Origin of the sequence: Bradyrhizobium sp. CCGB20 (genome assembly GCF_024199855.1) — a bacterium.
Classification (GTDB): Bacteria; Pseudomonadota; Alphaproteobacteria; order Rhizobiales; family Xanthobacteraceae; genus Bradyrhizobium.
Genome location: NZ_JANADN010000001.1, coordinates 2790891 through 3252263 on the forward strand (window position 1 = coordinate 2790891; position 461373 = coordinate 3252263).

Here is a 461373-nt window from a genome sequence, read left to right on the forward strand (position 1 = left end):
ACGGACGGTCCGGTGATCATTGTCGGGGCCGGCCATGGCGGCTACCAGGTCGCGGCATCCCTGCGCCAGGCGGGCTTTTCCGATCGCATCTGCCTGATCAACGACGAGGCGCATCTGCCCTACCAGCGGCCGCCGCTGTCCAAGGCCTATATCAAGGGCTCGGCCGGGCCCGAAAGCCTGATGTTCCGGCCGGAGAAATTCTACCAGGACCAGACAATCGAGCTGATCGCGGGCCGCGCGGTGTCGATCGATCGCGCCGGCCGCAGGGTGCATCTCGCATCCGGCGAGACGCTGCCCTATGGCCACCTCGTGCTGGCGACCGGCGCGCGGAATCGGTTGCTCGATCTGCCCAACGCCAATCTGCCGGACGTGAAATATCTGCGCATCCTCGACGACAGCGAGGCGTTGCGAAAGATCATCGCCTCGAAGACGCGGGTCGTGGTGATCGGTGCGGGCTTCATCGGTCTCGAATTCGCAGCCACCGCGCGCATCAAAGGGTTGGAGGTCGACGTGCTCGAACTCGCCCCGCGCGTGATGGCGCGCGCGGTGACGGCGGAGGTCTCGGAGTATTTTCAGGCGCGGCATCGCGAGGCCGGCATCCGCATTCATCTCGGTGTGCAGGCAACCAGCATCGAGGCCGAAGGCGGCAAGGTCACCGGCGTTTCCTTGAGCGACGGCAGGCATCTGCCGGCCGACCTCGTCGTCGTCGGCGTCGGCGTGCTGCCGAACATCGAGCTGGCGGCGGAGGCGGGGCTTCCGGTCGCCGCCGGCATCATCGTCGACGAATATCTCTCGACGGCCGATCCTGACATCTCTGCGATCGGCGACTGCGCGCTGTTCGCCAGTCCGCGTTTCGGCGGATCGCAGCGGCTGGAATCGGTGCAGAACGCCACCGATCACGCCCGCTGCCTCGCGGCGCGGCTGACCGGCGACCGTAAGGCCTACGACAGCCATCCCTGGTTCTGGAGCGACCAGGGCGACGACAAGCTCCAGATGGCGGGGCTGACCACCGGCTACGACCGCGTCGTGCTGCGCGGCGATCCCGCGAAGAAAGCGTTCTCGGCGTTCTGCTACAAGGGCGACAGGCTGCTCGGCATCGAGTCGGTCAACCGTGCCGGCGACCACATGTTCGGCCGCCGCCTGTTCGGCATGGAACGCTCGATCACGCCGGAGCAGGCGGCGGATGAAGGCTTCGACCTGAAGAGCGCGCTGGCGTGAGTCTCTTCTCCCTCGCCCCGTTCTTACGGGGAGAGGGTCGGGGTGAGGGGCTCTATCGGCGCATGCGGTGACAGTCGGACTCGCGGAGACTCCCCCTCACCCGGATTGCATCTTCGATGCAATCCGACCTCTCCCCGCAAGCGGGGCGAGGTGAAGAAAGCTCTCCGTCTTACAATACCGCGGCGACTTCCGCGGCCGTCGGCATCGACGGCCCGGCGCCCATGCGCTGCACGCTGATCGATGCGGCGGCATTGGCGAAGGCGAGGGCCGAGCGCAATTGCACACCCTCGGCCAGCTGCGAGGCGAGCGCGCCGACGAAGCAATCGCCGGCGCCTGTGGTGTCGACCGCCTTCACCGCGCGGCCGGGCACTGCGAATTCCTCGCGACCGGCGAGCGCGAGCACGCCCCGCTTGCCGAGCGTGATGCAGATGGTCTGATCCGCGCGCGCCTGAAGTTTTCGCGCGACGGCGATGATTGTTGCGGCCTCGTCGCTGTCCGAGAGCTCCACGCCTGCGAGGAAGCCGAGCTCGGTCTCGTTGAGCACGAGGATGTCGACGAGCGCGAGCAGCTCGCCGGACATCTTTTGTGCCGGCGCCGGGTTGAGCAGCGTGGTCGCGCCGGTGCTACGGGCGCGCTCGAAGAACGCGGCAATCGTCGGCAGCGGGATCTCGAACTGGCTGACGGCGACGTCGCCCTTCGCCAGCGGCACGTCCGCGACGTCGTCGGCGCTGACCAGCGCATTGCTGCCGGGGATGACGACGATGGTGTTGTCGGAGGCCGCGACCGTGATGATGGCTGTGCCGCTGTGCGTGTCGGCGTCGCGAACGGAACCGAGGTCGATGCCCTGGGCGCCGAGGAACGTCCGCAACTCGGCCCCGAACGAATCCTTGCCCAGCCGGCCGATCAGCGTGGTCTTCACGCCGAGCCTGGACGACGCGACCGCCTGGTTCGCGCCCTTGCCGCCCGGAAAATACAGCACCTGCTTACCCGCGACGGTCTCGCCGACCCTTGGATGGCGATCGGCGGTCGCCACCACATCCATGTTGATGCTGCCGGCGATGTACACGCGCCCCATGATATGACCTTACAAAATCCTAGACCCTGACTTCGAACTCGTGCCTGACTTTGGCGATGTCCACAAGGGTCGGCAGGCCGGCCTCGTTGCCGAGCCGCTGGATCTTGAAGGTCGAGGCGGCGCGGGCGAAATCAAAGTGCTCGCGCCAGCTTTTGCCGGGATGGGCGAGGTAGGAATAGACATAGGCGCCGTGGAAGACGTCGCCGGCGCCGTTGGTGTCGATCACGCGCTCGCGCGGGATCGGCATCGCCGGCATGGTCTCGACCGTACCTGTCTCGTTGTACCAGAGCAGACCCTTCTCACCCATGGTGACGCCGCCGATCTTGCAGCCGCGGCTCTTGAGGTAATCGAGCATCTTCTCCGGCGTCAGGTCCATCTGCTCGCACAACCGTTCGGCGACGATGGCGACGTCGATGAATGCGAGCAGCTCATGCGTGTTGGTGCGCAGGCCGCCGCCGTCGAGCGAGGTCAAAATGCCGGCCTCGCGGCAGACCTTGGCATAGTGGATCGCGGCATCGGGCTGGTGGCCGTCGATGTGCAGCGCGCGGCAGCCGCCGAGGTTGAGCATCGGGAACGGATGGATGTGCTCGTCGTCGCGGCAGCGGACGATGGCGCGCTTGCCGTCCTTGGGCATGATGAAGGACAGCGAGGACTGGTTCACCTTCCGCCCGTGCAGCGAGATCGCGTATTTCGCGCACATGTCCTGGAACATCCGCCCCAGCCAGTCATTGGCCGCCGTGGCGATCAGATCGGGCACGATGCCGAGCTTGGCGCAGCAGAACGCGGCCGTCACCGCGTTGCCGCCGAAGGAGACCGCGTAGTTCGTCGCCACGTGTTTCTCGTCGCCGGTCGGCATGTGGTCGGTGATGAAGACGACGTCGATATAGGTCTGTCCGATAAAGAGGGCCTGCATTGGTTGTCCGTGATGCGCTGGGTGGTCCCGGCCGGCGGGATTTACTCTAACACCGGTTCCGCTCTGGGGACGCTGAAATTATTCGCAAAACTGCCGCCAGAGCGCTTGAGGTCGGCAGGGGGCCGGAATACGACCATCACTGGCCCATGCCAAGCCCGGACAAACGCCGTCTCTCGGAATATGGTTCCGGGTCGATCAGAAGGGGAAATGATGATCACCGGCCTCGATCACATCGTCGTTCTGGTGAGGGATATCGATGCGGCCAAGGCGGCCTATCAGACGCTGCTCGCCCGCGCGCCCGCCTGGCAGAATTCCGGCGAGGGCGCCGACCGCGTGCTGTTCACGCTTCAGAACATGACGATCGAGCTGATGGCGCCGAGCGGCTTCAATGTTGCTGCGGACCGGATCCGCGCGCTGCTCGACGACCGCGAGGGCGTGCTCGCCAGCCTGTGCTTTCGTGTCGCAGACATGGGCAAGATGCACCGGCGGCTGGAGCGGGTCGCCTTGAAGCCGGACGCGGTCGCCGAGGTCGAAAGCAGCGACGCCGGGAGCGGCGCGGTCCTGCACTGGCGGCGCACCCGTGCCGCGACCGAACTGACGCGTGGCGTGCGCATGTTCTTCCTCGAGCTCGCCGAGGAGCGGCCGCTGTCGGCTGCAACCGACATCGCGCCGATCGACGGGCTCGACCACGTCGTGGTGACGACCGAGGATTCCGACCGTGCCGCCGCGCTCTATGGCGCGCGGCTCGGGCTTGATCTCGCGCTCGATCGTTCGCACCAGGATTGGGGGCAGCTGATGTTCTTCCGCTGCGGCGACCTCATCGTCGAGGTGGTGCGCCGCCCCGTGGCTGGCGGCGACATCATGCATGACCGGCTCTGGGGCCTGAGCTGGCGGGTGGCCGACATCGACGCCACGCGCGCCCGCCTGATCGCCGGCGGCCTCGACGTCACCGAGGTGCGTAACGGCCGCAAGCCGGGCACGCGGATCATGACGGTGCGGAACGGCACCTGCGGCATCCAGACCGTGCTGCTGGAGCGCTCGCCGAAGCCGGTGGAGTAGGCACGGTCTCTCGACGTCGAAGACTCCCGTAGGGTGGGCAAAGCGAAGCGTGCCCACGTCTTGGCAGCTTAATTGGAAGACGTGGGCACGGCGCAAAAGCGCCTTTGCCCACCCTACGAAACCGGCTTGATTGGCTTTCGCCGTCGCGAAACTATGCGGCGGCCCACTCGCGTGGTACATGGCATACCGTGAGCACCCAGCGAGCAACCGGTTTGGCGAAGGCAAAGCGAACTCTGAAATGGCAGCGCGACCCCGAAGGGATGCGGCTGCGCATTCTCGAAGCCGCCAAGCAGGAGTTCTCGGCCCATGGCCTCGCCGGCGCGCGTGTCGACCGCATCGCGGCCAAGGCCGGCGCCAACAAGCGCATGCTCTACTACCACGTGGGCAACAAGGACGAGCTCTATCTCGCGGTGCTCGAAGGTGCCTATGACAAGATCCGCAGCGAGGAGCGGGGGCTCGACCTCGAACATCTCGATCCGCCCGAGGCGATCCGCCGGCTGATCGAGTTCACCTGGAGCTACTTCCTGCGCAATCCCGAATTCCTGTCGCTGCTCCAGACCGAGAACCTCGCGCGCGCCAAGCATTTGAAGAAATCGACCAAGGTCAAGTCGATGCACTCGCCCTTCGTCGAGATGATCCGCACCGTGGTGCGGCGCGGCGTCGACAGCGGCGACTTCCAGGTCGCCGTCGATCCGGTGCAGCTCTACATCTCGATCGCGGGGCTCTGCTTCTTCTATCTTTCCAATTCGGCCACGTTGAGCGTGATCTTCGGCCGCGATCTTCTCGCCAGGGACGCCAAGGACGAGCGGCTGGCGCACATGGTCGGCCTCGTGCTGGCCGCGCTGACAGGGCAGTCGGTGGCGCTGTTCGAGATTGCGAAGACCCCGAAGTCGCGCACTGCGGTGGCGCAGACGGTTTAGCGCGCGCTATCCCCATCGTCGTCCTGGCGAACGCCAGGACCCATACCGCCTGATCTATCGATTTGGCCGCGGTGCTAATCCCGAACGACCAGCCTTCGCCAAACCCCTCCCTGGGGTAATGGGTCCTGGCGTTCGCCAGGACGACACCGATTGTGTGGGACGGGTGTGCATTCCATCACAATCCTCCATCGAGCCCCGGAACCGGCACAAAACGTCACAGGGAAAGCTCTGGACAGTATTTATCCAACGGGTTAATTTCTCCTCCGAACGAAGAAGAATGCCGGGAGTGAGACGTGGCTGAATTGAAGCCGCAAAGTGCGGTGTCCAAGATACTGAACGCGGCCTGGGTGCGGCCGTTTCTGTTCCTGGTGTTCATCGTCGTCGCCTGGGATCTCGCGATCCGGCTGTTCAAAATCCCCGCCTACCAGATCCCGTCGCCGGGCGATGTTCTCGCCGTGCTGCGCACCGAATGGCCGGAGCTGCTGCGCCAGTCCTGGCCGACCACTTATGCGACCGTCTGCGGCTTCCTGCTGTCGGCGCTGTTCGGCATTCCCGTCGCGATGCTGATCGCGGGGTCGAAGACGGTGGAGAGCTACGTCTATCCGCTGTTGGTGTTCTCGCAGTCCGTGCCGAAGATCGCGATCGCGCCGCTGTTCGTGGTCTGGTTCGGCTTCGGCATCATCCCAAAGGTGATTTCGGCGTTCCTGCTCGGCTTCTTCCCCGTCGTCGTGTCCGCCGTGCAGGGCTTCAAATCGGTCGACCCTGATATGGTCGACCTCGCCCGCGCCATGCAGGGCAGTCGCTTCCAGGTGTTTCGCGCGGTGAATCTGCCGCATGCGCTGCCGGCGATCTTCTCCGGCCTCAAAGTGTCGGTGACGCTCGCCGTGGTCGGCGCCGTCGTCGGCGAGTTTGTCGGCTCCAATTCCGGCATCGGCTACGTGATGCAGCGCTCGATCGGCACGTTCGACCTGCCGACGATGTTCGCAGCGCTCGTCATCCTGGCGCTGCTCGGCGTGATCCTGTTCTGGATCGTCGACCGGATCGAGAAGCTGATCATCCCCTGGCATGTCAGCCAGCGTGAAGACGTGATTTTCGCCTCTTAACTTAAGCAACGGCCATCAACGGCCGAAACATAACGACAAAGGGAGAGTGACGATGAAACGGTGGATTGGGGCTGCATCAGTGGCGCTGATGGTGTTCGCGGCCATGCCGGCGCAGGCAGCCGACAAGGTCGTGCTGATGCTGAACTGGTACGTCTATGGCGAGCATGCGCCGTTCTATTACGGCAAGGCCAAGGGCATCTATGCCGCCGAAGGCATCGACCTCGAAATCCAGGAAGGCCGCGGCTCGGCTGCGACCACGCAGGCTGTCGCCGCCAAGACCGCCGACTTCGGCTATGTCGACGTTCCCACCATGATGCGCGCCGCGATCAAGGGCGCGCCCGTGGTTGCGACCGGCGTGCTGCTCCAGACCAGTCCGATGTCCGCGATGGGTTTTGCCGACAAGAACATCAAGAAGCCCGAAGACATCAAGGGCAAGACGGTGGCGATCACCCCGGCCGATTCCATGACCCAGATCTGGCCGCTGTTCCTGAAGAAGACCGGCCTGAAGGAGAGCGACTTCCAGACTGTTGCCGGCGACGGCCAGACCAAGCTCAACGCGGTCATCAACGGCCAGGCTGATTTGCTGCTCGGCTACGTCATGGACCAGTCGATGAAGATCAAGGACGCCACCGGCAAGGACGTGTTCCCGATCAAGTTCGCCGACTACGGCATCAACATGGTCTCCTCGGGCATCATCGCCAACTCCGACTATGTGAAGGCCAATGCCGACCTCGTCCGCCGCTTCATGTCGGCGACGACCAAGGCGGTCGAGGCCGCCGAGAAGGAGCCGAAGGCGGCGGCGCAGTCGATCCTCGATGCCAACCCCAAGGGCGGCAAGATCGATACGCTGACGCAGGGCTTCGAGCTGACCATTCCGCTCTACCGGACCGCGGAGACCAAGAGCAAGCGGCCGTTCCAGGTCACCGACCAGAACATGACCGACTCGGTCAATCTGATGGTCGAATATGGCGGTCTCGACGCCAAGGCCAAGGAGAACCCGAAAGCCTTCTATACCAACGACTACCTGCCGAAGAGTGGCTCGTGAAACCAGCGGCGATCGTGAGTGACACCGTGCAGCCGGCCGCGCATCTGAGACTGGTGAGCGACTGGGCGGCGGGCGATGCGTCGGGCATAAAACTGTCCGGCGTATCGAAGACCTACCGGACGCGCGACGGCGACGTGCCGTCGCTGCGTCCGCTCGACTTCCACATCAACGACGGCGAGTTCTTCGTCGTCGTCGGCCCGTCCGGCTGCGGCAAGTCCACGCTGCTCAAGCTGATCTCGGGGTTGCTGCCGCCGACCACGGGCGAGGTCCTGGTCGAGGGCGAGAAGGTGACGAAGCCGCATGGCAATGTCGGCATCGTCTTCCAGAACGCGCTGCTGCTGCCATGGCGGAACATCCTTTCCAATGTGATGTTGCCGATCGACATGAAGCGTCTGCCGCGGCAGGAATATCTCGATCGCGCCAAGGCGCTCTTGAGGTTGGTCGGGCTCGAAGGCTTCGAGAAGAAGCTGCCCTGGCAGCTCTCCGGCGGCATGCAGCAGCGCGCCTCGATCTGCCGCGCGCTGGTGCACGATCCCAGGATCATGCTGATGGACGAGCCGTTCGGCGCGCTCGATGCGCTGACGCGCGAGCGCATGAATGTCGAGCTGATGCGGATCCAGCGCGAGACCAAAAAGACGGTGCTACTGATCACGCATTCGATTCCGGAAGCCGTGTTCCTCGCCGACCGCGTGCTGGTCATGACCGAACGGCCCGGCGCGATTGCCGCGATCTACGACGTGCCGCTGCCGCGCCCGCGTTCGCTCGATGTGATGGCCGACCCTGTCTTCACCGAGCTCGTGCAACGCATCCGCAAGCATTTCTTCTCGCAAGGTGCATTGGACTGAAATCATGGCGCCGCGCCTGAAGCTGCGAGACATCGCATTCTTCGAACGACCGACGCAGTTCGCGCGGCCGTTTCGCTTCGGTGCGATCACGATCAACGCGACGCCGCAGCTGTTCGTGCGGGTCGAGATCGAGGTCGAGGGCAGGGGCGTTGCTGTCGGCGCCAGCGCCGAGCTGCTGGTCCCAAAATGGTTCGACAAGCGGCCGGAGCTGTCGCCGGCGCAGACGGTCGATGGGCTGCGACGATCGCTTCAGATCGCGCGGGGACTTTATCTGGCGCGGACCGGGTTCCAGACCGCGTTCGATCTGCATGCCGCGTGCATCGGCGCCCAGGTCGCGACCTGTGCGAAGAAGAACATTCCGGCGCTTGCCGCTGCTTATGGCCCCGCCGAGATCGACAAGGCCATCCTCGATGCGTTGCTGCGCGCTGCCGAGACCAGCTTCTTCGACGGCATGGCCGGCAATATCGCCGGCATCGATGCGCGGCTGTCGCCTGACCTGAAGGACGCGGATCTCACGACGTTTCTCGCCGGCCGCAAGCCGCTGCCGCGCGTCGCCATCAGGCATACCGTCGGCCTCGACGATGTCGTCGAAGGCAAGGGTGGTGTTGCCGACGCGCATGAGAACGCCGGTGCGAATTATTTCAAGCTGAAGCTATCGGGCGATCCCGCAGCCGATGCGGCCCGGCTGGCGCGGATCGGCAGGGAGCTCGACACGCTTGGCCGCGACTCCAAGGTGACGCTCGACGCGAACGAGCAGTACGCTGATCTCACGGCGCTGCAGGCGCTGATGGACCGGCTCGATCACGATCGCGCATTGCGGCCGATCGCCGCGCGCCTGCTCTATGTCGAGCAGCCGATGCCGCGCGACATCACGCGGCAATCGCCACTGGGCTCGCTGGCTTCGCACGGCTTCATCATCGACGAGGCCGACGATTCCTACGATGCCTTCCCGGCGGCGCGGGCGCTCGGCTATAGCGGCATTTCCTCGAAGTCCTGCAAGGGTCTCTACAAGTCCATTATCAACGCGACGCGCGCGGCGAAATGGAGCGCGGGCGGCGCGCGGTTCTTCGTGACCGGCGAGGACCTCACGTGCCAGGCCGGCCTTGCCGTGCAGCAGGATCTCGCGCTCGGTGCCTTCATCGGCGTCACCCACGCCGAGCGCAACGGCCATCACTACGTCGACGGCTTTGGCGAAACGCCGGCCGCTGAAGCCCAGGCCTTCGCGGCCGCGCATCCGGATCTCTATGCCGATGCCGGGCAGGGCGTCCGCCTCAACATTCACGACGGCGATCTCCTGACGGGATCGCTCAACGCAACGGGCTTTGCGACGTCGGTCCATCCGGACTGGTCGGCGCTCTCCCCGCTCGAACAGCCAAAATCACTTCAGGAGCAATTGGCATGACCACGCAACGCCTCGGCCTCATCATGAACGGCGTCACCGGCCGCATGGGGCTCAACCAGCATCTGATCCGGTCGATCGTCGCGATCCGCGAGCAGGGCGGCGTCCGCTTGAAGAACGGCGACCGCATCATGCCCGATCCGATCCTGGTCGGCCGCAGCGCCGACAAGGTCGAGGCGCTCGCCAAGCGCTACAACATCACGCGCTGGACCACCGACCTCGATGCGGCGCTCGCCGACAAGAACGACACCATGTTCTTCGACGCCGCGACCACGCAGGCGCGGCCCGGCCTGCTGACCCAGGCCATCAATGCCGGCAAGCACGTCTATTGCGAGAAGCCGATCGCGACGAACTTTGAAGAAGCGCTCGAGGTCGTCAAGCTCGCCAACGCCAAGGGCGTCAAGCACGGCACGGTGCAGGACAAGCTGTTCCTGCCCGGCCTGAAGAAGATCGCCTTCCTGCGCGATTCCGGCTTCTTCGGCCGCATCCTCTCGGTGCGCGGCGAATTCGGCTATTGGGTGTTCGAGGGCGGCTGGCAGGAGGCACAGCGGCCGTCCTGGAACTACCGCGACGAGGACGGCGGCGGCATCATCCTCGACATGGTCTGCCACTGGCGCTACGTGCTCGACAACCTCTTCGGCAACGTCCAGAGCGTGGTCTGCATCGGCAACACCGACATCCCCGAGCGTTTCGACGAACAGGGCAAAAAGTACAAGGCGACCGCGGATGATTCCGCCTACGCGACCTTCCAGCTCGAGGGCGGCGTCATCGCCCACATCAACATGTCCTGGGTGACGCGCGTCTATCGCGACGACCTCGTCACCTTTCAGGTCGACGGCACGCACGGCTCGGCCGTCGCGGGCCTCACCGACTGCATGATCCAGGCGCGGCAGGCTACCCCGAGGCCGGTGTGGAATCCCGACGAGAAGCGGCTGCACGATTTCTACGGCGACTGGCAGAAGCTGCCTGACAATGTCAGCTACGACAACGGCTTCAAGGAGCAGTGGGAGATGTTCATCCGCCACGTCTACGAGGATGCGCCCTACAAGTTCACGCTGCTCGAAGGCGCCAAGGGCGTGCAGCTCGCCGAATGCGCGCTCAAGAGCTGGAAGGAGCGGCGCTGGATCGACGTCGCCCCGATCAAGGCCTGAGGAGGGACCCATGAACAAGCCCGTCCAGCCGATGTCGTCATTGTCGCTCAAGCTGCCGAAGGCCGACCGGTCGATCGAGACCTACCGGCTCGCGGCCTCACGCACGTTTCCCGCAAAGCTCGAGGGGCCGCTGAACCGCATCGCGTTCTCGGCCGTGCACACGGTGGCGGATCCGTTCGCGGACAACGATCCCTGGCTGTCGGTTGCCGTCGACTGGGACAAGACCATCGCCTTTCGCGAGCATGTCTGGGATCTCGGCCTCGGCGTTGCCGAAGCCATGGACACTGCCCAGCGCGGCATGGGGCTGGACTGGCCGACCTCGCTGGAGTTGATCACGCGCTCCGTCGGCGCCGCCAAGCGGCGCAACGCGCTGGTGTTCTCGGGTGCCGGCACCGACCATCTCGCTGTGGAGGATGCCAGGAGCCTCGACGACGTGATCCGCGCCTATGAGGAGCAGATCTCGGCGGTCGAGAAGGTCGGCGGCCGCATCATCCTGATGGCGTCGCGCGCGCTCGCAAAACTCGGCCGCAATGCCGACGACTACGCGAAGGTTTATGATCGCGTGCTGTCGCAGGTCCGCGAGCCCGTGATCATCCACTGGCTCGGCGACATGTTCGACCCGGCGCTGACGGGATATTGGGGCACGAAAGACCTCGACAAGGCGATGGATACCGCGGTGGCCATCATCAACGGCAACGCTGCCAAGGTCGACGGCGTCAAGGTCTCGCTGCTCGACAAGCAGCGCGAGATCGACATGCGCCGCCGCCTCGACAAGCGCATCAGGATGTATACCGGCGACGATTTCAATTATGCGGAGTTGATTGCAGGCGACAGCGAAGGCTTTTCGCACGCGCTGCTCGGCATCTTCGATGCCATTGCGCCTGCAGCGTCCTACGCGCTGTCGCGGCTGGCGGCCGGCGACGAGGCCGGCTTCCACGACGTGCTGGGGCCGACGGTGCCGCTGTCGCGCCACATCTTCAAGGCGCCGACGCGGTTCTACAAGACCGGCGTTGTGTTCATGGCGTATCTCAACGGCCATCAGGATCATTTCACCATGGTCGGCGGTCAGGAAAGCACGCGCTCCACGCTGCATCTGGCCGAGCTGTTCCGTCTGGCCGACAAGGCCGGCCTGCTTGCCAACCCTGAACTCGCGACGCAGCGGATGAAGACCGTGCTCGCCACCCACGGTATCGAATCCTGATGCGCGATTTTTCGTCCGACCATCGCTGGCTGTCGCTGAACACGGCGACGGTCCGCAAGCAGGGGGACCTGGTAGAGATCATCGATGCCTGCGCGAAGCACGGCATCCGCGCCATCGATCCCTGGCGGGATCAGGTCGCTTCCGTCGGTCTCGATCGGGCGGCGCGTGCGGTGCGCGATGCCGGCCTCGATCTCTCAGGCTATTGCCGTGGCGGCATGTTCACCTCGGACGCCTCGCGCCGCACCGAAGTGCGCGATGACAATCGCCGCTGCGTCGATGAAGCCAAGGCGCTGGGCGCACCCTGCATCGTTCTCGTCGTCGGCGGCCTGCCGCAATATTCGCGGCCGGGCAGCGAGGCGTCGAGGGATCTCGTGGCGGCGCGCGGGCAGGTCGAGGAAGCTCTCGCCGACATGCTTGACTACGCCAGACAGGCGAAGCTGCCGCTGGCGATCGAGCCGCTGCATCCGGCCTATGCGGCCGACCGCGCCTGCGTGAACACCACAAAGCAGGCGCTCGACATTTGCGACCGGCTCGACCCTGGCCGCAGCGGCATGCTCGGCGTCGCGCTCGACGTCTATCACATCTGGTGGGATCCGGAGCTGATGGGCCAGATCACGCGGGCCGGCAAGGATCGCCTGCTCGCGTTCCACGTCTGCGACTGGCTGGTGCCGACCAGGGACATCCTCAACGACCGCGGCATGATGGGCGACGGCGTCATCGACATCAAATCCGCGCGCGCGGCCGTCGAGGCGGAGGGCTTTGCCGGGTATTCGGAGATCGAGATCTTCTCGAATGACTGGTGGGGCAGGCCGATGGACGAGGTGCTGGGCACCTGCATCGAGCGGCACAAGACGGTGGTGTAGCTCCCACGCGCGCTGCTCTCACGGGCTTGCGAGTTGTTGCAGCGTGTCGAAGCGCGCCTTCTGCTCGCTGCTCGGCGTGGCATAGAACTCGTCCAGGTTCGGCCAACTCGGCGGTTGTGACGGGCCTGATGCTCTACCCCCGCTTTCGGCAGCAGAATGGACTTGGTCGGACTTGCTGCCGGCTCGACCTGATCCCGAATGACCCGAGGCGGACGTTGGCATTTCTGTCGGGTGACGCCGGCTTTTGGGGCGCGGAGGGACGTCAAGTCTGGTTTGAGGACCACCTCGTGGTTCGGCGCTCCGTGTCGCAAGATACTGGCCGGACAACGGGACGCAAGCCATCTGCTCAATGATGGTCGCGCGGGTCAACCAAATGTTGTAAGGTTCAACGATCGCGCGTCACTGCTCGGAAGGTGTCCGGGTACTTGGTCCTTTAGCATGACAAGGTGCGCATGAATCAGGCTGAGCAAGCGACAGAGGCGCCGTCCATCGCACCGTCGATGATTACGAGGCGGCTTGCTGCCATCGCCTTTGCGGATGTCGCCGGCTTTTCCCGGCTCATGGGTCTGAAGGACGTCGATACCGTCATGCGCTGGAAGGCGTTGCGGACCGAGATTATGGAGCCTCACATGGCTCGCCACGGTGGACGGATCGCCGAGATTGCGGGCGACGCCGTGCTGGTCGAATTCCCGAGCGTCGTGAATGCGGTGCGTTGGGCGACCGACGTTCAGCGTGTTCAGGAGCGCATTGTCGGCGACAAGGATCCATTCGCGCTGCATCTTCGCATTGGCATCAACGTCGACGACATCATTGACGAAGATGGAATATTGCAGGGTGACGGCGTCAACGTTGCGTCTCGCATCCACCAGGCCGCGCAGCCCGGCCAGATAGTCGTCACGGCGGCAGTCCGCGACTACGTCATCAATCGACTGCCACTGACATTTCATCACCTCGGCGCGCCTGTGATGAAAAATATCATGCGAACCGTTCATGTCTATTCCGTCGAGTGGACCGAGGGAGACGGAGACCGCCAGATCGCGCAGCCATACCTGCAATGGGCGTCGAGGCCGACGCTCGCCGTGCTGCCGTTCCGGACGATCAGCGGTACAGACGACGACAGCTATTATGGTGAGGGGATCACGGACTCGATCATTACCGGACTCTCCAGAAATCGGTCGCTTTACGTCATCGCGCGCAATTCTACCCTTCGTTATAGCGCCGGCGGAAAAGACCTGCGACAGATCGCCAGTGAGCTCGATGTTCGTTACCTGCTCGACGGCAGCGTGCAACGCCAGGGCACGCGATTGAGGATCAACACGGAGCTGACCGACATTTTGGGGAATGTCTCGATCTGGGCCCAACGGTACGAGGGGTCCACCGACGACCTGTTTGAATTTCAGGATCGCATTGCCTCAAGCATACTGTCCTCGATCGAGCCGCGCGTTCGTGCAGTCGAGATGGCTCGCGTCGCTGACCGCCCGACCGAGAGTTTGGATGCATTCCACTGCGTCCTCCGCGCGATGTCGCTTCTGTATCTCCTCACCGAAGAAAGCCACCGGGAAGCGGGTCAACTCCTGGAACGGGCGATCGTGCTCGATCCGTCCTATGCTCAGGCCCATGCCTACCTTGCGTGGTGGCTGAACTTCCAGTTTGGCGAAGGTTGGTCGCTGGATCCAGACCGCGACCGGGCGCGCGCCCTCATCGTGTCGCGGCGCGCCATCGAACTCGACCCCGACGATCCGTTTGCGCTGGCTGTGGCCGGGCACATCCTGTCCTTCATGGGAAAATCACCGGGAGAAGCGATGGAGCTTTTTGGGCGGGCGCTGGCCCTCAACGAGAACTTGGCGTTCGCATGGGGTTTGAGCGCCTTGACGCTCGCCTATTTGGGGCGGCCCGACGAAGCGCTGGAGCGATTGCAGAACGTATGGCGTCTTAATCCCTTTGATCCCTTGAACTTCTATTTTTGGATCGTGGCGGGAATTGCCGAGTTCGTCGCTGGGCGGTACGATGAAGCGATCGTTTACCTGAACAGGTCACGGCGGGCGAATCTACTTTTCCGTCCCTGCATACGAACTCTGGCCGCCGCGCTTGCCCTTTCGGGTGACGAAGCTGGAGCTGAATTGGCGGCTCGACAGCTTCTCGAAATTGAACCTTCATTTAGAGTCTCAACTTTCGTTTCCTGGTATCCGCTGCGGAAGGATGATCTGGATCGTTTGGCGAAGGGATTGCGCGCCGCGGGGTTGCCGGAATAGCCGCATATAATTTTCAAGCGTCAGGGAGGCTTGCCATGGGAGCTGGTGCTGGTGCTGGAGCGGGGGCAGGTGCTGGAGCGGGCGCAGGTGCCGGAGCGGGCGCAGGTGCTGGAGCGGGCGCAGGTGCCGGAGCGGGCGCAGGTGCCGGAGCGGGCGCAGGTGCCGGAGCGGGTGCAGGTGCCGGAGCGGGTGCAGGTGCTGGAGCAGGTGCAGGAGCCGGAGCGGGTGCAGGAGCCGGTGCAGGCGCGGGAGCCGGTGCGGCGTACAGTGCCGAAGCGGGGCCGGGCACGGGACGCAGTTTTTACGCAACCCCGTGGGACCTGGGCTTTCGACCTTGGGCACTCGACTTCACTCCAGATGACGCTGGGAATCCGCCGTATCCGTGGGCGGAAGTCGTAAATCCCTATCAGGTCGACGCCGCAACCGGGCAGGATGCGTTCCTCGAATGGACGACCGATGATTGGGACCCGGCATTGCGGTTCTGGACGCTTCCATACGACCGTTATCTCACGCAATGGCTGACGGCAGTCGATCCCTCTCGACCGTCAATCATGGTGGCGCGGGAATTCGGCGGCCAGAGAGATCAATGGCAATTCGGTCGGGCTGAGCTGCTGGCGATGAGCTGGCTCGAGGACCTCGATTTGGCGTGGCAACCCGATCCCCGGTCGAATCCTCTGGATCCCAACCCGTACGGCACTGCCACAGGTCCCGGGTGGATTGCGGCGAAGGCTGCGGCCTTTAGCTCGATCCTTGGCGAAATCGAACAACTGCAAATGTTGATGCAGGACGATCGCGATCGCTATATGGCCGAAATCATCGAGCAGGCGGATGGCAGCGCCGGCTACATTACTGCCTTCATCGATACGAGTGAGTCACGGCGCCCGTGGACAATGGAGCTCATCAACTGCGGGTACGCCATCGGTAACGTCGCATATTTTTATTACAAGCAGCAGTTCAGGCGCGTTCGCCCATCGACGTTGTGCCCGGGGCTGGCGCCTCCGTTCGGTCCGCCCGCCCATCCGTCGTTTACCAGCGGGCATTCCTTCATCGGTCATTTCATCGCGCTTCTGCTCCTGGAAATACCGGCGCTTCGCCAGCGCTACGGCATGTTCGCCGCTCCGTACGACGGAAGGCTGGGCAAGGTGGTCGATCCTTATCCGGCCGTGACGATCTCCCTCGCCAACCCCGCTGTCGTCACCTTGAGCGCGTTGACGGCGCACGGTCTGAGCCCCGACGATCCGATCAATTTTGAGCCTCTTCCCGGCGGCCAGCCGCTTCCCGCGCCGCTCGTCGTCGGAACAACCTATTACGTATTGGCCCCCGGCTTGACCGCCAATAGCTTCGAAATTGGCGCTGTGCGCGGCGGCGTCCCGATCAACACCGGGCCTGCGGGGCCGGCTGTGGCGGCCTTGCTACCCTTGGCAAACCCTTTGATGGGGCGCGGCGAACTCACATCGCCGCTGCTTTGGCTTGCCGGGCGTATCGCCAAGAACCGCGAACGTCTCGGCGTCCACTATGCTTCCGACTCGGCTGGAAGTCGTCACATCGCAGCCGGTATTTGGCGAGCGCTGCTGCACGACAGCACGCCGAGCCGCATTGATTGTCCAACGCTCCGCTCGGTGCTCGCCCACGCAACCGCCGAGTGGCCGACCAAGTGGCCCTGACCGGGCCTTGTCCCTTTTGCTCGGCCGACCTGAACAACGAAACGCACGCCATAGCATCAGGCTGCCGCTAGGGGCCGCCAACGACGATGAGACCGAGATTGTTATCATTGGGTACGAGGTCAATGAGGTCCGTGGGCAGTTGGCTGCACGGGAACGACGTCGTTGGATCAGTGTTGGCAGCGTCGTCGCCGCAGGTTGCGATAGCCAGCACCAGATAGCGGGTGCCGGATGACGGTGGGTTGAACGTGAAATCAAATTCGACAGGCGGCGCACCGGGGGCAATGGTTTGGCCGGGGCTTGGTGACGGGGTGCACGGTGTCCACGGCGTTGACCCTGGTGAAGTATCATTCCATTTCGGCGGACTGCCACCGGGCCATGCGTGCCACCAAACGCTGACTTCAACATTCGTTGCCTGTTGACCGCCGCGGTTTCCGACCCTCACGGTAATATTGCCGCCCGACACGACGATCGCGCTTTGGTCGGCTTGCCACAAGGGCGGAGCACCTGAACCGGACTGGTTGGGATCCCAATCGAGCGAGACCGGATTGTAGCTGCCCGGCCCATACGCGATATCGCCGTAGGGCGAGGCTTCCGAAAGTGGCCGCCGGTCCAGAATGTAGACGTCTACCGGCGGTGGAAGGCCTGGCGCGTTGGTGATCGTTCCGGCAATGGCATACAGGCCCTGGACTTCGAACGCCCAGCGAATGACCTTGTGCACACAGCCGCCAACCCTGTGGAACGAGAACGATTTGGTGTTGCTGGCGGTGTACGGAGGTGGAGGAAAGGTCACCGTAATGTTGACGTCCCAGGGAATGGGGCTGATGTCGGCGTCGATCAGCGCGGAGACGAGCTGATCCGGCTCGTTGGCCAACACGGTGATCGATGTCGGCAGAATCTGAATCCCCCTCATGATGAGGTAGACGGAATAGAGCGAAGCCGACTCGCGGGCGGATTGGTCAGGCTGGTTTTGCGTTCCCACCGCCTTCGTGTCGCCGCCGATAGCGCGGTACAGCCGGAACAGCGACGACGAGAGGATCTGCTCGGTCCAGTAACCCTTGCGGCGGGGCGGCGTTGAATCGGGCACCTGGGACATCGCATAGTGCAACGAGCCGCCCCAGCTCCATCCATGCGACACGCATCGGTCGTGGCGACGCGGCGCAAACACCCACGGGAATGTCGCGCCGCGCCAATTGCCGTCTCCCGCCAATTGCGATTGCGGGTCCGAGACGATCGCTGCGAGCGCGTCTCCGGCGCTGTGGGCGAAGCGGAATTCCAGCTCACCGACCGAGCACATCAAAAGCACATGCCCGATCTCGTGCCAGATCCAGCGCGCGTCGGCCGCGATGCCAAGCGGCTCCGCTTGCGAGCGGTTGGTTCCGTCCCATGGCTTGCGCGCCCGGGTCGAAAGGTCGGCCAGCGCCAAATGCAGTTGCAGGATCGGACGCTGGTCGAACGGGGTCGGTCCGACGTAGTCGACCGGCCAGCCCTCCGGAAGAACACGCGCATTGACTGTCTGGCCGTCCTTGCCGGGGCCTGGCCTCACCCCGGAGCGATAAAAGACCTTGAGCGGCAGGCTGGCGATCCGAAAGTACGAAACCGCATCAATTCCATACGCATCGAGCCGCTGGAAGAATTGCCTGACATTGTTGTAGGCGCTGATTGCCGCGAAATCGTTCGATCGAACGAGAGGTATCGACGTGCCGGGCAGATCGACCGTCTTCGGATCTCCGGGGATAGGGGGAGGGGGAGGACCGTCGGCAAGAACAAATCCGGGGCAAACCACCACCCTTTCATCTTCGATGAATCCTGGTGGTAGTGGAAGGGTCGTCGGCGGGTAGATCAACGGATCCGCCTGATGCGCGGTGATTTCCTCATAGTCGCGATAGTGCTCGAGTGCTTCTTCGCTGCGTGTCGGACGCCGTTTGCGAAGATCAGTCGGCGGCTCCTGCGACGCAGGATCAAGCGGAAACACCCACGCGTGTCCAGGCGTCACCGCGTCGGCGACGAGCTCAACCTTGCTGACAAGAGCCCCAGCTTCTTTCGGCGTCCCGAAGAACACGAACGAATACGGCGTAGCCTTGGTTCGGCCGCCATCCGTCTCGGGCTTGCTCGCGGCTTGCCACTGGACACTCGGTGTTCCGTCCGGTGTTCCGTCGGATGCGGTGGCGATCCGGACGCCTCGAATGGAGACGGATTGATTTTTCAAGCCAAGCTGCTCGGACATCTCGGCCTTGACCCGAGAAAGCGAGGCCGTTCTGAAGATCGGCGCGAACTCGTTTTTCTTTACCAAATTGAACACTTTGACGGTGCTGTAAGGGCCGAACGGAAGTGACGCGGTCATCCCGGTGATGCGTATTTCGTATCCTCCGTTTGCCGGCCGCGCATGCGCAACCACGCGGATGCCGAACCCGGAGCCCAGGAAATGGCCGCGTGGTGGGCTGTCGGGGTCGGTATCGGGGGCGGGGTCGAGGTCGGGAATCCACTCGGAAGCCACCAGAATCACGGTCTGATCGACAAGAGCGCCTGCGTGCGACTTGGGCTCAACTCGGAACGACACGAACGGGTTGCCGGCATCGTCGCCGTCCGGATCCGCAGGAGGCCAGCCAAGTGGCAGCCACCGGATGAAGCCCGAACCGCGCTTGAAGAACTCCCTCGAGTCGGTTGTGAACACTGCCGGCAGATCGATTGGCGGATCGATATCGTCGTTGCTCGCTACCGCTTCGAGGTATTCATTTCCCACGCGCTGCATATTGGAATCATCAATTGCGGGGACGGTAACGAGAAACGGAGCCGTTGGATGACGCAGCAAGATAGAGGTCGGTGTGTTGTCCGCGTCGCCCCAGCGCTCGCTCCAGAGCGCATATTTGCTGGGATGCCACTCCGGTGAATCGCCCGGTCCGCGAGCAACTTCATCTGCCATCTGCCACCCCTCCTGCTTGAGGCGTCCGTCACCCTGTGACGGCGCTCAAATGGTGTGTGCACTTGCGCCTGGCGTCGTTGTCGATGAATTCTACTCCATGCCGGCATCTCACGATAGCCGTCCCAGCAGGTATGGCCTCGTCAGGTGGCGGACTGGTTCGTTGTTGGCCGCGGCCGGCATTGCGATCCTCCGGCGGAGGCAACCTCAAGAGAAATCCTGCGTCAGGGTCGTGGCGAACTGCTCCAGCGCCCAGTCGACCTCGTCGCTGGTGATCACCAGCGGCGGGGCGATGCGGATCGTGCGCTCATGGGTATCCTTGGCGAGGATGCCCTTGCCCTGGAGCACGCGGCACAGGACGGTGGTGTAGCTCCCACGCGCGCTGCCGTTACGGGCTTGCGATCTGTTGCAGCGTGTTGAAGCGAGCCTTCTGTTCGCTGCTCAGCGTGGCATAGAACTCGTCCAGGGCGGGTTCGACCAGCTTGGCGGCGGCCAGCATCGCCTCGAGCCGGTGCTGCATCGCCTCCAGCCGTCCCACCGGCGTCAGCGGCACATCATTCGGACAGGCGGCCTGCAGGTCTCCAACGCCCTTCGCCGTCGCTTCGCCGAGGCGATCGAGCGCTTCCTTCTGCTTGCCTGCGGGATGCAGCACAGTCTCGATCCTCTGGATCGGCAACTGGGTCAGGCTGGACTTCGGATCGCCGCAGCCCTCGGCGCTGGCTTCCTGCGGCTGCGGCGAGCGGTCGTCGACATTGGGGCCGAGCGCGTTGAAGCGGGCCTGTTGCTCGTCATTGAGCGAGTTGTAGAAACTCTCCAGTGCCGGTCGCACGATCTTGACGGCTTCCAGCGTCGCGCTGACGCGGTTCATCATCGCGCGCAAGCGGCCGGGCGGAGTCAGTGCATAAGTCTCGGCGCAGGAGTCCTTGAACACACCGGCAGCATTGGCCGCCGCGGTCTTCAGCTCGTCGAGCAGGGTACGTTGCTCTGGCGTCGGCCGCACTGCTAGCGTGATATCGGCAAGCGGCCAGGCGGTCACGCCCTTGTCCGGTGTGCTGCACAATTGCTGGAGCGTCTGCGGGCTCACGCTGGCACGTTGGCGCGTGCGGTAGCTGCCGCCGGCTTGCGGATAGTCATAGGAGTTGGTGCTGGCATAGGCCGCATAGGGGCTGTCACCACCCCAGAACACGGTGTCGACGAAATCGTCATAGGCGTACGCCCAATAGCCGGGCTCGTAAGCATAGGACCAGAACGTGTAGTTGAAGATGTCGGAGTAGGCGTAAGGCCAGAACACGGGCCCAAGCCAAGCCACGAAAGCCGCACGATGGCGGTGACGCCAGGCCTGCCGGGGAGACCAGCCGCTCTGGCGGGCGACGAGGGCCGCCTGGGTTTGCGAATTGGCCTGCTCGCGGAAGCGTGTCGCGAACCGCCCGCGCTCGGCAGCCTGCGCGGCGGCCGCGATGGTCGAGGCGCGCTCGGCCGGAGCCTGGAGTCCGAGCCGCTGCTGGCGAGCCAGGTCAAGTTGCTGGGCGCGCTGCTCGCGACCAAGCAAGCGGTTCTGCGTCTGGAGCATCCGTTGCTGCTCGCGTTGCGCCCGCGCGCCTTCCACCTTTTGCGACTGCAGTTGCTGCACGCGCTGCTGCAGGCGATCGATGCGGGTCTGGCGCTCCGTCGTCTGGCGGGACAGCATCTCGCGCTGCCGCTGCTGCACCATCTGCCGGCGCTGGTCGACGTGCTGCTCGCGCTGTTGGACACGCTGCTCCCGCTCAAGCAGGCGGCTCTGCGACTGCAGCAATCGCTGCTGCTGGTGTTGCGCCCTTGCGCCCTCTGGCTTTTGCGACTGCAATTGCTGTACGCGCTGCTGCAAGCGGTCGATGCGGCCTTGGCGTTCCGCGGATTGGCGCGAAAGCGTCTCGCGTGGCCGTTCCGGCCCCACGCTTGCGGTGGGCGGTGCGCTGGGGCGCGCGGGGGCGGCGATATGCGGCGTCGGCCGCGGGGCCATGGCCGGACGTTGCGGCGCTGCCGGCGCCCGATGAATTTCAGGCCGCGGTGCCGCAACGTGCGGGGCAGCCCGCGGTGGCGGCGCAGCGATATGGGGGGCCGGACGCGGCGGCGGTGAGGCCATGCGGGGCGCCGGATGTGGCGCCATGACCGGTCGCTGCGACATGGCAGGTGGATGGAATGCCGGCGCGGCGGGCCGCGCCATGGCTGGCGGCGCCGCCGGGCGGGCCATGGCAGGTGGTGCTGCAGGCCGCGCTGCCGGCGCTGGCCCTGGTGGTCCACCCCTTCCGTGTCCTGGCGGTCCCTGGGCGAACGTGCCGACGCTCGCTCCCAGCATCGAGACACCAACCAAAACAGCCGTCAGGCAAACGCCACGCGGAAGCATGATCCTAGCTCCCAGCTCGTAATCGCCCACGATTTTTCAACGCACGGGTCGCGCAATGGTTCGTTGTGGGCAGCGGGTGGCATTGCGATCTTCCGACGCAGGTAGCCTCAAGACAGGTCCTGCGTCAGGGTCGTGGCGAACTGCTCCAGCGCCCAGTCGACCTGGTCGCTGGTGATCACCAGCGGCGGAGCGATGCGGATCGTGTGCTCATGGGTATCCTTGGCGAGGATGCCCTTGCCCTGGAGCGCCTCGCAATAGCGGCGGGCGCGGCCGGCCTCGGGATGCAGTTCGACCGCCAGCATCAAGCCGCGCCCGCGCACTTCGCGGATGGTGTTGGCGCGGATGTCTTTCAAGCCTTCGAGAAAGCGCGCGCCCTGCCTCGCCGCGTTCTCGATCATGCCTTCCTCGACCAGCACGCGCATCGCCGCACGCGCCACCGCGCAGGCAAGCGGGTTGCCGCCAAAGGTTGAGCCATGCTGCCCGGGTCTCAATGTCCCGAGCACTTCGTTGTTCGAGAGCACGGCCGACACCGGATAGAAGCCGCCGGACAAGGCCTTGCCAAGCAGCGTCACGTCCGCCTCGATTCCCTCGTGCTGTTCGGCAAGCAGCTTGCCGGTGCGGCCAAGCCCGGTCTGGATCTCGTCGAGCACCAGCATCACGTTGTTGGCGGTGCAGAGCTCCCGCACCTTCGGGAAATAACCGGATGGAGGAATGATGACACCGGCTTCGCCCTGGATCGGCTCGACAAGGAAGGCGACGGTGTTCGGCGCGATCGCCTCTTCCAGCGCCGCAACGTCGCCGAACGGGATGATCTTGAAGCCCGGCGCGAACGGTCCGAAGTGCGTGCGTGTCTCAGGGTCGGTTGAAAAGCCGACGATGCCCAGCGTGCGTCCATGGAAATTGTTGGCGCAGACGATGATCTCGGCCTGGCCGTCCGGCACGCCCTTCACCTCATAGCCCCATTTGCGTACCGACTTGATCGCGCTTTCGACCGCCTCGGCGCCGCTGTTCATCGGCAGCACCTTGTGGGAGCCGGTCAGCGCCGCGATCTCTTCGTAGAACGGGGCGAGCTGGTCGTTGTGGAAGGCGCGCGAGGTGAGCGTCAGCCTGTGCGCCTGTTCCACCATCGCCGCCAGGATCTTGGGGTGGCAGTGGCCCTGGCTGACCGCCGAATAGGCGGAGAGGCAATCGAGATAACGGTTGCCATCGGTATCCCAGACCCAGACACCTTCGCCGCGCGACAGGACGACCCCGATCGGCTCGTAATTTTTGGTGCCCAGGCGTGCTTCTGTTGCGAGGAAATCAATGACCGAGGAGCTCATCTTCGCCACTCCCGTGCTGTGCGCGCCGGTGTCAGCCGACTGCATTGGCCGCGCTTGGATTGATCTGGGTATCAGTTTGTCTCCTTGGAAGCCTTCATGCGCCCGATCGCCCGATTTGCTCTGGATGTCAGATGGTTCTGCGGAACCAGAGGGCATCATTCGCCAATCCGCCCTCTACTGTGCATGGGGTTGTTTTCGACATTTTTGTTTTGAGGCCTCAGCCGATTGCGCAGGGCACGCTCAAAAAGCCGCGGAACCGCACCCGTCCGCCGCGCACCGGCTGGCCGCCGACGGCGTAGTTCGGGAAGCGCGCCAGGAAGCGCGAGATCGCGATGGCGCCTTCGAGCCGCGCCAGCGCCATGCCGGCGCATTGATGCGCGCCGGTGGCGAAGGCGAGATGCCGGTTCGGCGTGCGTGCGACGTCGAAGCTTTCAGGGTCCGGAAACTGCGCGGGATCGCGGTTGGCCGCACCGATGCACAGCGTCACCGACGTACCGGCCTCGAGCATGACGCCGCCGAGCTCGACGCGCTCGGTGGTCATGCGGTTGCCGAGCTGGTTGGAGCTCTCGTAGCGCAGCATCTCCTCGACGGCGGTCTTGATCATGTCGGGGTTGTCGATCAGCCGCTGCTTCTGGTCCGGGTTCCGGTGCAGCGCGACGAGGCCGTTGCCGATCAGGTTCGTCGTGGTCTCGTGGCCGGCATTGAGCAGGAAGATGCAGTTGTGCAGCAGCTCCTTCTCGGTCAGCCGTTCGCCATTCTCCTCACCCTGGATCAGGCGCGTCAGCACGTCGCGCTCGGGATTGCCCGGCTTCTCGCGCCGGCGCGCGACGAGCGTCGAGAGATAGGCGAGGAAGTCCGTCACCGCCTTGTTGCCGCGCGCAGCCACGTCGGGCGACACCACCGGCTCGAGCGCACCGAGGATCGCCAGTGACCAGTCGCGCAGCGGCTCACGCTCGTCATGGGGCACGTCGAGCAGATTGCCGATCACCTCGATGGGGATCGATGCGGCGAAGTCGTCGATGAGCTCGCAATGGCCCTTGGCGGCGATGGCGTCGAGCAGGCCGTCGACCAGCTTGACGATATCAGGCTCCATCCCCGCGATCGCGCGTGGCGACAGCGCACCCATGATCAGGCGGCGCACGCGGGTATGGGCCGGCGGGTCGTTGAAGACGAGGCTCGTGGTGTGGTGCTCGTAGAGCGGGGTATCGCCGTATTTCGGCGCGAACTCGCGCTTCTTGTCCGAGCTGAAGGACTTCGTGTTCTTGTAGGTCGTGACGAGATCGTCATAGCGGGTCAGGAACACGGTGCCGTTAGGCAGGCGCTTGACCGGCTCGTTCTCCCGCAGTGCACGATAAGTCGGGTAGGGATCGTCGTAGAATTCGCGTGTCAGCTTCTCCAGATCAAAATCGGCTGCCAGTTTTTTCGCATCTGCGTTCATGCCGCCATACTCGCCGGTTGAAACCGATATGCTGTTTTCGCTCTTTCGAGCGGCTTGGATCACCGTCTACAGTCGTGCCGTGATTTGCAAGCCGACCGGACAGGAAAATGCACGCCCGCGCTGACGCTGCCGACACGGCCCCGAATTGGCCCGACGATATTTTCGCGACATTGCAACGCTTCGACGTTCGGCAGGTGCCTTACGTGCCCGACGCCGGCCATTCGAAGCTGATCCAGCGCGTGCTGGGCTCCTCTACGATGCGCGGCATTCCGCTGACGACGGAGGAGGAGGGCGTGGCGCTTCTGGCCGGGGCCTGGACCGGCGGCCAGCGCGGCGTCTTGCTGATGCAATCGAGCGGTGTCGGCAATTGCATCAACATGCTGTCGCTGATCCCGATCCTGCGCTTTCCGTTCCTCACGCTCGTGACCATGCGCGGCGAGTGGGGCGAGTTCAATCCATGGCAGGTGCCGATGGGGTCGACCACGCAGGGCGTGTTCGAGCTCTCGGGCGTCCAGGTGCTGCGCGCGTCCAACGCGGCCGAGGTGCCGGCCGTGCTGGAGGCGGCCGCAGCCCAGGCCTACAACGCGCTCACGCCCACCGCCGTCCTGCTGTCGCAGCGCCTGATCGGCGCAAAGGTTTTCACCAAATGAGCAAGGCCAATCTCCTCGACCGCCGGCAGGTGGTGTCCACCCTGCTTGCGAACCGCAAGGACGTCGTCGCGATCGGCGGCCTCGGGGCCTCCACCAACGACATGTGCGCTGCCGGCGATCACGCCCGCAATTTCTACCTCTGGGGCGGCATGGGCGGGGCGGCGATGATCGGGCTTGGCCTGGCGCTGGCGCAGCCAAAGCTGCCGGTGCTGGTCATCACCGGCGACGGCGAGATGCTGATGGGCATGGGCAGTCTTGCTACCATCGGCCTGCAGAAGCCGTCCAACCTCTCGATCGTGGTGCTCGACAACGAGGCCTATGGCGAGACCGGTGGCCAGACCAGTCACACCTCGGCGGCGGCCGACCTCGTCGGTATCGCCAGGGCCTGCGGCATCGGGGACAGCCAGTCGATCTCGACCATGGCCGAGGTCGAGGCGTTTGCCAAAGCCGTCCACGACGTCTCGGCCGGCCCGCGCTTTGCCAATGTGAAGATCGATAGCGCCAATCTGGAGCGGATCCTGCCCACCCGGGACGGAACTTACATCGTCAACCGGATTCGCGGCGACCTCGGCTTCCAACCCATCTAGGTCAACGATTCCCTGTCGTCTCGCCCTGCTCGCGGACCGTGTAGCGGAGCCAATTTCCACTGAATTTACAACCCACTTAGGTTGCGATGCAGCATATTGCTTGACTTTTGCGTGGGTGAGTGCTTACTCACTAACATGAGCTCATTGCGTATGACGAGCGACCTGAGGCGTCAGTTGATCCTCGGTGCCGCGAAACGCTGCTTCGCCCGACACGGCTATACCGGCACCACGACCAAGAGCGTGGCGGCCGCCGCTGCCATTTCCGAGGCGCTGCTGTTCAAGCATTTCCCGTCCAAGGCGGCGCTGTACGCGGAGATCCTCAGCGACGAATGCGAAGCCGATCCGGCACTGACGGACCTGCTCGAGCGGGAGCCCTCGACGGCCACGCTGGTCGAGTTGATCCGCGGCATGGTCGAGCATTTCCTCGAGATCGCCGACGGTCCCGACCAGGAAGAGGCCCAGCGCCTGCGACTGATGGCCACGAGCCATTTGGACGATGGCGAATTCGCCCGTTTGCTATATGCCAAGATCGAGAAGCTGATCGGGGCGGTCTTCCTCGCCTCGCTCGAGCGTGCGGTGGCCGCCGGGGACGCGCGGCCATTCAGCGGCGATCCACTCAACCTGTTCTGGTTTGCGCATCACACGGTGATGACGGCTGCGCTGACCAGGCTGCCGGCCACGCCTTGCCTTGCTTACGGCAAGGCGAGCGACCTGGTGCGGCAGCTGTGTGAGTTTCTCCTGAGGGGTATCGGACTTAACGACGCCGCAATTGCTTCGCATTTGGGCCGCGATCAGGCCGCGGATGCGGGCAAGACGGCGATTGCAGAAAGTGCATGACATGAACATCGTAGCCGAACACAAGATTTCGGGCGAACCGATCGACAACAAGGCTCCCAAGCGTCCGGTCAGGCCGGTGCTGTGGTTCATCATCGTCGGCACGCTTCTGGGCGTGCTCGTCGGTGGGCTCGTCTGGTTCAATTACTTCCGTGGCCAGATGATCAAGCAGTTCTTCGCGAACAACAAGCCGCCGCCGACCTTGGTCAGCGCGGCCGAGGCGAAGTCCGAGGTGGTGCCGAACCTGCTCACCGCGGTCGGCGGGCTCTTCGCCGTGCATCAGGTCGACGTCAGCGCCGACGTCAATGGCCGCGTCACCGAGATCAAGTTCGAGCCGGGTACGCATGTCGAGGCGGGTACGCCGCTGGTGCAGCTGTTCGACATGCCGGAGCAGGGCGACCTCGCCAACTACAAGGCACAGTCAACCGTCGCGCAGCTTTCGCTCGATCGCGCCAAGCAACTGGCATCGCGCCAGTTCGGTCCGCAGGCGACCGTCGACACCGCGCAGGCCGCCTACGACCAGGCGCTGGCCGGCATCGCCAAGACCGAGGCGCTGATCTCGCAGAAGCTGGTGCGCGCGCCGTTCTCCGGCGATCTCGGCGTCCGCAAGGTCGAGGTCGGCCAGTATCTGACGGCCGGCACGGCGATCGTGTCGCTGACTGATCTGTCGGAGCTGTGGGCCAACTTCACGGTGACGGAAAAGGACTCGGGCAACCTCAAGGTTGGTCAGGTCGTCCGGCTGAAGGTCGACGCCTATCCGGGCCGCGTCTTCGAGGGCAAGATCACCACGATCGAGCCGCAGATTGCCACCGATACCCGCAACATCCGCGTACAGGCGACGGTCGCTAATCCGGAAAAGATCCTGAAGCCCGGTATGTTCGTGACCACGACGGTGGTGCTGCCGGACAAGCCGGCGGTGATCACCGTGCCCGAGACAGCGGTCGACTACACGCTGTACGGCGACTCCGTGTTCGTAATCACCGAGAAGAAGGAAGAGGACGGCAAGACCAGCCTGAGCGCGGTGCGCACCTTCGTGCAGACCGGCAACCGGATCGATGGTCGTGCCGAAATCGTCAAGGGCCTGAAGGCGGGCGATAAGGTCGTCGCCGTCGGCCAGCTCAAGCTGCAATCGGGCTCGGCGGTGTCGATTTCGACCGACCCGGCGCCGCCGATTCCGGCGCAACCGCCGCGATACTGACGCCGCACACGTCGCAGCATGATCCGGCACGGCCGGGTCATGCGCTTTGCAAGTCAACGAAATCGAGATCGCCGCGATGCGCTTTACTGATATTTTCATCAAACGACCGGTCCTGTCGGTCGTCGTCAGCCTGCTGATCCTTCTGATCGGCCTGCGCGCGGCGACGACGCTGCCGATCCGGCAATATCCAAAACTGTCGAACACGGTCATCAACATCACGACCGTCTATCCCGGCGCGTCCGCCGACCTGATTCAGGGCTTCATCACGACGCCGATCGAGCAGGCGGTCGCCTCCGCCGAGGGCGTCGATTACATGACCTCGTCCTCGGTGCTCGGCACCTCGACGATCCAAGTCTACATCAAACTGAATTTCGATCCGAACCAGGCGCTCACCGAGGTGCTCGCCAAGACGAATTCGGTCAAATATCTCATCCCGAAGGAATCGAACGATCCGATCGTCACGAAAACCACCGGCCAGACCACGGCCGTAATGTATCTCGGTTTTTCGTCTGACGAATTGTCGGGCTCGGCGATCTCGGACTACCTGACGCGTGTGGTGCAGCCGGTGCTGTCGACTGTTGATGGTGTCGCCTCCGCCGACATCCTCGGCGCCCAGAATTTTGCGATGAGGCTGTGGCTCGATCCGGTGAAGATGGCCGGCCGCAATGTGTCGCCGGCCGATGTCGCCGCGGCGATCGCCGCCAACAACTTCCAGTCCGCGGCAGGCCAGACCAAGGGCTATCTGATCGTCTCGAACATCGCGACGAACACGGGCCTGACCGACGTCAACCAGTTCAAGAAGATGATCGTCAAGGCCAAGGACGGCGGCTTCGTCCGGATGGAGGACATCGCGTCGGTCGAGCTGGCCGCGCAGACCACGGATGCGAGTGTGGCCTTCAACGGCGAGCACGCGATCTTCATCGGCGTGCAGGCGACCCCGCAAGGCAACCCGCTGACTCTGGTGAAGGGCGTGCGCGCGCTGTTCCCGGAGCTCGAGCGCAACCTGCCGCCGTCGATGAAGATGAAGGTCGCCTACGATTCGACCAAATTCATCCAATCCTCGATCGATGAGGTCGAGAAGACGCTGGGCGAAGCCATCATCATCGTCATCGTGGTGATCTTCCTGTTCCTGGCCTCGTTCCGCTCCGTCATCATTCCGGTTGTCACGATTCCGTTGTCGATGATCGGCGTCTGCACGCTGATGCTGATGCTGGGATTCAGCTTCAACCTGCTGACGCTGCTGGCCATGGTCCTCGCGATCGGACTTGTGGTCGACGACGCCATCGTGGTGGTGGAGAACATTCACCGCCATCTGGAGGAGGGCAAGACACCGGTGCAGGCGTCGCTGGAAGGCGCGCGCGAAATCGTCGGCCCCGTCATCTCGATGACGATCACGCTCGCCGCCGTGTATGCTCCGATCGGCTTCCTCGGCGGTCTCACCGGCTCGCTGTTCCGCGAATTCGCTTTCACCCTTGCGGGCTCGGTGATCGTGTCCGGCGTCATCGCGCTGACGCTGTCGCCGATGATGTGCTCGGTGCTGCTGAAGAATACGGAGGAGGGCCGGTTCGCAAAGCTGGTGAACGGGGTATTCGGCGCCATGACGCGCTGGTACGGCCGCAGGCTCGACCGCTCGCTCGACTACAAGGCGATCACCGGCCTGTTCGCGGTGACGATCCTCGGGCTGGTCGGCTTCCTGTACATGCATACGTCGAAGGAACTGGCGCCTGAGGAAGATCAGGGCATCGTGTTCGCGGTGACCAAGGCGCCGAAATACGCCAACATCGACTACGTCGATTTCTACGGTGACAAGCTCGACAAGGAATTCCAGAAATTCGCTGAAACTGACCTGCGTTTCGTGCTGAACGGCATTAACGGGCCGCAGGGCGGTATCGCCGGTATGCTGCTGAAGCCGTGGGACGAACGGAAGCGTTCTTCGATCGCGCTGAAGCCGCTGGTCCAGGCCGAGCTTTCCAAGATCGAGGGTGTTCAGGCCTTTGCGTTCAATCTGCCGCCGCTGCCGGGTGGGCCGGGCGGCCTGCCGGTGCAGATGGTGATCAACTCGACCGCGGGCTTCCAGGCTGTCTACGAGCAGATGGAGAAGCTGAAGGACGCTGCGCGCAAGAGCGGCATGTTCATCGTGTCCGACAGTGACCTCGCCTACAACCAGCCCACGGTCACGGTGAAGATCGATCGCACCAAGGCCCAGGACCTCGGCGTGAATATGCAGAACGTCGGCAGCGCGTTGGCAGTGCTGCTCGGCGGCAACTACATCAACCGCTTCAATCTGGAGGGTCGTTCCTACCAGGTGATCCCGCAGGTGCCGCGCGGCCAGAGGCTCTCGCCGGAATCGCTCGGCGGCTACTATGTGACGACCAACACCGGTCAGCAGCTTCCGTTGTCGACAGTGGTGTCGGTCGAAACCAGGACCGATCCGAATTCGCTGACCCACTATAATCAGCTGAACTCGGCGACGTTCTCGGCGGTGCCGATGCCCGGCGTGACTGTCGGTGCGGCGGTGGACTTCCTCGAAGGCGAGGCCAAGAAGCTGCCGCAGGGCTTCACCCACGACTATCTGGCGGATAGCCGGCAGTACGTGCAGGAAGGCAACCAACTTGCGATCACTTTCGGCTTTGCGCTGATCATCATCTTCCTGGTTCTGGCCGCGCAGTTCGAGAGCTTGCGCGACCCGCTGGTGATCATGATCTCGGTGCCGATGGCGATCGTCGGCGCTCTGATCCCGCTGTTCTTCGGCGTGGCGACCATGAACATCTACACCCAGGTCGGCCTGCTGACGCTGGTCGGGCTGATCACCAAGCACGGCATCCTGATGGTGGAGTTCGCCAACGAGCTCCAGATCAACGAACGGCTCGATCGTCGTTCGGCCATCGAAATGTCGGCCCGTATTCGTCTGCGGCCGATCCTGATGACCACGGCCGCGATGGTGACGGGCCTGATCCCGCTGCTGACCGCGACCGGCGCAGGCGCGGCCAGCCGTTTCTCGATCGGCCTCGTGGTCGTCGCCGGCATGTCGATCGGCACGCTGTTCACGCTGTTCGTGCTGCCGGCAGTCTATGTGGTGCTGGCGACCGACCATCGCGCGGCGGCCGATTCCGAGCGGAACAAGGAGGTCAGCGATCTCGACCTCAATTCCAAGGCGCTGCGCCCGACCTGAGGCGGCAACAATCGGACAAGAAGGGCGGCAGCGGCCAATCCGTTGCCGCCCTTTTTATTTGCCCGGGCACCCACGGGCGCCGTTAAGCCCAGGGCGAGGCTTTCCCGCGCTGAGAAGAGACAAGGTCCGGCCTTCTTGCTAGGTTTGGCGGGATGAGCATCTCCCTCCACCCCGACACCCCGCAAGCCAGGACGCTGCCGAGCGCGGCCGCGGACGGCGTCGTGGCCGACGAAGCAGCGGGGCGGGGGATCCGGATGCGGCTTTTCACCAAATATGTCGCGCTGTTCGTGGCTGTCGTCGCCATCGCGCTGCTGGCCAACGGCCTGTTCGAGGTCTTCTTTTATTATCGCGAGCACAAGGCCGCGCTGATCCGGGTCCAGCACGAGCAGGCCGAGGCGGCGGCGGACAAGATCGGCCAGTTCGTCAAGGAGATCGAGAGCCAGCTCGGCTGGACCACGCAGCTGCCCTGGTCGGCGGGCTCGATCGAGCAGCGCCGGTTCGACGCGCTGCGGCTGCTGCGCCAGGTGCCCGCGATTACCGAGCTCGCCCAGGTCGATGCGACCGGCAAGGAGCGCCTGCGGGTCTCACGGCTGGCGATGGACGCGATCGACAGCGGGATCGACCTGTCGGACGATCCGAAGTTCACCGAGGCGGTCGCGCACAAGGTCTATTATGGGCCGGTCTATTTCCGCAGGGAGTCCGAGCCCTACATGACGCTGGCGCTATCAGGCGCGCGCAAGGATGCCGGTGTCAGCATCGCGGAGGTCAATCTCAAGCTGATCTGGGACGTCGTGTCCCAGATCAAGGTCGGGCAGCACGGACACGCTTACGTGGTCGGTCCGGAGGGGCGGCTGATCGCGCATCCCGACATCAGCCTGGTCTTGCGCAATACCGACATGTCCGGCCTCGCGCAGGTGCGTGCCGCGCTGGCTGGTGGCACCATGCCGGACTCCTTGCAGGAGGCGACCAATATCCAGGGTAAGAAGGTTCTGACGGCATCCGCTCCGATCGCGCCGCTCGGCTGGACCATGTTCGTTGAGCTGCCGGTTGAGGAGGCCTATGCGGCGCTCTATGCGTCGTTGGAGCGGCTTGCAGTCGTGCTGCTTGCCGCTTCCATCTTCGCGGTGCTCGCCGGCATGTTTCTCGCGCGCCGCATGGTCGGTCCCATACAGGCGCTGCGCAGCGGCGCCGAGCGGATCGGCGGCGGCGACCTCTCCCAGCGCATTTCGATCAAAACCGGCGACGAGCTCGAAGGGCTCGCCGATCAGTTCAACGACATGGGCGCGCGGCTGCAGGAATCCTATGCCGATTTGGAAAAGAAGGTCGAGCAGCGTACGGCGGAATTGAGCGAGTCCTTGCAACAGCAGACGGCGACCTCGGAGGTCCTGGAGACCATCAGCTCGTCCGCGGGCGAACTACAGCCGGTCTTCAACAAGATGTTGGAGAATGCAACGCGGGTCTGCGGCGCGAGCTTTGGCGTCATGGATCTCTGGGATGGAGTGCGATACGCTCTGGTATCGGACTACAATCTGCCCCCGCAATTTGCGGCTACGCGACAGCAACATGGCGGGATGCTTGCTCCGCATCCCGAAAGCGGCCTTGCCGAGGTCGCCAGAACGCATCAGGTTGCCCACGTTCTCGATGTCCGTGAAGCCGCCGCCTATCGTGCCGGAGCCGAGATGGCGGTCTTGCTTGCCGACGTTGGGGGCGCCCGCACGACGCTCATGGTCCCGCTATTGCGGGACGACGAGCTGGTCGGCGTGATAACCATCTTTCGTCGGGAGGTTCGCGCATTCACCGACAAGCAAATCGCGCTGGTAGAGAATTTTGCCAACCAGGCGGTCATTGCCATTGAGAACGCGCGACTGCTCAAGCAGCTTCGTGAGCGCACCAGCGAGCTTTCTCAATCCCTCGACGATTTGCGCGCCGCCCAGGGCCGCCTGATCCAGACCGAGAAGCTCGCTTCGCTCGGCCAGCTTACCGCGGGCATCGCGCACGAGATCAAGAATCCGCTCAATTTCGTCAACAATTTCTCCTCGGTGTCGACGGAGCTGATCGACGAGCTCAACGAGGCTCTGCAATCGGCATCGCTCGACGGCAAGACGAGGGAGGCGGTCGACGAGCTGACCGGCATGCTCAAGGGCAATCTGGAAAAGGTGGTGCAGCATGGCAAGCGCGCCGATTCCATCGTCAGGAACATGCTGCTGCATTCGCGCGAGGGCTCCGGCGAGCACCGCCCCAGCGACATCAACGCGATCGTCGAGGAAAGCCTCAATCTCGCCTATCACGGCGCGCGCGCCGAGCGGCCCGCCTTCAACGTCACACTCGAGCGCGACTTCGACCCCGCCGCTGGCATGGTCGACATCTATCCGCAAGAGATCACGCGCGTCCTCCTCAACCTGATCTCGAACGGCTTCTATGCATCGGGCAAGCGCAAGGAGAGCGCTGCGGGCGGGTTCGAGCCGACCTTGCGAGCGGCAACGAAAGATCTCGGCGGCCAGATCGAGATCCGGATCCGCGATAATGGCACCGGAATTCCGCCAGACGTGAAGGAGAAGATGTTCAATCCTTTCTTCACCACCAAGCCGGCCGGCGAGGGTACCGGCCTCGGGCTTTCCATGAGCCATGACATCGTCGTGAAGCAGCATGGCGGCACGATCGACGTGAACAGCACACCCGGTGTATTCACCGAGTTCATCATCACCCTGCCGCGCGTGATGGCGGCAGGCAGTACTCCCGGAGGCAAGAGTTGAACGTTTACATCCTGGTCGTCGATGACGAGCCCGACGTCGAAGCGCTGTTCCGGCAGCAGTTCCGGCGCGATTTGCGCGCCGGCCGCTTCCAGATGGAATTTGCGGCGTCCGCGCCCGATGCGCTCAAACTTGCCTCCGAGGTGCGCGATCCCTCGTTGATCCTGATCCTGTCCGACATCAACATGCCCGGCATGAGCGGGCTCGACATGCTGCCCAAGGTGCGCGCCGAGCATCCGGACGTTCCCGTCATCATGATCACGGCCTATGGCGATGCCGAGACGCGCCGGAAGGCGATCGAGCGCGGCGCCATCGGGCTCCTCACCAAGCCGATCGATTTTGCGCTGCTGCGGCAGGAGATCGACACGAGGCTCGAGCAGGCCGCATGACTTCGACCATCCTCTTCGTCGACGACGAGCCGGACCTCGAGGCGCTGATCCTGCAGAAGTTCCGCAGGCAGATCCGCGACGGGCTCATCTACATCATGTTCGCGCGCGACGGCCTCGAGGCGCTGCAGTCGCTCGAGCAGAATCCGCATGTCGACATGGTGGTCTCGGATATCAACATGCCGCGGATGGACGGCCTGTCGCTGCTCGCGAAGCTCCAGGAGGCCGAGGACAAGAAGTCGACCATCATCGTCTCGGCCTATGGCGACATGAGCAACATCCGCACCGCCATGAACCGCGGTGCGTTCGACTTCCTCACCAAGCCGATCGACTTCGCCGATTTGGAGGCCACGATCCAGAAGACCATCCGCCACATCGAGATGCTGCGCGAGGTGCGGCGCCGTCAGATGGAGGCGGAGCGGGCGCATGCCGCGCTGTCGCGTCATTTCTCGCCCGAGCTCGCCAAGCGTCTGGCGGCAAGTGGCGAGGGCGAGGGGATCGAGGTGCAGTGGCGCGATGTCGCCACCATCTTTACCGACATCACCGGCTTCACCTCGCTGGTCGAGAGCGCGCCGCCGGAGACGCTGGGCGAGCTGCTCAACGAATATGTCGGCGGGATGACCGAAGTCGTCTTCGCGCATGAGGGGACGGTCGCCAAGATCATCGGCGATGCGATCCAGGTGCTGTTCAACGCGCCCGGCGATCAGCCTGATTACGCGACGCGTGCCGTCGCCTGCGCCCATGATCTCGATACCTGGGCGCAGGACTTTCGCGCGCGCCAGCTGGCCAAGGGCGTGAATTTCGGCGCCACCCGCATCGGCATTCATGCCGGGCCGGCGCTGGTCGGCAATTTTGGCGGCAATCGCTTCTTCGACTACACCGCCTATGGCGACTCAATCAACATCGCGGCGCGGCTTGAAGCCGCCAACAAGCATCTGGGAACGCGCATCTGCGTCAGTGCCAGCGTCGCCAAGGCGGCCGAGCATTTTCAGGGCCGCCCCGTGGGCGATCTCATGCTGCGCGGACGCAGCGAGCCGCTGCGCGCGTTCGAGCCGCTGCCGCAGGCCAGATTCGAAGCGCCGGAAACGGCGCTGTATTCCGAGGCCTTTGCCAAGATGGAAGCCGGCGACGTCGCGGCCATGCCCGCCTTTGCCGCGCTGGTCGGGATGCACGCCGACGATTCGCTCGCCAGCTTTCACCTGAAGCGCCTGCTCAACGGCGCTAAGGGTATCCGCATGCAACTGGAATAGGGGTTCGACATGGTCAGTGACTTCTCCGCCGGCAATTATCGTTTCATTCCGTCCGTGTTCCAGTATTCGGCCGGCGCTGCCGCGGACGACGGCTATGAGATCGAGCGCGTTCGGTTCGACCGCCTGGTGCCGCTCGCCGAAGGGTTCGCGCTGGCCGCGAAATACATCCAGGAAGCAGGCCGGCCGTTGACAGCCTTCTGCGCCTGCGAGCTGCGCTCACCGGCAGCCTTCAGCGAGGAAGGCTTTCGCGCATTCAACCTGCATTACGTGAAGACGCTGTCCGAATGGGGCATCTTCGACGGCACCACCAATCCGGTGGCGCGCAGCAATGTCTGTCCCGAGATCGACCCGCCGTCCGAGCCGTCGTTTTATGCCTTCTCCTTCACGCGTCCGTTGACGTCGAAGGCGCCAAGCTTCGTGATCGCCGGCGGCGCCGAGGCGCGCGAGGGCAGCGGGACCTATGTCGAGCGCACCGTGCGCTACCGCGACCTCAGTCCGGAGGGCCTTCGCGAGAAGGTGCGCTTCACCACGACGTCGCAGATGGAGAACCGGATGACGGCGTTCGGCTTCGGCTGGAAGGACACGACCGGCGTGCAGGCTTATTCCGTGCACGATTTCCACCACGCGCTGGTCGACGAGCTCGTTCGCCGCGGCGCGTTGCGGTCCGGCCTGACCTGGCATTTCGCCCGCCCGCCCGTGGTCGATCTCGAATACGAGATGGATTGCCGTCGCGTGATGCGCGAGACCGTGATCTAGCGCTGGCGAGGGTCGAGCGCGTCGCGCAGGCCGTCGCCGAGCAGGTTCAGCGACAGCACCACGAGAAAGATCGCAAGCCCCGGCCAGATCGCCATCCACGGCGCCTGGGTCAGGAAGCGTTGCGCCGCGTTGAGCATGCTGCCCCAGGACGGCGCGGGTGGTTGCTGACCGAGGCCGAGAAAGGACAGCGCCGCTTCGGCAATGATGGCGGCGGCGATCGACAGCGTGGCCTGCACCAGCAGCGCCGGCAAAATGTTCGGCAGGATGTGCGAGAACGCGATCCGCCACGGCGGATTGCCGAGCGCACGCGCGGCCTCGACATAGTCTTCGGCCTTGACGCTCAACACCTGCCCGCGCGTCAGACGAATGAAGATCGGCGTTGCCGAGATGCCGATCGCGATCATGGCGTTGCCGAGGCTGGGCCCGAGGAACGCCGCCAGCGCGATCGCCAGGATCAGGAACGGGCAGGCCAGCATCGCATCGGTGATCCGGCTGATCAGGGCATCGGTGAAACCGCCGCGGTAGCCGGCGAGCAGGCCGAGCGGCACGCCGATACCGAGCGCGATCGCAACCGAGATGAGGCCCGCGAGGAGCGACGCTCGCGCGCCGTAGACGACGCGGCTGAGGATGTCGCGACCGAGCTCGTCGGTGCCGAGCCAGTGCGCGGCCGTGGGCGGCTTGCGCACCAGGCTCCAGCTCGTCGCAATGGGGTCGTAGGGCACGATCAGCGGGGCGAGGACTGCGAGCGCGATGAACATCGTGATCACGACCAGGCCGAACACCGCCGCCTTGCGCTTGAACAGCCGCCGGCGCGCGCGCCGTGCCGGACTATCCAACTCGTAGGCTTGCGTGACGGGACCGGGCAGCGCGGCGTCTGTCATTGATCTAGCCCCTCAGCCGCGGATTGACGAGGATATAGGCAATGTCGGCAACGAGGTTGAGCGTGATGTAGACCGTGGCCGTCACCAGCACCACGCCCTGCACCACGGCGTAGTCGCGGTTGAACACGGCGTCCACGATCAGCTTGCCGAATCCGGGAATGGAGAAGATCTGTTCGGTGAGCACCGCGCCCGACAACAGCGTGCCGAGCTCGAGTGCGCCGAGCGTGATGATGGGCGTCAGCGCGTTGCGCATGGCGTGCTTGAGGATCACCGAACGCTCGGAGAGGCCCTTCGCGCGCGCGGTGCGGACATAGTCGCTCTCCAACACCTGGAGCATGGCGCTGCGGGTATGTCGCATCAGGATCGCGGAAATCGCGTTGCCGAGCACGAAGGCGGGCATGATGGTGGCAGCCAGGCTCGCCCGCCAGTTCTCGGTGAGCGGCACATAGCCGGAGGCGGGGAGCCAGCCGAGCTCGATCGAGAACAGGAAGATCAGCATGATCCCGAGCCAGAAATTCGGCGTCGAGATACCCCATAGCGCGAAGAAATTGGCGCCGTAATCCCAGGCCGAGCCTTTCTTCACGGCCGCGACGATGCCGGCGGGGATGCCGATCAGGAACGCGATGATGATCGCCATGGAGCCGAGCTGCAGCGTCACCGGCAGCTTCTGTGCGATCAGCTCGCGCACCGGCATCTTGTTGCGCAGCGACTCACCGAAATCGCCCGACAGCACGCCCTTGATCCAGTAGGCATACTGCACGGGGACGGGCTGATCGAGCCGGTACTGGTGCCGGATCTGCTCGATCACGGCAGGATCGCGCTCTTCGCCCGCCATCACCAGGGCCGGATCGCCCGGCAGCAATTGCTGCAGCGAAAAGATCAGCACCGAGACGAAGAACAGCGTCGGCACGATCTGCAGCAGGCGGCGGGCGAGGAAGTTCAGCATCCCTGGTGTGTCACTTCAGCTTGAGGCCGATCACGCGCACGAGGCCGTCAGGCATCTGCCTGTAGCCTTCGAGCTTCGTCGTGTGCGCGATGATGATGCGGCGGTGGTAGAGGTACAACAGCGGCTCCTCGTCCTGGACCAGCTTGGCCAGGGCCTCATAGCTGGCCTTGCGCTTGGCGGGGTCGGTCACCAATCGCGCGTCTTCCAGCGCCTTGTCGGCCTGCGCATTGTTCCACGCGCCGTAATTCTGCGGAGCGCCGTTGTGCAGGAAGACGAAGGTGTTGCCGTCGGGATCGACGCGGCCGCTCCAGGCGAGCATGAAGGCCTGGTAGTCGCCGGCTTCGGCCTGCTTGAGCCCTGTCGCGAATTCGGTGACGCGGAGCTTCATGTCGAACCCGGCTTCCGCCGCCATCGACTGGATCACCTGCGCCGGCGTCTCGGTCTCCGCGCCCTTCGGCACCAGGAAATCGACGCTGACCGGCGGTGTCACGCCGGCTTCCTTCAGCAGGGCCTTGGCCTTCTCCACGTTGCGGGGACGGACCGGGAGGGATTTTTGATAGTAGGGATGGTCGGGATTGACCCATTGATTGCCGGGCTGGAATTCGCCGTTGAATACGACCTGGTTGATCGCCTCGCGGTCGATCGCAAGGTCGAGTGCCTGCCGCACCTTGGCGGACTGGCTGAGCGGTCCCTTGGCCTTGTCCTTGCCGATGTTGAGCGTGATGCCCTGATAGCCGAGCTCGATCGCGGTCGCGACCTTCAGCCGTGAATCCGTACGCACCTCCTTCAGGTCGGTGGCGAGCACGCGCTCGATCAGATCGAGGCCGCCGGATTTCAGGTTTGCCAGCCGCACGGTGGCGTCGACGATCGGCTGGAACACGATACGGTCGATGAAGACGTTGTCCTTGTTCCAGTAGTCGGCGAATTTCTCGAACACGATGCGATCCTGCTGCACGCGCTCGACGAACTTGTAGGGACCAGCACAGACCGGACGCAGGCCGAACTTGTCGCCGGCTTCCTTTGCCGCCTTCGGCGACATCATCATGCCGGCGCGATCGGTGAGCTGGGCGAGCAGCGGCGAGAACGGCGACTTCAGCACCAGGCGGATGGTGAGGGGATCGACGACCTCGATATGGTCGACCGAGGCGAGCTCCGGCTTGCGGAACGAGCCGGGGAACGTCAGGTGACGCTCCAGCGAGAATTTGGCGGCTTCCGCGTCGAACGGTTCGCCGTCGTGGAATTTCACGCTGGGGCGAAGCTTGATGACGAGCGCCTTGCCGTCGTCTTCCGTCTCGCTGGATAGCGCGAGCTGCGGCACGATGTTGAGCTTCTCGTCGATGTCGAACAGCTTGTCGCAGAACGCGGAGAACACGATGCGGCCGACATAGGTGCGCGCCATGGTCGGATCGAGGATGTCGGGGTCCTCGGCCAGACCGATGCGCAGCGTGGTCTGGGCTTGCGTCGTTGCGACGGACAGCAGGAGGGCGGCGGCCGTTGCGGCCAGGCGATACATCTTCATCGGACAGTCCTCGTTGTTCGGCTAAATCGTGGTCGGCGCCGCGCCTTGTATACCAACCCCGGCGGGGCCGGCGCCTTCCGTCTTTCGGCTGAAGGCGGCGACCAATTTTGCAAGCGCGGGCGAAAATCCGCCGGCGGCCGGCAGGATGGCGTCGGCAGACGGCAGCTCGCTCACGCGGTGACAGGCGGCGGCGTGGCCTGCGCTGTCGGCTACCAGTTCCGGCGCCTCGGTGCGGCAGCGGTCGACGACGAAGGGGCAGCGGGTGTGGAAGCGGCAGCCGGCCGGCGGATTGAGCGCACTCGGGATTTCGCCTTGCAGCAGGACCGTGGTTCGCTTCGCCTTCGGCTGTGGCAGTGGGATCGCGGACAGCAGCGCCCGGCTATAGGGATGCCGCGGCGCGGCGAACAATGCGTCCGCCTCCGCGGTCTCGACGATCTGGCCGAGATTCATCACGGCCACGTGGTCGGCGATGTGCTTGACGACGGCGAGGTCGTGCGAAACGAAAATGTAGGCGAGGCCGAGCCGGTCCTGGAGCTCGCGCAGGAGATTGAGAATCTGCGAGCGGATCGAGACGTCGAGCGCCGAGACCGGCTCATCGCAGATGATCAGCTTCGGCTCGACCGCGAGTGCGCGGGCGATGGCGATGCGCTGGCGTTGGCCGCCGGAGAATTCGTGCGGATAGCGCCGTGCCAGCCGCGGCTCCAGTCCGACCAGTCGCAGCAGTTCCGCGACGCGCTCGCGCCGCTGCGCCGCCGGCACGAGATCGTGCAGCGCCAGTGGCTCCGTCAGGATCTGGCCGACCGTCATGCGCGGATTGAGCGAGGCGTAGGGGTCCTGGAAGATGATCTGCGCCTCGCGGCGGAAAGCGCGGAGCGCCTCGGCGTCCAGCGAGAGCAGGTCGCGGCCGGCGAAACGCACCGAGCCTGCATCCGGCTCGATCAACCGCAGCACCAGGCGGCTGACGGTGGATTTGCCGCAACCGGATTCGCCGACCAGGGCCAGCGTCTTGCCGGCTTCGAGCGTGAAGCTGACGCCGTCGACCGCCTTGACATGCGCTAACGCCCGGCCGAACAGCGAACGCTGGGCGACGAAATGCTTGACCAGGCCTTCGACCTCGAGCAGCGCCATCACGACACCAGACGTTCGAGCGGCGCACGGATGCAGCGCGACAGGTGGCCGGGGCTGATCTCGACCAGCGGCGGCGGCGCCTCGGTGCAGGCGTCCAGCACGAAGGGGCAGCGCGCGGCGAAACGGCAGCCGGCGGGGGGCTGCATCATGTTCGGCACCATGCCTTCGATCGTGGCGAGCTGCTCGGCGCGATGGTCGAGCCGCGGGATCGAGCCGAGCAGGCCGACGGTGTAGGGATGTTGCGGCGTCGAAAAGAGTTCGTCCACCGGCGCGCGCTCGACGATCTCGCCGGCATACATCACCGCAACCTCGTCGCAGACTTCGGCGACGACGCCGAGATCGTGGGTGATCAGGATGATGGCCGCGCCGCTCGCCGCCTTCAATTCGCGCATCAGCTCCAGAATCTGCGCTTGCAAGGTGACGTCGAGCGCCGTGGTCGGCTCGTCCGCGATCAGGAGCCGCGGGTCGCAGGCGAGCGCCATCGCGATCATCACGCGCTGGCGCATGCCGCCGGAAAGCTTGTGCGGATATTCGTTGATCCGCCGCTCGGGCGAGGGAATGTGGACGCGGCGCAAGAGCTCGATCGCCCGTTCGCGCGCACTGCGGCGTGAGCCGCCGCGGTGGCGCAGGATCGCCTCGATGATCTGGTCGCCGATGGTGAAGCTCGGGTTGAGCGACGTCATCGGCTCCTGGAAGATCATCGCCAGCCGGTTGCCACGCAGGTCGCGCAAGGTCTGGTCCGGGGTCTTGAGCAGATCCAGGCCGTCGAAGCGGATCGCGCCAGTGATCTCCGCGCTTTGCTTCGGCAGCAGGCCCATGATTGCCAGCGACGTCACGCTCTTGCCGCAACCGGATTCGCCGACGAGCCCGAGCGTCGCACCGTTGGCGACGCTGAGATCGACGCTGTCGACCGCATGGGTGATACGGCCGTCGTCGCCGTGGAAGCGGATGCGCAGATCCTTGATCTCGATGAGAGGGCTCGCGCTCATGACCGCTTGGCGCGCGCTGCCGCGATGCTGGCGTCGATGACGCTGCGATCGGTGTTGCCGGCCGGGTTCTGCCGGGTCGGCATGGAGCTGCGGAAGTGCACCCAGAGCTCCTGGCTGACGCGCTCGAGCCGTTCGAGCTCGCCGAGCGGGTCGGGATGATCGTCGGCGCGAATGTCCAGCGCCGGCCATTCCTCCTCACCGTGGATCAAAAGCGCAGCGGATTGCCTGCCGCGCTTGTCGCCGCCGGCGGCCTCGCCCGCGCGCATGGCGGCAAGCAGGCGGCGCGGGAAGGGCAGGCTGTCATTGGCGATATAGGTCTTCGCGGTCTCGTCGAGCACGTCGGCGCCCGCCAGCATGTTGCCAGCAATGGAGAAGCCGCTGCCGGCGACGTGTCCGCACCAGTCGACGCAGTCGCGCCCGGTGTGCGCGGCGATCTCGCCGCTCGCGTCCATGATGTGGACCTGGCGGCTTTCGCGGCCGTCGTCACTCGCGAGCAGGGCGGCGAGAACGTCATGCGCATTCAGGCCTTCACCGAGCAGCTTGACACCGTCGATCCCGTAATAGGGATTGACGAAGGCCTGCGTTGCGATGGCTCCGAGCCCTGCGGCAATGTAGGGCACCCGCGCGCCGACGGCGAAGAAGCGGGTCGCAACGGCGATGCCGAACTGGCCGGTGGCAGGATCTCGCGCGATGATCGACCAGGTCATGTGCTGCCTTCAGCGTCCTGCGGCGTAGCCCTGCATGCCGCGCGGGTTGGCGGCGGCGCGGCGGCGCACACCGACGCGCGAGGCCGCGGTGAGGCGGCCTTCGGACCAGTCGGGGCCGACCTCCACGATATGTCCACGCTCGCGAAGGTTCTCGATCGTCGCCTTCGGCACGCGGTTCTCGACCACGAGCACGCCCGGGCGCGCCGTGCGCGGCCAGAACGAGATCGGGAAATGCTCGGAGTGCCAGGCCGGCGCGTCGATAGACTCCTGGAGATTGAGATTGCAGTGGACGTGCCGCAGGAAGAATTGAGTGATCCATTGGTCCTGCTGGTCGCCGCCGGGCGAGCCCCAGGCCAGATACGGCTCGCCGTCGCGCAGCGCCATGGTGGGTGACAGCGTCGTACGCGGTCGCTTGCCCGGCGCGAGCGAGCTCGGTTGGTTCTCCTCCAGATCGAACATCTGTGCGCGGCTGCCGAGGCAGAAACCCAGCTCGGGAATGATAGGCGAGGATTGCAGCCAGCCTCCCGACGGCGTCGAGGACACCATGTTGCCAGCCTTGTCGATGATGTCGAAATGCACGGTGTCGCCGCGCACCTCGCCGAAGCGCCCCACGGTTGGCTCACCGGCGCCGAGCGCGCCAACGGCCTCGCGTTGGCCTTCAGCGCGGCGCAGCTTGACCACGCCGCCGAAGCCCTCGACCGCGCCGGGCCGGAGATCGAGCGAAGCCTTGTCGGTGACGAGCTTGCGGCGTTCGTCATTATAAGCGTCCGATAGCAGCGTTGCGATCGGGATCTCGCTGAATTTTGGATCGCCGTAGAACTTTTCGCGGTCCGCGAAGGCGAGCTTTGCGCATTCGATCTGGAGATGGATGAATTCCGGCCCGGTCGGATCGAGACCGTCGAGCGCAAAGCCCTTCAGCAGCGCGAGCTGCTGCAGCGTCACGGGACCCTGGCTCCAGACGCCGGCCTTGCAGACGGTGTAGCGGCCGTAGTCGTAGGTGAGCGGCGCCTCGACGGTCGGCTGCCAGCGCGCCATGTCGTCGGCCGAGAGCACGCCGCGATGCGGCGAGCCGCTGACGTCCATCACTTCCTGGGTGCGGCAGAACTTGTCGATGGCTTCCGCGACGAAGCCTTGTGACCACGCCTTTCGCGCGCGCTCGATCTCGGCGTCGCGGCCTCCACCACCGCTCTCGGCTTCATTCAAGATCCGGGTGTAGGTGGCGGCGAGCGTCTTGTTGGTGAAGAGCGTGCCGGGCTTCGGCACCTCGCCGTTGGGCAGATAGACCGCGGCCGAGGTCGGCCAATGTTTGCGGAACAACTGCTCGACGGTCTGGATCGTGGCGCAGGCGCGCTCGACGAGCGGATAGCCGTCGCGCGCATAGGAGATCGCGGGCTCCAGCACGTCACGCACGCGCATCGTGCCGTAGTCGCGCAGCAGCATCATCCAGGATTCGAAGGTGCCGGGAACGCAGGCCGCGAGCAGGCCGGTGCCGGGCACCATGTCGAGGCCTTCGCTCTTGTAATGCGCGATGGTGGCGCGCGCCGGCGCCGGGCCCTGGCCGCAGATCACCTCGGTGCGGCCGCGCTTGACGTCATGCACGATGATGGGCACGTCGCCGCCCGGGCCGTTCAGGTGCGGCTCGACGACCTGCAGCGTGAAGGCGGTGGCGACGCCGGCGTCGAAGGCGTTGCCGCCCTTTTCGAGGATGGCCATGCCGACGGCGGTCGCGATCCAATGGGTGGTGGCGACGACGCCGAATGTGCCCTCGATCTCGGGGCGCGTCGTGAACGGATCGGGATTGACATTGCTGGCCATGGATTACCTCAGTTGCGGCGCGCGCAATTGATCACAGGGAATGCCGGGCCGCCAATGCGCTGACAGCATGGCACGCGCGCGTCACGCAGGCACCGGCGCGGTGTTGACGGCGTGGCAGGCGACGCCGTCAATCAGTTCCGGGGTCTCCTTGCGACAGAGATCGAACGCCAGCGGGCAGCGTGGATTGAAGGCGCAGCCGGAGGGCGGGTTGATCGGGTTAGGAATCTCGCCTTTCACCGGAATGCGCTGGCGGCCGGACATCGCGAGATCAGGCACGGCGCCCAGCAGCATCCTGGTGTAGGGCATGCGCGGACGGGCGAATAGCTCGCGCCCCTCGGCAATCTCGACGATGCGGCCGAGATACATCACGCCGACGCGGCTCGCCATGTGGCGGACCACGGCGAGGTTGTGGCTGATGAACATGTAGGTCAGGCCGAACTTGTCCTGGAGGTCGCGCATCAGGTTCAGGATCTGCGCCTGCACGGAGACGTCGAGCGCCGAGGTCGGCTCGTCGCAGACGATGAACTCGGCATCGGAGGCGAGCGCCCGGGCGATCGCGATGCGCTGGCGCTGGCCGCCGGAGAATTCGTGCGGAAACTTCAGCCGGTCGTCGGGATGCAGGCCGACGAGGCTGAGCAGCTCGCCGACGCGCCCCTGGATGTCGCGCTCGCCCTGGATCAGGTCGAAAGCGCGGATCGGCTCGGAGATGATGGCATCGACCCGGAAGCGCGGGTTCAGGCTCGCATAGGGGTCCTGGAAGATCATCTGGATGCGGCGGCGCAGCTTCCGGCGCGCCGGCGCCTGCCGCGGATCGGTCATCGAGACGCCGTCGATCAGCACGTCGCCGGAGCTTGGCGGCAACAGGCCGACGACCATCCGAGCCACCGTGGTCTTGCCCGAACCGGACTCGCCGACCAGCGCAAACGTCTCGCCCTTCCTGATGTCGAAGGTGACGCCGTCCACGGCCTTGAGATATTCGAGATGCCCGCCTTCGAGCACGCGATTGAGCCAGGGCTTGGAGACGTCGAAGACGCGGCGCAGATTTGTGGCCTGGACGAAAGGAGCGCTCATGCCGCGCTCTCCGCCGGCACGTTGTCGTAGAGGTGACAGGCGACCGATTGCGCGCCGCGCGGCAGCGGCTCCGGCCGCTCAACCCGGCAGCGATCGAAGGCAAAGGCGCAGCGCGGATTGAACGAGCAGCCGCGCGGGATCGCCGACAGGCGCGGCATGGAGCCGGGAATCTGCACCAGGCGCTTGTCGTCCCCGGCAAGCGTCGGGATCGCGCCCATCAGGCCCTTGGCGTAAGGATGCAGCGGATTCCTGACGACGTCCTGCACCGGGCCGATCTCGGCGACGCGGCCGGCATACATCACCGCGACCCGGTCGGAGGTTTCCGCGATCACGCCCATGTCGTGGGTCACCAGCATCACGGCGGTGCCGTGGTCGCGCCCGAGCCGCTTGATCAGCGAAATGATCTGCGCCTGCACGGAGACGTCGAGCGCGGTGGTCGGCTCGTCCGCGATGATCAGCTCGGGCTCGGCGCAGATCGCCAGTGCAATCACCACGCGCTGGCGCATGCCGCCGGAGAATTCGTGGGGATAGCCGTCGATGCGCTTTTCCGGAGCGGGAATGCCGACTTCGGCGAGCAGGTCGATGGCGCGGCGGCGGGCGGCCGTCTCGGAGAGATTGAGGTGGGTCCGGATCGTCTCCACGATCTGGTCGCCGACCTTGTACAGCGGATTGAGCGACGTGAGGGGATCCTGGAAGATCATGCCGATCCGCTTGCCACGGACACGGCGCATCTCCTCGGACGGCAGGTTGTCGATCCGCATTCCTGCGAGATGAATCTCGCCACCGGCGATGCGGCCGGGGGGATCGATCAGGCCGATCACCGCGAGGCCGGTGACGGATTTGCCGGCGCCGGATTCGCCGACCACGCCGAGCACCTCGCCCTTGGCGATGTCGAAAGAGACGTCATCGATCGCGCGCAGCGTGCCGCGGCGGGAGGCGAACTCGACCCGAAGATTGCGCACGGAGAGAACGGGTTCGGTCATGGCTGACGCATACTCATCGAAGTCTTGCTCATCGGAGTTTCGGGTTGAGCGCGTCGCGCAGCCAGTCGCCGAGCAGGTTGATCGACAGGATCAGCGCGGCGAGCGCGAGGCCGGGGAAGGCGACGATCCACCATTCGCCCGCGAACAGATAATTGTTGCCGATGCGGATCAGCGTACCGAGCGAGGGCATGGTGTCGGGCAGGCCGACGCCGAGGAAGGACAGCGTCGCCTCGGTGATGATGGCGAGCGCGAGGTTGATGGTGGCGATGACCAGGATCGGTCCCATCGTGTTCGGCAGCACGTGCCGCATCATGATCTTGGGTGCGGGCAGGCCGATCAACTGCGCTGCGGCCACGTAATCCTTGTTCTTCTCGACCATCACGGAGCCGCGCACCGTTCGGGCATATCCCACCCAGAAACTCAGGCCGATCGAGATCACCAGCACCACCAGCATGCTGTTGGCATCCAGCCGGTTGCCGAGGATCGATTTCGCGATGCCGTTGACCAGCAGCGCGATCAGGATGGCGGGGAAGGTGAGCTGCACGTCGGCGATCCGCATGATCACGCCGTCGACCGCGCCCCCGAAATAACCGGCGATCAGGCCGAGCGCGATGCCGAGCGCGCCGGCGAAGATCACGCCGGCCACGCCGACGGCGAGCGAGATGCGCAAGCCATACAGGATGGCGGAGAACACGTCGCGGCCCTGCTCGTCGGTACCGAGCAGGAACGGGCTCTGGCCGTCGGCGGTCCACAGCGGTGAGATCCGCGAGTTCATCAATTGCAGCTGCGCCGGATCGAACGGGTTCTGTACCGCGAGCACGGATGCAAAGATCGCGAGCAGGAAGAACAGCACGGTAATGGCCGCCGCCACCATGGTCAGCTTGGAGCGGCGGAACGAATAGAAGACGTCGCTGTCGAACGCGCGGCTGAGCCAGCTGCGGGCAGCATGCTTCGGCAACGCGCTCTGCTTGTCGGAATTGGAGGCGACTGCGTCGGACATGGAGGCTGCCTTATGCGGCGCGACCGATGGTCGAGCGCAGGCGCGGATCGACCACGGTGTAGAGGATGTCCACCACCAGATTGATGGTGACGAAAATCAGAGAGACCATCAGCAGGTAGGCGGCCATGATTGGGATATCGACGTTTTGCACGGCCTGCACGAACAGAAGTCCCATGCCCGGCCATTGGAACACGGTTTCGGTGATGATCGAAAATGCAATAACCGAGCCAAATTGCAGTCCGGCCACCGTGATCACGGGAATGAGCGTGTTCTTCAGCGCGTGGCCGAAATGGATGGCGCGGGTGGTCAGCCCGCGGGCGCGAGCGAAGCGAATATAGTCGGTCCGCAGCACTTCCAGCATCTCCGCGCGCACCAGCCGCATGATCAGGGTCATCTGGAACAGGCCGAGCGTGATCGAGGGCATGATCAGCGCCTTCAGGCCCGACAGCGTCAGCAGCCCCGTCGTCCACCAGCCGAGCTTGACCACCTCGCCGCGGCCGAACGAGGGCAACCAGCCCAATGTCACCGCGAACAGGTAGATCAGGAGAATGCCGATCAGGAAAGTCGGCAACGAGATGCCGATCAGCGAAACCGCCTGGAATAATTTGGCGAGCACGGTGTCGCGCTTGAGCGCCGAATAGACGCCCATCAGGATGCCGAACACCATTGCAAATACGGTCGCGCAGATCGCAAGTTCCAGTGTCGCGGGCATGCGCTCCATCAAGAGCGTCGAGACCGGCTGGCGGAATTGATATGAGACGCCAAATTTGAACTGCGCGGCATTGCCGAAATAGCGCACGAATTGCAGCGGCACGGGATCATCGAGGCCGAGCGATTTGCGCACGACTTCGCGTTCGGCCGCGGACGTATCGATCGAGACGATCTGGTTGACGGGGTCGCCGGCGAAGCGGAACATCGAGAACGCGATGATGCCGACGGCGAACATGACGCCGATGGCCTGGACGGCGCGGCGAAGAGTGAAAGCGAGCATGCCTTCCACTATCCTTGGGTATGCGTTTGGTTGACGTCTTTGTCAGCCGGAAAAGGAGAGGTCCCGGAAGCCTGCGCTGCCGGGACCTCGTGTTCAATCGACGCTATTCCTTCTTGGTCGCCCAGTGGAACATGACCAGATTGTCGGCGCGCTGCGGCAGGTTGACCTTTTTCGATACGCCCCAGGCCAGCGCCTGCTGGTGCAGCGGGATGTAGGACCAGTCCTTGTTGCCGATTTCGTAGGCCTGCTTGATCAGCTGGTTGCGCTTGCCGGTGTCGGTTTCGACCAGCACCTTGTCGGTGATGGCGTCGAACTCCTTGTTGCAGTAGCCGCCGAGATTGGCCTCGCCCCGCGAGGATTTTGCATCGTCGCGGCAGCCCATGATGTCATAGAGCACGTTATGGGAGTCCATCGTGCTCGGCGTCCAGCCCAGTAGATAGAACGAGGTCTGGTAGCCGCCTTGCTTCAACACCTTGGCGAAGTATTGCGCCTTCGGTTGCGCCAGCAGATTGATCTTGACGCCGATGCGGGCGAGCATTCCGACGACGGCCTGGCAGATCGCGGCGTCGTTGACGTAACGATCGTTCGGGCAATCCATGGTGACCTCGAAGCCATCGGGGTAGCCGGCCTCGGTCAGCAGCTTCTTGGCGCCATCAGGGTCGAATTTCGGCCGCTTAAATTCCTTGGACAGCAGGAAAAGTTCCGGAGCGATCATCAGCGCCGAAGGCGTCGACAGCCCGCGCATGACGCGCGTCTTGATCAGCTCGATGTCAATCGCCTTGTAGAAGGCCTCGCGGACACGAACGTCCTTGAACGGGTTCTTGCCCTTGATGTTGGAGTAGAGCAACTCATCGCGCATCTGATCGAAACCGATGAAGATGGTGCGCAGCTCCGGCCCCTTCAGCACCTGGGCATTCGGGCTGGAATCGACGCGGGAGATGTCCTGGATCGGCACCGGCTCGATGACATCGACTTCGCCCGACAGCAGCGCGGCGACGCGGGTGGCATCGGAGGCGATCGGGGTGAAGATGATCTCCTTCAGGTTACCTTCGACCTTGCCCCAGTAATTGGGATTGGCCTTGAACACCGTCTTCACGCCGGGCTGATGGCTTTCGATGGTGAAGGGACCGGTGCCGTTCTCGTGGAGCGAGGCATAGCTCGGCGTGGTCGCCGCCACCGGCGTCGGATCGACGACGTTGTTCTCCTCGGCCCATTTCTTGTCCATGATGTACCAGACGTCCCACGCATTATGCAGGATGGGATTGGGCGAGGGCAGGACGAAATCGACGGTGTAGTCGTCGACCTTGACGACCTTGACGTCGGGCGCAAGGCGGGTCTGCATATTGGACCCCTTCTTGCGGACGCGATCGGCGGAGAACACCACGTCGTCGGCGGTGAAGGGGTCGCCGTTGTGGAACTTCACGCCCTTGCGCAAGTGGAAGCGCCAGCGGGTCGGCTCCGGAGTTTCCCAGCTCTCCGCCAGCGCCGGGATGATCTTGAGGTCCTTGTCGCGCGCGGTGAGGCCTTGATAGACGTGACCGAGATGGGCGTGAGTGGTGCTCTCGTTGAGGGTATAGGGATCGAGCGACTTCAGGTCACCCTGGTTGGCATAGCGCAGCGTCTGGCTCCATGCCGGTGACACCGTCAACGCAAGGACACTGGCAAACGTTGCCGCAAACAGACGACGACCGACTGACATTCTTGACCCCTCTCCACTCTGCCGCGCCGTGATTTTTGATTGTTCGGCGGGCGATCCAATCCATGTTGCCCAGAGTTCTCGACCCGTGCAAGCGGCATTCCAGCAAGGAACGCGCCAAGTTGCGCCGCTGTGCAGCAATGCTGACCGACAATCCGGGGGCGCGGGGCGGATTTTGATTGACCATATCTGCCGATCGCGGAAGCCGGCACCCGGCCGCCTGGCTCAGGTCGCTTGCGTTGCACACCGTCTCGCGGCGATACTGCGACAGGCCGCTCGAATCTCATCTGGAGGGGACATGAAAGTTAACATCGAAATCGACTGCACCCCCCTTGAAGCCCGCCAGTTCTTCGGCCTGCCCGACGTGATGCCGATGCAGACCGCCGTGATGGACAAGTTGCAGCAGCAGATGATGTCCAACATCGAGAAGGTCTCGCCGGAATCGCTGATCCAGAGCTGGTTCACCTTCGATCCGAAGATCGCGGAGCGGTTTCAGGACATGTTCGTCACCATGGCCGGTCTCGGCAGCCCGCGCAGCGGCGACAAGAAGAAGTAATGTCGCCCGGGCCGGACGGGCCGAAGGCGTCAGGCCGGCTTCGTCCGCCGAGCCTCGGTCTGTTGCTTGCCGAGGCCCGCGGCCTGTTCGAATTCAACGCCAGCGTGATGCTGTCGCCGCTCCTGATGCGTGCGCCCAGGGGCGACGGCCATCCGGTGCTGGCCCTGCCGGGCTTTCTCGCCAGCGATCTCTCCATGATGCCGATGCGGCGCTATCTCAGCGAGCTCGGCTATGAGGCGCATGCCTGGCGGATGGGCCGCAATCTCGGTGGGCTGGGGCGGATGAGGGAAGCCTTGCGCGCGCGCCTTGCCGAAATTCACGCCACGAGCGGACGCAAGGTCAGCCTGGTCGGATGGAGTCTCGGCGGCGTCTATGCCCGAGATCTTGCGCTCCAGGCGCCCGAGATGGTCCGCTACGTCGTCACGCTCGGCAGCCCGTTTGCCAACGATGTGCGGGCGACCAATGCCACGCGGCTCTACGAAGCGTTGTCCGGCGAGCGTGTCGAGGATTTTGCGGAAGTGCGCGAGGCGATCGCCGGCGACCTGCCGGTGCCGGCGACGTCGATCTATTCGCGTGCCGACGGTGTCGTGAACTGGCGAACCTGTCTGCTCCGTCCCTCCGATCGCTCCGAGAATATCGAGGTGCACCTGGCGAGCCATATCGGGCTCGGGGTGAACCCCGCGGCCCTGTGGGCCGTGGCGGACCGTCTGGCGCAGCCGGAGGGCGAATTCTGGCCTTTTGACCGGGCAGGACCGTTTGCCATTGCATATGCCCCGCCGGAACAGGCAGTATCGGCCTGACGAGAAGCGCCGGCAAAGGCGCCCGTCAAAATTAGCGGAGGGAACTATGGCTGACGGTAAGAAACTGTCGTCGCTGGACGCATCATTTCTTTATCTGGAAACGCCGGAAATGCCGATGCATGTCGGCAGCATGGCGATCTTTCGCCTGCCTGAGGACTACAAGGGCGACTTCTTCGAAGACTTCAAGGCGATGATCGTCTCGCGCCTGCACATCGCGCCGATCCTGAAGGCGCGGCTCGAGAAGGCGCCGCTCGATATCGATCATCCCTCCTGGGTCGAGGACGACCAGTTCGACATCGATCGCCACATCTTCCGCGCCAGCCTGCCGCAGCCGCGCGACCGCGCCACGCTCGAGCGCATCGTCGGCTGGATGCACGCCAAGCTCCTGAACCGCGCCCGGCCGCTCTGGGAGTTCTACGTGTTCGAGGGCATGAAGGACAACGAGGTCGGGCTCTATTCCAAGATGCACCATGCCGCCATCGACGGCGGCGCGGGCGCAGCCCTGACCAACATGATCTACGACATCTCGCCGATCCCCCGGAAGGTCGATCCGCCGACGGGGGGAGCCAAGCCCGGACAGGAGCCGCGCGACATCGCCGCGAACCTGCTCGATTCCTATCAGCAGCTCTTCACCCAGCCGCTCGACGCCTCGGCGGCCGCGAAGAACCTGCAACTGCCGCGCACCGGCAAGAGCGACATCGGCTCGATCCTGTTCGACAATGCGATGTACCAGATTGAAAGCGCCGTGCGCTTTGCCGGCAACATTCCGACCATGGTCAAGAGCGTCTCCGACGTGCTCGGCAAGATTTCCGATCCGAAATCCCGGGAAAGCCTCGCCAGCATGGTGTCGCCACCGACCATGCTGAACAAGACGATTTCCTCGGAACGCAGCTTTGCCGGCGTCTCGATCTCGCTGTCGCGTTCGAAGGCGCTCGCCAAGCAGGCCGGCGGCAAGCTCAACGACGTGGTGCTGGCGCTCGCCTCCGGTGTGGTCCGGCGCTATCTCCAGCAATATGGCACGCTCCCGGCGAAATCGCTGACCGCCGCCGTGCCGATCTCGTTGCGCGAGGAAGGCAACACCGAGGCCAACAACCAGGTGTTCGGCATGATCTGCTCGATCGCGACCAATGTCGACGATCCCAAGGCGCGGCTGGAGGCGATCATCGCGCAGTCGACCAAGTCCAAGGAGATGTCGCATCCGTTGCGGGCCCTGATGCCGCAGATTTCCAACATCTCGATGCTGGGCGCGCCGATGATGGTGCAGGTTCTCGCGCTGCTCTACAGCCGCTCGAACCTGTCGGATGTGCTGCCGCCGGCGGCCAACATCACGGTGTCCAACGTGCCGGGGCCGCGGCAGACGCTCTATGCCGCCGGTGCCGAGCTGCTGCACATCTTCCCGGTGTCGATCTCGACGCACGGACAGGCGCTCAACATTACCGTGCAGAGCTATCGCGACCAGCTCGATTTCGGCTTCATCGTCGGCGCCAACATCATTCCGCACGTGCAGGTGATGTGCGACATGCTGCCGGAGGAGTTTGCCGCGCTGGAAGCGGCCTACGCGCCGCCAGCGGCCGACATCAAGGGCGCTGCAGAGTAGGAATATTGCGATGATTGAAATGCCACCGCTCAAGTTCGTGCAGACGAACGGAATCCGCATGGGCTATTACGAGGCGGGCCCGGTCAGCGACAAGCCGCCGATGGTGCTGTGCCACGGCTGGCCCGAGCTCGCCTTCTCCTGGCGTCACCAGATCAAGGCGCTGAGCGAGGCCGGCATCCGGGTGATCGCGCCGGACCAGCGTGGCTACGGCGCAACCGACCGGCCCGAGCCGGTCGAGGCCTACGACATCGAGCACCTGACCGGCGACCTCGTCGGGCTCCTCGATCATCTGAATATCGACAAGGCGATCTTCGTCGGTCACGACTGGGGCGGCTTCATCGTCTGGCAGATGCCGTTGCGGCACCTCGAGCGGGTTGCGGGGGTGGTCGGCATCAACACGCCTCATACCAACCGGGCCTGGGCCGATCCGATCGAGCTCCTGCGCACGCGTTTCGGGGACAAGATGTACATCGTGCAATTCCAGGATCCCGCGCGCGAGCCCGATAGGATATTTGGCGATCGTGTCGAGCAGACCTTCGATGCGTTCATGCGCAAGCCGGCGCCGCGCCCGCCCGACGCGCCGGCAGAGGAAGTGGTTGCCGGCGTCGGCGCGTCGCCGCGGGTCAATCTGGCGTTTCCGCAAATGATCGCGGCCTATGACGCGAAGCACGATCCGCGCACGCCGATCCTGTCTCCGGAAGAGAAGAAGGTGTTTGTCGACAACTTCACCCGGACCGGCTTTACCGGCGGCATCAACTGGTACCGCAACATGTCGCGCAACTGGACGCGCGCCGAAGGACTCGATCATACGGTCCGCGTGCCGTCGCTGATGATCATGGCCGAGAACGACGCGGTGTTGCCGCCTTCTTCCGCCGACGGCATGGACAAGCTGATTCCCGATCTCGAAAAATATCTGGTCCGCGACAGCGGCCATTGGACGCAGCAGGAGAAGCCGGAAGAGGTCAGCGCCAAGCTGATCGAATGGCGTAGAAAGCGGTTTGGGTGACGACGCAGTCGTCGATGTAAATGAGACGTCATTCCGGGGCGCCCGAAGGGCGAACCCGGAATCTCGAGATTCCGGGTTCAATGCTGCGCATTGCCCCGGAATGACGCGGTCAGGGGGAAACGCACGTCAATGTCATCCAAGAACCGACTGGACCCGATCCCGCATCCGCCGACCAAGCCGGTGGTCGGCAACATGCTGTCGCTGGACTCGGCCGCGCCGGTGCAGCACCTGACGCGGCTTGCCAAGGAGCTGGGCCCGATCTTCTGGCTCGACATGATGGGCTCGCCGATCGTCGTCGTCTCCGGCCACGATCTGGTCGACGAGCTCTCCGACGAGAAGCGTTTCGACAAGACGGTGCGCGGCGCACTGCGGCGCGTGCGCGCGGTCGGCGGCGACGGCCTGTTCACGGCGGACACCAGGGAGCCGAACTGGAGCAAGGCGCACAACATCCTGCTCCAGCCCTTCGGCAACCGCGCCATGCAGTCCTATCACCCGAGCATGGTCGATATCGCCGAGCAGCTCGTCAACAAATGGGAGCGGCTCAACGCCGACGACGAGATCGACGTCGTCCACGACATGACGGCCTTGACGCTGGATACGATCGGCCTGTGCGGCTTCGAGTACCGCTTCAATTCCTTCTACCGGCGCGACTACCATCCCTTCGTCGAGTCGCTGGTGCGCTCGCTCGAAACCATCATGATGACGCGCGGCCTGCCGCTCGAGCAGTTTTGGATGCAGAAGCGCCGCAAGACCCTTGCCGAAGACGTCGCCTTCATGAACAAGATGGTCGACGAGATCATCGCCGAGCGCCGCAAGAGCGCGGAAGGGATCGACGACAAGAAGGACATGCTCGCCGCGATGATGACCGGCGTCGACCGCTCGACCGGCGAGCAGCTCGACGATGTCAACATCCGCTACCAGATCAACACCTTCCTGATCGCGGGGCACGAGACCACCAGCGGCCTGCTGTCCTACACGCTCTATGCGTTGCTCAAGCACCCGGACATTCTCAAGAAGGCCTATGACGAGGTCGACCGCGTCTTCGGCCCCGACGTCAACGCGAAGCCGACCTACCAGCAGGTCACGCAGCTCACCTACATCACGCAGATCCTGAAAGAGGCGCTGCGGCTGTGGCCGCCGGCGCCCGCCTACGGCATCTCGCCACTGAACGACGAAACCATCGGCGGCGGCAAGTACAGGCTCCGGAAGGGCACCTTCACCACCATCCTGGTGACCGCGCTGCATCGCGATCCCTCGGTCTGGGGGCCGAATCCGGATGCGTTCGATCCCGAGAATTTCAGCCGTGAAGCTGAGGCAAAACGGCCGATCAATGCCTGGAAGCCGTTCGGCAACGGCCAACGCGCCTGCATCGGCCGCGGTTTCGCCATGCACGAGGCCGCGCTCGCGCTCGGCATGATCCTGCAGCGCTTCAAGCTGATCGACCACCAGCGCTACCAGATGCACCTGAAGGAAACGCTGACGATGAAGCCGGAAGGCTTCAAGATCAAGGTGCGTCCGCGCGCCGATCGCGAGCGCGGGGCCTATGGCGGCCCCATCGCGGCCGCGGTTTCGGCGCCAAGGGCACCGCGCCAGCCGACGGCGCGGCCCGGCCACAACACGCCCATGCTGGTGCTCTACGGCTCCAACCTCGGCACCGCCGAGGAGCTCGCGACGCGCATGGCCGATCTCGCCGAGATCAACGGCTTTGCCGTGCATCTCGGGCCGCTCGACGATTACGTCGGCAAGCTGCCGCAGGAGGGGGGCGTGCTGATCATCTGCGCCTCCTATAACGGCGCGCCGCCCGACAATGCGACGCAGTTCGTCAAATGGCTCGGCGACGACTTGCCGAAGGATGCCTTTGCCAATGTGCGCTACGCCGTGTTCGGCTGCGGCAACAGCGACTGGGCCGCGACCTATCAATCGGTGCCGCGTTTCATCGACGAGCAATTGTCGGCGCATGGTGCACGCGCGGTCTTTCCGCGCGGGGAGGGCGATGCGCGCAGCGATCTCGACGGCCAGTTCCAGAAGTGGTTCCCGGCGGCCGCCCAGGTCGCGACCAAGGAATTCGGCATCGACTGGAATTTCACCCGCACGGCTGAGGACGACCCGCTCTACGCGATCGAGCCGGTGGCGGTGACCGCCGTCAACACCATCGTCGCCCAGGGCGGCGCTGTCGCGATGAAGGTTCTGGTGAACGACGAACTCCAGAACAAGCACGGGTCCAATCCGTCGGAGCGTTCAACGCGTCACATCGAGGTGCAGCTGCCGTCCAACATCACGTACCGCGTCGGCGATCATCTAAGTGTGGTGCCGCGCAACGATCCGACGCTGGTGGATTCTGTTGCCCGCCGTTTCGGCTTCCTGCCGGCCGACCAGATCAAGCTTCAGGTCACCGAGGGCCGCCGCGCGCAATTGCCGGTCGGCGCCGCCGTGTCGGTCGGCCGACTGCTCAGCGAATTCGTCGAGCTGCAGCAAGTGGCGACGCGCAAGCAGATCCAGATCATGGCCGAGCACACCCGCTGCCCCGTCACCAAACCGAAGCTGCTCGCTTTCGTCGGCGAGGAGGCCGAGCCGCTCGAGCGTTACCGCACCGAGATCCTGGCCAGGCGAAAATCGGTGTTCGACATGCTGCTCGAACACCCGGCCTGCGAATTGCCGTTCCACGTCTATCTGGAGATGCTCTCGCTGCTGGCGCCGCGTTATTATTCGATCTCATCCTCGCCGTCGGTCGATCCGGCGCGTTGCAGCGTCACCGTCGGCGTGGTCGAGGGGCCGGCCGCTTCCGGCCGCGGCACCTACAAGGGCATCTGCTCTAACTATCTCGCCAACCGGCGCGCGGGCGATGCGATCTACGCCACCGTGCGCGAGACCAAGGCCGGCTTCCGGCTCCCGGATGAGTCCTCCGTGCCGATCATCATGATCGGCCCGGGCACCGGACTTGCGCCATTCCGCGGCTTCCTCCAGGAGCGCACCGCGCGCAAGGCGAAGGGCGCCGCTCTCGGTCCGGCCATGTTGTTCTTCGGCTGCCGCCATCCCGACCAGGATTTTCTCTACGCGGACGAGCTGAAGGGGCTGGCGGCGAGCGGCATCACCGAGCTTTTCACCGCGTTCTCGCGTGCGGACGGACCGAAGACCTATGTGCAGCACCTGCTTGCCGCGCAGAAGGACAGGGTCTGGCCGCTGATCGAGCAGGGCGCGATCATCTATGTCTGCGGCGACGGCGGCAAGATGGAGCCCGACGTGAAGGCCGCGCTCGTCGCGATCCATCGCGAGAAGAGCGGCAGCGATGCAGCCACAGCTGCGCGCTGGATCGAGGAGATGGGCACGAACAACCGCTATGTGCTGGACGTCTGGGCGGGTGGATAAGGCGAGATGGTAGGGTGGGTTAGCCCTGCAGATGCGCGAAGCGCATCTGCTCGGCGTAACCCACCACTTCTGTCCAAGCGGAAAGTAAAGAGGTGGGTTACGCCTTCGGCTAACCCACCCTACGAATTGCGATCGTGCTAAACGTCACGCATGATTCCCTGGGAAAAGATCGATACCGCCAAGATCCCCGGCTCCGACGAGGAGCTCCGCCTGATGCGGCGGGGCAAGGAGTTCTCCATCAAGCTCGGCACCAACGAGCTGATGAACAACCGCCTGTCGGGTTCGGAGGCCGCACTCGCGACGCTCGCAGCGAAGCAGATCGAGAAGGTCGCAAAGCCCGTCGTTCTCATCGGCGGCCTCGGCATGGGCTTTACGTTGCGTGCGGCGCTCGCGGTGCTCGGGAGCAAGGCGAAGATCGTGGTCTCCGAGCTCGTGCCGGCGGTGGTCAGCTGGGCGCGCGGCCCGATGGCGGAGGTCTTCGGCGACAGCCTCGACGATCCCAGGGTGAGCATCCGGGAGACCGATGTTGGCGAAATCATCCGGGCGCAACGGTCGGCCTTCGACGCCATTCTCCTCGACGTCGACAACGGGCCGGAGGGGCTGACCCGGAAGGGCAATGACGCCCTCTACAATGCGAGCGGATTGAAGTCCGCGAAGGTGGCGCTGCGTCCGGGTGGCGTGCTCGCGGTCTGGTCGTCCGGACCCAACCCCGCCTTCACCAAGCGCCTCGGCAGCGCCGGCTTCGATGTCAACGAAGTCAACGTTCGCGCCACCGGAAGAGGCGGTGGCGCGCGCCATGTGATCTGGATGGCGAGGAAGAACTAGGCCGCTTGCACCGCCGGTTCTATCCGTCAGAACATCGTGTTGTTGTTCGCGGGATTTTCGGGGATGGGCTGAACGGCGTCCCAGTGCTCGACGATCTTGCCGTTCTCCAGCTTGAAGATGTCGACGATCGCGTTGCCTCTCGTGCCGGGCTCGCGAACCGCGTGAACGTGCAGGATGACGTAGTCGCCATCCACGAAGCTGCGCTTGATGTCGCTGTGCGAGTTCGGAAACTTCTCGCGCAGGAAGCCGATGAACTTCCGGAAGCCTTCCGGACCGTCGGCGGCGTTGGGATTGTGCTGGACGTAGCGGTCGCCGACATAGGCGAGGGCGGCATCGGCGTCCTTCTGATTGAGCCCCTTCTCGTAGAAAGCCAGCACCGCTTTGCGATTGGCTTCTTCTTGCGCGCTGGCGGCAATCGCGGCGGCGCTTGCGAGGGACAGCATGAGAGCTGAAGCGACGACCATTGCGGCCGAGCGGACGATGAGATGCATGTGAGCTCCGAGAGGCCGTAGCCCCTGTCTTGCGATTGAGGGAGGCCTGTATAGCTTTCGTGCCGGCTTGCGTTAAGAGAGTAACCGGCAGCTCACATGGTTACCGTCGGGAGACCGGACGCGCCGGCTTACGCCGCCTGCGCCGCCGCGCCATGCGCGTGCTTGTCGATGGCGCCGATGATCTCCGGCCAGAAGCGCATCGGCAGGGCATGGCCCATGCCGTCGATCATCAACAGCTTCGCGCCCGGAATTGAGTCTGCCGTGTCCTTGCCGCCCTCGGGACGGACCAGGGGATCGACGGTGCCGTGGATCACCAGCGTCGGCGTCCTCACGCCGCGCAGCCGCTCCTTGCGGCTGCCGGAGGCGAGCACGGCGCGGAGCTGTCGGCCGACGCCGGCCGGATTGAGCCCGCGCGCAAACACGCGCTCGGCACGATCAGGATCGAGCGCTTCCTCTTCCGGAAAGGAGCCGGCGCGCAGCACCTTCCAGGTCTGGCCGAAGCGGACCATGAACTCCTCCTTGCTCTGCGGCGGCGGCGCCATCAGCATGGCAGAGGCCTCGCGTGTCGGCGGCGGCACGCGCGGATTGCCTGTCGTCGACATGATCGAGGTGAGCGAGCGCACGCGCTCGGGAAACGACAGCGTCACCTCCTGCGCGATCATGCCGCCCATGGAAGCCCCCACCAGATGCGCCGACTTGATGCCAAGCGCATCCATCAGGCCGACCGTGTCCTTTGCCATGTCGATCAGCTTGTAGGTTGCGGCCACGGGAATTTTGAGGAAGCGCAGCTTCAAGAGCTCGAGCGGCGTCAGCCGCTTGCCGCCCGTCAGATGGCTCGACTTGCCGATGTCGCGATTGTCGAAGCGGATCACGCGAAAACCGTGCACGGCGAGCTGCTCGCAGAACGCATCGTCCCAATGGATCATCTGCGCCCCGAGCCCCATGATCAGCAGCAGCGGCTCGGCATTGTCGTTGCCGAAGATCTCGTAGCAGATGTCGATGCCATTGGCGCGGATGGTCTGGGGCGGCTGATGGGCGGTCACGGATGCGTTCCCTCTCTGCTGGTCAATGCTGTATCGCACGGTTTCCCGCCGCAATGAAAGTCGCGTGCGCGACATCGAGCCGCCGCTTGCCGGTTGACCGGCACCTTGCAACGGTGTGGTATGGCAAAAAAGAAGGGCATCGCAGCTCTCGATACCAGGAGGACGCCGATGACCGACAAGATCAACGACCCCGTCGCCATGTGGCAGAAGATGGTTGGCGAGATGGAAAAGGGGTTCAACTCCTTCGCCAATCAGGCCATGTCGTCGCCCGAGTTTTCACAGGCCATGAATCGGGCCGGCGGCGTTGCTGCAGGTGCTCAGAAGCAGCTCGGTGAGCTCATGGAAAAATATCTGGTTTCCATGAACCTGCCGAGCCGCGAGCAGGTCACCGGCCTTGCCGAGCGGTTGCAAGCCATCGAAGGCCAGATCGGTGAGATCAAGTGGATGCTGAACCAGATGGCGGCAGGTTCCGGCATATCTCAGGGCTTCGATACGGCATTGCGACCGCCGCGCACCAAGCGCCCGCCGTCCGAGGGAGAGCAGACATGAATGCTGCCCCCGCACTAGATTTCGCATCGATCCCGGATCGCATCCAGTCCGAGGTGCAGCGCGCAATCCAGCGCAGCATCAAGGGCGTCGAATATTTCTCGACGTCGGGCCCTTCGCTTGGTTCGACTCCGAAGGATGTGCTGCATTCGCGCGGCACCATGAGCCTTTATCACTACCGGCCGATGTCGGACGAGATCTACCGCGTGCCGGTCTTGATCGTGATGGCGACCACCAATCGCGGCTACATCCTCGATCTCGTGCCTGGCCAGAGCTTCATCGAATTCCTGCTCAAGCGCGGCTACGACGTCTACATGCTGGACTGGAGCGCGCCGCGGCCGGAGGAGAAGAGTCTGCGCATGGAGGACTATGTCCTCGACTTCATCCCGGACTGCGTCCGACGCGTACAGCAGGATTCCGGCGAGCAGGACGTCTCCGTGATCGGCTATTGCTTCGGGGGCGTCCTGTCGTTGCTCTACGGCTCGATCTTCAAGGACGGGCCGATGAAGAATTTGATCTGCTTCACCACGCCGATCGACTTCCGCGAGATGAAGCTGTTCTCGAATTTCTCCGACCGCCGCTATTTCGACGTCGACCGTCTCGTCGACAGCGTCGGCAACGTGCCGCCGGAGATGATCTTGTCGTCGTTCGAGATGCTGCGGCCGGCTTCGCGCACCGTGAGCCAGATCCAGCTTTGGGAGAACATCTGGAACGACGAGTTCGTGAAGTCGTACCGCATGTTCGACCGCTGGGCGACCGACACGCTGCCGCTTGCGGGCGAGTATTTCCGCGCCATCACCAAGGACCTGATGTGGGACAACAAGCTGTTCAACGACAACATGTCGGTGGGTGGCCGCGCGGCGAAGCTCGAAAACATCAAGGTGCCTATCCTGCACGCGGTCGCCGAGCACGATCACATCGTGCCGTATGAGGCCGCAAAACATCTGATCGCGAAGATCGGATCCGACGACAAGGAAGAGGTGATGCTGAAGGGCGGTCACGTCTCGCTCGTCGCCGGTGCCAACGCTGTGAAACGGCTGTGGCCGAAACTGGACTCCTGGCTGGGGAAGAGATCGACATGAGCGAGCAGCGTTCCTATCCGCGTCACGTCAAGACCGATGCCGGCGATATTGAGATCCGCCTGATGTCGCCCGCGGACGAAGCCGCGGTGCTTGCCTTCGGCAAGGGCCTGCCGACCCACGATCTGTTGTTCCTGCCGCGCAATATCAGCGAGCCGAAGGTGCTGTCGGCCTGGGTCAAGGAGATCGAGCGTGGTGCGATCACGAGCCTGCTCGCGGTCAGAGGCGGCACGGTCGTCGGCTGCGGCACGCTGGTGCGCGATCCGCATTCCTGGTCGCCCCATGTCGGCGAGATCCGCATGGTGGTCTCGGTCGACGTGCGCGGAAAGGGGGTAGGGCGGGCGCTGTCTCAGGAGACCTTCGCGCTCGCGCTTGGTGCCGGCCTGGAAAAGCTCTCGGTCCAGATGACGGTGGATCAGCAGGCGGCGATTGCCCTGTTCGAGAGCCTCGGCTTCAAGGCCGAGGCGCTGCTGCGGGACCATGTCCGGGATGTCGACGGCAAGACCCACGACATCGTCGTGCTCGGCCACAACGTCGCGCAGGTCCAGGCGCAGATGGAGGCTTACGGCTTGCCAGGCGCCGTCCAGCACTAGAAAGCGCCACCCAGCACTAGAGCCGCCGCCCCGAGCTGCGGCCAGGACCCTTCCTGACCAGGGAGGCACCATGTTGCCTTCGGTTAAGGCTGTTCACGATTTCGTGATATCGCAGTGCAATACGAATATTGCATCGCACAATTAACTATGCCATATAAGCCGTGCCCCGGGCCAATGAGGACGGGGTGAGCCCATAGCTCAAACCAATGAGGATGGAGAGAACCCCATGACCACTGAAACCAACACCGCTTTCGAGGGCTTCAAGGACGCTTTCAAGAACATCCAGAACCTGGAAGTTCCCGAGGCCGCCCGCGAGTTCGTCAAGAAGTCCGCCAACACCGCCAAGGACCGTGCTGCCGAGGTGTTCGCTGGCTCCGAGCGCGTGACCGCCGCCGTCGAGAACGCGGTGACCGAGTCCGTCACCGAGGCCGGCAAGATCAGCCGCAACATCCAGCAGGCGATCTACGAGGACGCCGAGGCGTTCTTCTCGGGCATCGACAAGCTTGCCTCCGCCAAGTCGGTCAGCGAAGCCGTCGAGATCCAGTCGAGCCTGCTCCGCGCCCGCGGCGAAGTGTTCGTCTCGCGCGCCAAGGCGACCGCCGACTATTTCGGCAAGCTCGCCGCCAACGGCGCGAAGTCCGCTCAGGACAACTTCGCCAAGGTCTACAACAAGACCGCCTGATCTGGCGTCCTGCGACGACAAACTGAAATTTGAGGCCCGCTTCGGCGGGCCTTTGTTTTTGCACTGCCGTCATTGCGAGCCACCGGGTCCGCGCGAAGCGCGGCCCGATGACAGGCTCCGCGAAACAATCCAGAGTCTTTCCGCGGAGACAGACTGGATTGCTTCGCTTCGCTCGCAATGACGGGTACTGTGATCGAGTGATGACTCCCCCCGCCACCTTCTCCGTCGACACTCCCGGCGATACCGAACGCGCGGCTGAGCTGCGCCGCGTCAAGGCGCTGGCGACGCTGGTGCTGGTCGCGACGCTTGTCCTGTTCGTCGTGGCGAAATGGCTTGTGCCCGTGCATCCCGTGTTCGGCTTCGTCGCGGCCTTCGCGGAAGCTGCGACCATCGGAGGGCTGGCCGACTGGTACGCGGTGGTCGCGCTGTTCAAGCGGCCGCTCGGCCTGCCGATCCCGCACACCGCGATCATCCAGAGCAATCAGGCCCGCATCGCCGACAAGCTCGGCGAGTTCATCCAGGTGCATTTCCTCGAGGCCGGCCCGGTGGAGGCCAAGCTGAAGGAGATCGATTTCGGCTCTTTCGTCGCCGACTGGCTGCGCGACCGCAAGCGCAGCGATGATCTGGCGCGCTTCGCGCTGCGCCTTCTGCCGGAGGCCGTCTCCGCGACGGAAAGCTCGGGTCTGATGACCTTCATCATTCGCCGCATGTCCTCGCAGCTTCAGGCGATCGACCTTGCTCCGCTCGCCGCCGGCACGCTGCGCGGCTTCGTGGCGGAGGGGCGGCACCAGATCCTGTTCGACGATCTCCTGCGCGTGATGCACGAGACGCTGAACCAGAAGGAGACGATGGCGATGATCCGCGAGAAGGTGCGCGCGGAGTTGCCGACCCTGCTCAGGCTCTATCGCGCCGACAAGTTTCTGGTGAACAAGATCGTGTCGTCCGCCACCGCCTTCTTCAATGAAGTGCGCAGCGATCCCAAACATCCGTTCCGCGGCGAGTTCGACCGCATGGTGCTGAGTTTCGTCGACCGGCTCGGTACCGACCAGGCCTATATCGACCGTATCGACGGATTGAAGCGCGATCTGCTCGCCCGGCCCGAGCTCGCCGATCTCGCCCGCACGGTCTGGGCCAACACGCGCTCCTTCATCGAGCGCAGCGCGAGCGGCGAGACGCAGGTGCTTCAGCATCATCTCGCCGGCATGTTCGTCGCCGCGGGAGAAGCGCTCGCCGGCGATGCCGAATTGCGCGGCGAGATCAACAAGGGCCTGGTGGCGGTGCTGCGCAGCTTCGTCGCGGACCAGAAGAGCGGCGTCTCTACTTTCATCTCCGACCAGGTCAAGGCGTGGGACATGGCGCAGCTGATTTCGCTGATCGAAATCAACATCGGCCGTGACTTGCAATACATCCGCTTCAACGGTTCGCTGATCGGCGGGCTCGCAGGTCTTGCGCTTTACTCCGTAGAATTCCTGCTTCGATGGTTGTGACTTTTGCGTCACGGACGCCGGCATTCACGCGCGGGCCTATTGTCGCCTCGCGTTTCGCCCGCTTGAATGTCGGGAACCGGCCGCCTAGCTGATTCATGTTGCGCTGCGGAACATTCAAGAAGCCGGCGTATTGGAATTCATGCCCATCTGCCGGCATCGTGGCCGGCGCCTTCTCCAGGGGACCCATTGATGACCGCTACTGCCCAGACGCTGCGTCCGCCGTCCCGTACTCTGATGTTCCTGGAAGGGCGCGCGATCCACGAGTTCGGCGCATTCCTCGGCGCGCTGCCGCTGCTGAGCCTCGCGCCGCGTGGCGACGGGCATCCGGTGCTGGTGTTGCCGGGCCTCGTGGCCTCCGACGCGTCCACCCGCGCGCTGCGCACGTTTCTGACCAGCAAGGGCTACGCGGTGAGCGGCTGGCGCCAGGGCCGCAACTACGGCCTGCGCGACGGCGTCCAGCATGCGATGGTCGACCTGGTCCATGAGCTCAGCGACACGCATGGCCGCAAGATCAGCCTGGTCGGCTGGAGCCTCGGCGGCCTTTATGCGCGCCAGCTCGCCAAGATGATGCCCGAGCGCGTGCGCCAGGTGATCACGCTCGGCAGCCCCTTCGCGGGCGATCCCCGTTCGACCAATGCCTGGCGCGTGTATGAGTGGGCGAGCGGGCGGAAGTCCGACGAGGTCGATCCCGAGTTCGGAGGCGAACTTGCGGTCGCGCCGCCGGTGCCGACCACCGCCATCTTCAGCCGCACGGATGGCGTTTGCGCCTGGCAGGGCTGCATGGAGAAGTCGGGCGCCGAGACCGAGAGCATCGAAATCGAGAGCAGCCATTGCGGCATGGGTCATCATCCCGCAGCGGTCTATGCGGTCGCCGACCGCCTCGCGCAGAAGGAAGGCCAGTGGCGGCCGTTCGACCGCAGCGGCTGGCGCAGCATGGTCTATCCCGATCCGCACAGGTAGGCGGGCCTGCATGGTTCGAGACGCGCGGCTTTTGCCGCGCTCCTCACCATGAGGGTTGAGAGCAGGTGACGCCGCGCGAAGGCGGTTAGACCTCATCCTGAGGAGGCGCGAAGCGCCGTCTCGAAGGATCGAGCCCAGCTCTCCATTGTCGTTCCCGTCCATTGTCGCGCCCGCATCAAACGCGCTATGCCTCGGGCATGGCGCATCCGCTCTCCCGCATCATCGATCAGCTCAAGCGCGAGCCGTCCCGCACCGGCTCCATCGTCATCACCGTGTTCGGCGATGCCATCGTGCCGCGTGGCGGCTCGGTGTGGCTCGGCACGCTGCTGGAATTCTTCGACGGCCTGGACATCGACAGCGGCGTGGTGCGTACCGCGATGTCGCGGCTCGCGGCTGATGGCTGGCTGACACGCGAAAAGGTCGGTCGCAACAGTTTCTATCGGCTGGCCGACAAGGGCAGCCAGACATTTGAAGCTGCCACGCGGCATATCTACGATCCGCCGCCATCTGATTGGACCGGGCGCTTCGAACTGCTCCTGATCGGCAATGGTGAGGATCGCGACGCCTCGCGCGAGGCGCTCCGCAATGCTGGCTTCGGCAGTCCGCTGCCGGGCGTCTGGGTCGCGCCATCAGGCGTGCCGGTGCCGGAGGAGGCCGCAGCTGCCATCCGTCTCGAAGTCTCGGCCGAGGATGACAGCGGCCGCCGCCTGCTCAGCGCGAGCTGGCCGCTGAAGCGCACTGCGGATGCCTATCTGAAATTCATGAAGACCTTCGAGCCGCTTCGCGCCGCAATCGACCGCGGTACGGATCTGTCCGACGCCGACGCCTTCACCGCGCGCATTCTCCTGATCCACCATTATCGTCGCGTCGTGCTGCGCGATCCACTGCTGCCCGAAGGCCTGCTGCCCGCGGACTGGCCGGGCAGGGCGGCTCGCGAGCTCTGCGGCGAGATCTATCGCGCGCTGCTAGCTCCGTCCGAACAATGGCTTGATGGCCATGGAACCAATGAGAAAGGCGCGCTGCCGCCGGCCCGGAAGCTCCTGGAAAGGAGATTTGAGGCCTGATCTATATGTTACAGAAATATCTTGCATGACGTAATTTTTGTTATATATTGCCTCCCAATAAAACGGGAGGACGCGCATGTATACCCAGGCGCTGAACACGGCCGAGACCGACGATCGCGGTCTTGAGGACGCGACCAGGGCCGCGCAGTTCCAGGCGCGCATCGATGCCGAGGAGCGCATCGAGCCGAACGACTGGATGCCGGCGGCCTATCGCAAGACGCTCACTCGCCAGATCTCCCAGCACGCCCATTCCGAAATCGTCGGCATGCTGCCCGAAGGCAACTGGATCACGCGCGCGCCGACCTTGCGCCGCAAGGCCGCGCTGCTCGCCAAGGTGCAGGACGAGTGCGGCCACGGGCTCTATCTCTATGCCGCCGCCGAGACGCTCGGCACCTCGCGTGAAGAGCTGGTCGACGCCATGCTCGCAGGGAAAGCAAAGTATTCCTCGATCTTCAACTACCCGACGCTGACCTGGGCCGATATCGGCACCATCGGCTGGCTGGTCGACGGCGCCGCGATCATGAACCAGATCCCGCTGTGCCGTTGTTCCTACGGCCCCTATGCGCGCGCGATGATCCGCGTCTGCAAGGAAGAATCCTTCCACCAGCGCCAGGGCTACGAGATCATGCTGACGCTGTGCCGCGGCTCGGACGAGCAGAAGGCGATGGCGCAGGACGCGCTGGACCGCTGGTGGTGGCCGGTGCTGATGATGTTTGGCCCGCCGGATGCGACGAGCCAGCACAGCGACACCTCGACGAAGTGGAAGATCAAGCGCTTCTCCAACGACGAGCTGCGCCAGAAATTCGTCGATGCCACCGTGCCGCAGGCGCAATATCTCGGCCTCACCATTCCCGATCCCGGCATGATTCAGGATGCGGAAGGCCACTGGCGCTACAGCGAGATCGACTGGACCGAGTTCAAGCAGGTGCTCGCAGGCAACGGCCCGTGTAACCGCGATCGGCTCGCCGCGCGCCGCAAGGCGCATGACGAGGGCGCCTGGGTGCGCGAGGCGGCAGCTAGCTACGCCGCGAAGCGCGCGCAGCGCCAGACGGCGCAAGCCGCGGAATAGGGAGATCATGATGGCCACGCCGAACACGCCGCTGTGGGAAGTCTTCATCCGCAGCCGCAACGGGCTCGCGCACAAGCATGTCGGCTCGCTGCATGCGAGCGACGCCACCATGGCCCTGCAGGCCGCCCGCGACATCTACACCCGCCGCGGTGAGGGCCTGTCGATCTGGGTCGTCCCCTCCACCGCGATCACCGCGAGCGACCCCGCCGAGAAGGGCATGATGTTCGAGCCGGCGGAATCGAAGATCTACCGGCATCCGACCTTCTACGAGGTGCCCGAGGAAGTGGGGCATATGTAACGCTCTCTCCCCTCATGGTGAGGAGCCGCGAAGCGGCGTCTCGAACCATGAAGGCCGGTAAACCTGCGGCCATCCTTCGAGGCGGCGCTTCGCGCCTCCTCAGGATGAGGTCGGAACAAGTGGCAAGATGGATAGGACAGATGCCCGTTGCCAACATTGAGGTCGCCGAAACGCCGCTGGTGCTCTACGCGCTGCGCCGCGCCGACGATGCGCTGATCCTCGGCCATCGTCTGTCGGAATGGTGCGGACATGCGCCGATGATGGAAGAGGACATGGCGCTCTCCAACATCGCGCTCGACCTCATCGGCCAGGCCCGCGAGCTCTACAGCTATGCCGCCAAGGCTGAAGGCAAGGATAACGACGAGGACAAGCTCGCTTACCTGCGGGACGTCAGGCAGTACCGCAATCTGCTGCTGGTCGAGCAGCCCAACGGCGACTTCGCCCGGACCCTGGTGCGGCAGTTCTTCTATTCCGCCTTCGCCGACCTGTATTGGCGGGCGATGACGGCCTCGCATGATCCGACGCTTGCGGCGATTGCCGCCAAGTCGGAGAAGGAGAGCGCCTACCACCTGCGCCATGCCTCGGAATGGATCATCCGGCTCGGCGACGGTACGGACGAGAGCCATCAACGCGCGCAGGCTGCGATCGATCACCTCTGGGCCTTCACCGGCGAGATGTTTGCCGTCGACGACGGCGAGCGCGCCCTGATCCACGCAGGTATCGCCATCGATCCCGGCACCTTGCGTGGCCGCTGGCTGACGACGCTCTCCAATGTGGCCGGTGAAGCAACACTCACGCTGCCACAGAACGACTGGATGCAGCAGGGCGGCCGCGCAGGCCGCCACAGCGAGCATCTCGGCCACCTCCTGTCCGAGCTGCAATCGATGCAGCGCACCTTCCCGGGGCTGACATGGTGACGGTGCTCGAACGCGACAACGAGCTGCGCCGGCGCGCGTGGGATGCCGCGGCGAGCGTGGTCGATCCGGAAATCCCGGTGCTGACCATTGCCGATCTCGGCGTGCTCCGCGATGTCGTTGTCGATGGCGATCATGTCGAGGTCGCGATCACGCCGACCTATTCGGGCTGCCCGGCCATGAACATGATCGCGTTCGAAATCGAGGTTGCGTTGGAACGCGCCGGCTTCCGCCGTCCAAGGGTACGCACGGTGCTGTCGCCGGCCTGGACGACGGAGTGGATGAGCGAGGAGGGCCGCCGCAAGCTGAGCGCCTACGGCATAGCACCGCCGCAAGCCTCGAACTCACGCCGCGCGCTGTTCGGCGACCAGGCCGTCGCGTGCCCGCAATGCGGCTCCGGCAATACCGAGCTCCTGTCTGAATTCGGCTCGACCTCCTGCAAGGCGCTCTGGCGCTGCAAGGCCTGCCGCGAACCCTTCGATTATTTCAAGTGTCATTGATCATGTCAGCAGCCGCACCGCGCTTCCACCGCCTGACCGTCAACGACCTCCGCCGCGAGGCGTCGGACGCCGTCTCGATGACCTTTGCGGTCCCCGGCGAACTCGCTGGCGACTACAGTTTCACGCCCGGCCAGTATCTCACGCTCCGCACCATGCTGGATGGCGAGGAGGTCCGCCGCTCCTACTCGATCTGCTCCGGCCCCGACGATGGCGAGATCCGCATTGCCGTGAAGAAGATCGACGGTGGCGCATTTTCGAACTGGGCCGCGGATGAACTCAAATGCGGCGACGAACTCGACGTCATGACGCCGACCGGACGCTTCGGCGCGGTCCCGCCGGCGGACAGCGGACGCATCCATGTCGGCTTTGCCGCAGGCTCCGGCATCACGCCGATCCTGTCGATCGTGAAGGGCATCCTCGCGCGCGAGCCGGACAGCCGCTTCTTCCTGTTCTACGGCAATCGTGCGACCGACAACATCATGTTCCTGGAGGCGCTCGAGGAGCTCAAGGATCGCTTCATCGACCGCCTTTCGATCTTCCACGTCATCTCCGGTGAGGAACAGGACATCCCGATCCTGCATGGCCGGCTCGACGGCGACAAGGTGAGGGTGCTGCTGCGCTCCCTGGTCCCGGCGGGAAGCGTCGATCATGTCTTCATCTGCGGTCCATCAGGCATGAGCGAGGACATCGAGGCGACCTGCCGCGATCTCGGCATCGTGGAGGAGCGTATCCATGTGGAGCGCTTTGTCTCCGAATTCGGCGGCAAGCCGCGACCGAAGAAGATCGTTGCGCCCGACGCGCCGCCGAAGGCGATGGCCTCGCTGATCATCGACGGCAAGCGCCGCGACGTGCCGGTTGCCGAGGACGAGGCGATCCTCGACGCTGCGCTACGCGCCGGCGTCGATCTGCCCTTCGCCTGCAAGGGCGGCATGTGCTCGACATGCCGCGCCAAGCTGGTCGAGGGCGAGGCGCCGATGGACCTCAACTATTCGCTGGAGCCGTGGGAGTTGAAGGCCGGCTTCGTCCTGACCTGCCAGGCAAAGCCATCGTCGGAGCGGGTCGTGGTCGATTACGATCACGTTTGACAGTCATGGCCAGGCAGCAGACCATGATGGGTAAGCATATGGCCGGGAGAAGCGCGTGAACGTCAAAGCCAGCCTGTCGCCCGAAGATATTGCCCGCGCCTGTGCCGACGCCATGTGGGCGGAGGACGATGCTTCCAAAGGGCTCGGCATGGAGATCGTCGAGATCGGCCCGGGCTTCGCAACGCTGGCGATGAACGTGCGGCCAGACATGGTCAACGGCCAGCGCATTGCCCATGGCGGCTTCATCTTCACGCTCGCCGATTCCGCCTTTGCCTTTGCCTGCAATTCGCACAATGAACGTGTCGTGGCGGCGCAGGGCCAGATCACCTTCATCAAGCCGGGCAAGCTCGGTGACCGCCTCGTTGCAAAAGCGCGCGAGATCAGCCGTGGCGGACGCTCCGGCATCTACGACGTGCGCGTGACAGTGGGCGACACCGTCGTCGCGGAGTTCCGCGGGCATTCACGTGTCATTCCCGGCACGTGGCTGCCGGCGGAAGAACAGCAATAAAACCGACAAGAAGAACAAACCAATGATGTGGGGAAACGAGGATGGCTCTGACGAGGCTCAAGGAAGGTGGCAACACCTATAGCGCCGAGATGGACGCGCATGAGCGCGCGTCGCGCGACGAGATCATGGCACTGCAGACCCAGCGGCTGGCCTGGTCGCTGAAGCACGCCTACGACAACGTCGCGCATTATCGCAAGGCCTTCGACAAGGCCGGCGTGCATCCGTCGGATTTTCGCGAACTCTCCGATCTCGCTAAATTCCCGTTCACGGTGAAGACGGACCTCCGCGACAATTATCCGTTCAACATGTTCGCCGTGCCTCGGGAAAAGCTGGTGCGCGTGCATGCCTCGTCCGGCACGACGGGCAAGCCGATCGTGGTGGGCTATACGCAACGCGACATCGACACCTGGTCGGACGTGATGGCGCGCTCGATCCGCGCCGCCGGCGGCCGCACCGGCATGATCATCCACAATGCCTATGGATATGGTCTGTTCACCGGTGGGCTTGGGGTGCACTACGGCGCCGAAAAGCTCGGCTGCACCGTGGTGCCGATCTCCGGCGGCATGACCGAGCGGCAGGTGCAGCTCATCAACGACTTCAGGCCCGACATCATCACGGTGACGCCGAGCTACATGCTGGCGATCCTCGACGAGTTCAAGCGCCAGAAGCTCGACCCGCGCCAGTGCTCGCTCAAGGTCGGCATCTTCGGGGCCGAGCCCTGGACCAATGCGATGCGGGGCGAGATCGAGGACGCCTTCGACATGGACGCGACCGACATCTATGGCCTCTCCGAAGTGATCGGCCCCGGCGTCGCGCAGGAGTGCATCGAGACCAAGGACGGCCTGCACATCTGGGAGGACCATTTTTATCCGGAGGTGATCGACCCCGAGACCGGCGCGGTGTTGTCCGACGGGGAGAAGGGCGAACTGGTCTTCACCTCGCTCACCAAGGAAGCGTTTCCGGTGATCCGCTATCGCACCCGCGACCTGACGCGGCTGCTGCCGGGTACGGCGCGGCCGGGCATGCGGCGGATGGAGAAGGTGACGGGCCGTTCGGACGACATGATCATCCTGCGCGGGGTCAACCTGTTCCCGACCCAGATCGAGGAGGTGCTGCTCGCGACCGACTGGTGCGGCGGCCACTTCGTCCTGGAGCTGACCCGCGAAGGCCGCATGGACGAGCTCACCATCATCGCCGAGGCTCGGCCCGAGAGCTGGGACGGTCGGGGGCTGGTCGATCACGCCGACCGCATCTCGACCCACATCAAGAACACCATCGGCATCAGCTCCAGGGTGCAAGTGGTCGCGCCGGCCACGCTGGAGCGCTCGCTCGGCAAGGCCAAGCGCCTCTACGACAAGCGGCCGAAGGATTGACTTGGCCGCCCCCAAAGGCGACAAGGCCCGCGAGAAATCGTGGGTCTTTCGATGTCGTCAGCCGATAGCAAAACCGCCGAAGCGCGATGCGTGCGCCTCAATGCCAAGGCCGAGAACGCTGCCGCGGTTGCGCCGGTGATCGAACGCCATGCGCTCGCGCGCGGTCCGAACGATCTGTTGATCGAGGTGAAGGCTGCCGCCGTCAATCCGTCCGACGTGAAGGCCGCGACCGGACTGATGCCCTATGCCGTGTTCCCGCGCACGCCGGGCCGCGACTACGCCGGCGTGGTGATTGACGGGCCGGCCGGCACAATGGGGCGCGAAGTGTTCGGCTCCTCCGGCGATCTCGGAATCCGCCGCGACGGCACCCACGCCAGTCATCTCGTCGTCGGGGCCGACGCCGTGGTGGAGAAGCCGAAGACGGTGTCCTGGGAGGAGGCCGCCGGCATCGGCGTGCCCTTCGTCACCGCGATGGAAGGCTTTCGCCGCGCCGGCATTCCAAAGCCCGGTGAAACCGTGCTGGTGTTCGGCGTCAACGGCAAGGTCGGTCAGGCCGCGGTGCAGATCGCGACCTGGCAGGGCGCGCGCGTCATCGGCGTGGTGCGCAAGGCGGAAGCCTATGAGGGCCATGCCAATGCGGCCATCGAGGTCATCGACGCCTCCGCAAACGATGTCGCCACCCGCGTGCGCGAATTGACCGGCGGCAAGGGCGCCGACATCGTGTTCAACACGGTCGGGGATCCCTATTTCCAGGCCGCGCACAAGTCGCTCGCACTGCGCGGCCGCCAGATCCTGATCGCCGCGATCGATCGCATCGTGCAGTTCAACATCCTCGAATTCTACCGGGGGCAGCACACCTATGTCGGCATCGACACGCTCGGGCTGTCCTCGGCTGCAACCGGCGCGGTGCTGCGTGACCTCGGTCCCGGTTTTGCGAGCGGGCACCTGAAGCCATTCCCGATCAATGCCAATGCCGTCTATCCGCTGGAGCGCGCCAGGGAGGCCTACGTCGCCGTCGCCGGTTCGTCTCGCGATCGGGTGATCCTGAAACCGTGACCATGGAGTCCACCCAGCTCGTCATCCTGGCCGGCCTCGTCATTGGCCTCGTCTACGGCGCCGTCGGCCTGCTGAGCGGGTTCTGCCTGATGAGCAGCATGCGCGGCTGGCTGGCCGAGGGAGACGGGCGGCTGGTGCGGACCTATGCGCTGGCGATCGCCGTCGCGATCGCCGCGAGCCAGTTCCTCACCGGCAACGGCATGATCGATCTCGGCAAGTCGATCTACCTGCAACAGACCTTCTCAGTGCCGGTGCTGTTCCTCGGCGGCCTGCTGTTCGGCTACGGCATGGTGCTGTCGAACGGCTGCGGCTCGCGGGCGCTGGTGCTGCTCGGTCGCGGCAATCTCCGTTCCTTCGTAGTCGTGATCGTGCTCGCCATCGCCGCGCAGATGACGCTCAAGGGCCTGATCGCGCCGGCGCGCATTGCGCTGGTCCAGGCCTCGCAGACGACTGTCAACGCGAATTCGCTGCCGTCACTGTTGGCGACGCTCGGCCCCGGTGAACCGGTCTCTCGCGCGCTGGCTGCTGCCACAATTGTCGTTGCGCTGATCCTGTTTGCTTTCGCGCACCCGACGTTCCGGCGTTCGCCCGGCCAGATTGCAGCAGGTGTCGTTGTCGGCCTGCTGGTGGCCAGCGGCTGGTTCGTCACCGGCTATGTCGGTGCGGATGATTTCAACCCTGTGCCGGTGACGTCGCTTACCTTCATCGCGCCGATCGCGGACGCGCTGCAATACGCCATGCTCTCGACCGGGCTGACGCTCAATTTCGGCATCGCGACGGTCGCCGGCGTCTTTGCGGGCAGTCTGGCGACGGCGCTCGCCACAGGCCGCTTCCACCTCGAAGCTTATTCGTCGCCGCGCCACATGCTGCGCTCGGCCGGTGGCGCCGCGCTGATGGGGATCGGCGGCGTGATGGCATTTGGCTGCTCGATCGGGCAGGGGCTCACCGGCGTGTCGACGCTCGCTCTGGGCTCGTTCGTCGCGGTCGCCGGCATCCTGCTCGGCACGGCGGCGGGCTTGCGCGGCGCACTGCGGGTTCAGCCGCTCGCAGTAGCCTGAGTGCGCAGCAGCCGGTCGCCCAGCGTGGCAAGGCCAATGCCGGTGACGATCAGTGCGGCAGCGATCGCAAGACTCATGTCGATCGGCTCGCCCAGGAGGATCGCCGCGCTGGCGATGCCGACCAGCGGCGTTCCGGTGGTGCCGAGTGCCGTCGTCAAGGCCGAGATACTCTTGTTGACCATCGACATCGCCCAATAGGCCAGCGCTGTTCCGATCAGGCCCGAATACAGGAACAGCAGCACGAGCCGCCACGACCACTCCGCGTGCGGCAGGCCCTCGACGACGAGCGCGCTGACCGACAGCACGATCGTCGCCGCGAGCACCTGCCAGATCAGAAGCTGGAGCGGCGAGGCGATCCAGCGGTGCGCGCGGATATAGATGATGTTCGCCGCCCAGGAGATCGCGGCCAGGATGACCATGCCGGCGCCGAGCATGACGCTGCTGTTGGTCCAGTCGATCGAGGTGGGGTTCAGGATCACGGCTAGGCCGATCAGTCCGAGCAGGGCACCGGCGAGTTTTGGCGCGGTCAGCGTGTCCTTCCCCAGCAATGGCGCGGCGATCGCGACCCAGAGCGGCGTGGTGTAGCCGAGCACGATGGCCTTGCTCGCAGGCAGGAAGCGCACACCGGCAGCAACAAGGACCGAAAACACCGTCATGTGCAGCAGTGCCACGCTGAGGACCACGGGAATGTCGCGCCGCTCCGGGATCACCAGATTGTTGCTAGATCCGAGGATCACGAACAATGCAGCCAGCGCGATCCAGCTCCGGATCGCTGACGTCCACAGCGGGGGGAGGAACTGGACAAGCTGCTTCGTCACCGACCAGTTCACGCCCCAGGCCAGCACGACGATCAGGAACAGGCCGATGGCCGCGCGCGGGGAGAGGGGGTTCATTGCAGAATCCTTGAAGCAGTGCGGTACGCGGGATAGCATCCTGGCTGGCACCTGAAAAAGTGCCAGATGGGAAAGGAATAAGGTGCCAGTTTCGGAAGCCATGATCTCCGCACTGATCGACCTGAGGAGGGTCGATGAGGAGGGGCTGGTGGCCCAGCTGACGGGCCAGCTCCGAGCCTTGATCGCAACCGGCCGCCTCGGCAAAGGCCTCGCGCTGCCATCGAGCCGACGGCTTGCGAGCGATCTCGGCGTCTCGCGCAACACCGTCACCTATGCGTTCGAGCAGCTTGAGGCGGAGGGATATCTCGAGGCCTCGCACGGCCGTCGTCCCGTGGTGACGGTCGACGGTGGTGAGCGCGGCGACGGGACGGGCGCCGTCGCGTCGAGCGCCCGCTCTGCCAGGCCGCAGCTCTCGCCTTGGGCCTCGAAGCTCAAGCAGACCGACTGGCCGATGTCTTATCAGGCGCCACTCAAACCCTTGCGGCCGGGGCACGGCGATTTCAGGGAGTTTCCGAACGAGATCTGGGCACGTTGCCTGCGCCGCAGCGCGATGCGTGCGGCCAGGCGCGAGCTCGGACCGGTGAACCGGATGCGCCTGCGTGAGGCGTTGGCGCATTATCTCGCGACCAGCAGGGGCGTTCGCGCGACAGCCGAGCAGATCCTGATCCTGCCGAGCGCGCAAGCCGCACTGACCCTGATCGCGGCGGTGCTCATCTCGCCCGGTGACGAGGTCTGGGTCGAGGACCCCGGCTATCCAGGCGCCGCGGCGGCCTTCCGCGCGTCTGGCGCGCGCGTGACGGGCATGCGGCTGGACGAGCAGGGCATGCAGCGGACGCCCGGAATGGCTCCGCCGAAGCTTATCTTCATGACGCCATCGCACCAGCATCCGACCGGGCGGCTGATGTCACTGGCGCGCCGCACCGAGTTTCTCAGGTCAAGCAGGCCCGGCAAGACCTGGATCGTCGAGGACGATTACGACGGCGAGTTTCACTACGACAGCCGGCCGGTGCCGGCCCTGCAGGGGTTGGACGCCCACGGCCGCGTGTTCTATGTCGGCACGTTCTCGAAGGCGATGACGTCGGATATCCGGCTTGGTTATCTCGTCGTACCGCCGGCGCTGGTCAGTATCCTGGAGATCGCACAGCGGCATATCGGGCTGATCGCTTCCAGCCACATCCAGGAGGCGCTGGCCGAATTCGTTGCCGACGGGCATTTCCTTGCGCATCTGCGCCGGATGCGCCGGCTCTACCACGCCCGCCGCGATCACCTCGTGGAGGGACTGGAGCGCCATCTCGGCGACGTGCTCTCGGTCGAGATCCCCTCGGGCGGCATCCAGCTCGTGGCGCGGCTCAAGCGCGGCCGGGCCGATCAGGCCGCGGTCAAGCGGCTGGTCGAGGCGGGCGTTGAAACACGGGCCTTGTCCAGCCTGGCGCTCGGCCGTCCGCGCGATCACGGCCTGCTGCTCGGCTTCGCGGCCTGGCGCGAGAACGAGATCAGCGCGGCGTTGCGGACGATGGCGTCGTGCCTCTGATGCAAGCGCGCTAGTCTACCGCCTTCGTCACGATGCGAATCGCCGAGGTCAGCGTCCGGTGCACCGGACACTTGTCGGCGATTTCCATCAGCTTCTTGCGCTGCTCGGCATCGAGTGCGCCGTCGATCGCGATGTCGCGCTCGATCTGGTCGAGCATGCCTTCGCGCGTCTCGCACTCCGCGCAGTCCTTGGCATAGATTTTCGAATGCTTCAGCGTGACCGTGACGCGATCGAGCGGCAGCGACTTGCGATCGGCATAAAGGCGCATGGTCATGGAGGTGCAAGCACCAAGGCCGGCCAGCAGGAAGTCGTAAGGGCCGGGGCCGGCATCCTCGCCACCAGCGGCGACCGGCTCGTCGGCCACCAGATGATGCGGCCCGACGGTGACGATCTGGTTGAACTTGCTCTTGCGAGTTTCCTGCACCACGACCTTGCGCGGCTCCTCGGCGAGATCCATCGTTGTCGCGGGCTTTGCAGCCTCGATGTACCGGCTGGCCCAGGCCGCGATCACGTCGGCCGCGTAGAGGGCGTCGGCCGGCTTGGTGAGGAGATGATCGGCATGGTCGAGCGAGACGAAGCTCTTCGGGTGCCTGGCCGCAACGAAGATCTTCGTCGCATTGTCGATGCCCACGGTGTCGTCGACAGGTGACTGCATCACCAGCAGGGCCTTGTGCAGGCCGGTGACGTCCTTCATCAGCTCGTGCTCGGCGATGTCGTCGAGGAATTCGCGCTTGATCCGGAATGGGCGCCCCGCCAGCGAAACCTCGACTTCGCCCTGTGCGCGGATGTTGTCGAGATGCTCCCTGAACAGGCCGGTGACGTGAGCGGGATCGGATGGCGCCGCGATGGTCACGACAGCCCTGGCTTCCGCAATCTTTCCGGCGGCGGCGAGGATCGCGGCGCCGCCGAGGCTGTGGCCAATCAGGATCGACGGCGCCTTGCGGACATTGCGCAGATGATCGGCGGCGCGCACGAGATCGGCGACGTTGGAGGAAAACGTCGAATTGGCAAAGTCCCCCTCACTGGAGCCGAGCCCGGTGAAGTCGAAGCGTAGCACCGCGATGCCCTTGGCCGCGAGCGCGACCGAGATGCGCTTGGCTGCCAGCGTGTCCTTGCCGCAGGTGAAGCAGTGGGCGAACAGCGCGAAGGCCGCGGGCTCGCCATCCGGCAGTTCCAGCGCGGCCGAAAGTTGATGACCGCCTTCGCCTGTGAATTGAAAGCGTTGCGTCGGCATGGGCTTTCCCCCGTTTCTAAACTCTAATCGCCTGAATAGCGCTGTTCGGCCCAGGGATCGCCGCGATTGTGATAGCCGCGAACTTCCCAGAAGCCCGGCGCATCCTCGGTCAGGAATTCGATGGCCTGGAGCCACTTTGCGCTCTTCCAGAAATACAGATGCGGCACGACCAGCCGAACCGGGCCGCCATGTTCGTCCGACAACGGCTGGCCCGACCAGCTGTGGGCGAGCAGCGCGTCCTCGGCGGCAAAGTCTTCGAGCGCGAGGTTGGTGGTGTAGCCGTCATAGGAGTGCAGGACGACGAAGCGCGCATCGGCTCGCGGCTGGCAGGCTGCGAGCAACTCGCGCGTCGCAAGTCCTTCCCACGCATTGTCGTAGCGCGACCAGGTCGTCACGCAGTGGATGTCGGAAGTGAACTGATCCTGCTTCTGTGCAGTGAACTCCGCAAAGGTCCAGAACACGGGATTCTCGATCGCACCATAGACGTCGAGCCGCCAGCGCTCGCGCGACACCGGGGGCACGACGCCGAGATCGAGCACCGGCCAGTCTTTTGTCAGATGCTGGCCGGGCGGCAGGCGCTGGTCTTCCGGACGCGTGATCTTGCCGGTGAGGAAGCGGCCCTCGCGCGCCCATTTCTCCTTGGTGCGCGTCAGCTTGCTGTCGGGCGGCTCGTTGTCGTCGGCCATGAGCTACTCGTGGCGATGCATCGCGGAGGCGTGCTTGGTGTCGCGCATGGTGGAATAGATGATCAGCGACAGGAAAATGACGCCGGCGAGATAGTAGTAGAACCACTCCTCGTGCCCGATGCTCTTGAAATAGAGCGCGATCGCCGGCGCCGTGCCGCCGAAGATCGAGACGGTGATGGCATAGGGCAGGCCGACGCCGAGGGCGCGGACATTGGTCGGGAACAGCTCGGCCTTCACCACCGCGTTGATCGAGGTGTAGCCGGCCACGAAGAGCCAGGCGGCGCAGATCAGGATGAACGCGATGAAGGGCGACTTGGTCTCCTTCAGCGTCATCAGCAGCGGCACGGTTGCGAGCGTGCCGGCGACGCCGAAGAAGATCAAGAGCGGCTTGCGACCGATCCTGTCGGAGATGGCGCCGTAGATCGGCTGGAGGATGGTTGCGAAGATCAGCGTGCCGAAGATCACGAAGGTGGTCTGGTCCTCGGTCAGCCCGACCGAGAGCTTGACGAAGGTCTGCATGTAGGTGGTGAAGGTGTAGAAAGCCGCGGTACCGCCGGCAGTGAGGCCGACCACAAGGAGCAGCTCGCGGGGATAGCGCAAGAGGTTGGTGATCGAGCCGGTCGGCTTCACCACCTTCTTGGCTTCCTCGAAAGCCTCGGTTTCGTGCAGATTGCGCCGCATGACTGCGGCAAAGATCGCGAGTGCCGCGCCGATCGCGAACGGGATACGCCAGCCCCAGGCTTTCAGCTCCTCCGGCGTGAGGAAGACCTTTTGCAGCAGCAGGAGCACGATGATGGCGGTGAGCTGGCCGCCGATCAGCGTGACGTACTGGAAGCTCGAATAGAAGCCGCGATGCTTGGGATCGGCGACCTCGCTCAGATAGGTGGCGCTGGCGCCGTATTCGCCGCCGAGGCTCAGGCCCTCGATCACGCGGGCCAGCGCGAGGATCACCGGGGCCGCAAAGCCGATGGTTGCATAGGTCGGCGTCAGGGCGATGATCAGCGAGCCGAAGCACATGAACACCACCGACAGCGTCAGCGAGATGCGGCGGCCGAAATGATCAGCGAGATAGCCGAAAAACCAGCCGCCCAGGGGCCGCATCAGAAAGGTCGCCGCGAACACGACCGCGACGTTCAATTGCTGCACGACAGGGTCGTTGCCGGGAAAGAAGGCGGGAGCGAAATAAAGCGCGAACGCCGTATAGGCGTAGAAATCGTACCATTCGACGAGATTGCCGATCGAGCCGATCAAGATCGCCTTGATCCGCCGTTCGGCGTCGGCGATGTCAATGTGGTCGGAGGCCGGTTGGGTTGCTTGCACTGTCACGTCCGGCCTCTCCGCTGTTTGGAAAGGCCTACATCGCCTTTCCGAGCAGAAATGGCAACTGGCGGGGACCTCTCACCGTGCCCTGGGACCAGGTCACCGTGCCTGCTGGATCGAGGGCGAAGTCCGGAATCCGCTTCAGCCATTCCTCCAGCGCAACCTGCATCTCCATGCGCGCAAGGTTGGAACCGACGCAGCGGTGGATGCCAAGGCCGAAGGCAGCGTGGCGGTTCTCGCGACGGTCGATCACGACTTTGTCAGCGTCAGGAAACATTTTTGGATCGCGGTTGGCGGCCGGGAAGGACAAGAGCACCATGTTCCCGGCCTTGACCGGGCAGCCCGAGATCGTGGTCTCCTTGACCACCTCGCGGGCCATCGTCACCGGCGAGTAGGCCCGCAGCAGCTCTTCCACCGCGGTCGGGATCAGCCCGGGCTCGGCGATCAGGCGCTCGCGGTCGGCCGGCGTCCTGGCGAGATGCCAGAGCGAGGAGCCGATCGCACTCCAGGTGGTGTCGATGCCCGCGATCAGGAGCAGCCGCAGCGAACCCAGCACGTGGGACTCTTCCAGCGGCTGGCCTTCCCGGTCCTTGGCATTCATCAGGTAGGAGATGAGATCGTCGGTCGGCTTCGACCTGCGCGCCTCGATATGCGTCCTGAAATAGTCGCTCATCTCGTGGACGGCCTGGAGCAGCATATTCTCGTCCTTGATGCCGAGCTCCAGGATCATGTGGATCCAGTTGATGAACAGGTCGCTGTCGCTCTCGGGGATGCCGAGCATGTGGGCGATCGCGCGCACCGGAATGTGCTTGGTATAACGCGCGGCTGCGTCGACCCGGCCTTCGGCGATGAAGTCGTCGATCAGCTCGTTGCAGATGGCGCGGACCCGCGGCTCGAGCTTCTTCATCGCATCCGGCGTGAACGGCGGGAGCAGCAATTGCTTGGCCGGCTTGTGCACGGGCGGATCCGAGGTGATCGGCGGCGCCGCGTTCCTGGCGACCTCGGGCCGGACGTCGCGGACGATGATGCGGCGCGAGGAGAAATGCTCGGTGTCGTTGGCGATCTCGCGCACCGCCTCGTAGGTGGTCGGCATGTAGCAGCCGAGAAAACGCTCGGTATGCACGACCGGGCTCGCGGCGCGCAGCTCCTCCCAGATCGGGAAGGGATCGTCCGTCCATTGCGGATCGGTGTGGTCGAAATCATGCACCCAGTCGGTCACGGGCGGATGGGCGGCGGGCTGGCTGACGTCGGACATCTCGGATTCCTCGGGCTCGTGTTCGCTGAAAGCACGCGGGGCGGGTTGAGCCGGCGCTACTCCTCGATCACATCGATCGCAATTTCCGGGCAGTTGGATTTGGCGAGCCAGGCCTTGTCTTCGAGGCCGGGCGGCACAGTGCCGTCCCCCGCTTCATGGGCGTTGCCGTATTCGTCGAGCTCGAACAGCTCCGGCGCGAGCGCCTTGCAGCGCGCGTGGCCCTGGCATTTGTCGGGATCGACGTGAACCCTCAGTCGCTCTGTCATGGCGGCTTCCTCGGTCGTATGCGCGAGGGCCCGAAGGGCGGCGCGCGTTCCTCGTGTCAATTTTTCGCGGCATTCGCCGCTCGTTCTAAGTTATATGCTATTACATTCGCGACAGGCTTCCCCTGTCAAGCGCAAACTTATAGGCTTCGCCGCGACATGCGTTCACAACTCGCTCGCAAGCCCGGGAATACCTACCACCACGGCGACCTCCGTGACGCCCTGATCAAGGCCGCGTTGCGCGAGGCCGAGCAGGGCGGCGCCGAGGCGATCAGCATCAAGGCGCTGGCAAAACAGCTCGGCGTCTCGCAGCCGGCGCCGTATCGGCATTTTGCCGACCGTGATGCGCTGCTAACGGCAGTGACGGCGGAGGCGTTCCGGCAGCTCAGTGCACTTCTGCGCGAGGCGATGGCGAAGCCGTCGAAGCAATCGAAACTGTCGCGGCTGGCGCAGGCGACGCTCGATTTCGGTCTGCGCCGCAACGGCATCTATCGTCTGATGTTCGCTTCCCGCACCGTGTCGTGCGCGACCAAGGGCAGCGAGCTGCACGAGGCGACGCGCGACACCTTTGCGCTCGTGATCGAGGCGCTGGAGGCGCCGGCAGTTGGTTATTTGCGCGAACGGCAAGCGCTCAAGATCTGGGCGGCGCTGCATGGCGTCGTGATGCTGGCGGAGCAGGGGCTGTTCACCGGCGAGGCGGCGCATGCCACGCGCGAAGAGCTGGTCGAGGACTTCGTGAACGAAACGAAGGCCGCGCTTGCGGTCGCGATCAAGGACGCACAGCGTCGAAAAAAGGCCGGCACTTAAGCCTTTGCCTTCAGCAGCCTCATCAGCTTGTCGACAGCGCTGTCAGGTGTGGTCACGACGGGACGGCCGGTGGCCTCCGCGACCAACGGCGCGGTCGCCGCGATGCTGAACTGGGCGAGCGCGATGACGTCGCAATCACGCAAATCGCGTGAAGCTTCGACAATCAGCCGGTCGTGCGTGACGCGATCGCCGCGGTCGAGCGCAGCCAGCGCGCCTTCGGCAAGTTTCGGTACGATCCGGACAGAGGCTGGAAACTCCGGCGGCATCGAGACCAGCGTCGGCGGGAAGGTCGAGAGCAGACCGATTTTCTTGCCCATCGTCACCGCGCGCTCGATCATGGCCTCGTTCGGCTTGAGCACCGGCATCGGCGCATGTGCGCGCGCGACGGCCTCGATGCAGGGACCGAAGGCCGAGCAGGTGAACAGGATTCCATCGGCTCCGGTCGCTGCCGCATAGTCCCCGAGCGCGAGAAAGCGCTCGGTCATGGCATCGTTGAGCGCGCCGTCGCGCGCCAGATCCGCCGACAGGCTGTCGTCGAGCAGGTTCATCAGCCGCGCTTCGGGCCACGCGTTTGCGAACGCCGCCTCGATCGGGGCGATGGAATGCTTGAGGGCGTGGATCAGGGCGATGCGCATTGGCTCGGTGCTTCTTCTCCCTCTCCCCGTTCTTACGGGGAGAGGGTTGGGGTGAGGGGCTCTAGCGGCACAAAAAGTGAAGGTTGGACTCATGGAGAGTCCTCCTCACCCGGATTGCGCCGGACGACGCTTCGCATCGCCGGGGCAATCCGACCTCTCCCCGCAGGCGGGGAGAGGTGAACTCCTTACTTGAACGGCACCGCGTACATCAAGCCGCCCTTGCTCCAGAGGCCGTTGAGGCCGCGATCGAGCTTGAGCGGGCTCGCCTTGCCGACATTGCGTTCGTAGATCTCGCCGTAATTGCCGCCGGCCTTGATCACTGTCACCAGCCATTTGTTGTCGAGTCCCAGCCGGGAGCCGAGATCGCCGGAGGCCCCCAACAGCCGCTGGATCGCCGGCGTCTGCGACTTCGCCATCTCATCGACATTGGCTTGCGTGACGCCGAGCTCCTCGGCCTCGATCAGGCCGTAATGCAGCCAGGTGATGATGTCGCTCCAGACCTCGTCGCCGTTGCGGGTGAAGGGGCCGAGCGGTTCCTTGCTGATGGTCTGCGGCAGCACGACGTAATCGGCCGGGTTCGGCGCCGCGGTCGTGACGGCACCGGCGAGCGCGGAAGCGTCCTGGGTCATGGCATCGCAGCGGCCGCCGAAGAAGGTCTGGTACATCGTATCGACGCGGTCGAACACCAGCGGCTTCCAGTCGATGCCGTTGGCACGGCCGTAATCGCCGAGCGTGACCTCATGCGTGGTGCCTTGCGCGACGCAGACGGTGGCGCCCTTGAGGTCCTTCAGCTCCTTCACGCCGAGGTCCTTCTTCACCACAAAACCCTGGCCGTCGTAGAAATTGATCGGCCCTTGCCGCAGGCCCAGCGTGACACCACGCAGATATGTCTGGGTCGAGTTGCGGTAGAGCACGTCGATCTCGCCCGATTGCAGCGCAGTGAAACGGTTCTGCGCGGTCAGCGAGACGTAGCGCACCTTGTTGGCATCGCCGAGCACGCCAGCGGCGAGCGCGCGACAATAGTCGACGTCGAGGCCCTTGTAGTTGCCTTGCGAGTCCGGTGCGGAGAAGCCGGCAAAGCCGGCGCTGACGCCGCACACCAGCGTGCCGCGGCTCTTCACCGTGTCGAGCGTCGCCGCCGATGCGACGACCGTCGATGCCGCGAGCACGCTCGCCGCGATAACCACTTTCCTCATTTTACTCTCCCCTCAGTGATTGACACTACGCAACACGTTGTCGACGGCCGTGCCGAGCTTGTCGACGATCTGGTCGATTTCCTCCGCAGAGGTGATATAGGGCGGTGCCAGCAACACGTGGTCGCCGCGGACGCCGTCCGCGGTGCCGCCGCCGGGATAGCAGCCGAGCCCGTTGGCGAACGCTTCCGCCTTGATCTTCTGGTTCAGCTTGAGCGCGGGATCGAACGAGGTGCGGCTGGCGCGATCGGCGACGAGCTCGATCGCCCAGAACAGGCCGCGGCCCCTAATGTCGCCGACATGCCGATGATTGCCGAAGCGCTCGATCAGCCGTTGCTCGAGCTGCTTGCCGCGCTCCTTCACGCGGCCGAGCAGGCCGTCCTCGCGGATCACGTCCTGCACCGCGAGCGCCGCCGCGCAGGCGAGGGGATGTGCGAGGTAAGTGTGACCGTGCTGGAACGCGCCCGATCCGGCGCGGATGGTGTCGACGATCTTGCCGCTTGCGAGCATCGCGCCGATCGGCTGGTAGCCGCCGCCGAGCCCCTTCGCGATCGCCTGGATGTCCGGGGCCACGCCTTCCTGCTCCCAGGCATGCGTTGTGCCGGTGCGGCCCATGCCGGACATCACCTCATCGAGGATGAGCAGCGCGCCGTGCCGGTCGCAGATTTCGCGCACGGCCTTGAAGTAGCCGTCCGGTGCCGTCACGGCACCGGCGGTCGCGCCGACCACGGGTTCGGCCAGAAACGCCGCAACGGTATCCGGGCCAAGCCGCTGGAACTCGGCTTCGAGCTCGGCGGCGAGCCGTGCCACGAATTGCGCGTCAGACTCGCTGTCGTGCTTCTCGTGATAGGCGAAGGCCGGCGTCACATGGCTGAAAGCGCCGGAGAGCAGCGGCGCATAGGGGGCGCGCCGCCAGGCATTGCCGCCGGCGGCGAGCGCGCCGAGCGTGTTGCCGTGATAGCTTTGCCGCCGCGCGATGAAGTGCTGCCGCTGCGGCTCGCCGCGCTCGATGAAATATTGCCGCGCCAGCTTGATGCTCGCCTCGATCGCCTCCGACCCGCCGCTGACGAAATAGGCATAGGCGAGACCGCCGGGTTCGTGGCCGACCAGCGTCTCGGCCAGCGCCTCGGCCGGCTCGGAGGAGAAGAAGGCGGTGTGCGCATAGGCCAGCGTCAAGGCCTGCTTCGCCATCGCCGCGATCACGCGCGGATGCTGATGGCCGAGGCAGGAGACGGCAGCGCCGCCGGAGGCGTCGATCACACGCCGCCCGTCCTCGGCGAAGAGATAGATGCCTTCGCCGCCGATCGCCTTGGGCGGCGTTTCGCGCAACGAGCGGTGCAGCACGCGGCTGGTGCGAGCGGCCATGGGTCAACCTTTCTCTGAGACGTAGGTGGAGGCGGCGGCGAGCCGCGCCTCGGTAGTTTCCAGGCGCTTCTTCGCGGCCACGCCGCCGAGCGAGAACGTCACCGCGGCGAGCGATTGTGCGATCGCGATGGCGCCGGTCAGGCTGGGGAAGAAGCCGGGGGAAGAGGCCGCCTCGAACAGCAGCACGTGGTCGGCGCCTTCGGCCATCGGCGCCGACAGGCTGTCCGCGATCGCGATCAGCGTTGCGCCGGCGCGATGGCCGGCTTGCGCCACGCGGACGCTCGCATGCGTATAGGGCAGGAACCCGATGACGATGACGGCCTCGCCGGGCCGGAACGCGCCGAGATCGAGATCGTCGGGGCCGGACACGCCGACGAGTTGCACCTGCTCGGGGCGAAACAGCCGCAGTTCGTAGTTCAGGAGCTCCGCGACGCTGCGGCAGCTGCGATAGCCGGCAATCCAGATCCGCTTGGCCTCGTGCAGCGCGCGGGCCGCGTCCGCGATTGGCTGTGCCGGAATACGCGGAAGGCCGGCGGCCTCGGCCTCGAGCTTGTCGGTGACGAACGCGGCATCCGCGTTGGGGCCGTGACGGCGGCTCCGAGCGCGGCCGGAGAAGGGCGAGGTCTGCGACGGCCGCCGCGCCTCGGTCAGAGCTGCGCGGAGTTCGTCCCAGCCGGAATAGCCGATCGCCTTGGCAAGCCGCGTGAATGCGGCGGGGTCGGCGCCGGCCTCGGCGGCGAGATCGCGCATCGAACGGGTGGTGGCGTCGTAATCATTGGCGGCGACGAAGCGGCCGACCTCCTGCAGGCGCAGGGGGAGCGATGGCAACGCAATGCGCAGTTCGCTCAAGGGCGAGGATTTCGCGGGCTCGGCCATGAAACATTTGTTGCACGCTTTTGAGATTGGTGCAACAGTTGACGTGCGCCGCCGGAAATCGTTGCTCGTGAGAAGGATTTTTGTGCTGTGACTTCAGACAGTCCGAGACCGCCGCCCCGCCGTCGCTTCTTCGGCGCATGGGGTCGCAGAGAGCTGCAAGGCCTGTTCTGGCAGGTGCTCGTCGTCGGGATCGTGCTTGGGGTTGTCGTTTTCCTCTGGTCAAACACCGTCACCAATCTCACGGCGCGGCGCATCACGACCGGCTTTGCCTTCCTCGGTCGTGAAGCGGGCATGCCGATCGCCGACAGCCTGCTCGCCTATAATCCGAGAGACACGTACCTGTGGGCCTTCGTCGTCGGCATCGCCAACACTTTGCGTGTCGCCGTAATCGGCATCGTGCTCGCGACCATCCTGGGTACGCTGATCGGAATCTCGCGATTGTCCGCCAACTGGCTGCTGTCGCGGCTCGCGGCCGTCTATGTCGAAACGCTCCGCGACATCCCGCTGCTGCTCCAGCTCCTGTTCTGGTACGTCCTGATGCAGGCGCTGCCGGCCGCGCGCGCGGCATGGCGGCCGGTCGAGGGCGTCTTCCTGTCCAATCGCGGCCTGATCCTGCCGGCGATTCCGGTCGGCTCGCCGCAGCTCTGGGTGCTCGGCACGGCGGTACTCGGGCTTGCCGTGTTCTATCTGATCAGGCGATGGCTGATTGCGCAACAAATGCGCGACGGCAGACCGCGGGCCGCCTGGCCCTTTGCGGTCGGCCTCATCCTCGCGCTGCCCGCGACGGTATCGGTGGTGCTCGGGGTGTCCTGGACCATCGAATGGCCGCAGCTGCGCGGCTTCAATTTCGTCGGCGGTCTGACGCTCGCCCCGGAATATTTCGCGCTGCTGATCGCGCTCGTGACCTATACCTCCGCCTTCATCGCCGAGATCGTGCGCAGCGGCATCCAGTCCGTGCCGCGGGGGCAGTGGGATGCGGCCAACGCGCTCGGCCTTCGCCGCAGCTTCCTGCTGCGGCAGATCATCCTGCCGCAGGCGCTGCGCGTCATCGTGCCGCCGATGACGAGCCAGTATCTCAATCTGACCAAGAACTCCTCGCTCGCGGTCGCGATCGGCTACCAGGACGTGGTCTCGATCGCCAACACCACGCTGAACCAGACCGGGCAGGCGATCGAGGCGATCGCACTGATCATGGCGGTGTTCCTGACCATCAGCCTCGGCATCAGCTTCTTCATGAACTGGTACAATGCGCGCATCGCGCTGGTGGAGCGCTGAGCATGACCGCGATCACCGACATCCCGGACGCACCGCGCGCCGCCCGCCGACCGCAAGTCGGCAATCCGGTGCTGCGCTGGCTGCGCACCAACCTGTTCTCGTCGATCCCGAACGGCATTCTCTCGGTCGTGCTGCTTGCGGTGCTCGCCAAGGGCATCTTCAGCTTCGTACAGTGGGGCATCGCGAACGCGGTCTGGCTCACGCCGGCAAACGATTCCAGCGCTTGCCGTGCGGTGCGCGGCATCGGCGCCTGCTGGGCGATCATCCCGGAAAAATACCGCTTCATCCTGTTCGGCACCTATCCGTTCGACGAGCAGTGGCGGCCGGCGCTGTCGGTGGTGCTGTTCATTGCGCTGTTCTATCTCTCTACCCGCCGCGCCCTGTGGCGGCGCGAACTGGCCTATCTCTGGATCGGTGCGCTGGCGCTGATCAGCGTGCTGATGTGGGGTGGTGTGTTCGGGCTCTCCTTCGTCTCGCAGGACCGCTGGGGCGGCCTGCCGGTGACTTTGATCCTGGCGACGTTCGGCTTGGCCTTCGGCTTCCCGCTCGGCATTCTCGTTGCACTCGGCCGGCGGTCAAAACTGCCGGCGATCCGCTCGCTCAGCGTGCTCTATGTCGAGCTGATCCGCGGCGTGCCGCTGGTCAGCCTGCTGTTCATGGCGAGCGTGATGTTCCCGCTGTTCATGCCCGCTGGATTCAACATCGACAAGCTGCTGCGCGCGCAGATCGCCATCATCCTGTTCGCCGGCGCTTATCTGGCTGAAGTCATCCGCGGCGGCCTCCAGGCCGTGCCGCGCGGGCAATATGAGGCCGCCGATGCGCTGGGACTGTCCTACTGGCGCAAGCATCGCCTGATCGTCCTGCCGCAGGCGATCCGCCACGTGATCCCGCCGCTGGTCAACACGTTCATCGCCTTCTTCAAGGACACCAGCCTCGTCCTGATCATCGGCATCTTCGACCTGCTGACGACCGCGAAGACGGCGATCATCGATCCCGCCTGGCAGCAGTTCTCCGTCGAAGTCTACATCTTCGTCGCCGCGATCTATTTCATGTTCTGCTTCGCGATGTCGCGCTACAGCCGGAGCCTCGAGGCTCACTCCGCCGTGAGGTAATCCGGGCCTACGGAAAGTTTATTCCGCGCCTATAGCAAGAGCCCGGATTCAGACTGGGAATCCTACGTTGCGAAGCCCACCTCTTATGTGCTGGTGGGCTTCAATACGAGGCACGTCAAATCATGATGAAATCTGTTCTCGCCGCGTCGGCCGTTCTGGTTGCGCTTTGCTCTGCCGCCGACGCCCGCGGCGTCGTGCATCATCCAGCCATGGCTTCGGAAGCCACCGTCCGGATGTCACAGCCGCATCCGGGCTTCATGGCCCACGCCGCTATGACGGAGGATTCGGGCTACGACGCGCACCAGTATCACGGTGGCCCGAAGGTGAACGACTAGGGCACGAGGTTGCTGGCACTGGGGGACAATCTCGGTCCCCCGGCGCGGCCCGCATTAAGCCTTTACCTTCGGATCGATCGGCGTCGTTCCGCGCAGGCCCAGAATATCCTCCAGCACCTTCGCGCCCGCGAGCACCTGCGCATCCGCGCGCGGCGCGCCGACCACCTGCACGCCGACCGGCAGGCCCGAGGCCGTGAAGCCGCAGGGCAGCGACAGCGACGGGCAGCAGGCGAGCGTGATCGCGTAGACGATGCCGAGCCATTCGACGTAGTTCTCGAACGTCTTGCCGGCGCATTCGGCGACATAGCGATGCTCGATCGGAAAGGGCGGCACGATCGTCGTCGGCGTCAGCAGCAGATCGTATGTCTCGAAGAACGCGACGGCGCGCGCGGTCATGCCGACGCGCTGGGCTTCGGCGCGCGCGAGCTGCTCGACGGTGAGCTTGAGGCCCTCCTCGATGTTCCAGATCACTTCCGGCTTGAGCAAATCGCGCTTGGTGCGGAGCAGATTGGCCTTGGTGATCGCGAAATCGAACGCGCGCAGGACGTGGAAGCACTCATGCGCCTCGCGCCAGTCCGGATGCGCTTCTTCCACGATGGCGCCGGCTTCCGCGAAGCGTTCCGCCGCCTTGCGCGTGATCGCCTTCACTTCGGGATCAACAGGCGTGATGCCGAGATCGGGCGAATAGGCGATGCGCTTCGGCTTCTTGCCCGACTGTGCCGCCGACAGGAACGAGGTCGCGGGCGCCGGCAGCGACAGCGGGTCGGCGGCATAGTCGCCGCTCATGGCATCCAGCAGCAGCGCGAGATCCTCGACGTTGCGCGCCATCGGGCCGACGACGCCGAGATTGCGATCGATGGCGGATTTGGGGGTATGCGCGACGCGGCCGATGCTCGGCCGCATGCCGACGACGCCGCAGAAGGCCGCGGGGCTGCGCAAGCTGCCGCCCATGTCCGATCCCTGTGCCAGCCAGGCCATGCCGGTGGCGAGCGCGACGGCGGCGCCGCCGGAGGAGCCGGCGGCCGATTTCGAAGTATCCCAGGGGTTGAGGGTCGCGCCGAACACTTCGTTGAAGGTGTTGGCGCCGGCGCCGAATTCCGGCGTGTTCGACTTGGCGTAGACGACGGCGCCATTGCCTTCGAGGTTCTCGACCATGAGGTCGGACGTCGAGGGGATGTTGTCCCTGAAGATCGGCGAGCCCTGGGTGTTCAGCACGCCGGCGACGTCGGTCAGATCCTTGATCGGCACCGGCAGGCCGGCAAGCAGACCGCGCGCGCCGGCGGGCTTCTGCATCAGCGCCTTCGCATTGGTCCGTGCACGATCGAAGCACAGTGTCGGCAGCGCGTTGACCTTGCCGTCGACCTCGCTGATGCGCTTCTCCACCGCATCCAGAAGCTCCAGAGGCGAGACATCGCCGGAGCGCAGCTTGTCGACGACGGCGCATGCGGTTTCGCAGATCAGGTCTTGAGACAATTATTTTACTCCTACCTCTTGATTGTCATTCCGGGGCGCCCGAAGGGCGAACCCGGAATCTCGAGGTTCCGGGTTCGATGCTTTGCATCGCCCCGGAACGACGGTGTCTAAAAACTTTGAAGCAGTTAACCCCATCCCGCGCTGATGCCGCCATCCACCGTGTAGATGACGCCCGTCGTATAGCCGGCGCGATCCGATGCCAGGAACGCCATGAGATCGCCGATCTCGCGCGCATGCGCAGGCCGGCCGAGCGGCAGGCTCTTCTGGAATTCCTTGTAGCGGCTCTCGTCGCCGAACTGGTGCTTGGCCCGCGTCTTGAGCAGGGTGACGTGGCGATCGGTGCCGACAGGGCCGGGGTTGATGCCGACCACGCGGATGTTGTCGGCGAGGCTCTTGCCGCCGAGCGCGCGGGTGAAGGCCATCAGTGCGGCATTGCCGGCGCTGCCGCAGATGTAGTTGGCGTCGAATTTCTCGCCGGCCGCACCGATGTCGTTGACGATGACGCCGCCGCCCTTCGCCTTCATCTGCGCGTAGATCTGCCGCGTCAGGTTGATGTAGCCGAACACTTTCAATTCCCAGGCGTGCCGCCAGGTCGCCTCGTCGATCTTGTCGATCGAGCCGCCGGGGATGTCGCCGGCGTTGTTGACGAGCACGTCGATATCGGCGGCTTCCCTGGCGAGCCGCGCCACGTCCTCTGCCTTCCGCAGATCCACGATGGTCGTCGCGGCATCGATCTGGTGCGCCGAGCGCAAGCGATCGGCCAGCGCCTTGAGCTGGTCGCCGCTGCGGGCGGCGAGCAGGAGGTTTGCGCCTTCTTCGGCGAACGCTTCGGCGGCGGCTGCGCCAATGCCCTTAGACGCGCCCGTGATCAGGACGCGCTTGCCACGCAGATGCAGATCCATGAGGGGTACTCGCAGGAGAGGAACAAGGAAGGATCAAACCAGTAGGCGCTTGGCCGCGCCATGGTCAACATTGCAGTGCAGCGTTGCACTGCCGCCGAGTTTGGTTCATTGCAGTGCGGTCAAAAAGGCGGCGGCTGCCGGACCAACCAAGGACGTTATCGATGAGCAAGAAGCAATACCGGATCGCGGTCATTCCCGGCGATGGCATCGGCAAGGAAGTGATGCCGGAAGGCCTGCGCGTTTTGGAGGCGGCGGCGAAGAAGCACGGCGTGTCCCTGCATTTCGACCATTTCGACTTCTCGTCCTGGGACTATTACGAGAAGCACGGTCAGATGATGCCGGATGACTGGAAGGAAAAGATCGGCAAGCACGACGCGATCTATTTCGGCGCGGTCGGCTGGCCGGCCAAGATTCCGGATCACGTCTCGCTGTGGGGCTCGCTCATCAAATTCCGCCGCGAGTTCGACCAATATGTGAACCTGCGTCCGGTGCGGCTGATGCCCGGCGTGCCGTCTCCGCTGGCGAACCGCAAGCCCGGCGACATCGATTTCTGGGTGGTGCGCGAGAACACGGAAGGCGAGTATTCCTCCGTCGGCGGCCGCATGTTCCCGGACACCGACCGCGAATTCGTCACCCAGCAGACGGTGATGACCCGCACCGGCGTCGACCGCATCCTGAAGTTCGCCTTCGAGCTCGCGCAGTCGCGGCCGAAGAAGCACCTGACCTCGGCGACGAAATCCAACGGCATCTCCATCACCATGCCCTATTGGGACGAGCGGGTGGAGGCGATGGCCAAGAAATTTCCTGGCGTGAAGTGGGACAAGTACCACATCGACATTCTGACGGCGAACTTCGTGCTGCATCCGGACTGGTTCGACGTCGTGGTCGGCTCCAATCTGTTCGGCGACATCTTGTCCGATCTCGGCCCGGCCTGCACCGGCACCATCGGCATCGCGCCGTCAGGCAACATCAATCCCGAGGGCGATTTCCCCTCGGTGTTCGAGCCCGTGCACGGCTCGGCGCCCGACATCGCGGGGCAGGGCATTGCGAATCCGATCGGCGCGATCTGGTCGGGCGCGATGATGCTCGAGCATCTCGGCGAGAAGGTCGCCGGCAAATCGATCGTCGACGCGATCGAGCGCACGCTGGCAGAGCGCACGCTGCGCACCAAGGACCTCGGTGGCAACGCCGACACGACGGCCTGCGGCAAGGCGGTCGCGGATATGGTGGACTGAGGCGGGGCGAAAATTGCGTAGGGTGGGTTAGCCGAAGGCGTAACCCACCCTACGACTAAACATAAGACTTCCGCGCCGGATCGAAGATCGGCGGATAATCGTTCTCATCAAGCAGATCGAGGAACGGATCGAGTCCCCTGGTTTTGATCAGCCCAAGTTCCTGGCGTGAGATCAGGTTCACGGTCAGGATCTCCACTGGATCACCGGCAATCTCGAGCGCCTCGGCGATCTGCTTATCCGGGCCGATGATCGGCGTGAGAAACAGGAATGTCTGGAACTCCGTTCCTGCGACCGGCGGTCTCGGCAACGCCACCCGGTGGCCGAAGCCGAACCAGGCGGAGTCGATGAACGGCAGATTGGCGAGCCAGCGCAGATTGTCGCAGATCTCCGGCGTTGGCTCACGGACGTACCACATCAGTTCGGCGCGCGGCTTCGCGTCACCATGCACTCCCGGCATCCGCTGCTCGCTCATGCCGTTGGTCAGAAGCACATAGCCTTCGTCAGAGCCCTCCCGGCACACCGGCACGAAATCGCGGCCGAAGGCGTGGATATCGATGCGCCGCTCGGCGCTGTCCGTGAAGCTGTATTCGGGCTCGTCCAGCTCGTTTTCATAGATGGCGAGCCGTTGCCGGTAGAAGTCGGCCGCAGGTGACGGGCTGTTTGAGCCGGTCATGAATTTTGTAAGACGGGAGAGCATGTAAACCTCGGGGGCAGATGTGAGCCGGGATCTCCGCGTTGTCGTAAGACAACGCGGGCCGGTTCAAATCCGCTCGACGAGTGCGGCGATGCTTCGCCTTGGTCCAGGCGTCAGTGCGCAATTGTTCATTCGGCCGGGGACTAACCCGAGCGATGGGCTTCGCGCCCGATCAGCCGACGATCTTCTCGATCGCGGCCTGATCCAGCCCGAACTTCTTCCCGGCCTCGAGAATCTCCTGCCAGGTGGTCGGATCGACAGGAATGCCTTCGGCGAGGCGCTTCTTCTTGGTCTCGCGCTCGGGCTCGCCGGCGATCTTCACCTTCTCCACGCCGGGGCCGGGAGTAGAGCCGGTGTGCCAGGCGACGAAGCTCTCGACTTCGCTCGCGAGGTTCTCGCCGGTGCCGAGCTTGTTCGGATCGATGACGATCGAGAGCATGCCGTTGAGCACGTTGTACTTGCCGTCGGACGGCCCCTTGACCACCTGCCCGCCCGAGAGCGCGCCGCCGAGGATTTCGCACACCAGCGCGAGCCCCGAACCCTTGTGCTCGCCGAACGGCAGGATGGCGCCGTGCGGCGGGATCACGGTGTAGCGCGGATTGACGGTGGGCTTGCCTTCGTTGTCGATGATGGTGCCGGGCTCGAGTTCGACGCCCTTGTTGTGGGCGACGCGGGTCTTGCCCTGCGCGATCCTGCTGGTGGCGAAGTCGAGCACGATCGGCTCTTTCCCCCTGCGCGGGATGCCGACGCAGAACGGGTTGGTGCCGTGGCGCGCATCGCTGCCACCCCAGGGCGCCACGATCGGGCGCGAGATCACGTTGACGAAGTGGATCGAGACCAGCCCGTGGTCGATGCACTGCTCGGCCCAGTGGCCGATGCGGCCGATATGGTGCGAGTTGGAAAGGCCGACGAGGCACACGCCGTTTTTCTTGGCGCGCTCTGCCGCCAGCTCCATCGCTTCATGGCCGATCACCTGGCCGTAGCCGGTGAGGCCGTCGAGGGTGAGAAGCGGACCAGTGTCGAGCACGGTCTTGACGTGCGCGTTCACGGCGAGGCCGCCGTTGACGACGCTCTGGACATAGCGCGGGATCATGCCGACGCCGTGGGAGTCGTGTCCCTTGAGATTGGCCTCGACGAGATTGGTCGACACGAGTTCGGCCTCGCGGTCCGAGGAGCCGCCGGCCTTGACGATGGCGCGGATGGCGCTGGTGAGCGGCTCTGCCTTGATGGTGCGATAGTCGGCCATTGGTGTTGCTCTTATCCTTTCACGATCCGGCGGCAGTGGACCCACGCCGCTTCAATCAGGTTCTCGCTGGCCTCCGGCGTGCGGAATGCCGAATGCGCCGACAGCGTCACGTTCGGAATCTTCGTCAGCGGATGATCCGCCGGCAGCGGCTCGATGTTGAAGACGTCGAGGCCGGCATGGCGGATGTGGCCCGACTTCAGCGCGTCGATCATCGCCTGCTCGTCGACAACCGCGGCGCGCGCGGTATTGATCAGGATGACACCAGGCTTCATCGCAAAAATCTTCTCGCGCGTGATCATGCCCCGCGTCTCGTCGTTGAGCAGCAGGTGCAGCGACACGACGTCGCTTCTCGCCAGCAACGTGTCGAGATCGGTGAACTCGACGCCGGGGTGAGTCTTCGGCGAGCGGTTCCAGGCAATCACCTTCATGCCTGAGCCAACCGCGATGCGAGCGACTTCCGCGGCGATGCCGCCGAAGCCGATCAGGCCGAGCGTCTTGCCCGTGAGCTGCATGCCGTCCTCGCGCAGCCAGCTGCCGGCGCGCATCTCGCGGTCCATCATGGCGATGACGCGGGCCGAGGCCCACATCAGCGCGATCGCGGATTCAGCGACGGCGGTGTCGCCATAACCCTTGATCAGATGCACGGAGATGCCGAGCTCGGCCAGCTCTTCCGGATTCATGTAGCTGCGCGCGCCGGTGCCGAGGAACACCACATGCTTGAGGCCGGCGCACTTCTTCGCGACCTCGGTCGGCAGCGCGGTATGATCGACGATCGCGATCTCGGCGCCGTCGAGGATCTCAGGATATTGCTCGGGCTTGATATCGGGATCCCTGTGGATCCGCACCTTGGGATCATCAGGCTTTTCCAGCCGCTCCATGATCACGGCGAGGGCTTCGTTGGCGTCGACGAAAACTCCGCGCATGGTTCTCTCCGGTCAGGACGCGACGCCGGCGATCGCCAGCACGGTATGCATCAGCACGTTGGTGCCCGCCGCGCAGTCGGGCTGCGTGGCATCCTCCAGCTCGTTGTGGCTGATGCCGTCCTTGCATGGCACGAACACCATCGCCGCCGGCATGATTGTGTTGAGGTTGCAGGCGTCGTGTCCGGCGCCGGAGGTGATGCGGCGAGAGGAATAGCCAAGCGTCTTGGCCGCGTTCTCAACGGCTGCAATGAGCTTGGGATCGAAATGCGTCGGCGGCTTGCGCCAGACGAGGTCGATCTTCACGTCGACCTTGCGGCGCGTTGCGATCTCGGCGATGGCGGCGCGCAGGTCGCGATCGAGCGCATCCATGATCGCGCCATCGGCGCTGCGGCAATCCATAGTGAAGGCGATCTCGCCGGGAATGACGTTGCGGGAGGGATTGGCGATCACGGCCTCGCCGATGGTGCCGACCGCCTTCGGCCCGTGCTTCTTCGCAATGGCCTCCATCGCCAGCACGATTTCCGAGAGCGTCGCGAGGGCATCGCGCCGCAGCGGCATCGGCGTCGATCCCGCATGGCTCTCGAAGCCGGAAATCTTGCCGTCGTACCAGAGCACGCCCTGGCCGGAATCGACCACGCCGATGGTCTTACCTTCGGCTTCGAGAATTGGGCCCTGCTCGATGTGCAGCTCGACGAAGCAGCCAAGCTTCTGAAAGCCGACCGGCTTGTCGCCGCGATAGCCGATGCTGTCCAATGCCTGGCCGACGGACGTGCCCTCGACGTCCTTGCGCGAAAGGATGTCGTCGGTGGTGAAATCGCCGACGTAGGCGGCGGAGGCCATCATCGCCGGCGCGAAACGCGAACCTTCCTCGTTGGTCCAGTTGACGACGCAGATCGGCGCGTCCGTCTCGATGCCGGCGTCGTTCAGCGTGCGGATCACTTCGAGCGCGCCGAGCGTGCCCAGAATGCCGTCATACTTGCCGCCGGTCGGCTGGGTGTCGAGATGCGAGCCGATGCCGACGGGGAGCTTCGACATGTCGCGGCCCTTGCGCAGGCCGAACTGTGAGCCGAGCGCATCGGTGTGCACCTCGAGGCCGGCATCCTCGCACGCCTTGCGGAACCAGTCGCGCACCTGCTTGTCTTCGCTGCTGAGCGTCAGCCGCCGCACGCCGCCCTTGGCTGTCCCGCCGAACTGCGCGGTCTCGTGGATGGAGCCCCAGAGGCGGGCGGAATCGATTTGCAGGTTCGTGGCGGCTCGGCTCATGCGGTCGTTCTCTCTTTTGTCCGGCGCCTTTTTCAATGACGCGCCGGCGCGGCCTCGTCAACCGCGAGGCTGCTCTGCGCAATCTGCCTTGCAAGCTCGGCGACGCGCTCGATCGCCACGACATCTGGCGAGGCGAGCCAGCTTGCAGTGAAGGTGAGGGGGGCGATCGCGAGGTCGGTGTCGAGCAATTGCAGTCGCCCGTCGGCAAGTTCGTTCTCGACGATGGCGTCGGGGATCACGGCGATGCCGAGCCCCTCGACCGCCATGTGGATGACGGTCGCAAGCGATGCGGACGCATGCAGCCGGATCGGCGGCAGCTCCGGCCGGTCAAACACCTCGCGCACGACCTCGTAAGGCTTGGTCTTACGCGGGAAGGTGATGATCGGAAACCGCGCGAGCTCCGCCGGCGTCACCGGGCCCTTGCCGAGCCCGAGTGAGGGGCTTGCGAGAAATCCGATCGGATAATCCGCGAGGACGCGATTGTGCACGCCCGAGGCCGACAGCGGTCCCACCACGAAGGCAAGCTCGATCTCCTGCGCGAGCAGGCGCGCGGTGAGGTTCGGCGTGATATCGACCTCGATCTCCAGCGACAGGTTCGGATAGACCTCGTTCATGCTCTTCACCAGCCGTGGCAGCCAGGTGTGCACGATGGTTTCGGCGACGCCGAGACGCATCACGCCGCGCATGGCGGAGCGGTCGCCGATCTCCGCCATCATCGCAGCGCGGAGGCCGATCAGCTTCTCGGCATAGACCATCATCTGCCGGCCGCTCGGCGTCGGCGAAGCCACGCGATGATCCCGGTTCAGGAGCTTCACGCCCATCTCGCGCTCGAGCTGGGCGATGCGCTGGGAGATCGCCGGCTGGGTGGTGTTGAGCCGTGCTGCGGCGCCGCGAAAGCTGCCGAGCTTCACGACCCAAAGGAAAGTTTCGATCGACCTGAAGTCCAGCATTGGAAGGGATTTTCCCGATCGATAAAACAGGTTTATCGATATCGATTAGAAAGGACGATTAGACTTTATAGTATGCTTGATGTTGGCTGTGCTTGTCGAGTTCATAGGCAGGTCGATCAAATGACTGTTTTAGTGGCAGCGCAGCAAACTGAGACATCCGACACCCTCCCGAGCCGCCAGGCACGGCTCGCCTATCGCGCCGGCCAGGTCGGATCCACCGCCGGCGTTGCTCCCGGCTTCGTCCAGGGCAATCTGGCTATCCTGCCGGCCGAATATGCCAGCGCCTTTCACCGCTTCTGCCAGCTCAATCCGAAGCCGTGCCCGATCATCGGCATGTCCGATGTCGGCAGCCCATACATCCCTGCACTCGGCGCCGATCTCGACATCCGCACCGACGTGCCGCGCTACCGCGTCTGGCGCGACGGCGAGGTGGTCGACGAGCCGACCGACGTGACCGGGCATTGGCGCGACGATCTCGTCACCTTCGTGCTCGGCTGCTCGTTCTCGTTCGAGGAGGCGTTGCTCGACGAAGGCATGCCGATCCGTCACATCGAGCAGAACGTACGCGTGCCGATGTACCGCACCAACATCGCCTGCGGCGAGGCCGGTCCGTTCGCCGGTCCCATGGTGGTGTCGATGCGCCCGTTCAAGCCAGCGGATGCAATTCGCGCGGTGCAGATCACCTCGCGTTATCCCGCCGTGCACGGTGCGCCCGTGCATCTCGGTCATCCGCACCTGATCGGCATCAAGGATCTCGCCAAGCCGGACTACGGCGATCCCGTGCCCGTCGCCGATGACGAGATCCCCGTGTTCTGGGCCTGCGGCGTGACGCCGCAATCGGTGATCAACGCCGCCAGGCTGCCGTTCGCGATCACGCATTCGCCCGGCCTGATGCTGGTGACGGATCTGAAGAACAGAACCATGGCCGTGATTTAGTAGGCAGCGTTTGCTGCTTCTTCGGGCTTTACCGCATCCATCAATCGCTTCATTCGATCAGCCGAAATTCAGTAACAGGGGACTTTGCCATGACGATCTCTCGCCGCGATGTGCTGCTTGGAGCCACCGCCGCTGCCGCGCTGGTGCCGCTCGCTGCACGCGCCCAGACCTCGGAAGTCGTGATCGGCGTCATCTATCCGTTCTCCGGCGGCAGCGCGCAGCAGGGCGTCGACGCGCAGAAGGCCTATGAGACCGCGCTCGAGGTCATCAACAAGGACACCGATTTCGACCTGCCGCTGGCGAAGGGCGAGGGCCTGCCGGGCCTCGGCGGCGCCAAGGTGCGTCTCGTGTTCGCCGACCACCAGGCCGATCCGCAGAAGGGCCGCGCCGAAGCCGAGCGCCTGATCACGCAGGAGAAGGTCTCCGCCATCATCGGCACCTACCAGAGCGCGGTCGCCGTCACCGTCAGCCAGATCTGCGAACGCTACCAGATCCCGTTCGTCTCCGCCGACAACTCCTCGCCGAGCCTGCATCGCCGCGGCCTCAAATATTACTTCCGCGCTTCTCCACATGACGAAATGTACTCGGCCGCGATGTTCGACTTCTTCGACGCCATGAAGAAGAAGGGCACCAAGATCGAGACGCTGTCGCTGTTCCACGAGGACACCATCTTCGGCACCGATTCCGGCAACGCCCAGGCCAAGATCGCCGGCGAGCGCGGCTACAAGATCGTCACCGACATCAAATACCGCGCCAACTCGCCTTCGCTCTCGGCCGAAGTGCAGCAGCTCAAGACAGCGAACGCCGACGTGCTGATGCCCTCGAGCTACACCACGGACGGCATCCTCCTGGTCAAGACCATGGCCGAGCTCGGCTATAAGCCGAACGCGATCGTGGCGCAGGACGCCGGCTTCTCGGAAAAGGCGCTCTATGATGCCGTCGGCGACAAGCTCGAAGGCGTGATCTCGCGCGGTACCTTCTCGCTCGATCTCGCGCAGAAGCGCCCCATGGTCGGCAAGATCAACGAAATGTTCAAGGCGCGCTCGGGCAAGGATTTCAACGACCTCACCTCGCGCCAGTTCATGGGCCTGATCATCCTGGCCGATGCCATCAACCGCGCCAAGTCGGCCGACGGCGAGAAGATCCGCGATGCACTGGCCGCGACCGACATTCCGGGCGAGCAGACCATCATGCCCTGGAAGCGCGTCAAGTTCGACGAGGCCGGCCAGAACAACGACGCCGACCCGGTGCTGCTGCAATATATCGGCGGCAAGTTCGTCACCATCTTCCCGCCGCAGGCCGCGATCGCCGAAGCGACCTGGCCGATGAAGTAAGCGCTGCGGGGGCAGCGGAGCAAATCGAGATCGTCGCACGAGCCTCGTCATTGCGAGGAGCGAAGCGACGAAGCAATCCAGACTATTGCCGCAGAGGCATCCTGGATTGCTTCGCTTCGCTCGCAATGACGGAGCAGACGATGACGTTTCGAACGGGGGACCAGAGTTGACAGCCCAAGCCATTATCCAGAGTCTCGCGAGCGGCCTGCTCATGGGCCTGCTCTACGGACTGATCGCCGTCGGCCTCGCGCTGATCTTCGGCCTGATGGACGTCACGAACTTCGCTCATGGCGAGTTCCTGATGATCGCGATGTACCTGTCCTTCTTCCTGTTCGCGTTCTTCGCCATCGACCCCTTGCTGTCCGCGCCGCTGGTCGCTGCGGCGCTCTTCATCTTCGGAGCGGTGGTCTATCTGCTGCTTGTACGCTTCGCCATGCGGGCCAAGGCCAATGCCGGCATGGTGCAGATCTTCACCACCTTTGGCCTGGCCATCGTGATGCGGGGCCTCGCGCAGTTCTTCTTCACGCCGGACTACCGCAGCATTCCGCAGTCATGGCTCGGCGGCAAAACCATTTCGATCGGCGGCATCTTCCTGCCGGAGCCGCAGCTGATCGGCGCACTGGTTTCGATTCTCGCCTTCGCCGGTCTCTATTTCTTCATCCACCGCACCGATTTCGGCCGCGCGCTGGAAGCCACCCGTGAAGATCCCGGCGCGGTCGCGCTCGTCGGAATCGACAAGAACCGCGTGTTCGCGTTCGGCTGGGGCCTCGGCGCCGCGCTGGTCGGTCTCGCCGGCGCGATCATGGCGGTGTTCTTCTACATCTATCCCGACGTCGGCGCGTCCTTCGCCCTGATCGCCTATGTCACGGTGGCGCTCGGCGGCTTCGGCAGCGTGTTCGGCGCCTTCGCCGGTGGCATCATCGTCGGTCTCGTCGAGGCCACGACCGCGCTGGTGCTGCCGCCGTCGCTGAAATCGGTCGGCATCTACGCCGTCTATCTCCTCGTCGTCTTCATTCGGCCGCGCGGCCTGTTCGGATCGATGTGATGGACAAGGAATTTGCCGCGCGGCGCCGCCGCGACCTCATCATCGCCGCGGTGCTCGCCGCGATTGCCGCGCTGACGCCATTGTTCGTGAAGGACGTGGTCGTGCAGAACATCCTGATCCTGACGCTGATGTATGCGGGGTTGTCACAGAGCTGGAACATCCTGTCCGGCTATTGCGGGCAGATCTCGCTCGGGCACGCGCTCTATTTCGGTCTCGGGGCCTACACCACCGAGCTGCTCTTCACGAAGTTCGGCGTGCTGCCCTGGTTCGGCATGCTGGCGGGCGGCGTGGTGTCGGCGCTGATCGCGATGGGGCTCGGTTATCCCTTCTTCCGGCTGCGTGGCCATTACTTCGTGATCGCGACCATCGTCATCGCCGAGATTGGGTTGCTTCTGTTCCACAACTGGGAATGGGCCGGCGCCGCGATGGGCATCACCATTCCAATCCGCGGCGACAGCTGGCTGAAATTCCAGTTCCTGCGCACCAAGCTGCCATACTTCTATTTCGCGCTGGCGCTGTGCTGCATTGCCTGGTTCGTCACCTGGTGGCTGGAAGATTCCAAATGGGGCTTCTGGTGGCGTGCGGTCAAGGACAATCCGGACGCAGCCGAGAGCCTCGGCGTCGACGTGTTCAATTCCAAGATGGGCGCGGCCGCGGTCTCCGCCTTCCTGGTTGCCGTCGGCGGCAGCTTTTACGCCCAGTTCGTCTCCTACATCGATCCCGAAAGCGTCATGGGCTTTCAGTTTTCGTTGCTGATGGCGCTGCCCGCCGTGCTCGGCGGTATAGGCACCCTGTGGGGGCCGGTGCTTGGTGCCGCGATTCTGATCCCGCTGACTGAGCTCACGCGCTTCAAGTTCGGCGGCTCGGGGCGCGGTGTCGACCTCATTGTCTACGGCACGCTGATCGTCCTGATCTCGCTGGCGTTGCCGCGAGGGCTGTTGAGCCTGTTTTCACGCCCGAAGAAGACGGGAGCCACGCGATGACCGCACTCCTTGAGACCCGCGGCGTCTGGCAGCGGTTCGGCGGCCTCGTCGCCAACAGTGACGTCTCGATCTCGGTCGGCCGCGGCGAGATCGTCGGCCTGATCGGCCCCAACGGCGCCGGCAAGTCGACGCTGTTCAATCTCATCGCCGGCGTGCTGCCGCCGACGCAAGGCTCGATCTGGTTCGACCGCGAGGATGTCACCCGCATGCCGGCGGCCGCGCGTTGCCAGCGCGGCGTCGGCCGCACCTTCCAGGTGGTCAAGAGTTTCGAGACCATGACAGTCATCGACAACGTCATCGTCGGTGCGCTGGTGCGCAACACGGTCATGCGCGAGGCCCGCCGCAAGGCGCATGACGTGCTGGAGTTCACCGGCCTAGCCGCCCGCGCCGACGTGCTCGCAAGCGACCTGGTGCCGGCCGAAAAGCGCCGTCTCGAAGTCGCGCGTGCGCTCGCGACCGAGCCGAAACTGCTACTGCTCGACGAAGTCCTCACCGGCCTCACGCCGACCGAGGCGCAGACCGGCGTGGCGCTGGTGCGCAAGGTGCGCGATGCCGGCATCACCGTCTTGATGGTCGAGCACGTCATGGAGATCGTGATGCCGCTGGTCGATCGTGCCATCGTGCTCGACCTCGGCAAGGTTCTGGTCGAGGGCAAGCCCTCTGACGTCGTCCGCGATCCCAAGGTGATCAAGGCATATCTGGGAGATCGTCATGCTGTCGGTGCATGAAGTCACGACCGCCTATCAGGGCCTGGTCGCGATCTCGGCGGTCTCGATCGAAGTTCAGAAGGGCGAGATCGTCTGCGTCGCCGGCGCCAACGGTGCGGGCAAGTCGACGCTGCTGAAATCCATCGCCGGTGCCGAGCGCCCGCGCTCGGGCACCGTGACCTTCGACGGCAAGCGCCTCGACGGCATGGCGCAGCATCACATCACCGCCACCGGCATCGCTTATGTGCCGGAGAACCGCCGCCTGTTCCCGCGCCTGTCGGTGCGCGACAATCTTCGCCTCGGCAGCTACCTCTACCGCGGCGAGGCGAACCGCGAAGAACCGCTCGATCTCGTCTTCAAGCTGTTTCCGCGCCTGTCCGAACGGCTTGAGCAGCGCGCCGAGACGCTGTCCGGCGGTGAGCAGCAGATGCTCGCCATCGGCCGCGCGCTGATGACGCGCCCGCGGCTGTTGATGCTGGACGAGCCCTCGCAGGGCATCATGCCAAAGCTCGTCGACGAGATTTTCCAGGCGGTCAAGCTCATCCGTGACTCCGGCATGACCGTCCTGATCGTCGAGCAGCGCATGGCCGAGTGCCTGGAGATCGCCGACCGCGCCTACATCCTGCAGACCGGCCGCGTGCTGATGCAGGGGCCGTCGGCGGAGATCAAGGGCAATCCGGATGTGCGGAAGGCGTATCTGGGGCTGTAGCGAAGGAGTGCTCGCGCAACATACTCGGTGTCATCGCCCGACTTGATCGGGCGATCCAGTATTCCAGAGACGTCAGAGGCATGCGGAGAAGCCGCGGAGTACTGGATTCCCCGTCTTCGCGGGGAATGACAGCGGTGGGTGAGGCAGCGTCAGTCCGCCCAGATCTGCACGACGCTAATGCCCATGCTCCGGCAGTGCCACCCCGAACACCTTCACCAGATCCGCCACTTGCTCCGGTGACAGATAGCGTGGGTTCATCCCGCGCAGCAGCAGATACAGCTTCGCCGTTTCCTCCAGCTCCTCCGTCGCGAATACCGCGGCTTCCAGCGAGTCGCCCGCAACCACCGGGCCGTGATTGGCGAGCAGCACGGATGAATATTTGCCCGCCAGTCCCTTGATCGCATCCGCGACCGCGGGATCGCCGGGGCGGTAATAGGGCACGAGCGCGGTGGCGCCGCATTTCATCAGATAATAGGCCGTCATCGGCGGCAGCGCCGCGCGCGGGTCGATCTCGGGCAGCATCGAAAGCGCGACCGAGTGGGTGGAGTGCAGATGCACGATCGCCCGTGCGCTCCCGCGTGTGTCGTAGAGCGCGGTGTGCAGCGGAACTTCCTTGGTCGGGGCATCACCCGAAACCAGCCGGCCCTGATCGTCCAGCCGCGACAGTTTCGCGGGATCGAGGAAGCCGAGCGAGGCATTGGTCGGCGTCACCAGCCAGCCGCCGCCATCCAGCCTGACGCTGATATTGCCGGAGGAGCCCGGCGTCAGCCCGCGTTCGAACAAAGAGCGTCCGAAGCGGCAGATATCCTCACGCAGCCGGGTCTCGTTGCTCATGGCCGTCATGCCCGCTTGTCTCACGCTTTGGCAGCGCGGCCAAGCCGTGTTATTCGATTTGCCGAGCCGCCGCAAAGGGCGGCCGTCCGGGAAACGTTCGCAAGGGTCAGTTGCATGTCCGCCTCCACGTCACAAAATCAGCGCATCGCGGTCATCGGGCTCGGCTCGATGGGATATGGCATGGCGACCTCGCTGAAGCGCGCCGGCCATGCCGTGACCGGCTGCGACGTCTCGGCTGACGCGGTGGCGCGCTTCGTGAAGGACGGCGGCGCCGGCGCCGGGACGCCGGCGGAAGCGGCCAAGGGCGCCGACATCGTCGTCAGCGTCGTCGTCAATGCCGCGCAGACCGAGACCATCCTGTTCGGCAAGGACGGCGTCGCCGAGACCCTGCCGAAGGACAGCGTCTTCCTGTCCTCCGCCACCATGGACCCCGACGTGGCCCGTCGCCTCGCAAAACAGTTGGAGGCAACCGGCCGTCACTATCTGGATGCGCCGATCTCCGGCGGCGCGCAGCGCGCAGCCCAGGGCGAGCTGACGATCCTTGCCTCCGGCAGTCCCGCTGCCTTTGCGAAGGCACGGCCGGCGCTCGATGCCATGGCGGCAAAGCTCTACGAGCTCGGCGATGCCGCAGGGCAGGGCGCCGCCTTCAAGATGATCAACCAGTTGCTCGCCGGCGTGCATATCGCCGCCGCCAGCGAAGCGATGGCGTTTGCCGCCAAGCAGGGCCTCGACATCCGCAAGGTCTATGAGGTGATCACGGCCTCCGCCGGCAATTCCTGGATGTTCGAGAACCGCATGCCGCACGTGCTCGACGGCGATTACACGCCGCGCAGCGCGGTCGAGATCTTCGTCAAGGATCTCGGCATCATCCAGGACATGGCGCGTAGCGCCAGATTCCCGGTGCCGGTCTCCGCCGCAGCGCTCCAGATGTTCCTGATGACGGCCGCCGCCGGCATGGGCCGTGACGACGACGCTTCGGTGGCGCGGATGTATGCGCAGGTCACCGGCGTGAAGCTGCCTGGCGACAAGTAGACAAGAGGAATCCGATGCCCCGTTTTGCCGCCAACCTCTCGATGATGTTCACCGAGGTGCCGTTCCTCGACCGCTTCGACGCCGCCGCGCAAGCGGGCTTCACTGCGGTCGAGTTTCTCTTTCCCTATGAGCACCCGGCCGACGTGGTCGGCGAGCGCCTCAAGCGCAACGGGCTGACGCAGGCGCTGTTCAATCTGCCGCCGGGCGACTGGAATGCCGGCGAGAAGGGCTTTGCGGCGCTCCCCTCGCGGTTCTCCGATCTCAAGGCGAGCCTTGAGACGGCGCTGCCTTACGCCAAGGCGACCGGCGTCAAACGCCTTCATTTGATGGCGGGCATCGCCAATCGCGGCGAGCGCGTTGCGATCGAGGCGTTCTACAAGTCGGTGGCATGGGCCGCGGAATTCTTCGCGCCTCATGGCATCGATATCGTGCTCGAGCCGATCAATGCGCGCAACGTGCCCGGCTACTTCCTCAACGATTTCGGCTTCGCGCGCGACCTGATCCAGGAACTGAGGCTGGCGAACCTGAAGCTCCAGTTCGACATCTATCACTGCGGGATCATCCACGGCGACGTCACCATGCGCCTGCGCGAGATGATGCCGATCATCGGCCACATCCAGATCGCCAGCATCCCCTCGCGCAACGAGCCGGACGGCGAAGAGCTGAACTATCCGTTCCTGTTCGCCGAACTCGACCGGCTCGGCTATACCGGCTTCGTCGGCTGCGAATACAATCCGCGCGGCAAGACCACCGATGGCCTCGCCTGGTTCAAACCGTATGCGGGAGTGAAGCCGTGACGCTTGCGCTGGGTTGCATCGCCGACGACTATACCGGCGCCTCTGATCTCGCCAACACGCTGACACGCGCGGGCCTGCGCACCGTGCAGACCATCGGTGTACCCGCGGACGATCTCACGCTGCCCGAGGTGGACGCCGTCGTGGTGTCGCTGAAGAGCCGCTCGATCGAGGCCGGCCTTGCCGTGTCGCGTTCGCGCGCGGCGGAGACATGGCTGCGCGGCCACGGCGCGAGCCACGTGCTGTTCAAGATCTGCTCGACCTTCGATTCCACCGATGCCGGCAATATCGGCCCGGTGATGGACGCCCTGCGCGCCGATGGTAGCGAGGGCACCGTGCTGGTGACGCCGGCCTTCCCGGAGACCGGCCGCACCGTCTACCAGGGCAACCTTTTCGTCGGCGCCGTGCCGCTGAACGAGAGCCCGCTCAAGGACCATCCGCTCAATCCGATGCGCGATTCGAGCCTGGTGCGCGTGCTGGCACGCCAGAGCAGGGCGCAAGTGGGCCTGGTCGATCTTGCGACCGTCGCTCGTGGCGCGGAGGCCGTGCGCGCCAAGCTTGCCGAACTGTCGGGCAAGGGCGTCGGTGCCGCCATCATCGATGCCGTGTTCGATCGCGACCTCGAGACCATCGGTCTCGTTGCCGCCGAACATCGGCTGTCGGTCGGCGCCTCCGGCATCGGTCTCGGGCTGGCGCGCGCGCTGGTCTCGACGGGCAAGGTCAAGTCGGCCGCTGGCAGCACTGGGGCGGACGCAGCCGTCGGCGGACCGGCGGCCTGTCTCGCCGGAAGTTGCTCACAGGCGACGCTTCAGCAGATCGCCAATGCCGAGCGCGCAATGGCGGTGCTCCATCTCGATCAGGACCGTATTCTTACGGGAGGGGACGAAGTGCAGCGTGCGATCGCCTGGGCCAGGCCGCGACTAGCTGACGGTCCGGTCCTGATCGCGTCGAGCGCCACACCGGATCAGGTCGCCGCCTTGCAGGCGCGCCACGGCCGCGATGCGGCCGGTCACGCCATCGAGCAGGCGATGGCCGACATTGCGGAAAACCTAGTGAAATCAGGTGTTCGGCGGCTGGTCGTAGCTGGCGGCGAGACCTCCGGCGCGGTCGTCGATCGGCTCGGGATTCCCGGCTTCCTGGTCGGCGCGGAGATCGCGGCCGGCGTTCCGGTGCTGCGTGCCGTCGGCGCTCAAGCAGGCGACATGTTGCTCGCGCTGAAGTCCGGAAATTTCGGCGGGCCGGAGTTTTTCTCGGACGCGCTTGGGCTCATGCGCTGAGCGCAGGGCGTTTTTAGTCCCTCATTCATTTCTTTAGGGTTCCGTACTCGTACGGAGTCGTAGTTAACAACTGCTCAGTCGCTTTGTTGTTGGATGTCGGCGCCGCCTTTTGGTTGATCCACCATTTCCGGACGCGCCATCGCGCCAACGCAAAGAGACAGCTTATGCTCGCCACCATCTCCATTCGCGCCAAGATCATCAGTGTTGTGGCGTTCCTGCTGGTCGCGATGGCCGGCATGGGCCTGTTCGCCGTCATGAAAATGCGGTCGATGAACGCCAATACGACAGACATCACCACGAGCTGGATGCCCAGCGTCCGCGTGCTCGGCGAGCTCCGCGCCAGTGTGATCACCTATCGCAACGTGGTGCGCCAGCACATGCTGGCCGAGACCCTCGAGGAGAAGCTCACCAACGAAAAGACCGCCGGCACCGTGCTGGAGGCTCTCGCCAAGGCCCGCAAGGCTTACGAGCCGATGATCACCTCGCCCGAGGAGCGGAGGCTTTATGGCGAATGGGCCAAGCTCTGGGACGACTACAAGAAGGGGACCGAAGAGGTCTTTGCGCTGTCTCGCAAGGAGGCCGGCAAGGTCCCGCATGACGCCCAGGAGCTGAACACCAAGACGGTCAACAAGATCGGCCTTGCGTCGGATGAGGTCCTGATGAAGGACATCGAGCTCAACACCAGGGGTGGCGATCAGGCGGCGCAGGACGCTGCGGACAGCTACTACTATGCCTTCATGCTGGTCTCGATCATTCTCGGCGCCGCGGTCATCATCGGGATCGGCGTCGGCTTCTACCTCGTCCACGACGTGTCCAGCGGCATCAACTCGATCATCGAGCCGATGCAGGCGCTCGGCAAGGGCGACCTCTCCGCCGAAGTCCCGCATCGCGGCGAGAAGACCGAGATCGGCGCCATGGCGGACGTGCTCCAGATCTTCAAGGAGGCGCTGATCGCCAAGAAGGCCGCCGACGAGGCCGCCGCGGCCGATGCCGAGGCCAAGATCGAGCGCGGCCGCCGCGTCGACAACATCACCCGCGATTTCGAAACGATGATCGGCGAGATCGTCCAGACCGTGTCATCGGCCTCGACCCAGTTAGAGGCCTCCGCCTCGACGCTGACGTCGACCGCCGACCGTTCGCAGCGGCTGGCGACCACGGTTGCCGGTGCTTCGGAGGAAGCCTCGACCAACGTGCAGTCGGTGGCCTCGGCCACCGAGGAGATGGCTTCGTCGGTCGGCGAGATCAGCCGCCAAGTGCAGGAATCTGCCCGGATGGCAGGCGATGCCGTCGGCCAGGCTCGTGCCACCACCGAGCGCGTCAGCGAGCTGTCCAAGGCGGCTTCCCGCATCGGCGACGTCGTCGAGCTGATCAACACCATTGCCGGCCAGACCAACCTGCTGGCGCTGAACGCCACCATCGAGGCGGCGCGTGCCGGTGAAGCCGGTCGCGGCTTCGCGGTAGTCGCCTCCGAGGTGAAGGCGCTCGCCGAGCAGACCGCCAAGGCGACCGGCGAGATCGGCCAGCAGATCTCCGGCATCCAGGCGGCGACCAACGACTCGGTCGGCGCCATCAAGGAGATCTCCTCGACCATCGAGCGGCTCTCCGAAATCTCCTCGGCGATTGCCGCCGCGGTGGAAGAGCAGGGCGCAGCGACCCAGGAGATCGCCCGCAACGTGCAGCAGGCCGCGCAGGGCACCCAGCAGGTCTCGTCCAACATCACCGATGTGCAGCGCGGTGCGACCGAGACCGGCACGGCCTCCTCGCAGGTGCTCTCGGCAGCGCAGATGCTGTCCAACGACTCGAGCCGGCTCAAGACCGAGGTCAGCAAGTTCCTGACCAACGTCCGCGCGGCGTAAACTGGAAAACGGATCGCAGTTTTGAAAGCGGCGCCTCCGGGCGCCGCTTTTTTACGTGGGTGTAAGCCATTGCTGTAATCTCCGGGCAGAGGCTGCATATCTGGAATGCGATTTTCGCGGTGCGATAGCAGGGAAGTGACCGGGTGTGACGGCGCCGCCGTTGGCCATTTCAGCAGGGTTCGGGTAAATCAGCCTCAGGAACCCGTGGGGCGTGTTCCCTGTCCCCCGATTTTGGAATTGCCTGACGAATGATTGCTCTGGTCCGTATTGCCCTGAGCCGGCCCTACACGTTTGTCGTGCTCGCGCTGCTGCTCCTGATCATCGGACCGCTGGCCGCGCTGCGGACGCCGACCGATATCTTCCCGGACATCCGCATCCCCGTGATCGGCGTGGTCTGGCAGTACACCGGCCTGCCGCCGGACCAGATGTCCGGCCGCATCACCACGCCGTTCCAGCGCGCGCTGACGACGACGGTCAACGACATCGAGCACATCACCGCCAACTCCTATAACGGCTTTGGCATCATCAAGATCTTCTTCCAGCCGAACGTCGACATCCGCACGGCCAACGCCCAGGTCACCGCGATCTCGCAGACGCTGCTCAAGCAGATGCCGCCGGGCGCAACGCCGCCTCTGATCCTGAACTACTCCGCCTCGACCGTGCCGATCATCCAGGTCGCGCTGTCGGGCGACGGCCTGACCGAGCAGAACCTCGCCGACATCGGCATCAACCAGCTCCGCACGCCGCTGGTGACCGTGCCCGGCGCGGCGATCCCCTATCCGTTCGGCGGCAAGCAGCGCCAGGTCCAGATCGACCTCGATCCGACGGCGCTCCAGGCCCGCGGCCTGTCCGGCCAGGACGTCGCCAATGCGCTCGCCGCGCAGAACCTGATCACGCCGGTCGGCACCCAGAAGATCGGCACCTTCGAGTACAACATTCAGCTCAACAACTCGCCGCTTCGGATCGACGAGCTCGGCAATCTGCCGATCAGGACCGTCAACGGCGCGATGGTCTATGTGCGCGACGTCGCGACCGTGCGCGACGGCAATCCGCCGCAGACCAACATCGTGCATGTCGACGGCAACCGCTCGGTGCTGATGATGGTGCTGAAGGCGGGCGCGACCTCGACGCTCGACATCATCGCCGGCATCAAGCAGAAGGTGATCGACGTCAAGGACCAGCTGCCGGACGCGCTGAAGATCGGCTTCATCGGCGACCAGTCGGTATTCGTCCGCGGCGCCATCGAGGGCGTCGCCTTCGAAGGCGTGATCGCGGCGCTGCTCACCAGCGTCATGATCCTGCTGTTCCTCGGCAGCTGGCGCTCGACCATCATCATCGCGGTTTCGATCCCGCTGTCGGTGCTCGGCGCCATCATCATGCTGTCGGCGATCGGCGAGACGCTGAACATCATGACGCTCGGCGGCCTCGCGCTCGCAGTCGGCATCCTCGTCGACGACGCCACCGTCACCATCGAGAACATCAACTACCATCTGGAGCAGGGCAAGCCGGTCGAGCAGTCGATCCTCGACGGCGCCAACCAGATCGTGACGCCGGCCTTCGTCTCGCTGCTCTGCATCTGCATCGTGTTCGTGCCGATGTTCTTCCTCTCCGGCGTCGCGCGTTTCCTGTTCGTGCCGATGGCCGAAGCGGTGATGTTCGCGATGATCTGGTCGTTCATCCTGTCGCGCACGCTGGTGCCGACCATGGCGAACTACCTGCTGAAACCGCATGTCCATCACGAGGGCGCGCCGCCGAAATCGCGCAATCCGCTGGTCTGGTTCCAGCGCGGCTTCGAGAAGCGGTTCGAGCGCATTCGCGGCGGCTACCACAATCTGCTGGGGCTTGCGCTCGCGCACCGTGCGGTGTTCGTGATCGGCTTCCTCTGCGTGGTCGGCGCGTCCTTCGCGCTGGTGCCGTTCCTGGGGCGCAACTTCTTTCCGGCCGTCGATGCCGGCAACATCCTGATGCATGTCCGCACCCAGGTCGGCACGCGGGTCGAGGAGACCGCCAACCAGCTCGCGGATGTGCAGAAGGCGGTCCGCAAGCTGATTCCGGGCGAGATCGAGACCATGACCGACAACATCGGCATGCCGATCTCCGGCATCAACATGACCTACAACAACACCGGCGTGATCGGCCCGCAGGACGGCGACATCCAGATCAAGCTGAAGGAAGGCCACAAGCCTACGGAAGAGCACGTGCGCGTGCTGCGCGAGCAGCTGCCGCGGCTGTTCCCCGGCGTCAGCTTCGCGTTCCTGCCGGCCGACATTGTCAGCCAGATCCTGAACTTCGGCGCGCCGGCGCCGATCGACCTGCAGATCCGCGGCGCCAATCTCAGCGCCAACTTCGCTTACGCCAACAATCTGCTGGCAAAGGTCCGCAAGATTCCGGGCGTTGCCGATGCGCGCATCCAGCAGTCGCCGAACAACCCGACCTTCAACATCGACGTCGACCGCACCCGCGCGCAATATGTCGGCCTGACCGAACGCGACGTCACCAACAGCCTCGTGGTCAATCTCGCCGGCTCCTCGCAGGTGGCGCCGACCTACTACCTCAATCCTGACAACGGCGTGTCCTACTCGATCGTGATGCAGACGCCGCAATACCAGATCGACTCGCTCAGCGCGCTCCAGACGCTGCCGATCACGGCCGCCGGCAATGCGCAGTCGCCGATCCTCGGCGGCATCGCCGACATCAAGCGCTCGACCTCGAGCGCGGTGGTGTCGCAATACGACATCCAGTCGATGGTGCAGATATTTGCCACGACCTCGGGCCGCGACCTCGGCGCGGTCGCCGCCGACATCCGCCAGGTGATCGCCGACACCGCCAAGGAGGTGCCGAAGGGCTCCTCCGTGGTGCTGCTCGGCCAGGTGCAGACCATGAACAGCGCCTTCACCGGCCTGCTGTTCGGCCTGCTCGGGGCGGTCGTGCTGATCTACTTCCTGATCGTCGTGAACTTCCAGTCCTGGTCCGATCCGTTCGTGATCATCACGGCCCTGCCGGCCGCGCTCGCCGGCATCGTCTGGATGCTGTTCATGACCGAGACGACGCTGTCGGTGCCGGCGCTGACCGGCGCCATCATGTGCATGGGCGTTGCCACCGCCAACAGCGTGCTCGTGATCTCCTTCGCCCGCGAGCGCTACGAGGAGCTCGGCGATCCCATCGCAGCCGCGCTCGAAGCCGGCTTCGTCCGGTTCCGCCCGGTCCTGATGACCGCGCTCGCCATGATCATCGGCATGGCGCCGATGGCCCTGGGATTGGGCGAGGGCGGCGAGCAGAATGCGCCACTTGGCCGCGCCGTGATCGGCGGCCTGATCTTTGCAACTTTCGCCACGCTGATGTTTGTTCCCGTGGTGTTCAGTATGGTACACAAGAAACAAGGCGCCAAAGCCGCCGCCCCATTGGAGACCACGCATGTCGCCCACTGAACCCCGCTCCCCGGTGTCGCACCGGAAACTGGGCATCTTCGGCGTGGTGGCGCTGATTGCGGCAGGCCTTGTCGTGGGCACCGGCATTCGCGCCCGTGAGGAGCAGGGCTCCAAGCTGAAGGAATGGACCGACGATCAGGCCGTGCCGAGTGTCGCGGTGACCTTGCCCAACGCCAAGGCTCTCAATTCGACCATCGACCTGCCGGGCCGCCTCGAAGCCTATTATCGCGCGCCGATCTTTGCCCGCGTCCCCGGTTACCTGAAGAGCTGGAGCGCCGACATCGGCGCGCGCGTCAAGGCCGGGCAGGTGATCGCCGAGATCGAGGCCCCCGACCTCGACCAGCAACTTCTGCAGGCCCGCGCCGACCTCGCCAGCCAGCAGGCCAGCGCAAGGCTGTCTGAAGCGACCCTCAACCGCCGCAAGACGCTGGTCGCCTCCAACTTCGTCTCCGCGCAGGAAATCGACGAGCGCACCGCCGATCTCTCCAACAAGAACGCGGCGGTTCGCTCGGGCCAGGCCAATGTCGAGCGGCTGGAAGCGCTGGCCGGCTACAAGAAGATCACCGCGCCGTTCGACGGCGTGGTCACGGCGCGCGATACCGACGTCGGTGCGCTGATCAATTCCGGCGGCGGCTCGGGCCCCGCGATGTTCGTGGTCTCGGATATCACCAAGCTCCGCGTCTACATCAACGTTCCCCAGAACTACGTTCCGGCGATCAAGATGGGCGCCAAGGCCATCATCGCGCTGCCCGAATATCCGAACCGGACGTTCCAGGCGACGGTGGAAGCCTCGTCGCAGGCCGTTGACGTCGCCTCGGGCACGACGCGCATGCAGCTCGGGCTCGACAACACCTCGGGTGAGCTGATGCCCGGCGGCTATGCCAGCGTGAAGCTCAGCCTGCAGCGGGACTCCGCACCGCTCAGCATTCCCGCCAGCGCTCTCATTTTCAATGGCAGCGGCCTGCGTGTCGCAACGGTCGGCGTGGACGACAAGGTGCTATTCAAGCCGGTGACCATCGCCCGCGACCTCGGCCGCGAGATCGAGCTCGCCTCGGGGATTGCCGCGGATGACCGCGTCATCACCGCCCCGCCGGACGGCCTCTCCGACGGCGATGCAGTCCGCGTCGTCGGCGCCAAGGGCAAGCCGGCGACGGCGTCGGAGAAGCAGGCGCCGAAGAGCTGAGACTGTCTCGTAGGGTGGGTTAGCGAAGCGTAACCCACCTCTTTGATTTCCGCGGAGACAGAAGTGGTGGGTTACGCCTTCGGCTAACCCACCCTACGAGATCACGCCACCCGCCACTCCGGCACGCCATCGGCGGCCATCGTGATCTCGCCCAGCGACCCCACCGGCGTACGATCCATATTCAGCAGATGCGCCAGCGTCGCGCTATCGCTGGCCGGAATCCGCGCCAGCGTGCGCCGGTCATCTTCCGTGCGCAGCATCACCACACCGTGCTCGACATCGCCGCCACGGCCATAGAGCACGGTAAAGCTCTCCACCTTGCCCTTGCCGCTCGACTCCGTGACGAACTCCGGCACCGCGCGCTTGTTGCGGTCGGCTTCCGCCTGCACGCTCGTCTCCTGCGCCAGGGCCTCGCGCGGCGTCGTCGTCGACACCACCAGCGCGTGGTGCTTGGTGACGAAGCCGCCCTGGCCGTAAAGCAGGCCGAGCTTCGCGCCCTCGCGCAGGCGCCGCACCATCGCGCAGGCCGCATGCGTCATGTAGGTGTTGAGCGGCGCGCCGAAGAACGTGAGGCCGCCGGTCACGGTCGGCTGCACGTCGGCGGAAAGGCCCAGCGTGCGCCGTGCCATCTTGGGCACGCAGGGGAAGCAGCTGTAGAGCTCGATCGCGTCGAACTTCCCGCCGTCGCCGCCGGCGAGGTCCATCACCGCTTTCAGCACCGCGTTCTGCGGGTGGCTCTCGTAAAACTGGTCGCGCAGGAGATAGTCGCGCGGCTCCTCCGCCGAGGCGCCGCCGAGCGGGAAAACCAGCTTGTCCTCCGCGATGCCGAGCGCGCGCGCCTTGGCGAGGCTGGTCAGCAGCAGCGCACCGCCCATATTGACGCTGGGATTGGCGACCATGAGCTTGTTGTAGGGCCACGCGATCAGCCGATTGTCCGCGGTCGGCGTCGTGATCTCGTCCGGCGCATAGCGCCGGCTCAGCCAGGCGTTGGGATTTTGGGCGGCGGCTTGCGAATAGCGCGACCACAGCGTGCCTGACTCCGCCATCGCTTCGCGTGGCGTCTGGCCCCAATGCGCGGAGGAGGCGGCCTCGTAGAAGGGATAAACGGTCACAGGGCGGAACACGCCGAGCTTCACGGCAAGCGGCTTCTGGAACGCCGCACCGCGCTTGGGCTCCTCGACATCATGCGCGAACGGCGTCCACGGCAGTTTTGCGCCGGCGCGCTCCGCCTTGGTCGCGGTCGACTGTGCCTCCGCCCCGCAGATTGCCGCTACCGTGCATTCACCGCGCGCGATGCGCTTTGCCGCCTCGTGGATGTAGCGGATCGGGCTCTCGCCGCCGACCGGGCCGTAATAGCAATGCGCGGGCGTGATCCCGAACCGCTGCGCCAAAAGCTTTTCCGGATCGCGATAGCGCCAGCTCAGGAAGTTGACGACATCGAGCGACTGCACCTCGCCAAGCAGTTTTGCGCCGGCATCTGCCTCTGCGCGCCGCAGCGCCTGTTCGAGCAGATCGAGCGGCTCGAGGCCTGCGGTGATCTCCTTGGGGCGGTCGACGATCTCGCCGATGCCGACGATGACAGGGATGCGGTCAGGGGAAACGGTTGTCATTGGTCTTGCTTCTTCGCTCTCTCAGAAATCACCGACCTCATCTTGAGGAGCCCGCAAGGCAGGCGTCTCGAAGGATGGGCCGCGGGCTCTCATGGTTCGAGACGGCGCTTGCGCGCCTCCTCACCATGAGGGGCTACACCATGCTACTCCGCCACTAGCGCATTCATATGCTCGACGGCTTCGGCAAAATCTTCCTTGAACTCCTGCACCACGGCGCCAGCCGACTTCACGCTGTCGATCAGGCCGACGCCCTGGCCGACGAAATAGCTGACGAGATCGCGCGCCTTCGCGTTGCCGCTCGCTGCCGCGCGGTCGATCGAGTTGAAGGCGTCGCGGCTGACGATGCTTTGCAGCGGCATCGGCAGTGCACCCGGGCTTTCCGGCGCGCGGTCCCAGGCATCGGTCCAGACCGAGCGGAGTTGTCGCGCCGGCTTTCCCGTGCGGCCCTTCGAGCGGATCGCGTCACGGGAAGAAGCCGCGATCATCTTCTCGCGGAAGATCTCCGTGGTCTCGGCCTCGACGGTGGCAAGCCACACCGAGCCGGTCCAGGCACCGGCTGCGCCCATGGCCATGCAGGCCGCCATCTGCCGTCCCGTCATGATGCCGCCGGCCGCCAGCACGGGCACGTCGCGGATCGGCTTGATGGCCTTGATCACCTCCGGCACCAGCACCATGGTCGAAACTTCGCCGCAATGGCCGCCGGCCTCGGTGCCCTGCACAACGAGGATGTCGACGCCGGCCGCAACCTGACGCAGCGCATGCTCCTTGGCGCCGACGAGGGCGGCAACAGGCACGCCGTGCTTCTTGCCCATCTCGATCATCGCCTTCGGCGGCACGCCGAGCGCGTTGGCGATCAGGCGGATCGGATGATTGAAGGAGACCTCAAGTAGCTGAAGCGCCGTCTTCGCATCGAACGGCTGCGGCTGGTTGTCGGTAACGCTGGTTGTGGTCAACTCGATGTCGTACTTCTTCAGGAGAGCGCGTGTGTAGTCGCGGTGCTCCTGCGGAACGCGCGCCTCCAGGCTCTTCCAGGTGACGTCCTTCTCGCCCGCGGTCGCGATGTTTTCCGGGATCAGCACGTCGATGCCGTAGGGCTTGCCATCGACATGATCGTCGATCCATTTCAGCTCGCGCTCGAGCGTATCGGGCGTGTGCACGGTGGCACCCAGCACGCCGAAGCCGCCGGCACGGCTGACGGCAGCCACGACGTCGCGGCAGTGGCTGAAGGCGAGCAGCGGGAACTCGATGCCCAGCATGTCGCAGATCGGCGATTTCATGGCTCTCTCCCGGCGGCCGCCTTCGTTGCTGTTGTTGCTTTGCTTGAGCGAAGGCGTTTCGACGCTAACCCATCGTTGCCTGCGATGCCAAGCCGGATTTGCTCGCGCATCTTGCGTGCAGGCGCCACGCAGCGATGAGCCATTCCGCTGCACAAAATAAGCAGGCCAGTGTCCGCCGATTTGCCTCTTGCGCTTTCGAGAGGGCGAGAGAATGCTGGCTCAAACAAAGAGAAAACAACGAGGGAGCGCCAACCGATGTCGCCAGCGCAAGCGAGTCCGGCCCAAACCGTGGAAGCCTACGACGTAGTGGTCGTCGGCGCAGGCTTCGCCGGCATGTACATGCTGCATCGTCTGCGCGGGCTCGGATTCTCGGCACGTGTCTACGAGCAGGGCGGCGGCGTCGGCGGCACCTGGTACTGGAATCGCTATCCTGGCGCACGCTGCGACGTCGAAAGCATGCAGTACTCATATTCCTTCTCCGAGGAGCTTCAGCAGGAATGGGACTGGAGCGAGCGCTATGCGCCGCAGCCGGAGATCCTGAAATATGCCAATCACGTTGCCGATCGTTTTGATCTTCGCCGCGACATTCAGTTCGACACCCGCGTCGAGCGCGCCGCGTTCGACGCGCGCGCGAAGTGCTGGTCGGTAACGATCTCCGGCGGCAAGACGGTTCAGGCGAGCTTTATCGTGCTGGCCACGGGTTGCCTGTCGAACGCGCGCAAGCCCGACATCAAGGGCCTCGAAAACTTCAAAGGTCCCGTCTACCACACCGGCAACTGGCCGCACGAAGACGTCGACTTCACGGGCCTGCGCGTCGGTCTCATCGGGACTGGTTCATCGGGCATCCAGTCGGCGCCCGTCATCGCCGAGCAGGCAAGGCATCTCACGGTATTTCAGCGCACCGCAAACTTCTCGATTCCCGCCCGCAATGCCGCCCTGACCGATGCGGAGCGTGACACGTTTCGCAGGAAATATCCGGAGATCCGTCAGTTCGCGCGCGAGGTCGCGCGCAACGGAATCCATGCCGAGCAGCCCGATCGCGGTGCGCTTGACGACAGCGACGAGACCAGGAACGGCAAATACGCGGCGCGCTGGGAGCGCGGCGGGCTCACGTTCATGTATGTCTACAACAATCTCGGCCTCGAGCGGTCCGCGAACGACACCGCGGCGGATTTCGTGCGCGGCAAGATCGCCGAGATCGTCAAGGATCCCGTAACGGCAAAATTGCTCCAGCCGAACAGCCATCCGATCGGCACCAAGCGCATCTGCATCGACACCGATTATTTCGCGACCTTCAACCGGCCGAATGTGTCGCTGGTCGACATCAAGACCAATCCGATCGAAGAGATCACGGCGAATGCCGTGCGCGTTGCGGGCGTAGACCACGCGGTCGACGCGCTGGTGATGGCGACCGGCTTCGACGCCATGACGGGCTCGGTCGCGAAGATCGACATTCGCGGCCCGGGTGGGCGGACACTGAACGATAAATGGGCGGAAGGCCCGAAGACCTATCTCGGCCTGATGAGTGCGGGCTTTCCGAACCTTTTCATCATCACCGGCCCAGGCAGCCCATCGGTGCTGTCGAACATGATCGTGTCGATCGAGCAGCATGTCGACTGGATCGCCGATTGCCTCGTCCACTTGCGCCGGCGGGGCGTTGCCACCATTGAGGCGGGCGGGGAGGCCGAGGAGAAATGGGTGGCGCATGTCAACGAGGTCGCCCACGGCACGCTCTATCCGCAGGCCAATTCCTGGTACATGGGCGCCAACATCCCGGGCAAGCCGCGCATCTTCATGCCCTATATCGGCGGCGTCGGCGTTTACCGCCGGATCTGCGACGAGGTCGCGGCGAAGGGGTACGAGGGCTTCGTGATGGAGGCCGCAGCCCGGCCGTGCAGGCTGGAAGCAGGCGAGGTTGCATGACGCCGGCCTGAGGCCCGCGCCGGACGCAGAGCCGGCAGGGCTTGTCATCGGCCATTCGCGGGCTAATTAATGCAGGCGCATCTTTCCGCCGGAGCCCCCGCATGACCGACGCCCCCGCCTACGTGCCGCCCAAAGTCTGGACCTGGAACAAGGAGAATGGCGGCCAGTTCGCCAGCATCAACCGGCCGATTGCCGGCGCCACCCACGACAAGGAGCTGCCGGTCGGCAAGCATCCTCTCCAGCTCTATTCGCTGGCGACGCCGAACGGGGTCAAGGTCACCGTGATGCTGGAGGAACTGCTGGCGCTCGGCCACAAGGGTGCCGAGTATGACGCCTGGCTGATCAAGATCGGCAATGGCGACCAGTTCGGCAGCGGCTTTGTCGACATCAACCCGAACTCAAAGATCCCGGCGCTGATGGATCGCTCAGGTCCGGAGCCGATCCGGGTGTTCGAATCCGGCTCGATCCTGTTCTACCTCGCCGAGAAATTCGGCGGTGCCTTCCTGCCGAAGGAGATCAAGGCCCGCACCGACGCCATGTCCTGGCTGTTCTGGCAGATGGGCAGCGCGCCCTATCTCGGGGGCGGCTTCGGCCATTTCTACGCCTACGCGCCATTCAAGATCGAGTACGCCATCGATCGCTTCGCGATGGAGGTCAAGCGCCAGCTCGACGTGCTCGACCGGCGCCTCGCCGACAACGAGTACCTCGCGGGCAAGGAGTACACGATCGCCGATATGGCGGTGTGGCCGTGGTACGGCGCGCTCGCCAAGGGGCTGGTCTACGGCGCCGGCGAATTCCTGTCGGTGCAGGACTACAAGAACGTGCAGCGCTGGACCGACCAGATCGCCAAGCGCCCGGCCGTCAAGCGCGGCCGCATGGTCAACCGCGTCTCCGGCGATCCCGCCAGCCAGCTCCACGAGCGGCATGATGCGTCTGACTTCGAGACCAAGACGCAGGACAAGCTCGCACCCGCGACGTAGGTGTGTAGGGCGGATTAGCCGAAGGCGTAATCCGCCATTTCGCGGTCAAAATTCGGCGGATTACGCTTCGCTAATCCGCCCTACGGCTTCTTCGCACCCTCCGCCGCCGGAAACACCACGCGGTCATCCGTGCGGCAGTAGCGGTCGGCGAACATGCGGCCGATCGGATGATAGCGGTCCATGTGCACCCGCATCTTCTCGCCATCCCACAGCTCGTCACGGATATGGAAGTGGATGCCTTCGCCCATGATCAGGCGGCGGTCGTCGTTGACGTCGATCATCTTCCAGAGTTTGCACTCCATCGCCCAGGGCGTGTCGGCCAGTCTCGGCACGGCAATCCTGGTTGAGGGCGCGAGCTTCAGCCCGAGATAGTCGGGTTCGCCGATGTCCGGCGGGAAATCGCCGCTGCTCTCGTGCATGGCCTTCGCCAGCGGCTCGTCGGCGAGGTTGACCACGAACTCGCCGGTGCGCTGGATGTTGAGGAACGTGTCCTTGTCCTGTCCGTTCGGCTTGCGGTTCGCCGCGAACATGCACAGCGGCGGATCCTCGCAGAAGGCGTTGAAGAAGCTGAAGGGTGCGGCGTTGACGATTCCGGTCGGCCCGACCGAGGTCACCCACGCAATCGGCCGCGGCAGGATGAAGGACGTCAGCACCTTGTAGCGCTCGCGTGGCGTCAGGTCGCTGGCGGCGTAGTCCATGGTGGCTCCTGGAGGGGAAAGCTTGCTTTCTTCACCTCGCCCCGCTTGCGGGGAGAGGTCGAATTCGATCGCAGATCGAATTCTGGTGAGGGGGAGTCTCCGCGAGTCCGATTGTCACCGTCTTCGCGGAGGCTCCCCCTCACCCTGACCCTCTCCCCGCAAGCGGGGAGAGGGGAAAGAGAGAGTGTGGATCACGCCATGCTCAGCTCATGCCGGCCGACCACCATCCAGTGCACCTCGTCCGGACCGTCTGCAAAGCGCAGATGGCGGACGTCCTGGTACATCTCGGCGAGCGGGGTCCAGTGCGAGATGCCGGTGGCGCCGTGCATCTGGATCGACTGGTCGATGATCTTGCAGGCGCGCTCCGGCACCATGGCCTTGACCATGGAGACCCAGACGCGGGCCTCCTTGTTGCCGAGCACGTCCATCGCCTTGGCGGCCTTGAGCACCATCAACCGCATCGCTTCGATCTCGCAGCGCGCCTGCGCGATGATCTGCATGTTGCCGCCGAGATGGGCGATCTTCTTGCCGAAGGCTTCGCGGGTAAGGCCACGCTGCACCATCAAATCGAGCGCCTTCTCGGCCTTGCCGATGGTGCGCATGCAGTGATGGATGCGGCCGGGTCCGAGGCGGAGCTGCGAGATCTCGAAGCCGCGGCCTTCGCCGAGCAGCATGTTCTCCTTGGGGACCCGGACGTTGTTGAAGCGCATGTGCATGTGGCCGCGCGGGGCGTGGTCCTGTCCGAACACGTACATGGGACCCAGCACCTCGACACCGGGCGTGTCGCGCGGCACCAGGATCTGCGACTGCTGCTTGCTCGGCGCCGCATCTGGATTGGTCTTCACCATCACGATCAGGATCTTGCAGCGGGGATCGCCGACGCCGGAGATGTAGTACTTCTCGCCGTTGATGACCCATTCGTCGCCGACGAGCTTGGCGGTCGTCGAGATGTTCTTGGCGTCGGAGGAGGCGACGTTCGGCTCGGTCATGACATAGGCCGAGCGGATCTCGCCGTTCATCAGCGGCTTCAGCCACTTCTCCTTCTGCTCCTTGGTACCGACACGCTCCAGCACCTCCATGTTGCCGGTGTCGGGGGCCGAGCAGTTCATGGTCTCGGACGCCAGCGGGCTCTTGCCGAGCTCGGAGGCGATATAGGCGTAGTCGAGGTTCTTCAGGCCCTGGCCGGTCTCGTCGTCGGGCAGGAAGAAGTTCCAGAGGCCTTCCTTCTTGGCCTTATTCTTGGCGACCTCGAGCACCTCGAGCTGCTTCGGCGTAAAGCTCCAGCGGTCTTGTTTGCCTTCGCCCGCCTTGGCGAATTCGATCGACATCGGCTCGACGGTGTCGCGGATGAATTTCCTGACGTGATCGTAGAGCGGTCGGACCTGGTCCGACATGCGGAGATCGTTCAGCTCGTCGCCGGGATTGAGGGTGTAGTTGGTGGTGCGGGGTATGTAGGTGTGCTTTGTCATTGTTCCTCCCGTTTCGCTGAGACCGTGTTGGCCGGGACAATAGTCGCAGCGCCGCCAAAGCGCGAGCGCGTATTTTCTCACGCGAGCCATGCCATGCGATGGAATTTCGCGAGGGCGTTTGAAATGTTGTTTGAATGGAGTCGGAGTTTCGGTGAGCCTGTGCGCCAATCTCCGTTGTCATCGCCCGATTTAATCGGGCGATCCAGTATTCCAGAGACTGCAATGATTGAACCGAAAGGCCGCGGCGTACTGGATGCCCCGGTCAAGCCGGGGCATGACAGCGATGGAGGTGGCCGGCTCAGTTCGGCAGCCGATGCATTGCGCAGATCTTGTTGCCGTCGAGGTCGCGCAAATAGGCGAGATAGAGCTTGCCGCCCGGACCCTGGCGCACGCCGGGCGGATCCTCGATCGGGGCGCCGCCGGCTGCGAGGCCGGCTGCGTGCCACGCATCGACCTGCTCCGGCGAATTGCAGGCAAAGCCGATGGTGCCGCCGTTCGCGCAAGTGGCAGGCTCGCCGTTGATCGGCTTCGACACCGAGAACACGCCGGTCTTGGTGATGTAGAAGATGCGGTGGCCGTCGACCCTGGCCGGCCGCACCTCGAGCGTGTTCAGCAGTTGGTCGTAGAACGTCTTGGCCTTGTCGAGGTCGTTGGTGCCGATCATGATGTGCGAAAACATTTGCCCGTTCCCCTCTGCGCTTACAAACTCAGAAACCGTAGGGTGGGCAAAGCGCAGCGTGCCCACCACAACATTCGAAAATGATATTGGTGGGCACGGCGCAAGAGCGCCTTTGCCCACCCTGCGAGATCTCAAAATGCGGTATAGCCGCCGTCGATCACGAACGTATCCGCGGTGTGATACGACGACGCTTTGCTCATCAGATACACCGCGATGCCGCCGAAATCGCTGGCCTCGCCGAAGCGCCGCACCGGAATGCGCGGCATCACGTTGGCGACGAACTTGTCGTTGGCCATGATGCCCGCGGTCATGTCGCTCTTGATCCAGCCGGGCAGGATCGCGTTCGCGGTGACGCCGTGCCGCGCCAGCTCGACGCCGAGCGCACGCACCAGCGCGTTGATGGCGGCCTTGGTCGCCGCATAATGCTCGTTGCGCGCGGTGCCGAAGATCGAAGCGAGGCTCGAGGTCGCGACCAGCCGGCCGAAGGGGTCTCCGGCATTGGCGCGATCGGTCATATGCCTGGCGGCGGCCTGGAACGCGTGGAACACGCCGTCGAGGTTGGTCGCGAACATCGTGCGCCATTCCTCCTCGGTGCGCTCGATGAAGGAACGCCGGCCGCCGCCGCCGATGCCGGCATTGGCGAAGCAGCCGTCGACCCGGCCGAAAATGTCGAGCGTCGCCTTCATCGCGGCATCGACCGAGGCCGGATCGGTGACGTTGCAGACGCGGCTGTCGACCTTGCCTGATAGCCCCGCCATGCTCGCGGCAGCGGCCTTGTTCTTGTCAGGATTACGCCCCCAGATCGAGACGTTGCAGCCCTGGCCGGCAAGCGCCTGCGCGATGCCGAGCCCGATACCGCCATTGCCGCCGGTGATCACGGCGACGCGGCCGGTGAGGTCGAAAATGTTCATGGCGCGTTTCCTGTTTTTGGCATGAGGCGCATCAGCCGCTGCGCGCAAGATTGCTTGCTATGCTCTGACCACCATGGACAAGGCCGCGACAAAAATCAAATATGCGCCCCGGCAAAAGTAATTCCGGTCTGCGAAACTGACACAGGCCGCAACGCACGAGGAAACCATGCAGTTCAAACACGTCACGCTCGATTTCGATGGTTCGGTCGCGATCCTCAGGCTCGACCATCAGGAGGTGATGAACGCGGTCTCCATGGACATGCTGGGCGGCCTCGCCGACGCGCTCGACGCGATCGAGGAGAAGAAGGAGGAGGTGCGCTGCGTCGTGCTGACCGGCGCGGGGCGGGCGTTCTGCACGGGCGCCAATCTTCAGGGCCGCAACAACCAGTCGAAGAAGACCAAGGCCGGCCTGACGCTCGAGACCGGTTTTCATCCCTTCCTGCGCCGCATCCGCAATCTGCATTGCCCAATCGTGACCGCGGTCAACGGCCCGGCCGCCGGCGCCGGCATGAGCTTCGCACTGCTCGGCGACATGATCCTGTGCGCGCGCTCATCCTACTTCCTGCAGGCGTTCCGCCGCATCGGCCTGGTGCCGGATTGCGGCTCGACCTGGCTGCTGCCGCGCCTCGTCGGCCGGGCGCGCTCGATCGAATTGTCGCTGATGGGCGAGCGCCTGCCGGCCGAGAAGGCGCTGGAATGGGGCCTCGTCAACCGCGTCTACGACGACGGCGTGCTGATGGAGGAGGCGATGAAGCTTGCGCGCGACCTCGCGAGCGGGCCGACGGTCGCGCTGTCGTTGATCCGCAAGCTCTATTGGGACAGCCCGGAAAATTCCTTCGAGGACCAGCTCAACCTCGAATTCCAGTGCCAGCTCCGCGCCGGCGATACCGATGATTTCCGCGAAGGCGTCGGCGCCTTCCTGGAGAAGCGCCCGGCGCAGTTCAAAGGCAAATGATCGAGGCGGAGCTTTTTCGCAGCGTCCAGCGCTGGTGCAAGGGCGCAACCGGCGTCACCGGCGCAGCAAAGCTGTCGGGCGGCGCCAGTCAGGAAACCTGGCGCTTCGACATCGTGCATCCCGACGGGGCGATCGGCGCAATCCTGCGCCGCTCGCCGAAGGGCTATGGCGCAGCCCCAACGCGCGCGGCGGGCCTCGCCGCCGAAGCGCAGCTGATGCAGCTCGCCTTCGAGGCGGGCGTGCCGTCGCCGCGTGTGATGCATGTACTGACGCCGGATGAAGATCTCGGCACCGGCTTCATCATGCAGCGGGTCGAGGGCGAGACCATCGCCCGCAAGATTCTGCGCGATGAGGAATTTGCTGCGGCACGGCCGCGGCTCGCGCGGCAGATCGGCGGCGTGCTTGCGGGCCTGCACAGGCTGCCGCAGGACAAGCTGCCCGAGCTTCGCAGCCGCAACGCGACCCAGGAGATCTCCGAGTTCGAGCGCGACCATCGCAGCCTGAACTGGCCAAAGCCCGTGTTCGAGCTGGCACTGCGCTGGCTGCGCGACCACGATCCCGGCCCGTCGGTCGAGACCACGCTGGTGCATGGCGATTTCCGCAACGGCAATCTCATCATCGGTGCCGACGGCGTCCGGGCCGTGCTCGACTGGGAGCTTGCCCATCTCGGCGATCCCATGGAGGATCTCGGCTGGGTTTGCGTCAACTCCTGGCGCTTCGGCGAGATCGACAAGCCGGTCGGCGGCTTCGGCTCGCGCGAGGAGCTGTTCGCCGGCTATGAGGCAGCCGGCCGCAAATGCGATCCCGAGCGCGTCAAATTCTGGGAAGTGATGGGCACGCTGCGCTGGGGCATCATGTGCGGCGGCATGATGCAGCGGTTCCGCGAGGGACCGGACCATTCGATGGAGCGCGCCATGATCGGCCGCCGCGCCAGCGAGACCGAGATCGATCTGTTGCGGCTGCTCGCGCCGCGCGGGAGCTAAGCATGCAAGACGAACCGACACCGATCGAGCTGACCAAGGCGGTTGCCGATTTCCTCCGTAACGACATCACGCCGCTGATCTCCGGCCACCAGGCCTTCAAGCTGCGCGTCGCCGTCAACATCCTCGACCTCGTCACGCGGCAATTGACGCGGGAGGAGGGGAGCGACGCCGCGGAGGTGGAGCGCCTGCGCGCGCTGCTCGGCATGGACGGCTCGGTCACCGACCTCAACCGCGCGCTCGCCGAGCGCATCGCCAAGGGCGAAGCAGGCCTCGCGACGCCGGGGCTTGTCGAGCATCTGTGGGCGACCACGCTGGACAAGCTGGCGGTCGATCAACCGAACTATGCGTCCTACAAGCGGGAGCTGGGGCGGGGCGAGTAGGAAGGTCGCGCGCCATACTCGCTGTCATCGCCCGCCTTGTGCGCACTTGCGCACCGGGGCGGGCGATCCAGTACTCCGAGACAGTTGTGATTTGATCGATGGGCTGCGGCGTACTGGATGCCCCGGTCAAGCCGGGGCATGACACCGGTGATGTTGGGCATGCCCGTCATCGTGACGGCAGAGAGACGCCCTACTTCCCCACCCATTTCGGCGGACGCTTCTCCGAGAACGCCTTGGGGCCTTCGACGTAATCCTGCGAGGCCACCATTGCCTTCACCGCCGGATATTCGCGCTGCTCCTCGATCGCCTGCTCCAGCGAGACCGCGAGACCCTTCTGGATCGCTTGCTTCGAGGCGCGGATCGACATCGGCGAGTTCTTGGTGATCATCTCCGCCCAGCGCAGCGCGCCCGACAGCGCCTCGCCCTGTGGCACCACCTCGTTGACGAAGCCGAGCTCTTGCCCTTCCTTGGCGCTGACATGGCGCGCGGTGAGGATCATGCCCATGGCGCGCTTCAGCCCGATCTGCCGCGGCAACCGGTGCAGCCCGCCGGCAAGCGCGGCAAGACCAACGCGCGGCTCGGGCAGGGCGAAGGTCGCATTCTCCGAGGCGATGATCAGGTCGCAGGCGAGCGCGATCTCGAAGCCGCCGCCCATGGCAACGCCGTTGACAGCGGCGATGATTGGCTTGTCGCAGTCGAACCGCGCAGTGAGGCCGGCAAAGCCGCCCTTGTCCCAGCCGCGCTTGCCGCCGGCGGCCTGCCACTTCAGATCGTTGCCGGCGCAGAACGCCTTGTCGCCGGCGCCGGTGACGATCGCGACCCATTGCTCGGGGTCGGCAGCGAAATCGTCGAACACCTTCTGAAGCTCGAAATGTGCATCGGTGTGGAGCGCGTTGTAAACTTCGGGCCGCGACAGCGTGACGATCGTGACCGGCCCCTTGCGTTCCACCTTTGAGAATTTCAGCTCCATCGCGCGCTCCCGCATTTTCTCGTGAAGGAATATTGGCGTCATACTACCGCGCGGCGGCGCGAGAGCACCATCGAAATGCGCGGGCGCGCCTTGCGCCTGTCACACGCCTCGGCTTGCTTGACTTGCGCGCGCTCTTCTCACCTTAATCGTGCGAAGCAAAACGCGCCTAGCGCCTTAACGCAAAACGATAAAATCAATCCGGGAGAGAACCTGTGGATTTCTCATTGCCTGCCGATCTCGTCGCCTATCTCGGAGAGCTCGACCGTTTCATCGAACGCGAGATCAAGCCGCTCGAGCAAGCCGACGACAACATCCGCTTCTTCGATCATCGCCGCGAATGGGCGCGCACCGATTTCGAGAATGGCGGCCTGCCGCGCCACGAATGGGAGGCGCTGCTGCGCAAGGCAAAGGATCTCGCCGACGCCGCCGGCCATCTGCGCTTTCCGGTGTCGAAGCAATATGGCGGCAAGGACGGCTCCAACCTCTGGATGGCCGTGATCCGCGAGCATTTTGCGGCGAAGGGCCTTGGCCTGCACAACGACCTCCAGAACGAGCACTCGATCGTCGGCAATTTTCCCGTCGTCACCATGCTCGACCGCTACGGCCGCGACGACCAGAAGGCGATGATCGACGGCTCGATCAAGGGCAAGTACCGCATCACCTTTGGATTGACCGAGCCGCATCACGGCTCGGATGCGACCCACATGGAGACGCGCGCGGTGCCGGCGACCCGCGACAACGTCAAGGGCTGGATCATCAACGGCGAGAAGATGTGGACGACCGGCATGCACGTCGCCACGCATTGCGCGCTGTTCGCGCGCACGTCGGGCAATGACGGCGATGCGCGCGGCATCACCTGCTTCCTGGTGCCGGCCAAGAGCCACGGAGTCAAGGTCGAGGAGTACATGTGGACCTTCAACATGCCGACCGACCATCCCCGCGTCAGTTTTACGGACGTGTTCGTTCCGGAGGATGCGTTGTTCGGCGAGGTCGGCCGCGGCCTGTCGCTGGCGCAGTGTTTTGTCCATCAGAACCGGATCCGCCAGGCGGCGAGCTCGCTGGGCGCGGCGGTCTACTGCATCAACGAGAGCGTCAAATACGCGCGTGAGCGAAAGCCGTTCGGCCGGGCGCTCGCGGAGAACCAGGCGATCCAGTTCCCGCTGGTCGAGCTTGCCACGCAAGCCGAGATGCTGCGTCTGTTGATCCGCAAGACCGCCTGGGAGATGGACCAACTCACCGAGGAGCAGATCGAGCGCACGCTCTCCGACCGCGTCTCGATGTGCAACTACTGGGCAAACCGCCTCTGCTGCGAATCCGCTGACCGCGCCATGCAGGTCCACGGCGGCATGGGCTACTCACGCCACAAGCCGTTCGAGCACATCTACCGCCACCATCGCCGCTACCGCATCACCGAGGGCAGCGAGGAGATCCAGATGCGCAAGGTGGCGGGATTCCTGTTCGGGTATATGGGGCCGGGGAAGCATTAGCTGCCGCTGCGAGCGAAGCAATCGTAGGGTGGGCAAAGCGAAGCGTGCCCACCACTTCTACCGCACATGTGGAAAAATGGTGGGCACGGCGCTTTGCGCCTTTGCCCACCCTACGGCACCGCGGGATCAATTCACCCGCCGGTCCTTCCCCGTCCAATACGGCTCGCGCAATTGCCGCCGCAGGATCTTGCCCGACGGATTGCGCGGCAGGGCCGGCAGAAACTCCACGCTCTTCGGCGTCTTGAAGCCGGCGATGCGCTCGCGGGTGAAGTTGATGATGTCGGTGGCGGTCGCCTGCTTGCCCGGCTTCATCACCACGACCGCCTTCACGGCTTCGCCCCATTTGTCATCGGGCACGCCGATCACGGCGGCTTCGGCGACGTCGGGATGATCGCACAGCGCGCTCTCGACCTCGGCCGGATAGATGTTCTCGCCGCCCGAGATGATCATGTCCTTGATGCGGTCGTGGATGTAGAGATAGCCGTCCTCGTCCATGTAGCCGGCATCGCCGGTGCGCAGCCAGCCGTCGGCGCGCAGCGTCGCGGCGGTCGCCTCAGGCAAATTCCAGTAGCCGGCCATGTTGTGGTCCGAGCGCGTTGCGATTTCACCGACCTGCCGCGGCGGCAGCGGGTTGCCGTCGGGATCTAGGATCGCGAGCTCCACGCCCGCCAGCGCCTTTCCAGCCGAGCGCATCCGCTCGAGGCCCTCGACGTGATCCTCCGGCGGCAATGCGACGATGGTCCCGGTCGTCTCCGTCATGCCGTAGAGTTGCACGAACCCGCATTTGAAGATTTCGATGCATTCCTTCAGCAGTGCCGCCGGAATAGGCGAGGCGCCATAGAGCATGTATTTCAGCCGCGAGAAATCCATGGTCTTCGCGCGCGGTTGCCGCACCACGAATTGCATCGCCGCCGGCACCATGAACAGCTTCGTGATGCCGAATTGCTCGAAGAAGTCGAGCACCTTGGTCGGATCGAACTCGCGTGCGATCACGCTGCGCGCACCGTGGCCGAGTCCCACAACGCCCCAGCCGGAGCCGCCGATATGAAAGATCGGCATCGCGACCAGCGAGACGTCGTCGGTCGACCACCTGTTCCATTCCGGCGTGTCCGCGCCGCTCCCGGCCTGCAGCAGGCTGTTGAAGTTCGAATGCGTCAGCATCGCGCCCTTCGGCTTGCCCGTGGTGCCGGAGGTGTAGAGCTGCATCGCGATATCCTGTGGGGTGATCGGGATCCTCGGATCATCGCTGCTCTGTGCATCCCGCCAGCCCGCAAAATCCTGCCATTCCGGCGCGCCGCCCTCGGTCGTGATGATGGTACGGACGCCGGGCAGCTTGTCCCTGATCTGATGGACTTGCGCGATGAATTCCGGCCCGACGAACAGCACCGGGGCCTTGCAGTCGGCGACGATGAAGGCAACCTCGGGCCCGGCGAGCCGCCAGTTCACCGGCGCCATCACCACACCGGCCTTCATCGCGCCCATCAGTAGTTCGAAATAGAGGTCGCTGTTCTTGCCGAGATAGGCGATGCGATCGCCCTTCTTCACGCCCATCGCGATCAGCGCGTTGGCGACCTTGTTGGTCCTGACGTCGAATTCGGCAAAGCTGGTGAGGCGGCCCTCGAACTCATAGGCGATCGCATCGCCGCGGCTCTTCGCGCGCTCGCGCACCATGTCGGCGAGGTTCGCCAATGGCTGTGTGGTGGACATGTCTCTCCCGTGGCGTTTTGTTTTTATGCCGGGGAGTGTGGCGTCATCCGGGGGTGAAGACAAGATGGGAAGCCCACGCTGTCGTCCCGGACAAGCGCAGCGAAGCGGAGCGCAGATCCGGGACCCCGGCGCGAGCGCCTGCGCTCGTCGCCACAACCACTAAACGCAATGTGGCGAAGGCTGGTCATGACGAGCTTTCGCCAAACTGCTCCCTGTGGTTATGGGTCCCTGCTTTCGCAGGGACGACAGCGGAGAGGATGCTACCCTCTCTTCGCCCGGTCCTTCTCGTTCTGCGCCATGATGCTCTCGCGCGCGGTCTTCCAGTCGTCGTCGCTCCAGTCGCGGAGCTGGTAGAAATTGCCGCCCATGGCGAGCGCCTGTGCGCCGTCCATGGCGATGGTCTCGCCGGTGATCCAGTCGCAGCCTCCGGAGATCAGGAACACCGCGAGGTTCTGCAACTCCTCCATGGTGCCGACGCGGCCCATCGGATTCATCGCCCTGGTGCGCGCGCCGGCTTCATCGCCCGGCTTGATGCGCTTGCTCATGCCCTCGGTCGGGATCTCGCCGGGCGCGATCGTGTTGAGGCGGATGCCGTAACGGCCCCATTCGGTGGCGAGCGACATCGTCATGGCGTGGATCGCCGACTTGCTCATCGCCGACGGCACGACGTAAGGCGAGCCGTTGCGCACCCAGGTCACGGTGATCGAGACGACATTGCCGGGCTGCTTCAAGGCGATCCAGCGCTTGCCGACCGCATGCGTGACGTAGAACGTGCCATGCATGACGATGTTGGCGACCGCGTCGAATCCGCGCGGCGATAGCTCCTCGCTGCGCGAGATGAAATTGCCGGCGGCGTTGTTGATGAGGTCGGTGAGGGGCGCGTCGCGAAAGATATTCTCGACCATCTCCTCGACCGCGAGCGCGTTGCGGATGTCGACGCCGTGGCTGGTGACGCGGCCGCCATACTGATCCATCAGCTCGGTCGCGGTCTCGTCGCACACGATCTTGCGCCGGCCGCAGATGTGCACCTCGGCGCCAAGCTGGAGAAAGCGGGCCGCCATCGACTTGCCGAGCCCGGTGCCGCCGCCGGTCACGAGGATGCGCCGGCCGGCCAGAAGATTTTCCTTGAACATGGCTGTTTCCCCCGTAGGGATTGTCAGTTAATTGGTCGATTGACTAAATCCGGCCGCCGTCTTCCTGTAAAGCGGCACCGAACAAGAACAGGGGAGAATTCATCCATGGAAGAGCGCGTCTCGATCTCGATCTCGGAGGGCGTCGCCGACGTGCGCCTGGTGCGCGCGGACAAGATGAATGCGCTCGATCAGGCCATGTTCGAGGCCCTTGTTGCGGCAACCGAGCGGCTTTCGAAAGAAAAGGGCGTGCGTGTCGTCGTGCTCTCGGGCGAAGGCCGCGCCTTCTGCGCCGGTCTCGACATGGGGCGTTTTGCCGCCATGAAGGAGAAGGGCGGCAACGGAATTCCGGGTGGCGAAAATCGCGATCTCACCAAGCGGACGCATGGGCAAGCAAACTTTCCGCAGCAGGCGGTATGGGGATGGCGCCAGCTTCCGGTTCCCGTCATCGCGGCCGTGCACGGCGTCGCCTTCGGCGGCGGCTTCCAGCTCTCGCTCGGCGCCGACATGCGCTTCCTCTCGCCCGATGCGCGGATGTCGGTGATGGAGATCAAATGGGGCCTCGTGCCGGACATGGCGGGAACGCCGATCCTCGCAAGTCTCGTGCGCGACGACATCCTTCGTGACCTCACCTATACCGGCCGCATCTTCTCCGCGCAGGAGGCGATGACCTATGGTCTCGCGACGCGCATCTGCGACGACCCGCGCGCCACGGCTCTCGAAGTCGCGCGCGAGATCGCCGGCAAGAGCCCGGATGCGATCCGTGCGGCCAAGCGTCTGCTGAACAATCTCTCGGTCGATCCGGGTCCCGCGCTGCTCGCGGAGTCCGTCGAGCAGCAGAAGCTGATCGGCAGCGCCAACCAGACCGAGGCGGTGCGGTCGAATCTGGAGAAGCGCGCGGCGAAGTATGCGGACTAGCTTTCGGTCGTTCCGGGATGGTCCGAAGGACCAGACCCGGCACCTCGAGATTCCGGGTTCGATGTTGCGCATCGCCCCGGAATGACGAACACAACAACAAAGAAAAGCAGAAATGAGCGAAACGTCTAAGTTCCTCGGCATCGTCTCCGGCGATCGCCGCCGCAATCATGCGGAGGTAGCCGGTCGCGCTGATCGCATCGCAAGCGGCCTCGCCAAAATCGGCGTCAGGCAGGGCGATTGCGTCTGCATGCTGATGCGAAACGACATTGCCTTCCTCGAAGCCGCCTACGCCGCAATGCGGCTCGGTGCCTATGGCGTGCCGATCAACTGGCACTTCAAGCCGGAGGAGATCAACTACATCCTCGGGGATACCGGAACGTCAGTCCTGATCGGACATGCCGACATGCTGCACGCCTTGCGCGATGCGATTCCGAAGGGCGTCACCGTGCTCAGCGTGCCGACGCCGCCGGAGATTTTGTCCAGCTACAAGATCGATCCCGATCACCTGAAGACGCCGGCCTTCGCGATCGATTTCGAATCCTGGCTCGCGCAACACCCGCCCTACGACGGGCCGGTCGTGCCGCAGCCGATGAACATGATCTACACCTCGGGGACAACAGGCCATCCCAAGGGCGTCCGGCGCAATGCGCCCACGCCGGAACAGGCGGCGGCCGCCGAGCGCATGCGTGCGATGATCTATGGGCTGAAGCCCGGCGCCCGCACGATCCTGCCGGGGCCGCTCTATCATTCCGCACCGAACTCGTTCGGCATTCGCGCGGGAAAACTCGGCGGCGCGCTGGTGCTGATGCCGCGCTTCGAGGCGGAGGAATTCCTCCAGTTGATCGAGCGGTACAAGATCGACACCATCTTCATGGTGCCGACCATGTTCATCCGCCTGATGAAATTGCCGGAGAAAGTTCGCAAGAAATACGACGTCTCCTCGCTGCGCCACATCATTCATGCCGCAGCTCCCTGTCCGGCCGAAGTCAAGCGCGCGATGATCGAATGGTGGGGGCCGGTGATCTACGAATTCTACGGCTCGACCGAATCCGGCGCCGTCACCTTCGCGACCTCCGAGGATGCGCTGAAGAAGCCCGGCACGGTCGGCAGGATCTCGCCAGGCGCCGAACTGCGCTTCATCGGCGATGACGGAAGGGAGCTGCCGGTGGGCGAGATCGGTGAGATCTATTCCCGCATGGCGGAGATGGCCGATTTCACCTACCACAACAAGGCGGAAAAGCGCGCCGAGATCGACCGCGACGGTTTCATCACCTCCGGCGACGTCGGTTACCTCGATGAGGACGGCTATGTCTTCATCTGCGACCGCAAGCGCGACATGGTGATCTCGGGCGGCGTCAACATCTACCCTGCGGAGATCGAATCCGTGCTGCACGCGGTGCCCGGCGTGCATGATTGCGCGGTGTTCGGCATCCCCGATGCCGAGTTCGGCGAGGCGCTGATGGCCGTGGTCGAGCCGCAGTCCGGCATCACGCTCGATGCCGCCGATGTCCGTGCGCGCCTGAAGACCTCCCTCGCGGACTACAAGGTGCCCAAGCACATCGAGATCCGCAGCGGTTTGCCGCGCGAAGACTCCGGAAAGATCTTCAAGCGCCGCCTCCGCGACCCCTATTGGGAGCGCGCGGGACGGAAGATTTGACAGTTCGTAGCCCGGGTGAGCGAAGCGATACCCGGGACGGTGAGAGTTAAGGTCCCGGATGTCGCTACGCTCATCCGGGCTACATGAACCGACAACGAGGGCCCCCATGAGCGACGCCGCAAAAGAAGTCCTCTACGAGGTCGCCGACCACATCGCGACCATCACGCTGAACGCGCCGGAGCGCATGAACACGATCTCCGGCCCGATGCTGAACGATCTGGCGCGGCTACTGACCGAGGCAAACGAGGACAAGAACGTGCGTGTCGTGATCCTCACCGGCAAGGGGCGGGCGTTCTGCGCCGGTCTCGACCTCCGCAAGGAGCGCGACGGCAACGGCCTCAGCGCCGCCTCGTCGCCGACCACGATCAACCTCCGCAACACGCCGCCGACCGTGCTGCAGGCGATGGACAAGCCGACCATCTGCGCCGTCAATGGCGGCGCCGCCGGCTACGGCATGGACACCGCGCTCGGCTGCGACATCCGCATCATGGCGGAGTCCTCAAAGCTCGCCGCCGCCTTCGTCAAGCGCGGCGTCGTGCCGGAATCCGGCGGCACCTGGCTGCTGCCGCGGATGCTCGGCTGGGCCAAGGCCTCCGAGCTGATTTTTACCGGCCGCACGCTCAGCGCGCGCGAGTGCCTGGAGTGGGGCCTCGCCAACGAGGTCGTGCCGGACGCCGAGCTGATGACCCGCGCCACTGCGATTGCCCGCGAGATCGCCGCCAACGCGCCGCTCGCGGTGCAGGCCTCCAAGCGCATGATGCGGATGGGGATGAACGAGAACTTCTCCGATCATGTCCACCACGTCTATCTCCAGCTCCTGCCCCTGTTCAAGACGCAGGACATGGCCGAGGGCATGAAGGCCTTCATGGAGAAGCGCGAGCCGAAGTTCGAAGGGCGGTAGGCGTCGTCGGTCGGTCCGGGCTACGCCGTCCTAGCAGGGACAGATTTCGTCCCTATATGGACGGCGTCACTGTCTCGCGGATCATCCCATGGCCCCCGTTTCCATCCTGCTCAACCTGCTCTGGATCCTCATCGGCGGCGCCTGGATGGCGTTCGGCTGGCTGGTCGCCGCGGTCATCATGGCCGTCACCATCATCGGCCTGCCGTGGGCGCGGGCGGCGTTCAACATCGCGGTCTACACGCTGCTGCCGTTCGGCTCGCGGGCAGTCAGCCGCTACGACGTCACCGGCGAGAGCGATATCGGCACCGGTCCGCTCGGGGTGATCGGCAACATCATCTGGTTCGTGCTCGCCGGCTGGTGGCTGGCACTCGGCCATCTCCTGACCGCTCTGGTCCTCGCGGTCACCATCATCGGCATCCCGTTCGCCTGGGCCCATCTGAAGCTCGCCGGGATCGCGCTCTGGCCGATCGGCAAAGTGATCGTGCCGGTCTAGAGCTCTCGGCTCGCAGGCTTCAGCTTTTGGAGATGAAGCGGACGTTTGCCGTGCCTGATCCTCATTGGCGGCTTGTGACCCAAAGACGACGTAGGGCGGGAACGCGCTGAAACCGGCTTCTGACCCGAAGCGCCCATCACCCTTCCGGCACGCCAGCGAGGCGCAGGCCTTCACAGACGCGCTCGAGCCCAGCAAGGAAAATCGGGTTGTCGCTTCGTTGAGCAACGAACAAGCGACGGATGGTGAAACCTGAGTTGAGCGCAAGTCCCGTTCTTGCAGCAGCTCGCGCCTCATCGAGCGTGCCGGTCAAGCCCAACGCAGCAGCGAGCAACACATGAGCGAGAGGAAAGTTGCGGTTCGCCTCAGTGCTTCGTCGTAGCCAACTGACGGCTTCGACGTCCGAACCAAGCTGCAACTTGGCCACGCCCACATAACACGTCCACTGGTAGGCTTCAACGTCGCGAGGGGAAAGACGTAGAGCCTCGAGTACATGGCCTTCGGTCTCGGCACCGCGCCCCATATAGAATTTGGCAAAACCAAGGGCAGCATGAGCGTTGGCCCTATTCGAATCCAGCGCCAACGCATGCTCGAATTCACGGATGCCTTGGGCGGCCCGGTTCGTAAAGATCTGAACCCAACCCCGAGCCGAGTGGGCTGAAGTATAGTTCGGCCTGATCGACAATGCCTGATTCACCATCGCCTCGGCCGCTGCAAGCCGCGCAGGCCCATCATCCGTCGTAAAGCTGGCTGCAATTGTCGTATCAACACTTGCCAGGCCGATCATTGCTTCGACGTTGCCGGGGTCGAACTCCAGAGAGCGTTCGAAGAAGCTCCGCGCTTGCGTCACGCATTCAAGGCTAAACCCCTTCATCAACCAGGCCCGGCCCTGGAAGTACAAATCCATCGCATCGGGATGCAGCGTACGCTCGGCGCGTCGCGCCTCAGCCTCGATGAGCTGGGCACCTAACGTATTGGCGAGCCTGGATACGATCTCGTCCTGCATGTCGAACAAATCGACGACAGGCTTCTCGAAGCGATCGGCCCAAAGATGCTGGCCGCTCTTGGCATCGATCAACTGCACGTTCATCCGAAGCCGCTTGCCGCTGCGCTGCACTGAGCCTTCGAGCACGTAGCGAACGTTTAATTCGCGGCCGACTTGCCGTACATCGACTGCTTTGCCCTTGTATGAGGCGGCGCTGTTCCGTGCGATTACAAATGAACCATTGATGCGCGACAAGTCCGTGGTCAAACTCTCGGTTATACCATCCACGAAATAGTCCCGTTCGCGATCATCGCTCAGGTTCGCGAAGGGAAGCACGACGATGGACAGCCGCGGCGCCGTGTCGCCGGTTCGCTCGACGGGGCCCACCGTCTCATTTGCGGGCCCCCGGGCTTCCTGCACTGCACCCACGAAGCGGAAACCCTTGCGCGGCAATGTTTTGATTAGATGCTGTTTCTCACCCGTGTCGCCGATTGCGCTCCGGGCGGCATTCAGGCGAGTCGTCAGCGCAGCATCCGAGACGATGCGTCCCTTCCAAACGGCGTTGATGAGGTCGTCCTTGCTGACGACGCGCTCTCTGTTTCGGATCAGGTATTCAAGCAGATCGAACACTTGGGGGGTGACAACAACCACGTCCGTTGCGCGCTGCAGTTCGCGCCTGTCGGTATCCAATGCGTAATCCTCAAAAAGAAAACGCAAGCTGCATTCCTCGCGCGGGCCACCCTCTGAAACCCCGAGAATAAGCTGCCAGTGAGGAAATTGTAAGCGAGCTCTGTTACCTTTGATCTGCCGAAGGAAGTCGCTGAAGTCGGCTTTGGGTCCGTTCCTGACTTTCGCCTGGGACTCCGAGAGCTCACGGGTGACTCCACACCTCCCGGCATCGCAAAAGCGGTTGGGAAAAATCAGCAAAAGAAAGGGAACGGTGAAACGTGGATCGGGTTGATCGAGCGCGTGGAGCGCTTCGATGGACAGAACCTCGATCTATGACGAGTTGGGCCGCGTTGAGCGTGAAGTGGTCGCAGGAGAGCGCCAGCTTGCAGAACAGGAGCGGCTGGTTCTCGACTTGAAACGGGAAGGTCAAAATACTGCAAGCGCTGAAAAGGAGCTGGAATGGCTGCGTGAATGCCAGCGCCTACGCGATCAAGACCGTCAGAGGCTCCTATCACTCCTGCAGCCCTGAGACAGCGAAAATACGACCTTGCATGTTGGTGCTCGTTGACGAGGTGATTGATTGGCTCGCGGTAGCGGTTTGAGAGTCCGGCTGTGGCCCGTCGCGTCGCTTGTCTCCGGCCGCGGTCGTGAACCCTTAAAGTGGGAAGGGCCCGCATTGTAGGATGGCGAGTATGCGCCAACCCTTGAGCGCACGATGCGCCATCGATAATCCATTGCGCGACTGGATCACCTCTGCGAATTTGTACGTCTGGCCCAATCCAGGAACGCTTAACTATGCTCACCGTCTATGGCGAAGGTCGTGGCTTTCGCGTTGTTTGGCTGCTCGAAGAATTAGGATTGGCTTATCGGCTGCGTCCGGTCGATCTGCTTGCAGCCGAGAAGGATCACGATTTCCTCGCTATCAACCCTGCCGGCTTCATTCCCGCACTGCAGGACGGCGAGATGATCATGGTCGAATCGATCGCGATTCTTGAGTACCTGCTCGCCCGCCACGGCTCAGCTTCGCTCGCCGTCGCCCCCGACGATCCCGCCTTCGCGTCCTATCTGCAATTTCTGCACTTGGGCGAGGCCGGGCTCGCCGGGCCGATGAACGCCGTCTTGGTCGGTCGCGGACTGGCGCCCGAAGCCGAGCGAAATGCTCGGGTTACACGCTGGGCACTCGAGACCTTCGAGAGCCGGCTTGGTTTGGTTATCCGCCGCCTCGCGGAATGCCCCTATCTCGCCGGCGACCGATTCACTGCAGCCGATATCTCGGTGAGCTACGCCCTCCTGCTCGGCCTGCGAACTGGCAACTACGTCCCCGGTTCGACCGAGCGGGACTATCTCGCCCGCACGACCGCACGCCCTGCCTATGCCCGAGCGATGGAAAGCTGCCAGGCCACCAAGGCTTGGGCGGCGAGATCACCCGGATTGTAGTGCTCGCTTCAGCAGAGCGGCCAAGCGGCTGGTTGGGTAACCGAAGAGTTCCTCGCGGGCCTCGACCAGTTGGGAGCTTCCAGCTTGCACTGAACTCTGAGTCTCGCGCGATGGTGAAGCGGCCCGCCACCGCGAGACCGAAGGCATGTGTGCGCGCTGCAAGGCGCAATCCCAACCTTGTCCAACCTTGATCGGCGGTGTTGCCGCGCCGCCCCCAAGTTCATCTTGCACTGCGGCAGAAAAATATCGCACACTCCCCCGGACCGGGGAGCCGCAGGGAGCTCTACAAGGGGAGCGAGCCATGTCCCTCCAGACCGTACCATCCGACGCCACCGATCAGCGCCCCAACCGCCCTGAGGACGTTCAGGCGCTGGAGGCAGATGCACGGCTGCGTGACGACATCCGCCTGCTCGGACGCATTCTGGGCGACACCGTGCGCGACCAGGAGGGTGCCGAATTGTTCGACCTGGTCGAGCGCATCCGGCAGACCTCGATCCGGTTCCATCGCGACGAGGACCGGCTCGCCCGCCGCGAGCTCGAACAGATCCTCGACAGCATGTCGACCTCCGAGACCGTGCGGATCGTCCGCGCCTTCAGCTATTTCTCCCACCTCGCCAACATCGCCGAGGACCACAACAATATCCGCCAGATGCGGGCGCGTAGCGCTGCCAAGGGCGGCGAGGCCGGGGTGCTGGCGGAGACGCTGGCCCATGCCAGGGACGCCGGGATCGGCCCCGACGTGCTCCGCAACTTCTTCAAGACCGCGCTGGTCAGCCCGGTCCTCACCGCGCACCCGACCGAGGTCCGCCGCAAGAGCACCATGGACCGCGAGATGGAGGTCGCAAGCCTGCTCGACCGCCGCGAGCGCGTTGCGCTGACCGCGGACGAGGCCGCCGCCAGCGATGAGCAGCTCCGCCGCGAGGTGCTGACGCTGTGGCAGACCAATCTGCTCCGCCGCACCAAGCTGACCGTGCTCGACGAGGTCGCCAACGGCCTGTCCTTCTACGACTATACCTTCCTGCGCGAGGTGCCGCGGCTGGTCAACGTGCTGGAAGACCGGCTGGAGGCAGGCGGCGAGGCGGCGGCGAGCGAGCTCGCCTCGTTCCTGCGCATGGGTAGCTGGATCGGCGGCGACCGCGACGGCAATCCCTTCGTCACCGCCGACGTGATGCGCGGCACGCTGCGGCTGCAGTCGAGCCGGGTGATGCAGTTCTATCTGAACGAGCTGCATGTGCTCGGCTCGGAGCTGTCGATCGCGGCGCATCTCGCCGACGTTTCCGAAGAGCTGCGGACACTGGCGGAACGCTCGCCCGACACCTCGCCGCACCGGAGCGGCGAGCCCTATCGTCTCGCGGTCTCCGGCATCTATGCGCGCCTGACGGCGACGGCCGAAAAGCTCGAGGTCGAGATCACGCGCCGTCCGGTCGGCAAGGGCAGGCCTTACGAGACCGTCAGGGAGCTGCAGGCCGATCTCGACGTGCTGCACCGCTCGCTGATCTCCAACAATGCTCGCGTCATCGCCCGCGGCCGGCTGCGGCTGCTGCGGCGCGCGGTGGATTGCTTCGGCTTCCATCTGGCGCGGCTCGACATCCGCCAGAATTCGGCCGTGCACGAACGTACCATCGCCGAGCTGATGGATGCCGCGAACCCCGGCATGTCCTATCTCGCGCTCGGCGAGGAAGCGCGCATTTCGCTGCTCACCAACGAATTGCGCAGCACGCGCTCGCTGGTGTCGCCGTTCGTCAAATACAGCGACGAGACGATGGGCGAGCTGAACGTCTTCCATGCCGCCGCGGAGGCGCATGCGAAGTTCGGCTCGGACGCCATTCCCCAATGCATCATCTCGATGTGCAAGGGCATGTCCGACATGCTCGAGGTCGCGGTGCTGCTCAAGGAGGTCGGCCTCGTCCATCCCTCCGGGCGCAGCGCCATCAACGTCGTGCCGCTGTTCGAGACCATCGAGGACTTGCAGGCCTCCAGCGGCATCATGGATCGCATGCTCTCGCTGCACGACTACCGCCGTCTCGTCGACAGCCGCGGCAGCGTGCAGGAGGTCATGCTCGGCTATTCCGACAGCAACAAGGATGGCGGCTTCGTCACCTCGGGCTGGGAGCTCTACAAGGCCGAGATCGGCCTCGTCGACGTGTTCGAGCGCCACGGCGTCCGGTTGCGCCTGTTCCACGGCCGTGGCGGCTCGGTCGGCCGTGGCGGCGGGCCGAGCTATGACGCCATCATCGCGCAGCCCGGCGGCGCGGTGAACGGCCAGATCCGCATCACCGAGCAGGGCGAGATCATCTCGTCGAAATATTCCAACGCCGAAGTCGGCCGCAACAATCTGGAGATCCTGGCCGCCGCCACGCTGGAGGCGAGCCTGCTGCATCCGCGCCAGAGCGCGCCGCGCCGCGAATATCTGACCGCGATGGACGAGCTGTCGAACCTCGCCTTCAAGGCCTATCGCGGTCTCGTCTACGAGACCGAGGGTTTTGTCGATTATTTCTGGGCGTCCACCGTCATCAACGAGATCGCGACGCTGAACATCGGCAGCCGTCCGGCCTCGCGCAAGAAGACCCGTGCGATCGAGGATCTTCGCGCGATCCCCTGGGTGTTCTCATGGGCGCAGTGCCGCCTGATGCTGCCCGGCTGGTACGGTTTTGGCAGCGCGGTGGAGCAGTGGATCGCCGAGCACCCCGACAAGGGCATGCCGTTCCTCAAGGAACTCTACAAGGAATGGCCGTTCTTCCGCATGCTGTTGTCGAACATGGACATGGTGCTCGCGAAAAGCTCGATCGCGATCGCCTCGCGCTATGCCGAACTCGTGCCGGACGAAGACTTGCGCGAAAAAATCTTCGGCCGCATCCGCCGCGAATGGCACTCCTGCATCGAGACGCTCTTGGACATCATGGGCCAGGACCGGCTGCTGCAAGGCAACCCGCTGCTGGAGCGCTCGGTGCGCCACCGCTTTCCCTATCTCGATCCGCTCAACCACGTGCAGGTCGAGCTGCTCAAGGAGCATCGCGCGCAAAATCCGGACGAGCAGGTGCTGCGCGGGATTCAGCTGACGATCAACGGGATCTCGGCGGGGTTGCGGAATACGGGTTGAGAGGCGAATAGCGAACAGATGGGCGGGGCGCCGCCAACTATTCGCTACTCCCCACTCGCTATTCGTTGATGTTCACGGCTTTAGTGCGCCCTGCACACTGGTGTAGACGGCATAAAGCGATGTCGAGCCACAGATATACAGCCTGTTTCTCTGCTGACCGCCGAAGCTCAGATTCGCCACTGTTTCCGGAATATGAATCTTGCCGAGCAGATTGCCCGATGGCGTATAACAGCGCACGCCGTCTTCGTTGGGATCGCCCCAGCCCACCGAACACCAGACTCGTCCTTCGGTGTCACAGCGGACGCCGTCGGTGATGCTTGGCTTTGGCATCTCGGCGAAGACCTTGCTGTTCGACACCTTCCCCGCAGCCACGTCGAGGTCGAACACGCGGATATGCGATGGATTGTCCGGTCCGTCCGTGAATCCGGTCTCGCAGATGTAGAGCTTCTTCTCGTCGGGCGAGATGGTGATCCCGTTGGGCTCCACGAAATCGTCGATGACGACCTTGACATCTCCGGACTTCGGATCGACCCGGTAGACGTTCTTCTTCTCCTGCTCGGGCTCGGCCTTGATCCCTTCATAGAAGCCGCCGATGCCGTAGGCGGGGTCGGTGAACCAGATCGCGCCATCGGCAGTAACGACCGCATCGTTCGGCGAGTTCAGTCGCTTGCCATTGAATTTGTCGGCAATGATGGTGATCGAGCCGTCGAGTTCAGTCCGCGTCACGCGCCGGCCGCTATGCTCGCATGTGATCAGGCGTCCTTCGCGATCGATGGTGTTGCCGTTCGAGTTCATCGAGGGTTGACGGTAGACGCTGACGTGACCGTCATCCTCCGAGAAACGCATGATGCGGTTGTTGGGAATGTCGCTGAACAACAGGTATCGCCCGGCCGCGAAATACACGGGACCCTCGGCCCATCTGAAGCCGGTTGCAACCCGCTCGACCGCCATGGTGCCGGCGAAGGCCGGGAAGTCCGCAGGCCCGAACGTTGGCGGCCCCTTCTTGGCGGATTCCAGACGGGAGTCGGGGTAGCGGCTGCCGGGGAGAGGTCCCAAGGGCAATGGCGCCGTCGACCTCGTCGGAGTGGCGGTCTGGCCGAACGGCGTGACGGAAGCCGCCATGGCTGCGTTCATGGTGACGCCCGTCGCGGCTACTGCAGCCGCCGCGCCTTTCAGGAGAGCGCGGCGCCCGAGGCAATGGTCATTGGTACCGACAGAAATAGTCAGTGGTTTTGTCATAGTCGCCTCCCATTTTTTGTTGGAAGGAAACCATTCGCCCGCAATCGGGCGTAATGCGGGCGATCTCCGGCCGGACAACCGGAGATCGCAACGCAGCAATCGCTCGGAAACCGCTAGACGGGATCCCAGGGGAAGATGTCGGCGGAACGGTCGAGCTTGTAGAACGAGCCCTTCAGCGCCGGCATGCCATGTTCCGCGATCGATTGCGGCGTCCAGCCTTCGCTCCGGTGCACCGAGCGCAGCGGACGGTTCTGGCTGAACAGGAACAGCTCGTTCATGCGCGCGCCAAAGATCTGCCCGGAGACCTCCTTGGCGGCATCGGAGAGCAAATAGGCGCAGATCGGCGCGATCTTCTCCGGGCCCATCTGCTTGATCTTCTCGACGCGCGCCTTTTCGGCCTCGGTCTCGGTCGGGATGGTGCCGATCATGCGGGTCCAGGCGAACGGCGAGACGCAGTTCGAGCGGACGTTGAAGCGGCCCATGTCGAGCGCAATGGACTTGGAGAGCCCGATGATGCCGAGCTTGGCCGCGGCGTAGTTGGCCTGGCCGAAATTGCCGATCAGGCCCGAGGTCGAGGTGAAGTGCACGAAGGAGCCGCTCTCCTGCTCGCGGAAGATCCGCGCGGCGGCATGCGAGACGTAGAACGAGCCCATCAGATGCACCTTGATGACGGCCTCGAACGCTTCCACGCTCATCTTGTGGAAGATCATGTCGCGCAAGATGCCGGCATTGTTGACGACGCCGTCGAGCCGGCCGAAATGATCGGTCGCGGTCTTCACGATCTTGCTGGCGGGGATTGCTTCCGCGACGCTTTCGAAATTGGCAACGGCGGTGCCGCCGCGCTTCTTGATTTCCTCGACCACTTCTTCCGCGGGCGTGGCACTCGTGCCGGCGCCGTCGGAAGCGCCACCGGGATCGTTGACCACGACCTTGGCGCCTTCGGCCGCGCAGAGCAGCGCGATTTCGCGCCCGATGCCGCGGCCCGCGCCGGTGACGATGATGACCTTGTCTTGCAGTGATTTGCTCATGTGGATTACCTCTCGTTCGTAAACACGATCGTGCCTGATGCCGCGAACATGCCGCCGACGCCGTGGCACACCGAAATCTTCGCGCCCGGGACCTGCGCCGGTGCGATGCCGCGCATCTGGCGCACGCTCTCCTGGAGCGCGTACATGCCGTACATGCCCGAATGCATGTAGCTCAATCCGCCGCCATTGGTGTTGAGCGGAAGTTTGCCGCCCGGCCTTGTGTTGCCGTCCGCGATGAATTTGCCGGTCTCCTCATGCGGCATGAAGCCGAGGTCGCCGAGGCCGAACAGCGGCAGATGCGCAAAGGCGTCGTAAATCATGAGATGATCGACGTCCTTGTGTGCGATGCCGGCCTCCTTGAAGGCGAGGGGGCCCGCGGTCTTGAACGCGCGCGAGGAATTAAAGGTCTCCATCTGGCTGACCATCGGCGTTTCCACGCTCTCGCCGGTGCCCATGATGTAGACGGGCTTGCGCGGAAAATCCCTGGCGCGGTCGGCCGAGGTCAGGATCAGCGCGCCGCCGCCGTCGGTGACGAGGCAGCACTGCAGCAGACGGAATGGATAGGCGATCATGCGCGAGTTGAGGACGTCGGCAACCGTGATCGGGTCCTTCATCATCGCCCGCGGATTCTTCGCCGCCCATTCCCGCTGCACGACTGCCACCGAGGCGAGTTGCTCATGGGTGATGCCGTAGGTCTTCATGAAGCGCAGCACGGGGATCGGGAACATGCTGGGCGGACCGTACACGCCGTAGGGCGCCTCGAACTGGCCGTTGAGACTGTCGGCCGGCGTCGAGCGCGGTAGCTTGCCGATCATCGACTTGCCGCTCTCGGCATGGGTGATCAGCACGGTCTTGCACAGGCCGGCCTCGATCGCCGCCGCCGCATGGCGGACGTGCAGCATGAACGAGCAGCCGCCGACCGAGGTGCCGTCCACCCAGGTCGGCTTGATGCCGAGATAGTGGCAGACCTGCTGCGGCGTTTCGACCGCGGTCGCAAACCCGTCGATGTCGGACAGCTTCAGCCCGGCGTCCGCGATTGCATTGAGCGCCGCATCAGCGTGGAGCTGGAGCTGCGACATGGTGGGGACGACGCCGAGCTCGGTGGTCTCGGCCGCGCCGACGACGGCAACCTGGTTCCTGCGCATGGTCTACCCCTTCGCCGGACGGAAGACGGGAAGGGTGATCTTGTCGTCGAGCTCCTGGAAGGCGACCTCGAGCTTCATGTCGAGCTCCAGCGCTTCCGGCGTCTGCGGACAGTCGATGATGTTGCTCATCATCCGCGGCCCTTCGGCAAGCTCGACCACGGCGATCGCGTAAGGCGGGGTGAACCCGGGCGCGGCGGGACGGTGGTTGATCACGTAGCTGTAGAGGAAACCCTTGCCGCTCGCCTTGAAGATGCTGACCTTGCGCGAGGCGCAGGACGGGCAGAACGGGCGCGGCGGGAAATAGACATGCGCGCAGGCGTCGCAGCGCTGCAGGCGCAGTTCGCCCGCTTTCGTGCCGTCCCAGAAATGCTGGGTTTCCGGCGTCGGTTTCGGTCGCGCGCGCTGCGGCTCGGCCATTTAGATGGTCCTCCCAAGGCACAGGCTTCACGCCCGCCTGTTTCGATCTTGATGCGACAATCGACCATGGCGCGTCAACGGTCCAGCAATGCGCATGCATGCCATCATGCGCACAATGCTTGTGTCGAGCTGAGCCGGCGCTATAGATTGCGCGCGCAATATTCCGTGAGACAGACATGCCCGATTTTCCGACTCTGGCGAAGCTCGCCGAAGACCTCGAAAGCGGCCGCACGACCTCCCGCAAGCTGGTCGAGGCGTGCATCGCCAGGATCGCCGACCCGGCCGGCGAGGGCCAGCGCACCTTCATCCATGTCGACAGGGACGCCGCGCTCGCAACGGCTGACGCGATGGATACCCTGCGCAAGGTCAAGGCCGCGCCGTCGCGCTATGCCGGTATCCCGATCTCGATCAAGGATCTCTTCGATATCAAGGGACAGACGACGCGCGCCGGCTCCCGTGCGCTCGACGATTCCGATCCGGCGGAGCACGATGCGGCAACGGTGGCCCGCCTGCGCAAGGCCGGCTTCGTGCTGATCGGCCGCACCAACATGACCGAGTTCGCCTATTCCGGCATCGGCATCAATCCGCATTACGGCACGCCGAAGGGGGGCTGGAACCGCGCCGTGGGCCATGTGCCCGGCGGTTCGTCCTCGGGCGCCGCGGTCTCCGTGCTCGACGGCATGGCGCATGGCGCGCTCGGCACCGACACCGGCGGCTCCTGCCGGATTCCGGCGGCCTTCAACGGCATCGTCGGCTACAAGCCGACGCAGCGGCGCGTGCCGCTCGACGGCGCGGTGCCGCTGTCGTTCTCGCTCGACAGCATCGGGCCGTTGGCGCGATCGGTCAGCTGCTGTGCCATTCTCGATGCCGTGCTGGCGAACGAGCCGGTTGTCCCGCTGAAGCCGCGCCCCGTGAAGGGCATGCGGCTCGCCGTGCCGACCACCGTCGCGCTGGACGACCTCGACGCTGAGGTCTCCGAGACCTTCGAGCGGACGCTGAAGACCCTTGCCGATCACGGCGCCATCATCGAGCGCATCGAGATGGCGGAATTCCACGACATCGGCCCGATGAACGCCAAGGGCGGCTTTGCCGCCGCCGAGAGCTTCGCCTGGCACCGCTATCTCATCACCGCAAAGGGCGACGTCTACGACCCCAGGGTCTTCGTGCGCATCATGCGCGGCGAGGCGCAGAGCGCGGCCGATTACATCGATCTCCTCAACGAGCGCCGCTCGCTGATCGCCCGCGTCAATGCGCGCCTCGCGCCCTATGACGCGCTGGTGCTGCCCACCACCGCCAACACGCCGCCGAAGATTTCCGATCTCGCCGACGACAAGGCGTTCACCAGGGAAAACCTGCGGGCGCTGCGCAATTGCACCCTCATCAACATGATCGACGGCTGCGCCATCTCGCTGCCCGCACATCGCGAGGGCGACGTTCCCGTCGGCCTGATGCTGGCGGGCGCGGGCGGATCGGACCGCCGTATTTTCGAGCTTGCTGCCGGCATGGAGGCCGTAATTCGTGTTTGACCTGACTTTCACCGTCGACGCCCAGGACACCACAACGCCGCTGACGCTGGCGATCGACCAGATGGTCATCGCCGGCTGGACCGGCCGCGACCCGGTCGCACGCGACAAGCATATCGCCGAGCTGCAAGAGATGGGCATCGCCCCGCCGGCCTCGACGCCGATCTACTATCGCGGCGCGGCACGGCGGCTGACCCAGGAAGACAGCATCGAATGCACCGGCGGCGATTCCTCGGGCGAGGTCGAGTTCGTGCTGATCGGCTGGCAAGGCCGCATCTTCGTCGGCTGTGGCTCCGACCACACCGACCGCAAGGTCGAGGCCTACAACGTCACGGTGTCGAAGCAGATGTGCGACAAGCCGATCGCGTCCACGCTGTGGGAGCTGGAGGATGTCATCGGTCATTGGGACAAGATGATCCTGCGCTCCTGGGCCACGATCAAGGGCGAGCGCGTGCTCTACCAGGAGGGCACGCTGGACGCGATGCTGCCGGTCGCCGATCTCATCGCGCGCGGCTTTCCAGGCGGGAAGCTGCCCGACAGCTGTGCCATGTTCGGCGGCACTTTTGCGGCCAAGGGCGGCATCCGGCCGGCGGATCGGTTCGAGTTCGAGCTCGAGGACCCCGTGCTGAAGCGGACGATCAAGCACGGCTACGACGTCGTGACGCTGCCGGTGCTGGGCTAGCTCCACAAGCAACAGTCCTGTAGGGTGGGCAAAGCGAAGCGTGCCCACCATTTCGTGATGGTGGGCACGTCGCTTCGCGCCTTTGCCCACCCTACGAGATCTCTCCTCTGTCATTGCGAGGAGCGCTTGCGACGAAGCAATCCAGGCTGGTTCCGCGGAGGGATTCTGGATTGCTTCGCTTCGCTCGCAATGACGGGGAAGTCGTCGGAAATCGGGTGGCGCCAGAGGGGGGCGCATTGCGAAAGTCATGGCCATGACAGCAACAGCACGCAAATCCCCGCCCTCATCTGCCGACCTCACCACCCACGTCGATGCCCTCGACTGGCCGCAAATCACCGCCGAGCTCGACACCCAGGGCTGCGCCGTCCTGAAGGGCCTGCTGACGCCGGACCAGTGCCGCGCCGTCGCCGCGCTTTATCCGGATGATGCAAGCTTCCGCAGCCGTATCGTCATGGGCCGCCACGGCTTTGGCCGCGGCGAGTACAAATATTTCTCCTATCCGCTGCCGGACCTCATCGCGCAGCTCCGCCCGGCGCTCTATGCGCATCTGCAAGGCGTCGCCAATCGCTGGAACGAGGCGATGGGGATCGACATCCGCTATCCGGCCGCACATGCGGCGTTCCTCAAGCGCTGCCACGAGGCGGGCCAGAGCCGGCCGACGCCGCTGCTGCTGCAATATGAGGCCGGCGACTACAATTGCCTGCACCAGGACCTCTATGGCGAGCACGTGTTCCCGCTGCAGGTCGCGATCCTCTTGTCCGAGCCGGGACGCGACTTCACCGGCGGCGAGTTCGTGCTAACCGAGCAGCGCCCGCGCATGCAGTCGCGCGCCGAGGTCGTGCCGTTAACGCAGGGTGACGCCGTCGCCTTTGCCGTGCATCATCGCCCGGTGCAGGGGACACGGGGCACCTACCGCGTTAACCTGCGCCACGGCGTCAGCCGGCTTCGCACCGGCCAGCGCCACACGGTGGGTGTGATCTTCCATGATGCCAAATGAGCGCTGCGATTGACGGGTGACCTGTTCGATACTGTCGCTGAAGCACAGCCATTGCGCGAAGACATCGCCGATGGCGCCGTGCTGCTGCGCGGATTCGTCAGGCCGATCGAGAGCGAGCTGATCGATGCCGTGCGCGCCATCGTGGCGCAGTCGCCGTTCCGGCGCATGACCACGCCCGGCGGCCATCTGATGTCGGTGGCGATGACCAATTGCGGCGAGCGCGGCTGGATCACCGATCACACCGGCTATCGCTATGATCCCATCGATCCGCGAACCGGCGCGCACTGGCCCGCCATGCCGCCCGTGCTCCGCGACCTCGCCCGCCGCGCGGCAGAGCAGGGAGGTTTCACCGGCTTTGCGCCCGATGCCTGCCTCGTCAATCGCTACGAGCCCGGCACGCGGCTATCGTTGCACCAGGACAAGGACGAGCTGGACTATTCGGCGCCGATCGTCTCGGTCTCGCTCGGGCTACCCGCGACCTTCCTGTTCGGCGGCCTGGCGCGCAGCGACAAGCCACGCCGCTTCCGGCTTGTCCATGGCGACGTGGTCGTCTGGGGCGGACCGTCACGGCTCGCCTATCACGGCGTCGCGCCGCTCGCCGACGGCGAGCATGCGCTGCTCGGCCGGAAGCGGATCAATCTGACGTTTCGACGGACGCGGTGATCTATCCCCTCATCCTGAGGAGCGCGCCACTCGGCGCGCGTCTCGAAGGATGAAGGCCGAGATGTCGCAGCCGGGCCTCGATGGTTCGAGACGGCGCTTCGCGCCTCCTCACCATGAGGATCACTACGGCTTCGGCGGGTGAATGAACGCCCAGGGGCTGACTTCCGAGTCCCGCGTCACTTCCACCGAGATCAGATACGGCCCGCCGTGGGCGAGCGCCTTCTCCATCGCCGCTTTGAACTGATCCGGCGCGGTGACGCGCGCTGCCGCGACGCCAAAGGACTCCGCGAGCTTGACGAAATCCGGATTGACGAGATCCGACGCCACCACACGGCCGTCGAAGCGTTCGCGCTGGTCGCGGCGGACATTGCCATAGGCGTTGTTGTTGAACACCAGCGTCACCACGCCGATGTTGAACTGCACGGCGGTGGCGAGCTCCTGCACGCCGAACATGAAACCGCCGTCGCCGGTGATCGCCACCACCGGCTTGTCGGGATTGGCGACCTTGGCCCCGAGCGCGGTCGGGAAGCCCGAGCCGAGCGTGCCCTGATAGCCCGACGTGATGAAGGTGCGCGGCTCGTAGACCGGAAAGCCGTACCAGGAAGCGAAGCCGAACTGCGAGAGTTCATCAGTGACGATCGCGTTCGCCGGCAGCACCTCGCGCAAAATGTTGAGATACGCCATCTGCGGCTGGATGCGCTGGATTTCCTGTTGTGCGGTTGCAGTCGCCTCGCGGATCGCAGCGCGGCGGCCGGCGGTCTTGCTGTAACCGGCCTTGCTGACGGCGGCCGCGAGATCCGCGGTCGCAGCCTTGGCATCGGCGACGATCGCTGCGTCCGAGATGAAGCGCCGCATCTCGACGGGATCGATGTCGATGCGGATGCTCTTCAGGCCATCGGGCCGATAAGGCCAGCGCGACATGGTCGGCAGCTCCAACCGCGTGCCGATGCCGATCATCAGATCGGTCTTGCCCCACAGTCTGTAGGCGGCGGCCATGGTCAGGCCGAGCTCGTGCGCATTGGAAATGATGCCGCGCCCGCTGCGGAAGGCGACCACGGGGGCATCGATCATCTCGGCGAGCTCGAGGATTTCCTCGCTGGCCTCGATCGCGCCACTGCCGACGAAGATCATCGGCGCCTTGCTGTTCCTGATCAGCGCGGCGGCCTGCTTGATCATATCGGGGTCAGGCAGCGGTGCGGGCAGCGGCTCCAGCACCTGTGCTGCCGCCGTGTCGGCGCGCTGGGTGAAAATATCCCAGGGCATTTCGACCGAGGCAGGGCCACGGCGCCCGGACGTCATCTCCTGGAAGGCACGCGCGACGACCGTCGGCGCGTTGCCGGGATGTTCGATGCGGTCGGCCCATTTCACATAGGTGCGCAGGGTCGCGAGCTGGTCCGGCATTTCGTGCAGATGGCCACGGCCCTTGCCCAGAAACTGTGTCGGTACCTGGCCGGTGACGCAGAGCACGGGCTCGTTGCAGCCGAAGGCGGTCAGCAATGCCGCGCTGGCGTTGAGCACGCCGGGGCCGGGCACCACGCTGAACACGCCGGGCTTGCCGCTGGAGCGCGCATAGCCGAACGCCATGTAGCCGCAGGCCTGCTCGTGCCGCGCCCCGATCACCTTGAGCTGGGCCTGGTGAAAGGCATCGAACAGGCCGTAAACCTGCGCGCCGGGCAGGCCGAACACGGTGTCGACGCCGTGGGCAACAAGGCCGCTTACGATCGCTTCGCCGCCGGTGAGGGTGGTCATTGCACTATTCCACTTCGATTGTTGTTCAGGCTTCGTCGACGACACCGTTGCGCAATTGGCCGATGCCTTCCGCCTCGATTTCGATGACATCGCCCGGCTTCAGGTAACGCGGCGGATCGAACCGCGCGCCGGCGCCGGTCGGCGTGCCCGTGACGATGATGTCGCCGGGGACCAGCGTTGCGAAGGTCGAGATATAGCTGATGAGATAGCGGAACGGGAACATCAGCCTGCTGGTGCGATCGTCCTGCCGCAGCTCGCCGTTGACATGCGTGGTGAGCCTGACGTCGGCGATCTGCGCTTCCCTCGTGTAGGGCACGAGCCACGGGCCGAGGCTGCCGCTGGAATCGAAGTTCTTTCCTTGCGTGACGTTGAACTTGGCGTGGCGCAGCCAGTCGCGCACCGAGCCTTCGTTGCAGAGGGTGAGTGCGGCGATGTGATCGAGCGCGGCACTTTCCGGAATGTGCCGGCCTTGCTTGCCGATCACCAGCACGATCTCGCCCTCATAGTCGAGCTGCGCTGACGCGCGAGGGCGCACCAGCGGCGTGTCGTGACCGACGAAGGAGCGGGGCGAGCGCATGAACATGCTCGGATATTTCGGCGCGTCCTGGCCGTCCTTGTACTCGGCGTTGCGGTCCGGATAGTTGACGCCGATGCAGATGATCTTTTCCGGTGCGGGCACCGGCGGCAGCCAGGTGATGTCGGCGAGTGCGTGATCCGGCGTGCGGCCGGCGGCTTCTTCTGCGAAGCTCACGAGCTTTCCGGCCGCGATCACCTCGCGCAGCGTCGGATAGTCCTTTGCGTGGCGCGAAGCGAGATCGACGATGCCGCCCTCCAGGACGGCGCCGTAGCTGATATCACCCTTGACGGAGTAGGTGGCGAGGCGAGGGAGCTTCATAGGTGATCAATCTCTCTTGTCGTCCCTGCGAAAGCAGGGACCCATACCGCGTGATCTATCGATGGAGTGCGACGACAATCCCGAACGACCAACCTTCGCCAGACTCCTCCCTGTGGTTATGGGTCCCTGCTTTCGCAGGGACGACAGGAAGAGAAGCTCGGCTAATCATGGGCATCAATCCGCCACCAGCACGTCGGCCACGAACTTCGGCTCGCGCACGGCTTGCCCTGAGAAAGGCGAGCCCTGCTCGAACCAGGAGCGTGGCGCCGGCGCGCCCCACAGCGTCTGGCGGCGCGGATCGCGCAGCGACCAGCGCAGCGGCTCGTGGTCGTGATCGCCGGTAAAGTAATCGCTGGTGTAGAGTTCGAGGCGGTGTCCATCGGGGTCGCGCACATAGAGGAAGAACGCATTCGAGATGCCGTGGCGTCCCGGACCGCGCTCGATGTTCTTCACAAAACCCTGCGAGGCCATGACGTCGCAGAGATGGATGATGTTCATCGCCGTCGGCGTCCAGTACGCGAAATGGTGCAGGCGAGGGCCCTTGCCATTGGTGATGGCGAAGTCATGGACATTGCCCTTGCGATGCATCCAGGCCGCGGCGATGCGGCCGTTCGGTCCGTCCTCCTCGGCATATTCGGTGAGACGGAAGCCGAGCCGTGCGTAGAACTCGACGGTGTCCTGCACCTCGGCGGCGAACACGTTGAAATGGTCGAGCCGCTGCGGGTGGCATCCCCTGTAGAGATCGTAGCGGCGAAGCAGGTGCGGCCGGCGGTCCATCGATGCGTAGAGCTCGATCTGGAAGCCGAAGGGATCGGTGAATTGCAGCGTGCGGCCCTGGAACGGCTGGTCGACGAAGGCGTAAGAAAGGCCGTTCTCGGAGAGAAAGGCGGCTGCCTTGTCGAGATCTCCGTCGTTGCCGACCTTGAAGCCCAATCGATTGCAGGCAGGCACCGCCGCCTTGCGCAGCACCAGCGAATGATGCTGATGCTCCTCGGCGGCGCGCAGGTAAACGAATTTGTCGTCGGCATCCTCGACATGCATGCCGACGGTGGTCTCGTAGAATTCGCGGCTCAGCTTCAGGTCGGTCACGTCGAGCACGACGTGGCTGGAGCGGATGATGTTGAACGGCGGCTCGAAGATATGTTGCGGTACGGGCATTGGCGTTTCCCCTCGGAACGACGAGCGTCAGAGTCCCAATTTCTGAATCTTGTGCGTGCCCCGCGCCAGCGAGACGTGCTTGGTTTCCATGTAGAAGTCGAACGAGTAATCGCCGCCGTCGCGGCCGATGCCGCTCGCCTTCATGCCGCCGAACGGCGTCGGCAGGTGGCGGACGTTCTCCGAGTTCAGCCAGATCATGCCGGCCTCCAGCGCGTCGGCGACACGCAGCGCGCGCCCCATCTCGTTGGTCCAGACATAGCCTGTCAGGCCATAGCGGATGTCGTTGGCGATTTCGATCGCGTCCGCCTCGTCCCTGAACGGCAGCACGGTCAGGAACGGGCCGAACACCTCTTCCTGCGCCACGCGCATCTTGCCGTGCGCGCCGGTTACCAGCGTCGGTTCGACGTAATGTCCGCCGCCGGGGCCGTCATAAGTCTTGCCGCCGACCGCGATGGTCGCGCCGTCCTGGCGTGCGACGTCGAAATAGGAGCACACTTTTGCCAGGTGCCGTTCATGGATCAACGGCCCGATCTCGGTGGCGGGATCGAGGGGATGGCCGACCTTCAGCGCCTTCACGCGCGCGGTCAGCTTCTCCACGAATTTCTCCGCGATGCTCTGCTGGATCAGCAGGCGGCTCGACGACGTGCAGCGCTCGCCGTTGAGCGAGTAGATCATGAACACGACGGCATCGAGGGCGCGGTCGAGATCGGCATCGTCGAACACGATGACCGGGTTCTTGCCGCCGAGCTCGAAATGCACGCGCTTCAGGGTCGGGGCGCCCTGAACCATGATCGCCGAGCCCGTCGCGCTCTCGCCGACGAAGCCGATCGCCTTGATCGCGGGATGCTCGGTCAGGGCCTTGCCGGCTTCCTCACCAAAACCGTGGACGGTGTTGAGCACGCCGTCGGGTACGCCGGCTTCCTTGACCAGCCGTGCCAGAATGCTCGCCGTCACCGGCGACCACTCGGCCGGCTTGTGCACGACGGTGCAGCCGGCGGCCAGCGCAGGGGCAATCTTCCAGGTCGAGAGCATGAACGGCGTGTTCCAGGGCGTGATCACGCCGACGGGGCCGATCGGTACGCGGGTGGAGACGTTCCAGTGCTCGTCGCTCGGCGTGTTCTGGCCATCGCGCGCCTCGGCGCATTTGTCGGCGAAGAAGCGGAAATTCTCGGCGGCGCGGATCGCGGCCTTGGCCATGAAGCGATAGGCCTGCCCGGTGTCGATGCATTCGAGCACCGCGATGTCGTCGGCGTTGTCCTCGATCGCATCGGCGACGCGATGCAGCAGCTTGCGCCGCATCGCAGGCCCCATGTCGCGCCAGGACTTGAAGGCGAGGGCGGCGGCAGTGGCCGCAGCGTCGATGTCCTCGGCGTTGCCGCGCGCGACGCTCGCGAGCGTTGCGCCATCGACCGGCGATTTCGTCTCAAACGTCTCGCCGGAGATCGCGGGCACGATCTTGCCGTCGATCATGTGGCCGATGCCGTCGGCGCGCAGCGTCTTCAGCAGCGGCGCGGCGCGGTCGCGGTTGGCCTGGAATACATCAGCTTTCGGCGTGGACTTATCCATGGGCAGCCTCCACTTTCAGGGCGTCGTGGATGTTGTTGCGCTTCCAGCTGGTGTCCTTGTCGTTGATCTGCATGTCGAACGACAAGGCGAATTTGCTGGCGGCGAAGACGGGATCGAGATGTTTTGAAAGCGTCTGGAAGACATGCTCGCCGGCCTTCTGGCGGGTGGGAAGGTCGCGGCCCTCGCCGATACGCAGCACCATGTCGAGGAAGCCGTAGTCGTTCCGCGCATCGGCGATCGCATAATGCTCGCACCTGATGGCGCGGACGCGGATGCCGCCGAGCGGGAAGATGCCGGTCTCGACCGCCGCCTTTCGCACGACCTCGCACACCAGCGCCATGTCGAGGCGGCCGTCGAGATTGGCAGAATATTCGATCGTGAAATGCGGCATCGCGGTTTCACTCCCTGCTGTCGTCTTGTTGCTTTACGCGAAGTAGCAGCTCACCGAGCCGTAGGTGCCATAATCGGCCTGAATTGTGTCGCCCTTGCGTGTCTCGATCGGACGGATGAAGGAGCCTGCGAGCACGACCTGACCGGGCTCCAGCGCAAGACCGAGCGGCGCGATCTTGTTGGCGAGCCAGGCCACCGCAGTGGCGGGATGATTGAGCACGCCGGCGGCGAGACCCGTTTCCTCGAGCTGTCCGTTCTTGAAGCACAGCGCGCCGATCCAGCGCAGATCGGCGTCCAGCGGACGGATCGGGCGACCGCCGAGCACGATGCCGGCATTCGCCGCATTGTCGGCGATGGTGTCGTAGATCTTGCGCGTCGCTTTCGTCGTGGGATCGACGCGCTCGATGCGGGTGTCCAGAATCTCCAGCGCCGGCACGACGAAATCGGTGGCGTTGAGCACGTCGAACAGCGTGCAGTCGGGGCCTGCGAGCCGCTTGCTCATGACGAAGGCGAGCTCGGCCTCCACGCGGGTGGCGATGAAGCGCTCGGTCGGGACAAGGCCGCCATCGGCAAAGAACATGTCGTCGAGCAGCACGCCGGAATCCGGCTCGTCGATGTTGAGCGAACTCTGCATCGCCTTCGAGGTCAGGCCGATCTTGTGGCCCTTGACGATGCGCCCCTCGGCGATCTTGACGTCGACCCAGGCCTTCTGAATCGCGTAGGCATCAGCGATGCTGATGTCTGGGAAATCCTGTGAAAGCTGCCGGATCTGCGTGCGGGTCTTCTCCGCCTGGTGCAGACGCCTCGCGCAAGCTTGGATATCGTCGTTGGAAAGCGCCATCTGTGATCTTCGAAATCCTGGTGCCCGGAGATACTTAACATGTTAAGTGAATGCGTCAAACACAATTCGGGCTTGCTGCACTGCAAACATTTTGCGGCTTGAAAGGGCATCATGGCGAAGAGACCGGCTGATCCCGCGAACGGAAGTGAGCCTGCCGCACGGCAGGTGCCAATGCGCGACTTCTCGCGCTCGCTTCCGATGTCGCTGCTCAGGGCGCGCGAGGCCGTGATGCGGCAATTTCGTCCCAAGCTGCGCGAACACGGCTTGACCGAGCAGCAATGGCGCATCCTCCGCGCACTCGCGGCGATCGAGGCCGCGGAGGTCACGGAACTCGCGCGCACCGCGTTTCTCCTCGGGCCGAGCCTGTCGCGCATCCTGCGCGATCTCGAGGCGCGCAATCTGATCGAGCGCAAGACCGCGAAGGCGGACCAGCGCCGCAGCATGGTCTCGATCTCGAAAGAGGGCGTGAAGCTGATGGCCTCCGTCGCGCCGTCCTCGGAAGCGATCTATGCGGAGATCACCCAGCGCTTCGGCGCGCGCAAGCTCGCCGAGTTGCAGGAGATGCTCGGCGAGCTCGAACAGAGTCTTGCAGGGCTCGGCACCGGCGAGGAGGCAAGTGCCGAGGAGTGAAAGCAGATATGCGCGAGCGCGCGGCAACGGCCATGGACATGGCCGCATTTTTTCGCTCAAAATGATTCTCAAGCCGATCGCTTCAAAATCGGCGCGGGTGGAGGCAAGCAGGCCGTCATGGTCACCATACAGGTCCAGAGGCTGATCGACTTCGTCACTGAAGTCTTTGCGCACGCGCAATCGTCCCCCGAAGAAGCCAGGCGCATCGCCACCTATCTGACCACGGCGAACCTGACCGGCCACGACAGCCACGGCGTGATCCGCGTGCCGGTCTATATCCGCTGGCAGAAGACGGGCTTCGTCGTCCCGAACCAGAACGCCGAGATCGTGCTCGATACGCCGTCGCTCGCGGTGGTCGACGGCAAGTTCGGCTATGGCCAGACCGTGACGCCGCAGGCGGTCCGGATGGGCATCGAGAAATGCAGGAAGGCGGGGCTCGCCGCCATCGCATTGCGCAACGCCGGGCATATCGGCCGGGTCGGCGACTGGGCCGAGATGGCCGCCGCGGAAGGGCTGGTCTCGGTGCATTTCGTCAATGCCGCGGGCTCGCTGCTGGTGGCGCCGTTCGGCGGCGTCGAGAAGCGGCTCTCCACTGCGCCCTATTGCGTCGGCATCCCGCGCGAGGGCCAGGATCCGATCGTGCTGGATTTTGCAACCTCGGTCGTGGCCGAGGGCAAGGTGCTGGTCGCAAGCCGCGGCGGCAAGAAGCTGCCGAAGGGCGCGCTGGTCGATGCCGACGGCACCTTGAGCGAAGATCCGGTTGTCCTTTACGGGCCCTTCACGCCGGACGGGCCGCGCGATCACACCAAGGGGACGGGCGCCATCCGCGCCTTCGGCGAGCACAAGGGATCGGGCCTCGCCTTCATGTGCGAGCTGCTCGGCGGCGCGCTGACCGGAACCGGGGCCACCTCGGGCGGACGGCGCTTTGCCAACGGCATGCTAGCGTTCTATATCGATCCGAAGGTGGTCGATACCTCCCATGTGTTCGACGCAGAGGTGTCGCGCTATGCGGACTTCATCCATGCGACCAAGCCGGTGGCAGGGGTCGATCAGGTGCTGATTCCCGGCGATCCCGAGCGGAAAACGAGGGCTGAGCGCAACCAAAACGGCATCCCCTTGCCGGATGACACCTGGGCGGCAATAGTGAACACCGCCCGCGAGGTCGGCGTCAGCGAAGTCAGCATCCAGAGGGCAACCGCATAGGTCTTGCGTCATTGCGAGCGTAGCGCGGCGCCCCGGTTCGCGGTAACAGCGGGGTCGTGCTGTCGCGGCGCTCGGCGTGGTGACGATGGTCCAGACAACACGGTCCAAACAACAAAGAAGGAAGGCAACGTGGCGAACAAGGTCAAGGAAATCTGGAAGTCGGGCAAGGCCGTGGTCAACGCGTGGCTCGCGATCCCCTCGGGCTTCTCGGCCGAGATGATCGCGCAATGCGGCTTCGACAGCGTCACCGTCGACATGCAGCATGGCGTGCAGGACTATCTGTCGATGGTGCAGTGCTTCCAGGCCATGGACAAGCATCCCGTGACCCCGATGGTTCGCGTGCCCTGGAACGAGCCCGGCATCATCGGCAAGGTGCTCGACGGCGGCGCCTATGGCGTGATCTGCCCGATGGTCAACACGGCGCAGGAAGCCAAAAACCTCGTCTCCTATTCCAAGTACCCGCCGCAGGGCGTCCGCTCAAACGGCCCGATCCGCGCCGGCATGTACGGCACCGCGGGCTCCTATCAGAAGACCGCGAATGCCGACACCATCCTCCTGCCGATGATGGAGACCAAGACCGCGGTCGAGAACATGGAAGCGATCCTCGACGTCGAGGGCATCGACGGCGTCTATATCGGCCCGTCCGATCTCGGCTTCTCCTACGGCCTCGAGCCGAAGCTCGACCGCAGCGAGCCCGAGATCCTCGCGATCTACGAGAAGATCATCAAGGAATGCGGCAAGCGCGGCCTCAATCCGGGCATCCATTGCAGCGGCGCCGAGGGCGCGGCGCGCGCCATCAACATGGGCTTCAAGCTGGTGACGCTCTCGAACGAGGTCGGCCTGATGACGACCTATGCCAAGATGCAGGTCAATGCGACCCGCAAGGATTCGGCCGGCAAGGCCTGAGAAACCCGGGAATGGCGAATGGGGAGTAGCGAATGGTGCTGCTCCCCTTTTTCCATTCGCTACTCACTACCCGCTATTCGCGCCCGAAGGAGATTCGCCATGACCATCAGCCCCGTCATCCGCCTGCATCCCGATGATGGCGTGCTGATCGCGCGCGCGAGCCTGCCGCCGGGAACGGCGGTCGCCGACGGCGTGACCACGGTCGAGCGCATTCCCTCCGGCCACAAGGTCGCGATCAAGCCGATCGCCGTTGGCGAACCTGTCATTCGCTACGGCCAGATCATCGGCTTTGCGACGGTGCCGATCGCGCCGGGCCAGCACGTGCATGTGCAGAACTGCGGCATGGGCGACTTCTCGAAAGACTACGCCTATTGCGCCGACGTCAAGCCGACGCCGAATTTCGATCTGCCGGCGACGTTCGAAGGCATCCGCCGACCGGACGGTCGCGTCGCCACCCGCAACTACATCGGCATCCTCACCTCTGTGAATTGCAGCGCGCACGTCGCGAGCCTCGTCGCCGACGTCTTCAAGAAGAATCCGTTCACCGGCGACAATCCGCTCGCCGACTTTCCGAATGTCGACGGCGTGGTCGCGCTGACCCACAAGACCGGCTGCGGCATGACGCAGAACGAGCCGCTGGCGCTGCTCCGCCGCACGCTCGGCGGCTACGCGCGGCACGTCAATTTCTCCCACGTCATCGTGCTCGGCCTCGGCTGCGAGGTGAACCAGATCGGCGGCCTGATGGAAGAGCAGAAGCTCGCCGGCCGCCTGCGCGCGATGGACATCCAGGAAGTAGGCGGCACCCGCAAGACGGTGGAAGCCGGCATCGCCTTCGTGCGCGAAGCCCTCGCCGACGCCAACAAGGTCAAGCGCGAGAGCGTCCCCGCGAGCGAGCTCACCGTGGCCCTGCAATGCGGCGGCTCGGACGGCTATTCCGGCGTATCCGCCAATCCCGCACTGGGCGCTGCGAGCGATCTGATCGTGCGTCACGGCGGCACCGTGATCCTCTCGGAAACGCCGGAGACCTACGGCGCCGAGCATCTCTTGACGCGCCGCGCGGTCAGCCGCGAGGTCGGCGAGAAGCTCGTCGATCTCATGCGCTGGTGGGACGAGTACACCGAGCGCGAAGGCGCCGAGATGAACGCCAATCCGAGCCCCGGCAACAAGGCCGGCGGTCTCACCACCATCCTCGAAAAGTCGCTCGGCGCGATGGCCAAGGCCGGCACCACCAATCTCGTCGACGTGCTCCGCTACGCCGAGCCGGTGACCAAGCGCGGCTTCGTGTTCATGGACACGCCCGGCTACGATCCGGTCGCGGCCACCGGCCAGGTCGCCGGCGGTGCCAATCTGGTCTGCTTCACCACCGGCCGCGGCAGCGTGTTCGGCTGCAAGCCCGCGCCCTCGATCAAGCTCGCCACCAACACGCCCATGTACAAGCGCATGGAAGAGGACATGGACGTCAATTGCGGCACCATCCTGGAAGGCGAGGAGAGCGTCCAGGAGTGCGGCCAGCGCATCTTCGAGCTCATCCTGAAGACTGCCTCGGGCCAGCCGACCAAGAGCGAGAGTTTTGACTTCGGCGGCGCCGAGTTCGCGCCCTGGGTGCTGGGCGCGACGATGTGAGAGGGGGCGAATGGTGAATAGGGCGTGGCGAATTGCCTGCTCGAACACCCATTCGCCATTCGCCACTCACTATTCGCCCGTGCCGTAGGCACGGATTGCCCGTTGTTAATGCTTGATCGAGGTCACCAGCGGTGTTCTGCTCAAAAATGCTGCTGGAGCACCGCATCCCGTGTCGATCTACGTCGCATTACACCACGTCACGCACTACAAATACGACCGTCCGATCGATCTCGGCCCGCAGACCATCCGGCTGCGGCCGGCGCCGCATACGCGTACGCCGATCCTGAGCTATTCGCTCAAGGTCACGCCATCAAATCACTTCGTGAACTGGCAGCAGGATCCGCAGGGCAACTGGCTCGCGCGCTATGTCTTTCCTGAAAAGACCACCGAGCTGAAATTCGAGGTCGATTTCACGGCGCAGATGACCGTGGTCAACCCGTTCGATTTCTTCGTCGAGCCCTATGCCGACAGCTTCCCGTTCGACTATCCGAAGGACCTGAAGACGGAGCTCGCGCCTTATCTCGAGACCATCAAGCCCGATCGGCTGTTCGCGAAATATCTCGACACGATCCCGCACGAGGCCCCGAACACCGTCAACTTCCTGGTCGATCTCAACAGGGAGCTCCAGAAGAAGATCCGCTACATCATCCGGATGGAGCCGGGCGTACAGACGCCGGAGGAGACGCTGTCGTCCTGCGCCGGATCATGCCGCGACTCCGCCTGGCTTCTGATCCAGACCTTCCGCCATCTCGGTCTCGCCGCCCGCTTCGTCTCCGGCTATCTCGTCCAGATCCGTCCCGACATCGATCCGATCGAGGGCCCGCCGGAAGTCGAGAACGATTTTACGGACCTGCACGCCTGGGCCGAGGTCTATCTGCCGGGCGCCGGCTGGATCGGGTTCGACGCGACCTCCGGCATGCTAGCGGGCGAGGGGCACATCCCGGTTGCCGCCACGCCGCACTATCGCTCCGCTGCGCCGATCTCCGGCGGCGCCGGCTTCGCCGAGGTCGAATTCGAATTCGACATGAGCGTGAAGCGCATCCGCGAGGCGCCGCGCATCACAAAACCGTTCTCCGACGAATCCTGGGCGCGGCTCAACGATCTCGGCGAGCAGGTCGATGGCGATCTCGCCGCACAGGACGTGCGCCTCACCATGGGCGGCGAGCCGACCTTCGTCTCGGTCGACGATCTCGAGGCGGCGGAATGGAACACGGAGGCCGTGGGCCCGACCAAGCGCGCACTCGCCGACGATCTGATCCGCCGCCTGCGGACGCGCTTCGGGGCGGGCGGGCTGCTGCATTACGGCCAGGGCAAATGGTATCCCGGCGAGAGCCTGCCGCGCTGGGCCTTCGGCCTGTACTGGCGCAAGGACGGCGTGCCGATCTGGAAGAACGCCGACCTCATCGCCAGCATCGAAAATCCGCGGCCAGCGCAGGTGAAGGATGCCGAGACCTTCATGGAGGGCACGGCGGCGCGGCTCGGGCTCGATCCCGGCTACATCATACCGGCCTATGAGGACACTGCGTACTGGCTCCAGAAGGAGGCCGAGCTTCCGGTCAACGTCGATCCGTCCGACGCCAAATTGTCCGATCCGGAAGCCCGCGCCCGCATGGCGCGCGTGTTCGACGAGGGCCTCAACACGCCGCGCGGTTTCGTGCTGCCGGTGCAGCGCTGGAACGCGCCGCCGCGCTGGCGCAGCGAGCGCTGGCAACTCCGGCGCAATCATCTGTTCCTGACACCGGGCGATTCACCGCTCGGCTTGCGCTTGCCGATCGGTTCGCTCGGCTACGTCCCGTCCAACCAATATCCCTACATCGTCGAGCAGGATCCGTTGGAGCCACGGGACAAGCTGCCGGTGTTCACGCTCGCCGCGCGTCCGGAAGCGCCGCCGCGGGTCGCGCCCGAGCAGCTCAACACGTCGGTCCCGGTCCGCACCGCGATGTCGGTCGAAGTCCGCGACGGCGTGCTCTGCGCCTTCATGCCGCCGGTCGAGCGCATCGAGGATTATCTCGAGCTGGTCGCGGCCCTCGAAGCCACTGCCGAGGAGATGCAGCTGCAGGTCCATGTCGAGGGCTATCCGCCGCCGTTCGATCCGCGCGTCGAGGTGATCAAGGTGACGCCCGATCCCGGGGTCATCGAGATCAACATCCAGCCGGCGAAGAGCTGGCGCGATGCGGTCGACATCACCTCCGGCCTCTATGAGGATGCGGGCAAGGTGCGCCTCGGCGCCAACCGCTTCCTGGTCGACGGCCGCCACACCGGCACCGGCGGCGGCAATCACGTCGTCGTCGGCGGCTCCTCGCCTCAGGATTCGCCGTTCCTGCGCCGGCCCGATCTGCTCAAGAGCCTGGTGCTGCACTGGCAGCGGCATCCCTCGCTGTCCTATTTCTTCTCAGGGCTCTTCATCGGCCCGACCAGCCAGGCGCCGCGCATCGATGAAGCGCGCCACGACAGCATCTACGAGCTCGAGATCGCGCTCTCCCACGTGCCGCCGCCGGGCTACCAGACGCCGCTCTGGCTGGTCGATCGGCTGTTCCGGCATCTGCTCGTCGACATCACCGGCAACACCCACCGCGCCGAGATCTGCATCGACAAGCTCTATTCGCCTGACGGCCCCACGGGGCGGCTCGGCCTCGTCGAATTCCGCGCGCTCGAAATGCCGCCCGATCCGCGCATGTCGCTGGCGCAGCAGCTCCTGATCCGCGCGCTGATCGCAAAGTTCTGGCGCGAGCCACAACAAGGAAAGTTCGTGCGTTGGGGCACGTCGCTGCATGATCGCTTCATGCTGCCTCACTTCATCTGGCAGGATTTTCTTGAAGTGCTTTCTGAGTTGAAGCAGTCCGGCTATCCCTTTGAGCCGGAATGGTATCTGGCCCAGCTCGAATTCCGCTTCCCCGCCTTTGGCCGCGTCCATCATGGCGGCGTGACGCTGGAATTGCGGCAGGCGCTGGAGCCCTGGCACGTGCTGGGCGAGGAGGGCTCGGCTGGCGGCACGGTGCGCTATGTCGACAGTTCGGTCGAACGACTTCAAGTAAAAGCCGAGGGTTTTGTCGAAGGCCGTCACATCGTGACCTGCAACGGCCGCCGCCTGCCGATGACCTCGACTGGCCGTTCGGGGGAAGCCGTGGCCGGCGTCCGCTTCAAGGCCTGGCAGCCGGCCTCCGGCCTGCACCCGACCATCCCCGTCCACGCGCCCCTGACCTTCGACCTGATCGACAGCTGGAACGGCCGCTCGCTCGGCGGCTGTGTCTACCACGTCGCCCATCCCGGGGGGCGCAGCTACGACACCAAGCCGGTCAACACCTACGAGGCCGAGGCGCGGCGGCTGGCGCGCTTCCAAGACCACGGCCACACGCCGGGTCCGATGCAGCCGCCGCCCGAGGAACGCACAAATGAGTTTCCCCTGACCCTCGACTTGCGGACCCCGCTCCTGCAATGAGTATGATGGTGGGGCAGGGAGAGGCGCATGGGCGAGGGCGCAGCCGAAGAAAACGACCAGACGGGCAGGGCACAAGCCCAGCGCCGCCTTGCGCAATGGGTCCGCGACTATCGCCGTCTGCCCGGCATTCCCGACGAGTTTCTGGGGCCGGGCGGCGCCCCCCGCGCGGTCTGGGGCCGCTTCTTCGATGCCTTCGGCGCGCTCGCGCCGGATGAGATCGAGCGGCGGTTCGGCATGGCCGACCGCCATTTGCGCGAGGCCGGCGTCACCTACCGCGCGCCCGGAGACAGCGCCGACCGGCCGTGGTCGATCAGTCATCTGCCGCTGCTGATCGACGAGGCCGACTGGAAGCAGCTGTCCGCCGGCATCACCCAGCGCGCCGAGTTGCTCGAGCTCGTGCTGCGCGACGTCTATGGCGAAGGGAAGCTTGTCGCCGAGGGCGCACTTCCGGCCGCGGCGATCGCCGGCAGCCCCGAATATCTCCGCGCCGTCTGCGGCGTGCCGCCGCCGGGCGGGCGCTACCTCTCGCTCTATGCGGCCGATGTCGGCCGCGGGCCCGACGGGCGCTGGTGGGTGCTTGGCGACCGCACGCAGGCGCCGTCGGGAGCTGGCTATGCGCTGGAAAACCGCCTGGTGCTCTCGCGCGCCTTCTCCGATCTCTACAAGTCGATGAACGTCCCGCGCGTCGCGCCGTTCTTCGAGGCGTTCCGCGACAGTCTTCGCGCGCGGGCGGACCGCGACGAGCCGCGCATCGGCGTGCTCTCCCCCGGGAGCTTCAGCGAAACCTATTTCGAGCACGCGACGCTGGCGCGCTATCTCGGCTTCCTGCTGGTCGAGGGCGACGATCTCGCCGTCGCCGACAATCGTATCCACATTCGCACCGTCGCCGGGCTGAAGCGGCTCGACGTGCTGCTGCGCCGGGTCGATTCCAACTCGCTCGATCCGCTCGAGCTCGATGCCTCCTCGCGGCTCGGTGTACCCGGCCTGATCGACGTGCTGCGCAAGGATGGCGTGGTCGTCGCCAACATGCCGGGCTCGGGCGTGCTGGAGGCGCGCGCGATGCTCGGCTTCCTGCCGGCGCTCAGCCGCCGCCTGCTCGGCGAAGAGCTGAAGATGCCGCACATCGCGACCTGGTGGTGCGGCCAGCGCATCGCGCGCGACGAGGTGCTGTCGCGGCTCGACGAGGTCGCGATCGAGGGCGCCTACCGGCGCGGCGTTCCCGGCTTCGAGAGCAACGGTCCGGTGCTGGCGAGTGAGCTCGATGCCGCCGGGCGCCAGCGCCTGATCGACGCCATCACCGCGCGCGGCATGGACTATGTCGGCCAGGAGGTGGTGCGGCTCTCGACCATGCCGGTGTGGGAGCAGGGACAGCTCACGCCGCGTCCCTTCGTGCTGCGCGTGTTCGCGGCCGCGACACCCGACGGCTGGGCCATCATGCCCGGCGGCTTCTGCCGGATCGCCGAACAGGCCGATGCGCGCGCGGTGTCGATGGGCGACGGCGCCCGCGCCGCCGACGTCTGGGTGGTCTCTGAGAAGAAGGTCTCGACCGCGACGCTGCTGCCGGCGACCGACAAGGTCCGCATCCGCCGCATCGCCGGCGTGCTGCCGAGCCGTGCCGCCGACAATCTGTTCTGGCTCGGCCGCTATCTCGAACGCGCCGAAGCAACGCTGCGTCTGGTGCGCGCGCTGGGCTCGCCGAGCGGGCCCAATAAGGGCACCGCGGCCTCGCTGCAATCGGCCGAACGCATCCAGCGCCTGCTGGTGGCCTGGGGCGCGATCTCGCAGGCCTCGCGCACGGCACCGGGGCGCATCGTCGCCGAAGCGCTGCAGAGCGAGGCGCGGTTCGGCTCGGCGCTGTCGCTGGTGCGCGCGGCGCAGCGCACGGCAACTTCCCTGCGCGAGCGGCTGTCGCCCGATGCCTGGCAGGTCATCACCGAGATGACCGACCGGCTGGCCTGGGAGGTCGAGGACGACGACAGCGTGGTGAGCGCGGCCGAGCTGACCTTGCAGGAGCTTGCGAGCTTTGCAGGGCTGGCGCAGGAGAACATGAACCGCGCCGCCGGCTGGCGCTTCCTGGATATCGGCCGCCGCACCGAGCGCGCCATCAACACCACGCGCTTTGCGCGCCAGTTCGCCTATGACGAGGCCGGCGACGAGGATCTCGATATCCTGCTGACGCTGGTGGATTCCCAGATCACCTACCGCTCGCGCTATCTGCTGGCGCCGATCCTGGCGCCGGTGCGCGATCTCGCGGTACTCGACAGTTACAATCCGCGTTCGGTCGCGTTCCAGGTGACGATGCTGAACGAGCACATCGCTTCGCTCCCGAGCCTGAAGGAGCATGGCCTGATCGAGCAGCCGCAGCGGCTCGCGGTCGCGGTGCAGGCGATGCTCGCGACCGCCGAGGCCGAGAAGCTCGAGGTCAAGGCCCTGTTCGCGCTGGAGCAGGACCTGCTCAGCCTCGCCGAGGCGATCGGGCTGCACTACTTCCCGCACGGCCCCAATGCCAGCCGACCCGAAAAGCTGACGGGGCTTGCGTGATCTACGACATCAGGCACGTCACGACTTATGAATACGAAAGTCCGGTCAGCTTCGCCCGCTGCACGCTGCGGCTTGAGCCGAGGAGCGGCAATGGCCAGGAGTTGATCTCGCACCATGTCGAGATCCGTCCGCGCCCCTCCGAGCGCAACGTGCGGCGCGACTTTTTCGGCACCCTGACCGAGAGCGTCGTGATCGAAGCCGCGCATCGCAATCTGCGGATCGACTCGCGCTCGCGCGTCTCCGTCTCGCGACGGCCGCCCGCGCGCGATGCCGCCAGCCCGTCCTGGGAGAGCATCCGCGACATCGCGTTTGAAGCGACCAGCCTCGGGCCGTCCTCGCCGGTGGGCTATGTCTTCGCAAGCCCGCTGGTGCCGGTGCTGCGCCCCGTCAGCGCCTATGCGGCGACGAGCTTTGCGCCCGGCGCGGGCATCCTTGCCGCCGCGGCCGATCTCATGCATCGCATCCGCACCGAATTCCGCTACGATCCGAAGGCGACCGTGATCTCGACGCCGCTCGGCGAGGTCTTCGACAAGCGGCACGGCGTTTGCCAGGACTTTGCCCATGTGATGATCGCAGGGCTGCGCGGGCTCGGCCTGCCGGCGGCCTATGTCAGCGGCTATCTCCGCACCGTGCCGCCGCCGGGCCAGCCGCGCTTGCAGGGCGCCGATGCCACCCATGCCTGGGTGTCGCTGTGGTGCGGGGCCGAGCTTGGCTGGGTCGATTTCGATCCGACCAATGATTTGTTGGTGGCGAACGACCACATCGTGCTCGCGGTGGGTCGCGACTTCTCCGACGTCTCGCCGGTCGACGGCATCATCGTCGGCTCGCCGAAGCAGAAGCTCGGCGTCGCTGTGGACGTGCTGCTGGTGGAATGACGGCGGGTTTCGCCGGCCTGGCGTCTTCTGCTCCAGGGTGTGTCGTATGCCAGCCACAACCGTGATGGCGCAGAGCACAACAGCAACATATTTCCGTAATTTCGTCCCGGGGTTTGGTCACTTGGCCCAAGATGGGCTATGCTGGCTGTCGCGTCGAGGACACGAATGAGACGTCGGGAGTTGACGTGGGACACCACCGACAAGCGGGGCTGCATCCATGATGACGTTACCGAGACTGGCGGCCGAATCCCTGGAGAAGCTGCTGGGCTCGTTCATGCGTCGCAGGTACGACGATTCCTATGCCAGGGTGGTGGAGGCCTCGACGCGCACCGCGATGGAATGCATCGGCAATAGCGACGCGCTCTATCACAACATCGAGCATACGATGCTGGTGACGTTGGCAGCCCAGGCGATCATGCTTGGCCGCAATCTGCACACGCACCTCGATGCCGAGGACTACATCCATATCCTGATCGCCTGCCTTGCGCACGACATCGGCTATGTTCGCGGCCTATTTCCGGAGGACGACGAAGACGGTTTCGTGGTCGACGAGGCCGGCACCAAGGTGTCGCTGCCGCGCGGCGCGTCGGATGCCAGTCTGATGATGTATCACGTTGATCGTTCGAAGCTTTTCGTGCGACGGCGGCTGCCACCGATCCGCGGTATCGACAGTGAGCGCGTCGCCCGCGCCATCGAGGGCACCCGCTTCCCGGCCCGCGAAGGCCAGGAGTATGACGACGAAGCCTCGATCCTGCGCGCCGCCGACTTCATCGGCCAGCTCGGCGATCCCAATTATCTGCGCAAGGCCAACGCGCTCTATTACGAGTTCGAAGAGGTCGGCATGAACCGCCAGCTCGGCTACGACTCGCCCGCCGACATCGTGAACCGCTATCCACAGTTCTATTGGAATAGCGTCGCACCGCACATCCAGACCGAGATCGGCTATCTCAACAAGACCGAGATCGGCCGGCAGTGGATCGCCAACCTCTACAGCAACGTGTTCCGCGCCGAGCGCGACATCTCGCTGTCCGGTCCGCAGAAATAGGTGGCCGTCGCGGTGCCGGTGGCGCTGCATCCCGGATGTCGCTGCACTCATCCGGGTTACGGCCTCTCCCAATCCGTGAGCAAATCATGCAACAAAAAACCATCTCCACGGACGTCCTCGACATCGCCTATCTCGAATACGGCGCGCCGAATGGCTGGCCCTGCATCATGGGCCACGGCTTTCCCTATGATGTGAACGCCTATGCCGAGACCGCGCCTCTGATCGCGGAAGCGGGCGCGCGGGTGCTTGTGCCCTGGTTGCGCGGCTACGGGCCGACCCGTTTCCGCTCCGCCGAGACGCTGCGCTCCGGCGAGCAGGCCGCGCTCGGCGCCGATCTCCTGGCCTTCATGGATGCGCTGCGCATCGAACGCGCCATCGTCGGAGGCTACGATTGGGGCGGGCGCGCGGCCTGCGTGGTCTCGGTGCTGCATCCCGAGCGCGTGATCGCGCTGGTCTCCGGCAATTCCTACAACATCCAGAACATCGCGAAGTCCATGGAGCCGGCGTCACCGCCGGAGGAAGCGGCGCTCTGGTATCAATATCTCTTCCACAACGAACGCGGCCGCCGTGCGCTGGAGCGCAACCGGGCCGGCTTCGCGCGCCAGCTCTGGGCGATGTGGTCGCCGCAATGGGCCTTCGACGACGCGACGTTCGAGACGAGCGCGGCGTCGTTCGACAATCCTGATTTCGTCGATGTCGTGATCCACTCCTACCGCCATCGCTACGCGCTGGTCGAAGGCGATCCCGCCTATGCCGCGATCGAGGCAAAGCTCGCCGCGCAGCCCCAGGTCCGCGTCCCCACCATCGCGATCGACGGCGACAGCGACGGCGTCAATCCCGGCACCGCCCATCATGCGCGCAAGTTCGAGGGTTATTTCGAGCGGCGCGTGTTCGCCGGAGCCGGCCACAACCTGCCGCAGGAGCGGCCCGCCGAATGGGCGCAGGCCGTGCTCGACGTGCGGAAAGCGGCTGAACCCTCATCCTGAGGAGCCCGCGAAGCGGGCGCCTCGAAGGATGAAGGCCCCGGTCGGGCCGGCATGGTTCGAGACGCCGCTTCGCGGCTCCTCACCATGAGGGTCTGAAGGAGCGCGCGCGGCACTGGCAGGCCACCCGCCAACCTTCCGATTTTTCCTGATCTAGGGAACCTTTTCCAATCGCAGCCGTCCAAGCTGTGGGGCCGCGTCGGGTTGCGGCTCGTTGCAGGGGAGGTTTTGGATGACGTCGCAAGTGCGCAAGCTGGAACGTGTCGCGGTCGCGCAGGCGCCGAGCGATCGGCCTGACAGGGCGGAGGTCGAGCAGGCGGTCCGGACCATGATCCGCTGGGCCGGCGACGATCCCGCGCGCGACGGTCTGCGCGACACGCCGGATCGGGTCGCACGCGCCTTCGAGGAGTATTTTTCCGGCTATGCGCAGGATCCCACGGAAATCCTGCAAAAGACCTTCGAGGAGATCGAAGGCTATGACGAGATGATCGTGCTGCGCGGGGTTCGGTTCGAGAGCCATTGCGAGCACCACATGGCGCCGATCGTGGGCCGCGCCTGGGTCGCCTATATTCCGCAGGGGCGCGTGGTCGGCATCAGCAAGCTTGCGCGCGTGGTCGACGTCTATGCAAAACGCCTCCAGATCCAGGAGAAGATGACGGCGCAGATCGCCAACACGATCAACGACGTGCTGAGGCCTGAAGGCGTCGGCGTCATCATCAAGGCGACGCATCACTGTATGACAACGCGCGGCGCGCACAAACCCGGGACCGATCTCGTCACCAGCCGCATGCTGGGCGTGTTCCGCGACAATGCGCTGACGCGACAGGAGCTGTTGGGGCTGGCCAATTCGGACGACTGATCCGCAAGGAGACGACGCCATGACCGAGGACAACAAGCCGAGTGGACCCGACCTGACCAAGGGCGTGTCGCTGACGGAGTTCAAGCACGGCAAGCTGCTCGGCCATGTCGGCGAGGAGGATGTTCTTCTGGTGCAGGCCGACAGCGAGATCTTTGCGATCGAGCCGGCTTGCAGCCACTACCATGGCCCGCTCGCCGAGGGATTGGTGGTCGGCGACACCGTTCGCTGCCCCTGGCATCACGCCTGCTTTTCCCTGCGCACCGGCGAGGCCACCCGTCCGCCGGCGCTGAACGCGCTGGCGGTGTGGGAGGTCTCGCGCGATCGCGACAGGATCATCGTTCGGCGCAAGCGCGAGGCAGCGAAGCCGTCGGCAGCTCATCGCAGCGCACCGACGCCGGAAAAATTCGTCATTGTCGGCGGCGGCGCGGCCGGCTTTGCGGCAGCCGAGACGCTCCGGCGCGAGGGCTTTGCCGGCGCCATCACGATGCTCAGCGACGACGGCGCGATGCCGGTCGACCGTCCCAACCTCTCCAAGGACTATCTCGCCGGCAACGCACCGGAGGACTGGCTGCCGCTGCGGGGCGAGGACTATTATCAGGACGCGGGCATCGATCTCAGGCTCAAGACGAGCGTTGCAGCGATCGAGCCGAAGGCGCGCAGCGTGACGCTGGGCAATGGCGACAAGCTGCCGTTCGACCGGCTGCTGCTCGCGACCGGGGCCGAGCCGGTCAGATTGCAGGTCCCGGGCGCGGACCAGCCGCATGTCCACACCTTGCGCTCCGTTGCCGACAGTCGCGCCATCATCAAGGCCGCGGGCAGTGCCAGGCGCGCGCTGGTGATCGGCGCCAGCTTCATCGGCCTCGAAGTCGCGGCCTCCTTGCGGGCGCGCAAGCTCGAGGTGCATGTGGTCGCGCCCGAGGAGCGGCCGATGCAGAAGGTGCTCGGCGCCGAGATGGGCGATTTCGTTCGTGCGCTGCATGAAGAGAACGGCGTCAACTTCCACCTCGGGGACACCGTGGAAAAGCTCGACGGCAGGCGCGCGACGCTGAAGAGCGGCGGCGTGATCGAGGCCGATCTCGTCGTGGTCGGGATCGGCGTCAGGCCGCGCCTCGCGCTCGCCGAGCAGGCGGGCCTTGCGGCCGACCGCGGCGTCAGCGTGAGCGAATATCTGGAGACCAGCATCGCCGGCATCTTCGCGGCTGGCGACATCGCGCGCTGGCCCGATCCGCATTCGCGGCAAACCATCCGCGTCGAGCACTGGGTCGTAGCGGAGCGGCAGGGCCAGGCCGCGGCGCGCAACATGCTCGGCAGGCGCGAACGCTTCGAGGCCGTGCCGTTCTTCTGGTCGCAGCACTACGACGTTCCGATCAACTATGTCGGACATGCCGAGAGCTTTGACGACATTGCGATCGACGGCAGCATCGACGGCAAGGACTGCCTGCTGAAGTACCGCAAGGGCGGGCGCGTGCTGGCGGTCGCTTCAATCTATCGCGATCTCGACAACCTCAAGGCCGAGCTCGAGATGGAGCGCTCCCGCGGCTGAAAACGCCGCATTCGATCTTGATTTAGGTCAATGTTGCTGCCGCCGGCGGCTGCTCTGCTGGCTGTCGACCCGGAGCGGCTCGTGCTATCCTGGCGTGTGCCTCCGGGCTTCGCTTGCAGGAGTGGCGTCATGACAACTGCTTCGGATACTTCCCAACATCTTGGTCTTGGCTCGGGCATCGCGGCGTTACATGCCAAATGGGGCTGGATCGTCGCGCTCGGTGTCGTCTACCTCATCGCCGGCTTCGTCGCGCTCGGCAGCGTGGTGATGGCGACGGTGGCGAGCGTGATCGTGGTCGGTGCCATGATGATCGTCGCCGGCGCGGCGGAGATCATCGGCGCGTTCCAGATGAAAAGCTGGGGCAAGTTCCTGATCTGGGCCTTGCTCGGCGTGCTCTATGTCGTCGCGGGCTTCCTGACCTTCGAGAACCCGCTGTTCGCGGCAGTGCTGCTGACTCTGTTCCTGGGCGCGTCGCTGATCGCCTCGGGCGCGGTCCGGCTGTTTCTCGCCTTCAGCATGAAGCGCGAAAGCCCGTGGGTGTGGGTGGCCCTGTCGGGCGCCATCACCCTGCTGCTCGGACTGCTCATCGTGGCGCGCTGGCCGGTGAACAGCGTCTACATCCTCGGCCTGTTCCTCGGCATCGACCTGATCATGGCGGGCGCAGGCTGGGTCAGCCTGGGCTTCAGCCTGCGACGGCGCCGCTAGCTACCAGCAACTCGACGCAAGACCGTCTTGCGGAACTCCGCTGAGCTGATGCGCTGACAAAAAAGCAGCACGCTGCGCGCTCGGGTCGCGCGGACGATCATCACTGGGGAGAAACCATGAAAGCTGCTTTGGCCCTGGCCGCAGCGCTGGCTGCCGCCTGCCTGTCCACACCAGTCTCCGCGCAAAAGTCCTACGGTCCCGGCGTCAGCGACACCGAGATCAAGATCGGCAACACCATGCCCTATAGCGGCCCCGCATCGCCGCTCGGCATCACCGGCAGGGTCATTTCGGCCTATTTCGACGAGGTCAACGAGAAGGGCGGCGTCAACGGTCGCAAGCTCAACCTGTTGTCGCTCGACGACGCCTTCTCGCCGCCGAAGACCATGGAAGCCGCGCGGCGCCTCGTCGAGGGCGATGGTGTCGCCTTCATCTTCGCGACCATGGGCACGGCACCGAGCTCGGCGATCGCGAAATATCTCAACAGCAACAAGGTGCCGCAGCTGTTCCTGATCAGTTCGGCCTCGAAGTGGAACGATCCCGCCAACATGCCGTGGTCGATGGCGCTGCCCTGGGCGCCGAACTACACCAGCGAGGCCGCGATCGACGTCGCCTATGCCCGCGCCAAGAACCCGAATGCGCGCTTTGCGGTGCTCTATCAGAACGACGACGCCGGCAAGGAATATCTGCGCGGCGTCAAGGAAGCGCTCGGCGCCGACGCAGACAAGGCGATCGCGATGGCCTCGAGCTTCGAGGTCGCCGATCCCACCGTCGATTCCCAGGTGCTGACGCTCGCGAGCACCAAGGCCGACGTCTTCATGATTTATTCGGTGACGCCGCGCGCCTGCGCGCAGGCGATCCGCAAGGCGCATGAGGTCGGCTGGCAGCCGACGCGCTTCCTCGCCTCCGGCTGCGCCAACAAGGCAACCGTGATGGTGCCGGCCGGTCTCGATGCCGGCAAGGGCGTGCTCTCGCTCGGCTCGCTCAAGCCGTTCGTCGAGGCGCCGAAGGACGATCCGGCGATGACGGCCTATATCGAGTTCATGAAGAAGCGCCTGCCCAATGCCGACATCAACAACGTCGCCGGCCTCTATGGTTACACCGTCGCCGAGGCGCTCGTCGTCCTGCTCAAGCAATGCAAGGACAATCTGACGCGCGAGAACATCATGGCGCAGGCGTCGAACCTGAAGAACGTGCCGCTGTCGCTGCTGATGCCCGGCATCACGCTCAACACCACCCCGCAGGATTTCCGCCCGATCAAGGACGGCTATATGCTGCAGTTCGACGGCAACGACTGGATCGTGGCGAGCGAGCTGCTGCGCGGGACGTGAGGCGCGACCGACAGGCTCTCTCCGCGAGTTCGCAATCGTAGGGTGGGCAAAGGCGCCCGTGCGCCGTGCCCACCACCTCTCTCGGTCGCAAAAAATGCGTGGGCACGCTTCGCTTTGCCCACCCTACGATACTGACGTGCGGCGAAGCGAACAGGAGACCACGATGGACTTTCAACACTCCGCCCGTTCGCTGGAGCTCCAGGAGCGCGTCCGCCAGTTCATGCGGGTGCATGTCGAGCCGGTCGAGGAGCTCTATTACGAGCAGGTCAAGCCTGAGGCCACGCGCTACAAGACGCCGCCTGTGCTCCAGGACCTGAAGCGGCTGGCGCGGGAGCAGGGGCTCTGGAACCTGTTTCTCTCCGGCGAGCATGGACCGGGCCTGACCAATCTCGAATACGCGCCCGTGAAGGAGATCATGGGCCGCATCCTCTGGGCGCCCGAGATCTTCAACTGCTCGGCCCCCGACGTCGGCAACATGGAGGTGCTGGCGAACTACGGCACGAAGGCGCAGCAGGAGCGCTGGCTGAAGCCGCTGCTCGACGGACGCATCCGCTCCGGCTTCTCGATGACGGAGCCGCAGGTCGCCTCCAGCGACGCCACCAACATCCAGTGCGAGATCAGGCGCGACGGCGCCGACTACGTCATCAACGGCCGGAAGTGGTTCACCTCAGGCGCGATGAACGAGGATTGCGAAATCTTGATCGTGATGGGCAAGACCGCGCCGGACGATCCCGACCGCCATCGCCAGCAGTCCATGATCCTGGTGCCGAAGGCGACGCCGGGCGTGCGTATCGTCCGCGACATGCTGACCTACGGCTACGACGATGCGCCGGTCGGCCATCCCGAAATCGTCTACGAGAATGTCCGCGTGCCCGCGGAGAACATTTTGCTCGGCGAGGGCCGCGGCTTCGAGATCGCGCAGGGCAGGCTCGGCCCCGGCCGCATCCATCATTGCATGCGGCTGATCGGCTGCGCCCAGCGCGCGCTGGAGCTGATGTGCCAGCGCGCGGTCTCCCGCGTCGCCTTCGGCAAGCCGCTCGCCGAGCAGGGCTCGGTGAAGGAGGACATCGCGCACTCCTTCTGCGAGATCGCGCAGGCGCGGCTGCTGACGCTGCAGGCTGCCGACAGGATGGACCGCGAGGGCAACAAGGCCGCACGCGACCTGATCGCCGCGGCCAAGATCGTGGTGCCCAGCATGGCCGCCCGCGTCATCGACCGCGCCATCCAGATCCACGGCGCCGCCGGCGTCTCGCAGGACACGTTCCTCGCCCGCGCCTATGTCTACGCCCGCTTCATCCGCATCGGCGACGGGCCGGACCAGGTGCATCTCGCCGCCGTCGGCAAGGAGCTGATCAAGCGCGGCGGGGTGATGGCGGGGTAGGAGTTCCGCGCCCGCGACAGCAATTCTTGCCCGATTGGCCCTGGACAGCATCGTTTCAGGCCGTTGCGGGATTGTTTCGGATCATTGTAGCACAATAGTAACTACTCCTGATTGAGAGTGGCGCTGATCACGCTTTGTCAGGTTCACGCAGGTGAATGAGATTAGATCGCCTGCGCCCAAGCAAGGCGCCCTTGCCCTGCCGGGAGGCGGCTTCAGCACGCGTCAACGCTGGCTGGTCGTGACCGCGATCCTCCTGACGGCCTTGCTCGTCCAGATACCCGTCATTCTCAATGCGGATCTGGGTTGGCTTCTCACCGTCAACGAGAAGATCCTGGACGGCCGCAAGCTCGGGATCGACCTCTTCGAGTCCAATCCGCCGCTGTCGGTCTACATGTACATGCCCGGGGCGGTGCTCGCACGACTGACCGGCATTGCACCCGAATTCATCGTGATCGTCCTGGTGATCGTCGAGATTGCCGGCGCGCTTTTCGTGATCGATCGCACCGCCGTGGCGGCAAGGCTGGGCGCTCGGGAGAGGAGTTTTTCGACCTGGTCTTTTGCGTTCCTGCTCGCAATCCTTCCGGGCGCCGTCTTCGGACAACGTGAGCACATCGCCGTCATCGCGCTGACCCCCTTTGTCGCCGTCACCGCGCTGCGCTGGCGCGGGCTCGATCCCGGCCGGCTCGCGATCCTCGCCGGGGTGGGCGCCGGGGTGGCCATGAGCATCAAGCCCTTCTTTGCCCTGGTGGCAGCTCTCCCGATCATTCTAGGGGCCGTCCGCCAGCGCTCTTTCAGGCCTCTGTTCCCCCCTGAGGCATGGACGGCCGCGGCTGTTGTCATCGGTTACGGGGCAGCGGTTGCGGCCTTCTTCCCCGCTTATTTCTCCACCTATGCTCCGATGGTCGCCGAGGCCTATCTGCCGATCAGGAGGGAGCTCGGCAGCCTGCTTCCCGTCCCGATCGCCGTGATCGGCGCTTCGCTTGGATTCCTGCGCCTGCTCGGTCCGCAAAATCTCAGAATGGGGAGCAACGCCATTCCCTGGCTGGCCGCATCGGTGGGCGGCGCGGCGAGCTTCCTGCTTCAAGGCAAGGGGTGGCCATATACGGCTCTCGCGCTGTGTCTGTTTGCGATTGCAGCACCGTTGCTGCAGTGTTGCACGAAGACGTTGCGGGTGCCCATCGTCGTCGGCGGCCTTGCAACAGTCGTCGCCATCGGGCTCTATCTGTCATCACCCGCCCCGGGATTTCTGCCGCTACAGGCGCGCGTCCAGGCCCACGTGAAGCACCCGCGGCTGCTCACGATCACCGACCACATCGGCCTCGGGCATCCGCTCGTCCGTCAAATCGACGGCATCTGGGTGGGCAGCTCCTGTGCGCAACTCCTCTCGGCAGGCGCAATCCTGCGCCTGAACAACTCGCAACCGACTGAAGCCGAGCGGGCAAGACTGGACGGCATCATCAATTTCGAGCGGCGGCAATTGCTGGCGGACCTGCAAGGCGGCCGCCCGAATGTCATTCTCGTCGATACCAGTCTGCTGAGCTCGTTCCCGTTCGACTGGCTGGCCTGGGCCAATTCCGATCCCGAGCTTCAGAAGGAACTAAGCCGTTATCGAGAAGTCGAAGACGTCGGGCGTGTTCGCATCTTCGTCGATCAATCGGGATCCTAGCTGCGTCTTCTTCGCGTTTCGTGATGGCGGAGCGCATCGACGATCACCTTGAACGCCGCGGAGTTCTGCCGCGAGGTCGGATAATAGATGTAGTAGCCGTCGAACTCCGGCGACCAGTCGTCGAGCACGATGACGAGCTCGCCGGACCGGACCTGCCGTGCCACCATGTCTTCAGGGAGATAGGCAATGCCGAAGCCTTTCACGGCGGCGTCGATCATCGCACGGGAGTCGTTGAAGGTCAGCTGCCCCTCGACGCGCACCCTGAGGTCGGGACCGTTCCTGGCGAACTCCCAGACATAATGTCCGCCGGCCGCCGCGCGCCGCTTGATGCAGACGTGCTTCAGGAGATCCTGGGGGTGCTTCGGTCTCGTATGCTCTTTCAGATAGGCAGGCGAGGCGACCGCGACCAGCCGCCAGTCCGGGCCGATGCGCACCGCGATCATATCCTTCTCGACGCTCTCGCCGAGGCGGATGCCGGCATCGAAGCCGTCTTCGACGATGTTGCGGAACGCCGTGTCGAGGCTGAACTCGACCTTGATGTCGGGATATTTCTTCAGGACCGGCGCCAGCTTCGGCCAGACCGCTTTTTCGAGCGCATGATCCGAGAGCGTCATCCGGATGGTGCCCGACGGCTTGTCGCGCAGGGACATCAATGCCGCGATATCGCGCTCGATCTCCTCGATGCGGGGCGCAACCGATTGCTGAAGCCGTTCGCCCGCCTCGGTCAGGCCGACGCTTCGCGTCGTGCGCGTGAGGAGCCGCAGGCCCATCTGCGCTTCCAGACGCTTGATCGTATGGCTGAGCGTCGACTGCACGACGCCCAGTTTCGCGGCGGCCTTGGTGAAGCTGCGCTCGCGGGCGACGGCCACGAAGGCCAGCAGATCGTTGAAATCCTGAGCTGCCATGGCTGTCACTATTCATGGCCAGCATCGATTAATGCAAGCAAATTATAGCGGCTAATCGAACGCCGCCCAAGGCTCTATGTGTCGCCGTGAACAGCGCCAGCCTGGGCGCTTCGCGACATATGGATTGCCGATGGACGTCACAGCCGATCAAGAAACGAGGCCGCCAGTGGCCGCATGGAGTGCGGTTTTCGCGGTGGCTCTTTGCGCCTCGATGCTCGTTGCATCCGAGTGGATGCCCGTGAGCCTGCTCACGCCGATCGCGGACAGCCTCCGCCTGACGGAAGGGCAGGCCGGGCAAGCGATCTCCGTGTCAGGCCTCTTCGCCATCCTCACCAGTCTCTTCATCTCGGCCGCAACGCGCGGCATCGACCGGCGATCCGTCTTGTTGTGGCTGACCGGCGTCACGCTGGTCTCCGGTGTCGTCGTGGCCTTCGCGCCCAATTACCCGGTCTTCATGATCGGGCGCGCCCTCGTCGGCATGGCCGTCGGCGGTTTCTGGTCGATGTCGGCGGCGACGATGATCCGCATCGTGCCGGGCAAGGACGTGCCGCGCGCACTTGCGCTTCTCAATGGCGGCAACGCTCTCGCAACGACGATTGCCGCGCCGCTCGGCAGCTTCCTTGGCCAGTACATCGGCTGGCGCGGCGCGTTCTTCTGCGTCGTGCCGATTGCAGCGCTGACCCTGCTTTGGCAGTCTTTTACGCTGCCGAGGATGCCGAGCCGGGAGCGCGCGAGCGCGGCAGCGGCCTTCAAGGTCCTGCGCCGTCCCAACGTGCCCTACGGTATGCTCGCAGCGGCGCTGTTCTTCCTCGGACAGTTCTCGCTCTTCACCTATTTGCGGCCCTTCTTCGAGACCGTGACGCGGGTCGACGTCACGACCATTTCGGCGCTCCTGCTCGTCATGGGCGTTGCCGGCCTCATCGGCACGTCGCTGATCGGATTTGTGATCCGCCAGAGCCTTTATGCGTCTCTCGTCTTCATGCCGTTCGCCATGGCGCTGATGGCGGTCGCGCTGACGGTATATGGCGCCTCGCTTGGCGCCACGGCGACCCTGATGCTGTTGTGGGGTTTCATCGGCACGGCGGCGCCCGTAGGGTGGTGGACGTGGCTCAGCGAGGCGTTGCCCGACGATGCGGAAGCAGGCGGCGGCCTGATGGTGGCGGTCGTTCAACTCGCCATCACCGCGGGTGCCGCGGGCGGCGGCGTGCTGTTCGACAGCAGCGGCTATCGCGCCACCTTCCTGTTCAGCGCCGTCATCCTCGCTCTGTCATCGACTGTCATCCTGGTTGGTGCGTTTCGCCGCAAGGCGAAAGCCGACCCGCAATGCGCGGCGTGTGTCTCGGCGAGCCCGGCTCGGTGACGCAGCGTGGTCGAGGAATGTCTGTCGGAAGCGAGTGTGCCCCCACATTGGAACAACCGTATCAAGGAGGCATGAGGTGCAGATAAGGCAAGCCGGCTCCTAACCTTCAGTTCGCGGTAAGGAGCCGATCAGGCGCGACGGGGTGATGGGGTCGGCAGCGCCGGCTGAGCGCCGGCGCTGATCGCGATCCTACTGGGGGGACAGACCGACGGTTGTCGATGCCTTTGCGACGGGCGGCGGATTCCATTTTCCGGTCAGCGCCTCCGACTTCGGGCCGTAGAGCCGCATGGTCAAATTGAACGGTCCCTTCGGCGCGGGCAGCCAGTTGGCCTCCTTGTCCTTGCCCGGGCTCTCATTCTGGAAATAGAGGTCCAGCGAGCCGTCGGCATTGTATTTGAACGGCATCCAGCTGCTGACCGCAAACCGGTTCAGCGCGTTGCCGACCTGGAACCCGTCCGGATCGTAGAGCGTGATCGACCAGAAGGCGTTGACCGGCGGAGCTGCGCCCTTCTCGAACGTGATCGTGTATTTGTTCGCACCATCGAGCGGCCTGCCGGATTCGTCGCCGACGTTGAGCGGATAGATCGCGTCTTCCGGCAGGTTGGCGCCGAGCCCGACTTGCGCGACGATGGCGCGCTTCAAATAGTAATTGCCGTACACGCCCATGGTGTCGGTATTCATCGACCAGCCGTTGGCGACACGCGCCAGCGTCGGGATCTTCCATGCCATGAGTTTCTGCGCAACTTCAGGTGCGGTTTGCAAGCCCCGTTGCACGGCCGGATCGAGCTTGGCGATGTCGAAGCTCTTGCCGGGCTCGATGCCGATCCGCTTCATTTGCGCGATGATCGGCTCGTCGGTGACGTGCGGCGGGTGCAGCTTGAGCAATTCGGCCGCATAGGCGAAATACGCACCGGCCGCCATGGTGTCGACCTGCACCTTGGGCGGCGTCTTCATGTCGATGCTCGGATCCGGCTTGAATTCCACCGGCTTCGGCGTCTTGCCATACTCGGACAGCGCAACGACCTTGTAGCCGGACTGGATCTTGTGGACCGCGGCGTAGTCGTCCGGACCGTCCGTCTTGGTGCGGCCGACGACCCAGACGTAAGGCGTCGGTGCGTCGATGCGCTGGGTGTCCTTGGGCAGCTTGAATTCCTCGACGAACCTGTCGCGCAGATCAGGCCGCCAGCCCTGAGGTGAGACCAGGAACGTTCCGGCCCGTGTGCCGGTCGTGCGCCAGCCCGGAGACGCGAACACGTCGGTCCACATGTCGAGCATCGGCATCAGGTAGTAGCGTCCATCGGTGTCCGGCACCGAAACGACCACCGGCTCCTTGGTCAGGTCCAGCCAGGAGACGGAATAGAGGGTGTCGAAGTTGGGGCGGACAACGCCCTTGAAATTCGCCGGAGGATACTCGGGAATATTGACGAAAGTATTCGCCGGGCCCTTGAATTCGTTCGCGGCGTTGGTCGATTGCTTGCGCGTGACGTCCATTGACAGGATCGGGTAGAAATAGACATAGGCATCCACCGCGATCGCGTGAGCTTCCTGCTCGGTGAGTGCAGGCGCGGCACTTTGCGCGAGCGCCCCCGATGCAATCAGGGTGGCGATGCAAAAAGGCAAAGTCTGTTTCAGCAAGACACGATGCATTTCCAGTCCTCCTTACCGATGCGCACTGAGGGAAGCTGCACTGTCGGGCGCGGCCACCCGTTTGTTTTTGGTAACGACCGCGGCAGATATCGGGGCCCGCGCTACCCTTGGTTCGCACGGTTTCCATCCTCGCTTGAACAAGGCGGCAGGCCCCTTGACATAAATCAACGTCGTTGGGCGGCTGTTGCTGTGAGCCCCGAAGCGGAACGGCTTGATCTAGATCAATCCTTGGCAAGTCGTCCTGTCTCACATGCAGGCCCGCACAAGTGCTCGCGGCCCAAAACCTGCGTTCAATGCCTTGTCTGCCGCAAGCCATACAGGTGCTGCACCGGAGGAGAGGGATCGTGAAAACTTCCGCGCTGTTGCTCTCTGCCGCGACACTGACGATATTCACCATGGCGCCGACGTCGGCACAGCAGACCACCGGCGCGCCGGGCTCGCCCGGCGCCACGACGACGATCGACGGAAAATATCTTCCGCCGCAATGACATTTGGCTTTGCTTGACCTCGAAGTTCACCGTTCGACTGCAAAGATGCGCCAATCTCCGGGGACACCTTTAAGCGCATGGTTGCCGCGGTCACCAAAACGCAAGCCGGAACCCGCCACCAGGTCCTTGACCGTGCTCGACACTAACACCTCGTTCGCGCCGGCGAGCGCGGCAACACGCGCTCCGATGTGAACGGCAATGCCACCGATATCATCGCCGATCAATTCGCACTCGCCGGTATGAAGCCCGGCGCGGACTTCAATGCCCAGCGACCTGATCTCGTCTGCAATGGCACAGGCGCAGCGCACGCCACGCGCAGGACCGTCGAAAGTAGCAAGAACGCCGTCGCCGGTGCTCTTGATTTCATGGCCGCGGAAGCGTGAGAGGGTGCGCCGTATCGCCGTATGATGAATGTCAAGGAGGTCGCGCCAGCGATGGTCACCGAGCGCGGCGGCCTTCTCGGTCGAGCTGACGATGTCGGTGAAGAGCACCGTGGCAAGTACGCGGTCGACCGCGACGGGCGCACGCGAGCCGGTCAGAAATTCCTCGATAGCGTCGGCGATATCATCGGCATTGTCGCCGACGAAGGGGAGGTGGTCGATCCCCGGGAGCTCGAGATAACGAGAGCCTGGAATATGCTTTGCGAGAAACCGGCCGCCCTCGATGCTGACGTTCCTGTCGCCCGTCCGGTGGATGACGAGGGTCGGGACCCGAATCGTTGAGACAATGCCGCTGATATCATTCAAACGGTTCATGCGCGCGTACGCTGCGGCTCCAGCTGGGCTATTGGACACGCGCTCGTTCTTGCCCCACCAGCGTTTGAACGCCGAGTCGTTCACGCGGGAGGGTGCAAACCTTGCCACGCTGTCGCCGCTGCCCCAGTCACGTTCGATATAATCGAGAACTTGCTCCAGTGTCCTCAGAGTAAATTTCGAGGCTGGATAGGCGTTGCAGAGCACCAGCGCGCAGCAACGACTGGGATACGTCGCCGCGAACAGCGCCGACATCGTGCCACCTTCGGAAATGCCGAGAAGCGCTGCCTGTTCCATGCCCGCAGCATCCATGACCGCACGCAGGTCATCCATGCGCTGGTCAAGGCCCGGCAAGTCAGAGACCCGATCCGACAGGCCCGTGCCGCGCTTGTCGAACATCACCACCCGGGCGTAGCGCGCCAGGTGCATTAGCCAACGACTCACCTCCGGTTGGTCCCACCAGTGCTCGACATTCGTAAAGGCCGGCGGAGCGAAGACAACATTGATTGGACCCTCGCCGAACACTTGATAAGCGATGTGAACGTCGCCGCTCTTGGCGTACCGGGTGTCTGGCTGCATTGACGACCCCACGCTTGCCGGGGACTTCCTGGCCGGCGGGAATTATAGCAGCAGCTAAGATTGTAGGAAACGGCTCAATGTCCCTGTGGCCCATCGCTGACCTCGGCGCTCAGCCTGCCGACCTTCAGCTTGTGACCCGAGGCGGACACCAGCTTCGTCGGCGACGCAAGGTGAGGGTCGAATTGGGAGTGTGATCAGAACGAGAGCGGAAAGCTGACGCGCCCACGCGCGGACCATGTGAGGAAGTTGTTGCCGATCCCGCCAAGCTCGCCCCCAACGCTGCCCCGAACGCCGTTTGCCCCGTCGAAGTTGAGACCTCCGGTCATGCGCGCCGACCAGCCCTGCACGAATTGCGTCGGCAGCAGCGGCACTGTGCCGCCGTTATCGAAATAATAGTCTGCATACGCTCCGACATAGGGTGCGACCGCGACGGCCGTGCCGATACTCAACGGAGAAGTGAACTTGGCACCCGCGCTCGCCCGACCACTCGAGAAGTCGTAAGCGGTCTGCAATGTGCCGAGGCTGTCGAGATACTGATCGTCATGCTCCCACAGGGCATAGACCTTGACCGAGGGCTCGATCTCCAGGGACGCCATCCTGTATATCCCGGTCAGTCCCGCCGAGCCGATCCATCGGCTGCCGGGGAAGGTTGCCGAAGCGGTCCCGGAGACGCCGTCATAGCTCACGCCCGAGCGTGCCAGTGCTGCGTCGAATCGGATACCGGGCCAGATCCTCCAGCCGAGGTACCCACCCACGGTCCAGCCGTCACCCTTCAGCCGGCCATTCAGCAACGTCGATGAGTAGCTGAACGCCTCGTAGCCGCCGGTAACGCCGATCAGGAAGTCCGGCGTCAATCGTCGGGTCAGGCCGAGCAGCGCGTTCACTTGGCCGCCCACGATGTCTCCCGCAGCGATGTCCGTATTCCAGCCGGTGCCGCGGACGTCGGCCCAGAGCTGCCATTCCCGGGGCGCACGCACTGGCAGGGTTGATGCCTTGGTGACCATCGGGTTGTCGGCATAGGCAAGCGCCCCGAAAGCGTCGTTGACGCGATAATTGCCAGTCACGGTGTTGGCAGAGGGCTGCCCGGGATAGCTCGGACCGGTCAAAAGCCCGCTCGCGCGCGCGACCGCGGTCGCATCCATGTTGTTCGCAGGGCCGCGCAGCTCGGCTTGCGGCTCCGCCCCGAAGTTGATGCGCATGCCACTGCCGATCGAAGAGAGCAGGGAACCGCCGCTGTCGGAAAAGCCATCCGAGATCGCACCATCGACGGCGCTCTGGAACGCCGCTGACGAGGCATGCGCCTCGAGCCTGGTGACGGCGAGTTGCAGCGCGCGCAGCCGCGTGCTGTCCGTGGGGATGCCGACCACCTGGGTGAGCGCCGCCGAAACGCTGCCCGTGAAGCCGCCGCCTCCGGGGAAGCTCGCCGTGATCGAATGCGATCCGACTGAGAGCGTGGTGGTCGTGAAGATCGCGACCCCACCTGTCAGGGCTCCGGTGCCGATGGCGCTACCGGCATCGAGGAACGTGACGGTGCCGGTCGGTGTGCCGCCGCCGGTGACCGTTGCGGTGAAGGTCACCGCTTGACCGAAACTGCTCGGATTGAGGGAAGAGGTCAGCGTCGTGCTGGTTCCGGGCGTGTTGACCGAAAGGCTGGCGCTGGCGGCTGTGCCGGGCGGAGCCTCATTCGAAGTCACGTTCGCGATGGTGTTGGTCTTGGTGCCGGCGGTTGTCGCGGTGACGTTGATGGTGATCGAGCAGCTCCCGTTCGCAGCCAGCGTCCCGCCGGACAGCAACAGGCTGCTGCCGCCGGCCGCAGCGCTCGCGGCTCCGTTGCAGGTGTTGGTCAATGCGTTCGGCGTTGCTACCACGAGACCGGCCGGGAGACCGTCGGTGAAGGCGAGACCGCTCAGCGCAATCGAGTTGGGATTGGTGATGGTGACGGTGAGGGACGTCGTCCCGCCAATCGCCAGAGTGGACGCACCGAACGCCTGCGTCACCGTCGGAGCCGTGAGCGTACCGACGAAGATGTTTGCGGTCGCCATGTTGCCGGCGCCGCCAAAGGAACTCACGACAACCGAGTTGGTCTTCAAGCCGTTGGTCGTTCCGGTCACGTTGACCGTAAGGGTGCAGGATCCGCCTACGCTCAGGAGCGGATTCAAGAAAATAATGTTACCGCTGCCGGCCGTCGCGGTCACCGTTGTGGGCCCTGCGTTGGTGCAGGACTGCGACAGGCCGTTCGGTGTCGCAATGACGAGGCCGGCCGGCATGGTGTCGGTGAATGTTACGTTCTGGGCGAAATCCGCTGGATCAGTGTTTGTGATGGTAAAAGTCATGGTCGTCGTCCCATTCAAGGGAATCGACGAGGTCCCGAACGCTTTCGTGATGACGGGAATTGCGGCCTGAGAAAATGCCGGACCTGCAAACGCGAACACTCCCAGCGCCACTGTGACGGCTGCCACGACGCCGCGGACCCAGCGGCCTGACGCGTCAGTGCGGGCGCCCCGGAGTCGCGTGGCAACACGAGCTTGGCATTGATGTAGCAAACCCGCGTCTCCGCATCACCGGCCCCCAGCCGAACTCTGCGAAATCCTATTTGTGACGATACGTTCGCAAAGGGGTTCCAACAATTGGTGCTTTGCCCGGTAGCGGCTCGCGCATTCTGTTTGTCGTCGAGTGTTGCAGCGAAAGCACGATACCACCAAAGGATGCGGCGCAAACAATTGGCAGGTGATGAGCGCCGGCGATGGCATCAAATTCGCGATTGATTTAAGCAAAATGCCTGCACATTACGCAGCTGCTTACATCATCGATGGAGACGCGTTGGTCGAGCTTCACTTTGATTGCACTGCCAACGTCTTCGAGGTGATAACCAGCATGGACCTGAAGCGCGTTCAGATCGTCGAAGCGAAGCTGTATCAACTGGTCTGCGATGATGCTCTTTCCAATTTTGGGGGCGTTCGTTGAGGGTAGCAGTTTTGATCTTGGCTCTGACATGGTCGCCTCAGGTGTCTGCTCAGATGCATCCTGGAGAACAGCCATCGGTTTCTCGCTTCCGAGCATGTATTCGGTCGCACATTCCCGACGCGAAAGCCGCAGGGGTTCGGACACTCGACGCTGCCGCGAACTACGCGATGAAGGCGTGTGTGCCCTTGTTCGGAGTTTTCTTAGACCCAAACGCGTTTTCGAATGCGGAAGTCCTGGAGGAAGCGCTACCTCCCGGCATATATCGCTCGGTCATTAGGGAGGAGTGGGGCCACTTTATGGAGCAGGGAAACGGGCGATAGGGACTGGGTCCGGCTGCGCACTGCTGGGGCGCTCGTGATTTCCGTCACAGATTGAGAAGCCGCCCGCACGCTGCGAATGGTGAGACGCATCACAGATTGAATAGCAAGGCCGCGCCTATTGTTCGCCACAGGGAATGGTCCCTCTTGATAGCAGCAGGAGCATTCAATATGGGCGAGGTTATTCGATTTGTCTCAAAGTCCGAGCGAGAGCATGCCCGCTTGGTTCGGGAAGCCCTCGCGATATATGACAGCATCTTCCCGGCGGCTGATCCGGTCAGGGAGCAGCATGACAAGGCATCGCTAAGCCATACGGTCAGCGGCACCAAAGCCCATCGCAGCGACGGGGGGCCTCTGTCGTGATCAAGGTCATCGCCGTGCTCTGCAGTCTCTCGTCTCCGACAGATTGCCGCGAACAGATCGTCACCACCTCGGACTTCGCCGACATCTCGATGCAGTCCTGCCTGATGGGCGCGCCACAGCTCGCCGAGTGGATGAACCAGCATCCGGCAGAGCGCCTGGCGGCATGGCGCTGCGTGATTGGTAGCCAGGATCGCAGAGGAGTTTAGGGTGGGAAGCAGCCTCCCCAGACGCTTTGAACCGCTTAACCACGACCGCTGCGGACGGCGAGACGCACCCGCAGCTCAGCTGGATAGAGCATTACTGGCGAGCTCGACGACGGCACCTCGCATTGTTGCTGGCTTTCCGGCAGCGAGGATGGCGGCCATTGCCGGGTTACCCTCTGCTTCCAGCGCCACGACAGCTTGTCGGGCCCAAAGATAAGACGCCTGAAAAATCTCCGTATGGCGGTCGAAGTCCGTCACATCGATCCCTGGCGGAAAGGGCGGGCGTATCACCAGATCGAGTGGTCCCGCCGGCAACGTATCGTAGCGCTGATGCGCCACGAGGCTTCGCCACAGCACGTTGACGGCACTCGGTGCGGCGGGAAGCAGCTTCTTGCGAAACGGCATCAGCATTGCCGCGACCAGCTCGAGCCGTCCGGGCAACGCATCATACGCGACATCAAACAGCTCAACCGCCGGCTCGCCGAAATGCACGACCAGATTGGGGCCACTCTTTAGTTGATGCATCGGTGCCAGCGGCACATTATCGATCAGGCATCCATCGACAAGCATCGCACCTTCTGGCGTGTAGAACGGCGGCAATAATCCAGGAATTGCGCTTGAGGCACGCACCGCCTGCCACAGCGATCCCGAGCGGATCAATTCCAGGTTATGGGTCGAAAGATTGGTTGCGACTGCCGCGAAAGGTCGCCAGCAATCCTCGATCCGGCAATCGTGGCCGAATTGACGGGCGAGCGCCCGATCGAACGCCTTATGATCCAGCAAGGCGTAACGCGGCCAGGTTGGCCGCCGGAAGCTGCGATTCTTGACGAAAATATCGTGCGTGCCGCGCTCAAGATCCTCTGCTTCGAGGTTCTTTGCGAATCCGGCCGCCATGGCAGAGCCGACACTGGTGCCGATAAAGATATCGAATGTCACGCCAAGCTCGCAGAAGGCCTTGTAGACCCCCACATGCGCCGATCCAAAGCTTCCGCCGCCGCCGGCGACGTATCCAATCGCGCGACCCGACAGGAATCGGGCTAGACTGTCGAAATCAACTTGATCCCCCAGCGCGACATGGTGATGCATGAAGGAGGGCAGCCGAGCAAGCCAGGCCGCGGTTCCACTGACGTGACTGCTCCGTCGATCATGTACGCGAACGAGGCGTCGCGCCGACCTTGGGTGAACCTCACAGGCAAAAGCCTCGACATCCGTCAAGGGTCCCACCGGCGCATCGCCGCGGCACCCGAACACAACCATGTCGGCCTGGCGGATAGCCTTGCGTGTCCAGGCATTGGCATCGTGATCTCCGAGGTAAACGACCAGCGGCGCGGCGTGTTCTAGTCTGTTGAGCCATTCAGCGACATCGGGCGCATCCGGGGCTTGCCCGGGAAACTTGGAAGTGACGCGGGCGACATCGACGATCTCCGCATCGGTGGCGGCGAGCGCATCGCGCATTCGACGATCAAAGGCGCCAGGCAACAGCTCGCGTCCACCTTCGATGAGGGCCACCGTTCTGGCCCTTGGTGACGAGCGAAGCGGCGCGAGGCGCGCCGTCTCCTTGCCAAACCGGAGCGCGAGCGCCGCAAGTACTGCCTCAACAATCGCGGGGGCGTCCCTGGCAAGCTTCTGGTAGGCTGCACGTGTCAACACGAGCACGCTGGTGTCGCGGATGGCAATGACATTGGCCGTGCGCGGGACATTTGCAAAGAAGCCGATTTCGCCAACCAATTCGCCGGCACGGAGCTCGGCGACAGGTTCGAGCTCGCTATTCCGGCACACAGCTAGCGCGCCGTGCAGCACCAAAAACAATGAGTCCGAGGGGCCCCCTTGGGCAACGAGCCTTTCTCCCCGCACCAGATCGAGGCGAACCATTGCGTTCAGAGCCGTCATCCGCTGTTCCGAACTGAGCGTTCTGAACAGAGCGAAGTCCTCAGACACGTTGCCCCACGCAAATGTCGCGCTCGCTTCATTCATTGGCGACATCCAGTTCGACTGCACGGCCCTGATGTTAATGCCGGGTCGCCTCGTCTGCCAGAATGAATAAGGGTTAGAAGCACCGCAACATGGATTGTGAAGCTATCCTGCCTCTACGACGCTGCAACCTCGGGGCCGCTTTCGACTTTCATAGACCGCCTCCGTTCGCTGCGGCGCTTGAGTCTGCTTGTGGCCCTGAGCAGAACATCACGAGAGCCATTGCCATGTCCGCTGTCTGAGGGAGGCGGACGTCGCCCGACTGATGGGCTGACCGCTGCTTTTGACCCGAAGCGGACCTGGCTGTCCCAGCGCGTTTTTCGCAAGCTCAAGAACCCGGTGGTCAATTCAAATTCGTAACCTCGGCAGTCCCGGGTGGGTTCATCAGAATGGTATCGATGGTCGCTTCGTATTTCGACCATTCCCTTCCCGAGTTTTCGATGCTGATCTTCGGGATATCCAGCTCTGCGTAAAGTCGGTCAGTGAGCTTGCGATAACTACGGTACAGCTCGATGAGCCCATCAAGGCCAACCAGGTCGTGCCTGACGGCATAGGGCGATGCCAATTTCCAGTCGACCTGATATGTCACCCACGCATCACCACGCTCTGCAGCAACCGTTCTAATCGCCCGGTCAACGTCATCTTGATTAAAGTAGATCAGCAAGGGACGTAATGGCTTGATGGCAGTCACCACCTCATGAATGTAGCCACGAATCAGGGCTGTGTCGGCATCAAGCAGGAATAGTGACGTCAGATTGCCATGGAAAAGTTGTCCATCGACAACCGTGATGCGCTCTGACATCAAGCCCGAATTGACGTAGGCCCGCCAGCGTGCGGCGGCTGATTTCGCCAGTTGCCTTGCCGGCATGTCCGCCCACGGCACGTCCCAATCGAAGCGGATCGGATGTGGACTGACGCCCTCGGTAATGCCGAGGGCGGCGATGCCGGATCCATTCAATCGATCGGCGATTCGCCGTACGCTCGTCGACTTGCCGGACCCCATGATCCCTTCGACGATCACAAGTCCAGAGCGGATGCTGCAAACGGGCCGGGTCATATCGAGGCGATGATAGCCTGTCCAATGCGCCCCTACCAGCGAAGCTTCTTCTGCTCCTGGCCCATAGCTGACCCTGCAGCGCTGCCCGCCGACGGTCAGCTTTTGACCCGAAGCGGTCATCTGGCAGTCCCAATTCGAACTCCGACCTTGAAGGTGACAAATTTCGGACCTTGAGAAGATTGGACGAGAATTGTTGCATTAAATCGGAGCGCATGAATGAGCCCTTCCGGATCTTTGATCGCGATCCTGCCGTGCAATGACCTTGATGCGTCGGAGCGCTTCTACAATCGATTGGGCTTCGCGCGTCCGGACAGCCAAAGGCCTGCGCCGGGAGAACCCGACACCTATCGCATGCTGTCGAACTCAAAAGGCGGATATCTGCATTTGACGGACGCCGTCGAGGGATGGCTGACACCGGGCAGAAACCCTTTCGGGCTTTATCTTTACCTCGAGAGTGTTGACGCTGCGGCGCGCGAATTTCAGCAATCACCCGAAGACAAGCCGTGGGGGATGTACGAATTTGCCATATCTGATCCGGATGAAACGTTGGTCCGGGTCGGGTGGCCAACCCGTCTCCGCGCCGGAGCCCAATAATTCGTCCGCAGTTGGGCCCGAAGCGGACCTGTGCGGAGCGTGATGTGAACGCCCACACGGAGCCTAGTCCTCGTCGTTTCGCCGATCGAAAGGCCGTTCCGTAGACCGCCGAGCATACGTCGAACCGCGCCACGCCGAAATGGGTCGCATCGCCCGTTTCATTTAACGCGTCGGCAGAACCAAAACGCGAGATTGAGCTGTATTCATAAAGATCCCCTCGACTTCGAGACGCATGGTGTCGCGGCATTCGCACGCCACCGCTGCGAGCCGCGATGGGTCGATCTCGATTTCGCCTCGCCGTTCAGATCTGATCGCTCCGGAAGCGCGCAGATTGCGCATCAGGAGCGTCACCGTCGGTCGTCGCACACCCAGTATTTGCGAAAGCGTCTCCTGGGTGAGCGGGAGGACGTCGTGGTCGACGCAGTCGCGAAGATGGAGCAGCCAGCGTGCCATGCGGGCTTGGACCGGATGCAGAGCATTGCAGGCTCCGCCGATTTGTAGCTGTATCAGCATCGCCTTGAAGTGAAGCTGGATAGCGTGGCGGATCGCGGGGCTCCGGCTAAAAGCGGCGTGGAATCGCGATGCAGGGATCCGCGAGGCGGTGCCGGCGGCACGAACGATGGCGGTAACGGCCGCAGGGGACGGCCCCAGCACGGAAAGAGTGCCTACTGCTCCCTCACGCCCTATCACGGCGCTGGCGACCGTCTCCCCGTTCGCCATGTCGATCATCACCGAAATGGCGCCACTATGAGGGAAGAGGACGTGCTCGGTCTGGTCACCCGCCCGCGAGACGACCGCGTCCCGATCGAGCGCGACCATCTCCAACTCGGGTGCCAGCAGACCGAGATCCGCCACCGGCAGTGCTGCGAGAAGTCGGTTACCAATTCCGCTGGGAAGCGTCACCGTAGCCCACCGCGAACCATCCGCCGCATCGCATTTCGAGCGGCATAGGACGGCAAACTCGAACTTTGTTTGAATCCGCCTACGCTTCGCGCTCTGAAATCCAATTCAGCTGCGGAAGCTCTCAATCTCAAAAATAAAACTCCAAACACACGCGACCGCGAGGCGAAGTTTTGTCTCGCGCCATCATTGAGGACTTAGGTTCAAGCGCTACGCGGCACAATTGCAAAATGCGTATGGGTAACACCATAGGGGGTTCCAATTTCCGGAGCACGGCAAACGATGCGGTGAGAGAGTGGTGCGCGAACCATGCCTCGAACCGCGATCGGCGCGTTCTACGCGATGATGCGCACAAGCTAGTGGAAGCGGGCGTTTAGGAACTCCGCCAGGCGGGCCTGACAGGAGGTGGTTTCGCCGGCTGATCGGCTTCGTGGCCGGTCGGTCGAGCGAAGGCGTTTTCGTCGACAGGCCTCAAGACGGCGACCGCGGCCATGATGACATCATGCCAGTGTTTTGCCCGACGAGTCAAAACGATTTCGTAAAATCAGCAGCGTTCGTGCCGCGCACTTAAGCCATTGATATCGCTGGCCCCGGCTACTGTGCATGGGGTTGTTTTTTCAGTTTTTGTTTTGGCAGGCCTCGCCGCCGGCTTTGCGGTGGCGATGCGGCAATCATCCAGCCTTGATCATCCGGTCTTGATCATCCGGTCTTGGCGATGCGGCTCTCCGCCGCCCCGGACCGCAGGTTCTGGAAGAACTTTTCCACCTCGCGCGACAGCGTGTCCGCCGTCTCCGTCAGGCTGCTCGCCGCCGTCAGCACCGAGGATGCCGCCGTATCGGTCTCGCCGATGGCGTCGCGCAGCGAGGTGATATTGGCGACCAGGGTCTCGTTGCCCTGCGCGGCGCTTTGCGCGTTGGACGAGATCTCGCGCGTGGCGGCGTCCTGCTGGCCGATGGCGCCGGCGATCGCCGAGGTGACATCGTTGATCTCGCGCACCGCGCCGCCGATCTCGCGCACGGCATCGACCGCGTTGCGGGTGGACGCCTGGATCATCGAAACGTTCTCGCCGATCTCGGCGGTCGCTTTCGCGGTCTGGCCCGCCAGCGCCTTCACTTCGTGCGCGACGACGGCAAAGCCGCGGCCGGCATCGCCGGCGCGCGCGGCCTCGATGGTGGCGTTGAGCGCGAGCAGATTGGTCTGCTCGGCGATCGCCTGGATCAGATTCAGCACGCCGTCGATGCGCTGCGTGGCGGCCGCGAGGCTTTCGATCTCGGCGATCGATTTCTCGGTACGCTGGCCGGTCTGCTCGACCGCGCCCGCGGATTGCCGCACCTGGCGGCCGATCTCCACCACCGACGCGGACAGCTCCTCGGCTGCGCCTGCCACGGCCGTGACGTTGTGCGAGGCCTGCTCGGTGGCGTTCGCGGCCGTGCCGGCGCGGCTGCTCGCGTCCGCGGTGACGCGGGTGATGGTCTGCGCGGTCTCGCGCATGACGGAGGCGTTGTCGCTGAGGCCGCGCATGATCGCGCCGATCGCCTCGCGAAACGCCTCGACGGATTGTTCGATATGGCGGGCGCGCTGTTCGCGCGCGGCGGAGTCCTGCGAGACCTGCGAGGCGAGGTTGCGGTTGCGGCCCATCGCGTCCTGGAAGATCTGGATGGCGCGTGCCAGCGCGCCGATCTCGTCGGCGCGGCCAGAGTGCGGCACCACGACATTCTCGGCGCCGTCCGCGACCTGCTTGATCGTCGCGGTGATGGCGGAGAGGGGGCGGGCGATCGAGCGGGCGATGATGACGATGCCGATCACGACGAGGGCCAGCGCCACGCCGCCGAGGCAGGTCAGCACGAAGGAGAGGGTGCGGTTGGTCTCGGTCTCGCGCGCGATCTGCCTGGCGCGCTCGGCATAGACCTTGGACAGCGCCTCGAGATCCTTGTTCAGCGCCGAGCGCACGGCGCGGTTGGCGTCGTTGTCGCCCCATTCGCGGCCCGCGGCCGCATTGATCTCGACGCCGCGGCGCACCAGCTCCTTGCGGAATTCGACGAATTGCTCGATGCGCTTCTTGAAGGTGGCGAACTGTTCGGCATCGTCAGCTCTGACGATGGTCTCCCAACGCTTCACGACGTCGAGGATCTGCGCGTTGAACTTGAGCAGGCCTTCGCCGTATTTCTTCACGACGGCGGGTTCGGTCGACATGTAGACGCCGCGCGATTCCATCACGACCGCGTAGACCAGCGAGTTGACCCGCTCGACGTTGAGCGCGGCGGCGTTCGCCGTCTCGATCGCGCTGGTCAGTTCGGCGCTGCGGCGGCTGTTGTAGTCGGACAGCAGCGCGATCGCCGCCGTGAGCAGCGCGAACAGCGCGAAGATCGCGTAGAGCCTGGTCGCAAGCGTGAAACGGCCTGCCGTGACGGCGGCATTCCCGGATCGGTCGGTTGTCATGGATTCAGGGGCCCGGATGGCCTGAAGCGGCCGGTGAGAACGGTCGTGCAAAATTGATGCAAAACTATGCAGAACGAAGATGGATGCGGCGTTAACGCCGCAGCCTCGCCCCTTCGTCCTTAGTCGAAGGAAAGGTAAGATATTTCAGCGTCTTGATCTGAAGGTATAGTCTTGAGATCGCGCTGGAGTCGGTCATTGGCCGACGAACCCCGGAGAGGCCCTTGGTCTACCGCCACACCATCGACGCCACGACCTACACATTCCCTGATTTGCGCGACCTGCTTGCCAAGGCGACGCCGCCGCGCTCCGGCGACCGGCTGGCCGGCATTGCCGCCGCCAGCGCCGAGCAGATGATTGCGGCGCGGATGGCGCTGGCCGACGTCCCGCTCGGGCAGTTCCTGCAGGAAGCGGTCATCCCCTATGAAGCCGACGAGGTCACCCGCCTCGTCATCGACAGCCACGATGCCAGGGCGTTCGCGCCGGTGGCTTCGCTGACCGTCGGCGGCTTCCGCGACTGGCTGTTGTCGGAGGCCGCGACGCCCGAGGTCCTGCGCAAGCTGGCGCCCGGCATCACCCCCGAGATGGCGGCCGCGGTCTCGAAGCTGATGCGCAACCAGGATCTGATCCTGGCGGCCAAAAAATGCGAGGTCACCACCGCCTTCCGCAACACCATCGGCCTGAAGGGGCGGATGAGCACGCGGCTCCAGCCCAACCACCCCTTCGACGATGCCAGGGGCATCACCGCCTCGATCCTCGACGGCATCCTGCTCGGCGCCGGCGATGCCTGCATCGGCATCAACCCGGCGAGCGACGATCCGGCGGTCATCGCGCAATTATTGCGGCTGCTCGACGAGATCATCGCGCGGCTGAAGATCCCGACGCAAGCTTGCGTGCTGACCCATGTCACGACGACGCTGTCGCTGATCGGGCAGGGCGTGCCGGTCGATCTCGTCTTCCAGTCGGTCGCCGGCACCGAGGCCGCCAACCACAGCTTTGGCATCGACCTTTCGCTGCTGAGGGAAGGGCAGGAGGCGGGGCTGTCGCAGCAGCGCGGCACGGTCGGGCAGAACGTGATGTATTTCGAGACCGGGCAAGGTTCGGCGCTGTCGGCGGGCGCCCATCACGGCGTCGACCAGCAGACCTGCGAGGCGCGCGCCTATGCGGTCGCCCGCGCCTTTGCGCCCTTGCTGGTCAACAGCGTGGTCGGCTTCATCGGCCCCGAATATCTCTACGACGGCAAGGAAATCATCCGCGCCGGGCTGGAGGATCATTTTTGCGGCAAGCTGCTCGGCCTGCCGCTCGGGATCGACATCTGCTACACCAACCACGCCGAGGCGGACCAGGACGACATGGACAATCTCCTGACCCTGCTCGCCGCTGCCGGCGTCACCTTCATCATGGGGGTCCCCGGCGCCGACGACGTCATGCTGAACTACCAGTCGACGTCTTTTCACGACGCGCTCTATGTCCGCGACGTCTTCGGTCTGCGCCGCGCGCCGGAATTCGACGACTGGCTGGTGCGGGCGGGCATCGCGGGCGCCGATTTCCGTATTGCCGGCGACGCAAGCCTGCTGCCCGATTTTGCCTCGCGGCTGATCGCGTGACTGGAGGGGGCTCCTGACGAAACCAATGGTGCCCTGCGGAATTATGCTCATGCCACAATATTGAGAAATTCCGGCGACAGCGTTACGTTATGTGTCTGGCTGGCAATTTCCGCACCTGTCGACGTGGCTGGGGGAGTTTTGATGCGAGCTGAAAGTAACGGTACGGCCCGGCGGATTCTCTGCGTGTTTCCGCGATACACCTCGTCGTTCGGGACGTTCGAGCATTCCTACCCGCTGACCGACGGCGTCTGCGCCTTCATGCCGCCGCAGGGACTTTTGCTGCTCGCGGCCTATCTGCCCGAGCAGTGGCAGGTCAAGTTCGTCGACGAGAACCTCCGCCGCACCACGAAAGAGGAGTTCGCGTGGGCGGAGGCGGTCTTCGTCAGCGGCATGCACATCCAGCGCCAGCAGATGAACGACATCTGCCGCCGCGCCCATGAATTCGATCTGCCGGTCGCGCTCGGCGGCCCCTCGGTCAGCGCCTGCCCGGACTATTATCCGTCCTTCGACTATCTCCATGTCGGCGAACTCGGCGACGCCACCAATCAGCTGATCGAGATTCTGGCGCGCGACACGGCGCGCCCCGAGGCACAGGTGGTGCTGACCACCAAGGACCGCGTGCCGATGACGGAGTTTCCGATCCCGGCCTATGAACTCGCCGACGTGAAGAAATACTTCCTCGGCAGCATCCAGTATTCCAGCGGCTGTCCCTATCAGTGCGAGTTCTGCGACATCCCCGGCCTCTACGGGCGCAACCCGCGCATCAAAACGCCGGAGCAGATCATCGCCGAGCTCGACCGGCTGCGCGAATGCGGCATGACCGACACGGTGTATTTCGTCGACGACAATTTCATCGGCAACCGCAAGGCGGCGATGGATCTGCTGCCGCATCTGATCGAATGGCAGAAGAAGACCGGCTACGTGGTGCGGCTCGCCTGCGAGGCGACGCTCAATATCGCCAAGCGGCCCGAGATCCTCGAGAAGATGCGCGAGGCCTATTTCATCACCATCTTCTGCGGCATCGAGACGCCCGATCCCGACGCGCTGAAGGCAATGCACAAGGACCATAACATGATGGTCCCGATCCTCGAGGGGGTGCGCACCATCAACTCCTACGGCATGGAGGTCGTGTCCGGCATCATCATGGGGCTCGACACCGACAAGCCGAACACCTCCGAAGCGCTGCTTTCCTTTGTCGAGGAATCCCGGATTCCGCTGCTCACCATCAACCTGCTTCAGGCGCTGCCGAAGACGCCGCTGTGGGACCGTCTGGAGCGCGAGGGGCGCCTGATCGAGGACGACGGCCGCGATTCCAACGTCGACTTCCTGCTGCCCTATGACGACGTCGTCGCATCCTGGAAGCACGCCATGGGCGTCGCCTATGAGCCCGAGAAGGTCTACGCGCGCTTCCAGTATCAATGCGACCATGTCTACGTGCACCGCCTCAAGATGCCGACGCCGGACGAGATGAAGACCTGGCCCAACATCAGGCGCGGCCTCGTCATGCTGCGCAACATCTTCTGGAAGGTCGGCGTGCTCGGCGACTACAGGCGCGTGTTCTGGAAGTTCGCGTTCGGGCGCATCAAGCGCGGCGATCTCGAAGGGCTGATCGGCTGCACCCTGATCGCGCACCATCTCATCACCTTTGCGCGCGCGGCCTCCAGCGGCAAGCAGAACGCCTCGAACTATTCGCTGCGGCTGCGCGAGGCCTCCGTTCCCGCCGAATGACGCCGCATGTCTGATCCGGCCGTTCCGCGCCGCCCGACCCTCGATCTGCGCTCGCTCACGCCCGCGCGGGTTGCGCTCGGCCGCAGCGGCGCGAGCGTGCCGACGAGGGCCCTGCTCGATTTCACGCTGGACCATGCCCGCGCACGCGATGCCGTGCATGCCGTCTTCGACGCGCCGCAACTGGCCGCCGATCTCGGCGCGCTCGGTCTCGTCGTTACCGAGGCGCGGAGCCGGGCGGTCGACCGCAGCGATTATTTGCGGCGGCCGGATCTGGGACGACAGCTCGATGCCGAATCGGCGGAGCTTCTCGCACGCGGGGCCTCGGAGCCGTGTCAGCTCGCGGTCGTGATCGGCGACGGCCTGTCGGCAGCGGCGGTCCACGCCCATGCGGTGGCGCTGGTGTCTCATCTGCTGCCGCTGCTCGCGCAGGGGGACGATGTCGCGATCGGACGCGTCGTTGTCGCCTCAGGCGCGCGCGTCGCGCTCGGCGACGAGATCGGCGCGATTCTCGGCGCCCGCATGGTGGTGACGCTGATCGGCGAGCGGCCCGGCCTGTCGGCGCCCGACAGCCTCGGCGCTTATCTGACCTTCGCGCCGAAGCCCGGCCGCACCGACGCCGAGCGCAATTGCGTCTCGAACATCCACAAGGCCGGGTTGAGCTATGACGAGGCCGCCTTCAAGATCGCCTGGCTGATCCGCGAGGGGCTGGCCCGGGAGGTCACCGGCGTGGCGCTGAAGGATGAGAGCGCGGACCGCGCACCGCGTCGAATCGGCACGACCCTGCCCGAATGACGGGCATTCCGGCAAAATCCCCACATCTTGATCGATTTGGCCACACTTCGCCTGCTTGCGAGATGGCCTCTTGACCTGCTAAACCCCCCGCGGCGATTTTCCGCGCATTTTCAACGGGCAAGCCTCCCATTGGTATGGCATTTTCAAGCCGTTCGCGGGGCGCAACAAGCTCATAGACCGAGCCGATTTAGGAACTGGACAAGGCATGCTCGAAAAGCACCGCGAGAATGAGGTTCATGTCGACAAGGTCGAGCAGGGACCGACGTCCTCGATCGCCTTCGGGCTGGAGCGTATCGGGCTGATCGCCGTCCGGGCGCCGATCCTCTCCTGCATCGTCCTGCTGGCGCTGATCGTCGGTGCGGTATTCGGCATCCACCGGATCAAGATCGACGATTCGCTGTCGCAGCTGTTCCGCTCCGACACCCGCGAATTCAAGCAGTACGAAGAGGTGACCAAGAAGTTCCCGGCCGAGGAATTCGACGTTCTCGTCGTGGTCGAAGGCAAGAACCTGCTGGCGCGCAACAACCTCGAGAAGCTGCGCGACTTCGTCACCGACATGCAGCTGGTCGAAGGCACGCGCGGCCTGGTCTCGCTGTTCTCCGCGCGGCAGGCGCCCGCACCGGGCAAGCTGCCGGCGGCGCTGTTCCCGCCCGAGCTGCCCGAGGGCGCGGCCTATGACAAGTTCATCGAGACCGTCAAGAACAACGAGATCATCCGCGGCAAGCTGTTGTCGGAGGACGGCACGCTGGCACTGATCGTGCTGTCGCTCGATCCCCAGGTGGTCGCCTCCAGCAAGCTGACCAAGACCGTCGCCGACATCCGTGCGCTGATGAAGGAAGACCTCGGCGACACCGGGCTCAACGTGCAGCTCTCCGGCGTGCCGGTGATGCAGCTCGAGATCCGCAACGCGGTCGAGCGCGACGGGCTCACCTACAACATCCTCGGCATTCTCGCCGGCTGCATCATCGCCATCATCTTCTTCCGCAAGATCTCGTTCATGGTGGCGGCGGCGTTCCCGCCGATGATCGCGATCCTGCTGGCGCTCGGTGCGCTCGGCTGGGCCAATTTCAACCTCAACATGTTCCTGAACGTGATGACGCCGCTCATCATGGTCATCAGCTTCTCCGACTCGATGCAGCTGACCTTTGCTGCGCGCGACCGGCTGATCGCGGGCCAGGACAAGTTCACCGCGTTCAAGAACGCCGTGCTGGTGGTGGGACCAGCCTGCGTGCTGACGCACGGCACTGCCGGCATTTCCTTCATTGCGTTGCAATTCTCGGACTCCGACCTGATCCGCAAGTTCGGCGAGGCGGGCCTCGCCGCCACCATCATCGCGCTGGTCGCGGTGCTGTCGCTGGTGCCGGTGTTCGGCGTGCTGCTGGTGCGCAACGAGAAGACGTTCGCGGTCAAGTTCCAGAGCGCGGATGCCGGCGTCCAGGCGCTGCGCAATTTCTGCTACTGGATCGCGGTGCGCATGGTCGGTCGTCCCGGCCTGTTCAGCCTGATCGCCGTGCTGTTCGTCGGCGGTCTCGGTGTCATCTACGCCAACCTGGAGCCGCGCTACCGCCTCGCCGACCAGGTGCCGGACAAGCGCCAGGCCGTCGCCGCCAGCGACCGGCTCGACGCCAAGCTCACCGGCGCCAATCCGGTCAACGTGCTGGTCCAGTTTCCGAAGGGTGAGACGCTCTATTCGCCGGAGACGCTCCAGACCATCGCGGACGTGCATGCGACCGTCGAGAAGGCGGCCGGTGTCGGCAATGTCTGGTCGCTTGAGACCCTGCGCCGCTGGCTTGCGGAAAAGGCCGGCAACGCAGACGTCGCGACGCTGAAGGAATATGTGAGCGTCATTCCCGAGCATCTGGTGCGGCGGTTCATCGACGCCGAGCAGGATGCCGTCGTGGTCGCGGGCCGCGTGCCGGACAAGGATTCCAGCCAGCTGCTGCCGATCGTCGACAAGCTAGATTCCGAGCTCGACGCCGTTCGCAAGAAGCATCCCGGCTACGAGATCGCGGTAACGGGACTTGCCGCGATCGCGGCGCGCAATTCGGCGAGCATGATCGAGAAGCTGAACCGCGGCCTCACCGTCGAGTTTGCGCTGGTCGCGATCTTCATTGGCCTTGCGTTCCGCTCCTGGGTCGTGATGTTCGCCTGCATCCTGCCGGGCATCTTCCCGGTGGTGATGTCGGGGACGGTGCTGTGGGCGATGGGCGAGGGGCTGCAGTTCGCCAGCGTCGTCGCGCTCACCGTCTCGTTCGGCTTGGGGCTCAGCGCCACCATCCACTTCCTCAACCGCCTCAGGCTCGAAAGCAAGCCGGGCGTCGGCTCGGCGCTTGCGGTGGAGCGGGCGACCGTGCTGGTCGGACCGGCGCTGATCCTGACCACGGTGGTGCTGGCCTGCGGCCTCGTCGTCACCGTGTTCTCCGACCTGCCGTCGCTGCGGCTGTTCGGCTGGCTCAGCGCCTTCTCGATGGTCATGGCCCTCGTCGCCGACCTCTTCATCCTGCGGCCGACGGCGATGTGGCTGATCAATTTGCACGCCAGGCTGCAGGGCCCCGACAAGCCGGCGATCTGAGCGGCTTCATCCCTCGGACATGGAATCGGCGCAGTCTGAACGACTGCGCCGGAGTTCCGGCCGAGGATGCGTCATGCGGCACGACAGCTCCATCGTGGAGTTTCAGCAGAAGCGAGGCGGCGATTGCGCCGCCTTTTTTGTCCCGTTCCTGACATCGGACATGGTTCTGCTCGACGCCGGCTGTGGGCCCGGAACCATCACGGCTGCACTCGCGGACCGCGTCGGAAAGGCGGTCGGCGTCGATATCGCGCCGAGGGCGATCGCCGCCGCTAGCGCGCTCGCGGCGGCGGCAGGCTTGACCAACCTCGGCTTTCTTGAAGCCGACATGACCGCGCTTCCGTTCGAGGATGGATCGTTCGATGCCGTGTTCTTTCACGCGGTGCTCTATCATCAGAGCCGGGCGACACTCGCCCGAACGCTGGCAGAGGCCCGCCGGGTACTGAAGCCGGGCGGCTTCGTCGCTACGCGCGATGCCGATGTCGGCGGCAATGTTCTTCATCCCGAACTCGCCGGCGTGCGTCTCGCGCTCGATCTCTGGCAACGCTGGTACGAGCACGACGATCCGGAGGCGCTTTTCTTCGGCCGCCGGCAGAGTTCGATCCTTCGCGCCCACGGTTTCACGCCGGTCTGGGCGGGCGCCAGCTACGTCAACCACAGTGCCGACGCCGCGAGCCGCAGCGAGGCCGTCGCAGACGCGCGGCGAAGCTTGCGCGGCCTCGGGCCGCAACTCGTCGGCAAGGGGATCGCGACGGATGATGAAATTCGGGCTGCGCTTGCCGGATGGGAGATCTGGGGAGACGATCCGGATGCGGTGTATTTCAGGTGCCGGTGCGAATGCGTCGCGCGGAAGGACTGATGTGGTGTATCGCGCTCACGCCTCGATGCGGATGACGCCGTACGGATTGAACTTGAAATCGGTCTCGGCGTAGTCCTGCTCCCGCAACAGCGTGAGCTTGCGGTCCTGCAGCGTCGCCTCGATGCCGCGCTCGGCCATCGCGTCGGCAATTTCGTCCATCAGCTTCACCGCGTCCCGGTCGCTGCCGCGCGATTTCGCGACATAGACTTCCGGCAAGCCGACGAGGTGATGACCGACGGTTTCGAAATAGCGATCGCCGGCGAGCGGACGCTTGGCGAACGCAAGACGACACGCGTTGGTGACGGCGGCGGTCATGGCGAGGCCCTGGCTGGTCATCGAACCTTTGCGTGCCTGGTCGGCGAGACTGCGCCATCGCGCGACGCCGTGGGCGACGCCGGCACTTTCGCCTTTCGCAGCAACGGCACCCGCGTCGAACATCTCGTCCACGATCACCAAGGCCGCCGCCGAACAGGCAGGCGCCTTCTCCTGCTGATCTATCGGCGGGCTCCGCACGTAGAGCACCGATTTGTGGTTGACCACAGCGGCCTCGTCGGACGCGGACCATGCTTTCGGGAAGGCCCGGTCCCAGCACACGCCGAATGACCGCTCCATGCGCGGATCGGGTTTGGCTTGTGAATAGGTGCGGTCGATCTCGAAGCCGAAATCGGCGATCGTCTTGGCCACCGCCTTTGGCGGTTGCAGCAGGCTTTCGTTCTTGCCGAGAAAGCAGAGCACGTGACGGGGCTTCACGGATGAAGGCTGCATGTTGGTAGCCTGCTGATCATTGGCGAAGGCCCGCGTGGCCACGAAGAGCCCGGCCTTGAGCAGATGTCTGCGAATTGGGTCCATCTCAGTGAATCCGTCCGTGCACGCTCATGTCAGCAAAAAGCCCCCGGTTCGCGAGAACCGGGGGCCGTGTTTCTCTCAGCCGAGGGAGGTCTCAGCCCTTTGTCATCGTGATGTTGACGCCGCGGATCTCGCCCTTGGAGGAGATCTGCACCGTCTGCTTGGTGCCGTTGGTGCGCAGCGACAAATTGGCGGCGAAGCCGTTGGCCTCGACGAACACCTCGATCTGGCCGCCGCCGGCAGTGCCCTGGAGATTGCCGAAGATGTTGCGGTTGGTCTCGCTCCAATTGCCGGAGATTCGTTCGCCCTGGCTCGTCACGTCGCTGGTGAGGTCGAACTTGTAGCTGTCGGACGCGCAGTGCAGGGCCTGCTTGAGGCTGAGACCGGTGCCGGCGACCTTGTAGTCGGCCTTGCAGCGGATACGCTCGGTGGTGCCGTCGGACAGCGACACCGTGCCGGTGCCGGCCCACGCACCGTCGAAACCGGCGAACGGTCCGGACGACTGAGCATGGCTTGCCGAAACTGAGAAGAGCAGCGCAGCCCCGATGCCGGCCGCCTTGATTGCCTGTCCAGATCGTCCAAAGAATTGCATTTTGAGTATCCCGTTTTCGAATGACGTTCGCTTACAATCTAGAACGTCTCGCCACATCGAAGGTTTAGTGTTCCGAGGCTGTGTCAGGTTCAAAGCCTGGCAGCCAGGGATGGCGGTTCACGACGCCTCGCGCCGGGCTCGGACCTCGCGATTCCCTCTGTTTCGCTGTGTTTCTGGCGGGAAAGGCAGGGCGGAGAGATGCAGCTCTGCAACAGGTGTGCATCAAAACGCGGTGTGCCAGAATTATGACGTAGTATCAAACCCTTACATCTGCCAATGAAGAGCGTGGGAAGACCTGATTTGGTGGGTGTGGCGCCAATTTGGCCGCATTTGCCAGTGCTTGTGGCTTCTCCGAGGCCGCACTTTCCGCGGCGACTTGCCATCAGAACAATCCGTTCCGGTCGTCCGCCCTGTGCTGTCCGGGATCGGTGCGGTTCTGCCGTCAGAATGAAGGAATACAATGCGTAAGCTTCTCGTCGCTCTCACCCTGCTGTCGGCATCCCTTTCGACGGCGGCATTCGCCCAGGCAGGACGCGGTACGGACGCCGAGCAGAAGGCCTGCACGCGCGATGTGCAGAAGTTCTGCCGTCCGGTCATCGACCAGGGCGATTTCACCATCCTGGCCTGCCTCAAGGAGAACCGGGCCAAGATCTCGCAGGCCTGCGACCAGGTCCTGAAGAATCACAACCAGTAAGCTCGGCCACTGGCCCACAAGGGCGGCCCCGGGGCCGCCTTTTCGGGCCGGATCCGGAAGGGCAGCCATCGAGAGACAGGATTGGTTTTGCGGCCGTATTCCCCTATATGGGGGCCGCGGCGGCATCGCCGGCACGAGCCCGCGCGAGCGAAAAGCCCTTCCTGTCCAAACGATTGTAAACCAGCCCTCGATGACCTCTGCGAGCGAATTGCGATCCGGCAAAGGTGACCGCGACGAGAATTTTCCCGTCGCGTCCTGGATCATTCATCCCCGTCATCGCGCGCTGATCCTCGCGTACTACAATTTCGTCCGCACAGCCGACGACATCGCCGATCACGCGACGCTGCCGCCCGACGAGAAGCTTGGCTATCTCGACCTGCTCGAGGCGGAACTGCTCGGCAAGGGTGACACCCAGGCCGAAGCCGTGATCTTGCGCCGCGCGCTGGCCGAGCGCGGCATGGCGCCGCGCCACGCGCTCGACGTGCTCATCGCGTTCCGCATGGACGTGACCAAGCTGCGCTACGAGAACTGGGACGAGGTGATCCACTATTGCCGCTACTCGGCGATGCCGGTCGGGCGCTTCATGCTCGATGTCCACGGCGAGAGCACCTCGACCTGGGCGGCCTCGGACGCGCTTTGCGCGGCGCTCCAGATCAACAACCATCTCCAGGATTGCGGCAAGGATTTTCGCGAGCTCAATCGCGTCTATCTGCCGCGCGACGCGCTGGCTGCAAGCGGCGCCTCGGTCGAGCAGCTCGGGCTGACGCAGTCGCCGCCGGCGATGCTGGCCTGCCTTCAGGCGCTCGCCGTTCGCAACGAAGCCCTGCTCGACGAGGGCAGGTCGCTGAGTGCGGAGATCCGGGACTTCCGCCTCGGCGTCGACGTCGCGGTGATCCAGGCCTATGCCGACCGCATCGTGCGCCTGTTGAAGGTGCGCGATCCCCTGCGCGAGCGCGTGCATCTGAACAAGTTCGAGCTTCTCACCTTCAGCCTCGCCGGAATGATCGGCGAAGTCGGCCGCCGCGCGATCGGACGCAAGGCCATTTCCAGACCGGGGACTGCACATGACGCTTGAGGCGGCCTCGCCCGGCGCCAATTATGGCTCGACCGCATCGAACAGCTCCTTCTACGCTGCGATGCGGATCCTGCCGCATGACCAGCGCGAAGCGATGTTCCAGATCTACAGCTTCTGCCGCCAGGTCGACGACATCGCCGATTCCGACGGCCCGCGCGACGAGCGGCTCGCCGCGCTTCAAGAGTGGCGCAACGACATCGACGCGCTCTATCAGGGCAATCCGCCGCCGCGGCTGAAGGACTACGTCGCCTCGGTGAAGACCTTCGGCCTCAAGCGGGAAGACTTCCTTGCGATCGTCGACGGCATGGAAATGGACGTGCCGCAGGACATCCGCGCGCCGGACATGGCGACTCTGGATCTCTACTGCGATCGTGTCGCCAGCGCCGTGGGACGGCTGTCGGTGCGGGTGTTCGGCTTGCCGGAGGAAGACGGCATCCAGCTCGCCTACCATCTCGGCCGCGCGCTTCAGCTCACCAACATCCTGCGCGACATCGACGAGGACGCCGGCCTCGGCCGGCTCTATCTGCCGCGCGAGGCGCTGCTGCATGCCGGCATCACCTCCAACGATCCGAACCGGGTGATCGCCGAGCGGGCGCTGCCGAAGGTCTGTCTGCCGTTGACGCAGCGTGCCAAGGCGCATTTCGAGAAGTCGGACGAGATCATGAACCGCAACAAGCGCCGCGCCGTACGCGCGCCGCGGATCATGTCGAAATACTATCATTCCATTCTGGACCTCCTGATCGCGCGCGGCTTCAACGCGCCGCGTGAACCGGTGCGCGTGTCGAAGGTCACGCGCATCCTGATCCTGCTCCGTTACGCTTTCATCTGATGCAAAAGACAGCTCATATCATCGGCGCCGGAATTTCCGGCCTCTCCGCCGCCGTGCGGCTCGCCAATGCCGGCTACAAGGTCGCCGTGCACGAGGCGACGCACCAGGCCGGCGGCCGCTGCCGTTCCTATTTCGACGGCGCCACCAACCTCACCATCGACAACGGCAATCATCTGCTGCTGTCGGGCAACAGCCATGCGCGTGCCTATGCGCGCTCGATCGGCACCGAGGCGGGCCTCGTCGGCCCCGAACGCGCGCAGTTTCCGTTCGTCGATATCAAGACCGGGCAGCGCTGGCAGATCGATCTCGGCGATGGCCGGCTGCCGACCTGGGTGCTCGACGAGGGCCGCCGCGTTCCCGACACCGGCCTCACCGATTATCTCAAGCTGGCGCCGCTGATCTGGGCGTCGGAGGAGACGCTGGTCGGCAAGTCCATTCCTACTGAAGGCGTTCTTTATCAGCGCCTAGTGCAGCCGCTGCTGCTTGCGGCGCTCAACGTCGATCCGCCCGAGGGCTCGGCCGGACTTGCCGGCGCCATCGTGCGCGAGACGCTGCTGGCCGGCGGACAGGCCTGCCGTCCGCTGATCGCACGCGACGGTCTCAGCGCCGTGCTGATCGAGCCCGCTGTGAAATTCTTGACTGAGCGCGGTCACACCGTTCAGCTCGGCCATGAGCTGCGTTCGTTTGCGAGCAGCGACAGCAAGGTCGGCGCGCTGAATTTCGGCGGCGAGGATGTGATCCAGCTCGGTGAGGGCGATGTCGTCGTGATGGCGGTGCCGCCGCGCGCCGCAGCTAGCCTGCTGCCCGGCTTGAAGACACCGACCGAGTTCCGCGCCATCGTGAACGCGCATTTCCGTTTTGAGCCGCCGCCGGGCTCGGCGCCGATCCTCGGCGTGATCGGCGGCGTCGTGGAGTGGCTGTTCGCATTCCCGAACCGGCTCTCCGTCACCATCAGCAATGGCGACCGCCTGGTCGACATGCCGCGCGAGGAACTCGCGCAGGCGATCTGGAACGACGTCTGCGAGGCGGGCGGCGTGTCCGGCGAGTTGCCGCCCTGGCAGATCGTGCGCGAGCGCCGTGCCACATTTGCGGCGACGCCAGCGCAGAATGCCCTGCGTCCGGGGCCGGTCACCGCGCTGAAAAACCTGTTCCTTGCCGGCGATTGGACTGCTACGGGATTGCCTGCAACCATCGAGGGATCGGTCCGGTCGGGTGATCGTGCCGCTGATCTGGTTTTGGCCGCAAAGCGGCCCTGACGGGCATCGTCCCGGTCAAATTTCAATCGACTATCGGAGCAATCGAGCGACATGGATTCCGTGAACGCGACCAGCCGCGAGGCCCTGGAATCGAGCATTGCGTCGGCCACACAAGGCGTCCTCGGCTTCCAGCAATCCGACGGCCATTGGGTGTTCGAGCTCGAAGCCGACTGCACGATTCCGGCCGAATACATCCTGCTGCGCCATTATCTCGCCGAGCCGGTCGACACCGTGCTCGAGGCCAAGATCGGCAACTATCTGCGCCGCGTCCAGGGTGCTCACGGCGGCTGGCCGCTGGTGCATGACGGCGAGTTCGACATGAGCGCCAGCGTGAAGGCTTACTTCGCGCTGAAGATGATCGGTGACTCCGTCGACGCGCCTCACATGGTGCGTGCGCGCGAGGCGATCCATGCCCGTGGCGGCGCGATCAACAGCAACGTCTTCACGCGCTTCCTTCTGGCGATGTTCGGCGTGGTGACCTGGCGCGCGGTGCCGGTGCTGCCGATCGAGATCGTGCTGCTGCCGTTCTGGTCGCCGTTCCACCTCAACAAGATCTCCTACTGGGCGCGCACCACCATGGTGCCGCTGATGGTGCTCGCCGCGCTGAAGCCGCGCGCGAAGAATCCGAAGGGCGTCGGGATCGACGAGCTGTTTCTCCAGGATCCGCGCTCGATCGGCATGACCGCGAAAGCGCCGCACCAGAGCATGGCCTGGTTCGTGCTGTTCCGCGCGCTCGACGGCATTTTGCGCGTGATCGAGCCGATGTTTCCGAAGAGCCTGCGCAAGCGCGCGATCGATGCGGCGCTCGCCTTCACCGAGGAGCGGCTCAACGGCGAGGACGGCATGGGCGCGATCTATCCGCCCATGGCCAACATCGTCATGATGTACGACGCGCTCGGCAAGGACGAGAACTTCCCGCCGCGCGCGATCACGCGCCGGGGCATCGACAAGCTGCTCGTGATTGGCGACGACGAAGCCTACTGCCAGCCCTGCGTCTCTCCGGTGTGGGATACGACGCTGACGGCCCACGCGCTGCTGGAGGCCGGCGGCGATACGGCGGTGCCTGCGGCCAAGCAGGGCCTCGACTGGCTGATCCCGAAGCAGGAGCTCGAGGTGAAGGGCGACTGGGCGGTGAAGCGCCCCGACGTGCGCCCGGGCGGCTGGGCCTTCCAGTACAACAATGCCCATTATCCCGATCTCGACGACACCGCGGTGGTGGTGATGTCGATGGACCGCATGCGACGGGAGCACGGAACGACCGGCTATGATGCCGCGATCGACCGCGGCCGGGAGTGGATCGAGGGCATGCAGAGCGACGACGGCGGCTGGGCTGCCTTCGACGTGAACAACCTCGAATATTACCTGAACAACATTCCGTTCTCGGACCATGGCGCGCTGCTCGATCCGCCGACCGAGGACGTCACCGCGCGCTGCATCTCCATGCTGGCCCAGCTCGGCGAGACCGAGAAGACCAGCAAGCATGTCGCCGACGGGGTCGCCTACCTCAGGAAGACCCAGCACCCTGAGGGGTCCTGGTACGGCCGCTGGGGCATGAACTTCATCTATGGAACCTGGTCGGTGCTGTGTTCCCTGAACATGGCCGGGGTCAGCCACAGCGACCCCATGATTCGCAAAGCCGCCGACTGGCTGTCGTCCATCCAGAACGACGATGGCGGCTGGGGCGAGGACGCCGTCAGCTACCGGCTGGATTACAAGGGCTGGGAGGCCGCCCCCTCGACCGCCTCGCAAACGGCATGGGCCTTGCTTGCCCTGATGGCAGCTGGCGAGGTTGATCACCCGGCCGTCGCCCGCGGGGTGGAGTACCTGATTGCAACACAGAACAAAAAAGGACTCTGGGACGAGCAGCGGTACACCGCCACGGGCTTTCCCCGTGTATTCTATCTACGATATCATGGTTACCCGAAGTTCTTTCCGCTGTGGGCACTGGCTCGGTATCGGAACTTGCGGAGCACCAACAGCAGGGTGGTAGGGGTCGGAATGTGACTTTGGGGACGGGGGACTATATTACCGTGGGTAATGCCATCGACCCGCGGCCGATACTGATCGTGACCGGACTGGTCCAGGAGGCCCGCATCGCGGCCGGGCCGGGGATGGCGGTCATTTGTTCGTCGAGCAGCCCGACCCAGTTACGGGCGCTGCTGACGGTGGTGGATCCCAATACGATTCGCGGCGTGATCTCGTTCGGCGTGGCCGGCGGGCTCGACCCGACGCTGCGCTCCGGCGACGTCGTGCTGGCGACCGAGGTGCTCTCCGGCGACACCCGCTGGGCGGCGGGCCTTTCGCTCGGCGACGACCTGATCGACCGCCTGACCTCGGGCCGCCGCCGCGTGGTGCGCGGCAGCCTGGCCGGTGCCGAGGAAGTGGTCACGGGGCGCTCCTGCAAGGCGGCGCTGCATTCGGAGACGGGAGCGGCGGCCGTCGACATGGAAAGCCACATCGCGGCTGCCTACGCCGCCGAGGCGGGGCTGCCCTTTGCCGCGGTCCGCGTCATCAGCGATCCGGCCCATCGCGCGCTGCCGGCGCTCGCCCGCGCCGCCATCAAGCCGAACGGCCAGATCGATCTGGCCGCCGTGCTGCGCGGCATCGTGCGCAATCCAACGACGCTGCATGCGCTGGTCTCGACCGGCATCGACTTCAACCGCGCGCTGCGCTCCTTGCGCGGCTGCCGCGATTATCTGATCGGCACCGAGCTCGTCGAGAGCGAGACGCTGGTGTCGAAGGCGGCCTGAGCGGGTTCGTCGAGCTGACAAAGAAAAGGCCCGGTCGCCGATAGCGACCGGGCCTTTTGTTTTGGGGTCCGTAGCCCGGATGGAGCGGAGCGCAATCCGGGGCCTTGCTACGCGGAAAGACTGTCCCGGATTTCGCTGCGCTCCATCCGGGCTACAAGTTCGCGCTTTACGCGGCGGTCGAAGCCTTGCGAGCAGCGTTCTCCTGCGCAGCCGCAGCCTCGTCCTTGCGGATCTCGGAAAGCTTCTTCTGAACCTGCTCCGAGAAGATGTACTGCGCCGGACGCTGCTTCGACATGTCGATCTCCGGCGCCATCGGACCCGTGGTCCGGATGCCGCGCAGCGACACCCACATCGAATTACGAATTACGGTGACAGTGCTGTCACCGTAATTCGAGCGAGGACATGGGACTGGCTCTGCGCATTCTGTTTGGCGCGACGTTCAAGCTGGCCATGATTGCGTTTGGATGCCATTTCGCGACCAGGGACATGCAAGACGGCAGCTAGGCAGAAGGCGCAGCGCACTGGATGTCGTTATGATGTTCTCCGCTTGATCGGCGTCGGCCCAAGCAGCGCGTCGTCGCTGCAAGCAATGCTCGTCCGCCCATTCGTCCAAGCAAGGCGTGAAGGCAACGCATGCTTCGCGCATGCGCGAGTGTCTCACACACGAATACGAGCGCCTTCACTCAGAAACGCTGCAGCTGAGGCCGTGTCGATTCGTTCGTTGTCGTCAGCCTGTTCACTGCACGGTTGCCGTCAGTGCAGTCGCGTGCGCGCGTTGAGAAGCGTTGCGCGCGAATTTCTGTTCGCCTGTTTCGAAACGACAGCAGTGTTGCGCGAGTGCACTAGGCGCGGGGGTTCCATGACCCGTACTACCACTGGGTGAATGGCCATTGGCCGGAATTTTGGAAGTCCGAGGAAGTCATGAAAACGAAACTTGCAGCCGCCGCTCTTCTTCTTGCATCAACGAGCCTGAGCTTTGCGGCCGACCTGGCCGTCAAGGCCCCGTACGCCCCCGCCGCCGTGTGGTCGTGGACCGGGTTCTATCTCGGCGGCAATGTCGGCGCTGGCTGGGGCACCACGGAATCCACCCTGGCTTCGGTCAATGGCGCCCTCGGCGCGGTCCCCGTCGGCACTGCTCTCGCACAGAACAGCCGCAGCGGTTTCCTGGGCGGCGGTCAGCTCGGTTACAACTGGCAGAGCGGCTGGGTCGTGTTCGGCGTCCAGGGTGACATCTCCGGACTGGACGTGAAGGGCTCGACGACGTGCGTCGGCTTTGTGACCTGCACCACGAAGAGCGATTGGCTGGCGACCGTCACGGGCCGCATCGGTGGTGTGGTGGCTGATCGCACGCTGGTTTACGCGAAGGGCGGTGCAGCCTGGATGCACACCAACGATTCGATCGGCGTCCCGGGCGTGTTCGAGTCGCGCTCGAGTTCGACGCCGCTCGGCTGGGTGCTCGGCCTCGGCGCCGAATATGCCTTCGACCACAATTGGAGCGCCTTCATCGAATACAACTACATCGAGTTCGACAAGAAGACCGCCGTCTGGGATTTGTCACCGCTGGCGGGTGCCACGACGATTGCGAACGTCGACATCAAGAACAAGCTGTCGATCGCCAAGATCGGCGTGAACTACAAGTTCGGCGGCCCGGTCGTCGCGCGCTACTGATCTTCTGAAGTACCTGTTCCAGTCGAAACTGGGCCCGGCCGCGACAAGCGGTCGGGCTTTTTTCGTTCGCATCCGCCGAAGGTCAGTTTGCTTCCCTGAATCGCTGGAGAAGCCGGGGATGTCCGCCTGATGAACCGGGATGCGGCTCAAGTCGACGAATGCCTGAAAATGAGGGTGGACTGCACCCTGAAGTGAGACGCGATAATTGCAGTGATGGGCGTGCCGACTGTGTTACCGAAGCCTGCCTGCTTCGTAGTCGCGAAGTATCTGGCTCAGCATGGCATTAGCATCGCTCGTCCATTGGATTTCGGGACAACAGGGACTTCGCGTTTCGAATTAAGGCGATGAGCCGGCGCCCTTTCGATTGGGGCCAGCATTGCTCTGCTCATTCCGCTGCGGCTTGAGCTGAATAAACAAAAAGGCCCGGTCGCGGGGCGACCTGGCCTTTTCTCTTTTGGTGTCCGTAGCCCGGATGGAGCGGAGCGCAATCCGGGGCTTGGCAACGCGGAGAGACTGTCCCGGATTTCGCTTGCGCTCCATCCGGGCTACAGGCCGTCCCGCTTTACGCGGCGGTCGAAGCCTTGCGAGCAGCCTTCTCCTGCGCGGCCGCGGCCTCGTCCTTGCGGATCTCGGAGAGCTTCTTCTGGACCTGCTCCGAGAAGATGTATTGCGCCGGGCGCTGCTTGGACATGTCGATCTCCGGCGCCATCGGGCCCGAGGTCCTGATGCCGCGCAGCGACACCCACATCGCCTTCAGCGGGTTGTTGAGCGCTGCGGTCGCCGCCGTCGGCTCGTAGCCGCAATGGGCCATACAGTCGGCGCACTTCTCGTACTTGCCGGTGCCGTAGGTCTCCCAGTCGGTGGTGTCCATCAGCTCCTTGAAGGTTTTTGCGTAGCCTTCACCGAGCAGATAGCAGGGCTTCTGCCAGCCGAAGATGTTGCGCGCGGGCATGCCCCACGGCGTGCACTCGTATTCCTGGTTGCCGGCGAGGAAGTCGAGGAACAGGCCGGAGTGCATGAAATTCCACTTCTTGCCCTTGCCCATCGCGAAGACGTCGCGGAACAGCTTCTTGGTCTTGGTGCGATTGAGGAAGTGCTCCTGGTCCGGCGCGCGCTCATAGGCGTAGCCCGGCGACATCGAGACGCCGACACCGAGCTCGACGGTGAGGTCGAGGAACTTCGCGATCTCCTCGGCCGGGTGGCCGTCGAAGATGGTGGCGTTGACGTTGACGGTGAAGCCGCGCGCCTTGGCCGCCTTGATCGCGGAGACGGCGCGGTCGAACACGCCCTTCTGCGACACGGCCTTGTCGTGATGGTCCTTCAGGCCGTCGAGATGCACCGAGAAGAACAGGTACGGGGAGGGCGTGAACAGGTCGAGCTTCTTCTCCAGCAGCAGCGCGTTGGTGCAGAGCGAGACGAACTTCTTGCGCTCGACGAGGCCGCGCACGATCTCGCCGATCTCCTTGTGGATCAGCGGTTCGCCGCCGGGAATCGCGACCATCGGCGCGCCGCACTCGTCGGCCGCGTCCCAGCACTCCTGTGCGGTCATGCGGCGGTTGAGGATCGCATCCGGATAGTCGATCTTGCCGCAGCCGACGCAGGCGAGGTTGCAGCGAAACAGCGGCTCCAGCATCAGGACGAGCGGATAGCGTTTGCGGCCAAGCATCTTCTGCTTGAGCAAATAGCCGCCGATACGCATTTCCTTGAAGAAGGGGATAGCCATTACGAGTTTCTTTCTGGGCTTGAAATTTCGGGTGGGTCAGCTCGCAGCCAGTTCGGCCGGAAGCCGGAATTCGATGTTTTCCTCGCGGCCCGGCAGCACCGAGACCTTGACCGGTCCGATCCGCCGCATCGCTTCGATCACGTCATCCACGAGTACCTCGGGCGCCGAGGCGCCAGCCGTGACGCCAACGGTCCTGGCATCTTTCAACCACTCCGGATTGAGTGCGCTGCCGTCGGCAATCAAATAACTCGCGACGCCGGCCTCAGTGCCGATTTCGCGGAGCCGGTTCGAGTTCGAGCTATTGGCGGCGCCCACCACCAAGATCACGTCGACCAGCTTGCTCAAGTCCCTTACCGCAGATTGGCGGTTCTGTGTCGCATAGCAGATATCCCGGATATCCGGACCTTGAATATCTGTAAAGCGGGCCTGGAGGGCCGCAATGATGTCCTTGGTGTCGTCGACCGACAGGGTGGTCTGGGTGATGTAGGCCACTGGCGTATCTGCGGGCAGCGTCAGGGCCTTAACCTCTTGAACGCTCTGGACAAGATGCACCGGGGCGGGAACCTGGCCCATCGTGCCCTCGACCTCGGGGTGGCCGGCATGGCCGATCAGGATCAAAGTGCGCCCCTTGGTGATGTAGCGCTTCCCCTGATTGTGAACTTTCGTGACCAGCGGACAGGTGGCATTGAGCACCGGAAGGTCGCGCGCGGCGGCCTCTTCCTCGACGCTGCGGGCGACGCCATGGGCGCTGAAAACGGTCACCGCCTTCGGCGGCACCTCGGACAGTTCCTCGACGAAGATCGCGCCTTTGTTCTTCAGGCTCTCGACCACGTATTTGTTGTGCACGATCTCATGGCGCACGTAGACGGGCGGGCCGTACTTCTCCAGCGCCCGTTCCACGATTTCGATCGCACGCACCACGCCCGCGCAAAAGCCGCGCGGCTGCGCTAGATAAACTTCCATAGGACGCCCATCACGCAAGTTGCATCAATCCGCTTCTCAAGTCCCCGGCGGCACCTCGATACTGCCCAATGAGTTGCAATAACCGCACCATTGGTTTCGCACACGCGGTAACTGACCACCCAAACTGGGCCACGGCGCATGGAGGCACAGCACTTTGTGTCAAAAAATCGGCAAAAAGGAAAGGCCGGGTGAAACCCGGGTTCCGCGCCGGTCCGATTTCATGGTATTATAATACAGTAATTGCCGTGAGCAAAATGGCGACATTTGTGCTCACCTCTTCGTCACTTTCCCGCCTCAACTCCCCGGCTATACCGACCGCCCCGCATGATTTTGCCACGGTCTTTCGCCGTTTACCTCGAACCTTCGTGCGGCGAGAGCCACTCAAAACAGCAATAGGTTTCGCCCGGGAACTCCGATAAAGAGCGGGCGTTTCCGGCAAGCTGTTAACACTAGAAAGAAAAGATGTGCTGCAAAGCGTAGTCGTTGCCATCGTCAAGGCCTGCACCCGGTTTGCCCCCCTTGTCGTCGTTCTCGGGCTCCTGCTGTCCGTGGGGGCGAGCTATTACGCTGCGCGCCATTTCGCCATCAACACCGACATCAATTCGCTGATTTCTCAAAATCTCGACTGGCGCAAGCGTGACCAGCAATTCGACAAGGCGTTCGATCAAAACGAAACGATTCTTGCTGTGGTCGAGGCCCGTACGCCGGAGATGGCGAGCGCGGCGGCAGATGCGCTCTATGCCAGGCTGAAGGACGACAAGACCAACTTCCAGTCGCTGCAGCAACTCGGAAGCGGCGAGTTCTTCGAGAGGAACGGACTGTTGTTCCTGCCGACAGAAGAAGTCGGCAAGATCACCGGCCAGTTCGAATCCGCAGCGCCCCTGATCGAGATCATGGCGGGCGATCCCTCGATCCGTGGCCTGACCGGCGCGCTGGAGACGGGACTTGCCGGCGTCAAGCGCGGCCAGGTCAAGCTCGACAGCACCGAGCGGCCCTTCAACCTGATCGCGCAGACGGTCGAGACCGTGCTCAACAAGGGCAATGCCAGCTTCTCGTGGCGCGAGCTCGTCAGCGACGAGCCGCTGAAGGATTCGGACAAGCGCGCTTTCATCGAGTTCAAGCCAATCCTCGACTACAACGCGTTGGAGCCTGGCAAGGATGCCACCGACGCGATCCGCAAGGCCGCGGCCGATCTCGATTTTCCCAACAAGTACCAGGCTCGGGTGCGGCTGACCGGTCCGGTGCCGATCGCCAACGAGGAATACGCCACCGTTCAGGAAGGCGCCGTCGTCAACGGCGTCGGCACGGTTCTCGTCGTGCTGCTCATCCTGTGGCTGGCGCTGCATTCGGCCAAGATCATCTTCGCGGTGTTCGTCAATCTCTTCGTGGGCCTTGCGCTGACGACCGCGGCCGGTCTGATGATGGTCGGCTCGTTCAATCTGCTTTCGATCGCGTTCGCGGTGCTGTTCGTCGGCCTCGGCGTCGATTTCGGCATCCAGTACAGCGTCCGCTACCGCTCCGAGCGCTTCAAGCACAATGATCTCTCGGCCGCGCTGGTGCGGGCTGCGAAACGCTCGGCGGTGCCGCTGTCGCTCGCGGCGATGGCGACTGCGGCCGGCTTCCTCTGCTTCATGCCGACCGACTACAAGGGCATCGCCGAACTCGGCCAGATCGCCGGTGTCGGCATGCTGGTTGCGTTCCTCTCCTCGATCACCGTGCTGCCGGCGCTGCTCAAGCTTCTGAACCCGCCCGGCGAGATGGAGCCGGTCGGCTACGCCTTCCTGGCCCCGCTCGATCACTTCCTGGAGAAGCATCGTGTGCTGGTCGTCGGCGGCACGCTGCTGCTGGCGGTCGCCGGCCTGCCGCTGCTCTACTTCATGAAGTTCGACTTCAACCCGATGAACCTGCGCAACCCGCATGCCGAGTCGATCGCAACCTTCCTCGACCTGCGCAAGGATCCCAACACGGGCGCCAACGCCATCAACGTGATGACCACGTCGGAGGAGCAGGCGAGGCAGGTCGAGGCGAAGCTGGAGAAGGTGCCGGAGGTGCTGCGGGTGATGTCGCTCGACAGCTTCGTACCGCAGGACCAGCCGCCGAAGCTGAAGCTGCTCGCGCAGGGCGCCAAGGTGCTGAATCCCGCGCTCAATCCGGACCAGGTCGACGCGGCGCCGACCGACAAGGAGAACGTCGATTCGCTGAAATCCTCGGTCGACAATCTGCGCCGGACGGCGGGTGACGCGAAGGGCCCGGGTGCGGTCGCCTCGCGCCGGCTTGCGGATGCGCTCGACAAGCTCGCCAATGGCGACGAGGCTACGCGGAACAAGGCGCAGGACGTGTTCATCACGCCGATGAAGATCGTGTTCGACCAGCTCCGGAACGCGATGCAGGCCGAGACTGTCACCCTGAAGTCATTGCCGCCCGATCTCGTCAGTGCCTGGAAGAGCAAGGACGGCATCATCCGCGTCGAGGCGCTGCCCAAGGGCGATCCCAACGACAACGACACGCTGCGCAAATTCGCAGCAGCCGTGCTTGCTGCGGAGCCGACGGCGATCGGCGGGCCGGTCTCGATCCTGAAATCCGGCGACACCGTGGTGAAGGCGTTCATCCACGCCGGCATCTATGCGCTGCTGGTGATCGGCCTGCTGCTGTGGATCACGCTGCGGCGGTTCGTCGACGTGCTGATGACGCTGGTGCCGCTGCTGGTGGCCGGCGCGGTCACGCTCGAGATCTGCGTGTTGATCGGCTTGCCGCTCAACTTCGCGAACATCGTCGCGTTCCCGCTGCTGCTCGGCGTCGGCGTCGCGTTCAAGATCTATTATGTCGTGGCCTGGCGCTCGGGCAGGACAAACCTGCTCCAGACCAGCCTGACGCGCGCAATCTTTTTCAGCGCGCTGACGACGGCGACCGCGTTCGGCAGCCTGTGGCTGTCGAGCCATCCCGGAACGTCCAGCATGGGCAAGCTGCTCGCACTCTCGCTGGTGACGACGCTTGCCGCAGTGCTGCTGTTCCAGCCGGCCCTAATGGGCAAACCCCGCAATCTCAGGGAGTAGGCAGATGTCGCCGACGGGGTCGGCGGCACTCTTCTGACCGGGCTTGGCTGCGCCGGCCGCCTTCGGGGCTGCGGGCGCAGGCGCAGTAGCACCGGTCGTGCCTTGAGGCGCTGTGCCTTGAGGCGCCGTACCTTGGGCTTTCGGCGCCGCGCCGGACTTCGGCGTGCCCTTGGCCATGGCGTTGGCGGTGCTCAACGGGATCGTCGGGCCGACCCGGGTCCAGGTCTCGCCGCCGCAGAGGAAGCCCATCACGCAGCCCTTGATTTCGAGCTGGTCGGTCCCTGCCGGAGTGATGGTCGCGCTGTAGAGCTGGCCGTCCTTGGCGTTGTAGACCTGTCCTTCCCACTGCTCGACGCCGGGCTTTTTCTTCATGTCGATCAGGGTTGCCATGCCGAGTGTGGGCCTGGTCTTCTTCGAGGCATCCGGATTGTATTCATCGCGGCCGCCGGGCTGTTTTTCCCAGGAAACCGCGCCCCACATGCTGCCATTGCATTGGGCGACACGAATGTTGGCGACGCCGTCGGCGACTCGCCAGTCGCCGGTGGGATCGGCGGCAAGCGCGGGTGTCAGGCAGCTGTAACCGCCAGCCAGTATTAGTCCGGTGTAAAGGGCTAAACGCATGATAGTTCCTTGGCAGTGCAACATGGTCTAAAGCTGTGCTTGCGAAGATGGTCCGAAAAAGGGCAAAAGGCCGCACAGACCGTTTTCAGTAACGGTCCGTTTTCAGTTGACGAGACGGCCCTCAACCGAAGTATGTAGCGGATGCACAGCCCAAATCCAGACATGTCTCAGCTATTCGCGGACCGTCAGGCCCAGCGCAGCACCCTGCATAATCGGCATCTGAACGAGCAGTTCGTTCGGGTTCTCAAGACCATCGGCTACGATGTCGGCTTCCAGAAGGGGCAGGGGCAGTACCTCTACGATCGCGAGGGCGCGCGCTACCTCGACCTGTTGTCCGGCTTTGGCGTGTTTGCGATCGGGCGCAATCACCCGGTGATGCGCGAGGCGCTCAAGAGCGTGCTCGATGCCGACCTGCCCAATCTCGTCCAGTTCGACGTCTCGGTGCTCGCCGGCGTGCTCGCTGAGCGGCTGCTGAAATATGTCCCCTATCTGGACAAGGCGTTCTTCGCCAATTCCGGCGCCGAATGCGTCGAGGCCGCGATCAAGTTCGCGCGCGGCGCCACCGGGCGCCCCGGTATCGTCTATTGCGCCCACGGCTATCACGGCCTGACTTATGGCGCGCTGTCGCTGACCGGTGATTCGAACTTCCGCACCGGCTTCGAGCCGCTGCTGCCGGGCTGCACCTCGATCCCGTTCAACGACCTTGCCGCGCTCGAAAAGGCGCTGGCCTCGCGCGAAGTGGCAGCGTTCGTCGTTGAGCCGATCCAGGGCAAGGGCGTCAACATGCCCACCGACGAGTTCCTGCCGGGTGCGGCCGCGCTCTGCAAGAAATACGGCACGCTGTTCGTTGCCGACGAGATCCAGACCGGCATGGGCCGCACCGGCCGCTTCCTCGCGGTCGAGCACTGGAACGTCGAGCCCGACATGGTGCTGCTGTCGAAGTCGCTGTCCGGCGGCCACGTGCCGGTCGGCGCGGTGCTGACGCGCAAGGCCATCTTCGACAAGATCTTCAACCAGATGGATCGTGCGGTGGTGCACGGCTCGACCTTCTCCAAGAACGACCTCGCCATGGCAGCGGGCATCGCGACGCTCGACGTCATGGAATCGGAGAAGCTGATCGAGTCCGCCGCCAAACGCGGCGCCGAGCTGCGCCTCGCGCTGACGCGCATGGTGCCCGGCTACGAGCTGATGAAGGAAGTGCGCGGCAAGGGCCTGATGATCGGCGTCGAGTTCGGCCCGCCGAAATCGCTGCGGCTGCGCGCGTCCTGGAACGTGCTGGAGACCGCCAACAAGGGCCTGTTCTGCCAGCTCATCACCGTGCCGCTGTTCAAGGATCACAAGATCCTGACCCAGGTCGCCGGCCACGGCAGCCACACCATCAAGCTGCTGCCGCCGCTGACCATCACGGAAGAAGACTGCACCTGGATCGAGCGCGCCTTCGACGACGTCATCGCCGGCAGCCACAAGGTCCCCGGCGCGATCTGGTCGCTCGGCAAGACGCTGGTGGACAACGCGGTGCGGCGGTCGGCGTAACGTTGATCTGATCAGGCCGCCTTCGGCTTGTTCACGGTTTCGATGCGATCGAGCGCCTTGCCGAGATCCCGTTTGGCGATCTGGATGTCGTAATCATTCTGAAGATTGAGCCAAAGCTCGGCGGTCGTGCCGAGCGCCTTGGCGAGTCGAAGTGCGGTGTCGGCGGTGATCCCGGTCTGCTCACTCGCAATCCGCTCGATACGCGTGCGCGGCAGGCCGCATGTCCTGGCGAGTGCGCCAGCGGACATGTTCAGCGGGATCAGAAATTCCTCTCGCAGAACCTCACCAGGGTGCATGGGCTTGAGTTTCTTGGCCATAAAGGAATTATAGTGGCCTAGCCCTGATGGAGCAAAGCGAAATCCAGGAGCGTCTTCCAGATTGCCGCCGCAGGACAATTCATCGATGGGACCCACAATCAAGCTTGTCGGTTTTCTCCTTTTTGTGGCGGGCGCGGGATCGATCTTCTACTTGCAGCATTGCGTCAGCGCGTACAGGTCTTCAGTTCCAAAGCCGCTTACAGTTGGACCATTCACCGCGATACGCGCTTCCTTTCGGTGGATGCACGATCCGAGTGACATGCTCGTTTCGGAAGAGTGCCTCGCAAATCTCAGCCGGGTGAAGACGGCGGCCCTGATCACAGGGATGTTCTGGCTTATCCTTGCGACTTTCTTGATAGTGGCACGAGCGTTGGACGTTTAGCATTTCTTGCTAACGCCCCGCGAATTAGCTCTGTTGCAGCGGTCAAAGTCTGGATTGCTTCGCTTCACTCGCGATGAGCTGGCCGAACCTACCCCTCCACATTCGCCTTCATTGCCGCCTCGAACTTGTCGACGAACTCGGCGAGCTCGTCGGCGCCGAGATCGCTGACCGCCCAGAAGTTCAGGCCGCGATTGCCCCAGCGGCGGCAGTTGAAGCCCTGCATGGTCTCGGTCTTTGGCGCGCGATATTCCGCGTTCGACGTTTGCGACACGAACAGATTGACCACGTGCTGCCGGCGCTTGTAGACGACCGCGCCGATGGCACGTGCGTCGATATAGTCGAGCCGGCCGCCGACCAGCGTAAAACCTTGCGCGGTGAGATCGATCACGGGCGGAGCGACGTCGAGCTTGCCGTTGAACCACGGCTTCACCGTGTGCTGGTCGCTCGAGACCACGTCGATGAGGTGCCCGGCCTGTAGTGAGCGCAGATGCGCGGAGACGACCTCCGACAGGATGCGCTGCTGGTCGTCCTGGCGCAGCACCAATGCGACGACGCCGGAGGCCGCGAGCGCGGAGACCGCCGAGCCCATGGCAAAGCCACGCAGCACGGAGCGGCGGCTCGGTTGTTGGCGTTGCGCTTGCGGCTGCGGCAGCGAGGCTTCGATCCGGGCGCGCAGGTTTGCGGGCGCGGTGTAGCGCAGATTGGTATCAGTGAGCACACGCTGCATCTCGCGCTGGGCGGCAAATTCGGCGGCGCAGGCCGGGCAGCTGGCGATATGGGCCTCGACCTCGCGCGCGTGGCCGGCATCGAGCTCGTTGTCGAGCAGCGCGTGAAGCAGGACCCTTGCTTCGTCGCAGGTCATCTTGAGTGCTCCTCTTCCGCCGTCCAGGCCGCGCGCAGCATGGCGCGGGCGCGGGCGAGGCGGGACATCACGGTGCCGACGGGGGCGCCGACGGTCTCGGCGATCTCACGGTAGGACAGGTTGTTGATCTCTCGCAGCACGAATGTTTCCTTGAATGGTTCGGCGAGTGCGTCGATCAGCTTGCGGATGGCGCCGGCATCGCGGCTGCGCAGCACTTCGGTCTCCGGGTTCGCCTCGCTCTCCTGCCAGATCGGCGTCTGCTCGGCGGCGCCGGGTGTATCCTCGATCGCGCCGGGCCTGTGCGCGCGCCGCGCATATTCGGCATTGCAGACGTTGCGCAGGATCGCGAACAGCCAAGGCTTCATCGCCGGCCCGCGATAGCTGTCGAAATGTTTCAGCGCGCGCAGATAGCACTCCTGCACCGCATCCTCGGCGTCGGAAGCGTCGCGCAGCAGATAGCGCGCGAGCGTGTAGACGTCGTCGAGATAGGGCAGCGTCGCCTCGCGGAAGCGCTGCGCCTTCTGCATATCGTCGTTGGCGGGCATCGCTCCTCGCTTTGCCTCTTGTTCTGCGCGGCGCGTTGTTTCGTCCCTGTTCGTTTCGTCGGCGTGTGTGACCGAAGGCACACGAGCCCGGCCGGCGTGGGACCACCGGCCGGGCAAGACGTTGATGCCTTGGTTCGAGCTGTTACTCAACCTTGATCATCCCCGTCATGTGCGGGTGCAGCGAACAAAAATACTTGTAGTCGCCCGCATTGGTGAAGGTGAACGAGAACTTGTCGTCGGTGTCCAGGGTCTTTGACCTGAATTTGCCTGCCGAAACGATCGTGTGCGGGATGTCGTCCCGGTTGGTCCAGGTCACGGTGGTGCCGACCTTGATCTTGAGCTCGGCCGGCTGGAAAACGAAATTGTCGATGTGAACGTCCATGTCGTCGGCGCGGGCGGTTGTTGCGGGCAACAGGATGGCCGCGGCCAAAGCGAGACCAAGGTCGACGCCGAAGTCGCGGCGATTGAGTGTTTTCATTGTCAGATTCCGTTCAACCCTGAAGCGGCGTGTCGATGATCGCGAGCCGCTGCTCGTTCTGCTTGAAGTTGATGCTGGCGACGCCGAGCATGGAGCGGAGCCTTGCATCCTCGACCTTCATCGGTCCGGGCGAGGGGGCGGCGCCCGGCGCGGGCTGCGGGAAGGCGGTGGAGCGCGCGGTGTGGAACGTGACGTTGCCCTCGACCTTCTGCATCACCTGGTGGATGTGGCCGTTCAGCACCGTGACCGAGCCGAAGCCTTTCACATGTTCCAGCGCGCGGCCGCCGTCCTCGGTGCCCCAGCCCCATTCGGGATAGACGGTCCAGAGCGGGATGTGGGCGAACAGCACGATCGGTGTCGATTTCGACTTGCCGCGCAGATCGTCCTCGAGCCAGGCGAGCTGCTCGGCGCCGAGATTGCCGAGGCCGCCGGCCTTAAGGTCGACGACGTTGACGAGGCCGACGAAGTGCACGCCGCCGGCATCGAACGAATACCAGCCCGCGCCCTTCGTGCCGCGGCCGTAGCGCTCGCGATAGAACTTCACCTCCTCGTCGAGGAAGTCATGCTCGCCGGGCACATAGTGCACGTCGAGCTTGCTTTGCGAGATGATGCGGTCGGCATTGTCGAACTCGGAGGCTTTCGACAGGTGGGTGATGTCGCCGGTGTGGATCATGAACGACGGCTTGGCCGGCATCGCGTTGATCTTGCCCACCGCTTCCTCCAGCGTGCCGAGCGCATTGGGATTGGCCGGCTTGTCGAAGCCGACATGGCTGTCGCTGATCTGGAGAAAGGTCATTCCCGGCGTGGCCGCGGTTGCGGCCTGCGCGGAATCGATGATGCCGAGCGAGCGCGGCACGCCGCCCGTGATGGTCCAGAGCACCCCGGTGCCGGCCCAGGTCATGCATTCCAGCACCTTGCGGCGGCTGACGCCGTCGTCCCCGTGATCGTGTCCGCTCATCGCACATCTCCTCTCGCCCGGAATTGGGCTTCGGGGAGGTGATCGGGGGAGGGGCGGGTTTATTCGCGGGAGGTGATGACGATTTCGTGAGGTGGCTGTAGCCCGCATGGAGCATAGCGGAATGCGGGGCCAGTGCGCGGGGCTATCCCCGGTTTCCGCTTCGCTCCATCCGGGCTACGGAGCGGAGTTCGCGAATTCCCGCACGGCCTCAACCACGGCCGCGGGCGCTTCCTGCGCCACGCAGTGCCCGGCGCCATTAAAGACCATCGTACTGACGCGCGGGATCAGCGACACGGCACGTCGCGCCATCTCCTTGTAGATCGGCCCCGACTTTGCGGCGGTCGTGACGCGCACCGGACAATTGATCTCGGTGAGCCCGGTAAACGGATTGCCGCGGGCATCGCCAACGTAAACCTGTTCCATCACCTCGTAGATCGGACGCAGGATCGCCGACTCGATCTCGGGCGTGCAGCAGAGCCGGACGCGGCCATCGTCGAGCGGCACAAAGCCGTGACGGACATACGCCCGGAGCGACGTCTCGGTCCAATCCGTAAACGCGGGCGCTGCGCGGTAGCGTTCGAAGACGGCGTCGGCACTATCGAACTCGGCGCGCCGGCGCAGCGTACTCTGCACGCGGGCGATGGATTCGTCGTTTAGTCCTCCGGCGCGCGCCGCGCGAGGGTCCATTACAGTGGGCTCCATCACGAACAGACGCGTGAAACGACCGGGCAAGAGTTTTGCCGCGAGCAGCAGGTCGGTCGCGCCTGCGCTGTGGCCGATCGCATAGACGTCGCGCAGCCTGAGCGCATCGATCACCCGGCAGATGTCGTCGGCATAATCGAGGAAATGATAGGCGCCGGGTTTGTGGCTCGCGCCATGGCCGCGGCGGTCGAGCGCATAGACTGTGTAGGTCGATGCAAGTTCGCGTGCGACCTCATCCCAGACGTCGGCGACGAAACCGGTGCCGTGCACGAGCAGGGCAGGCGGCTTGCCGCTCTCACCCCATCGCAGCATGGCGATCTGTATGTCGGCGGGACCGATTGAAAAGCGGTGCGGGTTGATCATGGAGACCGGATGCTACTTCGCATCCTCCAGAATCATCGTCGCACCTTTCTCGGCGATCATCGCTGTCGGCGTGTTGGTGTTGCCCGAGGTGATGGTTGGCATGATCGAGGCATCGACGATGCGCAGGCCTGTGAGGCCGTAGAAGCGCAGGCGCTCGTCGACCACGGCCATCGGGTCGTTCGCCGCGCCCATCTTCGCGGTGCCGACGGGGTGGAAGATCGTGGTGCCGATGTCGCCGGCGGCTTTGGCGAGCGAGGCATCGTCGTCGCCGACGGAGGGGCCGGGCAGATATTCGCTCGGGCGGTACTTTGCCAGCGCCTTCTGCTGCATCAGGCGGCGGGTGGTGCGGATGGCGTCGGCGCCGACCTGGCGGTCGTCGTCGGTCGACAGATAGTTCGGCGCAATGATCGGCTTCTCGTCAGGTGTGGCCGAGCGTAGCCGCACCGTGCCGCGCGAGGTCGGCTGGAGATTGCAGGCACTCACCGTGATCGCAGGGAAGCGGTGCAGGGGATCGCCGAACTTGTCGAGCGACAGCGGTTGCACGTGGAACTGGATGTTGGCGCGCGCGCGCGTCGCATCGGAGCGCGTGAAGATGCCGAGCTGCGATGGCGCCATGGTCAGGGGACCGCGGCGGCGGAAGGCGTAGTCGAGCCCCATCAGGCCGCGGCGGAACAGATTGTAGTAGGTCTCGTTCAGCGTGCGCACGCCCTCGACCTTGTAGATCGCGCGTTGCTGGAGATGGTCCTGCAGGTTGCGGCCGACGCCGGGCTTGTCCATCACGATGTCGATGCCGAGCGGCGACAGCCAGTCGGCGGGGCCGATACCGGAGCGATGCAGCACCTGCACCGAGCCGATCGAGCCGGCCGAGAGGACCACCTCGCGTTTGGCACGCGCCTCGATGATCTCGCCATTCTGCATGAAGCGCACGCCGACGGCGCGGCCGTGCTCGATGATCAGACGATCGACCAGCACGTGCTTCTCGAGCCGCAAATTGGGACGGTTCAGCGCCGGCTTGAGGAAGCCGCGTGCCGACGACCAGCGCCGGCCGCGCTTCTGGTTGACGTGGAAATAGCTGGTGCCTTCGTTGTCGCCGGTGTTGAAATCCGGGATGCGCTTGATGCCCATCTCCTCGGCGGCGTCGCCGACGGCATCGAGAACGTCCCAGGACAGCCGCGGCGCCTCGATGCGCCAGCCGCCGCCGGTGCCGTGATGCTCGCTCGCGCCGAGGAAGTGATCTTCCAGCCGCTTGAACAGCGGCAGCACGTCGTCATAACCCCAGCCGGTCATGCCGAGCTGGCGCCAATGATCGTAATCGGCCGCCTGTCCGCGCATCGAGATCATGGCGTTGATCGCCGAAGAGCCGCCGATCACCTTGCCGCGGGGATAGGCCAGCGCGCGGCCGTTCAGTCCGGGCTCGGCCTCGGTCTTGAACATCCAGTCCGAGCGCGGATTGCCGATCGCGAAGAGGTAGCCGACCGGAATGTGGAACCAGATCCAGTTGTCGTCGCCGCCAGCTTCGAGAATGAGGACACGATTCCCGGGATCAGCCGACAGCCGATTGGCCAAGATGCACCCCGCGGTGCCGGCCCCGACGACAATGTAGTCAAATTCACCTTCGAGCCGTCTTGGCATTCTGCTTCCACCCGGATGGTCTCAACCTTCCGTCCTAATAGGCAGAGGCGGCCGACCGGGACAAGCCCGGCCATGCCTGCTCGTCAGGGCTAGGCCCGATCCGCGGCAGTTGGGTGGACTGGCGCTTGCATGGTAGACAGTCCTGTATTTTCAACAAAGCTCGAGTCCCTCCATGCCCATCGTCAACCGCGTCGCCGACCTTCAACCCGATATTCAGGCCTGGCGCCGGGACATCCACCAGCATCCAGAGCTGCTGTACGACGTTCACCGCACCGCAGCATTCGTTGCGGACCGGCTGCGCGAGTTCGGCTGCGATGAGGTCGTGACCGGCCTCGGCCAGACCGGCGTGGTCGGCGTGATCAAGGGCAGCAAGCCGGCCGGCGAGGGGCTCAAGACCATCGGTCTGCGCGCGGACATGGACGCGCTGCCCGTCGAGGAGCAGACCAATCTGCCTTACGCCTCCAAGAACCCCGGCAAGATGCACGCCTGCGGCCATGACGGCCATACCGCGATGTTGCTCGGCGCGGCCCGCTATCTCGCCGAGACCCGCAACTTCGCCGGAGATGCGGTGGTGATCTTCCAGCCCGCCGAGGAGGGCGGCGCCGGCGGCGCGGCCATGGTCAAGGACGGCCTGATGGAGCGCTTCGGCATCGAGCAGGTCTACGGCATGCACAACGGCCCGGGCATTCCGATCGGCTCGTTCGCGATCCGGCCGGGTCCGATCATGGCGGCGACCGACGAGGTCGACATCAACATCGAGGGCCTCGGCGGCCACGCCGCGCGTCCGCACAAATGCGTCGATTCCGTGCTGGTCGGCGCCCAGGTCATCACCGCGCTGCAGTCCATCGTCGCGCGCAGCGTCGATCCCCTGGAATCGGCCGTGATCTCGATCTGCGAATTCCACGCCGGCAATGCCCGCAACGTCATTCCGCAGACCGCGACGTTGAGGGGCACCATCCGCACGTTGTCGCCTGAGGTGCGCAAGCTGGTCGAGAAGCGCGTGCACGAGGTGGTGGCGGGCGTGGCGCAGATCACCGGCGCCAGGATTGATCTGCGCTACAAGCGCAACTACCCGGTCGTGAACAACCACGCCGCGGAGACCGAGGTGGCGCGGCGCATCGCCAAAAACGTTGCCGGCGAAGCCAATGTGCACGAGATGCCGCCGCTGATGGGCGGCGAGGATTTCGCCTACATGCTCGAAGCCCGCCCCGGCGCCTTCATCTTCTGCGGCAACGGCGACAGCGCCGGCCTGCATCACCCCGCCTACAATTTCAACGACGAGGCGATCGTTTACGGTACGTCCTACTGGGTCAAGCTGGTCGAGGAATCGCTCGCGGCGTCGTGAGGCCGAACGCGAAGCAGAAATGAAAAGGGCCCGTGCATCGCACGGGCCCTTTGTGTTTGAGTGATGCGATCGCTCAGAAAATCCGCGAGAAGATCACGTAGAGCGTGGCCGACAGCGCGATCGCGCAGGGCAGCGTGAGAACCCAGGCCATCAGCAGGTTGCGGATGGTCGCCATTTGCAAGCCCGAACCGTTCGCGGCCATGGTGCCGGCGACGCCGGACGACAGCACGTGGGTGGTCGAGACCGGCAGACCGAACACGTCGGCAGCCCCGATCGTGGCGGCGGCGACGAGCTCGGCGGACGCTCCTTGCGCATAGGTGAGATGGGTCTTGCCGATCTTCTCACCGACCGTGATGACGATGCGCTTCCAGCCGATCATGGTGCCGAGCCCGAGCGCGATGGCGACCGCGATCTTCACCCAGTTCGGGATGAACTTGGTGGCGGCGTCGAGCGAGCCCTTGTAGGTGTTGAGCACCGCGACCTCGTCCTTGCTGAGATCGTTTTCCTTGTCCTTCATCAGGAAGCGGATCGCTTCCGAGGTCAGGTACATGTCGTTGCGGGTGTTGCCGACGGCTTCCGCCGGCACCTTGTTCAGCGAACCGTATTTGGCGACCTGGTCGCCGACGTCCTTCACCAGCACGGCCAGCGAGGGATAGGTGCCCTCGTTGAGCTTATGCAGAGCGATGTACTGCGTCACCGCCGGGCGAGGATCGCCGATGATGTCGTGGCCGGCGCCCTTCGCCGCAATCACCTTGGAGGCGGCCTCCGAGGTCTTCTGGAACTGGGCGACCTGCGATTCCGGCAGCGCGCGGTTGAGCGCGTAAGCGGTCGGCACGGTGCCGATCAGGATCAGCATGATCAGGCCCATGCCCTTCTGGCCATCGTTCGAGCCGTGGGCGAAGCTGACGCCGGTGCAGGTCGCGATCAGCAGACCGCGGATCCAGAGCGGCGGGGCCTTGTTGCCTTCGGGCGCCGCGTACAGGGCCGGGTTGCGCACGATGAACTTGAGCAGCAGCAACAGCACGGCGGCGCAGATGAAGCCGAAGAGCGGCGAGAGCAGGAGCGCGTAGCCGATCTCGGTGGCCTTGCTCCAGTCCACGCCCGAGGTGCCGTCGCGGCCGCGCATGACGGCGTTGGCGATGCCGACGCCGATGATCGAACCGATCAGGGTGTGCGAGGAGGAGGCGGGCAGGCCGAAATACCAGGTGCCGAGATTCCACAGGATTGCGGCGATCAGCAGCGCGAACACCATCGCGAAGCCGGCGCTCGAGCCGACCTGGAGGATCAGCTCGACCGGCAGCAGCGAGACGATGCCGAAGGCTACGGCGCCGGAAGACAGCAGCACGCCGAGGAAGTTGAAGAAGCCCGACCACATCACCGCGAATTCGGCGGGCAGCGAGTGGGTGTAGATCACGGTCGCCACCGCATTGGCGGTGTCGTGGAAGCCGTTGACGAATTCGAAGCCGAGCGCGATCAGCAGCGCGACGAACAGGAGGATGTAGGGCAGGAAGGTCGTGACCTTGGTGCCGGTTGCGTCGATGTCGGCATAGATGCTGTAAGCAACGAACAGCAGGCCCGCGGCGAGGATGCCGAAGAACAGGATCATCGTCAGAGGATTGAAGCCTTTGTCGAGATTTGGCCTGGAAGCCGGCTGGACAGGCGTCGGATCGCCTACCGCACGGTCGAATGCAACATCTGTCATTTTTGGACGCCCCTTAACTAATTTGAAGGGCTATTGTCCGCGATGGATTTGAAGGCTGGATGACAACTGCGTCCAAAAGTCGCTTTCCCACCTGTATTTAGGCCGCGCGCGGAGCCTTCTTCTGCAAGCCGGCGGCGATCTTCAGGTCTTCGACAAAGCGCTGATATTCCAGCACCTTGGCTTCCGGATCAGGCAGCCGCAGCAGATAGGACGGGTGCACCGTCACGAGCGCCTTGCGCCCGTCGGGCAGGTCGATGAGCCGGCCGCGGGTCTTTCCGATCGGGGTGATCTTGCCGAACACGCTTTGCGCGGCGGTGGCGCCCATTGCCACGATGAGCTCGGGCCCGATTGCCGAAACTTCCCGCTCATACCATTGTCGACACGCTTTGATCTCCGGCGTTGCCGGCTTCTGGTGCAGGCGGATCTTTCCGCGCGGCACGAATTTGAAATGTTTGACCGCGTTGGTGACATAGACCTTCTTGCGGTCGACGCCGGCTTCTGCAAGCGCGCGGTCGAGCATCTGGCCGGCCGGGCCGACGAAGGGATGGCCGGCGAGGTCTTCCTTGTCGCCGGGCTGCTCGCCGACCAGCATGATGGTCGCGTCTTTCGGGCCTTCGCCGAACACGGTCTGCGTCGCGTCCTTGTAGAGCGGGCAGGCGCGACAATGCGCGGCCTCCTCGCGGAGCGCTTCGAGATCGTCGGCAGCAAGCTTGCGTGTCATCGGAGCCTCCGGCCGCTTCTGAGGCTTGTGCGGATCGGTTGCGGCATTGGCGATCATGGCGCCGGTCATGCGTTCGGCGTCCTCGATCAAGGGTTTAATGATCGAAGCCTCGGGCAGGTTCCTCCAGTATTTCTTCGGCATCTCCGTCTGCATCGCTTTCACCTTGAGCCGGGCCGGATTGAAGATGCTGGCGTAGTAGCGCCGCCAGGTTTCCTCCAGCCGGTCTTCGCCCGGCGCTTCGTTCTTGCTCACGCCCGGCGTGAACGAGAGCGCATGGCCGTCCCAATGCGCGCAGAGATCAGGCGTCAGGATCGACCAGGGCATGTCGGCAAACCGTTTTGCGAAGAACGGCGCAGCGAGCTCGACGATGTGATGCTCCGGCTCGAACCATGCGACGTAATGCGCTGCGCGCTCCCGGCCGATCTCGCGGAAGCGCACGAAGGCATGCATCTTGTGCTCGTCGCGATGAACCGCTCTTGCCATCGCAATGACCTGCGCGACGTCGGCATCGGTCGCGACCTCGATGAGATCGTGATTGTCTTTCAATCGCCAGAGCAGGCGATAGAGGATCGCAAATCGCTCGGGATCACGATGCAGGATCGCAGCCTTGGCGAGATCGACGAATTTTGCTGAGACATTGAAGGTGCCGTCATTCAGCTCAAGTATCGGAGACGGCGAGGGCGGCGCGAACAAATCCGCTTCACCGCCTTGCACGGTCCAGGTGACATCGGTGGGCTGCACATGATGAAGCACGAGGCTACGTGCGGCTTTGCGCCAGCCATCGAAATCGGTTTGATTGTCGAGGGTGATGTACTGCATCAGAAGCCAAACCCCAGTTGTGTTGCCTTCGGTTTGAACCGTTCGATCAGCCGCGCCTCGTCGAGGCGATGCGGGGCGGGCCGGTGATCGCTGAGCACGATGAACGGCAGCGCCTTGTTGCGGGGCACGTGCAGCCGCGCCAGATCGGCCACGCGAATGGTGGTGGTGCGCCGCGTTGCGATGATGCGTTCGACGGCTTTTGTGCCGAAGCCAGGCACGCGCAGCAGCTCCTCGCGGCTGGCGCGGTTGACGTCGAGCGGAAAGCGGTCGCGATGGCGTAGCGCCCAGGCGAGCTTCGGATCGATGTCGAGCGGCAGCATCGCGCTGTCGTCGACGATCTCCGCAACGTCGAAGCCATAGAACCGCATCAGCCAGTCGGCCTGGTAGAGCCGATGCTCGCGCAGCAGTGGCGGTGCGCGCAGGGGCAGCGCGCGGCTGGCATCGGGGATCGGGCTGAAGGCGGAGTAGTAGACGCGCCTCAGCCGGTAGGAACCGTAGAGATTGGCGCTGGTGTGGAGAATGGTGTGATCATTTGCACTGTCGGCGCCGACGATCATCTGCGTGCTTTGTCCGGCCGGCGCGAAGCGCTGCGGCCTGGCCTTCGTCTTCGCGCTGCGGCCTTCCTCGGCCTCGTCGAGCTTCAGCCGCAGCCGGCCCATGGTGCGGCGGATCGCACGCACGTCCTTCTCGGGCGCGAATTGCTGCAGGCTCGTCTCCTCGGGCATCTCGATGTTGATGGAGAGACGATCGGCATATTTGCCGGCTTCCGCGATCAGCGCGTCGTCGGCCTCCGGAATGGTCTTGAGATGGATGTAGCCGCGGAAGTGATGCTCCTCGCGCAGTTTGCGCGCGACGCTGACCACCTGCTCCATGGTGTAGTCGGGGCTGCGGATGATGCCGGAGGAGAGGAATAGCCCTTCGATGTAGTTGCGCCGGTAGAAGTCGAGCGTGAGCTTGACCACTTCGTCGATGGTGAAGCGGGCGCGCGGCACGTTGGAGGAGGCGCGGTTGACGCAATAGAGGCAGTCGTAATTGCAGGCGTTGGTCAGCAGCACCTTGAGCAGCGAGATGCAGCGTCCGTCAGGCGCGTAGGAATGGCAGATGCCCATGCCCGGCGCGGTCGAGCCCATGCCCTTGCCGTCGCTGGAATCCCGCTTCTCGGTGCCGCTGGAGGCGCAGGACGCGTCGTACTTGGCGGCATCTGCCAAAATCTCGAGCTTGCGTTGCACGTCCATTCTTGAATCCCTTTGATTCCGCTCATGAATCCGACAGGGCACCAATTCGATTGACTCAAGGCGTCCCGTTAGCTTTATATTAGAACATATCATGAACAAATGAGCCAGCCGCTGGTTCTCTTTTCGAGAGCCATCGGCAATCACCTCTGAAGGAGCGGCGTATATGAGCGGCGCACGTATGAGCGCGCTTGCGACCTTGCGCGGCCAGATCGAGCGCATCGAGACGGCGGAGGTCGTGCATCAGCAGGATCGCGTCGCACTCGGCCACAGCGAGGTCGACAGCGCGTTGAAGGGCGGGCTCGCGCGCGCGGTGATCCACGAGGTGTTTTGCGAGGGCCGGCAGGGGACGGCCGCGACGGGCTTCGTGATGGGGCTCGCGGGGCGCGTGTCGGCACGCAAACCGCTGCTGTGGATACGGCAGGATTTTTCCGAGCTCGAGACCGGCGCGCTGTCGATGAGCGGGCTCGCCGAGATCGGCCTCGATCCGCGCCGCGTGGTGATGGTGCGCGCGGCCGATGTGGAGAGCGCGCTGCGCACCTCGGCCGATGCGCTCGCCTGCGATGCGCTGGGTGCGGTCGTGCTCGAGCTCTGGGGCGAGATCAGGCAGTTCGATCTGGTGGCGAGCCGCAAGCTGACGCTGGCCGCGCAAGGCTCCGGCGTCACCGGGCTGATGCTGCGGATGGCCGCGCAGCCGCTGCCGTCGACTGCGGAGACACGATGGATGCTGCGCGCGGCGCATTCGCCGCCGGGGGCGATGTGGAGTGCCTGGGGCGCGCCGCGCTTCGATGCCGAGCTCTTGCGCAATCGTCATGGCCCGTGTGGCCGGTGGATCATGGAATGGAAATGTGATGAGTGCCAGTTCTCTGAACCGTCGACGTATCCTCAGCCTGTGGCTGCCGCGCCTGCCTATCGACCGGATCCAGCGGTTCTTCAGCAGCGCCGGGTTGGGTAAAAGTAATAATGAGCCGAGCATCGTCGTCATCAAGGACAACAATGCACTGGTGATCCATGCGCTCGACGAGGCCGCCGAGCGCCTCGGCCTGCACATCGGTCAGCCGCTGGCGAATGCGCGGGCGATGTGCCCGGACCTGAAGGTGTTCGACGCCGATGTCGTGGCCGATGCGAAGACGCTCAGCGACATCGCGGACTGGTGCGACCGCTTTACGCCGCTGGTGGCGCTGGATGCGCCGCACGGGCTGTTTCTTGATATCACCGGCTGCGCGCATCTGTTCGGCGGAGAGGCCGCGCTGTTGCAGACGCTGGTCCGTGCCCTCGCTCGCCAGGGCTTTGCCGTCAGCGCGGCGATCGCCGGCACCTCGGTCTGCGCGCGTACGCTGACGCGGCAGGCCTCCGGCACCATCGTCGCCAATGGCGGGGAGGCGGCGGCGATCGACCGGTTTCCGGTATCAGCGCTCGGCGCGGGCGAGGCCATCACCACCGGCCTGCGCCGCGCCGGGCTGAAGACCATCGGCGATGTCGCATCGCGCAGCGCCTCCGAGATCACGGCGCGGTTCGGCGCACGGTTCTCCACACTGCTCGCGCATGCGCTGGGGCAGGGCGATGCGCCGATCAACCCGCGAAAGCCGCTGCCCGATTACATCGTCGAGAAACGTTTCGCCGAGCCGATCGCGACCGACACCATGATCGCGATGACGCTGTCCCGGCTCGCGGACACGCTGATCGCCTCCATGGAGAAGCAGGGCAAGGGCGCGCGGCGCCTGGAAGCCGCGTTCTTCCGCACCGACGGCGTGGTGCGCGCGATCATGGTCGAGACCGGGCGCCCGGTGACGCGAAGCGCCGTGATCGACCGGCTGTTTCGCGAACGCCTCGATGCGCTCGCCGATCCCCTCGATCCCGGTTTCGGCTTCGACATGGTGCGGCTGTCGGCAAGCCGCACCGAGATCGTGGTGCAGGAGCAGCGCGATCTCGACGCCCATGTTCACGACAATGACGAGCTCGCCGCGTTGATCGACCGCATCGCCGCGCGCATCGGCGGAAGGCGCGTCGTCGTCCACCTGCCGCAGGACACCCATATCCCCGAATGTGCGGTGCTGGCGGCGCCTGCCCAGCACCATCTCGCCGCCGCCATGCAGGCCGAGTGGCCGGCGCGGGCCGAGAGCGAGCCGCCGCTGCGCCCGCTCAGGCTGTTCGACAAGCCGGAGCCGATCAAGGTGCCGTTCGCGACCGTGCCCGACGGTCCGCCGCATCAATTCACCTGGCGCCGCGCGCTGCATGCGGTGGTGCGGGTGGAAGGGCCCGAGCGCATCGCGATGGAATGGTGGCGGCAGGACGGCAAGCAGCTGACGCGGGATTATTTCCGCATCGAGGATGCCGAAGGCCTGCGTTTCTGGATCTTTCGCGACGGTCTTTACGAGGGGGAGGTGTTCGACGGCGACGGCGAGCCCGCTTCTCCCGGCTGGTATGTGCACGGTCTCTTCGCATGAACGCTCCCGCTTATGCCGAGATCGGCATCACCACCAATTTCTCCTTCCTGCGCGGCGGCTCGGATCCGCGCGCTTACGTACATCAGGCCAGCAAGCTCGGCATTCCCGTGATCGGCATCGCCGATCACAATACGCTGGCCGGCGTGGTGCGCGCCTGGAGTGAGCTCGACAATGACAAGGTGCTGCACAAGCCCAAGCTCTTGATCGGTGCGCGCATCGTCTTCATCGACGGCACGCCCGACATTTTCGTCTACCCGCGCGACCGCGCCGCCTATGGCCGGCTGTGCCAGCTCCTCACCCGAGGCAAGCGCGGCGACGACATCACGCGGATCGAGAAGGGGGAATGCCGTCTCACCTTCGCCGATCTCCTGGAATTTTCGGAAGGCCAGCTCCTGGTCCTGACGCTGCCGCATCGCTTCGAGGCCGAGCGGGCGCTGGATGTTCTCGCCAAACTCAGGGCGAGCCGCGCCGAAGGCGTGTGGTTGGCGGCGAGCCTGATCTATCGCGGCGACGACCGCCGCCGCCTGGCGCGGCTCGACGATCTCGCCGCCAAGGCAAACGTGCCGCTGCTCGCGACCAACGAGGTGCTCTATCACGATCCCGGCCGCCGTCCGCTTCAGGACGTGCTGACCTGCATCCGGGAAAAGACCACCATTGAAGCTGTCGGACGAAAGCTCGAAGCCAATGCCGAGCGCTTCCTGAAGACGCCCCGCGAAATGGCGCGGCTGTTCCGCGATTTTCCCGAGGCGATCGCGGAGACCATGCGCTTTGCGGACAGGATCGACTTCACGCTCGACCAGCTCAAATACCAATATCCGGACGAGCCGGTGCCGCCGGGCAAGACCGCGCAGGGGCATCTGGAGGATCTGACCTGGGCGGGTGTCGACAAATACTTCGGCGGTATCGACAACATTGACGCAAAGCTGCGCGCCACCCTCAAGAAAGAGCTCGCGCTGATCGCCGAGCTGAAATACGCGCATTACTTCCTCACCGTGCATGACATCGTGCACTACGCGCGCAGCCAGAACATCCTGTGCCAGGGACGGGGATCGGCGGCGAACTCGGCCGTCTGCTACGTGCTCGGCATCACCTCGGTCGACCCCACCAAGGTCGATCTGCTGTTCGAGCGCTTCATCTCCAAGGAGCGCCTCGAGCCGCCCGACATCGATGTCGATTTCGAGCATTCGCGGCGCGAGGAGGTGATGCAATATGTCTATCGCCGCTACGGCCGCCACCGCGCTGCGATCATCGCCACCATCATCCATTACCGTCCGCGCAGCGCCATCCGCGACGTCGGCAAGGCGCTGGGCCTGACCGAGGACGTCACCGCCGCGCTCGCCGACACCGTCTGGGGCAGCTGGGGCAAGGGCCTCAACGACATGCAGGTCAGGCAGGCCGGGCTCGATCCCAACAATCCCATGATCAACCTCGCGGTCGAGCTTGCGACCGAGCTGATCGAATTCCCGCGACATCTCTCCCAGCATGTCGGCGGCTATGTGCTCACGCAGGACCGGCTCGACACCTATGTTCCCATCGGCAATGCCGCGATGGACGACCGCACCTTCATCGAATGGGACAAGGACGACGTCGACGCGCTCAACATGATGAAGGTCGACGTGCTCGCTCTGGGCATGCTGACCTGTATCAGAAAGTGTTTTGATCTGATCGCGGAGCACAAGGGGACGCGCTGGGTTCTGGCGAGCGTTCCGCAGGACGATCCCAAAGTTTACGACATGCTGTGTGACGGAGAGTCGCTCGGCGTGTTCCAGGTCGAGAGCCGCGCGCAGATGAACATGCTGCCGCGCCTGAAGCCGCGGACGTTCTACGATCTCGTCATCGAGGTCGCGATCGTGCGGCCCGGGCCGATCCAGGGCGACATGGTGCATCCTTACTTGAGGCGACGAAACGGCCTGGAAAAAGTCACTTATCCCTCGCCATCGCCTGAGCATGGTCCTGCAGACGAGCTCTACAAGGTGCTTCACAAGACGAAGGGCGTGCCTTTGTTTCAGGAACAGGCGATGCGCATTGCGATCGAGGCGGCAAGATTCACCTCCGAGGAGGCCAACGGCCTGCGCCGCTCGATGGCGACATTCCGCAATGTCGGCACCATCGGCCAATACGAGGAGAAGCTGATCGGCAACATGGTCGCGCGCGGCTACGATCCCAACTTCGCCAGAAGCTGTTTCGACCAGATCAAGGGCTTTGGCTCCTACGGTTTTCCCGAGAGCCACGCGGCAAGCTTTGCGCAGCTCGTCTACATCTCGTCATGGCTGAAGTACCATCACCCCGATGCGTTCTGCTGCGGCCTGCTGAACTCGCAGCCGATGGGCTTTTACGCGCCGGCGCAGATCGTCGGCGACGCCCGCAAGAACGGCGTCGAGGTGCGCGACATCGATGTCTCCTACAGCTTTGCGCAGAGCACGCTGGAGAATACCGATAAAAAATATTGCGCCGTGCGCCTCGGCTTCCGCCAGGTCGACGGTTTTCATTGGCTCGATCCGGATGAGGAGGAACTCAAGAGGCAGCAGGCGGAGCGGCAAGGCAAAGTCTATGTCACCCAGGAAGACTGGGCCGACCGCATCATCAAGGCGCGCACCCGCCACCCCTTTACTTCGCTCGAAGACTTTGCCCGCGACACCGGCCTGCCAAAGCGCGCGCTGATCCTGCTCGCGGATGCCGATGCGTTCCGCTCGCTCGGGCTCGATCGCCGCGAGGCGCTGTGGCAGGTGCGGCGGTTGCCTGACGACGTGCCGCTGCCGCTATTCGAAGCGGCGACCGCACGCGAGCAACCGGACGAGCACGCAAAGCCGCTGCCGGTGATGCCGCGCGCCGAGCAGGTGGTCGCGGACTACCAGACTATCCGCCTATCGCTGAAGGGCCATCCGATGGAATTTTTGCGCGAGATGTTTTCGCGTGAGCGTGTCGTCGCCTGCAAGGAGATCAGTCACGAAAACGAGCGGCGCCGCGTCCGCTGTGCCGGCGTGGTGCTGGTGCGGCAGCGGCCGGGCAGCGCCAGCGGCGTCGTGTTCATGACGCTGGAGGACGAAACCGGCATCGCCAATGTCGTGGTGTGGCCCAAAATCATGGAGCAGTACCGGAAAGAGGTGATGGGCGCGCGCCTGATCGAGGTGCAGGGCTACATTCAGAGCAGCCCGGAGAAGGTGACGCATCTGATCGCCCAGCGCATGATCGACCGTTCGCACGATCTGGTCGGTCTTGCCAACGATGCCCTGAGCCGCAAGCATCCGGTGCCGGCAGGCGCCTCGGTGGTCGAGCCCCTCAACGATGACCCCCGCGCCCATGCGGATATGCCGGCACAAAAAATCCGCCACCCCCGCAACGTCCGCATCCTGCCGCCGTCGCGGGATTTTCATTGAGGGTTATGCGCCTCCGGCAAAACTGCCGTAGGGTGGGCAAAGGCGCGTAAGCGCCGTGCCCACCTTCCTGAGGTTTGTCGGGAAAGTGGTGGGCACGCTTCGCTTTGCCCACCCTACGAAGTCTGCGATGAGGCCGCGTTTCCCTAAAAATTCACCCGGTTCGAGATCGCGCCGTCCACGACGAGATTGGAGCCCGTGGTGAACCCCGACACCGGGCTTGCCAGAAACACCGCCGCGCTTGCGATCTCCTGCGGCGTTGCCATGCGGCCGGTCGGATTGCGCTTCATCGCGTCGTTGTAACGCTCGGGCATGTTCTGCTCGATCATGTTCCAGACGCCGCCCTTGAAATAGACGGTGCCGGGCGAGACCACGTTGACGCGGATTTTCTTCTTGGCGTATTGCCGCGCCAATCCTTTGGCCATGTGGATCAGCGCGGCCTTGATCGGGCCGTAGGAGCTGGCGAGATCGGCCTGCGCCGCCGAGATCGAGGAGATGATGACGAAGGCGGCATCGCCACTTTTTTCGCCGCTGGCTTCGAGGAACGGCCGCGCGCCGTCGAACGCATGCACGGCGCCGAGCACGTCGAGCCGGAAGTTCTGCTCCCACGACGCCGCGTCGTGGCCCTGCGCCATCGCGCCGGCATTGGCGAACAGCAGGTCGACGCCGCCAAGCTCCTTTGCAGCGCTCTCGATCCAGGATTTCAGCGCCGCGCCGTCGGTGACATCGACCGGACCGCCGGTGGCGCGGATGCCGCTCGCTTTCAACTCGGCGACGGTCGCGGCCACCTGATCCGCGTTGCGCGCGCACACCGCGACATTGGCGCCTTCACCGGCCAGCGTCGCCGCAATCGCCCGCCCGATGCCGCGCGTTCCGCCGAGCACGATGGCGTTTTTTCCTTTGAGACCGAGATCCATTGTTTGGTTTTCCTTGTTGTTGGTCGCGCGGAGTGTAGTTGTTTAGGCGAGGATGTCGAATTCGTTCGCGGTGTCATACCCCGCGAAAGCGGGGTATCCAGTACGCTGTGACGTCTCGGCTCTATTACCAGCGCCTCTGGAATACTGGATCATCCGCTTTCGCGGATGATGACACCGCGCGTGATGGAGAACTCGCGCCGTCATTCCGGCGAGGCCCCCACCGGCGGGCCGCCGGGCGGGCGGTGCAGGAAGGTCAGCGAGGCGTAGGCGCCGGCCCAGGAGCCGATCGCCGCGAAAGCGACATAGAAGGCATTCTCCGTGTAGCTGATCACGGCGTAGGAGGAGAGCATGTACCAGACCGCGCTCCAGTTCGCGGCCGACATGCGCTTGCGCGCGATTACGGCCGAGGTGAACATGACATAGACTGCGTCGGTGGCCGCCGTTGCGATGAACACGGCGCCCGCGGTGAGGGGATCGATGGCGGCCATTGCATTCCTTTATGTGCTAATGGATGGTCGCAGAAAAACTAAGGGAGAGAAGCGGTCATGCAAAGCCCCGCCGGCATTCTCAGCGACATTTGGACCTCTGTCGGTGGCGACGGCGCCGCGCTCGAACATGTGCGGCTGACCGGTGAAGAACCGCAAATTCCGTCCTCGTTTCGCGTCGCCGTCGCCGGACAGACGACGATCGCTGCTGCGGGGCTCGCTGCAGCCGAAATCTGGCGGCTGCGCAGCGGAGAGGCGCAAGATGTCTCCGTCGACATGCGCCACGCCGTCGCCGAATGCCGCTCCGAGCGTTATCTGCGCCTCGACGACAAGCCGCCGCCGCCGGCCTGGGACGCGATCGCCGGCGTCTACAGGACCGGCGACAACCGCTTCGTCCGCTGCCACACCAATTTCCCACATCATCGCGATGCCGTCTGCAAGGTGCTGGGCTGCGAGCCCGAGCGGGAAAAAGTGCAGGCTGCGCTGATGCAGTGGAAGGGCGAGGATTTTGAAACCGCGGCCTATGCTGCGGGCGGCGTCGTTGCGTTGATGCGATCTCACGACGAATGGTCTGCGCTGCCACAGGCGCGCGCCCTCGCCGAACTGCCGCTGATCTCGATCGAGAAAATCGGCGATGCTCCGCCGAAGCCGTGGCCAAAGGGCGATCGTCCGCTCGCGGGCCTGCGTGTGCTCGATCTCTCCCGCGTCATCGCAGGCCCCGTTGCCGGCCGCACGCTCGCCGCGCACGGCGCCGACGTGCTGCTGGTCTCGGGGCCCGAGCTGCCCGCCATTCCCTGGCTCACCATCGACACCGGCCGCGGCAAGCTCACGACTTTCATCGAATTGAAGAGCGAATCGGGCAGGGCGCAGATGCGCGAGCTGCTGAAGGGCGCCGACATCTTCTCGCAAGGCTATCGTCCGCGCGCGCTTGCAGCCCTCGGCCTTTCACCGGAGGATGCGGCGGAGATCAATCCCGGCATCGTCTATGTCACGCTGTCGGCCTATGGTCACTCCGGTCCATGGGCCGAGCGGCGCGGCTTCGATTCACTGGTGCAGACCGCGACCGGCTTCAATCACGCCGAGGGGCAGGCCGCCGGCATCGACGGTCCGAAGGAGTTGCCGGCGCAGATGCTCGACCATGCTACCGGCTATCTGATGGCGTTCGGCGCGATGATGGCTAGGGCGCGCCAGGCGAGCGAAGGCGGCAGCTGGCACGTGCGCGTGTCGCTGGCGCAGACCGGGCGCTGGCTGTGGAATCTGGGCCGGCTCGACGGCGGTCTGAACACCCCGGATCTTACGGGCGAGGCCGTACATGCTGCGTTCATCGAGACCATGCCATCTGGCTTCGGCACGTTGAAGGCGGTGCGCCATGCGGCGCTGCTGTCGACAACGCCGGCAGGGTGGAGCCGTCCGGCGATGCCGCTCGGCAGTCATCCGGCACGATGGCCGGAGCAAAGCTGACGTGAAGCTGACGCATCGCAATATTTTAACGCAAACGGAAAGGCGTTCCTCGTTTTTTAGGTTGTTTGAAATCCCAATTCGGCACTATTAGCGCGACCGATAAGGCAGTCGTCTGCCGAGATCGTCGCAGACACGACCGGGCCCCATGGTAGTTGAAAATACCAAGCGATTGCAGGTGTTTACAAAACGACGGGTGATTTCATCCGTAGTTTTACTGGCACTCGCCGGCGCCGGTGCCTATGGCTTCGTCTATGCGGGGGCCAAGGAAAAGAAGCACTCCGAGCTTTCCAGTCAGTCGCGCAGGAATGCGCAGAACTTCACGCCGACGCCGTCCGAGTGGGCGACGCTGACGATCGAGCCGGTCAAGGCCAAGACCTTCCGGGCCGAATATGTCACCGAGGGCAAGGTCGCGGTCGACGAGGACCGCTCGACGCCGGTGTTCTCGCCCTATGCGGGCCGGGTGACCAAGCTGCTCGCCAAGCCGGGCGAGATGCTGAAGCAAGGTCAACCGCTGTTCACAATCGAGGCCGCCGACACCGTGCAGGCCCAGAACGATTTCATCGCGGCGATGACCGCGCAGAACAAGGCGAAGTCGGCGCTCGAGCTTTCCGACCTCCAGTTCAAGCGCGCCAAGGATCTCTACGAGGGCCGCGCCATTCCGCTGAAGGACTATCAGCAGGCGGAAGCGACCCAGGTCCAGGCGCAGAACGACATGCGCTCCTCGGGGACGGCGCTGGAGGCCGCGCGCAACAAGCTGCGCATCCTCGGCTTCACCGACGAGACCATCAAGGCATTCCTGGAGAAGGGCACGATCAATCCGGAGCTCACGATCTATTCGCCGATCTCCGGCACCGTCGTGCAGCGCAAGATCGGCCCGGGCCAGTACGTCAATTCCGGCGCCAGCGATCCGGTCTTCGTGGTCGGCGATCTCTCCACGGTCTGGCTCACCGCCTTCGTGCGCGAGAGTGATGCGGCCGCGGTGTGCATCGGGCAGGACATCACCGTCAACGTCATGGCGCTCCCGGGCCGTCCGCTCACCGCGAAGATCAACTATGTCGCCGCCGCGATTGATCCGACCACGCGCCGCCTGCTAGTCCGCGCCACCATCGACAACAAGGACGGGCTGCTCAAGCCCGAGATGTTCGCCAACGTCACGATCTATTCGGCCGGCGACCGTGCCGCGCCCGCGGTGCCGAAGCAATCGCTGATCTACGAAGGCGACCAGGTCCGCATCTGGGTTGCGCGCGAGGACAAGTCGGTCGAGCTGCGCCAGATCAAGATCGGCCTCATCAACGGCAACCTCGTCGAGGTCACCAGCAATTTGAAGCCCGGCGAGCAGATCGTCGTGAAGGGCAGCCTCTTCATCGACCGCGCGGCGTCCGGTAGCTGATCGACGACCCAAGAAAATTGAAGACCTGAATGGATCGTCTCGTCGCCCTTGCCGTCAACCGGCGCTTCCTGATGGTGGGCATGTTCGTCGCCGTGATCATCGGCGGCCTGATCGCGTTCAACCAGCTCAACATCGAGGCCTATCCCGACCCGACCCCGCCGATGGTCGACATCGTGACGCAGAGCCCCGGCCTGTCGGCGGAAGAGATCGAGCGCTACATCACGATTCCGATCGAGACCCAGGTCGCAGGTTTGAAGAACCTCACGACCATCCGCACCATCTCGCTGTACGGACTGTCCGACGTCAAACTCCAGTTCTCCTTCGCCTATACCTATGACGAAGCCTTGCAGCAGGTGCTGAACCGCCTGGCACAGCTTGCGCCGCTGCCGGGCAATGTGCAGCCGCAGATCTCGCCGCTGAGCCCGATCGGCGAAATCTTCCGTTATCGCCTCGTCGGTCCGCCGAACTACAGCGTGCTCGACCTCAAGACCATCCAGGACTGGATCCTCCAGCGCCGTTTCCGCGCCGTGCCCGGCGTGATCGACGTCACCGGCTGGGGCGGCAAGAGCAAGACCTACGAGCTCCAGGTCGATTTCAACAAGCTCGTCGCCAACGGCCTGACGCTGCCGCAACTGCTCCAGGCGGTCGGCAATGCGAACGTCAATGTCGGCGGCAACACCGTCAATATCGGCCAGCAATCGGCCGTGGTGCGCGGCGTCGGCCTGATCCGCTCGATCGACGACCTCGCCAACACCATGGTCTCGCAGACCAACGGCAATCCGGTGCTGGTCAAGGACGTCGCCACCGTCACCGTCGGCCAGAAGCCGCGTCTCGGCATCGCCGGCCTCGACGATTCCGACGACATCGTGCAGGGCATCGTTCTGATGCGCCGCGGCGAGCAGAGCTCGCCGACCATCAAGCGCGTCCACCAGCTCGTTCAGACCATCAACAACTCGAGCATCCTGCCGCCCGGCGTGCGCATCGAGCGCATCTACGACCGCGGCGACCTGATCGAGCTCACCACCCACACCGTGCTGCACAACATGGTGGTCGGCATTCTGCTGATCGTGCTGTTGCAGTGGATGTTCCTCGGCGATCTGCGCAGTGCGCTGATCGTCGGCGCCACCATTCCGTTCGCGCTGTTCTTCGCCGTGATCATCCTGGTGCTGCGCGGGGAATCGGCGAATTTGCTGTCGGTCGGCGCGATCGACTTCGGCCTGATCGTCGACGCCACCGTCATCATGGTGGAGGCGATCTTCCGGCGCCTGACGCAGACGACGCCGACGTCGGAATCCGAGCAGATGTCGCCGGAGACGCTGTTCGGCATGAAGAGCCATGCCATCCTCAGCGCCGCGGCCGACGTCTCGCGCTCGATCTTCTTTGCCGCCGCGATCATCATTGCGGCCTTCCTGCCGCTGTTCACGCTCTCTGGCGTCGAGGGCAACATCTTCGGGCCGATGGCGCGCACCTATGCCTACGCGCTTGCCGGCGGTTTGCTCGCCACCTTCACGGTGACGCCCGCGCTATCGGCGATCATCCTGCCCGCGCATGTCGAGGAGACCGAGACCAAGGTCATGCTGATCCTGCACCGGATCTACATGCCGGTGCTGAATTGGGCCGTCGCCAACCGCGGCATCATGCTCGGCGGCGCCGTCGGTCTCGTGCTGATGACGGTGGCGCTCAGCCGGCTGCTCGGCCTGGAATTCCTGCCCAAACTCGAAGAGGGCAATCTCTGGATCCGCGCCACGCTGCCGCCGACCATCTCGCTCCAGGAAGGCAATTCCTACGTCAACGAGATGCGCAAGGTGATCCGTGCCCGGCCCGAGGTCGAATCCGTGGTGTCGCAGCACGGCCGCCCCGACGACGGCACCGACGCCGCCGGTTTCTTCAACGCCGAATTCTTCGCGCCGCTGAAGCCCGCCAGCCAATGGCCCGGCACGCGTGACAAGGAAGAGCTGACCGCGCAACTGCTCAAGCAGCTCGACGACCGTTTCCCCGGGGTCGAGTTCAACTTCTCGCAATATCTCCAGGACAACGTCTCCGAGGCCGTCTCCGGCGTGAAGGGCGAGAACTCGATCAAGCTGTTCGGCAGCGATCTCCAGGCGCTCACCGACACCGCCAACAAGATCAAGTCGGTGCTGGCGACCGTGCAGGGCGTGACCGATCTTGCGGTCTTCACCTCGCTGGGACAGCCGACCGTCCAGATCGACATCGACCGCGCCAAGGCCGCGCGCTACGGGCTCGCGCCCGGCGACATCAACGCCACCATCAAGGTCGCGATCGGCGGCGATACCGCGGGCGATCTCTACGAGCCGGGCTCCGACCGTCACTTCCCGATCATCGTCCGCCTCGCGCCGGAATATCGCCGAAGCGCGGAAGCGATCCAGAATTTGCGCATCGGTGCGCCCGGGCCGAATGGTACCGTCACGCAGATTCCCTTGAGCGAGGTCGCCACGATCAGCCTCGTCTCCGGCGCCGCCTATATCTACCGCGAGCAGCAGGAGCGCTATCTGCCGATCAAGTTCTCGGTGCGCGAGCGCGACCTCGGCAGCGCGATCCGCGAAGCGCAGCAGAAGATCGCCGATCAGGTGCAGCTGCCGCCCGGCTCGCACATGGAATGGGTCGGCGAGTTCGGCAACCTCCAGGACGCGATCCGGCGGCTGTCGATCGTGGTGCCGATCTCGCTCGCGCTGATCGGCGTGCTGCTCTGGTTCAATTTCGGCTCGATGACCGACACCCTGCTCGCCATGAGCGTGATTCCGATGGCGATCTTCGGCGGCGTGCTCGGTCTCCTGATTACCGGCACCGCCTTCAGCGTCTCCGCCGCGATCGGCTTCATCGCGCTGTTCGGCATCGCCGTGATGGACGGCATCATCATCCTGTCGCAGTTCAACCAGCTCATCGAAGAAGGCATGGACCGCGTGAGCGCGGTGATACGCACCGGCGAATTGCAGCTCCGGCCGGTGCTGATGACGTGCGTCGTCGCCGGCGTCGGCCTGCTGCCGGCGGCGCTGTCGGAAGGCATCGGCTCGCAGGTGCAGAAGCCGCTCGCCGTCGTCGTCGTCACCGGCATGATGCTCGCGCCGGTCGTGATCCTGGTGACCCTGCCGGTCCTGATCTCGTTCTTCTCGCGGCGCGCGCGCTGAGCGCGGGCGCCGCTGCGATTCAAAAACCGTAGAGCCGTGCCGGATTGTCGACCAGGATCTTCTTGCGCACATCCGCATCCGGCGCCCACACCGGAAGCTGGTTGAGCAGGCGACCGTCGTCGATCTGGTAGAACGGCGCGATGTCGGTGGCTTTGCGTCCCTCAACATGGCTTGAATCCGGATGCGGCCAGTCGGTGCCCCAGACGATGCGGTCGGCATTGGCCGCGATCAGCGCGCGGGCATAGGGAACCATGTCCTGATAGTCGGGCGCGAGCCTTGACGAGCGATAGGCTCCCGAAATCTTCACATAGGCCTTGCCGGATTTGACGAGCGCGACCAGGTCGGAAAATCCCGGCTGCTCCAGTCCGAGCGAAGCCTCGAGCCCGCCAAAGTGGTCGAACACGGCGGGCACCGGTGCGGCCAGCACGAGGTCCTTGATCGCCGAGATCATCGGCAGCGTCGTATAGAGCTGCACATGCCAGCCGCGCGCCTTCATGCGTTCGACCGCCGCGGTGAAGCGGGTCCGGCCGACATCGGGATCGTTGACGCCGTCGGTGGCGAGATTGATGCGGATGCCGCGGAAGCCGTCAGCCTGCATCGCATCAAGCGCGGCTTCCGTGGTCTTGTCGTCGATCACGGCCACCCCGCGCGCGGTGGCGCCGCGCGCCCTGATGCCGAACAGGCTGGAGGAATTGTCGGCGCCATAGACGCTCGGCGTCACGATCACCACGCGTTCGATATGCAGCGCCTTGTGCAGCGCCGCCATCTCTTCAGGGCTCGCCGGTCCCGGCGTATAGACGCGCCCCGCGAAGAACGGAAACTTTTCGACGTCGCCATGGATGTGGGTGTGGCAGTCGCAGGCGTGCAGCGGAACGTCGAAATTAACGGGCGTCGCGGGCTGCGACGCCCGCGCGAGGGCTTTGCTGGTCATGGGGACTCCGGCGGTAAGGGAGGCAAGCAGGACGCTGCGTCGGTTGAGATGGTTTCTCCCCCTGTTTGGTTCATTTGAGATCGGAGACAACAACATATCGATCGCGAAGTCACCCCATGTCAGTCGCCCGAAACTGCGCTACCTCGCGATCGAGATAGGGACTGCTCGGACAAGTTGCAATTTAGTGGCCGCGTCAAATATACTCCAGTCCTGGGGGCGAAGATGGGCGATTGGTATCTTTGGGATGGGAGCGAAAACAATGGCCCAATGGACTGGAGCGAGGTCGGCGATCGCATTCAGCGCCATTCCAATCCAGACCTGATCAGGGTTTGGCGGGATGGCTTGGTTGGTTGGAAGACGATTGCAGAGGCTTTGGCCGTAGTCGGCACCGGCTCGCTCGGGGCGGCCAAATTGGAACGCGCCGACGAAGCCCCGCAGTCACCAGTAAGTCGAAATATCGTGGCGAAACACTGGAAAGGCGAATTTCCGCTTGGCATTTCGTACTGGGTCGTCGGCTTAGGCAGCAACATTCTTGCCGGGGTCGTCATCGGTCTGTTGGGTGCCTTCACGCGAGGGTCACACAATCCAACCCGCATCTTCGTGTTCTATGTCTTGCTTTGGTCGTCCATCGCCTGTCTCTGCATCTGGCAATTCGTTGGTACTTGGCGATCCGCTCAACGTCGCAAGGGTGAACGTGCAGCGATGGGAAAGCGCGCGGTGTGGGCCTGGACCGCGCAATTCATGATCTGCCTCGGAGTCTTGAATGCCGTCGTTGTGTTTGTCAGAACGGCGATTCCGCAGATCGCAGAAGCGACGAGTATCGCGTTTATGGATGACCCGCGGATACCGTCCTACTCGATCAGGCTCCTGAACAACGGATCAGAAATTGAAATTTCCGGCGGTATCAAGTTTGGCCTCTCGACCGATTTTGAGAAGATTCTGAACGCGTCACCCGGCGTGGGGACAGTTCACCTGGACAGCATCGGCGGCCGAATTGGCGAGGGCGAGAGGCTGAGCGCCATCATCAAGAGCAGGGGCTTGGACACTTATGTCGAGGCCAATTGTATGTCCGCCTGCACCCTGGCATTCGTTGCCGGCCGTCAAAGAGTCCTGAAGAAGGGCGCCCAACTGGGTTTTCATCGGGCAGCCTTTGCCGGAGATGACGGGTTGGACGATAGCGCCGAGCGTTCGATCTACAAGGCAGCCGGAATAAGCAGTTCCTTCATAGAGCACGCTTTGGTGACGCGGAACGCGGACATGTGGAGCCCGTCAGAAGCGGAGTTGCTGTCGGCCCGCGTCGTGACCAGAATATCAAGTGGTGACGAATATGCGTTTGGCGGAACGGGCGGAAGGTTCACGCGAGACGATTGGGACAAGGTGCTTCAGAACTCTGCGTCAATGTACAGGGCGTTGAAGCAGGCTTACCCGCAGACGTACGACGAGATACTGGATATCGTCACGCAGGGCACGTCGAAAGGAATTGCACGAGCCGAGCTGACCGGGCAAGCTCGTGCCAAGGTGACCGAGATCATAGGGAAGCTGCTACCCTTGGCGGACGATTCCGTTTTGATCGATTTTGGAAAGCTTGTCATCGACCAGTACAGCGCAGTTCAGGCGCAGGACGGCGCAGCCTGCTATAGATATGCGTCGGGCCAACCGGATCAAAATCTCATCAAACTGATTCCGGCGCGCTTGGCCGAGCGCGAAGTGGAGTTGAACGCACGAATTATCATGTCGGCGCAAAAGCGCCCTGATCCTGTCAGCAACGATCGATCTTGGGAGAAGATCCGGGCAGGCCTTAATCTAAGGGGATATACGGACAATGACCTCGAATTGCTGAATGGTAAATCGGTCGGTGCCGCGGACTACGTGCGCTACTGCGACGTCGCAATAGCGTTGTATCGCGAGATCACGAGCCTCCCGCCGACGGAGGCTGCTGGCGTGCTTCGCGAATTCCTCTCCTGACGGGGCGGTTGTCGGCGCGCCGATGGCGCCGGGCTCGATCGCACCAAGGTAGGCGGTCGCGAAAGCCCGGATGCGGATATGGGGCGCGGACCTCTACTGCCCCGACGGGGTGCGCAGGCCGTGCCAGGCGTCGCGGACCTGCTGGTAGTGCACCTCGGGCAGATAGTCCGGCGTGTTGAGGCTCAGCGTCTTGACGTCGAGATGGCCGACCGCGCTGAGCAGCGTGTAGGAGGCGATCACGCGGTCGCGCAACGCGCCGATCAGGCGGGCCTTGGCCTGGATCAGATCGGCCTGCGAGTTGAGCACATCCACCGTCGTGCGCTGCCCGCCGGCGGCCTCGCGCTGCACGCCCTGGAGCGCGACGGTCGCCGCCTTCACCTCCGACTCGGAAGCGGAGACCGTGATCTTGGCGCCTTCATTGGCAACCCAGGCACTGGTCGCCGCCGTGCGCGCCTGGTTGCGCACCTGGTCGAGCACGAGCCGGCTCTGCGCCGTGATCTCCTTGGCCTGCCGGGTCTGCGCGGCGGCCTGTCCGCCGTCGTAGATCGGCGCGGTGACGTTGGCGACGATCGAGGCTTGGTCTTCGGCGAGGGTGCTCAGCGTCGGGTCGTTGCTGCGGCTCTTGCTGGCGCTGCCCTGGAGGCTGGCGCTCGGCAGCAGCGCGCCTTCGGCGATCCGGATATTGGTGGAGGCGACATCGACGTCGTAGCCCGCCGCCATCACCGCCGGATGCTGGCGGATCGCCATCGTCAGCGCATCCTCGCGGCTCTTCGGCAGATAGCGGTCGACGACTTCGGCGGCCCGCAGCTGCGACGGCGCATTGCCGATCACCTGCGCGTAGACTGCCTGACTCACCGCCAGCGCGACCTCTGCGGCGTTGAGATCGGCAAGGCCGCGATTGAGTCGCGCCTCGGCCTGGGCACTGTCGGTCGGCGTGACGTCGCCTGCGTTGAGGCGGCGCTGGGTGACGGCGAGCGTCTCGCGCAGGAAGGCGACGTTGGAACGTTGCGCCTCGACCAGCGACTGGTTGGCCAGCACATTGGTGTAGGCGGTGACCGCGTCGAGCAGCACGCCCTGGCCGACATTGCGCAGCGCCTCGCGGCCGGACTGCACCTGAAGTTCCGCGGCGCGTACGCTGTTGGCGGTGCGGAACCCGTTGAACAGGGTCTGCGTCACGGTGACGCCGATGACCCACGGTTTCAGATTGGCGGTCTGGATGGTGTTGTCGGGCAGCAGATTGCGCACCGATTGCAGGCCGGCGCTGAGGCTCGCCACGATCTGGGGGCGGTAGCCTGCGAGCGCCTGCGGCACGTTCTCGTCCGTGGCACGTTGCCGCGCACGTTCGGCATTGAGCTGCGGATTGGTCTGGTAGGCTTTTGCAAGCGCCTCCGGCAGGGCTTCCGCCCGTGCAGCGGAGGGCAGGGCGCAACAGAGCGCCAGCGTGGTCCATGTCGCAAGCACAGAACCTACGCCCGATCGATGCCGCGTCGTCACGCGACCAGCTCTGGCGCCACGCCCAATCATGTAATCCCGCTAAATCCCGGCTGTCCGCCCCCGCCGACGGTGGCCCTCTTAACTGTTTAACCAGCCGAGGTCCCGCAGGCAAACTGCCGCGGGGAAAACCCCCATCTATTCCGTGCTTGTTGCAGGTCCGTCACAGCGTTTCCGCAGGAGGGCGGCGGAGCCTTACACCAGCCTGACCATCCGCTGGCGTTAGCGGTTTTTGTTCACCGGCTTGCGCTTCTCGATGAACGCCGCCATGCCCTCGGAGCGGTCTTCCAGCGCGAAGGTCGCGTGGAACAGGTTGCGCTCGACGCTCATGCCTTCGGCGAGCGTGGTCTCGAAGGCGCGGTTGACCGCTTCCTTGGCCATGGCGACGGCGGGGCGCGACATCGAAGCGATCTTCTCGGCTGCGGCCATCACCTCGTCCATGAGCTTGTCAGCCGGCACGATGCGGCTGACGAGGCCGCTGCGCTCTGCTTCCGCTGCATCCATCATGCGGCCGGTGAGGCAGAGGTCCATCGCCTTCGACTTGCCGATCGCGCGGGTCAGGCGCTGGGTGCCGCCGATGCCGGGAATGGTGCCGAGCGTGATTTCGGGCTGGCCGAATTTCGCGGTATCGGCAGCGATGATGAAGTCGCACATCATGGCGAGCTCGCAGCCGCCGCCGAGCGCATAGCCCGCGACCGCGGCGATGGTCGGCTTGCGGCAGCGCGCGATGCGGTCGCCGCCGATCGCGGCAAAGTCCTCGGAGAACATGTCGATGAAGCCCTTCGGCTGCATCTCCTTGATGTCGGCGCCGGCGGCAAAGGCCTTCTCGCTGCCGGTCACGACGATGCAGCCGATGGCGTCATCGGCCTCGAGGTCGTCGACGGCCGCGGCGATCTCGCGGAAGACGCCGAAGGAGAGCGCGTTGAGCATCTTCGGCCGGTTCAGCTTGACGATGCCGACCGCGCCTTTGCTCTCGACGATGATGTGTTCGAACGTGCTCATGCTCCACCCACGCGTTTGATTGGGCGGGCAATGTGCCCGCTGGCGCGGTGGGCTTCAAGGGGGCCTAGAAGCCGTCGGAACGAGGCCATCCGGAACGCGCGGCGAAACGCGCGTTCCGGAGGAGGTCGCTCAGGCCAAGAATCGGGCCGGGAATCAGACCAGGAATCAGGCCATGAACATGCGTGCGGCAGAGGCCAGCGTCAGCAGGGCGCCGAAACCGATGAAGATCTTGCCGATCAGGGAGCTCTGGTCCCAGGCCGAGCTCTGGCTGCTCGCCATCACCGGTGCCGGCCGCGGCTGCGCGTCGGTTGCGGCGATCACCGCCTTCTGTGCCGGCGGATTGTCCGGCTGCAGGGCGCGGTCGAGGTCGTTGAGCTGATCGGGCGCCACCACCTGAGTTTCCTCATTCGGGGCGGCGGTATTATCGGCTGCTGCCTGAACGTTGCTGTTGGCGCGGCCGGTCATCGCGGAGGCGGCGGCAGCCGTCGGCGTATCGGCTGCGGCGATCTGCGCATTGGCGTTGGCGACTTGCGGCGGCATCTGGCTCGAGGCCGGCACGTCGTTGTCGGCTTTCGCCACGTCGGCCTTTGCCGCGCCGTCCTTCTTGTCGGCCTTGTCCTGGGATTGTTCTTGGGATTTCTGCGCCGCCTTGCCGCTGTCGCGGTGGCGCGACGCATGGCGCCGCTGCTTGCCCGGCTTGACCGTGTCGGCTTGCTTGGTCGCGCTGTCCGCATCGCTGGCTGAACTCGGCGCCGCCTGTGCAGCGCCTCCGGACAGCAAGAAAAGTCCGGCAAGAAGGATCAATGCCGCGTGTCCGCTGGCTTTCATCATGTTGACGATCTCCCCAATTCGGCCCGTCCCGGACCGAACAGAGACCCCGGGCCGTGACGGCAGCGGGGCAAAAAGTGGGAATCTTCGGGTTACACCGGGCAAAAGCGGGGCAAACCGCGCCCCCACGATCGGCCGCCGGGTGCGGACGGGACCGATCGGTGTTATGAGCCGTCGCGGGTTTTGCGGCCGCATCGCGTGGCGTGGCGAGGGGTTGATCACGAATTCGTGATCTTTCTGGCGCCGGCGTAACAAATTGAAAGAGCGGCCGAATTGCATGGTGAGGGCGCGCGTGCGCGGACGTGAGGACGAGTGGACCGGCCTGATGCGGTCGGCCATGGCGGGCGATGATGCGGCGTATCATCGCCTGTTGAAGGCGGTTACGCCTGTGCTGCGCGCCGCCGCGAGGCGGGGCCTGGCGCGGGCCGGGCAGCCTCCCGACCAGGCCGAGGATATCGTGCAGGAGATTCTGTTGGCGGTGCATCTGAAGCGGCACACCTGGGACAGCGAAGCCCCCTTCGCCCCGTGGCTGTTTGCGATCGCCCGCAACAAGCTGATCGACACGCTGCGTCGGCGGGGCAGGCGGATCTTCGTCAACATCGACGATTTCGCCGAGACGCTGCCGGGCGAGGCGCCGGAGGAGACGGCCTCGGCGGCCGAGGTCGCAACGCAGCTCGGCACGCTGCCGCAGCGCCAGCGCGACGTGTTGCAGTCGATCGCCGTCGACAGCGCTTCGATCAAGGACACGGCGTCAAAATATGCGATGAGCGAAGGCGCGGTGCGGGTCGCGCTGCATCGCGGACTTGCGGCGCTGACTGCCAAACTGCGGGACCGCTAGCCATGGATACCGATCAACTCATTCGCTCGCTCGCGGCCGACAACGCCCATCGCGCGCCGCGCGTCGGCGCCGTGCTGACGATGGCGCTGCTGGTGGCCGCGCCCCTTTCGATTTTGATCTTCGCGACGTTCCTCGGCGTGCGCGCCGACGTGATGAGCGCGATGCACAATCCGTTCTTCGACATGAAGTTCGCTGTCACGCTCTCGCTCGCGATCCCGGCGATCATCGTCAGCCTGCATCTGTCGCGGCCCGAAGCCCTGATGCGCGGCTGGGGCTGGCTGCTGCTGCTTCCCGTCGGCCTGCTCGCTGTTGCGATCGGCGGCGAGGCGATGATGGCCCCGGCGATGCCAATGACGATGCGGATGGTCGGCAAGAACTCCAGGGTGTGCCTGCTCGCGATCCCCGCGATGTCGCTGCCGCTGCTTGCAGGCGCGCTGTTCGGCCTGCGCCACGGCGCGCCGTCGCATCCCGCGCTCGCCGGTGCGCTCGCCGGCCTGCTGTCGGCCGGCATCGCCGCGACGCTCTACGCCTCGCACTGCACCGACGATTCGCCGCTGTTCGTCGCGACCTGGTACACGCTTGCGACGGCGCTCGTGACCGCGATCGGCGCTGCCGTGGGGTCAAGAGTCCTCCGGTATTGAAGACGCTCCGCGTAAATTGACGTCAAATATCCGCGACGAGCCGGGCTCGCCCATCGCGTCCGCATTCATGAACGACGCTAATAGGTTCATGCGCTCGTGAACGGCTAATCCCGGTCGCGTTGAGAAACTAACTTTGGTTGGACGACTTCTATCCAGAGCGTCGATGGACGCTGCTGTAGCGAGGGATATGCCCAACCATGCGAAAACCCAGCGCATTCGAAATGTCGCGGCGGAACCTTCTGATTGGAACCGCTACGACGGTCGCGATCGGAGCAAGCGCGCGAGCGGCCGGCGCTCAGAATTCCGCTGCCGGACTTCCGTTGCCGACCAACGAAGCCCCCGCGATGGCGACGGTATCCTTCAGTGTCAACGGCGAAGCCCGGGCGTTGAAGCTGGATACCAGGACCACGCTGCTCGATGCCCTGCGCGAACATCTCCATCTCACCGGCACGAAGAAGGGCTGCGATCACGGCCAGTGCGGCGCCTGTACCGTGATCGTCGGCGGGCAGCGCATCAATTCATGCCTGACATTGGCCGTGATGCATGAGGGCGACACTGTCACGACGATCGAGGGGCTTGGCACGCCGGAGCAGATGCATCCGATGCAGGCGGCCTTTGTCAAGCACGACGGCTTTCAGTGCGGCTATTGCACGCCGGGGCAGATCTGCTCGGCGGTATCCGTGATCCAGGAGATCAAGGCCGGAATTCCCAGCCACGTCACCGGCGATCTCAATGCGGCTCCGGAATTGACCAACGCCGAGCTGCGCGAGCGCATGAGCGGCAACATCTGCCGCTGTGGCGCCTATTCCAACATTGCCGAGGCGATCACCGAGGTTGCCGGGAGGCCCGCATGAAGTCGTTTACCTATGAGAAGGCGAATACGCCCGCGGCTGCCGCATCTGCGGCGGCGGGCAACGGCAATGCCAAATTCATTGCCGGCGGCACCAATCTGCTCGATCTGATGAAGCTCGAAATCGAGACGCCGTCCCATCTGATCGACGTCAATGGTCTGGGATTCGACAAGATCGAGCCGACGCCCGACGGCGGCCTTCGCATCGGCGCGCTCGTGCGCAACACGGCGCTGGCCGCCGATGCGCGTGTCCGGCGCGACTACGGCGTGCTGTCGCGCGCGCTGCTTGCCGGCGCCTCCGGGCAATTGCGCAACAAGGCGACCACCGCCGGCAATCTGCTGCAACGGACGCGTTGTCCCTATTTCTATGACACCAACCAGCCCTGCAACAAACGCAGCCCCGGTAGCGGCTGTGCCGCCATCGGCGGCGTGACCCGCCAGCATGCGGTCATCGGCGCGAGCGAGGCCTGCATCGCGACGCACCCGAGCGACATGGCGATCGCCATGCGCGCGCTCGATGCGACCGTGCAGACAGTTCGTCCGGATGGTTCGGTCAGGGATATCCCGATCGCCGATCTCCACCGGCTGCCGGGCGATACCCCGCACATCGAGACGACGCTCATCTCGGGCGAATTGATCACATCCGTGACGCTGCCGAAGCCGGTCGGCGGAACGCACATCTACCGCAAGGTCCGCGATCGCGCCTCTTACGCGTTCGCGCTGGTTTCGGTGGGAGCCATCGTCCAGCGCGACGGGACCGGCCGCGTTGCCGTCGGCGGTGTCGCGCACAAGCCGTGGCGGGTCGAGGCGGCCGAAGCCGAAATGCCGCATGGCGCCAAGGCCGTCGCCGCGCGCCTGCTCGAAGGTGCGAGGCCCACGAAGGAGAATGCATTCAAGCTCGCTCTGGTGGAGCGAACGCTCGGCGCGGTCCTGACCGAAGTGAAAGGCTGAGCCATGAAGTTCGACACGCCTGCGACCACCAACCCGATCGATCAGCTCAAGATCATCGGCCATGCCACCAGCCGGATCGACGGCCCGCTGAAGACCACGGGACGGGCGACCTATGCCTATGAGTGGCACGATAGTGCCGCGAAGCCTGCCTACGGCTACATCGTCGGCGCGGCCATCGCGAAGGGCCGGATCGCGTCGATGGATCTGTCGCGTGCCAAGGCCGCGCCCGGCGTCCTCGCGATCGTCACGGCCGAAAATGCCGGCAAGCTCGGCAAGGGTAATTACAACACGGCCAAGCTGCTCGGCGGGCCCGAGATCGACCATTATCACCAGGCCGTCGCGGTCGTCGTTGCTGAAACCTTCGAACAGGCCCGCGCCGCGGCCCAATTGGTCCAGGTCAATTACAGCGCGGCGAAGGGCGCCTTCGATCTGTCAGCAGGACGGGATGGCGCTGCCAAGCCGTCCAGTCGGGGTGAAGCGCCGCCCGACACCGCGGTTGGCGATTTTGCCGGCGCCTTCGCCGCGGCACCAGTGCAACTCGATGCGAGCTACACCACGCCGGACCAGGCCCATGCGATGATGGAGCCGCATGCCTCGATGGCGGCCTGGGAGGGCGATAAGCTCACGCTCTGGACCTCCAACCAGATGATTGCCTGGACCACCGGGGACGTTGCAAAGACGCTCGGTCTGCCCAAGGAAAACGTCCGGCTGATCTCGCCGTTCATCGGCGGCGGTTTTGGCGGAAAGCTGTTTCTCCGTTCCGACGCGGTGCTGGCGGCGCTCGGCGCGCGTGCCGCCAATCGTCCGGTCAAGGTGGCCATGCAGCGCCCCTTGATGTTCAACAACACGACGCATCGTCCGGCGACGATCCAGCGCATTCGCATCGGTGCTGGCAGGGACGGCAAGATCACAGCGATCGGACATGAGAGCTGGTCGGGCAATTTGCCGGAGGGCAGGCCGGAGACGGCGGTTCAGCAAACCCGTCTGCTCTATGCCGGCGAGAACCGGATGACGGCGATGCGTCTCGCCATGCTGGATCTGCCCGAGGGCAACGCCATGCGCGCGCCCGGCGAGGCACCGGGCATGATGGCGCTGGAGATCGCCATGGACGAGATGGCGGAACGGCTGGGGCTCGATCCCATTGAATTCCGCGCGCGCAACGACACCCAGGTCGATCCCGAGCATCCGAAGCGTCCCTTCTCGCAGCGGCAGCTCGTCGAATGCATGCGGATCGGTGCGGAGCGCTTCGGCTGGAACAAGCGACATGCCGAGCCCCGCAAGCAGCGCGACGGTCGCTGGCTGGTGGGGATGGGCATGGCCGCCGCGTTCCGCAACAACCTTCTGATGAAATCAGGCGCACGCGTTCGCCTCGACGGTCAGGGATTGGTGACCGTCGAGACCGACATGACCGATATCGGAACGGGCAGCTATACCATCATCGCCCAGACCGCTGCGGAGATGATGGGGGTGCCGCTGGAGAAGGTCGTCGTGCGTCTGGGCGACTCCAGCTTCCCGGTATCTGCCGGCTCCGGCGGACAGTTCGGCGCGAACAATTCGACCTCGGGCGTCTATGCCGCCTGCGTCAAGCTGCGCGAGGCCGTGGCGCAGAAGCTCGGCTTCAATTCCGCGGACGTTGCCTTCACGGATGGGCAGGTCACGTCGGGCAACCGCAGCGTTCCGTTGGGGCAGGCGGCATCCGACGGTGAGCTGAAAGCCGAGGATTCAATCGAGTATGGCGATCTCGCCAAGACGCATCAGCAATCGACGTTCGGCGCGCATTTCGTCGAGCTCGGCGTCGACGTCGCAACGGCGGAAATCCGCGTGCGTCGCATGCTTGCCGTCTGTGCCGCAGGTCGCATTCTCAATCCCAAGACGGCGCGCAGCCAGGTCATCGGCGCCATGACCATGGGGGTCGGTGCCGCGCTCATGGAAGAGCTCGTCGTGGACAAGCGCGCCGGCTTTTTCGTCAATCACGATCTGGCCGGCTACGAAGTCCCGGTTCATGCCGACATTCCGCATCAGGACACGATCTTCCTGGATGAGACGGATCCGATGTCCTCGCCAATGAAGGCCAAGGGCATCGCCGAGCTCGGGATATGCGGCGTCGCTGCGGCGTTGGCCAACGCCATCTACAATGCGACCGGCATACGGGTGCGCGACTATCCGATCACGCTCGACAAGCTGCTGGATCACATGCCCGACGCTTGACGTCGTCTGCGCCGGCTTCACGCCGCCGGCGTCGCGCTCTGCATGCGGTGGAAGCGCAGAACCTGCTGGGCGGTCGAGCTGCGCAGGGCCTCGTAGGTATCGCGCAGCGTCAGCATGTCGGTCTGCGAGCCGCCTGCGAGCTTCTCGCGCATGGCGATGATCGCGCGCACGGTCGGCCATTGCATGCCCGCGACTTTGGCGAGGATCATCACGCCCTCTGTGCGGCTCTCGATCATCATGTTCTCGGCGGTCTCGACCGCGACGCCCGCGAGCGCCGCAAGTCCCGCATTGGTCTCGTCGAACTTGCCCTGCTCGGCGAAAGCGGTGACCTGGGACTCGTTGAGCCGGCCGTCCTCGTGCAGCGACCGCACCAGCGCGCGCGCCATTTCGGTCTGCCTGGTCATGGCGGCGGCGCGGACCCGCTGGGCCGCTTCCTGGACCACGCTGGACACTTCGTCCGCGAGCCCGGGATGGGCGGCCTCGAGCTTCCTGCGGACGCTCAGGGACGCCTTTGCGACCAGCTTTAGGTAGTGATGGCGCGGCAGGTTGGGCCGCAGGCCGATGCAGGTGGCGAGGTCATCGTCGCGTTCGGCGCGCGTGACGAGATCGGCGAGACTTCCCTCGGAGAGCTGCGCGCCCGGATTGCTGACGGTCGATTGCACCACGTCCTCGTTGCCGCGCGTCACCAGCACGTCGGTCAGTGCTTCCGACAGCACCCGCCGCAGCGAGATCGCCTTGAGATGCGCCTGGCTCCTGGTGCGCGCGATCTCGATCAGGGTCGCCTCGTCCAGCCGCTCCGATTTCGAGAGCACGGGGCCGGAGACCTCGATCACCTCGTCGAGCGCGAGCGTGCGGATGATTTTGGGCGGCGCAGCGGCGATCGGGGCGAGCCGGTCGGCAAGCAGCGCCCGGGCCGAGGTCTCGATCTGCTCGATCAGGCACTGGAACACGTCGTCGAACACCCTGGTGTGCTCGTCGGAATAATCCACCGCGTTGTTGATGAAGAGATCGGTGACGCGGCGCAGGGTCTCGACCCGGCGCGCGACGGTGCCGTGCGAGAGCGCGGCCTGCAATTCCTCCAGCAGATTCTCGGATGGTTTTTCGGATCTGGATCTCATTGCCCTGTCCTGGAGCGTTTGGCCCGGCGGTGGATTCTCACGCGCCGGAGGAAATGGATTGGTCAGTTCGATGCAATTCGGTTGCGCCCTTGCGCCTTGGCGGAATAAAGCGCGCTGTCGGCGCGTGCGAGAAATGTGTCGGCAGTATCAGCGTCATGGAGCGTCACGACGCCCGCGGAAATCGTTACCCGCATGCCGGGGGAAAATGCGCTCCAGTCGAGATCGGCGACGATGCCGCGCAGCCGATCGAGCATGCGTGCCGCCGCGCCGCCGTCGGTGCCCGGCAGCAGCAGTAAAAATTCCTCGCCGCCATAGCGGCCGAAACAGTCGGCCGGGCGGATATTCGCAAAAACGGTGATGGCGAAGGTGCGCAGCACCTCGTCGCCGACGGGGTGGCCGTGGGCGTCGTTGATGCGCTTGAACCAGTCGAGGTCGATCAGCGCGATGGCGCAAGGTGCGGACGCCTGCCGCGACTTTTCGATTTCTGCGTCGAGCAGCCGCATGATGCAGCGACGGTTGTAGGAGCCGGTGAGCTCGTCGAGCTCGGCGAGCTCCTCGATGCGCCGATAGGCATCCTGCAATTCGATGCTCCGGCGATACAGCACCTTGCGCAGTGTTGCACCGAACAGGCCCAGGAAGGCGCACTGGCCGATCACCAGCACGAAGCAAAGCATCGAGGCGGTCCGCTGCAGCTTCGTGGCGACCGGCATGCCGATCGGCAGGTCGGAGGCGAGGAAGACGGCAGCAAGGCAGGTCGTCGCGATCGCCCAGGTGAACATCGCCTGCGCCGAGGTCATGCGCAGCGAGCCGAAGGCGAAGATCAGGAACAGCACGCTGATGAAGGCGACGCCGATGGTCGGCACCGACACCAGGAAGATGAACTGCAGCGCCATGTGCGCCGAGATCTGGAAGACGGTGAGATAGTGGTCGCTGTGGCCGTCGCCGACGCCGGCTTCCGACATCACGACGAAGATGCCGATGATCGTCAGGCCGCCGATCCAGAACAGCGATGGAACGTTCATCCCGACGGCGCCGTCATGGGCATAGAGCAGCAGCACGAAGGCGCCGAGCGAGTAGCTTGCGACCTGGCCGATATACATCTGCCGGCGTTGCCGGGCCCGGCGCGCCCGCACTTCGGGCGCAGCCGCGTCGGGCATGAGAACGAGATCCGCGACCTCAGCGGCATTCCTTTCGGGTAAGGTCGTCGCGGCCGTGCTCATTGTCCCGCCAATGGTGGATGTCAGCCCAAAAATCTACGTGGCAAGCCTTTAGGTTTGGTATCCTTCGAAACCGAATCCAAACGGTGCAGCGCGAAACAGGGTGATAGCGGCCGGGGGGAGAATTTGCCGGCGATTAGGCATTGTTGGCGACGCCGTCGAGCCAAAGCGCGGCTTGGTGAGACATACGTCGTGCAGGGCTGCTAAGGTTCCACCATGTCGGGCCGTCGACGCCGAACGGCGTTGCGCAGGAAAGTGCACCATTACTATGTTACCGTTCTTGAGCGAGGCGGCCAACCGCCGCGGGTGGCAAAAGGAAAATTCACGTATGTGGGGTAGATCACAGAGGCCCCCGTGGGACTGCGGTAAGTTGAAGAATTTCGCCCCTCCCGTCGAACCCTCTGCCGCGTCGACCCGACCAACTTTGCGAGACGGGCATTGAGCGTGACACAGGCGGCTTCGGACGAGGTCCTGATCGCCAGGATCGCCCAAGGTGACCGACTCGCCATGCAGGTGCTGTACGGGCGGCACCACGTCAGGGTTTACAGGTTCGGTCTGAGGCTCGTGCGAGACGAGCAGGCGGCGGAAGACCTCATCAGCGAGGTGTTTCTCGACGTCTGGCGTCAAGCCGGCAAGTTTGAGGGCCGATCCGCCGTTTCCACCTGGCTGCTGGCAATCACCCGATTCAAGGCCCTGTCTGCGCTCCGGCGCAGGAAGGATTTTGAGTTGGACGAAGACGCCGCGAACGCGATTGAGGATACGTCCGACAATCCGGAAACGGTGGTGCAGAAGAAGGATACCAGTGAAGCGTTGCGGGAGTGTCTGACGGGCCTCACGCCGGAACACCGGGAAATCGTCGATCTCGTCTACTACCACGAGAAGTCCGTGGAAGAAGTGGCTGAGATCGTCGGCATTCCGGAGAACACTGTGAAGACGCGCCTGTTCTATGCGCGCAAGAAACTGGCCGAACTGCTGAAGGCAGCCGGCGTTGAGCGAGGCTGGCCATGATGGCATTGAGCAAGAAGATGCTGGAGCAAGAGCCCAGTGAAATTGAACTCCTGCTGCCCTGGCACGCCGCCGGCACGCTGAGCGCGCGCGATGCCCGCCGCGTCGAGGAGGCGCTGGCGCGTGATCCGGAGCTCGCAAAGCAGTATTCCGCAATCCGCGGCGAGTACGAAGAGACCATCCATCTGAACGAGACCCTGGGTGCTCCGTCGGCGCGCGCGATGCAGAGGCTGTTCGCCGCGATCGACGCCGAGCCGGCGCGGGCCGCCACGTCGCTGCCGCTCTCGGCGCGCATCGCGACGTTCTTCTCGAGCCTGTCACCGCGCACGCTGGCCTGGTCGGCAAGCCTGGGTGCCATCGCGCTGCTGCTGCAGGCCGGCATCATCGGCGCCGTGCTGATGAAGACCCAGACCGCGACCTACGAGACCGCTTCGCTGTCCGTCGGCGCGCCGATCACGCGCGAGCTTGGAGCCACCGCTGCGCCTGCGCGCGCGCTGGTGCGCTTCACGCCCGAAGCACGCGTCGCCGACATCACCGCGCTGCTCGACAGCTACCAGGCGTCGATCATCGGCGATGCCAAGGGCGGCATGTTCCGTCTCCAGTTCGACAAGGCGATGAGCCAGGACGAGCTCGCCTCCCTGCTCGGCAGGATGCAGCGCGAGAAGTTCGTGAACCTCGCCGTCGCGGCGCCTTAAACGCGCCGCTGCACCGATGACGCGCAAGTCCGAGAGTGCGGTAAGCGGGAGGATCTACGCTTCGTCGGTCGGCGCTGCGCTCCTGCTCGCCGCCGGCCTCGGCGTCGAGGTTGCGCAGGCCCAGGCGATCATGCGCACGCCGACCATCAGCGTCCCCACGCGCACGCCCACCATCTCCCCCAGCATCGCCGCGCGCGTCAGCCCGGGCGTCGGAGCGCGGGCGGCCGCAGTCGCCCCTGGCCCGCGAGCCATTCCTGCGATCCCGCACACGATCACGGCGCGGAGGGCACCGACGCCGGTCCTGCCCTACGCACGCTATTCGCCGAACCTCTACCCGGCCTGCACCGCCGCGTATCGCGACGCCGACGGCGAATGCCTGGCGCAGCCGAGCGCCGGCGGCGACGGCGCGGGCAAGTCTGGCAGGAAGAGCGCAGGGAAGGGGAAGGGCAACAGCACGCCTGCCGCCGTCGCCTTGCGCAGCTTCGCCAATGAATTCGTGGCCGAGATCGACGGCGCGCTGTCGGTGGCTGAAGCCGACGAACTTGCGCGTCGCCACGGCCTCACGCGCGTGGCCTCCGAGAATTTCCCCTTGATCGGGGCGACGTTCGGCCTGTTCCGCATCACCGATGGCCGGCCCTCCGAGACGGTGCGGCGCGAGTTCGCCGCCGATGGCAGCGTGCGCTCGCTCCAGCCGAACTACCGCTACGTGCTTCAGGACCAGAAATCGTCCGTGCCAACCGAGGGCGATCCTGCGCAATACGCACTGACGAAACTTCGCCTGCCGCAGGCGCATACGCTGGCGCACGGCGCCAACGTGACGGTTGCCGTGATCGACTCCGGCATCGACGCCCATCATCCCGAGCTCGCGCATTCGATCGCCGACAATTTTGATGCGCTCGGCAGCACCGAGGGCCCGCACGTCCACGGCACCGGCATTGCCGGCGTCATCGTGGCGCATGCCAAGCTGATGGGCAGCGCGCCCGAAGCGCGCATCATCGCCATCCGCGCCTTTGGCGGCACGACGGGCGGAGCCCAGAGCTCGTCCTACATCATCCTGCGTTCGCTGAATTACGCCGCCGAGCACGGCGCGCAGATCGTCAATATGAGCTTTGCCGGTCCAAAGGACGCCGTGATCGAACGCGCCATCGCGGCGACCGCCGCGCGCGGGCTGGTGCTGATCGCGGCCGCCGGCAATGCCGGCGCGAAATCGCCGCCGCTCTATCCGGCCGCCAATCCCAACGTGATCGCGGTCAGCGCGACCGACCAGCAGGACAGGCTGTTCGCCGCGTCCAACCGCGGCAATTATGTCGCGCTGGCAGCGCCGGGGGTCGACATCTTCCTGCCGGCGCCTGACGGCAAATACCAGATGACCTCGGGAACCTCGTTCTCGGCCGCCTATGTCTCCGGCGTCGCCGCGCTGCTGCTCGAGCGCAACTACGCGCTGAAGCCGGAAGCGCTGCGCATGACGCTGGCGAAGACCGCGCGCGACCTCGGTTCACCCGGTCGTGATGATCTCTTCGGTGACGGCCAGGCCGATGCGTTTGCCGCAGTCACGGCCGTTCCCGCCGACGGCGCGACGCCGGTTGCCGCGGCGTCCGGTACAACAAAACGTGAAGATGCCGAGAAGCGTCGCGAAGAGCCCGCCATCCGCGCGATCGAGCAACCTTCGCTGTCGAGCGCCGACGATAAATCCACGGTTTCTCAGACGGATAGGCCGGCGACCCGATAGCGGCTGCGACAAAGATGCACGCAGGCCGAAGCTCAAAAAATCAAACGCCGCAATTGAACGTTCAGCGCGCTGCCACGACCAAAATATGTGGGAGCGGTCATCCCTCCCCATAAGTCATATCAGGCGCGAGCGCCCATCCACCCCAAGCGCCCATATGGCTCGACCCGTCCGGTTGTCCCCCCGGACGGGTCTTTTCTTTTGGGGCTCTGATTTCTCGAACCGCTGCGCACGATCAGCTTCCGGTTGAGCGATCGTGGCTGCGCCCATGGGCAGCGCCGGCGGGACGCCCCGCAAGCCGGTTATGCTTGTGCGAAGCTTGACTCGAAAACACAGCAAATATCCGCACGACTACGGACTTTGATGACGACCGCCGTGTCGTTGCTGGACAAGTCAAAACTTTTCCACAAAATATTCATGTCGCGTCTAAATTGATTCGTGTGCGTTGCGTCGCGTCCGTATTTTCTCCTGACGGGCTGATTTATGACACATCGCCAAGAGGTCGTTCGCGCCGCGGCCGGGGGCCGCGCGATTGCTGCACGATGGTGCGCTCTCGCCGAGCAGAGGCTGGAACATCTCTCCGAAATGTTCGAGACCGGACGCTGGCGCCGCTATCACTCCGAGATCGCATTTCTCGAGAACATCCAGGAAGCCAAGCGCGCCGTCCAGACCTGGCGCGCGCTCGCAACCGGCGGGGACGTTGCCGCGGCGGCCGCGAGCGTCTCGCCCGCCTTCGGCTGGTCGCCCGCGACCATGCCCCGCGTCTTTCCGCGGGAGGCGCAGACCGTGCAGCCGAAGGCTGTCCATATCTCCCCCGAGACCGCCGTGCCGGTCAGGCTTGAGCCCAAGCCGGGCATCCTTGCCGAAATCACCGAAGCCCCGCTCGTGCCGCTGGCCCCGGTCGCACCGATCCCGACGCCTGCTGCGGTGGCATTGTTCACGGCACCCGCCGACGTCGTACCGCTCAAGGCTCCCGCCGCGAGACCGCCGGTCGCCGCGCCCGTCGTCAGGCCTCCGCTCGCCGTCCCTGCGGCAATGGCACCGCGCACCGCGCCTGCTGTGAGGCCTCCGCTCAGCGCGCCTGCAATCGCTACGCTCCTGCCGCAGTTCGTCCCGCCGGCCGCCGAAATCGTCGCGGCCCCCGAACGCGTCGTCGAATTCACCTTCAGCCTCGACGGCCTGGAAGCGAAGTACCCGCTGCTGCGGAACGCGTTCTAGCTCTCCAGGGCAGGGCTCGCGCCCAACATTCGCTGTCGTCCTGGCGAACGCCAGGGCCATACCGGAATCTCTCGATCAGGCGACGCGGCTGGTCCCGCACGCATGGCCACCTACCGCCGCACCGCGTTCCCGCCGATCACCACTTGCGCAAAGCGCTGGGCCCCCTCCGCCGACAGATCCGACGTCACCGCCCGGGCGTGATCGAGCCCGACCACGGCGCCGCGCGGGGTTTCCGAGATCATGTTGTTGTTGACGAGCGCGGTGCCCGCGCCGGGAACCACGGAGACGCCGACGCCGGCGAGCGCCTTGCGGATCACGTTGCCGGTGATCGCGACGTCGCGCAGATATTTGCCCCAGCCCGCGACGATGCCGTAGGACGGCGCGTTCTCGATCACGTTACCGGTCACCGATGTGTCAGCCTCGATATAGATGCCGACGCCGGCATCGTCGTCGGGGGCGGTGCCGATGGGGCGCTTCGGGATCAGATTGCGGATGATGTTGCCCTGGACCACCGCGATGCGGCCGCCCTCGTTGAAATTGCAGACGGAGACGCCGACGGCGGCGCCGTCCACCGTGTTGTTGGCGATCACCGCAGCCTCGAACGCAAACTCGGAATAGAGCGCGACCTCGCGCACATCGCTGACGCTGTTGCCTGATATGTGGATGTTCGAGGCCGAATTGCCGCGCACCGCAGAGTAGTCGCAGTTCCTGATGCGGTTGCCGCGCACGATCACGTTGCCGGCGCGGAAGGCGTTGATGGCGTTGCCGTACTGGCCGGAGCCGCCGGGGCCGGCCTTGATGTCCTCGATGCGGTTATCGTTGACCAGCGTGCCGTCGTCACCGATCGCGGTGCGCAGGATCTCGATGCCGTTGTCGTTGGTGCCGATGATGGTATTGCGGGAAACGCTGAGGCCTCTGGCGTCGAACGAGACGACCGCCGTCACCGCGATATTCGTGAAGATGTTGCCGGAGATGTCGCCGGACACCTGCTCGAGCCAGATGCCGCTGCCGCCGGAGCCGGTGATCTCGCAATCGGTGATGCGGACGTCACGCCCGCCGAGGACATGGATCAGTCCGCGCCGCGTCGGCAACGGAATGCCGCCGCCGTCGAAGGTGAGGCCAGTGAGGCCGATCGTATCAGAGCCGTCGCTCTGGATCGCCGCGGCGCCGCCGGTGAAGACGAATTTTGTCGCGCCGCGCACGCCGATCAGCTGCGCGCCATTCGGCAACCGCAGCAATCCGCTGCGATACACGCCCGGCGGCAGTGCCAGCGGCACCTGTGCCCGCGCAGCCTCGTCGATGGCGCGCTGGAGCACGCGCGTCTGATCCTCACTGGCGCCGGGCCGCACGCCATATTGGGTGGCATCGCGGCCGAGCAGGGACGTCAGCGGCGCCGCGCGCGCGGCGTCGGCGGGCATGGCGAGCGCACCCGCGATACTGGCGGTCGAAGCTCCGATGAGGTGTCGGCGATTGAGGTCCATGACGCGTCCTCCGGCGGACGCGGGGGTCCGCGACCGACTAGGTAGCGCAGGGCGGCAGGCCTCGCGGGGATTGTTCGCGGTAGGGTTAAATGTTTACCGCAAAGACGGTGTCGTAGGGTGGGCAAAGCGAAGCGTGCCCACCATTCTCGCCATGAATGCCGACAGACGGTGGGCACGGCGCAAGGGCGCCTTTGCCCACCCTACGAAGCCGGCGTATTCCGCCGCTTCCTTGCCAAACCCACGATCTCCATGAGCATTGCTTCCCCCGCATCCACCAGTTCCTCCAGCGTGATCCGCGGCGCACCCTTCCGCCGTACCGCGCCGCTGCGTGCAAGCAGGGGAATGTGGATGAACGCCGCAAGCTGCGGTCCGCCGGCCCTCACGTTCTCGATCGCACGCCAGCTCAGATAGTTACAGAGATAGGCGCCGGCATCGCGCGAGGCGCGCGCGTCGACGCCGGTGAGGCGTGCGGCGCGCAACAGCCTTGCCGTGTGCGGACCGAACATCATCGCGTCCGCATGGCCCGCGATGCCGCGCTTGCTCGAACGCGTGTTGGCGGCATCGGGCCAGAGCATGGTGACGGCATTGCGCGCGCGCGTCTCGATGCGCAGGTAAGGCGTGCGGGAGGCGAGACCGAACATCAGCAGCGCATCCGGCTTCTCTTTCGCAAGCACCTCAGGCAATTGCCGGTCGACCGCGGCATAGGTGACCGGAAAGATGTGGCTGGAGATCGCGACATCGTCGAGCGCCGGTCGGCGCAGCTGCGCCAGCCGCGCGACCAGGGGCTGGGTCGGGTTATAGGGCGCGCCGGGGAACGACCCGAAGCCGGTGAGGAGAATGCGGAGTTTTTCGCTCATTGCAGCAACTCCAGAATTTTCTCCGCGGCGAGTGCCGGCGTGAGATGGCCGTCGGCGACTTCAGCCTCGATCTTCCTGACCTTCGCGCGCACCGACGCCTCGCTGCGCAGCCGCGCCAGCATGCGCTGCTCCAGCATCGACCACATCCATTTCACCTGCTGCTCGCGCCGGCGCGCAGCAAAATCGCCGGATGCATTCATCGCCTTGCGGTGATCGACAATCTTCTGCCAGATCTTTGCAATGCCGTCGCCCGTCAGCGCCGAATAGGTCTCGACCGGCGGATGCCAATGCTCGGACCGCGGCGCCAAAATATGCAGCGCGCCGCGATAGTCGGCTGCGGTGATGTTGGCGCGCTTGAGATTGTCGCCGTCGGCCTTGTTGATCGCGATCATGTCGGCGAGCTCGACCAGGCCCTTCTTGATGCCCTGCAATTCGTCGCCGCCGCCCGGCAGCATCAGCGCGAGGAAGAAGTCGGTCATGTCGCAGACCGCGGTTTCGGACTGGCCGATGCCGACGGTCTCGACCAGCACGACGTCGAAGCCGGCAGCCTCGCACAGCAGCATCGCCTCGCGCGTCTTGGCCGCGACGCCGCCGAGCGTGCCCGAGGACGGCGAGGGACGGATGAAGGCATCGTCCGAGGCCGACAGCCGCGCCATCCGCGTCTTGTCGCCGAGGATCGAGCCGCCGCTGCGCGCCGAGGACGGATCGACCGCGAGCACCGCGACCTTGTTGCCTTGCTCGATCAGATAGCTGCCGAGCACATCGATGGTGGTGGATTTCCCGACGCCTGGCGATCCCGTGATGCCGACCCGAAACGCCTTGCCGGTGTCGGGCAGCAGCGTCTGCACCAGCTCGCGCGCCAGCGCCTGATGGTCGCCGCGCCGGCTTTCCACCAGCGTAATGGCCCGCGCCAGCGCCGCGCGGCTGCCGGCGCGCAAGTCACGGGCAAGGGTCTTGATGTCGAGCGAGGCTTTCTTCTCAGTCATGCCCTGCTTTACAACGCCGAGGGGAGGCAGGCGAGGGCCGCTCGCCCGATATCACCTGCCCGTTGCCGCCGCCGTCTGCGCCGGCTTCACCTTGCGCCAGACCCAGACCATCACCGGCCAGAGCAGCGCGCCGATCGCCATCGCGGCGAGGATGGCGGCGACCGGCCGCTCGAAGAACGGCAGGATGCTGCCGTCGGACTTGATCAGCGACGTCACGAACGCCTGCTCGACCATGGTGCCCATGACGATGCCGAGCACCATCGCGGCCACCGGATAGCCGTTGGCCTCCATCACATAGCCGATCACGCCGAAGGCGGCGACGGTGACGACGCCGAACATGTTGTTGCCGATCGCGAACGAGCCGACCGCGCAGCACAGCATGATGATCGGCATCACGGTGGAGCGCGGCGCCAGCAGGATGTAGGCGGCGACGCGGATCATGGCGATGCCGAGCGGGATCATCAGGATGTTCGCGATGATGAACATCAAATAGATCGCATACATGCTCGACGCCTTCTCGGTGAACAGCGTCGGGCCGGGATTGAGCCCCTTCATGTAGAGCACGCCGATCGCGATCGCGGCGATGGTGTCGCCGGGGATGCCGAACAGCAGCGAGGGCACCCAGCCCGAGGCGATGCTGGCGTTGTTGCTGGCGCCGGCCTCGACCAGGCCCTCGACATGGCCGGTGCCGAATTTCTCCGGCTCCTTGGAGAAGCGCTTCGACATCGCGTAGGAGACCCAGGCGGCCATGTCGGCGCCGGCCCCGGGCAGCACGCCGATGATGATGCCGATGATGTTCCCGCGCGTCATCTGCCAGTGATACTTCTTGGTGAGCCTCCACTGGCCGGCCATGATGCTTCCGAATTTTCGCCGCGGCAGCGGCGGCGGCTCGGGCGTCAGCATCGCGCGCATCACCTGTGCCACCGCGAACACCCCGACCAGCGCCGGGATCGGCTCGATGCCGCCGAACAGGTCGGTGATGCCGAAGGTGAAGCGCGGCACGCCGCCGGGATTCTCGATGCCGATGCAGGACACCAGCAGGCCGAGGAACATGCCGGCGATCGCCTTCACCGGCGAGGAGCGCGCGACCAAGGTGGCGCACATCAGGCCGAGCAGCGCCAGCCAGAAATATTCGAAGGTCGAGAACGACAGCGCGATCTCGGCAAGCGGCGGCGCCAGGATCATCAGCGACAGCACGCCGGCGATGCCGCCGACGGCCGAGAACCAGACGCCGGCGCCCAGCGCAAGCTCCGCCTGGCCCTTGCGCGTCATGGCATAGGCTTCGTCGGCATAGGCGGCGGAAGCGGGCGTGCCGGGAATGCGCAGCAGCGCGCCGGGGATGTCGCCGGAGAAGATCGCCATCGAGGAGGCCGCGACGATGGTCGCGATCGCCGCGATCGGCGAGAGGTAGAAGGTGACGGGGACGAGCAGGGCGGTCGCCATCGTCGCCGACAAACCCGGGAGCGAGCCGATGACGAGCCCGTACACGGAGGCCGCGAACATCGCGATGATGACCTCCCAGGTGGAGATCAGGGCGAACGCTTCAATCAGGGTCTTGAGCATGGGATCACCAGGGCGTCGGCAACAGGCCGACGGGAAGCGGCACGCGCAGCAGCTTGCCGAAAATGAGGTGGATGGCGAAAGGCGACAGCGCCGCGAGCGGCAGCGCCAGCTTCCACTTCGCCCCTAACGCGGTCGAGGTGACGTAGACCATGATCGCCGCGGTGATGATGAAGCCGAGCCGGTCGGCAGCGGCCACGTAGAACAGCAGCAGCGCCGGCGGCAGCAAGGCGCGCAGGCCGTAGAACTTGCTCTGCGGCGGCGGCGCCGCCGCCACCTGGCCGTCCTCGAGCGGGACCAGCTCTTCCTCCTCCTCGAAGGAATGACCGATGCCGAACACGATCGCGAGCCCGCACAGCGCGAGCCCGGTGCCGATCACGAGCGGAAATACGTTGGGGCCGACCGGTTGCCCCGGCACCGGCGGCAGGATCCAGCCGCCATAGGCCGCGGCAACACCGAGAACGACGAGAAACGATCCCGTGACGGAGTCGGGAAGACGCATGGGAGGAGTCCTATGAGAGTCTTTCTCCCTCGCCCCGCTTGCGGGGAGAGGGTCGGGGTGAGGGGGGCTCTCCGCGGGCGAGGTGAGAGTTGGGTTTGCGGAAACTCCCCCTCACCCGGATCGCATCTGCGATGCGATCCGACCTCTCCCCGCAAGCGGGGAGAGGCGAGGAGGTCCGCGATCCAATCACTCCAACCACGTTCATCTCACGCGAGAGCAGCGGCAGATCACGCCTTCGACAAACCAGCCGCCTTCATTGCGGTGCCCATCTGGGCGTCGCCCTTGTCCATGAAGCTGGCGAACTGGCCGGCATCGCCCCACACGGTGCCGAAGCCGCGGTTGCTCATGAAGTCCTTGAACTCGGCGGAGTCGTAGACCTTCTTCAGGGCCGCGGTGAGCTTTGCGGCGAGCTCCGGCGGCAGGTTCTTCGGCGCGCCGATGCCGCGCCAGGCGCCGGTCGCGTAGTCGATGCCCATCGCCTCCTTCAGCGTCGGCACGTCGGGGAAGATCGGGTTGCGCGCCGGCGCCATGATGGCGAGGCTCTTCGCCTTGCCCGCCTCGATGATGGCGCGTGCTTCCGGCACCGAGCAGGTGGTGAGGTCGAGGCCGCCGGCGGCGAGGTCCTGCATCGCGGGCGCAGCTCCGTTCGACGGCACCCAGGCGACCTGGTTGGCGGGCAGGCCCATCGCCTGCATCCAGCCGACCAGAGCGAGATGCCAAATGCCGCCCTGGCCGGTGCCCGACGCCTTGAACTTGCCGGGAGGCGCCGCCTTGATGGCTTCGGCGAGGTCCTTCACCGTCTTGTACGGCGAGGAGGACGAGACCTGGATGCCCGGCGGGTCCTCGTTCATCAGCGCCAGCGGGGTGTAGCTCTTCGGCGTCAGCTCGGTGAGGCCCTGCCAGTGCATCATCGAGATTTCGACGGTGAGCATGCCGATGGTGTAGCCGTCCGGCTGTGCGGTCGCGATCGCGGTATGGCCGACGACGCCCGAGCCGCCGGTGCGGTTGACCACGTTGAAGGGCTGGCCGAGATCCTTTTCCAGCAGCGCCGCGACAATGCGCGCAGTCGCATCGGTGCCGCCGCCCGCGCCCCAGGGCACGATCACGGTGACGGGCCGCGCCGGATAGGCCTGTGCGAGAGCGGGCGTGAAGCCGAATGCGGCGGATGCTGCCACAGCAGCGGAAGAGGCCGCAAAGGTGCGGCGCGTAATCTTGGACATCAATGCCTCCCAGCGGCGCCCGTGACACCGGGCGCTCTTGTCAATGAAGGCATTCTAGTCGGCTTTGCGGCGCCGCCGCAAGGTAGCGCTACCACGGCGCTGTGAGCAACGTGTCGCTGCTCAAAACATGATCACTGCGGCTCGTCCGCGTCGCCCTTCGGCCGCGCGCCACCGAAGATGCCGGTACCTTCCGCCGTGAGATACGGCTTCAGCGTTTCCCACGGCACGAATGCGACATATTCGCCCTCGGCGTAAGGGCCGACCGCATAAGGCGGGTAATGGAAAGTGAGCCCGGAGCTCTTGCCCGCTTCGGTTGAAGGCGCGAGCGTCACCGCGCCGATCTTGAGCAGGCTCGGCTCCACGCTCTTGAACCACTCGTCGGTCGCGGTCTCATTGGTATCGCGCTTTTTCTTCTCGGCTCTGAGCGAGGCGATCACGGCTTTCACCATCGCCTTCATGGTCGGGCCCTTGTCGGCGGTCTCGGTGAAGAACGGACGGATCGAGATGCGCTTGTTCTGGCTCCTGTCCCACAGGATCGTGTTCACGTCCGAATTGGGATGCGCGCCATGGGTGTCCATGTAGTCGTTACGGAGGACACTGACATAGCGGTCGGCAACGACCGAGCGGATCGAATATTTGCGCTCGAAATCCCAGCCACCGTCCTTGAAGAACTGCGGGTCCTCCTTGCGCGAGGCGGCAGCCTCGGCCGCATTCTTGTCGAGCCACTTTTTGCCTTCGGCGAGGCAGTCCGCCGCCAGCGGTGCATCGGCCTTGATCTTGTCGTCGAGGAAGACGCGCGCGTCGATGCTCTTGGTCTTGATGACGGCGTCGGGCTTTGGGTCGGCGGCATGCGCGGGGCCGAACAGCGCGCCGCAAACGGCGGCCGCAGCCAGCGCGCGCAAGATCGTAGGCGCGAGAAACATCACGCGAAAATCCTTCTTGTTGGAAGATCGGCGGTGACCGCTACTCCGCCGCCTCGCTATGCCCGAGCCGGGCGTTCAGCTTGCGGATCAGCTCCTCGGCGGCCTCCGCGATCACGGTGCCGGGCGGGAAGATCGCTTCGGCGCCGGCCGCATAGAGCGCGTCGTAATCCTGCGGCGGCACGACGCCGCCGATGATGATCATGATGTCGTCGCGGCCTTGTTTCTTCAGCGCGGCCTTGAGCTCGGGCACGGCGGTGAGATGGGCGGCGGCGAGCGAGGAGACGCCGAGGATGTGGACGTCGTTCTCCACCGCCTGGCGCGCGGCTTCGTCCGCCGTGGCGAACAGCGGCCCGATGTCGACGTCGAAGCCGATATCGGCGAAGGCCGAGGCAATCACCTTCTGGCCGCGGTCGTGGCCGTCCTGTCCGATCTTGGCGACCAGGATGCGCGGGCGGCGGCCTTCGGCCTCCTCGAAGGCGTCGATCAGCGCCTGAACCTTCTCGACCTGGTTGCCCATCGTGGACGCCTCCCGCTTGTAGACGCCGGTGATGGATTTGATTTCGGCGCGGTGGCGGCCGAACACTTTCTCCATTGCGTCAGAGATTTCGCCGACGGTCGCCTTGGCGCGCGCCGCGTCGATCGCGAGCGCGAGCAGATTACCGTTGCCTTCGCCGGCCGAGCGCGTCAGCGCGGCAAGCGCCGCGTCGACGTCCTTCTGATTGCGCTCGGATTTGAGCCGCGTCAGCTTGTCGATCTGGAGCCGGCGGACATTGGTGTTGTCGACCTTGAGGATGTCGATCGGAGCCTCGTCGCTCGGCTTGTACTTGTTGACACCGATCACCGCCTGCTTGCCGGCATCGATGCGCGCCTGGGTCTTGGCCGAGGCCTCCTCGATGCGCAGCTTGGGCACGCCGGCCTCGATGGCCTTCGCCATGCCGCCAAGCTCCTCGACCTCCTGGATGTGGCCCCAGGCCTTCGCGGCGAGATCGCGCGTGAGCCGCTCGACATAATACGAGCCTCCCCAGGGATCGATGATGCGGGTGGTGCCGCTCTCCTGCTGCAGGAAGAGCTGGGTGTTGCGGGCGATGCGCGCCGAGAAATCGGTCGGTAGCGCCAAGGCCTCGTCGAGCGCATTGGTGTGCAGCGATTGGGTGTGGCCTTGCGTCGCCGCCATCGCCTCGACCGTCGTGCGCATCACATTGTTGAAGACGTCCTGCGCGGTGAGCGACCAGCCCGATGTCTGGGAATGCGTGCGCAGCGACAGCGAGCGCGGGTCCTTCGGGTTGAAGGGCTTCAGGAGCTTGGCCCAGAGCAGGCGCGCGGCACGCAGCTTGGCGACTTCCATGAAGAAGTTCATGCCGATCGCCCAGAAGAACGACAGGCGCGGCGCGAAGCGGTCGACATCCAGGCCTGCAGCAAGGCCGGCGCGCAGATATTCGACGCCGTCGGCGAGCGTATAGGCGAGCTCGAGGTCCTGCGTCGCCCCCGCTTCCTGCATGTGATAGCCGGAGATCGAGATCGAATTGTATTTCGGCATCTTCGTGGAGGTGTAGGCGAAGATGTCCGAGATGATCCGCATCGAGGGCGCGGGCGGATAGATGTAGGTGTTGCGCACCATGAACTCTTTCAGAATGTCGTTCTGAATCGTCCCTGAGAGCTTCTCCGGCGCTACGCCCTGTTCGCCTGCGGCCGCGACGTAGAGCGCGAGGATCGGCAGCACCGCGCCGTTCATGGTCATGGACACGCTCATCTGGTCGAGCGGAATCCCTGCGAACAGCGTGCGCATGTCGTAGATGGAATCGATCGCGACACCGGCCATGCCGACGTCGCCGCCGACGCGCGGATGGTCGCTGTCATAGCCGCGGTGGGTGGCGAGGTCGAAGGCGACCGAGAGGCCCTTTTGGCCCGCCGCGAGGTTGCGGCGGTAGAACGCATTGGAATCCTCCGCCGTGGAGAAGCCGGCATATTGCCGGACGGTCCAGGGCTGGTTGACATACATGGTCGGGTAGGGGCCGCGCAGGAAGGGCGCGATGCCCGGATAGGTCTCGAGGAAATCGAGCCCGGCCAGATCAGCCTCGCCATAGGTGGGCTTCACCAGAATGCCCTCGGGCGTCAGCCACGGCTCGGCGCTGCCGGCAGGCACTGCGGTGGCTGCCCTCTGGAAGGCGACGTCTGCGAAGTTCGGAATGCGGCTCATGGTTTCAACCATATCATAGGGTCGCGCATTGGGCGCTCAATCATGGTCCGGATGCTGATGGCTGACGATGGTCGCCATCTTCTCCGGCCCGTAATTCTGCTGCGTGGTCTGGCTCGGCAGGTTGGCGATGCCGACCACCCAGCCGAGGCGGGATTCCGTTCCGTACTGCCGCGTTGGCACCACGTGGTCCGGGCGGTCGAAGGCGCCGGTCATGATCTCGATCCGGTCGCCGTCGATGCGGCCAAAACTCAGCGGCGTGCCGCACGCCGCGCAATAGCCGCGATCGGCGATCGTGGAGGAGCGGAAGAACGACGGCTGCCCCTTGGTCCAGGCGAAGTCGGTACGGTTGATGTCGGCGAAGGAAGCGAACGGCGCGCCGCTAGCCTTCTGGCACATCCGGCAGTGGCAGATCGAGATCCGGTTCGGCGCCGTCGTCACGGCAAAGCGCACCGCGCCGCATTGGCAGCCGCCGGTGAGGACGGGTTTGCTGGCGTCGGTCATGGCTGCTCCATCCGTCGATAGGCGTCTTGCAGTGTCGCAAGCGCATCGCCGCCGGCGAAGACAAAACCCGTGACGCCGGCCGCACGGAGTGCCGCCTCGGCCTCAGCCGGGCGGCCTGCCAGATAGATATGCTTGCTGCCGGCGGTTTGCAGGGCCTTCGCCGCGGCTGCGGCGTGTTCCGCATAGACCTTGTCGCTGGAACAAAGACACGCAAGCTCGGCGCCGGAGGCCTTAAAGGCGGCGGCCAATTTGGCCGGGTCGGCAAAGCCCTCGCTGTCGACGGCCTGGATGCCGCCGGCCTCGAAGAAGCTCTTGGCAAAGGTCGCCCGCGCCGTGAAATCGGCGGGCGTGCCGAGATTGGCCAGAAACACCTTTGGCCGCGCGCCGCGCGCCTTCAGCGCCGTATCGGATTTGTCGCGCAGCGCCTCGAACGGTTCCGCGAGCCGGATCGGCGTCAGTGCGTCGAATTTGTATTTCTGCTCGCCGTAAGGCGCGAGCGCGACCGGCGTCGCTGTCAGCACTGCCGTTTCGCTCTCATGCAGGTTTGGAAACTCGCTGGCGCCCGTCAGCACGTCGCGGCGTTTCGCGATGTTGGCGTCGCGCGCCTTTCGCGCGGCCGCGACCTTGCTCTGGAACACGCCCTGCTGAAGCGCGGCGAACGCGCCGCCGGCTTTCTCGCTCTCCTGGAACAGCGCCCAGGCTGCCTCGCAAAGCTGCGCGGTCAACGTCTCGATGCCGCCTGCGCCGGCCGCGGGATCGCTGACCTTGGCGAGGTTGCTTTCCTCCAGCAGGAGAAGCTGCGTGTTGCGCGCCACGCGCCGCGCGAACGGATCGGGCAGCCCGAGCGCCAGCGTGTGCGGCAGCACGGTGATCGCATTGGCGCCGGCAAGCCCCGCCGCGAATGTCGCGATGGTCGCGCGCAGCATGTTCACGTAGGGGTCGCGTTGCGTCAGCATGCGCCAGGCCGTATCGGCGGCAATGAACAGCGGCTTCGGCGTCAACCCGCACGCCGTTTCTATGCGTGCCCACAGCAGCCGCAGCGCGCGGAATTTTGCCATGGTCAGAAACTGGTCGGCGTCGGCCGCGAGCCGCGCATAGACCATGCCCTGCGCCTGCTCCAACGGAACGCCGGCTCCTTCGATCGCGCGTAGATAAGCGACGCCGCAGGCGAGCACGAAGGCGAGCTCCTGCACCTCGGAGCCACCGGCATCGTGGATCACGCGTCCGTCGGCGGAGGCAAACGGTCCCCTGAAACCGAGCGCGGCGAGGCCCTTGATCGCGCCGGTGACGGCCGGAACGATCTCGTCCCAGGTATAGGGGCTATGGCCCCACACCGCGCCGGCCGCGAGCGGATCGAGACCGAAGCGGATATTGCAGGCGGCGGGATCGAGGCCGTTGTTCTTCACATATTCCGCGGCATGGATCGCGGCCATCCGCGATTGCGGTCCGATCTCGAGCTCGATGCCGATGCCGGCATCGAGATGAATGTCCTTCAACACTTTTGCGACTGCATCGGCCGAGGGTTCCAGCCCGAACCCGTGAGCGCCATTGGCGCCGGCGAACACCAGCGCCAGCCCCGTCGCGCCATTTTCGAGATCGGTCAGTGCCTGCGCGTTCGCGAGCGCCGCATCGGGATGGTCGATCCGCTGCATGATCTGCCAGGGCGCGGCCGCCGGCCGTCCCGCCACGGGCGCAACGCCCCTGGCGCGCGGGTAGAGCGGATCGATCTTGATGCCGTCATAGGTCTTGCCGACCAGCTTCTCGAACGGCGCGCCCTTGAGCACGCCGTCGACCAGCTTGCGCCAGTCGTCGACGGTCGCCTTGGGGAAATCCGCCGCCAGCGGCAGGTCGTCAGTCACGGAGGTCATGCGGCGAGAGGCTCCCAAACGGCTTGTTATTCGCAGGCGAAATTGCCACGGCGGACCGTCCCTGCAAACGGTTGTTTTTGGTTAACCGGTATCCGGAAGCCGCTCAATGCCTTGCGTCGAGACGCTGGCAAGCCCGTCACGCACACGAATGCCTGCGATGACGCGGTCGGGAGCGATCTCGGCCAGCGGCACCAGCACGAAGGCGCGCTCGAACAGGCGCGGATGCGGCAGGGTCAGGTCGGGCTTCTGCAAGGAGACATCGCCGTACGCGATCATGTCGAGATCGAGCGTGCGGGGGCCCCAGCGCCTCGCCTTCTCCCGCGTGCGGCCGAATTTCTGCTCGACCTTTTGCATCACGAACAGCAGCGCGTGCGGATCGAGGTCGGTCTCGATCTCGACGCAGGCATTGATGAAGGGATCCTGGTTCTCGTCGCCCCAGGGCGGCGTCGCATAGTCCGACGAGCGCGCGATCATTGCGGCCTGCGCCATGCCGCAAATATGGGCGATCGCCTTGCGGAATGTCGTGCGGACATCGCCCACATTGCCGCCGAGTGCGATCAGCACGCTTGCCATCTCAGGGGTGCCGCGAGCGCGTCAGCATGATGCCGACGTCGTCGAAGATCGCGGCGATCGGCGCATGCGGCTTGTGCACGGTGATCTTCACGGCGCGGATGCGCGGGAAGTGCGACAGGATGGCATCCGCGACCGCGCCGGCCGCGCGCTCCAGCAGCTTGTAGTTGGTGTTCTTGAACGCCGCGGTCGTGGTCGCCACGACCTCGGCGTAGGAAACGGTGTCGGAGAGCCGGTCGCTGCGCGAGGGCTCCGACAGGTCGGTATAGAGTTCGAGATCGATGACGAAACGCTGGCCGACTTCGGTCTCGTGATCCATCACACCGTGGCGGGCGTGGATCGACAGGCCGGTGACGAAGATCGTATCGGTCATTGCTTGCTCTCGATTGCGTTGGCGACCCGCAGGGCCTGCAAGGTCTCGGCGACGTCATGGGTCCGGATGATCTTCGCGCCCTTCTGCGCGGCGATCAGATGCGCGGCGATCGAGCCGGCGAGCCGCTCCTTCGGCTCCGACGGCGACACCGAGGCAATGAAGCGCTTGCGCGAGGCGCCGACCAGGACCGGCAGGCCGAACATGTCGAGTTCGCGCAGTCGGGCCAGCGCGATCATGCTTTGCTCGGCTGTCTTGCCGAAGCCGATCCCGGGATCGAGCACGATCCTGTCGCGCGCGATGCCGGCCTTGGCTGCGATATCGAGCGAGCGCAGGAAGAACGCCTTCATGTCGGCGACGATGTCGATGGCGGAATCGACGCTGTCGCGGTTGTGCATGACGATGACGGGGACGCCTCTCGCTGCCACCAGCGGCGCCATGGCGGCGTCGCGCTGCAGGCCCCAGACGTCGTTGGCGATGACCGCGCCCTGGTCGAGCGCATAGGCGACCACTTCCGCCTTCATGCTGTCGATCGATACGGGGACGCCCAGCGCCGCCACGCCTGACAGCACCGGCTTCAGCCGGGCCAGCTCGTCCGCCGCCGTGACCGCCTTGGCGCCGGTGTAGGGCCGGGTCGACTCGGCGCCAATATCGATGATGTCGACACCATCAGCGATCATCGCCCGCGCCCGCGCCAACGCCTGGTCGGGCGTGATGAACTCGCCGCCGTCGGAGAAGGAATCCGGGGTGATGTTGAGCACGCCCATCACTGCCGGGAGAGGCCGTTCCAGCAGCGTCCGCAGCACGTCAGGCCCGGCCGAGCCGGCCGGCGGGACGGAAGGGGAGGGCGAGGCATTCATGCGGGTCGCTTTAGCGGTCGGGGAGGGGGAGTTCAAGACCAACTCCCTCGCTGTCATTGCCCGCGAAAGCGGGCAATCCAGTACTCCCAGGCCGCGCGGTGATACAGAGAAGCCGCGGCGTACTGGATACCCCGCCTCCGCGGGGTATGACACCGAGGGCTGATGCCGCAGGTCGTACGCCGCAGAGACGCCCGCCTAATACGTGATCTTCGGCGGCAGCTTCTTGGCCTTGGCGATGATGTCGCCGACGGACTTCTCGGAAGGCAGGATGCGGACCAGCTTCTTCTTCTCGTTGGCTTCCCGCATGCTCTGGGCGAGCCTTGCCGGATTCCGATAGGCGAGCTCGCGCACGGTGGTGACGCCGGCGGCACGGACGAGGCCGACCTTGGCACGGCCCATGCCCGGGATGCGCATGTAGTCGGAGACGTTGGCCCACTCCAGCAATTGCTGCTCGCTGATGCCGGTCCTGGCGGCGAGCGCCTTGCGCCCCTTCACGGTCGAGGCCGCCTCGAGCAGCGCATCGGTCGTGCGGATACCTTGCGCCTTCAACTTGTTGGCGGCAAAGGCTGGCAGGCCCTCAATCTCTGAGATCGGATATGTCATGATGCTCGATATGAAAAGCGTCGCTCAGGCGAACTGGCTGAGGCCCGGCGTCCCCGCGATGATCTTGCCCATCTGATCAGCTCCGATTTTGTCTCGGCCGTAGCGGAAAAGTTCACGGGCGATGTTCTGAATCTCGGACATGCCAAGGCCCAGGCCCATCAGGCGCGTGCCGACGGCCATCAGGCCGCCGCCCATCAGCCGCGACAGTCCGCCGCCGCTCCTGGACGCCTCGATCGCCGCTTCCGCACCGGGAATCTGATTGATCAAGGCTTCGACGTTTTCGGAAGGACCTTCGCTGCGGAGGAAGCCCAGGATAATGCCGACGGTCTTTTCAGCCACAGCGCTATCTATGCTGGCGTTTGTCGCCAGCCGCCCGATCAGCTCGTCCATAATGCCCGCCCCTCAGCCGGTTTGCACGCCGGAGTATTTCTTTCGAAATGATCTTGAGCCGGTGTGATCTGAAATACAAGCGATGAACGCACGCAACGTTCCGATTCAGTCCCGAAGGCGCGAAAAGTGTTGCAGCGATGCAAGAGCGGAGACGGATTTGGCGAGAAATTGCCGCGGTGCGAACGCGTCGTTCCTACTTTCGGCTGATGCCGCCGGTATGTTTCCGACATTGTCGCATGCTTGGGGCGCGTTGAACGGTTTTAATCGGCACGCGACATGCGTTAAACTGCGGAACAGGTGCTTTTGAGTTTCAATACGCGAAACACGGCAGAGAGATCAGAGAGAATAATGACGGCACAGGACAGCAAGCTCGGCGACACCGACGACAAGATCTTCGTCGGCAAGGGAGACGAGCAGGCATGGCTGACGCTGGCGCTCGCCAATCGCCACGGCCTCGTCACGGGCGCGACCGGAACCGGCAAGACGGTGACGCTGCAGGTCATGGCGGAAGGATTTGCGCGCGCCGGTGTTCCGGTCTTCGCGGCAGACATCAAGGGCGACCTCTCCGGCATCTCCGAGGTCGGCGAGGCCAAGGATTTCATCGTCAAGCGCGCCACCGAGATGGGGCTGAAATTCCAGCCCGACCAGTTCTCGACGGTGTTCTGGGACGTGTTCGGCGAACAGGGCCATCCGGTGCGGGCGACCGTCACGGAGATGGGGCCGCTTCTGCTCGCGCGCATGCTTGATCTGAACGATGTGCAGGAAGGCGTCCTCAACGTCGCCTTTCGCGTCGCCGACGACAACGGGCTGACCCTCATCGACATGAAGGATCTGCGCGCGCTGCTCGATGCCATCGTGCCGGATGCCGGCAAGAAGGGCGCGGATGCAGGGGAAAGTCCGCTCGCCGACATCAAGAAGGAGGCGCAAGGCTTCGGCAACGTCACCAAGGCGACGGTCGGCACCATCCAGCGCCAGCTCCTGGTGCTGGAGAACCAGGGCGCCACCAAATTCTTCGGCGAGCCGGCGTTGACGCTGAAGGACTTCATGAAGACCGACCGCGATGGCCGAGGCATGGTCAACATCCTTGTTGCCGACAAGCTGCTGCAGAGTCCACGGCTTTACGCGACATTCCTGCTGTGGATGCTGTCAGAATTGTTCGAGGAGCTGCCCGAGGCCGGCGATCTGCCGAAGCCGAAACTGGTGTTCTTCTTCGACGAGGCGCATCTGTTGTTCAACGACGCGCCGAAGGCGTTGATGGACAAGATCGAGCAGGTGGTGCGTTTGATCCGATCCAAGGGCGTCGGCGTCTATTTCGTGACGCAAAACCCGATCGACGTGCCTGACCGCGTGCTCGGGCAATTGGGCAACCGTGTCCAGCATGCGCTGCGTGCCTTCACCCCGCGCGACCAGAAGGCGGTCGCGGCCGCAGCCCAGACCTTCCGGCCCAACCCGAAGCTCGACACCGCCAAGGTGATCATGGAGCTCGGCAAGGGCGAAGCGCTGGTGTCCTTCCTCGAAGGCAACGGCACGCCTGCGATGGTCGAGCGTGTCATGATCCGGCCGCCGTCGGCCCGCATCGGACCGATCACGCCGGAAGAACGCAAGGCCATCATGGATGCGAGCCCTGTGAAGGGCAAATACGACACCGCCGTCGATGCAGAGTCCGCCTACGAGATGATCCAGAAGCGCATTGCCGGCACGGCTGCGACGGCTGATGCCGGCGCGGCAGGAGGTGGCGGCGGCATCCTCGGCCAGATCGGCTCGATCGTCGGCACCATCTTCGGCACCAACGTCAAGCGCGGCCGCCTGTCGACAGGGCAGGTCATCGCGCGCGACGTGACGCGATCGGTCACCAACCAGGTGATCGGGGGGATGGCGGCCAATATCGGCAAGTCGGTCGCCGGTCAGGTCGGTGGCTCGATCGGCCGCACGCTGGTCCGCGGCGCGCTCGGCGGGCTGCTGCGGAGATAGGCAGGACAGCCCGGTTCGGGGCAATTCGCGACCTCGGTCTGCGTGGTTCGAGACGCCCGCTTTGCGGGCTCCTCACCATGAGGGTCAAAGACCTCGCCGCGAAACGCGGCCTCATCCTGAGAGCCCGCCAAAGGCGGGCGTCTCGAAGGATGGCCGCGGGAAACTGCCCATCACACCCACCACAAATTCAGGTGAAGGGGGCTCTCCAAGCCCGCGCCGGTCTGCTACGTGCTGTTTGTTGCCGACTGGACATAATGTGACATCAACCGACCCGTTACCCAAACCTGATGCGCCGAGGTGGCCGTCGCTACGCGCGCCGCTCGACCTGCTCTTCCTGCTGTGCTGCTTCATTCTGACGGCCGACGTCCTCGGTCCCGAGATCTTCGGCAACGGCAAGACCAAGGACTACGCGCTTTGGTACTGGGCCGGGCAGCAGGTGCTGCACGGTGGAGCACTCTATCCGAGCGACATTCACGCATATTTCGAATTCATCTACCCGCCGCTGCCGGCGATCCTGCTTGCGATCCCGAGCTGGTTCGGCAAGCTCGCGCTTTACACCATGCTGTCGGTCCTGAACGTGGTGGCGTGGTGGTACACGGGAACATTCTCCAATGTCATGACGGGATCGGGCCGCACGCCCGGCCCCTGGCTGGAAGCGCTGCCGGCCTTCGTCACCGTGACTTTCGTATTCGACATGTTCGATCTCGGCCAGCCGAACCTCGTGCTGCTTGCGATGATGCTCTACGGCTTCTGGTCCTTGCAGCATCAGCGGTCCTGGCTCGCGGGCTTCATGTTCGCGCTCGCCACCGCCATCAAGGTGTTTCCGATCGCGGTGCTGCCCTATCTGGTGTGGCGGCGGAAATGGGCGGCCGTCGTCGCTACGGTCGCCTTCACCGGCATCCTGCTCTACGTCGTGCCGGCGCCGATCCGCGGTTTCGAACGCAACGCGGCCGAACTCAAGACCTGGTATCAGGGCATGGTCGGCTCGAGCTCGGAAAAGGGCTTTGGCCAGCGCGACGAGCAGAACTGGTCGTGGGTCAACCAGTCCCTCATTGCCGTGACGCATCGTCTGGTCCGGCCGATCAACTACAATCAGGAGGATGCCAACAAGCCGCCGCGCACGATGAATATCATCGACGTCGACTACAAGACGGCGAACTGGATCGTGCTGGCGCTGTCGGCGCTGCTCGGGCTCGGCTTCCTCGCGGTGATGCCACGGCAAGCGCGGCGAACGGCGCGCTCGGATGCCGAGGAGCTCGCCATCCTGTTCTGCCTGATGACGGTGGCATCGCCCTTGGCGCGGCAATACTACTTCATGTGGTTGTTCTTCCCGATGACGGTGCTGATGCATCGTGCCGCCTTCGACGCGCGGGCGAATGTGCGGCTGGGAACCTGGCTCGCGTTGGGCGCCGCCGGCATCCTCATGCTGCTGTCGTTGCCTTGGTTTCCCAATGTCATCCAGGCCTGGGGCAACAACCTTCTCGCCACGGCCATTCTCGCTGGCAGCCTCGCATGGCACATCCGGCATCCACCGGTTGTGGCTGGCCCCGAGGCCGCGACAGGGCTAAAAGCCAAGACGTCTTGAGAGGACATCTTGAGCCCCCGATTTCTCGAGACCCAAAGCAGGGAATACGACAATGGCCAATGCGCAGCTTCAATCCGTGCTCGACCACATCGACAAGGAGTTTGACAACAGCCTCGAGCGTCTGTTCTCGCTGTTGCGGATCAAGTCGATCTCCGCCGATCCGGCCTTTGCCGCGGATTGCAAGGCGGCGGCCGAGCATCTTGCGAAGGACATCGCAAGCCTCGGCGTCGCCACTGAAGTGAGACCGACCGCCGGCCATCCCGCCATCGTCGGCAAGACCAGTGCAGGCGGACGGCCGCATGTGATCTTCTACGGCCATTACGACGTGCAGCCGGTCGATCCGCTCGATCTCTGGCATCGTCCGCCGTTCGAGCCCGTGGTCACCGACCATGCCGACGGCCGCAAGATCATCGTCGCGCGCGGCGCCGAGGACGACAAGGGCCAGGTGATGACCTTCGTGGAGGCCTGCCGCGCCTGGAAGAAGGTGACGGGATCGCTGCCGATCGACATCACCTTCCTGATCGAAGGCGAGGAGGAGGTCGGCTCGAAGAACTTCGTGCCCTTCATCGAGGCCAACAAGGACGAGTTCAAGGCGGACTACGTGCTGGTCTGCGACACCGGCATGTGGGACCGCAACACGCCGGCGATCACGACGTCGCTGCGCGGCTTGCTCTATGAAGAGCTGAAGATCACCGCGGCCAACCGCGATCTGCATTCCGGCGTGTTCGGCGGCAGCGCGATGAACCCGATCCGGGTGCTGACGAAAATTCTCGGCAGCCTGTTCGACGACGACAACCGCATCACCATCCCCGGCTTCTATGACGGCGTGAAGGATCTGCCGCCCGACATCCTGGAGCAGTGGAAGAAGCTCAACCTCACGCCCGAGATGTTCCTGAAGCCAATCGGCCTGTCGATCCCCGCGGGCGAGAAGGGCCGGCTGCTGATCGAGCAGGCCTCCTCGCGTCCGACCTGCGATGTCAACGGCATCTGGGGCGGCTATATCGGCGAAGGCTCCAAGACGGTGATCCCGTCGCACGCTTCAGCCAAGGTCTCGTTCCGTCTGGTCGAGGGGCAGGACCCGCAAAAGATCCGCAAGGCGTTCCGCGACTACGTGACGGCGCGCATTCCCGGCGACTGCAAGGTCGAATTCGGCGACCACTCGGCAGCGCCCGCGGTCGCGCTCGACTGGAACATGAAACCGCTCGCCGCCGCCAGCAAGGCGCTGACGGAGGAGTGGGGCAAGGAGACCGTGCTGATGGGCTCCGGCGCCTCGATCCCGATCGTCGCCGATTTCAAGCGGACACTTGGGCTCGACTCGCTGCTGGTCGGGTTTGGATTGGATGACGACAACATCCACTCGCCGAACGAGAAGTACGACCTCCGCAGCTTCCAGAAGGGTATCCGCTCCTGGGCGCGGATTCTCGCGGCACTCGCAGAGGTGAAATAGGCAAGGTGCCGTAGGGTGGGCAAAGGCGCGAAGCGCCGTGCCCATCATCTCCCCGCGAGTACGAAAGAAGGCGTGGGCACGCTTCGCTTTGCCCACCCTACGAGAGCTTCATCCTCGATGCCGTAGGGTGGATTAGCCGAAGGCGTAATCCACCAACTTCGTCCCGCATTCGCTGAAGCATGGTGGATTACGCTTCGCTAATCCACCCTACGTCCCCAAATAAAAACGCCGCCCGGGATTGGACGGCGTTTTATTCCAGAACGTGCAGAGGTAGTTCGACAGAGACACTACCTCAGATTTGCGAAAATCTCAAGACCGGTAACCCGGCAACTCGCGGTCGAGCTTGCGCAGCAGCGGCGGCCATACCAGGTTGGTGGCGCGCAGCTCGGCGCGGTCGCGGTTGGCGAGCAGCTCGGTGTTCTTGTCGATCGCGACGTCGTCCACCGGATAGACCGGCGTGCCCAGCGCGCGCGTGCGCACCTGCATCGAGCAGGCGCGCTCGAGATGGTACATGCGCTCGAACGCGGAGGCCACAGAGCGGCCGACCGTCAGCGTGCCGTGATTGCGCAGCAGCATGTGATTGTGGTCGCCGAGGTCCTTCTGAAGCCGCGGCCGCTCGTCGTGATCGAGCGCGATGCCTTCATAGTCGTGATAGGCGAGGTCGTGGGTGACGAGCTGGGCGGTCTGGTTGAGCGGCAACAGTCCTTCCGCGCTGCTCGACACCGCGGTGCCGTCGAGCGTGTGAAGATGCAGCACGCAGATCGCGTCCTCGCGCACCTCGTGGATCGCCGAATGGATGGTGAAGCCGGCCGGGTTGATGCTGTACTCGCTCTCGGAGAGCTGGTTGCCGTGCAAATCGACCTTGACGAGGCTCGAGGCCGTGATCTCGTCGAACATCAGCCCGTACGGGTTGATGAGGAAGTGATGGTCGGGGCCGGGCACGCGCGCGGAGATGTGGGTGTCGACCAGATCGTCCCAGCCGTAGAGCGAGACGAGGCGGTAGCAGGCGGCGAGATTGACCCGTTGCTGCCACTCCGCCTCCGTCATGTTCGACGGCACTTCCTTCAGGCGCGCTTCCGCTGGCGACATGGCTATCTCTCCGAACATCGTTGTTGCGGGGAGGGAGCCTAGTCTCGGTCGGCTCTGGCAGCAAGGCGCGTCAAGAGCGCGGCAGTCAAGCGTCGCCCGCATGCTTGTCCGCCGTAGCTCGGAGAGCGAGCGCGGAAGCGAAGGTAGCCCCGGATGTCGCTTTCGCTCATCCGGGCTAGGCGGAGAAAATCCTTACGGCGCCGGGATCGACAGCAGGCTGGAAATGCTGCGGCCGCGGATGTCGTAGACGCGGGCGAACACCACGTCGTCGCGCTTGATCTCGACCATTACGGGCGCGGTGAGGCCCTTGCAGTAGAACTCGCCGAGCGTCATCGCGAAATCGGCCGCGTTGGAATCCCAGCCGATGGTGAAGTCGGGCCCGAGTGCCACCTGGGCCGGGCGCTGCGGACCGCACACCGCGACCTTCCATTTGCGATTGCCCGGCGGCACTTCCTGCCGCTCGACGATCTGCTCGCGCAGCTCGTCCGAGGCCTGCTTCAGCGCGAGGCCCCAATAATCCAGCATGAAGCGGTCGTCGGCGGCGCGCACGGTGCCGGCGATGTGGTTGAAATGCGTGTACTGGTAGGGATGCAGCCGGATCATCTCGGCCAGCGAGAGCGCGAGGCCGAAGCAGAAGGTCGCGAGCACGACCGGCTGCCAGGTGCGGTGGTTGGTGCGCAGGCGCTCCATGGCCCAGGCAAAGGCGACGCCGCCGAGCACCGCCATCGGCGGGATCACGAAGACGAAGTGGCGGATGCCGTTGTACAGCGCCGGTCGCTTCACCATCGCGATCGCGAGCGGCAGGGTCGCCGCCAGCGTCAGCATCAGCAGGATGGTCTTGCGGCGCGCCGGAACCTCGCGCCGCGGCAGCATGGCGAAGGTGCTGACCACCGCGCCGCCCATCAGCACCAGCATCACTTCGGGCAGCTGCAGTGCGAACAGCGTCGGCAGATAGGACCAGGGCATGTCGGGCACGGACACGATCGCGCCGTCGAACATCTCCTTCCAGGGTTTTTCGAAGAAGTGCGAGAAGTAGGTCAGCGCCTCGAACGGATTGCCGGGCTCCATGATCGACCACGGCCAGATCAGGCCCATCACGAGGTAGCCGAACACGAGGCCGGGCAGCAGCACGTAGACGACATGGGCGAAACGCCTGATAGCCTCGCGCAGGCCCTCGTTGCGCAGTTCCTCCAGCAACAGCGGCAGGAATCCGACCAACGCATACACCAGCGCGAGGCCGCCGAGGATGCGGCAGCCCAGCGAGAGGCCCGCACCCAGGCCGACGATCAGGATCGTGCGCGGCGAGGGCTGCGGATATTCCTCGGCGAGCCGGACGAGGCCGAGCATCAGGATGATCATGGCCACCGCGAAGGGCGCGTCCTTCGGGTTCATGAACATGTGGCCGTAGAAGATCGGGCAGAGCGCGAGCAGCAGGAGCGAGGCAAGGCCGGCAAGCGGCCCGCCGATGCGGCGGCCGAGCCGCCACGTCACCGCAAGCCCGATCACGCCGACGATGGCGCCGAGCAGACGCCGCGTCTCGAACAGCTCGAGCGGAATGACCTTGTGCAGGAGGGCCGCGACCATGTCGAAGCCGCCGCCATACATGTAGAGATTCGCGAAGGAGAGCGCCGCGGTGTCCCTGAAGCCGGAACCGAACATGCGCAGCAGCAGGTCGGCATATTCAGCGTGGGTGTAATCGTCCCAGCCGAGCCCGTAATCGCGGAAGGTCAAGCCTGCAGTGACGGCGACCGCAGCCAGCACCAGCATGGCGAGATCGTCGCAAGTCCGTTCAACCGAGCGCCGCAGGGGCGTGTCGATCGCCGAAGTCGTGATGGATGTCATGGCTATTGGTGACCCGGAATCCCCTCTTGGCCCTGCTGGTGCCCGCGGGCCACTTCCCCGGAATCCCTATAGCGCAGTTCCATTACCAAGTAATTGGGCATTATGGCTAAATTCCTGATGCGACGCAGCAAATCCAGAAACTTGAGAGCAGGGTAGAAGTAGCGGGCCGTAGCTGAAGGGAATGTGAATAAGTCTCTGATTTCCTTCCCTTTAGGAACGCAGGCTTTAATTCGCCGTTGGCGTGGAACACCGTATGACGGTATCGTGGCGTGACGGGTGCCGCGTGTCGGTACGCGGCCGGGGGTGAGTGCGATGACGTTGGCATTGTTGATTGCGGGGATTTTCGCCGTCCTGGCGGGCCTCCTTGCGATCGTGTTCGGCTTCACCGTCAGGGAGTTCAGCCTCGGCAGCACCCTGATAATCGCCGGAACCATTGGCGTCTGCTCCGGAATGTTACTGGCCGGCCTCCACGTCGTGGTCCTGGAACTGAAGGGCATCGCCCGCCGGCTGGCCGCATCGGCCGCGCCGGAGGTTCGGGTCAGGCCCGTGCTGCCGGGCCTCGCGATGCCCAGTGCGCCTGTGTCCGAGCCGTTCCCGGCACCGGCGATGAAAATCGAGCCACCGCCGCCACCGGCCGCAGGTCCGCCGCCATGGCAGGGTGAGGCCGCCGCGCGCGAGCGTCCGCGCGTCGAGCCGCCGCCGGAACCGGAAGCCCCAACGCCGCCTGCGGTTCAGGAAACGCCGCGCCGTCGCAACCTGTTGTTCGCCTCGACCTCCCGCAAGGAGCGCGAGCGTGCGGAGGCGAAGGCGACCGAGGGTTTGCCGCCGCAGCCTCGTGACGAGCCCGCGGAGCCCGCCGCGCCGGATGGTCCGCCTGCGAGCTTCGACGATGCCTGGCCGAGGCCGGACCGTATGCGGCCGCCGGAACCGCCGGCCGCGCGCCGCCCGCCGCCGCGCTCGCCGTCCGCCTTTGATGAGCCCCCGCCGCCGCCTGCACCCGAACCCGCGCCGGCGGCTGACCAGGCGCCCGTGACCGTGCTCAAATCGGGGATCGTCGACGGCATGGCCTATTCGCTCTATTCCGACGGCTCGATCGAAGCGCAGATGCCCGAAGGCATGATGCGCTTCGCCTCGATCGACGAACTGCGCGCCCATCTCGATCAGCGCGGCTGAGACCGGCTGCGTCCAAGTAGAGCGGCATCGTTGCTGTCACTTCGTCAGTAACCGGCTCAATATTCGTCAGTCGTCTTATTTCAGCCGAACGTATTGTTGACACGGAATACTCTGACGTCGTCAATCCCGCGAGACGCAAGGCGAGAGAAAGGTCGAGCCCATGTCGGATGCCGGGGCTAAGAATTTCATTGAGCTGACGGCGAGCATCGTGTCCGCCTATGTCGGTAATAATCCGACGCCGGCGGCCGAGATCCCGAACCTGATCAGCCAGGTGCATGGCGCCTTGGTGCGGGTCTCGTCGGGCCGCGCCGAGAGCGCGCCGCTCGAGCCGGCAAAGCCCGCAGTGTCGCTGAAGAAATCGATCGCGCCGGACTATCTGGTCTGTCTGGAAGACGGCAAGCGCTTCAAGTCGCTGAAGCGCCATCTGCGCACCCAGTACAACATGACCCCGGAGCAATATCGCGAGAAATGGGGTCTGCCGGCCGACTATCCCATGGTCGCCCCGAATTACGCCGTCGCGCGCTCGCAACTGGCAAAGCAGATGGGCCTCGGACAGCAGCAGCGGAAGCGGAAGTAGAGCCCCGCTGTAGCGTGCAACACACTCCACCCTCATCCTGAGGAGCCCGCAAAGCGGGCGTCTCGAAGGATGGCCGCGGGCGAGATGTCTTAGGGTAGGCAAAGGCACCCTTGCGCCGTGTCCACCAGCATTCTTCAATCGCGGTAAGAATGGTGGGCACGCTCCGCTTTGCCCACCCTACGGCATCACGACGCGTCCGCGAGCGCCTCTTTCGCGTCGGTCTTGATCCGCTCGACCATCGAGCGCAGGCCGTTGGAACGCTGCGGCGTCAGGTGATCGCGAAAGCCGAATTCGTTGAACACCGCGATCGCATCGGTGGCGAGGATCTCCTGCGGCGTGCGGCCGGAGTAAAGCGAGAGCACGATCGCGACCAGCCCGCGCACGATGTGGGCGTCGCTGTCGCCGCGATACTTCAGGATCGGCGCACCATTGCTGCGGTCGACCAGCTTCTGGAGCCAGACCTGGCTGACACAGCCGTTCACCTTGTTCGCGGCCGAATGCTCGGCCTCGGGCATCGGTTCCAGGGTGCGGCCGAGCTCGATGACGTACCGGTAGCGGTCGTCCCACTCGTCCAGAAGCTCGAAATTGTCCCTGATTTCGTCGATCGTCGTCATGCTGGCCCGTGTTCCCGTTCAGGCCAATATAGGGACGCGAGGACGTGAAATCGATAGGGTTTGGGGGCTAATTCGCCGCCTGGGGGCCGCGCCATTCCAGCGCGAGGTCGTCCTGGCTCAGGGTGTCGCGCGGCGCCTCGCTCGCAACAGCGTCGCCTTCGCCGGCCAGCGCGATCGAGCCGGTGTGATCGGGCGCCTTCTTGTCGTTCTTGTCGGTCTTCTCGAGCTGCTCTTTCTTGTCGTTGATGATCTGGTAGATCTTGCGCGCGCCGTCCTGAGCGCGCTGGCCGATGATGGTCGCGGCCTGTCCGCCGACCTCGCAGGCCGCCGGCTGGCGCTTGCAGAACTGGGTCACGTCGGAGACGGCCGCGGTCGCAGCCTGAACCGCATCGGCAGCGCCGATCTGCGGCAGCTTCTCCGATTCGGGAGTCTTGTCCCGCGGCAGGAGCACCAGCACCAGCCCGAGCCAGAATGTGATGCGGAGCAGAAAGCGCATCTTATCGACCTGTATGTTAGATCCCGCCGCGGCGATCTCCGCGAGGCGTCGGATCTAGCAACTCTCGATAAATCGCAAGTGATTGCCTTCCGCTTAATTCGCGGAAAATTTACACCGGAATCTTTGCAAGGCCCGGTGTCGTAAATTTTCGATTGACGGCGGAGCCGCAATTCGGCCGCCTTTGCATATCCACCAATTCGAAACCATGCGGGGCACGGTGAAACCCTGTGTTCACCATCCGCGATGATGACATCGTCAAATCGCCTAAAAATCTCTGCGATGACACGGTGTCCGGCGGCAGACCGCATTGCCTTAGCACTCGTTTAAGGTCGCTCTGACACGGTGGCTCAACGATAAGGAGGCGTTCCGGCGCGTCTTCTAAGACGAGTGAGCCGAAGCGCGAGACCCGTGACAGTTTTGAGTATCATCCGCGATTGTCTCGATGCGCTGCTGCATCCCTCCGCGCGTTACGACGCGCTGACGCGAGCGCGCCATCGTGCCTTCATGGCGCCGCGGCTGCTCGGCAGCCTGGCGGCGTTCGCCGCATTCCCGATCTATCTCGCCATGCGCGGCGCGCCGAGCGCGATCGAGGTCGCCGCCTTCGCCTGGCTGATCGCGCCCATTCTGCTGTCATGGTTCCTGTCGCGCACCGGCCGCTATGAAGGCGCCCATGTGCTGTCGTCGCTGGCGCTCGCCGGCCTGGTCATGGCGATCGCCGGCACCACCGGCGGCATCGAATCATTCGCCGCGATCTGGCTGGTCGTGGTTCCCCTGGAAGCCGCACTGTCGGCCTCGCGCCGCGTCGCGGCCTTCGCCTCCCTGCTTGCGCTGTCCTGCGCCGGCGTCCTGATCCTTGTCAGCCAGCTCGGCTGGCTGCCGGCTGGAGACACCAGCGCCGCGGAACGCGGCGTGCTGATGGCGTTCGGCGTCGTCTCGGCGACACTCTATGCCGCGGGCCTCGCCTTCGGTGCGGAATCGCTCGCGCGCGCCAGCGTGACGCTGTTGTCGCGCGAGGAAGAGCGCTATCGCCTGCTCGCGCGCAACATGAGTGACGTCATCTCGCGGCATCAGCGCAACGGCGCGGTACAGTTCATCTCGCCGGCGGCGGAAGTCATGCTCGGCATGCCCGTGGCGCAGCTGCTCGGCCACGGCCTGTTCGACCGCGTCCATGTCGCCGATCGTCCGGCCTATCTCACCGCTTTGTCGGATGCCGCCCGCGGCGACGTGCGCAGCGTCGAGTTCCGGCTGCGGCGGGAGCCGACCGGATCGGACCGCGGTCAGGATTTCATCTGGGTCGAGATGCGCTGCCGGCCGCTCGACCAGGATACGGGCCGCCAGAATCTCGACCTCGATGCCATGCGCGACGCGGAAGTCGTCGGCGTGATGCGCGACGTCACCGATCGCAAGCTTTCCGAGCAGGCGCTCGATCAGGCCTGCAGCGCCGCTGAGGCGGCCGATGCCGCCAAGACGCGCTTCCTCGCCACCATGAGCCACGAGCTGCGCACGCCGCTCAACGCCATCATCGGCTTCTCCGAGATGATCGCGCAGGAGCAGACCCTGATGCTGGGCGCGGCCCAGCGCAAGGAATACGCCCAGCTCATCAACGATTCCGGCCAGCATCTGCTGTCGGTCGTCAACGGCATCCTCGACATGTCGAAGATGGAATCGGGCAATTTCGAGATCGCGTCGGAGCCGTTCGCGCCGCGCGCCTCGCTGCTGCATTGCTGCAATCTGCTGGCGCTGAAGGCGCGGGAGAACGGCATCGACCTCATCACCGATGCGCCGCAGGACCTGCCGGTCATGACCGGCGATCCCAGGGCCTTCAAGCAGATCGTGCTCAATCTCGTCGCCAACGCCATCAAGTTCACCGAGCGCGGCGGCCAGGTCTCCGTATCAGCCGCGGTGACGGGCTCGCAGCTCACGCTGCGCATCAGCGACACCGGTGTCGGCATTGCGGCGGACGATCTCAAGCGCATCGGCGCGCCATTCTTCCAGGCCGGCAAGACCTATCAGCGCCGCCATGAAGGCACGGGCCTGGGGCTTTCGATCGTGAAGAGTCTCGTGGCGTTGCATCTCGGCGAATTGACGGTACAAAGCAGGCTGGGCGAGGGCACCGCCGTCACCGTCAAGCTGCCGCTCGTCTACACACCGCCGCAGGCCAGGCCTTCCGATAGAATGCCGACCGAGAGCAAGATCGCGACGCTGACGCCGGTGCTGCGCCAGGAAATTCACGACCAAATTCACGACCAACTTCACGACCAACCCGCTCTGGTGAAGAAAAGTGCCTAAGAAGTCTGCCAAGGACGAAGCCGCACCGCGCCGCCGCGGCGCCAAGGCCGCGGTCATCGATGTCGAGACCGAGCGCAACCTCGTGATGCGCGTGCTGCTGCACAGCCCCAAGGATACGCTGGCAGGTTTCGTCGCCGTCGCCGCCGTCGGCGCGATCGTTGCCAACGCGCTGTTCCTTCAGACCGGACGGCATCCGGCGCCGATGTTCGGCACCGTGATCAATCTTCCCGCGCCGTCGTCCGTGCCGTTGTCGAACCCCTTGCCGCGTCCGCGCCCCGTCGGCGCCGACACCTCGCCGCTCGAGCCGAGAGCGACGGAGTTCCGCGCCGAGCCCAGACCTGCCGAGCGCGCCGCCGAGAAGGCCCCGGAGAAGCCGGTCGAGGCGACCGCATCGACGCCGCGCTCGGGCGATCCAATGACCAATCTGGTCAAGCAAACCACGTCGGCACCGCCTTCCGTCGCCGTCGCGCGTCCGCCGGCGCCGATTCCCGTACAGCAGAGCCCGGCCGCGCGGCGTATCGCCGGTGTGCAGCGCGCGCTGTCCGAATATGGCTACGGCAATTTGAAGATCACGGGCACGATGGGTGCGGAGACGCAGTCCGCGATCCAGAAATTCGAGCGCGAGCACAAGATGCAGGTCACCGGCCAGGTGTCCGACCGCCTGCTCCGCGAACTCGGCGCCGCGATCGGCCATCCCGTCGAATAGTCGTCATCGGCATGCGGAGGCTGGTGCTGATTGCATCACTGGCCTATCGTGCGCGTCATGCGTTTGAAATCAAATATCTGGGTCTCAGCCTATTTGCGCCGGTGCCAGACCGAGGGCGTGTTCGGGGCCGTGCGTCGTCGCGGCGCGGAGGAAGCAGGGGCGGTGTTCGTGAAGGTGTCGCTGCTCGACGGCAACGCGATGCTGTATGCGCCCGCGCCGCAGACCGTCTATGATGATGGCCGCCCCGTCGATCGCTTCTTCGTGCCGGTCGCGGCACAGCCCTTGCCGGAACACACCATCGAGGAACGGCTGAGCAAGGAAATCCGATTCGATCCGGATGCCTGGATCGTCGAGACCGAGGACCGCACCGGGCGGCATTTTCTGGAGCTCGCGAAGACGTAACTGCTGCCTTACCGTCATTGCGAGCGCAGCGAAGCAATCCAGAATCTTTCCGGGGAGGGATTCTGGATTACTTCGCCGCAAGGGCTCCTCGCAATGACGAGCCTGGGGCGCGTCGCGCGTCTCAGCGGCAGCACCCGAGCAAATCAGCGATCCGACGATCCGCCAATACCCGTCCGCACCGCCGGGCTCGAGCCGGGCTGCACGCCCGGCCGCGACTGGCTGGCGCCCGCACGCGCGCGCTGGCGTTCGCTGTCATGCAGCGAGGACTGGTACTTTGCACGCGTGACCGCGAGCGTCGAGCCGCGCCAGGCCGCCAGCATCACCAGCGCGGAGCGGTCGCCGAGCCGGTCGTAGAGCCGCGACAGGCGGTACACAGCATCGACCGAATTGCCGATCTCCGGCTTGAAGAACAACAGGATGCGCTGGAAGTTCGGGCTCGGCATGTCGAGCGCGCGCGCGGCGACCGCGAGCGCTTCGCCGCCGGCATCGTCGACGATCTGCGCTGCGACGCGCGAGGGCAGGATCAGGCTGTCGCCGAGTTCATAGGTGAAATTCTCGACGTCATTGGCGATCGCCGCCATCTCCAGGATCTGGATCGCGCGCCTGGCGCGCACCGTCGGAATCCGCGGCGCGGCCTTTAGCGGCGTCTGCGCCAGATTGTGCAAGATCAGCGCGCGCTGGGGCGCACCGGCGTTGAAGAACATGTCGTGGATCTCGGCCGCTTCCTTCGGCTGCATCGCCATGTTCGCGGCCATGCGCTGCTCGGCGTCGGTCGGCGTGCGGGCAGGCGACGGGGCGTGCGCGGGAGCGTGAATTTCGCGCGCGAGCGGAACCCTGCGGCCTTCCTGCGCGGCGACCAGCCCGAGCTTCTGCAGGACCGGGACGGGTGTCTGCGGATAGATCGCAAGCTTCGCCTTGACGGAGGCGCGCGTCGCATCATCGACCTGGTCGATCAGCCGCGTTGCAAGCTCGATGAACTGGCGCTGCTCGTCGTCGCTGTGGGTGGGCGCCTGGACATAGAGGTCCGTCAGCACGCGCAGCAGCGTCGGTCGAACATCGACGCCTTCGCGACGGGAGAGGCTCATCAGGCCGTCGAATCCGGGAAACAGCGACTTGGTCATGGAGGGATACGCGACCTGGAAAAGATACTCAGCCCGAGCCTATCTCAGGTTCCTTTAAAGGCTCGTTAAGGAAAACGAGCCGTGAAGCCGATCCCTCGATTTGAGGGTGATCGTGCCGCAACGGGACGCCGCGCCGGGACATGGCCAGGGCCCGTGCGGCTACGGTCCGGAAAGTGCGTTTACATCCCGTTAACCATGAACTGATCTTAATGAATGCATGTTGCACGAGCGCGCCGGGTCGCGCGGCAATTGATAGAGAGCTGATATGGGGACCATCATCGAATTTCCGGCCGGTCGCCGGGCAGGCTCGCCGGGGGATGCCACGCCGCGCACGGAAACGGGAACGATTTTGATCCTCCCCGTGATTCGCATTGAGCGCGAGACGGACGAAACCAGCGGCGATCGCGGGCCGGAGCAGGGCACAGCGCCGGGGCGCCGTCGTCGCCGCCGCTAGCATCCGGCTTTTGCAATGCCGGAAGCCATCCGCCAGATCCGCACCGTCGTGACGGCCGTCGTGCTTGCACTCACTGGCGCGATGCTCGCCGCCTGCAGCGGCGGCGATTTCGGCCGCACCCGCGAGAGCATGCGCAGCGACGACATGCATCGCTGGCTCGGGGCCGAGGCCACCGGCAGTGTCGGCCTGAGGGCATCCCAATTCCAGCTCACGGACGCGGAGCGCCAGCTTCGCGACCTCGCCTATCCCATGATCGAGCCGCCGCTGTCGCGGCCGGCGTGGAAGAGCGTGTTCGGCGACTACAAGGCGCTGCCGTCACCCTGGCAGCAGAAGGTCGTGTTCGACCGCACCATGTATGGGCGCACGCTGATCGACGAGCCGCATCGCTCGCATTCCTCGCGCTATGCGCAGCTGATCGAGGACGTGCGCAACGACACCACGCGCTTCGAGCCGTTCTTCGCCTCCGCAATCCGCGTCATCGATCTCGACAGGAAGCGCAATGCCACCATGGCGCGCGTCTCCGAGCTCTCGCCGAGGGAGAGGGAGGATGCGGTCGCGCGCATGCAGGAGAACTCGCTGATCATCCAGTGGGTGCAGCAATGCCTCGAGCAGCGCATCTCGTCCTATCGCTGGGCGCTCGAACGTCTGGTGATCCAGGCGCCCGACGGCATGGCCGCCGATGCCGATCGCCTGATCGGAGAGCTCGCCGCCCAGACCGCCAATCCGCCGGTCGCGGCGCAGCCGCCATACGGCCGCGCGGTGATCTCGAAGGGCTAGGATTTCGCGCGGGGCGATCGCTTGGTCGGCCCGGGCCTGCGCCGCTGCTTCTGAAGCTTCCCGACAAAATCCTTCAGCGCATCCGCCAGCGGCACTGATGCGCGATAGGCGAGGCCGACCTCGCGCTTCACCTTGACCTCGATCTCGCGCACCGCGACGTCAGGATTGCCGCGCGCCACGCCTTCCGGGACGATGGCGATGCCGACGCCGGCGGCGACCAGCGCCATGGCCCAGTCCTCCGATTGCGCGATCGCCGCGGTCTGGCGTCGCTGCGCGGCGCGGCCGAAGAATTCGCTTTGCTCGCAATGGCAGCGGTCGATCAGGGGCACGCCGGCGAGATCGGCGATGCGGAGCTTCTCCTTCAGCGTCAGCGGATGCGACGGCGGCAGCGCGGCGACATAGCGCTCGCTCCACAGCGCGACGAAATGCTCATCATTGCGCACCATCGTCTTCGAGATGATCCGCGCATCGGCGCGCTCGTCGCTGCCGACGAGGCGGAGCGCGATGTCGGCGCGCGCCGTCAGCGGCTTCAAGAGCGCGATCGTTCGGGGCACATCGAGCGTGCGCATGAGGCCGAGCGTCACATTGGTCTTGGTATTCGGCTTCCTGAACAGGCTGCGCGCGGCATCGGCTTCGTCGATGATGCGGCGGGCGAGGGTATGAAACTGTTCGGCCGAGGCGGTGGGCGCGACGCCCTTCTTGTGCCGGATGAACAGCGTGGTGCCGAGCTCGGCCTCCAGATTGGTGATCGCGGTCGAGATCGACGGCTGCGACACGAAGCAGGCGCGCGCCGCGGCGGTCAGGTTGCGCGCGCGGTAAACAGCGGTGAAGTAGCGAAGCTCGCGGATGTCCATAGGATGTACCTAGAGATACTATTGCTATCTAATATTTTACCTATGGATCGCGGGATGACAAGAACGCCCTGCTCACAACAGGCGAGGACGCGCGATGAAGATCCACCATCTCAACACCGGCACGATGTGCCCCATGGGGCGCCGGCTGGTGAACGGCACTGGCAGCCTGTTCCAGCGCGCCCGCCTGGTCTGCCATTGCCTGCTGGTGGAGACGAATGACGGGCTCGCTCTTGTCGACACCGGCATCGGCCTCGGCGATATCGCCACGCCTGGCCGGCTCGGCCGGCGATGGCTGCGGCAGACCGCGCCAAGGCTCGATCCGGCGGAGACGGCGGTCGAGCAGGTGAAGGCGCTCGGCTATTCACCCACCGACGTCCGTCACGTGATGCTGACCCATCTCGACCGCGATCACGCCGGCGGCGTGCCTGATTTCCCGCATGCCGCGATCCACGTCCATCGCGCCGAATACGACATGGCGGTGCTGCGCAAGCCGGCGCCGCCCGCGGGACGCTATGTCGGCGGGCAGTGGAGCCATGGCCCGAGCTGGACGTTTTATGGCGAAGCCGGTGAGGACTGGTTCGGCTTCAAGGGCGTGCGCGCCCTCGGCGACAGGGAAGGGGACATCCTGATGATTCCGCTCGCCGGTCACACGCTCGGCCATTGCGGCATAGCAGTGCGGTCAGGCGGCAAATGGCTGCTGCATGCCGGCGACAGCTACTTCCACCATGCGCAGCTCGAAGCATCGCCGCGCATGCCGCTGATGCTCGGCTATTTCCAGCGCAAGGGCGACATGGACCGAAGCCAGCGCATCGCCAACCAGGCGCGGCTGCGCGCGCTGAAGCTGAACCACGGCGACCGCGTGACGATCGTCAACAGCCATGACCCCGTTGATTACGAGAACTGCCGGTGTGGCGCGCATTGACGCGCCACACCTGGCAGTCCGTCAACGCTGCCCGTCATGCACGGAGATCTCGGACGCCTTGAGGCCCCCGATGCGCGCGTGAGGCCGGCCGCCGGTGGCCATCACGAGGCCGAAGGCGATCTCGTCGCGCCGTGGCGAATCCCACAGCGTCATCTCCGCGGTGCCGAAATGGCTGCGGACATAGGCGGCGTGGATATGGCCGAGCGGCACCATCAGGCGCGTGCCGGGCCCGCCGATGGTCTTCGCCGCCGGGACGATCGCCTTTGGTTGACCGAGGACTTCGCGCATGCCCTGACCGCCGGCTTCGTGCCAGACGGCGCCGTGCTCGAGCTCGCCGTCTTCGCCGACGATGATGCCCTTGCCGTAGGCTTCGACGTGCGATGCGCCCCCAAGCTGCGCGATCAGTCGCGTTGCGAGCTCGCGCCCGAGCTCACGCAGGGACGCCTGAAACGGCATCAGATCAGGTTCAAAGCGGCCCGCGAAGGGATTGCGGACCACCGCAACAGCCGTTCCAACGAGAAGCGGCTTCTCCAGGCGGGGGCCGCGCTCGTGCCAGATGGTCTCGACACCGAGCGCGGTCTTCCGGATCTCGTATGACATCCGCGGCTCTATGCTTCGTCGATGACGGGATTGCGCAGCACGCCGATGTTCTCGATCTCGACCTCGACCACGTCGCCGGGTTTGAGAAAGACCGGTGGCTTGCGGGTGAAGCCGACGCCGGCCGGGGTGCCGGTAGCGATGACGTCGCCGGGGACGAGGTCGAAAATGGTCGAGCAATATTCGATCAGCCGCGGGATCGAGAAGATCAGCATCGATGTGTCCGAGGACTGCTCCACCACCCCGTTGACGCGCGTCTCGAGCTTCAGCCTGGTGGGATCGCCGATCTCGTCCGGCGTCACCAGCCAGGGCCCGAACGGGCCGGTGCCGACAAAGTTCTTGCCGGACGCGATCTGCTGGGCGTGGCGCTGCCAGTCGCGCACGCTGACGTCATTGTAGATCGAGTAACCCGCCACGTGATCCCAGGCGTCGGCCTGGCTGATGTGACGGCCGCCCTTGCCGATGACGACGGCGAGCTCGCCCTCCCAGTCGAAATTGTCCGAGACCTTCGGCCGGATCACCGGCGCGTTGTGCGCGACCTGGGAGCGCCAGACCCGGAGGAAGATCGGCGGAAACTCCGTGATCTCGCGCTTCATGCCGAACGCCACCGCCTCGTTGTGGTGGTCGAGATAATTGCGCACGGCGCAGACGATCTTTTCCGGGCGCGGGATCACCGGCAGATATTTGACGTCGCTGAGCGCCAGAGCGGGCTTCTGCCCGGCGATGATGGCGTCACGGCGGGCGTAGTCATCGCTGCCGAGGAAATCCGCGAGCGTCGGGTACCGGGGCAGGGCGCGGCCCAGGTCGACGACCCCGTTTTCGACAACGGCGCCCCAGCTTTCCCGATTTCCGTCCAAGAACGACAGCAGCTTCATGGTTCCGCCCCAAGGTTCGCATTTTCGATCCTGTCTATTATTTTCGAAAATACTGGCGAACGCAAGCCCGCCGCGCGAAAAAGCCGGATCGGCCTATTCGGCGTCGAGCAAATGCCCGGCGTAGTTCGCCACGTTGTCGGCGGTCGAGCGGATATGCGTCTCGATCAGTTGCACCGCGAGATCCGCATTGCGCGAGATGGCGGCCTGCATGATCGCCTGATGCTCGCCGGCCTTGTCGCGCGGGCGCGGCCGGAAATTGGCCGACAGGTGCCGATAGCGCTCGGCGCGATCGAACAGCTCGGCGCGAATGGCGAGAAGCGTCGCCGAGCCACAGGCGGACACCAGCGCCTGGTGGAATTGGCGGTGGGCGATCTTCCACTCGGGATCGCGCAGCGGATGTTCGGGATCGCGCTGCTCGATCCGCTTCAATCTGTGCAGCGTCGAGATGACCGCGATTTCCCAGTCGTCGTCGCCCCGCTCGATCGCGCGGCGGATCAACTCCACTTCGATGAGGACGCGGGCATCGGTGACTTCCGCCAGATCCTGGCGGCTGACCGGCGCCACACGAAATCCGCGCTGCTCCTGGGCATCGACCAGCCCTTCGGCGGCGAGTGCCGTCAGTGCCTCGCGGAGCGTCGTGAAGCTTGCGCCGAACCGTTCGCGCAACACGTCGAACCGCAGGGGCTCGCCGGGCACCAGACTGCAGGCAATGATCTCCTCGCGCAGCCGATGCGTGATGTCGGCGGCAATGGTCTTGCCGAATTCCTTGCGGGGGCGAATGGCGCCGTCGGTCATGGTTTCTGCCATTGAATCGATGCCTCAAGATGCCGCGCCAACGACCATCTTGCAATAATTTTCGTAATGGATATGATTTTCGAAAATATGGGTTGGGAGGCAAGTGAAATCATGAGGGCGGTGCTGGTGCGTCAGCCGGGTGGGCCGGAGGCGCTCGAACTGGTCGAGCTTCCGGTGCCTGTGCCCGGACCCGGCGAGGTGCAAATCCGGGCCGAGGCATTCGGGGTGGGGCAGCCCGACGTGCTGATCCGGCGCGGCGTCTACAAATGGATGCCGCCGCTGCCGGCCAATCCCGGCAATGACGTCGCCGGGCGCATTGCCGCGCTCGGGCCCGGCGTCGAGGGCTTTGCGATCGGTCAGAAGGTGCTGCTGAGCGCGCGCGACCTGTCCCAGCGCGGCGGCTGTTACGCCGACTATGTGGTCGCGCCCGCGGATGCCGTGCACGCGCTGCCCGACAATGTCGATCTGCAGGCCGCCGTGTGCCTCTCGAACTATCAGGTCGCTTACGCGCTGCTGCACGAGTGCCGCCATCCGCACGCGCCTGCGAGCGTGCTGGTGATTGGAGCTGCCGGCGGCGTCGGCACCGCGCTGGTGCAGCTGGCAAAGCTCGCGCAGATGAGGGTGATTGGCACGGTCTCCACCGACGAGAAGGCGGAGTTCGCGAAGGCGAACGGCGCCGATCACGTCATCTTCTACCGCCGTGAGGACGTCGTGGCGCGGACCCGCGAGCTGACGGATGGCGAGGGCGTCGGCCTCGTGCTTGATCACGTCTGCGGGCCGGAGTTCACTGGCTATCTCGGCGCGCTCGGCAAATGGGGAACGCTGCTGTCGTACAACGCTTTCGCCGGATTGCCGGAAGAGAATCTGATGGCGGCGATGCGCGACCATCTCGACATCTGTCCGGCCGTGCGCTGCTTCTCTTTCCACATTTACGACCATGACCGCGACGGCCGCCGTGCCCTGATGCGGAGCGTGATCGATGCGTTGAGCCGTAATGCGATCAAGCCGGCCATTTCGGCGGTTCTGAAGCTCGACGAGGTCCGGCAGGCCCACACGCTGCTCGAGCAGGGCTCGGCGCTCGGCAAGATCATCATGACGCCATGAGGGGATGGACTGCACGATGACGACACAGGCACCCATTGCAAGGTTCACCCGGTTGCGGCACGCGACCTTCGCCTCGCCGGATCCCGAGCGGCTGCTCGACTATTACCGCGGCGTGATCGGTCTCGGTCTCGTCGGCCGCGACGGAGACCGCATCTTTCTCGCCAGCGATTGCGAGCAGCTTTCGCTCGTGATCGAGCCCGGTGCGGCGGCGCTGACGAGCATCGGCTTCGAAATATCCCCCGACGTCCAGCTCGAGGCGCTGGGCGCTGCGCTGAAGCAGGCGGATCTGCGGCCGGAGCTTCGGAGCGATGCCCTGCCTGGCGTGCCCCGCCTGCTGTCGTTCAGCGATCCCGAAGGCACACGCTTCGAGCTGGTCCAGGGCTGGACGCCGACGCCCGCGCAGGAGCGGATCGGCGCGCTCGCCGTCGTCAAGCTCGGCCATGTCGCCCTTCGCACGCCCGATCCGCGTGCGGCCTCGGAGTTCTACGCCAATGTCATGGGCCTGCGCGTCTCCGACTGGATCGAGGATCGCTTCGTCTTCATGCGCAGCGGCTTCGAGCATCACACGCTGAACTTCGCCCGCGCCCCCGATCGCGGCCTGCATCACTTTGCTTTCGAGCTGCGTGGCCCCGCCCACATGCACCAGGCCTGCGACCATCTCGCGCGGCACAAGCTCCCCGTTCTCTGGGGACCGGTGCGTCACGGCCCCGGGCACAACACCGCGATCTATCATCGCAATCCCGACGGGCATCTGGTCGAGCTGTTCCACGATCTCGACCGCATGACGGATGAAGAGCTCGGCTATTTCGAGCCGCGTCCCTGGCATCGCGATCGACCGCAGCGGCCAAAAGTCTGGGTCGGCCTGCCGCGCGACGTCTGGGGCATGGCGCCGTCACCGGAATGCACGGAGTTCGCCCGCTAGCCAGCGCGTCACGACTTGAAGACCGCCGCACCCGTTGCGGCCAACGACATGACAATCAAAGGGAGGATCATCCATGCTCTGGATGAAGCGGATTGCTGCGGCCATTTTTCTGCTTGGCGGTTTTCTTGGCGTTTTTCTCGGAAACGGCTCGGCGTCGGCGGACACCTATCCGTCGCGCCCGATCCGGCTGCTGCACGGATTTGCCGCCGGCGGCGCCGCCGATACGCTGTCCCGCATCATCGCCGACGGGCTCTCGAAGAAGCTCGGGCAGCCGATCATCGTCGAGGCCAAGCCGGGCGCCGGCGGCAACATCGCGGCGGATGCGGTCGCGAAAGCGGCGCCTGACGGCTACACGATCGGGCTCGTCACCGGTGCTCACGCGATTTCCGCGGCCACCTACAAGAGCCTCGCCTACCAGCCGGCCGAGAGCTTCGAGATGATCTCGACACTGGTCTATTACGCGCTCGTCATTGCAGTGCGCAGCGATTATCCGGCGAAGTCGCTGGCCGAGCTCATTGCCATGGCCAAAGAGAAGCCCGGTGCGCTCAGCTTCGGATCGGTCGGTTTCGGCAGCACGCATCACCTTGCCGGCGAGCTGCTCAACGCAACCGCCGGCGTCGAGATCGTGCACGTGCCGTATCGCGGCGATTCCCAGTCCGTCACTGCACTGCTCGGCGGCGAGGTTCCGGTCATCGTCGGCACTCCGGTGCTGCTCGCCCCGCAGATCCAGAGTGGCGCGATCCGCGGCCTGGCAGTGACCTCGCCGACGCGCACCGCATTGCTGCCCGACGTCCCGACGGTTCAGGAAGCCGGCATCAAGGGATATGACGTGCGCACCTGGGCCGGCCTGTTGGCCCCGAAGGGAACGCCGCCCGCCATCATGGCCGCACTCAATGCCGCGACGCTCGACGTGCTCAGGGACCCCGACCTCAAGCAACGCCTGGAGACCGCCGTCGGCGGCGAGGTCCGCGGCAGCTCGCCAGAGGAGATGAAGAAGCTGATCGAGACGGAGATCACCAAATGGACGGGCGTCGTTGAGCGCGCCAAAATCCCGAAGATCTGATCCCCAATGAGCCCTATCGCGCTTCAACCACCTCGCCGTCCTCCTTCACGAACCGGCCGACGGGATCATCCAGCAGATCGATGACGGCTTCGGAGGGCCGGCACAATCGCGTGCCCTTCGGCGTCACGACGATCGGACGGTTGATCAGGATGGGGTGGGCGAGCATCTGATCGATCAGCTCCTCGTCGGACCATTTCGGGTCATCGAGGCCGAGGTCGCGGTAGGGCGTGCCTTTCTCACGCAGCAGCGCGCGAACGGAGATGCCCATCGCCTTGACGAGCTCGACCAGTCTTTCTCGCGACGGCGGCGTCTTCAGGTACTCGATGACGACAGGCTCGGTGCCGCTCTGCCGGATCATCGCGAGCGTGTTGCGCGAGGTGCCGCAAGCGGGGTTGTGATAGATCGTGACGGTCATCGTATTGTCTCCGCGATTGGGATGGGACCCCGCATTTCGGGGCGACCGAGCAGCCAGTTCATCAACAGCATGCCGGCAAACGCGCCGCAGAGCTCCGCAAGGATGAATCCGGGCAGGTCAACGGGGCGAATGCCCGCGAACGTGTTCGTCAGGGATCTTGCGATCGCCACCGCCGGATTGGCAAACGAGGTCGAGGCCGTGGACCAGTAGGCCGCCGTGATGTAAAGGCCGACCAGCCAGGGCACGGCGGTCCGCTGAAACCGGATGCCGGCCAGGATCGTGGCGACCAGCCCGAACGCGGCGACGGCTTCGGCGAACCATTGCGGCCCTCCGGTTCGAACCTTCGTCGAGGGCTCGAGCAGGGGCAGTCCGAACATCAGATGCGCCGCCATCGTTCCCGCGATGCCGCCGGCGATCTGCGCGACCACGTAGAGCGCGGCCTCGTTCGCCGGCAGCTCGCGCTTGCCGGTGAAGACGAGGGTGACCGCCGGATTGAAATGTGCGCCGGAGATCGGACCGAGCACCGTGATCAGGACGACCAGAATGGCCCCTGTCGGCAAGGTGTTGCAGAGCAGAGCAAGAGCGACATCCCTGGTCAGCGTTTCCGCCATGATGCCGGAGCCGACCACCGTGGCGACGAGAATGCCCGTGCCGAGCGCTTCGGCCGCGAGGCGGCGCGGAAGATCGAAATTGTCCATCAGCCGGCCTTCGGCGTCGGAGGTGCCGCGCGCTCGGAACACGGGAACGGCAGGTCGTGCATCTGGTCAGGCACGGCTTCGCTCCTTTCGTTTTGGCGCGCAGCAGGATTGGAGCGTCGCGACGACGGGTTCGCAAACTTCCGGCCGTCCGCCGCAGCAATCGCGCAGCAGGAAAACGGCAACGTCCCGGAATGCGCCGAGATTGGCGCGGTAGATGATCGAGCGGCTCTGCCGCTCGGAGGACACGAGGCGCGCCCGGCTCAGAATCGACAAATGCGCCGAGAGCGTGTTCTGGGGGACTTCCAGCAGGCGCGCGAGATCGCCCGCTGCAAGTCCATCAGGCTCGTGTCTCACCAGCGTCCGGAATGCCTCCAGACGGGTCGGCTGCGACAGCGCGGCGAGCGCAAGGACGGCCTCTTCGGTTTCCATATATCCAGACTTATGGAATTATGGAGGGGGCGTCAATCCGGAATCCGAAGAAGTGCGGCCGGCTGCATCCATATTTCGAATATACTAGAAATACGGTTTGACATTCGGGTTGAAGAGGCTGCACCATGCCCCCATGAAGATCGCCGACGCAGCAGCACGTCTGGAAGCCCTGGGCAATCAGACCCGGCTCCAGATTTATCGCGCCTTGGTCCGGGCAGGGCGCTCGGGCATGCCCGTCGGCCGCCTGCAGGACAAGCTGAAGATCCCGCCGTCAACGCTGTCGCATCACATCAAGACACTGGTCTCAGTTGGGCTCGTCAGTCAGGTCCGGGAATCCACGACGCTGGTTTGCCATGCGAACTTCGATGCCATGCGGGGCCTGGTCGACTTCCTGGCGGCAGAGTGTTGTGCGGACGAAGTCGGATGCAAGGATGCTCAGACCGCGGCTTGATCTTTTCGACCTCAATTATTCGATGATTCTAGAAAGATGGGAGAAGCCGAATGAGCGACAACAGGACGGTAGCCATCATCGGGGCGGGGCCTGTCGGTCTCGCAGCGGCCGCCCATGTGCTCGAGCGCGGCATGTCGCCCATCGTGATCGAGGCCGGACCCGAAGCCGGGCACGCGATGCGTCAATGGCAGCACGTCCAGCTCTTCTCGCCGTGGCAGTACAACGTCGACAAGGCTGCCACGCGTCTGCTCGCACCGACCGGTTGGAATTCGCCTGACCCACAGTCCTATCCGACCGGCGGTGAGCTGCTCGAGCGCTACCTCGATCCGCTGGCCACGCGCACGCCGCTGCGCGAGACGATCCGGACGTCCAGCCGCGTCACCGCCATCAGCCGCGCTGGCTTCGACAAGGCAAAGACGAAGGGCAGGGAGCGGGCGCCGTTCGAAATCCGCTATCAGAACGGCAGGGGTCCCGAGGTGCTGCGCGCCGATGCCGTCATCGACGCATCAGGCACGTGGTTCTCTCCCAACCCCGCCGGCGGCAACGGCTTGCCCGCAATCGGCGAGCGCGAGCACACGGACCGCATCGCCTATGGCATGCCGGATGTGCGAGGTGCCGAGCGTGCCAGATATTCCGGCAAGACCGTGGCCGTGCTCGGGGCCGGTCACTCGGCGGTGGGTACGCTGATCGATCTCGTGCAGCTCGCCGCCGAGGTGCCCGGCACGCAAGCCATCTGGCTACTGCGTGGCACCGATCCCGCAAAAGCCTTCGGCGGCGGTCGCAATGACAAGCTTGCCGCCCGCGGCGAGTTGGGCTCCGCCTTCGCCGCGCTCGTGGCCGCCGGCAAGATCAAGGTGGAGACCGGTTTCGGCGTCACTCACGTCTCGGACACCGAAGGCCGCCTCAAGGTTTCGGCGGGCGCCTGTTGCGGTGCGCGGAGCGTGGTTGCCGACGAGCTTGTCGTCTCGACCGGCTTTCGTCCCGATCTTTCGTTCCTGTCCGAGCTGCGGCTTCGGCTCGATCCGGCGATCGAGGCGCCGGTCGCGCTTGCGCCGCTCATCGATCCCAACGAGCACAGCTGCGGGACGGTCCGCCCTCACGGCGCGCGCGAGCTCGCGCACGACGAGCCGGGCTTCTATCTCGCCGGCATGAAATCCTACGGCCGCGCGCCGACCTTCCTGATGATGACCGGATACGAGCAGGTCCGCTCCATCGTCGCCGATATCGCGGGCGACAAGGAGGCTGCGGCACGGGTCGAGCTCGATCTGCCGGAGACTGGCGTGTGCACACGCGGCGGCGTCGAGTCAGGGGCCGCAACGGGATGCTGCGGCGGTCCAGCAAAGGAGGAGGCCTCGGCTTGCTGCGCCGCCGATGAATCGGCGAAGAAGGCCGGTGCTGCGGGATGCGGTTGTTCATGACGCAAGTGCAGCCAACATCGACGCCCCTCCAGGTGGGAGAACAAAATTCATAAGCTGAGCGGCAGGTCTCTGATTGCGGTGATGTGCATCGGCCAGGTCGGCAATCTGCTGCCGCATGTGACGTTGTCCGCAAATCTGGCGCAGCATCTCATGCCGGCGTGGGGCCTCTCCGCCGCCGAAGGCGGCTTGATGGCGAGCGGTTACGCGTTCGGCTACATGCTCGCGGTGCCGGTGTTGACGACATTGACCGACCGGATCGATGCCCGGCTCGTCCTGCTCTGGGGCTCGATCGTCAGTGGCCTCGCCACTGCAGCGTTCGGCATCTTCGCGCAAGGGTTCTGGTCGGGGACTGCGATCTGGTCGCTGGCAGGCCTCGGATTTGCCGGCGCCTACATGCCCGGCCTGAAGGCGCTGACCGACCGGCTTCCCTCAGGCGACACCTCGCGGGCCGTCACGCTGTACACGTCGAGCTTCTCGGTCGGCGTCGGCCTCTCGTTCCTGGTGGCACAGATCATCGCCGACAAATGGGGATGGCGAAGCGCATTCCTCGTCACGGGGTTCGGGCCGATCGCAATGGTCATCGCGTGCCTTCTGATGCACGAGCGGCGGCCCGCGCCGAAGGCTGGGCGCCTGCTCAACTTCGCGCCCGTTTTCGCCAACCGCGAGGCGCTCGGTTACATCTTCGGTTACGGCGCCCATTGCTTCGAACTCTATGGCATCCGCACCTGGCTGGTCGGGTTCTGGACCTTCGTTGTTGCGCATCAAGGTGCGCCGTCCTGGATGACGCCGGTTCTGATGAGCTTCTGCTTCGCAGTCATCTCGATGCCCGCCAGTATCCTCGGCAACGAAGCCGCGCTGAAATTCGGGCGACATCGGGCGATCACGGTTGTGATGATTGCATCGGCTTGCGTTGCACTGGTCATCGGGCTCAACGCGACGGCTCCGGCATGGGTACTCGCACTGCTTCTGCTCCTTTATGGCCTGACGGTGCCGGCCGATTCCGGCGCGTTGACTGCCGGCATGTCCGCAGCGGCCGTGCCCGAGCACCGTGGCGCAACTCTGGCCTTGCACTCCACCGTTGGCTTTGGCCTGTCGGCCGTTGGTGCCTGGGGCACGGGCGCCGCGCTCGACATGGCAGGCGGCCCGCAGCACGCGAACGGCTGGCTGCTGGCGTTCATCGTCCTTGCGGCCGGGATAGCGCTGGGGCCCTTGGCGCTGCTCTGGGCACGCGGGAGCGGGCGACGGAGCTGAGGAACTCAAGAGATGGCTTGTCGGGTGGCCAGGCGAGGCAGCCTCGGTCATGAATGCCTTGGCATGCGTGCCGCTCGAGCGACGACGGCAACGCGAAAAGCTGGCGCGAAGCCGTGCCGCGTCACCTCTCCCCGCTACGGCTGCGGAGGATAGCGGTCAAACGCCGGCAGCTCGTGCGCATGTTCCATCCAGCGAAGACGTTCGGCGACCTGGATGTGCATCGTCGCCGGTACGGCATCGGGATCGTCGTAGGTCGCGCTCTGGACGTCGATGACCCCGGGGAGCATGTTGGCATTGACGTAGAACAGGCCGGTTCCGCAATTGCCGCAAAAGTGCCGCCGGCCGTGTTCGGAGGAGGTGTAGACCCTGGGCTCGCCCGTCGTCACCTTGACGGCATCATCCGCGTACATCGTCCAGCCGACGACCGGAGCGCCGGCGTGCAGTCTGCAGTCGCGGCAGTGACACAGCGCATGCACGATCGCCTCACCCTCGACCTGATAACGGATTGCGCCACAGTGACAGCCGCCGGTGATGGTGCTCATGCGTTGCTCCCGATTGAAGGCCGGTTTCGGCGATCGATAACTCTCGAGACTTGCTGCTTCAACGGCGTAATCGATGTGCGATTGCGTCCTACTGTCGCGTGACAACTGCTGCCATCACAGTCGTGGTGATTGCATTCGGTCCATCACCACCTGAATGAAGCCGCGACCTCGTAGCTGCGCGGCGCGCCCAGGATGATCTGATCGGTATAGCCGGGATCGCCCCATGCCGCGTAGAGCTTGTTCGTCAGGTTCTTCACGCGAAAGCTGATCCGGGTCCGGTCGACGCCCGGGAAGTAGGCTTTTGGGATATCGACGAACGCGAACGCGTCGAAGATCGTGTAGGCGTTCATCGTGACCAGATTGTCCTGGAAGTTGAAGCGGTCGCCGACGTGACGGACGAGGCCGCCGATCTCCACCGGCAGTTTCGTGTCGAAGCGGTAGGACGCCCCCGCATTGGCGACGAAGTTCGGAACGTTGGGCGGCGTCTTGCCCGAATAGGATTGGAAGTCGCCATTGCCGTCGACATAGTTGAAGTCGATGAAGCGCGACTGCACGAAGGCGACGTTGCCCCAGAGCTTCAGGCCGCCGACCGGGTTGACCGCCGCGGCGATCTCGACCCCCTTGGAGGCGATCTTGCCCGCGACGTTGAAGACGATGCCGCTTTCGGGGACGTAGACGTTCTTGCGCTCGATGTCGAAGGCCGAGAACGTGGCCTCCGCGCGCTTGTCGGCCGATTGCAGCTTCACGCCGGTCTCGTAGGTGCGCGACGTCGTCAGCAGCAGTGGCACCTGCGGTGCGAGGATGAAGATGTTGGCGACCGTCGGGTCCGCCGCCGTCGCGTACTGGCTGTACAGCATGACGCCCGGGGTGACCTCCCAGGTATAGCCGACCCGGCCGGTGACCGGGTTGAACGTCTTCGAGAACGGATAGCCGCGGTCGGTGCGCAACACGCCGTCCGGCGAGAAGCGCGTGCGCGACAGCTCGATGTCCTCGAAGCGGATGCCGCCGATCAGTGCGAAGCTCGAGGTCAGCTTCAGCCGGTCCTCGAACGCGAGCGAGGCGGAGTTGAGGTGCGTGTAGATCTTCTCGTCGCTGCGTGGCCCGTAAAGCCCGCGGTCCGGATTGATCAGGTCGACCGTGTCCGAGAAGAACAGGGTGTCCTGCGAGACGTTGAACTGCGAGCTGCTGGCCATGACGGTGGCGACGAAACGGTTGTCCATCCCACTGAAGTTGGAATTGACGGTGAGGTCGGTGATGTTGCCGTAGAGCCGCTGCGCGTGATCCAGCGCCAGCCGCTCGCGATAGACGTTGTTCGGCCCGGAATCGTCAAACGAGTTGATCTCGTTGTTGAACCAGTGCCGGTGCGCATCATAGCCGTAGACCTGGCTCCGCAGCGAGACGTTGTTGGTGATGTCCCACTGGAAGCCGCTGCGCAGCCAGAGCTCGCTGGCGCCGCTGTGATTGTCGAGCACGTTGTAGGTGGTGGTGAGCGTGCGCGCGTCCACGGTGACGGGGTTGAGCGTCCCGGTGTGGCCGTTGAGATAGTAGTTGGTCCACTGGCCCGAGACGATGCCCGATGTCGGCACGATGCCCGGCGCGTTGGCGGGCACCAGCGGCGTGCCCCAGTAGAAGCGGTCCTTGTCCTGCCTGTATTCGGCCGCGCCCCAGATCTTCAAGCTCTCGTTGACGCGGTAGTTCAGCTGTCCCGAGACGTTGCTGAGCTTCGCATAGGTGTCGTCGATGAAGCTCTTGTCGTTGGAATGGCTGATGTCGAAGCGGTAGTCGAGGCCGTTGACGAGCGTGCTGCCGCCCGATCCGTATCCGGCGCGATAGCCGTTGAAGGAGTCGTAGGACGCGAACGCGTCGTTGACGACAGGCCCGGTGTGCGGCGCCTTGGTCACGTAGTTGACGGCGCCGCCGGTCGCGCCAAGGCCGGCGATCAGCGAGTCAGGCCCCTTGATGATCTCCACCTGCTGCAGATTGGCGGTGTCCATGGGGCGGCCGGTCATGGTCGACGGCCCGATCGAAATGCCGTTGTAGAGGGTGGAAATCTGGTCGCCGGAAAAGCCGCGCATCGAGAAGATGGCGGGTGCGCCGGGCGCATCGCCGCCGGTCACGCCGACCGCCGCCTTGGCCGCGTCAGTGGTGGTCCTGATGCCGAGGAGCCGCATGGTCTGCTGGTCGATGACCTCGACGGTCGCCGGCGTTTCCCGTGCCGTGATCCCGAGCCGGGAGCCGACCTCGGTGACGGCGGCCGTGTTGAGCGGCGTCTGCACCTGATCGCTCGGAGACTGGGTTGCCGGAACGGCGACGGCTGAGGCGGCGCGATTGCGCCCCGTGGCCCGGCGCGCGGTCCGCGACCTCTGATTGCCGGGGCTGACAGCAGGAGCCGGCCTGGGTGTGGCCGGAGAGACGGTCACCGGGTCGATCTCGCGGGAGGCGTTATCGCGGGCCGCGGCCTGCGCCACCGCGACGGAGGACAGCGATGTCGAGAGCAGCAAGGCGAGCACGGCAGGCATGGCCTGCGAGACGCTGATCCGGACACGCCAATACCCCGGCGCAATGCCGGCATCGAAATGAAGATTTTGCACAACAACGCTCTGCGGCGACGCAAACAGACCGTCACCGCGGTTGCCTTAGTCATCTGCCTTCGCCCCAGGCGGCAGATGCACCGGCTACTTCAAGACATCGGGGCACCCCGCCCAATGCGTTCGCGCGTGACTCATGGCTGGCAGCAGGTTTCCTGGCTCGCGGGTCATCGCCTTCGACCGCCTTCCCAGAGGCCCAAGCGGGGCTCCAGTGGTTCGTTTGGTCGTCGGCTATCCGCCTACAGTTGCGGGGGCAGCCGCGGAATTGCCCACCGATGTGGACGCACCGCATTCCCTTAAGTAGCCCTTGCGGACACTACCGATCACGAAACTGGCATCCGGCGATGAGCCCGTCAACATCCGCCGGGCCTCTTCGGCTGGCTGGTGCTGCGATGGCGGCATTGTGTTGCTGTTTTGCCCGAGCTGTCGCCTGGTCGCAGCTCCAGCGCCCGGCCACTTCCGGTCTACGCGGGTGAGCCGCGGCTGTCAGGAAGGCGCCTGTGCGCCGCAACCGGTCTACCTCCGCTTGTCCGCGGCCCCGAACTCGCCTTCGACAGCCTTCATTTGAATGATGACGAGACAGTTGAACGCGACCACTCTTCGTCAAAAGGTCTGAATGAGGTCGGGAGAGATGAGCACTTGTCCGGCATGTGGCAATGCATCAACTGCCAAATTATTCGAAGTGACCGCAGATCAGGCCTCTCGATCCTTCGTCAATCCGCGCCAGTATCCGGATCGCTTTCGAAAATTAACACACCACCTGTCGGTTCTCTGGGGGCGCGACACCTGCGATATCCGCAAATGCGCAGATTGCGGATTCGGTTTTGCAGATCCCTTCGTCGCGGGGGGCGCGGAGTTTTATAACCTGGCCGCGCCGCACCCTTCCTATCCAGCCATGAAATGGGAGTATGCAAGGACAATCGAAGAGCTGAACGGCCTCGGCACCGCCGGAAAAACTGCGATCGATGTGGGGGCGGGGTTCGGGTATTTTCTCGATCACATCAAGGACAGATTCTTTCACGCGTCCGATATTTACGCGGTCGACTACAACGAAACGGCGCAACAGGCATTGCGATCGAAAGGCTACAAGACCTTTTCGGTCGACTTTCGAGAGGAGGGCTTCGCCCCCATGAAGGAGGCCTTCGACGTCATCTTCATGTTTCAGGTGTTCGAGCACATGGACCGGGTAGATGACGTCTTCGCTCGATTGAAATACCTCCTCAAGGCGAAAGGCTCTGTCTTCATCGCCGTGCCGAACGAAATCCGAACGAACTACATGGAGTGCCATGGGTCGCTCATAGACATGCCGCCGAACCACATTGGTCGCTGGACGAAGGAAGCGTTTGATGCCGTATGTCGGCGACATGGCCTGCAATTGACCATCTGCGAGCGGGAACCATTCAACCTCCTGAAGTTCCTCAAGGAGGACATCGTAGACAGCTTTTTGCGAAGGGCCGAGAAGCCGGGCAGCGTCTGCGAGTTCGTGCGCGGCCTGCCGCGGGGCAGGGCGCAGCGGATCGGGCAAGCTGTGCTCGCGCTTGCGCTTTCACCAACACGTTGGCCGGCATGGGCCTACGCGCTCAGGCACTCATCGACGCTGGGGAGCGCGCTCTGGGTGATGATCGACAAAGGCCTGTGACGCTAGCGCGCTGGCGTGCGAACGAGACTGTCGACGATGCCGGAGCCCTCGGCGACGAGGTCCTGACCGCTCATCCAGATATCGCGGCCCGAGATTTTCCTGCGCATGCTGGCAAGCCAGACGGCGTTGACGCCGCGAATGCCGATATCGTTACGGAATAACTCGTCGGTGGCTTGGGTCTCGATGATCTTGACGGTCTGCGAGAGGAGGGTTTTCTCGGCATCGCCGAGCTCCTTTCGCTTCATGTTTTCCTCTGCGCTGCTGGTCAGGCTGGCCTGGTGAAACATGAAGTAGGAGTCGGGATCGGCCATGCGCGTCGTGCCGGCGAGAAAAATCGGAACGCACATCGAAGCGCAGACACCGGCTTTCTGGACGAGCGTATCGATCGCGCGATCACGCGCACGGATCGCGGCGACGACCTTGCGCCCATGCTGGATCGAGCCGCCCGGCGAGTTCAGGATGAGGACGAGCCGGCGCCGATCGTCCTTGTAACGATCGAGGGCAGCGGCGATACGTTCGCTCATCGGCTCCTGCACGGGCCCGCTCCAGCCGAGCACGATGCGGTCCTGCTCTTCGCTGATGGACAAGGTCTGTCGCGAGGCCACGTCTCCGGAGCCGGAGGACGGCTGGAAAAAGATCCAATAGAGCAAGGCGCAGCAGGCGCCACCGAGAATGATGAACCGCGACACGGCCTACCTGCTCAATCCTGACATGGCGTGACCTGCGGAGTGCCGCGAATAAATCCCGGGATGCTCTTGGCGGACATCACGGACTGAACGAATTGGCCGCTCTCCAGAACAGGAACATCCCGAGCATGGTGAACAGGGCCAGTATTCCCGCCGAGAAGATGAACGACAGCGTACGGTTCCGGAGCTTCGTTTCCGCCGCGTAGAAGATCGAGACCGCGTTGCGGTCGATCGTCGAGCGCACCGGAGCGAGAGCCTCTCCGCCGCCGCTCGCAAAAAACATCAGGAAACGATGGGTGCTGGGCGGATCATCGGGCCTTGCGACCGATTTGATCTTGGCGCTGCAGAACGTGACCACGAAGTTCGTTCGCTCGCACTTCCCCTCCGTGGCGCGCAAATCATACGCCGGTTGCCACGTTCCGGCCAGGCGATGGTCGCGCAGGATGTCCGGACCATAGCTCGCGACAAGTCCGTAGAGCATGGCGCCGCAGGCAACGAGCATGATGAGCCAGCGAAACGGGTGGCCGGTCGCCTCGGCCGTCTCGGTGGCGACCTGGCCATGTGCGACGGCGATGTCGGTGTTGAAAGCCGGTGCAGCGGCAGCAAATCCGGATTGACGCTTGCCGAACGACATTGGGATCACTCCTGACAAGTCGCCGGCAACCTAAGGGCGATCCCCGTAAGATTTGGCTAAGACGCATCGGCGAATTCTCGTGATTCAGACATCGTTAAGCACGAGGCGGCGCGAGCCCGGTCGCGACGCGCGGATATGCCGGCGACATGAAAAAACCCGCGGCGGATTGCTCCGCGCGGGTGTGACTAGGGCGTCGCCTGGCGGAGCAGACCTACTGTCGGGCCGCTCTGCTGGCTCCCGGGATTTGTCCGCCGAACTTTGACGAGCCGGTTCCGCTGACGCTGGTCGGACCGCCCGCCGTCCCGTTCGGGTCGGAGCGGGCCGCCGTTCGGCCGGGGCCATGCATCATGTTCATCGAGTTGGACCAGCCGTGATGGTGATGGCGTTTGACGCTGTGCGCCGAGGCAGAACCGGTCGAGCAGGCCAGCAGAAGCGCTAAAGCAAGGGTTGATGTTTTCATCTGCGTTTCCTCCAGTTGAAGAAACTGCGGAGACGAGCGACTGTTCCAACCGCTTGGCAGCGTCGCTTCCCGACAGAATCTGCAACGTCGGTTGTCCACACCCACGACACGCAGTATCGAATTGCAGATCCGACCTACTAGCGATCGATAATTTGCCAACGCGGTCGCGCGTCGCTTTCATGTCGTGCATGGGGACGAAATCACGAGAGGTCATCTGGGGCGGCCGGATCATGGGCGCGGAGATTTCCGCCAGGCATGCCCGCGAGGAGGCGAAGAAGGCCGTCCGTGAGGCCGATCGGGCCGAAGCCGAAGCTTGGTCGGTCCGCATGGAAGGGTACGGCGGTCCCTCGCAGCCGTCTCCGACCATCGCGCAATGTCTCAACGGCGGCATGGGCTGGCTCGAGGTCGAGTGCAACAGGTGCAAGTCGCGTGCGAGCCTGCCGCTCGATGCGATCCGCCGTCCGCGCGATACGCCAATCTGGAAGCTCGAAGCGTCGCTCAAGTGCCGGTCATGCCGCAAGGGACGTTCCGCACCGCCTGTTCACATGATCAAGCTGACCGCGACGCGAAGCATCACGCCGTACAAATGGGTGCATCCGACCGAGGAGAGATAGCCTCACTACACCCTCTCGCTCGCCTCCACCGGCGTCGAAGGCAAAGACCTTCGAGCCGACGGCTTTGACCGTGATGATCGTGCTGGGTTCGGCTGGTCCCCTGGCCGGGGCAGATTGCCTCAGCCGGGGATGCCGCAGGGTGTTCCCTGAGTTCCTAGCTGCTGAAAGCGGTGTCCTTCGCTTGCACAAGGCGATGTTTCACGGTCCGTGCAATCGCCGCCGGGGCTTCGTCAGGGATCGCGAAGCAGGAGCTGGCGTTGATCTCGCACAAGACGTACGTGTCGGCACCGGCCGCGTCTTTCGGGCCGTAGAGAAAGTCCGCGTCCCAGATGACAGGGAGCGACGGTTCGCCGATGCTCAGCAGCTCCGTCATGCCCGGCGTCCATTCGTCCTCCATCGACCTTCGGAGCGTCTGAAATTGCGGCGCATCGGGTCCGTGCATGATCCGCGGGCCCGGCTGCGCTTCGGCGGAGTCCGGGCCTTCGGGCGGCGGTGGGATCAGGGCCTTGATCCGTTGGTGCCCGAAGCCTGCGACCTTGGCGCCGCTCATGTAACAGCGGATCATTCCGTCGGGCAGGCGGGGTTGAAAAATCTGGTCGATGAGACAGCCGCCCCAGCCGAAATACGGCTCGCATCGCGCGATGAACGTTTCGAGCGGCACGTCCTCGGGCATGCTGCCGCGTTGCGCATGGAGCACCCGGACAACGGCCTCCCTGTTTGGCAGCGCCTCGACCTTCCAGACGCCCTGGCCGCCGTTGCCGCGATTTTGCTTCAGCACGCGCGGACCGTTCGTCCGAAGGCGCGCCGGAAATTCGGCGCGGAACGCGGCGGCGCTGTCATAGCGATGGGTATCTGCGCCCCAGCCGAGATGCCGCGTTCGGTACAGCACCTCCTTGACGCCCATCTTCAGGATGACGTCGGGATGCGCGCTCACCCATGGTCCCTGTGCCGCAACATCGCGAAGCAGGGGATCGAGTTCGGCGCGCGTCTTGCCCTGATGGATCGGATCGACCCAGACGAGCACGCCATCGACCGCGAGCAATTGATCGCGGACGACGTCGGCGAAGGTTTCGTCGTAGATGACCGGCCGGGCGTCGATGCCGATAGCGGCGAGGGCCTCGAAGACGCGGACGAAACGGCTGTTCTGCGCCGTTGCGTCCGCCCGTGCAGCGGCATCCCCGCGCGAGAGGATGGCGATTGTTTTCGGAGGAGAGGAGATGTCCATGCGCAAGCTCCATAAATGGCGTGCTGCGCAGATCTTGGACCGAAGTCTCACGGGGAGTCTGCTTCGTCCCCATGCGGACAATCTACGTGAGATGGCGTTCAGATTTCAAGCCGTCGTTGTCGCAGTTCCATCCGGAGTGTGAACTGTTCGTGACGTGACCTCGCGCGGGCACCGGTTGACAGCCGGGCCCTCCCGGTTTCTATTGAGCGCGACGGGGACTTGCGATCTCCCCGCGAGGCGACATGCCGAAGAATCGCGTCCTGCCTTTCACCAGGGACGCAGCATGTCATCCGCCATCTCGATCTCATTCCACTCTTGGTATCGGTCAAGCACGGCGCGCCGCTGCGTGGCGGCGCGCGCGTCGTTGCGGGCACGGACCTGCGATCGATTCGCGGAACACTTCACCTGGGGCAGGGATACCACCAGGAGAATGATCATGCGAACACGGACAATCCTTCACACCCTTCTGCTTCTGGCGGTCACGGGGGGCGTGCCGACGGCACGCGCGCTGACTCAAGACGAGCTGATCACCAGGATTCAAGCCGCCGGTTACTCGCAAGTCGGCGAGATCAAGTCGACGGCCGAAGGCACGACCGCCAGGGCGATGAAGAACGGCAAGGAAGTGCGGCTCGTGATCGATAGCAGCGGACAGATCAAGGAACGAAACTGAGGCACGACATGAAGATGATGGCTTTCGCCTGCGCGATGGTCTTGTCGCCCGGTATCGCGACGTACGCCGCGGGCTCGAATGATTGTCTCAAGACTCAGGAGTGAAATCATGAGAAGCACGCTCTTCGCGCTCGCCGGTCTCGGCGCCTGCCTCCTCGGCCTCGTCCCGACGGTTCAAGCGCAGAACGTCGACTGGCAGAAGGTCGATGAGACACTGGGCCGCAAGCCCGCCGTTTCAGACGATGTGCACAGGTACGGCTTTCCCCGTAGCGACCTCTCCGTGACTCTCGACGGAGTGACGATCAAGCCGGCGCTGGCGCTCGGCGGCTGGGTCGCGTTCAAGCCGGGGCATGGCGGTGCCATGGTCATGGGCGATCTTGTGCTGCTCGAAACCGAGATCAATCCGGTGATGGCGAAAATGATCGCGAGCGGCCTCGAGATCACCGCCATCCACAATCACCTTCTACGCGCGAGCCCGGCGACGTTCTACATGCACGTCGCCGGACACGGGGACCCTGTCAAGCTGGCCTCGGCAATCCACGACGCACTTGCCGAAAGCAAGACCCCGTTGACCGCCGCGGCGCCGTCGAGCCCGCCGCCTGTCGTGGATCTCGACACTGCAAAACTCGACCAGATCATCGGCGTGAGGGGACAAGCCAATGGCGGCGTCTACCAATTCAACGTGAAGCGACGCGACCCGATCACGCAAGACGACGTGCTGCTGACCCCCGTCGGTCCGATGGGCGTTGCGATCGGCATCAACTTCCAGCCGACGGGCGGAGGAAAGGCGGCCATCACAGGCGACTTCGTGCTGACCGGCGAGGAGGTGAATCCGGTGATTCTCGCGCTCCGGACGCACGGTATCGAAGTGACCGCGCTGCATAGCCACATGCTGAATGAGCAGCCGCGCCTGTTCTTCATGCACTTCTGGGCCAACGACGACGCCGTCAAGCTCGCCGAAGGCTTGCGGGCGGCCCTGGACAAGACCGCCAGCACAAAGAGTTGAACCAGGGAATGAAGGAGGGAGACGTCCGATGCCTTACGAAATCAAGCCGATGCCGTTCGATCCGAAGTCGATCAGCGGCATCTCTGAAAAGGTGCTGGTCAGCCACTACGAGAACAACTACGGCGGCGCGGTAAAGCGCGTCAATGCGATCACCGCTCAACTCGCGGAGCTCGACTTCGCCAAGGCGCCGAACTTCGTCATCAACGGCCTGAAGCGCGAGGAGCTGATCGCAGCGAATTCGATGATCCTGCACGAGATCTACTTCGATGGTCTTGGCGGCGCCGACAGGCCAAGCGGCGCTTTCGCCGATGCGATCGCGCGCGACTTCGGCAGCATCGAGCGCTGGAGGACGGAATTTTCGGCGATGGGCAAGGCGGAAGGCGGCGGCTCGGGTTGGGTGATCCTGTCCTATTCCCCTCGCGACAGGAAGCTCGTCAACCAATGGGCTGCCGATCATACGACGACGCTCGCCGGCGGCCGTCCGGTCCTGGTGCTCGACATGTACGAGCACGCCTATCACATGGACTTCGGCGCTGCGGCCGCGCGCTACGTGGACGTCTACATGGAGGCCATTCGCTGGGACAACGCTGCCGAACTGTACAATCGATACGCCGGTGAAATCTGAGGAGTGGCCATGGAAAGGCGTCCGACATGACAGCTGACCGGTTCGGGGATCAGGACAGCCGATGATCTGCACCGCCTTGGCGTTTCCGCTTCGACCGTCTGCATGGGCGAGGCTTGCTCTGGCGTCCGTCCTTGCTTTGTTAGTGGGAGGGAACACCATGACCCAGATTTCGAATTTCGACGACGCGCCTGCCGGAATGCCACCCGTAGGATGGATTCTCACCATGACGGGTCGGGGAGAGCCGAAATGGACCGTCGAGGCCGAGCCCTCGGCGCCAAGCAAGCCGAACGTCCTCAAGCAATCCGGACAGGCGACTTTTCCGCTGGCCATCAAGAGCGATACCGCCATCCGCGATGGCTTCGTCGAGGTGAAATTCAAGGCCGTTGCCGGGTCCGCGGACCGCGCCGCAGGAATCATCTGGCGCGCGAGCGATGCCGATAATTACTACGTCGTCCGCGCCAACGCGCTCGAGGACAACGTCGTGCTCTACAAGACGATCGGCGGCGTTCGAACGTCGCTGGACATCGTCGGCCGCAAGGGTGGTTATGGTATCAGCACGCCGGTGTCGTCCGGGCAATGGCACGCGCTGCGTTGCGATTTCGCGGGAAGCCGGTTCAAGGTGACCTATGACGGACAGCCGTTGTTCGAGGTGGAGGATGCCACCCTCACGAACGCCGGCATGATCGGTCTATGGACCAAGGCGGATAGCGTGACGATGTTCGACGATTTGGCATATGGTGGCATCAAATAGGCGTCTGTCCGCAGCTCTTCGTGACGCAACCCGGCGACGTCGCGGAATACTCAGGAGTGCGCGCAGGTTGACAGCTTGGCCCTCCGGGTTTCTAGTTCGGGCAGTGGGGATCCGCGACCTCCCCCTTAGATGGATGTCCATCCAAGCGCGCGCCACCTCGTTCGGGGGAGCGACGTCATGGATGGATTTGTTTTTGTTCTCTTTGCGCTTGCCGCGCTGGCCGGCGGCTTCGTCAGCGGCTTTTCCGGCTTCGCCATGGGCCTCGTGGTGTCGGGCGTATGGCTGCACATCATCACGCCGATGCAGACGGCGACCTTGATCGCCGGCTACGGACTGCTCACCCAAGGTTACGGCATTTTCAAGCTGCGGCATGTCCTCGATCTGCGAAGGGCATGGCCGCTCGCGCTTGGGACCATCATCGGCATACCGATCGGGGTCAGCATTCTCGCTTACCTCAACCCCGGTTATCTCCGGTTTGGTGTGGGTGTGCTGCTGGTGCTCTATGCAATCTATGGCCTGACGAAGCCCGTATTCGCTCCAATGAAGATTGGAATCGGAGCCGATATCGCCATTGGTGTCTCCAACGGTTTGCTTGGCGGCCTGACGGGGCTCGGCGGCGTCATCTCGACGATTTCCTGCCAATGGCGTGGTTGGCCTAAGGACGTGCAGCGCGCCGTGTTTCAGCCAGTGCTGTTCGTGGCGTTCGTCGTCATTTCGAGCTCTCAGGCCGTCGCCGGTACCATTACGAAGGAGACACTGACGCTCTATGCATTAGGCGTTCCCTTCATGGTCGCCGGCCTTTGGTCCGGCTTCAAACTTTTCGGCAAGATCAACGACGAGACCTTCCGCAAGACCGTGTTGGCGCTCTTGCTGGTCGCGGGCTTGTCGTTGGTGGCGTCGGTGCTGCAGCTCGCCCTCCGATAATCGCCTCAACATGAAAAAACCCGCAGCGGATTGCTCCGCGCGGGTTTGACGAAACGTTCGATGCTGCCATCCTCATACTGTAGATTTTACTTCGGATTTGACTTGGGATTTTGTTGAAGAAGGCCGCCGCTTTGACCCGACCGGTCAATTAGCGGAGCACCGCGCATCACCGGCGCCGCAACTTGCCTTCTGGCGCGGGCCTCGCAGCCTTGGCGCGGGACTTGGCGTAATCGGCCGACATCGCCAGCGCGGGGTCACGATCGCGAAGTTCCTCGGCCACGATCGATTGCAGCCAGCGGACCGCGGGTTCGTTGTCCATCCGGCGGTGCCAGTGCTGCCTCAATTCGATCAGAGGTATGGAGACCGGCGGCGGCAGGAGCTTCAAGCCCGCGTCCGCGTACCAGGCCCCGAGCGAGAACGGCACCGTGGAGATCATGTCGCTGGTCGCGACCAGTTGCGGCACGCTCATGAAATGCGGCAGGTGCAGGACGACGCGGCGCTGCAACTTGAGCTCCCGGACCCGCCTTTCGAAGATCTCCTGACTTCGCCCCTGCTGGTTGACGGCGATATGGTCCGCCGCGAGAAACTGCTCGAGCGAGAGGGTGTCACCGATCGTCGGATGGTCCTTGCGGACGATGCAGGTGAAGGGGTGATCGAACAGATCTTCGGTCACGATGTTCGGACCAACGAGGTCGGGAAAATACCCGATCGCGAGATCGATCTCGCCGCGTTCGAGCGCGTCCTCGAGCTGCTCATGGGATGTCGGTACGCATCGCAGGCTCGCGCGGGGAGCCATCGTGCGGATGCGTTGCAGGATAGGCGGGATGAAGATCAGAACGCCGATGTCCGACGTCGTAACGGTGAACACGCGGTCGCTTTCCTCCGGCACGAAGCGCGGTTTGCGCAGGATCTGCTGATCGACCGTCGCAAGCACGACCCGCACCGCCTCGGCGATGGATTCCGCGAACGGCGTAGGCCTCATGCCGCGTCCCGTCGACAGAAACAGCGGATCGCCAAAGAAATCCCGCAGCTTTCGCAAGCCGGCACTGGCCATCGGCTGGCTCATGCCGAGCTGGCGCGACACCGCCGACAGGTTCTGCGCGCGGAACAGCCCGTCAAGCAGGAGCAGCAGGTTCAGGTCGAGCCGTCTGATATCCATAATCCTGATAGCTTGTATTGAATAATACCGGATTTTCAATGACGGCGTTCTGCGTGATGGTGCCCCCGCAACGTCCCGCAGAGGCGGCTTTGGGAGTGAAATCAGAGGCGTAGTCCCATGGACACGCGGCCTCTCAGCCACCAGTCCGCCTCTCACCCGCTCAACATCCGCTCATCGCATCGGTGCGGCCGGAAGCCGGTCGTCCGTGGCCGCGAGGAACTGTCGATTTATGCTCGCTGAAACTGCATCGAGGTCGAACTACATCCTCACGCTTTCGTGCCGTGATGTGCCCGGGATCGTGGCCGACGTCTCGCGCTGCCTGTTCGAGAACGGCGGCAACATCGTCGAGGCCGCGCAAGTCGACGAGATCATGAGCGAGCGCTTCTTCATGAGGGTCGGCGTGGCCCTCTCGGAAGACGGCGCCCGGGGAGTGCGGGCCGGGATCGAGGCCATCGCCCGGAAGTTCGGGATGGAATGGAAGCTCCGCGCGCAGGCCGAGCGCAAGCGCGTCCTGCTGTTCGTCTCCAAATTCGACCACTGCCTCGGCGATCTTCTCTACCGCCATCGGCTCGGCGAACTCCACATGGACGTCGTCGGGATCGTCTCGAACCATCCGCGCTCGGCGCTCACGGTCAGCCTGGTGGGCGACATTCCCTTCCATCACCTCCCTGTCACCAGGGATACGAAGATCGAGCAGGAGGCGCAGATCAAGGCGATTGTCGCGCAGACGCGGGCCGATCTCGTCGTCCTCGCGCGCTACATGCAGATCCTCTCGGACGATCTCTCCCGCCACCTGGCGGGGCGCTGCATCAACATCCACCACAGCTTCCTGCCGGGATTCAAGGGCGCCAAACCTTATCACCAGGCGCATGCGCGCGGCGTGAAGCTGATCGGCGCGACCGCGCATTTCGCGACGGGAGATCTCGACGAAGGCCCGATCATCGAACAGGACGTCGAACGCGTCAGCCATCGCGACACGCCGGAAGATCTGGTCCGCAAGGGCCGCGACATCGAGCGCCGGGTTCTTTCCCGCGCGGTCCACCTCTTCCTGGAGGACCGCGTCATCATCAATGGCGAACGCACCATCGTGTTCGCCGACTGAGCAGAATGGAGACGACATCATGCTGACACCCAAGGGCATGCGCAGGACGCCCGAAGGCTACTTCACCTCGCGCTGGGGCCTCCCGGAATATACCGACTGGATCGACGAGAGCATGTCGTGGAAGGAGACCTGCGCAATCGGCGACTGGTCGTTCCTCTGGGAGCGTCGCTTCAAGGGGCCCGATACCTTGAAGCTGTTCTCGGACACTTCAGTCAACAGCTTCCAGAAGTTCGACGTCCGGCAATCGAAGCACGTCGTCCATACCAACAGGCAGGGCAAGGTCATCGCGGAAGGCATCCTCACGCGCCTGTCCGACGACGAATTCATGCTGTTCGGACGCGGCACGTTCTGGGTCGACTATGTCAGGCGTCACGGCGACTACGACGTGACGTCCGAAGCCGACGATTGGTTCAATTTCCAGGTCCAGGGACCTACGTCCCTGGCGTTGCTCGAGAAGATCTCGAAGCAGTCGTTGCGCGACGTGAAGTTCATGCATTCGGGTGAGATCGAGATCGCCGGCTGCAAGATGCTCGCGTTGCGGCAGGGCATGTCGGGCGAGATCGGCTTCGAGCTGCAAGGCTCGATGACGCAGGCGGCGGCCGTCTATGACGCCATCGTCGCCGCCGGCCAGGAGTTCGGCCTCCGCCGCATCGGCGGCCGCGCGATCTTCATCAACCATCTCGAAGCCTGCTTCCCGACGATCGTCACCGACTACATGCCCGCGATCTTCGACGATGAGATGAAGGAGTATCAGGACGAATTTCGTGCCGCGATGCCGGGCTTCGCGTCGACGTTCAACATCGCCGGCAGCTTCCAGTCCGACGACATAACCGACTGGTATCGAAGCCCGGTCGAGCTCGGCTGGGGCAAGAGCATCAAGTTCGACCACGAGTTCATCGGGCGCGCCGCGCTCGAGCAGGAGCTCGCCAGCCCGCGGCGCGTGATCCGCACGCTGGTCTGGAACGGAAGCGACGTGGCCGACGTCCACGCCTCGCTGTTCCAGAAGGAGCAGGAGCCTTACCAGTACATGGAAATGCCCCGCGACCAGCGCGGCTTCATGTACGCCGATCGCGTGTTGAGTGGCGGAAAGGACGTCGGCGTGACGACGTCTCGGGGCTACAGCTATTTCTTCCGCGAGATGCTGTCGCTGTGCACCATCGACGTCGATCATGCCGAGATCGGCGCCGAGGTTGTCGTGGTCTGGGGCGAACCGGGACGTCGACAGAAGCATATCCGTGCGAAGGTCGCTCCGGCGCCGTACAAGAAAGACAATCGCCGCGCTGACCTGTCCAAGGTCTGAGGCGCAGCCATGACCGCGCGCATCATCGATGGCAAGTCGCTTGCTGCCGGCGTTCGAAAGGACGTGGCCGAGGGCGTCGCCGCCCTCGTCGCCGGCGGCGTGGCGGCGCCGGAATTGGCGGTCGTGCTGATCGGCGACGATCCCGCGAGTCACGTCTACGTCGCGAACAAGGTGAAGCAGACCGAGGCCGTCGGCATGCGCTCACGTCGCTTTCAGCTCGATGCGGGTACGACGGAAGCAGCGCTTCTGGATCTGATCGAGGGGTTGAACCGGGACGCGGCGGTGAGCGGCATTCTCGTCCAGTTTCCGCTGCCGCCGCACATCGACACCGCGCGCGTCGTGACCACCATCCATCCGGACAAGGACGTCGACGGATTCAATCCGTTGAACGTCGGACGGATCGCGGCCGGTATGCAGGGCGCGCTGGTCCCGTGCACGCCGCTTGGCGTGATGCGTCTGATCAAGTCGGTGCATGACGACATTGCCGGGCTCGGAGCCCTTGTCGTCGGGGCGTCGAACGTCGTCGGTCGTCCGATGGCGCGGCTGCTGCTGCAGGAGTTGTGCACGGTTTCCATCGCGCATGTCCGTACCACCGATCTCGAACGGAGATGCCGGGAAGCGGACATCCTCGTCGTCGCGACCGGTGTCCCTGGTTTGATCCGGGGCCATTTCATCAAGCGGGGCGCGACGGTCATCGACGTGGGGATCACCCGCATCAAGTCCGGGGCAGGTGCCGACAAGCTCGTCGGCGACGTGGCCTTCGACGAGGCGATCGAAGTCGCCGGCGCGATCACGCCGGTGCCCGGCGGTGTCGGGCCGATGACCATCGCCTGCCTGCTCGCCAACACCTTGAGTGCGGCCCAAATGGAAGCCGCCCGGTCGAAGGCGGCGGAGGTCGACGTGACGGCGGCCTGACGTGCGGCTCGGGCGAGAGCATCCGAAGCCGCGTGGCTTCCACGACCAGGAATTCGAAGGACCAGCACAAAGGGGGAGAAGAACGTGACGACACAGACATTGGAGACGACGCAAAATCCTGTCATCGACATCGGATCGCTGGCTGAAGACGGGGCGTGGACGACCCCGCGCAAGCAGGTTCTGCTGCTATGTGCGCTGGCCATCATTCTCGACGGCCTGGACAATCAGATTCTCGGATTCGCCATACCGTCGATGATCAAGGAGTGGAGCGTCACGCGTGGTGATTTCGCGCCGGCCCTGGCGCTCGGCTTCGTCGGCATGACGGTCGGCACGCCGATCGGCGGCATCGTCGGAGACTGGCTCGGACGCAAGGTGGCTCTCATCGCGTCGGTCTTTCTGTTCGGCGCGGCAACTCTGGCAATCGCAGCCGCGCATGGTGTGGGCGAGGTCGGCCTGTATCGATTCCTCGCGGGCCTCGGGCTCGGCGGCGCGCTTCCGGCGGCGACGGCGCTGATCGCCGAATTCACGCCCAGGCGAAATCGAAGCCTCTCCGTGATGTTGGGGATCGTCTGCATCCCGATCGGAGGCATGATTGGCGGCGTGCTCGCGGCCCAGCTGCAGCCGGAATACGGCTGGCGCATGCTGTTCGTGATCAGCGGCGCATTGCCGATGATCGTTGCGTTGATCCTGGCGATCGCATTGCCGGAATCCCCGCAATATTTGCTGGCGCGCGGAGCCGATCCGAAGAGGGTGGCGAAGTCGGTGCAGATCCTCGACAGGACCGCCATTTCGTCCAGCGTGTTTGTGGACGGGCGCGAGGCCGGGGTGGAGCGCGCGTCGATTACGGCGCTGTTCATTGCCAGCCTTCGCCGCACGACGACGGCGCTCTGGATTGCGTTCTTCTTCTGTCTGTTGCCAGTCTACGTCCTGTACGCGTGGGCCCCGACGCTCCTGACCAGCAAGGGCTTTGACGTTCAGTCGACGAGTTTTGCTCTGGCGCTGTTCAACTTCGGCGGCGTCGCCGGCTGTATCGTCACCGGCTGGGCGATCGGCCGATACGGCTCGCGGGTCGCGATCCTGACCGTGGCCGGCGCAGCGATCGTCGGTGCAGCGATCCTGGCGTCGATGCCGCTCTCGATTGAAACCAGGCCGCTGCTGATGACGCTTCTCTGTGTCGAGGGCTTCTGCCTGCTCGGCGCGCAGGGGTCGTTGTATGCGCTGGCCGCCTACGTGTACCCGACGAACGTCCGGTCGACCGGCGTCGGTGCGGCGGCCGGCTTCGGTCGGGCAGGGGCCATCGTCAGTGCCTATGTCGGCACGTTCGCCCTCAACTACGGTGCGACGATGTTCTTCGCCGTCATCGCCGCCTGCGTCGCCATCACATTCGTCGCGGTGGCGATCGTCGACATGCACCAGCCTGCGCAGCCGGCCGAGCCGTCGCGGGCTTCCATGTGAGGGCGATGCGGCTGAGCTGCCGTTTCGACCGGCGTGTCAATGACTTCGCAGGAGCTGCCGGTCAAGATCCCGGCAGCCACCGGCTACTGTGCATGGGGTTGTTTTCGCACTTTTTGTTTTGAGAGCGCCGAAACGCTCAACGCCGGCCGCGCGGGGCCTCGGCCTTGGCCGGCTGCTCGGTCTGCGGTCCGCAGCTCGCAGCCTGAAGCGTTGCCTGCGCCTGCTGCATCAGGCCGGGCTCGGCGGCGAGCGCCTTCATCACGATCAGGCCGGTCGTGCTCGGGGAATCGATGATCAGGCGGTCGGCCGCGGTGACCTCTTCGTCCTCGGGCAGCTCGTTGTGCTGCGGCTCGGTCATCAGGTCGAGCTCGATCACCTTCTTGCCGGCGGAGCGGTCGTTGATGGCGTAATAGGCGATCTCGTTGCGGGTGTAGAACGACACCGAGGTGTAGGCCTGGCTCACCGGCACCGTCAGCTTGATCGGCCCGTTTGTGAGGTCGTAGCGGCAGATCGCGATCGCGAAGGCCGGGTCCATGAACGGCATCGGCGAATTGTTGGGATCGGCGAGGGGGAGCTGCGTGACGCCGTTGAGCTTGGTCATCGGCGTCAGCCGCGAATAGGCGTCCTGCGTCGCGATCCGCGGCAGCGCCAGCACGCTGACGAGGTGGACGACGAGGCCCAGCACCACACCCGCGACGATCGTGAACAACAGGCGGATCATGAGCATCCCACCGTCTTGATCGTGGGCATCGGCGCATCGCGCTGGGTGCGCGTCGCAACGCCGACCGGCGTGTCGTAGAAGCGCAGCATCAGCGCGTAGCGCTCGATGCCGCCGGTCGGCAGCCAGTTGCCGGCGCGCGAGCGCGAGGCGATGCGGATCTCGAACGAGCCGTCGGATTGCCGCACGATCTCCTGGCTGGTGAAGCCGTAGCGCTGCAGCGAATTGGCGACGAGGTGGCCCTTGCGGTCGTACAGCGTCAGCGTCCAGAACCGCGCCGGCGGCGTCACGCCGGAGACGACGACGTCGCAGCGGCCGTCGAGCGCCTTCTTCTTGTCGTCGGCGGTCGCGGTGAAGGCGACGCCGTCGCCGGTGCCGATCGGCAGCTCGCCGTTGCGCACGATGGTGGCGCGCGAATACGGATCGACGTCGGCGGTGCCGGTGCGGGGGCGGGCGGTCCAGGAACCGATGGTCAGCGCGCCGATCTCGGTGCCGCGCGTCGTCGTCATCCAGGTCGCGCCGACGCCGACCACGCTCGCGAGCAGAAGGGCCGTCAATGTGATCAGGATCAGCCGCACGGGTTTATGTCAGTTCTTGCGCGGGACGGATGCGTTCGCATTCTCTTCCGCATAGTTCTGTGGGAAGGCGAGTGCGCTCGTCGACGAGGCCGGCTTGGCCAGCTTGCCGTCGTCGGTGGCCGACTTGGTCGCGGTCCTGGCGGCGTCATCGAGCAGCTTCTCGACGCGCACCAGGATGTCCGCGCCGCGCTTGGTCAGCACGGGCGGCGGACCGGGCTTGGTCTCCAGCACCTTCGGCGCCGCGTTGGCCTGGGCGGCCATCGGCTGCGGCGGCAGCTTCTGGCCCATGCCGATGCCGGGGATTTCCCGGACCTCGACGCCCTGATGCGCGACGACCATGATGTCGTGCCAGGTCTGCGCCGGCAGCGAGCCGCCGGTCATGCGGTTGGTCGGCGAGTAGTCGTCGTTGCCGTACCAGACCGCGCAGGTGAAATTGCCGGTGTAGCCGACGAACCAGGCGTCGCGATACGCGTTCGTCGTGCCGGTCTTGCCGGCGGTCGGAATGCCGTCGAGCGCGGCGCGGCGCGCGGTGCCTTCGCTGACGACGTGGCTCATCATGCCGGCCATGTCGGAGGCAACGGAGGCCGGGATCGCCTGCCGCGGCTTCGGACCGTCGCGGTCCCAGCGCCAGACCGGATCGCCGGCGCCGGTGCGCACCTCCAGCACCGAATGCGGCGTCACCGCCTTGCCGCGGTTGGGGAAGGTCGCGTAGGCGACGGCGTGCTCGAGCACGGTGACTTCGTCCGAGCCGATCGGCAGCGACGGCGTATCGGGCAGCGGCGCCTTGAGGCCGAAGCGGCGGGCGACCTCGACGATCTTGGCGCGGCCGATCTTGGCCGGGTTCGGCGCTTTCGGCTGTTCCTTCTGTCCGATCGCGATCGAGAGCTTCACCGGTACGACGTTGATCGAGCGCGTGATCGCCTGCGTCAGCGTCACCGACCCCGAATAGGAATGGCCATAGTTCTGCGGGCACCAATTGCCGATGCAGACCGGGCCGTCGACCACGATCGAGTTCGGCGTGAAGCCGTTGAGGAGCGCCGTGGTGTAGACATAAGGCTTGAACGACGAGCCGGGCTGACGATAGGCGTCGGTCGCGCGGTTGAACTGGCTGGCGCCATAGTCACGGCCGCCGACCATGGCGCGGATGCCGCCGTCAAGATCGGAAACAACGGTCGCGGCCTGCGTCGCGTGATAGTCGCGGCCGAACTGGCGCAGCTGGTTCTCGATCGCGTCTTCCGCGGCCTTCTGCACGTTGGTGTCGATCGCAAGGCGCACCACGAACACCCGCTCGGTATACGATTTCGGGAAGGTGTCGACCAGCTTGCGCATCTCGTCGAAGGCGTAGTCTAGATAGTAGTTCGGCGAAGCCTCGTCGCGGCGGTCGACCGCGAAGGCCGGGTTGCGGCGGGCGCCGAACACCTGGCCCTCGGTCATGAAACCGGCATCGACGAGGTTGTCGAGCACGACGTTGGCGCGGGCACGCGCCGCGGGCAGGTTGATGTGCGGGGCGTATTTGGTCGGCGCCTTGAACAGGCCGGCGAGCATCGCGGCTTCAGACAGCGTGACATCGCGGGCGGATTTGTTGAAGTAGAAATGCGCCGCGCCGTCGACGCCGAAGGTGCCGCCGCCCATATAGGCGCGGTCGAGATAGAGCTTGAGGATCTCATTCTTGGTCAGGCGCCATTCCAGCCAGACCGCGAGGAAGGCCTCGTTGACCTTGCGCTCGATGGTGCGCTCGTTGCTCAGGAACAGGTTCTTGGCGAGCTGCTGGGTGATCGAGGAGCCGCCCTGGCGGACGCCGCCGGCCTGGGCGTTGGTGACGAGCGCGCGCGCGGTGCCGGCGATGTCGATGCCGAAATGCTCGTAGAAGCGGCGGTCTTCGGTCGCCAGCGTCGCCTTGATCAGCACGTCCGGAAAGTCTTCCAGCGGGATCGAGTCGTTATGCTTGATGCCGCGGCTGCCGATCGGGTTGCCGTAGCGGTCGAGGAAGCTCACCGCGAGGTCGGACTTCTTCAGCCAGTCCTCGTCCGCGGTCTCGCGGAAGGCGGGGATGGCGAGCGTGAGCATCACGACGAGGCCGCCGAGGCCCAGGGTCGCGGCTTCCGACAGCGGCTCGATGAACACCCAGCGCTTCCAGCGGCCGACATAGAACCGGTCCATGAAGGTCGAATAGCGCTCGTAGAGCTCGCGGATGCCCTTGGCCGAGGAGAACAGCGAGGAATCGATGCGCGCGTCGAGGTCCAGAAAGAAATTCCGGACGCGGCTCTTCCAGTTGGATGGTGTGTTCTGGACCACCTAGAACCCTTGAGGCTCGGTTCGACAGCGTTCAAGCACCCGGCCGGGGCGGCACTGGGACGTCTTGAGGGAATGTTACGGCAAACCCAAGGCGCCCGTTTCGCGTCCGAGGGGACTTGCTGTTCCTTCTAGCCGAGCAGGGTCTATAAACCAATGGCCAGGCTCACGATTTTGAACAACAGGCCTAATTGACCCCGGTTCATTACGGGCCTCGCGGAGGCGTTGCTTGCAGCCTCATGGCCGCACGCCCTAGATGGCGGTGCCGTAGCTCTTTCGAACCCTTGTTGAGGCGCATGACCGCAGCTCCCAAACGACCTTCCGGCCAGGAAGGATTCTTCTGGAAAACCAAGACGTTGGAAGAGATGTCGGGGCCCGAATGGGAAAGCCTGTGCGACGGCTGCGGCCGCTGCTGCCTGAACAAGCTCGAGGACGAGGATACCGGCGACATCTATTTCACTCATGTCGGCTGCAAGTTGCTCGATGGGGCGACCTGCGCCTGCAAGGACTACCCGAATCGTTCCGCCAAGGTTCCGGACTGCGTCCGCCTGACCCCGGCCAATGTCCGCACCCTGAACTGGCTGCCGCCGAGCTGCGGCTACAAGCTCGTCGCCGAAGGGCGCGATCTCTATTGGTGGCATCCGCTGGTGTCGGGCGATCCCAACACCGTTCATGAAGCCGGCGTCTCCGTGCGCGGCCGGGTCGAGGGCAGCGAGGAGGAGATCCCGGACGATGAGCTCGAGGATCACATCGTGCAATGGCCGGCACAGCTGCCGAAACGGGCACGCCTGAAGCGACGCCCGAAGGACTGATCCGCCTTTCGGTTTCGATCACGTCTGCGGGATGACCCCATGGTGGGATGCACCCATGCGCGGCAGAGCCTGCCTGAGAAGAACTTTCCTCTCTACATTGGCTGCATAGAACGAATCCTTCGCGGCGTTGCGCCGCCTCACGGCTTCCGATCGAGATGAACAAGTTCGACCGGCAGAGCAGTTCTGCCGACATTCAGGCGTTGCCTGACGATATCGCCGAAGAGCTGTCCCGCCTTCCCAGCGAGGTCTTGAGCGTCGATGACGCGCCCTCGCTCGCGCCGCCGGCGCCGCTCTCTCAAGATGAAGTCCGCACCATCGTCATCAGCCTGATGCTGACGATGTTCCTCGCCGCGCTCGACCAGACCATCGTCGCGACCGCGCTGCCGACCATCGGGCGCCAGTTTCAAGACGTCTCCAATCTCTCTTGGGTCATCACCGCCTACCTGCTCGCCTCGACCGCGGTGGCGCCGGTGTTCGGCACGCTCAGCGACATCTACGGCCGCAAGGCCATGATCATCACCTCGCTCAGCCTGTTCGTCGCGGGTTCGATCCTGTGCGCGGTCGCGCCGAGCATGCCGATGCTGATTCTGGCGCGCGGCCTTCAGGGCCTTGGCGGCGGCGGCATCATGCCTGTCGTGCAGACCGTGATCTCCGACGTCGTTTCACCGCGCGAGCGCGGCCAGTACCAGGCCTATTTCTCCAGCGTCTGGATGGTCGGCGGCATCCTCGGCCCCGTGATCGGCGGCGTGTTCGCCGAGCATCTGCACTGGTCGATGATCTTCTGGATCAACCTGCCGCTCGCGGCTGCGGCCATCGTGATGCTGCTGCCGAAGATGAAGAAGATCCCGGTGTTCCACCGCAAGCGCAAGGTCGACTGGCTCGGCGGCGTCCTGCTGATGGCCTCCGCCGTCGTCTTCATGCTGGTGCTGACCTGGGGCGGCACGCGCTTCCCGTGGCTCTCGCCGACCGTGCTGTCGATGGTTGGTGCGGCGGTCGCACTCGCAGTTACCTTCGTCTGGCACGCGCGCCGAGCCGACGAGCCGTTCCTGCCGCTGAAGCTGCTGACGGGATCGGTTGCGCCGTTCGCGCTGACGGCCGGCGGCTGCGGCCTCGGCGCCATCACCGGCCTCACCGTGCAGCTGCCGCTCTATTACGAGCAGGTCTATCATCTCAGCGCCAGCGAGGCGGGCCTCGCACTCATTCCGCTCGCGGCCGTCTCGACCTGCGGCGCGGCGATCGCTGGGCGCACCATGGCGCGTGCCAAACACTACAAGCGCGTCGCCATCATCGGCACGTCCTGGGCCGCGCTGTGCGGCCTCGCCCTCACGGTCACCACCTTGCCGCTGTGGGGCCTCCTGACGCTGATGGCCGCGTTCGCGCTCGGGCTCGGCACGACGTTCCCGGTCTGCGTGGTCTCGCTGCAGAACTCGGTCGCGCGCCCGCAAGTCGGCACCATCACCGGCGCGATGAACTTCTTCCGCTCGCTGATGTCCTCGTTCACGGTCGCGGCCTTTGCGGCGATCCTGCTGATCGCGCTCGGCACCGACGTTCCGCTCGCCGGTGAGCATCACGTCGCGGGGGCCATCGTCATTCCCGCCGACGACATGCGCCACGCGTTCCGCTTCGTCTTCGGCGCCGCCACCGCGCTGATGACCACCGCTGCGCTCTGCCTGATCATGATGGAGGAGCGGCCGCTGGCCGGCCCCTCCGTCACGCAGCCGGTCGAGATGGCGGAGTAGCTAGCCGCCGCGATCGTCGTAGGGGTCGTCTCCGGTATTCGTCTTCCGGGCTTTCGCCGCAAGCTGCTCTTTGAGCCGCGCCAGCGCCTCGGCGGGCCAGTCATGGACATCGGTGACCGCGACCCAGGCATCGACGTAATGCTCGGGCGCATAGACATGGCCAAAGCCCATCGGCGTGCCGTTCGCGACCGCCATGTCGAGGGCGAGCTGCAGCATCGTCACGACAGGATACCATCGCAGCTCCGGTGACACGTCCGGCCCGCGCGGCGCCGTCATCCAGTCCGGAACCTGATAGGCGTCGCGGTAGGCAAAGAACGTGATCGCGTCGCTGGCGTACTGCAGATAGACGACGCGCATCGGGCCCCAGGGCGAATCCGGCGGCACCGTCGGCCCGTTCTGGTTCATGAAGCGCACGAAGCGGCCGTCGCGGAATTCCGGCAGCCAGGCCGGCGATCCCGGATTGCGGTTCGCGGTGATCCAGCGCCAGATGCGGCTCTCGAACGGGGCCCCGCTCCACAGCGCGCCGGCAATGGGATCGCCGATCGTCTCGAACAGCTCTGCGGATTTTTCCGAGTTCATCGCGCCGAGGCTCAGTCCGTGCAAATACAGCCTTGGCCGCCGGTCCTTCGGCAGGCTCGTCCAGTAGCCGTAGATTTCAGCGAACAGCGCGCGCGACGCCTCGGCACCGTATTCGGGCTGAAACAGCAGCGACAGCGGGCTGTTGAGATAGGAGTACTGCATCGCGACGCTCGCGACATCGCCATGGTGGAGGTACTCGACCGTGTCCATCGCGGCCGGATCGATCCAGCCGGTGCCGGTCGGTGTGATGACGATCAGGATTTTGCGGTCGAAGCCGTGCTGGCGTTTGAGCTCGTCGAGCGCAAGCCTGGCGCGCGCTTGCGCGGTGTCGCGGCTGCCGAGGCCGACATAGACGCGCACGGGATTCTGCGCAGGCCCTCCCGTAAGGGTGCCGATCTCGGCTGCGGTCGGGCCAGACGCAACGAATCGGCGCCCCATGCGGCCAAGCTGCTTCCACTTCACCAGTGACGCAGAACTGCCTGTTCGATCGGGGGCGGCCGGTTGCGGCCGCTCAGGCTCTTGCAAGGCGTCGAGCTCGCGGAAGGAGGAGTCGAGTGCGTTGAACGCCGCGCGGATCAGGACGTTGCTGGCGATCGACCAGAACAACAGGACGGCAGCGAGCACGCCGATGACGTTCGCGATCCTCGGCGGAATGACACGTCTCGTGTGCGCGGCGACGAAGCGGGCGACAAGTGTGAACAGCCGTGCCAGCACCAGCAGCACGACGAATGTGATCAGGGCAATGGCGCAGACCTTGAACGGATGCGCGGTCTCGACCGGTGCCATCTTCATGACGGCACGGATCGAGTTCTGCCATTCGGCAGTGCGCCACAGAAAGACGATGACGACGAGCAGGCAGCCGACTGCCGCCAGCGCGTTCGCAATCGACCTTGCGCGCGACGAGGGCTCGGGCAGCTCGAGATAGTGCCACAGCCGGCGCCACAGGACGCCGGCGGAATAGCCGATCGCAAAGCAGCCGCCGGCGAGGGCGCCTTGCGTGAGATAGCTGCGCGGGATCAGCGTCGGCGTCAGCGCGGCCGCGAAGAACAGCGCGCCAAGCATGAGGCCGATGCCGGACAGCGACAGCAATTGCCGCCGAATGAGCCGCGCTGGATTCATGAAAGCACCTCCCGAGCGACGTTATCCTCTGCCGTCTGAAAAACTGCTCCTGCGCGGCAGCAGGATCGTGAACTCGGTAAACTCACCTGGACGTGTGTCGACGTCGATCGTGCCGCCGTGCTGCTTCACGATGATGTCGTGGCTCATCGACAGCCCGAGACCGGTGCCTTCGCCGGCCGGCTTGGTCGTGAAGAACGGATTGAACATCTTCGCCTTCACGTCTTCCGGAATGCCGGTGCCGTTGTCGCGGATGCGGATCTCGATGCTGTCGCCGCGATCGCGGGTCGCGGCGATCACCACCGGCTCGTAATCGCCGGCGCGATTGTCCGCCTTGCGCTTGCTCACCGCGTAAAACCCGTTCGAGATCAGGTTCAGCAGCACCCGCGTGATTTCCTGCGGAAACAATTCGGCCGAACCTGCCGCCGGGTCGAGCTCGCGCTTCAGCGTCACGTCGAACTGCGGCTTCTCGGCACGCGCGCCGTGATACGCGAGGTTGAGGCTCTCCTCGACCAGCGCGTTGACGTCGCTCTCCCGATGCTCGCCGCCGCCCTCGCGCGAATGCAGCAGCATGTTCTTGACGATGGAATCGGCGCGCCTGCCGTGCTGCACGACCTTTTCAAGATTGTCTTTCAGAAGTCCCGTCAGCTCGTCGACCTCCGCGCGCAGATCGTCGGCGAGCGGGGCGGGCGCGAGCACCTCGTTCAGCTCGTCGGTCAGCTCGGCCGAGAGCGAGGCAAAATTGTTGACGAAGTTGAGCGGGTTCTTGATCTCGTGCGCGATGCCGGCGGTGAGCTGGCCGAGCGAGGCCAGCTTCTCGGTCTGGATCAGCCGGTCTTGCGCCGCGCGCAAATCGTCGAGCGATTTGGCGAGCTCCCGCGTGCGGTCCTGCACCTCGTTGAACAGGCGCGTGTTCTCGACCGCGATCACGGCCTGGTCGGCAAAGGTCTTGAGCAGGCTGATCGCCTTGTCCGGGAAAGGGCCGGCCTCCGGCCGCGTCACGCCGATCGTGCCGATCGCAACGCCGTCGCGCAGCATCGGGATCACGAGGATGCTGCGATAGCCTCGGATTCGCGCCAGCTCCCGCATGGCCTCGGTCAGATCGGGCTCGTTCTGCATGTCGCTGCGAAATGCATAGTCTCCGCTGCTCGCGACCCGGCTGTGGATGCCTGATGCCGCAAGCGGCGCCGGAAAGGAGTTGAGCAGATCGGCATTGCCGGCCTCAACGTCGGTGGTGAAGGCGGCGAGATGCAGCATGCCGTCGATGACGCGGGTGACCGTGGAGGAATGTCCGCCGACCAGCGCCTTGGCGCTGTCGGAGATGGCCTGGAACACCGGCGTCACATCTGCCGGCGAGGCTGCGATCACTTTGAGGATGTCAGCGGTCGCGGTCTGCCGTTCCAGCGCCTCCCTGGTGGCGTTGAACAGGCTGACATTCTTGACCGCGATCACCGCCTGGTCGGCGAAGGTCTGTAGCAGCCGCACATGATGTTCGGCGAACGCACCCGTCGCGCGCCGCGTGGCGATGATGACGCCCACGGCTTCGCCCTCGCTCATCAAGGGCGTGAACAGCATGCTGCGGTACCCGCGGGCACGCGCGATGTCGCGCGCCGCCGGTTCGCGCTCGGTGTCGGGCAGTTGCGCCGCCGCGCCATTGGCCACGAGCTGGTAGGGCGGGAACTGCGCGAACGGCACCGGGAACGACGACTGCAGCACGCGATCGCCGGCCGGGTCGGTCGGCGTGAAGGCCGCAAGATGCGCCGCGCCGTCGACATAGCGCAGCACCGCGGTGGAGAAGCCGCCGATCAGCCGGTTGGCGTTGGCGGCGATGGCGTCGAACACCGGCTGCACGTCCGACGGCGAGGCGGCCATCACTTTCAGAATGTCGGCGGTGACGGTCTGCCGCTCCAGCGTCTCGCGTGTCTCGTTGAACAGCCGCGCATTCTCGATCGCGATCACGGCCTGGTCGGCAAAGGTCTGAAGCAACTGCACGAGATCGGGCGCAAACGCACCGGGCTCCGCGCGCGTGACGCTGATCATGCCGACCGGCGTGCCCCGGTTCATCAGCGGCATGAACAACACGCTGCGAAAGCCGCGCAGCCGGGCCAGATTGCGGTTCAGCTCGGGGACGTCGTCCGCTTCGCTATCGGGAAACTGGATCGTTTCGCCGCCGCGAACGAGAGCAAAAGTCGGAAAGTCCTCGATCCGCCGCGGGAAGGCCGCCTTCAGGCCTTCGTCCGCGTCCGGGCTGGTCGGCGTGAATGCCACGAGGTGCAGCTCGTCGCCGATGAACTGGAGCACGGTCGCCGAGAAGCCTCCGAGCAGACGCTTGGAGCTGGACGCGATCGCGGCGAAGACCGGCCTTGCGTCGGACGGGGAGGCCGCGATGGTGCGCAAGATCTCGGCGCTGGCGCTCTGGCGATCCCTTGCAATCGCAAGCTCGCCGCGCAGCTGTGCGTTCTCGGCCGCGGCCGACCGCAATTGCCGCTTGAGCTCGTCGATCCCGGCTACGTCGTTGGAAGGGGTGGTCATTGGCAATCCGGCTTGATGCCGCGACGTGCGCGGCACCAGGGCGGATTATCACAACTCCCGCGGCCGGAGCCAGCGCCCAGCTCGCCTCACGTGCCCGGCCGCGACACCTCGGTCTCCTTGCTGGTGATGAATTCCAGTAGCACCGGCACGCCTTCTTTCGTCTTCTGGATGCCGCGCCTGATCGCGGGGATGATATCCTCCGGCTTCGTCACCCGCTCACCATAGCCGCCGAACGCGCGCGCCATCGCGGCATAGTCGCCGGAAATGTCGGTCGAACGATATTTCTCGGTCGAGACCGGCATCACCTTCAACTCGATCGCCATCGAGAAATTGTTGAGCAGGATCGACATGATCGGGATACGCTCGCGCACCGCGGTCTCGAAATCCATGCCGGTGAAGCCGATCGCGGCGTCGCCCCAGACATTGATGCAGAGCTTGTCGGGCTTTGCGAGCTTCGCGCCCATCGCGAGCCCAAGGCCGTAGCCGAGCTGCGTCGTCTTGCCCCAGCCGAGATAGGTGAGGGGCTCGACCGATTTCCAGAACGGCGAGAGCTGGTCGCGCGGGCTGCCGGCGTCATGCGTGATGATGGTGTTCTTGATATCGACGGTGTGCTGCAAGTCCCACAGCACGCGATAGGGGCTGAGCGGCGCATCATTGCTGGTGAGCTTTGGCATCCATTTCGCCAGCCACTCCTTGTGGGACGCGGCGATCTCGGCCGCGACCGCCGATGCGTCGCGATCCGCCGTGACGGTCTTGCCGATCTCCTCGAGCAGAGCATCGAGCACGAGCCCGGCATCGCCGACGAGGCCGATCGTGGCCTCCACGTCCTTGTTGAGATGGTTCGGATCGAGCGTCGAATGGATGATGGTCTTGCCTTTCGGCATCGCGATGCCGAAATTGGTTTCCGTGAACGAGCAGCCGATGCCGAAGATGACGTCGGCTTCGGCGAGAAATTTCGGGACTGCGCGCGGCACCGCGAGGCCGCCCGAGCCGAGCGAGAGCGGGTGCGTTTCCGGAAATGACGACTTCCCCCCTAAGCTGGTGGTGACGGGAATGGCGAGCCGCTCGGCCAGCCGTTTCAGCTGCGGCCAGGCCTGCGCGTAATGCACGCCCTGGCCGGCATAGAGCACCGGCCGTTTTGCATTCACGAGCAGGGCGGCTGCCTCCTTCACATGGACAGGGTCGGCGCCGTAGCGCGTGCGCAGCACCGGCGTGTAGTTCAGCGGCTCCGGCACCTCTTCGTTCCACATGTCCGCGGGAATCTCGACGATGACGGGCCCGCCGCGCCCGTTCTTCAATTTGGTAAAGGCGCGTCGAAAAATGTTGGCGACCTCGGCGGCGAGGATGATGGGTTCGGAGGACTTCGCGAACGGCTTCATCGCCTCGCTGGAATTGAAGTTCGGCTCGATATGCGCGAGCCGGCGCTGATAACCCATCGGCAGCACCAGCACGGGAACAGATTCGCCGTAGCACTGCGCGACGCCACCCATCGCGTTCTCCGCGCCGGGCCCATGCTGCATGCAGAACGCGCCGATGCTGCGCCCCGACGTCACCCGCGAGATCGCATCCGCCATGTGCACGCCGACGCGCTCCTGCCGCACCATCACGGGCCGGATCTCGGCCTTTGCCGCGTGCTCGATCAGATGATTGACCGGATAGCCGCAGAGGATCTCGATCCCCTCGCGCTTCATGATTTCCGCGATCGCGGTGCCGAGCTTCATGGCGTCTCTCTCCTCGGGGCTTGGCCGGTTGGTCCCGGCTGGTTGGGCGAGAGAGGATCAGGAATCGCAGAGACGGTAAAGCACGGCGCGATGCTCATGCAGGTAGGTCAGCCATGCAGGATGGCCCCACCAATCGCTATCACTGCTTTCCCGGCGAATGGAGGCCCGCGAGGCCCTCTGTCGGCTGGCGGCTTGACCCAAGTCAAGCCGCCAGCCGGGTGCCGCATGGCATCATGATGGTGGTGGTGAGATGACGCACCCCCAATCTTGCAATTGCGCCCAGGGAACCCCGCATGAGCTACAAGGACCTGTTGCTGAGCCTCGCGAGTTATCCTGACAGCACGCCGCCACAGGCTGTCCAGGTCGCCGTCGATCTTGCCGCCAGCATCGGCGCCAGGGTGTCGGCAATCGCCTGCGAGATCAGGATCGCCGTGCCGGGCAGCTTCATGTCGCCGGCATTCCTGAATGTGCCTGCGCTCGCCGACGCCGAAGCCAAGAAGGGACGTGCACAGGCGGAGGCCGCGCTCGCCGCATTCCAGAAGCTGGCGGATGACAGGGCGGTGTTTGGCGAGCGGATACTCGAGCGCTGCCATGCGCCGGAGCTTCCGCGGCTGCTGGTCGAATATGGCAGGCTCCGCGATCTCACCATCGTTCCCGCCGAGGCGAATGAACTTGCCGACCAGCCGACGGCGGAGGCGTTGATCTTCGAATCGGGCCGTCCTGTGCTGATGTTGCCGCGTGAGCCGGGAAAGTCGTTCGCACTCGATACCGTGACCGTGGCGTGGGATTTCAGCCGTCCGGCTGCACGCGCGATCGGCGATGCCATGCCGCTGCTGACAAAGGCAAAGCGTGTTCACATCGTCACCGTGGCCAACGAGAAGCGCATTGATACGACGCGCTCCGGTCCTGAGCTGGCGAAACATCTCGCCCGGCATGGGGTGGACGTGATCCTGGAGACCGTGGATGCTCAGGGCCGCCCCATCGGCGAGGCGTTGGAAGCCGCCACGCGCGTCCATGACAGCGACCTTCTGGTCATGGGCGCCTACGGGCACTCGCGTCTGCGCGAGTTCGTGCTGGGCGGCGCGACGCGCAGTATGATCACGCGTCCGCCGCTTCCGGTGCTGCTCTCGCACTGATGGCCGGCCATGCAGGGGTTGACCGCGTCCGAAGCGCTGGCCCGGCTGAAAGCCGAGGGCTTCAATGAACTGCCTCGCACGGAGCGGCGGACGATCGTCAGCCTCGTCATCGAAGTGCTGCGCGAGCCCATGCTGCTGTTGCTGCTGGCGGGCGGGCTGATCTACTTCGTCCTGGGCGACCTCGGCGAGGCGCTGCTGCTTCTCGTGTTTGCATCGATCTCGATCGTCATCACCATCGTGCAGGAGGCGCGCACCGAGCGCGTGCTCGACTCGTTGCGCGACCTGACCAGCCCGCGCGCGCTCGTGATCCGCTCGGGCGAACGTATCCGTATTCCCGGTCGCGAGGTCGTTCGCGGCGACCTGATCATGCTCTCCGAGGGAGACCGCGTGGCCGCCGACGCCACGGTCCTTCGCTGCGATGATCTCCTGCTGGATGAATCATTGCTGACGGGAGAGTCCGTTCCGGTCCGAAAGCAGGCGCGGCCGGCGCTCGAAGAGCCGGTGCCGCATGCCGGCGGTGACGACCAGCCATTCGTGTTTTCCGGCACGCTGGTGGTGCGCGGCAGCGGCCTGGCCGAAGTCACCTCGACCGGAGTCCGGAGCGAGATCGGCAAGATCGGACAATCGCTGCATTCGCAAGTGACGGAAGCACCCCGTCTGCAACAGCAGACGGCGCGGCTGGTAGCCGTGTTTGCCATCGCCAGCGCCTTCGTCATCGCCTTGACCGTGCTCCTGTATGGGCTCTACCGCGGCGGCTGGCTGGAGGGCGTGCTTGCCGGCATTGCACTCGGCATGTCGATGCTTCCAGAGGAGTTTCCGGTCGTGCTGACGGTGTTCCTCGCGATGGGGGCTTGGCGCATCTCGCAGGCCCGCGTGCTGACGCGGCGTGCCTCGGCTATCGAATCGCTGGGCGCGGCGACCGTGCTCTGCACCGACAAGACCGGCACGCTGACGGAAAACCGCATGACGGTCGCACGCCTGGTGCTGCCCGATGGCGCGCAGTGCACGCCTGATGTCGCGGTGCGCGCCGAACCTGCGTTCGATCGATTGATCGAAACCGGCGTTCTAGCCTGCGCCCCGGAGCCGTTCGATCCCATGGAGAAAGCGTTGCATTCGCTCGGCCCGGGGACCGGCGCCGACTGGCGGCTCGTGCAGAGCTACGGTTTGCGTCCCGACCTCCTCGCCATGTCGAACGTGTGGCGCGGAAGCGGCGCTGAATGCGTCGTCGCGGCAAAGGGCGCGCCCGAGACAATCGGCCTGCTTTGCGGAATGAGTGCCGAAGAGCTGGTGGGATTGCGGGCACGTGTCGATGCGCTCGCCCGGGAAGGGCTTCGCGTGCTCGGCGTGGCGCGGGCGACTTGTGCGGAGACGGATCTTCCCGAGACGCAGCCTGGCTTCTCCTTCCGGTTCTGCGGCCTGACCGGCTTCGCCGATCCGCTGCGGCCTGAAGTGAAGGGCGCCGTCGCCGAATGCCGCTCCGCCGGCATCCGCGTGGTCATGATCACCGGCGACTATCCCGCGACCGCGTTCGCGATCGCGACGCAAGCAGGCCTCGATCCCGAACGGGTCCTGACTGGGGCAGACGTCGAGGGCATGGCCGATGCCGAACTCGCCCAGGCAGCCCGGGGACGAACCGTCTTCGCGCGAATTGCGCCGGCCCAGAAGCTGCGCATCGTCACCGCGCTCAAGAGCGCCGGCGAGATCGTTGCCATGACGGGCGACGGCGTCAACGATGCGCCCTCGCTGAAGGCTGCCCATATCGGCATCGCCATGGGCGGGCGCGGCACCGACGTGGCCCGCGAAGCATCCTCGATCGTTCTGCTCGACGACGATTTCGGCTCGATCGTGAAGGCGATCCGGCTCGGCCGCCGGATCTATGACAATCTTCGCAAGGCGATGAGCTTCATCCTCGCGGTCCACGTTCCGATCGCCGGACTTGCGCTGTTGCCGCTGGTGACCGGGTTGCCGCTGCTGTTCGGGCCAGTCCACATCGCGTTTCTCGAGATGATCATCGATCCCGTCTGCTCACTGGTGTTCGAGGCCGAGACCGAAGAGCGCGACGTGATGCAGCGGCCGCCGCGCGCGCCGGACGATCCTCTGTTGCCACGGTCCCTGCTGGTCTGGTCGGCGCTGCAGGGCGGGCTTGCGCTGATCCTGGGCGGCGGCGTGATGGTGGCGGCGAATGCCTACGGCATGCCGGCGAACGAGGTGCGGGCGCTGACCTTCTTCTCGCTGGTGCTGGTGATCGTGAGCCTGATCTTCGTCAACCGCTCGTTCTCGACGTCGCTTGTCGAAGCCTTCACCCGGCCGAACCGGACACTGACCATCATTGTCGTGTTCGTGATCACCGTTCTCGCCGTGAGCCTTGCGTGGCCGGCCGCTGCCGACCTGTTTCGCTTTGGGCCGCTTCATGCCGACGATCTCGCCGTCACGGTGGCGGCGGCGCTGATATCCCTGGTGCTGCTGGAATTGTCGAAGTACCCGCTACGTCGTAGTCGGCGTGCGTCAAGCCCGTAGCCCGGATCGCTATTTGCAGTTCTTGCAGATCGTCAGCTTTCGTTTCAACGCCTCATCTTCCTGATCGACCGATGACTGCTCCGCGGGGCCATTTGTATCCGGCCTGGATTTGGAGCCCTTTGCCGCGCGTGACCTCACGGGCGGCGTCACCTGACTTGGGGTGTCATTGTCGTCGACAGCGCCGAAGCCATCGTAGTCGGCGCCCGGATTCGGTGCTTGTGGAGGCCCGCCGATCACGGGTGGCGAAACCTCTCTGCCAGAGGTCGCCGGCGGGGGAGTTCTGGAGTCTTTGGCGCTCGTGCGCGGCGGCGATGCCTTGGGCGGAGCAAGCGAAACCGGCGGCGCGACCGAGGTCTGGCCTCTCGCACTGTCGTGCGACGAGGCGCCGACAAACATGAGGCCGAGAGCCAAGAGCGTCACGCTTCTCATCCGCATCCTTCAAACGCTTTGGTTCATCGATTGTCAGCATGCGTCGAGCCACGCCATGCTGAAGACTATCAGGACTCACATCGCCGTCAAAGCGCCGTAGCGGGGTAGCCCGGATGGAGCGAAGCGTAATTCGGGGGTGACAGCATCCGCTGGCGCCGGCCCCGGATTACGCTGCGCTCCATCCGGGCTACGATCCGTTGCGTTGGGTCAGTTACCGTCGGTTCAAAAAATTCGTATTTATGGAAATCCGTTTTTGTCGCACAACCCGATACATCCCGGCCCGCCACAAGAGACGTTCTCGGGCCGTCACGCGACGCGGGTTGGGATGCCGTGGCTGCGACGGCCCCGGCTCGCTGCACTCGAGGGGCGAGAGAAGAGGGGCAGGCTCGGGCGAAAGTCATCGCGAACGCAAACGAAGCAATCCAGAATCCCTCCGCCGAAGGACTCTGGATTGCTTCGTCCGCATCAGCGCAAAATTGCTTCGCAATTTTGTCGCGAGCTCCACGCAATGACGAATTGCGTGGCTGTCGCGGCCGCTACTTCAGCGAGGAGCTGATCGAGTTGAACTTGTTGTTGAGGAGCTGGCTGCCGGTGTTGTTCACGACGGTCACGATGGCCAGCGCGATGCCGGCAGCGATCAGGCCGTATTCGATGGCGGTAGCGCCAGACTCATCGGCAAGGAAATACCTAAGCAAACGCATTGCCAACTCCTGTTCATCCGACCCAATGTATGGCCGCGTCGTTTTCGGACTCGTAAATAGATCGAATAGATTTTTCCGCGCGACAGAAGAATGAAGCCCGGGCGTCGCGCCTCCGTCACATACGATGGCATCCATTAAATTAAGGTTCCATCGATCCATCCAAATGGATTCAAAATCGAACCTGCGCGGGAGCCGTCTTTTCAGGGCGCGATCCTGGGGCCCTGCACGCCGGGACGACGGCGTTTCAGCACGGCCGCGAGGCGATTGACCAGATCCTTCACCGTGCCCGGCCGAGTCGCCGTGCCCGCGGCCTGTTCGGTCACAGGGCCGTCGTTCACGATGCTGATGTAGTTCTTTCTGACGTCCTGCTGCACGGGGCACGCGAACCCTTGGGCTCAATCGGGACCGGCACCATGCTGCGTGCAGGGGGAACCAACGGTTAATTTTGTCTCCCGTAGGAATACCCTGCCGTGCCGGAACGAGAGCGCCGCTTAACGATTTGTTGAGCCTGTTCGTCGGGGTCGGCAGGGAAGTTAGCCGGGATGCCGGCCATGGCGCTCATTCGCGCCGGCCATCCGCATTCAGCGCCCGCAACATCGCGATGCGGGCGAACATCACCCAGCCGCCGCCGGTCTCGGCTGCGTTGATCAAGGTCTCGATCGCGGTCTGCCAGTGCGCTTCGTGCTGCGCGTCCTCGGGCAGCCGCATGATGTAATCGGCCGCCTCTTGAAGCGTGAGCAGCTTGCGCCTGCTCCCTACGCGAACGGGATCGTCGAACGCCGTCGACCAGGGCATGTCAGGCTGCCCGATCGGCGAGGGGAGACATCACGGTGCGATTGCAGCTGCGATGCGTTTACCCGGCCTTCTTCGCCCGCGCCGGCGCACGCACCGGCTTGTCCGCGGCCTTCTTCGAAGTTTCCTTCGAAGTTTCCCTGGGCGCGGCCTTCGCCGCGGCGTCCTTGCCACCCTTGCCTGATATCGGCAACAGCATTTCGCGCTGGCCCTCGGCGCGCTTCTTCGGCTTCTTGCCCTTGACGGTCTCTTTGGCGACCTTCGCCGCGGGCGCGGCATCCTTCTCGTTGGCGATGCTCTTCTTCAGCGCGTCCATCAGGTTGATGACGTTGCCGCCGGTCTTCGGCGCGGCCTTCGCGGTGATCGGCGCGCCGCTGCGCTTCTTGTTGATGAGGTCGATCAGCGCGGTCTCGTAATGGTCCTCGAACAGCTCGGGCTCGAACGCGCCGGACTTCTTCTCGACGATATGCTTGGCGAGGTCGAGCATGTCCTTGGTCAGCTTCACGTCCTGGATGTCGTCAAAATATTCCTGCTCGCCGCGGACCTCGTAGGGGTAGCGCAGCAGCGTGCCCATCAGGCCGCTCTCGAGCGGCTCCAGCGCGATGATGTGCTCGCGGTTGGTCAGCACGACGCGGCCGATCGCGACCTTGTCCATGCTGCGGATTGTCTCGCGGATCACCGCATAGGCGTCGTGGCCGACCTTGCCGTCAGGCACGAGATAATAGGGGCGGATCAGATAGCGGTTGTCGATGTCGGCCTTCGGCACGAACTCGTCGATGTCGATCGTGTGCGTGGAGTCCAGCGCTATGTCGTCGAGCTCGTCCTTGGTGACTTCGATGTAAGTGTCGGTGTCGACCTTGTAGCCCTTGACGATGTCCTCGGACGTCACCTCGTCACCGGTCTCGGCGTCGACCTTGAGGTACTTGATCCGGTGGCCGGTCTTGCGGTTGATCTGGTTGAACGAGACCTTCTCGGTATCCGAAGTCGCCGGATAGAGCGCGACCGGGCAGGTCACGAGCGACAGACGCAGAAAACCCTTCCAATTGGCGCGGGGGGCCATGGGCTACTCCAAACGCAACGGGGACAGAGGACGAGGATACCATCGGGGAACAACGAATCATAGCAAGGCAGGCTGCGGAATCTTGCAACTGCGTTAACCGGCCGCTCGACGCGCGGTTGCAGCCCGATCCGACCGCAAAAGCCGGAACATCATATCCAATCAGGCGTTGGCTCGGGACATCAGGCCGCGAGGGGGCGCGGACCAGCGGAGACAGCACCCGGAGATTGAGGCACTATGGCAGCTACGCGAGAGCATGATCAGATCGTCGAAACCGCAACCGAGGCACGTCAGGGTGAGCCCGGGCCGTCGGTGGCCGCCCTGCTCGCCATTTCGACCGGGCTCGCGATCCTGATCCTCGCCGTCATCTGGTTCGTGTTCTTCCGGACCTGACGGCCAGCCGACGGGACGGTTCGGACCTTCCGACTCGCCGCATAACGCGGCACATTGCGCCCGCCACGCCGCCGGTTCATCCGGTGGCCCGGCGGGCGCAGTCGCGTCGGCCGCGAAGAGATCGTATATGACCAAAAAGTAACGCGGCCGGTTCCCCGCGTTCATATTCAGTTCACGCCGGAATTGCTCATCTGTAGCAGTGTTCATGCGGCCTATTTCTGGAGAGAAGCGTGCGCCTGCTCGTTGTTGAGGACGACCCCGATCTCAATCGCCAGCTCACCAAGGCGCTGACCGACGCCGGTTACGTCGTCGACCGCGCCTTCGACGGGGAGGAGGGGCATTATCTCGGCGATACCGAGCCCTACGATGCCGTCGTGCTCGACATCGGCCTGCCGAAGAAGGACGGCATCTCGGTGCTGGAAGCCTGGCGCCGCAACGGCCGCACCATGCCGGTCCTGATCCTCACCGCGCGCGATCGCTGGAGCGACAAGGTCCAGGGGTTCGATGCCGGCGCCGACGATTACGTCCCCAAGCCGTTCCATCTGGAGGAGGTGCTGGCGCGCATCCGCGCGCTGCTGCGCCGCTCGACCGGCCATGCCCAGAGCGAGCTCAGCTGCGGCCCCGTCACGCTCGACACCAGAACCGGGCGGGTCAGCGTCTCCGGCAACCCCGTGAAGATGACCTCGCACGAATATCGGCTTCTGGCCTATTTGATGCACCATTCGGGGCGCGTCGTGTCCCGCACCGAGCTGGTCGAGCACCTCTACGACCAGGACTTCGACCGCGACTCCAACACCATCGAGGTCTTCGTCGGCCGCATCCGCAAGAAGCTCGACGTCGACATCATCCAGACCGTCCGCGGCCTCGGCTATCTCCTGACCCCGCCGCCCGCGCCGGGCGCCTGAGGCATCTGGACTTGACGGGAGGCCGAACAGGGGCCTTGGTCCGGTCATGACGTCCGACGCCCCGCCACCCTGCGCCTGCCGGGACCCTTCCGATGCCCGCTAGCTCGCTTGCCAACCGCCTGTTCCTGTCGGCGACGGCGTGGCTGGTGGTGATCCTGGCTATCACCGGGGTGGTGCTGTCGTCGGTCTACAAGAGCGCCACAGAGCGCGCCTTCGACCGCCGGCTCAATCTCTATCTGCGCACCCTCATCGCCGAGGTCGCGACCCCCGACGAGCCGCCGGACCGTCAGTTCCAGTCGCTCGGTGAGCCCCTGTTCGAGCTGCCGCTGTCGGGCTGGTACTGGCAGATCACGCGGACCGATACCGAAAAGCCGGAGGTGCGCTCGTCGCGCTCGCTCTGGGACAAGAAGCTGCCGAAGCTGGAGGAGCAGGGCACCGAGCTCACGGCTGCCGGCATCCGTCTCGCCTATGTCGACGGGCCCGAGGGGCAGAATCTGCGCATGGTCGAGCGCCCCGTCGATCTCGGCGCAGACGGCAAATATCTGGTCAGCGTCGCCGGCGACGACACCGAGATCTTCGATGAGACGCGGAGCTTCGACTACTATCTCGGCGGCACCTTCACCGCGCTCGGCATCGTGCTGCTGCTGACCACGGTGTTCCAGGTCCGCTTCGGTCTGGCGCCGCTCAAGCGCATCTCGGAATCCATCGCCGACATCCGCTCCGGACGGGCGGAGCGGCTCGAGGGTGAATTCCCGGTCGAGATCGCGCCGCTGGCGCGCGAGACCAACGCGCTGATCGACGCCAATCGCGAGATCGTCGAGCGCGCGCGCACCCATGTCGGCAATCTCGCCCATGCGATCAAGACGCCTCTCTCGGTGATCGTGAACGAGGCCGGTTCGCACGCCACCGAGCCGTTCGCCGCCAAGGTGATGGAGCAGGCGGACGTGATGCGTGACCAGCTCGCCCATCATCTGGAGCGCGCACGCATCGCGGCGCGGGTCTCGATCGTTGCGACCGTGACCGAGGTTGCGCCCGTCATCGAGGCGCTGCGGCGGACCATGGAGAAGATCCATCGCGATCGCGACATCATGGTCGAGGCCAAGGCCGATGCGTCGGCAAAATTCCGCGGCGAGCGGCAGGATCTGGAGGAGATGGTCGGCAATCTCGTCGACAATGCCTGCAAATGGGCGGCCTCGCGGGTCTTCATCGAGGTTCTGGTGGAAGCGCCGCACCAGGCGGGCGCCGGCCCCCGCCTGCGGATCGTCGTCGATGACGACGGCCGCGGCCTGTCGGAGGCCGAACGCGCCCAGGTCTCCCGGCGCGGCCAGCGCCTCGACGAGTCCAAGCCCGGCTCGGGGCTCGGCCTGTCGATCGTCACCGATCTCGCCGCGCTCTATGGCGGCAGCCTTTCACTGGGTGGCGCCCCGACCGGTGGCTTGCGGGCCGTGCTGGTCCTTCCCGGAATATAATCCTTTGTTCCGGCAAGATTATTTGGCCGGCCGGGCACCGATCCGGACGAAACCGGAGCTATTTCGGAGCAACTTCCTAAACGGCTTCTTAAGTGGGGCCCACCTATGATCGCGCAGGACGAATCCCACGTCCGTCATCTTACCGTGCATTACCCGGGCGCATGAGCCAGACATCGATCGAGCGGCTGAGGGAATATCTCGCGCAGCTCCCGCCGCAGTCGCAGGCACTGCTGATGCGGGAGTTCGAGCGCGCGCTCGAGCGCGGCCAGGACACGGCGGTGGCGACCCTCGTGCTCGAGCAGCTGCGCAAGATCGTCCGCAAGACCGAAGTCGACGAGGCTCCGCCGCCGCGCACGGACGATCTGTCGCGGCTGCTGTTCCAGGTGCTGGAACCGTTCCTGGTCGAGGCGGGCGCCCCGGTCCGGGTCGGCCAGATCCGCCGCTCCTCGCTGCATCCGATCTGGCAATGGCTCGGCCGCGACGGCGCCCCGGACAAGGTGAACGAGTTCGAGGCGGCACTGGCGCGCATGCCGACTTCGGACAGCGCAGGGCAGGTCGAAGCCCTCGCCTCGAAGCTTCAGGCGGTGGCCGCGGACGCCATCTTCGAGCTGACCGGTCCCGGCGGCGGCGACAAGTCGCGCGCGCTCGCCCGCGTCGGCCCGCCTAACGTGATCGAGGACCTCTATTCGATCGGAGCGGTGCTCCAGGTCCGGGAAGCCATCGCTACGGTGAACGAGAAGCTGCCGCGCTTCCTGCGCACCTTCGGCGATGCCCAGATCGCATCGGTGACGGCCACGCTCAACATTCCCGTGCTCCAGACGCCGCAGATGCTGCCCTTCGCGCTGTCGATCGTCGTGCAGCGGATGACCGCGCGGTGGCAGATCATCCGCCTCGCCATCAAGATTGCCGCCTCCGACGACGAGATCCGCGTTGCGGCGACGCCCTACGGCGTGGCCGTCACGATTGCCCTGCACGATTTGTCCTGCGTCGCCGCGGCGCTGCGCATGGACATCAAGCGCGGCCATTTCGAGAACGTCGCCGACAATCTCAAGGCGCTGCATGACGGCGTGCGCGGACTTCGCACGGAGCTCGATCTGCGCAACGATTCCGCCTGGGGCAAGCAGCTGACCTCGATCCGGGCCGACATCTCCAACGCGCTGCAATCGGAGATCGACAGCGTTCCCGGCCGCGTTCGCCGCATCCTGCGCCAGCGTCCCGAGAAGGACATTCCGCCGGGGGCGCGGATCGACAGCACCGAGGTCGAGGAAACCGTGGCGCTGATCGATTTCGTCGCGACCTGCCGCAACTATGCGAGCGAGCTTGCGATCAACGAAGTGACGCTGCGCACCTATTCCGATCTCCAGCAATATGTCGAACGGTCGACCGAGCAGTTGGTGCAGTCGCTGCGCGCCGCCGATCACAAGGTCCGCACGTACCGGCAGCAGCAGGTGCAGGCCGCGATCCGCTTCTGCCAGGTGCTGTTCGGCGACGACTACGCGTCGCTGATGAGCCGCGCCGCGGAGAACGCGGCCACGGGCGAGCGCAAATCGTCGCGCGCGAGCTGATCAAGCGCATTTTTTTGTGATCACAATTTGAGGTTGACGGTGCCGGTGGCCGGCCCTACGGTCGCCGTGCAAGTTTTTGGAATTTCTATCTGTGGGCGCATGAAACCCCTTATCAGCTCCATCGAAATTGAAAACCGCGTCATTGTTGCCAAGTATCAAAGGCTGATGGTTGGCGCGAAGGTGGTGCTGATCGAGAAGGCAAGCGGCCGGCAGCTGCCCGAGACCGTCACCAGGGTTGCATCGCCCGTTCCCGTCGGGGCGTTGCGCATCAGATTGCCTGACGCAATCGAGCCGGGAACATACTTCCTGAGGGCCTTCAACGGGCACGGCGAGGACGCCGCGCAAAGCGCCGACTTCGAGATCCGCTAAGTCGTTGGATTTTCACCGTTTCGGGACTGTGTGCGGTCGCGCCGAATTGACAATTGTCAATTGCCGCATCGTCCGGCCGTGGTGTAAAGCCACCTATGGGCGCGGTTCGCGCGCTGCCGGAAGCTTGCCTGATGACGCTATGGTTCGTGTTCGCGCTGATGACGGTCGCGGCGATTTTCGCCGTGCTTCTGCCGCTCGGCCGCAGCGGACGCGCGCAAGATCAGGGCCGCCAAAATCAGGGCAGCGAGGTCGCGGTCTACAAGGACCAGTTGGCCGAGATCGAGCGTGATCTCGCCGCAGGACTGATCGCCGCACCCGAGGCCGAGGCCGCACGTGTGGAGATCAGCCGCAGGCTGCTTGCAGCAGCCGGGAGCGAGGCGGCATCGGAACCGCAATCGAGCCTCAAATGGCGCCGCGCGGCGGCCGTGCTGGCGCTCGTCGGCCTGCCGCTGGTTGCGGTCGGCGTCTACATGCCGCTCGGCTCGCCGATGCTGCGCGACTCTCCGCTGGCGCAGCGGGAGCGGGGCTCCGGGTCCGGCATGGCGCGGTCGCTCGAGAACCTCGTCGTGCAGGTCGAGCAACATCTGGAAAAGAATCCCACCGATGGACGCGGCTGGAACGTTCTCGCGCCGGTGCTGGAGCGGCTCGGCCGCTTCGACGATGCGGTGCGCGCCTATCGGAACTCTCTCACCTACAATGGCGAGAGCGCGGAACGCCGGTCCGATCTCGGCGAGGCGATCGCGGCCGCCGCCAGCGGCGTGGTGACCGCCGAGGCCAAGACCGAATTCGAGCGCGCGCATGCACTGAACGCCGACGATCCCAAGGCGAACTATTTCCTCGGTCTCGCCGCCGAGCAGGACGGCCGCAAGGACGATGCCGCCAATATCTGGCGCACGCTGCTGGCGAAAGCGCCGGCGGATGCGCCGTGGCGTGCGCTCGTGCAGACCTCGCTCGCGCGGGTCGGCGGCGGTGGCGCGACGATGCCGGCGCTGTCGGACGAGACGATCGCAGCCTCCAAGGACATGAACGAGGGCGATCGCAACGCGATGGTTCGCGGCATGGTCGAGCGTCTGGCCACGCGCCTCAAGCAGAACGGCGACGACGTCGAGGGTTGGTTGCGTCTGGTGCGCGCCTATCTCGTGATGGGCGATCGCGACAAGGCGGTCGGCGCATCGAGCGATGCCCGCCAGGCGGTCGCCAACGATGCCGCGCGGCTGCGACAGCTCAACGAAGGCCTCAAGACGCTCGGGGTCGACGGATGACGATCCTGGGGCGAGACGGCGGAGAACGGATACGCCATGACGCGTAAGCAGCGACGTATGACCATCATCGGCGGCTCCCTCGCAGTGCTCGCGCTTGCGGCCGCGCTCGTGCTCAACGCGCTGCGCGACTCCATCGTGTTCTTCTCGACGCCAACGATGGTCGCCGAAAAGCACGTCGAGCCCGGCAAGCGGTTTCGCCTCGGCGGCCTGGTGCAGCCCGGCTCGCTCCAGCGCGGAGATAATCTCGCTGTGACCTTCGAAGTCGCCGACGGCGGTGCAAAGCTCCCGGTCGCCTACAAGGGGATCCTGCCCGACCTGTTCCGTGAAGGGCAGGGCGTCGTCGCCGAAGGCGCGCTCGACGCCAATGGCGTGTTCAAGGCCGACACGGTGCTTGCCAAGCACGACGAGACCTACATGCCCAAGGACGTCGCCGATGCCCTGAAGAAACAGGGCCACTGGAAGGATGATTACGGCGCCCAGGCTTCCGGCGGCGTCAAGCCTGCGGCCACGACCGCGCAAGGCAACCCGCAGGGAGCTGTGCGGTGATCGCGGAGTCAGGACATTACGCGCTGGTGCTGGCGCTCGCGCTGGCGCTGATCCAGTCCATCGTGCCGCTGATCGGCGCGCGCTTGCGCGATGACGCACTGATGAACGTGTCGCGCTCCACCGCGCTGGCGCAGCTGCTGTTCGTCGGTGCGTCGTTCCTCGCGCTCGTGATGCTTCACGTCGACTCGGATTTCTCGGTCGCCAACGTCTACGAGAACTCCCATTCGATGAAGCCGCTCCTCTACAAGATCACCGGCGTCTGGGGAAACCATGAAGGCTCGATGCTGCTGTGGGTGTCGATCCTGGCGCTGTTCGGCGGATTGGTCGCCGCCTTCGGCAACAATCTGCCGCTGTCGCTGCGCGCGCACGTGCTGGCCGTGCAGGCCTGGATCGCCAGTGCGTTCTATCTCTTCATCCTGGTGACCTCGAATCCGTTCCTGCGCATTGCCAATCCGCCGATCGAGGGACGCGATCTCAATCCGGTGCTCCAGGACATCGGCCTCGCCGTGCATCCGCCGATGCTCTATCTCGGCTATGTCGGCTTCTCGATCTCGTTCTCCTTCGCGATCGCGGCGCTGCTGGAGGGGCGGATCGATGCGGCATGGGCGCGCTGGGTGCGGCCGTGGACGCTGGTGGCCTGGATCTTCCTGACGCTCGGCATCGCCATGGGCTCCTACTGGGCCTATTACGAGCTTGGCTGGGGCGGCTGGTGGTTCTGGGATCCGGTCGAGAACGCTTCGCTGATGCCGTGGCTTGCCGGCACGGCGCTGTTGCACTCGGCGCTGGTGATGGAGAAGCGCAACGCGCTGAAGGTCTGGACCATCCTGTTGTCGATCCTGACCTTCTCGCTCTCGCTGCTCGGCACCTTCCTGGTGCGCTCGGGCGTCATCACCTCGGTGCACGCCTTCGCCACCGATCCGACGCGCGGCGTGTTCATCCTGCTGATCCTCTGCCTGTTCATCGGCGGCAGCCTGTCGCTGTTCGCAGGGCGTGCGACCTCGCTGAAGCAGGGCGGCTTGTTCGCGCCGATCTCGCGCGAGGGGGCGCTGGTCTTGAACAACCTGCTGCTCAGCGTGGCCTGCGCGGTCGTGCTGTTCGGCACGCTCTATCCGCTGGCGATGGAAGCGCTCGACCTCAAGATTTCGGTCGGTGCGCCCTTCTACAATCTCACCTTCGCCCCGCTATTCGCGCTGCTGCTGCTCGCGGTGCCGTTCGGGCCGATGCTGGCGTGGAAGCGCGGCGATCTGCTCGGCGTGACCCAGCGCTTGCTCGCGGCCGGCGTTGCCGGGCTCGTCGCGGTCGCCATTGTCTGGGGCTGGGCGAGCGGGGGCAGCACGCTGGCGCCATTGGCAATTGGGCTTGGAGTCTTCGTCATCGCCGGTGCGGTGACGGACCTGGCTGAACGGACCGGGTTGTTCCGCCTGCCGTTCGCAACGACGCTGCACCGGGCCCGCGGCCTGCCGCGCTCGGCCTGGGGCGCGGCGTTCGCGCATGCCGGGCTCGGCGTCGCCCTGATCGGGATCGTCTGCGAGACCACCTGGAACAGCGAATACATCGCGACGATGAAGCAGAACGACGTCGCCCATGTCGCCGGCTACGACCTCAAGCTCGACGGGCTGTTTTCGCGGCAGGGCCCGAACTTCCGCGAGATGATCGCCGAGTTCAACGTCAGCCGCGACGGTGAGAAGGTCAGCGTCATGACGCCGTCCAAGCGCAGTTTCACCACGCGAGGGTCCTCGACCACCGAGGCCGCGCTGCTGACGCGCGGCGCAAGCCAGCTTTACGTTTCGCTCGGCGACGCCACCGCCGAGGGCGGCATTGCGGTGCGCATCTATCACAAGCCGCTGGTGCTGCTGATCTGGTGGGGACCGGTGCTCATGGCGTTCGGCGGCATGCTGTCGCTGTCCGACCGGCGTCTGCGCGTCGGTGCGCCGAAGCCCGCGCGGGCCAAGCAGCGCCTCCAGCCGGCGGAATGATCCGATGCGGCGGATGATGATCACCATTGTCGCGCTGATGCTGCTGGCTTTGCCCGCGGTGCGCGCCGTGCAGCCCGACGAGATCATGTCGGATCCCGTGAAGGAGTCGCGCGCGCGCGAGCTGTCGCGCGAGCTGCGCTGCATGGTCTGCCAGAACCAGTCGATCGACGATTCCGATGCGCCGCTGGCGCGCGATTTGCGGCTGCTGGTGCGCGAACGGATCGCGGCCGGCGACAGCAATTCGCAGGTGCTCGACTTCCTGGTCGCGCGCTATGGCGAGTTCGTGCTGCTCAAGCCGCGCTTCGAGCGGCAGACCATGCTGTTGTGGCTGCTCGCGCCGCTGCTGTTGATCGGCGGCGGCCTGGCGCTGTGGCTGCAAATCCGCCGGCGCGCGCGAAGTGGTGCAGACGTACCCGCTCCGCCGCTCACGCCCGAGGAAGAGGCGCGTCTTGCAGCGCTGATGTCGGACGAAGCCAAATCGTCCTAGCCTACGTATTGATACGTAGGCTGCCGGGCGCCGCGTATTTCATGCTCTGTTGACCTTTGTCTGGAAGCTTGTCGCGCAATTCGATTCCAGACTTTTGAGTCCTCAACGATGTTCACGAACAGCAACCTCACGATCCGCTTTCTGGTCGGCGCCGTCGTCGCTGCATTATTGTTCCTGCTGGGCATCGGCGGCGGCACCGGATTCGTCGCGGTGCTCTATCTCAACAACGAGATCACCAGCCTGTCGTCGGACTTCGCCGCGCTGAGCGGCCCGGCGCGTGACCACGCGATGCTGATCTACCAGCAGGCGCAGACGGCATTCTCCTGGTTCCTGATCGCCTGCGGCGTGATCGCGGTGGTCGCCGTCGCGATCTGCCTCACCACCTGGTTCGCCGTGCGTAACGGCATCCTCAGTCCGCTGGCCGCGATCGTGCATGCCATGCGCGAGGTCGCCGATCAGAAGTTCGAGACATCAGTTCCGGGCCTCGGAGGCACCAACGAGATCGGCCTGCTCGCCGGCGCGCTGGAGGTGTTCAAGACCAACGGATTGGAGCGGCGGCGCCTGACCGAGCAGCAGCTCCACGAGGCGCAGTATCAGGCCGAGCGGTCGAAATTCCTGGACGCACGCATCAAGCGTTTCAACGATCTCGTCGCCAGCGTCGTCGACAGCGTGGCGTCCTCGGCCGTGCATCTGAAGAGCAACGCGGAAACCTTGTCGCGGACGGCCAACGACACCAGCACCAAGGCCAACGCGGTCGCGAGCGCGGCGAGCCAGGCCAGCGTCAGCGTCCAGACGGTCGCGGGCTCGGCAGAGGCGATGACGAATTCGATCGGCACGATCAGCCGCCGCGTCACGGATGCCACCCAGCGCGCCGAGGGCGCGGCGACGCAAGCCGAGAAAAGCCGCGACACCATCCACACGCTGTCGGATGCCGCCGACAAGATCGGCGAGGTCGTGCAACTCGTGCAGGCGATCGCATCGCAGACCAACCTCTTGGCGCTCAACGCGACCATCGAGGCGGCGCGGGCTGGCGACGCCGGCAAGGGATTTGCCGTGGTCGCCTCCGAAGTGAAGAGCCTCGCCCATCAGACCAGCAAGGCCACGGAAGAGATCACCTCGCACGTCGCGAGCATCCAGGGCATCACCGCGGAGACCCGCGGCGCGATCGACGGCATCTCGAGGACGCTGTCGGAGATCTCGTCGATCATGTCCGGCATCGAGGTCGACACCGCCCAGCAACGCAACGCGACGCAGGACATCACCCGCAGCGCGCAGGACGCCGCACACGGAACACTCGACGTTTCCAATCACATCGTACAGATCACCTCGGCCTCGGCCGAGACCGGACGCATGGCGGCCGAGGCGCGCGATTCCGCCGTCGATCTGTCGCAGCAGGCCGCAACCCTGAAGCGGGAAGTCGACGAATTCATCGTCAGTGTCCGCGCGGGCTGAGGGAACCAAAAAAACGGGGTTGGGCGCCGGTCCGAGGAACTCGACTAAGTTCCTGCCAGATCACGATTTTCCGCCTGCGCTAAACTGCCGCATTCGCGCCGGCCTTCATTACAAAAGTTTAACCCCGCCGCCAGCGCACGGTAAGGCGGGAGCCCCCATCTTCAGGTTCGTAAGGTGCCGCCCCGGCACCAAAAGAATTCAGCGGCCCTGGAGATTCATGCATGACTGACCGTCCCGACCTCACGAACCTTCCGTCCTACCGGCAGCCCCGCCGGTCGGTTTTCTCCGCGCGCAGGATCGCGCTGATGGCCTCGGTCGTCGCCGGCCTCGGCATTGCCGTCCACGGCTTCAGCCCGTCGACTTCGCCGAGCGACCTGTTCTCGAGCCCGGCGCACGCGCAGGTCAACAACGAGGTCCGGAAGGTTGAGCGTCCGGTCGGCTTTGCCGACATCGTCGAGCGCGTGAAGCCGTCGGTGATCTCGGTGAAGGTCAACATCAAGGAAAAGACCGCGAGCAACGATGATGGCGACGACGCGCAGTCGCCGTTCCAGCCGGGCTCGCCGATGGAGCGCTTCTTCCGCCGCTTCGGCGGTCCGGACGGAGTTCCGGGCCTGAAAGGCGGTGGCCGCGGCCGCGTCGTGCAGGGCCAGGGCTCCGGCTTCTTCATCTCGGCCGACGGTTTTGCCGTGACCAACAATCACGTGGTCGACGGCGCCGACAAGGTCGAGGTCACCACCGACGACGGCAAGACCTATACCGCCAAGGTGATCGGCACCGACCAGCGCACCGACCTCGCCCTCATCAAGGTCGAGGGCGGCTCGAACTTCCCGTTCGCCAAGCTTGCCGACAGCAAGCCGCGGATCGGCGACTGGGTGCTCGCGGTCGGTAATCCCTTCGGCCTCGGCGGCACCGTCACCGCGGGCATCGTCTCGGCCAGCGGCCGCGACATCGGCAACGGTCCGTACGACGATTTCATCCAGATCGATGCGCCCGTGAACAAGGGCAATTCGGGCGGTCCGGCCTTCGATACCAACGGGGAGGTGATGGGCGTCAACACGGCGATCTACTCGCCCTCCGGCGGCAGCGTCGGCATCGCGTTCTCGATCCCTGCCAGCACCGTGAAGAGCGTGGTGGCCCAGCTCAAGGACAAGGGCTCGGTCAGCCGCGGCTGGATCGGCGTGCAGATCCAGCCCGTCACGTCCGACATCGCCGACAGCCTCGGCATGAAGAAGGCCGAAGGCGCGCTGGTGGCGGAGCCGCAGGCGAACGGTCCGGCGGCCAAGGCCGGCATCGAGTCCGGTGACGTCATCACGTCGGTCAACGGCGAATCCGTCAAGGATGCCCGCGAGCTCGCCCGCACCATCGGCGGCATGGCGCCCGGCGCGACCGTGAAGCTCAATGTGCTGCACAAGGGCCAGGACAAGGTCGTGAACCTCACCCTCGGCCAGCTCCCGAACACGGTCGAGGCCAAGGCCGACACTGACAAGGACAGCGGCAAGGGTGCGAGCCGCGGCACCGATGTGCCCAAGCTCGGCATGACCGTCGCGCCCGCCGACTCCGTGGCCGGCGCCGGCAAGGAAGGTGTCGTCGTCACCCAGGTCGATCCGAAGAGCGCCGCGGCCGAACGCGGCTTCAAGGAGGGCGACGTGATCCTCGAAGTCGGCGGCAAGAGCGTGAGCACCGCCGGCGAAGTCCGCGACGCCATCAGCACGGCGCGGACCGACAACAAGAACAGCGTCCTGATGCGCGTGAAGAGCGGCGGCCAGTCGCGCTTCGTCGCCGTGCCCATCGCCAAGGGCTGACGCCTTCAGGAGGCCTACGAGATGAGGGATGTCGCCGGCATCAGTCGCCCCCGCCGCCGACGTCCCTCGGGGAAGCAGCGCAAGGCTCGCTTCCCCAGTCTACCTTCCGGTGGAAATACGCCCCCCTCCGTCGGAAGGCCTAGGGCGGTGAGGTCCCCCCAGCTTCACCGCCCGCCTTTTTGCCTACCCAAGTCCCGTTCGCTTGGCTTGCATGCGATTGCCGCTCGCGCCATGTTCAGAGAAGGTTGACCCCCTTGACCGCCGCCGAACGCACGATGCGCCTCCTCATCATCGAAGACGACCGCGAATCCGCCGACTACCTCGTGAAGGCGTTTCGCGAAGTCGGACACATCGCCGACCACGCCGCCGACGGCGAGGAAGGCCTCGCCATGGCCGAGAACGGTGATTACGACGTGCTGGTGGTCGACCGCATGCTGCCCAAGCGCGACGGCCTGTCGCTGATCGGCGCGCTGCGCGACAAGGGCGAATCGACGCCGGTGCTGATTCTCTCCGCGCTCGGACAGGTCGACGACCGCATCAAGGGCCTGCGCGCCGGCGGCGACGACTACCTGCCGAAACCCTATTCCTTCGCCGAGCTGCTGGCCCGGGTCGAGGTGCTGTCGCGCCGCCGCGGGGGACCTGCCGAGGACACGCTCTACCGCGTCGGCGATCTCGAGCTCGACCGGCTGTCCCATCGCGTCGCCCGCGGCAAGGACGAACTGACGCTGCAGCCGCGCGAATTCCGCCTGCTCGAATACCTCATGAAGCATGCCGGCCAGGTGGTGACGCGCACCATGCTGCTGGAGAACGTGTGGGACTATCATTTCGATCCGCAGACCAACGTGATCGACGTGCACATTTCGCGGCTGCGCTCCAAGATCGACAAGGGTTTTGAGCGGCCGCTGCTGCACACGATCCGCGGCGCCGGGTACATGATCCGTGACGGCATTCGGTAAACTCGTCCGCACCACGGCGTTCCGGCTGACGCTGGTCTACCTGTTTTTGTTTGCGATTTTCGCGGCCTCGCTGCTCGGCTATTTCGCCTGGAATACGCGGCGGCTGATCACCGAGGAAATCACGCAGACGGTGAATGCCGAGACCTCGGAGATCAGCGAGATCTACGACCGTCGCGGCCTGGTCGGCCTCGTGCGGACGATCGAGTATCGCGCGCTGCGTCCGGGCGCCAACCTCTATCTCGTGACCACGCCGACCGGACAGGCGATCGCCGGCAATGTCGGCTCGCTGGCGCCCGGCGTGATGGCGACGCGCGGCTGGTCGGAGACGGCCTACAGGCGGATCGAGGACACGGACGAACGCAACCATCGCGCGCTGGTGCGCGTCACCGAACTCGAAAACGGTTTCCGTCTCCTGATCGGCCGCGACCTCGACGAGCGGCGGCGGCTGTTCGGCATCGTCGCCAAGGCCGCGCAATGGTCGATCCTGATCGTCTTCGTGCTGGGTCTCGGCGGCGGCATCTTCGTGGCGCGCCGCGTGCTCACGCGCATCGATGCGATGAGCGGCACGGCGCATCGCATCATGACCGGCGATCTCAGCGAGCGCCTGCCGGTCGGGCGCAGTGGCGACGAGCTCGACCGCCTCGCCGAAAACCTCAACGCCATGCTGGAGCGGATCGAGGCGCTGATGGCGGGGCTGAAGGAGGTCTCCGACAACATCGCCCACGACCTCAAGACGCCGCTGACGCGCTTGCGCAACCGCGCCGAGGAGGCGCTGGCGAGATCGGGCTGCGAGGCCGATTATCGCGCTGCCCTGGAGCGGACCATCGAGGAATCCGACGGGCTGATCCGCACCTTCAACGCGCTGCTGATGATCGCGCGCGCCGAGTCCGGGCAGGCGCGCGGCAACATGGACGATTTCGATGCCGCCGACGTCGCGGGCGGCATCCACGAGCTTTACGAGCCGCTGGCCGAGGATGACGGAATGACGCTCAAGGTCAAAGCCGAGCCGACCCCGGTTCACGCCAATCGCGAGCTGATCAGCCAGGCGCTCGCCAATCTCGTCGAGAACGCGATCAAATACGGCAAGCCTGTCACGCAGACGGGCGGAACCGTGGTCAGCATGGACACGAAGCAGATCACGATCGAGGCGAAGCGCGACGGCGATCACGTACTGCTCAGCGTCACCGATCGCGGACCCGGCATCCCCGAAGCCGATCGCAAGCATGCCATCGAGCGATTCGTGCGTCTGGAAGCCAGTCGCACGCTGCCGGGCTCGGGCCTTGGCCTCAGCCTCGCGTCCGCGGTTGCCACGCTTCATGGCGGCGAATTGCGGCTGGGTGATGCCCATCCGGGGCTCGTTGCCACGCTGGTGCTGCCGGCCCGCGCGGGCGACAGGGTTGCTCCGCCAATACCGGATGTGCCACAGAAGGTGGCATGAACCACTCCGCGCCGGGAAACGCGGACAAGACTGGTGAGAGCCTCGCCGCACGCTTCGCGGAGGCTCCCCATATTGCCGCTTCCGCAACTGAAGAACGACGTTTTGAAGATTGGCTGGCCGAACTCGAGCCGGCGCAATTGGCCCGTCTTGAAACCCTGCTGGTTCATCCCTTCGCGCGGGATATTCTGGCCGGCATCGCGGAGTTCTCGCCCTATCTGTTCGATCTGGTGCGCGCCGATGCGCCGCGCCTGATCCGGCTGCTCGAATGCGATCCGGACGCGCATCTGGCCACGCTCATCGCTGAGGCGAGGGACGCGGTCCTCGTGGCGACCGACGAAGCCGAGGTGATGCGGCGGCTTCGCAGGATGAAGGCGGAAGCGGCACTTCTTACCGCGCTGTGCGATATCGGCGGCGTCTGGCCGGTGATGCGGGTGACGGCGGCGCTGACCGATGTCGCGGTGTCCTCGGTGCAGGCGGCGCTCCAGTACCAGCTGCGGCAGGAAGCCGCACGCGGAAAGATCCTGCCGCCCGATCCCGAAGCTCCGGAACAGGGCTGTGGCCTGATCGTGCTCGCGATGGGCAAGATGGGGGCGGGCGAGCTGAACTATTCCAGCGACATCGACCTCATCGTGTTCTTCGATCCCGAGGCTACGACGCTCGCGCCCGATATCGAGCCGCAGCCGTTCTTCGTGCGGGTGACGCAGGGCATGGCGCGCATGCTCCAGCAGCGCACCTATGACGGCTACGTCTTCCGCGTCGACCTGCGCCTGCGTCCCGATCCGTCCTCGACGCAGGTGGCGATCTCGCGCGACGCTGCGCTGAACTATTACGAGCGGGAAGGGCGCACCTGGGAGCGCGCCGCGATGATCAAGGCACGCGCCTGCGCCGGCGATGCCAAAGCGGGCGAGGCGCTGCTCGCGGAGATCGCGCCCTTCGTCTGGCGCAAGCATCTCGACTTCGCCGCGCTTGCCGACGTCCACGACATGAAGCGGCAGATGCAGACCTATCGCGGCCAGAGCGAGATCGCGGTCGAGGGGCACAACGTCAAGGTCGGGCGTGGCGGCATTCGCGAGATCGAATTTTTCGCGCAGACGCAGCAGCTCATCGCCGGCGGCCGCCATCCCGAGTTGCGGGTGCGGCCGACGCTCGCCGCGCTCGATATTCTCGCCTCCAGCAACTGGATCACCTCTGCGGCGCGCGACGAGCTGACCACGGCGTATGAATTCCTGCGCCGCGTCGAGCACCGTCTCCAGATGATCGCCGACGAGCAGACCCATGCGTTGCCCGAGGACAAGGAGGCGGTCGAGCGCTTTGCGCGCTTCTTCGGCTATCCGGATCGCGAGGCCTTTGCGCGTGACCTGTTGCGGCAGCTCCAGATCGTGCAGGGACACTACGAAAAACTGTTCGAGGGCGATGACCCGACCGGCACGGCAGAACTGCCGGCGCTCGACTACGGTGCAGGCCCCGACGATCCGCGCCTGCTGCAATATCTGACGACGCTCGGCTTCAAGAAGCCGGCCGCACTCGCGCAGACCATCCGCGACTGGATCACCGGCGACTACCGCGTGTTCCGCAACGACCAGACCCGAAGCGCTTTCGTCGAGTTCGTGCCGGCGCTGATCGACGGCCTCGCGCGTGCCGAGGAGCCGGATCGCGCCGTCGTGGCGTTCGATCAATTCCTTGGGGCGCTCCAGCTCGGCGGCCGGCTGATCACGCTGCTCGGCCAGAACCGCGATCTCGTCGCGCTCGTGGCGCTGGTGCTGGGCGCGGCACCCCGGCTCGGCGAGATGCTGGCGCGCAAGCCGCAGCTCATGGACGGGCTGATCGATCCGAGATTCTTCGGCGCGATGCCGGACAAGCAGGAATTGTCGGCGCGATTGGCCGCGACGGTGCGCGACGCCGATTCCTATGAGGAATTTCTCGATCGTCTTCGCCTGTTCGGGCAGGAGAGCCTGTTCCTGATCGGCACGCGCATTCTCTCCGGAACTGTCTCGGCGCAGCAGGCGAGCACGGCTTTCGCCGATGTCGCCGAAGGCACCGTCCACACCGTGCACGATCTCGTCGCCGAACGCTTCGCCGCCCAGCACGGGCGTATCAAGGACCAGCAGACCGCGATCATCGCGATGGGCCGGCTCGGCAGCCGCGAGATGACGGCGTCGTCCGATCTCGACCTGATCCTGCTCTACGATTTCGACAGCGACAATCCGGACTCCGACGGGCCGAAATCGCTGCAGGGCGCCCACTACTTCGCGCGCTTCACCCAGCGCCTGATCAGCGCCTTCACGACGCGCACCAATTACGGCGTGCTCTACGAGATCGACATGCGGCTGCGCCCGTCGGGACGCGCCGGTCCGGTGGCCTCGAGCCTCGTCTCATTCGCGGACTACCAGGCCAACGAGGCCTGGACCTGGGAGCACATGGCTCTGACCCGGGCCCGCGTGGTGTCGGCCTCGGATGAGTTCCGCGAGCGGATCGAGCGCATCATCCGCGATGTCCTGACCCGCCGCCGCGACCGCGCGATCATTGCCAACGACGTCGCCGACATGCGGCGCGCGATCGCGCAGGAGAAGGGCGACAGCGACCATTGGGATCTCAAATATGCCGCCGGCGGCATGGTCGATATCGACTTCATCGCGCAATATCTCCAGCTCGTGCACGCCCACGACAAGCCGGAGATCCTGGACGTCAGCACCCTTCAAGTGCTGGACAACGCCGCCAGGCTCGGCGCGCTGCCGCATTCGGAGGCGGAGATTCTTCGCGCTGCGGCGCGGCTCTATCACGACTTGACGCAGATCCTGCGGCTCTGCGTCAGCGACGGCTTCAAGCCTGACACCGCGGGCACCGACCTTCAGCGCGTGATGGCGCGCGCCGGCGATGCGCCCGACTTCTCGTCGCTGGAAGCGCGCGTGAAGGAAACCCAGGGCGAGGTGAGGCGCGTATTTACGGCGCTGCTGGAAGGGACGTCGTCTGCTTCAGCGAGGTGAGGGCCTCGCGCACGTTCGGCTCCAGCCCCGCGCCGCCCGCGTCGAGATGGGCGAAGATCGCGCGCTTCATCCGGGGGTCCCAGAACTTCTTGATGTGGTCGGCAATCCCCGGCACGGCCTTGTCGTGGCCCTGGCTGCGGAAGAACATGCCGATCTGGTTGGCCATGTAGACGAGGCGGTCAGGCGACGACATTGATGATCTCCTGGGCACGATGAGCCGACACGCGGCTCTGGTGCGTGAACACTTCAAACCCGTCGCTGCGGGCAATCGCAATCAGCGTGATTCCGGCGGCCTCCGCGGTGCGGACCGCGAGCGCGGTGGGGGCGGAGACCGCGACCAGCACGGGCGCACCGATGGCGGCGGTCTTCTGCACCATCTCGACCGAGACCCGGCTCGTCAGCAGCACCATGCCCGCGCTCGCGTCGGTGCGGCTGCGTGCCAGGGAGCCTGCGAGCTTGTCGAGCGCGTTGTGGCGGCCGACGTCCTCGCGCAGGGCGACGATCCCGTTCGCCGGCGACCAGAAGGCGGCGGCATGGACCGCGCGGGTCTGCATGTTGATCGCTTGCAGGGGCGCGATCGCCTGCATCGCGGCCATGATCTGCTGCGGCGTGAAGCTGGTTCCCTGCGGCACGACGGCGGCGGGGCGCACGGCCTCCGCGATGGAGTCGATGCCGCAAATGCCGCAACCGGTCGGGCCGGCGATGTGCCGACGCCGCTCGCTGATGCGCGCGGCATCTTCCGAGGCCAGCCACATGCGCAGCTCGATGCCGTCGTCGAGACGGACGATTTCGAGCGACTTGATGTCGTCGACCGACTTGATGATGCCCTCGTCCAGGCTGAAGCCGACCGCGAAATCTTCCAGGTTCTGCGGCGTTCCCATCATGACGGCATAGGTGCCGCCATTATAGGTCAGCGCCAGCGGCGTCTCCTCCGGGATCAGCCGCGCCCCTTCGGACGCGACGCCGTCGCGCCAGATCTCGCGGTCGATGGCCTGGACCGGCACGTGCATGCCGTTACTCCGCGGCCTCGGCCGGCGCGATGCGGCGGGAATGCCGCGCCTGCTCGTCATAGGACTTCTGCCAGTCGGACGGGCCGTTCGACGGCGAGATCTGCACCGCCGTGACCTTGTATTCGGGGCAGTTGGTCGCCCAGTCCGAATAGTCGGTCGTGATGACGTTAGCCTGCGTGTCCGGATGGTGGAAGGTGGTGTAGACGACACCCGGCGACACGCGGTCGGTGATCTCCGCGCGCAGCGTGGTCTCGCCCGCGCGGCTCGTCAGCCGCACCCAGTCGCCGTCGCGCACGCCGCGCTGCTCGGCATCATGCGGATGGATCTCCAGGCGATCTTCGGCATGCCAGACCACGTTCTCGGTGCGCCTCGTCTGCGCGCCGACATTGTACTGGCTGAGGATGCGGCCCGTGGTGAGCAGCAGCGGGAAGCGCGGGCCGGTGCGCTCGTCGGTCGCGACATATTCGGTGACGATGAACTTGCCCTTGCCGCGGACGAAGCCGCCGATATGCATCACCGGCGTGCCCTCGGGCGCCTTCTCGTTGCAGGGCCACTGCACCGAGCCGAGCTCGTCGAGCTTGGCGTAGGAGACACCAGTGAAGGTCGGCGTCAGCGCCGCGATCTCGTCCATGATCTCGGACGGGTGGCTGTAGTTCATCTCGAAGCCCATCGCCTTGGCGAGGGCGATGGTGACCTCCCAGTCGGCCATGCCGTTCTTGGGCGACATCACCTTGCGGACGCGCTGGATACGGCGCTCGGCGTTGGTGAAGGTGCCGTCCTTCTCGAGGAAGCTCGAGCCGGGCAGGAAGACGTGGGCGTAGTTCGCGGTCTCGTTCAGGAAGAGGTCGTGGACGATGACGCACTCCATCGCCGACAGCGCGGCGACCACATGCTTGGTATTCGGATCGGATTGCAGGATGTCCTCACCCTGCACGTAGATGCCCATGAACGAACCTTCGATCGCGGCATCGAACATGTTGGGAATGCGCAGGCCCGGCTCCGGGTTGAGCTTGACGTTCCACAGCGCTTCGAACTGGTCGCGCACGGCATCGCCCGAGATGTGGCGATAGCCGGGCAGTTCGTGCGGGAACGAGCCCATGTCGCAGGAGCCCTGCACGTTGTTCTGGCCGCGCAGCGGGTTCACGCCAACGCCGGGGCGGCCGATATTGCCGGTCGCCATCGCGAGATTGGCGATCGCGATCACGGTGGTCGAACCCTGGCTGTGCTCGGTGACGCCGAGGCCGTAATAGATCGCGCCGTTGCCGCCGGTGGCGTAGATGCGGGCCGCTTCGCGCAGGTCCTTCGGATCGACGCCGGTCAGGATGGCGGTGGCTTCCGGGCTGTGCTTCGGTTGCGCGACGAAGGTCGCCCATTCCTCGAACTCGGTCCAGTCGCAGCGCTCACGCACGAAGGCCTCGTTGACGAGGCCCTCGGTGACGATGACATGCGCCAGCGCGGTGACGACGGCGACGTTGGTGCCGGGCATCAGCGGCAGATGCAGCGCCTTCACGTGCGGCGATTCCACCATCTCGGTCCGGCGCGGATCGATCACGATCAGCTTGGCGCCCTGGCGCAGCCGCTTCTTCAGGCGCGAGGCGAACACGGGGTGAGCCGAGGCCGGATTGGCGCCGATGATCACGGCGACGTCGGTGTCCTCCACGGAGTCGAAGTCCTGCGTGCCGGCCGAGGTGCCGAAGGTCTGCGACAGGCCATAGCCGGTCGGGGAGTGGCAGACGCGGGCGCAGGTGTCGACGTTGTTGTTGCCGAAGCCGGCGCGGATCAGCTTCTGCACCAGATAGGTCTCTTCGTTGGTGCAGCGGGACGAGGTGATGCCGCCGATGGCGTCACGGCCGTACTTCTTCTGGATGCCGCGCATTTTCGCGGCGGCAAAGGAGAACGCCTCATCCCAGGACACTTCGCGCCAGGGATCCTCGATCCGCTCACGGATCATCGGATTGAGGATGCGTTCCTTGTGATTTGTGTAGCCCCAGGCGAAGCGGCCCTTGACGCAGGAATGGCCGCGATTGGCCTTGCCGTCCTTGTACGGCACCATGCGCACGACTTCCTCGCCGCGCATCTCGGCCTTGAAGGCGCAGCCGACGCCGCAATAGGCGCAGGTGGTGACGACGGAGTGCTCGGGCTGGCCGATCTCGATCACCGACTTTTCCGTCAGCGTCGCGGTCGGGCACGCCTGCACGCAGGCGCCGCAGGAGACGCATTCGGAGCCGAGGAAGCTCTCGCTCATGCCGGGCGAAACACGGCTGTCGAAGCCGCGGCCGGAGATCGTCAGCGCGAAGGTGCCTTGCACCTCCTCGCAGGCGCGGACGCAGCGCGAGCAGACGATGCACTTGGAGGGATCGTAGGTGAAATAAGGGTTGGATTCGTCCTTCGGCATCCAGGCGGCGTTGACCTCGCCATTGGACTTGGCGAACACGTGGTTCTCGCCTTCATAGCCGTAGCGGACGTCGCGCAGGCCCACCGCGCCCGCCATGTCCTGCAACTCGCAATCGCCGTTGGCGCCGCAGGTGAGGCAGTCGAGCGGATGGTCGGAGATGTAGAGCTCCATCACGCCCTTGCGCAGCTTCTTCAGCCGTTCGCTCTGGGTGTGCACCACGAGGCCGTTCATGACCGGCGTCGTGCAGGAGGCCGGCGTTCCGGCGCGGCCCTCGATCTCGACGACACAGAGCCGGCACGAGCCGAACGCATCGACCATGTCGGTCGCGCAGAGTTTGGGGATCTGATGGCCGGCGTCCATCGCGGCGCGCATGATCGAGGTGCCCTCGGGCACCGTGACCTGATTACCGTCGATGGTCAGCGTCACCATCGTTTCCGATTTCGAGCGCGGTGTGCCGTAGTCGATTTCTTCGATCAGAGACATCGTTGTTCTCCTATTCCGCGGCTTGAAGCGTGGTCGGCGCCGGGACGAAATCCTCCCGGAAATGCTTCAATGCGCTGAGCACAGGGTAGGGCGTGAAGCCGCCGAGCGCACAGAGCGAGCCGAATTTCATGGTGTTGCAGAGGTCCTCGACCAGCGCGAGATTTTCGCTCACGCGCTCGCCGCGAATGATCTTCTCGATGGTCTCGACGCCGCGGGTCGAGCCGATCCGGCACGGCGTGCACTTGCCGCAGGATTCGATGGCGCAGAATTCCATCGCGAAGCGCGCCTGTCTGCGCATGTCGACGCTGTCGTCGAACACGACGATGCCGCCATGGCCGATCAGGCCGTCGCGGGCCGCGAAGGCTTCGTAATCGAACGGAGTATCAAAAAGGGCGCGCGGGAAGTAAGCGCCGAGCGGGCCGCCCACCTGCACCGCGCGAACCGGACGGCCCGTGGCCGTCCCGCCACCGATGTCGTCGACGAGCTCGCCGAGCGTGACGCCGAACGCGGTCTCGAACAGCCCGCCATGGCGGATGTTGCCGGCGAGCTGGATCGGCATCGTGCCGCGCGAGCGGCCCATGCCGAAATCGGCATAGGCCTTGGCGCCTTCGGCGAGGATGAAGGGGATGGCGGCGAACGACAACACGTTGTTGATGACGGTCGGCTTGCCGAACAGGCCGTGATGCGCGGGCAGCGGCGGCTTCGCGCGCACCAGGCCGCGGCGGCCTTCGAGGCTTTCCAGCAGCGAGGTCTCCTCGCCGCAAACATAGGCGCCGGCGCCGACGCGGACTTCCATATCGAAGCTGTAGGTCGAGCCGCCGATCTTGTCGCCGAGATAGCCGCCGCGCCTTGCCGCCTTGATGGCTGCATTCATCGCTTCGACCGCATGCGGATATTCGCTGCGGATGTAGATGTAGCCCTTGGTCGCGCCGACCGTGATGCCCGCGGTCGTCATGCCCTCGATCACCAGGAAGGGATCGCCTTCCATGATCATGCGGTCGGCGAAGGTGCCGCTGTCGCCTTCGTCGGCGTTGCAGACGATGAACTTGCGGTCGGCCTTGGCCTGCGCGACGGTCTTCCACTTGATGCCGGTCGGGAAGCCCGCGCCGCCGCGGCCGCGCAGGCCCGAGGCGGTGACTTCGTTCAGGATTGCATCCGAGCCGAGCGACAGCGCGCGCTCGAGTCCCTTGTAGCCGCCATGGGCGCGGTAATCGTCGAGCGAGCGCGGGTCGATCACGCCGCAGCGGGCGAAGGTGAGGCGGGTCTGGCGCTTCAGCCAGGGAATCTCGTCGGTCGCGCCCAGCCGCAGCAGATGCGGCGTATTGCTGGCGAGCGCGTCGAGCAGGGAGGGGACACCGGCCTCGGTGACCGGGCCGAAGGCGATCCGGCCCTGCGGCGTCGCAACCTCGACCAGCGGCTCCAGCCAGTACATGCCGCGCGAGCCGGTCCTGACGATCTCGACCGCAACGCCGCGCTTGCTTGCTGCCTGCTCCAGCGCCAGCGCAACCTCGTCGGCGCCAACGGCGACGGCACCCGCATCGCGTGAGACGAATAGACGCATGCTCATCGCTGTGCCTCCGCGACCAGCGCATCGAGGCGCTTCTCGTCGAGCCGGCCAATGAGGCGGCCGTCGAGCATTGCGGACGGTGCGGTCGCGCACAGCCCGAGGCAGTAGATCGGCTCCAGCGTGACGCGATCATCGGCCGTCGTTTTGCCGAGCGGCACGCCGAGTTTTGCTTCCGCGCGCGCAGCCAGCGCGTCGCCGCCCGCAGCCTGACAGGCCTCCGCGCGGCACAGCTTCAGCACATGGCGGCCGGCCGGCTTGTGCCTGAAATCATGATAGAATGTGAAGACGCCATGGACTTCGGCGCGCGACAGGTTGAGCGCTTGCGCCACCATCGGAATCGCTGCCTCCGGCACGTAGCCGAACGCCTCCTGAAGGGCGTGGAGGATGACGAGCGTCGCGCCTTCCTGCTTGGCATGTTCGGCGATGATCTCGGCGCCGCGCGTCTCGTCCCAAGGCTCGTAAACCGCTGTCATTCTTCGTTCTCAGATTGAGCGTCCCTACAGCGCAAACTATTTGGAATCGTTCGAAGATCAATAAAGCTGTCTCATGCTGCGATTGCGAATTCTGATCGATCGGGAAATGCAATCGATCGATAAGGAAATGCCATTAACCGCGTTCCACTTGCCGGTTTTTCCGTGTTGGTAGGGACTCGTCGTGCTAGCTTGCATGCCACGAAGGAATTCGAGGGGACGGCCGGTTGATCGACAAGCTTGAACTGCTGCTGGCGCTGGCGAAGGAACGGCATTTTGGACGCGCGGCAGAGGTCTGCGGCGTGACGCAACCGACGATGTCGACCGGGCTCAAGCAGCTCGAGGAGATCCTCGGCGTGATGCTGGTCCAGCGCGGCTCCCGCTTCCAGGGTTTTACCCCCGAGGGCGAGCGGGCGCTGGATTGGGCGCGGCGGATCGTGGGCGATGCCCGCGCCATGCGCGACGAGATCAACGGGCTGAAGCACCAGCTCTCCGGCGAAATCCGCATCGCGGCGATCCCGACCGTGCTCGGCATGGTCGCCCAGCTGACGACGCCGTTCCGCGCCAAGCATCCCGAGGTACGCTTCCGCATCCAGTCGACCACCTCATCCGAGGTGCTGGGGCTGCTCGAAAATCTCGAGGTCGATGCGGGGCTGACCTATATCGAGAACGAGCCGATCGGCAAGGTGCGCACCATTCCGCTCTACAACGAGAGCTATCGCCTGCTGACCGCGCCGGATGGAATGTTCGGCGATCGCGAGACGGTGACGTGGAAGGAGGTCGGCCAGGTGCCGCTCTGCCTGCTGACGCCCGACATGCAGAACCGCCGCATCATCGACCGCGCGCTCCGCTCGGTCGGCGCGGAGGCAACGCCGACCCTGACCTCGAACTCGCTGCTCGTGCTGTTTACGCACGTGAAGACGGGGCGCTGGGCGAGCGTGATGCCGGCCAAGCTTGCCGAGACGCTCGGCCTGTCCGACACGGTGCGCTCGATCCCGATCACCGATCCCGACGTCAATTACAGCATCGGCATGGTGATCCCGCAGCGCGATCCGATGACGCCGCTGATCGCGGCGCTGGTCCATGTCGCCCGCGAAGTGGCGCCGTCGCTGCAGCTGTAGGGGCCAAGGCGGGAGAGCCCGAGCAAGCGCCTCGTCCTTCGAGACGATCGCGGAGCCTGTCATCGGGCCGCGCTTTGCGCGGACCCGGTGGCGCTCTCCTCAGGATAGGCTCCGTTGTATCGGTGTTCGTTGAAACTGCTGCTGCGTTCTCTGGCCCTCATCCTGAGGGCCCGCCGGAGGCGGGCGTCTCGAAGGATGGCCGCAGGCGAGCTTCTTGCCATGCTCTAGGCTGCGGCCGACATCGCGGCCGCCGCCTTGATCGCATCGCGCGGCAGGGTCACGCGGACGACGGTGCCCACGTCGATCTTCGAGCGCAGCCGCATCGAGCCGCCGTGGAGCTGGGCCAGCGAGCGCGCGATCGCAAGTCCGAGTCCGGAGCCGTGATAGGTCTTGGTGAGCTGGCTCTCGACCTGCTCGAAGGGGCGGCCGAGCCGCGCCAGCGAATGCGACGCTATCCCGATGCCGGTGTCGGCGATCATCAGCACGATCCGGTCGTCGAGCTGACGGCTGCGCACCACGATGCGTCCGCCGTCGGGCGTGAACTTCACGGCATTGGAGAGCAGGTTGACGATGATCTGCTTGGCCGCGCGGCGGTCGGCAACGACCGAGATGGATTTCTCGATCTCGGCATCGAGCGTCAGGTGCTTGTCGTGCGCGCGGCCGGAGACGACACGCAGCGACTCCGCGAGCGTCTGACCGAGGTCGAGCTCTTCCATGTCGAGCTTCATGCGGCCGGCCTCGATCTTGGACATGTCGAGGATGTCGTTGATGACTTCGAGCAGGTAATGGCCGCTGGTCAGGATATCCTGGCAGTATTCCTGGTACTTCTCCGAGCCGAGCTCGCCGAACATGCCCGAGCCCATGATCTCGGAGAAGCCGATGATGGCGTTGAGCGGCGTGCGCAGCTCGTGGCTCATATTGGCGAGGAATTTCGACTTGGTCTGGTTGGCTTCCTCGGCGCGGGTCTTCTCGCGCTGGTACTTCTCGGCGAGATCGGCCAGCTCGTTGGTCTGGCGCTCGAGGGCGGCTTGGGAGCGCTTCAGGTCGATGACGGTGGCGCGCAGGCGTAGGTCGTTGTCGACCAGCTTCTGCTCGTGCTCCTTGATGCGGGTGATGTCAGTGCCGACCGAGACGTAGCCGCCGTCCTTGGTGCGGCGCTCGCTGATGTGCAGCCAGCTGCCGTCGTCGAGCTGCGCCTCGAAGGTGCGCGCGCCCGGACCCTGGCTCGCGGTCTCGTTGTGGCGGGTGCGGACCTCCGGCATGCGGCCGACCTCGAGCACGGTCTCGTAGGAGGTGCCGGGGATGACGGCGCTGTCGGGCAGCTTGTGCAGGCGCTGGAAGTGCGAGTTGCAGAGCACGAGGCGGTCGCTCGCGTCCCACAGCACGAAGGCCTCCGGAATGGTCTCGATGGCGTCGCGCAGGCGAAGGTCGGCTTCGACGGTACGTTCGGCGAGGCTCTTCTGCTCGGTGATGTCGACGGCGATCCCGATCAGGTGCACGCTGGAATCGGTTGCCCCGCGCGTCTTTTCGCAGCGGACGCGGAGCCAGATCCAGTGCCCGTCGACATGCTGCATGCGGAAGGTCTGGTCGATGTGGTCGATCTTCTCGGAGATGAGCTGGTCGGCGATCTCGAACAGGTCGATGTCGTCGGTTTTCACCAGCGCGTTGACCTCGCCGAAGGTGAGGAGCTCGTTGCGGCCGTCGAGGCCGAGCATCGAGAACATCGACTGCGACCAGAAGATCCGGCCGCGCGACAGATCCCAGTCCCACAGGCCGCAGCGGCCGCGGTTGAGCGCGGTGTCGATGCGACCGCGCACGGCGTCGTTGATCAGGTCGCCCTCGCGGGCGCGGGTCGACTGCCAGTGGAAGGCGAAGCCGAGGATCAGGACGACGAAGCCGGTGGTCGCCGACAGCGTCACCGAGAGCGCGGCGTCCGAGCCCCAGATCGGCTCGTTGCGCTCCTGGATCACGGTGACGAGGCCCGGCAGCGACTTGATCTGCCGCGAGGTCGCCATCGCGACGTTGCCGCTCGGCAGCGCCATGTCGGAGACGTTGTTGTCGCGCGGCGGCGCCGCGAGCAATTGCGCCGTGGTGATCGCATCGAGCAGGCGGTCGTTGCCGGCCGGGTCGCGGTCGATGGGAATGCGGGCGAGGATGCGGCGGTCGATGCCGGCCGAGGTGACGACGACGTGGCGGCCGGCGGCCGTGCCCCAGGACGGAATCAGATCGGGCAGCAGGGACGGCAGGTTCTCGATGTTCTTCAGCCGCTCCTGCCGCGTGGAGGTGAGGCGATCGATACGCTCGGCGAGCAGGTCGGCCAGCGCCGAGATGTCGTGGCGGACGACCTGCCGCTTCTGGCGCGTCTGATCGACGACCTGCACGAACGCGCCGAGGCAGATCGTGATCAGGAATGCGATGATGAGCGTCGGCACCGCGCGGCGCAGCGCCGGCTCCGCGATCAGGAGCCGATGATAGGCAGGTTTCGCGATCGATTGCGCCAATCCCTTGATCGAATCGGATTGGACACACGCGTTCGCGGCGTCTGCGCGCGCCATGCCTTCGGCCCCCTGAAACCTGCTTGCAACTGAAGCTCGGAAGCAGCCCCACATCGCTTCCGAATCATGTCCGATTTGAATCCAGTTTTCGCAGGCTGTCGAGAGTCAACGAATCGTTAACGCGAATTTATTCTTATCCAACGGGCAGTTCGCGCATCGCGCGGCCGCAAACTTGCGTGCGCGGCGAGTCCGAAACGAGAACGTGTGACTCCGCGCACATTCCGGATCACGCGCGCGGCGGTTCGGCGTGACTGATCACGCGCTTCACGCTCGGGAACGCGCGGCGCAGCGCGCGCTCGATCGCGTCGACATGCTCGTGCACCTTGATGACGCTCATCGACGGCTCGGCGCGGCAGTGGAAGTTGACGATCTCGCCGGCGTCGGTGTTGCGGACGCGGACATTGTGGATGTCGTGGATCTCGCTGCCGGCGGCATATTCCGTCAAAGCGGAGGCGATCGCCTGCACCCGTTCCGGCACCGCGTCGACCCCGAACGGCAGTTCCGGTTCCAGCGGCTCGATGTGGACGTCGACCTCGACGTCCGCGCCGAACTCCTCCTGGATGCTGCGCTCCAGCGTGTTGGCGATGTCGTGGGCGGCGTCGAGCCGCATCCCGGCGTCGACCTCGAGGTCGATGCCGACGATCAGCTTGGCGCCCAAATCCCGCACTGTGCCCAGATCGTGCACCGTGACGTGGTGGATGGCGAGACCCGAATTGTGAGCGATCACCATGATCCGGTCGCGTACGGTCTCGTTGTCGCGTGCGACGGGCACGGCGGTGAAGGTGAGGTCGGCGTCGCCGAATGCCCTGTCGACGGCCGCCTGCGCCTTGCGCTTGATCTCCTCGACGCGGTCGATCGGATAGGTCCGCGGCACCTTCGCGATGGCGTCGATGAAGGTGGTCGCTCCCACCATGCGCACCCGCAGCCGTTCGACGCCGATCACGCCGGGGACGCTGCGGATCGCGGCCGTGGCCTTCTGCTGCGCGCCCTCGGGGGCGCGGTCGACCAGCGTCTCCACGGTCGACCCGGCCATGCGCAGGCCGAGCAGGGCGATCATCACGGCAACGGCGGCGGCAGCCGCCGCGTCGCCCCACCAGTAGCCGAGGGCGGCGAGGATCAGGCCCGCGATCACGGCGAACGAGCCCATCACGTCGGAGGCGAAATGCAGCGCATCGGCGGCGAGCGCCTGGCTGCGCGTCTCCCGCGCGGCGCGGTGCAGGGCGCGGGCGCGCCACAGGTTCACGACGATGTCGATCACCAGCACCACGAAGGGCACGGCCGAGATCGTCGGCGGCGCGGTTCCCTCGCGCAGGCGGCTATAGGATTCGACCAGGATGCCGCCGGCGAGCACGTAGAGCAGGGCGGTGACACCGAGCGCGGAGATGCTCTCCAGCTTGCCGTGGCCGTAATGGTGCTCCTCGTCCGCCGGCTTGTCGGAGACCCGCACCACCGCCCAGGTGATGATGGTCGCGACCAGGTCGATCGAGGAATGCAGGGCCTCGGAGATCAGCGCGAGCGAGCCGATCGCGATCCCGACCGCGAACTTGGCCGCCGCCATGCCGCCGCTGGCGAAGATCGAGATGGCCGCGACCGAGGTTTTGTTGTGCTGGGAAGTCATCGCGGGGATTTAGCAGCCTAAGAGCGAACATCAAGCGACGATCCACAGCTATAGTCGCGAGTGAGTTGCAGGAGCGAAGCTATTGCGAATGCTTCCGAATTGAAGGGTAGCTCCCTGCCACGCGCTAGGTCTCGTAGGGTGGGCAAAGGCGCAAAGCGCCGTGCCCACGTTCTTCCGTGATGGTTACAGATCGTGGGCACGCTTCCGCTTTGCCCACCCTACGACACCGTCGCCTTGGTGGCCCCTACGGCACCGTCACGACGATCTTCCCCAGATGCTTGTTCGCCTCCATGTGCTCGAACGCCTTGTCGATGTCGTCGAACGCATAGACCTTGTCGATCGGCAGTTGCAGCTTTCGCGCTTCCACCGCACTCCAGATATCCTTGCGAACCTCTTCAAAAATCTCGCGGACCTCCTCGATGGTGCGGGTGCGGAAGGTGACGCCGACATAGTCGATGCGGCGCGCGGCATGCAGGTCGAAGTTGAAGTCGGCATGGGTGCCGCCGAGCCGGCCGACATTGACGATGCGGCCCTTGACCCTGGTGGCGGCGAGGTTCTGGCTCGCGACCTTGCCGGAGACCTGGTCGACGATGAGATCGACGCCTTCGCCGCCGGTCGCCTTCAGCACCTCGTCCACCCATTTGGGATCGGAGGAGTCGACCGCGAGGTCGGCGCCGTACTCCTTCAGCCGGCCGCGGCGATAGGCATCGGTCGAGGAACCGATCACGAGCCTGGCGCCCTTCAGCTTGGCGATCTGCATCGCCATCAGGCCGACGCCGGAGCTGGCACCCTGGATCAGCACGGCTTGGCCAGGCTGCACGCCGCCGACCATGACGACGGCGTTGTACATGGTCGCGAGCGCGACGGGGAGGGTGGCGGCTTCCTCGAAGTTCATGTTCGAGGGCGCGCGGAACAGCCGGCCGTGATCGGCCAGTGTGTACTCGGCGAAGGCCGCACCGCCCGAGCCCATGATACGGTCGCCGACCTTCACCCCCTTCGCATCCGGACCGAGCTCGGCGACTTCACCGGCCCATTCCATGCCGAGCACGGTGCCGACGCCGCCGGCGGCGCCGTGGGCGTGGCCCTTGCGCATGCCGGTGTCGGCGCGATTGAGGCCGCAGGCGCGGACGCGGACCAGCACCTGCGTGCCTTTGGGCTTTGGTTGAGCGACGTCGGAAATCCTAGCGCCGTCAGGGCCGTAGACATAAGCCTTCATGAATTACTCTCGCTTCTTGCAGTGATTATTCCGCGGCTTGCGCGCTCGGTTGAGCGATCATGCCTTCGAGCCGGCTGCGAATGATGGCTTCGGCTTCGCGCACGATGCGCGAGATGAGCTCGGCACAGCTCGGGATGTCCTGGATCAGCCCCTGCACCTGGCCGGCCGACCAGATGCCTTCGTCCGAATTGCCGGTCGCATAGACCATCTTGCCGCGGGCGCCGGCGACGAGCTCGCGGATGTCCTCGAACTTGGCGCCTTCCTTCTCCATCGCGACGACCTTGGTCGAGATCTCGTTCCTGGCGACGCGAGAGGTGTTGCGCATGGTGCGGAAGATCAGCTCGGTCTCGCGCTCGTCGTTGGCGACGATCTTCTCCTTGATGAGCTGGTGGATCGGGCTCTCCTTGGTCGCCATGAAGCGGGTGCCCATGTTGATGCCCTCGGCGCCGAGCGCCAGCGCCGCCACGAGGCCGCGGGCGTCGGCAAAGCCGCCCGAGGCGATCATCGGGATCTTGATCTTGTTGGCGGCGGCCGGGATCAGGATCAGGCCGGGGGTGTCGTCCTCGCCGGGGTGGCCGGCGCATTCGAAGCCGTCGATCGAGATGGCGTCGACGCCCATCCGCTCGGCCGAGAGGGCGTGGCGGACGCTGGTGCATTTGTGCACGACCTTGACGCCGTGCTTCCTGAACTCGTCGACATGCTCCTGCGGCTTGTTGCCGGCGGTCTCGACCACCGTGATGCCGCTCTCGATGATGGCGGCGCGGTACTCGGCATAGGGCGGCGGCTTGATCGCGGGCAGGATGGTGAGGTTGACGCCGAACGGCTTGTCGGTGAGGTCGCGGCAGCGCGCGATCTCCTTCCTGAGGTCCTCCGGCGTCGGCTGGGTCAGGGCCGTGATGAAGCCGAGCGCGCCGGCATTGGCGACCGCCGCGACCAGCTCGGCCCGGCCGACCCATTGCATGCCGCCCTGGACGATCGGGTGCTCGACGCCGACGAGTTTGGTGAACCGTGTCTGCAACATGATCTGTTTCCCCCTGGGCGGCCCGCAGGCTCTGTTGTCGGTTGATGGCGGGAGGATGCCGCCCGGGTCGGGAAATGTCTATTGCGCCGCCGTGCGGTAGAGGCGGAGCCTCATGCGGGACGCGAGGATGATGATTCCGCGAGGCGGATAATTTGGGGCGCGCCAGTGCTTCCACATCGTCATTGCGAGCGCAGCGAAGCAATCCAGACTCCCCCCGCGGAGGGACTCTGGATTGCTTCGCTACGCTCGCAATGACGGTAGAGCTACTCCGCCGACAGCCGCACCATCTGGCGGCCGCCGTTCATTTCCTTGAGGCTGTTGACGAAGTTTTCCGGACGCTGCCAGCGGTAGGGGACCTTCAATCCCATGAACTCGGCGATGTCGCCGATGAAGCCGGTGCAGTTGGTGGTTTCGGCGTTCCAGACCGGCGAGCTTGCCTGCAATTTCTTGATGTAGGCGAACACGCGCTTGGCGTCGGCTTCGTTGAGATACACGCGGTAGTTCGCGGTCAGATAGTCCGGATCGAGATCGCCGTAGCTCGCGCCGGTCTCGGATGGCACCCAGGTGAGGTGACCGAGCACGTAGGCCCAGGTGTCGCCGGCCGGCGTCAGGCCCGCGACCTCGACGGCGCGCTCGCTGGTCTTGCCGTACCAGACGAACGCATGGCCCCAGCTTGCCGCCGTCCGCGCGCGGAAGTCGACGTAATAGGGACCTTTCTCCGCGCGCGCGACGGAGCGCCGCGTCGATTGCGGCGCCGGTCGTGAGGCGGTGTCGGTCGTGGCAAGCGCATTGGCATCGGCAACGCGCTTGTTCGCTTCGTGGGCCGAGGCCGAGGGTGACATGCACGCGATCATGGCCGCGAGCGCAAATCCCGCAAGGATGCAGGATCCCGATCGATCAGGTTTGTTTGTCACGCTGTGCCCCCTCGACTGTCGGCCGCTTACGCAATTGTCTTGCGCGTATTTCCGTGCGCTCAGTAGCGCGCAGCGACCGGGCCGGGCGCCTTGCCGATCGGGGCCTTTCCAATCGGGCTCTTGCCAATCGGCATCTTGCCGATCGGGGCCTGCGCCGCCGGATAGGCGGGCACTGGCTGGCGGCGCGGCAGATCCGCGGCGTTCGCAGCCGTCACCAGAGCAAGCGTGGCACCCAGAGCAATTGCAATCTTCTTCACAGTGATACCCCTAGAAGGTTTGGTCCAAACACGGCACAGCCGTGCCCCCCAGACACGCCTCACAGAAGGGCGGCGGAATGCGTCCAAGTTGCGGCGCGCGCGGGACATGTTGGCGGCATATCTCGGGCGTACGCAGATATGATGTGTCTGGATGTTTCGGGGCGGGGTGGACGTCGGTGCCGTAGCCCGGATGAGCGAAGCGATATCCGGGAGTGCTCGCGGAGACATCCGTCCCGGATGTCGCTTCGGGCTACGAGATCATTTGTTCTCACCCGATCCGGTTCAGGCCGTTCCTGATCGTCGAGAAGATGCCGCCGATGTCCTTGCGCAAGGCATCGAGCGCGTTGAAATTGTCGAAGATGCGGGCGAGGCGGTCCTCGACCTCGCGCTTGCTCTTGGCGAGTGCATCGACACGCGAGGCGAGGGTGACGTCGCCGCTTCCCTCGATCTCGCCGACGGTTTTGGCCAGGAGATCGCGCGTGGCGCCGACCTCTGCGATCAGGGCCTCGATGCCGAACACCGGCGCCCTCAGCGGGACGAGGTCGGCCTGCGATTTCGACAGCTCCGTCTTGAAGGCGTTCAGCGTTGCCAGCGTCTCCTGCAGCGCGCCGAGGCGCTGGCGCGACTGGAGGACGAAATCGTTCAGCGCGTTCTGGCGGTCCGCAAGCGTCTTGCCGTCGGGATCTGTCTCGACCTCGGCGAGCGAGCGTTCGAGCTGGGCCTGGCGCTGGCCGAGCTCCTCGAAGTCGAGACGGATCGCTTTCAGGATGTTGAAGCTGTCGTCGATGCGGGCAAGGCGCTGCTCGATCTCGATCTTGTTCTTCGAGAGCGTCTCGACGCGGGTGCCGAGCGGCACCTTGCCGCCGGTCTCGAGCTCGTCGATGCTCTTGGCCAGGCGGTCATGGCTGAGGCCGAGCTCGCTCATCAGGGCATTGATGCCGGCGTCCTGCGAGCGTAGCGGCGCCAACTCGGCGTGGGATTTCGCCAGGTCTTCCTTGTACTGGTTGAGGGTCACGAAAGTGTCCTGGACCGCGTTGACCCGCGACAGCAGCGCCGATACGTCGCGCGCGACGTCTTTCAGGCGGTCGGCGAGGTTGTTCTTGCGGTCGTCGGTCTCGAGGTCGAGCAGCGAGCGTTCGAGCTGGTTCTGGCGGTCGCGGATCTCCGTGAAAACAGGTTCGACTGCGCGGCGCTGGTCGGCGACCTTGCCGACCATCTCTCGCACCCCCTGCTGGCGCCGGCGGATCTCGGCGAGCTGGTCGTGCATGTCGGTGGATTCGTTGCGGCCCTGCTGGAGCAAAGCGCGCTGCTCGGTCTCGCCCAGCTTGTCATGGAGCGCGGAGACGGCCTGCCGGGGATCGCTCTCGATCAGGTGCTGGACGGTGGCGTCGAGGTGATTTTGCAGGGCATGAGCGACGACGACGTCCTCGCGGGTCTTCTTGAGGCGGTCGCGCAGCGTATTGAGGCGCCGGTCCTGGCGCGAGAGCCGCCAGGCGGGGGCGCCGATCAGCGCGAGCCCGAGCGTCACGATCGCGCCGGTCGCGATGCGCTGCGGCATGGGCAGGCCCGCAAACAGGGCGGGCAGGTGGGTGACGTCGTAACCAAACGCCTGCTCGGCGAGAAGCGCGATGGCGGCTAGCAGGACAAACCAGGCAACCAGGAAAAACAGCCACATCGTGACGTCCTCAGCCGGCACACATTTTCGCCATGATTGCTATTGGAGGGCGGAACCGAGATCAAGGGGCGCGCGGGTGTGTGTGATGCGTTCCGTAGCGCGATCCACCGCTGGTTGCGTCAGCCGATCAGCGGAGCGGGCGTAGCTTGCCGGGTTTTCCCGAGGTGGACGTGTTCTGTAGCCCGGATGGAGCGAAGCGCAATCCGGGGTACGGCACCAGCAACCGGCGTCGAGGCGAGGCGAACTTCAGTCTATCATTTCCCGCGGAAGTTCGAGCGCATCTTGTCGGCGAACCAGACCACGAAGATCGCAGCGAACGCGAGAGCAAAGTACAGAGCCGTCCACAAAAGCGCATACTCGGCATTCGTCATGGCGTCCTCCCCGGCATCAGAAATCGATTGCCGGGGAGAATAGCGCGGCCGTGACGGTGCAATTTGCGCAGGATCAATTTTGCCGCGCTGCGGCGAAAATGACCGGCGAGCCTTCATTCCGGGGCACGACGGAGTTGCGCCGGGGAAATGACGGCGAGGCTACAGCCGAAACTCGTTGGTCAGCTCGCCGATGCCGTCGATCGCGACGGTCACAATGTTCACCTCCTCCTTCATCACGCCGACGCCGACGGAGGTGCCGACAGCGATGAGATCGCCCGGGAGCAGGGTCATGTCGTGAGAGATCCTGCTGACCAGCTCCTGCGCGGTGAAGATCATGTCCGAGATCGGATAGTTCTGTCGCTCCGCCCCGTTGAGGATGGTGCGGACCACGAGCCTGGCCGGATCGAGGCCGGTGGCGATCACAGGGCCGAACGGGCCGTAATCGTCGATGCCCTTGGCGCGGGCCCATTGCGGGAAAGTGGGATCGCTGGTCAGGATGTCGTTGGCGGTGATGTCGTTGACGCAGGTGTAGCCGAAGATGAAGCTGTCCGCTTCAGCAGGCGAGACGCGGGCGCAGGTCTTGCCGACGACGATGCCGAGCTCGCCTTCATAAGTGGTCTTGCCGTCGTAGTAAGACGGGCGGCGGATCACGGCGCCCGGCGTCGTGATGCTGGTGGTGGCCTTGAGCAGATAGAGCGGCTCCGGCGGCTCGGGCTGATTCAGTTTGGCGGCGAGGGCGTGGAAATTATTCCAGAGCGCGACGATCTTGCTGGGCGCACAGGGCGCGAGCAGCTCGACGTCCGACAGCGCCAGAATCTTGCCGGTGCTTACGTTGCGGCCGAACATCTCGCCCTCATGCACGCTGATGCCCGAGGGCGTCAGCGTGCCGAAGCCGGTCGTACCGGCGTGGCGGAAGCGCAGCCACTGCTTCATCTCGCTTGCCATCACGCCACCGCCAGTGCGCGGGGATCTGCCGGCGTCGAAACGCCGTCATAGAGTCCTGCGATGCGGGCGCGCTGGGTCACCATCGCCAGCACCGAATCCAGCGCGGGCGTGGCGATGCCGGTGAGGCGGCCCATCTCCTGCACCACGGTGACGAGCGGGTCGATCTCCATCGGACGGCCGCGCTCGAGATCCTGGAGCATCGATGTCTTGTGCGCGCCGACCTTGCGGGCGCCCTCGATGCGGCGCTCGACGTCGACGCGGAATTTGACGCCGAACGTCTCGGCGATGCCTTGCGTCTCCACCATGATCGCGCGCGACAGCGCGCGGGTGGACGGATCGGTGCAGATCACGTCGAGCGTTGCATGGGTCAGCGCGCTGATCGGATTGAAGCAGACATTGCCCCAGAGCTTGAGCCAGATCTCGTCGCGGATACGGTCGAGCACCGGGGCTTTCAATCCAGCGGCGACGAAGAGATCGGCGAGGCGCTGGACGTCGGGGGTGATCTCGCCGGAGGGCTCGCCGAGCGGAAAATTGTTGCCGTAGACGTGGCGGATCACGCCGGGCGCCTCGATCTCGGTGGCGGGATAGACGATGCAGCCGATGGCGCGTTCGGCGCCGATCTCGCGCCACTGCCGTCCGCCGGGATCGATGCTCTCCAGCGTCGAATTCTCGTATTGGCCGCCGTGCTTGTAGAAGTACCAGTAGGGAATGCCGTTGACGGCGGTGACGATGCGGGTGTGGGGCCCGAGCAGCGGCTGCATCTTCTCGATCACGCCGGTGATCGAATGCGCCTTCAGCGTGATGATGATGTAGTCCTGCACGCCGAGCTCGGCGGGGTCGTCGGTGCAGCGCGGATGCACGGTGTGCTTCTCCTCGCCCGCGAGCAGCGTCAGGCCGTGCTCGCGCATCGCGGCAAGGTGGGCGCCGCGTGCGATCAGGCTGACATCGGCGCCAGCGCGCGCGAGTTGAACCCCGAGATATCCGCCGATCGCGCCGGCGCCGTAGATGCAGATCTTCATGAAATCCTCGCGGGAAACCGGAATTTTGGGACGCAAGATCCGGTCCGGCGCGGATGGGATCCGAGCCGGGGCCGGTAGTCGCAGGGGAAGTGTGTGTCGCTTTAGGCTGCCGCTTGCGGCGCGCCGTTGATCGCTTCGTCCATGGCAGCAGCGATGTCACGCATGCTGATGACGGAGACGAGGCTGTAATCGTCGATCACGGGCAGGTGCCGGATGTGATTGCGGTTCATCAGGTGCCGGACGTGCTCGATCGTGTCGGTCGAGGTGCAGGAGACGAGCTGCTGCACCGAGACGAGTTGCGAGACCTTCACGTTGATGGCGTTCGCACCGTGCTCGGCGACCGCGCGCACCACGTCGCGCTCGGTGAACATGCCGACCGCGGTGTTGCCCTCGGAGCGGACCACGTCCTTGACCACCAGTGCGCTGATGTTGTTGGCGCGCATCAGCTTGGCGGCAATACCCACCGTTTCGTTCATTCGCACCGTAACGACGCGCGGCGTCTTCTTGCGCAGAATATCTCCGACCAGCATTGCAACCTCCCTCGGGTGAAATGTTGGCCAAGTGTGGTATACATAATGCCAATCGTCAAGCGCTCGATTTGGCTGATCCGAAAATTCTTGCGGCAGGAATGCTGACGTTTGCCATCGAGCCAAAAAGAAAGGGGCGCATCGCTGCGCCCCAGTCTCAACCGTCCAAGGTGTGTGGCTGTTACGCCGTCTCGGTCTTGGCATTGCCGGTGGCGGTGCCCGCGCTCTCGGCTTCCTTGCCGAGGATGAAGGAGCGGCGCAGCGGCTTGATCACGAACAGCGCCGTTAGCGCCGCCGTCGCATTCAACGCCACCGCGACCACGAACACGGCCTTCCAGCCGTAGGTTGCCGAGATCACGCTCGCGAGCGGGACGAGCAGGGATGCCGTGCCCTTCGCGGTGTAGAGCATGCCGTTGTTGGTGGTTGCGAATTTCGAGCCGAAGGTGTCGCCGCAGGTCGCGGGGAACAGCGAATAGATCTCGCCGAACACGCCAAAATACACCGCGGTCGCGAGCACGAAGACGACGGGGACATGGCCGTAGGCCGACAGCGTCAGGAGCATCAGCGCAGCGGTGCCGAACGCGATGAACATGGTGTGCTCGCGGCCGATCGTGTCGGAGACCCAGCCGAAGAACGGGCGTCCAAAGCCGTCGAAGATGCGGTCGAGCGAGATCGCGAAGGTCAGCGCCGCCATCTGGAAGCCTGCGAGCGTCACCGGCGTGTCGGCGATCTTGTAGTCGTGCGCGATCGGGCCGATCTGCGCCGCGGTCATCAGGCCGCCGGAGGCGACCATGACGAAAACGAGATACATGACCCAGAAAATGGGGGTGCGCAGCACCTGCGGCGGAGTGAAGTCGATCTTGGTCTGCGGCAGATTGAGCTGCTTCTTCTTCGGCGGGATCGAGATCCGCGGCGGCTGGATGAAAAAGGCGAGCACGAACACGATCACGCCCTGGCCGATGCCGAAGGTGAGGAAGGCGTGCTGGTAGCCGCTCGTTGCGATCATGGTCGCGATCGGCACGATGGTGAGCGCGGCGCCCGCGCCGAAGCCGGCAGCGGTCGCACCGGCGGCGAGGCCGCGGCGGTCGGGGAACCATTTCAGCGCGTTGCCGACGCAGGTGCCGTACACCGCGCCGGCGCCCATGCCGCCGACGACGGCGGCAGCGTAGAGCAGGGTGAGCGAGTCAGCGTAGGAGTTGAGCACCCAGGACAGCGCGATCATGACGCCGCCGAACATGATGACGATGCGCGGACCGTACTTGTCGACGAACCAGGCCTCGATCGGAACCAGCCAGGTCTCGGTGACGACGAAGATGGTGAAGGCGAGCTGGATCGCGGCGCGACCCCAATGGTGCTCGTGATCGATCGGATCGACGAACAGCGTCCAGCCGTATTGCAGATTGGCAATCATCGCCATGCAGACGATGCCCATGACCAGCTGAAGCCAACGGAAACCTGTGCGAAGAGGCGCGGCTGTGACGGCGCCATCCGGGCTGGAAATCATCAAGAACCTCCCAACGCGCCTGATTGATTGCGACCTGGGATTGCAAGGTGACCCGATGTCGCAAATGTTGTGGCTTATCGTCGCAAGCGCAGAGAGGACATTGGTATACCATATCCCAGAAGGCAAGCCCTATCTCGCGCCGCGGCGCAGCAAAATGCATGGTTCCGTTCGGATTACCGGAATCTGAAGAAATTCGTGCAAAACGAAAACGCCCGGCCGTGAGGCCGGGCGTCGTTGCTTGAACGTTGTGTGGTGAAGCGCGTCAGAGCGTCGATTTTGCGACCACGACCTTGCGCCAGGGCTTGAGCACCATGATCGCCAGCAGGGAGGCCAGGATGTTGGCGCCGGCCGCGATGATGAACACGCTGTCCCAGGTGCCCGACGACTGCTGCATGTAGTTGGCGATCGGCACCAGCAGCGCGGCGGTGCCCTTCGCGGTGTAGAGCAGGCCGGCATTGGTGGTCGCGAACTTGGCGCCGAACGTGTCGGTGCAGGTCGAGGGGAACAGCGAGTAGATCTCACCCCAGGCGAAGAACACGAAGCCCGAGAGCAGCACGAACCAGAGAGGATCGTGGCCCCAGAGGTAGAGCATCCAGATGCCGAACCCTTCCATGCCGAAGGCGATGAACATCGTGTTCTCGCGGCCGATCATGTCGGAGATCCAGCCGAAGAACGGACGGGTCAGGCCGTTGAGCACGCGGTCGATCGTCGCTGCGAACGTCACCGCGGTCATCGTCACCGCCATCAGCGTGACCGGCACGTTGTCGACCTTCCAGTCGGCCGCGATCGGCTTCAGGTTGGCCGTCACCATCAGGCCGCCGGCGCCGACGATCACGAACATGAAGTACATCAGCCAGAAGATCGGCTGACGCAGAACTTCGGTCGGCTGATAGTTTCGGCGGCTCTGCACCAGGTTGGCGTTCGCCACGACGTTCGGCACCTGGCCTGCTTTCGGCGCCAGCAGGAAGAAGGCGAGGATGCAGATGATGATGCCTTGTCCGAGGCCGAAATAGAGGAAGGTGGTCTGGAAACCACTGTCCTTGATCATGGCCTGGATCGGCGCGACGGTCAGCGCCGAGCCTGCACCGAAGCCCGCAGCGGTGATGCCCGCGGCGAGACCGCGCTTGTCCGGAAACCACTTCAGCGCATTGCCGACGCAGGTGCCGTAGACGCCGCCGGCGCCGATGCCTGCGATGATCATGCCGAGATAGAAGCCGTTGAGCGAGGTCGCCTGCGCGTTGATCGCCCAGCCGACAGCGCAGAGCACGCCGCCGACGAGCACGACGATGCGCGGACCGTATTTGTCGACGAACCATCCTTCGACCGGCACGAGCCAGGTCTCGAACAGCACGAAGAGCGTAAAGGCCCACTGGATCGACGCGCGATCCCAGCCGAACTTTTTCTGGATGTCGGGGACGAAGAACGTCCAGCCGTATTGATAATTGGCAATCATCACCATCGCGGCGACGCCCACCGCCAACTGCGTCCAGCGATAGGCATCACTTACGCGCGCGACACCTGGGGCCGCTGTCGACTGCACCATGTCCGTCATTAAATCCCTCCCGAAGGCGCCGATCATTTTTATGCGTGCGCTGTCCCGCATCTTGGTATTCATTATGCCAAGATTCAACAGAGGGACTGGAGGGTGCGGCGAAATATCGCGGACCTGTTCACATGCGTCACGGCCGCGGAATTGTAAAGCCCCAATCGCCGCCGGCACACTCATGGGAACAGCGGTCGTTGGCACTCAACGCATTGATCTCACGTCAATCTTCGGCGCCGCGCGAGACCGCAAGCAAGCTCTGGAAAACCGGCGGCTCAGGGATTTTCAGCGTCCGACCAGTCGGTGTGCGCAGCACGCGCAGATCGGCGCGCGGTCGTGTGGCGACCGCGCATTTCCTGGAATTCTTTATTCCAGAAGTCCGGGGTGCGGCGGATTTGACGCGACTCTCGCGGCAGCCTGACGCAGGCCGCGCGTCACGCCATCGACGTGCGCAGGCGGCTGTAGCCTTCCTGGATCGCGGACCAGAACAGGGCGACGAGACCGAGTGCCATGATCGTGCTGACGAGGCCGTTGGAGAAGAACACGCCGAGCGATCCCTGCGATCCCAGCAGCGATTGACGGAAGGCTTCCTCCGCCTTGTCGCCGAGCACGATGGCGAGCACCAGCGGCGCGAGCGGGTAGTTGCACTTCTTCAGGAGATAGCCGAGCACGCCGAACACCAGCATCAGCATCACGTCGAAGGTGCTGTTGTGCACCGAATAGGCGCCGATCGCGCAGAGCACCAGGATGAGCGGCGCGATGATGCCGAACGGCACGCGGAGGATCGCGGCGAAGACCGGCACGCAGGTCAGCACGACGATGAGGCCCGCGAGATTGCCGAGATACATCGAGGCGATCAGGCCCCAGACGAATTCCTTCTGCTCGACGAACAGCATGGGGCCGGGCTGCAGGCCCCAGATCAGCAATCCGCCGAGCAGCACGGCCGCCGTCGGCGAACCGGGCACGCCGAGCGACAGCATCGGCAGCAGCGCGGAGGTGCCCGCGGCGTGCGCGGCCGTCTCCGGCGCGATCACGCCTTCGATCTCGCCCTTGCCGAAATTGTTGCCGCGGCGCGCCAGCCGCTTGGCGATGCCATAGCTCATGAAGGATGCGGGCGTGGCACCAGCGGGCGTGACGCCCATCCAGCATCCGATCAGGCAGGAGCGCAACGAGGTCATCCAGTAGGCGGGCAGCTCCCGCCAGGTTTGAAGCACGACGCGAAGGTTGATGCTCGCGTTGCCGCCGCGGAAAGCCAGTCCTTCCTCCATGGTCAGCAGGATCTCGCCGATCCCGAACAGGCCGATCACGGCGATCAGGAAGTCGAAGCCGTTGAGCAGCTCCGTGGCGCCGAAGGTCAGCCGCAATTGTCCCGTGATCGAATCGAGGCCAACCGCCGCGAGCGCAAAGCCCATCATCATCGCCGCGATGGTCTTGAACGGCGGCTCCTTGCTGAGGCCGACGAAGCTGCAGAAGGCGAGGAAGTACACCGCGAACTTCTCCGCCGGGCCAAATCGTAGCGCGAAGCCCGCGACCAGGGGAGCGACCAGCGTGATCATGATGACGGCGAACAGCGCGCCCACGAAGGAGGAGGTGAAGGCGGCCGTCAGGGCTTCACCGGGTTTGCCCTGTTGCGCCATCGGATAACCGTCGAAGGTGGTCGCCACCGACCAGGGCTCGCCGGGTATGTTGAACAGGATCGAGGTGATGGCGCCGCCGAACAAGGCGCCCCAATAGATGCAGGACAGCATGATGATGGCCGACGTCGGCGGCATGCTGAAGGTCAGGGGAAGCAGGATCGCCACGCCGTTGGCGCCACCTAACCCCGGAAGCACGCCGATGATGACGCCGAGCGTGATGCCGATGATCATCAGCAGGATGTTGTAGGGCTGCAGCGCGACCGCGAAGCCGTGAAACAGATTGGCCAACTCTTCCATATCGATACGTCCTGCAGCAATAATTGAATGAAGGCGAGCGCTTGAAGGCCAAGCCCTTTACAGGCAAGGCCCTTTACAGCCCGAGCCATTCCTCGAGCGGACCCTTGGGAAGCGGGACCAGGAACCAGCGCTCGAAAACCAGATAGGTCACCACCGGCATGCCGACCGCCACCGCGATGACCGTCAGCCAGCGATAGCCGCCGAGCCAGCGCATGAACCAGGCGATGAACAGCATCGAAGCGACGTAGAGGCCGATGAACGGCATCGAGCCGACATAGATCGCGGTGGGCACGACGACGCTCATGACCTGGCGAAGCTGTCCCCATGCCGCGAACAGCCGGTCGTCGTCGTCGCGACGCGCGCTCCAGAGATTGATGGCGCTTGCGCCGACGATGGCGACGCCGACATAGAACGGGAAGAAGCCCGCACGCGGACCCTCCGCGCCCCAGTTGATGCCGGCCTTCAGGCTGCCGAAGATCACGACCAGGCCGAAGACGCCGATCAGCAGCGCCATGCCGATCTCCAGCGTCTTGTGTGCCGGGCCAGATTCGGATCCGGATTGTTCAGTCATGGGACCTCCAGGCAGAATCGCAGTCTTTCGCGGTCACGGCAGACCGGAGGACGACCAGCGTCCTCGGGCCGTCATCGATGTCGCGGATCAGTTTCCCGACGCGAGGAAGCCGGCGTCCTTCATCAAGCCTTCGTGGCGCTTTTCTTCGGCCTCGATCCACTTGGCGTAGTCGGCTCCGGCCAGGAAGGTCGTGTTGAAGGCGCCGCTCTTCATGAAGTCCTGCCATTCCGGCGTCGCGCGAACCTTCTTGAACAGCTCGACGTAGTATTCGATCTGATCCTTCGTCGCCTTGGGCGACATGAAGATACCGCGCAGCATGAGATATTCCATCGCGAGGCCCTGCGACTTGCAGGTCGGAATATCCTTCCAGGCCTTGCCGTCGGCGATCGGCTCGTCATAGGCCATCGGCTGGGCGTCGAAGACGCAGAGCGGACGCAGCTTGCCGCCGCGCCATTGCGCAACCGCCTCGATCGGATTGTTGACGGTGGAATCGACATGGTTGCCGACGAGCTGGACCGCGACTTCGCCGCCGCCCTTGTAGGGGATGTAGGTGAACTTCGCCTCGATCGCCTTCTCGATGCCGACCGTGATGATCTGGTCTTCCTGCTTCGAGCCGGTGCCGCCCATCTTGAAGGTGCCGCTCGGCGCCTTCTTGGTGGCGTCGACGTAGTCCTTGACGCTGTTGTACGGCTTTTCCGCGTTGACCCACAGCACGAACTCGTCGAGCGCCAGCATCGCGACCGGGGTCAGGTCCTTCCAGTTGAAGGGAATGCCCGTAGCGAGCGGCGTCGTGAACAGGTTCGACAGCGTGATGATGATCTTGTGCGGGTTGTTCGTCGACGTCTTCACGTCGAGGAAGCCTTCGCCGCCTGCGCCGCCGGCCTTGTTGATGACGACCAGCGGCTGCTTCATCAAATTGTGCTTGGTGACGATGCCCTGGATGGTCCGTGCCATCTGATCGGCGCCGCCGCCGGTGCCCGCGGGCACGATGAACTCGACCGGACGAACCGGCTCCCAGGCCGCAAGGCTTGCGGTGCTGCCGGCGCACGACATCGCGATTGCCGCCAAAGCGGCATGAACGAACGGCTTCATCTTTTCTCTCCCTGTCGAACCTCGAACGCAGCCGCTCTTTGCCGGCTTGCGTCAGCCCATCTCGATTCACATGCTTGGGGTCACCTTTTGTGGTCGATCTCCCATTGCAGCCCAAACGAAACTCTATGAGCAGGGAAAGGCCGCGGCATCCGCTTCTTTCGGCTAAGGCTCCGTCAAGGTTGGCGGCAAGCGTGCCTCGCCCCTGGCCGGTTCCGTCCTGCGTTACGCATCCCCGCCTTGCACCTTCGGTTGTGCAAGTGTTCTTGGTTGCCGAATGGTATGCGAGATACCAGCAGACAAACAATTGGATCAGCGGGGTACGTCTGCGGACCAATCGTCGCAGTTGTGTTCGCGCGCGATGCGAGGCCTGGAAACGAAAATGGCCCCGACATGCGGGGCCATTTGATCAAACGTAGCGTTCTACGGAATTTCCCAACCGGCGCCGTTGCGGCTGCGCGGGGAAAACCTCCTTAGAGGCCGAAGCGGGGCAGGTCGCCGTTGTGATTGGAGATCTCGGCGCTCGCCATCAGGAAGCGGTCGACCGCGGCCATGAAGCGGGCGAACAGCGAGGAGGAGGGGGCGAGAGCGACCGCGGCGATCTTAGACATCGGAATTCCCTTTCTTGAGACGGTCAGTATTGCTGTCTCATTTCGAAGGGCAATCTATGTATACCAGATGCCACTGTCCATGCGCTTGTTTGCATAGCAGCATGCAGCCTCTCGCATTGCAGCATAATGCTGCGTTAACGGGTCCGTTTCGGACTGAAAATTGCAAAAACGGCTGCGGAAGCGGCCCATTGAGGCGAATTTGAAGGGATTCGCACGGCACCCGGGCCTTGGCAGGGCAGGTCAAAGCCGGTAGTGGTCTGCCCCCTTTTCCAATCAACTGTCAGAGTGGTTCATGTCGAGCGCCTCGGCCGCCGTCTCGATCGGCATCGATTTTGGGACCAGCAATACGGTCGTCGCCCTCGCGGCGGACGACCGCCGGGTCGAGGCCATCCGCTTCGACCACGGCGGCCAGCGTCACAGCACCTATGTGTCGGCGCTGTGCTTCTGGGAGGACCGGCCGGGCGCCGGCGCCCAGGCCGAGGGCGGTCCGTGGGCGATCGAGCAGTTCCTCGAAGGCCGCCATGTCTACCGCTTCCTCCAGTCGTTCAAGACGTTCGCGGCGAGCAGCAGCTTCAACACCACGCAGGTGTTCCGGCAGCGCTTCAAGTTCGAGGACATCCTGGCGGCGTTCCTGCGTACGCTGGCGCGTCATGGCGGCGAGAGGTTCGGCTTCGAGGCGTCCAACATCACGGTCGGCCGGCCCGTGCGCTTCGCCGGTGGCAATCCCGACGAGGCGCTGGCGATGCAGCGCTATCGGGCCGCGTTCGAGCGGTTAGGGGCCGGCCACGCGCGCTATGTCTACGAGCCCGTCGGCGCCGCGTTCTCCTTCGCCCGAAAGCTCGAGCGCGATGCCACCGTGCTGGTGGCCGATTTCGGCGGCGGCACCAGCGACTTCTCGGTGATGCGCTTCTCACGCGCGGGCGGCGTCCTGCGCGCCGAGCCGCTCGGACACGCCGGCATCGGCATTGCCGGCGACACGTTCGATTACCGCATCGTCGATCACGTCGTCTCGCCGCGGCTGGGCAAGGGTTCCAGCTTCCGCTCCTTCGACAAGGTGCTGCCGGTCCCGAGCGGCCATTACACCAACCTCGCGCGCTGGCATCAGCTCGCGATGATGAAGAGCAACGGCGACCTGCGCGAGCTCCGCGAGCTCGCGCGCACCGCGCTGAAGCCCAAGCTGCTCGAGGATTTCATCACCATCGTCGATTTCGACCTCGGCTTCTCGCTGTACCGTGCCGTATCCGAAGCCAAGGTCGCGCTGTCGGCGCAGGATCAGGTGGACTTCCGTTTCAAGGGCGGGGGCGTCGATATCGGCTCGACCATCACCCGGAAGAATTTCGAATCCTGGATTGCCGACGATATCGCGCGGCTGGGTGCCACCGTCGACAAGGTGCTGGGCGAAGCCGGCATCACAGCGCGCGAGGTGGAGAAGGTGTTCTTGACCGGCGGCACCTCGTTCGTGCCCGCCGTGAGAAAGCTGTTCGCCGACAGGTTCGGCAACGAGCGGCTGATGTCCGGTGACCAGTTCGAGTCGATCGCCTACGGCCTCGCCTTGATCGGGCACAGTCCCGACCCCGACCGCTGGACCGCCAGCGGCGGCATTACGCCGAAGGGCACGTAGGCCCTTTGCGCGATTTGAGCGCGCGCCTCGTCCTTCGAGACGACCGCTTCGCGGTCTCCTCAGGATGAGGCTGAGCAGCATCGGCGCCCGCTGAAATTGCTGCCGCGCCCTCGCTCCTCATCCTGAGGAGCCCGCCTAAGCGGGCGTCTCGAAGGATGGCCACAAAGACGCCGCCCACCGGGTCATTCCCAATCTAGGGCCTACTGGTTGATCTCCGGCTCGACGAGCTTCGCCAGATTGCGCAGCGATTCCTGCCAGCCGAGATAGCAGGCTTCCGTCGGGATGACGTCGGGGATGCCGGCCTGCGTGATGTCGACCTCGGTGCCGACCGAGACCTTCTTCAGGATCACGGTCACCTGGATCTCGCCGGGCAGATTGGGGTCGTCGAACCTGTCGGTGTAGCGGAGGCGTTCGCCCGGCGCGAGCTCGAGAAATTCGCCGCCGAACGAATGGCTGTGGCCCGTCGTGAAATTCCGGAACGACATCTTGAACGTGCCGCCGACCTTGGGCTCGAAATGATGCACGGTGCAGGTGAAGCCGTTCGGCGGAAGCCATTTCGCCATCGCATCCGCCTCCAGGAAGGCGCGATAGACCTTCTCCGGGCTGGTGGCGAGAACGCGGTGCAGGCGGACAGTGCCGGGCATGATTGTTATCCTCTTTGATGTGATGGGCCCGAGTTTGGCGTCTATGGCCCATTCATGTCACGAGGACGACCGGGAAGCTGCCGATCCGACAGGGCACTCGAATTTTTTTCCTGGCTCTGGCCAAGAGACTAGACGGCTGCGACATCCTGCGGCGTCATCGTGAACGCCAACCTGTAGCGGCCGATCGTCGAAGCGTAGCTTGCGCCTGCCGCGTGAAGCGATGACGTCGAGAGCTGGCCGGCAATCACACCCTCGACCACATCGGCATCGTAACCTGACAGCAGCACGATCCAGTCGGCGGCGCCGTCCTTGCCGCGGATCTGCTGTTCGGTCGTGGGCGCGTTCGTCTTGGGTGTGTCGGTGAGGAGGAGGTGGGCGCCCGTCAATCCGGGCTTCTGTGTCAGGGTGCCGAGCGTGCCCGCGAGGTGGGTCTGCAACTCCGCCTCGCGTCCGGCCTCCGGCGAAAGCCGGATGGTGGCGAGAGCGGTCGCGACGCCACCGCCAAAGCTCGCCGCGACGCGGCACTGGCTGCGGACCATGCCGAGGTGGTGCGGCATCATCTTGGTCGACCACGGCGTCGGCGCATTGAGCCGGTCGAGATATCCCTTCGACGTGAGCACCTCATATTGCTCCAGCTCGTACAGCACGAAGAAACCTTCACTGTCCGTCGTGCTGGTCCAGCGCGATCCGCGCCGGAAGCCGGGAATGCTCATCCGCTCCGGAAAATGCTCATGCGAATGCCAGTCGCCGAACTCCGCGCGCTGCTCGGCGCGAACACTCCACCACATCGCGACGGCGGCCTTGCCTAGCAGTGACATACTGACCTCGATCTCTCTTTTCCCGAAGCGGCGTTGGACATGCTACCACCGCGCCCCGGGGCGGCGCGTGACCTATTGTGCACAGAAGCTCTTCCTTGCCGAGAAAAAACAGCCTCGCGCGGCGCTCAGGTGACTCGCATCTGGGCGGCGTCGTGATGAATCGGCATGCAGCAGATCCGTCGTGTTCGTTAAAAATCACAAGCAACAGAACCCGGTTCACACATCGAAACACAAGAGCCGGATTTTGGCCGCCATGCTCCCGGATTAGTCGGCAACTGGCTGCGTCTGACGACACGTCGCACGCGCCGGACATCGATGACACGAGGCGGATTGACGACATGAAGCAGAAGACCGTGCGCTACCGGCTCGCGCGCCGTGTTCGCAGCCTGCCCGCAGAGACCGCTTCGAGACTGCTTGGAATGCCGAGCATCAGCCGACGACTGAACGAAGCTTACGAAACGGCGCGGGCGTCCTACGGGCCGCGCCTGCCCAAGCTCCCCGCGCTCGACATGGAAATTGTCGCCGGCCTGGAGAAGCACGGCGTCCATATCACCTCGCTCGACAAGCTGGGCTTGCCCGGCACGGAAGCGCTTTGGACATCGGCGACCGAAATCGCAAACACCTACTCGCTCCGCGCCGGGAAGGGCGAATTTGCCGGTGAATATACCGTGCGGGTCGGTGCCGACGCCATGATGCGGCATCCGCATATCGTCGGATGGCCTCTCCAGGATCGCATCCTCGACATCGTCGAGACGTATCTCGGCCTGCCATCCGCCTATGGCACGCTGAACTTCCTTTACACCCTGGCCGACGGCCGGCAGGTGGCGGCGCGCCGATGGCATCGCGACCTCGAGGACCGGCGCATGGTCAAGGTCGTCGTCTATTTGCACGATGTCGACATGGACGCCGGCCCGCTCGAAATCCTGCATCGCTCGTTTGCGGGCAGCGATGCGCTCGACGGCTCCAACTTCCCCATCCTGACGCAGGAGATGCTGGAGCAGAGGCTCGGCACGACGCTGAAGAGCGGTGACGTGACCACCTGCACCGGCAGGGCGGGTACAGTGATCTTCGCGGATGTCGCGAGCCGTTACCATCGCGGGCGGCCGGCGATCGCGCGGGACCGCTGCGCGCTGTTCTACAATTTCTTCTCGCGCGCGCCTCTCCGGCCATTTTTCTGCGAGCGGCACGTGTTCTCACGTCAGCAAATTCTCGAGCTTGCGGCCGACCAATCGGCGCGGGCACGCGATTGCATGCTATGGCGCTCCAACGTCCCCCTGCTTGCCCGGGTCGTGCCATCGGCGCGGCTTTGAGCCCGATCGGTCAGGGCGCCAGTCATCCCGCCGCTCGATAAATTGAAGCCATAATTCCGCTATCGTTCCTTGGCTCAACTCCTGCGCGAAATCAGGGGGCTTCCGTTGCGCAGCACGCTTTGGGCTTTTGCCGTCATTCTTTGCTGTCTTGGCTCGTCCGCCGAAGCCGCGGGCATTCAGCTTATCGAGTCCGATCCGGCGCTGTCAGGCGCGATCTGGTATCCGTGCGCGGCGAAGCCGACGCATGTGGCGCTCGGCAGGCTTTCGGTCGGCGCCGATTTCGACCTGGAGGGTGTGAAGGATTGTCCGGTCACGGGCGCAAAGCTGCCGCTGATCATCCTCTCGCACGGCCGGGGTGGATTCTTCGGTCAACATCACGACACGGCAGAAGCGCTGGCCGACGCCGGCTTCGTCGTCGCGGCCATCAATCATCCCGGCGACACCGCCAACGACTCCTCGCGGCGCGACACGCTGTCAGTCTTGGGATCGCGCCCCGCGGACATGGTGCGCCTGCTCGACTTCATGCTGAAGGACTGGAAGGACAGGGCGGTGATCGATCCCGTCAAGGTCGGCTTCTTCGGCTTCTCGCTCGGAGGCTTTACCGGCTTCGTGCTGATGGGGACCAAGCCGGATTACGCGAGGATCGCCGGCCTCTGCAAGGAGACGACCGGCACGTGCGCGCAGCTTCACAATGGCGAAACGCCGCCTGACCCGATCCAGGATGCGCGCATCCGCGCTGCGGTGATCGTTGATCCCGCGCCGGGTCTCCTGACGAAGGACAACCTCGCCGTGGTCAAGCTGCCGTTCCAGTTCTGGCGCTCGCAGTTCGGCGGGCCGGGCGTCGGCGACGGTTCGGGTACGGAGCGCGTCGCGCAGGGATTGCCGGGCAAGCCCGAGACTCACGTCGTGCCGGCCGGCCACTTTGCCTTCCTCGCACCTTGCTCGGCCGAGCTCGCGGCGGCGATCCCCCGCATCTGTACCGATACGCCGGCGGGATTCGACAGGGTCGGCTTTCATCGCGAGTTCAACGCGGCGGTGGTGCAGTATTTTCGTGAGCAGCTTGGAGGCCATTGAGTGTCTGCTGACACTGTCGGTCTCTTCTCCACGCCAAAATCAAATCGCCACACTCTGGTCCGATTCCGCTGACAGTTCGACTGCGCTTTGAAATCGGCCCTGCGGCTGGCGCAACGCTTGCGATGGAGCGATGGTCCCGCCGCATTGTCAGGAGATTTGTGATGCTCGGCGCGAAAGAAGGGGAGACCAAGCAAGTTCCCCCGCAAGAAAAATCCCGGACGACTCAAGACGGGGCTCAAAGATGGAGCAGCCAGGATGCCTGGACCGTCTACCAGCTTCCCTTCAACGATCTGCTGTTTCGATCACAATCCGTACATCGCAAGCATTTTGACCCAAATCGCGTGCAGTTGAGCCGGCTGCTGAACATCAAGACCGGCGGTTGTCCAGAAGACTGCGGTTATTGCAGCCAGTCGTCGCATCACGCGACAGCTGTTGCGGCCTCCAAGCTGATGGACGTCGAGAAGATCGTTGCCGAGGCGCGCAAGGCAAAGGAGAGCGGCGCGACGCGCTATTGCATGGGGGCTGCCTGGCGTAACCCGAAGCCGCGCGATATGGACGCCGTCGTCGCGGTCGTCGGTGCCGTGAAGCAGCTCGGGCTCGAGACCTGCATGACGCTCGGCATGCTCGACCGGGGGCAGGCCGACCGGTTGAGCGCAGCCGGGCTCGATTACTACAATCACAATATCGATACCTCGGAGCGCTACTATCCGAGCGTCATCTCCACCCGCACGTTCGCCGATCGTCTCGACACGCTGGAGCATGTCCGCGAGGCCGGCATGAAAGTATGCTGCGGCGGCATCCTCGGCATGGGTGAGAGCGAACAGGATCGCGTCGACATGCTAGTCACGCTCGCTAACCTTCCGGAAGCGCCGGAGAGCGTGCCGATCAACATGCTGATCCCGATCGAGGGAACGCCTTTGGCGAAAGCGCCGCCGATCGGTCCGATCGAGTTCGTGCGCATCGTCGCGCTCGCGCGCATCATGATGCCGGCCTCTTTCGTGCGACTCTCGGCTGGACGGTCGGCCATGACCGACGAGATGCAGGCGCTGTGCTTCTTTGCCGGCGCAAACTCGATCTTTGTCGGCGACACACTGTTGACGGCGGGCAATCCGCAGGACGAAGCCGATCGAAAGTTGTTCCGCCGGCTCGGTCTGGAGGCCCTCTGAAGCATGATCGATTCGGAAGGCCGCTGAGCGGCTTTCCGGATCATGCTCTGGGCCGTGCGTCGATTGCTATTCGGTGCGTTCTCTCGCCTTGGCCTCGCGGGCCAATCGTTCCGCCTTCAGGCGCTCGCGGTTTTCGTGGAAGGAGTGCTGGTCCTTCGCGTAGTCATTCATCGGCTTCTGCGTCTTGACAGGCTTGAACGCCTTGTTGGCTTCACGCTTGGCTCGATCAGAGGAATGATCTCTCAACATTTCGATCTCCATTTGATCAACGAGCGTGGTCCCGACGGAGTGCCGGGCGCGACGTCTCCCGCGCACAGGCTGATACGGATCGACGCCCTCTGGACGGGAAGGCGGCCAATTCTTCGGCGTTGGGCGGGTCTCTTGCGAGGCGCTCAGTCACTCGCTGGGGAGGCGGCATGCTCGCTTCTGAAAGCACACCGGTCAAGGACATAACGAACAGCCGCCACATCTGTTCCGCGGGACCAGTCATTTATTTCTCGACGATGGCATAATACCCCTGTTTTGCCCGACGCGTCAAAGGCAGTTCGAAAAAATCGAAATGTCTTTGCGGCCAATGAGTTGGCTACTGTGCATGGGGTTGTTTTTCAATTTTTGGTTTGAGCCTGCCCGTCCAACCGCATTCACATGCAAAAAAGGGCCGCCTCGAAGGGCGGCCCTTTCGTCATTCTCTGATAGGTCCGCTTACTCGGCGGCCTGCTTCTGCGGCGGGTCGAGCGCGCCGGACTTGTGGATGTCGGCGACCTGGTGATCGCTGAAGCCAAGCACAGAGCGCAGGATCTCGTCGGTGTGCTCGCCGAGCAGCGGGGAGCGCTCCACCTCGCTCGGGGAGTCCGACAGCTTGATCGGGTTGCCGACCGAGATGTACTTGCCGCGGGTGGGGTGGTCGACCTCGACCACGGTGCCGGTCGCGCGCAGCGACTGGTCTTCGGCGATCTCCTTCATCGACAGGATCGGGCCGCAGGGGATGTCGTCCTTGTTGAGGATTTCCATCGCCTCGAACTTCGTCTTGGTCATCGTCCACTGCTCGATGCGGGCGAAGATCTCGTTGAGGCGCGGCAGGCGGACGGCCGGCTTGGAATAGTTCGGATCGGTCTTCCAGGTGGGCTCACCGATCACGTCGCAGATCTTCTCCCAGACCGGGGCTTGGGTGATGAAGTAGATGTAGGCGTTGGGATCGGTCTCCCAGCCCTTGCACTTCAGGATGCGGCCGGGCTGGCCGCCGCCGGAATCGTTGCCGGCGCGCGGCACGGCGTCGCCGAACGGAATGCCTTCGCCGAACTGGCTGTATTCCTTGAGCGGGCCGTGGGCGAGGCGCTGCTGGTCGCGCAGCTTGACGCGGGCGAGGTTGAGCACGCCGTCCTGCATCGCGGCGGTGACCTTCTGGCCCTTGCCCGAATGCGTGCGCTGGTAGAGCGCGGTGACGATGCCGAGCGCCAGGTGCAGGCCGGTGCCGCTGTCGCCGATCTGCGCGCCGGTGACGAGCGGCAGGCCATCGCGGAAGCCGGTGGTCGAGGCGGCGCCGCCGGTGCACTGTGCGACGTTCTCATAGACCTTGCAGTCTTCGTACGGTCCGGGGCCGAAGCCCTTGATCGAGGCGACGATCATCTTCGGGTTGATCGCCTGGATCTTCTCCCAGGGAAAGCCCATGCGGTCGAGCACGCCGGGGCCGAAATTTTCGACCAGCACGTCGCACTTCTTGATCAGCTCGGTGAGGACTTCCTTGCCCTTGGGGTTCTTGGTGTCGAGCGTGATCGAGCGCTTGTTGTGGTTGAGCATGGTGAAATACAGGCTGTCCACGTTCGGGATGTCCTGCAGCTGGCCGCGGGTGATGTCACCCACGCCCGGGCGTTCCACCTTGATCACGTCGGCGCCGAACCACGCCAGCAGCTGCGTGCAGGTCGGGCCGGACTGGACGTGGGTGAAGTCGAGAATGCGAACGCCCTCGAGCGCTTTGGTCATTGTGTTGCTCCGTACTCTGTGTCTGCCCCCGCCAACCGCAGGGATTAAAGGGTTGAGGGGTGGACTTACTTCTTCTTCTGCAGAACGCTCTGCGGATTGAGGTTGCCGATGCGGCCGCTCTCCGAGCCCGCGGCCGGATCGATCACCGCGTTGATGAGCGTCGGCTTGCCCGAAGCCATCGCCTCGTTGACGGCGCGCTTGAGCTCGTCGGGCGAGGTGGCATTCACGCCGACGCCGCCGAAGGCTTCCATCATCTTGTCGTAGCGCGCGCCCTTGACGAACACCGTCGTCGCCGGATCGGCGTTGACGCTGTTGACGTCGGTGCCGCGATAGATGCCGTCATTGTTGAAGATGACGACGCAGATCGGCAGGTTGTAGCGGCAGATGGTCTCGACCTCCATGCCGGAGAAGCCGAAGGCCGAGTCGCCTTCCACCGCGAGCACGGGGTGACCGGTCTCGAGCGCCGCCGCGATCGCCTGGCCCATGCCGATGCCCATCACGCCCCACGTGCCGACGTCGAGACGCTTGCGCGGCCGGTACATGTCGATGACGCCGCGGGCGAGGTCGAGCGTGTTGGCGCCCTCGTTGACGAGGATCGCCTCGGGATGATCCTTGATCACGTTCTTCAGCACGCCGAGCGCGCCGTGATAGTCCATCGGCGACTTGTTGTTCATGAGCTTCGGCGCCATCTTGGCGACGTTCTCTTCGCGCTTGGACGAAATCGCCTTGGTCCATTCGGCGGGCGGGGCGGTCCAGCCCGAAGCCATCGCCTGATTGAAGGCCGAGACGACCGAGCCGATGTCGCCGACGACGGGCGCGACGATCTCGACGTTGGAGTCCATTTCCCTCGGCTCGATGTCGACCTGGATGAACTTCTTCGGCGTCTCGCCCCAGCTCTTGCCCTTGCCGTGCGAGAGCAGCCAGTTCAGCCGCGCGCCGATCAGCAGCACGACGTCGGAGTCCTTGAGTACGGTCGAGCGCGCGGCACCGGCGCACTGCGGATGGGTGTCGGGGAGGAGGCCCTTGGCCATGCTCATCGGCAGGAAGGGAACGCCGCTCTTCTCGACGAAGCTCTTGATCTCCTCGTCAGCCTGCGCGTAGGCCGCGCCCTTGCCGAGGATGATGAGCGGGCGTTTTGCGCTCTTGAGCACGTCGAGCGCGCGCTTGATCGAAGCGGGCGAGGGGATCTGCGCAGGAGCTGCGTCGATCACCTTGACCAGCGACTTCTGGCCGGCATCGGCGTTCATCACCTGGCCGAACAGTTTTGCCGGCAGGTCGAGATAGACGCCGCCGGGACGGCCCGAGACCGCGGCGCGAATGGCGCGGGCAAGGCCGATGCCGATGTCCTGGGCGTGCAGCACGCGATAGGCCGCCTTGCACAGCGGCTTGGCGATCGCGAGCTGGTCCATCTCCTCATAGTCGCCCTGCTGGAGGTCGACGATCTCGCGCTCGGAGGAGCCCGAAATCAGGATCATCGGATAGCAATTGGTGGTGGCGTGCGCGAGCGCGGTGAGACCGTTGAGGAAACCCGGCGCGGAGACCGTGAGGCAGACGCCGGGCTTCTTGGTGAGGTAGCCGGCGATGCCTGCGGCGTAGCCGGCGTTCTGCTCGTGGCGGAAGGAGATCACGCGGATGCCTTCGGCCTGCGCCATGCGGCCCAAATCCGTGATCGGGATGCCCGGCACATTATAGATGGTGTTGATGCCGTTCAGCTTGAGCGCGTCGATGACGAGATGAAAACCATCCGTCAATTCCTGCTCGGTGCCCGGTGCTTCGGACTTGGTCGCGGTATTCAGCATGGGCCTTGTCTCCCTGGTCTCAAGTTAGTGGGGCGAGTGCTTCGCCCTTCTGGTGAACGTTGCTACGTGAAGAGTTCCTGGCCATGCGCCTCGACGTAGGCGGCAAGGCCAAGGGTGTGGTCGCGGGTGCGCTTCTCGGCGAGCTCGGTGTCGCGCGATTCCAGTGCTTCGATCATGCCGAGATGCTCGGGCAGGGAGGTCGCGGTGCGATCCTTCCGTCCGATGGTCAGTTGCCGGTAGCCGCGCACGTGCAGCAGCAGGTCGTTGGTGAGATCGACCAGCACGGGCGATTCCGACAGCGAGATCAGCGCCTGGTGGAAGGCGATGTTGGCACGCGAATATTCCTCGACATGGTCCTCGGGCAGGCGGTCCTTGCCGAAGTCCTTGAAGAAGTCGCGCAGCGCCGAGATGTCCTTCTTGCGCGCGGTGGTGGTGATGAGGCGGGCCGCCATGCTCTCCAGCGCCGCCCAGGCGCGGATCATGTCGACGATCTCGCTCTTGGTCCGGCGCACCACCATGATGCCGCGGCGCGGAACCGTCTTCACGAAGCCGTCCTGCTCGAGCATCGCGATGGCTTCGCGGATCGGCGTGCGGCTCACGCCCAGCCGTTCGGACAACGCGCGCTCGTCGAGCATGACGGGCTCGGGCGTCGAATAGATGTCCATCTTGAGGATGGCTTCCTTCAAGGCGTCATACGCCTTGTTCTTGAAGCTGCTCTCCGGGGCAATACGAACGATTGCGATATCTGCCTCGGCCATGTTCGGCAACGCCTTGGTTGGTTTCCGCAGTGACACGACGAATCTCCTCCAGTGGGAGTCGTCTTTTACAGGATTATTAACGGGAAAGTTTTTGGCATACCACATGCCAGAATGTCAAGCTGGCTATTTTTTGCGGCGTTCTAAGGTACGCGGCGGCTTGACAAGTTGGCTTCTGGCATACCAAATGCCATCGCCAGCCATTTTTGATCCAAGGCGGCGGAGTAATGTCGGCTTTATGCCACTCCGTTCCGCGACATGGAACAGAGCGCGGCGAATGGCAAGCATCACCGGCAGCCGCAACACGCGCGCGCTTTGAAAAGAACGAACTGAGGTCAAGGGAGAAGCCACATGTCCAATTCCAAAGATGCCGTCCGCAAGGTGCTCGACCAGGTCAAGGCGGACAACCGCACCAGCCTGACGGCGCCGGAAGGCAAGCTGGTCTGCGACGCCTACGGCATTCCGGTGCCGAAGGAAGGCGTGGCGAAGTCGGCGGGCGAGGCCGGCAAGATGGCGTCCTCGATGGGCTTCCCGGTGGTGATGAAGATCGTCTCGCCGGACATTCTCCACAAGACCGAAGCAGGCGGCGTCATCGTCGGCCTCAAGACGGCAGAGGATGCCGAGAAGGCCTACGAGACCATTCTCTCCAACGCCAAGAAATACAAGGCCGATGCCAAGATCGAGGGCGTCCAGGTGCAGCAGATGCTGGCCGGCGGCACCGAAGTCATCGTCGGTTCCATCACCGACGGCTCGTTCGGCAAGCTGGTCGCCTTCGGCCTCGGCGGCGTGCTGGTCGAAGTCTTGAAGGACATCACCTTCCGCCTCGCGCCCGCGACCAAGGAAGACGCGCTCTCGATGCTCGACGGCATTCAGGCGCATGAGATTCTGAAGGGCGTGCGCGGCGGCGAGCCGGTGAACCGTACGGCGCTCGCCGATGTCATCGTCAAGGTCTCGCAGCTCGTGACCGATTTCCCTGAAATCGTTGAGCTCGACCTCAACCCCGTGTTCGCGACGGCGAAGAGCGCGATCGCCGCCGACGTCCGCATCGTCGTCGACTTCGCCTACGTTCCGAAGCCGAAGCCGCGCCCGACCGAAGAGATCGTCGCGGCAATGAACCGCATCATGCAGCCCAAGGCGGTCGCCGTGGTCGGTGCCTCGGCCGAAGACGGCAAGATCGGCAACTCCGTGATGAAGAACCTCATCAACGGCGGCTACAAGGGCGACATCTATCCGATCCATCCCAAGGCCGCCGAGATCCTCGGCTACAAGGCGTACAAGAGCGTCAAGGACGTGCCGGGCGTGATCGACACCGCCGTGTTCGCGATCCCCGCGAAGTTCGTGGCCGCGGCGCTCACCGAGTGCGGCGAGAAGAAAATCCCCGGCGCGGTGCTGATCCCGTCGGGCTTCGCTGAAGCCGGCGCGCCGGAATTGCAGGCCGAGATCGTCGAGGTCGGCAAGAAGTACGACATCCGCCTGATGGGGCCGAACATCTACGGCTTCTATTACACGCCGGCCAATCTCTGCGCGACCTTCTGCACGGCTTACGACGTCAAGGGCCACGCGGCGCTGTCGTCGCAGTCGGGCGGCATCGGTATGGCGATCATCGGCTTCTCGCGCTCGGCCAAGATGGGCGTCTCCGCGATCGTCGGCCTCGGCAACAAGTCCGACATCGACGAGGACGATCTGCTCGCCTTCTTCGAGCAGGACCCGAACACCAATTTGATCGCGCAGCACTGCGAAGACCTCAAGGACGGCCGCGCCTTCGCGGAAGCCGCCAAGCGCGTCTCCAAGAAGAAGCCGGTCGTCGTGCTCAAGGCCGGCCGCACCTCGGCCGGCGCCAAGGCGGCGTCCTCGCACACCGGCGCGCTCGCCGGTAACGACAAGATCTACGAGGACGTGCTGGCGCAGTCGGGCGTGATCCGCGCCCGCAGCTTGCGGCAACTGCTCGAATTCGCCCGCGGCGTGCCGGTGCTGCCGACCCCGAAGGGCGAGAACGTGCTGATCATCACCGGTGCCGGCGGCTCGGGCGTGCTGCTGTCGGATTCCTGCGTCGACAACGGCCTGTCGCTGATGTCGATGCCGCCGGATCTCGACGCGGCCTTCCGCAAGTTCATCCCGCCGTTCGGTGCGGCCGGAAATCCTGTGGATATCACCGGCGGCGAGCCGCCGATCACCTACGTCAACACGGTGAAGCTCGGCCTGTCGGATGAGCGCATCCACTCGCTGATCCTCGGTTACTGGCACACCATCGTCACGCCGCCGATGGTGTTCGCCCGCAACATGGTCGAGGTGAAGAAGGAGATGGAGGCCAAGGGCTTCGTGAAGCCGATCGTGGCCTCGCTCGCCGGCGACGTCGAGGTCGAGGAAGCCGCCGAATATCTCTACCAGAACGGCATCCCGGCCTATGCGTATTCGACCGAGCTGCCGGTCGAGGTCTTGGGCGCCAAGTACAAGTGGGCGCGCGGGGCAGGGCTGCTCTGAGCTGGCGTTCGCCTCTCCCCGCTTGCGGGGAGAGGCCGAATTCGAGCAAAGCTCGAATTCGGGTGAGGGGGAGCTTCCGCGAGTCTAACTGCTGCCGTCCTTGCGGAGGCTCCCCCTCACCCTGACCCTCTCCCCGCAAGCGGGGGGAGGGGAAGAAGAACCAATGCAGGTCGCGATGAGCAAGAACGTGATCCGGCGCAAATCGCTCGAGCCCCGATCGCCATCGGAGGCCGACCACGATGCGCGCGACGGCGGCGTGCAATCCGTCGACCGCGCGCTGTCGATCCTCGAAACGCTGGCAGAGGACGACGAGGGGTACCGCCTCAGCGACCTCGCCGTCCGCACCGGCTTGTCGGCCTCAACCGTACACCGCCTGCTGGCGACGCTGGAAAGCCGCCGCTTCGTGCAGTTCGACCGCGCCGAATCCAAATGGCATGTCGGCGTGCGCAGCTTCACGGTGGGCGCGAGCTTCGCGCGGCGGCGCAATTTCAGCGCCCAGGCCATTCCTTACCTGCGCAAGCTGCGCGACCTCACTCGCGAGACGGCCAATCTCGCCGTGGTCGACGACGAATTCATCATCGTGCTGACCCGCATGGAGAGCCGCGAGATCATGCGCTCGCTGACCCAGGTCGGCGGCCGCGTCGCGATGGTGACGTCGGGCGTCGGCAAGGCGGTGCTCGCGACCTATTCCGACGAGGACGTCGGTGCCGTCATCCGCCATCACGGCATGCCCCGCCTGACCGAGAAATCGATCGTGCGGCCGAGCGACCTGTTCAAGGAGCTCGAAAAAATCCGCAAGCAGGGCTACGCGCTCGACGATGAAGAGGCCTGCATGGGCCTGCGCTGTATTGCCGCAGTGGTCTACAACGACTGCGCCGAGCCGCTCGCGGCGATTTCCGTCTCGGGCATGACCAGCCGCCTGACCGACGACAGATTGCCGGAAATCGGCCAGATCGTGCGCGAAGTCGCCGGCGAGCTGACGGCTGCACTCGGCGGGGTGATGCCGAAGCCCCGCTAGCAGGGAACCTGGGCGCTGTCGCTGGACAGCATCGGCCGTTTTGGCTGATATGCGACCAAACGACACAATGCGGCAAACGATCAACACGTCCGCATGAGACCTGGAGAATGCCCTCATGTTTCGATTTCCCGCGCGCCTTGTCGGCGCAGCCGTCGCGCTGACCCTTGCGGCGGCCACGCCGTCCCTGGCCCAGCAACTCGAGCTCAAGCTGATGGCGCCGGCGGCCCCGGGCGGTGGCTGGGACCAGACCGCGCGATCGATGCAGCAGGCGCTGGTTGCCGCGGGCGTCGCGCGCAGCGTGCAGGTCACCAACGTTCCCGGCGCCGGCGGAAGCGTCGGCATCGCCCAGTTCGTCAACGGCGCCAAGGGCGACGGCAACCAGTTGATGGTCAACGGTTTCGTCATGGTGGGCGCGCTCGCCATGAACAAGTCGCCCGTGACGCTCGATCAGGTGACGCCGATCGCGCGCCTCACCGAGGAAATCCAGGTGATCGTGGTGCCCGCCAATTCGCCGATCAAGAATGCGCAGGATCTGGCCGCCGCGGTGAAGGCCGATATCGCCAAGGTGACCTTCGCCGGTGGCTCGGCCGGCGGCGTCGACCATGTGATGGCGGCGTTGTTCGCCGGCGCCGTCGGAGCCGACGCGAAGAAGATCAACTACATCCCGTTCTCCGGCGGCGGCGAGTCGCTGGCGGCGATCCTCGGCGGCAAGGTCACCGCGGGCATTTCGGGCCTCAGCGAGTATGAAGGCCAGATCAAGTCCGGCAAGCTGCGCGCGATCGGCGTGACCTCGGAGAAGCGCATCGCAGGCAGCGACATCCCAACCTTCAAGGAGCAAGGCATCGACCTCGTGATCGCCAACTGGCGCTCGGTAGTCGCGCCTCCCGGCATCACGCCGGAGCAGCGCAAGACGCTCAGCGACGCGGTGGAAAAGATGGTCAAATCAGATGCCTGGAAGGAAATCCTCAAGCAGAAGGGCTGGGAGGATGCGTATCTCGGCGGCGACGCCTTCGCCGACTTCCTGAAGAAGGAAACGGTGCGCGTCACCGACGTGCTGAAATCGGTTGGCCTGGTCAAGTCATGACCTCAGGCGATCCCGCCCAGCCGCCGCGGCGCGTCGATCGCGCCGGTATCATCATCGCTGCGCTGCTTGCAGGTCTCGCCGCGGTGCTGGTCTGGGACGCGCGCGGCCTGCAATCCACCGCGATGTACGGGATGGGGCCCGAGGCGATGCCGGTCGTGGTCGCCAGCGGCCTTGCGCTGCTCGCGATCGGCAATTTCATCGACGCGCTGCGCGGCAATCTGCCGGCGCGCGAGAGCGCCGATCCCGTGCCGGTGTTTCTGATCCTGGTCGGCCTGGCACTGTTGATCGCCATCATCGGCTTCGGCGGCGGCTTCATCCTGGCGACGTCGGCGCTGTTCGTGACGACCTCGGCGGCCTTTGGGCGCCGCGCCATCCTCGTCGACAGCGTCATCGCCCTCGTGATGTCCACCGTCATTTATCTCGCGTTTGACCGGCTGCTCACGCTCAGCCTTCCGACCGGACCGCTGGAGCGACTGCTGTGATGGACACTTTTGCGGCTTTGGCCCACGGCATGGCCGTCGCCGTCCAGCCGATGAACCTGCTCTATGCGCTGATCGGCGTGTTCCTCGGCACTGCCGTGGGCGTGCTGCCCGGCATCGGTCCGGCGCTGACGGTCGCGCTGCTGCTTCCGGTGACCTACAAGCTCGACCCCGGCGGTTCGCTGATCATGTTTGCCGGCATCTATTACGGCGGCATGTATGGCGGCTCCACCACCGCGATCCTGATCAACACGCCCGGCGAGAGCGCCTCGATGGCGACCGCGCTCGAAGGCAACAAGATGGCCAAGGCCGGCCGCGGCGGGCCGGCGCTCGCGACCTCCGCGATCGGCTCCTTCGTCGCCGGCACCATCGCCACCATCGGGCTGGCCTTTCTCGCGCCATGGCTGGTCGATTTCGCCGTGCGCTTTGGCCCCGAGGATTATTTTGCGCTGATGTGCGTCGCCTTCGTCACGGTGTCGGCGACCTTCGGCGATTCCCCGATCCGCGGCCTGACCAGCCTGTTCGTTGGCCTCACGCTTGGCCTCGTCGGCATCGACAAGCTGACCGGTCAGGCGCGGCTTGCGTTCGGCGTGCCCGAGCTGCTCGACGGCGTCGAGGTGACGACGCTGGCGGTCGGCCTGTTCGCGGTGGGCGAGGCGCTCTACGTCGCGTCGCGCCGTCACCACACCGAGGAAAAGCTGGAGCCGGTACGCGGCTCGCTGTGGATGACCAAGGAAGACTGGAAGCGGTCGTGGAAGCCGTGGCTGCGCGGCACCATGTTCGGCTTCCCGATCGGCGCGCTTCCGGCGGGCGGCGCGGAGATCCCGACCTTCCTGTCCTATTCGACCGAGAAGCGGCTCACGAAACATCCGGAAGAATTCGGCAAGGGCGCGATCGAAGGCGTCGCGGGACCGGAAGCCGCCAACAACGCCTCCGCCGCCGGCACGCTGGTGCCGCTGCTGACGCTGGGACTACCGACGTCGGCAACGGCCGCGATGATGCTGGCGGGTTTTCAGCAATACGGCCTCAACCCGGGGCCGCTGCTGTTCGCCGAGCGGCCTGATCTGGTCTGGGGCCTCATCGCCAGTCTCTTCATCGCCAATTGCATGCTGCTCGTGCTCAATCTGCCGCTGGTCGGCCTGTGGGTGCGGCTGCTTGCGATTCCGCAGCCATGGCTCTATGCCGGCATCCTCGTGTTCGCGACCATGGGCACCATCGCCGCGAAGCCGTCGGTGGTCGAATTGTCGATGCTGGCCGGTTTCGGCGTACTCGGCTTCCTGATGCGCCGGTTCGATTTTCCGATCGCGCCCGTCGTCGTCGGCCTGATCCTCGGTCCGATCGCGGAGAGCCAGCTGCGCCGCGCGCTCGCGATCAGCCTTGGCGATCCCCTGACGCTGGTCCAGAGCCCGATCTCGGCGACGTTGCTGGCGCTGGCACTGATCGCGCTGCTGGCACCCTTCGTGCTGAAGGGGATGGGGCGGTTCAAGGCGAACGAGGATTAGCCGTCCCGACACACTTGTCTTCTGGTGCAGCGCCCATTTCGTGGGGAACCTCCATGCCCTCTGAGCTCCGTTCGCCCCGTCTCGCGGTTCTGATTGACGCCGATAACGCTTCCGCGAAGATCGCGGACGGGCTGTTCGAGGAGATTGCCAAGATCGGCGAGGCCAGCGTCAGGCGCATCTATGGCGACTTCTCCAACGCCAGGTCCAGGGGCTGGGCCGACATCCTGTCCAAACACGCCATCATCCCGCAGCAGCAGTTCGCCTATACGACGGGAAAAAATGCCTCCGACATAACGCTGGTCATCGACGCGATGGACCTGCTTCACAGCGGCCGGTTCGACGGCTTTTGCCTCGTCTCGTCCGACAGCGACTTTACCCGTCTTGCGGCCCGCATCCGGGAGCAGGGCATCGACGTTTTCGGGTTCGGCGAGCAGAAGACACCGGAAAGCTTCAGGCAGGCCTGCCGCAGATTCGTTTACACGGAGAACTTGCTTGCCGTAACGGCGAATACGCAGGACGCCACGTCGAGGTCGACATCGCTTCAGCCGCCTGATGCCGCCACACCCATCATCAAGAAGGTTATCACCCAGATGGAGAGCGAGGACGGCTGGGTCGCGCTCGGTGAAGTCGGCCGGCAGCTCGCCAACCTGGCCTCGGATTTCGATCCGAGAACGTTCGGTTTCCGCAAGCTGAGTGACCTCGTGCGAAAGACCAATTCGTTCGAGATCGATGAGCCAAAGGGCCGCTCGATGCGGATTCGGGTCAAGCCCAATGCCGCACCACCGCCGAGAAGGCGGAACTCGCGCAGACCTGCAAGGTCGGCGACGGCAGGCGGTTCGGCGCCTAAAGCGTAAGCAGGGCCTGCCGCTATATTTGCGCTTGCCCGGTTTGGCGCAGGGCGTAACCATCGCGCGGCCGTAACGCCACGCGAGGGCCCCGATGACCAGACTTACCCGCTTCGCCGTCGCACCGCTTCATTCGATGACCCGGCGTCTGGCCGATGTCGCCTCCGCGCGCGTCGCGCCGGACCTCGTCATTACGGGGGCCCGGGTGCTCTCGACCTATTCGGAGCGAATCCACCCCGGTCGGGAGGTCTGGATCACCGGCGGCCGCATCGCCGCTGTGAAGCCGGCCGGGACGGCGAAGAAAGTCTGGAGCGATGTCGCGAGTTACGACGCGGCCGGCGGCATCATCGCGCCGGGGCTGGTCGATCCGCACATCCACATCGAATCCTCGATGGTGACGGCCTGTGCCTATGCGGAGGCCGCGCTGCTCAACGGCACCACCACGATCTTCTGCGACAGCCACGAGATCGGCAACGTCATGGACGTCGCCGGCGTCGAGGCGATGCTGGAGGACGCGCGCGAGGCGCCGCTCTCGATCTTCCTGACGGTGCCGAGCACGGTGCCGGCAACGTCAGCGGAACTGGAGACCGCGGGTGGCGATCTCACGCCGGACAAGATCGCCGGCCTGTTCGACCGCTGGCCCGAAGCGGTCGCGCTCGGCGAGAAGATGGATTTTGTGCCTGTCACGATGGGCGATGAGCGCAGCCATGCCATTCTCGCCGCGGCCCTGAAGCGCGGGCGGCCGGTGTCCGGACACGTCTATGGCCGCGAATTCGTTGCGGCCTATGCGGCCAGCGGCGTCACCGACACGCATGAGGCGATCGACCGCGACATCGCCGACGATCTGCTCGACGCCGGCGTCTGGGTGTTCCTGCGCGGCGGCCCGCCGACCACGCCCTGGCATTCGCTGCCGCAGGCGATCCGCACGATCACCGAGCTGGGGGCCTCGCACAAGCGCACGGCCGTCTGCACCGATGATCGCGATGCCGACGATCTGCTTCTGTTCGGCCTCGACTGGGTGGTGCGCGAAGCCGTGAAGGCGGGAATGTCGCCCGAACAGGCCTGGTCGATGGGTTCGCTGCATGGCGCAACGCGCTTCGCCATGGACGGCGACATCGGCGGGCTCGGCGGCGGCCGCCGCGCCGATCTCGTGCTGATGGATGATCAGCTCAAGCCGCAATCTACCTGGTATGGCGGCGAACTGGTGGTTGAACACGGCAGGATTACGCCGCGCCTCGATCAGGCGCTGTCGCAGCGCTATCAATATCCGAAGGCGGCCTATGCGACCGTCAAGCTTCCGGAGAAGGTCAAGCTCACGCCGGAACTGCCGGTGAAGGCCTGCACCGTCAATGCGATCAAGACCGCGCTGCCCGGCATCACGCTGATCCACGACAAGGTCGCGATCGAACCCGCCAAGGATTGGCCGTCTTTGTTCGCACGCTACGGCCTCTGCTTCGTCACGGTGGTCGAGCGTCACGGCAAGTCTGCCGGCAATGTCGCCTACGGCCTGCTGAAGGACTTCGGCCTGAAGCACGGCGCGGTCGCCTCCAGCGTCGGGCACGACAGCCACAACATCATCGTCGCGGGCACAAACGAGGGCGACATGCAGGTGGCGATCGCTGCGATCAGGGAGAAACAGGGCGGCGTCTGCGTCGTCGCCGAGGGCGAGGTGAGGGCACTGGTCCCGTTGCCGATCGCGGGGCTCTTGTCCGACAAGCGCGTCACGGAGGTGGCCGAAGAGGTCAAGGCGTTGAAGAAGGAATGGGCGGAAGCCGGCTGCACCATCCCCTACATGGGCTTCAATCTGATTCCGCTATCGGTCATTCCGGAAATTCGTATCACCGACAAGGGCCTCGTACTGGTGCCGCAGATGGAACTGGCGCCGCTGTTCGAGTGACCGCTTTCACGCGTTTCTGGATCTAACCATTTGAGTCAACCGCGATTTTTCCGCGGCTGCCGCATCGTGGAAAATAAAATCGATCTCGTTGAGATCGCATCTTGCGCGCCCGATGATCTCGCTCGCTGACGCAACTCGAGCGAGGTCCGATATGGCGAAGATGCGAGCTATCGATGCTGCTGTGCGAATTCTGGAGAAGGAGGGCATCTCCACCGCCTTCGGCGTTCCCGGGGCCGCGATCAATCCGCTGTACTCGGCTCTGAAGAAGCGTGGCTCGATCCGCCACATCCTCGCGCGCCATGTCGAGGGCGCCTCGCACATGGCCGAGGGCTATACGCGGGCGAAGGCCGGCAATATTGGCGTCTGCATCGGCACCTCGGGGCCGGCCGGCACCGACATGATCACCGGGCTCTATTCGGCGATCGCCGATTCCATTCCGATCCTCTGCATTACCGGGCAGGCGCCGCGCGCGCGGCTCTACAAGGAGGATTTCCAGGCGGTCGACATCGAGTCGATCGCAAAGCCGGTGACGAAGTGGGCGGTGACCGTGCGGGAGCCGGCGCTGGTGCCGCGTGTGTTCAGCCAGGCCTTTCATGTGATGCGTTCGGGCCGGCCCGGGCCGGTGCTGATCGACATGCCGCTCGACGTGCAACTCGCCGAGATCGAGTTCGACGACGAGACCTACGAGCCGCTGCCGGTCTACAAGCCCACCGCGACGCGCAAGCAGGTCGAGAAGGCGCTGGAGATGCTCAATGCCGCCGAGCGGCCGCTGATCGTCGCGGGCGGCGGGATCATCAACGCCGATGCATCCGATCTCCTGGTCGAGTTCGCCGAGATCGCCAACGTGCCTGTTGTGCCGACGCTGATGGGGTGGGGCGCAATCCCCGACGATCACGTGCTGATGGCCGGCATGGTCGGCCTTCAGACCAGCCACCGCTACGGCAATGCGACGATGCTGGAGTCGGACTTCGTGCTCGGCATCGGCAATCGCTGGGCCAATCGCCACACCGGCTCGGTCGAGACCTACACCAAGGGCCGCACCTTCGTGCATGTCGATATCGAGCCGACCCAGATCGGGCGCGTGTTCAATCCCGATCTCGGCATCGTCTCGGACGCGAAGGCCGCGCTCGAACTCTTCGTCACCGTCGCCAGGGAGTGGCGCCGGTCAGGCAGGCTTCGCGAGCGCCAGGCGTGGCCCGCGTCCTGCCGCGATCGCAAGAAGACGATGCTGCGCAAGAGCCATTTCGACAACGTCCCGATCAAGCCGCAGCGCGTCTATGAGGAGATGAACAAGGCCTTCGGCCGCGACACCACCTATGTCACCGTGATCGGCCTGTCGCAGATCGCCGGCGCGCAATTCCTCGGCGTCTATAAGCCGCGCAACTGGATCAATGCCGGGCAGGCGGGTCCGCTCGGCTGGACGCTGCCCGCCGCGCTCGGCGTGCGTGCGGCGTGTCCCGAGCGGGAGATCGTCGCGCTGTCCGGTGATTACGACTTCCAGTTCCTGATCGAGGAGCTCGCGGTCGGCGCGCAGTTCAATCTGCCCTACATCCACGTCGTCGTGAACAATTCCTATCTCGGCCTGATCCGCCAGGCCCAGCGCGGCTTCGACATGGACTATCACGTCCAGCTCTCCTTCGAGAACGTCAACGCGCCGGAGCTCAACGGCTACGGCGTCGACCATGTCGCGGTCGCCGAAGGCCTCGGCTGCAAGGCGATCCGCGTCACCGACCCGAAGGACACGCAGGCTGCGTTCGCCACGGCACGCGAGTTGATGGCGAAGCATCGCGTGCCCGTGGTGGTCGAGTTCATTCTCGAACGCGTCACCAACATCGCGATGGGCACCGAGATCGACAACATCGTCGAGTTCGAGGAGGTGCTGGATCTGCCGCTCGACGAGGTCGGGACCAAGCGGTCCGGCGTGCTTCAGCCGGCGGAATAGGGGAGAGCATCATGCCGAAATTCGCCGCCAACCTCACCATGCTCTTCAACGAGATGCCGTTCCTCGACCGCTTCACTGCTGCGAAAGCGGCGGGCTTTGCCGGGGTCGAATATCTCTTTCCCTATGATTTCGAGAAGGCGCAGCTGCGCGAACAGCTCGAAGCCCATGGCCTGACGCAAGTGCTGCACAATCTGCCCGCCGGAAACTGGGCGGCGGGCGAGCGCGGCATCGCGATCCTGCCCGATCGCACCGCCGAATTCCGCGACGGCGTGTTCCGCGCCATCGACTACGCCAAGGCGCTCGATTGCGAGCAGCTCAACTGCCTCGCCGGCATCGCGCCTGCGGACGCCGATCCGCGCGAGCTTCAGGAGACGCTGGTCGGCAATTTGCGTTTCGCCGCTTCGACGCTGGCGCGCGAAAATATCAAGCTGCTGGTCGAGCCGATCAACACGCTCGACATTCCCGGCTTCTACCTCAACGGCACCGAGCAGGCAGTGCAGCTGATCTCCGAGGTGCGGTCGAACAATCTGTTCGTGCAGTACGACATCTATCACATGCAGATCATGGAAGGCGATCTCGCCCGCACCATGCAGGAATATCTGCCCCAGATCGCCCACATCCAGCTCGCCGACAATCCCGGTCGCAATGAGCCCGGCACCGGCGAGATCAACTATCCCTTCCTGTTCCGCCACCTCGACGCGATCGGCTATCGCGGCTGGGTCGGCTGCGAATACAAGCCGCGCACCACGACGCTGGAAGGCCTGTCCTGGCACGCGGCGCAAACCTTCGAGACCTGAGGAACGAGTGACATGATCGACATCGGCTTCATTGGACTTGGCACCATGGGACGGCCGATGGCCGGCCATCTTCTGGCCGCGGGCCATCGTGTTCACCTGCATGACGTCGCTCCGATCGCGCCCGACCTGATCGCGGCCGGCGGCGTCGCCTGCAAGTCAGCCAAGGACGTGGCGGAGGAGGCGGACGCCGTCATCATCATGGTGCCGGATACGCCGCATGTGGAGGCTGTGCTGTTCGGCAAGGACGCTGTCGCGAGCGGCATCTCCAAGGGCAAGATCGTCGTCGACATGAGCTCGATCTCGCCGCTGGCGACCAAGGAGTTCGCGCGGAGGATCGAGGCGCTCGGCGCGGACTATCTCGATGCGCCGGTGTCGGGCGGCGAGGTCGGTGCCAAGGCCGCGAGCCTCACCATCATGGTCGGCGGTCCCGAGCGCGCCTTCAACACCATGAAGCCGGTCTTCGACAAGATGGGCAAGAACGTCACCCGCGTCGGCGCCAATGGCGACGGGCAGACGACGAAAGTTGCGAACCAGATCATCGTCGCGCTGACGATCGGCGCGGTGAGCGAAGCGCTGCTGTTCGCCTCGAAGGCCGGTGCCGACCCGGCGCTGGTGCGGCAGGCGCTGATGGGCGGCTTTGCATCCTCGCGCATCCTCGAAGTGCACGGCGAGCGGATGGTGAAGCGCAATTTCGATCCGGGCTTCCGCATCGAGCTGCACCAGAAGGACCTCAACCTCGCGCTTGAAGGGGCTCGTGCGCTCGGCCTGTCGCTGCCGAACACCGCGGTGGCACAGCAATTGTTCTCGTCCTGCACCGCGCATGGCGGCAAGGCCTGGGATCATTCCGCAATGGTGCGGGCGCTGGAACTGATGGCAGGACACGAGATCGCAGCGGCGTAAACTGTTACGGCGTAACAGTCTTCAGAATTGACGCCTCTTTGGCCATGCGGGAACCGGAACAATGCTCCGGCCCCGCGGTTGATGGCGCATGACAATCACTGGAGACATGAGGACATGAAAACCCGTCTTGCGATTTCGTTGGCTGCAGCGTCGCTGCTGGCGTCGAGCGCAGCCTTTGCCCAGTCGACGACCGAACAGGGCGCTAGGGACGGCGCGCGCGCGGGCGGCGACATTGGCGGTCCGATCGGCGCGATGGTTGGCGGCACCGTCGGTGCAGCCGTCGGCGCGGGTCTCGAAATTCCGAATGCGGTGCTCGGAGGAATTCCGCGTGATGATTCCGTCGTGATCCGCGAGCGCGTCGTGGTCGGCGAGCCGCTGCCTCCGACCGTGGTGCTGCGCCCGGTGCCGAACTACACCGAGTATCGTTATGCTGTGGTGAACGATCGCCGTGTGATCGTCGAGCCGCGCACGCGCCGCGTCGTCAAGATCATCGACTGATCGATCGGGACATAGGCTAGGAAGAGGGCCCTGCGGAGCGTCGCTCCGCGGGGCCTTAACTTGTGAGGGCCGAATTGGCGCGAAACCGGGTCATGACCCAATCTGCGGCGGCGGCGAGCGCAAAGCCGATGCAGGCGGTGCCGGCATCGACCAGAAAGTCTTCCAGCCGCGCATGCCGTCCCGGCGCCCAGAACTGCATCAGCTCGAGCGCGCCGATCAGGACCACCGCGGCGGCGGCGACGGCCCAGCGGCGATTGCGGTAGGCGAGGCCGAAGGCCAGTCCCACCAGGATGAAGGCGAGGGCATGCTCGCCGTCCTGGCCGAGGTCGGAATGGGGCCGCAGGCGGGGCGGGCCGAGGGTTGCGAAAGTGACGGCGGCTGCCAGCAGCCAGGCAAAAAAGCGGGCAAAAATGGACATCCGGTGCCGATAGCACGGATTTGCAACGGCCTGTTATGGGGGCCGGATCAGATCGCCGTGTAGTTAATGACGAAACGTTAAAGCGGCTCGCGCACGCCGAGGCCGTGCATGAAGCGTTCCCGGATCTGGACGGGATCTCGGCGGGTGGTGCCGACGCCCGGCTTGTCGTCGATGCGGACCGCGATCAGGCTCGGCTCGGAGGCGGACATGGCCTCGTCGACCAGGCGCTCGAAATCCTCCTCGTCCGCGGCCCAGGCGCTGTTGGCGAGTCCAGAAGCGGTGGCGATCCCGACGATGTCGGCCACACTCGCGGCCGGCGTCGGCTGCGCCCCGGTGATCTGGTAGATGCCGTTGTCCATCACGATCATGACGAGGTTTTTCGGCTTCAACGCCGCGATCGTCGAGAGCGCGCCGAGCTGCATCAACAGCGAGCCGTCGCCTTCGAGCGCGAAGACGCGGCGATCGGGCTGCGCCAGCGCGACGCCGAGCGCGATCGGGAAGGCGAGGCCCATGCTGCCGAGCATGTAGAAGTTCTGCGGACGATGGCCGGCGGCCCAGAGATCGAAATTGGTGTTGCCGATGCCGCCGATCACCGCTTCCTCGTGCTTGAGCCTGGCGATCAGGCGCGAGGTGACATCGAAGCGGTTCATGACCTTGGTGTTGCGGTTGTCCATCGCCGGCCTCACTTGTCGAAGGTCTTGCCGCCGGTGAGCAGCGGGTTGAGGATCAGCGCCACCGGCGCCTGCGTGGTGACGGCCTGCTTGATCGAGCGGTCCGCGATGAATTCGAGTTCGTCGAGCCGGGTGATGGTGTGGTGCTCCAGCGCGAGTGAATCCAGCACCGGGCGCATGGTGCGGCAGACCAGCGATTGCCCGTAATTGAACTCGCCGAGCGTGCCGCGTTCGGAGACGAACATGATCAGCGGGATCTGGTAGGGCACCGCAAGCGAGGCCAGCACGTTGGCGAGCGTGGCAAAGCCCGAGGTCTGCATCAGCACCGCGCCGCGCCGTCCGCCCATCCAGGCGCCGGAGATGATGCCGACAGCCTCCTCCTCGCGGGCGGTGGCAAAGGTCGTGAAGAAGGGATCCGCATGCAGGTTCTTGATCAGCGGCGTCAGCACGCGATCGGGCACGTAAGGGACCAGGCTGATCTCGTTCCGCTTCAAGGTTTGCAGGACGATGCCATGCCAGCTCTTGTCGCTGGATGTCGGTCCTGCCGAGGCCTGCTGTTCCGCAATCGCCATTGCGTTCTCCCTTGAGCCGCGCATGCTTCTTGGTTCTGGCCGTCGCGGCGATCTGCCGAACTTGACGTGGCAGGCGGGATTGTCAACATGTCCCGGCCGGCACGGTGATCTGCGCCAGACGGCCTGCCGTGGCCGGCACCGCCATGTCATAAGCGGCGACAACGAGAAAACGGGAGGGACGCATGGACGGGGCGCGGGTGCGCTGGCCTTGCGGGTCTCCATGAGAGAGCCGGAAGGGTCCTGATGTCCGTCAACAGCAAGCGCGTCTTCTACGTCAAATACCTGGCCAATCCGATCTATATCGACATCCTGAAGGCGCGGCCCGACGTCCGGCTCGACCGCATCGAGAACGAGAGCCCCGAAGACTTCTACGCGCCGATCCTGAGCGCGGCCCACGTCTATCAGATCGGCGCGGCCCGCGACGAGCTGGCCCCGCATTTTCATGTCGATGCCGCCTTCCTGAAGCGCACGCCGAACCTGCTGCTCGTCTCCAGCAATGGTGCGGGCTTCGATCCCGTCGACGTCGAGGCCTGCACGGACGCGGGCGTCGTGGTCGTCAACCAGTCCGGCGGCAACGCTCATTCCGTCGCCGAGCACGCGCTGGCGATGATGCTGACGCTGTCCAAGCGCATCATCCAGTCCGACCGCCGCCTGCGCCGCGAGCGCGACGTCAACCGCAACGACCTCGTCGGCAACGAGGTCGAGCACAAGACGGTCGGCATCATCGGCCTCGGCAATGTCGGCCGCCGCATCGCCGCGCTCTGCAAGGGCCTGCTCGGCATGACGGTACTTGCCTATGACCCGTATCTGTCGGCCGAGGTGATGGCCGAACGGGGCGGGGAGAAGGTCGAACTCGACGAGCTGCTGCGCCGCGCTGATTTCGTCTCGATCTCCTGTCCGCTCAACAAGGGCAGCCGCAACATGATCAGCGTGCGCGAATTCGGGCTGATGCAGCCGCGTGCGTACTTCATCACCACGGCACGAGGCTTCATCCACGACGAGGACGCGCTGCTTCAGGCCTTGCGCGACAAGCGCATTGCGGGCGCCGGCCTCGACGTCTGGTCCAAGGAGCCGCCGCCGCCGGAGCATCCGCTGCTCCAGTTCGACAACGTGCTGGCGAGCCCGCATACCGCAGGCGTCACGATCGAGGCGCGCCAGAACATGGGCCGCATCGCTGCCGAGCAGGTGCTCGAGACGCTCGACGGCAAACGTCCGCCGCGCATCATCAATCCCGAGGTGTGGCCGCGCTATGCCGAGCGCTTCAAGCAGGCTTTTGGCGTGATGCCCGGGTAGGGAGCGCGCGAAGTCCGATCGAGCTCCCATCGTTGGTTATCGGGATGAAAGCAGAAAGCGGCGCATTTTACCGATGGCGTGAGTGATCCCGTATGACTTGTCCTGTAGATCAGGGGACATGAGCATATTATCGATTGCGACATCCGGACTTTCCGCGGCGAGTTTGCGTGTGAACGTGGCCGCGAGCAACATCGCCAATGTCAGCACGACCGGCCCGCTACCTGCGTCAGGCGGATCAAGCGCGTCGGCCGGTGCCAGCAGTCCCGGCATTGGTCCGACGTTTCCCGCGGCCTACGTGCCGTTGCGAGTCGACCAGGTCTCCCAATCGAGCGGCTCGACACCCGGCGGCACGATCGCGACCGTATCGGCGGTGTCGCCGAGCTTTACCGCACAATCCGCCCCCGGCGCTCCCTTCGCAAACCAGGACGGCCTGGTCGCAGCGCCGAACGTCGATCTCGCCGGCGAATTCGTTGAGCTGGCGACCGCAAAGTACAGCTTCATTGCGAATGCGAAGGTCATTCAAGCTTACGCCGAGACGGAAGACACACTACTTGACATCAAGGCGTGATCGCTGACGTCGGGCCCTGTCTCGCCAGCCCTCGCTCGTCCGCCGCCACCGGCGCGACGCCGGGGTAGGGCCGCTACCCCAATTTTGTGCCGAGCTGCTTGAACACGGCCTCGCAGGTCATGAGATCGAGATGGCCGCCGCCGGCGTTCTTGAAGAACGTGATGTCGGACGGTGACGTGCGTCCCTGTACGCGACCGCCGGCGAGATCGTAGAGGTCGCCAAGAACATCAGCTTCACTGATCGCGCCGCTGGCGATCGGCTGCAGGATGTCGCCGACGCCGTGGAAAGCGGATTCACGCCTGTCCACGAAGACACGCGACAGCTTTGCTGCCTCGTCGTCTGCCTCGCGCGTTTGCGGCGTGTAGCCGCCGACCAGGTCCAGATGCGTGCCCGGTCGCAGATTGCGGCCATTGATCAGCGGCTGATGCGCGCGGGTGCAGGTGGTGATGATTTCAGCCTCGCGCGTCGCGGCGTCGAGATCAGTGATGGTATCCGCCTTGACACCGTCCGCCGCCAGTCGCTGCGCGAGTTCCGACGCGCGGTCCGGACTCCGGTTCCAGATCAGCACGCGTTGTAGCGACGGCCGCACGGTGCGATGCCCGCGGATCAGCCATTCGGACATCTCGCCGGCGCCGACGCAAAGCAGCGTCTCGGGATTGGGCGGGGCGAGCAGTTTCGTGCCCAGCGCGGAGTCGGCCGCGGTGCGCCAGTGCGTGATTTCGGTCCCGTCCATCGCCGCCAGCGGCCGTCCATTGGTGCCGTCGAACAGCACGCACACGGCCTGCACCGCCGGCATCTTTCCTTCCGCAAGATTGGCCGGAAAGCTGGTGAACATCTTGCTCGCCATGTAGCGCCCGGGATCGACGGCGCTGCGGATGACGTATTGCGCCTTCTCGCCGCCGAGAAAGGCATCCAGCACCTCCATCTTCGGCCGGCGGTGCGCGTCTTCCAGGGCGGCAATGAGGATCGGAAAGGTCAGAACTCTCGTCACTTCGGTATCGGAGACAAATTGCAAGGTGAAATCCTCATGGACGAGCGGCAGTTGCCCTTAGACCCGCGCGGCGAGTTCCGCAATGAATCTTCCGCCCGGGCTCCTTGGTTTTGATCCGCGTCAAAATCTCCTTCCCCCATCCGGCCCAAATGGGACTAGAGTGCCGGCGGGCAGGCCGGCGCAGGCAGGAGGTCCCATGTCAACTTATGTCGTCAGGTTCATGAAGGACGTGCTCGGCCAGTACGGCAGGCAGATCGAGGTTTGCCAGGGTACGCTCGAGATCGACGCCACCGACGAGAACGAAGCCACGGAGCGGGCGAAGGCAAAATTCTGCAAGGACCAGGCGTTGCACCACTGGTCGCTGCATGCCGACCGCATCCAGGTGAGACCGGCCGACTTTCCGTCGTGAGGCCTACCGGCCCGGCGCGATGAGCGGCGGGGGCGCCGTCGTTCCCGCGCCGAGGGATCGTTGCACCATCACAGTGTCGGACCAGCGGCCGTGGCGATAAGCGACGCCACAGAGCAGGCCGGCGCGCGCGAAGCCGAACTTCTCGTGCAGCGCCAGTGATGGCGCATTGTCGGCATCGATATAGCCGATCATCTGGCGGAAGCCGGCCGCCGCACAAGCGTCGATCAGTTCCTGGAGCAGAAGCCGTCCGACCCCGCGGCCAAGGTGCTCGTGATGGACATAGATTGAGTGCTTGGCCGTGTAGCGATAGGCCGGGCGTTTGCGGAATAGTACCGCATAGGAATAGCCGACCACCTCGCCGCGAAAGGTCGCGACCAGGTGCGGCAGGCGGGTCTGCTTCAAATTCTTGCGCCGGTCTCGCAAGTCGTCCGGTTCGGGCGCGCCGGTTCCCTCGACATCGCGCGGCACGCCATTGCGGACGTGATGGCGGTAGATCGCCAGCATCGCCTCGACATCGCTCTCGCGCGAGGGCCTGACCTGGACCGGTTCGTTGCTTGCGCGCGCAGCTGTTTCGTTCATCGGCACCTACTCGGCAACGACGTAAGTATAGAGCCCGATGCGGCCGTTCGCATCGATCTCCTTGTAGACGCCCTGGATTTCCACATCGAACCCCGGGAACGTGTTGAAGCAGGTCTCGAACATCTTGAGATAGTCCACCATGGGCTTGGCCCGTTCGGTCAGCCGCTCGCCTGGCACGATGGTGGCGATGCCCGGTGGATAGACCACGAAGGGCGTGGTGGCGATGCGGCCCGCGATCGCCTCGATCGGCAGATAGTCGACGTCGTTCTTGAACAGATAGCGCGCAGCATCGCGGGGCGACATCGCGATCTCAGGCATGTGCTCGGGCATGAACTGCCGGGCCTGGAGCGCGCTGACGTCGGCGGCGCGGAAGAAGCGGTGCATCTCGCCGCAGAGATCGCGCAGCCGCACGCCGGCGTAGCACGCTTGGCGCCGCTGATAAAATTCGGGGATGACGTCGGCCAGCAAGGCATTGTCGTCATGCAACCTTTTGAATGCGACAAGGCCCGAGATCAGCGTGCCGGCCTTGCTCGCCTCGACGCCAGGGGTGAGCAGGAAGAGCAGGGAGTTGAGGTCGTTCTTTTCAGGGACGATGCGGTTCTCGCGCAGATATTGCGCGACGACCGGCGCGGGGATGCCGTGCTCGGCATAGGCGCCGGTCGCGCGATCGAAGCCGGGCGTGAGCAGCGTCAGCTTGTTCGGGTCGGTCATGGCGAAGCCCTCGCTGAGGCCGGGGAAGCCATGCCAGGTGCTGTCGGGGGAGAGCTGCCACAAAACCGGATTGGTGGCGAGCTCGTCGGTGGAGAGGGTCTCCCAGGCGACGTTGTGCGCGGCGCCGGGGCGGCTGACGTCGGGAATGGCGATACGATCGGGGACGAAGGGTTCGAAGAACCAGCGCCGGTCCGGATTCTGCTCCTTCTCCTCGAACTCCCGGCGCATCGCGCGGATTTTTTTACGCAGCTCGATACCCAGCCGAATTGTATCGTCCCACAGCACTTCGCCCGATCGCCCCTTCATCATCTGCGCACCGACATCCAGCGATGCGAACAGCGGGTAGAAGGGGGAGGTCGAGGCGTGCTGCATGAAGCTCTCGTTGAAGCGGCGATGCTCGACGCGCCGCTTCTGGCCGCGGATGTGGCGGTCCTTGATGTGGATCTGCGAGGCCTGCGAGAAGCTCGCGAGCTGCTTGTGGGTGGACTGCGTTGCGATGATGCCGGGCGCTTCCGGCGGAAGGTTCGCCAGCCCCATGGCGAAGCGGCCGGCATAAAGCGGGTGGAATTTCATGAAGCCGGCCCAGGCCTCGTCGAACAGGATGTATTCGCAGAGGTGGCCGATGCGCTTCAGGATCATCTCGGCGCTGTGGATCGAGCCGTCATAGGTGCACTGCTCGACCACGGCGACGCGGAACGGCCGTTCCTTGCGCCAGGCCTCCTTGTCCGTAACCAGCGGATGGTTGCGAATCGCCTCGCGCAGGGCCTTTTCGTCGAGCATGTCCCAGCGCATCGGGCCGATCAGGCCCCAGGCATTGCGAATGGTCGGCACGTAGATCGGGATGCCGCCATTGATCATCAGCGCGCCGTGATGGGCAGCCTTGTGGTTGTTGCGGTCGAACAGCACGAGGTCGCCGTCGGTGACGAGGGCGCCGAGCGCGACCTTGTTCGAGGTCGAGGTGCCGTTGAGCACGAAATAAGTCTTTTCCGCACCAAAAATCTGGGCGGCTTCCTTCTGCGCCTTCAGCGCGGGTCCCTCATGGGTGAGGAGATCGCCGAGATCGAGCACGGAATTGTCGAGGTCGTCACGGAACACGGATTCTCCGAGATGCTCGACGAAGACCCGGCCGATCGGGCTGCGGTTGTAGAACACGCCGCCATTGTGACCCGGACAGGTCCAGAGCTGGTTGCCTTCCTCGGCATAGTCGACCAGGGCGCCGAAAAACGGCGTCTTCAGCGTCTCGGCATATTGCTTGAGCCGGCTGATCAAATTCTTGGCGATGAAGGTCGGCGTCTCCTCGGACAGGAAGACGTAGCCGTCGATGAAGTCGAGCACCTCGACCGGCAGGTCCTCGAAGCGCTTGCGCCGGATCAGGAGGATGATCGGAAAGTCGAGGCCGCGGCGGCGCATCAGGTTGATCAGCGCCGAGGTCTTCCCTTCGAGGCCCTTCTTGCCCCAGTCCACCACCATGCAGCCGATCGCGGCGTCGGTCTGCACCGCGATCTCGGCGTCCTCCAGTCTGCGGGCCCGCACGACCTCGAAGCCGGAGCGCTGGATCTCCTCGATGATCTGGTTGAACCGGATGCCTTCCAGGTCGTCGGCGTCGAACACAGGCGCGGCAAACAGGAAGTTGAAGCGCTTGAAATAGTCCATGGCGTGTCCCGAATATGCGGAGACTGGCAGGTCTCGGCACTTTCGATGACAGTTCTATGACAGTGGCGCAGATCGACCTCCGCCGAGTTGGTGAGGGAGCGGGAACAGCTACCGTTTCGCCTCGCCGAACACCACCGTCGGCACCGCGCGGTTGACGATCTCGCGCAGTGCAAAGCTCGATTGCACCCTGGCGACGCGCGGCAGGCGCGACAGCTCGGTGCGATGGATGCGCTCGAAATCCTGGATGTCGCGGGCGAGCACGATCAGGATGTAGTCGTCGGTGCCGGACATCAGGAAGCATCGCACGACGGAGGGGCATTTCACCACCTCGGTCTCGAACGCCTTCAGCGCCTCGTCGCTCTGGCTCTCCAACGCGATGCGGACCAGCACGGTCGTGGTGAGGCCGAATTGCGCGAGATCGAGCGCAGCCTGGTAGGCCTGGATGTAGCCGTCGTCCTCCAGCGCCTTCTGCCGCCGCGCCAGCGCCGTGCTCGATAGCCCGACCTTGTTGGCGAGGTCGGTGTGGCTGGCCCGCGCATTGGTGGTGAGTTCCGCGAGGATGGCGAGGTCTTTCCGGTCGAGGGCCAAGGTTTTGTTTCCAGCGTGAAAGGGCACTTCCGCGACCGAAACCGGCGCGCACATGACGAAACTAGCGGATATTTGCACGAAACCAAACCGGCCACGCCGTTACGATCATGGGGGAATCAAAAGGAGCTGAAGATGCGCGTCGGTGTGCCCAGGGAGATCAAGGTGCAGGAATATCGCGTCGGGCTGACGCCGGGCGCCGTCCGCGAATATGTGGCGGCCGGGCATCAGGTGACGGTCGAGACCGGTGCCGGTAGCGGCATTGGTGCTTCCGACGACGTCTATCGGCGGGCAGGGGCCGCCATTGCCGAGAGCGCACGCGATATCTTCGCGACCTCCGAGATGATCGTGAAGGTGAAGGAGCCGCAGAAAAGCGAATGGGCCCAGCTCCGCGAAGGCCAGATCCTGTTTACTTACCTTCATCTTGCGCCGGATCCGGAACAGGCCAAGGGCCTGCTCGCTTCCGGTTGCACTGCGATCGCCTATGAAACCGTCACCGACGCGGCCGGTCACCTCCCCCTGCTTGCGCCGATGAGCGAAGTCGCCGGCCGCCTCGCCATCGAGGCCGCCGGCGCCGCGCTCAAGCGATCGGCCGGCGGCCGCGGGCTGCTGCTCGGCGGCGTGCCCGGTGTGCAGCCGGCGCGGGTCGTCGTGCTCGGCGGCGGCGTGGTCGGGACGCAGGCCGCGCGCATGGCCGCTGGCCTTGGCGCGGAAGTCACGGTGATCGACCGCTCGATTCCGCGCCTGCGCCAACTGGATGATCTCTTTATCGGTCGCGTGCGCACCCGCTTCTCGACGATCGAGTCGGTCGAGCAGGAAGTGTTTGCCGCCGACGTCGTGATCGGCGCGGTACTGGTGCCGGGCGCCAGCGCGCCGAAGCTCGTCACGCGCGCCATGCTGACATCGATGCTGCCGGGCGCCGTGCTGGTCGACGTCGCCATCGACCAGGGCGGCTGTTTCGAAACCTCGCATCCGACCACGCACACCGATCCAACCTATGAGGTCGACGGCGTCGTGCATTATTGCGTCGCCAACATGCCGGGCGCGGTGCCGGTGACGTCCAGCCAGGCCCTGAATAATGCGACGCTGCCGTTCGGCCTGTCGCTCGCGAACAAGGGTTTTGCTGCGGTGCTGGAGAACCCGCATTTGCGCAACGGGCTGAACGTGCATCGCGGCCGCGTCACCAACAAGGCGGTGGCGGAAAGCCTCGGGATGGATTTTGCGCCGGTGGAGAGCGGGCTGGCGGCGTAAAGCATGATCCGGAAAAGTGCGCAGCGGTTTTCCGATCAGATCATGTTTAAACAACTAATCTAAAGCACGATGAAGATCGCGCTTTAGCGGGTTATGCCGGCTTGCGGTGGCGGCTGCCGAGCGCGGCCGCGATGGTCTCGGGCTTCTCAATCCGTTCGATCAGCATGTCGATGCGGTCGCCGCCCCAGAACAGCTCGCCGTTGAACACCATGGTCGGCACGCCGAACACCCCGAGCGCCTCGGCATCAAGGATGATGCGGTCATGCTGATCGCGGGCAGGACCGTTGACGTAGGCTTCGAACGCGCTCGCCGAGCCGCCGCACGACGTGATGACATCGGTGATCGCGGCGAGATCGTCGATCTCCAGCTCATGGCTCCAGAACTTGCGGAACACCGTGTCATGGTAGGCGCGGAAGAAGCCGTGCCGCTGTGCGAACAGCATTCCGACGCTGGAGTAAAAGGCGTCGTAGATCCGCCGCGGCCCTTTCATGACGAGCCCCTGCGCATTGGCATGGCGCCGCGCGTCCATATAGGCGTAGCGCACCTTGCGCCAGAAATGCGGCGTGCGCTCCTCCACCGTTCCCATGAATTCGGCGACGCGCAGCGTATAGGGAAGCCACTCGAGCGCGACGCCATGCGTCTCCTCGAGCTCGAACAGGCGCTTGTTGGCGACGAAGGCGTAAGGGCTCTTGTAGTCGGTGTAGATGCGGACCACTGGCTTTGGCATGGTGAGCTTCCTTTGGGCGTGCGGCGCAGCCAGCCGCAAGCTCCGTCATTGCGAGCGAAGCGAAGCAATCCAGAATGTCACCGCGGAAAGACTCTGGATTGCTTCGCTTCGCTCGCAATGACGATGTGGTGAGAGTGTAGGCTAACGCTACATCAAGTCCGCGTCGATAAAGGAGTCACGCCTTCGTCAGCCTGTACTGCCCCAGATCGGGATCGTGCGTCATGCGCCAGTAGTCCACGAACCGCCACGGCATCGCCGAAAACACGCGGCCGCTTGAATTGCGGTAGTAGGTGCTCATGCCCGGATGGGTCCAGATCATGGTCTCGTGCTCGGCATCGACCTTGCGGACGTAGTCATCGAGCACGTCCTGGCGGACGTCGATGGCAGCGACATCGTGCTCGATCATGTCGGCGAGACAAGCGGAGATGTAGCGGCTCTGGCACTCCGACTGGAAGATGACGCTGCCGCCATGGGCGGGCCCGGAGTTCGGGCCGAGCATGCAGAAGAAATTGGGGAATCCAGGCACGGTGAGCCCGAGAAACGCGGTCGGATTGTCGTTGGTCCATGCCTCGCGCAGATCCTTGCCCTCGCGCCCGCTGATATTGAGGCGCGCGGCCATCTCCGTCACCTTGAAGCCGGTGGCGACCACGATGATGTCGGCGGGGCGGTGCTTGCCATCCGCGGTGACGATGCCGCTCTGATCGAAATGATCGATCGTGTCGGTGACGAGTTCGACATTGTCCCGCGTCAACGTCTTGAACCAGTTGTTGTCGAGCAGGATGCGCTTGCCGTAGGGCGGATAGGTCGGCACGCATTTCTCGATCAGGTCGGGCCGGTCCTTCAACTCGGACAGGATGAAATCGGTGAGCTCCTGACGGTGCCGGTCATTGCCCTTGTTGACGGCGCGCTCCGGGTGCGGCCAGGCCGGATCCTTGCGCAGGAAGGGCAGCAGGCCGTCGCCGTAACGCCAGAACATATTGAAACGGTACCATTGCACATAGAACGGCAGATGAGCGAGCAGCCAGCGCGCGCCCTCCGTGATCGGATCGGAATAACCCTGCACCGGCCGCGCCCATTGCGCGCTGCGCTGATAGACCGTGACCGAGGCAACGCGGCCGGCAATGGACGGCACGAGCTGCATCGACGTCGCGCCGGTGCCGATCACGGCGACATGCTTGCCGTCGATGTCGATGTCGCCGGACCACAGTGCCGAGTGCAGGATCGTTCCCTGGAAGCTCTCTTCGCCCTTGAAGCGCGCGCGGGAGGGATCGTTGAGCTGGCCGATGGCCGAGACCAGCGCGGTGGATTCGAAGGTCTCTTCGCCGTTCCTGGTCTTGAGCGTCGAGATCCAGCGCCGCTTGCCTTCATCCCAGCGCGATGATTTCAGTTCGGTATTCACACGCAGATGCTTGCGGATGCCGTATTCGTCCGCGACCTTCAGCAGGTAGCCGAGCAGTTCCTCGCGCTGGCAGAAATAGCGCGTCCATGCATTTCCCGAGCCGAACGAATACGAATACGAGTGGTTCGGCGTATCGACGCCGCAGCCGGGATAGCGGTTGATCCACCAGGTGCCGCCAAGCTCGTCATTCTTCTCGACGATGGTGTAGGGGATGCCGAGATGGCCGAGTGCCACGCCGAGCGCGATGGCGCAAACGCCGGCGCCGACGATCAGGATGTGCTGGCCGGCGAGTTTCTCGTCCGAGGGACGCTTGGTCCAGCGCGGCTCGCGCGGCACAAAGCCCATCTCTTCGCGCATCAAGGGCGCATATTCGGGTGCGACGTTCTCGCCGAGGCAGGCGCGCATCATCCTCAGCAGCAGGTCCTCGCCGGGATCGCTGATGACGGGTTTTGGCGTGCCGTCGGCGAACAGCTTGACCACCGCGGCGCGGATCTCGTCCTGGACTTCCCGGGGCACTCCGGCCTCGGGGTCGGGGATGAGGCGGATGTCGCGCTTGGGCAGGTACGGCGGCTCGAGCCAGCGCTCGTCGCCCGTCATGTGCACCAGCACCATCAGCAGGCAGCGGATGTCGGCTTCCGCGATTGCCGAGGCTAGGTCGAGCGGCTTTTGAGGAGATACGATGTTCATGGCGTGTCCTGATCTCCGGATGCACTGAAGAGGCCGCGCGTCATCAGCTTGCGATAGGCGGAGATGACGTGATCGGGCACGGCGGTGACGCCGCCTTCCGAATAGGAGTAGCGGCGGCTGAGATAGCCGCGCGAGCCCATCAGCATGTGGACGATCGCCTCGAATTCCTCGTCGCTGTAATCCGCGATGGCGCCCGAGCGTCGCGCGCGACGCAGAATGCGGACATAGGCGACCGAGATGTTGTCGAGATGCTTCTGGTAGCCGATGGGCGCGAAGAATTCGGCTTCGTTGAGAATACGCAAAAACTCCGGCACCTCGCGGATGAAGTCGAAGAAGGCGGAGAAGCGCGCGATCTCCTGTCGCGCCGCATCCGCCGTGCCGGTGCGGGCGCGGATGAACTCGACCATGTCGAGGCCGATCTTCGGCAGCAGCTGGTCGAGCAGTTCCTGCCGGTTCTCGAAATGATTGTAGAAGGTGCCCTGCGCGACGCCCGCCTCTTCGGTGATGCGGGCGACGGAGGCCTCGGCATAGCCATGCTTGCCGACGACCTTGGTTGCGGCGTCAAAGATCTTCTGCTTGGTCCAGGCGTTGCGCTCGACGCGGTTGAGCTTTGTGACCTTGGCGTTGGCTTGCGTCATTCAGACGTCTCCAGCTCGGCGCGCAGCACGCGCTTGAGAATCTTTCCGGAGGGGTTGCGGGGCAGGCTGTCGCGGATGACGAGCTCCTTCGGCACCTTGAAGCTCGCAAGGCGCGCGCGGCAGTGCTCGGTGAGGGCAGGGAGCTCGAGCCTCGCGCCTTCGGCGAGCACGACGATGGCGACCGGCCGCTCGCCCCAGCGCGCATCACGCAGGCCGATGACGGCGACCTCACGCACCTCAGGCAGGTCGTAGATGACGCGCTCGACCTCGGAGGAGGCGATGTTCTCGCCGCCGGAGATGATCATGTCCTTCTTGCGGTCGGTCAGATACAGAAAGCCGTCGTCGTCGAGATAGCCGACATCGCCGCTGCGGAACCAGTCGCCGAAGAACGCGGCGGCGGTCTTCTCCCGATCCTTCCAATAGCCGCGCGTGATCTTCGGCCCGCGCAGGCAGATCTCGCCGTTGACGTTCGGCGGCAGCTTTTTGCCGTCCTCGTCGCGGATCTCGATCTCGACATGGGCGATGGCGCGCCCGGTCGAGCCGATCTTCTCGATCTCGCGGCCCGCTTCCATAAAGGTGTCGCCGCCAACGGTCTCGGTGAGGCCATAGGCATCGATGTAGCGCGCATTGCGGAAGAATTCGGAGAAGGCGCGGATACGCAGCTCCGGCGTCTTCTCGCCGCCGCCGATCGCCCATTGCAGGCTTGAGACGTCGTAGCGGTCGCGCGTGGGGCAGGTGAGCATCGCGGTGGTCATCACAGGCGCAAACCAGGCGGCGTTGAGCTCGTCTTCCGCGATGGCCGCAAGCGCCGTCGCCGGCTCGAAATTGCGTTCGATGCGGATGAAGCCGCCATGCCAGAGCACGGCGATGCCGGGCAGGTCGAGCGCGCCGACGTGATAGAGCGGGCCGACGACGAGAAGCCGCGTGTCGGCGCCGAGGCCAAGGGCGATCGTCTGGTCGGCCGACTTCCAGTAGAAATTATCGTAGGTGAGCATCACGCCCTTGGGGCGGTCGGTCGTGCCCGAGGTGTACATCAGTCGCATCAGGTCGGAAGGCTGGCGGACATGCATCGGCGCGGGCGCTGCATCGCTCGCGAGCGGCGCGAGGCTCTGCTGCGCGGCTTCGTTCAGCACGACAGTCCTGGCGCCCGCTGCATTCGCAGAGAGTTCTTCATCGACAATGAGAAGCCGCGCGCCGGCATTGCCGGCGATGTAGCCGACCTCGTCGCGCGAGAGGCGGAAGTTGATCGGCAAAAACACCGCGCCGAGATGGCTGGTCGCGAAGACCAGCTCCAGGAATGCTGCGCTGTTCTTCATCAGCACCGCCACGACATCGCCGGCGCCGATGCCCTGCGATGCGAGCCAGCCGGCCGCGTGCCGGATGCGCGCGTCGAAGACGGCATAGGAGATCTCCTCGCCGCGGTATTTCAGCGCGGGCCGGTCCGGCGTGCGCCGGGCATGGAAGGCGATGAAGCTCGAAAGGTTGATCATTCTGCGGTTTCGGGGCCGATTGCCGGCCTCGTTTCCCTCTATCATGAATACTGACTCATAATTCATGTTTGTCTTGACGTCACCCCCTGCCTCTGAAATTGTTGGGAGCACGGAGACGAGACGATCTCCGGCAAGAAACTAGGAAACGGGACCAGGAAACGCCGACCCGAAAGAGGGAGGGGAAAATGACGAGAACCCGCACGCCGGGCATCAGCCGCCGTTCAACACTGGCGCTGATGGGCTCCGGTGCGATGAGTGTTGCCGCGCCGTGGGTGGCACGTGCCCAAGCCAAGACGATCAAGATCGGCATGCCGACGATTCTGTCGGGCCGCGTCGCACAGCTCGGCACGTCGTCGCGCAATGCCGTGATGCTCGAGGTCGACAAGGTCAACGCCGCCGGCGGTCTTGCCGGCCGGCAGATCGAGATGGTGATCCGGGATTCCAAGGGCCAGCCGCAGGAAGCCGCCCGCGTCGCGCGCGAACTCGTCAACACCGACGGCTGCGAATGGCTGATCGACGGCGAGGCGTCGTCCGGATCGTTCGCCGTGCACGAAGTGGCGCGTGATCTTGGCGTACTCTGCGTCCACACCTGCTCGGAAGCGTCCTCGCTGACGGCCGATCCGAAGCAGCACATCCCGAACGCGTTCCGCTGCGTCCGCCAGGGCATCCACGATTCCATCGTCGGCGGCAGCTACGCCGCTTCGATCTCGAAGGCCAAGGGCCTGAAGAAATGGGCGACCTGCTCGCCGGACTATGCCTACGGACGCGACACCACCGGCGAATTCACGCTGTACCTGAAGCGCTTTGCGCCTGACGTCGAGGTCATCAGCGAGTCCTGGCCAAAGCTGTTCCAGCCCGACTACACCGAAGTGGTGACGAAGATTCTGCAGGCCAAGCCGCAGGCGCTGTACTCCTGCCTGTGGGGCGGCGATCTCACCTCCTACATCGACCAGGCCAACATCTACGCGATGTTCAGCCAGATGGAGGTGTTCGCGGTCAACATGGCCGACTACACCGCGCTCACGGTCGTCAAGAACCTGCCGAAGGGCATCCACTCCGGCAACCGCTACATCAAGACGTTCCCGACCACGCCGGAGAATGCCGCCTGGGGCGATGCCTACAAGGCCAAGTACAACGAATATCCGACCAACTGGTCATGGCAGAACGCGACCGCGGTGATGTTCCTGAGCGAGGCCGCGAAGAAGGCGAACTCCACCGACGGCAAGAAGATCGCGGAAGTCCTGAAGGGCCTCACCATCAAGTGCCCGTTCGGCGCCGACGGCACTGTGACGATGCGCGGCGACGATCACACGCTGGTCGGCTACGCCATCGGCTGGGGCACCACGATCCCGCAGGAGCCGTATGTGCCCGAAGTCAAGGCCGGCGACTGGAAGACCATCTTCGAACTCGAAGCCGAGTGGAAGAAGAGCAAGGGCTACACCTGATCATGTCCGGGGCGGAGGCGGGCAACCGTCTCCGCCTTCGTTTCGTTTTCCGCGCCGCGTCCGGCGCACGACAATGAAAGTGCTTCCGTGGATCTCGACGCGCTTGCCGGCTGTCTCTCCAGTTCCTCTTGCCTGGTGACGCAAACCACCAGCGGCCTCATCATCGGCATGCTGCTGTTTCTGGTGGCGGTCGGGCTGACGCTGATCTTCGGCGTGCTCAAGGTCGTCAACTTCAGCCACGGCGCCTTCTACATGTTCGGCGCCTATTTTGCGATGACGGCCTATCAGCTCACCGGAAGCTTCGCGCTCGCGATGCTCGCTGGTGCGGCGGGCACCGCGCTCCTCGGCCTGATCTTCGAGCGCGTCTTCATGAGCCGCGTCTATGGCGCCGACGTGCTGATGCAGCTCCTTGTCTGCTACGCCTTCGTGCTGATCTTCGATGATGTCGTGCGCATCATCTGGGGGCCGGAATTCAAGTCGATGGGCATGCCGGCGGCTTTCCAGGTGATGCCGCTGTTCATCGCCGGCGGCGTCGTGCCGCCTTATTACCTGCTGCTGATCGGCGTCGCGCTCGTCGCTGCGATCGTGCTCGGCATCGGGCTCTCGCGCAGCCGTATCGGCAAGGTGATCCGGGCGGCGGCACACAATCCCGGCATGGTCTCGGCGCTTGGCATCAACACCGGCCTGATCTACGGCGGGGTGTTCGCGCTCGGCGGTATGCTGGCGGGACTTGCCGGCGCGCTCGCGGCGCCGGTGCGCTCGCTCACGCCCGGCATGGGTTTTTCGGTGCTGATCGAATCTTTCATCGTCACCGTGATCGGCGGCATGGGCTCGATCCTGGGCGCGCTGATCGGTGCGCTGCTGCTCGGCCTGATCCGCTCGTTCGGCTCGCTCGGCTTTCCCCTTTTCACGGAGGGCCTGATGTACCTGTTCATGGTGATCGTGCTGGTCTCCAAGCCCACCGGCCTGTTCGGCAAGGAGGCGGCATGACCGAGCTGGAGGCCGGACGCGCCGAGACGCTGGCGCCGGTGCGCAGCGGTGCGGCGCTTCAACGCTATCGCGACATCCTGATCGCCGTGATCGCGTTCGCCGTGCTGGCGAGCCTGCCGCTGTTCACGGGCAGCAAGGCGCTGCTCGATTTCGTCATCCGCTGCTCGGCCTACGGTCTGTTCGCGACCTCGCTCAATTTGCTGGTCGGATACACCGGGCTCACGTCGTTCGGCCACGGCATGTTCTTCGGCCTCGGCGCGTACAGCTTCGGCCTGATCATGCAGAAGCTCGGCGTGCCCATTCCGGTCGCCTTCGTCGCGACGCTGGCGATCACGGCCGGGATCGCTGCCGTCATCGGCGCGATCTGCGTGCGGCTGAAAGAGATCTACTTCGCCTTCGTGACGCTCGCGTTCCAGATGCTGATCCACTCGACCATCCTGTCCTGGGCCTCCTTCACCGGCGGCGACCAGGGCTTGCGCGGCGGCATTCCGCGCCCCGTCTTCCTCGGCATCGATCTTGCCAACCACGTCCATCTCTATGTCGCGAGCTGCGCGTTGTTGATCCTCGGTCTGCTCGCGATGCGGCAGATCGCGCAATCGCCGTTCGGCTACACGCTGCGCATGATCCGCGACAATGCGGCGCGCGCGAGCTTTCTCGGTATCGACGTCTGGCGCGCCAAGCTCACCGTGTTCGTGCTGGCGGCGCTGTTCGCATCGATGGGCGGCATGGTGATGGCGCTGTTCGTCTCCGGCGCCTATCCGGAATTCGCCTACTGGACGATCTCGGGCGAGGGCATCTTCATCAACATGCTTGGCGGCGTCTCGACCTTCCTGGGGCCGATGGTCGGCACCGTGCTGCTGCTTCTGCTCAACGACACCGTCACGCGGTTCACCGAGTACCACGGCATCGTGCTCGGCATCGTCATCCTGTTCTTTGCGCTTGGCTTGCGCAAAGGGCTGCTGGATTTCGTCGCCGACTGGTTCGCGCACCGGCGCGACGCAGGCGAGGGGCGCTAGCCATGCTCGAGATCCGCAACCTCGCAAAATCCTTCGGCGGCGTGAAGGCAACCAACGATGTCTCGCTGGATTTCCCCGACGGCTCGCTCACCGCGGTGATCGGCCCCAACGGTGCCGGCAAGAGCACGTTCTTCAACCTGATCACCGGTGCCTTGAGTCCGGATTCAGGCCAGGTGCTGCTCGACGGTATCGATCTCGCCGGCCGCTCGCCGCCGGAAATCGTGCGTCACGGCATCGGCCGCGCCTTCCAGGTGGCGAGCATCTTCAAATCGTTGACGGTGCAGGAGACCATGCTTGCCGCCGTCAGCGCCGACCAGCGCTCCTCGGCGGTGCTGCACAAGCGCTTTCCGCTGGCTGAGACGCGAGACCGCGCCGAGCATGTGATGGAGCTTCTGGGCCTTGCCGGCAAGCGCAACCGCACGGCGGCGACGCTCTCGCACGGCGACCAGAAACTCCTCGATATCGCGCTCGCTCTGGTGCTCGAACCAAAGGTGCTGCTGCTGGACGAACCGACCGCCGGCATGGGCCCGGAAGAGCGCTGGCGCATGATCGACAAGGTGCGCGAGCTCTGGGACACCCAGAAGATCACGGTCGTCTTCATCGAGCACGACATGGATATCGTGTTCAAGATCGCCCCAAAGATCGTCGTGCTCTGCTACGGCCGCATCCTGGCAACCGGCACGCCCGACGAGATCCGGAGCAACAGCGCGGTGATCGATGCCTATCTCGGCACCGAACATGCGGGAGCCGCCGCATGAGCGCGACCGTGATCGAAGTCGCCGACCTCGACGTCTATTACGGCACGAGCCAGATCCTGTTCGGCGTCGGCCTCTCGGTGCGGCAGGGCGAGACCATGGCGCTGCTCGGGCGCAACGGCGCCGGCAAGTCGACGACCATGAAGGCGATCATGGGGCTGGCGCCGCCGCGGCGGGGCAGGATCAGCCTGCGCGGCGCGGTGATCTCGGGCCTGAAGCCGCACACGATCGCGCGCGCCGGTCTCGGTTTCGTGCCGGAAGATCGCCAGATCTTTCCGGAGCACACGGTCGAGGACAATCTCGTCATCGGGAAGAAGAAGGGGCCGGATGGACAGGACGAATGGTCCATCAAGCGAATCTATGAGGTCTTCCCGCTGCTGGAGCCTTTGCGCAATCGCATTGCAGGACGACTGTCCGGCGGCGAGCAGCAGATGCTCGCCATCGCGCGCACGCTGATGGGCAATCCCGCGCTGCTGCTGCTGGACGAGCCGAGCGAAGGGCTTGCGCCGATCATCGTGCAGCGGATCGGCGAACTGCTGCGGCAGCTCCGCCAACTCGGATCGACCGTGCTGATCGCCGAGCAGAACATGCATTTCTGCCTGGGGCTGGCGAGCCACGCCACGGTCATCGACAAGGGCCAGATCGTCTATGCCGCCGGAATCGACGAGCTGAAGGCCAACGACGCCATCCGCCGCCGCTACCTGGCGCTCTAGCCGGGGCTCCGGTGCCCAAATAGGGCGGAAGAAGAAAACTATTGCCCCGGGATCGTCCTGCGGAAGGAGTTTCCCCTTCGCGGGGCAAAAAAGCCAATCGCTTCCATTGCCGTTTTGGGCCGAAACGACGACATTTCCGTCAGAAATTGATGGATTGACGGCCATGGAACGTACTGGATTTGAGCCCTTCGGCGAGCAACTGGTGTCCGCAACGGACACCCAGCCGCGGTCGCGCGCCTCAAAAATGCTGCTGCGGGCCGGCACGGGCATCTTCTGGACGCTGGTTGCGGGTATTGTGCTTGCGCGCGCAGCCTTCTTCGAGCCGGGCATCTATGACGGCTTCAGCCGCGTCGCCTCGCTGGCCAAAAGCTTGATCTTCTGAGGCCGATTATTCCGGGTCGGGGACAGAACTTCCCTCGACCCTGATATGCCGAAAACTTATTCCCCAATCAGACGTGGCTGCGTATAAATCCTTCTCCTTGGGAGAGATTTGTGTCGCAGAATCAAGCATCCAGCCAGGCCGACGCCAAGCCGACCACTGCCATTAGCCGCGTCGTCGCGCTGATTCCCGGCATTCTCCTCTGTATTGCCGTCGCCGGTGTCTCGGCCCTGCTCGAGCACGCGGAATTGGGCGTCTTCGAGCATCCCTATGTCGAGGCGCTGGTGATGGCGATCCTGCTCGGGATGGCGCTCCGCAGCTTCTGGAAGCCCGCGCCGCGCTGGCAGGCCGGCATCGCCTTCAGCGCCAAGCAGCTCCTCGAGGTCGCGGTGATGTTGCTCGGAGCGTCGATCAGCTTCGCCGCCATCGCGGCCTCCGGCATCGCGCTGCTGGCATCGATCGCCGCGGTCGTGGTGATCGCGCTCTGCGTCTCCTTTGGTCTCAGCCGGATGCTGGGTCTGTCGACGCGGCTGTCGATCCTGATCGCCTGCGGCAACTCGATCTGCGGCAATTCCGCGATTGCCGCGGTGGCGCCGATCATCGGCGCGAACAACGACGAGATCGCTTCCTCGATCTCCTTCACCGCGATCCTCGGTGTGATGATGGTGCTGGGCCTGCCGCTCCTGATTCCACTGCTGCAATTGTCGGCGACGCAATACGGCATCCTCGCGGGCCTCACCGTCTATGCGGTGCCGCAAGTGCTGGCCGCGACGGTCCCGGCCGGGTTGGTCTCGACGCAGATCGGCACGCTCGTGAAGCTGATGCGCGTGTTGATGCTCGGGCCGGTGGTCGTCGGCCTCTCACTGGTCGCCTCACGCTGGCAGAGCGGGGCTAAGAAGACCAATGTCGGCTTCTTCCGCCTCGTACCCTGGTTCATCCTCGGCTTCCTTGCCCTGGCGACCCTGCGCTCGCTCGAGATCGTGCCGGGTACGGTGGTCGGGCCGGTGACGAAAATCACCGGCTTCCTCACCGTCGTCTCGATGGCGGCGCTTGGGTTGGGCGTCGACGTGCGGGTGCTGGCGAATGTCGGGGGCAGGGTGACAGCGGCTGTGACGCTGTCGCTGATGCTGCTGCTCGGAATCAGCATCGCGCTGGTGCACTGGTTTAAGTGATTTTGCCGCGATGGTGGTGCTTACCCTCTCCCCTTGTGGGAGAGGGTGGCTCGCCGCGTGAGCGGCGAGACGGGTGAGGGGTTCTCTCCGCGAGTCCCACTCTTTATCAGCACGCGGAGAGAACCCCTCATCCGGCGCTTCGCGCCACCTTCTCCCACAAGGGGAGAAGGAAAGGCAGCGCGCAAGCGTCGAGAAGAGAGCTAAATCACATCGGCCAGCGAGGCGCCGTGCAGCTCGATGTTGAGCCCCTGCATGCCCATGTCGCTGATCTCGCCGCCCATCGCCTTGATGCTTTCCTCGCGGATCAGCGACATCAGCCCGCGGCGGAGGGCCAGGAACTCCGACGACATCATCATCGATTGCTGCCGCGGCCGCTCCAGCGGGATCGGGATCTCCGCCTTGATCGAGCCGGGACGCGCGGTCATGCAGTAGACGCGGTCGGACAGGAAGATTGCCTCGTCGATGTCGTGGGTGACGAACAGCACCGAGATCTTCAGCCGCTGCCACATGTTGGTGAGGATCTGCTGCATGATGACCCGGGTCTGCGCGTCGAGCGCGCCGAAGGGCTCGTCGAGCAGCAGCACTTTCGGTCCCGTCGCGAGCGCGCGGACGATGCCGACGCGCTGCTTCATGCCGCCGGAGAGCTTTTCCGGATAATGCTTCTCGAACGCTTCGAGCCCTGCGAGCCCGAGCAGCGTGCGTGCGGCGCGCTCGCGCTGCGAGCGCGGCATGCCGCGCATCTTCAGGCCGAACTCGACATTCTCCCGCACCGTCTTCCAGGGAAACAGCGAATATTGCTGGAACACCATGCCGCGCTCGGCGCTGGGTCCGTTCACGCGCTCGCCGTCGACGGTGACGATACCCGTGGTCGGCTTGAGGAAGCCGGCGACCGCGTTGAGCAGCGTCGATTTTCCGCAGCCGGACGGGCCGACGATCGAGACAAATTCGCCCGGCCTGACATGGATCTGCGTGTCCGTGACCGCCCGAACCGGTCCCTCGATGCTGTCGTAGCTCAGGGAAAAGTTCCTGACCTCGATATGACCCTGCGGCGCTTTGGTCGGAATCTCGGTCAATTCAGCCTCCACGGCATCACCAATTGTCCGGCCCCCCGGATCAGCAGGCTCGATCCGAGGCCGAGCACACCGATCGCGATCATGCCAAGCGCGATGTCGGCATATTGGACCAGCGAGTAGGCTTCCCAGGTGAAATAGCCGATGCCGTACTGGCCCGAGATCATCTCGGCGGCGATCAGCGAGACCCAGGCGACGCCCATGCCCACCGTGAGGCCGGTGAAGATGTGCGGCAGCGAGGCCGGGAAATACACCTCCCGGAAGATCGAGCGCTCGCGGGCGCCGAGACATTGGGCCGCGCGCACCAGCACGGGGTCGACCAGCGACATACCGTGCAGCGTGTTGACCAGGATCGGGAAGAACGAGCCGAGGAACGTGATGTAGACGATGCTCTGCTCGTTGGTCGGCCACAGCATGATCGCCATCGGCACCCAGGCGATCGCCGGAATCGGCCGCAGCACTTCGGCCACGGGGAAGATGATCTCATGGACCAGCTTGAAGCGACCCATGATCAGGCCGAGGGGGACGCCGACAATGGCCGCGAGCGAGAAGCCGATGAAGATGCGCCGGCAGCTCAAGACGACATGCATCAGGAACTTGGGATCGTGGATCGCCTTGGTGAAACTCGCATAGACCGCGAGCGGCGAGGGCACGTTGGTGAAGCGCACGAAGAACACGACGCGATAGGTCGTGAGCAGATGCCAGACCAGCAGGAAGGCGAGCAGCGAGATGATTCCGATCGCTGTCGCGCGCAGGCCGTCGCGGTTGAGGCGGTACCAGCGCAGCGCGAGCGTGCCGAAGGATGGCGGTGTCGCGGATGGCGTGACGGCGGGCACGGGGCCAGCCTCTGATGTTGCCGGCATGCTGTTCTCGGCAGGTCTGGCGAGGGCGGGACTGCTCACGTCTTGCCTCCGCCGACCGCTGCCTTCACCGCGTCATCGAAGCCAAGCACCTTGCCGCTGATCTTGGCGGCATAGGCTTCCGCGTCCTTCTTGAGCAGGAACGGCGCGACCTCGCCATTGCCGACTGCGAAGAAGGCCTGGTCCGCGAACAGCTTGATGCCGCGCGTGGTGTCGAAGACATAGGCAACGTTGATCTTCTTGCCCTTGGCCTTGAAGTCGGCATAGGCGCCGAGTGTGCAACTGGCCGACGAGAAGGGCATGATGCCTGAAGCGTCGACCCAGACCTCGCCGGCCTTGCGCGGATCGGCGATCGGCTTCTTGCAGAAGGTGTCCTCGCCGGAAATCTCGTAGTTCTTCGTGCTGGCGAGCTGCGCGTCATAGTCGAGCTTCATCTCGGCATAGGCCTTGCGGATGTAGCTGTCGTCGACCCACTTCTTCGGATCGAACTCCTTCATGCGGCCGAGGTTCTGAAGCACCTTGACGTCGGCGGTGGCAGCGTCGATCAGCGCGGGCTTGATCGTGGGATCGGTGGTCATGTTGCCGCTGGGTCCCAAGAAGATGTAGACGACCTCCTTGTTGATGCCGGTCCATTCCTGGATCTTCTCGGCGGCCAGCTTGGGATCGTCGCGCAGCCACTGATTGGCGGCGATCAGCGCCTTGAAGTAGGCGACGACAACCTCCGGATATTTCTCGGCGAAGTCGGTGCGGACGACGATGCCGTGGAAGGTCGGCAGATTGGTCTCTACGCCGTCGAAGATCTTTCGCGCAAAGCCGCGGAACGGCAGCAGCTCGGCGAAGGGGACGAAGTCGGCATGCGCATCGATCTTCTTCTCCTGGAGATTGGTCGAGCCGACCTCGGGGCTCTGGCTCACCAGCTGGAAGAAATCCGACGCGTAGCCGCGGTCCTGCATCGCCTTCAGCACCATGCCATGTGCGGCGGACCCGAACGGCACGCTGACGAGCTTGCCCTTGAGATCGGCGAGATCGTAGTACGGCGAATCCTTGTGGACGACGATGCCGTTGCCGGACCCGGAGAGGCTGTAAGCGGCGATCCCGATCAGGCGGCTCTTGCTTTCAGGATTGCTGTCGAAGGTGAAGCCGTTCACGATCAGCGGATAGTCGCCCATCATGCCGATCTGCAGCTTGTTCGCCATCATCGCGTTGGTGACGGGCGGGCCGGAGGTAAAGTTCTGCCATTCCATCTCGAACTTGATGTTTGCGTACTTGCCTGATGTCGGCAGGTATTTTTCGAGGAGATGCAGCTGCCTGATGACGACGCCGGCGGTCACCGTGTTGGTCGTGGTGTCCTGCGTTCCGATGCCGAGGGTGACGGATTCCGCCGAGGCCGGCTGCGCGATGAGAAGCGCAAGCGACGTCACCGACACCGCGATCGAGAGCGTGGGAAGAAGACGGACCATTCTCATCCTCATTCGGTTGGATGTGCTGTGCTTGCCATGATTGGGTGAGGGGGCGGGCAGGGCAAATCCGGAATGAGTGCCGCAGTCGATTAGTTGCCGGGAAAAGCCGATTGCATACTCCTTGGGCAGTCCTGCATGATAAAGCCGCTTGCCTGTGCACCGACCCTGGTCGCAAACTCCTTCAATCAGATGCGTGGCCGCGCATCTCCTCCAGCACGTCGGTTCGGCACACCACGATCTGCGACCGTTTGGTCAGCACGATTCCCTTCTCCTGCATGCGCTTCAGGCTGATCGTGACCCATTGCCTTGTGGCGCCGACCATGTGGGCGATGTCGGCATGGGTGAAGGCCGCCGCGATCACGCGGCCGTCGGCGTCCTCGACGCCGTAGAGCTCGACGAGATGCAGCAGCAGATGCGCAAGGCGCTGCGTGATCGATCGCGTTCCCAGCATCTGGGCCAGCGCCGAATAGCATTTGCCCTTGAAGGTGAGACCCTCGATCAGGCCGATCGCGAGGTTCGGGATCTCCGCGGCAAGGGCCCGTAGCTCCTTCCCGGGCAGATGCACGACGCTGCAATTGCTGGATGCGACACCGGACCATTGATGCACGGTGCCCTCGAACACCTCGGGCCCGCCGACGAAATTGCCGACATGCCAATACGCCAGCGTGATCTCGCGCCCGAGCGGCGAGGTGTAGAACACGCGGATGCGGCCGCTTTCGATCAGCCAGATGCCGTCATGCTTGCCACCCTGGCTGAACAGCGTCTGGCCGCGATTGAGCACTTTTCGCCGGCCCTGCTTCAGCACCAGTTCCCGCTCGCGTGGCGAAAGCTTGTCCATCAGCGGCGGCGGTCCGCCGATCCATTGCTGGTTCTCGGTGAGCAGCAGCGAAGAGCTGCCGGCAGGCCGCACTGCCGGGGGAATAGCCCCGCGAACCGCATTTGCCGCCTGCAACATGAGCCGCCTCCAGAACGTTCAAATCGTTCTAAAGAGGAGCAATGTCCGTGCCAGATGGGGGACTGGCGGCTCGCTTGTGGCGCGCCGCCACCATTCACTCCGGCGTCATCGCCCGCGAAGGCGGGCGATCCAGTATTCCAGAGACTTCAGTGGGATACGTCGGGGCCGCGGCGTACTGGATGCCCCGGTCAAGCCGGGGCATGACACCGAGAACTGGGTCAGCGCCCCGCCAAACTCAACAGATACGACTTCGGGTAAATCCCCCGGTTGTGCCCATCCGAAAATGCGATGTTCAGCCCGTAACCGAGATCGCCGATCTCGGTGATGGCGATCGCCGGAAATGCTTGAGGGAAGCGGCCGTCGAAGCGGGCGCGGGTGCAGTGGGCGCATTTGCAGGAGAGGCGAAGTTTTTCCGCGGGCACGCTCAGCGCATCGTCCTGCGTGGTGCGGACGAGGAGCGACGCAAGATCGGCGCTCACTTCGTAGTCGGCCACGGTCGGTGCCATCAAGGTCATGGTCATGACGTATCTCCGAATCCCTTCTTATGTCGGCGCGGGCGAGCGCGGATAGCAACTAATTGCCGGCGCGAGCGCGCGGCGGGGCTGCTCGTTGCCTCGTCTTCGATCATCGCCCGCGAAATGTGAAACTAATCGACCGGGAATTTCACTTCCGCGTTGCCCGATTCCTCGCTCTCCGAGACCTTGCGTCACCGCAGGCAAGGAGAGACGACGGATGAGCGCATTTCAGAAGGAGACGGTTTTGTCGGTCAGACACTGGACCGAGTCGCTGTTCAGCTTCACCGCAACGCGCGATCCCGGCTTTCGCTTCCAGAACGGCCAGTTCGCCATGATCGGGCTCGAGGTCGAAGGCAAGCCCTTGATGCGAGCCTACAGCATGGCCAGTGCAAACCACGAGGAGGCGCTCGAATTCTTCTCGATCAAGGTGCAGGACGGCCCGCTGACCTCGCGTCTCCAGAAGATCAGGGAAGGCGACATCATCCTGGTCGGCCGCAAGGCCACGGGCACGCTGATCACCGGCAATCTCATTCCGGGAAAACGCTTGCTGCTGCTCTCGACCGGGACGGGCCTCGCGCCGTTCGCGAGCCTGATCAAGGACCCTGACGTCTACGAAAATTACGAGACGATCGTGCTCGCCCATGGCTGCCGCCAGGTTTCCGAGCTCGCCTATGGCGAGCACGTCGTCGACGGCTTGCGCAATCACGAGTTCTTCGGGCCGCTGATCCGCGACAAGCTCGTCTACTACCCGACCGTCACCCGCGAGCCGTTCCGGAATCGCGGCCGCATCACCGACCTGATCGCGTCGAACCAGCTGTTCGACGATATCGGGCTAACAGGCCTCGATATCGAGACCGACCGCATCATGCTGTGCGGCAGCCCGGCGATGCTGGATGAACTGCCTGCGATGTTCTCCGCGCGCGGCTTTGTCGAGGGCAACCACAGCCAGCCTGGCCATTTCGTGATCGAAAAGGCCTTCGTCGAGCGGTGAGGGGCAAATCGCATCCCGGCGACAACTAATTGCTATCGCCGGACGAGCCACTGAACAAATCTGATGCAAAGGCGCCGGCTATCGGCGAACCAGGAGCAAGCGATGGCACTAGATCAGATCGTCGACGGACTTTCGGAGGTTTCCTGCGACGTGCTGGTCATCGGCGGCGGTACGGCCGGCCCGATGGCAGCGCTCAAGGCGAAGCTGAAGAACCCGAAGGCCAATGTCGTCCTGCTCGAAAAGGCCAACGTCAAGCGCTCCGGTGCGATCTCGATGGGCATGGACGGCTTGAACAACGCCGTCATCCCCGGCTACGCGACGCCCGAGCAGTACACCAAGGAGATCACCATCGCCAATGACGGCATCGTCGACCAGAAGGCGGTCTATAAATACGCGCAGAACTGCTACAAGATCGTCGAGGAGCTCGACAGCTTCGGCATCCGCTTCCTGAAGAACGAGAACGGCGACTATGCCGTCAAGAAGGTGCACCACATCGGCACCTATGTTCTGCCGATGCCGAACGGCGAGACCGTGAAGAAGGCGCTGTATCGCCAGCTCCGCCGCGCCCGCATCCTGATCTCGAATCGCTACATGGCAACGCGGCTGCTGAAATCGTCCGACGGCCGCATCGCCGGCGCGATCTCGGTCAACACCCGCACCGCCGAGATCCTGGTCATCAAGGCCAAGGCCGTGATCCTCTGCATGGGCGCCGCCGGCCGGCTCGGCTTGCCGACCTCCGGCTACATGTTCGGCACCTATGAGAACGCCGCCAATTCCGGCGACGGCTACGCGATGGCCTATCACGCCGGCGCCGCGCTCGCGAACCTGGAATGCTACCAGATCAATCCGCTGATCAAGGACTATAACGGCCCGGCCTGCGCCTATGTCGCCGGCCCGTTCGGTGCCTTCACGGCGAATAACGAGGGCTCGCGCTTCATCGAATGCGACTATTGGTCGGGCCAGATGATGCTGGAGTTCTATAACGAGCTGCTATCCGGCAAGGGCCCGGTGTTTCTCCAGCTCAAGCATCTCCATCCCGACACCATCTCCGAGATCGAGTCCACGCTGCACAAGGTCGAGCGTCCGACGCGCGGCCTGTTCCAGCAGGGGCGTGGCGTCGACTACCGCAACGACTCGATCGAGATGCACATTTCCGAGATCGGCTTCTGCTCCGGCCACAGCGCCTCCGGCGTGTTCGTCGACGACAACGCGCGCACCACCGTGCCGGGCCTTTACGCCGCCGGCGACATGGCGAACGTGCCGCACAATTACATGCTCGGCGCCTTCACCAATGGGGCGGTTGCCGGCGTCGACGCCATGGAGTTCGCCGATAGTCAGGATTTCGCGGAGTTCGACGCCGCCGATGTCGCTATCGAGCGCGACCGCGTGCTGGCGCCGACCAAGCGCGAGGACGGCATCCCGCCGAACCAGGTCGAGTACAAGACCCGCCGCCTGGTCAACGACTATCTCCAGCCGCCAAAAGTCACGCGCAAATACGAGCTCGGCGCGCGCCGCCTCGCCGAGACGCGGCAGGACATGCAAGAGCACATGATCGCGCGCAACGCGCATGAGCTGCTCCGCGCCCTTGAGGTGCAGTCGATCATGGACTGCGCCGACATGGCTGTGCACGCCTCGCTTTACCGCGAGGAAAGCCGCTGGGGCCTCTATCACTGGCGCACGGATTTTCCGGAGAAGGACAACGAGAACTGGTTCTGCCACACGCTGCTGTCCAAGCAGAACGGCAAGATGACTAGCGAGAAGCGTGCCGTGGAGCCCTATGTCGTCCCGATCGCGGACGACGAGAAGGACCTCTACGACAAGCAGCGCATCCGCGCGACCGCCTGACCCACCGCAACAGCAAGCAACAGGAGACATCAAATGCCTCTCGCCTCCTACCAGACATCGGTTCCGGTGGTCGTCGACGACGCCAAATGCATCGCCGACAAGGGCTGCACCGTCTGCGTCGATGTCTGCCCGCTCGACGTCTTGCGTATCAGCGACATGACCAACAAGGCCTACATGGCCTATGACGAGTGCTGGTACTGCATGCCCTGCGAGGCCGATTGCCCGACCGGCGCCGTCACCGTCAACATTCCCTATCTGTTGAGGTGATCATGTCGAGCCCGTTCGAATCCTACGACGACTTGGAGTACGCCGACGAGCGGCTTCAGGCCGCCGATCCCGCCGAACGCCGCGTTGCCATCATCGCGCTCGGCCATTCCGGCGATCCTGCCGCAGTCGCACATCTCGCCAACATGGTGTCTGATCCCGACGCCGGCGTGCGCCAGCAGGTCGCGATGGCACTCGGCGAATTCGACGGGCCGGAGGCTGCGAGCGCGCTGGTCGAGCTGCTGGTCGATCCCGAAAGGATCGTCGCGGCGGCTGCCGCCGACAGCATGGCCGAGTTCAAGGATCCCGCCTGCGCCGACATCATCCTGCCGCTGGTCAAGCACCCTCATGCCTTCGTCCGCATGGGCGCCTTGCGCGCGCTGAAGGAATTGCGCTGCAAGGATACGCTGAAGCCGGCGCTGGAAGCGCTTCAGGACTCCGATGCCGCCGTGCGCGTGCAGGCGATCGGCGTGATCGGGTTCCTCAAGCTGGAAGAATCCATCCCCGCGCTGACCGCCCTGATCATCGACCCCGATGCCCATGTGCGTCGCGCCGCCGTGAGTGCGCTGGCGTTCTCGCAGATGAAGCCGGCGGCCGAGACGATCACGCGCGCGCTGAAGGATTCCGACTGGATGGTCCGCGAGATGGCGGCGGAAACGCTGGGTCTCAACGTCAACGGTTCGCTTGCCGCCGACCAGCTCGTCGGCTCGCTCGCCGACGAATTCTGGCAGGTGCGGCTGAAGGCGATCCGCAGCCTCGGCAAGATGAAGATCGAGCGCGCGGTGCGTCCGATCGGCAATTGCATCAACCACGACCAGGCGAATTTGCGGAAGGAGGCCGCTGCCGCACTTGGCGAGATCGCCCATCCCGACGGCGAGGCATTCCTGGCCGTCATCGCCGACGACGCCGACCCTGATGTCCGCAAGAACGCGCGCTGGGCGCTGCAGCAGATCGCGGCCCGCAAGGCACGGGCAGGGGCATAACAGAGGGACCGGCTCGCGCTCTGGACTTCCCCCGCCAGACGTTTATTGGTCTTCGCCAATGGGATCGGCTGCTGCGAATGCGGCCGATCCGAGAAACAGCGAGGATCGCCGGCCATGACGACACTGTCCGTTAAAGACCTTCTCCCCGAGGATGGAACGAAGGGGACGCTGGTCGGCCGCGTCTGGCTGCCGCAGGTGAACGGTCCGGCCGTGGTCGCCGTGCGCGCCGACGGTGTCTTCGATCTCACCGCCAAATTCCCGACCGTCAGTGCGCTCTGCGAGGAAGACAATCCGGCCAAGGCACTTGCCGCGACCAAGGGCGAGCGCATCGGCGATCTCGAAGCCATCGTCGCCAACACGGCGCCGGACCGGCGCGATCCGAACAAGCCGTGGCTGCTCGCGCCCGTCGATCTCCAGACCCTGAAGGCCGCCGGCGTCACCTTCGCCATTTCGATGCTGGAACGCGTCATCGAGGAGCGGGCCAAGGGCAACCCGGCCTCGGCCGAAGCGATCCGCAAGGAAGTGACGCGGCTGATCGGCGACGATCTGTCAAAACTCAAGCCGGGCTCGGACCAGGCGATGCACCTGAAGCAGGTGCTGATCGATCAGAACGCCTGGAGCCAGTATCTCGAGGTCGGCATCGGCCCCGATGCCGAGGTCTTCACCAAGGCGCCGACCTTGTCCTCGGTCGGCACCGGGATGGATGCCGGGCTGCATCCGAAATCGACCTGGAACAACCCCGAGCCCGAGCTGGTGCTGTTCGTGTCGAGCCGCGGCAAGATCGTCGGCGGTGCGCTCGGTAACGACGTGAATCTTCGCGACTTCGAGGGGCGCTCGGCGCTGCTGCTGTCGAAGGCCAAGGACAACAACGCGTCCTGCTCGATCGGCCCCTTGCTGCGCCTGTTCGACGACACATTCACGCTCGACGATGCGCGAAAACTCGACATCAGCCTGAACGTGAAGGGTGCGGACGGTTTCGTCCTCGACGGCCATTCCTCGATCAGCATGATCAGCCGCGATCCCACCGATCTCGTCGCGCAGACGATCGGCAAGGTGCATCAATATCCTGATGGCTTCGTGCTGTTCCTCGGTACGATGTTCGCGCCGGTCAAGGATCGCGATGCGCCGGGACAGGGGTTCACGCACAAGCGCGACGACATCGTCACGATCTCCGCGCCCCAGCTCGGCAAGCTGGTCAACCGCATGCGCTCCAGCGACGAATGCGAGCCCTGGACCTTCGGCATCGGCGCGCTGATGAAGAACCTGGCGCAGCGCAAGCTGATCTAGCGTCGGTTCGTTTTCGACTCGCGTAAGCGAATTTGCAGGAGGTCGTCATGCCCGGGCTTGTTGTTTAGTCCGGAGACATAGCTGACACCTGTTCGGACACATCACTGACAGGTTGGGCGTTGGTCAAGTCGATGGATGCGACCTGCCAGCTGGCGAAGAAGATTCCGTAGTGGCCGTCACGATCCAGCGGTCGGATGGCGAGACGTTCGCGTGCGAAAGCCTGGGGAACTTTCCAGAAGCGCCCCTTGAAGGAGATGTAGGGTCTTGTCGATGAGACCCTGCGCACGATCTCGCCGCTGTCATACGCGACGTTCGGAACGCGGGCCGGCATGGCACGGGCACTTGGCCGGAAGCGATCGGCAGGGACGTGCATATCCAGGCCCTCGTGGGGCCGCTCCAGATTGTAGACCGGCCGCCAGGCATCGAAGGCACGCTGGACTTCCGGGAGGGTGCGGAAGCGGCGCATGGCAAAGACCTCGGCCTTCAGGGTGCGATGGAAGCGTTCGTTCTTGCCGCGGGCCTGTGGATGGCACGGCCTGGCATGGACCACCCTGACGCCAAGCTTGAGCAGCCACACCTTCAGTCCGGTCCAACGAATGCCGGACGTGTCGCCCCAGGGTGAGCCGTTGTCGGTGTAGAAGGCCTCCGGCAGGCCATAGCAGCGGAACGTCGCCGTCAGGTGATCCTGCACGGTCAGACGCTGCTCGTCGGCACAGGCCTTCAGGCACAGAACATAGCGCGAGTGATCGTCGACGATTGTGAGCGGATGGCAGCGCGTTCCGTTGGCGAGCGGCAGGTGCCCCTTGAAGTCCATCTGCCACAGCAGGTTGGGAGCTTCCTTCTCGAAGCGGTGCCCCGGATTTGGCGGTGCATTCTCGCTGGGGCTGACCCGGCCGTTCCGGCACAGGATCTGGTGCACCGTTGACGGCACAGGCACCGTCTGCCCGCCCCGCTTCAGGCAATGGGCGATCTTCCGCGCTCCCCAGGCCGGATGCTTGTCGCGCACAGCCAGAACCTGCGTCTCGACCGCGGGCTCACTCCGCCTGGGCATCGCGTGCGGGCGCCGCGAGCGGTCGGCCAGCTCCCGATCACCGGCCTGCCAGCGCGCCAGCCACTTGTAGCCAACATCAGGACTGATGTTGAACCGGCGGCAGAGCTCGCGCCGATTGGCTCCCTCTTGCAAAGCAAGCCGCACAAACTCGTGGCGCTGATCCATTACTGACACCTCATTCCAAGGCATGGACGGCCTCCCGAATCGGACCAATCCAGCCAATGTTGATGTGTCAGCTATGTCTCCGAACACCCGTCAGTGATCTGTCCGGGCTAAACACTTGTCCCGGGCATCCACGTTCTTGCGGCCGCGGGGTGAGGCGTGGATGGCCGGGCCGGCCATGACGGCGCAGCTCTCGCCGGGCCGTAATTCCTTCATCTCCGCGTTGTATCCCCGGAACAAAATCCCGCTAGGCGTGTCGTCTGTGCAGCCCGCCCGCACATCCGCGTCAATTCTCCAAATAGTCAAATAATATGACTAGTAGGAACTCATCTTCCGTGAAATAGTCCGTCTCGCCGCCTCAAAAGTCGGCCTGCGGGTGCCATATTACCAATTGGCGCCCGAGATAACACAAGATGACTTCTTGGGAGACACGCCTGATGACCCTCAAAGCCCTCTTTGCGGCCAGTGCTACGGCCGCGTTGTTGCTCGCGCTGCCGGCCAGCGCCGCCGAGCTCACCATCGGCTTCTCGCAGATCGGATCGGAATCCGGCTGGCGCGCGGCCGAGACGTCGGTCTCCAAGCAGGAGGCCACCAAGCGCAAGGTCAATCTCAAGATCGCCGACGCCCAGCAGAAGCAGGAGAACCAGATCAAGGCGATCCGCTCCTTCATCGCGCAGAACGTCGATGCGATCTTCCTTGCGCCGGTGGTCTCGACCGGTTGGGACTCGGTGTTGAAGGAAGCCAAGGAGGCCAAGATCCCGGTCGTGCTGCTCGACCGCGACATCGATCCCTCCGGCAAGGAGCTCTATCTCACCGCCGTGACCTCCGACAGCGTGCATGAAGGCGAGGTCGCCGGCGACTGGCTGGCCAAGACCGTCGGGGCTAAGGCCTGCAACATCGTCGAGCTGCAGGGCACGGTCGGCGCCAGCGTCGCCGCCAACCGCAAGAAGGGCTTTGACACCGCGATTGCCAAGCATGCGAACCTGAAGGTGGTGCGCAGCCAGACCGGTGACTTCACCCGTGCCAAGGGCAAGGAAGTGATGGAGAGCTTCATCAAGGCCGAAGGCGGCGGCAAATCGATCTGCGCCGTCTACGCCCACAATGACGACATGATGGTCGGCGCCATCCAGGCGATGAAGGAAGCCGGCCTCAAGCCGGGCAAAGACATCCTCACCGTCTCGATCGACGCGGTCCCCGACATCTTCAAGGCCATGGCCGCCGGCGAAGCCAATGCCACGGTGGAGCTGACGCCGAACATGGCGGGCCCCGCGCTCGATGCCATCGCGGCGTTCAAGGAAAAGGGCACGGTTCCGCCGAAATGGATCCAGACCGAGTCCAAGCTCTATACGGCCGCCGACGATCCGCAGAAGATCTACGACAGCAAGAAGGGCCTCGGCTACTGAGGCAGGCACCGCGCCGGATCGCTTCCAGTGATCCGGCGCCCCCTTCGAAATTGCTGCGCAAACGAATAGGCTGGGTGTCCGCATCGTCAGCGGGTGCCGGTGGGAGTGACGTCGCCATGGAGAACGGCCCCGATCCTGCTCCTTCCCTGCTGGAGGTGCGCGGGATCAGCAAAAGCTTCGGTGCTGTGCGTGCGTTGCAGGAGGTCGACTTCACGCTGCGTGCCGGCGAGATCCATGCGCTGCTCGGCGAGAACGGCGCCGGCAAGTCAACGATGATCAAGGTGATCACCGGCGTATTCCCGCGCGATGCCGGTATCGTCAGGCTGGGCGGTGAAGAGGTCGCGCCGCGCTCGGCCAAGGCCGCGCTGCAGGCCGGCATCGCTACCGTCTACCAGGAGGTCAATCTGCTGCCGAACCTCTCGGTGGCGCAGAACCTGTTCCTCGACCGGCAGCCGATGCGCTTCGGCATCGTACGTGAGGGCGAGATGCGACGCCGCGCGAAAGCGCTGCTCACCGATTTCGGCCTCGATATCGACGTCGCCGCGCCGCTCGGCAGCTATTCCGTCGCCGTGCAGCACGTCACGGCGATCGCGCGCGCCGTCGATCTCTCCGCGCGCGTGCTGATCCTGGACGAGCCCACAGCGAGCCTCGACCGTCACGAGGTCGAGATCCTCTTTGGCATCATGCGTCAGCTCGCCAAGCGCGGCATCGGCATCGTCTTCGTCAGCCACTTCCTCGATCAGGTCTACGAGATCTCCGACCGCATCACGGTGTTGCGCAACGGCCGCCTGGTCGGCGAGCGCGAGACCGCTTCGCTGCCACGGCTCGAACTGATCCGGATGATGCTCGGCCGCGAGCTGGCGGAGACCACCAGCACCCGGGCGTCGGCGGGAGAGCATCAGTCGCGCCAGGTCTGCGCGAGTTTCGAGAACTACGGCAAGGCCGGCTATGTCGCGCCGTTCAATCTCGAGCTGCGCCATGGCGAGGTCGTGGGTCTCGCCGGCCTGCTCGGCTCGGGCCGGACCGAGACGGCGCGGCTGGTGTTCGGCGCCGAGCGTGCCGATGGCGGGCAGGCGAAGGTGGAGGGGGCGCCGGTGCGGCTCAATTCGCCGCGCGAGGGCGTGCGCCACGGTTTTGGCTATTGCCCGGAGGAACGCAAGACCGACGGCATCGTCGCCGAGCTCACGGTGCGCGAGAACATCGTGCTCGCGCTCCAGGCCAAGCGCGGCCTGCACCGGCCGCTGTCGCGCCGTGAGCAGGACGAGATCGCAGGCCGCTACGTCAAGATGCTCGACATCCGCCCGCCCGATCCGGAGCGCCCGGTGGGCCTGCTGTCAGGCGGCAATCAGCAAAAAGTGCTGCTGGCGCGCTGGCTCGCGACCTCGCCGCGCCTTTTGGTGCTGGACGAGCCGACCCGCGGCATCGACGTCGGCGCGCATGCCGAGATCATCCGCCTGATCCGCGAGCTCTGTGACGACGGGCTGGCGCTGCTGGTGATCTCCTCCGAGCTGGACGAGATCGTGACCTATTCCGACCGCGTGGTGGTGCTGCGCGACCGCGCCCATGTCGAGGAGCTCGCGGGCGAGGCGATCGACGTCGGCAACATTCTCGCGGCCATCGCCGCCGATGGGGCCGGTGTCGCGCATGAGGGCCGGGCATGACAGCGCTGTTGCCGCGCCGCGGCCTTGCCCAGATCCTCGCGTTGATCGTCATCCTGGCGGTCGATCGCATCGTGTCGCCGCAATTCTTCGATCTGCGCCTCCAGGATGGCCGGCTGTTCGGCAGCCTGATCGACGTGCTCAACCGCGGCACGCCGGTGGCGCTGCTCTCGCTCGGCATGGTGCTGGTGATCGCGACGCGCGGCATCGATCTGTCGGTCGGTGCGGTGATGGCAATCTCGGGCGCGATCGCGGCGAGCCTCGCCGACACTCACAGTCTCGCCGTGGTTCTTGCGGCCGCGCTTGGCGCCGGACTTGTCTGCGGATTGTGGAACGGATTTCTCGTCGCGGTGCTCGGCATGCAGCCGATCGTGGCGACGCTGATCCTGATGGTGGCCGGGCGCGGCATCGCGCAGCTCATTACCGAGGGGCGCATCGTGACCTTCTCCTCGCCGGATCTGGTCTGGCTTGGCAATGGCGCGGTGCTCGGCCTGCCGATGCCGGTCGCGATTGCCTTGGGCATGCTGATCCTCACCGGTGCAGTGGTGCGCGGGTCGGCGCTCGGACTGCTGATCGAGGCAACCGGCGGTAATGCGCGGGCGAGCGAGCTTGCCGGCGTCGGCACGCGCGCCATGATCCTGGCGGTCTATGTCTGGTGCGGGATCTGTGCCGCGCTCGCGGGCGTGATCGCGGCGGCCGACATCATGGGCGCCGATGCCAACAATGCCGGCCTCTGGCTCGAGCTCGACGCCATCCTCGCGGTCGTGATCGGCGGCACCTCGCTGTTCGGCGGCCGCTTCAGCCTCGTGCTGGCCGTGCTCGGTGCGCTGATCATCCAGACCATGAACACCGGCATTCTGCTGTCGGGCTATCCACCGGAGTTCAATTTGCTGGTCAAAGCGGTGGTGGTGATGGCGGTGCTGCTGCTGCAATCGCCGAAATTTTCGGGGATTGCCGGGATCGCCGCGCGGCTGCGGAGGGCCAAGGCATGAAAGGCCTGCCGCCCGTCCTCATCACCGCGATCGTGCTCGTTGTCGGCTTTGCGCTCTGCGCGGTGCAATTCCCCAACATCGCCTCGACCCGCGTGGTCGGCAATCTCCTCACCGACAACGCCTTTCTCGGCATCGTCGCCACCGGCATGACCTTCGTCATCATCTCCGGCGGCATCGACCTCTCGGTCGGCTCGGTGATCGGCTTCACCACCGTGTTCGTCGCGCTCGCGATCGAACGCTGGGGCGTGCCGCCGTTGGTCGCCTTCGTCGCCATCCTCGCGCTCTCGGCGGCCTTTGGCGCGGCGATGGGCGCCGTCATCCATGTCTTCGACTTGCCGCCGTTCATCGTGACGCTCGCCGGCATGTTCCTGGCCCGTGGCGCGAGCTTCCTGCTCTCGACGGAATCGGTGCCGATCACCGCGCCCGTTTATTCCACCGTGTCGGACTTCGCCCTGCGGATGCCCGGCGGCGGGCGGTTGACGGCAATCGCGATCATCATGCTCGTGATCGTGATCGGCGGCGCGCTGCTTCTGCATCTCACCCGGTTCGGCGCCAATGTCTACGCGCTTGGCGGCAGCCGGGCGACCGCGAGCCTGATGGGTGTTGCCGTCGGCAAGATGACGGTGAAGATCTACATGCTGTCGAGCCTGCTCGCGGGCATCGCCGGCATCGTCTTCTCATTCTATACCAGCGCCGGCTATTCGCTCTCCGCGGTCGGCGTCGAGCTCGACAGCATCGCGGCCGTCGTGATCGGCGGCACGCTGCTCACGGGCGGGCAGGGCTCGGTGATCGGCACCTTCCTCGGCGTGCTGATCCAGGGCCTGATCCAGACCTACATCAATTTCGACGGGACGCTCTCGAGCTGGTGGACCAAGATCGCGACCGGCGTCCTGCTGTTCGCATTCATCGCCTTGCAGCAGGGGCTGGTCGCGCTCGCGCGGCGGCCGGTGGCGAAGCGCGCGGGAGCAACCACATGACCTCGCGCATTGTCGTCATCCCGACCCGGCGGGCGCATTCCAACCACGCGGAGGTGGCGCGCTCGATCGGCGTCGACATCATCGCGGGCCGCTATGCCGAGGGAACGCGGCTTCCGGGCGATGCCGAGATGATCGCCATGTTCGGCGTGTCGCGGCCGGTGCTGCGCGAGAGCGTGAAGACCCTGGTGGCGAAGGGCCTGCTCACCACCAAGGCGCGGGTCGGCACGGTCGTGCGCGAGCGTGCCGCCTGGAACATGTTCGATGCCGACGTGCTCGCCTGGCATCTGGACGCCGGCATCGACAAGCGCTTCCTCAACGATCTCGCCGAGATTCGCCTCGCGGTCGAGCCGCGCGCCGCCATGCTGGCGGCGACGCACCGTTCCGAGGACGACATTGCCGAACTCCGTCGCTGCATGGACCGCATGCGGCTCGAGGCTTCCGATTCCGTCGGCTTTGCCGACGCCGACCTCGCGCTCCATGTTGCAGTGGCGCGCGCCTCCGGCAATCTGTTCATGCGCTCGATCGGCCACGTGATCGAGGCCGCCCTGCGCGCCTCCTTCCTGCTCAGCGCACCGGTCGAGCCGGAGGACCGTGACACCGTGCTGCTCTGGCACCAGAAGATCGTCGATACCATCGCCGCCGGCGACGTCGAGGGCGCGTCGGAGGCGATGGTTTATGTCATTCACAACGGCATGCGCCGCCACGAGGGCACGGTGATCGTAACCGCGCCGGCCGAGGCATTGCCGTCCGCGGATACTGGAGAAGAAGCGTGACCGAACTTCGCATTGCCATCGTTGGCTTCGGCAAGATCGCGCGCGACCAGCATGTCGGCGCGATTGCGGCGGTTCCGGGCGCGACGCTCGCGGCCGTCGCGAGCCGCAATGCATCGCTGCCGGGACTGCCGCATTTTGCGACCATCGAAGAATTGCTGGAGAAGGGGCCGCACGTCGATGCGGTTTCCCTCTGCACGCCGCCGCAGGTACGGCGTGCCCAGGCCGCCGCGGCGCTCGCTGCCGGCAAGCATGTGATGCTGGAGAAGCCGCCCGGCACCGGCGTTGCCGAGCTCGATCCGCTGATCGCGATGGCAACGGAGGCCAAGCGGACGCTGTTTGCGACCTGGCATTCGCGCTACGCGCCCGCGGTCGAGCCGGCGCGCGAATGGCTTCTCACGCGGCGGATCACCTCCGTGCACATCAACTGGAAGGAAGACGTTCGTGTCTGGCATCCCGGGCAGGGCTGGATCTGGGAGCCGGGCGGGCTCGGCGTGTTCGATCCCGGCATCAACGCGCTCTCGATCCTGACCCGTATTCTTCCCAGGCCGGTGTTCGTCACCGCGGCCGAGCTGGCCTTTCCAGCCAATTGTCAGGCGCCGATCGCCGCGAACCTGACGCTGACCGACATTGGCGGCCTGCCTGTGACCGCCGAGTTCGATTTCCGCCAGACCGGACCGCAGAGTTGGGATATCCTCGTCGCAACCGACCAGGGCCAGTTGACGCTGTCCGGCGGCGGCCGGCGCATGGAGATCGACGGCAAGGCCGTTGCCGAGGCGCCCGATCAGGAATATCGCGAGCTGTACAGGCGCTTCGTCGAGCTCACCGCGACCGGCGCGAGCGATGTCGACCTGGCGCCGCTGCGTCTCGTTGCCGATGCTTTCCTGCTCGGCAAGCGCATGATCGTCGAACCGTTTGTGGATTAGACATGGCTGGCTCAAAAACGATAGAAAAAGACGTCTTCGGAACGCTGCCGGACGGCCGCAACGTCGAGCGTGTCGTGTTGCGCGGGGAGGGCGGATTCGAAGCTCGCATCATCACCCATGGCGCGGTGATCCAGGCGCTGATCGCGCCGGACGCCAAGGGCGGTTACGACGACGTCGTGCTCGGCCATGACGCCTTCGCCGGCTATCTCGCCGAACGAAAGTTCTTTGGGGCCACCGTCGGCCGCTATGCCAATCGCATCGCGAACGGACAGTTCTCGCTCGACGGCGAGGCGGTGCAGCTTCCCGTCAACAACGGGCCGAATGCGCTGCATGGCGGCCTCGACGGCTTCGATCGCAAGCTCTGGGAGATCGCCGACATTGACGACGGTGCGGAGCCGGGCGTCACGCTCACCTATTCGAGTCCGCATGGCGAAGAAAATTATCCCGGCCGGCTCGACGTGCGGCTGACCTATCGCGTCACCGGCCCGGCCGAGCTGTCGCTGATCATGGAGGCCCGGACTGACCGGCCGACCATCGTCAACCTGACCAACCACAGCTTCTTCAATCTGGAAGGTGCGACGTCAGGCACACCGATTCTGGATCATAAACTGACGGTCGCGGCCGACCATTTTCTTGCCATCGACCCGACCGCAATCCCGCTGCCGGAGCCGCCGCGCGGGGTGGCCGGCACGCCGTTCGATTTCCGCGATGCCCAGGCGGTCGGTGCGCGTATCCGGCAGAGCGATCAGCAATTGCGCAACGGCAAGGGCTACGACCACACCTACTGCCTCGGCCTGGACGGCAAGCTTGCGCTCGCGGCGCGGCTGGAGGCGCCGCGCTCTGGGCGTGTCATGGAGCTGTTCACCGATCAGCCCGGCCTTCAGGTCTATTCCGGCAATTATCTCGACGGCACGATCTCGGGCAAGGGCGGCAAACTGATCCGGCAGTCGGATGCCATGTGTCTCGAGCCGCACATGTGGCCGAATTCGCCGAACCGGCCTGATTTTCCGAGCCCGCGCCTCGATCCCGGCGAAGTCTATCGCCATCACACCGTCTATCGCTTCGCGGTGAGGTCGTCATGATCGAAGAGGTGCCGACCTCCGTTCTCTCGGATGATCCCTGCCATCTCGGCGAGGGGCCGACCTATGACGTGACCACCGACACGGCCTGGTGGTTCGACATCCGCGAGGGGCGGCTGTTCGAGGCGCATCTCGGCAGCGGCAGCATTCGCGTCCACGCGCTCGGCCGGATGGCCAGCGGTCTCGGGCGCATCGATGCCGAACGCCAGTTGATCGTCGCCGAAGACGGCCTCTACATCCGCAAGCTCGCCGACGGCGCGATGGCGCTGCTCTGTCCGCTCGAAGCCGACAATCCCGGCACCCGCTCCAACGACGCCCGCGTGCATCAGTCCGGCACGTTCTGGATCGGCACCATGGGCCGCAAGGCCGAGCGGGGGGCGGGCGCGATCTATGCGTTCCATCGCGGCAAGATCTCCACGTTGTTTCCGGGCATCAGCATTCCGAACTCGATCTGCTTCTCGCCTGATGGAGCCACCGGCTATTTCACCGACACCGCGGGCGCGGTGCTCTATTCGGTACCGCTCAATCCCGCGACCGGCCTGCCGCGAGGCGAGCCTGAGGTGCTGTTGCGCCACACCGGCCTCGGCGGCCTCGACGGCTCGGTGTGCGACGCCGACGGGCAGATCTGGAACGCCTGCTGGGGTGCAGGCCGCATCGATGTCTATTCGCCGCAAGGCGAGCGTCTGCGCTCGCTGCGCGTCCCGGCGAAACAGTCCAGCTGCCCGGCCTTCGTCGGCCCTGACCTGTCGCGCCTCCTCGTCACTTCGGCCTGGCAGGACATGGACGCGGCGGCGCGCGGCGCCGATCCGCAAGCCGGCTGCACTTTCCTGTTGCAGGCATCTGCGCGTGGCCGCGCGGAGCCTGACGTCAAGCTCGCATAGGAGGCTCGAAGCCGCACACGACCAACGTTCTCGACGAAACGAAGAAACAGTCTGACACCCAAGGGAGTGAAACATGCTGAAACTGAAGACGACATTCCTCGCGCTGGCGCTGGCCGGCGCTGCGACGATGGCCTCTGGGCTCACCGCCTCCGCGCAGGACAAGGCGACGGTTGGCATTGCCATGCCGACCAAATCGTCGGCACGCTGGATCGACGACGGCAACAACATGGTCAAGGTGCTGAAGGAGCGCGGCTACAACACCGATTTGCAATATGCCGAGGACGACATCCCGAACCAGCTCTCGCAGGTCGAGAACATGGTGACCAAGGGTGCGAAAGCGCTGGTGATCGCCGCGATCGACGGCACCACGCTGTCCGACGTGCTCAAGCAGGCCAAGGCCAAGGGCATCACCATCATCGCCTATGATCGCCTGATCCGCGGCACGCCGAACGTCGACTATTACGCGACCTTCGACAACTTCCAGGTCGGTGTGCTCCAGGCGCAGTCGATCGAACAGGGGCTTGGCCTCAAGGAAGGCAAGGGTCCGTTCAACATCGAGCTGTTCGGCGGCTCGCCCGACGACAACAACGCCTACTTCTTCTACAACGGCGCGATGAGCGTGCTGAAGCCGTATATCGACAGCGGCAAGCTCGTCGTCGTCTCCGGCCAGATGGGCATGGACAAGGTCGCGACCCTGCGTTGGGACGGCGCCACCGCCCAGGCCCGCATGGACAATCTGCTCAGCGCCTACTACGGCAACAAGAAGGTCAACGCGGTGTTGTCGCCGTATGACGGCCTGTCGATCGGCATCATCTCCTCGCTGAAGGGCGTCGGCTATGGCAGCGCCGGCCAGCCGATGCCTGTGATCTCGGGCCAGGATGCCGAGGTACCCTCGATCAAGGCGATGCTGCGCGGCGATCAGTACTCGACCATCTTCAAGGACACCCGCGATCTCGCCAAGGTGACCGCCGACATGGTCGACGCGGCACTCGCCGGCAAGCAGGTCACCGTCAACGACACCAAGACCTACGAGAACGGCGCCAAGACCGTGCCGTCCTATCTGCTGAAGCCGGTCGTGGTCTACAAGGACAATTGGGAGAAGGTCCTGGTCGAGAGCGGCTACTACAAGAAGTCGCAGTTCCAGTAAAACTCTCTCTTCTCCCTCTTCCCGCTTGCGGGGAGAGGGTTGGGGTGAGGGGGACTCTCCACGGGGACGGTGAGAGCTGCCCTTGCGGAGACTCCCCCTCACCCGAAATCCGCGCTATGCGCGCATTTCGGCCTCTCCCCGCAGGCGGGGAGAGGCGAAGCAAAGGACACGACGTAATGACCGCAATGCTGGAGATGCGCGACGTCAGCAAGAGCTTTGCCGGTGTGCAGGCGCTGCGCGACGTCAACTTCTCGGTCCACGCCGGGCAGATCCACGCGCTCGTGGGCGAGAACGGCGCCGGCAAGTCGACGCTGATGAAGGTGCTGAGCGGGGTCTATCCGCATGGCAGCTACGAGGGCACCATTGTCTTTGATGGCGAGGAGCGCCGCTTCCGCGACATCAACGATTCCGAGGCGCTCGGCATCATCATCATCCACCAGGAGCTGGCGCTGATTCCGCTGATGTCGATCGCGGAAAACATCTTCCTGTCGCATCCGCCGTCAAAACTCGGCGTCATCGACCGCGACGAGGTGTACCGGCGCACGCGGGAACTGCTCGCGCAGGTCGGCCTGAAGGAATCTCCTGATACGCTGATCACCGATCTCGGAGTCGGCAAGCAGCAGCTGGTCGAGATCGCGAAGGCGCTGTCCAAGCGGGTGCGGATGCTGATCCTGGACGAGCCGACCGCGAGCCTCAACGAGGCCGACAGTGCCGCGCTGCTCGAGCGGCTGATGGCGTTCCGCGAGCAGGGCATCGGCTCGATCCTGATTTCGCACAAGCTCAACGAGGTCGCCCGCGTCGCCGACCACATCACCGTGCTGCGCGACGGCCGCACCGTCGACGGCATCGACTGCCGCGCCGAGCCGATCCAGGAAGACCGCATCATCCGCAGCATGGTCAACCGCGATCTCGCCCACCGTTTCCCGGAGCGCAGCGCGAAGATCGGCGATCCCGTCCTCACCGTCGAGAACTGGTCGGTCTATCATCCAATTCATCCCGAGCGACAGGTGATCAAGAACGTCGATTTCGGCGTGAAACGCGGCGAGGTCGTCGGCATTGCCGGCCTGATGGGGGCCGGCCGCACCGAGTTCGCCATGAGCCTGTTCGGCCGTTCCTGGGGCACCAATATCAGCGGCCGCATCCGGCTGGAGGGCAGGGAGATCGTGCTGCCGAGCGTCGCGGCGGCGATCGACGCCGGTCTTGCCTATGTCACCGAGGACCGCAAGCAGCTCGGACTGATCCTCGCCGACGACGTCCGCAAGAACATTACGCTCGCAAGCCTCGACCAGGTTGCGCCCGGCCGGGTGATCGACGACATCGCCGAGCTGAAAGTCGCCAGCGATTACCGCAACCGGATGCGTATCCGCTGCTCCGACGTCTACCAGGAGACCGGCCAGCTCTCCGGCGGCAACCAGCAGAAGGTGGTGCTGTCGAAATGGCTGATGACCGACCCCAAGGTGCTGATCCTGGACGAGCCGACCCGGGGCATCGACGTCGGTGCCAAATACGAGATTTACTGTATCATCAACGAGCTTGCGGAGGCCGGTCGCGGCGTCGTGGTCATTTCCTCGGAGATGCCCGAGCTGCTCGGTATCTGCGATCGCATCTGCGTCATGAACGACGGCGCCTTCGTCGGCGAGTTTTCCGGCACTGATGCGACGCAGGAGAAGATCATGCGCGCCATCATGCGCAACGAACGAAGCAATGGAAACGGCGTGCCTGAGGCCGCGGAGATGGGAGGATTGCAGCCATGACCGACAAGACGGTTTCGCTGCCCGAGGAGCGCCGGCACGGCAGCTTCATCAAGAACAATTTGCGCAACTACGGCATGCTGATGTCGCTGATCGCGATCATGCTGTTCTTCCAGGTCATGACCGGCGGCACGCTGCTGCAGCCGCTCAACCTGACCAACCTGGTGCTACAGAACAGCTACATCGTCATCATGGCGCTCGGCATGCTGCTGGTGATCGTGACCGGACACATCGACCTTTCGGTGGGGTCGGTCGCGGGCTTCGTCGGCGCGGTCGCCGCCGTGCTGATGGTGACGTACAAGATCGACTACACGCTCGCCTTCATCGCCTGCCTGCTGCTGGGCGCGGCGATCGGTGCGGCTCAGGGCTATTGGGTCGCCTATTTCGGCATTCCGTCCTTCATCGTCACGCTGGCGGGCATGTTGGTGTTCAAGGGGCTTGCGCTCGCGGTGTTGCAGGGCCAGTCGCTCGGCCCGTTTCCGCCGACCTTCCAGAAATTGTCATCGGGCTTCATTCCGGAGCTCCTCCCTGAAGCCGGTACGCTGCATCCGACCTCGATGCTGATCGGTGCCGTGCTGGCTCTGGGGCTGGTCTATGCCAGCGCCAAGAGCCGCACGCGCGAGCTGTCGCACGGTATCGAGGTCGAACCCTACGCGTTCTTCCTCGGCAAGAGCGTCGTGCTGGCCTGCGCGGTGCTCTATTTCACCTATCTGATCGCGACCTATCGCGGCCTGCCGAACGTGCTGGTGATCATGAGCGTCTTGATCGCGCTTTACGGCTTCGTGACGCGCCGCACCGTGATCGGCCGGCATATCTATGCGGTCGGCGGCAATGCGAAAGCAGCAAAACTGTCGGGCATCAAGACCGAGCGGCTGACCTTCCTCACCTTCGTCAACATGGGCGTGCTGGCCGCGCTCGCGGGCCTCGTCTTCGCTGCGCGCCTCAACACCGCGACGCCGAAAGCAGGGCTCGGCTTCGAGCTCGACGTCATCGCCGCCTGCTTCATCGGCGGCGCCTCGGCCTATGGCGGAGTGGGGCGCGTCGGCGGCGCCGTGGTCGGCGCCATGATCATGGGCGTGATGAACAACGGCATGTCCATCCTCGGTATCGGCATCGACTACCAGCAGGTCATCAAGGGCCTGGTGCTGCTCGGGGCGGTCTGCATCGACGTGTATAATCAGCGGCGGTAGGCGCAAAATCACGTCGCGGGGGTGAGGCTCGGGCGCCGCCCGCGCCATGCGATTACAATTTTCGTCGATTTCGATCACGGCTTCGGCATCGCCAGCGGGTCCGATGCCTCGGGATGACCATGATTTGGGGTCTAGATCCGGGGGGCCGAGCAGGGCACGGGCAGGGCAGCACCAGTGGCGGCTCATATCCACGAGATGACGGACGACGAATTTGAGGGGCGGCTTCGCATCCTCGTGCGCATCGTTTCCGCCTGCACTCTGGGGCTCTGCTCCTTTGCTGCAGGTTTGTTGATCGGGGCCTTTGTTCTGTTTTGAGCAAGGCGATCCAGGCCAAAGCCGGGGAATGAGAGGCGCCGTCGAGCCTTCTTGATCTAGATCAACCGGTGTTCAATTCCGTGCTAGTCTTCTGCGGTGGGCCCAGGGGGATCACGGGGAACTCGCGTGACGCGTACAGTGAGGTCATCGCCGGCTTCGGAGGTGATGCTGGTCTCGACGTTGCCGGCGTTGCAGCTGATCTACGACACTGCCCCGATCGGGCTCGCCTGTCTGTCACCGGACTGCCGCTACCTGCTGATCAACCAGCGCCTGACCGAAATCTGCGGCATATCCGTCGAGGGCCATCTCGGGCATACGGTCAGGGATTGCGTGCCAGCTCTGGCGGAGTCCGTCGAGCAGATCGTCCGCTCGATTATGAAGACCGGCGAGCCCGTGATCGGCATCGAGGTGGCGGGGCAACGGGCCGACCAGGTCGAGGAGCGCTCCTGGGTCACCTATTGGCATCCGCTGCGGATGCCGGACGGCGAAATCGTCGCGGTCAACGTGGCGGCGGAGGAGATCACCGAGCGCAAGCGCGCCGAGCGGGAGATCCGCAGTGCCCGCGATGACGCGGAGACCGCGCTTCGTCATTTGCGCGATATCCAGAGCACTCTGATCGAGGCGGAAAAGCTGGCGGCGCTCGGGCGCATGGTCGCCGGTGTTGCGCACGAGATCAACACCCCGCTCGGCAGCAGCCTGACGGTCGCCTCGACGCTCCAGCGCAAGGCCGAGCAGTTTGCCGCGGAGGTCGCGCGAGGAAATCTCAAGCGTTCGACATTGACGGGCTTTCTGGAGCTGGTGGGCGATGCCTCGGCGCAGCTGGTCACCAATCTCGGCCGCGCCGCCGAACGGGTGCAGTCCTTCAAGCAGGTGGCGGCTGATCAGACCCAGTCACACCGGCGCAGCTTCGATGCTGGCGAGCTGACCGGCCAGGTTCTCTCCCAGTTCGAGCGGCAGCTGCGCACGCGCGACATCGCGCTTGGCCTGAGCTGCGAGCCACAGTTGGCCATGGACAGCTATCCCGGTCCGTTCGGTCAGGTGCTCACCAATCTCGCCGTCAACGCGATGACGCATGCTTTCTCCAGCGACGCAGGAGGGAAGATCGACGTCTCGCTGCGCGCGGCGGGCCACGGGCATATCGAGCTGCTGTTTGCGGACGACGGTTGCGGCATGGCGCCCGACGTGGAGCGGCGGGCCTTCGATCCCTTCTTCACCACACGGCGGCATGACGGCGCGAGCGGCCTTGGCCTGCACATCGTGCACAGCATCGTCGTCGATCGATTGGGCGGAGAGCTCCGGCTCGAAAGCAAGCTGGGCGAGGGCACGCGGTTTCAGCTGGTCCTGCCGAGAACGGCGCCCGGTCCGCGATCAATGGAGAGCTGATCGCGCCCCCGATCCGCGGCGTCCGGATTACTGTGTCGTGAACAGCACCGTCGCGATCGCGACGGAGAGGCTCACTGCCGATACGGTCGCCACGGTCGACAGCACGCCCATGCGCCTCAGCGCGATGGCGAACGCGATGATGATGGGTGTCGCGGTCATCAGGCCGATCTGTGCATCGCTCATGTCATCGCTCGCTGCTCCCCGGGAACCCTGAGCCGGTTCGTACCGCCACCCGGCCGGCCGGACGTTGCGTCGGCGCAAACAAGGCGCACCGGCGATCTCCCAGTTTGCTCTGCGACAATTTCCGAACTGGAAGGGTGAGCTAAAGGTGGCCGGTGTCCTGATCCGGAAAGACGATGTCGGCGGCCGATTGCGAACAACGGGAAACCGGCTGGGGAATTCTGGAAGATCTCCCCGGCGATCCCATGATCTGGGTGCTGATCTTCAGCGAGCTCGTCGCCTTCGGTCTGTTTCTCGGTGCCTTTACGGTCGCGCGCGCGATCCACCCCGCAGTGTTCGCGGCCGGGCAGGCGGCGCTTGATCCGGGTCTCGCCGGGCTGAATACCGTCGTACTCGTGACCAGCGGCTGGGCGGCGGCGCGAGCGACGCGGGCCGCACGGGCCAGCGAGACGCAGGCCTCGCGCCGCTGGCTCCTCGCCGCCATGGCGCTCGGCGGCCTCTTCATCGCGATCAAGCTCGCCGAATATGCCGAAGAGATCGGTCGCGGGATCGGCCTGGAGACCAGCCCGTTCTTCACGCTCTACTTCCTGCTGACCGGCTTCCATCTCCTGCACGTCTGCCTTGGCATCGTGATTCTCGCCGTGGTCTGCCGCCGCGCCGAGGCGTCCGGCGTCGAGACGGGAAGTGCGTTCTGGCACATGGTCGATCTGGTCTGGATCGTGATGTTCCCGATCCTCTATCTGGTAAGGTGACGATGCCCGATCGCCTGGACATCACCTGGATCGCGCTGATCGGCCTCGCGCTGGCGACCATCCTGCTGCCGCCGTTGATGCCAATACCACTGCTCGGCAACGCTTTATTGCTGATCTTCGCCGCCATCAAGGGCCGCCGGATTGCGCTCGACTTCATGGATCTTCGGGCGGCGCCGGCGCTTTGGCGCGGACTCGTGAGCGCATGGATCCTGATCGTGGCGGTGTTCGCCTGGCTCGCATCCGCCGTCGTTGCCCTGATCTGACGACGCCAACGCAGTGCTCATTGCGCCCCGACAAAGACCGGTCCGCCCCAATCGGCAAGATACAGCATCACTGCTTCTTCACGACTGGATTCACAACGGAAAGGACTGGCAATGGCTGAACGCCTGACCAAGTCGGCGGCCCGAAACGTCTTCTACGGCGGCTCGGCCTTTTTCTTCGCCATCTTCATCGGGCTGACGGCGCACAGCCACTATTACATGGCCACGACCTCGACGGACGCGACGACGCTGACATCGTCGGTCGCGCGCGGCAAGCATGTCTGGGAGAAGAACTCCTGCATCAACTGCCACACCCTGCTCGGCGAGGGCGCCTATTTCGCCCCTGAAGTCGGCAATGTCTGGGATCGTTGGGGTGGCAACGAGGACCCGGCCGCTGCGCGCGAGACGCTCAAGGCCTGGATGCAATCGCAGCCTTCGGGGGCGGAGGGCCGGCGGCAGATGCCGCAGTTCAACCTCACCGACCAGGAACTCAACGACCTCGCCGACTTCCTGCAATGGACCAGCAAGATCAAGCGTCAGGAGTGGCCGCCGAACAAGGCCGGCTGAACTCGCTGCATTCGTCTTTCAAGACAGAGAGAATCCGAGATGAAATATCAGACCCAGAAAGTCGCGATGCTGTATTTCTACGGCGCGCTGACCCTGTTCCTGGCCCAGGTCCTGTTTGGCCTCCTCGCCGGAACCATCTACGTCCTGCCCAACACGCTGTCGGTGCTGCTGCCGTTCAACATCGTCAGGATGATCCACACCAACGCGCTGATCGTGTGGTCGCTGATCGGTTTCATGGGCGCGACCTACTTCCTGCTTCCCGAGGAAACCGAGACCGAGCTTTACAGCCCGCTGCTGGCAAAGATCCAGTTCTGGATGTTCTTCGGCGCGGCGGGTGTGGCCGTGGTTGGCTATCTCTTCCACTACCACGAGGGCCGTGAGTTCCTCGAGCAGCCCTTCATCATCAAGGTCGGCATCGTCGTCGTCTGCCTGATGTTCCTGTTCAACGTCACCATGACGGCGCTGAAGGGCCGCAAGACCACGGTCACCAACATCCTGTTGTTCGGCCTGTGGGGCGTTGCGATCTTCTTCCTGTTCGCCTTCTACAATCCGGCCAACCTCGCCGTCGACAAGATGTACTGGTGGTACGTCGTCCATCTCTGGGTCGAAGGCGTCTGGGAGCTGATCATGGCCTCCGTGCTCGCCTATCTCATGATCAAGCTCAACGGCATCGATCGCGAGGTGGTCGAGAAGTGGCTCTATGTGATCATTGGCCTTGCGCTGTTCTCGGGGATTCTCGGCACCGGCCACCACTTCTACTGGATCGGCGCGCCCGGCTACTGGCAGTGGATCGGCTCGCTGTTCTCAACGCTCGAGGTCGCGCCGTTCTTCACCATGGTGATCTTCACGGTGCAGATGACCTGGAAGGCCGGCCGCAAGCATCCGAACCGCGCGGCGCTGCTGTGGTCGGTCGGCTGCTCGGTGATGGCGTTCCTCGGCGCCGGCGTCTGGGGCTTCCTGCACACGCTGTCCTCGGTGAACTACTACACCCACGGCACCCAGGTCACCGCTGCGCACGGCCATCTGGCCTTCTTCGGCGCCTATGTGATGCTCAATCTTTCCGTGATGGCCTACGCGATCCCGCAGATCAAGGGACGTGCGCCCTATAACCAGTGGCTCAGCATGACCAGCTTCTGGATCATGTGCACGGCGATGATGACCATGACTTTCGCGCTGACCTTTGCCGGCGTGATCCAGGTCCATCTCCAGCGCGTGCTCGGCCAGAGCTACATGGACGTGCAGGACCAGCTTGCCTTCTTCTATTGGGTGCGGCTCGGCTCCGGCGTGTTCGTCGCGATCTCTGCGCTGATGTTCGTCTGGGCGGTGCTGGTGCCGGGTCGCGAGAAGCCGGCAACCATTCCCGCCGCGCTGCAGCCGGCCGAGTAAACGCGACGGCGGCCGCGCATGTCGCGGCCGCCGTTCCCAATGATTTCCGGAGAATGACCATGACAGCAGCACTTCACGCCCTGGCGGCGCCCGCGCCTGAGTTACCGGCTTACGTTCCGAGCGGCAACGAATGCGCGCTGTTCGAGCACGCGTGGCGGCATCAGTTGCCGGTTCTCCTCAAAGGGCCGACCGGTTGCGGCAAGACGCGCTTCGTCGCCCACATGGCGGCGCGGCTGGGGTTGCCGCTTCACACTGTCGCCTGCCACGACGATCTCACCGCGGCGGATCTCACCGGCCGCTACCTGCTGAGAGGCGGCGACACCGTGTGGACCGACGGTCCTTTGACGCGCGCGGTGCGCGAAGGCGGCATCTGCTATCTCGACGAGGTGGTGGAGGCGCGCAAGGACGTCACGGTGGTGCTGCATCCGCTCACCGACGACCGCCGCATCCTGCCGCTGGAGCGCACCGGGGAGGAGCTGGCTGCGCCGAAGAGCTTCATGCTCGTGGTCTCCTACAATCCCGGTTACCAGACCCTGCTGAAGGCGCTGAAGCCGTCGACGCGGCAGCGCTTCGTCGCCATCGAATTCGGGTTCCTGCCGCTCGAGCAGGAGATCGCGGTGGTGGCGGCCGAGAGCGGGCTCGCGCCCGACTATGTCAGGCCGCTGGTACTGCTGGCCGGTCGGCTGCGAGCGCTGAAGGGACACGATCTGGAGGAGGGCGTCTC

General features: G+C 64.7%; 405 protein-coding genes, 3 pseudogenes and 1 riboswitch (2 of these 409 running past the window's edge). Of the genes and pseudogenes, 227 read left to right on the top strand and 181 right to left on the bottom strand.

Going from position 1 to position 461373, the window contains the following annotated elements; translation table 11 throughout:
• Window positions 1-1218: the 3' portion of an NAD(P)/FAD-dependent oxidoreductase gene (locus NLM15_RS12955; protein ID WP_254117332.1), read on the top strand. The gene continues 3 nt to the left of window position 1, outside the view; 1218 of the gene's 1221 nt are visible here — the last part of the coding sequence; the start codon falls outside the window, past its left edge; the stop codon is at window positions 1216-1218.
• Between the two features lie 169 nt (window positions 1219-1387).
• Here the strand turns inward: NLM15_RS12955 and rbsK are convergent, their stop codons facing one another.
• Window positions 1388-2293 (bottom strand): ribokinase, encoded by a 906-nt coding sequence (gene rbsK, locus NLM15_RS12960; protein WP_254117333.1) that lies wholly within the window; start codon window positions 2291-2293, stop codon window positions 1388-1390.
• A gap of 19 nt (window positions 2294-2312) precedes the next feature.
• Window positions 2313-3206 carry a sugar kinase gene (locus NLM15_RS12965; RefSeq protein WP_254117335.1) on the bottom strand — a complete coding sequence of 298 codons (894 nt, stop codon included), beginning with the start codon at window positions 3204-3206 and terminating at the stop codon, window positions 2313-2315.
• Window positions 3207-3416: 210 nt separating this feature from the next.
• On the opposite strand from NLM15_RS12965, the gene NLM15_RS12970 reads away from it, so the two are divergent.
• The 12 genes from NLM15_RS12970 to NLM15_RS13025 all read left to right on the top strand — a co-directional run bounded on the left by NLM15_RS12970 (window position 3417) and on the right by NLM15_RS13025 (window position 16708).
• A complete protein-coding gene (locus NLM15_RS12970) occupies window positions 3417-4265 on the top strand; it encodes a VOC family protein (RefSeq protein ID WP_254124226.1) in 849 nt (282 codons plus the stop codon).
• A 212-nt stretch (window positions 4266-4477) separates the two neighbouring features.
• On the top strand, window positions 4478-5185 hold the full coding sequence (locus tag NLM15_RS12975; RefSeq protein WP_254117337.1) for a TetR/AcrR family transcriptional regulator: 708 nt from the start codon (window positions 4478-4480) through the stop codon (window positions 5183-5185).
• 293 nt (window positions 5186-5478) lie between these two features.
• Window positions 5479-6288 carry an ABC transporter permease gene (locus NLM15_RS12980; protein ID WP_254117339.1) on the top strand — a complete coding sequence of 270 codons (810 nt, stop codon included), beginning with the start codon at window positions 5479-5481 and terminating at the stop codon, window positions 6286-6288.
• Window positions 6289-6340: 52 nt separating this feature from the next.
• Complete coding sequence (locus NLM15_RS12985) at window positions 6341-7333, top strand: ABC transporter substrate-binding protein (RefSeq protein ID WP_254117341.1); 993 nt, start codon at window positions 6341-6343, stop codon at window positions 7331-7333.
• Entirely contained in the window at window positions 7330-8178 is an 849-nt protein-coding gene (locus NLM15_RS12990; protein WP_254117343.1) for an ABC transporter ATP-binding protein, read from the top strand. Before NLM15_RS12985 ends, NLM15_RS12990 begins: the two co-directional genes overlap by 4 nt.
• Window positions 8179-8182: 4 nt before the next feature.
• Window positions 8183-9580 (top strand): hypothetical protein, encoded by a 1398-nt coding sequence (locus NLM15_RS12995; protein ID WP_254117345.1) that lies wholly within the window; start codon window positions 8183-8185, stop codon window positions 9578-9580.
• Window positions 9577-10728, top strand: a complete 1152-nt coding sequence (locus NLM15_RS13000; protein ID WP_254117347.1) for a Gfo/Idh/MocA family protein — start codon at window positions 9577-9579, stop codon at window positions 10726-10728. The genes NLM15_RS12995 and NLM15_RS13000 overlap by 4 nt, the downstream gene beginning before the upstream one ends.
• A gap of 10 nt (window positions 10729-10738) precedes the next feature.
• Window positions 10739-11929: a dihydrodipicolinate synthase family protein gene (locus NLM15_RS13005; protein WP_254117349.1), complete on the top strand. Its 1191-nt coding sequence runs from the start codon at window positions 10739-10741 to the stop codon at window positions 11927-11929.
• The gene (locus NLM15_RS13010; RefSeq protein ID WP_254117351.1) at window positions 11929-12792 is read left to right on the top strand and encodes a sugar phosphate isomerase/epimerase; all 864 of its coding nucleotides are present in this window, start codon (window positions 11929-11931) and stop codon (window positions 12790-12792) included. Before NLM15_RS13005 ends, NLM15_RS13010 begins: the two co-directional genes overlap by 1 nt.
• A gap of 452 nt (window positions 12793-13244) precedes the next feature.
• Complete coding sequence (locus NLM15_RS13015; RefSeq protein WP_254117353.1) at window positions 13245-15044, top strand: adenylate/guanylate cyclase domain-containing protein; 1800 nt, start codon at window positions 13245-13247, stop codon at window positions 15042-15044.
• A gap of 45 nt (window positions 15045-15089) precedes the next feature.
• Window positions 15090-15443: a hypothetical protein gene (locus NLM15_RS13020; RefSeq protein ID WP_254117355.1), complete on the top strand. Its 354-nt coding sequence runs from the start codon at window positions 15090-15092 to the stop codon at window positions 15441-15443.
• Window positions 15444-15517: 74 nt separating this feature from the next.
• On the top strand, window positions 15518-16708 hold the full coding sequence (locus NLM15_RS13025) for a hypothetical protein (RefSeq protein ID WP_254117357.1): 1191 nt from the start codon (window positions 15518-15520) through the stop codon (window positions 16706-16708).
• Window positions 16709-16775: 67 nt separating this feature from the next.
• On the opposite strand, the gene NLM15_RS13030 is transcribed toward NLM15_RS13025, so the two are convergent.
• The 3 genes and pseudogenes from NLM15_RS13030 to NLM15_RS13040 form a co-directional block, all read right to left on the bottom strand.
• The gene (locus NLM15_RS13030; protein ID WP_254117359.1) at window positions 16776-19628 is read right to left on the bottom strand and encodes a hypothetical protein; all 2853 of its coding nucleotides are present in this window, start codon (window positions 19626-19628) and stop codon (window positions 16776-16778) included.
• A gap of 204 nt (window positions 19629-19832) precedes the next feature.
• Window positions 19833-19979 (bottom strand): annotated as a pseudogene (rocD, locus tag NLM15_RS13035) (ornithine--oxo-acid transaminase); the annotation flags it as partial.
• 34 nt (window positions 19980-20013) lie between these two features.
• Entirely contained in the window at window positions 20014-21195 is a 1182-nt protein-coding gene (locus tag NLM15_RS13040) for a Spy/CpxP family protein refolding chaperone (protein WP_254117361.1), read from the bottom strand.
• Between the two features lie 3 nt (window positions 21196-21198).
• Between NLM15_RS13040 and NLM15_RS13045 the strand changes: the two genes are divergently transcribed.
• Complete coding sequence (locus tag NLM15_RS13045) at window positions 21199-21741, top strand: hypothetical protein (RefSeq protein ID WP_254117363.1); 543 nt, start codon at window positions 21199-21201, stop codon at window positions 21739-21741.
• 374 nt (window positions 21742-22115) lie between these two features.
• On the opposite strand, the gene rocD (NLM15_RS13050) is transcribed toward NLM15_RS13045, so the two are convergent.
• Together rocD (NLM15_RS13050) and NLM15_RS13055 are read right to left on the bottom strand one after the other, a co-directional pair.
• The gene (gene rocD / locus NLM15_RS13050) at window positions 22116-23330 is read right to left on the bottom strand and encodes an ornithine--oxo-acid transaminase (protein ID WP_254117365.1); all 1215 of its coding nucleotides are present in this window, start codon (window positions 23328-23330) and stop codon (window positions 22116-22118) included.
• A 217-nt stretch (window positions 23331-23547) separates the two neighbouring features.
• Window positions 23548-24768 carry a cytochrome P450 gene (locus tag NLM15_RS13055; RefSeq protein ID WP_254117367.1) on the bottom strand — a complete coding sequence of 407 codons (1221 nt, stop codon included), beginning with the start codon at window positions 24766-24768 and terminating at the stop codon, window positions 23548-23550.
• A 107-nt stretch (window positions 24769-24875) separates the two neighbouring features.
• On the opposite strand from NLM15_RS13055, the gene NLM15_RS13060 reads away from it, so the two are divergent.
• From NLM15_RS13060 to NLM15_RS13100, 9 genes are all read left to right on the top strand, one after another.
• Window positions 24876-25418 (top strand): phosphonopyruvate decarboxylase, encoded by a 543-nt coding sequence (locus tag NLM15_RS13060; RefSeq protein WP_254117369.1) that lies wholly within the window; start codon window positions 24876-24878, stop codon window positions 25416-25418.
• On the top strand, window positions 25415-26005 hold the full coding sequence (locus NLM15_RS13065) for a thiamine pyrophosphate-dependent enzyme (protein WP_254117370.1): 591 nt from the start codon (window positions 25415-25417) through the stop codon (window positions 26003-26005). The genes NLM15_RS13060 and NLM15_RS13065 overlap by 4 nt, the downstream gene beginning before the upstream one ends.
• Before the next feature lie 135 nt (window positions 26006-26140).
• The gene (locus tag NLM15_RS13070) at window positions 26141-26842 is read left to right on the top strand and encodes a TetR/AcrR family transcriptional regulator (RefSeq protein WP_254124227.1); all 702 of its coding nucleotides are present in this window, start codon (window positions 26141-26143) and stop codon (window positions 26840-26842) included.
• 1 nt (window position 26843) lies between these two features.
• Entirely contained in the window at window positions 26844-28037 is a 1194-nt protein-coding gene (locus NLM15_RS13075) for an efflux RND transporter periplasmic adaptor subunit (RefSeq protein ID WP_254117371.1), read from the top strand.
• Window positions 28038-28113: 76 nt separating this feature from the next.
• Window positions 28114-31209 (top strand): MexW/MexI family multidrug efflux RND transporter permease subunit, encoded by a 3096-nt coding sequence (locus NLM15_RS13080; RefSeq protein ID WP_254124228.1) that lies wholly within the window; start codon window positions 28114-28116, stop codon window positions 31207-31209.
• Between the two features lie 152 nt (window positions 31210-31361).
• Window positions 31362-33962 (top strand): ATP-binding protein, encoded by a 2601-nt coding sequence (locus NLM15_RS13085; protein WP_254117372.1) that lies wholly within the window; start codon window positions 31362-31364, stop codon window positions 33960-33962.
• On the top strand, window positions 33959-34348 hold the full coding sequence (locus tag NLM15_RS13090) for a response regulator (protein ID WP_254117373.1): 390 nt from the start codon (window positions 33959-33961) through the stop codon (window positions 34346-34348). Before NLM15_RS13085 ends, NLM15_RS13090 begins: the two co-directional genes overlap by 4 nt.
• Window positions 34345-35595 (top strand): adenylate/guanylate cyclase domain-containing protein, encoded by a 1251-nt coding sequence (locus tag NLM15_RS13095; RefSeq protein WP_254117374.1) that lies wholly within the window; start codon window positions 34345-34347, stop codon window positions 35593-35595. The genes NLM15_RS13090 and NLM15_RS13095 overlap by 4 nt, the downstream gene beginning before the upstream one ends.
• Window positions 35596-35604: 9 nt before the next feature.
• A complete protein-coding gene (locus NLM15_RS13100; protein WP_254117375.1) occupies window positions 35605-36351 on the top strand; it encodes a hypothetical protein in 747 nt (248 codons plus the stop codon).
• Here NLM15_RS13100 and NLM15_RS13105 read toward each other — a convergent pair.
• The 12 genes from NLM15_RS13105 to NLM15_RS13160 all read right to left on the bottom strand — a co-directional run bounded on the left by NLM15_RS13105 (window position 36348) and on the right by NLM15_RS13160 (window position 50080).
• Window positions 36348-37232 (bottom strand): ABC transporter permease, encoded by an 885-nt coding sequence (locus tag NLM15_RS13105; RefSeq protein ID WP_254117377.1) that lies wholly within the window; start codon window positions 37230-37232, stop codon window positions 36348-36350. The genes NLM15_RS13100 and NLM15_RS13105 overlap by 4 nt on opposite strands.
• A 4-nt stretch (window positions 37233-37236) precedes the next feature.
• Window positions 37237-38178, bottom strand: coding sequence for an ABC transporter permease (locus NLM15_RS13110; protein WP_254117379.1), 942 nt, complete (start codon window positions 38176-38178; stop codon window positions 37237-37239).
• A gap of 10 nt (window positions 38179-38188) precedes the next feature.
• Window positions 38189-39697, bottom strand: a complete 1509-nt coding sequence (locus NLM15_RS13115; RefSeq protein WP_254117381.1) for an ABC transporter substrate-binding protein — start codon at window positions 39695-39697, stop codon at window positions 38189-38191.
• A gap of 21 nt (window positions 39698-39718) precedes the next feature.
• Window positions 39719-40825, bottom strand: a complete 1107-nt coding sequence (locus NLM15_RS13120) for an ABC transporter ATP-binding protein (RefSeq protein ID WP_254117383.1) — start codon at window positions 40823-40825, stop codon at window positions 39719-39721.
• Window positions 40825-41814: an ABC transporter ATP-binding protein gene (locus tag NLM15_RS13125; protein WP_254117384.1), complete on the bottom strand. Its 990-nt coding sequence runs from the start codon at window positions 41812-41814 to the stop codon at window positions 40825-40827. The genes NLM15_RS13120 and NLM15_RS13125 overlap by 1 nt, the downstream gene beginning before the upstream one ends.
• On the bottom strand, window positions 41811-42521 hold the full coding sequence (locus NLM15_RS13130) for a DUF1028 domain-containing protein (protein ID WP_254117385.1): 711 nt from the start codon (window positions 42519-42521) through the stop codon (window positions 41811-41813). Before NLM15_RS13130 ends, NLM15_RS13125 begins: the two co-directional genes overlap by 4 nt.
• Window positions 42522-42530: 9 nt before the next feature.
• Window positions 42531-44336 carry a gamma-glutamyltransferase family protein gene (locus NLM15_RS13135; protein WP_254117386.1) on the bottom strand — a complete coding sequence of 602 codons (1806 nt, stop codon included), beginning with the start codon at window positions 44334-44336 and terminating at the stop codon, window positions 42531-42533.
• A gap of 81 nt (window positions 44337-44417) precedes the next feature.
• Window positions 44418-45407 carry an ABC transporter ATP-binding protein gene (locus tag NLM15_RS13140; RefSeq protein ID WP_254117387.1) on the bottom strand — a complete coding sequence of 330 codons (990 nt, stop codon included), beginning with the start codon at window positions 45405-45407 and terminating at the stop codon, window positions 44418-44420.
• Entirely contained in the window at window positions 45404-46390 is a 987-nt protein-coding gene (locus NLM15_RS13145; RefSeq protein WP_254117388.1) for an ABC transporter ATP-binding protein, read from the bottom strand. The genes NLM15_RS13140 and NLM15_RS13145 overlap by 4 nt, the downstream gene beginning before the upstream one ends.
• Before the next feature lie 28 nt (window positions 46391-46418).
• Window positions 46419-47390 (bottom strand): ABC transporter permease, encoded by a 972-nt coding sequence (locus tag NLM15_RS13150; RefSeq protein WP_254117389.1) that lies wholly within the window; start codon window positions 47388-47390, stop codon window positions 46419-46421.
• 10 nt (window positions 47391-47400) lie between these two features.
• Window positions 47401-48381 carry an ABC transporter permease gene (locus NLM15_RS13155; protein WP_254117390.1) on the bottom strand — a complete coding sequence of 327 codons (981 nt, stop codon included), beginning with the start codon at window positions 48379-48381 and terminating at the stop codon, window positions 47401-47403.
• A gap of 103 nt (window positions 48382-48484) precedes the next feature.
• Complete coding sequence (locus NLM15_RS13160) at window positions 48485-50080, bottom strand: ABC transporter substrate-binding protein (protein WP_254117392.1); 1596 nt, start codon at window positions 50078-50080, stop codon at window positions 48485-48487.
• A gap of 295 nt (window positions 50081-50375) precedes the next feature.
• Here NLM15_RS13160 and NLM15_RS13165 point away from each other — a divergent pair, with 295 nt between their 5' ends.
• The 6 genes from NLM15_RS13165 (at window position 50376) to NLM15_RS13190 (ending at window position 58227) form a co-directional block, all read left to right on the top strand.
• Window positions 50376-50633 (top strand): DUF6489 family protein, encoded by a 258-nt coding sequence (locus NLM15_RS13165; protein ID WP_008139320.1) that lies wholly within the window; start codon window positions 50376-50378, stop codon window positions 50631-50633.
• Window positions 50633-51433: a triacylglycerol lipase gene (locus tag NLM15_RS13170; RefSeq protein ID WP_254117394.1), complete on the top strand. Its 801-nt coding sequence runs from the start codon at window positions 50633-50635 to the stop codon at window positions 51431-51433. The genes NLM15_RS13165 and NLM15_RS13170 overlap by 1 nt, the downstream gene beginning before the upstream one ends.
• 46 nt (window positions 51434-51479) lie before the next feature.
• Window positions 51480-53030, top strand: a complete 1551-nt coding sequence (locus tag NLM15_RS13175) for a wax ester/triacylglycerol synthase family O-acyltransferase (protein WP_254117395.1) — start codon at window positions 51480-51482, stop codon at window positions 53028-53030.
• A gap of 10 nt (window positions 53031-53040) precedes the next feature.
• Window positions 53041-54036, top strand: coding sequence for an alpha/beta fold hydrolase (locus NLM15_RS13180; RefSeq protein ID WP_254117397.1), 996 nt, complete (start codon window positions 53041-53043; stop codon window positions 54034-54036).
• 129 nt (window positions 54037-54165) lie between these two features.
• Window positions 54166-57402, top strand: coding sequence for a bifunctional cytochrome P450/NADPH--P450 reductase (locus NLM15_RS13185; RefSeq protein WP_254117399.1), 3237 nt, complete (start codon window positions 54166-54168; stop codon window positions 57400-57402).
• 150 nt (window positions 57403-57552) lie between these two features.
• Window positions 57553-58227, top strand: coding sequence for a spermidine synthase (locus tag NLM15_RS13190; RefSeq protein WP_254117401.1), 675 nt, complete (start codon window positions 57553-57555; stop codon window positions 58225-58227).
• 26 nt (window positions 58228-58253) lie between these two features.
• Here the strand turns inward: NLM15_RS13190 and NLM15_RS13195 are convergent, their stop codons facing one another.
• Window positions 58254-58718, bottom strand: a complete 465-nt coding sequence (locus NLM15_RS13195; RefSeq protein WP_254117403.1) for a nuclear transport factor 2 family protein — start codon at window positions 58716-58718, stop codon at window positions 58254-58256.
• A gap of 128 nt (window positions 58719-58846) precedes the next feature.
• Window positions 58847-59761: an alpha/beta fold hydrolase gene (locus NLM15_RS13200; RefSeq protein WP_254117405.1), complete on the bottom strand. Its 915-nt coding sequence runs from the start codon at window positions 59759-59761 to the stop codon at window positions 58847-58849.
• A gap of 168 nt (window positions 59762-59929) precedes the next feature.
• On the opposite strand from NLM15_RS13200, the gene NLM15_RS13205 reads away from it, so the two are divergent.
• The 16 genes from NLM15_RS13205 (at window position 59930) to NLM15_RS13280 (ending at window position 74033) form a co-directional block, all read left to right on the top strand.
• A complete protein-coding gene (locus NLM15_RS13205) occupies window positions 59930-60310 on the top strand; it encodes a hypothetical protein (RefSeq protein WP_254117407.1) in 381 nt (126 codons plus the stop codon).
• Entirely contained in the window at window positions 60307-61389 is a 1083-nt protein-coding gene (locus NLM15_RS13210; protein ID WP_254117410.1) for an alpha/beta hydrolase, read from the top strand. Before NLM15_RS13205 ends, NLM15_RS13210 begins: the two co-directional genes overlap by 4 nt.
• Window positions 61386-61979, top strand: a complete 594-nt coding sequence (locus NLM15_RS13215; protein ID WP_254117411.1) for a GNAT family N-acetyltransferase — start codon at window positions 61386-61388, stop codon at window positions 61977-61979. The genes NLM15_RS13210 and NLM15_RS13215 overlap by 4 nt, the downstream gene beginning before the upstream one ends.
• Window positions 61980-62205: 226 nt before the next feature.
• Window positions 62206-62661, top strand: a complete 456-nt coding sequence (locus NLM15_RS13220; RefSeq protein ID WP_254117412.1) for a phasin — start codon at window positions 62206-62208, stop codon at window positions 62659-62661.
• 200 nt (window positions 62662-62861) lie between these two features.
• Entirely contained in the window at window positions 62862-64148 is a 1287-nt protein-coding gene (locus NLM15_RS13225) for a DUF445 domain-containing protein (RefSeq protein ID WP_254117413.1), read from the top strand.
• Window positions 64149-64337: 189 nt separating this feature from the next.
• The gene (locus NLM15_RS13230) at window positions 64338-65108 is read left to right on the top strand and encodes an alpha/beta fold hydrolase (RefSeq protein WP_254117414.1); all 771 of its coding nucleotides are present in this window, start codon (window positions 64338-64340) and stop codon (window positions 65106-65108) included.
• A gap of 197 nt (window positions 65109-65305) precedes the next feature.
• Window positions 65306-66172, top strand: coding sequence for a phenylacetic acid degradation operon negative regulatory protein PaaX (gene paaX / locus NLM15_RS13235; RefSeq protein ID WP_254117415.1), 867 nt, complete (start codon window positions 65306-65308; stop codon window positions 66170-66172).
• 76 nt (window positions 66173-66248) lie between these two features.
• The gene (paaA, locus tag NLM15_RS13240) at window positions 66249-67241 is read left to right on the top strand and encodes a 1,2-phenylacetyl-CoA epoxidase subunit PaaA (RefSeq protein WP_254117416.1); all 993 of its coding nucleotides are present in this window, start codon (window positions 66249-66251) and stop codon (window positions 67239-67241) included.
• A 10-nt stretch (window positions 67242-67251) separates the two neighbouring features.
• Entirely contained in the window at window positions 67252-67539 is a 288-nt protein-coding gene (paaB, locus tag NLM15_RS13245; RefSeq protein WP_008136594.1) for a 1,2-phenylacetyl-CoA epoxidase subunit PaaB, read from the top strand.
• A 140-nt stretch (window positions 67540-67679) separates the two neighbouring features.
• A complete protein-coding gene (paaC, locus tag NLM15_RS13250) occupies window positions 67680-68456 on the top strand; it encodes a 1,2-phenylacetyl-CoA epoxidase subunit PaaC (protein ID WP_254117417.1) in 777 nt (258 codons plus the stop codon).
• Window positions 68450-68953, top strand: coding sequence for a 1,2-phenylacetyl-CoA epoxidase subunit PaaD (paaD, locus tag NLM15_RS13255; RefSeq protein WP_254117419.1), 504 nt, complete (start codon window positions 68450-68452; stop codon window positions 68951-68953). Before paaC ends, paaD begins: the two co-directional genes overlap by 7 nt.
• Before the next feature lie 2 nt (window positions 68954-68955).
• Window positions 68956-70038 carry a 1,2-phenylacetyl-CoA epoxidase subunit PaaE gene (gene paaE, locus NLM15_RS13260; protein ID WP_254117421.1) on the top strand — a complete coding sequence of 361 codons (1083 nt, stop codon included), beginning with the start codon at window positions 68956-68958 and terminating at the stop codon, window positions 70036-70038.
• A 55-nt stretch (window positions 70039-70093) separates the two neighbouring features.
• Entirely contained in the window at window positions 70094-70546 is a 453-nt protein-coding gene (gene paaI, locus NLM15_RS13265) for a hydroxyphenylacetyl-CoA thioesterase PaaI (protein WP_254117423.1), read from the top strand.
• Window positions 70547-70587: 41 nt separating this feature from the next.
• Window positions 70588-71919 carry a phenylacetate--CoA ligase PaaK gene (paaK, locus tag NLM15_RS13270; protein WP_254117424.1) on the top strand — a complete coding sequence of 444 codons (1332 nt, stop codon included), beginning with the start codon at window positions 70588-70590 and terminating at the stop codon, window positions 71917-71919.
• A 51-nt stretch (window positions 71920-71970) separates the two neighbouring features.
• The gene (locus NLM15_RS13275) at window positions 71971-72975 is read left to right on the top strand and encodes a zinc-binding alcohol dehydrogenase family protein (protein ID WP_254117425.1); all 1005 of its coding nucleotides are present in this window, start codon (window positions 71971-71973) and stop codon (window positions 72973-72975) included.
• Between the two features lie 2 nt (window positions 72976-72977).
• On the top strand, window positions 72978-74033 hold the full coding sequence (locus NLM15_RS13280; protein WP_254117426.1) for a YeeE/YedE family protein: 1056 nt from the start codon (window positions 72978-72980) through the stop codon (window positions 74031-74033).
• Here the strand turns inward: NLM15_RS13280 and NLM15_RS13285 are convergent.
• Complete coding sequence (locus NLM15_RS13285; protein ID WP_254117427.1) at window positions 74012-74926, bottom strand: DMT family transporter; 915 nt, start codon at window positions 74924-74926, stop codon at window positions 74012-74014. The two genes, NLM15_RS13280 and NLM15_RS13285, sit on opposite strands and share 22 nt — an antisense overlap.
• Before the next feature lie 100 nt (window positions 74927-75026).
• Here NLM15_RS13285 and NLM15_RS13290 point away from each other — a divergent pair, with 100 nt between their 5' ends.
• Window positions 75027-76457, top strand: coding sequence for a PLP-dependent aminotransferase family protein (locus NLM15_RS13290; protein WP_254124229.1), 1431 nt, complete (start codon window positions 75027-75029; stop codon window positions 76455-76457).
• A gap of 10 nt (window positions 76458-76467) precedes the next feature.
• Here the strand turns inward: NLM15_RS13290 and NLM15_RS13295 are convergent, their stop codons facing one another.
• The 5 genes from NLM15_RS13295 to NLM15_RS13315 are packed head-to-tail and all read right to left on the bottom strand — an operon-like array spanning window position 76468 to window position 81218.
• On the bottom strand, window positions 76468-77691 hold the full coding sequence (locus tag NLM15_RS13295; protein WP_254117428.1) for a bifunctional alpha/beta hydrolase/OsmC family protein: 1224 nt from the start codon (window positions 77689-77691) through the stop codon (window positions 76468-76470).
• A gap of 23 nt (window positions 77692-77714) precedes the next feature.
• Window positions 77715-78377 carry a sulfite oxidase-like oxidoreductase gene (locus NLM15_RS13300; RefSeq protein ID WP_254117429.1) on the bottom strand — a complete coding sequence of 221 codons (663 nt, stop codon included), beginning with the start codon at window positions 78375-78377 and terminating at the stop codon, window positions 77715-77717.
• A gap of 3 nt (window positions 78378-78380) precedes the next feature.
• Window positions 78381-79703, bottom strand: coding sequence for an MFS transporter (locus tag NLM15_RS13305; RefSeq protein WP_254117430.1), 1323 nt, complete (start codon window positions 79701-79703; stop codon window positions 78381-78383).
• 28 nt (window positions 79704-79731) lie between these two features.
• Complete coding sequence (locus NLM15_RS13310) at window positions 79732-80952, bottom strand: cytochrome P450 (protein ID WP_254117431.1); 1221 nt, start codon at window positions 80950-80952, stop codon at window positions 79732-79734.
• Window positions 80953-81008: 56 nt separating this feature from the next.
• The gene (locus NLM15_RS13315) at window positions 81009-81218 is read right to left on the bottom strand and encodes a ferredoxin (protein ID WP_007607931.1); all 210 of its coding nucleotides are present in this window, start codon (window positions 81216-81218) and stop codon (window positions 81009-81011) included.
• Window positions 81219-81374: 156 nt separating this feature from the next.
• Between NLM15_RS13315 and NLM15_RS13320 the strand changes: the two genes are divergently transcribed.
• Window positions 81375-82022: a TetR/AcrR family transcriptional regulator gene (locus NLM15_RS13320; RefSeq protein WP_254117433.1), complete on the top strand. Its 648-nt coding sequence runs from the start codon at window positions 81375-81377 to the stop codon at window positions 82020-82022.
• Here NLM15_RS13320 and NLM15_RS13325 read toward each other — a convergent pair.
• From NLM15_RS13325 to NLM15_RS13340, 4 genes are all read right to left on the bottom strand, one after another.
• Complete coding sequence (locus tag NLM15_RS13325) at window positions 82019-82657, bottom strand: aspartate/glutamate racemase family protein (RefSeq protein WP_254117435.1); 639 nt, start codon at window positions 82655-82657, stop codon at window positions 82019-82021. The two genes, NLM15_RS13320 and NLM15_RS13325, sit on opposite strands and share 4 nt — an antisense overlap.
• A 185-nt stretch (window positions 82658-82842) precedes the next feature.
• A complete protein-coding gene (locus NLM15_RS13330; RefSeq protein WP_254117437.1) occupies window positions 82843-83853 on the bottom strand; it encodes an amino acid ABC transporter substrate-binding protein in 1011 nt (336 codons plus the stop codon).
• A gap of 12 nt (window positions 83854-83865) precedes the next feature.
• A complete protein-coding gene (locus NLM15_RS13335) occupies window positions 83866-85215 on the bottom strand; it encodes an aspartate aminotransferase family protein (RefSeq protein ID WP_254117439.1) in 1350 nt (449 codons plus the stop codon).
• Window positions 85216-85218: 3 nt separating this feature from the next.
• The gene (locus NLM15_RS13340) at window positions 85219-86091 is read right to left on the bottom strand and encodes a MurR/RpiR family transcriptional regulator (RefSeq protein ID WP_254117440.1); all 873 of its coding nucleotides are present in this window, start codon (window positions 86089-86091) and stop codon (window positions 85219-85221) included.
• Window positions 86092-86178: 87 nt separating this feature from the next.
• On the opposite strand from NLM15_RS13340, the gene NLM15_RS13345 reads away from it, so the two are divergent.
• The 3 genes from NLM15_RS13345 (at window position 86179) to NLM15_RS13355 (ending at window position 88813) form a co-directional block, all read left to right on the top strand.
• Complete coding sequence (locus NLM15_RS13345) at window positions 86179-87366, top strand: amino acid ABC transporter permease (RefSeq protein ID WP_254117441.1); 1188 nt, start codon at window positions 86179-86181, stop codon at window positions 87364-87366.
• Between the two features lie 2 nt (window positions 87367-87368).
• Window positions 87369-88478: an amino acid ABC transporter permease gene (locus NLM15_RS13350; protein WP_254117443.1), complete on the top strand. Its 1110-nt coding sequence runs from the start codon at window positions 87369-87371 to the stop codon at window positions 88476-88478.
• Between the two features lie 122 nt (window positions 88479-88600).
• Window positions 88601-88813 (top strand): hypothetical protein, encoded by a 213-nt coding sequence (locus NLM15_RS13355; protein WP_254117445.1) that lies wholly within the window; start codon window positions 88601-88603, stop codon window positions 88811-88813.
• A 54-nt stretch (window positions 88814-88867) separates the two neighbouring features.
• On the opposite strand, the gene NLM15_RS13360 is transcribed toward NLM15_RS13355, so the two are convergent.
• Entirely contained in the window at window positions 88868-90286 is a 1419-nt protein-coding gene (locus tag NLM15_RS13360; RefSeq protein WP_254117447.1) for an amidase, read from the bottom strand.
• A 125-nt stretch (window positions 90287-90411) separates the two neighbouring features.
• A complete protein-coding gene (locus NLM15_RS13365; RefSeq protein WP_254117449.1) occupies window positions 90412-91188 on the bottom strand; it encodes an SDR family oxidoreductase in 777 nt (258 codons plus the stop codon).
• Window positions 91189-91349: 161 nt separating this feature from the next.
• Between NLM15_RS13365 and NLM15_RS13370 the strand changes: the two genes are divergently transcribed.
• The gene (locus NLM15_RS13370; RefSeq protein ID WP_014496906.1) at window positions 91350-92423 is read left to right on the top strand and encodes a tartrate dehydrogenase; all 1074 of its coding nucleotides are present in this window, start codon (window positions 91350-91352) and stop codon (window positions 92421-92423) included.
• Window positions 92424-92478: 55 nt separating this feature from the next.
• On the opposite strand, the gene NLM15_RS13375 is transcribed toward NLM15_RS13370, so the two are convergent.
• The 5 genes from NLM15_RS13375 to NLM15_RS13395 form a co-directional block, all read right to left on the bottom strand.
• Complete coding sequence (locus tag NLM15_RS13375) at window positions 92479-93096, bottom strand: suppressor of fused domain protein (RefSeq protein ID WP_254117451.1); 618 nt, start codon at window positions 93094-93096, stop codon at window positions 92479-92481.
• A gap of 193 nt (window positions 93097-93289) precedes the next feature.
• Window positions 93290-94363, bottom strand: coding sequence for a malate/lactate/ureidoglycolate dehydrogenase (locus NLM15_RS13380; RefSeq protein WP_254117453.1), 1074 nt, complete (start codon window positions 94361-94363; stop codon window positions 93290-93292).
• Window positions 94364-94374: 11 nt separating this feature from the next.
• Window positions 94375-95286, bottom strand: coding sequence for an NAD(P)-dependent oxidoreductase (locus NLM15_RS13385; RefSeq protein WP_254117455.1), 912 nt, complete (start codon window positions 95284-95286; stop codon window positions 94375-94377).
• 12 nt (window positions 95287-95298) lie between these two features.
• The gene (locus NLM15_RS13390) at window positions 95299-96549 is read right to left on the bottom strand and encodes a Zn-dependent hydrolase (protein ID WP_254117457.1); all 1251 of its coding nucleotides are present in this window, start codon (window positions 96547-96549) and stop codon (window positions 95299-95301) included.
• A gap of 32 nt (window positions 96550-96581) precedes the next feature.
• Window positions 96582-97499, bottom strand: a complete 918-nt coding sequence (locus NLM15_RS13395) for a LysR family transcriptional regulator (protein WP_254117459.1) — start codon at window positions 97497-97499, stop codon at window positions 96582-96584.
• Between the two features lie 120 nt (window positions 97500-97619).
• Between NLM15_RS13395 and NLM15_RS13400 the strand changes: the two genes are divergently transcribed.
• The 6 genes from NLM15_RS13400 (at window position 97620) to NLM15_RS13425 (ending at window position 103213) form a co-directional block, all read left to right on the top strand.
• The gene (locus NLM15_RS13400) at window positions 97620-98435 is read left to right on the top strand and encodes a putative hydro-lyase (protein WP_254117461.1); all 816 of its coding nucleotides are present in this window, start codon (window positions 97620-97622) and stop codon (window positions 98433-98435) included.
• Window positions 98436-98524: 89 nt separating this feature from the next.
• The gene (locus NLM15_RS13405; protein ID WP_254117462.1) at window positions 98525-99769 is read left to right on the top strand and encodes an ABC transporter substrate-binding protein; all 1245 of its coding nucleotides are present in this window, start codon (window positions 98525-98527) and stop codon (window positions 99767-99769) included.
• A gap of 166 nt (window positions 99770-99935) precedes the next feature.
• Window positions 99936-100814, top strand: coding sequence for a branched-chain amino acid ABC transporter permease (locus NLM15_RS13410; RefSeq protein WP_256565433.1), 879 nt, complete (start codon window positions 99936-99938; stop codon window positions 100812-100814).
• Window positions 100814-101797, top strand: a complete 984-nt coding sequence (locus NLM15_RS13415) for a branched-chain amino acid ABC transporter permease (RefSeq protein WP_254117463.1) — start codon at window positions 100814-100816, stop codon at window positions 101795-101797. Before NLM15_RS13410 ends, NLM15_RS13415 begins: the two co-directional genes overlap by 1 nt.
• Entirely contained in the window at window positions 101794-102525 is a 732-nt protein-coding gene (locus NLM15_RS13420) for an ABC transporter ATP-binding protein (protein ID WP_254117465.1), read from the top strand. The genes NLM15_RS13415 and NLM15_RS13420 overlap by 4 nt, the downstream gene beginning before the upstream one ends.
• A complete protein-coding gene (locus tag NLM15_RS13425) occupies window positions 102509-103213 on the top strand; it encodes an ABC transporter ATP-binding protein (RefSeq protein WP_254117467.1) in 705 nt (234 codons plus the stop codon). Before NLM15_RS13420 ends, NLM15_RS13425 begins: the two co-directional genes overlap by 17 nt.
• Window positions 103214-103387: 174 nt before the next feature.
• Here NLM15_RS13425 and NLM15_RS13430 read toward each other — a convergent pair whose 3' ends face one another.
• Complete coding sequence (locus NLM15_RS13430) at window positions 103388-104056, bottom strand: aldolase (protein ID WP_254117469.1); 669 nt, start codon at window positions 104054-104056, stop codon at window positions 103388-103390.
• Window positions 104057-104161: 105 nt separating this feature from the next.
• On the opposite strand from NLM15_RS13430, the gene ltnD reads away from it, so the two are divergent.
• The 6 genes from ltnD to NLM15_RS13460 all read left to right on the top strand — a co-directional run bounded on the left by ltnD (window position 104162) and on the right by NLM15_RS13460 (window position 113617).
• On the top strand, window positions 104162-105079 hold the full coding sequence (gene ltnD, locus NLM15_RS13435; protein WP_254117470.1) for an L-threonate dehydrogenase: 918 nt from the start codon (window positions 104162-104164) through the stop codon (window positions 105077-105079).
• Between the two features lie 14 nt (window positions 105080-105093).
• Window positions 105094-105876: a 2-oxo-tetronate isomerase gene (gene otnI / locus NLM15_RS13440; protein ID WP_254117472.1), complete on the top strand. Its 783-nt coding sequence runs from the start codon at window positions 105094-105096 to the stop codon at window positions 105874-105876.
• The gene (gene otnK / locus NLM15_RS13445) at window positions 105873-107150 is read left to right on the top strand and encodes a 3-oxo-tetronate kinase (protein ID WP_254117475.1); all 1278 of its coding nucleotides are present in this window, start codon (window positions 105873-105875) and stop codon (window positions 107148-107150) included. Before otnI ends, otnK begins: the two co-directional genes overlap by 4 nt.
• Before the next feature lie 164 nt (window positions 107151-107314).
• A complete protein-coding gene (locus NLM15_RS13450; RefSeq protein ID WP_254117477.1) occupies window positions 107315-109006 on the top strand; it encodes a methyl-accepting chemotaxis protein in 1692 nt (563 codons plus the stop codon).
• A gap of 248 nt (window positions 109007-109254) precedes the next feature.
• Window positions 109255-112434: an efflux RND transporter permease subunit gene (locus NLM15_RS13455; RefSeq protein WP_254117479.1), complete on the top strand. Its 3180-nt coding sequence runs from the start codon at window positions 109255-109257 to the stop codon at window positions 112432-112434.
• Window positions 112421-113617, top strand: coding sequence for an efflux RND transporter periplasmic adaptor subunit (locus NLM15_RS13460; protein ID WP_254117481.1), 1197 nt, complete (start codon window positions 112421-112423; stop codon window positions 113615-113617). The genes NLM15_RS13455 and NLM15_RS13460 overlap by 14 nt, the downstream gene beginning before the upstream one ends.
• A gap of 101 nt (window positions 113618-113718) precedes the next feature.
• Here NLM15_RS13460 and NLM15_RS13465 read toward each other — a convergent pair whose 3' ends face one another.
• Together NLM15_RS13465 and NLM15_RS13470 are read right to left on the bottom strand one after the other, a co-directional pair.
• Window positions 113719-115227, bottom strand: a complete 1509-nt coding sequence (locus NLM15_RS13465; protein ID WP_254117483.1) for an acetyl-CoA acetyltransferase — start codon at window positions 115225-115227, stop codon at window positions 113719-113721.
• 143 nt (window positions 115228-115370) lie between these two features.
• On the bottom strand, window positions 115371-116504 hold the full coding sequence (locus NLM15_RS13470) for a nitronate monooxygenase (protein ID WP_254117484.1): 1134 nt from the start codon (window positions 116502-116504) through the stop codon (window positions 115371-115373).
• Window positions 116505-116759: 255 nt separating this feature from the next.
• Here NLM15_RS13470 and NLM15_RS13475 point away from each other — a divergent pair, with 255 nt between their 5' ends.
• A complete protein-coding gene (locus NLM15_RS13475) occupies window positions 116760-118427 on the top strand; it encodes an NAD(P)/FAD-dependent oxidoreductase (protein ID WP_254117485.1) in 1668 nt (555 codons plus the stop codon).
• 101 nt (window positions 118428-118528) lie between these two features.
• Window positions 118529-119407, top strand: coding sequence for a glutathione-dependent disulfide-bond oxidoreductase (yghU, locus tag NLM15_RS13480; protein ID WP_254117486.1), 879 nt, complete (start codon window positions 118529-118531; stop codon window positions 119405-119407).
• Between the two features lie 80 nt (window positions 119408-119487).
• Here yghU and NLM15_RS13485 read toward each other — a convergent pair whose 3' ends face one another.
• The 4 genes from NLM15_RS13485 to NLM15_RS13500 form a co-directional block, all read right to left on the bottom strand.
• On the bottom strand, window positions 119488-120105 hold the full coding sequence (locus NLM15_RS13485) for a flavin reductase family protein (protein ID WP_254117488.1): 618 nt from the start codon (window positions 120103-120105) through the stop codon (window positions 119488-119490).
• A 191-nt stretch (window positions 120106-120296) separates the two neighbouring features.
• Entirely contained in the window at window positions 120297-121574 is a 1278-nt protein-coding gene (locus NLM15_RS13490) for an acyl-CoA dehydrogenase family protein (RefSeq protein ID WP_212482965.1), read from the bottom strand.
• A gap of 298 nt (window positions 121575-121872) precedes the next feature.
• Window positions 121873-122253: a VOC family protein gene (locus NLM15_RS13495; protein WP_254117490.1), complete on the bottom strand. Its 381-nt coding sequence runs from the start codon at window positions 122251-122253 to the stop codon at window positions 121873-121875.
• Window positions 122254-122384: 131 nt separating this feature from the next.
• On the bottom strand, window positions 122385-123164 hold the full coding sequence (locus NLM15_RS13500) for an SDR family NAD(P)-dependent oxidoreductase (protein ID WP_254117492.1): 780 nt from the start codon (window positions 123162-123164) through the stop codon (window positions 122385-122387).
• A gap of 166 nt (window positions 123165-123330) precedes the next feature.
• Here NLM15_RS13500 and NLM15_RS13505 point away from each other — a divergent pair, with 166 nt between their 5' ends.
• Genes NLM15_RS13505 through NLM15_RS13515 form a run of 3 tightly spaced genes read left to right on the top strand, consistent with a single transcriptional unit; the run spans window position 123331 to window position 125482 of the window.
• Window positions 123331-124119 carry an enoyl-CoA hydratase/isomerase gene (locus NLM15_RS13505; RefSeq protein ID WP_254117493.1) on the top strand — a complete coding sequence of 263 codons (789 nt, stop codon included), beginning with the start codon at window positions 123331-123333 and terminating at the stop codon, window positions 124117-124119.
• Complete coding sequence (locus tag NLM15_RS13510) at window positions 124116-125102, top strand: phosphotransferase family protein (protein ID WP_254117495.1); 987 nt, start codon at window positions 124116-124118, stop codon at window positions 125100-125102. Before NLM15_RS13505 ends, NLM15_RS13510 begins: the two co-directional genes overlap by 4 nt.
• Window positions 125103-125104: 2 nt before the next feature.
• Window positions 125105-125482 carry a DUF6285 domain-containing protein gene (locus tag NLM15_RS13515; protein ID WP_254117497.1) on the top strand — a complete coding sequence of 126 codons (378 nt, stop codon included), beginning with the start codon at window positions 125105-125107 and terminating at the stop codon, window positions 125480-125482.
• A gap of 190 nt (window positions 125483-125672) precedes the next feature.
• On the opposite strand, the gene NLM15_RS13520 is transcribed toward NLM15_RS13515, so the two are convergent.
• A complete protein-coding gene (locus NLM15_RS13520) occupies window positions 125673-126452 on the bottom strand; it encodes an enoyl-CoA hydratase-related protein (RefSeq protein WP_254117499.1) in 780 nt (259 codons plus the stop codon).
• A gap of 212 nt (window positions 126453-126664) precedes the next feature.
• On the opposite strand from NLM15_RS13520, the gene NLM15_RS13525 reads away from it, so the two are divergent.
• Window positions 126665-127939: an acyl-CoA dehydrogenase family protein gene (locus tag NLM15_RS13525; RefSeq protein WP_254117500.1), complete on the top strand. Its 1275-nt coding sequence runs from the start codon at window positions 126665-126667 to the stop codon at window positions 127937-127939.
• Window positions 127940-128065: 126 nt separating this feature from the next.
• On the opposite strand, the gene NLM15_RS13530 is transcribed toward NLM15_RS13525, so the two are convergent.
• The gene (locus NLM15_RS13530; protein ID WP_254117501.1) at window positions 128066-129646 is read right to left on the bottom strand and encodes a fatty acid--CoA ligase; all 1581 of its coding nucleotides are present in this window, start codon (window positions 129644-129646) and stop codon (window positions 128066-128068) included.
• A gap of 260 nt (window positions 129647-129906) precedes the next feature.
• Window positions 129907-130779: an SDR family oxidoreductase gene (locus NLM15_RS13535; RefSeq protein ID WP_254117503.1), complete on the bottom strand. Its 873-nt coding sequence runs from the start codon at window positions 130777-130779 to the stop codon at window positions 129907-129909.
• A gap of 105 nt (window positions 130780-130884) precedes the next feature.
• On the opposite strand from NLM15_RS13535, the gene NLM15_RS13540 reads away from it, so the two are divergent.
• The 4 genes from NLM15_RS13540 (at window position 130885) to NLM15_RS13555 (ending at window position 134745) form a co-directional block, all read left to right on the top strand.
• Window positions 130885-131694 (top strand): crotonase/enoyl-CoA hydratase family protein, encoded by an 810-nt coding sequence (locus NLM15_RS13540; RefSeq protein WP_254117504.1) that lies wholly within the window; start codon window positions 130885-130887, stop codon window positions 131692-131694.
• 112 nt (window positions 131695-131806) lie between these two features.
• Window positions 131807-133351, top strand: coding sequence for an acyl-CoA synthetase (locus NLM15_RS13545; RefSeq protein ID WP_254117506.1), 1545 nt, complete (start codon window positions 131807-131809; stop codon window positions 133349-133351).
• 106 nt (window positions 133352-133457) lie between these two features.
• Window positions 133458-134252: an enoyl-CoA hydratase/isomerase family protein gene (locus NLM15_RS13550; protein ID WP_254117508.1), complete on the top strand. Its 795-nt coding sequence runs from the start codon at window positions 133458-133460 to the stop codon at window positions 134250-134252.
• Between the two features lie 88 nt (window positions 134253-134340).
• Entirely contained in the window at window positions 134341-134745 is a 405-nt protein-coding gene (locus NLM15_RS13555) for a YccF domain-containing protein (RefSeq protein ID WP_254117511.1), read from the top strand.
• A 136-nt stretch (window positions 134746-134881) separates the two neighbouring features.
• Here the strand turns inward: NLM15_RS13555 and NLM15_RS13560 are convergent, their stop codons facing one another.
• Window positions 134882-136444 (bottom strand): winged helix-turn-helix domain-containing protein, encoded by a 1563-nt coding sequence (locus tag NLM15_RS13560; RefSeq protein ID WP_254117513.1) that lies wholly within the window; start codon window positions 136442-136444, stop codon window positions 134882-134884.
• A gap of 265 nt (window positions 136445-136709) precedes the next feature.
• Between NLM15_RS13560 and NLM15_RS13565 the strand changes: the two genes are divergently transcribed.
• The 3 genes from NLM15_RS13565 (at window position 136710) to ppc (ending at window position 140933) form a co-directional block, all read left to right on the top strand.
• A complete protein-coding gene (locus NLM15_RS13565) occupies window positions 136710-136925 on the top strand; it encodes a hypothetical protein (RefSeq protein WP_254117515.1) in 216 nt (71 codons plus the stop codon).
• A gap of 266 nt (window positions 136926-137191) precedes the next feature.
• A complete protein-coding gene (locus NLM15_RS13570) occupies window positions 137192-137833 on the top strand; it encodes a glutathione S-transferase family protein (protein WP_254117517.1) in 642 nt (213 codons plus the stop codon).
• A 301-nt stretch (window positions 137834-138134) separates the two neighbouring features.
• A complete protein-coding gene (ppc, locus tag NLM15_RS13575) occupies window positions 138135-140933 on the top strand; it encodes a phosphoenolpyruvate carboxylase (RefSeq protein ID WP_254117519.1) in 2799 nt (932 codons plus the stop codon).
• A 72-nt stretch (window positions 140934-141005) separates the two neighbouring features.
• Here ppc and NLM15_RS13580 read toward each other — a convergent pair whose 3' ends face one another.
• From NLM15_RS13580 to NLM15_RS13595, 4 genes are all read right to left on the bottom strand, one after another.
• Window positions 141006-142172, bottom strand: coding sequence for an SMP-30/gluconolactonase/LRE family protein (locus NLM15_RS13580; protein WP_254124231.1), 1167 nt, complete (start codon window positions 142170-142172; stop codon window positions 141006-141008).
• A gap of 113 nt (window positions 142173-142285) precedes the next feature.
• Entirely contained in the window at window positions 142286-143200 is a 915-nt protein-coding gene (locus tag NLM15_RS13585) for an SDR family oxidoreductase (protein WP_254117521.1), read from the bottom strand.
• Between the two features lie 5 nt (window positions 143201-143205).
• Window positions 143206-144345: a thiolase gene (locus NLM15_RS13590; protein ID WP_254117522.1), complete on the bottom strand. Its 1140-nt coding sequence runs from the start codon at window positions 144343-144345 to the stop codon at window positions 143206-143208.
• 3 nt (window positions 144346-144348) lie between these two features.
• Window positions 144349-144762 (bottom strand): Zn-ribbon domain-containing OB-fold protein, encoded by a 414-nt coding sequence (locus tag NLM15_RS13595; protein ID WP_028172362.1) that lies wholly within the window; start codon window positions 144760-144762, stop codon window positions 144349-144351.
• Window positions 144763-144938: 176 nt separating this feature from the next.
• On the opposite strand from NLM15_RS13595, the gene NLM15_RS13600 reads away from it, so the two are divergent.
• The 4 genes from NLM15_RS13600 to alkB all read left to right on the top strand — a co-directional run bounded on the left by NLM15_RS13600 (window position 144939) and on the right by alkB (window position 148627).
• Window positions 144939-146288, top strand: coding sequence for an amidase (locus NLM15_RS13600; RefSeq protein WP_254117523.1), 1350 nt, complete (start codon window positions 144939-144941; stop codon window positions 146286-146288).
• Window positions 146281-146967 (top strand): DUF2848 domain-containing protein, encoded by a 687-nt coding sequence (locus NLM15_RS13605; RefSeq protein ID WP_254117524.1) that lies wholly within the window; start codon window positions 146281-146283, stop codon window positions 146965-146967. The genes NLM15_RS13600 and NLM15_RS13605 overlap by 8 nt, the downstream gene beginning before the upstream one ends.
• Window positions 146968-147220: 253 nt before the next feature.
• Entirely contained in the window at window positions 147221-147964 is a 744-nt protein-coding gene (locus NLM15_RS13610; RefSeq protein ID WP_254117526.1) for a 2OG-Fe(II) oxygenase, read from the top strand.
• 9 nt (window positions 147965-147973) lie between these two features.
• Window positions 147974-148627: a DNA oxidative demethylase AlkB gene (alkB, locus tag NLM15_RS13615; RefSeq protein ID WP_254117528.1), complete on the top strand. Its 654-nt coding sequence runs from the start codon at window positions 147974-147976 to the stop codon at window positions 148625-148627.
• A gap of 123 nt (window positions 148628-148750) precedes the next feature.
• Here alkB and NLM15_RS13620 read toward each other — a convergent pair whose 3' ends face one another.
• The 6 genes from NLM15_RS13620 to hpaH form a co-directional block, all read right to left on the bottom strand.
• Entirely contained in the window at window positions 148751-150376 is a 1626-nt protein-coding gene (locus NLM15_RS13620) for a thiamine pyrophosphate-dependent enzyme (RefSeq protein ID WP_254117530.1), read from the bottom strand.
• Between the two features lie 25 nt (window positions 150377-150401).
• Entirely contained in the window at window positions 150402-151271 is an 870-nt protein-coding gene (locus NLM15_RS13625; RefSeq protein ID WP_254117532.1) for a fumarylacetoacetate hydrolase family protein, read from the bottom strand.
• A 174-nt stretch (window positions 151272-151445) separates the two neighbouring features.
• Window positions 151446-152429, bottom strand: a complete 984-nt coding sequence (gene hpaD / locus NLM15_RS13630) for a 3,4-dihydroxyphenylacetate 2,3-dioxygenase (protein ID WP_254117534.1) — start codon at window positions 152427-152429, stop codon at window positions 151446-151448.
• Window positions 152430-152456: 27 nt separating this feature from the next.
• Window positions 152457-153995, bottom strand: a complete 1539-nt coding sequence (gene hpaE / locus NLM15_RS13635) for a 5-carboxymethyl-2-hydroxymuconate semialdehyde dehydrogenase (protein WP_254117536.1) — start codon at window positions 153993-153995, stop codon at window positions 152457-152459.
• Window positions 153988-154386: a 5-carboxymethyl-2-hydroxymuconate Delta-isomerase gene (locus NLM15_RS13640; RefSeq protein WP_254117537.1), complete on the bottom strand. Its 399-nt coding sequence runs from the start codon at window positions 154384-154386 to the stop codon at window positions 153988-153990. The genes hpaE and NLM15_RS13640 overlap by 8 nt, the downstream gene beginning before the upstream one ends.
• 33 nt (window positions 154387-154419) lie before the next feature.
• Window positions 154420-155226: a 2-oxo-hept-4-ene-1,7-dioate hydratase gene (gene hpaH, locus NLM15_RS13645; protein ID WP_254117538.1), complete on the bottom strand. Its 807-nt coding sequence runs from the start codon at window positions 155224-155226 to the stop codon at window positions 154420-154422.
• A 111-nt stretch (window positions 155227-155337) separates the two neighbouring features.
• Here hpaH and hpaR point away from each other — a divergent pair, with 111 nt between their 5' ends.
• The 15 genes from hpaR to NLM15_RS13720 all read left to right on the top strand — a co-directional run bounded on the left by hpaR (window position 155338) and on the right by NLM15_RS13720 (window position 175953).
• Window positions 155338-155856, top strand: a complete 519-nt coding sequence (gene hpaR, locus NLM15_RS13650) for a homoprotocatechuate degradation operon regulator HpaR (protein WP_254117540.1) — start codon at window positions 155338-155340, stop codon at window positions 155854-155856.
• 117 nt (window positions 155857-155973) lie between these two features.
• Entirely contained in the window at window positions 155974-157059 is a 1086-nt protein-coding gene (locus NLM15_RS13655; protein WP_254117542.1) for a malate/lactate/ureidoglycolate dehydrogenase, read from the top strand.
• 129 nt (window positions 157060-157188) lie between these two features.
• Window positions 157189-157965 carry an HpcH/HpaI aldolase/citrate lyase family protein gene (locus NLM15_RS13660; protein WP_063691099.1) on the top strand — a complete coding sequence of 259 codons (777 nt, stop codon included), beginning with the start codon at window positions 157189-157191 and terminating at the stop codon, window positions 157963-157965.
• Between the two features lie 99 nt (window positions 157966-158064).
• Window positions 158065-159588 (top strand): UxaA family hydrolase, encoded by a 1524-nt coding sequence (locus NLM15_RS13665; protein WP_254117544.1) that lies wholly within the window; start codon window positions 158065-158067, stop codon window positions 159586-159588.
• Between the two features lie 169 nt (window positions 159589-159757).
• Window positions 159758-163027 (top strand): DUF2126 domain-containing protein, encoded by a 3270-nt coding sequence (locus NLM15_RS13670; protein WP_254117545.1) that lies wholly within the window; start codon window positions 159758-159760, stop codon window positions 163025-163027.
• 27 nt (window positions 163028-163054) lie between these two features.
• On the top strand, window positions 163055-165568 hold the full coding sequence (locus NLM15_RS13675) for a circularly permuted type 2 ATP-grasp protein (protein ID WP_254117546.1): 2514 nt from the start codon (window positions 163055-163057) through the stop codon (window positions 165566-165568).
• The gene (locus NLM15_RS13680; protein ID WP_254117547.1) at window positions 165565-166443 is read left to right on the top strand and encodes a transglutaminase family protein; all 879 of its coding nucleotides are present in this window, start codon (window positions 165565-165567) and stop codon (window positions 166441-166443) included. The genes NLM15_RS13675 and NLM15_RS13680 overlap by 4 nt, the downstream gene beginning before the upstream one ends.
• A 217-nt stretch (window positions 166444-166660) precedes the next feature.
• A complete protein-coding gene (locus NLM15_RS13685) occupies window positions 166661-167488 on the top strand; it encodes an HD domain-containing protein (protein ID WP_254117548.1) in 828 nt (275 codons plus the stop codon).
• Window positions 167489-167574: 86 nt separating this feature from the next.
• Complete coding sequence (locus tag NLM15_RS13690; protein ID WP_254117549.1) at window positions 167575-168474, top strand: alpha/beta fold hydrolase; 900 nt, start codon at window positions 167575-167577, stop codon at window positions 168472-168474.
• A gap of 229 nt (window positions 168475-168703) precedes the next feature.
• Window positions 168704-169330: a GTP cyclohydrolase I FolE gene (gene folE / locus NLM15_RS13695; RefSeq protein ID WP_254117550.1), complete on the top strand. Its 627-nt coding sequence runs from the start codon at window positions 168704-168706 to the stop codon at window positions 169328-169330.
• Window positions 169331-169349: 19 nt separating this feature from the next.
• Entirely contained in the window at window positions 169350-170873 is a 1524-nt protein-coding gene (locus NLM15_RS13700) for an FAD-dependent oxidoreductase (protein WP_254117551.1), read from the top strand.
• Window positions 170874-171002: 129 nt separating this feature from the next.
• A complete protein-coding gene (locus NLM15_RS13705; RefSeq protein WP_254117553.1) occupies window positions 171003-171578 on the top strand; it encodes an HdeD family acid-resistance protein in 576 nt (191 codons plus the stop codon).
• Window positions 171579-171694: 116 nt separating this feature from the next.
• Complete coding sequence (locus NLM15_RS13710) at window positions 171695-172906, top strand: ABC transporter substrate-binding protein (protein WP_254117555.1); 1212 nt, start codon at window positions 171695-171697, stop codon at window positions 172904-172906.
• Between the two features lie 163 nt (window positions 172907-173069).
• The gene (locus NLM15_RS13715; protein WP_254117557.1) at window positions 173070-174287 is read left to right on the top strand and encodes an acyl-CoA dehydrogenase family protein; all 1218 of its coding nucleotides are present in this window, start codon (window positions 173070-173072) and stop codon (window positions 174285-174287) included.
• 238 nt (window positions 174288-174525) lie between these two features.
• Window positions 174526-175953: a hypothetical protein gene (locus tag NLM15_RS13720; RefSeq protein WP_254117559.1), complete on the top strand. Its 1428-nt coding sequence runs from the start codon at window positions 174526-174528 to the stop codon at window positions 175951-175953.
• Here the strand turns inward: NLM15_RS13720 and NLM15_RS13725 are convergent.
• Window positions 175950-176858, bottom strand: a complete 909-nt coding sequence (locus tag NLM15_RS13725) for a LysR family transcriptional regulator (protein ID WP_254117561.1) — start codon at window positions 176856-176858, stop codon at window positions 175950-175952. The genes NLM15_RS13720 and NLM15_RS13725 overlap by 4 nt on opposite strands.
• 130 nt (window positions 176859-176988) lie before the next feature.
• On the opposite strand from NLM15_RS13725, the gene NLM15_RS13730 reads away from it, so the two are divergent.
• Entirely contained in the window at window positions 176989-178218 is a 1230-nt protein-coding gene (locus tag NLM15_RS13730; protein WP_254117563.1) for an MFS transporter, read from the top strand.
• A gap of 189 nt (window positions 178219-178407) precedes the next feature.
• On the opposite strand, the gene NLM15_RS13735 is transcribed toward NLM15_RS13730, so the two are convergent.
• Window positions 178408-179865, bottom strand: coding sequence for a DUF1254 domain-containing protein (locus NLM15_RS13735; RefSeq protein WP_254117564.1), 1458 nt, complete (start codon window positions 179863-179865; stop codon window positions 178408-178410).
• A 344-nt stretch (window positions 179866-180209) separates the two neighbouring features.
• Between NLM15_RS13735 and NLM15_RS13740 the strand changes: the two genes are divergently transcribed.
• Complete coding sequence (locus NLM15_RS13740) at window positions 180210-180353, top strand: hypothetical protein (RefSeq protein WP_254117565.1); 144 nt, start codon at window positions 180210-180212, stop codon at window positions 180351-180353.
• A gap of 26 nt (window positions 180354-180379) precedes the next feature.
• Here NLM15_RS13740 and NLM15_RS13745 read toward each other — a convergent pair whose 3' ends face one another.
• Together NLM15_RS13745 and NLM15_RS13750 are read right to left on the bottom strand one after the other, a co-directional pair.
• Complete coding sequence (locus NLM15_RS13745; protein ID WP_254117567.1) at window positions 180380-181684, bottom strand: adenylate/guanylate cyclase domain-containing protein; 1305 nt, start codon at window positions 181682-181684, stop codon at window positions 180380-180382.
• A gap of 194 nt (window positions 181685-181878) precedes the next feature.
• Complete coding sequence (locus NLM15_RS13750; RefSeq protein WP_309144928.1) at window positions 181879-184143, bottom strand: Ig-like domain repeat protein; 2265 nt, start codon at window positions 184141-184143, stop codon at window positions 181879-181881.
• A gap of 271 nt (window positions 184144-184414) precedes the next feature.
• Here NLM15_RS13750 and NLM15_RS13755 point away from each other — a divergent pair, with 271 nt between their 5' ends.
• The 3 genes from NLM15_RS13755 (at window position 184415) to NLM15_RS13765 (ending at window position 185534) form a co-directional block, all read left to right on the top strand.
• Window positions 184415-184648, top strand: a complete 234-nt coding sequence (locus NLM15_RS13755) for a hypothetical protein (RefSeq protein ID WP_254117570.1) — start codon at window positions 184415-184417, stop codon at window positions 184646-184648.
• A 488-nt stretch (window positions 184649-185136) separates the two neighbouring features.
• Entirely contained in the window at window positions 185137-185328 is a 192-nt protein-coding gene (locus NLM15_RS13760; RefSeq protein ID WP_254117571.1) for a hypothetical protein, read from the top strand.
• Window positions 185325-185534 carry a hypothetical protein gene (locus NLM15_RS13765; RefSeq protein WP_254117573.1) on the top strand — a complete coding sequence of 70 codons (210 nt, stop codon included), beginning with the start codon at window positions 185325-185327 and terminating at the stop codon, window positions 185532-185534. Before NLM15_RS13760 ends, NLM15_RS13765 begins: the two co-directional genes overlap by 4 nt.
• Before the next feature lie 75 nt (window positions 185535-185609).
• Here NLM15_RS13765 and NLM15_RS13770 read toward each other — a convergent pair whose 3' ends face one another.
• Complete coding sequence (locus tag NLM15_RS13770) at window positions 185610-187505, bottom strand: patatin-like phospholipase family protein (RefSeq protein ID WP_254117575.1); 1896 nt, start codon at window positions 187503-187505, stop codon at window positions 185610-185612.
• A 340-nt stretch (window positions 187506-187845) separates the two neighbouring features.
• Window positions 187846-188679 carry a hypothetical protein gene (locus NLM15_RS13775; RefSeq protein ID WP_254117577.1) on the bottom strand — a complete coding sequence of 278 codons (834 nt, stop codon included), beginning with the start codon at window positions 188677-188679 and terminating at the stop codon, window positions 187846-187848.
• A gap of 96 nt (window positions 188680-188775) precedes the next feature.
• Between NLM15_RS13775 and NLM15_RS13780 the strand changes: the two genes are divergently transcribed.
• Complete coding sequence (locus tag NLM15_RS13780; protein ID WP_254117579.1) at window positions 188776-189153, top strand: VOC family protein; 378 nt, start codon at window positions 188776-188778, stop codon at window positions 189151-189153.
• A 162-nt stretch (window positions 189154-189315) separates the two neighbouring features.
• Here the strand turns inward: NLM15_RS13780 and NLM15_RS13785 are convergent, their stop codons facing one another.
• Both NLM15_RS13785 and NLM15_RS13790 read right to left on the bottom strand, forming a co-directional pair.
• Entirely contained in the window at window positions 189316-190056 is a 741-nt protein-coding gene (locus tag NLM15_RS13785) for a Crp/Fnr family transcriptional regulator (protein ID WP_254117581.1), read from the bottom strand.
• 696 nt (window positions 190057-190752) lie between these two features.
• Window positions 190753-192492 (bottom strand): methyl-accepting chemotaxis protein, encoded by a 1740-nt coding sequence (locus NLM15_RS13790; RefSeq protein WP_254117582.1) that lies wholly within the window; start codon window positions 192490-192492, stop codon window positions 190753-190755.
• A gap of 221 nt (window positions 192493-192713) precedes the next feature.
• On the opposite strand from NLM15_RS13790, the gene NLM15_RS13795 reads away from it, so the two are divergent.
• From NLM15_RS13795 to NLM15_RS13815, 5 genes are all read left to right on the top strand, one after another.
• Window positions 192714-194096, top strand: a complete 1383-nt coding sequence (locus NLM15_RS13795; protein ID WP_254117583.1) for an ethanolamine ammonia-lyase subunit EutB — start codon at window positions 192714-192716, stop codon at window positions 194094-194096.
• Between the two features lie 141 nt (window positions 194097-194237).
• Window positions 194238-195824 (top strand): B12-binding domain-containing radical SAM protein, encoded by a 1587-nt coding sequence (locus tag NLM15_RS13800; protein ID WP_254117584.1) that lies wholly within the window; start codon window positions 194238-194240, stop codon window positions 195822-195824.
• A gap of 6 nt (window positions 195825-195830) precedes the next feature.
• Complete coding sequence (gene eutC, locus NLM15_RS13805; protein WP_254117585.1) at window positions 195831-196616, top strand: ethanolamine ammonia-lyase subunit EutC; 786 nt, start codon at window positions 195831-195833, stop codon at window positions 196614-196616.
• A gap of 205 nt (window positions 196617-196821) precedes the next feature.
• Window positions 196822-199188 carry an RND family transporter gene (locus NLM15_RS13810; protein ID WP_254117586.1) on the top strand — a complete coding sequence of 789 codons (2367 nt, stop codon included), beginning with the start codon at window positions 196822-196824 and terminating at the stop codon, window positions 199186-199188.
• A 73-nt stretch (window positions 199189-199261) separates the two neighbouring features.
• A complete protein-coding gene (locus tag NLM15_RS13815; RefSeq protein WP_256565438.1) occupies window positions 199262-200044 on the top strand; it encodes a class I SAM-dependent methyltransferase in 783 nt (260 codons plus the stop codon).
• Window positions 200045-200059: 15 nt separating this feature from the next.
• On the opposite strand, the gene NLM15_RS13820 is transcribed toward NLM15_RS13815, so the two are convergent.
• Both NLM15_RS13820 and NLM15_RS13825 read right to left on the bottom strand, forming a co-directional pair.
• Window positions 200060-200893: a hypothetical protein gene (locus NLM15_RS13820; protein ID WP_254117588.1), complete on the bottom strand. Its 834-nt coding sequence runs from the start codon at window positions 200891-200893 to the stop codon at window positions 200060-200062.
• 91 nt (window positions 200894-200984) lie between these two features.
• Complete coding sequence (locus NLM15_RS13825; protein ID WP_254117590.1) at window positions 200985-201482, bottom strand: hypothetical protein; 498 nt, start codon at window positions 201480-201482, stop codon at window positions 200985-200987.
• Window positions 201483-201942: 460 nt separating this feature from the next.
• Between NLM15_RS13825 and NLM15_RS13830 the strand changes: the two genes are divergently transcribed.
• From NLM15_RS13830 to NLM15_RS13855, 6 genes are all read left to right on the top strand, one after another.
• Window positions 201943-202176, top strand: a complete 234-nt coding sequence (locus NLM15_RS13830) for a hypothetical protein (RefSeq protein WP_014496823.1) — start codon at window positions 201943-201945, stop codon at window positions 202174-202176.
• A 190-nt stretch (window positions 202177-202366) separates the two neighbouring features.
• Window positions 202367-203251, top strand: coding sequence for a squalene synthase HpnC (gene hpnC / locus NLM15_RS13835; RefSeq protein WP_254117592.1), 885 nt, complete (start codon window positions 202367-202369; stop codon window positions 203249-203251).
• Complete coding sequence (hpnD, locus tag NLM15_RS13840) at window positions 203241-204080, top strand: presqualene diphosphate synthase HpnD (protein ID WP_254117594.1); 840 nt, start codon at window positions 203241-203243, stop codon at window positions 204078-204080. The genes hpnC and hpnD overlap by 11 nt, the downstream gene beginning before the upstream one ends.
• Entirely contained in the window at window positions 204080-205336 is a 1257-nt protein-coding gene (hpnE, locus tag NLM15_RS13845) for a hydroxysqualene dehydroxylase HpnE (protein WP_254117596.1), read from the top strand. The genes hpnD and hpnE overlap by 1 nt, the downstream gene beginning before the upstream one ends.
• Before the next feature lie 51 nt (window positions 205337-205387).
• Entirely contained in the window at window positions 205388-207340 is a 1953-nt protein-coding gene (gene shc / locus NLM15_RS13850) for a squalene--hopene cyclase (RefSeq protein ID WP_254117597.1), read from the top strand.
• Window positions 207337-208086: a phosphorylase gene (locus NLM15_RS13855; protein WP_254117599.1), complete on the top strand. Its 750-nt coding sequence runs from the start codon at window positions 207337-207339 to the stop codon at window positions 208084-208086. The genes shc and NLM15_RS13855 overlap by 4 nt, the downstream gene beginning before the upstream one ends.
• Window positions 208087-208252: 166 nt before the next feature.
• Here the strand turns inward: NLM15_RS13855 and NLM15_RS13860 are convergent.
• A pseudogene (locus NLM15_RS13860) lies at window positions 208253-208435 on the bottom strand (hopanoid biosynthesis associated radical SAM protein HpnH); the annotation flags it as partial.
• Between the two features lie 572 nt (window positions 208436-209007).
• Here NLM15_RS13860 and NLM15_RS13865 point away from each other — a divergent pair.
• The gene (locus NLM15_RS13865) at window positions 209008-209754 is read left to right on the top strand and encodes an outer membrane protein (protein ID WP_254117601.1); all 747 of its coding nucleotides are present in this window, start codon (window positions 209008-209010) and stop codon (window positions 209752-209754) included.
• 562 nt (window positions 209755-210316) lie between these two features.
• Here the strand turns inward: NLM15_RS13865 and hpnH are convergent.
• Both hpnH and ispH read right to left on the bottom strand, forming a co-directional pair.
• Window positions 210317-211477 (bottom strand): adenosyl-hopene transferase HpnH, encoded by a 1161-nt coding sequence (gene hpnH / locus NLM15_RS13870; protein WP_254117603.1) that lies wholly within the window; start codon window positions 211475-211477, stop codon window positions 210317-210319.
• A gap of 36 nt (window positions 211478-211513) precedes the next feature.
• On the bottom strand, window positions 211514-212440 hold the full coding sequence (ispH, locus tag NLM15_RS13875) for a 4-hydroxy-3-methylbut-2-enyl diphosphate reductase (RefSeq protein ID WP_254117605.1): 927 nt from the start codon (window positions 212438-212440) through the stop codon (window positions 211514-211516).
• Window positions 212441-212904: 464 nt separating this feature from the next.
• On the opposite strand from ispH, the gene NLM15_RS13880 reads away from it, so the two are divergent.
• The gene (locus NLM15_RS13880) at window positions 212905-215493 is read left to right on the top strand and encodes an MMPL family transporter (protein ID WP_254117607.1); all 2589 of its coding nucleotides are present in this window, start codon (window positions 212905-212907) and stop codon (window positions 215491-215493) included.
• Here the strand turns inward: NLM15_RS13880 and NLM15_RS13885 are convergent.
• Window positions 215461-216114 carry a DUF2147 domain-containing protein gene (locus NLM15_RS13885; protein ID WP_254117609.1) on the bottom strand — a complete coding sequence of 218 codons (654 nt, stop codon included), beginning with the start codon at window positions 216112-216114 and terminating at the stop codon, window positions 215461-215463. The genes NLM15_RS13880 and NLM15_RS13885 overlap by 33 nt on opposite strands.
• 141 nt (window positions 216115-216255) lie before the next feature.
• Between NLM15_RS13885 and hpnO the strand changes: the two genes are divergently transcribed.
• Window positions 216256-217647: an aminobacteriohopanetriol synthase HpnO gene (gene hpnO / locus NLM15_RS13890; RefSeq protein WP_254117610.1), complete on the top strand. Its 1392-nt coding sequence runs from the start codon at window positions 216256-216258 to the stop codon at window positions 217645-217647.
• Window positions 217648-217658: 11 nt separating this feature from the next.
• Here the strand turns inward: hpnO and NLM15_RS13895 are convergent, their stop codons facing one another.
• From NLM15_RS13895 to NLM15_RS13925, 7 genes are all read right to left on the bottom strand, one after another.
• A complete protein-coding gene (locus NLM15_RS13895) occupies window positions 217659-217964 on the bottom strand; it encodes a HigA family addiction module antitoxin (protein WP_254124233.1) in 306 nt (101 codons plus the stop codon).
• 470 nt (window positions 217965-218434) lie between these two features.
• Window positions 218435-219208 (bottom strand): anti-sigma factor, encoded by a 774-nt coding sequence (locus NLM15_RS13900; protein ID WP_254117611.1) that lies wholly within the window; start codon window positions 219206-219208, stop codon window positions 218435-218437.
• Entirely contained in the window at window positions 219205-219753 is a 549-nt protein-coding gene (locus NLM15_RS13905) for a sigma-70 family RNA polymerase sigma factor (protein ID WP_254117612.1), read from the bottom strand. The genes NLM15_RS13900 and NLM15_RS13905 overlap by 4 nt, the downstream gene beginning before the upstream one ends.
• A 142-nt stretch (window positions 219754-219895) precedes the next feature.
• Window positions 219896-220231 carry a cupredoxin family copper-binding protein gene (locus tag NLM15_RS13910; protein ID WP_254117613.1) on the bottom strand — a complete coding sequence of 112 codons (336 nt, stop codon included), beginning with the start codon at window positions 220229-220231 and terminating at the stop codon, window positions 219896-219898.
• Window positions 220232-220244: 13 nt separating this feature from the next.
• On the bottom strand, window positions 220245-221189 hold the full coding sequence (locus NLM15_RS13915; protein ID WP_254117614.1) for a metallophosphoesterase: 945 nt from the start codon (window positions 221187-221189) through the stop codon (window positions 220245-220247).
• A gap of 174 nt (window positions 221190-221363) precedes the next feature.
• Complete coding sequence (locus NLM15_RS13920; protein WP_254117615.1) at window positions 221364-222254, bottom strand: alpha/beta fold hydrolase; 891 nt, start codon at window positions 222252-222254, stop codon at window positions 221364-221366.
• A gap of 12 nt (window positions 222255-222266) precedes the next feature.
• Window positions 222267-223886, bottom strand: coding sequence for a GMC family oxidoreductase (locus tag NLM15_RS13925; protein ID WP_254117616.1), 1620 nt, complete (start codon window positions 223884-223886; stop codon window positions 222267-222269).
• A 172-nt stretch (window positions 223887-224058) separates the two neighbouring features.
• Here NLM15_RS13925 and NLM15_RS13930 point away from each other — a divergent pair, with 172 nt between their 5' ends.
• On the top strand, window positions 224059-225231 hold the full coding sequence (locus NLM15_RS13930; protein ID WP_254117618.1) for a M20 aminoacylase family protein: 1173 nt from the start codon (window positions 224059-224061) through the stop codon (window positions 225229-225231).
• A 73-nt stretch (window positions 225232-225304) separates the two neighbouring features.
• On the opposite strand, the gene NLM15_RS13935 is transcribed toward NLM15_RS13930, so the two are convergent.
• The 3 genes from NLM15_RS13935 to NLM15_RS13945 all read right to left on the bottom strand — a co-directional run bounded on the left by NLM15_RS13935 (window position 225305) and on the right by NLM15_RS13945 (window position 229708).
• A complete protein-coding gene (locus NLM15_RS13935) occupies window positions 225305-226933 on the bottom strand; it encodes an inorganic phosphate transporter (RefSeq protein ID WP_254117620.1) in 1629 nt (542 codons plus the stop codon).
• 97 nt (window positions 226934-227030) lie between these two features.
• Window positions 227031-228473, bottom strand: a complete 1443-nt coding sequence (locus NLM15_RS13940) for a UdgX family uracil-DNA binding protein (RefSeq protein ID WP_254117621.1) — start codon at window positions 228471-228473, stop codon at window positions 227031-227033.
• The gene (locus NLM15_RS13945; RefSeq protein ID WP_254117623.1) at window positions 228473-229708 is read right to left on the bottom strand and encodes a putative DNA modification/repair radical SAM protein; all 1236 of its coding nucleotides are present in this window, start codon (window positions 229706-229708) and stop codon (window positions 228473-228475) included. The genes NLM15_RS13940 and NLM15_RS13945 overlap by 1 nt, the downstream gene beginning before the upstream one ends.
• A gap of 163 nt (window positions 229709-229871) precedes the next feature.
• Here NLM15_RS13945 and NLM15_RS13950 point away from each other — a divergent pair, with 163 nt between their 5' ends.
• Genes NLM15_RS13950 through NLM15_RS13960 form a run of 3 tightly spaced genes read left to right on the top strand, consistent with a single transcriptional unit; the run spans window position 229872 to window position 235529 of the window.
• Window positions 229872-230660, top strand: a complete 789-nt coding sequence (locus NLM15_RS13950; RefSeq protein ID WP_254117625.1) for an ImuA family protein — start codon at window positions 229872-229874, stop codon at window positions 230658-230660.
• Window positions 230557-232152, top strand: a complete 1596-nt coding sequence (locus NLM15_RS13955; protein WP_254117626.1) for a DNA polymerase Y family protein — start codon at window positions 230557-230559, stop codon at window positions 232150-232152. Before NLM15_RS13950 ends, NLM15_RS13955 begins: the two co-directional genes overlap by 104 nt.
• On the top strand, window positions 232149-235529 hold the full coding sequence (locus NLM15_RS13960) for an error-prone DNA polymerase (RefSeq protein ID WP_254117627.1): 3381 nt from the start codon (window positions 232149-232151) through the stop codon (window positions 235527-235529). Before NLM15_RS13955 ends, NLM15_RS13960 begins: the two co-directional genes overlap by 4 nt.
• A 143-nt stretch (window positions 235530-235672) precedes the next feature.
• Here NLM15_RS13960 and NLM15_RS13965 read toward each other — a convergent pair whose 3' ends face one another.
• Entirely contained in the window at window positions 235673-236443 is a 771-nt protein-coding gene (locus NLM15_RS13965) for an SDR family NAD(P)-dependent oxidoreductase (protein WP_254117628.1), read from the bottom strand.
• A gap of 200 nt (window positions 236444-236643) precedes the next feature.
• Window positions 236644-236931 (bottom strand): hypothetical protein, encoded by a 288-nt coding sequence (locus NLM15_RS13970; RefSeq protein WP_092256720.1) that lies wholly within the window; start codon window positions 236929-236931, stop codon window positions 236644-236646.
• A gap of 57 nt (window positions 236932-236988) precedes the next feature.
• Here NLM15_RS13970 and NLM15_RS13975 point away from each other — a divergent pair, with 57 nt between their 5' ends.
• From NLM15_RS13975 to NLM15_RS13985, 3 genes are all read left to right on the top strand, one after another.
• Complete coding sequence (locus NLM15_RS13975) at window positions 236989-238389, top strand: CoA transferase (RefSeq protein WP_254117629.1); 1401 nt, start codon at window positions 236989-236991, stop codon at window positions 238387-238389.
• A 145-nt stretch (window positions 238390-238534) separates the two neighbouring features.
• Complete coding sequence (locus NLM15_RS13980; RefSeq protein WP_254117630.1) at window positions 238535-239779, top strand: efflux RND transporter periplasmic adaptor subunit; 1245 nt, start codon at window positions 238535-238537, stop codon at window positions 239777-239779.
• A 29-nt stretch (window positions 239780-239808) separates the two neighbouring features.
• Window positions 239809-242925 (top strand): efflux RND transporter permease subunit, encoded by a 3117-nt coding sequence (locus NLM15_RS13985; protein WP_254117631.1) that lies wholly within the window; start codon window positions 239809-239811, stop codon window positions 242923-242925.
• Window positions 242926-242944: 19 nt separating this feature from the next.
• Here NLM15_RS13985 and NLM15_RS13990 read toward each other — a convergent pair whose 3' ends face one another.
• Entirely contained in the window at window positions 242945-243856 is a 912-nt protein-coding gene (locus tag NLM15_RS13990; RefSeq protein WP_254117633.1) for an amidohydrolase family protein, read from the bottom strand.
• A gap of 222 nt (window positions 243857-244078) precedes the next feature.
• On the opposite strand from NLM15_RS13990, the gene NLM15_RS13995 reads away from it, so the two are divergent.
• Window positions 244079-245821: a hypothetical protein gene (locus tag NLM15_RS13995; protein WP_254117635.1), complete on the top strand. Its 1743-nt coding sequence runs from the start codon at window positions 244079-244081 to the stop codon at window positions 245819-245821.
• A 93-nt stretch (window positions 245822-245914) separates the two neighbouring features.
• Here the strand turns inward: NLM15_RS13995 and NLM15_RS14000 are convergent, their stop codons facing one another.
• From NLM15_RS14000 to NLM15_RS14010, 3 genes are all read right to left on the bottom strand, one after another.
• Entirely contained in the window at window positions 245915-247345 is a 1431-nt protein-coding gene (locus NLM15_RS14000) for a TolC family outer membrane protein (RefSeq protein ID WP_254117636.1), read from the bottom strand.
• 189 nt (window positions 247346-247534) lie between these two features.
• Entirely contained in the window at window positions 247535-248314 is a 780-nt protein-coding gene (locus NLM15_RS14005) for an enoyl-CoA hydratase (protein ID WP_254117638.1), read from the bottom strand.
• A gap of 165 nt (window positions 248315-248479) precedes the next feature.
• Complete coding sequence (locus NLM15_RS14010) at window positions 248480-249145, bottom strand: hypothetical protein (protein WP_254124234.1); 666 nt, start codon at window positions 249143-249145, stop codon at window positions 248480-248482.
• A 289-nt stretch (window positions 249146-249434) separates the two neighbouring features.
• Here NLM15_RS14010 and NLM15_RS14015 point away from each other — a divergent pair, with 289 nt between their 5' ends.
• The 5 genes from NLM15_RS14015 to paoC all read left to right on the top strand — a co-directional run bounded on the left by NLM15_RS14015 (window position 249435) and on the right by paoC (window position 254630).
• On the top strand, window positions 249435-249980 hold the full coding sequence (locus NLM15_RS14015; protein ID WP_254117640.1) for a sigma-70 family RNA polymerase sigma factor: 546 nt from the start codon (window positions 249435-249437) through the stop codon (window positions 249978-249980).
• Between the two features lie 2 nt (window positions 249981-249982).
• Window positions 249983-250621 (top strand): NrsF family protein, encoded by a 639-nt coding sequence (locus tag NLM15_RS14020; RefSeq protein ID WP_254117641.1) that lies wholly within the window; start codon window positions 249983-249985, stop codon window positions 250619-250621.
• Between the two features lie 197 nt (window positions 250622-250818).
• Window positions 250819-251475: an aldehyde dehydrogenase iron-sulfur subunit PaoA gene (gene paoA, locus NLM15_RS14025; protein WP_254117642.1), complete on the top strand. Its 657-nt coding sequence runs from the start codon at window positions 250819-250821 to the stop codon at window positions 251473-251475.
• Entirely contained in the window at window positions 251472-252422 is a 951-nt protein-coding gene (locus tag NLM15_RS14030; RefSeq protein WP_254117644.1) for a xanthine dehydrogenase family protein subunit M, read from the top strand. The genes paoA and NLM15_RS14030 overlap by 4 nt, the downstream gene beginning before the upstream one ends.
• Before the next feature lie 3 nt (window positions 252423-252425).
• Window positions 252426-254630, top strand: coding sequence for an aldehyde oxidoreductase molybdenum-binding subunit PaoC (gene paoC, locus NLM15_RS14035; RefSeq protein WP_254117646.1), 2205 nt, complete (start codon window positions 252426-252428; stop codon window positions 254628-254630).
• 17 nt (window positions 254631-254647) lie between these two features.
• Here paoC and NLM15_RS14040 read toward each other — a convergent pair whose 3' ends face one another.
• Both NLM15_RS14040 and NLM15_RS14045 read right to left on the bottom strand, forming a co-directional pair.
• Window positions 254648-255748 carry a DUF2336 domain-containing protein gene (locus NLM15_RS14040; protein ID WP_254117648.1) on the bottom strand — a complete coding sequence of 367 codons (1101 nt, stop codon included), beginning with the start codon at window positions 255746-255748 and terminating at the stop codon, window positions 254648-254650.
• A 62-nt stretch (window positions 255749-255810) separates the two neighbouring features.
• A complete protein-coding gene (locus tag NLM15_RS14045; RefSeq protein WP_254117650.1) occupies window positions 255811-256968 on the bottom strand; it encodes a GGDEF domain-containing protein in 1158 nt (385 codons plus the stop codon).
• Between the two features lie 435 nt (window positions 256969-257403).
• Between NLM15_RS14045 and NLM15_RS14050 the strand changes: the two genes are divergently transcribed.
• From NLM15_RS14050 to NLM15_RS14065, 4 genes are all read left to right on the top strand, one after another.
• Window positions 257404-257973, top strand: a complete 570-nt coding sequence (locus tag NLM15_RS14050; RefSeq protein WP_254117651.1) for a sigma-70 family RNA polymerase sigma factor — start codon at window positions 257404-257406, stop codon at window positions 257971-257973.
• On the top strand, window positions 257970-258665 hold the full coding sequence (locus NLM15_RS14055) for a hypothetical protein (RefSeq protein WP_254117653.1): 696 nt from the start codon (window positions 257970-257972) through the stop codon (window positions 258663-258665). The genes NLM15_RS14050 and NLM15_RS14055 overlap by 4 nt, the downstream gene beginning before the upstream one ends.
• 16 nt (window positions 258666-258681) lie before the next feature.
• Window positions 258682-260394, top strand: a complete 1713-nt coding sequence (locus NLM15_RS14060) for a S8 family serine peptidase (RefSeq protein ID WP_254117655.1) — start codon at window positions 258682-258684, stop codon at window positions 260392-260394.
• A gap of 480 nt (window positions 260395-260874) precedes the next feature.
• A complete protein-coding gene (locus NLM15_RS14065; RefSeq protein ID WP_254117657.1) occupies window positions 260875-261609 on the top strand; it encodes a TIGR03809 family protein in 735 nt (244 codons plus the stop codon).
• A gap of 110 nt (window positions 261610-261719) precedes the next feature.
• Here the strand turns inward: NLM15_RS14065 and NLM15_RS14070 are convergent, their stop codons facing one another.
• The 15 genes from NLM15_RS14070 to NLM15_RS14140 all read right to left on the bottom strand — a co-directional run bounded on the left by NLM15_RS14070 (window position 261720) and on the right by NLM15_RS14140 (window position 276497).
• A complete protein-coding gene (locus NLM15_RS14070; protein WP_254117659.1) occupies window positions 261720-263090 on the bottom strand; it encodes a TIGR03808 family TAT-translocated repetitive protein in 1371 nt (456 codons plus the stop codon).
• A gap of 200 nt (window positions 263091-263290) precedes the next feature.
• Entirely contained in the window at window positions 263291-263947 is a 657-nt protein-coding gene (locus tag NLM15_RS14075; protein WP_254117661.1) for a pyroglutamyl-peptidase I, read from the bottom strand.
• Entirely contained in the window at window positions 263944-264933 is a 990-nt protein-coding gene (gene meaB, locus NLM15_RS14080) for a methylmalonyl Co-A mutase-associated GTPase MeaB (protein ID WP_254117662.1), read from the bottom strand. Before meaB ends, NLM15_RS14075 begins: the two co-directional genes overlap by 4 nt.
• 51 nt (window positions 264934-264984) lie before the next feature.
• Window positions 264985-266496, bottom strand: coding sequence for a tripartite tricarboxylate transporter permease (locus tag NLM15_RS14085; protein ID WP_254117663.1), 1512 nt, complete (start codon window positions 266494-266496; stop codon window positions 264985-264987).
• Window positions 266497-266500: 4 nt separating this feature from the next.
• Window positions 266501-266995, bottom strand: coding sequence for a tripartite tricarboxylate transporter TctB family protein (locus NLM15_RS14090; RefSeq protein ID WP_254117665.1), 495 nt, complete (start codon window positions 266993-266995; stop codon window positions 266501-266503).
• Between the two features lie 227 nt (window positions 266996-267222).
• Complete coding sequence (locus NLM15_RS14095; protein WP_254117666.1) at window positions 267223-268215, bottom strand: tripartite tricarboxylate transporter substrate binding protein; 993 nt, start codon at window positions 268213-268215, stop codon at window positions 267223-267225.
• Window positions 268216-268346: 131 nt separating this feature from the next.
• Window positions 268347-269138: an RsiV family protein gene (locus NLM15_RS14100; RefSeq protein WP_254117668.1), complete on the bottom strand. Its 792-nt coding sequence runs from the start codon at window positions 269136-269138 to the stop codon at window positions 268347-268349.
• Between the two features lie 40 nt (window positions 269139-269178).
• Window positions 269179-271335, bottom strand: a complete 2157-nt coding sequence (gene scpA / locus NLM15_RS14105) for a methylmalonyl-CoA mutase (protein ID WP_254117670.1) — start codon at window positions 271333-271335, stop codon at window positions 269179-269181.
• A 36-nt stretch (window positions 271336-271371) separates the two neighbouring features.
• Complete coding sequence (locus NLM15_RS14110) at window positions 271372-271836, bottom strand: GFA family protein (RefSeq protein ID WP_254117672.1); 465 nt, start codon at window positions 271834-271836, stop codon at window positions 271372-271374.
• Window positions 271833-273704, bottom strand: coding sequence for a methylmalonyl-CoA mutase subunit beta (locus tag NLM15_RS14115; RefSeq protein ID WP_254117674.1), 1872 nt, complete (start codon window positions 273702-273704; stop codon window positions 271833-271835). The genes NLM15_RS14110 and NLM15_RS14115 overlap by 4 nt, the downstream gene beginning before the upstream one ends.
• Window positions 273705-273785: 81 nt before the next feature.
• Window positions 273786-274277, bottom strand: coding sequence for a 2-amino-4-hydroxy-6-hydroxymethyldihydropteridine diphosphokinase (gene folK / locus NLM15_RS14120; protein ID WP_254117676.1), 492 nt, complete (start codon window positions 274275-274277; stop codon window positions 273786-273788).
• A 1-nt stretch (window position 274278) separates the two neighbouring features.
• Window positions 274279-274647, bottom strand: coding sequence for a dihydroneopterin aldolase (gene folB / locus NLM15_RS14125; RefSeq protein WP_212482863.1), 369 nt, complete (start codon window positions 274645-274647; stop codon window positions 274279-274281).
• Entirely contained in the window at window positions 274644-275504 is an 861-nt protein-coding gene (gene folP / locus NLM15_RS14130) for a dihydropteroate synthase (RefSeq protein ID WP_254124235.1), read from the bottom strand. Before folP ends, folB begins: the two co-directional genes overlap by 4 nt.
• Before the next feature lie 195 nt (window positions 275505-275699).
• Window positions 275700-276107, bottom strand: coding sequence for a DUF4332 domain-containing protein (locus NLM15_RS14135; protein WP_254117678.1), 408 nt, complete (start codon window positions 276105-276107; stop codon window positions 275700-275702).
• Between the two features lie 24 nt (window positions 276108-276131).
• Entirely contained in the window at window positions 276132-276497 is a 366-nt protein-coding gene (locus NLM15_RS14140) for a DUF2267 domain-containing protein (RefSeq protein WP_254117680.1), read from the bottom strand.
• A gap of 348 nt (window positions 276498-276845) precedes the next feature.
• On the opposite strand from NLM15_RS14140, the gene NLM15_RS14145 reads away from it, so the two are divergent.
• The 3 genes from NLM15_RS14145 (at window position 276846) to NLM15_RS14155 (ending at window position 281500) form a co-directional block, all read left to right on the top strand.
• A complete protein-coding gene (locus NLM15_RS14145; RefSeq protein WP_254117681.1) occupies window positions 276846-278468 on the top strand; it encodes a helicase HerA-like domain-containing protein in 1623 nt (540 codons plus the stop codon).
• 256 nt (window positions 278469-278724) lie between these two features.
• On the top strand, window positions 278725-280053 hold the full coding sequence (locus NLM15_RS14150; RefSeq protein WP_254117682.1) for a glycosyltransferase 87 family protein: 1329 nt from the start codon (window positions 278725-278727) through the stop codon (window positions 280051-280053).
• A gap of 52 nt (window positions 280054-280105) precedes the next feature.
• A complete protein-coding gene (locus NLM15_RS14155; RefSeq protein WP_254117683.1) occupies window positions 280106-281500 on the top strand; it encodes a M20/M25/M40 family metallo-hydrolase in 1395 nt (464 codons plus the stop codon).
• A 309-nt stretch (window positions 281501-281809) separates the two neighbouring features.
• Here NLM15_RS14155 and NLM15_RS14160 read toward each other — a convergent pair whose 3' ends face one another.
• The gene (locus NLM15_RS14160; RefSeq protein WP_247496511.1) at window positions 281810-282589 is read right to left on the bottom strand and encodes a class II aldolase/adducin family protein; all 780 of its coding nucleotides are present in this window, start codon (window positions 282587-282589) and stop codon (window positions 281810-281812) included.
• A gap of 192 nt (window positions 282590-282781) precedes the next feature.
• Window positions 282782-284431, bottom strand: a complete 1650-nt coding sequence (locus NLM15_RS14165; RefSeq protein WP_254117684.1) for a glycosyltransferase family 39 protein — start codon at window positions 284429-284431, stop codon at window positions 282782-282784.
• Window positions 284432-284743: 312 nt separating this feature from the next.
• Here NLM15_RS14165 and NLM15_RS14170 point away from each other — a divergent pair, with 312 nt between their 5' ends.
• The gene (locus NLM15_RS14170) at window positions 284744-285604 is read left to right on the top strand and encodes a DUF308 domain-containing protein (RefSeq protein ID WP_254117685.1); all 861 of its coding nucleotides are present in this window, start codon (window positions 284744-284746) and stop codon (window positions 285602-285604) included.
• 160 nt (window positions 285605-285764) lie between these two features.
• Complete coding sequence (locus tag NLM15_RS14175; protein ID WP_254117686.1) at window positions 285765-286181, top strand: MucR family transcriptional regulator; 417 nt, start codon at window positions 285765-285767, stop codon at window positions 286179-286181.
• 185 nt (window positions 286182-286366) lie between these two features.
• On the opposite strand, the gene NLM15_RS14180 is transcribed toward NLM15_RS14175, so the two are convergent.
• Both NLM15_RS14180 and NLM15_RS14185 read right to left on the bottom strand, forming a co-directional pair.
• A complete protein-coding gene (locus NLM15_RS14180) occupies window positions 286367-286795 on the bottom strand; it encodes a SufE family protein (protein ID WP_254117687.1) in 429 nt (142 codons plus the stop codon).
• Window positions 286796-286862: 67 nt separating this feature from the next.
• Window positions 286863-287291 carry a DUF5330 domain-containing protein gene (locus NLM15_RS14185; protein WP_254117688.1) on the bottom strand — a complete coding sequence of 143 codons (429 nt, stop codon included), beginning with the start codon at window positions 287289-287291 and terminating at the stop codon, window positions 286863-286865.
• A 408-nt stretch (window positions 287292-287699) separates the two neighbouring features.
• Here NLM15_RS14185 and NLM15_RS14190 point away from each other — a divergent pair, with 408 nt between their 5' ends.
• The 3 genes from NLM15_RS14190 to NLM15_RS14200 are packed head-to-tail and all read left to right on the top strand — an operon-like array spanning window position 287700 to window position 290688.
• On the top strand, window positions 287700-289580 hold the full coding sequence (locus NLM15_RS14190) for a PAS domain-containing sensor histidine kinase (protein ID WP_254117689.1): 1881 nt from the start codon (window positions 287700-287702) through the stop codon (window positions 289578-289580).
• Window positions 289573-290286 (top strand): peptidoglycan-binding protein, encoded by a 714-nt coding sequence (locus NLM15_RS14195; RefSeq protein ID WP_254117690.1) that lies wholly within the window; start codon window positions 289573-289575, stop codon window positions 290284-290286. The genes NLM15_RS14190 and NLM15_RS14195 overlap by 8 nt, the downstream gene beginning before the upstream one ends.
• A gap of 57 nt (window positions 290287-290343) precedes the next feature.
• Complete coding sequence (locus NLM15_RS14200) at window positions 290344-290688, top strand: DUF1491 family protein (protein WP_254117691.1); 345 nt, start codon at window positions 290344-290346, stop codon at window positions 290686-290688.
• A gap of 143 nt (window positions 290689-290831) precedes the next feature.
• Here the strand turns inward: NLM15_RS14200 and NLM15_RS14205 are convergent, their stop codons facing one another.
• The gene (locus NLM15_RS14205; RefSeq protein WP_254117692.1) at window positions 290832-291809 is read right to left on the bottom strand and encodes a DUF2336 domain-containing protein; all 978 of its coding nucleotides are present in this window, start codon (window positions 291807-291809) and stop codon (window positions 290832-290834) included.
• Window positions 291810-292074: 265 nt separating this feature from the next.
• On the opposite strand from NLM15_RS14205, the gene NLM15_RS14210 reads away from it, so the two are divergent.
• Together NLM15_RS14210 and NLM15_RS14215 are read left to right on the top strand one after the other, a co-directional pair.
• Window positions 292075-292263: a hypothetical protein gene (locus NLM15_RS14210; RefSeq protein ID WP_254117693.1), complete on the top strand. Its 189-nt coding sequence runs from the start codon at window positions 292075-292077 to the stop codon at window positions 292261-292263.
• A 15-nt stretch (window positions 292264-292278) separates the two neighbouring features.
• The gene (locus NLM15_RS14215) at window positions 292279-293040 is read left to right on the top strand and encodes a hypothetical protein (protein WP_254117694.1); all 762 of its coding nucleotides are present in this window, start codon (window positions 292279-292281) and stop codon (window positions 293038-293040) included.
• On the opposite strand, the gene NLM15_RS14220 is transcribed toward NLM15_RS14215, so the two are convergent.
• On the bottom strand, window positions 293037-293894 hold the full coding sequence (locus tag NLM15_RS14220; RefSeq protein ID WP_254117695.1) for a LysR family transcriptional regulator: 858 nt from the start codon (window positions 293892-293894) through the stop codon (window positions 293037-293039). The two genes, NLM15_RS14215 and NLM15_RS14220, sit on opposite strands and share 4 nt — an antisense overlap.
• 94 nt (window positions 293895-293988) lie before the next feature.
• On the opposite strand from NLM15_RS14220, the gene NLM15_RS14225 reads away from it, so the two are divergent.
• A complete protein-coding gene (locus tag NLM15_RS14225) occupies window positions 293989-294816 on the top strand; it encodes an MBL fold metallo-hydrolase (RefSeq protein ID WP_254117696.1) in 828 nt (275 codons plus the stop codon).
• 21 nt (window positions 294817-294837) lie between these two features.
• Here NLM15_RS14225 and NLM15_RS14230 read toward each other — a convergent pair whose 3' ends face one another.
• The 3 genes from NLM15_RS14230 to NLM15_RS14240 form a co-directional block, all read right to left on the bottom strand.
• Window positions 294838-295416, bottom strand: coding sequence for an amino acid synthesis family protein (locus tag NLM15_RS14230; protein ID WP_254117697.1), 579 nt, complete (start codon window positions 295414-295416; stop codon window positions 294838-294840).
• Between the two features lie 8 nt (window positions 295417-295424).
• Window positions 295425-296288, bottom strand: a complete 864-nt coding sequence (locus NLM15_RS14235; protein ID WP_254117698.1) for a fumarylacetoacetate hydrolase family protein — start codon at window positions 296286-296288, stop codon at window positions 295425-295427.
• 93 nt (window positions 296289-296381) lie between these two features.
• The gene (locus NLM15_RS14240; protein ID WP_254117699.1) at window positions 296382-297083 is read right to left on the bottom strand and encodes an FCD domain-containing protein; all 702 of its coding nucleotides are present in this window, start codon (window positions 297081-297083) and stop codon (window positions 296382-296384) included.
• Window positions 297084-297194: 111 nt separating this feature from the next.
• On the opposite strand from NLM15_RS14240, the gene NLM15_RS14245 reads away from it, so the two are divergent.
• From NLM15_RS14245 to NLM15_RS14255, 3 genes are all read left to right on the top strand, one after another.
• The gene (locus NLM15_RS14245) at window positions 297195-298187 is read left to right on the top strand and encodes a zinc-dependent alcohol dehydrogenase family protein (protein ID WP_254117700.1); all 993 of its coding nucleotides are present in this window, start codon (window positions 297195-297197) and stop codon (window positions 298185-298187) included.
• 16 nt (window positions 298188-298203) lie between these two features.
• Window positions 298204-299109 (top strand): VOC family protein, encoded by a 906-nt coding sequence (locus tag NLM15_RS14250; RefSeq protein ID WP_254117701.1) that lies wholly within the window; start codon window positions 298204-298206, stop codon window positions 299107-299109.
• A 73-nt stretch (window positions 299110-299182) separates the two neighbouring features.
• The gene (locus tag NLM15_RS14255) at window positions 299183-300172 is read left to right on the top strand and encodes a tripartite tricarboxylate transporter substrate binding protein (RefSeq protein ID WP_254117702.1); all 990 of its coding nucleotides are present in this window, start codon (window positions 299183-299185) and stop codon (window positions 300170-300172) included.
• A gap of 13 nt (window positions 300173-300185) precedes the next feature.
• On the opposite strand, the gene arsC is transcribed toward NLM15_RS14255, so the two are convergent.
• The 3 genes from arsC to NLM15_RS14270 all read right to left on the bottom strand — a co-directional run bounded on the left by arsC (window position 300186) and on the right by NLM15_RS14270 (window position 301714).
• Complete coding sequence (gene arsC, locus NLM15_RS14260) at window positions 300186-300587, bottom strand: arsenate reductase (glutaredoxin) (protein ID WP_254117703.1); 402 nt, start codon at window positions 300585-300587, stop codon at window positions 300186-300188.
• Window positions 300584-301285 carry an MIP/aquaporin family protein gene (locus tag NLM15_RS14265; RefSeq protein WP_254124236.1) on the bottom strand — a complete coding sequence of 234 codons (702 nt, stop codon included), beginning with the start codon at window positions 301283-301285 and terminating at the stop codon, window positions 300584-300586. The genes arsC and NLM15_RS14265 overlap by 4 nt, the downstream gene beginning before the upstream one ends.
• A 66-nt stretch (window positions 301286-301351) precedes the next feature.
• Window positions 301352-301714 (bottom strand): helix-turn-helix transcriptional regulator, encoded by a 363-nt coding sequence (locus NLM15_RS14270; RefSeq protein WP_254117704.1) that lies wholly within the window; start codon window positions 301712-301714, stop codon window positions 301352-301354.
• Window positions 301715-301847: 133 nt separating this feature from the next.
• Here NLM15_RS14270 and NLM15_RS14275 point away from each other — a divergent pair, with 133 nt between their 5' ends.
• The 3 genes from NLM15_RS14275 to NLM15_RS14285 all read left to right on the top strand — a co-directional run bounded on the left by NLM15_RS14275 (window position 301848) and on the right by NLM15_RS14285 (window position 304834).
• Window positions 301848-302165 (top strand): helix-turn-helix transcriptional regulator, encoded by a 318-nt coding sequence (locus tag NLM15_RS14275; RefSeq protein ID WP_254117705.1) that lies wholly within the window; start codon window positions 301848-301850, stop codon window positions 302163-302165.
• A 50-nt stretch (window positions 302166-302215) separates the two neighbouring features.
• The gene (locus tag NLM15_RS14280; protein ID WP_254117706.1) at window positions 302216-303583 is read left to right on the top strand and encodes an NAD(P)-binding domain-containing protein; all 1368 of its coding nucleotides are present in this window, start codon (window positions 302216-302218) and stop codon (window positions 303581-303583) included.
• Between the two features lie 81 nt (window positions 303584-303664).
• Complete coding sequence (locus tag NLM15_RS14285; protein ID WP_254117707.1) at window positions 303665-304834, top strand: MFS transporter; 1170 nt, start codon at window positions 303665-303667, stop codon at window positions 304832-304834.
• A 134-nt stretch (window positions 304835-304968) separates the two neighbouring features.
• On the opposite strand, the gene NLM15_RS14290 is transcribed toward NLM15_RS14285, so the two are convergent.
• Together NLM15_RS14290 and NLM15_RS14295 are read right to left on the bottom strand one after the other, a co-directional pair.
• The gene (locus NLM15_RS14290) at window positions 304969-305376 is read right to left on the bottom strand and encodes a GFA family protein (RefSeq protein WP_254117708.1); all 408 of its coding nucleotides are present in this window, start codon (window positions 305374-305376) and stop codon (window positions 304969-304971) included.
• A 143-nt stretch (window positions 305377-305519) separates the two neighbouring features.
• Complete coding sequence (locus NLM15_RS14295) at window positions 305520-307895, bottom strand: TonB-dependent receptor domain-containing protein (RefSeq protein ID WP_256565695.1); 2376 nt, start codon at window positions 307893-307895, stop codon at window positions 305520-305522.
• Window positions 307896-308091: 196 nt separating this feature from the next.
• Window positions 308092-308300, bottom strand: a riboswitch (cobalamin riboswitch).
• A gap of 295 nt (window positions 308301-308595) precedes the next feature.
• Here NLM15_RS14295 and NLM15_RS14300 point away from each other — a divergent pair.
• The gene (locus tag NLM15_RS14300; RefSeq protein ID WP_254117710.1) at window positions 308596-309603 is read left to right on the top strand and encodes a bifunctional 2-polyprenyl-6-hydroxyphenol methylase/3-demethylubiquinol 3-O-methyltransferase UbiG; all 1008 of its coding nucleotides are present in this window, start codon (window positions 308596-308598) and stop codon (window positions 309601-309603) included.
• 2 nt (window positions 309604-309605) lie between these two features.
• Here the strand turns inward: NLM15_RS14300 and NLM15_RS14305 are convergent, their stop codons facing one another.
• A complete protein-coding gene (locus tag NLM15_RS14305) occupies window positions 309606-310292 on the bottom strand; it encodes an ATP-dependent Clp protease proteolytic subunit (RefSeq protein WP_254117711.1) in 687 nt (228 codons plus the stop codon).
• Window positions 310293-310368: 76 nt separating this feature from the next.
• Window positions 310369-310923, bottom strand: a complete 555-nt coding sequence (locus NLM15_RS14310; protein WP_254117712.1) for a hypothetical protein — start codon at window positions 310921-310923, stop codon at window positions 310369-310371.
• Between the two features lie 648 nt (window positions 310924-311571).
• Here NLM15_RS14310 and NLM15_RS14315 point away from each other — a divergent pair.
• A complete protein-coding gene (locus NLM15_RS14315) occupies window positions 311572-311997 on the top strand; it encodes a hypothetical protein (RefSeq protein ID WP_254117713.1) in 426 nt (141 codons plus the stop codon).
• A gap of 154 nt (window positions 311998-312151) precedes the next feature.
• Here NLM15_RS14315 and NLM15_RS14320 read toward each other — a convergent pair whose 3' ends face one another.
• A complete protein-coding gene (locus NLM15_RS14320; protein ID WP_254117714.1) occupies window positions 312152-313222 on the bottom strand; it encodes a Cj0069 family protein in 1071 nt (356 codons plus the stop codon).
• A gap of 267 nt (window positions 313223-313489) precedes the next feature.
• Window positions 313490-313660: a hypothetical protein gene (locus tag NLM15_RS14325; RefSeq protein WP_254117715.1), complete on the bottom strand. Its 171-nt coding sequence runs from the start codon at window positions 313658-313660 to the stop codon at window positions 313490-313492.
• Between NLM15_RS14325 and NLM15_RS14330 the strand changes: the two genes are divergently transcribed.
• The 5 genes from NLM15_RS14330 to NLM15_RS14350 all read left to right on the top strand — a co-directional run bounded on the left by NLM15_RS14330 (window position 313659) and on the right by NLM15_RS14350 (window position 317197).
• Window positions 313659-313892, top strand: coding sequence for a hypothetical protein (locus NLM15_RS14330; RefSeq protein ID WP_254117716.1), 234 nt, complete (start codon window positions 313659-313661; stop codon window positions 313890-313892). The two genes, NLM15_RS14325 and NLM15_RS14330, sit on opposite strands and share 2 nt — an antisense overlap.
• Window positions 313893-314000: 108 nt before the next feature.
• Window positions 314001-314897 (top strand): DUF1259 domain-containing protein, encoded by an 897-nt coding sequence (locus NLM15_RS14335; protein WP_254117717.1) that lies wholly within the window; start codon window positions 314001-314003, stop codon window positions 314895-314897.
• Window positions 314898-314925: 28 nt separating this feature from the next.
• Window positions 314926-315522, top strand: a complete 597-nt coding sequence (locus NLM15_RS14340) for a superoxide dismutase (RefSeq protein ID WP_254117718.1) — start codon at window positions 314926-314928, stop codon at window positions 315520-315522.
• Window positions 315523-315583: 61 nt separating this feature from the next.
• Window positions 315584-316273 carry a hypothetical protein gene (locus NLM15_RS14345; RefSeq protein ID WP_254117719.1) on the top strand — a complete coding sequence of 230 codons (690 nt, stop codon included), beginning with the start codon at window positions 315584-315586 and terminating at the stop codon, window positions 316271-316273.
• 177 nt (window positions 316274-316450) lie between these two features.
• A complete protein-coding gene (locus NLM15_RS14350; RefSeq protein ID WP_254117720.1) occupies window positions 316451-317197 on the top strand; it encodes a sulfite exporter TauE/SafE family protein in 747 nt (248 codons plus the stop codon).
• A 166-nt stretch (window positions 317198-317363) separates the two neighbouring features.
• Here NLM15_RS14350 and NLM15_RS14355 read toward each other — a convergent pair whose 3' ends face one another.
• Complete coding sequence (locus NLM15_RS14355) at window positions 317364-318356, bottom strand: LysR family transcriptional regulator (protein WP_254117721.1); 993 nt, start codon at window positions 318354-318356, stop codon at window positions 317364-317366.
• Window positions 318357-318585: 229 nt separating this feature from the next.
• Here NLM15_RS14355 and purU point away from each other — a divergent pair, with 229 nt between their 5' ends.
• The 4 genes from purU (at window position 318586) to NLM15_RS14375 (ending at window position 323128) form a co-directional block, all read left to right on the top strand.
• Window positions 318586-319458, top strand: a complete 873-nt coding sequence (gene purU / locus NLM15_RS14360) for a formyltetrahydrofolate deformylase (protein ID WP_254117722.1) — start codon at window positions 318586-318588, stop codon at window positions 319456-319458.
• 19 nt (window positions 319459-319477) lie between these two features.
• Complete coding sequence (locus NLM15_RS14365) at window positions 319478-320758, top strand: glycine cleavage T C-terminal barrel domain-containing protein (RefSeq protein ID WP_254117723.1); 1281 nt, start codon at window positions 319478-319480, stop codon at window positions 320756-320758.
• A 9-nt stretch (window positions 320759-320767) separates the two neighbouring features.
• Window positions 320768-321673: a bifunctional methylenetetrahydrofolate dehydrogenase/methenyltetrahydrofolate cyclohydrolase FolD gene (gene folD / locus NLM15_RS14370; protein ID WP_254117724.1), complete on the top strand. Its 906-nt coding sequence runs from the start codon at window positions 320768-320770 to the stop codon at window positions 321671-321673.
• 84 nt (window positions 321674-321757) lie between these two features.
• Window positions 321758-323128 carry an MFS transporter gene (locus NLM15_RS14375; RefSeq protein ID WP_254117725.1) on the top strand — a complete coding sequence of 457 codons (1371 nt, stop codon included), beginning with the start codon at window positions 321758-321760 and terminating at the stop codon, window positions 323126-323128.
• Window positions 323129-323264: 136 nt separating this feature from the next.
• Here NLM15_RS14375 and NLM15_RS14380 read toward each other — a convergent pair whose 3' ends face one another.
• Genes NLM15_RS14380 through NLM15_RS14390 form a run of 3 tightly spaced genes read right to left on the bottom strand, consistent with a single transcriptional unit; the run spans window position 323265 to window position 326719 of the window.
• A complete protein-coding gene (locus NLM15_RS14380) occupies window positions 323265-323849 on the bottom strand; it encodes a DUF1254 domain-containing protein (protein ID WP_254124237.1) in 585 nt (194 codons plus the stop codon).
• A complete protein-coding gene (locus NLM15_RS14385) occupies window positions 323846-324424 on the bottom strand; it encodes a DUF1214 domain-containing protein (protein ID WP_254117726.1) in 579 nt (192 codons plus the stop codon). The genes NLM15_RS14380 and NLM15_RS14385 overlap by 4 nt, the downstream gene beginning before the upstream one ends.
• 9 nt (window positions 324425-324433) lie before the next feature.
• Entirely contained in the window at window positions 324434-326719 is a 2286-nt protein-coding gene (locus NLM15_RS14390; protein WP_254117727.1) for a transglycosylase domain-containing protein, read from the bottom strand.
• 293 nt (window positions 326720-327012) lie between these two features.
• On the opposite strand from NLM15_RS14390, the gene NLM15_RS14395 reads away from it, so the two are divergent.
• Together NLM15_RS14395 and NLM15_RS14400 are read left to right on the top strand one after the other, a co-directional pair.
• Window positions 327013-327528 carry a YcgN family cysteine cluster protein gene (locus NLM15_RS14395; RefSeq protein ID WP_254117728.1) on the top strand — a complete coding sequence of 172 codons (516 nt, stop codon included), beginning with the start codon at window positions 327013-327015 and terminating at the stop codon, window positions 327526-327528.
• Between the two features lie 155 nt (window positions 327529-327683).
• The gene (locus NLM15_RS14400; protein WP_254117729.1) at window positions 327684-329267 is read left to right on the top strand and encodes an MDR family MFS transporter; all 1584 of its coding nucleotides are present in this window, start codon (window positions 327684-327686) and stop codon (window positions 329265-329267) included.
• On the opposite strand, the gene NLM15_RS14405 is transcribed toward NLM15_RS14400, so the two are convergent.
• From NLM15_RS14405 to NLM15_RS14415, 3 genes and pseudogenes are all read right to left on the bottom strand, one after another.
• Window positions 329268-330965 carry an alpha/beta-hydrolase family protein gene (locus NLM15_RS14405; RefSeq protein ID WP_254117730.1) on the bottom strand — a complete coding sequence of 566 codons (1698 nt, stop codon included), beginning with the start codon at window positions 330963-330965 and terminating at the stop codon, window positions 329268-329270.
• A 21-nt stretch (window positions 330966-330986) separates the two neighbouring features.
• A complete protein-coding gene (locus NLM15_RS14410; RefSeq protein WP_254117731.1) occupies window positions 330987-333494 on the bottom strand; it encodes a GAF domain-containing protein in 2508 nt (835 codons plus the stop codon).
• Window positions 333495-333580: 86 nt separating this feature from the next.
• Window positions 333581-335224: pseudogene (locus NLM15_RS14415) on the bottom strand (thiamine pyrophosphate-requiring protein); the annotation flags it as partial.
• Between the two features lie 437 nt (window positions 335225-335661).
• On the opposite strand from NLM15_RS14415, the gene NLM15_RS14420 reads away from it, so the two are divergent.
• Window positions 335662-336351, top strand: a complete 690-nt coding sequence (locus NLM15_RS14420) for a universal stress protein (RefSeq protein ID WP_254117733.1) — start codon at window positions 335662-335664, stop codon at window positions 336349-336351.
• 9 nt (window positions 336352-336360) lie between these two features.
• On the top strand, window positions 336361-338868 hold the full coding sequence (locus NLM15_RS14425; protein ID WP_254117734.1) for a cation-translocating P-type ATPase: 2508 nt from the start codon (window positions 336361-336363) through the stop codon (window positions 338866-338868).
• A 9-nt stretch (window positions 338869-338877) separates the two neighbouring features.
• On the opposite strand, the gene NLM15_RS14430 is transcribed toward NLM15_RS14425, so the two are convergent.
• The 5 genes from NLM15_RS14430 to NLM15_RS14450 all read right to left on the bottom strand — a co-directional run bounded on the left by NLM15_RS14430 (window position 338878) and on the right by NLM15_RS14450 (window position 341850).
• Window positions 338878-339297, bottom strand: a complete 420-nt coding sequence (locus tag NLM15_RS14430) for a hypothetical protein (protein WP_254117735.1) — start codon at window positions 339295-339297, stop codon at window positions 338878-338880.
• 536 nt (window positions 339298-339833) lie between these two features.
• Entirely contained in the window at window positions 339834-339998 is a 165-nt protein-coding gene (locus NLM15_RS14435) for a Flp family type IVb pilin (protein ID WP_254117736.1), read from the bottom strand.
• A 200-nt stretch (window positions 339999-340198) separates the two neighbouring features.
• Window positions 340199-340372: a hypothetical protein gene (locus NLM15_RS14440; protein WP_254117737.1), complete on the bottom strand. Its 174-nt coding sequence runs from the start codon at window positions 340370-340372 to the stop codon at window positions 340199-340201.
• Window positions 340373-340556: 184 nt separating this feature from the next.
• Window positions 340557-340793: a hypothetical protein gene (locus NLM15_RS14445; RefSeq protein ID WP_254117738.1), complete on the bottom strand. Its 237-nt coding sequence runs from the start codon at window positions 340791-340793 to the stop codon at window positions 340557-340559.
• 58 nt (window positions 340794-340851) lie between these two features.
• Entirely contained in the window at window positions 340852-341850 is a 999-nt protein-coding gene (locus NLM15_RS14450; RefSeq protein WP_254117739.1) for a Ku protein, read from the bottom strand.
• A 234-nt stretch (window positions 341851-342084) separates the two neighbouring features.
• Between NLM15_RS14450 and NLM15_RS14455 the strand changes: the two genes are divergently transcribed.
• The 14 genes from NLM15_RS14455 to NLM15_RS14520 all read left to right on the top strand — a co-directional run bounded on the left by NLM15_RS14455 (window position 342085) and on the right by NLM15_RS14520 (window position 359451).
• On the top strand, window positions 342085-342240 hold the full coding sequence (locus NLM15_RS14455) for a hypothetical protein (protein ID WP_254117740.1): 156 nt from the start codon (window positions 342085-342087) through the stop codon (window positions 342238-342240).
• A gap of 230 nt (window positions 342241-342470) precedes the next feature.
• Complete coding sequence (locus NLM15_RS14460; protein ID WP_254117741.1) at window positions 342471-343145, top strand: response regulator transcription factor; 675 nt, start codon at window positions 342471-342473, stop codon at window positions 343143-343145.
• Window positions 343146-343237: 92 nt separating this feature from the next.
• Window positions 343238-344614 carry a sensor histidine kinase gene (locus tag NLM15_RS14465; RefSeq protein WP_254117742.1) on the top strand — a complete coding sequence of 459 codons (1377 nt, stop codon included), beginning with the start codon at window positions 343238-343240 and terminating at the stop codon, window positions 344612-344614.
• 161 nt (window positions 344615-344775) lie between these two features.
• Window positions 344776-346179 (top strand): hypothetical protein, encoded by a 1404-nt coding sequence (locus tag NLM15_RS14470; RefSeq protein ID WP_254117743.1) that lies wholly within the window; start codon window positions 344776-344778, stop codon window positions 346177-346179.
• 99 nt (window positions 346180-346278) lie between these two features.
• Entirely contained in the window at window positions 346279-346548 is a 270-nt protein-coding gene (locus tag NLM15_RS14475) for a hypothetical protein (RefSeq protein WP_254124238.1), read from the top strand.
• 131 nt (window positions 346549-346679) lie between these two features.
• Window positions 346680-347810 carry a c-type cytochrome biogenesis protein CcmI gene (gene ccmI, locus NLM15_RS14480; protein WP_254117744.1) on the top strand — a complete coding sequence of 377 codons (1131 nt, stop codon included), beginning with the start codon at window positions 346680-346682 and terminating at the stop codon, window positions 347808-347810.
• A 36-nt stretch (window positions 347811-347846) separates the two neighbouring features.
• Complete coding sequence (gene ccmE, locus NLM15_RS14485; protein WP_254117745.1) at window positions 347847-348356, top strand: cytochrome c maturation protein CcmE; 510 nt, start codon at window positions 347847-347849, stop codon at window positions 348354-348356.
• A complete protein-coding gene (locus NLM15_RS14490) occupies window positions 348353-350332 on the top strand; it encodes a heme lyase CcmF/NrfE family subunit (RefSeq protein ID WP_254117746.1) in 1980 nt (659 codons plus the stop codon). Before ccmE ends, NLM15_RS14490 begins: the two co-directional genes overlap by 4 nt.
• Before the next feature lie 4 nt (window positions 350333-350336).
• Window positions 350337-350819: a cytochrome c-type biogenesis protein gene (locus NLM15_RS14495; protein ID WP_254117747.1), complete on the top strand. Its 483-nt coding sequence runs from the start codon at window positions 350337-350339 to the stop codon at window positions 350817-350819.
• Window positions 350820-350927: 108 nt separating this feature from the next.
• Window positions 350928-352271 carry a methyl-accepting chemotaxis protein gene (locus NLM15_RS14500; RefSeq protein ID WP_254117748.1) on the top strand — a complete coding sequence of 448 codons (1344 nt, stop codon included), beginning with the start codon at window positions 350928-350930 and terminating at the stop codon, window positions 352269-352271.
• A 221-nt stretch (window positions 352272-352492) separates the two neighbouring features.
• Window positions 352493-354073 (top strand): Do family serine endopeptidase, encoded by a 1581-nt coding sequence (locus NLM15_RS14505; RefSeq protein ID WP_254117749.1) that lies wholly within the window; start codon window positions 352493-352495, stop codon window positions 354071-354073.
• 275 nt (window positions 354074-354348) lie between these two features.
• Complete coding sequence (locus tag NLM15_RS14510; protein ID WP_045006564.1) at window positions 354349-355029, top strand: response regulator transcription factor; 681 nt, start codon at window positions 354349-354351, stop codon at window positions 355027-355029.
• Window positions 355013-356467: an ATP-binding protein gene (locus tag NLM15_RS14515; RefSeq protein WP_254117750.1), complete on the top strand. Its 1455-nt coding sequence runs from the start codon at window positions 355013-355015 to the stop codon at window positions 356465-356467. The genes NLM15_RS14510 and NLM15_RS14515 overlap by 17 nt, the downstream gene beginning before the upstream one ends.
• Window positions 356464-359451, top strand: a complete 2988-nt coding sequence (locus NLM15_RS14520) for a bifunctional [glutamine synthetase] adenylyltransferase/[glutamine synthetase]-adenylyl-L-tyrosine phosphorylase (RefSeq protein WP_254117751.1) — start codon at window positions 356464-356466, stop codon at window positions 359449-359451. Before NLM15_RS14515 ends, NLM15_RS14520 begins: the two co-directional genes overlap by 4 nt.
• Here NLM15_RS14520 and NLM15_RS14525 read toward each other — a convergent pair.
• From NLM15_RS14525 to NLM15_RS14545, 5 genes are read right to left on the bottom strand one after another with little or no spacing between them, the layout of a single operon-like run.
• On the bottom strand, window positions 359408-359644 hold the full coding sequence (locus NLM15_RS14525; RefSeq protein ID WP_254117752.1) for a formate dehydrogenase subunit delta: 237 nt from the start codon (window positions 359642-359644) through the stop codon (window positions 359408-359410). The two genes, NLM15_RS14520 and NLM15_RS14525, sit on opposite strands and share 44 nt — an antisense overlap.
• Window positions 359631-360461, bottom strand: a complete 831-nt coding sequence (gene fdhD / locus NLM15_RS14530) for a formate dehydrogenase accessory sulfurtransferase FdhD (protein WP_254117753.1) — start codon at window positions 360459-360461, stop codon at window positions 359631-359633. Before fdhD ends, NLM15_RS14525 begins: the two co-directional genes overlap by 14 nt.
• A 4-nt stretch (window positions 360462-360465) precedes the next feature.
• Window positions 360466-363339, bottom strand: a complete 2874-nt coding sequence (gene fdhF / locus NLM15_RS14535; RefSeq protein ID WP_254117754.1) for a formate dehydrogenase subunit alpha — start codon at window positions 363337-363339, stop codon at window positions 360466-360468.
• Between the two features lie 10 nt (window positions 363340-363349).
• Complete coding sequence (locus tag NLM15_RS14540) at window positions 363350-364906, bottom strand: NADH-quinone oxidoreductase subunit NuoF (protein ID WP_254117755.1); 1557 nt, start codon at window positions 364904-364906, stop codon at window positions 363350-363352.
• A complete protein-coding gene (locus tag NLM15_RS14545) occupies window positions 364903-365379 on the bottom strand; it encodes a formate dehydrogenase subunit gamma (protein WP_014496685.1) in 477 nt (158 codons plus the stop codon). The genes NLM15_RS14540 and NLM15_RS14545 overlap by 4 nt, the downstream gene beginning before the upstream one ends.
• A gap of 224 nt (window positions 365380-365603) precedes the next feature.
• On the opposite strand from NLM15_RS14545, the gene NLM15_RS14550 reads away from it, so the two are divergent.
• Window positions 365604-366497 (top strand): LysR family transcriptional regulator, encoded by an 894-nt coding sequence (locus tag NLM15_RS14550; RefSeq protein ID WP_254117756.1) that lies wholly within the window; start codon window positions 365604-365606, stop codon window positions 366495-366497.
• A gap of 224 nt (window positions 366498-366721) precedes the next feature.
• On the opposite strand, the gene NLM15_RS14555 is transcribed toward NLM15_RS14550, so the two are convergent.
• The 16 genes from NLM15_RS14555 to NLM15_RS14630 form a co-directional block, all read right to left on the bottom strand.
• On the bottom strand, window positions 366722-369052 hold the full coding sequence (locus tag NLM15_RS14555) for a PAS domain-containing sensor histidine kinase (RefSeq protein ID WP_254117757.1): 2331 nt from the start codon (window positions 369050-369052) through the stop codon (window positions 366722-366724).
• 226 nt (window positions 369053-369278) lie between these two features.
• Complete coding sequence (locus NLM15_RS14560) at window positions 369279-370670, bottom strand: cation-efflux pump (protein ID WP_254117758.1); 1392 nt, start codon at window positions 370668-370670, stop codon at window positions 369279-369281.
• Between the two features lie 244 nt (window positions 370671-370914).
• Window positions 370915-371886 (bottom strand): zinc-binding dehydrogenase, encoded by a 972-nt coding sequence (locus tag NLM15_RS14565; RefSeq protein ID WP_254117759.1) that lies wholly within the window; start codon window positions 371884-371886, stop codon window positions 370915-370917.
• 25 nt (window positions 371887-371911) lie between these two features.
• Window positions 371912-372907, bottom strand: coding sequence for a nitronate monooxygenase family protein (locus tag NLM15_RS14570; RefSeq protein WP_254117760.1), 996 nt, complete (start codon window positions 372905-372907; stop codon window positions 371912-371914).
• Window positions 372908-373170: 263 nt separating this feature from the next.
• A complete protein-coding gene (locus tag NLM15_RS14575; protein ID WP_254117761.1) occupies window positions 373171-373821 on the bottom strand; it encodes a hypothetical protein in 651 nt (216 codons plus the stop codon).
• Between the two features lie 59 nt (window positions 373822-373880).
• Window positions 373881-374078 (bottom strand): hypothetical protein, encoded by a 198-nt coding sequence (locus tag NLM15_RS14580; protein WP_254117762.1) that lies wholly within the window; start codon window positions 374076-374078, stop codon window positions 373881-373883.
• Window positions 374079-374346: 268 nt separating this feature from the next.
• On the bottom strand, window positions 374347-375753 hold the full coding sequence (locus NLM15_RS14585; protein WP_254117763.1) for a hypothetical protein: 1407 nt from the start codon (window positions 375751-375753) through the stop codon (window positions 374347-374349).
• Between the two features lie 530 nt (window positions 375754-376283).
• Complete coding sequence (locus NLM15_RS14590; RefSeq protein ID WP_254117764.1) at window positions 376284-377069, bottom strand: fumarylacetoacetate hydrolase family protein; 786 nt, start codon at window positions 377067-377069, stop codon at window positions 376284-376286.
• Window positions 377069-378088, bottom strand: coding sequence for a 2-dehydropantoate 2-reductase (locus NLM15_RS14595; RefSeq protein ID WP_254117765.1), 1020 nt, complete (start codon window positions 378086-378088; stop codon window positions 377069-377071). Before NLM15_RS14595 ends, NLM15_RS14590 begins: the two co-directional genes overlap by 1 nt.
• Window positions 378089-378189: 101 nt before the next feature.
• Complete coding sequence (locus NLM15_RS14600; protein ID WP_254117766.1) at window positions 378190-378618, bottom strand: CBS domain-containing protein; 429 nt, start codon at window positions 378616-378618, stop codon at window positions 378190-378192.
• Between the two features lie 178 nt (window positions 378619-378796).
• Window positions 378797-380119: an oxalate/formate MFS antiporter gene (gene oxlT / locus NLM15_RS14605; RefSeq protein ID WP_254117767.1), complete on the bottom strand. Its 1323-nt coding sequence runs from the start codon at window positions 380117-380119 to the stop codon at window positions 378797-378799.
• A gap of 262 nt (window positions 380120-380381) precedes the next feature.
• Complete coding sequence (gene oxlT / locus NLM15_RS14610) at window positions 380382-381671, bottom strand: oxalate/formate MFS antiporter (protein ID WP_254117768.1); 1290 nt, start codon at window positions 381669-381671, stop codon at window positions 380382-380384.
• Window positions 381672-382096: 425 nt separating this feature from the next.
• The gene (locus tag NLM15_RS14615; protein ID WP_254117769.1) at window positions 382097-383596 is read right to left on the bottom strand and encodes a tripartite tricarboxylate transporter permease; all 1500 of its coding nucleotides are present in this window, start codon (window positions 383594-383596) and stop codon (window positions 382097-382099) included.
• Between the two features lie 73 nt (window positions 383597-383669).
• Window positions 383670-384167 carry a tripartite tricarboxylate transporter TctB family protein gene (locus NLM15_RS14620; protein WP_254117770.1) on the bottom strand — a complete coding sequence of 166 codons (498 nt, stop codon included), beginning with the start codon at window positions 384165-384167 and terminating at the stop codon, window positions 383670-383672.
• Between the two features lie 87 nt (window positions 384168-384254).
• Window positions 384255-385259 carry a tripartite tricarboxylate transporter substrate binding protein gene (locus NLM15_RS14625; protein ID WP_254117771.1) on the bottom strand — a complete coding sequence of 335 codons (1005 nt, stop codon included), beginning with the start codon at window positions 385257-385259 and terminating at the stop codon, window positions 384255-384257.
• 470 nt (window positions 385260-385729) lie between these two features.
• On the bottom strand, window positions 385730-385867 hold the full coding sequence (locus NLM15_RS14630; RefSeq protein ID WP_254117772.1) for a hypothetical protein: 138 nt from the start codon (window positions 385865-385867) through the stop codon (window positions 385730-385732).
• A gap of 292 nt (window positions 385868-386159) precedes the next feature.
• On the opposite strand from NLM15_RS14630, the gene NLM15_RS14635 reads away from it, so the two are divergent.
• Window positions 386160-387488, top strand: a complete 1329-nt coding sequence (locus NLM15_RS14635; protein ID WP_254117773.1) for an Hsp70 family protein — start codon at window positions 386160-386162, stop codon at window positions 387486-387488.
• A gap of 200 nt (window positions 387489-387688) precedes the next feature.
• Here NLM15_RS14635 and NLM15_RS14640 read toward each other — a convergent pair whose 3' ends face one another.
• Window positions 387689-388132, bottom strand: a complete 444-nt coding sequence (locus NLM15_RS14640; RefSeq protein WP_254117774.1) for an SRPBCC family protein — start codon at window positions 388130-388132, stop codon at window positions 387689-387691.
• 128 nt (window positions 388133-388260) lie between these two features.
• Complete coding sequence (locus NLM15_RS14645) at window positions 388261-388950, bottom strand: hypothetical protein (RefSeq protein WP_254117775.1); 690 nt, start codon at window positions 388948-388950, stop codon at window positions 388261-388263.
• Between the two features lie 95 nt (window positions 388951-389045).
• Between NLM15_RS14645 and NLM15_RS14650 the strand changes: the two genes are divergently transcribed.
• The 3 genes from NLM15_RS14650 to bioB all read left to right on the top strand — a co-directional run bounded on the left by NLM15_RS14650 (window position 389046) and on the right by bioB (window position 392500).
• Complete coding sequence (locus NLM15_RS14650; protein WP_254117776.1) at window positions 389046-390260, top strand: hypothetical protein; 1215 nt, start codon at window positions 389046-389048, stop codon at window positions 390258-390260.
• Window positions 390261-390365: 105 nt separating this feature from the next.
• Window positions 390366-391334 (top strand): serine aminopeptidase domain-containing protein, encoded by a 969-nt coding sequence (locus tag NLM15_RS14655; protein WP_254117777.1) that lies wholly within the window; start codon window positions 390366-390368, stop codon window positions 391332-391334.
• Between the two features lie 161 nt (window positions 391335-391495).
• A complete protein-coding gene (gene bioB, locus NLM15_RS14660; RefSeq protein ID WP_254117778.1) occupies window positions 391496-392500 on the top strand; it encodes a biotin synthase BioB in 1005 nt (334 codons plus the stop codon).
• Window positions 392501-392566: 66 nt separating this feature from the next.
• Here bioB and NLM15_RS14665 read toward each other — a convergent pair whose 3' ends face one another.
• The 4 genes from NLM15_RS14665 to NLM15_RS14680 all read right to left on the bottom strand — a co-directional run bounded on the left by NLM15_RS14665 (window position 392567) and on the right by NLM15_RS14680 (window position 397037).
• Window positions 392567-392749: a hypothetical protein gene (locus NLM15_RS14665; protein ID WP_254124239.1), complete on the bottom strand. Its 183-nt coding sequence runs from the start codon at window positions 392747-392749 to the stop codon at window positions 392567-392569.
• Window positions 392750-393202: 453 nt separating this feature from the next.
• A complete protein-coding gene (gene frc, locus NLM15_RS14670) occupies window positions 393203-394480 on the bottom strand; it encodes a formyl-CoA transferase (protein ID WP_254117779.1) in 1278 nt (425 codons plus the stop codon).
• A 65-nt stretch (window positions 394481-394545) separates the two neighbouring features.
• The gene (gene oxc, locus NLM15_RS14675) at window positions 394546-396279 is read right to left on the bottom strand and encodes an oxalyl-CoA decarboxylase (RefSeq protein ID WP_254117780.1); all 1734 of its coding nucleotides are present in this window, start codon (window positions 396277-396279) and stop codon (window positions 394546-394548) included.
• 62 nt (window positions 396280-396341) lie between these two features.
• Window positions 396342-397037 carry a GntR family transcriptional regulator gene (locus NLM15_RS14680; protein WP_254124240.1) on the bottom strand — a complete coding sequence of 232 codons (696 nt, stop codon included), beginning with the start codon at window positions 397035-397037 and terminating at the stop codon, window positions 396342-396344.
• 348 nt (window positions 397038-397385) lie between these two features.
• On the opposite strand from NLM15_RS14680, the gene NLM15_RS14685 reads away from it, so the two are divergent.
• The 11 genes from NLM15_RS14685 (at window position 397386) to NLM15_RS14735 (ending at window position 410477) form a co-directional block, all read left to right on the top strand.
• Window positions 397386-399515: an acetate--CoA ligase family protein gene (locus NLM15_RS14685; RefSeq protein WP_254117781.1), complete on the top strand. Its 2130-nt coding sequence runs from the start codon at window positions 397386-397388 to the stop codon at window positions 399513-399515.
• A gap of 175 nt (window positions 399516-399690) precedes the next feature.
• Window positions 399691-400533: an IclR family transcriptional regulator gene (locus NLM15_RS14690; RefSeq protein WP_254124241.1), complete on the top strand. Its 843-nt coding sequence runs from the start codon at window positions 399691-399693 to the stop codon at window positions 400531-400533.
• Window positions 400534-400648: 115 nt separating this feature from the next.
• Window positions 400649-401617, top strand: coding sequence for a tripartite tricarboxylate transporter substrate binding protein (locus tag NLM15_RS14695; RefSeq protein WP_254117782.1), 969 nt, complete (start codon window positions 400649-400651; stop codon window positions 401615-401617).
• Entirely contained in the window at window positions 401614-402099 is a 486-nt protein-coding gene (locus tag NLM15_RS14700) for a tripartite tricarboxylate transporter TctB family protein (RefSeq protein ID WP_254117783.1), read from the top strand. Before NLM15_RS14695 ends, NLM15_RS14700 begins: the two co-directional genes overlap by 4 nt.
• On the top strand, window positions 402099-403598 hold the full coding sequence (locus tag NLM15_RS14705) for a tripartite tricarboxylate transporter permease (protein ID WP_254117784.1): 1500 nt from the start codon (window positions 402099-402101) through the stop codon (window positions 403596-403598). Before NLM15_RS14700 ends, NLM15_RS14705 begins: the two co-directional genes overlap by 1 nt.
• 53 nt (window positions 403599-403651) lie before the next feature.
• A complete protein-coding gene (locus NLM15_RS14710) occupies window positions 403652-404452 on the top strand; it encodes an NYN domain-containing protein (RefSeq protein ID WP_254117785.1) in 801 nt (266 codons plus the stop codon).
• A gap of 85 nt (window positions 404453-404537) precedes the next feature.
• A complete protein-coding gene (locus tag NLM15_RS14715; RefSeq protein WP_254117786.1) occupies window positions 404538-406340 on the top strand; it encodes an adenine deaminase C-terminal domain-containing protein in 1803 nt (600 codons plus the stop codon).
• A gap of 151 nt (window positions 406341-406491) precedes the next feature.
• On the top strand, window positions 406492-408282 hold the full coding sequence (gene gcl / locus NLM15_RS14720; RefSeq protein WP_254117787.1) for a glyoxylate carboligase: 1791 nt from the start codon (window positions 406492-406494) through the stop codon (window positions 408280-408282).
• A gap of 11 nt (window positions 408283-408293) precedes the next feature.
• Window positions 408294-409079, top strand: a complete 786-nt coding sequence (hyi, locus tag NLM15_RS14725; RefSeq protein ID WP_254117788.1) for a hydroxypyruvate isomerase — start codon at window positions 408294-408296, stop codon at window positions 409077-409079.
• 12 nt (window positions 409080-409091) lie between these two features.
• Window positions 409092-409979, top strand: coding sequence for a 2-hydroxy-3-oxopropionate reductase (locus tag NLM15_RS14730; RefSeq protein WP_254117789.1), 888 nt, complete (start codon window positions 409092-409094; stop codon window positions 409977-409979).
• A gap of 114 nt (window positions 409980-410093) precedes the next feature.
• Window positions 410094-410477: a DUF1236 domain-containing protein gene (locus NLM15_RS14735; protein WP_254117790.1), complete on the top strand. Its 384-nt coding sequence runs from the start codon at window positions 410094-410096 to the stop codon at window positions 410475-410477.
• A gap of 55 nt (window positions 410478-410532) precedes the next feature.
• On the opposite strand, the gene NLM15_RS14740 is transcribed toward NLM15_RS14735, so the two are convergent.
• The 3 genes from NLM15_RS14740 to NLM15_RS14750 form a co-directional block, all read right to left on the bottom strand.
• Complete coding sequence (locus NLM15_RS14740; protein WP_254117791.1) at window positions 410533-410895, bottom strand: VanZ family protein; 363 nt, start codon at window positions 410893-410895, stop codon at window positions 410533-410535.
• Window positions 410896-410972: 77 nt separating this feature from the next.
• A complete protein-coding gene (locus NLM15_RS14745; RefSeq protein WP_254117792.1) occupies window positions 410973-411569 on the bottom strand; it encodes a thiamine pyrophosphate-dependent enzyme in 597 nt (198 codons plus the stop codon).
• 8 nt (window positions 411570-411577) lie between these two features.
• Complete coding sequence (locus tag NLM15_RS14750; protein ID WP_254117793.1) at window positions 411578-412138, bottom strand: thiamine pyrophosphate-binding protein; 561 nt, start codon at window positions 412136-412138, stop codon at window positions 411578-411580.
• Between the two features lie 243 nt (window positions 412139-412381).
• Here NLM15_RS14750 and NLM15_RS14755 point away from each other — a divergent pair, with 243 nt between their 5' ends.
• Both NLM15_RS14755 and NLM15_RS14760 read left to right on the top strand, forming a co-directional pair.
• Entirely contained in the window at window positions 412382-413431 is a 1050-nt protein-coding gene (locus NLM15_RS14755) for a hydroxyacid dehydrogenase (protein ID WP_254117794.1), read from the top strand.
• A 118-nt stretch (window positions 413432-413549) separates the two neighbouring features.
• Window positions 413550-413999, top strand: a complete 450-nt coding sequence (locus tag NLM15_RS14760) for a flagellar basal body rod protein FlgC (RefSeq protein ID WP_254117795.1) — start codon at window positions 413550-413552, stop codon at window positions 413997-413999.
• A gap of 73 nt (window positions 414000-414072) precedes the next feature.
• Here NLM15_RS14760 and NLM15_RS14765 read toward each other — a convergent pair whose 3' ends face one another.
• A complete protein-coding gene (locus tag NLM15_RS14765; RefSeq protein WP_254117796.1) occupies window positions 414073-415014 on the bottom strand; it encodes an ornithine cyclodeaminase family protein in 942 nt (313 codons plus the stop codon).
• A 172-nt stretch (window positions 415015-415186) separates the two neighbouring features.
• On the opposite strand from NLM15_RS14765, the gene NLM15_RS14770 reads away from it, so the two are divergent.
• Complete coding sequence (locus NLM15_RS14770; protein WP_254117797.1) at window positions 415187-415399, top strand: hypothetical protein; 213 nt, start codon at window positions 415187-415189, stop codon at window positions 415397-415399.
• A gap of 3 nt (window positions 415400-415402) precedes the next feature.
• On the opposite strand, the gene NLM15_RS14775 is transcribed toward NLM15_RS14770, so the two are convergent.
• The 3 genes from NLM15_RS14775 to NLM15_RS14785 form a co-directional block, all read right to left on the bottom strand.
• Window positions 415403-415978: a GNAT family N-acetyltransferase gene (locus tag NLM15_RS14775; RefSeq protein WP_254117798.1), complete on the bottom strand. Its 576-nt coding sequence runs from the start codon at window positions 415976-415978 to the stop codon at window positions 415403-415405.
• Window positions 415979-415984: 6 nt separating this feature from the next.
• The gene (locus NLM15_RS14780; protein ID WP_254117799.1) at window positions 415985-418342 is read right to left on the bottom strand and encodes an Orn/Lys/Arg decarboxylase N-terminal domain-containing protein; all 2358 of its coding nucleotides are present in this window, start codon (window positions 418340-418342) and stop codon (window positions 415985-415987) included.
• A 108-nt stretch (window positions 418343-418450) separates the two neighbouring features.
• Window positions 418451-418930 carry an Lrp/AsnC family transcriptional regulator gene (locus NLM15_RS14785; RefSeq protein ID WP_254117800.1) on the bottom strand — a complete coding sequence of 160 codons (480 nt, stop codon included), beginning with the start codon at window positions 418928-418930 and terminating at the stop codon, window positions 418451-418453.
• A 132-nt stretch (window positions 418931-419062) separates the two neighbouring features.
• Between NLM15_RS14785 and ald the strand changes: the two genes are divergently transcribed.
• The gene (gene ald, locus NLM15_RS14790) at window positions 419063-420178 is read left to right on the top strand and encodes an alanine dehydrogenase (RefSeq protein WP_254117801.1); all 1116 of its coding nucleotides are present in this window, start codon (window positions 419063-419065) and stop codon (window positions 420176-420178) included.
• Window positions 420179-420269: 91 nt separating this feature from the next.
• Here ald and NLM15_RS14795 read toward each other — a convergent pair whose 3' ends face one another.
• From NLM15_RS14795 to NLM15_RS14810, 4 genes are all read right to left on the bottom strand, one after another.
• Entirely contained in the window at window positions 420270-420905 is a 636-nt protein-coding gene (locus tag NLM15_RS14795; RefSeq protein ID WP_254117802.1) for a 2-hydroxychromene-2-carboxylate isomerase, read from the bottom strand.
• Between the two features lie 175 nt (window positions 420906-421080).
• Window positions 421081-422991 carry an NAD(P)/FAD-dependent oxidoreductase gene (locus NLM15_RS14800; RefSeq protein WP_254117803.1) on the bottom strand — a complete coding sequence of 637 codons (1911 nt, stop codon included), beginning with the start codon at window positions 422989-422991 and terminating at the stop codon, window positions 421081-421083.
• Window positions 422988-423629, bottom strand: a complete 642-nt coding sequence (locus tag NLM15_RS14805; RefSeq protein WP_254117804.1) for a TetR/AcrR family transcriptional regulator — start codon at window positions 423627-423629, stop codon at window positions 422988-422990. Before NLM15_RS14805 ends, NLM15_RS14800 begins: the two co-directional genes overlap by 4 nt.
• Window positions 423626-425119 (bottom strand): AMP-binding protein, encoded by a 1494-nt coding sequence (locus tag NLM15_RS14810; RefSeq protein ID WP_254117805.1) that lies wholly within the window; start codon window positions 425117-425119, stop codon window positions 423626-423628. The genes NLM15_RS14805 and NLM15_RS14810 overlap by 4 nt, the downstream gene beginning before the upstream one ends.
• A 185-nt stretch (window positions 425120-425304) precedes the next feature.
• On the opposite strand from NLM15_RS14810, the gene NLM15_RS14815 reads away from it, so the two are divergent.
• From NLM15_RS14815 to NLM15_RS14845, 7 genes are all read left to right on the top strand, one after another.
• Window positions 425305-426564: an ABC transporter substrate-binding protein gene (locus NLM15_RS14815; protein ID WP_254117806.1), complete on the top strand. Its 1260-nt coding sequence runs from the start codon at window positions 425305-425307 to the stop codon at window positions 426562-426564.
• Window positions 426565-426651: 87 nt separating this feature from the next.
• On the top strand, window positions 426652-427554 hold the full coding sequence (locus NLM15_RS14820) for a branched-chain amino acid ABC transporter permease (RefSeq protein ID WP_254117807.1): 903 nt from the start codon (window positions 426652-426654) through the stop codon (window positions 427552-427554).
• The gene (locus NLM15_RS14825; RefSeq protein WP_254117808.1) at window positions 427551-428570 is read left to right on the top strand and encodes a branched-chain amino acid ABC transporter permease; all 1020 of its coding nucleotides are present in this window, start codon (window positions 427551-427553) and stop codon (window positions 428568-428570) included. Before NLM15_RS14820 ends, NLM15_RS14825 begins: the two co-directional genes overlap by 4 nt.
• 2 nt (window positions 428571-428572) lie before the next feature.
• On the top strand, window positions 428573-429328 hold the full coding sequence (locus NLM15_RS14830) for an ABC transporter ATP-binding protein (protein ID WP_254117809.1): 756 nt from the start codon (window positions 428573-428575) through the stop codon (window positions 429326-429328).
• Window positions 429325-430038, top strand: a complete 714-nt coding sequence (locus NLM15_RS14835) for an ABC transporter ATP-binding protein (RefSeq protein ID WP_254117810.1) — start codon at window positions 429325-429327, stop codon at window positions 430036-430038. Before NLM15_RS14830 ends, NLM15_RS14835 begins: the two co-directional genes overlap by 4 nt.
• Window positions 430039-430201: 163 nt before the next feature.
• The gene (locus NLM15_RS14840) at window positions 430202-430420 is read left to right on the top strand and encodes a hypothetical protein (protein WP_254124242.1); all 219 of its coding nucleotides are present in this window, start codon (window positions 430202-430204) and stop codon (window positions 430418-430420) included.
• A gap of 110 nt (window positions 430421-430530) precedes the next feature.
• Entirely contained in the window at window positions 430531-431589 is a 1059-nt protein-coding gene (locus tag NLM15_RS14845; protein WP_254117811.1) for a putative sulfate exporter family transporter, read from the top strand.
• A 200-nt stretch (window positions 431590-431789) separates the two neighbouring features.
• Here NLM15_RS14845 and NLM15_RS14850 read toward each other — a convergent pair whose 3' ends face one another.
• From NLM15_RS14850 to NLM15_RS14870, 5 genes are all read right to left on the bottom strand, one after another.
• Entirely contained in the window at window positions 431790-432662 is an 873-nt protein-coding gene (locus tag NLM15_RS14850; RefSeq protein WP_254117812.1) for an ABC transporter ATP-binding protein, read from the bottom strand.
• A complete protein-coding gene (locus tag NLM15_RS14855) occupies window positions 432659-433561 on the bottom strand; it encodes an ABC transporter permease (protein WP_254117813.1) in 903 nt (300 codons plus the stop codon). Before NLM15_RS14855 ends, NLM15_RS14850 begins: the two co-directional genes overlap by 4 nt.
• Window positions 433558-434979 carry an ABC transporter substrate-binding protein gene (locus tag NLM15_RS14860; protein WP_254117814.1) on the bottom strand — a complete coding sequence of 474 codons (1422 nt, stop codon included), beginning with the start codon at window positions 434977-434979 and terminating at the stop codon, window positions 433558-433560. The genes NLM15_RS14855 and NLM15_RS14860 overlap by 4 nt, the downstream gene beginning before the upstream one ends.
• A gap of 181 nt (window positions 434980-435160) precedes the next feature.
• On the bottom strand, window positions 435161-435934 hold the full coding sequence (locus tag NLM15_RS14865; protein ID WP_254117815.1) for a Crp/Fnr family transcriptional regulator: 774 nt from the start codon (window positions 435932-435934) through the stop codon (window positions 435161-435163).
• A gap of 218 nt (window positions 435935-436152) precedes the next feature.
• Window positions 436153-436449: a gamma-butyrobetaine hydroxylase-like domain-containing protein gene (locus tag NLM15_RS14870; RefSeq protein ID WP_254124243.1), complete on the bottom strand. Its 297-nt coding sequence runs from the start codon at window positions 436447-436449 to the stop codon at window positions 436153-436155.
• 217 nt (window positions 436450-436666) lie between these two features.
• Here NLM15_RS14870 and NLM15_RS14875 point away from each other — a divergent pair, with 217 nt between their 5' ends.
• The 5 genes from NLM15_RS14875 (at window position 436667) to NLM15_RS14895 (ending at window position 441819) form a co-directional block, all read left to right on the top strand.
• Window positions 436667-437440 carry a ferredoxin--NADP reductase gene (locus NLM15_RS14875; protein ID WP_254117816.1) on the top strand — a complete coding sequence of 258 codons (774 nt, stop codon included), beginning with the start codon at window positions 436667-436669 and terminating at the stop codon, window positions 437438-437440.
• Between the two features lie 102 nt (window positions 437441-437542).
• Window positions 437543-439285, top strand: coding sequence for a fumarate reductase/succinate dehydrogenase flavoprotein subunit (locus NLM15_RS14880; protein WP_254117817.1), 1743 nt, complete (start codon window positions 437543-437545; stop codon window positions 439283-439285).
• Between the two features lie 33 nt (window positions 439286-439318).
• Window positions 439319-439552 carry a ferredoxin family protein gene (locus NLM15_RS14885; protein WP_007593252.1) on the top strand — a complete coding sequence of 78 codons (234 nt, stop codon included), beginning with the start codon at window positions 439319-439321 and terminating at the stop codon, window positions 439550-439552.
• Window positions 439553-439554: 2 nt separating this feature from the next.
• The gene (locus tag NLM15_RS14890; RefSeq protein WP_254117818.1) at window positions 439555-440532 is read left to right on the top strand and encodes a HEAT repeat domain-containing protein; all 978 of its coding nucleotides are present in this window, start codon (window positions 439555-439557) and stop codon (window positions 440530-440532) included.
• A gap of 114 nt (window positions 440533-440646) precedes the next feature.
• Window positions 440647-441819 (top strand): fumarylacetoacetate hydrolase family protein, encoded by a 1173-nt coding sequence (locus tag NLM15_RS14895; RefSeq protein WP_254117819.1) that lies wholly within the window; start codon window positions 440647-440649, stop codon window positions 441817-441819.
• 64 nt (window positions 441820-441883) lie between these two features.
• Here NLM15_RS14895 and NLM15_RS14900 read toward each other — a convergent pair whose 3' ends face one another.
• Window positions 441884-443059 carry an IS481 family transposase gene (locus NLM15_RS14900; RefSeq protein WP_254115031.1) on the bottom strand — a complete coding sequence of 392 codons (1176 nt, stop codon included), beginning with the start codon at window positions 443057-443059 and terminating at the stop codon, window positions 441884-441886.
• A gap of 410 nt (window positions 443060-443469) precedes the next feature.
• On the opposite strand from NLM15_RS14900, the gene ytfQ reads away from it, so the two are divergent.
• From ytfQ to NLM15_RS14960, 12 genes are all read left to right on the top strand, one after another.
• Window positions 443470-444435, top strand: coding sequence for a galactofuranose ABC transporter, galactofuranose-binding protein YtfQ (gene ytfQ, locus NLM15_RS14905; RefSeq protein ID WP_254117820.1), 966 nt, complete (start codon window positions 443470-443472; stop codon window positions 444433-444435).
• Window positions 444436-444551: 116 nt separating this feature from the next.
• Window positions 444552-446096: a sugar ABC transporter ATP-binding protein gene (locus tag NLM15_RS14910; protein WP_254117821.1), complete on the top strand. Its 1545-nt coding sequence runs from the start codon at window positions 444552-444554 to the stop codon at window positions 446094-446096.
• Window positions 446093-447085, top strand: a complete 993-nt coding sequence (locus tag NLM15_RS14915; RefSeq protein WP_254117822.1) for an ABC transporter permease — start codon at window positions 446093-446095, stop codon at window positions 447083-447085. The genes NLM15_RS14910 and NLM15_RS14915 overlap by 4 nt, the downstream gene beginning before the upstream one ends.
• Window positions 447082-448062, top strand: coding sequence for a galactofuranose ABC transporter, permease protein YjfF (gene yjfF / locus NLM15_RS14920; RefSeq protein ID WP_254117823.1), 981 nt, complete (start codon window positions 447082-447084; stop codon window positions 448060-448062). Before NLM15_RS14915 ends, yjfF begins: the two co-directional genes overlap by 4 nt.
• Window positions 448059-448835, top strand: coding sequence for a FadR/GntR family transcriptional regulator (locus NLM15_RS14925; RefSeq protein ID WP_254117824.1), 777 nt, complete (start codon window positions 448059-448061; stop codon window positions 448833-448835). The genes yjfF and NLM15_RS14925 overlap by 4 nt, the downstream gene beginning before the upstream one ends.
• A complete protein-coding gene (locus NLM15_RS14930) occupies window positions 448832-449758 on the top strand; it encodes a Gfo/Idh/MocA family oxidoreductase (RefSeq protein ID WP_254117825.1) in 927 nt (308 codons plus the stop codon). The genes NLM15_RS14925 and NLM15_RS14930 overlap by 4 nt, the downstream gene beginning before the upstream one ends.
• Window positions 449759-449760: 2 nt before the next feature.
• Complete coding sequence (locus NLM15_RS14935; RefSeq protein WP_254117826.1) at window positions 449761-450840, top strand: aldose epimerase family protein; 1080 nt, start codon at window positions 449761-449763, stop codon at window positions 450838-450840.
• A complete protein-coding gene (locus NLM15_RS14940; protein WP_254117827.1) occupies window positions 450837-451718 on the top strand; it encodes an SMP-30/gluconolactonase/LRE family protein in 882 nt (293 codons plus the stop codon). Before NLM15_RS14935 ends, NLM15_RS14940 begins: the two co-directional genes overlap by 4 nt.
• A 73-nt stretch (window positions 451719-451791) precedes the next feature.
• Window positions 451792-452865 carry a multiple monosaccharide ABC transporter substrate-binding protein gene (gene chvE / locus NLM15_RS14945; RefSeq protein WP_254117828.1) on the top strand — a complete coding sequence of 358 codons (1074 nt, stop codon included), beginning with the start codon at window positions 451792-451794 and terminating at the stop codon, window positions 452863-452865.
• A 176-nt stretch (window positions 452866-453041) separates the two neighbouring features.
• Entirely contained in the window at window positions 453042-454619 is a 1578-nt protein-coding gene (gene mmsA, locus NLM15_RS14950; protein ID WP_254117829.1) for a multiple monosaccharide ABC transporter ATP-binding protein, read from the top strand.
• Window positions 454616-455806, top strand: a complete 1191-nt coding sequence (gene mmsB, locus NLM15_RS14955) for a multiple monosaccharide ABC transporter permease (protein ID WP_254117830.1) — start codon at window positions 454616-454618, stop codon at window positions 455804-455806. The genes mmsA and mmsB overlap by 4 nt, the downstream gene beginning before the upstream one ends.
• 441 nt (window positions 455807-456247) lie before the next feature.
• Entirely contained in the window at window positions 456248-457504 is a 1257-nt protein-coding gene (locus NLM15_RS14960; RefSeq protein ID WP_254117831.1) for a sensor histidine kinase, read from the top strand.
• Window positions 457505-457531: 27 nt separating this feature from the next.
• Here NLM15_RS14960 and NLM15_RS14965 read toward each other — a convergent pair whose 3' ends face one another.
• A complete protein-coding gene (locus tag NLM15_RS14965) occupies window positions 457532-457687 on the bottom strand; it encodes a hypothetical protein (protein WP_085965373.1) in 156 nt (51 codons plus the stop codon).
• Between the two features lie 173 nt (window positions 457688-457860).
• On the opposite strand from NLM15_RS14965, the gene NLM15_RS14970 reads away from it, so the two are divergent.
• The 5 genes from NLM15_RS14970 to NLM15_RS14990 form a co-directional block, all read left to right on the top strand.
• Window positions 457861-458436 (top strand): cytochrome c oxidase subunit 3 family protein, encoded by a 576-nt coding sequence (locus NLM15_RS14970; RefSeq protein WP_254117832.1) that lies wholly within the window; start codon window positions 457861-457863, stop codon window positions 458434-458436.
• A 2-nt stretch (window positions 458437-458438) separates the two neighbouring features.
• Window positions 458439-458699: a cytochrome C oxidase subunit IV family protein gene (locus NLM15_RS14975; protein ID WP_254117833.1), complete on the top strand. Its 261-nt coding sequence runs from the start codon at window positions 458439-458441 to the stop codon at window positions 458697-458699.
• A 111-nt stretch (window positions 458700-458810) separates the two neighbouring features.
• Window positions 458811-459263 (top strand): cytochrome c, encoded by a 453-nt coding sequence (locus tag NLM15_RS14980; protein WP_085399418.1) that lies wholly within the window; start codon window positions 458811-458813, stop codon window positions 459261-459263.
• A gap of 39 nt (window positions 459264-459302) precedes the next feature.
• The gene (locus NLM15_RS14985; RefSeq protein WP_254117834.1) at window positions 459303-460649 is read left to right on the top strand and encodes a cbb3-type cytochrome c oxidase subunit I; all 1347 of its coding nucleotides are present in this window, start codon (window positions 459303-459305) and stop codon (window positions 460647-460649) included.
• A 59-nt stretch (window positions 460650-460708) separates the two neighbouring features.
• A protein-coding gene (locus tag NLM15_RS14990; protein WP_254117835.1) for a CbbQ/NirQ/NorQ/GpvN family protein crosses the window boundary here: on the top strand, window positions 460709-461373 show its 5' portion. 148 nt of this gene lie beyond the right edge of the window; only the first 665 of its 813 coding nucleotides appear in the window; its start codon is at window positions 460709-460711; its stop codon lies off the right edge, out of view.

Bases quoted from the DNA above. Each gene is read 5' to 3' on its own strand.
- rbsK (WP_254117333.1), bottom strand. From the start codon at position 2,293: ATGGGGCGCGTGTACATCGCCGGCAGCATCAACATGGATGTGGTGGCG.
- NLM15_RS12965 (WP_254117335.1), bottom strand. From the start codon at position 3,206: ATGCAGGCCCTCTTTATCGGACAGACCTATATCGACGTCGTCTTCATC.
- NLM15_RS12970 (WP_254124226.1), top strand. From the start codon at position 3,417: ATGATCACCGGCCTCGATCACATCGTCGTTCTGGTGAGGGATATCGAT.
- NLM15_RS12985 (WP_254117341.1), top strand. From the start codon at position 6,341: ATGAAACGGTGGATTGGGGCTGCATCAGTGGCGCTGATGGTGTTCGCG.
- NLM15_RS12995 (WP_254117345.1), top strand. From the start codon at position 8,183: ATGGCGCCGCGCCTGAAGCTGCGAGACATCGCATTCTTCGAACGACCG.
- NLM15_RS13000 (WP_254117347.1), top strand. From the start codon at position 9,577: ATGACCACGCAACGCCTCGGCCTCATCATGAACGGCGTCACCGGCCGC.
- NLM15_RS13005 (WP_254117349.1), top strand. From the start codon at position 10,739: ATGAACAAGCCCGTCCAGCCGATGTCGTCATTGTCGCTCAAGCTGCCG.
- NLM15_RS13010 (WP_254117351.1), top strand. From the start codon at position 11,929: ATGCGCGATTTTTCGTCCGACCATCGCTGGCTGTCGCTGAACACGGCG.
- NLM15_RS13015 (WP_254117353.1), top strand. From the start codon at position 13,245: ATGAATCAGGCTGAGCAAGCGACAGAGGCGCCGTCCATCGCACCGTCG.
- NLM15_RS13030 (WP_254117359.1), bottom strand. From the start codon at position 19,628: ATGGCAGATGAAGTTGCTCGCGGACCGGGCGATTCACCGGAGTGGCAT.
- NLM15_RS13040 (WP_254117361.1), bottom strand. From the start codon at position 21,195: ATGCTCCAGACGCAGAACCGCTTGCTTGGTCGCGAGCAGCGCGCCCAG.
- rocD (WP_254117365.1), bottom strand. From the start codon at position 23,330: ATGAGCTCCTCGGTCATTGATTTCCTCGCAACAGAAGCACGCCTGGGC.
- NLM15_RS13055 (WP_254117367.1), bottom strand. From the start codon at position 24,768: ATGAACGCAGATGCGAAAAAACTGGCAGCCGATTTTGATCTGGAGAAG.
- NLM15_RS13060 (WP_254117369.1), top strand. From the start codon at position 24,876: ATGCACGCCCGCGCTGACGCTGCCGACACGGCCCCGAATTGGCCCGAC.
- NLM15_RS13065 (WP_254117370.1), top strand. From the start codon at position 25,415: ATGAGCAAGGCCAATCTCCTCGACCGCCGGCAGGTGGTGTCCACCCTG.
- NLM15_RS13070 (WP_254124227.1), top strand. From the start codon at position 26,141: ATGAGCTCATTGCGTATGACGAGCGACCTGAGGCGTCAGTTGATCCTC.
- NLM15_RS13075 (WP_254117371.1), top strand. From the start codon at position 26,844: ATGAACATCGTAGCCGAACACAAGATTTCGGGCGAACCGATCGACAAC.
- NLM15_RS13080 (WP_254124228.1), top strand. From the start codon at position 28,114: ATGCGCTTTACTGATATTTTCATCAAACGACCGGTCCTGTCGGTCGTC.
- NLM15_RS13085 (WP_254117372.1), top strand. From the start codon at position 31,362: ATGAGCATCTCCCTCCACCCCGACACCCCGCAAGCCAGGACGCTGCCG.
- NLM15_RS13095 (WP_254117374.1), top strand. From the start codon at position 34,345: ATGACTTCGACCATCCTCTTCGTCGACGACGAGCCGGACCTCGAGGCG.
- NLM15_RS13100 (WP_254117375.1), top strand. From the start codon at position 35,605: ATGGTCAGTGACTTCTCCGCCGGCAATTATCGTTTCATTCCGTCCGTG.
- NLM15_RS13105 (WP_254117377.1), bottom strand. From the start codon at position 37,232: ATGACAGACGCCGCGCTGCCCGGTCCCGTCACGCAAGCCTACGAGTTG.
- NLM15_RS13110 (WP_254117379.1), bottom strand. From the start codon at position 38,178: ATGCTGAACTTCCTCGCCCGCCGCCTGCTGCAGATCGTGCCGACGCTG.
- NLM15_RS13115 (WP_254117381.1), bottom strand. From the start codon at position 39,697: ATGAAGATGTATCGCCTGGCCGCAACGGCCGCCGCCCTCCTGCTGTCC.
- NLM15_RS13120 (WP_254117383.1), bottom strand. From the start codon at position 40,825: ATGGCGCTGCTCGAGGTCGAAGGCCTGGTCAAGCATTTCGTCGCCCAG.
- NLM15_RS13125 (WP_254117384.1), bottom strand. From the start codon at position 41,814: ATGAGCGCGAGCCCTCTCATCGAGATCAAGGATCTGCGCATCCGCTTC.
- NLM15_RS13130 (WP_254117385.1), bottom strand. From the start codon at position 42,521: ATGACCTGGTCGATCATCGCGCGAGATCCTGCCACCGGCCAGTTCGGC.
- NLM15_RS13135 (WP_254117386.1), bottom strand. From the start codon at position 44,336: ATGGCCAGCAATGTCAATCCCGATCCGTTCACGACGCGCCCCGAGATC.
- NLM15_RS13140 (WP_254117387.1), bottom strand. From the start codon at position 45,407: ATGAGCGCTCCTTTCGTCCAGGCCACAAATCTGCGCCGCGTCTTCGAC.
- NLM15_RS13145 (WP_254117388.1), bottom strand. From the start codon at position 46,390: ATGACCGAACCCGTTCTCTCCGTGCGCAATCTTCGGGTCGAGTTCGCC.
- NLM15_RS13150 (WP_254117389.1), bottom strand. From the start codon at position 47,390: ATGTCCGACGCAGTCGCCTCCAATTCCGACAAGCAGAGCGCGTTGCCG.
- NLM15_RS13155 (WP_254117390.1), bottom strand. From the start codon at position 48,381: ATGCTCGCTTTCACTCTTCGCCGCGCCGTCCAGGCCATCGGCGTCATG.
- NLM15_RS13160 (WP_254117392.1), bottom strand. From the start codon at position 50,080: ATGTCAGTCGGTCGTCGTCTGTTTGCGGCAACGTTTGCCAGTGTCCTT.
- NLM15_RS13165 (WP_008139320.1), top strand. From the start codon at position 50,376: ATGAAAGTTAACATCGAAATCGACTGCACCCCCCTTGAAGCCCGCCAG.
- NLM15_RS13170 (WP_254117394.1), top strand. From the start codon at position 50,633: ATGTCGCCCGGGCCGGACGGGCCGAAGGCGTCAGGCCGGCTTCGTCCG.
- NLM15_RS13175 (WP_254117395.1), top strand. From the start codon at position 51,480: ATGGCTGACGGTAAGAAACTGTCGTCGCTGGACGCATCATTTCTTTAT.
- NLM15_RS13180 (WP_254117397.1), top strand. From the start codon at position 53,041: ATGATTGAAATGCCACCGCTCAAGTTCGTGCAGACGAACGGAATCCGC.
- NLM15_RS13185 (WP_254117399.1), top strand. From the start codon at position 54,166: ATGTCATCCAAGAACCGACTGGACCCGATCCCGCATCCGCCGACCAAG.
- NLM15_RS13190 (WP_254117401.1), top strand. From the start codon at position 57,553: ATGATTCCCTGGGAAAAGATCGATACCGCCAAGATCCCCGGCTCCGAC.
- NLM15_RS13195 (WP_254117403.1), bottom strand. From the start codon at position 58,718: ATGCATCTCATCGTCCGCTCGGCCGCAATGGTCGTCGCTTCAGCTCTC.
- NLM15_RS13205 (WP_254117407.1), top strand. From the start codon at position 59,930: ATGACCGACAAGATCAACGACCCCGTCGCCATGTGGCAGAAGATGGTT.
- NLM15_RS13210 (WP_254117410.1), top strand. From the start codon at position 60,307: ATGAATGCTGCCCCCGCACTAGATTTCGCATCGATCCCGGATCGCATC.
- NLM15_RS13215 (WP_254117411.1), top strand. From the start codon at position 61,386: ATGAGCGAGCAGCGTTCCTATCCGCGTCACGTCAAGACCGATGCCGGC.
- NLM15_RS13220 (WP_254117412.1), top strand. From the start codon at position 62,206: ATGACCACTGAAACCAACACCGCTTTCGAGGGCTTCAAGGACGCTTTC.
- NLM15_RS13225 (WP_254117413.1), top strand. From the start codon at position 62,862: ATGACTCCCCCCGCCACCTTCTCCGTCGACACTCCCGGCGATACCGAA.
- NLM15_RS13230 (WP_254117414.1), top strand. From the start codon at position 64,338: ATGACCGCTACTGCCCAGACGCTGCGTCCGCCGTCCCGTACTCTGATG.
- paaX (WP_254117415.1), top strand. From the start codon at position 65,306: ATGGCGCATCCGCTCTCCCGCATCATCGATCAGCTCAAGCGCGAGCCG.
- paaA (WP_254117416.1), top strand. From the start codon at position 66,249: ATGTATACCCAGGCGCTGAACACGGCCGAGACCGACGATCGCGGTCTT.
- paaB (WP_008136594.1), top strand. From the start codon at position 67,252: ATGGCCACGCCGAACACGCCGCTGTGGGAAGTCTTCATCCGCAGCCGC.
- paaC (WP_254117417.1), top strand. From the start codon at position 67,680: ATGCCCGTTGCCAACATTGAGGTCGCCGAAACGCCGCTGGTGCTCTAC.
- paaD (WP_254117419.1), top strand. From the start codon at position 68,450: ATGGTGACGGTGCTCGAACGCGACAACGAGCTGCGCCGGCGCGCGTGG.
- paaE (WP_254117421.1), top strand. From the start codon at position 68,956: ATGTCAGCAGCCGCACCGCGCTTCCACCGCCTGACCGTCAACGACCTC.
- paaK (WP_254117424.1), top strand. From the start codon at position 70,588: ATGGCTCTGACGAGGCTCAAGGAAGGTGGCAACACCTATAGCGCCGAG.
- NLM15_RS13275 (WP_254117425.1), top strand. From the start codon at position 71,971: ATGTCGTCAGCCGATAGCAAAACCGCCGAAGCGCGATGCGTGCGCCTC.
- NLM15_RS13280 (WP_254117426.1), top strand. From the start codon at position 72,978: ATGGAGTCCACCCAGCTCGTCATCCTGGCCGGCCTCGTCATTGGCCTC.
- NLM15_RS13285 (WP_254117427.1), bottom strand. From the start codon at position 74,926: ATGAACCCCCTCTCCCCGCGCGCGGCCATCGGCCTGTTCCTGATCGTC.
- NLM15_RS13290 (WP_254124229.1), top strand. From the start codon at position 75,027: ATGATCTCCGCACTGATCGACCTGAGGAGGGTCGATGAGGAGGGGCTG.
- NLM15_RS13295 (WP_254117428.1), bottom strand. From the start codon at position 77,691: ATGCCGACGCAACGCTTTCAATTCACAGGCGAAGGCGGTCATCAACTT.
- NLM15_RS13300 (WP_254117429.1), bottom strand. From the start codon at position 78,377: ATGGCCGACGACAACGAGCCGCCCGACAGCAAGCTGACGCGCACCAAG.
- NLM15_RS13310 (WP_254117431.1), bottom strand. From the start codon at position 80,952: ATGTCCGACGTCAGCCAGCCCGCCGCCCATCCGCCCGTGACCGACTGG.
- NLM15_RS13315 (WP_007607931.1), bottom strand. From the start codon at position 81,218: ATGACAGAGCGACTGAGGGTTCACGTCGATCCCGACAAATGCCAGGGC.
- NLM15_RS13320 (WP_254117433.1), top strand. From the start codon at position 81,375: ATGCGTTCACAACTCGCTCGCAAGCCCGGGAATACCTACCACCACGGC.
- NLM15_RS13325 (WP_254117435.1), bottom strand. From the start codon at position 82,657: ATGCGCATCGCCCTGATCCACGCCCTCAAGCATTCCATCGCCCCGATC.
- NLM15_RS13330 (WP_254117437.1), bottom strand. From the start codon at position 83,853: ATGAGGAAAGTGGTTATCGCGGCGAGCGTGCTCGCGGCATCGACGGTC.
- NLM15_RS13335 (WP_254117439.1), bottom strand. From the start codon at position 85,215: ATGGCCGCTCGCACCAGCCGCGTGCTGCACCGCTCGTTGCGCGAAACG.
- NLM15_RS13340 (WP_254117440.1), bottom strand. From the start codon at position 86,091: ATGGCCGAGCCCGCGAAATCCTCGCCCTTGAGCGAACTGCGCATTGCG.
- NLM15_RS13350 (WP_254117443.1), top strand. From the start codon at position 87,369: ATGACCGCGATCACCGACATCCCGGACGCACCGCGCGCCGCCCGCCGA.
- NLM15_RS13355 (WP_254117445.1), top strand. From the start codon at position 88,601: ATGATGAAATCTGTTCTCGCCGCGTCGGCCGTTCTGGTTGCGCTTTGC.
- NLM15_RS13365 (WP_254117449.1), bottom strand. From the start codon at position 91,188: ATGGATCTGCATCTGCGTGGCAAGCGCGTCCTGATCACGGGCGCGTCT.
- NLM15_RS13370 (WP_014496906.1), top strand. From the start codon at position 91,350: ATGAGCAAGAAGCAATACCGGATCGCGGTCATTCCCGGCGATGGCATC.
- NLM15_RS13375 (WP_254117451.1), bottom strand. From the start codon at position 93,096: ATGACCGGCTCAAACAGCCCGTCACCTGCGGCCGACTTCTACCGGCAA.
- NLM15_RS13380 (WP_254117453.1), bottom strand. From the start codon at position 94,363: ATGGCCGACTATCGCACCATCAAGGCAGAGCCGCTCACCAGCGCCATC.
- NLM15_RS13385 (WP_254117455.1), bottom strand. From the start codon at position 95,286: ATGCGCGGAGTTTTCGTCGACGCCAACGAAGCCCTCGCCGTGATCATG.
- NLM15_RS13390 (WP_254117457.1), bottom strand. From the start codon at position 96,549: ATGAGCCGAGCCGCCACGAACCTGCAAATCGATTCCGCCCGCCTCTGG.
- NLM15_RS13395 (WP_254117459.1), bottom strand. From the start codon at position 97,499: ATGCTGGACTTCAGGTCGATCGAAACTTTCCTTTGGGTCGTGAAGCTC.
- NLM15_RS13400 (WP_254117461.1), top strand. From the start codon at position 97,620: ATGACTGTTTTAGTGGCAGCGCAGCAAACTGAGACATCCGACACCCTC.
- NLM15_RS13405 (WP_254117462.1), top strand. From the start codon at position 98,525: ATGACGATCTCTCGCCGCGATGTGCTGCTTGGAGCCACCGCCGCTGCC.
- NLM15_RS13415 (WP_254117463.1), top strand. From the start codon at position 100,814: ATGGACAAGGAATTTGCCGCGCGGCGCCGCCGCGACCTCATCATCGCC.
- NLM15_RS13420 (WP_254117465.1), top strand. From the start codon at position 101,794: ATGACCGCACTCCTTGAGACCCGCGGCGTCTGGCAGCGGTTCGGCGGC.
- NLM15_RS13425 (WP_254117467.1), top strand. From the start codon at position 102,509: ATGCTGTCGGTGCATGAAGTCACGACCGCCTATCAGGGCCTGGTCGCG.
- NLM15_RS13430 (WP_254117469.1), bottom strand. From the start codon at position 104,056: ATGACGGCCATGAGCAACGAGACCCGGCTGCGTGAGGATATCTGCCGC.
- ltnD (WP_254117470.1), top strand. From the start codon at position 104,162: ATGTCCGCCTCCACGTCACAAAATCAGCGCATCGCGGTCATCGGGCTC.
- otnI (WP_254117472.1), top strand. From the start codon at position 105,094: ATGCCCCGTTTTGCCGCCAACCTCTCGATGATGTTCACCGAGGTGCCG.
- NLM15_RS13450 (WP_254117477.1), top strand. From the start codon at position 107,315: ATGCTCGCCACCATCTCCATTCGCGCCAAGATCATCAGTGTTGTGGCG.
- NLM15_RS13455 (WP_254117479.1), top strand. From the start codon at position 109,255: ATGATTGCTCTGGTCCGTATTGCCCTGAGCCGGCCCTACACGTTTGTC.
- NLM15_RS13460 (WP_254117481.1), top strand. From the start codon at position 112,421: ATGTCGCCCACTGAACCCCGCTCCCCGGTGTCGCACCGGAAACTGGGC.
- NLM15_RS13465 (WP_254117483.1), bottom strand. From the start codon at position 115,227: ATGACAACCGTTTCCCCTGACCGCATCCCTGTCATCGTCGGCATCGGC.
- NLM15_RS13470 (WP_254117484.1), bottom strand. From the start codon at position 116,504: ATGAAATCGCCGATCTGCGACATGCTGGGCATCGAGTTCCCGCTGCTC.
- NLM15_RS13475 (WP_254117485.1), top strand. From the start codon at position 116,760: ATGTCGCCAGCGCAAGCGAGTCCGGCCCAAACCGTGGAAGCCTACGAC.
- yghU (WP_254117486.1), top strand. From the start codon at position 118,529: ATGACCGACGCCCCCGCCTACGTGCCGCCCAAAGTCTGGACCTGGAAC.
- NLM15_RS13485 (WP_254117488.1), bottom strand. From the start codon at position 120,105: ATGGACTACGCCGCCAGCGACCTGACGCCACGCGAGCGCTACAAGGTG.
- NLM15_RS13490 (WP_212482965.1), bottom strand. From the start codon at position 121,574: ATGACAAAGCACACCTACATACCCCGCACCACCAACTACACCCTCAAT.
- NLM15_RS13495 (WP_254117490.1), bottom strand. From the start codon at position 122,253: ATGTTTTCGCACATCATGATCGGCACCAACGACCTCGACAAGGCCAAG.
- NLM15_RS13500 (WP_254117492.1), bottom strand. From the start codon at position 123,164: ATGAACATTTTCGACCTCACCGGCCGCGTCGCCGTGATCACCGGCGGC.
- NLM15_RS13505 (WP_254117493.1), top strand. From the start codon at position 123,331: ATGCAGTTCAAACACGTCACGCTCGATTTCGATGGTTCGGTCGCGATC.
- NLM15_RS13510 (WP_254117495.1), top strand. From the start codon at position 124,116: ATGATCGAGGCGGAGCTTTTTCGCAGCGTCCAGCGCTGGTGCAAGGGC.
- NLM15_RS13515 (WP_254117497.1), top strand. From the start codon at position 125,105: ATGCAAGACGAACCGACACCGATCGAGCTGACCAAGGCGGTTGCCGAT.
- NLM15_RS13520 (WP_254117499.1), bottom strand. From the start codon at position 126,452: ATGGAGCTGAAATTCTCAAAGGTGGAACGCAAGGGGCCGGTCACGATC.
- NLM15_RS13530 (WP_254117501.1), bottom strand. From the start codon at position 129,646: ATGTCCACCACACAGCCATTGGCGAACCTCGCCGACATGGTGCGCGAG.
- NLM15_RS13535 (WP_254117503.1), bottom strand. From the start codon at position 130,779: ATGTTCAAGGAAAATCTTCTGGCCGGCCGGCGCATCCTCGTGACCGGC.
- NLM15_RS13540 (WP_254117504.1), top strand. From the start codon at position 130,885: ATGGAAGAGCGCGTCTCGATCTCGATCTCGGAGGGCGTCGCCGACGTG.
- NLM15_RS13545 (WP_254117506.1), top strand. From the start codon at position 131,807: ATGAGCGAAACGTCTAAGTTCCTCGGCATCGTCTCCGGCGATCGCCGC.
- NLM15_RS13550 (WP_254117508.1), top strand. From the start codon at position 133,458: ATGAGCGACGCCGCAAAAGAAGTCCTCTACGAGGTCGCCGACCACATC.
- NLM15_RS13555 (WP_254117511.1), top strand. From the start codon at position 134,341: ATGGCCCCCGTTTCCATCCTGCTCAACCTGCTCTGGATCCTCATCGGC.
- NLM15_RS13565 (WP_254117515.1), top strand. From the start codon at position 136,710: ATGGACAGAACCTCGATCTATGACGAGTTGGGCCGCGTTGAGCGTGAA.
- NLM15_RS13570 (WP_254117517.1), top strand. From the start codon at position 137,192: ATGCTCACCGTCTATGGCGAAGGTCGTGGCTTTCGCGTTGTTTGGCTG.
- ppc (WP_254117519.1), top strand. From the start codon at position 138,135: ATGTCCCTCCAGACCGTACCATCCGACGCCACCGATCAGCGCCCCAAC.
- NLM15_RS13580 (WP_254124231.1), bottom strand. From the start codon at position 142,172: ATGACAAAACCACTGACTATTTCTGTCGGTACCAATGACCATTGCCTC.
- NLM15_RS13585 (WP_254117521.1), bottom strand. From the start codon at position 143,200: ATGAGCAAATCACTGCAAGACAAGGTCATCATCGTCACCGGCGCGGGC.
- NLM15_RS13590 (WP_254117522.1), bottom strand. From the start codon at position 144,345: ATGCGCAGGAACCAGGTTGCCGTCGTCGGCGCGGCCGAGACCACCGAG.
- NLM15_RS13595 (WP_028172362.1), bottom strand. From the start codon at position 144,762: ATGGCCGAGCCGCAGCGCGCGCGACCGAAACCGACGCCGGAAACCCAG.
- NLM15_RS13600 (WP_254117523.1), top strand. From the start codon at position 144,939: ATGCCCGATTTTCCGACTCTGGCGAAGCTCGCCGAAGACCTCGAAAGC.
- NLM15_RS13610 (WP_254117526.1), top strand. From the start codon at position 147,221: ATGACAGCAACAGCACGCAAATCCCCGCCCTCATCTGCCGACCTCACC.
- NLM15_RS13620 (WP_254117530.1), bottom strand. From the start codon at position 150,376: ATGACCACCCTCACCGGCGGCGAAGCGATCGTAAGCGGCCTTGTTGCC.
- NLM15_RS13625 (WP_254117532.1), bottom strand. From the start codon at position 151,271: ATGAAGCTCCCTCGCCTCGCCACCTACTCCGTCAAGGGTGATATCAGC.
- hpaD (WP_254117534.1), bottom strand. From the start codon at position 152,429: ATGCCCGTACCGCAACATATCTTCGAGCCGCCGTTCAACATCATCCGC.
- hpaE (WP_254117536.1), bottom strand. From the start codon at position 153,995: ATGGATAAGTCCACGCCGAAAGCTGATGTATTCCAGGCCAACCGCGAC.
- NLM15_RS13640 (WP_254117537.1), bottom strand. From the start codon at position 154,386: ATGCCGCATTTCACGATCGAATATTCTGCCAATCTCGACGGCCGCCTC.
- hpaH (WP_254117538.1), bottom strand. From the start codon at position 155,226: ATGGCGCTTTCCAACGACGATATCCAAGCTTGCGCGAGGCGTCTGCAC.
- hpaR (WP_254117540.1), top strand. From the start codon at position 155,338: ATGGCGAAGAGACCGGCTGATCCCGCGAACGGAAGTGAGCCTGCCGCA.
- NLM15_RS13655 (WP_254117542.1), top strand. From the start codon at position 155,974: ATGGTCACCATACAGGTCCAGAGGCTGATCGACTTCGTCACTGAAGTC.
- NLM15_RS13665 (WP_254117544.1), top strand. From the start codon at position 158,065: ATGACCATCAGCCCCGTCATCCGCCTGCATCCCGATGATGGCGTGCTG.
- NLM15_RS13675 (WP_254117546.1), top strand. From the start codon at position 163,055: ATGGGCGAGGGCGCAGCCGAAGAAAACGACCAGACGGGCAGGGCACAA.
- NLM15_RS13685 (WP_254117548.1), top strand. From the start codon at position 166,661: ATGATGACGTTACCGAGACTGGCGGCCGAATCCCTGGAGAAGCTGCTG.
- NLM15_RS13690 (WP_254117549.1), top strand. From the start codon at position 167,575: ATGCAACAAAAAACCATCTCCACGGACGTCCTCGACATCGCCTATCTC.
- folE (WP_254117550.1), top strand. From the start codon at position 168,704: ATGACGTCGCAAGTGCGCAAGCTGGAACGTGTCGCGGTCGCGCAGGCG.
- NLM15_RS13700 (WP_254117551.1), top strand. From the start codon at position 169,350: ATGACCGAGGACAACAAGCCGAGTGGACCCGACCTGACCAAGGGCGTG.
- NLM15_RS13705 (WP_254117553.1), top strand. From the start codon at position 171,003: ATGACAACTGCTTCGGATACTTCCCAACATCTTGGTCTTGGCTCGGGC.
- NLM15_RS13710 (WP_254117555.1), top strand. From the start codon at position 171,695: ATGAAAGCTGCTTTGGCCCTGGCCGCAGCGCTGGCTGCCGCCTGCCTG.
- NLM15_RS13715 (WP_254117557.1), top strand. From the start codon at position 173,070: ATGGACTTTCAACACTCCGCCCGTTCGCTGGAGCTCCAGGAGCGCGTC.
- NLM15_RS13725 (WP_254117561.1), bottom strand. From the start codon at position 176,858: ATGGCAGCTCAGGATTTCAACGATCTGCTGGCCTTCGTGGCCGTCGCC.
- NLM15_RS13730 (WP_254117563.1), top strand. From the start codon at position 176,989: ATGGACGTCACAGCCGATCAAGAAACGAGGCCGCCAGTGGCCGCATGG.
- NLM15_RS13735 (WP_254117564.1), bottom strand. From the start codon at position 179,865: ATGCATCGTGTCTTGCTGAAACAGACTTTGCCTTTTTGCATCGCCACC.
- NLM15_RS13745 (WP_254117567.1), bottom strand. From the start codon at position 181,684: ATGCAGCCAGACACCCGGTACGCCAAGAGCGGCGACGTTCACATCGCT.
- NLM15_RS13755 (WP_254117570.1), top strand. From the start codon at position 184,415: ATGAGCGCCGGCGATGGCATCAAATTCGCGATTGATTTAAGCAAAATG.
- NLM15_RS13760 (WP_254117571.1), top strand. From the start codon at position 185,137: ATGGGCGAGGTTATTCGATTTGTCTCAAAGTCCGAGCGAGAGCATGCC.
- NLM15_RS13770 (WP_254117575.1), bottom strand. From the start codon at position 187,505: ATGAATGAAGCGAGCGCGACATTTGCGTGGGGCAACGTGTCTGAGGAC.
- NLM15_RS13775 (WP_254117577.1), bottom strand. From the start codon at position 188,679: ATGACCGCTTCGGGTCAAAAGCTGACCGTCGGCGGGCAGCGCTGCAGG.
- NLM15_RS13780 (WP_254117579.1), top strand. From the start codon at position 188,776: ATGAGCCCTTCCGGATCTTTGATCGCGATCCTGCCGTGCAATGACCTT.
- NLM15_RS13790 (WP_254117582.1), bottom strand. From the start codon at position 192,492: ATGACAACCGACCGATCCGGGAATGCCGCCGTCACGGCAGGCCGTTTC.
- NLM15_RS13800 (WP_254117584.1), top strand. From the start codon at position 194,238: ATGCGAGCTGAAAGTAACGGTACGGCCCGGCGGATTCTCTGCGTGTTT.
- eutC (WP_254117585.1), top strand. From the start codon at position 195,831: ATGTCTGATCCGGCCGTTCCGCGCCGCCCGACCCTCGATCTGCGCTCG.
- NLM15_RS13810 (WP_254117586.1), top strand. From the start codon at position 196,822: ATGCTCGAAAAGCACCGCGAGAATGAGGTTCATGTCGACAAGGTCGAG.
- NLM15_RS13815 (WP_256565438.1), top strand. From the start codon at position 199,262: ATGCGGCACGACAGCTCCATCGTGGAGTTTCAGCAGAAGCGAGGCGGC.
- NLM15_RS13820 (WP_254117588.1), bottom strand. From the start codon at position 200,893: ATGGACCCAATTCGCAGACATCTGCTCAAGGCCGGGCTCTTCGTGGCC.
- NLM15_RS13825 (WP_254117590.1), bottom strand. From the start codon at position 201,482: ATGCAATTCTTTGGACGATCTGGACAGGCAATCAAGGCGGCCGGCATC.
- NLM15_RS13830 (WP_014496823.1), top strand. From the start codon at position 201,943: ATGCGTAAGCTTCTCGTCGCTCTCACCCTGCTGTCGGCATCCCTTTCG.
- hpnC (WP_254117592.1), top strand. From the start codon at position 202,367: ATGACCTCTGCGAGCGAATTGCGATCCGGCAAAGGTGACCGCGACGAG.
- hpnD (WP_254117594.1), top strand. From the start codon at position 203,241: ATGACGCTTGAGGCGGCCTCGCCCGGCGCCAATTATGGCTCGACCGCA.
- hpnE (WP_254117596.1), top strand. From the start codon at position 204,080: ATGCAAAAGACAGCTCATATCATCGGCGCCGGAATTTCCGGCCTCTCC.
- shc (WP_254117597.1), top strand. From the start codon at position 205,388: ATGGATTCCGTGAACGCGACCAGCCGCGAGGCCCTGGAATCGAGCATT.
- NLM15_RS13865 (WP_254117601.1), top strand. From the start codon at position 209,008: ATGAAAACGAAACTTGCAGCCGCCGCTCTTCTTCTTGCATCAACGAGC.
- hpnH (WP_254117603.1), bottom strand. From the start codon at position 211,477: ATGGCTATCCCCTTCTTCAAGGAAATGCGTATCGGCGGCTATTTGCTC.
- ispH (WP_254117605.1), bottom strand. From the start codon at position 212,440: ATGGAAGTTTATCTAGCGCAGCCGCGCGGCTTTTGCGCGGGCGTGGTG.
- NLM15_RS13885 (WP_254117609.1), bottom strand. From the start codon at position 216,114: ATGCGTTTAGCCCTTTACACCGGACTAATACTGGCTGGCGGTTACAGC.
- hpnO (WP_254117610.1), top strand. From the start codon at position 216,256: ATGCACAGCCCAAATCCAGACATGTCTCAGCTATTCGCGGACCGTCAG.
- NLM15_RS13895 (WP_254124233.1), bottom strand. From the start codon at position 217,964: ATGGCCAAGAAACTCAAGCCCATGCACCCTGGTGAGGTTCTGCGAGAG.
- NLM15_RS13900 (WP_254117611.1), bottom strand. From the start codon at position 219,208: ATGACCTGCGACGAAGCAAGGGTCCTGCTTCACGCGCTGCTCGACAAC.
- NLM15_RS13905 (WP_254117612.1), bottom strand. From the start codon at position 219,753: ATGCCCGCCAACGACGATATGCAGAAGGCGCAGCGCTTCCGCGAGGCG.
- NLM15_RS13910 (WP_254117613.1), bottom strand. From the start codon at position 220,231: ATGAAAACACTCAATCGCCGCGACTTCGGCGTCGACCTTGGTCTCGCT.
- NLM15_RS13915 (WP_254117614.1), bottom strand. From the start codon at position 221,189: ATGAGCGGACACGATCACGGGGACGACGGCGTCAGCCGCCGCAAGGTG.
- NLM15_RS13920 (WP_254117615.1), bottom strand. From the start codon at position 222,254: ATGATCAACCCGCACCGCTTTTCAATCGGTCCCGCCGACATACAGATC.
- NLM15_RS13925 (WP_254117616.1), bottom strand. From the start codon at position 223,886: ATGCCAAGACGGCTCGAAGGTGAATTTGACTACATTGTCGTCGGGGCC.
- NLM15_RS13930 (WP_254117618.1), top strand. From the start codon at position 224,059: ATGCCCATCGTCAACCGCGTCGCCGACCTTCAACCCGATATTCAGGCC.
- NLM15_RS13935 (WP_254117620.1), bottom strand. From the start codon at position 226,933: ATGACAGATGTTGCATTCGACCGTGCGGTAGGCGATCCGACGCCTGTC.
- NLM15_RS13940 (WP_254117621.1), bottom strand. From the start codon at position 228,473: ATGCAGTACATCACCCTCGACAATCAAACCGATTTCGATGGCTGGCGC.
- NLM15_RS13945 (WP_254117623.1), bottom strand. From the start codon at position 229,708: ATGGACGTGCAACGCAAGCTCGAGATTTTGGCAGATGCCGCCAAGTAC.
- NLM15_RS13950 (WP_254117625.1), top strand. From the start codon at position 229,872: ATGAGCGGCGCACGTATGAGCGCGCTTGCGACCTTGCGCGGCCAGATC.
- NLM15_RS13955 (WP_254117626.1), top strand. From the start codon at position 230,557: ATGAGTGCCAGTTCTCTGAACCGTCGACGTATCCTCAGCCTGTGGCTG.
- NLM15_RS13960 (WP_254117627.1), top strand. From the start codon at position 232,149: ATGAACGCTCCCGCTTATGCCGAGATCGGCATCACCACCAATTTCTCC.
- NLM15_RS13965 (WP_254117628.1), bottom strand. From the start codon at position 236,443: ATGGATCTCGGTCTCAAAGGAAAAAACGCCATCGTGCTCGGCGGAACG.
- NLM15_RS13970 (WP_092256720.1), bottom strand. From the start codon at position 236,931: ATGGCCGCCATCGATCCCCTCACCGCGGGCGCCGTGTTCATCGCAACG.
- NLM15_RS13975 (WP_254117629.1), top strand. From the start codon at position 236,989: ATGCAAAGCCCCGCCGGCATTCTCAGCGACATTTGGACCTCTGTCGGT.
- NLM15_RS13980 (WP_254117630.1), top strand. From the start codon at position 238,535: ATGGTAGTTGAAAATACCAAGCGATTGCAGGTGTTTACAAAACGACGG.
- NLM15_RS13985 (WP_254117631.1), top strand. From the start codon at position 239,809: ATGGATCGTCTCGTCGCCCTTGCCGTCAACCGGCGCTTCCTGATGGTG.
- NLM15_RS13990 (WP_254117633.1), bottom strand. From the start codon at position 243,856: ATGACCAGCAAAGCCCTCGCGCGGGCGTCGCAGCCCGCGACGCCCGTT.
- NLM15_RS13995 (WP_254117635.1), top strand. From the start codon at position 244,079: ATGGGCGATTGGTATCTTTGGGATGGGAGCGAAAACAATGGCCCAATG.
- NLM15_RS14000 (WP_254117636.1), bottom strand. From the start codon at position 247,345: ATGATTGGGCGTGGCGCCAGAGCTGGTCGCGTGACGACGCGGCATCGA.
- NLM15_RS14005 (WP_254117638.1), bottom strand. From the start codon at position 248,314: ATGAGCACGTTCGAACACATCATCGTCGAGAGCAAAGGCGCGGTCGGC.
- NLM15_RS14010 (WP_254124234.1), bottom strand. From the start codon at position 249,145: ATGATGAAAGCCAGCGGACACGCGGCATTGATCCTTCTTGCCGGACTT.
- NLM15_RS14020 (WP_254117641.1), top strand. From the start codon at position 249,983: ATGGATACCGATCAACTCATTCGCTCGCTCGCGGCCGACAACGCCCAT.
- paoA (WP_254117642.1), top strand. From the start codon at position 250,819: ATGCGAAAACCCAGCGCATTCGAAATGTCGCGGCGGAACCTTCTGATT.
- NLM15_RS14030 (WP_254117644.1), top strand. From the start codon at position 251,472: ATGAAGTCGTTTACCTATGAGAAGGCGAATACGCCCGCGGCTGCCGCA.
- paoC (WP_254117646.1), top strand. From the start codon at position 252,426: ATGAAGTTCGACACGCCTGCGACCACCAACCCGATCGATCAGCTCAAG.
- NLM15_RS14040 (WP_254117648.1), bottom strand. From the start codon at position 255,748: ATGAGATCCAGATCCGAAAAACCATCCGAGAATCTGCTGGAGGAATTG.
- NLM15_RS14045 (WP_254117650.1), bottom strand. From the start codon at position 256,968: ATGAGCACGGCCGCGACGACCTTACCCGAAAGGAATGCCGCTGAGGTC.
- NLM15_RS14055 (WP_254117653.1), top strand. From the start codon at position 257,970: ATGATGGCATTGAGCAAGAAGATGCTGGAGCAAGAGCCCAGTGAAATT.
- NLM15_RS14060 (WP_254117655.1), top strand. From the start codon at position 258,682: ATGACGCGCAAGTCCGAGAGTGCGGTAAGCGGGAGGATCTACGCTTCG.
- NLM15_RS14065 (WP_254117657.1), top strand. From the start codon at position 260,875: ATGACACATCGCCAAGAGGTCGTTCGCGCCGCGGCCGGGGGCCGCGCG.
- NLM15_RS14070 (WP_254117659.1), bottom strand. From the start codon at position 263,090: ATGGACCTCAATCGCCGACACCTCATCGGAGCTTCGACCGCCAGTATC.
- NLM15_RS14075 (WP_254117661.1), bottom strand. From the start codon at position 263,947: ATGAGCGAAAAACTCCGCATTCTCCTCACCGGCTTCGGGTCGTTCCCC.
- meaB (WP_254117662.1), bottom strand. From the start codon at position 264,933: ATGACTGAGAAGAAAGCCTCGCTCGACATCAAGACCCTTGCCCGTGAC.
- NLM15_RS14085 (WP_254117663.1), bottom strand. From the start codon at position 266,496: ATGCTCAAGACCCTGATTGAAGCGTTCGCCCTGATCTCCACCTGGGAG.
- NLM15_RS14090 (WP_254117665.1), bottom strand. From the start codon at position 266,995: ATGCGTCTTCCCGACTCCGTCACGGGATCGTTTCTCGTCGTTCTCGGT.
- NLM15_RS14095 (WP_254117666.1), bottom strand. From the start codon at position 268,215: ATGTCCAAGATTACGCGCCGCACCTTTGCGGCCTCTTCCGCTGCTGTG.
- NLM15_RS14100 (WP_254117668.1), bottom strand. From the start codon at position 269,138: ATGTTTCTCGCGCCTACGATCTTGCGCGCGCTGGCTGCGGCCGCCGTT.
- scpA (WP_254117670.1), bottom strand. From the start codon at position 271,335: ATGAGCCGCATTCCGAACTTCGCAGACGTCGCCTTCCAGAGGGCAGCC.
- NLM15_RS14110 (WP_254117672.1), bottom strand. From the start codon at position 271,836: ATGACCGACGCCAGCAAACCCGTCCTCACCGGCGGCTGCCAATGCGGC.
- NLM15_RS14115 (WP_254117674.1), bottom strand. From the start codon at position 273,704: ATGACCTCCGTGACTGACGACCTGCCGCTGGCGGCGGATTTCCCCAAG.
- folK (WP_254117676.1), bottom strand. From the start codon at position 274,277: ATGGCAAGCGTGCTGATCGCACTCGGCGGCAATGTGGGCGATGTCCGC.
- folB (WP_212482863.1), bottom strand. From the start codon at position 274,647: ATGACCGATACGATCTTCGTCACCGGCCTGTCGATCCACGCCCGCCAC.
- folP (WP_254124235.1), bottom strand. From the start codon at position 275,504: ATGAATGCCTCGCCCTCCCCTTCCGTCCCGCCGGCCGGCTCGGCCGGG.
- NLM15_RS14135 (WP_254117678.1), bottom strand. From the start codon at position 276,107: ATGACATATCCGATCTCAGAGATTGAGGGCCTGCCAGCCTTTGCCGCC.
- NLM15_RS14140 (WP_254117680.1), bottom strand. From the start codon at position 276,497: ATGGACGAGCTGATCGGGCGGCTGGCGACAAACGCCAGCATAGATAGC.
- NLM15_RS14145 (WP_254117681.1), top strand. From the start codon at position 276,846: ATGACGGCACAGGACAGCAAGCTCGGCGACACCGACGACAAGATCTTC.
- NLM15_RS14155 (WP_254117683.1), top strand. From the start codon at position 280,106: ATGGCCAATGCGCAGCTTCAATCCGTGCTCGACCACATCGACAAGGAG.
- NLM15_RS14160 (WP_247496511.1), bottom strand. From the start codon at position 282,589: ATGTCGCCAGCGGAAGCGCGCCTGAAGGAAGTGCCGTCGAACATGACG.
- NLM15_RS14165 (WP_254117684.1), bottom strand. From the start codon at position 284,431: ATGACATCCATCACGACTTCGGCGATCGACACGCCCCTGCGGCGCTCG.
- NLM15_RS14170 (WP_254117685.1), top strand. From the start codon at position 284,744: ATGACGTTGGCATTGTTGATTGCGGGGATTTTCGCCGTCCTGGCGGGC.
- NLM15_RS14175 (WP_254117686.1), top strand. From the start codon at position 285,765: ATGTCGGATGCCGGGGCTAAGAATTTCATTGAGCTGACGGCGAGCATC.
- NLM15_RS14180 (WP_254117687.1), bottom strand. From the start codon at position 286,795: ATGACGACGATCGACGAAATCAGGGACAATTTCGAGCTTCTGGACGAG.
- NLM15_RS14185 (WP_254117688.1), bottom strand. From the start codon at position 287,291: ATGCGCTTTCTGCTCCGCATCACATTCTGGCTCGGGCTGGTGCTGGTG.
- NLM15_RS14200 (WP_254117691.1), top strand. From the start codon at position 290,344: ATGCGTTTGAAATCAAATATCTGGGTCTCAGCCTATTTGCGCCGGTGC.
- NLM15_RS14205 (WP_254117692.1), bottom strand. From the start codon at position 291,809: ATGACCAAGTCGCTGTTTCCCGGATTCGACGGCCTGATGAGCCTCTCC.
- NLM15_RS14210 (WP_254117693.1), top strand. From the start codon at position 292,075: ATGGGGACCATCATCGAATTTCCGGCCGGTCGCCGGGCAGGCTCGCCG.
- NLM15_RS14215 (WP_254117694.1), top strand. From the start codon at position 292,279: ATGCCGGAAGCCATCCGCCAGATCCGCACCGTCGTGACGGCCGTCGTG.
- NLM15_RS14220 (WP_254117695.1), bottom strand. From the start codon at position 293,894: ATGGACATCCGCGAGCTTCGCTACTTCACCGCTGTTTACCGCGCGCGC.
- NLM15_RS14225 (WP_254117696.1), top strand. From the start codon at position 293,989: ATGAAGATCCACCATCTCAACACCGGCACGATGTGCCCCATGGGGCGC.
- NLM15_RS14230 (WP_254117697.1), bottom strand. From the start codon at position 295,416: ATGTCATACGAGATCCGGAAGACCGCGCTCGGTGTCGAGACCATCTGG.
- NLM15_RS14235 (WP_254117698.1), bottom strand. From the start codon at position 296,288: ATGAAGCTGCTGTCGTTCTTGGACGGAAATCGGGAAAGCTGGGGCGCC.
- NLM15_RS14240 (WP_254117699.1), bottom strand. From the start codon at position 297,083: ATGACCGACGGCGCCATTCGCCCCCGCAAGGAATTCGGCAAGACCATT.
- NLM15_RS14245 (WP_254117700.1), top strand. From the start codon at position 297,195: ATGAGGGCGGTGCTGGTGCGTCAGCCGGGTGGGCCGGAGGCGCTCGAA.
- NLM15_RS14250 (WP_254117701.1), top strand. From the start codon at position 298,204: ATGACGACACAGGCACCCATTGCAAGGTTCACCCGGTTGCGGCACGCG.
- NLM15_RS14255 (WP_254117702.1), top strand. From the start codon at position 299,183: ATGCTCTGGATGAAGCGGATTGCTGCGGCCATTTTTCTGCTTGGCGGT.
- arsC (WP_254117703.1), bottom strand. From the start codon at position 300,587: ATGACCGTCACGATCTATCACAACCCCGCTTGCGGCACCTCGCGCAAC.
- NLM15_RS14265 (WP_254124236.1), bottom strand. From the start codon at position 301,285: ATGGACAATTTCGATCTTCCGCGCCGCCTCGCGGCCGAAGCGCTCGGC.
- NLM15_RS14270 (WP_254117704.1), bottom strand. From the start codon at position 301,714: ATGGAAACCGAAGAGGCCGTCCTTGCGCTCGCCGCGCTGTCGCAGCCG.
- NLM15_RS14275 (WP_254117705.1), top strand. From the start codon at position 301,848: ATGAAGATCGCCGACGCAGCAGCACGTCTGGAAGCCCTGGGCAATCAG.
- NLM15_RS14280 (WP_254117706.1), top strand. From the start codon at position 302,216: ATGAGCGACAACAGGACGGTAGCCATCATCGGGGCGGGGCCTGTCGGT.
- NLM15_RS14285 (WP_254117707.1), top strand. From the start codon at position 303,665: ATGTGCATCGGCCAGGTCGGCAATCTGCTGCCGCATGTGACGTTGTCC.
- NLM15_RS14290 (WP_254117708.1), bottom strand. From the start codon at position 305,376: ATGAGCACCATCACCGGCGGCTGTCACTGTGGCGCAATCCGTTATCAG.
- NLM15_RS14295 (WP_256565695.1), bottom strand. From the start codon at position 307,895: ATGCCTGCCGTGCTCGCCTTGCTGCTCTCGACATCGCTGTCCTCCGTC.
- NLM15_RS14300 (WP_254117710.1), top strand. From the start codon at position 308,596: ATGAGCACTTGTCCGGCATGTGGCAATGCATCAACTGCCAAATTATTC.
- NLM15_RS14310 (WP_254117712.1), bottom strand. From the start codon at position 310,923: ATGTCGTTCGGCAAGCGTCAATCCGGATTTGCTGCCGCTGCACCGGCT.
- NLM15_RS14315 (WP_254117713.1), top strand. From the start codon at position 311,572: ATGGGGACGAAATCACGAGAGGTCATCTGGGGCGGCCGGATCATGGGC.
- NLM15_RS14320 (WP_254117714.1), bottom strand. From the start codon at position 313,222: ATGGACATCTCCTCTCCTCCGAAAACAATCGCCATCCTCTCGCGCGGG.
- NLM15_RS14330 (WP_254117716.1), top strand. From the start codon at position 313,659: ATGCGAACACGGACAATCCTTCACACCCTTCTGCTTCTGGCGGTCACG.
- NLM15_RS14325 (WP_254117715.1), bottom strand. From the start codon at position 313,660: ATGATCATTCTCCTGGTGGTATCCCTGCCCCAGGTGAAGTGTTCCGCG.
- NLM15_RS14335 (WP_254117717.1), top strand. From the start codon at position 314,001: ATGAGAAGCACGCTCTTCGCGCTCGCCGGTCTCGGCGCCTGCCTCCTC.
- NLM15_RS14340 (WP_254117718.1), top strand. From the start codon at position 314,926: ATGCCTTACGAAATCAAGCCGATGCCGTTCGATCCGAAGTCGATCAGC.
- NLM15_RS14345 (WP_254117719.1), top strand. From the start codon at position 315,584: ATGATCTGCACCGCCTTGGCGTTTCCGCTTCGACCGTCTGCATGGGCG.
- NLM15_RS14350 (WP_254117720.1), top strand. From the start codon at position 316,451: ATGGATGGATTTGTTTTTGTTCTCTTTGCGCTTGCCGCGCTGGCCGGC.
- NLM15_RS14355 (WP_254117721.1), bottom strand. From the start codon at position 318,356: ATGGATATCAGACGGCTCGACCTGAACCTGCTGCTCCTGCTTGACGGG.
- purU (WP_254117722.1), top strand. From the start codon at position 318,586: ATGCTCGCTGAAACTGCATCGAGGTCGAACTACATCCTCACGCTTTCG.
- NLM15_RS14365 (WP_254117723.1), top strand. From the start codon at position 319,478: ATGCTGACACCCAAGGGCATGCGCAGGACGCCCGAAGGCTACTTCACC.
- folD (WP_254117724.1), top strand. From the start codon at position 320,768: ATGACCGCGCGCATCATCGATGGCAAGTCGCTTGCTGCCGGCGTTCGA.
- NLM15_RS14380 (WP_254124237.1), bottom strand. From the start codon at position 323,849: ATGATCCGCCTGTTGTTCACGATCGTCGCGGGTGTGGTGCTGGGCCTC.
- NLM15_RS14395 (WP_254117728.1), top strand. From the start codon at position 327,013: ATGACCGCAGCTCCCAAACGACCTTCCGGCCAGGAAGGATTCTTCTGG.
- NLM15_RS14400 (WP_254117729.1), top strand. From the start codon at position 327,684: ATGAACAAGTTCGACCGGCAGAGCAGTTCTGCCGACATTCAGGCGTTG.
- NLM15_RS14405 (WP_254117730.1), bottom strand. From the start codon at position 330,965: ATGAATCCAGCGCGGCTCATTCGGCGGCAATTGCTGTCGCTGTCCGGC.
- NLM15_RS14410 (WP_254117731.1), bottom strand. From the start codon at position 333,494: ATGACCACCCCTTCCAACGACGTAGCCGGGATCGACGAGCTCAAGCGG.
- NLM15_RS14420 (WP_254117733.1), top strand. From the start codon at position 335,662: ATGTCGCCGGCATTCCTGAATGTGCCTGCGCTCGCCGACGCCGAAGCC.
- NLM15_RS14425 (WP_254117734.1), top strand. From the start codon at position 336,361: ATGCAGGGGTTGACCGCGTCCGAAGCGCTGGCCCGGCTGAAAGCCGAG.
- NLM15_RS14430 (WP_254117735.1), bottom strand. From the start codon at position 339,297: ATGAGAAGCGTGACGCTCTTGGCTCTCGGCCTCATGTTTGTCGGCGCC.
- NLM15_RS14435 (WP_254117736.1), bottom strand. From the start codon at position 339,998: ATGCGTTTGCTTAGGTATTTCCTTGCCGATGAGTCTGGCGCTACCGCC.
- NLM15_RS14445 (WP_254117738.1), bottom strand. From the start codon at position 340,793: ATGCCCTGGTCGACGGCGTTCGACGATCCCGTTCGCGTAGGGAGCAGG.
- NLM15_RS14450 (WP_254117739.1), bottom strand. From the start codon at position 341,850: ATGGCCCCCCGCGCCAATTGGAAGGGTTTTCTGCGTCTGTCGCTCGTG.
- NLM15_RS14455 (WP_254117740.1), top strand. From the start codon at position 342,085: ATGGCAGCTACGCGAGAGCATGATCAGATCGTCGAAACCGCAACCGAG.
- NLM15_RS14465 (WP_254117742.1), top strand. From the start codon at position 343,238: ATGCCCGCTAGCTCGCTTGCCAACCGCCTGTTCCTGTCGGCGACGGCG.
- NLM15_RS14470 (WP_254117743.1), top strand. From the start codon at position 344,776: ATGAGCCAGACATCGATCGAGCGGCTGAGGGAATATCTCGCGCAGCTC.
- NLM15_RS14475 (WP_254124238.1), top strand. From the start codon at position 346,279: ATGAAACCCCTTATCAGCTCCATCGAAATTGAAAACCGCGTCATTGTT.
- ccmI (WP_254117744.1), top strand. From the start codon at position 346,680: ATGACGCTATGGTTCGTGTTCGCGCTGATGACGGTCGCGGCGATTTTC.
- ccmE (WP_254117745.1), top strand. From the start codon at position 347,847: ATGACGCGTAAGCAGCGACGTATGACCATCATCGGCGGCTCCCTCGCA.
- NLM15_RS14495 (WP_254117747.1), top strand. From the start codon at position 350,337: ATGCGGCGGATGATGATCACCATTGTCGCGCTGATGCTGCTGGCTTTG.
- NLM15_RS14500 (WP_254117748.1), top strand. From the start codon at position 350,928: ATGTTCACGAACAGCAACCTCACGATCCGCTTTCTGGTCGGCGCCGTC.
- NLM15_RS14505 (WP_254117749.1), top strand. From the start codon at position 352,493: ATGACTGACCGTCCCGACCTCACGAACCTTCCGTCCTACCGGCAGCCC.
- NLM15_RS14510 (WP_045006564.1), top strand. From the start codon at position 354,349: ATGCGCCTCCTCATCATCGAAGACGACCGCGAATCCGCCGACTACCTC.
- NLM15_RS14520 (WP_254117751.1), top strand. From the start codon at position 356,464: ATGAACCACTCCGCGCCGGGAAACGCGGACAAGACTGGTGAGAGCCTC.
- NLM15_RS14525 (WP_254117752.1), bottom strand. From the start codon at position 359,644: ATGTCGTCGCCTGACCGCCTCGTCTACATGGCCAACCAGATCGGCATG.
- fdhD (WP_254117753.1), bottom strand. From the start codon at position 360,461: ATGCACGTGCCGGTCCAGGCCATCGACCGCGAGATCTGGCGCGACGGC.
- fdhF (WP_254117754.1), bottom strand. From the start codon at position 363,339: ATGTCTCTGATCGAAGAAATCGACTACGGCACACCGCGCTCGAAATCG.
- NLM15_RS14540 (WP_254117755.1), bottom strand. From the start codon at position 364,906: ATGAGCATGCGTCTATTCGTCTCACGCGATGCGGGTGCCGTCGCCGTT.
- NLM15_RS14545 (WP_014496685.1), bottom strand. From the start codon at position 365,379: ATGACAGCGGTTTACGAGCCTTGGGACGAGACGCGCGGCGCCGAGATC.
- NLM15_RS14555 (WP_254117757.1), bottom strand. From the start codon at position 369,052: ATGGCGCGCGCAGACGCCGCGAACGCGTGTGTCCAATCCGATTCGATC.
- NLM15_RS14560 (WP_254117758.1), bottom strand. From the start codon at position 370,670: ATGACTTCCCAGCACAACAAAACCTCGGTCGCGGCCATCTCGATCTTC.
- NLM15_RS14565 (WP_254117759.1), bottom strand. From the start codon at position 371,886: ATGAAGGCTTATGTCTACGGCCCTGACGGCGCTAGGATTTCCGACGTC.
- NLM15_RS14570 (WP_254117760.1), bottom strand. From the start codon at position 372,907: ATGTTGCAGACACGGTTCACCAAACTCGTCGGCGTCGAGCACCCGATC.
- NLM15_RS14585 (WP_254117763.1), bottom strand. From the start codon at position 375,753: ATGTGGCTGTTTTTCCTGGTTGCCTGGTTTGTCCTGCTAGCCGCCATC.
- NLM15_RS14590 (WP_254117764.1), bottom strand. From the start codon at position 377,069: ATGGCAAGCGAGATGAAGCAGTGGCTGCGCTTCCGCCACGCCGGTACG.
- NLM15_RS14595 (WP_254117765.1), bottom strand. From the start codon at position 378,088: ATGAAGATCTGCATCTACGGCGCCGGCGCGATCGGCGGATATCTCGGG.
- NLM15_RS14600 (WP_254117766.1), bottom strand. From the start codon at position 378,618: ATGCTGGTCGGAGATATTCTGCGCAAGAAGACGCCGCGCGTCGTTACG.
- oxlT (WP_254117767.1), bottom strand. From the start codon at position 380,119: ATGATTTCCAGCCCGGATGGCGCCGTCACAGCCGCGCCTCTTCGCACA.
- oxlT (WP_254117768.1), bottom strand. From the start codon at position 381,671: ATGACGGACATGGTGCAGTCGACAGCGGCCCCAGGTGTCGCGCGCGTA.
- NLM15_RS14615 (WP_254117769.1), bottom strand. From the start codon at position 383,596: ATGGAAGAGTTGGCCAATCTGTTTCACGGCTTCGCGGTCGCGCTGCAG.
- NLM15_RS14620 (WP_254117770.1), bottom strand. From the start codon at position 384,167: ATGACTGAACAATCCGGATCCGAATCTGGCCCGGCACACAAGACGCTG.
- NLM15_RS14625 (WP_254117771.1), bottom strand. From the start codon at position 385,259: ATGAAGCCGTTCGTTCATGCCGCTTTGGCGGCAATCGCGATGTCGTGC.
- NLM15_RS14630 (WP_254117772.1), bottom strand. From the start codon at position 385,867: ATGTCTAAGATCGCCGCGGTCGCTCTCGCCCCCTCCTCCTCGCTGTTC.
- NLM15_RS14635 (WP_254117773.1), top strand. From the start codon at position 386,160: ATGTCGAGCGCCTCGGCCGCCGTCTCGATCGGCATCGATTTTGGGACC.
- NLM15_RS14640 (WP_254117774.1), bottom strand. From the start codon at position 388,132: ATGCCCGGCACTGTCCGCCTGCACCGCGTTCTCGCCACCAGCCCGGAG.
- NLM15_RS14645 (WP_254117775.1), bottom strand. From the start codon at position 388,950: ATGTCACTGCTAGGCAAGGCCGCCGTCGCGATGTGGTGGAGTGTTCGC.
- bioB (WP_254117778.1), top strand. From the start codon at position 391,496: ATGCTCGGCGCGAAAGAAGGGGAGACCAAGCAAGTTCCCCCGCAAGAA.
- NLM15_RS14665 (WP_254124239.1), bottom strand. From the start codon at position 392,749: ATGTTGAGAGATCATTCCTCTGATCGAGCCAAGCGTGAAGCCAACAAG.
- frc (WP_254117779.1), bottom strand. From the start codon at position 394,480: ATGACCAAAGCGCTCGAGGGCGTTCGCATTCTCGACTTCACCCACGTC.
- oxc (WP_254117780.1), bottom strand. From the start codon at position 396,279: ATGCTGAATACCGCGACCAAGTCCGAAGCACCGGGCACCGAGCAGGAA.
- NLM15_RS14680 (WP_254124240.1), bottom strand. From the start codon at position 397,037: ATGGCCGAGGCAGATATCGCAATCGTTCGTATTGCCCCGGAGAGCAGC.
- NLM15_RS14685 (WP_254117781.1), top strand. From the start codon at position 397,386: ATGTCCAATTCCAAAGATGCCGTCCGCAAGGTGCTCGACCAGGTCAAG.
- NLM15_RS14690 (WP_254124241.1), top strand. From the start codon at position 399,691: ATGAGCAAGAACGTGATCCGGCGCAAATCGCTCGAGCCCCGATCGCCA.
- NLM15_RS14695 (WP_254117782.1), top strand. From the start codon at position 400,649: ATGTTTCGATTTCCCGCGCGCCTTGTCGGCGCAGCCGTCGCGCTGACC.
- NLM15_RS14700 (WP_254117783.1), top strand. From the start codon at position 401,614: ATGACCTCAGGCGATCCCGCCCAGCCGCCGCGGCGCGTCGATCGCGCC.
- NLM15_RS14705 (WP_254117784.1), top strand. From the start codon at position 402,099: ATGGACACTTTTGCGGCTTTGGCCCACGGCATGGCCGTCGCCGTCCAG.
- NLM15_RS14710 (WP_254117785.1), top strand. From the start codon at position 403,652: ATGCCCTCTGAGCTCCGTTCGCCCCGTCTCGCGGTTCTGATTGACGCC.
- NLM15_RS14715 (WP_254117786.1), top strand. From the start codon at position 404,538: ATGACCAGACTTACCCGCTTCGCCGTCGCACCGCTTCATTCGATGACC.
- gcl (WP_254117787.1), top strand. From the start codon at position 406,492: ATGGCGAAGATGCGAGCTATCGATGCTGCTGTGCGAATTCTGGAGAAG.
- hyi (WP_254117788.1), top strand. From the start codon at position 408,294: ATGCCGAAATTCGCCGCCAACCTCACCATGCTCTTCAACGAGATGCCG.
- NLM15_RS14730 (WP_254117789.1), top strand. From the start codon at position 409,092: ATGATCGACATCGGCTTCATTGGACTTGGCACCATGGGACGGCCGATG.
- NLM15_RS14735 (WP_254117790.1), top strand. From the start codon at position 410,094: ATGAAAACCCGTCTTGCGATTTCGTTGGCTGCAGCGTCGCTGCTGGCG.
- NLM15_RS14740 (WP_254117791.1), bottom strand. From the start codon at position 410,895: ATGTCCATTTTTGCCCGCTTTTTTGCCTGGCTGCTGGCAGCCGCCGTC.
- NLM15_RS14745 (WP_254117792.1), bottom strand. From the start codon at position 411,569: ATGGACAACCGCAACACCAAGGTCATGAACCGCTTCGATGTCACCTCG.
- NLM15_RS14750 (WP_254117793.1), bottom strand. From the start codon at position 412,138: ATGGCGATTGCGGAACAGCAGGCCTCGGCAGGACCGACATCCAGCGAC.
- NLM15_RS14755 (WP_254117794.1), top strand. From the start codon at position 412,382: ATGTCCGTCAACAGCAAGCGCGTCTTCTACGTCAAATACCTGGCCAAT.
- NLM15_RS14760 (WP_254117795.1), top strand. From the start codon at position 413,550: ATGAGCATATTATCGATTGCGACATCCGGACTTTCCGCGGCGAGTTTG.
- NLM15_RS14770 (WP_254117797.1), top strand. From the start codon at position 415,187: ATGTCAACTTATGTCGTCAGGTTCATGAAGGACGTGCTCGGCCAGTAC.
- NLM15_RS14775 (WP_254117798.1), bottom strand. From the start codon at position 415,978: ATGAACGAAACAGCTGCGCGCGCAAGCAACGAACCGGTCCAGGTCAGG.
- NLM15_RS14780 (WP_254117799.1), bottom strand. From the start codon at position 418,342: ATGGACTATTTCAAGCGCTTCAACTTCCTGTTTGCCGCGCCTGTGTTC.
- ald (WP_254117801.1), top strand. From the start codon at position 419,063: ATGCGCGTCGGTGTGCCCAGGGAGATCAAGGTGCAGGAATATCGCGTC.
- NLM15_RS14795 (WP_254117802.1), bottom strand. From the start codon at position 420,905: ATGCCAAAGCCAGTGGTCCGCATCTACACCGACTACAAGAGCCCTTAC.
- NLM15_RS14800 (WP_254117803.1), bottom strand. From the start codon at position 422,991: ATGAACATCGTATCTCCTCAAAAGCCGCTCGACCTAGCCTCGGCAATC.
- NLM15_RS14805 (WP_254117804.1), bottom strand. From the start codon at position 423,629: ATGACGCAAGCCAACGCCAAGGTCACAAAGCTCAACCGCGTCGAGCGC.
- NLM15_RS14810 (WP_254117805.1), bottom strand. From the start codon at position 425,119: ATGATCAACCTTTCGAGCTTCATCGCCTTCCATGCCCGGCGCACGCCG.
- NLM15_RS14815 (WP_254117806.1), top strand. From the start codon at position 425,305: ATGACGAGAACCCGCACGCCGGGCATCAGCCGCCGTTCAACACTGGCG.
- NLM15_RS14825 (WP_254117808.1), top strand. From the start codon at position 427,551: ATGACCGAGCTGGAGGCCGGACGCGCCGAGACGCTGGCGCCGGTGCGC.
- NLM15_RS14830 (WP_254117809.1), top strand. From the start codon at position 428,573: ATGCTCGAGATCCGCAACCTCGCAAAATCCTTCGGCGGCGTGAAGGCA.
- NLM15_RS14835 (WP_254117810.1), top strand. From the start codon at position 429,325: ATGAGCGCGACCGTGATCGAAGTCGCCGACCTCGACGTCTATTACGGC.
- NLM15_RS14840 (WP_254124242.1), top strand. From the start codon at position 430,202: ATGGAACGTACTGGATTTGAGCCCTTCGGCGAGCAACTGGTGTCCGCA.
- NLM15_RS14860 (WP_254117814.1), bottom strand. From the start codon at position 434,979: ATGGTCCGTCTTCTTCCCACGCTCTCGATCGCGGTGTCGGTGACGTCG.
- NLM15_RS14865 (WP_254117815.1), bottom strand. From the start codon at position 435,934: ATGTTGCAGGCGGCAAATGCGGTTCGCGGGGCTATTCCCCCGGCAGTG.
- NLM15_RS14870 (WP_254124243.1), bottom strand. From the start codon at position 436,449: ATGACCTTGATGGCACCGACCGTGGCCGACTACGAAGTGAGCGCCGAT.
- NLM15_RS14875 (WP_254117816.1), top strand. From the start codon at position 436,667: ATGAGCGCATTTCAGAAGGAGACGGTTTTGTCGGTCAGACACTGGACC.
- NLM15_RS14880 (WP_254117817.1), top strand. From the start codon at position 437,543: ATGGCACTAGATCAGATCGTCGACGGACTTTCGGAGGTTTCCTGCGAC.
- NLM15_RS14885 (WP_007593252.1), top strand. From the start codon at position 439,319: ATGCCTCTCGCCTCCTACCAGACATCGGTTCCGGTGGTCGTCGACGAC.
- NLM15_RS14890 (WP_254117818.1), top strand. From the start codon at position 439,555: ATGTCGAGCCCGTTCGAATCCTACGACGACTTGGAGTACGCCGACGAG.
- NLM15_RS14895 (WP_254117819.1), top strand. From the start codon at position 440,647: ATGACGACACTGTCCGTTAAAGACCTTCTCCCCGAGGATGGAACGAAG.
- NLM15_RS14900 (WP_254115031.1), bottom strand. From the start codon at position 443,059: ATGCCTTGGAATGAGGTGTCAGTAATGGATCAGCGCCACGAGTTTGTG.
- ytfQ (WP_254117820.1), top strand. From the start codon at position 443,470: ATGACCCTCAAAGCCCTCTTTGCGGCCAGTGCTACGGCCGCGTTGTTG.
- NLM15_RS14910 (WP_254117821.1), top strand. From the start codon at position 444,552: ATGGAGAACGGCCCCGATCCTGCTCCTTCCCTGCTGGAGGTGCGCGGG.
- NLM15_RS14915 (WP_254117822.1), top strand. From the start codon at position 446,093: ATGACAGCGCTGTTGCCGCGCCGCGGCCTTGCCCAGATCCTCGCGTTG.
- yjfF (WP_254117823.1), top strand. From the start codon at position 447,082: ATGAAAGGCCTGCCGCCCGTCCTCATCACCGCGATCGTGCTCGTTGTC.
- NLM15_RS14925 (WP_254117824.1), top strand. From the start codon at position 448,059: ATGACCTCGCGCATTGTCGTCATCCCGACCCGGCGGGCGCATTCCAAC.
- NLM15_RS14935 (WP_254117826.1), top strand. From the start codon at position 449,761: ATGGCTGGCTCAAAAACGATAGAAAAAGACGTCTTCGGAACGCTGCCG.
- NLM15_RS14940 (WP_254117827.1), top strand. From the start codon at position 450,837: ATGATCGAAGAGGTGCCGACCTCCGTTCTCTCGGATGATCCCTGCCAT.
- chvE (WP_254117828.1), top strand. From the start codon at position 451,792: ATGCTGAAACTGAAGACGACATTCCTCGCGCTGGCGCTGGCCGGCGCT.
- mmsA (WP_254117829.1), top strand. From the start codon at position 453,042: ATGACCGCAATGCTGGAGATGCGCGACGTCAGCAAGAGCTTTGCCGGT.
- mmsB (WP_254117830.1), top strand. From the start codon at position 454,616: ATGACCGACAAGACGGTTTCGCTGCCCGAGGAGCGCCGGCACGGCAGC.
- NLM15_RS14965 (WP_085965373.1), bottom strand. From the start codon at position 457,687: ATGAGCGATGCACAGATCGGCCTGATGACCGCGACACCCATCATCATC.
- NLM15_RS14970 (WP_254117832.1), top strand. From the start codon at position 457,861: ATGTCGGCGGCCGATTGCGAACAACGGGAAACCGGCTGGGGAATTCTG.
- NLM15_RS14975 (WP_254117833.1), top strand. From the start codon at position 458,439: ATGCCCGATCGCCTGGACATCACCTGGATCGCGCTGATCGGCCTCGCG.
- NLM15_RS14980 (WP_085399418.1), top strand. From the start codon at position 458,811: ATGGCTGAACGCCTGACCAAGTCGGCGGCCCGAAACGTCTTCTACGGC.
- NLM15_RS14985 (WP_254117834.1), top strand. From the start codon at position 459,303: ATGAAATATCAGACCCAGAAAGTCGCGATGCTGTATTTCTACGGCGCG.